324 protein-coding genes, 2 tRNA genes and 4 pseudogenes (1 of these 330 only partly in view) are annotated in these 461373 nt (G+C 66.8%); 158 read left to right on the top strand and 172 right to left on the bottom strand.

The annotated features are described in order from the left end of the window. Positions 1-149: 149 nt before the first annotated feature. Both BSF38_RS02855 and BSF38_RS02850 read left to right on the top strand, forming a co-directional pair. Entirely contained in the window at positions 150-1160 is a 1011-nt protein-coding gene (locus BSF38_RS02855) for a hypothetical protein (RefSeq protein ID WP_076343364.1), read from the top strand. Between the two features lie 266 nt (positions 1161-1426). Then, a complete protein-coding gene (locus BSF38_RS02850; RefSeq protein WP_076343043.1) occupies positions 1427-2575 on the top strand; it encodes an IS110 family RNA-guided transposase in 1149 nt (382 codons plus the stop codon). Positions 2576-2981: 406 nt separating this feature from the next. On the opposite strand, the gene BSF38_RS31165 is transcribed toward BSF38_RS02850, so the two are convergent. Next, positions 2982-3530, bottom strand: a complete 549-nt coding sequence (locus BSF38_RS31165) for a DUF1572 family protein (protein WP_076343362.1) — start codon at positions 3528-3530, stop codon at positions 2982-2984. A 229-nt stretch (positions 3531-3759) separates the two neighbouring features. Between BSF38_RS31165 and BSF38_RS02835 the strand changes: the two genes are divergently transcribed. Then, entirely contained in the window at positions 3760-5067 is a 1308-nt protein-coding gene (locus BSF38_RS02835) for a Gfo/Idh/MocA family protein (protein WP_076343361.1), read from the top strand. A gap of 39 nt (positions 5068-5106) precedes the next feature. Next, complete coding sequence (locus tag BSF38_RS02830; protein WP_076343360.1) at positions 5107-5745, top strand: HEAT repeat domain-containing protein; 639 nt, start codon at positions 5107-5109, stop codon at positions 5743-5745. A gap of 10 nt (positions 5746-5755) precedes the next feature. Here the strand turns inward: BSF38_RS02830 and BSF38_RS02825 are convergent, their stop codons facing one another. Continuing rightward, positions 5756-6556: a carbon-nitrogen hydrolase family protein gene (locus BSF38_RS02825; RefSeq protein WP_076343359.1), complete on the bottom strand. Its 801-nt coding sequence runs from the start codon at positions 6554-6556 to the stop codon at positions 5756-5758. Positions 6557-6598: 42 nt separating this feature from the next. Beyond that, the gene (locus tag BSF38_RS02820) at positions 6599-8023 is read right to left on the bottom strand and encodes a DUF1501 domain-containing protein (RefSeq protein WP_076343358.1); all 1425 of its coding nucleotides are present in this window, start codon (positions 8021-8023) and stop codon (positions 6599-6601) included. Between the two features lie 222 nt (positions 8024-8245). Between BSF38_RS02820 and BSF38_RS02815 the strand changes: the two genes are divergently transcribed. Beyond that, positions 8246-9241, top strand: coding sequence for a bestrophin family protein (locus BSF38_RS02815; protein WP_076343357.1), 996 nt, complete (start codon positions 8246-8248; stop codon positions 9239-9241). A gap of 15 nt (positions 9242-9256) precedes the next feature. Here BSF38_RS02815 and BSF38_RS02810 read toward each other — a convergent pair whose 3' ends face one another. After that, the gene (locus BSF38_RS02810) at positions 9257-9961 is read right to left on the bottom strand and encodes a lipoate--protein ligase family protein (RefSeq protein WP_076350560.1); all 705 of its coding nucleotides are present in this window, start codon (positions 9959-9961) and stop codon (positions 9257-9259) included. Positions 9962-10147: 186 nt separating this feature from the next. On the opposite strand from BSF38_RS02810, the gene BSF38_RS02805 reads away from it, so the two are divergent. The 3 genes from BSF38_RS02805 to BSF38_RS02795 all read left to right on the top strand — a co-directional run bounded on the left by BSF38_RS02805 (position 10148) and on the right by BSF38_RS02795 (position 13192). Further along, a complete protein-coding gene (locus BSF38_RS02805) occupies positions 10148-11158 on the top strand; it encodes an aldo/keto reductase (protein ID WP_076343356.1) in 1011 nt (336 codons plus the stop codon). A 122-nt stretch (positions 11159-11280) separates the two neighbouring features. Continuing rightward, entirely contained in the window at positions 11281-12576 is a 1296-nt protein-coding gene (locus BSF38_RS02800; RefSeq protein ID WP_076343355.1) for an MFS transporter, read from the top strand. Further along, complete coding sequence (locus BSF38_RS02795) at positions 12569-13192, top strand: hypothetical protein (protein WP_076343354.1); 624 nt, start codon at positions 12569-12571, stop codon at positions 13190-13192. The genes BSF38_RS02800 and BSF38_RS02795 overlap by 8 nt, the downstream gene beginning before the upstream one ends. A gap of 10 nt (positions 13193-13202) precedes the next feature. Here BSF38_RS02795 and BSF38_RS02790 read toward each other — a convergent pair whose 3' ends face one another. Next, positions 13203-14246, bottom strand: a complete 1044-nt coding sequence (locus BSF38_RS02790; protein ID WP_237170718.1) for a YheT family hydrolase — start codon at positions 14244-14246, stop codon at positions 13203-13205. A gap of 269 nt (positions 14247-14515) precedes the next feature. Between BSF38_RS02790 and BSF38_RS02785 the strand changes: the two genes are divergently transcribed. From BSF38_RS02785 to BSF38_RS02765, 5 genes are all read left to right on the top strand, one after another. Further along, positions 14516-16078: a B12-binding domain-containing radical SAM protein gene (locus BSF38_RS02785; protein ID WP_076343353.1), complete on the top strand. Its 1563-nt coding sequence runs from the start codon at positions 14516-14518 to the stop codon at positions 16076-16078. A gap of 463 nt (positions 16079-16541) precedes the next feature. After that, on the top strand, positions 16542-17498 hold the full coding sequence (locus BSF38_RS02780) for an acyl-CoA desaturase (RefSeq protein ID WP_083712657.1): 957 nt from the start codon (positions 16542-16544) through the stop codon (positions 17496-17498). Positions 17499-18140: 642 nt separating this feature from the next. Continuing rightward, entirely contained in the window at positions 18141-20159 is a 2019-nt protein-coding gene (locus tag BSF38_RS02775) for an ArnT family glycosyltransferase (RefSeq protein WP_210405672.1), read from the top strand. 33 nt (positions 20160-20192) lie between these two features. After that, complete coding sequence (locus BSF38_RS02770) at positions 20193-21605, top strand: glycosyltransferase family 87 protein (protein WP_083712656.1); 1413 nt, start codon at positions 20193-20195, stop codon at positions 21603-21605. Positions 21606-21901: 296 nt separating this feature from the next. Next, positions 21902-22891, top strand: a complete 990-nt coding sequence (locus BSF38_RS02765; protein ID WP_076343350.1) for a dockerin type I domain-containing protein — start codon at positions 21902-21904, stop codon at positions 22889-22891. Here the strand turns inward: BSF38_RS02765 and queG are convergent. From queG to nth, 3 genes are all read right to left on the bottom strand, one after another. Then, the gene (gene queG, locus BSF38_RS02760) at positions 22863-24026 is read right to left on the bottom strand and encodes a tRNA epoxyqueuosine(34) reductase QueG (RefSeq protein ID WP_076343349.1); all 1164 of its coding nucleotides are present in this window, start codon (positions 24024-24026) and stop codon (positions 22863-22865) included. The two genes, BSF38_RS02765 and queG, sit on opposite strands and share 29 nt — an antisense overlap. A gap of 27 nt (positions 24027-24053) precedes the next feature. Beyond that, the gene (gene metF / locus BSF38_RS02755) at positions 24054-24974 is read right to left on the bottom strand and encodes a methylenetetrahydrofolate reductase [NAD(P)H] (protein ID WP_076343348.1); all 921 of its coding nucleotides are present in this window, start codon (positions 24972-24974) and stop codon (positions 24054-24056) included. Between the two features lie 131 nt (positions 24975-25105). Beyond that, entirely contained in the window at positions 25106-25774 is a 669-nt protein-coding gene (gene nth / locus BSF38_RS02750) for an endonuclease III (protein ID WP_076343347.1), read from the bottom strand. A 180-nt stretch (positions 25775-25954) separates the two neighbouring features. Between nth and BSF38_RS02745 the strand changes: the two genes are divergently transcribed. The 6 genes from BSF38_RS02745 to BSF38_RS02720 all read left to right on the top strand — a co-directional run bounded on the left by BSF38_RS02745 (position 25955) and on the right by BSF38_RS02720 (position 35345). Then, positions 25955-26641 carry an LON peptidase substrate-binding domain-containing protein gene (locus BSF38_RS02745; protein WP_076343346.1) on the top strand — a complete coding sequence of 229 codons (687 nt, stop codon included), beginning with the start codon at positions 25955-25957 and terminating at the stop codon, positions 26639-26641. Positions 26642-26884: 243 nt separating this feature from the next. Beyond that, positions 26885-27475, top strand: coding sequence for a GTP cyclohydrolase I FolE (gene folE / locus BSF38_RS02740; RefSeq protein WP_083712654.1), 591 nt, complete (start codon positions 26885-26887; stop codon positions 27473-27475). An 89-nt stretch (positions 27476-27564) separates the two neighbouring features. Next, complete coding sequence (locus BSF38_RS02735) at positions 27565-28341, top strand: hypothetical protein (protein WP_099091940.1); 777 nt, start codon at positions 27565-27567, stop codon at positions 28339-28341. 56 nt (positions 28342-28397) lie between these two features. Further along, positions 28398-28925, top strand: coding sequence for a zinc ribbon domain-containing protein (locus BSF38_RS02730; RefSeq protein WP_076343344.1), 528 nt, complete (start codon positions 28398-28400; stop codon positions 28923-28925). A gap of 76 nt (positions 28926-29001) precedes the next feature. After that, a complete protein-coding gene (locus BSF38_RS02725) occupies positions 29002-32097 on the top strand; it encodes an FAD-binding oxidoreductase (RefSeq protein ID WP_076343343.1) in 3096 nt (1031 codons plus the stop codon). 452 nt (positions 32098-32549) lie between these two features. Then, the gene (locus BSF38_RS02720) at positions 32550-35345 is read left to right on the top strand and encodes a BamA/OMP85 family outer membrane protein (protein ID WP_237170717.1); all 2796 of its coding nucleotides are present in this window, start codon (positions 32550-32552) and stop codon (positions 35343-35345) included. A gap of 33 nt (positions 35346-35378) precedes the next feature. Here BSF38_RS02720 and BSF38_RS02715 read toward each other — a convergent pair whose 3' ends face one another. Then, on the bottom strand, positions 35379-38924 hold the full coding sequence (locus tag BSF38_RS02715; RefSeq protein WP_076343342.1) for a carboxypeptidase-like regulatory domain-containing protein: 3546 nt from the start codon (positions 38922-38924) through the stop codon (positions 35379-35381). A gap of 175 nt (positions 38925-39099) precedes the next feature. On the opposite strand from BSF38_RS02715, the gene BSF38_RS02710 reads away from it, so the two are divergent. The 3 genes from BSF38_RS02710 (at position 39100) to BSF38_RS02700 (ending at position 43765) form a co-directional block, all read left to right on the top strand. Next, positions 39100-41733: a sigma-70 family RNA polymerase sigma factor gene (locus BSF38_RS02710; RefSeq protein WP_145951941.1), complete on the top strand. Its 2634-nt coding sequence runs from the start codon at positions 39100-39102 to the stop codon at positions 41731-41733. Between the two features lie 178 nt (positions 41734-41911). Further along, positions 41912-42454, top strand: coding sequence for a hypothetical protein (locus BSF38_RS02705; RefSeq protein ID WP_076343340.1), 543 nt, complete (start codon positions 41912-41914; stop codon positions 42452-42454). 69 nt (positions 42455-42523) lie between these two features. Next, the gene (locus BSF38_RS02700; protein WP_076343339.1) at positions 42524-43765 is read left to right on the top strand and encodes an MFS transporter; all 1242 of its coding nucleotides are present in this window, start codon (positions 42524-42526) and stop codon (positions 43763-43765) included. A gap of 110 nt (positions 43766-43875) precedes the next feature. Here the strand turns inward: BSF38_RS02700 and BSF38_RS32320 are convergent, their stop codons facing one another. Then, positions 43876-44058, bottom strand: a complete 183-nt coding sequence (locus BSF38_RS32320) for an endonuclease domain-containing protein (protein WP_250637957.1) — start codon at positions 44056-44058, stop codon at positions 43876-43878. Positions 44059-44441: 383 nt separating this feature from the next. Next, positions 44442-46850, bottom strand: a complete 2409-nt coding sequence (locus BSF38_RS02690; protein ID WP_076343338.1) for a glycosyltransferase family 39 protein — start codon at positions 46848-46850, stop codon at positions 44442-44444. A gap of 159 nt (positions 46851-47009) precedes the next feature. On the opposite strand from BSF38_RS02690, the gene BSF38_RS02685 reads away from it, so the two are divergent. Further along, the gene (locus BSF38_RS02685; RefSeq protein WP_076343337.1) at positions 47010-47510 is read left to right on the top strand and encodes a DinB family protein; all 501 of its coding nucleotides are present in this window, start codon (positions 47010-47012) and stop codon (positions 47508-47510) included. Here the strand turns inward: BSF38_RS02685 and BSF38_RS02680 are convergent. Continuing rightward, positions 47483-48889 (bottom strand): CehA/McbA family metallohydrolase domain-containing protein, encoded by a 1407-nt coding sequence (locus tag BSF38_RS02680; RefSeq protein WP_076343336.1) that lies wholly within the window; start codon positions 48887-48889, stop codon positions 47483-47485. The genes BSF38_RS02685 and BSF38_RS02680 overlap by 28 nt on opposite strands. A 220-nt stretch (positions 48890-49109) precedes the next feature. On the opposite strand from BSF38_RS02680, the gene BSF38_RS02675 reads away from it, so the two are divergent. The 3 genes from BSF38_RS02675 (at position 49110) to BSF38_RS02665 (ending at position 54055) form a co-directional block, all read left to right on the top strand. After that, positions 49110-49745 (top strand): hypothetical protein, encoded by a 636-nt coding sequence (locus tag BSF38_RS02675; RefSeq protein WP_145951940.1) that lies wholly within the window; start codon positions 49110-49112, stop codon positions 49743-49745. Between the two features lie 163 nt (positions 49746-49908). After that, a complete protein-coding gene (locus tag BSF38_RS02670) occupies positions 49909-53313 on the top strand; it encodes a WD40 repeat domain-containing serine/threonine protein kinase (RefSeq protein WP_076343334.1) in 3405 nt (1134 codons plus the stop codon). A 376-nt stretch (positions 53314-53689) separates the two neighbouring features. Then, the gene (locus BSF38_RS02665; protein ID WP_145951939.1) at positions 53690-54055 is read left to right on the top strand and encodes a hypothetical protein; all 366 of its coding nucleotides are present in this window, start codon (positions 53690-53692) and stop codon (positions 54053-54055) included. A 389-nt stretch (positions 54056-54444) separates the two neighbouring features. Here BSF38_RS02665 and BSF38_RS02660 read toward each other — a convergent pair whose 3' ends face one another. The 3 genes from BSF38_RS02660 to BSF38_RS02650 all read right to left on the bottom strand — a co-directional run bounded on the left by BSF38_RS02660 (position 54445) and on the right by BSF38_RS02650 (position 57606). After that, on the bottom strand, positions 54445-56184 hold the full coding sequence (locus tag BSF38_RS02660) for a glycosyltransferase family 39 protein (protein ID WP_145951938.1): 1740 nt from the start codon (positions 56182-56184) through the stop codon (positions 54445-54447). Positions 56185-56209: 25 nt separating this feature from the next. Then, positions 56210-56719, bottom strand: coding sequence for an N-acetyltransferase (locus BSF38_RS02655; protein WP_076343331.1), 510 nt, complete (start codon positions 56717-56719; stop codon positions 56210-56212). Positions 56720-56907: 188 nt separating this feature from the next. Next, positions 56908-57606: a protein-tyrosine phosphatase family protein gene (locus tag BSF38_RS02650; protein WP_083712648.1), complete on the bottom strand. Its 699-nt coding sequence runs from the start codon at positions 57604-57606 to the stop codon at positions 56908-56910. Between the two features lie 334 nt (positions 57607-57940). Between BSF38_RS02650 and BSF38_RS02645 the strand changes: the two genes are divergently transcribed. Next, positions 57941-59401 (top strand): diadenylate cyclase, encoded by a 1461-nt coding sequence (locus BSF38_RS02645; RefSeq protein WP_076343329.1) that lies wholly within the window; start codon positions 57941-57943, stop codon positions 59399-59401. Positions 59402-60262: 861 nt separating this feature from the next. On the opposite strand, the gene BSF38_RS02635 is transcribed toward BSF38_RS02645, so the two are convergent. The 5 genes from BSF38_RS02635 to BSF38_RS02615 all read right to left on the bottom strand — a co-directional run bounded on the left by BSF38_RS02635 (position 60263) and on the right by BSF38_RS02615 (position 66706). Then, entirely contained in the window at positions 60263-61324 is a 1062-nt protein-coding gene (locus BSF38_RS02635; protein ID WP_076343327.1) for a hypothetical protein, read from the bottom strand. Between the two features lie 18 nt (positions 61325-61342). Beyond that, positions 61343-63454, bottom strand: coding sequence for a hypothetical protein (locus BSF38_RS02630; protein ID WP_076343326.1), 2112 nt, complete (start codon positions 63452-63454; stop codon positions 61343-61345). 684 nt (positions 63455-64138) lie between these two features. Next, complete coding sequence (locus BSF38_RS02625) at positions 64139-64948, bottom strand: IS5 family transposase (protein ID WP_076343325.1); 810 nt, start codon at positions 64946-64948, stop codon at positions 64139-64141. A gap of 142 nt (positions 64949-65090) precedes the next feature. Next, the gene (locus tag BSF38_RS02620) at positions 65091-65459 is read right to left on the bottom strand and encodes an XRE family transcriptional regulator (protein ID WP_076343324.1); all 369 of its coding nucleotides are present in this window, start codon (positions 65457-65459) and stop codon (positions 65091-65093) included. 152 nt (positions 65460-65611) lie between these two features. Further along, entirely contained in the window at positions 65612-66706 is a 1095-nt protein-coding gene (locus tag BSF38_RS02615) for a DUF3500 domain-containing protein (protein ID WP_076343323.1), read from the bottom strand. A 202-nt stretch (positions 66707-66908) separates the two neighbouring features. On the opposite strand from BSF38_RS02615, the gene BSF38_RS02610 reads away from it, so the two are divergent. From BSF38_RS02610 to BSF38_RS02600, 3 genes are all read left to right on the top strand, one after another. Continuing rightward, positions 66909-69275, top strand: a complete 2367-nt coding sequence (locus tag BSF38_RS02610) for a PD40 domain-containing protein (RefSeq protein WP_168189295.1) — start codon at positions 66909-66911, stop codon at positions 69273-69275. Positions 69276-69704: 429 nt separating this feature from the next. Next, positions 69705-72470: an NF038122 family metalloprotease gene (locus tag BSF38_RS02605; RefSeq protein WP_076343321.1), complete on the top strand. Its 2766-nt coding sequence runs from the start codon at positions 69705-69707 to the stop codon at positions 72468-72470. A 213-nt stretch (positions 72471-72683) separates the two neighbouring features. Further along, entirely contained in the window at positions 72684-72959 is a 276-nt protein-coding gene (locus BSF38_RS02600; RefSeq protein WP_237170716.1) for a lipopolysaccharide assembly protein LapA domain-containing protein, read from the top strand. Between the two features lie 16 nt (positions 72960-72975). Here the strand turns inward: BSF38_RS02600 and BSF38_RS02595 are convergent, their stop codons facing one another. The 6 genes from BSF38_RS02595 to BSF38_RS02565 form a co-directional block, all read right to left on the bottom strand. Next, positions 72976-73926 (bottom strand): protein-tyrosine phosphatase family protein, encoded by a 951-nt coding sequence (locus BSF38_RS02595; RefSeq protein WP_237170715.1) that lies wholly within the window; start codon positions 73924-73926, stop codon positions 72976-72978. Between the two features lie 102 nt (positions 73927-74028). Beyond that, the gene (locus tag BSF38_RS02590) at positions 74029-75438 is read right to left on the bottom strand and encodes a DUF1552 domain-containing protein (protein WP_076350553.1); all 1410 of its coding nucleotides are present in this window, start codon (positions 75436-75438) and stop codon (positions 74029-74031) included. Positions 75439-75499: 61 nt separating this feature from the next. Beyond that, entirely contained in the window at positions 75500-78076 is a 2577-nt protein-coding gene (locus tag BSF38_RS02585; RefSeq protein WP_168189294.1) for a DUF1592 domain-containing protein, read from the bottom strand. Between the two features lie 627 nt (positions 78077-78703). Continuing rightward, complete coding sequence (ccsA, locus tag BSF38_RS02575; RefSeq protein WP_168189293.1) at positions 78704-81148, bottom strand: cytochrome c biogenesis protein CcsA; 2445 nt, start codon at positions 81146-81148, stop codon at positions 78704-78706. Positions 81149-81388: 240 nt separating this feature from the next. Further along, on the bottom strand, positions 81389-82813 hold the full coding sequence (locus tag BSF38_RS02570) for a DUF1501 domain-containing protein (protein WP_076343318.1): 1425 nt from the start codon (positions 82811-82813) through the stop codon (positions 81389-81391). A 23-nt stretch (positions 82814-82836) separates the two neighbouring features. Next, positions 82837-85041, bottom strand: coding sequence for a PSD1 and planctomycete cytochrome C domain-containing protein (locus BSF38_RS02565; protein ID WP_076343317.1), 2205 nt, complete (start codon positions 85039-85041; stop codon positions 82837-82839). A 153-nt stretch (positions 85042-85194) separates the two neighbouring features. On the opposite strand from BSF38_RS02565, the gene BSF38_RS02560 reads away from it, so the two are divergent. From BSF38_RS02560 to BSF38_RS02545, 4 genes are all read left to right on the top strand, one after another. Then, positions 85195-85524, top strand: coding sequence for an ArsR/SmtB family transcription factor (locus BSF38_RS02560; RefSeq protein ID WP_076343316.1), 330 nt, complete (start codon positions 85195-85197; stop codon positions 85522-85524). Further along, on the top strand, positions 85517-85978 hold the full coding sequence (locus BSF38_RS02555) for an SRPBCC family protein (protein WP_076343315.1): 462 nt from the start codon (positions 85517-85519) through the stop codon (positions 85976-85978). The genes BSF38_RS02560 and BSF38_RS02555 overlap by 8 nt, the downstream gene beginning before the upstream one ends. Positions 85979-86144: 166 nt before the next feature. Continuing rightward, on the top strand, positions 86145-87821 hold the full coding sequence (locus BSF38_RS02550; RefSeq protein WP_076343314.1) for a S53 family peptidase: 1677 nt from the start codon (positions 86145-86147) through the stop codon (positions 87819-87821). 83 nt (positions 87822-87904) lie between these two features. Continuing rightward, entirely contained in the window at positions 87905-88363 is a 459-nt protein-coding gene (locus BSF38_RS02545) for a protease pro-enzyme activation domain-containing protein (RefSeq protein ID WP_076343313.1), read from the top strand. Here the strand turns inward: BSF38_RS02545 and BSF38_RS02540 are convergent. Further along, positions 88345-89457 (bottom strand): GntR family transcriptional regulator, encoded by a 1113-nt coding sequence (locus tag BSF38_RS02540; RefSeq protein ID WP_076343312.1) that lies wholly within the window; start codon positions 89455-89457, stop codon positions 88345-88347. The two genes, BSF38_RS02545 and BSF38_RS02540, sit on opposite strands and share 19 nt — an antisense overlap. Before the next feature lie 179 nt (positions 89458-89636). On the opposite strand from BSF38_RS02540, the gene BSF38_RS02535 reads away from it, so the two are divergent. Further along, entirely contained in the window at positions 89637-90539 is a 903-nt protein-coding gene (locus BSF38_RS02535) for an HAD-IIA family hydrolase (RefSeq protein WP_076350551.1), read from the top strand. A 181-nt stretch (positions 90540-90720) separates the two neighbouring features. On the opposite strand, the gene BSF38_RS02530 is transcribed toward BSF38_RS02535, so the two are convergent. From BSF38_RS02530 to BSF38_RS02510, 4 genes are all read right to left on the bottom strand, one after another. After that, positions 90721-91863 (bottom strand): HEAT repeat domain-containing protein, encoded by a 1143-nt coding sequence (locus BSF38_RS02530; protein WP_076343311.1) that lies wholly within the window; start codon positions 91861-91863, stop codon positions 90721-90723. 391 nt (positions 91864-92254) lie between these two features. Then, on the bottom strand, positions 92255-92641 hold the full coding sequence (locus BSF38_RS02520) for a hypothetical protein (RefSeq protein WP_083712645.1): 387 nt from the start codon (positions 92639-92641) through the stop codon (positions 92255-92257). Positions 92642-92754: 113 nt separating this feature from the next. Continuing rightward, positions 92755-93807 carry a 2-oxoacid:ferredoxin oxidoreductase subunit beta gene (locus BSF38_RS02515; protein ID WP_076343309.1) on the bottom strand — a complete coding sequence of 351 codons (1053 nt, stop codon included), beginning with the start codon at positions 93805-93807 and terminating at the stop codon, positions 92755-92757. Between the two features lie 63 nt (positions 93808-93870). After that, positions 93871-95826, bottom strand: a complete 1956-nt coding sequence (locus BSF38_RS02510) for a 2-oxoacid:acceptor oxidoreductase subunit alpha (protein ID WP_076343308.1) — start codon at positions 95824-95826, stop codon at positions 93871-93873. Positions 95827-96174: 348 nt separating this feature from the next. Between BSF38_RS02510 and miaA the strand changes: the two genes are divergently transcribed. The 7 genes from miaA (at position 96175) to truB (ending at position 106107) form a co-directional block, all read left to right on the top strand. Next, positions 96175-97110, top strand: a complete 936-nt coding sequence (gene miaA / locus BSF38_RS02505) for a tRNA (adenosine(37)-N6)-dimethylallyltransferase MiaA (RefSeq protein WP_237170713.1) — start codon at positions 96175-96177, stop codon at positions 97108-97110. Between the two features lie 181 nt (positions 97111-97291). Beyond that, complete coding sequence (locus BSF38_RS02500) at positions 97292-98146, top strand: PEP-CTERM sorting domain-containing protein (protein WP_168189292.1); 855 nt, start codon at positions 97292-97294, stop codon at positions 98144-98146. Positions 98147-98391: 245 nt separating this feature from the next. Continuing rightward, complete coding sequence (locus tag BSF38_RS02495; protein ID WP_076343306.1) at positions 98392-100221, top strand: DUF11 domain-containing protein; 1830 nt, start codon at positions 98392-98394, stop codon at positions 100219-100221. Positions 100222-100468: 247 nt separating this feature from the next. Continuing rightward, positions 100469-102919, top strand: a complete 2451-nt coding sequence (locus tag BSF38_RS02490) for a DUF255 domain-containing protein (protein WP_237170712.1) — start codon at positions 100469-100471, stop codon at positions 102917-102919. A 25-nt stretch (positions 102920-102944) separates the two neighbouring features. Continuing rightward, on the top strand, positions 102945-103544 hold the full coding sequence (locus tag BSF38_RS02485; RefSeq protein ID WP_076343304.1) for a Uma2 family endonuclease: 600 nt from the start codon (positions 102945-102947) through the stop codon (positions 103542-103544). Beyond that, complete coding sequence (locus BSF38_RS02480) at positions 103541-105205, top strand: tetratricopeptide repeat protein (RefSeq protein ID WP_076343303.1); 1665 nt, start codon at positions 103541-103543, stop codon at positions 105203-105205. Before BSF38_RS02485 ends, BSF38_RS02480 begins: the two co-directional genes overlap by 4 nt. Continuing rightward, on the top strand, positions 105202-106107 hold the full coding sequence (gene truB / locus BSF38_RS02475; protein ID WP_237170711.1) for a tRNA pseudouridine(55) synthase TruB: 906 nt from the start codon (positions 105202-105204) through the stop codon (positions 106105-106107). The genes BSF38_RS02480 and truB overlap by 4 nt, the downstream gene beginning before the upstream one ends. Before the next feature lie 475 nt (positions 106108-106582). On the opposite strand, the gene BSF38_RS02470 is transcribed toward truB, so the two are convergent. Then, a complete protein-coding gene (locus BSF38_RS02470; protein ID WP_338044241.1) occupies positions 106583-109738 on the bottom strand; it encodes a TrlF family AAA-like ATPase in 3156 nt (1051 codons plus the stop codon). Between the two features lie 1082 nt (positions 109739-110820). On the opposite strand from BSF38_RS02470, the gene hflX reads away from it, so the two are divergent. Then, the gene (gene hflX / locus BSF38_RS02465) at positions 110821-112128 is read left to right on the top strand and encodes a GTPase HflX (RefSeq protein ID WP_076343301.1); all 1308 of its coding nucleotides are present in this window, start codon (positions 110821-110823) and stop codon (positions 112126-112128) included. Between the two features lie 78 nt (positions 112129-112206). Here hflX and BSF38_RS02460 read toward each other — a convergent pair whose 3' ends face one another. Beyond that, the gene (locus BSF38_RS02460; protein WP_076343300.1) at positions 112207-112791 is read right to left on the bottom strand and encodes an RNA polymerase sigma factor; all 585 of its coding nucleotides are present in this window, start codon (positions 112789-112791) and stop codon (positions 112207-112209) included. A gap of 96 nt (positions 112792-112887) precedes the next feature. Between BSF38_RS02460 and BSF38_RS02455 the strand changes: the two genes are divergently transcribed. Next, positions 112888-115707, top strand: a complete 2820-nt coding sequence (locus tag BSF38_RS02455) for a serine/threonine-protein kinase (RefSeq protein ID WP_076343299.1) — start codon at positions 112888-112890, stop codon at positions 115705-115707. 24 nt (positions 115708-115731) lie between these two features. Here the strand turns inward: BSF38_RS02455 and BSF38_RS02450 are convergent, their stop codons facing one another. From BSF38_RS02450 to BSF38_RS02430, 5 genes are all read right to left on the bottom strand, one after another. Next, positions 115732-117984, bottom strand: coding sequence for a polymorphic toxin-type HINT domain-containing protein (locus BSF38_RS02450; RefSeq protein ID WP_076343298.1), 2253 nt, complete (start codon positions 117982-117984; stop codon positions 115732-115734). Between the two features lie 54 nt (positions 117985-118038). After that, positions 118039-120246: a polymorphic toxin-type HINT domain-containing protein gene (locus BSF38_RS02445; RefSeq protein ID WP_076343297.1), complete on the bottom strand. Its 2208-nt coding sequence runs from the start codon at positions 120244-120246 to the stop codon at positions 118039-118041. Positions 120247-120303: 57 nt separating this feature from the next. Next, positions 120304-122505 carry a polymorphic toxin-type HINT domain-containing protein gene (locus tag BSF38_RS02440; RefSeq protein ID WP_076343296.1) on the bottom strand — a complete coding sequence of 734 codons (2202 nt, stop codon included), beginning with the start codon at positions 122503-122505 and terminating at the stop codon, positions 120304-120306. Between the two features lie 146 nt (positions 122506-122651). After that, positions 122652-126629, bottom strand: a complete 3978-nt coding sequence (locus BSF38_RS02435) for an efflux RND transporter permease subunit (RefSeq protein WP_076343295.1) — start codon at positions 126627-126629, stop codon at positions 122652-122654. Then, positions 126626-128302, bottom strand: coding sequence for a heavy metal-binding domain-containing protein (locus BSF38_RS02430; RefSeq protein WP_076343294.1), 1677 nt, complete (start codon positions 128300-128302; stop codon positions 126626-126628). The genes BSF38_RS02435 and BSF38_RS02430 overlap by 4 nt, the downstream gene beginning before the upstream one ends. A 253-nt stretch (positions 128303-128555) precedes the next feature. Between BSF38_RS02430 and BSF38_RS31160 the strand changes: the two genes are divergently transcribed. The 4 genes from BSF38_RS31160 (at position 128556) to BSF38_RS02400 (ending at position 134378) form a co-directional block, all read left to right on the top strand. Continuing rightward, positions 128556-128714: a hypothetical protein gene (locus tag BSF38_RS31160; RefSeq protein WP_168189291.1), complete on the top strand. Its 159-nt coding sequence runs from the start codon at positions 128556-128558 to the stop codon at positions 128712-128714. Between the two features lie 538 nt (positions 128715-129252). Beyond that, complete coding sequence (locus BSF38_RS31610) at positions 129253-131451, top strand: tetratricopeptide repeat protein (RefSeq protein ID WP_210405668.1); 2199 nt, start codon at positions 129253-129255, stop codon at positions 131449-131451. 309 nt (positions 131452-131760) lie between these two features. Next, a complete protein-coding gene (locus BSF38_RS02405) occupies positions 131761-132111 on the top strand; it encodes an STAS domain-containing protein (protein WP_076343289.1) in 351 nt (116 codons plus the stop codon). Between the two features lie 509 nt (positions 132112-132620). Next, positions 132621-134378, top strand: coding sequence for a glycosyltransferase family 39 protein (locus tag BSF38_RS02400; protein WP_076343288.1), 1758 nt, complete (start codon positions 132621-132623; stop codon positions 134376-134378). Here the strand turns inward: BSF38_RS02400 and BSF38_RS02395 are convergent. The 3 genes from BSF38_RS02395 to BSF38_RS02385 form a co-directional block, all read right to left on the bottom strand. Then, positions 134286-135896: a glycosyltransferase family 39 protein gene (locus BSF38_RS02395; protein WP_076343287.1), complete on the bottom strand. Its 1611-nt coding sequence runs from the start codon at positions 135894-135896 to the stop codon at positions 134286-134288. The genes BSF38_RS02400 and BSF38_RS02395 overlap by 93 nt on opposite strands. Positions 135897-135915: 19 nt before the next feature. Continuing rightward, positions 135916-137484 carry a glycosyltransferase family 39 protein gene (locus BSF38_RS02390; RefSeq protein ID WP_083712642.1) on the bottom strand — a complete coding sequence of 523 codons (1569 nt, stop codon included), beginning with the start codon at positions 137482-137484 and terminating at the stop codon, positions 135916-135918. A gap of 67 nt (positions 137485-137551) precedes the next feature. Next, entirely contained in the window at positions 137552-138619 is a 1068-nt protein-coding gene (locus tag BSF38_RS02385; RefSeq protein WP_237170891.1) for a glycosyltransferase family 2 protein, read from the bottom strand. Between the two features lie 287 nt (positions 138620-138906). Between BSF38_RS02385 and BSF38_RS02380 the strand changes: the two genes are divergently transcribed. Together BSF38_RS02380 and BSF38_RS02375 are read left to right on the top strand one after the other, a co-directional pair. Continuing rightward, complete coding sequence (locus BSF38_RS02380; protein WP_076343285.1) at positions 138907-140028, top strand: sugar transferase; 1122 nt, start codon at positions 138907-138909, stop codon at positions 140026-140028. Next, positions 139989-141098 (top strand): glycosyltransferase family 2 protein, encoded by a 1110-nt coding sequence (locus BSF38_RS02375; RefSeq protein ID WP_237170710.1) that lies wholly within the window; start codon positions 139989-139991, stop codon positions 141096-141098. Before BSF38_RS02380 ends, BSF38_RS02375 begins: the two co-directional genes overlap by 40 nt. 54 nt (positions 141099-141152) lie before the next feature. Here the strand turns inward: BSF38_RS02375 and BSF38_RS02370 are convergent, their stop codons facing one another. The 3 genes from BSF38_RS02370 to BSF38_RS02360 are packed head-to-tail and all read right to left on the bottom strand — an operon-like array spanning position 141153 to position 143481. Next, positions 141153-141602, bottom strand: coding sequence for a hypothetical protein (locus BSF38_RS02370; RefSeq protein ID WP_145951936.1), 450 nt, complete (start codon positions 141600-141602; stop codon positions 141153-141155). Positions 141603-141637: 35 nt separating this feature from the next. Then, on the bottom strand, positions 141638-142120 hold the full coding sequence (locus BSF38_RS02365) for a hypothetical protein (RefSeq protein ID WP_076343282.1): 483 nt from the start codon (positions 142118-142120) through the stop codon (positions 141638-141640). Positions 142121-142179: 59 nt separating this feature from the next. Beyond that, positions 142180-143481: a fatty acid desaturase family protein gene (locus tag BSF38_RS02360; protein ID WP_076343281.1), complete on the bottom strand. Its 1302-nt coding sequence runs from the start codon at positions 143479-143481 to the stop codon at positions 142180-142182. Between the two features lie 624 nt (positions 143482-144105). On the opposite strand from BSF38_RS02360, the gene BSF38_RS02350 reads away from it, so the two are divergent. The 6 genes from BSF38_RS02350 (at position 144106) to BSF38_RS02330 (ending at position 151275) form a co-directional block, all read left to right on the top strand. After that, positions 144106-144450 (top strand): hypothetical protein, encoded by a 345-nt coding sequence (locus BSF38_RS02350; RefSeq protein ID WP_076343279.1) that lies wholly within the window; start codon positions 144106-144108, stop codon positions 144448-144450. 274 nt (positions 144451-144724) lie between these two features. Next, on the top strand, positions 144725-147166 hold the full coding sequence (locus BSF38_RS02345; RefSeq protein ID WP_076343278.1) for a hypothetical protein: 2442 nt from the start codon (positions 144725-144727) through the stop codon (positions 147164-147166). Between the two features lie 169 nt (positions 147167-147335). Continuing rightward, positions 147336-148082 (top strand): hypothetical protein, encoded by a 747-nt coding sequence (locus tag BSF38_RS02340; RefSeq protein ID WP_076343277.1) that lies wholly within the window; start codon positions 147336-147338, stop codon positions 148080-148082. A gap of 65 nt (positions 148083-148147) precedes the next feature. Then, the gene (locus tag BSF38_RS02335; RefSeq protein ID WP_076343276.1) at positions 148148-149458 is read left to right on the top strand and encodes a glycosyltransferase family 4 protein; all 1311 of its coding nucleotides are present in this window, start codon (positions 148148-148150) and stop codon (positions 149456-149458) included. A 395-nt stretch (positions 149459-149853) separates the two neighbouring features. Then, positions 149854-149994: a hypothetical protein gene (locus tag BSF38_RS31155; protein ID WP_168189290.1), complete on the top strand. Its 141-nt coding sequence runs from the start codon at positions 149854-149856 to the stop codon at positions 149992-149994. A 168-nt stretch (positions 149995-150162) separates the two neighbouring features. After that, the gene (locus BSF38_RS02330; RefSeq protein ID WP_076343275.1) at positions 150163-151275 is read left to right on the top strand and encodes a DUF1559 domain-containing protein; all 1113 of its coding nucleotides are present in this window, start codon (positions 150163-150165) and stop codon (positions 151273-151275) included. Here BSF38_RS02330 and BSF38_RS02325 read toward each other — a convergent pair. The 5 genes from BSF38_RS02325 to BSF38_RS32335 form a co-directional block, all read right to left on the bottom strand. After that, positions 151269-152048, bottom strand: coding sequence for a hypothetical protein (locus BSF38_RS02325; RefSeq protein WP_145951935.1), 780 nt, complete (start codon positions 152046-152048; stop codon positions 151269-151271). The two genes, BSF38_RS02330 and BSF38_RS02325, sit on opposite strands and share 7 nt — an antisense overlap. 294 nt (positions 152049-152342) lie before the next feature. Beyond that, positions 152343-153419, bottom strand: coding sequence for a glycoside hydrolase family 43 protein (locus BSF38_RS02320; RefSeq protein WP_076343273.1), 1077 nt, complete (start codon positions 153417-153419; stop codon positions 152343-152345). 57 nt (positions 153420-153476) lie between these two features. Next, entirely contained in the window at positions 153477-153800 is a 324-nt protein-coding gene (locus BSF38_RS02315; protein ID WP_076343272.1) for a type II toxin-antitoxin system RelE/ParE family toxin, read from the bottom strand. After that, on the bottom strand, positions 153797-154063 hold the full coding sequence (locus BSF38_RS02310; RefSeq protein ID WP_076343271.1) for a ribbon-helix-helix domain-containing protein: 267 nt from the start codon (positions 154061-154063) through the stop codon (positions 153797-153799). Before BSF38_RS02310 ends, BSF38_RS02315 begins: the two co-directional genes overlap by 4 nt. A gap of 490 nt (positions 154064-154553) precedes the next feature. Next, positions 154554-154688, bottom strand: coding sequence for a hypothetical protein (locus BSF38_RS32335; protein WP_257787840.1), 135 nt, complete (start codon positions 154686-154688; stop codon positions 154554-154556). Between the two features lie 709 nt (positions 154689-155397). Here BSF38_RS32335 and BSF38_RS02305 point away from each other — a divergent pair. The 4 genes from BSF38_RS02305 (at position 155398) to BSF38_RS02290 (ending at position 159757) form a co-directional block, all read left to right on the top strand. Continuing rightward, entirely contained in the window at positions 155398-155601 is a 204-nt protein-coding gene (locus BSF38_RS02305; protein ID WP_076343270.1) for a hypothetical protein, read from the top strand. 130 nt (positions 155602-155731) lie between these two features. Beyond that, positions 155732-157117 carry a phosphoglucosamine mutase gene (gene glmM, locus BSF38_RS02300; RefSeq protein WP_076343269.1) on the top strand — a complete coding sequence of 462 codons (1386 nt, stop codon included), beginning with the start codon at positions 155732-155734 and terminating at the stop codon, positions 157115-157117. Further along, the gene (locus BSF38_RS02295; protein ID WP_076343268.1) at positions 157114-157860 is read left to right on the top strand and encodes an HAD family hydrolase; all 747 of its coding nucleotides are present in this window, start codon (positions 157114-157116) and stop codon (positions 157858-157860) included. The genes glmM and BSF38_RS02295 overlap by 4 nt, the downstream gene beginning before the upstream one ends. Before the next feature lie 127 nt (positions 157861-157987). Continuing rightward, positions 157988-159757 carry a TolC family protein gene (locus tag BSF38_RS02290; RefSeq protein ID WP_083712640.1) on the top strand — a complete coding sequence of 590 codons (1770 nt, stop codon included), beginning with the start codon at positions 157988-157990 and terminating at the stop codon, positions 159755-159757. A gap of 40 nt (positions 159758-159797) precedes the next feature. On the opposite strand, the gene BSF38_RS02285 is transcribed toward BSF38_RS02290, so the two are convergent. Continuing rightward, a complete protein-coding gene (locus tag BSF38_RS02285) occupies positions 159798-161405 on the bottom strand; it encodes an MFS transporter (RefSeq protein WP_145951934.1) in 1608 nt (535 codons plus the stop codon). After that, positions 161402-163039: an HlyD family secretion protein gene (locus BSF38_RS02280; RefSeq protein WP_076343265.1), complete on the bottom strand. Its 1638-nt coding sequence runs from the start codon at positions 163037-163039 to the stop codon at positions 161402-161404. Before BSF38_RS02280 ends, BSF38_RS02285 begins: the two co-directional genes overlap by 4 nt. Positions 163040-163347: 308 nt before the next feature. Here BSF38_RS02280 and BSF38_RS02275 point away from each other — a divergent pair, with 308 nt between their 5' ends. Beyond that, positions 163348-164055: a sigma-70 family RNA polymerase sigma factor gene (locus BSF38_RS02275; protein ID WP_145952391.1), complete on the top strand. Its 708-nt coding sequence runs from the start codon at positions 163348-163350 to the stop codon at positions 164053-164055. Between the two features lie 57 nt (positions 164056-164112). Here BSF38_RS02275 and bcp read toward each other — a convergent pair whose 3' ends face one another. Continuing rightward, the gene (gene bcp, locus BSF38_RS02270) at positions 164113-164577 is read right to left on the bottom strand and encodes a thioredoxin-dependent thiol peroxidase (RefSeq protein ID WP_076343264.1); all 465 of its coding nucleotides are present in this window, start codon (positions 164575-164577) and stop codon (positions 164113-164115) included. 132 nt (positions 164578-164709) lie between these two features. Here bcp and BSF38_RS02265 point away from each other — a divergent pair, with 132 nt between their 5' ends. Then, on the top strand, positions 164710-165138 hold the full coding sequence (locus BSF38_RS02265; protein ID WP_076350545.1) for an archease: 429 nt from the start codon (positions 164710-164712) through the stop codon (positions 165136-165138). An 8-nt stretch (positions 165139-165146) separates the two neighbouring features. Here the strand turns inward: BSF38_RS02265 and BSF38_RS02260 are convergent, their stop codons facing one another. Both BSF38_RS02260 and ftsH read right to left on the bottom strand, forming a co-directional pair. Beyond that, positions 165147-166136 carry a carbohydrate kinase family protein gene (locus BSF38_RS02260; protein WP_237170709.1) on the bottom strand — a complete coding sequence of 330 codons (990 nt, stop codon included), beginning with the start codon at positions 166134-166136 and terminating at the stop codon, positions 165147-165149. Between the two features lie 133 nt (positions 166137-166269). After that, positions 166270-168285: an ATP-dependent zinc metalloprotease FtsH gene (gene ftsH, locus BSF38_RS02255; protein WP_076343263.1), complete on the bottom strand. Its 2016-nt coding sequence runs from the start codon at positions 168283-168285 to the stop codon at positions 166270-166272. A gap of 231 nt (positions 168286-168516) precedes the next feature. Here ftsH and rsmG point away from each other — a divergent pair, with 231 nt between their 5' ends. Further along, entirely contained in the window at positions 168517-170022 is a 1506-nt protein-coding gene (gene rsmG / locus BSF38_RS02250) for a 16S rRNA (guanine(527)-N(7))-methyltransferase RsmG (protein ID WP_237170708.1), read from the top strand. A 150-nt stretch (positions 170023-170172) separates the two neighbouring features. Here rsmG and BSF38_RS02245 read toward each other — a convergent pair whose 3' ends face one another. The 5 genes from BSF38_RS02245 to BSF38_RS02225 are packed head-to-tail and all read right to left on the bottom strand — an operon-like array spanning position 170173 to position 178007. Further along, positions 170173-170685 (bottom strand): MogA/MoaB family molybdenum cofactor biosynthesis protein, encoded by a 513-nt coding sequence (locus tag BSF38_RS02245; protein WP_076343262.1) that lies wholly within the window; start codon positions 170683-170685, stop codon positions 170173-170175. Between the two features lie 23 nt (positions 170686-170708). Continuing rightward, the gene (locus BSF38_RS02240; RefSeq protein ID WP_076343261.1) at positions 170709-172133 is read right to left on the bottom strand and encodes an MFS transporter; all 1425 of its coding nucleotides are present in this window, start codon (positions 172131-172133) and stop codon (positions 170709-170711) included. Then, positions 172130-173161: a M14 family metallopeptidase gene (locus BSF38_RS02235; protein ID WP_076343260.1), complete on the bottom strand. Its 1032-nt coding sequence runs from the start codon at positions 173159-173161 to the stop codon at positions 172130-172132. The genes BSF38_RS02240 and BSF38_RS02235 overlap by 4 nt, the downstream gene beginning before the upstream one ends. 43 nt (positions 173162-173204) lie before the next feature. After that, positions 173205-174644, bottom strand: a complete 1440-nt coding sequence (locus tag BSF38_RS02230) for a DUF1501 domain-containing protein (protein ID WP_076343259.1) — start codon at positions 174642-174644, stop codon at positions 173205-173207. Between the two features lie 24 nt (positions 174645-174668). Further along, the gene (locus BSF38_RS02225; protein ID WP_076343258.1) at positions 174669-178007 is read right to left on the bottom strand and encodes a PSD1 and planctomycete cytochrome C domain-containing protein; all 3339 of its coding nucleotides are present in this window, start codon (positions 178005-178007) and stop codon (positions 174669-174671) included. A 221-nt stretch (positions 178008-178228) separates the two neighbouring features. Here BSF38_RS02225 and BSF38_RS02220 point away from each other — a divergent pair, with 221 nt between their 5' ends. From BSF38_RS02220 to BSF38_RS02205, 4 genes are all read left to right on the top strand, one after another. After that, positions 178229-178846 carry a GntR family transcriptional regulator gene (locus BSF38_RS02220; protein WP_076343257.1) on the top strand — a complete coding sequence of 206 codons (618 nt, stop codon included), beginning with the start codon at positions 178229-178231 and terminating at the stop codon, positions 178844-178846. A 389-nt stretch (positions 178847-179235) separates the two neighbouring features. After that, a complete protein-coding gene (locus BSF38_RS02215; protein ID WP_076343256.1) occupies positions 179236-179796 on the top strand; it encodes a hypothetical protein in 561 nt (186 codons plus the stop codon). Positions 179797-180160: 364 nt separating this feature from the next. After that, positions 180161-181582, top strand: a complete 1422-nt coding sequence (locus BSF38_RS02210; protein WP_083712639.1) for a HEAT repeat domain-containing protein — start codon at positions 180161-180163, stop codon at positions 181580-181582. 58 nt (positions 181583-181640) lie between these two features. Further along, the gene (locus BSF38_RS02205; protein ID WP_076343254.1) at positions 181641-182567 is read left to right on the top strand and encodes a uracil-DNA glycosylase; all 927 of its coding nucleotides are present in this window, start codon (positions 181641-181643) and stop codon (positions 182565-182567) included. A 7-nt stretch (positions 182568-182574) separates the two neighbouring features. On the opposite strand, the gene ligA is transcribed toward BSF38_RS02205, so the two are convergent. The 5 genes from ligA to cysK form a co-directional block, all read right to left on the bottom strand. Beyond that, on the bottom strand, positions 182575-184596 hold the full coding sequence (ligA, locus tag BSF38_RS02200) for an NAD-dependent DNA ligase LigA (protein WP_076343253.1): 2022 nt from the start codon (positions 184594-184596) through the stop codon (positions 182575-182577). Between the two features lie 87 nt (positions 184597-184683). Beyond that, the gene (locus BSF38_RS02195) at positions 184684-184977 is read right to left on the bottom strand and encodes a hypothetical protein (RefSeq protein WP_076343252.1); all 294 of its coding nucleotides are present in this window, start codon (positions 184975-184977) and stop codon (positions 184684-184686) included. 37 nt (positions 184978-185014) lie between these two features. Further along, positions 185015-185470 (bottom strand): nucleoside-diphosphate kinase, encoded by a 456-nt coding sequence (gene ndk / locus BSF38_RS02190; protein ID WP_076343251.1) that lies wholly within the window; start codon positions 185468-185470, stop codon positions 185015-185017. 126 nt (positions 185471-185596) lie between these two features. Continuing rightward, positions 185597-186073, bottom strand: coding sequence for a M67 family metallopeptidase (locus tag BSF38_RS02185; RefSeq protein ID WP_237170707.1), 477 nt, complete (start codon positions 186071-186073; stop codon positions 185597-185599). Positions 186074-186078: 5 nt separating this feature from the next. Continuing rightward, positions 186079-187053 carry a cysteine synthase A gene (gene cysK, locus BSF38_RS02180; RefSeq protein ID WP_076350541.1) on the bottom strand — a complete coding sequence of 325 codons (975 nt, stop codon included), beginning with the start codon at positions 187051-187053 and terminating at the stop codon, positions 186079-186081. 364 nt (positions 187054-187417) lie between these two features. Between cysK and BSF38_RS02175 the strand changes: the two genes are divergently transcribed. Genes BSF38_RS02175 through BSF38_RS02145 form a run of 7 tightly spaced genes read left to right on the top strand, consistent with a single transcriptional unit; the run spans position 187418 to position 196013 of the window. Continuing rightward, positions 187418-189082, top strand: coding sequence for an Hsp70 family protein (locus tag BSF38_RS02175; RefSeq protein ID WP_076343250.1), 1665 nt, complete (start codon positions 187418-187420; stop codon positions 189080-189082). A gap of 14 nt (positions 189083-189096) precedes the next feature. After that, positions 189097-189774: a Uma2 family endonuclease gene (locus BSF38_RS02170; protein ID WP_076343249.1), complete on the top strand. Its 678-nt coding sequence runs from the start codon at positions 189097-189099 to the stop codon at positions 189772-189774. Beyond that, positions 189771-190445 (top strand): Uma2 family endonuclease, encoded by a 675-nt coding sequence (locus BSF38_RS02165; RefSeq protein WP_076343248.1) that lies wholly within the window; start codon positions 189771-189773, stop codon positions 190443-190445. Before BSF38_RS02170 ends, BSF38_RS02165 begins: the two co-directional genes overlap by 4 nt. A gap of 9 nt (positions 190446-190454) precedes the next feature. Next, a complete protein-coding gene (locus BSF38_RS02160; RefSeq protein WP_076343247.1) occupies positions 190455-192548 on the top strand; it encodes an Hsp70 family protein in 2094 nt (697 codons plus the stop codon). Further along, the gene (locus BSF38_RS02155) at positions 192545-193465 is read left to right on the top strand and encodes an FHA domain-containing protein (RefSeq protein WP_076343246.1); all 921 of its coding nucleotides are present in this window, start codon (positions 192545-192547) and stop codon (positions 193463-193465) included. The genes BSF38_RS02160 and BSF38_RS02155 overlap by 4 nt, the downstream gene beginning before the upstream one ends. Before the next feature lie 5 nt (positions 193466-193470). Beyond that, a complete protein-coding gene (locus BSF38_RS02150; RefSeq protein WP_076343245.1) occupies positions 193471-194916 on the top strand; it encodes an FHA domain-containing protein in 1446 nt (481 codons plus the stop codon). Then, on the top strand, positions 194913-196013 hold the full coding sequence (locus tag BSF38_RS02145) for a vWA domain-containing protein (protein ID WP_083712638.1): 1101 nt from the start codon (positions 194913-194915) through the stop codon (positions 196011-196013). The genes BSF38_RS02150 and BSF38_RS02145 overlap by 4 nt, the downstream gene beginning before the upstream one ends. 142 nt (positions 196014-196155) lie before the next feature. Here BSF38_RS02145 and BSF38_RS02140 read toward each other — a convergent pair whose 3' ends face one another. Both BSF38_RS02140 and guaD read right to left on the bottom strand, forming a co-directional pair. Next, entirely contained in the window at positions 196156-196812 is a 657-nt protein-coding gene (locus BSF38_RS02140; protein ID WP_237170706.1) for a putative antibiotic biosynthesis monooxygenase, read from the bottom strand. Positions 196813-196984: 172 nt separating this feature from the next. Beyond that, complete coding sequence (gene guaD, locus BSF38_RS02135) at positions 196985-198394, bottom strand: guanine deaminase (protein WP_076343243.1); 1410 nt, start codon at positions 198392-198394, stop codon at positions 196985-196987. 237 nt (positions 198395-198631) lie between these two features. Here guaD and BSF38_RS02130 point away from each other — a divergent pair, with 237 nt between their 5' ends. The 3 genes and pseudogenes from BSF38_RS02130 (at position 198632) to BSF38_RS02125 (ending at position 199436) form a co-directional block, all read left to right on the top strand. After that, on the top strand, positions 198632-198964 hold the full coding sequence (locus BSF38_RS02130; protein ID WP_076343242.1) for a WD40 repeat domain-containing protein: 333 nt from the start codon (positions 198632-198634) through the stop codon (positions 198962-198964). Between the two features lie 64 nt (positions 198965-199028). Next, a pseudogene (locus BSF38_RS32555) lies at positions 199029-199142 on the top strand (WD40 repeat domain-containing protein); the annotation flags it as partial. 45 nt (positions 199143-199187) lie between these two features. Continuing rightward, positions 199188-199436, top strand: a complete 249-nt coding sequence (locus tag BSF38_RS02125) for a hypothetical protein (protein ID WP_237170705.1) — start codon at positions 199188-199190, stop codon at positions 199434-199436. An 81-nt stretch (positions 199437-199517) separates the two neighbouring features. Here the strand turns inward: BSF38_RS02125 and BSF38_RS02120 are convergent, their stop codons facing one another. Continuing rightward, positions 199518-200783 (bottom strand): DUF362 domain-containing protein, encoded by a 1266-nt coding sequence (locus tag BSF38_RS02120; protein WP_076343240.1) that lies wholly within the window; start codon positions 200781-200783, stop codon positions 199518-199520. Between the two features lie 258 nt (positions 200784-201041). On the opposite strand from BSF38_RS02120, the gene BSF38_RS02115 reads away from it, so the two are divergent. The 3 genes from BSF38_RS02115 to BSF38_RS02105 all read left to right on the top strand — a co-directional run bounded on the left by BSF38_RS02115 (position 201042) and on the right by BSF38_RS02105 (position 203383). Continuing rightward, complete coding sequence (locus tag BSF38_RS02115; RefSeq protein WP_076343239.1) at positions 201042-201584, top strand: hypothetical protein; 543 nt, start codon at positions 201042-201044, stop codon at positions 201582-201584. Positions 201585-201684: 100 nt separating this feature from the next. Then, positions 201685-202851 carry an Mrp/NBP35 family ATP-binding protein gene (locus BSF38_RS02110; protein WP_076343238.1) on the top strand — a complete coding sequence of 389 codons (1167 nt, stop codon included), beginning with the start codon at positions 201685-201687 and terminating at the stop codon, positions 202849-202851. A gap of 181 nt (positions 202852-203032) precedes the next feature. Then, positions 203033-203383: a hypothetical protein gene (locus tag BSF38_RS02105; protein WP_076343237.1), complete on the top strand. Its 351-nt coding sequence runs from the start codon at positions 203033-203035 to the stop codon at positions 203381-203383. 63 nt (positions 203384-203446) lie between these two features. Here BSF38_RS02105 and BSF38_RS02100 read toward each other — a convergent pair whose 3' ends face one another. From BSF38_RS02100 to BSF38_RS02070, 7 genes are all read right to left on the bottom strand, one after another. Next, a complete protein-coding gene (locus BSF38_RS02100; RefSeq protein WP_076343236.1) occupies positions 203447-204091 on the bottom strand; it encodes a DNA-3-methyladenine glycosylase family protein in 645 nt (214 codons plus the stop codon). Next, entirely contained in the window at positions 204092-205354 is a 1263-nt protein-coding gene (locus tag BSF38_RS02095; protein ID WP_076343235.1) for a pyridoxal phosphate-dependent aminotransferase, read from the bottom strand. It abuts the gene before it with no gap. A 162-nt stretch (positions 205355-205516) separates the two neighbouring features. After that, positions 205517-206260, bottom strand: coding sequence for a hypothetical protein (locus tag BSF38_RS02090; RefSeq protein WP_076350539.1), 744 nt, complete (start codon positions 206258-206260; stop codon positions 205517-205519). 221 nt (positions 206261-206481) lie between these two features. Continuing rightward, the gene (locus BSF38_RS02085) at positions 206482-209679 is read right to left on the bottom strand and encodes a fibronectin type III domain-containing protein (protein ID WP_076343234.1); all 3198 of its coding nucleotides are present in this window, start codon (positions 209677-209679) and stop codon (positions 206482-206484) included. 192 nt (positions 209680-209871) lie between these two features. After that, complete coding sequence (locus tag BSF38_RS02080) at positions 209872-211161, bottom strand: hypothetical protein (RefSeq protein ID WP_076343233.1); 1290 nt, start codon at positions 211159-211161, stop codon at positions 209872-209874. Positions 211162-211259: 98 nt separating this feature from the next. Beyond that, positions 211260-214739 (bottom strand): protein kinase domain-containing protein, encoded by a 3480-nt coding sequence (locus tag BSF38_RS02075; protein ID WP_083712636.1) that lies wholly within the window; start codon positions 214737-214739, stop codon positions 211260-211262. Next, on the bottom strand, positions 214736-215377 hold the full coding sequence (locus BSF38_RS02070; protein ID WP_076343231.1) for an RNA polymerase sigma factor: 642 nt from the start codon (positions 215375-215377) through the stop codon (positions 214736-214738). Before BSF38_RS02070 ends, BSF38_RS02075 begins: the two co-directional genes overlap by 4 nt. Before the next feature lie 250 nt (positions 215378-215627). Between BSF38_RS02070 and BSF38_RS02065 the strand changes: the two genes are divergently transcribed. Continuing rightward, positions 215628-216068, top strand: coding sequence for a RidA family protein (locus BSF38_RS02065; RefSeq protein WP_076343230.1), 441 nt, complete (start codon positions 215628-215630; stop codon positions 216066-216068). A gap of 11 nt (positions 216069-216079) precedes the next feature. Here BSF38_RS02065 and BSF38_RS02060 read toward each other — a convergent pair whose 3' ends face one another. After that, positions 216080-216580: a c-type cytochrome gene (locus BSF38_RS02060; protein WP_076343229.1), complete on the bottom strand. Its 501-nt coding sequence runs from the start codon at positions 216578-216580 to the stop codon at positions 216080-216082. 459 nt (positions 216581-217039) lie between these two features. Between BSF38_RS02060 and gnd the strand changes: the two genes are divergently transcribed. The 4 genes from gnd (at position 217040) to BSF38_RS02035 (ending at position 220685) form a co-directional block, all read left to right on the top strand. Continuing rightward, positions 217040-218059 (top strand): phosphogluconate dehydrogenase (NAD(+)-dependent, decarboxylating), encoded by a 1020-nt coding sequence (gnd, locus tag BSF38_RS02050; RefSeq protein ID WP_076343227.1) that lies wholly within the window; start codon positions 217040-217042, stop codon positions 218057-218059. A gap of 52 nt (positions 218060-218111) precedes the next feature. Further along, positions 218112-219485: a glucose-6-phosphate dehydrogenase gene (zwf, locus tag BSF38_RS02045; protein WP_076343226.1), complete on the top strand. Its 1374-nt coding sequence runs from the start codon at positions 218112-218114 to the stop codon at positions 219483-219485. A 67-nt stretch (positions 219486-219552) separates the two neighbouring features. Next, the gene (locus tag BSF38_RS02040; protein ID WP_076343225.1) at positions 219553-220263 is read left to right on the top strand and encodes an HAD family hydrolase; all 711 of its coding nucleotides are present in this window, start codon (positions 219553-219555) and stop codon (positions 220261-220263) included. A 68-nt stretch (positions 220264-220331) separates the two neighbouring features. Next, positions 220332-220685, top strand: a complete 354-nt coding sequence (locus BSF38_RS02035; protein ID WP_076343224.1) for a DUF488 domain-containing protein — start codon at positions 220332-220334, stop codon at positions 220683-220685. Positions 220686-220817: 132 nt separating this feature from the next. Here the strand turns inward: BSF38_RS02035 and BSF38_RS02030 are convergent, their stop codons facing one another. The 16 genes from BSF38_RS02030 to sppA all read right to left on the bottom strand — a co-directional run bounded on the left by BSF38_RS02030 (position 220818) and on the right by sppA (position 247979). Then, complete coding sequence (locus BSF38_RS02030) at positions 220818-221090, bottom strand: hypothetical protein (RefSeq protein ID WP_145951933.1); 273 nt, start codon at positions 221088-221090, stop codon at positions 220818-220820. A 166-nt stretch (positions 221091-221256) separates the two neighbouring features. Continuing rightward, entirely contained in the window at positions 221257-223680 is a 2424-nt protein-coding gene (locus BSF38_RS29765) for a DUF1559 domain-containing protein (RefSeq protein WP_083712634.1), read from the bottom strand. Between the two features lie 252 nt (positions 223681-223932). Continuing rightward, positions 223933-227385 (bottom strand): HAMP domain-containing histidine kinase, encoded by a 3453-nt coding sequence (locus BSF38_RS02020; RefSeq protein ID WP_076343222.1) that lies wholly within the window; start codon positions 227383-227385, stop codon positions 223933-223935. Between the two features lie 36 nt (positions 227386-227421). Further along, entirely contained in the window at positions 227422-229413 is a 1992-nt protein-coding gene (locus tag BSF38_RS02015; RefSeq protein ID WP_083712633.1) for a beta-L-arabinofuranosidase domain-containing protein, read from the bottom strand. A 132-nt stretch (positions 229414-229545) separates the two neighbouring features. Continuing rightward, positions 229546-230325, bottom strand: coding sequence for a hypothetical protein (locus tag BSF38_RS02010; RefSeq protein ID WP_076343221.1), 780 nt, complete (start codon positions 230323-230325; stop codon positions 229546-229548). 56 nt (positions 230326-230381) lie between these two features. Beyond that, entirely contained in the window at positions 230382-231977 is a 1596-nt protein-coding gene (locus BSF38_RS02005; protein WP_076350536.1) for a TolC family protein, read from the bottom strand. 208 nt (positions 231978-232185) lie between these two features. Then, positions 232186-233535, bottom strand: a complete 1350-nt coding sequence (locus BSF38_RS02000; RefSeq protein WP_076343220.1) for an efflux RND transporter periplasmic adaptor subunit — start codon at positions 233533-233535, stop codon at positions 232186-232188. Beyond that, on the bottom strand, positions 233532-236891 hold the full coding sequence (locus BSF38_RS01995) for an efflux RND transporter permease subunit (protein WP_083712632.1): 3360 nt from the start codon (positions 236889-236891) through the stop codon (positions 233532-233534). Before BSF38_RS01995 ends, BSF38_RS02000 begins: the two co-directional genes overlap by 4 nt. 341 nt (positions 236892-237232) lie before the next feature. Further along, on the bottom strand, positions 237233-238837 hold the full coding sequence (locus BSF38_RS01990; protein ID WP_076343219.1) for a glycosyltransferase: 1605 nt from the start codon (positions 238835-238837) through the stop codon (positions 237233-237235). A gap of 37 nt (positions 238838-238874) precedes the next feature. After that, positions 238875-241232: a serine/threonine-protein kinase gene (locus BSF38_RS01985; protein WP_076343218.1), complete on the bottom strand. Its 2358-nt coding sequence runs from the start codon at positions 241230-241232 to the stop codon at positions 238875-238877. Between the two features lie 16 nt (positions 241233-241248). After that, a complete protein-coding gene (locus tag BSF38_RS01980) occupies positions 241249-241959 on the bottom strand; it encodes a class I SAM-dependent methyltransferase (RefSeq protein ID WP_076343217.1) in 711 nt (236 codons plus the stop codon). Between the two features lie 193 nt (positions 241960-242152). Beyond that, positions 242153-243616, bottom strand: coding sequence for a metallophosphoesterase (locus tag BSF38_RS01975; protein WP_099091937.1), 1464 nt, complete (start codon positions 243614-243616; stop codon positions 242153-242155). Between the two features lie 148 nt (positions 243617-243764). Beyond that, a complete protein-coding gene (locus BSF38_RS01970) occupies positions 243765-245105 on the bottom strand; it encodes an NAD(P)/FAD-dependent oxidoreductase (protein WP_076343216.1) in 1341 nt (446 codons plus the stop codon). Positions 245106-245228: 123 nt separating this feature from the next. Beyond that, positions 245229-245792 carry a YqgE/AlgH family protein gene (locus tag BSF38_RS01965; protein WP_237170703.1) on the bottom strand — a complete coding sequence of 188 codons (564 nt, stop codon included), beginning with the start codon at positions 245790-245792 and terminating at the stop codon, positions 245229-245231. A gap of 58 nt (positions 245793-245850) precedes the next feature. Further along, positions 245851-246873, bottom strand: a complete 1023-nt coding sequence (locus tag BSF38_RS01960; RefSeq protein WP_076343215.1) for an NAD-dependent epimerase/dehydratase family protein — start codon at positions 246871-246873, stop codon at positions 245851-245853. Continuing rightward, on the bottom strand, positions 246870-247979 hold the full coding sequence (gene sppA, locus BSF38_RS01955; protein ID WP_237170702.1) for a signal peptide peptidase SppA: 1110 nt from the start codon (positions 247977-247979) through the stop codon (positions 246870-246872). The genes BSF38_RS01960 and sppA overlap by 4 nt, the downstream gene beginning before the upstream one ends. A 141-nt stretch (positions 247980-248120) precedes the next feature. Between sppA and BSF38_RS01950 the strand changes: the two genes are divergently transcribed. The 10 genes from BSF38_RS01950 (at position 248121) to BSF38_RS01905 (ending at position 266457) form a co-directional block, all read left to right on the top strand. Continuing rightward, a complete protein-coding gene (locus BSF38_RS01950) occupies positions 248121-249026 on the top strand; it encodes a hypothetical protein (RefSeq protein ID WP_145951932.1) in 906 nt (301 codons plus the stop codon). 194 nt (positions 249027-249220) lie between these two features. Beyond that, positions 249221-256507, top strand: a complete 7287-nt coding sequence (locus BSF38_RS01945) for a type I polyketide synthase (protein ID WP_237170701.1) — start codon at positions 249221-249223, stop codon at positions 256505-256507. Beyond that, positions 256504-260898, top strand: coding sequence for a type I polyketide synthase (locus BSF38_RS01940; protein ID WP_076343213.1), 4395 nt, complete (start codon positions 256504-256506; stop codon positions 260896-260898). The genes BSF38_RS01945 and BSF38_RS01940 overlap by 4 nt, the downstream gene beginning before the upstream one ends. A 7-nt stretch (positions 260899-260905) precedes the next feature. Beyond that, positions 260906-261190, top strand: a complete 285-nt coding sequence (locus BSF38_RS01935; protein WP_076343212.1) for an acyl carrier protein — start codon at positions 260906-260908, stop codon at positions 261188-261190. A gap of 49 nt (positions 261191-261239) precedes the next feature. Further along, positions 261240-262094 carry an alpha/beta hydrolase gene (locus tag BSF38_RS01930; RefSeq protein WP_076343211.1) on the top strand — a complete coding sequence of 285 codons (855 nt, stop codon included), beginning with the start codon at positions 261240-261242 and terminating at the stop codon, positions 262092-262094. After that, complete coding sequence (locus BSF38_RS01925; protein WP_076343210.1) at positions 262091-262879, top strand: SDR family NAD(P)-dependent oxidoreductase; 789 nt, start codon at positions 262091-262093, stop codon at positions 262877-262879. Before BSF38_RS01930 ends, BSF38_RS01925 begins: the two co-directional genes overlap by 4 nt. Before the next feature lie 30 nt (positions 262880-262909). Then, a complete protein-coding gene (locus BSF38_RS01920; RefSeq protein ID WP_076343209.1) occupies positions 262910-263743 on the top strand; it encodes a class I SAM-dependent methyltransferase in 834 nt (277 codons plus the stop codon). Between the two features lie 32 nt (positions 263744-263775). Continuing rightward, the gene (locus BSF38_RS01915; RefSeq protein WP_237170700.1) at positions 263776-264624 is read left to right on the top strand and encodes a class I SAM-dependent methyltransferase; all 849 of its coding nucleotides are present in this window, start codon (positions 263776-263778) and stop codon (positions 264622-264624) included. A 29-nt stretch (positions 264625-264653) separates the two neighbouring features. Beyond that, positions 264654-265778 (top strand): ABC transporter permease, encoded by a 1125-nt coding sequence (locus BSF38_RS01910; protein ID WP_076343208.1) that lies wholly within the window; start codon positions 264654-264656, stop codon positions 265776-265778. Next, positions 265771-266457, top strand: a complete 687-nt coding sequence (locus tag BSF38_RS01905) for an ABC transporter ATP-binding protein (protein WP_076343207.1) — start codon at positions 265771-265773, stop codon at positions 266455-266457. Before BSF38_RS01910 ends, BSF38_RS01905 begins: the two co-directional genes overlap by 8 nt. Before the next feature lie 7 nt (positions 266458-266464). On the opposite strand, the gene BSF38_RS01900 is transcribed toward BSF38_RS01905, so the two are convergent. Continuing rightward, positions 266465-267496 carry a GMP reductase gene (locus BSF38_RS01900; protein ID WP_076343206.1) on the bottom strand — a complete coding sequence of 344 codons (1032 nt, stop codon included), beginning with the start codon at positions 267494-267496 and terminating at the stop codon, positions 266465-266467. 43 nt (positions 267497-267539) lie between these two features. Further along, on the bottom strand, positions 267540-269210 hold the full coding sequence (locus tag BSF38_RS01895; RefSeq protein WP_083712630.1) for a glycoside hydrolase family 9 protein: 1671 nt from the start codon (positions 269208-269210) through the stop codon (positions 267540-267542). Positions 269211-269576: 366 nt separating this feature from the next. On the opposite strand from BSF38_RS01895, the gene def reads away from it, so the two are divergent. Beyond that, complete coding sequence (gene def / locus BSF38_RS01890; protein ID WP_076350530.1) at positions 269577-270107, top strand: peptide deformylase; 531 nt, start codon at positions 269577-269579, stop codon at positions 270105-270107. A gap of 12 nt (positions 270108-270119) precedes the next feature. On the opposite strand, the gene BSF38_RS01885 is transcribed toward def, so the two are convergent. Next, positions 270120-270461, bottom strand: coding sequence for a cupin domain-containing protein (locus BSF38_RS01885; RefSeq protein WP_076350529.1), 342 nt, complete (start codon positions 270459-270461; stop codon positions 270120-270122). A 343-nt stretch (positions 270462-270804) separates the two neighbouring features. Here BSF38_RS01885 and BSF38_RS01880 point away from each other — a divergent pair, with 343 nt between their 5' ends. Then, positions 270805-271269, top strand: a complete 465-nt coding sequence (locus tag BSF38_RS01880; protein WP_076343204.1) for an RrF2 family transcriptional regulator — start codon at positions 270805-270807, stop codon at positions 271267-271269. A 191-nt stretch (positions 271270-271460) separates the two neighbouring features. On the opposite strand, the gene BSF38_RS01875 is transcribed toward BSF38_RS01880, so the two are convergent. From BSF38_RS01875 to BSF38_RS01810, 14 genes and pseudogenes are all read right to left on the bottom strand, one after another. After that, the gene (locus tag BSF38_RS01875; RefSeq protein WP_076343203.1) at positions 271461-272189 is read right to left on the bottom strand and encodes a tetratricopeptide repeat protein; all 729 of its coding nucleotides are present in this window, start codon (positions 272187-272189) and stop codon (positions 271461-271463) included. A gap of 210 nt (positions 272190-272399) precedes the next feature. Then, positions 272400-274589: an amylo-alpha-1,6-glucosidase gene (locus BSF38_RS01870; RefSeq protein WP_076343202.1), complete on the bottom strand. Its 2190-nt coding sequence runs from the start codon at positions 274587-274589 to the stop codon at positions 272400-272402. Between the two features lies 1 nt (position 274590). Then, complete coding sequence (locus BSF38_RS01865; protein WP_083712628.1) at positions 274591-275739, bottom strand: glycosyltransferase family 4 protein; 1149 nt, start codon at positions 275737-275739, stop codon at positions 274591-274593. Between the two features lie 34 nt (positions 275740-275773). Continuing rightward, positions 275774-277195, bottom strand: coding sequence for a hypothetical protein (locus tag BSF38_RS01860; RefSeq protein ID WP_076343201.1), 1422 nt, complete (start codon positions 277193-277195; stop codon positions 275774-275776). A gap of 256 nt (positions 277196-277451) precedes the next feature. Next, the gene (locus BSF38_RS01855) at positions 277452-278585 is read right to left on the bottom strand and encodes a sensor protein KdpD (protein WP_076343200.1); all 1134 of its coding nucleotides are present in this window, start codon (positions 278583-278585) and stop codon (positions 277452-277454) included. A gap of 820 nt (positions 278586-279405) precedes the next feature. Further along, positions 279406-280143 (bottom strand): annotated as a pseudogene (locus tag BSF38_RS32550) (potassium-transporting ATPase subunit C); the annotation flags it as partial. A 42-nt stretch (positions 280144-280185) separates the two neighbouring features. After that, entirely contained in the window at positions 280186-282324 is a 2139-nt protein-coding gene (kdpB, locus tag BSF38_RS01845; RefSeq protein WP_076343198.1) for a potassium-transporting ATPase subunit KdpB, read from the bottom strand. Between the two features lie 204 nt (positions 282325-282528). Next, the gene (kdpA, locus tag BSF38_RS01840; protein ID WP_237170699.1) at positions 282529-284286 is read right to left on the bottom strand and encodes a potassium-transporting ATPase subunit KdpA; all 1758 of its coding nucleotides are present in this window, start codon (positions 284284-284286) and stop codon (positions 282529-282531) included. A 79-nt stretch (positions 284287-284365) separates the two neighbouring features. After that, the gene (locus tag BSF38_RS29755) at positions 284366-284503 is read right to left on the bottom strand and encodes a potassium-transporting ATPase subunit F (RefSeq protein WP_168189289.1); all 138 of its coding nucleotides are present in this window, start codon (positions 284501-284503) and stop codon (positions 284366-284368) included. A 215-nt stretch (positions 284504-284718) separates the two neighbouring features. Further along, positions 284719-285405, bottom strand: a complete 687-nt coding sequence (locus tag BSF38_RS01830) for a response regulator (RefSeq protein WP_076343195.1) — start codon at positions 285403-285405, stop codon at positions 284719-284721. Then, the gene (locus BSF38_RS01825) at positions 285402-287258 is read right to left on the bottom strand and encodes a HAMP domain-containing sensor histidine kinase (RefSeq protein WP_076343194.1); all 1857 of its coding nucleotides are present in this window, start codon (positions 287256-287258) and stop codon (positions 285402-285404) included. Before BSF38_RS01825 ends, BSF38_RS01830 begins: the two co-directional genes overlap by 4 nt. A 353-nt stretch (positions 287259-287611) precedes the next feature. Beyond that, positions 287612-288949: a sigma-54-dependent transcriptional regulator gene (locus BSF38_RS01820; protein ID WP_076343193.1), complete on the bottom strand. Its 1338-nt coding sequence runs from the start codon at positions 288947-288949 to the stop codon at positions 287612-287614. 179 nt (positions 288950-289128) lie between these two features. Beyond that, positions 289129-289920 (bottom strand): response regulator, encoded by a 792-nt coding sequence (locus BSF38_RS01815; RefSeq protein ID WP_083712626.1) that lies wholly within the window; start codon positions 289918-289920, stop codon positions 289129-289131. A gap of 594 nt (positions 289921-290514) precedes the next feature. Continuing rightward, a tRNA-Ala gene (locus BSF38_RS01810) sits at positions 290515-290587 on the bottom strand. 81 nt (positions 290588-290668) lie between these two features. On the opposite strand from BSF38_RS01810, the gene BSF38_RS01805 reads away from it, so the two are divergent. Beyond that, positions 290669-291592 carry a glycoside hydrolase family protein gene (locus BSF38_RS01805; protein WP_076343191.1) on the top strand — a complete coding sequence of 308 codons (924 nt, stop codon included), beginning with the start codon at positions 290669-290671 and terminating at the stop codon, positions 291590-291592. A 16-nt stretch (positions 291593-291608) separates the two neighbouring features. Here the strand turns inward: BSF38_RS01805 and BSF38_RS01800 are convergent, their stop codons facing one another. From BSF38_RS01800 to BSF38_RS01785, 4 genes are all read right to left on the bottom strand, one after another. Continuing rightward, entirely contained in the window at positions 291609-292385 is a 777-nt protein-coding gene (locus BSF38_RS01800; RefSeq protein ID WP_076343190.1) for a sugar isomerase domain-containing protein, read from the bottom strand. Then, on the bottom strand, positions 292382-293206 hold the full coding sequence (locus tag BSF38_RS01795) for an SDR family NAD(P)-dependent oxidoreductase (protein ID WP_076343189.1): 825 nt from the start codon (positions 293204-293206) through the stop codon (positions 292382-292384). The genes BSF38_RS01800 and BSF38_RS01795 overlap by 4 nt, the downstream gene beginning before the upstream one ends. Positions 293207-293224: 18 nt before the next feature. Continuing rightward, on the bottom strand, positions 293225-293689 hold the full coding sequence (locus tag BSF38_RS01790) for a RidA family protein (protein WP_076343188.1): 465 nt from the start codon (positions 293687-293689) through the stop codon (positions 293225-293227). Between the two features lie 154 nt (positions 293690-293843). Then, positions 293844-294992 (bottom strand): IS110 family RNA-guided transposase, encoded by a 1149-nt coding sequence (locus tag BSF38_RS01785; protein ID WP_076343043.1) that lies wholly within the window; start codon positions 294990-294992, stop codon positions 293844-293846. Positions 294993-295693: 701 nt separating this feature from the next. Here BSF38_RS01785 and BSF38_RS01780 point away from each other — a divergent pair. The 6 genes from BSF38_RS01780 to BSF38_RS30520 all read left to right on the top strand — a co-directional run bounded on the left by BSF38_RS01780 (position 295694) and on the right by BSF38_RS30520 (position 304024). Then, entirely contained in the window at positions 295694-296212 is a 519-nt protein-coding gene (locus BSF38_RS01780; RefSeq protein ID WP_145951930.1) for a hypothetical protein, read from the top strand. Positions 296213-296657: 445 nt separating this feature from the next. Then, complete coding sequence (locus BSF38_RS01775) at positions 296658-297551, top strand: carbon-nitrogen hydrolase (RefSeq protein WP_076343186.1); 894 nt, start codon at positions 296658-296660, stop codon at positions 297549-297551. Between the two features lie 232 nt (positions 297552-297783). Further along, positions 297784-298905 (top strand): agmatine deiminase family protein, encoded by a 1122-nt coding sequence (locus BSF38_RS01770; RefSeq protein WP_076343185.1) that lies wholly within the window; start codon positions 297784-297786, stop codon positions 298903-298905. 17 nt (positions 298906-298922) lie between these two features. Beyond that, positions 298923-301868 (top strand): hypothetical protein, encoded by a 2946-nt coding sequence (locus BSF38_RS01765; RefSeq protein ID WP_076343184.1) that lies wholly within the window; start codon positions 298923-298925, stop codon positions 301866-301868. 726 nt (positions 301869-302594) lie between these two features. After that, positions 302595-303677, top strand: coding sequence for a DUF1559 domain-containing protein (locus tag BSF38_RS01760; RefSeq protein ID WP_076343183.1), 1083 nt, complete (start codon positions 302595-302597; stop codon positions 303675-303677). A gap of 131 nt (positions 303678-303808) precedes the next feature. Beyond that, positions 303809-304024 (top strand): hypothetical protein, encoded by a 216-nt coding sequence (locus BSF38_RS30520; protein ID WP_145951929.1) that lies wholly within the window; start codon positions 303809-303811, stop codon positions 304022-304024. 129 nt (positions 304025-304153) lie between these two features. Here the strand turns inward: BSF38_RS30520 and BSF38_RS01750 are convergent, their stop codons facing one another. From BSF38_RS01750 to BSF38_RS01725, 6 genes are all read right to left on the bottom strand, one after another. Beyond that, positions 304154-307438, bottom strand: a complete 3285-nt coding sequence (locus BSF38_RS01750) for a family 78 glycoside hydrolase catalytic domain (protein ID WP_076343181.1) — start codon at positions 307436-307438, stop codon at positions 304154-304156. Positions 307439-307549: 111 nt separating this feature from the next. Further along, positions 307550-308395: a sugar phosphate isomerase/epimerase family protein gene (locus tag BSF38_RS01745; protein ID WP_076343180.1), complete on the bottom strand. Its 846-nt coding sequence runs from the start codon at positions 308393-308395 to the stop codon at positions 307550-307552. A 23-nt stretch (positions 308396-308418) separates the two neighbouring features. Then, positions 308419-309198 (bottom strand): SDR family NAD(P)-dependent oxidoreductase, encoded by a 780-nt coding sequence (locus tag BSF38_RS01740; protein WP_076343179.1) that lies wholly within the window; start codon positions 309196-309198, stop codon positions 308419-308421. A gap of 31 nt (positions 309199-309229) precedes the next feature. Further along, on the bottom strand, positions 309230-310285 hold the full coding sequence (locus BSF38_RS01735; RefSeq protein WP_076343178.1) for an NAD(P)-dependent oxidoreductase: 1056 nt from the start codon (positions 310283-310285) through the stop codon (positions 309230-309232). After that, a complete protein-coding gene (locus BSF38_RS01730; RefSeq protein ID WP_083712624.1) occupies positions 310282-311142 on the bottom strand; it encodes a cupin domain-containing protein in 861 nt (286 codons plus the stop codon). The genes BSF38_RS01735 and BSF38_RS01730 overlap by 4 nt, the downstream gene beginning before the upstream one ends. 3 nt (positions 311143-311145) lie before the next feature. Then, a complete protein-coding gene (locus tag BSF38_RS01725) occupies positions 311146-311949 on the bottom strand; it encodes an HpcH/HpaI aldolase family protein (protein WP_076343176.1) in 804 nt (267 codons plus the stop codon). A gap of 209 nt (positions 311950-312158) precedes the next feature. On the opposite strand from BSF38_RS01725, the gene BSF38_RS01720 reads away from it, so the two are divergent. Continuing rightward, positions 312159-312362, top strand: a complete 204-nt coding sequence (locus BSF38_RS01720; RefSeq protein ID WP_076343175.1) for a TOBE domain-containing protein — start codon at positions 312159-312161, stop codon at positions 312360-312362. Between the two features lie 103 nt (positions 312363-312465). Here the strand turns inward: BSF38_RS01720 and BSF38_RS01715 are convergent, their stop codons facing one another. Then, positions 312466-314238 (bottom strand): OprO/OprP family phosphate-selective porin, encoded by a 1773-nt coding sequence (locus BSF38_RS01715; protein WP_083712622.1) that lies wholly within the window; start codon positions 314236-314238, stop codon positions 312466-312468. 380 nt (positions 314239-314618) lie between these two features. Here BSF38_RS01715 and BSF38_RS01710 point away from each other — a divergent pair, with 380 nt between their 5' ends. From BSF38_RS01710 to BSF38_RS01680, 7 genes are all read left to right on the top strand, one after another. After that, positions 314619-315041, top strand: coding sequence for a cupin domain-containing protein (locus BSF38_RS01710; RefSeq protein WP_076343173.1), 423 nt, complete (start codon positions 314619-314621; stop codon positions 315039-315041). A 647-nt stretch (positions 315042-315688) separates the two neighbouring features. Continuing rightward, entirely contained in the window at positions 315689-318190 is a 2502-nt protein-coding gene (locus tag BSF38_RS01705) for a PSD1 and planctomycete cytochrome C domain-containing protein (RefSeq protein WP_076343172.1), read from the top strand. Between the two features lie 17 nt (positions 318191-318207). Further along, positions 318208-319683 (top strand): DUF1501 domain-containing protein, encoded by a 1476-nt coding sequence (locus BSF38_RS01700; RefSeq protein ID WP_237170698.1) that lies wholly within the window; start codon positions 318208-318210, stop codon positions 319681-319683. A 61-nt stretch (positions 319684-319744) separates the two neighbouring features. Continuing rightward, entirely contained in the window at positions 319745-324214 is a 4470-nt protein-coding gene (locus tag BSF38_RS01695) for a PVC-type heme-binding CxxCH protein (RefSeq protein WP_083712621.1), read from the top strand. Between the two features lie 53 nt (positions 324215-324267). After that, entirely contained in the window at positions 324268-325014 is a 747-nt protein-coding gene (locus BSF38_RS01690; protein WP_338044237.1) for a zinc-ribbon domain-containing protein, read from the top strand. Positions 325015-325813: 799 nt separating this feature from the next. Then, positions 325814-326002, top strand: a complete 189-nt coding sequence (locus BSF38_RS30515) for a hypothetical protein (protein ID WP_145951927.1) — start codon at positions 325814-325816, stop codon at positions 326000-326002. Further along, positions 325999-326655, top strand: coding sequence for a J domain-containing protein (locus tag BSF38_RS01680; RefSeq protein ID WP_076343170.1), 657 nt, complete (start codon positions 325999-326001; stop codon positions 326653-326655). The genes BSF38_RS30515 and BSF38_RS01680 overlap by 4 nt, the downstream gene beginning before the upstream one ends. A 370-nt stretch (positions 326656-327025) precedes the next feature. Here the strand turns inward: BSF38_RS01680 and BSF38_RS31150 are convergent, their stop codons facing one another. Continuing rightward, positions 327026-327193, bottom strand: coding sequence for a hypothetical protein (locus tag BSF38_RS31150; RefSeq protein ID WP_168189288.1), 168 nt, complete (start codon positions 327191-327193; stop codon positions 327026-327028). A gap of 263 nt (positions 327194-327456) precedes the next feature. On the opposite strand from BSF38_RS31150, the gene BSF38_RS01675 reads away from it, so the two are divergent. Next, positions 327457-328428 carry a hypothetical protein gene (locus tag BSF38_RS01675; RefSeq protein ID WP_076343169.1) on the top strand — a complete coding sequence of 324 codons (972 nt, stop codon included), beginning with the start codon at positions 327457-327459 and terminating at the stop codon, positions 328426-328428. 175 nt (positions 328429-328603) lie between these two features. Here BSF38_RS01675 and BSF38_RS31850 read toward each other — a convergent pair whose 3' ends face one another. From BSF38_RS31850 to BSF38_RS01665, 3 genes and pseudogenes are all read right to left on the bottom strand, one after another. Beyond that, a complete protein-coding gene (locus tag BSF38_RS31850; protein ID WP_237170696.1) occupies positions 328604-328834 on the bottom strand; it encodes an ATP-binding protein in 231 nt (76 codons plus the stop codon). Positions 328835-328911: 77 nt separating this feature from the next. Further along, a pseudogene (locus BSF38_RS32545) lies at positions 328912-329280 on the bottom strand (DUF4062 domain-containing protein); the annotation flags it as partial. Positions 329281-329338: 58 nt separating this feature from the next. Beyond that, on the bottom strand, positions 329339-330088 hold the full coding sequence (locus tag BSF38_RS01665; RefSeq protein ID WP_076343167.1) for a copper homeostasis protein CutC: 750 nt from the start codon (positions 330086-330088) through the stop codon (positions 329339-329341). A 119-nt stretch (positions 330089-330207) separates the two neighbouring features. On the opposite strand from BSF38_RS01665, the gene BSF38_RS01660 reads away from it, so the two are divergent. After that, on the top strand, positions 330208-331680 hold the full coding sequence (locus BSF38_RS01660; RefSeq protein ID WP_076343166.1) for a DUF1501 domain-containing protein: 1473 nt from the start codon (positions 330208-330210) through the stop codon (positions 331678-331680). A gap of 172 nt (positions 331681-331852) precedes the next feature. Here BSF38_RS01660 and BSF38_RS01655 read toward each other — a convergent pair whose 3' ends face one another. Both BSF38_RS01655 and BSF38_RS01650 read right to left on the bottom strand, forming a co-directional pair. Then, a complete protein-coding gene (locus BSF38_RS01655) occupies positions 331853-335116 on the bottom strand; it encodes a M56 family metallopeptidase (RefSeq protein ID WP_076343165.1) in 3264 nt (1087 codons plus the stop codon). Further along, a complete protein-coding gene (locus BSF38_RS01650) occupies positions 335113-335526 on the bottom strand; it encodes a BlaI/MecI/CopY family transcriptional regulator (RefSeq protein WP_076343164.1) in 414 nt (137 codons plus the stop codon). The genes BSF38_RS01655 and BSF38_RS01650 overlap by 4 nt, the downstream gene beginning before the upstream one ends. Before the next feature lie 329 nt (positions 335527-335855). On the opposite strand from BSF38_RS01650, the gene BSF38_RS01645 reads away from it, so the two are divergent. The 6 genes from BSF38_RS01645 to BSF38_RS01620 all read left to right on the top strand — a co-directional run bounded on the left by BSF38_RS01645 (position 335856) and on the right by BSF38_RS01620 (position 343274). Then, positions 335856-337169: a Gfo/Idh/MocA family protein gene (locus BSF38_RS01645; protein ID WP_237170695.1), complete on the top strand. Its 1314-nt coding sequence runs from the start codon at positions 335856-335858 to the stop codon at positions 337167-337169. A 161-nt stretch (positions 337170-337330) separates the two neighbouring features. Then, the gene (locus BSF38_RS01640) at positions 337331-338116 is read left to right on the top strand and encodes a hypothetical protein (protein WP_076343163.1); all 786 of its coding nucleotides are present in this window, start codon (positions 337331-337333) and stop codon (positions 338114-338116) included. A gap of 78 nt (positions 338117-338194) precedes the next feature. Next, positions 338195-338959 carry a hypothetical protein gene (locus tag BSF38_RS01635; RefSeq protein ID WP_076343162.1) on the top strand — a complete coding sequence of 255 codons (765 nt, stop codon included), beginning with the start codon at positions 338195-338197 and terminating at the stop codon, positions 338957-338959. Between the two features lie 85 nt (positions 338960-339044). Then, positions 339045-341810: a M16 family metallopeptidase gene (locus BSF38_RS01630; RefSeq protein WP_210405667.1), complete on the top strand. Its 2766-nt coding sequence runs from the start codon at positions 339045-339047 to the stop codon at positions 341808-341810. Between the two features lie 256 nt (positions 341811-342066). Next, complete coding sequence (locus BSF38_RS01625) at positions 342067-342624, top strand: YqgE/AlgH family protein (RefSeq protein ID WP_076350525.1); 558 nt, start codon at positions 342067-342069, stop codon at positions 342622-342624. A 200-nt stretch (positions 342625-342824) separates the two neighbouring features. Beyond that, positions 342825-343274 (top strand): RrF2 family transcriptional regulator, encoded by a 450-nt coding sequence (locus tag BSF38_RS01620; RefSeq protein ID WP_076343160.1) that lies wholly within the window; start codon positions 342825-342827, stop codon positions 343272-343274. Between the two features lie 133 nt (positions 343275-343407). Here the strand turns inward: BSF38_RS01620 and BSF38_RS01615 are convergent, their stop codons facing one another. Then, positions 343408-343881, bottom strand: coding sequence for a hypothetical protein (locus BSF38_RS01615; protein WP_076343159.1), 474 nt, complete (start codon positions 343879-343881; stop codon positions 343408-343410). Between the two features lie 369 nt (positions 343882-344250). After that, complete coding sequence (locus BSF38_RS30510; protein ID WP_145951926.1) at positions 344251-344619, bottom strand: hypothetical protein; 369 nt, start codon at positions 344617-344619, stop codon at positions 344251-344253. Between the two features lie 39 nt (positions 344620-344658). Here BSF38_RS30510 and BSF38_RS01605 point away from each other — a divergent pair, with 39 nt between their 5' ends. Both BSF38_RS01605 and BSF38_RS01600 read left to right on the top strand, forming a co-directional pair. After that, a complete protein-coding gene (locus tag BSF38_RS01605; protein WP_076343157.1) occupies positions 344659-345075 on the top strand; it encodes an RrF2 family transcriptional regulator in 417 nt (138 codons plus the stop codon). A 161-nt stretch (positions 345076-345236) separates the two neighbouring features. After that, complete coding sequence (locus BSF38_RS01600) at positions 345237-346625, top strand: carbohydrate porin (protein WP_076350524.1); 1389 nt, start codon at positions 345237-345239, stop codon at positions 346623-346625. A gap of 211 nt (positions 346626-346836) precedes the next feature. Here BSF38_RS01600 and BSF38_RS29750 read toward each other — a convergent pair whose 3' ends face one another. The 3 genes from BSF38_RS29750 to BSF38_RS01585 all read right to left on the bottom strand — a co-directional run bounded on the left by BSF38_RS29750 (position 346837) and on the right by BSF38_RS01585 (position 348737). After that, on the bottom strand, positions 346837-347238 hold the full coding sequence (locus BSF38_RS29750) for a Dabb family protein (protein ID WP_168189287.1): 402 nt from the start codon (positions 347236-347238) through the stop codon (positions 346837-346839). A 101-nt stretch (positions 347239-347339) separates the two neighbouring features. Further along, positions 347340-347660: a hypothetical protein gene (locus tag BSF38_RS01590; protein WP_076343156.1), complete on the bottom strand. Its 321-nt coding sequence runs from the start codon at positions 347658-347660 to the stop codon at positions 347340-347342. Between the two features lie 24 nt (positions 347661-347684). Continuing rightward, entirely contained in the window at positions 347685-348737 is a 1053-nt protein-coding gene (locus tag BSF38_RS01585; protein ID WP_237170889.1) for a DUF1559 family PulG-like putative transporter, read from the bottom strand. Between the two features lie 176 nt (positions 348738-348913). Here BSF38_RS01585 and BSF38_RS01580 point away from each other — a divergent pair, with 176 nt between their 5' ends. From BSF38_RS01580 to BSF38_RS01555, 5 genes are all read left to right on the top strand, one after another. Further along, positions 348914-351811, top strand: coding sequence for a PSD1 and planctomycete cytochrome C domain-containing protein (locus BSF38_RS01580; RefSeq protein ID WP_083712617.1), 2898 nt, complete (start codon positions 348914-348916; stop codon positions 351809-351811). A gap of 31 nt (positions 351812-351842) precedes the next feature. After that, complete coding sequence (locus tag BSF38_RS01575) at positions 351843-353291, top strand: DUF1501 domain-containing protein (protein ID WP_076343154.1); 1449 nt, start codon at positions 351843-351845, stop codon at positions 353289-353291. A 325-nt stretch (positions 353292-353616) separates the two neighbouring features. Further along, positions 353617-354936 carry a glycoside hydrolase family 99 protein gene (locus tag BSF38_RS01570; protein WP_076343153.1) on the top strand — a complete coding sequence of 440 codons (1320 nt, stop codon included), beginning with the start codon at positions 353617-353619 and terminating at the stop codon, positions 354934-354936. A 1757-nt stretch (positions 354937-356693) separates the two neighbouring features. Beyond that, positions 356694-358295 (top strand): pseudouridine synthase, encoded by a 1602-nt coding sequence (locus tag BSF38_RS31605; protein WP_076343151.1) that lies wholly within the window; start codon positions 356694-356696, stop codon positions 358293-358295. Beyond that, on the top strand, positions 358292-359185 hold the full coding sequence (locus BSF38_RS01555; RefSeq protein WP_076343150.1) for a dihydroorotate dehydrogenase electron transfer subunit: 894 nt from the start codon (positions 358292-358294) through the stop codon (positions 359183-359185). Before BSF38_RS31605 ends, BSF38_RS01555 begins: the two co-directional genes overlap by 4 nt. A gap of 28 nt (positions 359186-359213) precedes the next feature. Here the strand turns inward: BSF38_RS01555 and BSF38_RS01550 are convergent, their stop codons facing one another. Then, entirely contained in the window at positions 359214-359987 is a 774-nt protein-coding gene (locus tag BSF38_RS01550) for a UvrB/UvrC motif-containing protein (RefSeq protein ID WP_076350521.1), read from the bottom strand. Positions 359988-360197: 210 nt separating this feature from the next. On the opposite strand from BSF38_RS01550, the gene BSF38_RS01545 reads away from it, so the two are divergent. The 5 genes from BSF38_RS01545 (at position 360198) to BSF38_RS01525 (ending at position 367483) form a co-directional block, all read left to right on the top strand. Then, positions 360198-360270, top strand: a tRNA-Lys gene (locus tag BSF38_RS01545). Between the two features lie 543 nt (positions 360271-360813). Beyond that, positions 360814-362817 (top strand): alpha/beta hydrolase family protein, encoded by a 2004-nt coding sequence (locus tag BSF38_RS01540; RefSeq protein WP_145951925.1) that lies wholly within the window; start codon positions 360814-360816, stop codon positions 362815-362817. Between the two features lie 46 nt (positions 362818-362863). Continuing rightward, a complete protein-coding gene (locus tag BSF38_RS01535) occupies positions 362864-364312 on the top strand; it encodes a Gfo/Idh/MocA family protein (RefSeq protein WP_076343148.1) in 1449 nt (482 codons plus the stop codon). A 14-nt stretch (positions 364313-364326) separates the two neighbouring features. Beyond that, on the top strand, positions 364327-366357 hold the full coding sequence (locus tag BSF38_RS01530; RefSeq protein ID WP_083712616.1) for a leucine-rich repeat domain-containing protein: 2031 nt from the start codon (positions 364327-364329) through the stop codon (positions 366355-366357). Between the two features lie 28 nt (positions 366358-366385). Continuing rightward, positions 366386-367483, top strand: a complete 1098-nt coding sequence (locus tag BSF38_RS01525; RefSeq protein WP_076343146.1) for a leucine-rich repeat domain-containing protein — start codon at positions 366386-366388, stop codon at positions 367481-367483. Positions 367484-367710: 227 nt separating this feature from the next. Here the strand turns inward: BSF38_RS01525 and BSF38_RS01520 are convergent, their stop codons facing one another. Together BSF38_RS01520 and BSF38_RS01515 are read right to left on the bottom strand one after the other, a co-directional pair. Beyond that, the gene (locus tag BSF38_RS01520; protein WP_083712615.1) at positions 367711-369021 is read right to left on the bottom strand and encodes a DUF1552 domain-containing protein; all 1311 of its coding nucleotides are present in this window, start codon (positions 369019-369021) and stop codon (positions 367711-367713) included. Between the two features lie 3 nt (positions 369022-369024). Then, positions 369025-371040, bottom strand: a complete 2016-nt coding sequence (locus tag BSF38_RS01515) for a DUF1592 domain-containing protein (RefSeq protein WP_168189286.1) — start codon at positions 371038-371040, stop codon at positions 369025-369027. Between the two features lie 437 nt (positions 371041-371477). On the opposite strand from BSF38_RS01515, the gene BSF38_RS01510 reads away from it, so the two are divergent. The 8 genes from BSF38_RS01510 to BSF38_RS01475 all read left to right on the top strand — a co-directional run bounded on the left by BSF38_RS01510 (position 371478) and on the right by BSF38_RS01475 (position 385545). Then, entirely contained in the window at positions 371478-372203 is a 726-nt protein-coding gene (locus tag BSF38_RS01510; protein ID WP_076343143.1) for a 3-keto-disaccharide hydrolase, read from the top strand. A 75-nt stretch (positions 372204-372278) separates the two neighbouring features. Beyond that, a complete protein-coding gene (locus BSF38_RS01505; RefSeq protein ID WP_076343142.1) occupies positions 372279-373280 on the top strand; it encodes an alpha/beta hydrolase in 1002 nt (333 codons plus the stop codon). Between the two features lie 122 nt (positions 373281-373402). Next, on the top strand, positions 373403-376009 hold the full coding sequence (locus tag BSF38_RS01500; protein ID WP_076343141.1) for a DUF1592 domain-containing protein: 2607 nt from the start codon (positions 373403-373405) through the stop codon (positions 376007-376009). Positions 376010-376019: 10 nt separating this feature from the next. Beyond that, complete coding sequence (locus tag BSF38_RS01495) at positions 376020-377411, top strand: DUF1552 domain-containing protein (protein WP_076343140.1); 1392 nt, start codon at positions 376020-376022, stop codon at positions 377409-377411. Positions 377412-377457: 46 nt separating this feature from the next. Then, positions 377458-378330 (top strand): alpha/beta hydrolase, encoded by an 873-nt coding sequence (locus BSF38_RS01490; protein ID WP_076343139.1) that lies wholly within the window; start codon positions 377458-377460, stop codon positions 378328-378330. A 92-nt stretch (positions 378331-378422) separates the two neighbouring features. Continuing rightward, on the top strand, positions 378423-381392 hold the full coding sequence (locus BSF38_RS01485) for a DUF1592 domain-containing protein (protein WP_237170694.1): 2970 nt from the start codon (positions 378423-378425) through the stop codon (positions 381390-381392). Between the two features lie 95 nt (positions 381393-381487). Beyond that, complete coding sequence (locus BSF38_RS01480) at positions 381488-382759, top strand: DUF1552 domain-containing protein (RefSeq protein ID WP_237170693.1); 1272 nt, start codon at positions 381488-381490, stop codon at positions 382757-382759. Between the two features lie 53 nt (positions 382760-382812). Then, positions 382813-385545 carry an MGH1-like glycoside hydrolase domain-containing protein gene (locus tag BSF38_RS01475; protein ID WP_076343137.1) on the top strand — a complete coding sequence of 911 codons (2733 nt, stop codon included), beginning with the start codon at positions 382813-382815 and terminating at the stop codon, positions 385543-385545. Positions 385546-385572: 27 nt separating this feature from the next. Here BSF38_RS01475 and BSF38_RS01470 read toward each other — a convergent pair whose 3' ends face one another. Next, positions 385573-387825: a fused MFS/spermidine synthase gene (locus tag BSF38_RS01470; protein ID WP_076343136.1), complete on the bottom strand. Its 2253-nt coding sequence runs from the start codon at positions 387823-387825 to the stop codon at positions 385573-385575. A gap of 164 nt (positions 387826-387989) precedes the next feature. On the opposite strand from BSF38_RS01470, the gene BSF38_RS01465 reads away from it, so the two are divergent. Next, positions 387990-389930, top strand: a complete 1941-nt coding sequence (locus BSF38_RS01465; protein ID WP_237170692.1) for an ABC transporter ATP-binding protein — start codon at positions 387990-387992, stop codon at positions 389928-389930. Positions 389931-389956: 26 nt separating this feature from the next. Here the strand turns inward: BSF38_RS01465 and BSF38_RS01460 are convergent, their stop codons facing one another. The 4 genes from BSF38_RS01460 to BSF38_RS01445 form a co-directional block, all read right to left on the bottom strand. Beyond that, entirely contained in the window at positions 389957-390667 is a 711-nt protein-coding gene (locus tag BSF38_RS01460) for a hypothetical protein (protein ID WP_076343134.1), read from the bottom strand. Positions 390668-390755: 88 nt separating this feature from the next. Beyond that, positions 390756-392126, bottom strand: a complete 1371-nt coding sequence (locus BSF38_RS01455) for a cytochrome P450 (RefSeq protein ID WP_076350519.1) — start codon at positions 392124-392126, stop codon at positions 390756-390758. Between the two features lie 36 nt (positions 392127-392162). Further along, complete coding sequence (locus BSF38_RS01450; RefSeq protein ID WP_076343133.1) at positions 392163-393491, bottom strand: MFS transporter; 1329 nt, start codon at positions 393489-393491, stop codon at positions 392163-392165. 83 nt (positions 393492-393574) lie between these two features. Beyond that, positions 393575-394600, bottom strand: a complete 1026-nt coding sequence (locus BSF38_RS01445; protein WP_076343132.1) for a Gfo/Idh/MocA family protein — start codon at positions 394598-394600, stop codon at positions 393575-393577. Between the two features lie 180 nt (positions 394601-394780). Between BSF38_RS01445 and BSF38_RS01440 the strand changes: the two genes are divergently transcribed. Both BSF38_RS01440 and BSF38_RS01435 read left to right on the top strand, forming a co-directional pair. Continuing rightward, complete coding sequence (locus tag BSF38_RS01440) at positions 394781-397759, top strand: M61 family metallopeptidase (RefSeq protein WP_076343131.1); 2979 nt, start codon at positions 394781-394783, stop codon at positions 397757-397759. A 374-nt stretch (positions 397760-398133) separates the two neighbouring features. Beyond that, the gene (locus tag BSF38_RS01435; RefSeq protein ID WP_076343130.1) at positions 398134-399270 is read left to right on the top strand and encodes a hypothetical protein; all 1137 of its coding nucleotides are present in this window, start codon (positions 398134-398136) and stop codon (positions 399268-399270) included. 9 nt (positions 399271-399279) lie between these two features. On the opposite strand, the gene BSF38_RS01430 is transcribed toward BSF38_RS01435, so the two are convergent. Both BSF38_RS01430 and BSF38_RS01425 read right to left on the bottom strand, forming a co-directional pair. Further along, positions 399280-400734, bottom strand: a complete 1455-nt coding sequence (locus tag BSF38_RS01430; RefSeq protein WP_076343129.1) for an MFS transporter — start codon at positions 400732-400734, stop codon at positions 399280-399282. Continuing rightward, positions 400731-401204 carry a flavin reductase family protein gene (locus BSF38_RS01425; protein ID WP_076343128.1) on the bottom strand — a complete coding sequence of 158 codons (474 nt, stop codon included), beginning with the start codon at positions 401202-401204 and terminating at the stop codon, positions 400731-400733. Before BSF38_RS01425 ends, BSF38_RS01430 begins: the two co-directional genes overlap by 4 nt. A 319-nt stretch (positions 401205-401523) precedes the next feature. Between BSF38_RS01425 and BSF38_RS01420 the strand changes: the two genes are divergently transcribed. Next, entirely contained in the window at positions 401524-402135 is a 612-nt protein-coding gene (locus tag BSF38_RS01420) for an RNA polymerase sigma factor (RefSeq protein WP_076343127.1), read from the top strand. Next, positions 402110-402340, top strand: a complete 231-nt coding sequence (locus BSF38_RS01415; protein ID WP_145951923.1) for an anti-sigma factor — start codon at positions 402110-402112, stop codon at positions 402338-402340. The genes BSF38_RS01420 and BSF38_RS01415 overlap by 26 nt, the downstream gene beginning before the upstream one ends. Before the next feature lie 15 nt (positions 402341-402355). Here BSF38_RS01415 and BSF38_RS01410 read toward each other — a convergent pair whose 3' ends face one another. From BSF38_RS01410 to BSF38_RS01365, 11 genes are all read right to left on the bottom strand, one after another. Beyond that, the gene (locus tag BSF38_RS01410) at positions 402356-403054 is read right to left on the bottom strand and encodes an endonuclease III domain-containing protein (protein ID WP_076343125.1); all 699 of its coding nucleotides are present in this window, start codon (positions 403052-403054) and stop codon (positions 402356-402358) included. A 25-nt stretch (positions 403055-403079) separates the two neighbouring features. Continuing rightward, positions 403080-404549 (bottom strand): Gfo/Idh/MocA family protein, encoded by a 1470-nt coding sequence (locus BSF38_RS01405; RefSeq protein ID WP_076343124.1) that lies wholly within the window; start codon positions 404547-404549, stop codon positions 403080-403082. A gap of 157 nt (positions 404550-404706) precedes the next feature. Then, the gene (locus BSF38_RS01400; protein WP_076343123.1) at positions 404707-406275 is read right to left on the bottom strand and encodes a sialate O-acetylesterase; all 1569 of its coding nucleotides are present in this window, start codon (positions 406273-406275) and stop codon (positions 404707-404709) included. Positions 406276-406435: 160 nt separating this feature from the next. After that, entirely contained in the window at positions 406436-407242 is an 807-nt protein-coding gene (locus tag BSF38_RS01395; protein WP_076343122.1) for a DUF4198 domain-containing protein, read from the bottom strand. Positions 407243-407273: 31 nt separating this feature from the next. After that, positions 407274-408362: a DUF1559 domain-containing protein gene (locus BSF38_RS01390; protein ID WP_076343121.1), complete on the bottom strand. Its 1089-nt coding sequence runs from the start codon at positions 408360-408362 to the stop codon at positions 407274-407276. 91 nt (positions 408363-408453) lie between these two features. Next, complete coding sequence (locus BSF38_RS01385; RefSeq protein ID WP_076343120.1) at positions 408454-408675, bottom strand: hypothetical protein; 222 nt, start codon at positions 408673-408675, stop codon at positions 408454-408456. A gap of 393 nt (positions 408676-409068) precedes the next feature. Continuing rightward, complete coding sequence (locus BSF38_RS01380; RefSeq protein WP_076343119.1) at positions 409069-409611, bottom strand: BON domain-containing protein; 543 nt, start codon at positions 409609-409611, stop codon at positions 409069-409071. 270 nt (positions 409612-409881) lie between these two features. Beyond that, entirely contained in the window at positions 409882-410136 is a 255-nt protein-coding gene (locus tag BSF38_RS31145) for an ASPIC/UnbV domain-containing protein (protein ID WP_168189285.1), read from the bottom strand. A 119-nt stretch (positions 410137-410255) separates the two neighbouring features. Then, positions 410256-412859, bottom strand: coding sequence for an FG-GAP-like repeat-containing protein (locus BSF38_RS01375; protein ID WP_083712610.1), 2604 nt, complete (start codon positions 412857-412859; stop codon positions 410256-410258). Between the two features lie 129 nt (positions 412860-412988). Continuing rightward, positions 412989-414059, bottom strand: a complete 1071-nt coding sequence (locus BSF38_RS01370) for a DUF1559 domain-containing protein (protein ID WP_076343118.1) — start codon at positions 414057-414059, stop codon at positions 412989-412991. A gap of 200 nt (positions 414060-414259) precedes the next feature. Next, complete coding sequence (locus tag BSF38_RS01365) at positions 414260-414487, bottom strand: hypothetical protein (RefSeq protein WP_076343117.1); 228 nt, start codon at positions 414485-414487, stop codon at positions 414260-414262. Positions 414488-414955: 468 nt separating this feature from the next. Between BSF38_RS01365 and BSF38_RS01360 the strand changes: the two genes are divergently transcribed. Then, positions 414956-415744, top strand: a complete 789-nt coding sequence (locus BSF38_RS01360) for a hypothetical protein (protein ID WP_076343116.1) — start codon at positions 414956-414958, stop codon at positions 415742-415744. Positions 415745-415877: 133 nt separating this feature from the next. On the opposite strand, the gene BSF38_RS01355 is transcribed toward BSF38_RS01360, so the two are convergent. The 4 genes from BSF38_RS01355 to BSF38_RS01340 form a co-directional block, all read right to left on the bottom strand. Then, on the bottom strand, positions 415878-417005 hold the full coding sequence (locus BSF38_RS01355; RefSeq protein ID WP_076343115.1) for a DUF1559 domain-containing protein: 1128 nt from the start codon (positions 417003-417005) through the stop codon (positions 415878-415880). Positions 417006-417157: 152 nt separating this feature from the next. Then, on the bottom strand, positions 417158-417397 hold the full coding sequence (locus BSF38_RS01350; protein WP_145951922.1) for a hypothetical protein: 240 nt from the start codon (positions 417395-417397) through the stop codon (positions 417158-417160). A 605-nt stretch (positions 417398-418002) separates the two neighbouring features. After that, on the bottom strand, positions 418003-419457 hold the full coding sequence (locus BSF38_RS01345) for a DUF1501 domain-containing protein (protein WP_076350518.1): 1455 nt from the start codon (positions 419455-419457) through the stop codon (positions 418003-418005). 8 nt (positions 419458-419465) lie between these two features. Further along, on the bottom strand, positions 419466-422585 hold the full coding sequence (locus tag BSF38_RS01340) for a PSD1 and planctomycete cytochrome C domain-containing protein (protein WP_076343113.1): 3120 nt from the start codon (positions 422583-422585) through the stop codon (positions 419466-419468). A gap of 1148 nt (positions 422586-423733) precedes the next feature. Here BSF38_RS01340 and BSF38_RS01335 point away from each other — a divergent pair. After that, entirely contained in the window at positions 423734-424882 is a 1149-nt protein-coding gene (locus BSF38_RS01335) for an IS110 family RNA-guided transposase (protein WP_076343043.1), read from the top strand. Positions 424883-424931: 49 nt separating this feature from the next. Here BSF38_RS01335 and BSF38_RS01330 read toward each other — a convergent pair whose 3' ends face one another. The 3 genes from BSF38_RS01330 to BSF38_RS01320 form a co-directional block, all read right to left on the bottom strand. Continuing rightward, entirely contained in the window at positions 424932-426107 is a 1176-nt protein-coding gene (locus tag BSF38_RS01330) for an acyltransferase family protein (protein ID WP_083712608.1), read from the bottom strand. Between the two features lie 71 nt (positions 426108-426178). After that, positions 426179-427075 (bottom strand): ThuA domain-containing protein, encoded by an 897-nt coding sequence (locus BSF38_RS01325; RefSeq protein WP_076343112.1) that lies wholly within the window; start codon positions 427073-427075, stop codon positions 426179-426181. A gap of 132 nt (positions 427076-427207) precedes the next feature. Then, positions 427208-427771 (bottom strand): hypothetical protein, encoded by a 564-nt coding sequence (locus BSF38_RS01320; RefSeq protein WP_076343111.1) that lies wholly within the window; start codon positions 427769-427771, stop codon positions 427208-427210. 153 nt (positions 427772-427924) lie between these two features. On the opposite strand from BSF38_RS01320, the gene BSF38_RS01315 reads away from it, so the two are divergent. Further along, complete coding sequence (locus BSF38_RS01315; protein ID WP_076343110.1) at positions 427925-428212, top strand: polyhydroxyalkanoic acid system family protein; 288 nt, start codon at positions 427925-427927, stop codon at positions 428210-428212. Positions 428213-428459: 247 nt separating this feature from the next. On the opposite strand, the gene BSF38_RS01310 is transcribed toward BSF38_RS01315, so the two are convergent. Together BSF38_RS01310 and BSF38_RS01305 are read right to left on the bottom strand one after the other, a co-directional pair. Continuing rightward, positions 428460-430565, bottom strand: a complete 2106-nt coding sequence (locus BSF38_RS01310) for a LamG domain-containing protein (RefSeq protein WP_076343109.1) — start codon at positions 430563-430565, stop codon at positions 428460-428462. 36 nt (positions 430566-430601) lie between these two features. Further along, positions 430602-431321, bottom strand: coding sequence for a Uma2 family endonuclease (locus BSF38_RS01305; protein ID WP_076350516.1), 720 nt, complete (start codon positions 431319-431321; stop codon positions 430602-430604). A gap of 253 nt (positions 431322-431574) precedes the next feature. Here BSF38_RS01305 and BSF38_RS01300 point away from each other — a divergent pair, with 253 nt between their 5' ends. Beyond that, entirely contained in the window at positions 431575-432162 is a 588-nt protein-coding gene (locus BSF38_RS01300; protein WP_076343108.1) for a LemA family protein, read from the top strand. Between the two features lie 24 nt (positions 432163-432186). Then, positions 432187-433971, top strand: a complete 1785-nt coding sequence (locus BSF38_RS31600) for a DUF2207 domain-containing protein (RefSeq protein WP_076343107.1) — start codon at positions 432187-432189, stop codon at positions 433969-433971. Between the two features lie 5 nt (positions 433972-433976). Here the strand turns inward: BSF38_RS31600 and BSF38_RS01290 are convergent, their stop codons facing one another. Further along, positions 433977-434912: a hypothetical protein gene (locus BSF38_RS01290; RefSeq protein ID WP_076343106.1), complete on the bottom strand. Its 936-nt coding sequence runs from the start codon at positions 434910-434912 to the stop codon at positions 433977-433979. Positions 434913-435234: 322 nt separating this feature from the next. On the opposite strand from BSF38_RS01290, the gene BSF38_RS01285 reads away from it, so the two are divergent. Further along, positions 435235-436686: a leucine-rich repeat domain-containing protein gene (locus tag BSF38_RS01285; protein WP_076343105.1), complete on the top strand. Its 1452-nt coding sequence runs from the start codon at positions 435235-435237 to the stop codon at positions 436684-436686. A 134-nt stretch (positions 436687-436820) separates the two neighbouring features. Further along, positions 436821-438005 (top strand): leucine-rich repeat domain-containing protein, encoded by a 1185-nt coding sequence (locus tag BSF38_RS01280; protein WP_076343104.1) that lies wholly within the window; start codon positions 436821-436823, stop codon positions 438003-438005. A 24-nt stretch (positions 438006-438029) separates the two neighbouring features. On the opposite strand, the gene BSF38_RS01275 is transcribed toward BSF38_RS01280, so the two are convergent. The 10 genes from BSF38_RS01275 to BSF38_RS01235 form a co-directional block, all read right to left on the bottom strand. Beyond that, complete coding sequence (locus BSF38_RS01275) at positions 438030-439451, bottom strand: DUF1501 domain-containing protein (RefSeq protein WP_076343103.1); 1422 nt, start codon at positions 439449-439451, stop codon at positions 438030-438032. Positions 439452-439466: 15 nt separating this feature from the next. Continuing rightward, positions 439467-441917, bottom strand: coding sequence for a PSD1 and planctomycete cytochrome C domain-containing protein (locus tag BSF38_RS01270; RefSeq protein WP_237170691.1), 2451 nt, complete (start codon positions 441915-441917; stop codon positions 439467-439469). 75 nt (positions 441918-441992) lie between these two features. Beyond that, positions 441993-442217, bottom strand: a complete 225-nt coding sequence (locus tag BSF38_RS01265; RefSeq protein WP_083712607.1) for a carboxymuconolactone decarboxylase family protein — start codon at positions 442215-442217, stop codon at positions 441993-441995. A gap of 60 nt (positions 442218-442277) precedes the next feature. Further along, a complete protein-coding gene (locus tag BSF38_RS01260) occupies positions 442278-442559 on the bottom strand; it encodes a carboxymuconolactone decarboxylase family protein (protein ID WP_076343100.1) in 282 nt (93 codons plus the stop codon). 169 nt (positions 442560-442728) lie between these two features. Next, positions 442729-444144 (bottom strand): APC family permease, encoded by a 1416-nt coding sequence (locus tag BSF38_RS01255; protein WP_076343099.1) that lies wholly within the window; start codon positions 444142-444144, stop codon positions 442729-442731. After that, positions 444144-445232, bottom strand: a complete 1089-nt coding sequence (locus BSF38_RS01250; protein ID WP_076343098.1) for a DUF1559 domain-containing protein — start codon at positions 445230-445232, stop codon at positions 444144-444146. The genes BSF38_RS01255 and BSF38_RS01250 overlap by 1 nt, the downstream gene beginning before the upstream one ends. A gap of 163 nt (positions 445233-445395) precedes the next feature. Beyond that, positions 445396-445524, bottom strand: coding sequence for a hypothetical protein (locus BSF38_RS32330; protein WP_257787839.1), 129 nt, complete (start codon positions 445522-445524; stop codon positions 445396-445398). 176 nt (positions 445525-445700) lie between these two features. Beyond that, positions 445701-446147, bottom strand: coding sequence for a hypothetical protein (locus tag BSF38_RS01245; protein WP_076343097.1), 447 nt, complete (start codon positions 446145-446147; stop codon positions 445701-445703). Between the two features lie 198 nt (positions 446148-446345). Next, positions 446346-449078, bottom strand: coding sequence for a right-handed parallel beta-helix repeat-containing protein (locus BSF38_RS01240; RefSeq protein WP_083712606.1), 2733 nt, complete (start codon positions 449076-449078; stop codon positions 446346-446348). Between the two features lie 503 nt (positions 449079-449581). After that, positions 449582-450613, bottom strand: coding sequence for a hypothetical protein (locus tag BSF38_RS01235; protein WP_076343096.1), 1032 nt, complete (start codon positions 450611-450613; stop codon positions 449582-449584). A gap of 443 nt (positions 450614-451056) precedes the next feature. Between BSF38_RS01235 and lon the strand changes: the two are divergent. Then, positions 451057-453596 (top strand): annotated as a pseudogene (lon, locus tag BSF38_RS01230) (endopeptidase La). Positions 453597-453682: 86 nt separating this feature from the next. Here lon and BSF38_RS01225 read toward each other — a convergent pair. Further along, positions 453683-455077, bottom strand: coding sequence for a DUF6080 domain-containing protein (locus BSF38_RS01225; protein WP_145951920.1), 1395 nt, complete (start codon positions 455075-455077; stop codon positions 453683-453685). Positions 455078-455657: 580 nt separating this feature from the next. Between BSF38_RS01225 and BSF38_RS01220 the strand changes: the two genes are divergently transcribed. The 5 genes from BSF38_RS01220 to BSF38_RS01200 form a co-directional block, all read left to right on the top strand. Continuing rightward, on the top strand, positions 455658-457085 hold the full coding sequence (locus BSF38_RS01220) for a UbiA family prenyltransferase (RefSeq protein ID WP_099092055.1): 1428 nt from the start codon (positions 455658-455660) through the stop codon (positions 457083-457085). Positions 457086-457319: 234 nt separating this feature from the next. Continuing rightward, a complete protein-coding gene (locus BSF38_RS01215) occupies positions 457320-458609 on the top strand; it encodes an O-acetylhomoserine aminocarboxypropyltransferase/cysteine synthase family protein (RefSeq protein ID WP_076343093.1) in 1290 nt (429 codons plus the stop codon). A gap of 274 nt (positions 458610-458883) precedes the next feature. After that, a complete protein-coding gene (gene metX, locus BSF38_RS01210; protein ID WP_076343092.1) occupies positions 458884-460053 on the top strand; it encodes a homoserine O-acetyltransferase MetX in 1170 nt (389 codons plus the stop codon). 64 nt (positions 460054-460117) lie between these two features. Beyond that, positions 460118-460954, top strand: a complete 837-nt coding sequence (locus BSF38_RS01205; protein WP_076343091.1) for a 3-keto-disaccharide hydrolase — start codon at positions 460118-460120, stop codon at positions 460952-460954. Positions 460955-461038: 84 nt separating this feature from the next. After that, on the top strand, positions 461039-461373 hold the start of the coding sequence (locus BSF38_RS01200; RefSeq protein WP_145951919.1) for an EVE domain-containing protein. 799 nt of this gene lie beyond the right edge of the window; 335 of the gene's 1134 nt are visible here — the first part of the coding sequence; the start codon lies at positions 461039-461041; its stop codon lies beyond the right edge, outside the window.

Genomic DNA, 461373 nt, shown 5'->3' with positions numbered 1-461373 from the left:
GCCCCACGGCGTCGGGATCGCTCGCTCGCCAAGGCCGCCCAACCGGAATCCTCGAAACAATCCGGAATGTTTTCTGAAAGGCGTCATCTTGCGACATCTTCTCTATAGAGGCTTCATCCGACGCCCCCACTCCGAGGAGATTCCCCGCCATGGCCACCGACGCCCAGCTCCAGGCCAACCGCGCCAACGCCAAAAAAAGCTGCGGGCCGAAATCCGACGACGGCAAGGCCCGCTCAAGGCTCAACGCCCTCAAGCACGGCCTGCGCGCCAAAACCGTCGACTTCGTCCTGCCGCACGAGGACCCCGCCGAGCTGGACGCCAAGATCCAGGAATGGGTCGACGACTACCAGCCGGCCAACGCCGTCGAGCGCGAGCTGGTCACCCGGGCGGCGCGGCTGTCGTGGACGCTCGATCGGGCCGAACGGTATGAGACGGCGCTGCTCGCGAAACAGGTCCGCAAGGCCATGCTCCGATCACGCGCGAAGCGGATGGAGAAAGTCTGCGACCTCGGCCGTAAGCTGTTCTACATGGCGGGGAAACGGCTGCTGCCGATCTCCGGCCCGGCGTGGACCGACGATCCCTCGGCCTTCGTCGCCCGGCTGGAGGAATCGCCGGAAGGCGCGCAATGGCTGCTCGACCGCTGGGTTGAAATGCGCTGCCTGCTCATCTCGAACGAGAACTGGACCTTCCTCGACCAGTTCAAGTTCGTCCGGCTCCTGGGCAAACAGCCGCTCGCGGCGATCGACGACCCCGAACTGAACGAGATCTTCCTTGCCTGGGAGACGATCGAGGAGAAATGGGGCACAAGGTTCTGGCTCCAGATGCAGGAAATGACGCCCTACGAGGACCCCGCCTTCAGCGCCTGGCGGGTCTGGCGCGAGATCGTCCCGCGTCCCGAAAACCCCGAGACGGCCGTCGCCTTCCTGCTGGGAATCGCCGAACGTGAGATCGAGCGGCTTCAAGACCTGCTCGTCGACCTCGAGGAGATCGAAGGCGACGATGCGCGGGAACTCGCCGAGCAAGCCTCGTTCTCCGCCAGCGACGCCTTCGAGCGGCTCCGCCGGTTCCAGACCGCCCGGACCCGCGAACTCCTCCGCACCATCGACCTGCTGGCGAAGCTCCGCGCCGCGTCGAAAAAAGCGACGAAGGAACGGTCATGAGCCTTTGGCTCAACCCGTCCCATGAAAATGGGGTCGGGTTGGGTTATGCTGCGGATGTCCGGCCCTGGGCGAGAGGCCGTCATTGGCTTTGGTGTCGCGAACCCGCGAAGGAACTTGGTCCCGGCCTCGGCTCGACTTCACGTCGAACCCCGTCCTGTCGCCCCCCGGAAGCGGGGGAGCACGTAGAAGAAACTGCTTTACGCCCCGAGGTCGTCCCACCGGCTCGGACTGCTTCGTTTCCGACCACTCGAGTTGGAGGGGACGTCATGGACATCGTTCACGATCGCTGCGCCGGGCTCGACGTCCACAAGAAGACCGTCGTCGCCTGCGTCCGCCACATCAACCCCGACGGCTCGGTCGCCTCGGTGGTCCACACCTTCGGCACGATGACCGCCGACCTGCTGGCCCTGGCCGACTGGCTCGACGCCCACGGCGTCCGCGAGGTCGCCATGGAGAGCACGGGCGTCTACTGGAAGCCGATCTTCCACATCCTGGAAGGGCGATTCGACGTGATGCTGGTCAACGCCGGGCGGCTCAAGCAGGTCCCCGGCCGCAAGACCGACGTCAAGGACGCCGAGTGGATCGCCCAGTTGCTCCAGCACGGCCTGCTGTCGCCCAGCTTCATCCCCAAGCCGGAGATCCGCGAGCTTCGCGACCTGACCCGGCAGCGCACCGAGTTGGTCCGCGACCGCGCCGCGGTGGCCAATCGCCTCCAGAAGACGCTGGAGGACGCCAACGTCAAGCTGGGGTCGGTGGCCAGCGACGTCCTGGGGGCCTCGGGGCGCGCCATGATCCGGGCGATCATCGACGGCCAGGACGACCCGGAGAAGCTGGCCGATCTGGCCAAGCAGCGGCTCCGGGGCAAGATCCCCGAGCTGAGGCGGGCGCTGTTGGGCCGGGTCACCGACCACCACCGCTTCGTGCTCCGGCTGCTGACGGATCAGATCGACGCGTTGGAACGCCTGATCGAGCGGCTGGACGAGCGGATCGACGAGGCCATGAGGCCGTTCGACGAGGCGGCGGGCCGGCTCCAGGGGATCCCCGGAGTGGGGGATCGGGCGGCGGAGGTGATCGTGGGGGAGATCGGGCCGGACGTGGAGTCGTTCCCGACCGCGGGCCACCTCTGCTCCTGGGCGGGGCTGTGCCCGGGCAACGACCAAAGCGCCGGCAAACGCCGCAGCGGCAAGACGACCAAGGGGAGTCCGTGGCTGCGTTCGCTCCTGGTGCAGTCGGCGTGGTCGGCCAGCCACGCCAAGAACACCGCCTTCAGCATCTGCTACCGTCGATGGGTCCCACGACTCGGGAAAAAGAAGGCTCTGATCGCCGTGGCGCACAAGATCCTGGTGGTGATCTGGCACCTGCTCAAGAACGGGGCCGACTACCGCGAACGCCAACTACCAGCCCCTGCAGCCTGACACATGGCCCGGAAGATTTTCAGAAGAACCCAATCCGCCGGCCCCCCGGAAGCCGGCTTCTCGCCCGATGCCGTACCGGTCCGACCCGATCGAGAACCTCGTCGCCGAGGGGATGACCGACTACCTCGCAAAGCTGCTGGAGGCGGGCGAACGACCGTCGCGAACGCCCCAAAACAGCGCGAACGAAGCCAACAGCCACAAAGCGGAAACCACGACACTACAACAGGTTCGGCATTCATCCACCGATGCCTCCGGGGGCAAACGAAGCCAATCCGTCGCGGGCTCCTCTCGTCGTTCCGAGGAGGCGGTCGAAGCCGAACCGGCTCGCGTGCCAGGGTCGAACGGCTCAAGCCGGGTTCGTGGCGGCGCGGGGGCCGTCTTCCCCCCGCAATGAGCCTCGAAGCTTTCAACCGCGGTTGGTTCTCATCTCGGGAGGAACGCCGCCGGGCTGGCGGAAGGCGTAACGGTCGCCGAGTTGCATCCGGGTCAGGTGGAGGATCTCCTGGGCATGGCCGTTCAGATGGGTGAGGGCCTGGATCACGATCCCCAGCACCGACTTCTCTTCCGAACCGGCGAGCAGCATGTAGCGCCGGGTCTCGACGAGCTGTTCGGGCGCGAGCTTCGCCAGCGCCGCGTCGGCCTTCCCGGCGGAATCCTCGAACCGGCCGAGGAGGTCGGCCTTGGGGATCGCGCTCCGTTCGGTGAATTCGCCGAACCGGTTGCGATCGTCGGGATCGCCGGAGATGACCGCCTGGAACCGCTGACGGAGGTTCCCCGCCAGGTGCAAGAGCAGGTTGGCGATGCTGTTCATGTCGTCGCGAGGCCGCCGCCAGACCTCATCGTCGTCGAGCTGCCCCAGACAGTGGCGGATCAGGGCGACGCTCTCCGCAAGCTGCCGGCGCGACTCGCTCACAAACGCTTCGCCCAACGTGGTTGGATCGCTGGTCTCATTCATTGGTCGTTCTCCTTTGGTTGGGACTACCACCCATTGTAACGCAACCTCGGTACTTGCATCGCGCCCCGGCGACCGGCATGATGAGCCGGAGATTCGCGGCGACGCGGGTCCGCCTTCCTTCAGACAGATCGATCGCCCCGCCGGAGGTTCGCCCGCGAAGCACGGCTCGGGCGGGGACGATGAACGCTTCAAGGGAGGCCCGCACGGTCCTTCCAAGGGAGAATCCACGATGACGGAATCCGTGAGCGTGACGCGACGTGACTGCCTCAAGACGGCGGCCGTCGCCGGCGCGGCGATGGCCGTTCCGACGATCATCCCGGCTTCGGCGCTAGGCCGAGGGGGCGCGACCGCGCCCAGCGAACGCATCACCATGGCGGGCGTCGGGATCGGCCCGCGCGGCGAGTTCGTGCTGGGCTGGATGCTCCCCGAGCGCGACGTCCGGTTCGTCGCCATCTGCGACGTCCGCAAGGAGCGCCGCGAGGCCGTCAAGGGGATCATCGACAAGCACAACGGCGACCAGGACTGCGCCCAGTTCACCGACTTCCGCGAACTGCTGGCCACCCGGCCCGACATCGACGCTTTCCTCATCGCCACCGGCGACCGCTGGCACGCCACGCTCGCGACCATGGCCATGCGGGCCGGCAAGGACGTGTACTCCGAAAAACCCTCGTGCATGACCATCGCCGAGGGTCGCGCGGTCGTCGAAACCGCCAAGCGACACGGCCGGATCTACCAGACCGGCACCCAGCGGCTCAGCGAGGCCCCGTTCGTCGCCGCGATCGAACTGGCCCGTTCGGGCAAGCTCGGCAAGGTTCACACCGCGCGGGCCCACATCGCCCCATGGGACGCCGCCGAGATGAGCCACGCCTGGCTCCCCGCCGAAGCCGAGCCGCCGAAGGACGTCGTCGACTGGGATATGTGGCTCGGCCCTTGCCCCTGGCGGCCGTACAACGCCAGCTACGTCAAGGGAGGCTGGCGCGGCCACTACGACTTCCACACCAGCTGCATCGGCGAGTGGGGCGCCCACACCTTCGCCCAAGCGCAGGCCGGCATCGACGCCCTCGACACCTCGGCCGTCGAATACACCTACGTCAAGAACGCCACCGGCGACGGCATGGTCGCGACCTTCGCCAGCGGTGTCAAAATGGTCCTCCAGCTTGAAGGCTGGAAGGGGAGCTGCGGCATGAAGTTCGAGGGGACCGAAGGCTCGGTCGCCGTCGCCGACGGCTACGCGAAGCCCGACGTCTCGTCCCCCTCGCTGCTGGCCGAAGGCGAGAAGCTCGTCGCCGAGTACATGGAGAAGACCAAGCGGCCGATGAACCACGTCCGCGACTTCTTCGACTGCATCAAGACCCGCCGGCAGACCGTCGCCAACCCCTCGGTCATGCACCACTCGATGGGCACCGTGCACGCGGCGAACATCTGCATGTGGCTGAAGCGCGACATGGCCTACGACCCCGTCCGCGAGGAATTCCGCAACGACGCCGAGGCCAATCGGCTCCGCACCCGCGCCCAGCGAGCCCCGTACATCATCTGAGTGAAGCCGACGCCCGGTTCAACGGAAAGGAACATGCTCATGTACTACGCTCAAAAGGCCTCGTCGACGGCGGCTTCGAAGAAGACGGTCGAGGACGAGTCGAAGCTGATCGACGTCCTCAAGAAGTCGGACGCCTCGCGCAAGGACAAGGCCGACGCCCTCCGGCTGCTCGGCCGGGTCGGAAGCCGGGCATGCGTGCCGGTCGTCGCCCCGTTGCTGAACGACGACGACTTCTCGCACATGGCCCGGTACGCGCTCGAGCCGATCCCCGACCCGTCGGTCGACGTCGCGCTCCGCGACGCGGTCGGCAAGGTGAAGGGGCGCAACCTGATCGGCGTGATCGGCAGCCTCGGCGTCCGTCGCGACCCCAAGGCGGTCGCGATCCTGACGCCCAAGCTGCTCGCCGCCGAGGCCGGCGTCAGCCAGGCGACGGCCCGCGCCCTCGGCTACGTCGGCACCGTCGAGGCCTCGCAGGCCCTCGAAGCCGCCCTGCCGAAGCTCAAGGAAGCCGATCGGGCGGCCGCCTTCGAGGGTCTGTTCCGATGCGCCGAGGCTCTGGTCGTCCAGGGCCAGCGCGGCCCGGCGACCTCGATCTACGAGGGCCTGCGCAAGACCAACGCCCCCGACCTCATCCACGACGACGCCGCGCGCGCCGTCGAAGCCTTGCGCAAGAGCTGATCGATCCGTCTCAGTCGTAGTCGCGGACCGGGATCGACCGGCGGATCGTGGCGACGCGATCCAGGTCGATCTCGGCGAGCGCCAGGCCCGGGCCGTCGGAGGCCATGGCGACGACGTGGCCCCACGGGTCGACGATCATCGCATGGCCGAAGCTCTCGCGCAGGCCCGGGTCGTCGTGGCGTCCGAACTGGGCGGGCGCCAGGACGTACGACTGGCGCTCGATCGCGCGGGCCCGGAGCAACGGCTGCCAGTGGTCGCGTCCGGTCTGCATCGTGAACGCGGCCGGAACGCACAGGATCTCGGCCCCTTCCTGAACCAGCCGGCGGTAGAGGTCGCCGAACCGGAGGTCGTAGCAAATGCTCAGGCCGATGCGGCCGAGATCGGTCGCGGCGACGACCGTCTGATCGCCGGGCTCGACCGTCTTCGATTCGAGGTACCGCACCGAGTCGGAATAGTCGACGTCGAACAGGTGGATCTTCCGGTAAACCGCCAGGATCGACCCGTCGCGGCCGAACAGCACGCTCGTATTACGACACCGCTCGGGCGTGCTTCCGCGCTCGTTGAACGAGCCCAGCAAGAGGATGATCCCATGGCGGCGGGCGAGGTCGGCGAAGAACCGGCACGTCGGTCCTTCAAGCGTTTCGGCCCGCTTCACCTTGTCCTCGGCCGGTCCCAGGAAGTTCACGTTCTCCGGCGTCGCAACCAGCGACGCGCCGTATTTCGAAGCCCGGCCGACGAGCGTCTCGACGTCGCCAAGGTTGCGGTCGACGTCAGCCGTCGACGTGAGCTGAATCACCGCGGCCAAAAACATTGCGGTCGACTCTCTTTCGCCCTCGCAGGCTCTGGATCGGGGTCAAAACAGCGCGGTGATCGGCTGGCCGTCGGCGAGCTTGTACGGCCGGTTCTGGGTGTCGCGGATCTCGCTGGCGGGATCGAGCCCGAACCGCCAGAAGATGGTGGCCGCGAGATCGGCGGGGGTGACGGGGTCGGTGTCCGGATACGCCGCGAACCGGTCGCTGGCGCCGACGACCGTCCCTCCTCGGACGCCCCCGCCGGCGAGGATCACGCTGTAGCACTGCGGCCAGTGGTCGCGGCCGGCGTCCTTGTTGATCCGGGGCGTGCGGCCGAACTCGCCGAGACCGACCACCAGCGTACTCTCAAGGAGCCCTCGGGCGTCAAGGTCCTCGACGAGCGCGGAGAAGCCTCGGTCCATCGGAGGAAGCAGCGTCTCCTTGTGCTGAGCGAAGTTCCGGGAGTGCGTGTCCCAGTTCTGCCCCTGCTGCTTGAAGTCATAAACATTCACGAACGGGACGCCCGCCTCGACCAGCCGGCGGGCCAGGAGCAGGTTGCGACCGCGCATGTTGCGACCGTAGCCGCTCTCGCTGTTGGTGCCGGAGCCCTGAGCCCAGACGCCGTCGGCCGAGCCGTAGCGGTCGAGCAGCCTCGGGTCCTCGCGGCTGATGTCGAGCGCCCGGCCGACGACCTCGGAAGCGAGCAGCCGATAGGCCTTCTCGTAATGCATCTTCATCCGGTCCGCGCCGGGCGGTCCGGTTCGCGACTCCATCGTCTCCAGCAACGCCCGACGCACGCCGCGGCGGTCGGCGTCGATCCCCTCGCGGCTCGCGAGCAGGTCGGACCGGTACGACTTCGCGCCGGGGTCGACCTCGATGCGGAACGGATCGAACGACGAGCCCAGGAACCCCGCCCCCTGGCAGGGCGTCTCGACCACGTTGTGAAACACGAACGGCAGCGCCGCGTGGGCGACCGCCAGATCGCGGTCGCGCAGCATGTAGGCGACGGTCCCTCCCCAACTTGGGAACTGCTGCGGCGCCGCGCTGAAAAGCTCGAAATCCCCCTGCGGCGGCAGCCGACCCGTGAACGTGTGGATCGAGGCCGGATCATGAAGCGTGTTCTTGTGATGCATGCTCCGAATGAGAGCTGCCTTATGCATCACCCGGGCCGTCATCGGCAGATGCTCCGAGATCCTGACCCCCGGGGCCGACGTGGCGATCGTGCCGAACTCCCCCCGGATCTCCGCCGGGGCGTCGGGCTTGGGGTCGAACGTCTCAAGCTGGCTCGGCCCGCCGTAATAGAAGATCGCGATGCACGACCGTATCGGCGGCAAGGGCGCATCCGGCCCGCGAACCAGCGGCGCGGCCTCCGCCCGGGCCCGGAGCAACCCCAGCAAGTTCAGCCCGACGCCCGACGCCAGCGCCGAGCCGATGGCGCCGCGCCGTGTGAATCGGACGTCCGGAACTTCCGCCTGATGGAATCGCATGAGGATTCTCTCCGACTCGGGTCGCCGGCCTTCGTGGATGGAACTCCCTCGCCCTAACTGTTAAACAATTTAACAACGCCTTGACCTTTTCGCAACCGGTGGAGGAGCCGCCCAGATCGAACGACGACGGATTGACCGAAACGCACGGTCTGCTATTGATGGTCGAGCTCGCCGGCGCGCGGGTCGCAAGCGGACTGGAATTGGGACGAGACGAGGGAATCGATGCACACGGGACGCCACTACAGCCTGGACGAAGTGATCCGTTGGACTCGCAGAGAGACCTACATCTTCCTCGTCATCATGGTGATTCCGACAGTCGCGTTTCAGGTCCTGGGTTGGACCTGGCTCTCGATCTCGTGGTCGCCGATCGCCCTGGTGGGGACGGCGGTGGCGTTCATCACGGGCTTCAACAACAGCGCCGCGTATGGACGGCTCTGGGAAGCCCGACAGGTCTGGAGTGAGATCATCGACACGAGCCGGACATGGGGAATGATGGTCGCCGACCTCGTGACCGCGCCCGAGTCGGCCGGTGTGAAGCGAGCGTTGATCCACCGTCAAATCGCCTGGCTGACGGCCCTCCGCTACCATCTTCGCGAAGCGAGGGCCTGGGAGACGATGTGCCGCAGCGACAACACCGAATACCTCGAAAGAAACTACGTCGTCGCCGAATGGGACGGGAAGCTCGACGCCTTGCTATCCACGCTCCTCGATCCCGCCGAACTATCCGCTGTTGCACTCAGGAAGAATCGACCGACGCCCCTCATCGGGCTCCAGTCGAAGGCGCTTCGCGAGGGCGTCGAGGCGGGATGGTTGAGCGACTCCCATCGACTCGCATTGATCAACGTCCTTAATAGGTTCTTGGAATCCCAGGGCAAGTGCGAGCGGCTCAAGAACTATCCGTATCCCCGACAATTCGCGACGCTCAACCTGATCTTCGTCTGGCTGTTCATCCTCCTCTTGCCGTTCGGCCTGATGCATGAATTTCGAGAACTGGGACCGGGATTCGTCTGGCTGACCATCCCCGCCGGGGTCGCCATCGCCTGGGTCCTGCACACGATCGACAAGATCGGCGAAAGCTCGTCGAACCCGTTCGAGGGCGGACCGAACGACGTGCCGATCACGGCCCTGAGCCGCATCGCGGAGATCGACCTCCGCGAGAGCATCGGTGAAACCGACGTCCCCCAGCCGATCGAACCCAGGAACAACCTGCTTCTCTAACAGCGCCGACGTCCCTCACCGCTTGGCGTTCCATTTGGGATCGCGGTAGACGGTCTGCTCAAGGAGTTCGACGTGAGCTTGAAAGTCGTTGGGAAGATCGCCGGGGACGGGTTCCATCCCGAGGGCGCGGCAGAGCGGTTCGGCGACGAGGTCGGACCAGGTCCGAGGGTCGGTCGCGACGTCGGCCAGGTCGGCGACGCCCGCGAGCTCCGGGGTCGCGGCCGACCTCCTCAGGAGCAGCGAGCCGTGCTGGAGGATCGCGCCGGCGCGACGCCGCTGGGCGCTGCCGACGACTTTGGAACCCTCGGCGACCAGGTCCTCGCCGTCGCGATCGGCGAAGCAGAGGAACGGGTGCGGCGCGGGCGCGGCGGTCGAGACCGAGGCCAGGTCGCCGTGCCGCCGGGCCTCGATTTCCCGACCAGTCAAAATCGAGCCGATCGCCGCATGCACCGCGCGATAAAGCGCCGTGTTGGGGCGGGACAGGGGATGCCGGGATGGGATCACGATCGCGTAGGTGAGTTCGTGTTCATGCCAGATCGCACCGCCGCCGGTGGCCCTTCGGACCTTGGCCGCCGATCGCCAACGCGGCTCGGCGTCGGCGTCGGCCCAGCGCTGGAAGTAACCCAGGCTGAGAGTGGGGGTCGACCAGCCGTAGGTTCTCAGCCATGCGACGGTCGGATCACTCGCGACGAGGTCGAGCAGCGCCTCGTCGATCGCCATGTTCGTCGGTCCTTCGGCGATCCGGTAGGGGAGCAGACGGCAGATCATGTGAGGTTGAGACGAGTCCAAGAGGAAGCGCGGCGTGCGTCGAAACGGCGAGGTCCTTAACCTCGCCCCTATACTGTATCGTCCGCCGATCGAACGGCGACAGGCGGACCGCCGGAAGGATATCGAAAAGGGAGCGCCATGACTCACGATTCGCGATCGGAACTGCCGGTCCGCCGCCTGGGCAGCCTCGAAGTGCGCGCGCCGGGGCTCGGTTGCATGGGAATGAGCGAGTTCTACGACCCGAGCCAGATGGACGACGCGGAGTCGATCCGCGTGATCCACCGATTCCTCGACCAGGGCGGGAACCTTCTCGACACCGCCGACATGTATGGATCGGGGAGAAACGAGCAACTCGTCGGCAAGGCGATCGCCGACCGTCGCGGCCGGGTCGTGCTGGCGACCAAATTCGGCAACGTCCGCGGCCCGAACGGCGAATTCCTCGGCGTCCGGGGCGACGCGCCGTACGTCCGGGAATGCTGCGACGCCAGCCTGAAGCGGCTCGGCGTGGATCACATCGACCTCTATTACCAGCACCGCGTCGATCCCAACACGCCGATCGAGGAGACCGTGGGCGCGATGGCTGAGTTGGTGAAGGCGGGGAAGGTAGGGCATTTGGGTCTTTCGGAAGCCGCGCCCGCGACGATCCGGCGAGCGGCGGCCGTGCATCCGATCGCGGCGTTGCAAACGGAATACTCGCTCTGGTCGCGCGAGCCCGAGGCCGACGTTCTGCCGACGGTCCGCGAGTTGGGGATCGGGTTCGTAGCCTACAGTCCGCTGGGCCGAGGCTTCCTCACCGGTCGGTATCGCACGATCGACGACCTGCCGGCCGACGACTATCGCCGCAACGCGCCCCGGTTCCAGGGAGAGAATTTCCAGAAGAACCTCGACATCGTGAAGACGATCGAAGAGATGGCGAAGTCCAAAGGCTGTACGTCGAGCCAGCTTGCGCTCGCCTGGGTGCTGGCACAGGGCGACGACGTCGTGCCGATCCCCGGAACCAAGCGGGTCGCGTATCTCGGCGACAACCTGGGCGCGGCCGGCGTCGCCCTGTCGGCCGCCGAGCTGGCGAGGATCGACGCGTTGCTGCCGGCGGGGTCGGCCTCGGGCGACCGCTACCATGCTCAAGCGATGCGGGCCGTCGACAAGTAAGTAAGTCGCATGAAGGTCGGCGGTTTCGTGGAATCAACATCGAGACTGGCCTTGGGGGCGTGTGCGCTTCCCTGTAACATTGAGTTCGACCCAGGGTGGAGGCTGTCGGGAACGGAGCGGCGATGAAGACGCGAGGGCGATGGCGGCTCGCTTTGATGATGGCGTTGCTTTATGCCGTCCAGGGGTCGTTCTGGCCGCTGCTGGGGGTCCATCTCGGCGAACTCGGCGTCGAGGGCCGCGAGCGGGGCTGGATCTTCGCCTCACAGGCCCTGGCGGCGACCGCCCTGCCGCTGGGCGCCGGGCAGCTCGTCGACCGCCTGATGCCGACCCAGACGTTCCTGGTGCTGGCCTACGCGATCGGCACCGTGATCCTGGCGGTCCTGGCCTCGGGTTGGGTCGTGAATCCGCTGATGTTGTTCCTCGTCTTCCTGGCCTACTGGTCGTTGATCGCGCCGACCAACGGCCTGAGCAGCTCGCTGGCGATGCGGAACCTCGACGAGCCGAGCCGCGAGTTCCCAGCGGTCCGGCTCTGGGGGACCGTCGGCTGGATGGCCGTGGGCTGGCTGGTCTCGGTCGTGATGCTGGCGGTCGCCCCCATCCGTACGGCCGGCGGCATGCCCGAGGCGTTCTACCTCGCCGCCGGGCTGTCGCTGGTGATGGCCGTTTTTTGCTGGTTTCTGCCGCACACGCCTCCGCTGGCGACCGCCGCGCCGGCCCGGGCGAACCTTCGCCAAGGGCTGGAAGTGTTGCGGCAGCCGGACGTTCGGGTTTACCTGATCACGGCGTTCGGCGTCTATTTGACGACGCCCATGGTCTATCAGGTGATGCCGGGATACCTCGCGGCGCGGGGCTTGCCCCGCCCCTGGATCTCGACGGCCATGTCGCTTGGGCAAGTCCCCGAGGTCGCCGCGCTGGCGACCTTGCCGTGGCTGCTCGGGCGGATCGGCTACAAGTGGACCATGGCGTTGGGGGTCTCCGCGTGGCTCGCCCGGTTCGCCACGCTGGCCGTGAACCCGCCGCTGTGGCTGGCCGTCGGCGGCGGCGTGCTGCACGGAGTGGGCTACGGCTGCTTCACGATCGGCGGCCAGGTTTTCCTCGACAGCCGCGCGCCTCGGACCCACCGCGCCAGCGTCCAGGCGATTTTCCTGGTCCTCACGACCGGGCTGGGCTCGCTGCTGGGAAGCCTGCTGGCCGGCGAATGGGTCGGGCGCGGCTCGGGGGATGATGTTCTGGTGTTCCTCATCCCTTGCATGATCAATGGAGCGTTGTTAATCTATTTCCTGAGAGGGTTTCGATCGCATGTCTCGACCGTGGATCGGGCCGGCGCAGCCAACGCCGACCTTCCCTCGCGTCCGTACGCTGTGCGGGGGACGGTTGCTTGCGTTGGGAACTTGGTGACGGAGTCGGCCGATGGGTGACTATCTCCGCCTGTTGACCGTCAATGACCGGGATGTTCCCCTGGCCGCACTGCAACGAGCCGTACCCTTCGGCGCAGTCTGGTCGGTCGACCACCCGGGAATGCTCGGCAACTACCTTGCGATGGGCCCTGAGCTCAGCGACCTGCACAACGTGTGGGCGACCATCGAGCGCAACCCCGTCGGCCCGAACACGCTCGGTGCCGAAGAGGTCGCCGAATTCATCGACAGCCTCGAGTCTGGCGGGCCCCCGTCGGCCGTCCGCTGGCTGGCCGACTACCTTGAAACGGTTCGGGCCATCTACGCCATCCGGATCTACCCCGAGGCGATGCGCAACCATCCCGAGGCCATCGAAGCCGTCTTCTCGGTGCGCACCGCGCTCCGCGAGGCTGTCGGCGGCGTCGGCCAGTGGGACGGCCACGGCTTCACCAACGAAGATGACCGGCTCATCTGGTGCGACCCCCACTCCAAGCTCGCGGGAACGACCCAGGCCGCCATGCTCGATGAGTCCACGGGTGAATGGATCTCGTTCGAGCTGAATCTCGACAACCCCCGCGCGTTCGCCGCCTTCCTCCGCGGCGAGTTCGCCGAGATCGACCGGTCGCGCCCCACTCACTGACCAGCCTGGCTCAACCGCCAAGGCCCCAACGTCGGCACAGCCAGTCGGCGAGCCGCGCTTCCAGCCAGCGGCGGTCGCCTCGCCAGGGGGTCCGGCTGATGTAGCCCAGATGTCCGCCATGCGCGCAGAGCTCGAAATCGACGTTCGCTGGAAACGCGACCGAGCGAAACGCCTCGACCGGGATGAATGGGTCGTCGGCTGCGTGCACAACCAACCCGGCGAGTGCGATCCGAGGCGCGAGCGGTCCGGCGCTGGAGCGTTGGTAATAGTCGTCGGCCGAGGCGAACCCGTTGCGGGGCGCGGTGTAGAGGTCGTCGAACGTGTAGACCGACCGGACGCCCTGAAGATCGACCGCGCCGAGGTCCGGAAACCGGCGATGCAGCTTAACCACCTCGCCGCGGAGCCAGCGGACGAAGTTGCGATCGTAGACGAAGTTCTCGGGTTCTTGCATCCGACGCGCGCAGGCGAGGAGGTCGATCGGCGGGTTGGCGGCGAGGATGCAGTCGAGCCCCGCCGCCGGGCGCTCGGCCGCCTCGGCGGCGAGCTTGAGCGCGAGGCTCGCGCCCAGCGAGAACCCGGCGACCGCGATCGGCGACCCGCGAGCCCGATCCGCCAGCCAGTCCACCACGGTGCGGACGTCGGCGCTGCGTCCCGCGTGGTAGATTCGCCTGGCGAGCCCGAAACCCTCGCCCGCCCCCCTCAGGTTCATGCGGACGACGCGGACGCCCATCGCGTGCAGCCGGTTCGCGAACCGGATCAGATACGGCGCGCCCGCCGAGCCGGCCAGGCCGTGAATCAGCACCGCCGCCGGTTCGCCGACGCGCCACCCGCGTGGAATCGATTCGAGCACGCACAAATGATCGCCGTCGCCGAGATCGATCGAGAGGGTCTCGACTTCAAGCCCGAGCCGCCCGCCGCCGAGGAGCCAGCCGCCGATCGTCTGAGCGTGCCCCCCCTTCACCCACGGGTGCGGCGCGAAGGAGGGCGCGGCATCACGTGCCTGGGTTGTCGGCTCAGTCGATCGAATCAGGCTGTGCGGCATGAAATGCGGCATGAAATATGATACGTTTCGGCAGTGATGGAACATTTTGGAGTCCGACTTCGCGTGCGAAGTCGTCGTAGGTTCCCAACACCTGTTGGGAATTATAGCAATTACGAGACCTCGTCGCCACGTCGTCGAGAGCCGCGAACCGAGCGACGACTTCCAGGAAACTCCCCGTGCTCGCTGGGAACTTTTCTGGTTCTCGACTAGCATGGTGTCTTGACGCCGCGCGATTCCCCCCCTGGTTTCACCCGTTCTGGGATTCAAGGGTCAGGCATATCATGGCAGACATCGTGATCATCAATCCTCGGTTCGAACCGTCCTATTGGGGGATGGATCATGCGCTTCCCTTCATGGGGAAGTCGGCGAACCTGCCGGTGGCGTGCCTGCCGCTGCTGGCGGCGCTCACGCCCAGGGAGCACGACGTCACGCTGATCGATGAGAACGTCGAGGCGATCGACTGGGAGCGGTGCGCGCGGGCCGACATCGTGGCCCTGACGGGCATGAGCGTGCAGCGGTTCCGCATGAAGGAGATCCTCACCGAGCTGAAGGCGCGGGGCTGCTTCGTGGTGATCGGCGGCCCGTGGATCACCGTCCAGGAAGACTACTTCGACGACGTCCCCGACGTGATTTTCGTCGGCGAGGCCGAGGAGACGTGGCCCCAGTTCCTCCGCGAGTGGTCCAGCGGCTTGCACCAGTTTCGGTACGAGCAGGCCGACAAGACCGACATGTCGACGGTGCCCACGCCGCGGTTCGACCTGATCAACATGAAGAAGTACGCCTTCGGCAGCCTTCAGTTCTCGCGCGGATGCCCGTTTCAGTGCGAGTTCTGCGACATCATCGTGACGTTCGGGCGGCGTCCCCGGATCAAGACCAGCGCGCAGGTGATCGCCGAGCTGGATGCGATTCTCAAGACGGGGCTGCGGATCGTCTTCATCGTCGACGACAACCTGATCGGCAACAAGAAGGCGATCAAGGTCGTGCTCCGCGAGGTCATCGAGTGGCAGCGGAAGAAAGGCTATCCACTCACCTTTTTCACGGAGGCGTCGATCGACCTGGCCGACGACGCGGAGCTGCTTGACCTGATGGTCGAGGCCAACTTCGTCGCCACGTTCATCGGCATCGAGAGCCCCAGCGAAGAAGCCCTCCGCGAGACCAAGAAGTTCCAGAACGTCCGCGCGGGGGGGACCCTGACGGAGAAGGTCCGCACCATCCAGAAGGCCGGCATCGAGGTCTGGTGCGGCATGATCATGGGGTTCGACAGCGACGACGTCGGAATCGTCGAGCGGCAGATCGAGTTCATCCAGCAGAGCCGGATCGCGTTCTCGATGAGCGGCATGCTCTCGGCCATTCCCAAGACGCCGCTCCATTCGCGGCTCGCCACGGAGGGCCGGCTCGACTTCTCCGACCGCTCCGAGTTCGGCACGAACGTCGTCCCGCTCAAGATGTCGCGAGAGGAGCTGCTCAACGGCTATTTCGAGGTCTTGAACCGGCTCTACGAGCCCGAGGCCTACTTCGAGCGGACCGACGCCTTGTTCCTCGACCCCGCCTTCGAGCTCGGGATCGTCAAGAAGAAACCCTGGTGGCGACTCTCCCGGCGCTGGGTGCTCTCGGAGGCGAAGTGCGTCGTCGAGAGCCTCGGCCTGTTCTCGCGACTGATCTGGAGCGTCCCCAGCGCCGAGCTGCGCCGCGAGTACCGCAAGCGCCTCTTCAACTTCCTCAAGGTCCATCGCCGTCCCGGGTTGCTGCTGTTCTACGTATTCCATCTCGCCATGCATTATCATACCTGGAAGATGGCCAAGGACATGTCCAGCCGAAGCTCGCAACTGGTCAACTCGTTCTGAGTCCCGAGAACGCAAGACACTTTCCGGTTGAGTTCGGCCGGCCAAAGGGATACTTTCAATTGGCTCAAGGGCTCGCCGCCGCGCGCGGCGGGCCGACGAGTCGGGGGGATCGCCGTCTACGACGAGGCGGTTTCCCCCGGTTCCGGCAGGCGTTTGGTTCCTGAAAAATCCCCCATGGCGGCGAGACGAAGCGAGTTCGCTGTCCGTTTCGGGGTGGTTCCCGAATCACGCGACGACACCGACCGGCTCGAAAGGCGCACAGCGACTCTCGACGCGGAGAGATCGCGGGTTCGTCTCTTCGCCCCCGGCGAATCACTCTTAATACGTTCGTCTCCCGACGACGACGGCCCCGCGACGACCGACTCCGCGCCCCTGTGATCCTGCTTCCTCGTCCTCGCGAGGCCTAAGGCCGATGGTCGTCCCCCGTGGGGACGCGGATTGAAACAGACAGAAAAGGTTGATCATGAGTACAACGACGGCCGCTCGACCGGCCCGGCGACAGATCGCATGGGCTTCGATCCTGTACATGGTCGCACTCCATGTCGGGGCCCTGCTCGCGTTCCTTCCAGCCTATTTCTCCTGGTCGGGCGTGCTGCTCTGCGTGTTTCTCCACTGGCTGAGTGGCGGCATCGGGATCTGCATGGTTTACCACCGGCTGCTGACGCATCGCAGCTTCACGGTACGTCCGAAATGGCTGGAATACCCGCTGACCGTCATCGGCGGGATGGCCTCCGAAGGGGGCGCGATCGGCTGGGTCTCCGACCACCGCCGCCACCATGCGTATTCCGACGACGAGCTCGACACCCACTCGCCGCTCCGGGGCTTCATGTGGGCTCACATGGGATGGTTCATGGTCTCGGACGAGGCTTCGCGCCACGACGAGGCCTACTACAAGCGATGGGCGCCCGACCTGTTCCGCGACCCGATCCACCGCTGGATCGACCGCTACTTCATCGTCTTCCCGTTGGCGAGCTTCGCGGCCCTGTACGCCGCCGGCTCGTATTACGGGCTGGGCATGAGCTGGCTGATCTGGGGCGGGTTCGTCCGCACGATCTTCGTGCTGCACACGACCTGGCTGGTGAACTCGGCCAGCCACATCTGGGGATACCGCACCCACGCCACCCGCGACCAGTCGACCAACCTCTGGTGGGTCGCGGCTCTCACCTACGGCGAAGGCTGGCACAACAACCACCACGCGTTCCAGACCTCGGCCCGCCACGGTCTCGACTGGTGGGAGATCGACCCGACCTACATGGCCATCAAACTGATGTCGGCCCTGGGAATGGCGGGCGACATCAAGCTCGCCAAGGTCCGCAAGGGTCCTGACGGGACCCTCATCGAGCCGGGCGCTCGCACCATCATCCCGGCCGTCGAGACGCCCCACGAGGCGTTGACGGAAATGCAGCAATCCCGCGTTTGACGCGACGGCTCGCCGTGCCTCCGCTCGGCTCCGGGATTTCCAACTTCCGCCGCGGTCGATCCAAGTGGTCGACCGCGGCGGTTCGTGTTTTCGAAGCGCGGTCGCGATCCTGCGGCTGCTTCCCCTTGTCTTCCCCGTGGCGACCGGCGATGATGACGTCGTTCGATCGGTTCTCAGCGGCCCTAGCTCAACGGCAGAGCAGGGGACTCATCAACCAAAATGGTGGCGCCGGAGGGCGACCTTCGGATGCGAACCGGGTGAATTGCGGGAAACCTAAACCTCTGTTTTGAGGCACGGCGATCCGCAGCCAAGCCTGGCCGGGCTTTGGTGGCCAGGAAGGTTCAGAGACTAGCGGGGTGAGTCCCAACGATAATCCCCGCCTCGAGCGCCCGGCCTCCCTCGAATGCTTCGAGGCGGTCACGTCAAGCGGTCCGTCAACGACCGCCACGCAACCGTTTCGATCGTCGCAGGCGAGGATGAGATAGTCCAAGCCCCGTGGAAACGCGGGGGCACTTGAATCCCTTGGTTGCAGGTTCGAATCCTGCGGGCCGCACTCGTCTCGCCGTTTTTTTCGCCGGTCATCGACTCGGGCAGGTTTTTTTTGCGACCTTCCGACCTTCCGAACTTCAGGTGGACGGATCGATGATCGACCCCGATCCGATTCCGTTCGCCGACGTGCCGCCCCCGGGCGCGACGGCCCCCGAACGGCCGACGCCGGCATCCGCCCCCATCGTCGTCAAGCGCGACGAGGCCGAGCGGAAGAGTCGGCGGATCGGCCGCGGCTTCGCGATCCTGCTGACGATCGCGGCGTGCACCCTGCACGGGATCGCTGTCTGGAAAGGAATGGGTGGCGCGGAGGGCCTGAGCAACGCCTGGCCACTCTGGCGCGACGACCATCCACTTTATTACCACAGCGCCCTCGTCACCCGGTCGTTCCTCGCACAGTCGGGGACGACGGCCGGATACGACCCCAGCTTCATGTCGGGCTACGCCAAGAGCGTCGTCTTCCCGGCCTCCTCGACGCTCCCTGAACTGGTAGTCTGGGCGTTCGGCGGCCAACGGCCGGAGCTGGCGTACAAGCTTTACGTCCTGATCTCGACCGCACTTGTGCCATGGCTCGTGGCGGCGGCCTGCTGGATCTGGAGGATACGAGCGGGAGGCGTGGCGACGGCCGTCTTGCTCTTCCTCGCCTACCTCTGGACCGACTTCCCCATCAACTACGCGTCGCTCGGCATGGTGCCGTATCTGCTGGCGATCCCTCTAAGCCTGGTTGCGACGGGGGCGTTCGGCCGGTTCCTCGACGCCGGTGGATCCGGCCGCTGGCTGGCCGCCTCGTTGCTGTGCGCGGGGGCGTTCCTCGTCCATCTGACCTCGGCCATGATCATCGCGCCGGCCGGGGCGGTCGCGTACATCGCGTCCTGGGCCGGGCTGAAGTTCACGCGACATCTCGGCGTCTGGCTGCTGCCGCTGGTGGTCCTGGCGACGAACGCCTTCTGGTGGCTGCCGGGGCTCTGGCTTTCCGAGACCAAGGGGGCCAGCGACTTCGTGTTCCGGCACCCGGAAGGGGCGCTCCTGCGAATCGTCCGGATCGCGATCGGCGAATCCCCGATCGAGGTGATCCTCGTAACCCTGGGCCTGCCGGGGCTGGTCCTGCTGAGTCGTCGTCATCGCGGCCTGGGCGCAGCGCTCTGGGGGTTCTGCGCGGCGGGTTTCTTCTGGGGATATCTCGCCAGCGACATCCGCTCGCTCGACTTTCTCCAGCCGGGGCGGCACACATACGCCTTTTACACGGCCTTGACCGTGGCGGTCGGGGCGGGCTTCTTTCCGTTCCTGGAGAAGCTCCGCCCGACGAAGTTCGGCCCGTTCCGGCTCGACCACTGGGCGTTGGCCGCAGCTGTTTTGATCGGCGTTCGCATCCTGGTCATGCCGCTGGTGGGCTCGGTGCAACTGCGGATCGGAGGAGCGGAAACGTTTCTGATGAGCAAGCCGTCGGCGACGCTCCTGTGGGTGGTCGACGGCGTCAAGAGACATGCAAAGCCTGGCGACCGCGTGCTTTACGAAGAGAGCGGCTTCGACGTCCAGGGGATTCCCGATCCCTACCAGCACGGCCGGTTCAGCGGCCTGATCCCCGAGCGTGTGGGGGTTGAATTGATCGGCGGCCCCTATCTCCACGCGGCCCTCCAGACCAACTTCACCCAGTTCGGGGAAGGCAAGCTGTTTGGGATGGTCGACTGGGACCGCGACTTCTTCGTGAAGTACGCCCGACTGTACCGGCCCAGCCTGATGGTCTGCTGGACCCCCCGGGCCCGCCGGTTCTGCCAGTCGAACCCCGACCTGGCGAAAATCCTGGAAGACGACGGCACGCTCTTGATCGCCCGGATCTCCGGCTTCGAGGGGGACGCCGTGCGCGGGTCGGCGCGGGTGGCCGCCGCGCCGGGCCGGCTGACGGTCCGCGAGATGTCGCCCGATCTTGACGGATCGGTGGTCTTGCGGTATCACTCCGTCCCGAGCTTGCAGGCCCATCCGGCCGTCCCGGTTGACGCCACGTATGAGGAAGGGGATCCGGTTCCGTTCATCCGGCTCCGACCTTCTCCGGGGGTGTCCGAGGTGGAATTGGAGATGATTCCGCCGGTTCGGATCCCCTGGGCTTCCGGCCGGTGAAGGGCATCTTTTGAAGTCCGCGGCGAAACACGCATGCTGATTCGCTCTGCGTGGCTTTCTCCAGGGAGGGAGTACGCCGTGCTTGAGATCGACACCGGACCCCGACGCCTCGTCATCGGCCGGTACGCGCGACCGTTCTTCTGGTTCCTCTGGGCGGCCGTCGTGATCACTGCCGCGGCCTTCTACTATCCCAAGGCCGCCGATCAGCGCAGCGCCTTCGTGCGCTGGCAGCCCCAGGTGCTGAAGTTCTGGGACGGGGTGAACATCTATGACAAGATGTACTTCCCGAACCCGCCGATCATGCCGATCACGCTCTATCCGTTGATGACGCTGCCGCCGGTCGCGGCGGCGATGTCGTGGTTCCTGATCAAGGCGGCGCTGACGACCATCACGTTCTTGATCTGCTTCGACGTGGTCAAGTCGCGCGATCGGCCGTTGCTCCCCCCGTTCTTTCAGACCGCGATTCTCGTGCTCAGCCTGCGGCCGATCCTCGGCGACCTTCACCACGGCAACATCAACCTCCTGATTCTGTTCCTGCTGGCGACGATGTTCCAGGCCTGGCGCAAGGGACACGACACGGCGGCCGGGCTGCTGCTGGGCCTGGCGATCTCGTTCAAGGTGACCCCCGCCTTGTTCCTGCCCTACTTCCTCTACAAGAAGTCGTGGCGGACGGTGGCCGCGACGTTCCTGGGCCTGGCGCTGTTTCTGGTGGTCATCCCCAGCTTGGTGCTCGGCCCGGACTTCAACACGCTCTGCCTCAAGACCTGGTGGCACCGGATGTTGACGCCGTTCCTGATCGAGGGGAACGCCAGCCCGCAAGAGCCCAATCAGTCGATCGTCGGCGTCCTGACGCGGTTGCTCACGGAGATCAAGCCGGGGACCAATCGCTACGACGTGCGGCTCGACCTGAACCTGGCCTCGCTGCCTCCCCAGTTGGTCAGCCTGCTCGTCAAGGGGGTGGCCCTGGGCCTGGTGGGGCTCCTGGCCGTCTTCTGCCGGACCAAGGACCCCGACCGTCGAAGCCCGCTCTACCTGGGAGAGATCTCCCTGGTGGTGCTGACCATGCTGTTCGTGTCGGAACGGAGCTGGAAGCACCACTTCGTCACGCTGGTATTTCCTTATGCGTATCTGGTCTACGAGTTGTACGCGCCCGGCCTGACGTTGCGGAGTCGATACGGGATCGCCGGCGCCTTGGTCGCGTCGTTCTTGCTGATGGCGAGCACGTCGAGCGAGTTCGGCGGCCTGTTCGCCGAAGGCAAGGGGCATGACATCGCTCAGTACTATGGAATGTTCATGTGGGCGGCCGTCGTCCTTTACGCCGCGGTCGCATGGAGGCTGCGCGTCGGCCAGTCGAGCCTCGCCGTCGCCGCCGCGACGCCCGGGCGCGACGATCCGGCGCCCAACCGCAAGCTGAGCCCGGCCTACAAGACGCTCGGGGCCGGCTGAGCCGCGCCTCGCCTGTTCGATCCCAAGTCTCCTCAAAACCGGCGTCGCGGTTCTCGCGACGGCCGGTCGGCCCTTCCGGCCACGCCCAGGCGAACTTTGCCGACTTTGCGGATTTCAACGATAATCTCAAGTCTACAGGCCGATGCGGCCGATCAAATTATCAATTCGTGTCAGGATTGGTCTCCGCGACGGCCGTAGGCGCGCCGCGAGGATCGATCGAGACCGCCTCTGTCTGAGCGACGGCGTCCGGCGACCCTGGCGCCTTCAACATCTCGGCTGCCGGCCAAGGAGGGCCCATGAACCCGTCACGTGAACTGCCCCGGAAGCGTCGTCAAAGCACGTTCTCCGTCGATCTCCTCGAGGACCGCACGGTGATGAGCGCGGGGATGGGAAGCACCTTCGCCATCGTCCCCGGAACGATCGCCGCGGCCGGTCAGATCTCGACGGTCCAGGTCAAGATCGACCCCAGCTACTTCACCGGCGGCAAGGGGGGCAAGTTGGTGGTGGGGGTCGACGTCGCGGCCGACCCGTCCTCGACGGCCAAGCCCGAGATCGTCTCGATCCGCGCCGAGGGGAGCCGACGTCCGTTGTCGGTCCAGCACTCGGTCTACTCGCAGTCGATCGTCAAATCCAAGAGCCTTTCGACTCCGGTCAGCTCGGCCATCACAAGCACCCTGACCGTGCCCAAGGCCGGCCAGGGCCCGGCGACCTACCTGGTCGACGTCAAGGGCCTGTCGTCGACGACCGGCAACTACCTGCTCGGCTTCTACCTGCCGGGCGACACCAACGGCGACGGCACGGTCGATCAGACCGACATCAAGGCCATCAAGTCCGAGATGGGCGCGGCGTCGACCAGCTCCAAGTATACGTTCGACGCCGACGCCAACCGCGACGGCAAGATCAACAGCGCCGACCTTCGGATCGCCACGCAGAACCTCGGGGCCAAGACCACGATCAGCCCGGTCGTGAACGTCAACCTCGACCCGGCCACCGACGGCCCGCTGCACAGCCGGATCACCAGCTCGCGGCTCGTCCGGTTCACGGGTGCCGTGACCCCGAACGCGACGGTCAAATTCGCCGAAATCAACAACAACTCCCCCGGCGCGACGGCCACCGCCGACGCCACGGGCAACTATAGCATCATGGTTCCCCTCGGCGACGGCTCGAACACCTTCAAGGTGACGACCGCCGACGCGTTCGGCCAGTCGATCACCGGCCAGATCTCCCCCGTGACGTGGTCGGCCAACCCGCCGACCGTCACGAACACGCCGCCGACGACGACCTGACGCCGCCGAACCCCTCCACCGCCCGGGCGACGGCCTCGCGCACCAGCGCGTCGTCGTCGCCCTGGAACCGTTCCAGCGCCTCGCGGGCGATCGGCGATCCAATGCGGCCGAGCGCCCAGGCGGCGGCGGCGCGAATCACCGGGTCTTCAGCGCGGTCCGCCAGCCGATCGATCAGGGCAGGCGCCGCGCCTTCGTCACGCGCCGAGCCCAAGACTAGCGCCGCGTTCCGCACCAGCCCGACGCGGCGGGCGCGTTCGAGGGCCGAGCCCCGCAGCGCCCGCTTCCAGTCCCCCTTCGACCGGTTCAGCCATTCCACCAGATCGGCGTCGACCCACTCGTCGCGCGCGTCCAGCTCGTGGACGCGGCCGGCGGGCGCCTTGCGATTCCACGGGCAGACGTCCTGGCAGACGTCGCAGCCGAAGACCCAGCCGTCGAGGCGGTCGGCCTGGTCGTCGGGGATCGCGCCGCGATGCTCGATCGTCCAGTAGCTGATGCAACGCCCCGCGTCGAGCTGGTACGGACCGTCGAACGCCCCCGTGGGGCAGGCGTCCAGACACCGCGTGCAAGTCCCACAATGGGACGAGACGTGCGGCGGATCGGGCTCAAGATCGAGATCGACCAGCAACGCGCCCAGGAACGTGAAGCTCCCCAGCCGCCGGTCGATCAGCAGCGTGTTCTTACCGATCCACCCCAGACCGGCGAGCCGCCCGTAGTCGCGTTCCAGCAGCGGCGCGGTGTCGACCACTGCGCGCCCCTCGACCTCGGGGCGTTCAAGCTTCAGCCAGTCGAGCAGGGCGGCGAGCCGGGCGCGAAGGACCTGGTGGTAGTCGAGCCCTCGCGCGTACCGCGCGATCTTGCCGGACAATCGGCGGGAGGGCGCGTCGGCGTCGGTCGGCTCGCCATAGACGAGGCTGACCATGACCACCGCGCGGACCCCTTCGAGCACGCTGTCGGGATGGGCGCGGGCCTCGGCGTGCCGCTCCATGTACTGCATGCCCGCGGCGCGGCCGGCGTCGAGCCATTCGCGGAACCGGTCGTAGTCCGGCGGCGTCCGCGCGCCGGCGACACCGACGCGGTCGAAGCCCAGCTCGACCGCCTTGGCCTTCAGCCGGCGCGTGAGGTCGGCTTCGCTCATCGCCGCGGCTCGCTCGGAACGCTTCGCTCAGACCGCCGCGCGGCGCGCGAGGGCCTGCGAGTCCTTGACACCGAGGTAGTCATAAATCTGCCGGGTCGCGTCGGAGCGGTTGAGGGTGTAGAAATGAAGGCCGCGCACCTCGTTGTCGAGGAGGTCGCGGCACTGCTCGGTGGCCCAGTGGACGCCGACCTTGGCGACCGATTCCGCCGAATCGCCGCACCGCTCGACGGCCCGAAGCAGCCGGGCGGGAATCCGCGCCCCCAGCGCCAGCTCGGCGATCCGCGCCAGGTTCTCCTTCGACGTCACGGGCATGATCCCGGCGAGGATCGGCACGCGGATTCCGGCCAGGTCGCACCGTTCGCGGAAGTCGTAAAAGTCGGCGTTCTGAAAGAAGAGCTGGGTGCAGATGTAGTCGGCGCCGGCGTCGACCTTGCGCTTCAGGTTGTCCATCTCCAGGAGCCGGTTGGGGGTCCCGGGGTGCCCCTCGGGAAAGCCCGCGACCCCGACGCCGAACCCGCGTGAATCGGCCACGCCCAGGCGTGAGCGGACGAAACGGACGAGCTGATCGGCGTACTGGAAGGCGTCGTTCGCGCGGTCGTACCCCTGAAGGTTGCGCGGCGGGTCGCCACCCAGCGCCAGGATGTTCTCGATCTTCGAGGCGGCGTAGCGTTCGAGGATCGCCTCCAGCTCGGCCTCGGAGTGACACACGCAAGTCAGGTGCGAGATCGCCGTGAGGTTGGTCTCTTGCTGGATCCGGACGATCAGATCGTGCGTCCGCTCTCGCGTCGTGCCGCCGGCCCCGTAGGTGACCGACACGAACGAAGGCTGGAGCGCCTGGAGATGCGCCATCGTTTCGAAGAGATCCGCCGAGGCCTTGTCCGTTTTCGGAGGAAAGAACTCGAAGCTGAAGGTCGTGGGGTTCGTCTCGAAGATGTCCAGAATATGCATGATCGTATCCGTCCCATCGAATCGCCCGGCCCGCCCGGCGGCTGGTCCCTCTTATGACTGGACAATAGAATAACGGCTGATCCGCCTTGCCGACAGATGATCTTGATTCGCCGTGAGCCCGCGGCGACTCGTCACTGCGACGATCGAACGCCGATCTTGGGGCAGAACGGTTCGAGCGGGCATTGGCTGCAATGGGGCTTTCGGGCCACGCAGAGTTTCCGGCCGTGGTGGATCAGGCGGTGACTGAACTCGACCCACTCGGAGCGCGGGACGACGGCCATCAGGTCGGTCTCGATCTGCTCGGGGGTCTTTCGGGTCGTCAGGCCGAGCCGGCCGGCGAGCCGCTTGACGTGAGTGTCGACGACGACGCCCGTCGCCAGGCCGAAGGCCGTTCCGAGCACCACGTTGGCCGTCTTTCGCCCCACCCCGGCGAGGGCCGTCAAAAGTTCGAGATCGCGGGGGACCTGGCCGCCGTGCTCCTGTTGCAGGCGAGCGGCCATCGCCTGGAGGTTCTTGGCCTTGGCCCGAAAGAAACCGGTCGAGCGGATCAGCTCTTCCACCTCGGCCCGATCGGCCTCGGCCAGGGACCGGGCGTCGGGGAACCGGGCGAACAACCGGGGCGTGACGAGGTTCACCCGCACGTCGGTGCACTGGGCCGAGAGGATCGTCGCCGCCAGGAGCTGGAACGGGCCGTCGTGAACCAAGGCGCACTCGGCATCGGGATACAGTTCCTTGAGGGCCTTGAGGACGCGACGCGCCTGAAGCTTGGGATCGCTGGAAGGCTGTTGTTTCTTGGGCATCCCCACGCATCCCACCATCATCGCCCCGGCGACGACTTGCAAACCCTGGCCTGACGCAGCCTTGCCGCCGTTCCGAGGCCGACTACAATGCACTTCGCGACATGGCGAAGTCGACCGCGCCCGGATCGGGCCGAGCCCCGTACTGTATTTGCCGTCTCGACGAGGCGAAAGTCAAGTGGTATGGACGACGACCTGGATTTGCGCGATTTTTCGGACGTCACCCGGCTGTTTCCGCTGCCGAAGGTCGTCCTTTTCCCTCACGTCGTCCTGCCCTTGCACATCTTCGAGCCTCGATACCGGCAGATGACCGAAGACGCCCTTGCGGACGACCGGCTGATCACGATCGTCCAGCTCAAAACCGTCCCCGACGTCGGCGGCTGGACCGAGCCGGCGGCGGTCGAGGAAGTCGGCTGTCTGGGCAAGATCATTCGGCACGAACGGCTCGCCGACGGCCGGTTCAACCTGCTGCTCCTGGGTCGGAAACGCGTCCGATTGCGATGCGAGCCGCCGAGCGGGCGGCTCTACCGCGTCGCCGAGGTCGACGTCCTCGACGACCTCGCCCCGGGCGACTCCGAAGCCGCTCGACGCGCCGGCCTCGTCGATCTCTTCCGCAGGGTCGTCGGCCGCGAGCACGCGCTCGATCCGGACTTCTCGAAGCTGCTCAACGCGTCGGCGCCCCTGGGCGTCCTCGTCGACGTCATGGCCCACGCGCTCAGCTTACCCATCGAGCTGAAGCAGTCGCTCCTGAACGAGCCCTCGGTCGAAAAGCGGTGCGGGACGATCCAGGAACTGCTCGAACGGCTCGAGCAAATCGCCGGCTCGGCCCCGCGCACGCACCCGTTTCCCCCTGATTTCAGCCTGAATTGAACGCCGCTCCAAGCTTCTTGATTTTCGGGGCGGCGAACCTTACAATGGACCGTGCTTCAGCAGAAGCTTTTGGCGTTTTTCGACTTACGTCGAAATCGCGAAGGCCGGCGACTCGTCCCCGGCGTTTGCGGCCGACCTGGGCGGGATGAACCCGGCTCGGGCCGCGGAGATCGATTGCGAAAGCCGCCCGGGAACGGAGATCCGGTGGGAGGCCTCGCCTTGCCTCGTCCCGAGAAAGTATTGATGGCTGCCAACACGCCTCGTCACGAAGTCGATCTCGACCGGATTCGCCGGGCCGTTCGAGAAATCCTGCTGGCCGTCGGCGAAGATCCGGAGCGGGAAGGGCTGGTGGAAACCCCCGACCGCGTCGCCCGGATGTACGCCGAGGTCTTCCAGGGACTGCATCAAGACCCCCGCGTCCACCTCACCAAACTGTTCACGCAGAAATACGACGAGATGGTCCTGGTCAAGGACATCCGCTTCGTGAGCTTCTGCGAGCATCACCTGCTGCCCGTGGTCGGCCAGGCGCATGTGGCCTACATCCCCAACGGCAAGGTCGTCGGCCTTTCGAAGATCCCCCGGGTGATCGACGTCCTGGCCAAGCGCCCTCAGATGCAGGAGCGGCTCACCGAGGAGCTCGCCGACCTCTTGATGAGAGAGCTCGACGCGAGGGGCGTGGCCGTCGTCATTGAGGCCAGCCATAGCTGCATGACCATCCGAGGGGTCAACAAGCCGAACGCCACGTTCGTCACAAGCGCGGTCCGAGGAGCGTTCAAGGAGAGAATGGCGACGCGTTCGGAGGTGATGTCGCTGATCTTCGGCGCCAAGAACTGAGCCGCGCTGCTCGCCCCAGCCCGCGCCGTGTGCGAGAATAGGTTCTCTAACTTCCGTGTCGACCCGCGATCTTGGCTCCGAGCACGCCTGTGACCTCCAGCTCTTCCATTCTCGCCGATTTCGCCGTCCGCCTCGCGTTCGGGCTGTCGCTCGTGCTGGCGGCCACCAGCTGGCGAATGACGCCGTTGGCCTTCTTTCGCACGAATTCCCAGGTGATCCTGGGGCTGCTTGTGCTGGCGGCCCTGGACGTCTCGCGAGGCGGCGCGACGAGCCCGGCGTGCTGGTCGCTGGCGGCGGCGGCCTTCGCGGCCTACGCGGCCACGATCGCCTGGGGGCTGGGTCTCGCTCGGATCGGCCGGCCGGTGCTCGGTCTGATCGCGGTCGTCGCGGCGGCCTGGCTGACGGCGGCGTCGTACGACGCCGACCGCGGGCTCTGGATGTTCAACTCCGTCAGCCGGGGGGCTTCGGGCTTCGTGCTCGGGGCCACGCTGGCGGCGATGTTGCTGGGCCACCACTACCTGACGGCGCCTTCGATGTCGATCGAGCCGCTCAAACGCTACGTCCGCTTCATGGGTTGGGCGCTCGCCGTACGGGGCGCCCTGGGCCTGTCGGGCCTTCTGCTCAGCCACGGCGCGCATCCGGCGCTGGGCGTCGGGGCCGTGTCGGCCGACTCGTGGATCTTCCCGATGATGCGCTGGGGGATGGGATTCGTCGCGCCGGCCGTGGCCACCGCGCTGGCGTGGAAGACGGTGCAGATCCGCTCGACGCAGTCGGCGACGGGCATCCTCTACGCCGCGATGACGCTGCTCCTCTTCGGCGAACTCAGCTCGCTGATCGCCGCCCGCGGGGGCGTTCCGATCGTCTAACGCGAACCAGGCGGCGCGGGCCGCTCGTCCGCCGAGAAAGGGTCGTGGATTCGTTCATGGAACTGACGTTCGAATGTCCGAAGTGCAAGATGATCGACCACGTCGACGACGTCGAGTCCGCCTCGCAGGCGCGTTGCAGCCACTGCCAGACGGTCCGCGACCTCCATCCCGAGGCGATCGCCGACGGGGGGACGCTGGCGGCCTGTCCATTGTGCGGCACGCCCGACGTGTACATCCAGAAAGACTTCCCCCAGACGTTGGGCCTGGCGATCGTCTGCGTGGGCTTCGCCGTCAGCACCGTCTTCTGGTATTATGAAAACCCCATTCCGGCTTATCTGGTGCTGCTTGCATCGGCCTTACTGGACATGATCTTGTACTATCGGGTTCCGAACGTCGCGATTTGCTATCGGTGCCAGAGCCAGTTCCGCGGACCGGGGTCGAATCCCGACGGGCGATTCGGTCCGTTCGACCTCTCGGTCGGCGAGCGTTATCGTCAGGAGCGGCTTCGGATCGAGGAGCTTCGCCACCGCGGCGATTCGGTCAAGTCGCCACCGTCCGAACCGACCGCGCGCGACGACCGCTGAACCTGGGGCGGGCGGGCAAGCGAAAGCCGCATCGAACGAGCCGCGTCTCCCTTCCGGCAGAGGTCGAACCGCCACCGTGGACGAGCAACGAGCCCGGATCAATGACGATTTGAGGGGCGTCGTCGCCGGGGAGCTGCTTTTCGAGCCCCTGGATCGGGCCTCGTACGCGCTGGGGGCCGGTCCCCACGAGATCGACCCGCTCGGCGTGGTCGTCCCGCGGACCTCGGAAGACGTGGTGACGATCGTCCGCTACGCGTCGGAGAACGGCATCCCGCTGCACGCGCGAGGCGCCGCCACCGACCCGGCCGGCGGCGCGATCGGCCCGGGCCTGGTGATCGATTTCAGCCGCCACCTCCGTAAGATCGTGGCGATCGCCGACGATCACGTCGTGGCCGAGGCGGGGGTGGTCTTCGATGTCCTCAACGCCCGGCTGGCTCCCCTGGGTAGACGGCTCGAACCGTCGCCGCTGCACCCCGAGGCCGCCACGCTCGGCGGGATGATCGGCGTCGACACCGCGGGGGAACGGTCGTGCCTGTACGGACCGGTCAGCCGGCAGGTCGAACGACTGCGCGTCGTCTTCGCCCAGGGGGAGACGGCCGAGCTGGGCTTCGAGGCCTGGCCCGACTTCGACGACGAGCCGGCCGATTTCAAGGAATTGATCGTCCGCAAGCTGCAGGCGATCCATCGCCACGGCCGGGCCCGCTGGGCCGACCGGGGCGAGACGTCGCCCCTGAACCGCGCCGGCTACGCCCTGGCGGCCTCGGCGAACGACCGGGGGATCGACCTGGCCCGCCTGATCTGCGGCTCGGAAGGGACGCTCGCCCTGGTGCTCCAGGCGACGCTGCGAACGACGCCCCTGCCGGCCGCCCAGGCGGTGGTGATCCTGCCGTTCGTGCGGCTGGCCGACGCGGCCGGCTGCGTGCCGTACTTGATCGCCGGCGACCTGAAACCGTCGGCCTGCGATCTGTTCGATTGGCGGTCGGCGAGCCTGGCCCGCGACGTCGACCCGTTGTTCCGCGAGCACGTCGGCGACTCGGTCGAGTCGGTCATGCTGGTGGAGTTCGAGGGCGACTCGGCCGCCGAGGTGGACGGCAAGGCCCGGCTGTTGATCGAGAAGGCCTACCGAACCGGCCTGATGATCGCCGACGCCGCGACGGTCCACCGCCGGGCCGATTGCGAGCGGCTGGTCACGCTGCGGCGGCGGATCGAGCCTCTCTTGATGCGCGGCCGCGGCCGAGCGCGGCCGGTTCCGATCGTCGACGACGTCGCCGTCCCGGTCGAACGGCTCAGCCCGGTGATCCGCAAGCTCCAGGATCTGCTCAAGCGGTACGAACTCTCCTGGACGCTCGACGTCTACGCGGCCGACGGGCGGATTCGGATGCGGCCGCTCCTCGACCTCGCCGATCCCGACGACCGGACCAAGATCGAAGGGCTCGCCGGCGAATTCTACGACGTCGTGCTCGAAGCCGGCGGCACGATTTCGAGCGCCCAGGGCTGCGGTCTGCTGCGGACCCAGTTCCTCCCCCGGCAGTACGGCGAACTCGTCCAGGTCTTCCGCGACGTCAAGGACGTGTTCGACCCGGCCTACCTGCTCAACCCCGGCAAGGTGGTCGGCGACGACCCTCGGCTGGCCGCCAAGAACCTCAAGCGGTTCCCCGACATCCCCCGCGACCCCGACGGCGATCTTGGCTCGCTCGTCGGTTCGAGCCTGGGTTCCGGCTCCGGTTCGGGCTTCATCCGGATTCCCGAGGCGTACGACAGCCGGGAGACGTCGGTCGTACGGGCTTCGGATGGTGACGCGCCCGAGGCCGGCGGCTCGGCTCCGTCGTCGATCCTGATGCCGCCGGTCCTGCGATGGCCGGAGATCGACGTGCTGAGCATGGCCTCGGCCTGCAACGGCTGCGGCGCCTGCCGAAGCAGCGACCCGACGCTGCGGATGTGCCCGAGCTTTCGGGCGCACGGGACCGAGGCGGCGTCGCCGCGATCGCAGGCGAACCTGCTGCGCCAGGTCGCCTCGGGCCAGGTCGACCCCCGGCTCTGGGGATCGGCCGAATTCATGGCGCACGCCGACCTCTGCATCCACTGCAAGCTCTGCAAGTCGGAATGCCCGTCCGGCGTCGACGTGTCGAGCCTGATCCTCGAAGCCAAGGCGGCGTTCGTCGAGAACCACGGTCTGCCACCGCACGACTGGATCTTTTCAAGGCTCGAAATGTGGGCGCGGCTGGCCAGCCGGCTGCCGATCCTCTCGAACTTCCTGATGTCGCGGCGGAGCGCCCGCTGGGTGCTCGAACGGGCGCTCGGCCTCTCGCGACGGCGCGTCCTGCCGCAGGTCCGCCGCACCCCCTACACGCGCCGCGCGGCCAAGCTGGGTCTCAACCGCCCTCGACCCTCGCAGCCGGGGCCCCGCGTGATCTACTTCGTGGACGTCTACGCCAACTACTACGACCATGAGCTGGCCGAGTCGGTCGTCGGCGTGCTCCACCAGGCCGAGGTCAACGTCTACGTGCCGACCGGCCAGCGCAGCTCGGGCATGGCGCCGCTGATCGTCGGCGACGTCGACCACGCGCGCGATCTCGCCCTCCGAAACCTCCGGGTGCTGGGCAACGCCGTCCGCGACGGCTACACGGTGGTTTGCTCCGAGCCCACGGCGGCCCTCATGCTCCGCCAGGAGTACGTCAAGCTGACCGACGACCTCGACGCCGAGCTGGTCGCCCGCAACACCATGGACCTGGGCGAGTACCTGATGGGCCTCGACGCGCGCGGCCATCTTCCGACGCCTCATGAGCCGGTGCGGGCGCGCGTCGGCTACCACCAGCCGTGCCACCTCCGGGCGCTCGACGTCGGCCTCCCCGGCTTCGACCTGCTCCACAAGATCCCCGACCTGGACGTCGAGTACATCAACCGGGGGTGCTCGGGCATGGGAGGCACCTACGGCCTGGGCACGCGGCAGTTCCGCGCCTCGCTCCGCGCCGGCCGCGAGCTGCACAAGCGGCTCAAGGACGACGACATCGAGATCGGCTCGACCGAGTGCGGCGCCTGCCGGATCCAGATGGAGCAGGGGATCGCCAAGAGGACCCTCCATCCGATCAAGCTCCTGAGCCTCGGCTACGGACTCAACCCGTCGCTCCGCGAGCACTTCAAGGCCCCCAAGCCGCGCCACGTCATGTCCTGACCGCGATCGGGCTTGGGCTTGGGGCGTTGCGGGATTCGGCCCTTCCGGCCTTGCGTCGTCGGAACAACTTGAGTAAAACTCCCCCGTTCGTCACGTCTTTGCACGGCGACGCGCGGAAGCCGAATGCGGGCTGCGACCAGGATGGACGCGGTCCGAGTCCTTTTCCCGGCCCCGCTGAACACGTCGCAGGTTTCTCCAGAAGGAGGGAGCGGTCGTCGCCCCCTCGCATCCGACTGGGATGATCGGCCAATCCTGATCGCCGCCTCGACCTCCCGGAACGTCGGGAAGACGGGCGCAAGTCGAACCAAGCCCGAGACCGCCGCGCCGCGACGGTCGACGGACGAACGAACGACTCGCGGATCGTCGGGCGGCTCTAGATCGGTTCGGGTCAGGAACGATCGCTCATGACATGTAACGAATTCAAACGCCTTCCGGCGCCAAGGACGGGACCGGTGGAGCAAAGACTCATTGATGCCGAGCGCTCGACCTCGGTCGCGAGCCGAGCGACCGCCGCGGCCGCCGCGCGGTCGATGAGGCTGATGCTCACGGCGACGGTCTTCCTGGCTCTTGCGCCGGTCGCGGCCAACGCCCAGCGGGGCGACAAGCTCCCCGAGGGCGTCGTGACCGAGGTGCGGATCGAAGGCAACGCGAGCATCCCGGCCGCGAAGATCCGCGCCAAGCTGTTGAGCAAGGTCAACCACCCGCTCGACCAGCAGCTCGTCGAGACCGACATGCACAGCCTGATGGGGACGAAGTGGTTCTCGGACGTCGCGCCGTACACCGAGGAATCGCCCCCCAAGAGCGGCAAGTACATCCTGATCTTCAAGGTCCGCGAGATGCCGATCCTCCGCGTCGTCGAGCTGCGCGGCCGGTCGAAGATCTCGCAGAAGGAGATCGAGGAGAACACCGGGCTGAAGGTCGGCAACCGCGCCGACCCCACCCGCACCAGGCTCGCGATCAGCCAGATCGAGCGGCTCTACCAGGAAAAGGGCTTCGAGCTGGCGGAGGTCAGGCTGATCGAGGGGGGCGAGGTCGGCGACACCAAGGTCGTCATCCAGATCTTCGAGGGGCCGAAGTACAAGATCGCCAGCATCGACTTCAAGGGCAACACCTTCGCCACCGACTCCCAGCTCTGGGGCAAGATCTCCAGTCGCAAACCGATCATCATGTCGTTCGGCGGCAAGTACCACCGCGATATGCTTGAGGAAGACAAGCGCAAGCTCGTCGAGTACTTCCAGTCGCAGGGCTTCTTCGAGGTCACGATCACGCCGGTCACACGCCCGGGCGCGAGCATCGGCGACGTCAACTTGACCTTCGTGATCTCCGAGGGGGTCCGGTACAAGGTCCGCGACCTGATCTTCGAGGGCAACAAGCAGATCAAAACCAAGGAGCTACGCGAGGGGCTGCAACTGCACTCGGGCAAGCCGTTCCTCGAGGCCGTCCGCGAATCCGACCGCAATCGCCTGCTGACCCGCTACTTCGAGTTGGGTTGCATCAAGACGCAGATCGTCACCGAGCCCCGGTTCACCAACGAGCAGGGGGTCGTCGACCTCGTCTACAAGATCGAGGAGAGCGAGGCGTTCCTGCTCGGCGACCTGATCATCCGCGGCAACTCGCGGACCAGGGACAAGGTCATCCGTCGCGAGGCGATGATGGCCGGCCTGCTGCCCGGCGAAGTCCTCGACAAGAACCGGATCGAGACCTTCCAGAAGCGGCTCTACGGCACGGGGTACTTCCAGACGAACCCCGAACTGGGCAAGCCGATCGAGGTCAAGATCGTCAACGAGCGGCCAGGCGACAAGCCGTACAACGACCTGATGATCCCGCTGCTCGGCGAGATGAGCCGGGCGCGGATGCAGGACGACGATTCGGGCGTCGAGTTGGTCCCCGCCCCCGAGCCGATCGCGCCGCGAGGCGCGCCGCCGACCGTCTCCGACCCGGGTCCTTCCGGCCTGACGCCGTTCGGATCGAGCAACCTGTTCAGCCCGCCCCCCAACGCCGCGCCGTCGGTCGCCGTCCCCTCGCCGGTCCCCGTCCCCGGCGCGGCCCCCTCGCGGCGAGGCGCGGTCGCGAACACGCCTCCGGTCGGCTCGGGCGAGCCCCCGGGAACCTTTCCGAGCGTCCCCGGCCTGAACATGACCGACGTCGGCCCCGACCGCAACGACCCGTTCCCGAACCGGTCGTTCGCCGACATCGTGACCTCGCTCGAAGAGGCCCCCACCGGCCGGTTCATGGTCGGCATGGCGGCCAGCAGCTTTCAGGGGCTGTTCGGCAACGTGACGATCTATGAGAAGAACTTCGACCTCTTCAACGTCCCGCGGTCGTTCAACGACATCTTCAACGGCACCGCCTTCCGCGGCGCCGGCCAGGAGTTCCGCGTCGACCTCCAGCCGGGCACCCTGATCAACCGGTTCCAGGTCAGCCTCCGCGAGCCGTACCTGTTCGACCTCCCCATCGGAGCCGGCGTCGCCGGCTACTACTTCTCGCGTTTCTACCCCAACTGGGACGAGCGTCGCGGCGGCGGCCGGTTCTCGTTGGGCCGGCAGTTCGGCACCAGCACTTACGCCGACGTCGCGGTCCGAGCCGAGTCGGTCAACTTCTTCGGGTTCAAGACGCCGGCCCCCGCGCAGTACCTGGCGGCCAGCGGCGAATCGTCGCTCTTCTCGGTGCGGCCGAGTCTTCGCTTCGACAACCGCAACAGCCCGTTCCAGGCGACCAAGGGCCAGTACGCCGAGTTCTCCTTCGAGCAAGGCTGGGGAACGTACACCTGGTCGAAGTTCGACGCCGAGGGGCGGGCCTACTTCGAGACCGGCAGCCGGCCCGACGGCACCGGCAAGCGGTTCATCACCGCCCGCGGCCACTTCGGAATCACGACCCAATCGACGCCCGTCTACGAGCGGTTCTTCGCCGGTAACTTCGGCAGTCTTCGCGGCTTCCAGTACCGCACCGTCAGCCCCAAAGCCCTGGGCGTGCCGGTCGGCGGCGTGTTGATGGCCGTCGGCTCGCTTGAATACCAGTTCCCCTGGACCGCCAGCGACACCGTCCAGCAGGTCGTCTTCACCGACTTCGGCACCGTCGAGGGGGACTACAGCTTCAACAAGGTCCGCGTCTCGGTGGGCACCGGTCTGCGGCTCAAGATCCCCCAGATGGGCCCGGTCCCGCTCGGCTTCGACCTCGCCTTCCCGATCTCATACGCCAACGGCGACGCCCTGCGTTACTTCAACTTCAGCATGAGCGCCATGTACTGAGATTCGATCGATCGCCCCACCCATCTTCCCATCTTAAGGGCCTTCGATTCGACCCATCCCTCGGTCGTCGAGAACTTCAAGCCAGTCATCGCCCCCGATGGGCATGAACGGCTCGCGGAGGCGAAGCCTGGGGGGCAGGCCGAGGACCTCGGCCAGGGCGACCCGAGCCTCGGCCTTGCTGTGGTGGCGGAAGTTGGGGAAGCCGGCCTGCCGTCCGTCCAACGGCGGCGGGTCTTCGGGCAGAGCATCGAGCAAGGCGCGGGCGGCCCGGGCGTCGAACGCCCCCGCGGCCCGGAAGATCGCGGGACCTTCGTTGCCCAGCCCACAGGGCTCGTCGTCCAGGGCGGCGAGTCGGGCGGCCACCGGCGCAAACACGACCTCGGCCGCCGCCCGGTCGTACCGCGACGTCAACGCCGCCAGCTCGGCCAGGTCGAGGTAGCGCTGGCGGACGTCAGGAAGCACGGGCGACAACTCGCGGTCCGGCAGCGGCGGGCGACGCGACAGGGCGAGCCACAAACAGCTTGGTGCCCGGTCGGGATCGAGTCGGACGGCCAGCGGCACCAGACGGGCCAGCACGACGGCCGGGGCCGGTTGGGCCGCCTGGATTTGGTCGAGCTTCCCGAGCTTTTCGACCGACTCGAATAAAAGCTCACGGGCCGCGCGCGGGTCGGAATCGGCCAGCGCTCGGGCCGCGAACGCCGGCAAGACCGCCGCGAGCATCGCGTCGCCCCCCTCGGCCGCCAGGGCGCGGGCCGCCGGCAGGTCCTTCGCGACCATCCGGGCGCAGACGGCGCGCCGGGCGGACCATCGATTGTTTTCCTGGATCACGCCGAGGAGTCGGCGGGCCTCGGCCGGGTTGGCCGCCGCGATCCGCTTGGCGATCGCGGCCCGGGTCATGTCGAGTACGCCGGGAGGCTTGGCCTGGCCGTCCAGAAGCTTCAAGGCGGCGGCAAGGTCGACCCGCGCCAGGGCCGACGCCAGGTCGTCGAGGGGGTCGGGGACGAGTTGCTGGCCAGGTCTTGCCGCGACCGTCTGGGCCTCCCGAGCCAGGGCCGAGCCGCGGTCGACGTCGCCGATGTCGAGCCGTCGGTCGGCGGCGCGAGCGAGCAGGCTCGCCTCCTGGCCGGGCTCGCCGACATCGTGGGCGCGGCGTTCAGCCCGATCGAGGAGTTCGCGACGGAACGCGGGTCGGGCCGACCTCCCCAGGCGGTCGAACAGGCCCAAGGCCGCGTGCGACGCCGTGGCGGGGGAATCGATCGCGTCGAGGATTTCGAGGACCTTCCGAGGGTCGCCCTCGGACCGGCCGATCGCCAGGGCCGTGAGCACGCCCGCATCGACCGCGACGACCTGATTCTCGATCATCTCGACCATCCGGTCGGGATCGACGAGGGCGGCCACGGCGAGCGGCCCCCGTTGCGAATCTCCTCCGCCGCCAGGCGCCTTCCGGGCCTGGGCGATCAGGTCGCGGGCGATCGCGCGCTCCTCGTCGCGAGCGACCGGCGAGCCGGCCGAGCCGAGCAGGGCCGCCGGGGGCTCGTCGAGGCGACGGAGGACGAACTCGATCGCCCGCGCTTCCGGCTCGACCCGCCGGCCGAGGAAGCGGTATCCCTCCCTTGCAACGAACAGGAACGCCGGCGCGTCGGGGACCTTGGCGACCCGGAACCGGCCGTCGGCGTCGGTCACGCCTCGCGTCCTCCTGGGTCCATCCCCCGATTGGAAGACCTCGGCGCCGACGACCGGCTTGCCGGTCGAGTCGACCACCCAACCAGCCGCCTCGCGCACGCCGATCGACCTGCGGAGCACCAGGTCGGGGACCTCGACCGCCTGCCCGACGAGCCATCGCGACATCGACGGCTCGCATCTCGACGCCTGGGCCTCGATGCGGTACTCATGCTTGACCGGAAGCTGGGCCGGCGTCTTGTATCGGCCGTCGGGGCCGGTCCGGACCTCCTCCGATTCGCCGAACATGAACGGGCTGCCCGAGTTGAACCCCTGGACGGGCGCGCGGATCATGACCCGGATCTGGGCGTCGGCCAGGGGCCGGCCGTCGGGGCCGAGCACCCGGCCGGAGAGGGCCAGGGTCGGCCGCTTCCGGAGGCGGATCGTGGTCGGCTCCCCCTCGTCGACCTTGGGGACGACCGACGAGTCCGACTCGGTGGTCCACCCCGACGACGCCGTGACGGTGACCCGGGCGTTCGGAGGGATGCTTCCCAGGACGAATTCGCCTCGCGCGTCGGTCTCGGCGTGGATCGTGCTGGTGGTGTTGAAACCGTTCTCGTCAAGGCTCCAGGAGCCCGAGACGGCGGCCCACGGGGACGGCTCGCCCGCCTCGTCGACCACCCGTCCCCGGACGTGCGCCGCCTTCCGGAGCGGGGGCGGCGCGCATTCATGCCGCTCCTCGCCCTCCTTGACCTCGAAGTCCACCCAGTTCTGGACGCGCGGCGGCAGGAAGTAATCCTTCGGCACCTCGATGTAGGTCAACCGGGTCGTTCCGGGTGGGATGACGGCCGAGATGCGGCCCCGCGCGTCGGTGACGGGCGAAGCTCCCGACTGGGAGTTCCCCTGGAGGGGCGTGACGACGACCTGGACCCCCGCGACCGGCGCCCCGCCGGACTCCTCCTTGACGACCCCCTCGATCCGGACGCCCCGGCGGACGGCGATCTCCACCTCTTCCGTCTCGCCCGCCCGGACCGTCCCGCCCGGTTGCTTCGCTAGGAGATAGTTCGAGCCCTCGGGGGGTTTGGCGTCCCAGGTGATTCGGCCGGTGGCCAGCGGCGGGAAGTCGATCCGGCCGTCGTCGCCGGTCGTTTCACGAGCCCAGTGGGTCGTGGGACCTTGATAACCCGCATCGGTCGGATGCGATGAGGCGGTGATTATCCAGCCCTTGAGGACCTTGGGATCGTCGGCGACGATCCGGACCTTGAGCCGGCCGAGCGGACGGAGCGTGAGGGTCCCGTCGTCGGGGTCGAGCGGCAGGTACTGGACTATCTGTCCCTCGACCGTCACGTCAAGCAACTCGACGTCGACCGGCGCGAAGCCGTCGAGCGTCGCCCGGCCGTCGGCGTCGGTCGTCGCGCCAAGGCGGTCGAGCAGCTTGTCCGGCGGTCGCGGGGCCTTGATCCTCAGATAGACAGGTCGGACGCTCGCCCCCTTGGCGGGCTTGCCGTCGGGGTTGAGCACCCGGACCGGGGTCGAGGCCGGCGGCCCGAGCACAAGGCGGACCGGCTCGTCGGCCGCCGGCAGGTCTCCCTTGAATTCGAGGTGGGCGATGCGGCCGCCCGGCTTGTAGGCCCAGAGTGTCGGCGACCAAGATCGGCCCCGGCCCACGAGATCGGCCGCGCGTTCGAGCCGGAACCGGCCGTTCTCGTCGGTCTTCGCGGTCGCCAGGACCTCGGACCCCTTGCGGGTCGCGATCGTGTCGCCGAGCCAGACCGTCGCCCCGGCGACCGGCCGGCCGGCGGCGTCCTCCACCGTTCCCGACAGCGGGATCGTCATTCCCAGCGCGACACAGGCCAAGGAGATCAGCATCGCCATCGTCCACCCCCACGCCCAGGTGATCGGCCAGGGAGGTCCATCCATGAATCCGCCCGCCTCTTCCGATCGTACCCCCCGCGCCGGGCTGGAAAAAGGGACCGCCTGCTCGAACGACCCGTGATCAACGAAGCGGTCGTCGATTCCAAAGAAAAAATGGAACTTTCACCCCCCGCGCATCCCTTACCATGACGGGAGCGGTCATGTAGGGGAGGTGAAACTCGTGCCATTGAATCGGAATCACGCCGCCGCTAGCGCGTTGGGCGATCTCCTCCACACCGGCTCGTTCACCGCGCTGAGCGACGGGCAGTTGCTCGAACGATTCGCGACGCGGGCCCGCGAGGCGGGCGAGCCCGCTTTCGCCGCACTGGTCGCGCGGCACGGGCCGTTGGTCTGGCGCACCTGCCAGGCCGTCCTGCGCGACGACCACGACGCCCGCGACGCCTTCCAGGCCACGTTCCTCGTGTTGGTCCGCAGGGCCGGCTCGCTATGGGTCAGCGAATCGATCGGTCCCTGGCTCCATCGCGTCGCCTTTCGTACCGCGGTCCACGCCAAACGAGACAAGAACCGCCGCCGCGCGGTCGAGCGACAGGCGGCGGAGCGGACGCCAGCGTGGACCGTCCCGAGCATTTCGGACGACCTCTCGCTGGCGATCCACCAGGAGGTCGAACGGCTCCCGGATCGCCATCGCATCCCCCTCGTCCTCTGCGACCTCGAAGGACGTTCTTACGAGGAAGCGGCGCGACACCTGGGATGCCCCGTGGGGACGGTCAAGAGCCGGCTGGCGCGCGGACGGGCGCACCTACAAGACCGGCTGATACGCCGTGGGATCACCCCCTCGTCGGCTCAGCAGACGCTGATCATGATCGGAGCGCCGACGTCCGTCTCCCTGCCTCCCGCTCTGTTGGAGTCCACGGTCCGGGCCGCGGCGGCGTTCGCCGTCGGCCCCTTGCAAGCAGCCTGCGGCCTCTCTGCGTTGTCAATCACCCTGGCGGAAGGAGTGCTCAAAGTGATGCTGTTCTCCCGATTGAAGATGGACGCGGCGGTCCTGGCGACGATCATCGGCCTGTCCACGCTGGGGTGGCTCGCGCACGCGGCTCCAGACGACTCACCGCGCCCGGCGCCGGCCCCTCGGAACGTCGAGAAGAACACCAGCGCCCCCACCGTCGACCTTCAAGGGAACTGGATCGTCCGAGGGTATCCATCCGGCCAGGCCATGAGTTTGATCAAGATCGAGGGACGACGGGCCTCGGCCCGGGCGACGCTTCTCGCGATCCTCATGCCGGAGCATTACCACTTCGCGGAATCGACGATCGAGAACTTCCAGATCGATGACAAGGCGGTCCGATTCACCTTGAAGATCGCGGCGACGAGACCCATCGATGCAAGGGTCCTGAACGTCGTCGCGTATCTTCCCAAAGACCAAGCCGAGCCCAAGGTGCTTCGGGGTTCGATCGACTTCTCTCAACAAGGGCAGTTCCCGGCCATATTGGATCGGACCGACTTGAAGGAGCTAGATCCCAAGGAGGCGCTTGCCGCGGGCAACGACGAGCTGCGGCGATTCAATCAGACGAAAGACCGGGAAAAGCAGGTCGAAATCCTCAAGGAGATGCTGAAGAAGTACGCCGAGGAGCCGATGGCGCCGGTAGCAGGGTGGGCGCTGGCGATCACCCTGGCCGACGACAAGGCACCAACGGCTGAAGTACGCGCCGCGGTCGATCGCGCGATCGAGGTCGCAGCCCGTTACGGCCCCGAGATGGAAGTCGGTACGATCAACTTGATCGTCCGAAACCTCGTGGGGGCGGAGGACCTCGAAGACCTGACGCTCGAATACGCCCGCAAGGCCGAGGCGATGCTCCGTGCATCCTACCCCGTCGCCCTCCAGGAGAACGCCCTCCAAAACCTGGTCAACGTGCTGCCTAAGTCCAGGAAGATCGACGAAGCCGCGGCCCTGGCCGAGATCAAGACCGTGGAAGCGCGTCTCGCGAAGCTCGGCATCCCGGCCGCCGCCGAAACCCAACGCAAGCCTGGCGCCGTCCACTGGGCGAGGAACTTCGCAGCCGCCAGGAAAGAGGCCGCCAAGGCGGGCAAGCTGGTCATGGTCGATTTCTCGACCCAGACGTGCGGCTGGTGCAAGCGCCTCGACGCCGACGTCTTCCCGAAGCCGGCCGTCGTCGAAGCCATGCGGCGGTTCGTGCCAGTGAAGGTCGACGCCGAGGACGGCGAAGGTCGGCCGCTGGTCGAGCGATATCAGGCTCACATCCAGGGTTACCCGGCGATCCTCTTCCTCGACCCGGCGATTGAGGATGCGCACGACGGCCGCATCGTGGGCAAGATCCCGGGTTATACTCCACCGTTGGCCTTCGTCGAGCTTCTCAATGTGATCGCCGGCCTTCCGAGAGACCTTCCGAAACTGCGCGAACAGCTCAAGGCCCACGCGGACGACGACGAGACCGCGCGTCGACTGGCGACTTCATTGGCGATGCAAGGCGAGTTGATGGAGGCCGGCGAGCTGGCTGGCCGACCGCATGGCAAGGAGACCGACCCGACCGTGGACAGTTGGGCCTCGGTCTACAACACGATCGGCGACGAGTTACTGATCCGCCAGAAGCCGGCCGAAGCGGCCGAGTGGTACGACAAGGCGGGCCGAACCGCGAAGCGGCCCATCGACGTCTATCTCGCCAGGGTGGGCGTCGGGATGACCACCGCCTATCAAGGGAAGCCGGAGGAGGCCGTCAAGGAGCTGGAGGCGGCCGCGGGTGTGGTCGGAGTCTCTGGCGACGAACGAGAATTCGCCCAGACCCTCTTGAAAAGCCTGAAGGCCGACGTGAAAACACGGCCCTCCACTCCGAAGTGATCAAGCGCCGCGGGAACGATGGAAGGCCTTCAGGTTGTCAGAAAAGCACCCCAGGTGGACTGAGGAATCCGCCGGCCCGAGGGCTCTCCGGTTGCACGGGGCGGCGTGGTTTCCTTAGTCTATGGGAGTGCGCGACGACGGCTCGCGGTGGAAATCTACGACCGGCCACGGACAACCGATGATTCGCTACTTCCTGGTTCTGGCCGTCACCGGCTGCTCGCTCTTGCTCGCCGATTTCGCGATCGGGTTCCTCGCCGCGAGCGAACCGCGCGGGCCGGGCTCCGTCTGGCGCGGCGTGCACGTCCTGTTCTCGCTGCTCACCGTGCTGGTGATCCTGGGCGTCCACTCGATCGTCTACACCTACTTCATGGCCACGCTCAAATGGGCCAAGGAAGTCGCGCGAGTGTATCAGCTCCCCGACTGGCTGATCGCCCAGGCCACGCGGAACAAGCGGCGGGCGTTCCGGTTCATCATGGGAAGCATGACGGCCGTCGCCGTGACGGCCTGGCTGGGGGCGGCGGCCGACACCCGAGGGGGAAGCTACGGCGCGTGGCACCTCTGGGTCGCGAGCCTGACGTTGGCCTTCAACTTCGTCTCGTTCGTCGTCGAGTACCTCGGGATCGTCTCGCATCACCGGCTGCTCAGCGAGTTGAAGAACCAGGCCGACCGGATGCGCGAGGAGCGCTACGGCCCCGAAGTCGCCGCGCGGACCTCGCTCTGACCCTCCCTCTCTCTCTCGCCGAGAAACACACCCGCCTCGCATCCCTTCACCGGAGGAAGAAGCTCGCCGATGTCGCCGCTTGCGATTGTGATTCTGATCGTCCTGATCGACCTGCTCGGCTTCGCGCTGGTCATGCCGCTGCTCGGCCCGTTCGCCAAGCAGTACCTATTCGAGGGCTGGCAGCTCGGCCTCTTGTTCGCGGCCTTCCCGATCTGCCAGCTTATCGCCGGTCCGATCCTGGGCCGGCTCAGCGATCGTTACGGACGCCGTCCGCTGCTGGTCTTCAGCCAGGCGGGCACGGCGCTCTCGTTCCTGATCCTGGGCCTGTCGCGCAACTTCCGGGTCATGCTGCTGGGGCGGATGCTCGACGGCGCCTCCGGGGGGAACATCGTGGTGGCGCAGGCGTACGTGGCCGACGTCACGCCGCCGGAGCACCGGACGCGGAACATGGGGCTGATCGGCATGGCGTTCGGCGTCGGCTTCGTGCTCGGCCCGCTGCTCGGCGCCTTGCTCTCCGACCTGCCGATCGCCGCCGACTGGCGACTCCGACTGCCGTTCCTGGTCGCCGCCGCCTTCTCGACGCTGGCGTGGATCGTCGTCGTCTGGAAGCTTCCCGAGAGCATCCCCGCCGGCTCGGCCCCTCGACAGGCCGCGCGGGTGCTCAGCCGCCGAGGGATCGTCGACACGATTCAGCTCCCCGGCGTGGCGCAGCTGGTGGCGGTCGCCTTCCTGTCGGTCCTGGCCTGGGCGACGATGGAAGGGACCTTCGCGGTGTTCCTCCAGGATCGGATGAGCTGGTCGCCCAGCGCGATCGGCTTCGCGTTCGCCGGATCGGGCCTCGTCTCGGCCTTGGTGCAGGGGGGACTGATCCGTCCGCTGGTTCCCCGGTACGGCGAGATCCGGTTGATCCTCGTCGGCGTGATCCTGGCGGGGCTCGGCTTCGTCGGGGTCGCCGCGATGTCGGGCGCGAGCGCCTGGCCGCTGATCGGCGCGGTGGTGCTGTTCAGCGTGGGATCGGGCCTGGTCAGCCCCTCGATCAGCGGCCTCTTGTCGCGGATCACCCCCATGAGCGAGCAGGGCGCCGTCTTCGGCGCGCTGACCTCGACGCAGACCCTGGCCCGGATCATCAGCTACATGACCGGCAACATCCTGCTCGCCCGCGTCTCGCCGTCGGCGCCCTACTGGTTCGGAGCGGCGATCTACCTGGTCGCCTTGCTCGCCGCCGCGCGATTCGCCCCCGTCATCACGGCGGTTTTGAAGCGATCGCAGGAAATCCCCGCCGCGGAACTCGCGGTCGGCGAGGGGGCGTGAGCACGGCGCGGGCTGAAGTGGTCATTCCCTTGCGGGAGAAGGTGGCCGGAACGGCCGGATGAGGGGGGCGCGACGGCCGTCGCGCCATTCCCAAACCCGCTTGGCTGTGGTTACGACGGCCACCGTCTCGCCGACATCGAGGCGGTGATCGTTTCGATCACCGCCTCGATGTCGTCAAGTACATCGTCGTTGGCGATCCGGAGCACGCGGAACCCTTGGCCTTCGAGCCAGGACCGCCGAGCGGCGTCCTGTTCGAACCGATCGTCGTGGCTGCGGCCGTCGAGTTCGATCACGACCCGGCTTGTGAGATGCAGAAAATCGACGACATAATTCCCCAATCGGCACCTGACGCCGGAACTTCCGCCCGCCTATGCGACGGTCCCGAATTTCCCACCAGAGCCGCCGCTCCGGGGCTGTCATCTCTCGGCGCAGCCGTCGGGCTCGTCGGACCATCTCGGATTCACCGTCTCGCTCGCTCATGCGCCCCCCCGCAATCAAGAGCGCCCACTCGTGACGGCGACTCAAGACGACGGCCCCCATAGAGGACGATAGCACGAGAAACAGCCCATGGCGCGGCAGACGTGATGAACGCCCAGGACCTCGCGCCCCCCTCATCCGGCCGCTGCGCGGCCACCTTCTTCCGCGAGGGGAGACGGGAGAGAAGCCAACCGCCGGCTCAAAGGTCGCGATCGAGGAAGCCGCCGATCCACGAGGGGTCCGTGTAGCCGTACCGGGTCATGACCTGGACCACGGCGTCGCGATGGGCGGTCAGGATTTCGACGGCCTCGACGAGCGCTTCGGGGCGGGCGCTGAGAAGCTGGTCGAGCAGGTCCTGATTGGTCGCGTTGGTTCGCCCTCGCGAGTCGATCAAGAGCATGCGAAGCAGCCGATTGGCGTTCGGGTCGTCCTCCCCCTGCTTCCGCGAGGCCAGCCGACGAGCCGCCGCGAGAAATCCCTCGGGATCGTTCGCGGCCCAGTCGAGCGCCGCCGGGTTGACCGTCAGGCGGCTGGATTTCTGAAGCCCGTCACCCCAGAACCGCCGGAGAATCGGCGCGTATTTGCGCACCCATTCCGGCGCGGCGGGCGGATCGGGAGGGGCGGTGTCGGGGGCGTCGAGCAGCAGGCTCAGCGCCCAGGCGCGCGAGACCGCCACGGGATCGGCCACGCTGGCCAGCCGCACGCCGCCGACCTGCTTCGGCGCCAGCGCATACCAGGGCTTCATCGCAAACAGCAGTCGAGTGAAGGCCGACGCCTTGGAATCCTGGGTCAACAGCCAGGCGAAAGGGAAATGATCGCGACCGCGCCGGCCCAGCTCGACGTCGGGCCGGATGTGGCCGAGGCACTGAAGCTGATAGAACGTCGACGGGTTCGTCCGGGGGTTCAAGAAGTCGACCTCGGCGGCGGGAGGGAACTTCTGGTTCAGCTCCTCGATCACGCTCGGCGTGAAAGCGTCGTACCAGTAGGACGCCTCGAAACCACGGCGCCACGCGCCGGGCGTTCCTCCGATCAATTCATTGTAATACGAAAGCTCGTACGGATGAACCGTCGCCAGGGCGAACAGCGCCGGCGCAAGCACCAGCGAGGCGACGATCGGCCGGCTGACGGCGAGCCGCGCCTTCGTCATCCTCGACAAGCACGAGGCCGCCGCCATCGCCCCCCAGCCGGCGAAGGCCGACAGGAAGAAGAACGTCGGCAGGAACAGCCGGACGCCGTCGTGCGCGGGGGTCGGCAGCATCCGCAGCGCGGGGAGGGTCGCCATGTGGACCAGGAAGTACAGCGGGATACGGTCGGACCGCGTCCGCCCCAAGCCCCAGACGACCCCGACGGCGGCGGCGGCCAGAATGCTCACCGGCACGGTGATCGCCAGCAAGACCCAGCCGTTGTGCCACGGAAGGCTGTATTGGTACGTCTGGCCGAAATAGATGATGAGGATGTCCGGCAACGCCCCCTGGCGGTCGTTGCTCAATGTGTAGTAGTGGGTCATCCGAGTGAGCGTCTCGCGCCACCAGAGCGGGTTTCCTAGCCAGCCGACGACCGGCCCGAAGGCCAAAATCGCCGTGAGCGTCTCGAGCGCCGGCCGCTCCGCGCCCCAGACTCGATGACGCGGGAACAGCCTGCCGAGCAGCCGACGAACCAGCCAGACCGCCAGCGGCACGGCCAGGATCAAACCCGGCAAGTCGCTTTGCGGCCGGTGGATGAACAGGTTCGTCTGAGCCGGCGGCGGCATCTGCCGCTGGAGCGACTGGATTTCGTGAAATGCCAGAGCAAGCGGCAAGAGCATCAGGCCCATCGTCGCCGCGCCGTCGATCCAACCCGCTCGCCCCACCCGCTTCGAGAAGATCGCCGGCAGTGAAACGGCCGCCAGCCAGAGCAAAATCGGCAGCAGCACGCCGACGGCCGCCATCTTCTCAAGAAACGCAAGTCCCATCAGCACGCCGACCAGAACCCGCCATCGCCGGGCGTTCGGCTCGTAGAGCCCCTTCCAGAAGCACAGGGCCGTCGACGCCCAGAGCAAGAGCCCCGGGATGTCGGTATCCATCAGGTGCGCCTGGCCGTACAGCCTGGGCATCAACAGGAGCGAGCCCGCCATGACCAGCCCGACGCCCTGGCCGTACCGCCGCGACAGAAAATGAAAGCCGATCGTAATCGTCAGCGCGAACTCGATCACCGAGGCCATCCGGCGCGATGGGATGTCCTTCATCCAGGGGCCGAACACCGTGTGCGTCAACAGGTTGAGCTGTCCGGCAAGCGGCGGGTGGAAGTTGACGCCGAATCGCGCGTACGGCCAGTAATAGATCAAGGCGTCGGGATCGAGGATCTTCTGGACGTCGGACCACGACCGCGCCTTGGGCCATTGCTCCCACCACTGGGCCGAGAACACCTGGCTATGCCGGTACGCCGGCTCGTCCCAGGTCAGCCCCAGGTCGCCCGTCGTCGGGACGAGCGCCACGAGTGCGACGGCGAACACGATCGCCGTGGCCAGCCACCGGCGTTTCGGCGGCGAAACCAACTCGACGCCGCTCGCCGGTCCGACGACCGTCTCCGCGCTCGGCTGCTCTTCGACGGTCGGCTGACTCGCGTGCATCGCCAATCCCCTGGTCTCGTGTCTTCGTCTCACGAGTCATGATACCATCGGCCGCCAAAGTTTCTCGATCCCGGCCGGGGCGAACTCGGATCGATAGGTTCGTGTCCTCGATCGCGAACGTCGTGTCGCGGCTTCACAACCGAACCCTGGAGCAAAATGATGGCGAATTCCTTGATCGATCGCTTCCAACGCTGGTTCGACTACGAACGTGACGCCCATGCCAAGGTCCTGGCGTCGCTCGAAACCGTCCCCGAGGAACGCCGGTCCGATCCCGAATTCCGCCGGGCGCTGACGATTTTCGGACACGTCGTCGCGGCGCGTCGCGCGTGGCTCGGCAGGCTGGGGATGGCCCCACTTTTCAAGGGGCAGTTGTTCCCCGCCGAGGTCGAATTGAGCCAGCTCAAGGACGATTGCCGCGAGGTGGAAGCCCTCTGGGCCGACGCCTACGCCAAGCTCGACGACGACGACGCGCTCGACCGCGTCGTCGAGTATCAGAGCTTCGACGGCAACCGGTTCCGCAATACCGTCGAGGAGATCCTGACCCAGCTTTTCGGCCACTCGTGGTACCATCGCGGCCAGATCGCGATGCTCGTCCGCGCCTCGGGAGGCCAACCCGCCATGACCGACCTGATCTACTGGTGTCGCGAGCCCCTCACGTAGATCGGATTCACGTAGATCCACCCGCGCTCCTCGCCGCCAAGGTCGAGCCAGCCTTCGACCCGGTAGACGCCGGGCGCGGTCACCTCGTATTCGAGCGAGTCGCCCGACCGACTGACGACTTCCCGGCCGTCCTGGATCAGCCGGATCCGGCAGGCGACCGGGAACGACGCCGAGAGCTTGAGACCCGGCTTGAAGGCAACCTCGCCCCCCATCAAGACGGCCGGCTCGACGAGGCCGAACCGGAAGCCCCGCGGGTCGCACATCCAGTCGTGGCTCACGTAGGCGCGGCCCTCGCGAAGCGCCTCGCGGACGGCCGGCTCGGTCAGTTCGGGGGCGAAAACGTGCGTGCTCACGTTCTGGAACGAGCGGTGATAGGGATCGAGGTCGACCCGCGCGAGCACGTCGCCGGGCTTCCGACCTTTCGTCATGGCGCGGATTCCCGGGCGGAGCAGGGCTGAGAACTTCCGCATGTCTTCGTCCTTGTCGACGTTCGTCCCCACGCGCACCGAACCCTCGTCGATCATCTTCACGATCAGCACCTGGTTGTGATGGCAGTCGTTCGCGGCCACACCGGTCAGCCGCCGCTCCTTGGTCTCACGGTCCCACTTGGCGAGGTACTCGGCCGGATACTCGACATGGAAGGCGAACAGTTCCTCGGGATACCTGGCGAGGTCTTCCTCCAGCTCGCGCAGCGAATCGGGCGCAGTGACCTTCAGGATCAGCGCCAGCATGCCGGCGGCGTCGCGCTTGGCGTCGTAGTGGCGGTTGTAGATCTCCAGGCCCGTCAGCCCCTCCATCGAGTGGTCGGGCCGCTCCTCGATGTGCGACAGGAAGATCAGGCCGCCGTCGGATGTCACCGCCGAGACGAAGTCGGGCAGGGGGGCTTCCATCCGAGCCATCACCGACTTCATCGGATAGGCCAGGAACCCCCGAACCTCCGAGCCCGGCACGAACAGCACGCCCTCGCGCAGGCCCCGCCAGCTATCTTTCACGAAGTCGCGGGGCGGGCGGTAATGGTCGCTCAGCAAGACGGCGTCGACCCCGGCGCGCTTCGCCTCGGCAAGGATCTCGGGACGCGTGCCGCCGGTGTGGGCCGAGTCTTCGGCGTGCGCGTGCAGGATGGCGCGGTAGTCGTGGAATCCGGAGGGCGGATCGAGCGTCCGCCTCCCCTTCGCGATCCGCGCGACGGCCTCATGCGCGGCCGCCAACCGCCGCCGGCTGAGACGCTCCCGCGACGTGACCTTCGGGGCCGCGTCGGGCTTCTTCGGCTCCTCGGCCGCCCCCCCCCGACCCGTCGTCGTCAAGACGACCGCCAACACCGCCCGCGCGGCGAACGTCGAAGCAACTCCACGTCGCGGCATGAACATCGTGATTCCCATGGATGCGATCCAGGTCTCCCAGACGGTCGGGGCGTCCTTACCGAGGGAACCGATTCTCAGGGTCCGACCCGGCGAATTCAAGCTTCCCCAGATCCAGAGCCGACGAAGGGGCGGAAAACTTTTTCCGTACTATTCTTTTTTTTCAACCAAACCCCATGTATTCTATTCATTCTGTGCAATCCACCTGTTCGCCCCAAGTCGTCCACGCCGAGGAGCACCCATGAGACTTCGAGGTCCGGTCATCGCCTGCATGCTGGTCGGTCTAGGAGTATCGAGCGAGCGAGCTGTTGCGAATGGAATCATCGTCGTCCCGGTGGTCGCGTATTATCCGGTGCTGAGGACCGGAATCGTCCAGCAGGCGCCGGCGAGCGCCCCGGTTTACAAGGGGCATCTCCACCGGCTCTGCAAGCCGGGGGCGGCGCCGGTGTACACGACGGCGACGTACTATGAACTGGCGCCGACGCTCACGAAGATCGTCATCCCCAATCCCACCCGGCCCTGTTATACGCCGCCTCCGACGCCCACTCCCCAATCGCTCCCCGCGCCGGCTCCGCAATCGCCCCACGATCACGCGACGCCCTCGGCGCAGGCTCCCACGGCGGGAGAGTCCAAGGGCTGCGGCAAATGCTGGCCGCTTTGCTTCATGGTTGAGAAGGAACTGCGGTGCATGTGCTGCGTCCACTACACCCGGCATGTGGCGGCGGGAACCGCCGAGGCGATCGACCTCGCGAACCAGGCCAACGCTCAGCAGGTCCCTTATCTGTTCGGCGATCATCCTTACGTGGCCGCCGCGATCGCCGACGCAGTCGAGGCGCCCGATCCGATCAAACCGACTCCTCCCCCAGCAAAGCCGTGATCCAGCCCCGACGCCTCCCGCTGTCGGAAGATTCCCTTTTTCATTGCTCGCGTTGAAACCGCCTACTACTATGAATGCATCGGCCACATGAACCATGTGGCCGAGCGGAACCAGGAAGAGGAGGAGGACGCAAGGGCGAAGACCCTGTTGAGGAGCGTGCGTCATGGAAGAGGGTTTCACCGGCGACGGCGAGTCCGCGATCCATGGACGCCCTCCAGAGGCCGCCCTGCGCGACAATGCGGAGTCGGCCCCGTCCGGGGTCGCCAAGCCCCCTCCTGACGCCATCGAGAAGGTTCGAGAGTCGACGGAACCGCTCGATCTGGGCGGCTCCGCCTTGTTGCGCGCGCTCCACGCCTTGGATTCGACCGAGGTCGATCCCTCGGCGGCTTCGCCCGTCGACCCCGAGGTGGAAGGGCTCGCCGAGACGATCGCCGACGGTAACACCGTCGACCCCTTGGCGAACGCGCTGGCCGCCGATGCCGGATCGGACACGTCGACGCAGTGGTCGGAGTGCGACGACGGCGACGGCCTCTCGCGACTCGCGATCCGCGGCCGGGTCGCCCCCGGCTCGATGGTCGGCCATTGCGAGATCCTCGAACAGATCGGCCGGGGAGGCATGGGCGAAGTCTACCGCGCCCGCCAGCGGACGATGAAGGTCGATCGGCTCGTCGCGCTGAAGCTGATCCGGGCGAACCTGTCGGCCGATGCCAGGGCCCCCGATTCACCGTCCGCCCTGGCTCGGTTCCACGTCGAGATGATGGCCGCCGCCCGGCTCCAGCACGACCACATCGTGCCGGTCTACGAGGTCGGCGAACATGACGGCTCTCCGTACTATACGATGCTCCTGGTCGACGGTCCGAGCCTGGCCGAGCGGCTCAGACTGGACCCGATGTCGGGGCCCGAGGCGGCCGCTCTGCTAGAGCCGATCGCCCGCGCGGTGGGGCTCGCCCACTCCCAGGGCATCGTTCACCGGGACGTCAAGCCCAGCAACATCATCATCGACTCGCGGGGCAAGCCCTACCTGAGCGACTTCGGCCTGGCCAAGCCGCTCGAACAATCGCTCACGCTCACGAAGACCGACGCGCTGCTGGGCTCGCCCCCCTACATGTCGCCCGAGCAGGCCCGCGACTCGTCGCAGGTGGGGCCGGCAAGCGACGTCTACAGCCTGGGCGCGACGTTCTACGAGATGCTCACCGGCCGGCCGCCGTTCCAGGCTTCCGACCCGATCGAGACGATGCGGCAGGTGATCGACGAGTTCCCGGTCCCGCCGCAACGGCTCAACCGGGCCGTCCCTCGCGACCTCGAAACCATCTGCCTGCGATGCCTGGAGAAAGATCCCGGCCGGCGGTACGGCACGGCCGACGCGCTGGCCGACGAGTTGAAGCGGTTTCGCGAGGGCGAGCCGATCGTCACCCGGCCGCTGTCGTCCTGGGGGCACGTGGCCCGCTGGACTCGACGCCGACCCGCGACGGCCGGACTGGTCGCGGCGGTCGTCCTCTCCCTCCTGTTCGTGCTCGCCGACACGACCTACCATCTCCAGCAGGCCCGCAAGACCCTCGCCGAGCTGGAATTCCGCGCCTACCGCGACAGCCTGGTGATGATCTCGGGCGCGATCGACGCCGGGCGGATGCCCGACGCCGAACGCCGGCTCGAAGAATGCCCGGAGAAGCTGCGGGGTTGGGAATGGCGGTTCCTGAACCGGCTCTGCCATCGCAAGAGCACGGTCCTGAACAGTTCGCGGGGGTCGATTTACGGCGTCGCCTTTCGACCCGGAGGAGGGGCCCTGGCCGCGGGAGGCCGGCGCGGAACGCTGGGAGTCTGGGACGTCGGCTCGGATGCGAAGGCGCTGGATCTGCCCGGAGTCCCGGCCGAAACGACGATCCGCGCGGTCGACTGGTCGCAGACCGCCGACGGCCGCGAGCGGATCGCCGCGGGGTGCAGCGACGGTCTCGTCCGGATCTGGATGAAGACCGACCCCGCCGGCGGCTGGGAGCCGCCACGTGAACTGCGAGGGCACGACGGAGCCGTCGACGCCCTGGCCTTCACGGCCGACGGCCGGCGGCTGGCCACGACCGGCGACGACGGCCGAATCCAGGTCTGGGAGGTCGCTGGCGCGAACGATCAACCCGCTTGGAACTTGAAGTCCATCGGAACGTCGATCCTCGGCGTGTCGTTCGGCCCCTGGAACGACCGGCTGGTCTCGGTGGGCGAAGATCAGGTCGTCCGCGTCTGGCGGCTCGGCCCGAAGGGGACGGCGACGCACCTCGATCTGGGAAGCACGCGCGACGTCTCGCTCGGCGTGGCCGTCTCCCACGGCGGCCGACTGATCGCCGCCGCCGGCGCAGAGGGCCGGGTGACGATCTGGAGCCCCGACGCCCCGGGGATTCTCAAGGAGTTGACCGCGCATTTCGAAGGCGTGAACGCCCTGGCGTTCAGTCCCGACGATCAACGCCTGGCTACCGCCGGAGCGGACCGCGCGGTCAAACTCTGGGACACCGAGTCGTGGACCACCGTGCTGGCTCGAACCAGCCACGACGATCAGGTGGAAGCGCTGGCGTTCAGCGCCGACGGTCAGCGACTGGCCTCGGCGGCGGCCGACGGCTCGATCGTGATCTGGGACGCTCGGCCCTGGGTGCAAGCCGCCATTCTCCCGCCTCGAACGCTTTTGGGGCACGTGGGATCGGTCTCCGCCCTGGCCGTGCGGGGCGACGGCCGCCAGATCGCGACGGCGGGCGCCGACGCCGTCGTCCGGCTCTGGGACGCGGCGACCGGCCGGCTGACCGACACTCTCGTCGGTCACGTCAACAAGGTCAACGCCCTGGCCTACAGCCCCGACGACCGATTGCTGGCCTCGGCGGGAAGGGACGGCGCCGTCCGGATCTGGCGACTTTGCCGCCCGGAGGACGCGACGACCAAGCCCGACGTCCGGCTCCTGGGATACCACCGGGAGCGCTGCATCGCCCTGGCGTTCAGCCCCGACGGCCGGCTGCTGGCCACCGGGGGCGCCGACCGCGTGATCCGCCTCTGGGACGCCGTCGGCTCGCGGCCGCCGGTCGCCTGGTCGGCGGCCGACGAAGTCTACTGCCTGGCGTTCAGCCCCGACGGCCGGCTGCTGGCCACCGCCGGCGCCGACGACGACGGCGCGATCACTCTCTGGGAGCTGAATCCCGTCGGCGAGCGCCGTGAACGTCGGCTGCTGGGCCACCAACGCCAGATCAACTCCCTGGCGTTCAGCCCCGACGGCCGCTGCCTGGCCTCGGTCAGCCACGACTGGACCGGGCGAATCTGGGACCTCAAAACCGGCCGATCCGTGGTGCTGCGCGGCCACCTGAGCCGGCTCTGGGGCGTCGCGGTCAGCGACGACGGCCAGGTGGTGGCGACCGCCGGCGGCGACTGGTCGATCCGCATCTGGGACCGGGAAACCGGCGAACAGCAGGCGGCCCTTCTCGGCCACCAGGGCCGCGTCCGCGCCGTGGCCTTCGACCCCCAAGGACGCTACGTCGCTTCGACCGGCGACGACGGCGAAGTCCGCATCTGGGACGCCTCGCGATGGCGCGGCCGCCGCTGATCGACCCGTCGAAACATCCCTATCCCCTTGCCCGATTGCGACATCGGATCTGCCTACCGCCTCGCCCCCCCCGACCGCCTCCCGACGAAACAACGGCGCATGCTTGCCACTCCCGTCGATCCAGCGTGTACACCTTCTCACAACACAGACATCCCAGGCCGACTTACCTATTTAACGATAAAAGCGAACGCAATGAGATTGCCGGGGGACTACTCAAGCTTTTCCGGGAAAGTTGACCTTGGGGGTTGGCATTTCGCGCCCGATTATTTACCCTACTTTACGGTGATGCCCAGGATTTACCTGGTCCCAATGCATGGTCGATCGACGGTTCCAAAGAATCAAGATCGGCAGACTCAATCTTTCGGAGAGTTCACACATGAAGCGGCACCTGATGACCCTGGCTTTCAGCGCTCTGGTCGGGTCTTTCCTCTTGGTCAACAGCGCCGAGGCGTGCCACAAGTCGAAGAAGGTCGCCTGTGCGGCCCCGGCTCCGGTTTGCGCTCCGGCCCCGGTTTGCGCCCCGGCCCCGGTCGTCGCCGAGTGCGCGGCCCCGGCCAAGAAGCATTGCTTCGCGCTCAAGAACCCCCTCAAGGGCAAGCACTTGAGCTTCGGCCACGGCCACAAGAAGGCCGCCTGTGAGCCCGCCCCGGCTCCTTGCGGCGAAGTCGTCTACTCGGCCGCCCCCGCCCCGGTCTTCGCCGCTCCGGTCTACGCCGCCCCCCAGGCCTCGGCCCAGAACTGAGCAACCCCCCATTGCAACGCCCAAACCCAGCAACGCACATCCTATCCGTGCGTCAGGGTGACGGTTTGCCCGTGATACATGCGGCCGGGTGTGAAGCGATCTCTCGCCTCACACCCGGTTCGTTTTTTGGCTCACGTCGGGCCGCGAGCCGCCATTTCAAGCTAGTCGCCCCACCCCATCAAGAGGGCTCTGGGTCGTGCCGCGAGCGGCCTCCCAATACGAACCATCATGACGCCGTGGCGACCCCCGGCCTCATGAAAGTGCCCCGGGTCCGAATACAAGCTCGAAGCGCCAGCGAGTGAATCTCCGTCGGGCCAGGGGAAGCATCCACTCGCTGGCGCTTCGAGCTTGTATCGGGGCAGGCCTTCGCAAGGCCATTTTCTGATCAATCAACGCCCCCGGGCGGCTTCCTGAAGCGCACGGTAGGGGAAGATCCAGACCAGGGGGACGCCGAGTTTATCGACCGTGAACTCGGGGGTCGCCCGGCTGACAAGGGCCCGGTCCCAGGGCGCCCATGCTCCCGGCCGGTTCTGCAGGACGTACCAGGCGGGGGTTCCCAGATCGATGGGAGCCAGGCGGCGGGGGAGCGCCCCGGTCTCGCGCAGGTAGAGCCACGAGGTCGGGAACGTGGCGAACTGGATGGTCTGACCAGGCCGGGTGTTGTCGCGAAGCCAGGCCAGGGCGGCGGGATCGAGCCCGTCCCAGTAGTAGGTCGGCTCCATCCCCAGCCGGACCGCCCCCAGCAAGCCGACGACGATCGGGCTAAAGTAGGCCAGAGGCGTCGGCATCATGACGAGCACGCTCAGAAGTCCTTCCGCCAGGCTGGCCGAGGCGATCCACCTCGACGCCTTCCCCAGCCATTGCCCGATTTGACCGACGCCAAGGCCCGCCAGCAGGGCCAGGACGCCGAACGCCGGCAGAAACAGCCGAACGCCGTCATGCCCCGGCGTGTGCGGAGCGGCCCGGAGGGCCAACAGGAAGAGCCAGTGCCCGAGGATCAAGAGGCCGACGGGCTCCGTCTTGATCCGAGCGACGGCCCGGTAGACTCCGGCCAGGCCCAGAATCAGAAAGCCGACCGGCGTGACGAAGACCGTCCAGACGATCGTGTTGTACCAGGGGAGCGATTCGAGGGGCGTCTGGTAGATCGTCCCCAGGAACTGGACCGGGATCGGGATCGTCCGCCCCCGGGTGAGGTTTGACCGGAAGAATCGAACCAGACCCGTCACCGGCTCGGTCCACCAGGGGGGATTGAGCAGCAAGAGCACGCCGAAACCGACCGCTAGGCCGACGCCGAGCACCCAGAACGCCCGACGGCGGCGGTAAAGGACGGCCCAGACCACGAACGGAATCGGCAGGAACCAGCCCGTCAGCTTCGTGGCCATCGCGCAGCCAAGAATCACGCCGAAGATGAGAACCGATAGCCACTTAAGACGTCGGATGGCCGGTTCGTTGTCGTCCACGGCCGCAACGAACGAGAAGACGGCGAGCAGCCAGAGCGCGCTCAGGACGGCGTCGTACGCGGCGTAGTGTCCATGACCGAAGAGGTTCGGCTGCAACACCCAGGCTCCGGCCGCGACGGCTGCGGCCCACCCTCCCCAACGCCGGGCGACGAAGTGGAATACGGCCCCCGCGCAGAGGCTGAACAGCAAGATCGGGCCCAACCGCGCACGTGGCAAAGTTTGCCAGGTCGGGGCCAGCACATCACCGGCCAGTCCGAGGAGGGCGTAGAATGGCGGGTGGCCGTGCGGCTCCTCGCGGGCGAACGGCCAGAACCAGGCGAGGACGCGCGGGTCGAACAGGAGCTTCGACCGCGTGTCGACCTGGTCGGGCCTCGGGGCCGGCGCGCCGACCTGCTGCACCAGCTCCTCGACGGGAGGAACCCAGGTCGCGGCGAACGCCTGGGGGTCGCGGAGGGCCCGAAACCAGGTCCGCAGCCGGGCCTCGCGGCCCAGGGTGTAGCCCTCGTCCCAGACGATCGCCAGCCTTGGCTCGGCGGCCAGCATGATCGCCAGGGTCGCCAGGCCGACGCCCACGGATACAGCGAGTCGCCGCGGGCGGAGCCGCCCGGGCGATCCGGCGTCGGCCGGCGGGTCGCCCGGGGTGTTTCGACTCGTTGCTGATCCGCTCAAGGACGACGCTCCGCCTTGATGGGGATCAGACCTGGATCAACTGTAACCGGTTCTCAGCGTCGGCGGTCCTCGGCACGGGCTCGTGCGACCGGATCAACGCGACTTCGGTGCAGTTCGGAAAGAGCGGGCAGCGCACGCACTCGTTCCAGATCTTGTGGGGCAGGTCGGCCTTGTCCATCTGCTGGTAACCGCACCGCTCGAAGAACTCGACGGCGTAGGTCAGCGCGAAGACCGAATTGATCTCCAGCTCGCGCGCCTGGTTCCAGCAGGCTTCGACCAGCCCGCGGCCGACCCCGGCCCTTTGAACGTCCTCGGCCACGGCCAGGCATTTCAGCTCGGCCAGGTCTTCCCAGAACACGTGCAAGGCCGCACAACCCACCACCCGATCGTTGTCGTCGATCGCGACCTGAAACTCGCGGATCGACTCGTACAGCTCGCCTAAAGACCTCCGGATCATGACCTTCCGGTCGGCGAACGTGCGGATCAACTCATAGATGGAGGGGACGTCACCAACGCGCGCGGGACGGATGTTCAATAGAGGGAACTCCCTTATCAGCCTCTCGGCCGTCTTTCAGGACCAACGATCGGACGAAAACCACGACGTAAAGGGAGCCACGAAGGACTCCCGACTCATTCCGTCAATTCTAGGGTAAACGGGCTGGGAATCAAGCACGGTTCCGGCGACGGGCGGCCTGGATTCCGTCGGGCCGTCGGCGACGGCGGTCAGCGGCGCATCGCGGCGGGCTGATCGGCGGCCGTCCGGGGTGCCGGGACGCTCTTCGTCGCCAGCTCGGCCGACTTCTCGGCGGCGACGGCGGTCTCCTCGGCGGCCTTCGATTCGCGGAACGGCAGTACGCACTTGTCGTAATAGTTGGTCATCGTGCGGAAGTCGGGCCCGTGGTTGACCGTGACCAACCCGAAACTCGACGCCACCTCGTCGGTCGCCTGTTCAAGCGTCCAGCCGCAATATTTGGTGCGGTAGGCGATCTGCGTCATCGACACACGGTTCAATCCGTGGTGGCAATGAAAGAAGATCGGGTAGTTCGCGGGGTCGTTAAGGACGGCCGCCGCGTCGTCGAGCAGCTCGAAGATGGTCTTGGGCTGTTCTTCCGAGCGCTGGTCGATGATCGGCACATGCACCCAGCGAATGCCCAGTTCCTTGGCCAGCGCGCGCTCCTTGACCGCGATCGCGCTGTCGTAGGGGTGGGCCAGGGCCAGGATCGTCTTGATCTTGCGATCACGGGCGATCTGCCGCATGGGCCATTCCTTCTGCCAGGCGCCTCGATAGATCTTGCCAGGCACGACCTCGGCGAACTGGTTCGGGAAGACGTAGTCGTGGCCGTGCCTCCAGAGGAGGTGGGCCGCAAGAGCCGCAAGACCGATCGACAACGCCAGACGGAACCATTTTCGACGCGTGGACATCAGGTCAAATCTCCCTGCAAGCCGGTTCCCGGACGGTCCGCGGCGACTCGAGGCCCGTTGCCTCCGCGACGACGCCCCCCGCAACGGGTTTGGAGGAGGGCGGCGAATCCTAGCAGTACGGTCCAAAAGCCACAAGGCGGACGGCGGCCCCGACCGGTCGGCGGGGACGACATTCCTTCTCGATCGTCCGCCGTGCGTCCTCAAGTTGAAGAATTCCGATTTCGCGGTTTTTCCGATCGCCAAATCGACGCGGGCTGGTATGCTCGGAACCCTGCCCGGCCTGGGTGGAACAGCCTTGGACGAGAGCCCGAAATAGCCCGAGGGACCGTCGGCTATGAACCTAGCGACATCGAAGTCGATACGATTCGACGCGCCCGTGACGACGCCGGAGCAGCCCGTGCAGGCCCGACCCGACCGCCCCGTGGGCCCGATCTCCAAGGTCGTGGGCCTCTATCAGATGATCATGAGGCGCACGCTCGAGCATTTCTTCCCCGATTCGGTGCTCGAGATCCAGGGCGATCGCAGCATCATCGACTGGGACGGCCTCCTCGCCGAGCCCTCGTACCGCCTCGTGGACGATCCCGACCGGCTGGCGATCGACATCGAGTGGCTGGGTTCGCGGCTCACCTTCCAGCCGGGGAGCCCCGTCCCCCTGCTGGCTTCCGAGCGGCGGATGATCGACGTCATCGTCCGCGCCGTCGACTACCGGTTTCGGGGCCTTTTCGACCAGGAACTCGACAACCGGGTGGAACGGTTCCACTTCGTCACCGAAGACCTGATCATCGCCGACTACCTGGCCGGGGCCAGCCCGTACCGCATCCCCGCCGCCCTCGAAGCCCTCCGCCTGGCGGCGCTCTCGACCTACGAGAACCGCCGCGTGACCACCGGCGCCTTGCTGCTGGGAACAGAGCACGACCCGACGCTGCCGGGCCGCGAAAACCTCGTCGGGGCGCCGCAGTTCAACGCCCGGCTGACCGCAATCAAGGGGTTTCATCGCCTCTGCGACGGCTCCCGGACCGTCTTCGTCGTCGACCGCCAGGGCGAACTCGTGCGAGTCGCCGACATCGGGCAGTGGGCCGAGCAGACCCAGCCGGAATCCCCGCCCGCCCATCTCTGCCCCAGGCTCTACCAGAGCCACGCCCGCGCCACCGTCTCGGGAGGACACGTCTGCCTGGTCCTCACCCCCGCGCAGGACATCAAGATCTTCGCGCATGGCGAACTGATGTTCAGCTTCAGCGACGGCCGTTGGCGGCTGCTCGACATCCCCGCCAAGTTCGCCCTCTGGCGCGAAGCGGTGAAGCATTCCAGCGACGGCGGCCTGGCCCGCCGGCTCTTCCAGGCCGCGCTCAACCTCAGCGCGGCCCGCGTCGGCGCCCTGCTCGTCGTGGTCCGCGACCCCGAGAAGTCGATCGCCCAGCTCATCGCCCCCATCGACCGGATGACCGAGGAGGTCGCCGTCGACGACCCCCAGGACCCCGAGAACCTTTCCCCGCGGCTGGCCAAGCGCGCCCTGCACCACGCCGTCCGCGGCATGAACCTCACCGTGCTCGAACCGACTGTACTGGAATCCATCGCCAGCCTCGACGGCGCCGTCGTGGCCGACCCCGACGGCAATCTCCTTACATTCGGCGCCATCCTCCGGATCTCCGCCGAAACCCTCGAACTCGGCCGCTCCGTCCAGGGTGCCCGCACCCTCGCCGCCCTGGCCGCCTCGCAGCACGGCCCGGTCCTCAAGATCAGCGAGGACGGCTACGTCACCATGTTCCTCAAAGGCCGTCGCGTCTGGGAATTCTGACGGCCCCGTGAATTGGCTTCGTTCGCGCCGAAACCACCCCCTCCACCGCCGAATTCCCCGAACGACCCGCCGCGGAACGTCGCCCGGCGGATTGGCTTCGTTTGCGTCGTTCTTGCCGACCCATCGGCAAGGCTCCAAAACGCAAAGCCGATCCGACACAAGCCTTGCGTCAAAAGCCTCCGCCCTGAAATTGGCTTCGTTCGCCCGCGATCATCCGTTCTCGCCCCGGGAGAAAGTGGCCGAAGGCCGGATGACGATCCGCGCGGTTCGACGTACTCGTCGCGACCGCCGTCCGCCGAAATTGGGTCCGTTCGCGCGCTTTTCGACCGATCCCCCCGCCAACCCAGCCCGCCGTCCGCGCCGCCGGATTGGCTCCGTTCGCGCGCTTTTCCGACAGAATCCTCCGCCCGACCACGCGAAGCGATTGGCTTTGATCGCGCATTTTTCCGAGTCTCGCGAACCCTCGAACCGGCCCCGGCCGATTGGCTCCGTTCGCGCGCTTTTCCCACAAACTTCCTGGGACTTGCCCTCCGTGGAAGCTTGGCTCCGTTCGCGCCTTTCGAAGCCGTCGGCTTCATGCGCCGAAGCGCTTCCCGTTCTCGCCCGACAGCCGAGTTGCGAAAGAGCCGGACGACTCGCAGAGTCCTCCACCTTAAGCATACGACCGAGCGACGGGCTTGATCGACGATTCCTCTCGCCCGCCCGAAACTTGGGCGCGACGAGGTGTGATCGAAACGATCGAGTGACAAGCAGGGATTGCACGGGCTTGACTGGGACGACGCGACTCGAGAACTCGCCTGATTCTCGGCTCAGTGACAGCCTTCGTCGATCTCGCCCAAAGCTCCTAAACATCCCCACGATTTAAGAATAACCCCGTTTCCGATCCTCAAGTGCCTGGATCAAAGCATCGAGGGTTTGTCGCAGGTTAAAAGAAAAGGCTTGTAACAAAGCGGTCGGATACGGCGGGTATTCGGCTGAATGGTGCGCGGAGGTGACGAATTGCGCCGCGGCGAACACTGTGGCGAACAGGTTCATGCCGAAGCGGGTCGCGGGGTCTTTCTCAGGATTAGTCGGCCGGGAGAGGATAGTGGTCAGAGCGTCTGAGGGCGGGACAACATCCGCGAGCACACCGAGTGCGCAGGCAAGCTTCTTGCCAACATCACGTGCATTATCGGGCGTGGTCTTGTAACCCAGTCGGATCAGCCGCGCGACTATTGATCGCCCCTCTCGCGCGCTGGGGCGGTAGGATCTCGCAGACTGCATCTGCTGCTCGCAGAATGCAAGTGCGTACAGCAGGAGGTCGGCATACTTCTCCGGCCCAGAGGTGGCAGCCGCCGGGTCTCGCTTCTTGTCTGTCGGCTGCCGGATCAGGTCGAAGAACGCCTTATGAGCCTCCTTATCATGCGTGTGCGTCCAGGCCAGCTGATTCGCCAGCGCCAAGTCTATGCGGCACAGCATCTCTTGGATCTCGTCAATGCGCGACTCCTCGGCGTCAAGGCCGGACCTAGCGGTCCAGAACAGATCCTCAACGTCGATGGTGGAGTTCAGTCCTCCCTGCATCGGAAACCATTCGGGCAGGGCGACGAACGACGAGATCTGGTTGAGTTGGAACGGCTCAACACTCAAGAGCAGTAAAACCAACGGGCTGTCGTCACCGAGACCCGACCGTGGCACCGACTCAATTCGCTCGCGATTCCGCTCGATCAGCCGGCAGAGGTCGCCCATAATGGCGTTTCCGTGCTGGAAGCCCTCGCGAACTACTAAGGGCACGACGGGCAGGTCGCCGCGTCGGGCGCAGATCCGCTCGGCGAAGCCCTCGCGGTCGCGCGGCATCTGATACCAGAAGGCTACGACGCTCTGGCCCGCGTGCTCTTGGCGGCTGCGATCGATCAACTCTAGCAAGCGTTCGGGGCTTAGTATCATCGTCGCCGGCTCCTCTCGTCATGGATGGATGGCGGGCCGGATCGGGTACGCGATGCGGGCCAGCAGGGGAATGCACGGCCGTACTTGGTCGCCCTGCATCACCAGAAAGTTGGCCTCACTCGCCGTCCGCACAAGTCCCGCCGCGTCCGTAGGGGACGGCGACTGCTCAACAAGTTGACGGAAGCGGTCGAACGGGCACAACATGGTAACCGGGTCCTCCCGGACGATGTGTTGCAGTGACCTGACAACGGTATGAATCCAGCGGTCGCTATGGCGGTCGGTGCGGGCGAGCGTCGCCTGCAGGAAGTTACGAAAGAATTCGTACTCTCGACTACGGTGAATCGCCTCAGGAGTAAGGCGGCATCTAGCAAACGCGTGGAAGTCATCGCCCGTGAGCGTTAGGCCCGCAGCGCGCCGCCCCTCAGTGATCAGCCAGTCGAACAGGTCGGTCAGCAGGTTCACCGTCAGATAAGGGTGCCCACCGGTCTCGGCGAAGAGGGAGTTGATGAACGTCGGGTCGAGTTGCACGAGATCTCGCAGAACTCGGTGGAGCAGGTGCGCGAACTCCGAATCCACGGCGCCCAATGAGTGAGCAAACAGCGGAAAGTGGTCGAGCACCACGTATGGACTGAACTGATTGTGCTCCATCAAGATATAGTGTGCGTCGGGTTGCATGCCGATCATCAGCAACAGGTTCTCGCGGGAGAACTCCACGAGTTGGTTAAGTAGAGGCAGCGCCACATCGTAGCGGATGCTCTCATCCTTACGGTCGGCGATTCGGAGCTGGTCGAAGAGGAGTTCATACTCATCAAGGACAAATATTGTCCGCTTGCCCGGCTCGATTTGCCCGTGGGAGTACTTCTCGATAACCTCTTTAAAGAAGTCATTTGATAAGGGCTTGCCGACGTGCAGAGCTTCTTTAAAGCTCTCCGCGAAAATGTGGTCGTTGGGCGACTGCCCGGTTGGCTGCATCGTCTGGTTAACGACTTTGGTGTTGCCGCTGGGATGTAGGTCGAAGCTGGCGGCTGTAGTCTTCCCGCTGCGACGTATGCTGCACCAGAGCCGGATGCCCGTATCGCGTTCGAACGAGCGGAGCAGGTTCCTAACACTGTGCCGTATGACCCGGAAAGTGGCGTGGAGGAATGGATTGTTTAGCGGGAAGTGACGGGCGTAGTTGTATGACAGCGGCGCGTTCCAACCCTTATCGCCGGATATCCGGGAAATAACTTGAGTGAGGATTCCCTGGGCCTGCCCTGTGGTGTTCTCAGGGTCTGATAATGCGGTGTTGATTAGGACGCCCTTGAGAGTACTTTGATTCTCGGCCCACTCTTGGAGCTGGTGCGTCAGCGAACCCGCTATCACTGAGACAGCTCGCTCGCTCGAGTTCCTGAGATCCACCTCACGGACCTCGTTAGGGTTGAGGAAGCAATGAATCTCAAGGAATCTTAGGTGGTCCTGAATACTCGGTAATTCGAGGATCAAGTCGAGTCTATTCACGCGCAACTCGTACTCGCCGCTGGTGGGCAAGAGGGCTTGATTCTGGGGAGCGTCACGGATGACCCGGTCGATCGCTTCGAGCACTGGTGCCACAACGTCGCGCATCGAGTCGCGGAACTGACTGTGTCCGAGAACTTGGAGGAGTTGATGGACGTGCCCAGGCATGAGGAAGGCTAAGGAATGGACCCACCAGCGCTTATTATTCTCCAAGGACTGAGAGCCCTCTTGGTCGCCGAACCGCGTCTCTCCGTAGCCCTGGAGGATTCCGATCAGCATGCTCGAGCAGACTCGTCGCGCCGCTAGCCCGCGCGCGGCATATGGCGAACTCCGGGCCACGGCCACATACGACTCGAACGGCAGGTCGAGAAACCTCTGCAGCCCGCTGACCGAGATCCGAATCGCCTGGTCATAAGCCGAATGCTTAATTTTATAATTATACCCCTTGGCGAAAACTTCCGTGCTGTGGCGGGAAAATTCACGCTCAATCGTCGCTAGGGGCCGTTTGTCATTGGGCTCCATTTCGAGCGACGAAAGAGTTCGCTCGAAGACCTCGCCGATTAGATTCCGGTAGCTGTACGACCAGTCGAAGATCCAGTGGTCACGCAGTTCGTTGAGTCGGTAGCTAAGATCCATGAGCAGGTCGACCGACCCACCGTTTTGTTTGGGCGTCGGGGGCCCGTTAACGACCGGCCGGCCGGCTGGATCGGTCGGCTCGTCTCGTGAAGATGCTGGCGGCCTGATGGGTTCCTTTGATTGTCGCAACTTTTCATGCAGAAGCGGCTCAAGCCTTCGCTTCTGTGTGCGAGGGAAGCTGTTACACGCTGCGACTAAGTACGCCTTAAGTCCGAGGCATTGCTTCGGGCCTAGATGTTCAAGGAACAGCCGGAACCGGTTCTCGGCTTCCCGTGTTCTGTCGGGGGCGTCGGGCGTGATACGGCCAATGATCTCTTGAATTTCCCATGTCAGCTCAAGCAATTCCTGATTTATCACGTCGGGCTGCTTTGCGAGGTCGAGCCGGTATTTGCCTTGCTAAGTGCAGGGTGAGACGACTCAGAAGAGGGATGAAATCTGCAGATTTGGCCCGACCGGGGCTGGTGGAACGGAGCCGGAGATTCCACGGCCGGTCCATGGAGTAACAGCTTCGCTCTCCCAATAGTTGCCGCCATGACGGGCTCTTTCAAGTCTGCAGGCCAAACCGGGTCGCGTTTCCGCACGGGGCGCGGGAAGGGCTTCCACGATGGGCCGGAGCATCAAAGGGGAGCATCAAAGGGGTCGGAGCATCAAAGGGGTCAGGAGTCGTTTCTGGCGTAGAGCGTGTTATGCACTTGTTGCCAGGAGCGGAGCGGCTTTGCGGAGCATGAGGAAGCTGAAGGCGATGAAGTTCATGCCGGCGAGGACTTCGGGCAGGCGTTCGTAGTCCTTGGCGAGGCGTCGGAATCGCGTCAGCCATGCGAACGAACGCTCCACCACCCATCGCCTCGGCAACAGGACGAAGCCTCGCTTGGCCTCGGGCAGCTTCACGACTTCCAGGCGAATCCCGTGGTCGGCCGCGGCACTCTCCGCCGCCTCGCCCGTGTAGCCCTGGTCGACGAACGCGACTTCCACCGAATCGCCGGTGGCCGCCTGGACGGCCTCGCACAGCTCGGCGACTTGCGTCCGGTCGTCGTCGTTGGCGGGCGTCACGCCCAGCGCCAGCAAATGCCCGAGCGTGTCCACGGCGATATGAACTTTCGACCCCTTGATCTTCTTGTGACCGTTGTAGCCGGCGCGGTTGCCGCTCTCGGGCGTGGAGCGGAGCGTTCGGCTGTCGAGAACAGCCGCCGAGGGCTGGGCCTTGCGATCCTTGGCGAGACGGATCGTGACCCGCAGATCCGAGACGACGGCCTCGAAGCAGCCGGCGTCGATCCAACGACGAGCCTGCTGGTAGACCGCGTGCCAGGGAGGAAAATCGGCGGGCAGATAACGCCAGGGGGCGCCGCTGCGGGAGAGCCAACGAAGGCCGTCGAACAGATCGCGAAGGTTGTAGACGCGCTGCGCGGCGTCCTCGCGCACCAGGCAGAGATAGGGAAGCACGAACTGCCACTCCGCATCGGTCGCGTCGCTCGGATAGGGCTTGTGGGTGATCATGCCTATCCTACGCCCTGCACTGGACTAAAGTTCATAACACGCTCTAAGCATCAAAGGGGTCAGGAGTCGTTTCTGGCGTAGGCTCGTCTCGGAAAACAGCTCTGACTCACCTGCCCCGTCTGCCTCTTGAGGAGGTGGAGAGTTAATGGGTCGACGTGCCGTCTCCGCTCGGGCACATCTCGACGCCCGCGCGGTTCTTGGAGCCGAGACCCCGGAACTGATTGATCTTCACGTCCTGGTTGGGGAAGCGCGCGATGATCTCCAGAGTTCCGCCCACGGACTCGATGTAGTCCCGCAACGTGCTCACGAACATGTCGGCGCGACGTTCGAGCTTGGACACCGCGGCCTGCTTGACGTTGAGCTTCTTGGCGACTTCCTTCTGGGACTGCTTGCGGGCTTCCCGCAACTGCCACAACGTCACCTCTTCCACCAATTCGGCGATCCGCTTCTCGATGGCGGCGCGCTCTTCCTCGGGCAGCTTGGCGACGAAATCCTCTAGACGGATCGGCATGACCACCTCACTTCTTCAGGCGTTCCAGGTGCCGGCGGAAGCGTTCGTTTGACGTAAAAGCCGATGGTTCCACGTATTCCAATCGGAGCACGTGAAACCATCGCTCGAATCACATTCGACGGCTCACCGGACAGGCTCGCAATCCGTTCGGGTCACTTCGAGTGGCCGTGCTCGGCGGTGGCCGACTCGTAATGCTTCTTCAGCAGGTCGTCGCCGAAGTCGTCCTCGAAGTCGCGCCAGACGCTGTGGACGTGGTTGGCGTTGTTCTGGGTGTTGTCGTACTCGATCAGGAACGTCGGGCCCTGGATGCGGTAGTAGTGGGGCTCGCCGCGCTCCAGGCCGCCGGCCCAGGCGAAGCCGACCTTGTCGACGCCCGCCTTGAGGATCTTGCCCAGGTCGTCAGCGGCCATCTCGGGGCGAAGCCGCTCCGCGTAGAGGACGACGATCGAGTTCAAGAGTTCCTTCTGCTCGGCGTTGAGGTCCGTCATCATCACGCCGGCCGGCTTGAGCGGCGTGGCCTTGCGGGCGGCGAGGGTGAGGATGTCCTTCGGGGCCACGATCTCGACGAGCCCCTTGGCGCGCTGGCCCGAGTCGAGGGATTTGACGAGCTTCCGCGCGAGGTCCTCTTCTTCGCCGAGAACGCGAAGTCCCTGGCGAGGCCCGGCCTTGACCTCGGCGGGGTTGGTCCCCATGAACGTCGGGCCGCCGGCCACGCCCTTGTCGCCGACGATGGTGAAGTTCAGCGACAGGTGGTGGCCTTCAAAGCGCCAGCCCCAGGGTTCCTTGGCGCCGAACGAGTCCGGATTGCCGAAGATGTTGAAGTAATACAGCTCCGGGTCCCGGACCGGACCTTTCCCTTGCTCGATCGACGCCAGGATCTGCTCAAGGCTGACGATCGACTCCGCCTTGATGAAGCCGCTCTGGCTCAGGCCGCTGGCGAGAAGGGCGGTGGCCAGGGCCTTCTGGTCGCCCGACATCTCCTTCAAGGGCAGGCCCTTGCGGGGCCTCGGGATGAAGTGCCAGTCGTAGCGGAGCGCGTCCTTGAAGTCGAACCCGATCTTGGTCTTCTGCTCCGGGGTGAGCGACGCCCAGAGGTTCCTGGCCGCCCCCGCCATCTCGCGGGCGGCCTTCGCGGCCGGCTTTTCGTGCGTGTGGGTCCCGGGACCGTCGTGGGCCGCCGCCAGGGTCGCATGGCAGTAGAGCGCCGCGATCGTTATCGCGAGCAAGAGGCTTCGAACGCGTGACATCGCGGATGCTCCAGGAGAAGAATGATTGGTGAACGTCTCCGTCGCCCATGATACCAGACCGGCGATCGAAGTCATCCCGCCCGTGGACGAGGCTTCGGCGCCGCCGCAACCGTCGCGACGAAAGGCCCATCCATTGAAAACCATGAACCACGACTTCCGTAGGCTCTTTGAGCGGAAAACTGTCGGACGGCTCTCGGCCGGCATGGTACTCAAGAAAGCACTCGTCAACATGACCCTGATGGCGCTCGGCTTCGCGGGGGTGGGATTTGCGTATTGCGCGGTCGCCTCGGGTTCGCGGGAGGCCGAGGCAGAGCCCCAAGCAGCGGCGGCGGAGCCGGCTGTTCCTCGCGACCGCGATGCGCCCGAGGTGCAACTCCGCAACGAGAGCCGGTCGGTTCTGGAGAAGGCCCTGGCGAGCGTCCGCACGGTCGAGGATCTCGAGCAGCGCGTCTGGCTCCTCTGCGAGATCGCCCGCCTGCAAGCCCGGGCGGGGCTCGCCGACGCACTCGAAGGAACCCTGAAAACGGCGATCGAGGCGGCTCAGGAAACCGAGAGCGAGCACCGACTGATCGACGTGGCCGAGGCCCTGGCCCGGTCCGGCGACTTCAAGACGGCCGTGGAACTCGTCGACCCGCTCGCCCTCAACCGCGACTACGGCCTGAATCATGTGGCGGCGGCGATGGCCGGCGCCGGCGACGTCAACGGGGCACTTCGGGTGGCGGGGACGATCCGGAACGAAAGCTCCAGGAGCGAAGCCCTTCAACGCATCGCGATCGCGCAAGCGGAGGGCGGCGACATGAAGGGGGCCCAAACGACCGTCGCGAAGATCTCGGATGCCGCCGTTCTGGCCGAGGTGTTGACGGCCATCGCGGCCCGGCAGTATCGCGCCAAGGACCCGGCGGCCGCCCTGAGTCTGGAACACGCGCGGCGGGCCGCCGACAAGATCCCCCCGTTCGTCGGCGACCGACGCGAGCCGACCGACTCCAGAGCGAGCGCTCTCGCCGCGATTGCGGGCGTCCTGGCCGGTTCCGGCGCCACCGAGGAGGCCCGAAAAGTCGCCGGCGAAATCGCGAAGGCCCCGTGGGACGACATCGCCCGGAGGAATATCGCCGCCGCGCAGGCCGGACGCGGGGAGATCGAGGCCGCCTTGCAGACGGCGGAGAACATCCACGGCGCCTACGAAAAAGGCGAGGCCCTCAACGACGTCGTGACCGCCCAGGTCGCGGCGAACGACCTCGACGCCGCGCGCACGCTCGCCTCCAGAATCGAGCCGGGTCGCTGGCGCGTCGACGCCCTGCTCGCGATCGCCAAGGGGCAGTACCGTTCGGGCCGGCGCAAGGAAGCCTGGGGGATCTTCGAGGCGGCCCGGCGCGAGGCCGAACGCCTGGTGGACGACCCACGAGTCGGGAACGTCAAACCCGCCGCGCTCGGACGTCTCGCCAGCGCGCAGGCCGAAGTGAGGGAAGAGAAGGCCGCCCTGGCCTGGATCGACGACCTGGCTTCGCCGTCAGCCAAGGCGTGGTCCTTGTGGGGGCTGGCGGAAGAATTGGCCGGACGGCTGCCGGCGAGTCCGCCCCCCAAGATAAGAATCCTGGTCTCCACTCCAAAGGTCGACGAACCGGCTGCGGAGCACGCTCCGAAACCGATCACGACGTTCCGCGGCAAGATCGTGCTGTTCGGAACCAGGCGCGCGGTCGGCGGCGAAGCCCAACGGATCGAAATGATCAACCCCGACGGGACGGGATTGGAGACGATCCTGACCCTGGACAAGGGACAGGCGATTCACGCCGGCCGCGTTTCACCCGACGGCAAGCGCCTGGCGTTCAGCGCCTCGCAGGCCGGGACGCGGCGCCCGGATCTATGGTCGGTGACGACGGACCGCGTGCGCCGGAAAATCGCCGACGACATCATCGTCGTCGCCTGGTCGCCCGACGGGCGCCGCCTCGCCGCCATTCGCGACACGGACCCGAATACTCCGGGTCGAGAAAACCTCATCCTCGACGTCGAAACCGGTCGCGAGCAGCGACTGCCGATCCCGGAGACCGACGCGGTGGAGGATTGGTCGCCCGATGGAGAGACGCTGACCGCGATGGCGGCCAACGTAGGCAAGGTGTTCGAACATCCCACGAAAGGAACCTATCCGCTCCGGCAGATCTACCTCATGCATCCCGACGGGACCGGCCGCGCGCGCCTGACGAGCAGGCCGTTGGCCGATAATCTCGACGCCCGCTTCTCCCCGGACGGAAGCCGAGTCACCTACTTCCAGAGGCGGCATCCCAACAACCTCGTGATGCACTTCGCCGTCGTACAACGGCGAGACGGTGCCGACGCCAGAGATCTGGCGCAGTTCAACGAGATCTATAAGGGAAACCGGCACTACAAACCGAACGGCCCGCCGTGCTGGTCGCCCGACGGGAAATCCGTCGTCTGGTTCATCCCGAGGAGAAAGCTTGATTCCAGCACAATGAGGATCGAACTCCTCATCCTCTCCGTGGAGACGGGCCAGGCCAACCGGCTCGACCTCCATCAGCGCGGGCTCGAATGGGTTCAGGCGCTCGACTGGCGGTGAGCAGTCGCCCCGGCTCCCCACTTTCTTTCGGCACGCTCGGCGACGGCCAAAACGAGGCCGCGTGTTCGAAAACCAGTCGATGACGAAACAGCTTCAACCATTCTTGGCCCGATTCTCAATTATTTTCTTGCAACACGATCCAATTAACCTATTATGCGAAGCCTGTCCGCAAATCACTTCGCGAAAACACCAGCGATCGGTTCCGACGACCCAGTGGACCTGCGACCCGGGCGGAAACCTGGATACGAAACGGTTCGGCGACGCGATCGCACCATATCACCAGGACTGCACATCATGATTCTGTCCACGAACTCCTTGACGGGTCGTGGTCGGCGAGGCCGACCGCGGACTTCGACGAGCCACCACTTCCGAGGTCGAGGCGCGTCTCAAACTCGGCCACGGCTCGAGCAGCTTGAAGCTCGACAACTCATGGCGCTGGTGATCAATGCGACCTTCGACAGCAGCATCACCAACGATCCCAACGCGGCCGCCATCGAAGGCACGATCAACAGGACGATTGCGGCCTATGAGAATCTGATCACCGACAACGTCACGGTCGACATTACCTTCCAGGAAGGCGGCGGACTTGGAGGAAGTTCGGGCGGCCTTCTCTATTTCATCAAGTACGCGGACTACCGCTCCGCCCTGGTCAGCCATGCGACGACCGCGAACGACAACACCGCGATCGCATCGCTTCCGGTGCAAACCAACGACCCAATCAACAACAACAGTCAAATCGCCGTGAGGTCGCCCCTCGCTCGGGCATTGGGATTCAACGCGCCGAACGCCGGGGGTGCCGCGGGCGACGGCACGATCACGCTCAACACGGCCATCTGTAATCTCGATCGCACGTCGGTGCAAGACGCCTCCAAGTACGACTTGCAGGCCGTGACCGCGCACGAGATCGACGAGATCCTGGGCTTCGGCTCATCACTCGACGCGGCGAATAATGGCACTCCGGTCCCCACCGGAATGGTCCGTCCCGACGACTTGTTTCGGTACGATCAAAACGGCGCCCGAAGCTATAGCTCGACGGCGACGGATCAAGCGTATTTCTCCATCGACGGCGGCACGACCGACCTCGCACGATTCAACCAAACCCATACAGCGGCGTACGCGGGGGATTACGGCGACTGGTACAGCTTCTTCGGCGGCCAGACGCCCCAGGTGCAAGACGCGTTCAATACGCCGGGAGCGACCGCGAATCTGGACGCCGCCGAACTGACGCGGCTCGACGTTCTCGGCTATTCGCTCGTCCTGAACGTCCCCCAGGTGACGGCTGCCGCGGATCAGACGGGGGTCGAGGGTGCGGCCAAGGCGTTCAACCTGGGAAGTTTCACCGACCCCGATGCGGCTCCCTGGGGCGTGACGGTCGCGTGGGGGGACGGTTCGTCGAACACCAGCTTCTTCCTCAACAGCGCGGGCTCGCTGGGATCCAAGCCGCATAAGTACGCTGAGGAGGGAAGCTACACCGTGACGGTCACGGTCAACGACTTCACCAGCCAGACGCAGTCCAAAACCTTCCAGGTGAACGTCTCCGATCCAGCCGTGATCGCCACCGGCCGGTCGATCAGTGCGGTCGAAGGAGCCAGCACCGGCTCGGTGGTGCTGGCGACGTTCACCGACCCCGGCGGCCCGGAGCCGATCGGCGATTACTCGGCCGACGTCAACTGGGGCGACGGCTCCGGGACGCAGGTCGGGGCCGGCTCGATCGTCTTCAACGGCTCGACCTTCGAGGTCCACGGCGTTCACACTTACGCCGAGGAGAGCGGGCCCGAACACCCTGGCTCGCAGCCCTACGTCATCACCGTGACCATCCACCACGAGTCGGCGCCCATGACGGTGGTCGCAAGTTCGGCCACGGTCTCCGACCCGTCGGTCGTGGCCGTGGGGGTTCCTGTCTTCGCGGTGAACTGCAAGACGATCACGGTTTCGCCGGCGACCTTCACCGACCCCGGCGGGCCGGAGAGCCTCAACGACTACTCGGCCTCCATCGACTGGGGCGACGGCACCGGCAGCTCGGTCGGCTCCATCTCCTATGCCGGCGGCGTCTTCACCGTCAACGGCGCCCACGCCTACGCCTCGCACGGCAACTACACGATCACGACCACCATCGATCACGAATCGTCCGTACCGTCAGTCGCGACCAGTACGGCCACGATCAAGGACGACCTCGGCCTCCTGCTGCTCGACCCCACGGCCGCCGGCTCTCTCCTGGTCACCGGCAACGGCAACGTCGTCGTCACAGGCTGCGGCGCGGTGGTCGTCGACTCCAACGCCCCTTACTACGCGGCCGTCGTCGCCCAGAACGGCAAGCTAAGCGCGTCGCAAATCCATGTCGGCGGCGGCGTATCCACCTGGGGCAACGCGACCATCAACCCCACGGCCGATCATGACGCCGCGGTCCCCGATCCGCTGGGGCTTGGGTTGCCCACGCCCCCGTCCCCGCTCTTCGGCGCGGTCAATGACACGAGAAGCGTGCCGCTCACGCTCTCTCCAGGCACTTACCTCGGCGGCATCCACGTCTCCGGCAACGCCACGGTGACGCTCGCCCCGGGCGTCTACTACCTGAAGGGCGGCGGGCTCTCGGTGTCCGGCAATGGAGTGGTCAAGGGAAGCGACGTCCTGATCATCAACGTCCCAAGCGGCCCCCGGGACACGATCACCCTCTCCGGCCTAGGACAACTGAATCTGACGGCCCTGACGAGCGGTCCGTATCAAGGAGTCGTAGTCCTCCAGGCCCCGGCCTCCAGCAACCCGATCCGCGTCACGGAGAATGCGAAGCTCAACCTGACTGGGGTGGCTTACGCCGCTCACGCGGCGGTCGATATCAGCGGCAACGGGCGCGTGACCATCAACCCCGGCCCGGGAACCGCGACGCTGCCTCCGATCGACGGGGCGCTGATCGCCTACGATTTGAACGTCGCCGACAATGGCGTCCTGACCATCAACCCCGATTCGCCGAGCCTCGCCATGGCCGCGACGCCGGCCAGTGGCTCGCTCGCCGCGTCGACCGGCGCGGCCGACGTCCACGCCGCGGCGATCGCCTCTCTCGCCGGCGACGGCGGTGCAAGGAATTCGAGCGCCAGCGTAAGCGGTGAAATCATGGCGCAGGCGGTCCTGAACTCCATGGCCGCCCCAGCAACCGATCTCTGGCTCACAACCGTCCCGCTCAAGAGCAAGACGTCAGCATAAGCCGAGTTTCCACGCCGGCACGCGGACGGCGACGGCTGGACCCGCTCGACTCGATGTTCAAACAGCTCCTGGGCTCGGCCCTGCGGCGCGGACTTACGAAACCCAGCGCCGCGAGGCCGTCTTGAAAGCCGAGAGGCTGTTCGTCACGGGAGTCGGTCGAGCTGGCCGCGTCGTCCGGACCTGCACGGCGTGATAGAATAAGAGTGGGAATATTTGACCGACGGGCCGAGCATCCGCTCGCCGTGTGAGATCGGGGGCGTGATGCGGTACATTCAGGCGGTCGTCTTGCTGGCTTTCCTCGGAGCGGTCGGACTCTTCGCCGTGCAGAACACCGAGGCGATCACAGTAACCTTCTGGACGTGGAGGGCTACCGGGCCGGTCGCCCTGTTGGCGATCGGGGCCTATTTTCTGGGAATGCTCAGCGGCTGGACGGTCGTGTCGTTCTTCAGGAGATCGTTGCACAAGGTGTCGGAGCGGCCGTCCGATTGAGACGCCTTGCAACCGATTATTTTGATTTCTCGTCGCGATGTCGAGCATGACAGTCGGTGCAACTTCTACCGATCGCGACAAAGCCGTCATCGAGCTTTTTCCGGGTCGCTTCGTTCGGGGAATCGCCGTGTCGTCGCAGCGCGGCCTCGAAATCGCTCGCGAGCCGGGCCGCCGCTTCCGACCGGCCGACTAAATCCGCGCCTCGGCGCTTCGTCTCCGCGTTCCTCGCCATCTCCTTGAATTGCTCGGCCAACTGCAAGGCTTCATGCGGAGGGTCGACGTCCGGGTGTGACGCCGGCGGCTTGTAACCGGCGTCGCGGATCGCCTTAATCCGGTCCCAGCCTCCATCGATCGCCACCATCCGCTCGACCAGGGCGGGCGCTGGGGCGCGCTCCGGGAAATCCGTGCCCAGCTTCGCCAGCTCGGCGGGCGAGGGCGGCTGGAAATCGGCCACCGTCGCGTACAGGCCCCGATAATCCGGCGACGTCCCCGCCTGCTTCAGCCAGGAAGCCGCGTCACCCTTGCTCCATCCCTCGATGGCGATGCCGCAGAGGGCCGCCGCGGCGGGACCGCGATGCTTCCCGTGATGGCAGTGGACGAACACCGGCCCCGGCAGCATCCGGACCGCCTGGATGATCCTCAACGCCTGCTCGCGCGGGATGCCGTCGTAACCGACCGGCAGATGCACGTAGCGGAGGCCGAGTTTTCGAGCCGCCTCGACGTCCGGCGCCGCGCCGTCGACGGTCAGAATCGTCTTGACCCCCATCGCCTTCAACGCGGCGAAGCTCGCGGCGCCGTTCGGCTGGCCGCCGCTGTAAAGACCGGGCCCCAGCCGGAAGACGTTCTCGATCCCAGGAACCTGGAGCGACGTCGGCGGCTCGCCAGCCCCTTGAGCCTCGACGATGACGCCGAGCAGCGGCGTCATCCCGAGCGCAACGACCAAGGCGCGTTTCGTCCGAAGACTCATGACGACTTCCTCGCTGACGGAGCCGACTGGCTCAGACCGGCCTCGTGCGCACGCTGCAAAGTCCCGGCGGCGCGCGAGGCAACGGATCCACGCGGTTCGGTATTAGATGTTCCCCAGACGTCCGGTGGAATCGCCGAATCGCTCCAACTGCTGGACGCCGAGGCGATCGGCCATGTCCAGGAAGAGGTTCGTCGCCGGTCGGGATCCGTATTTCACGTACCGGCCGGGTGTAAGCGTCCCTCCCCCGGCGCCGGCCAGCAGGAACGGCAGGTTGGAGTGCGTGTGAGAGTCGCCATCGGCGCAGCCGCTGCCGTAAACGATCATGGAGTTGTAGAGCAGAGAGTTGCCGTCGGCGTCTTTCGTCGCGTCGAGCTTTTCCAGGAACCTGGCGAACTGTTGGACGTACCACAAATCGATCTTGGCGACCTTTTCGACCCACTCCGGCCGGTTCTGGTGGTGCGACAGGTCGTGATGCCCTTCGGTGATCCCGATGTGGTCGAACGACAGATTACTCCCCTCGTGGGTGACCAGGAAAGTCGCCACGCGCGTGGAGTCGGTCTGGAACGCCAGGAGGAGCATGTCGTACATGAGCTGAACGTACTGCGTGTAGTCCGAGGGGATGCCCGCCGGGGTCTCGACGCCCGGATCTTGGGCCGTCCCGAACCGCTCCGCTCTTTCGATGCGCGTCTCGACCTCGCGCACACCGGTCAAGTATTGGTCCAGCTTGTCCTTGTCTTGAGGGTTGAGTCGTCGCTGCATGGAGCGCGCGTCCTCAAGGACGGAATCGAGGAGGGACCGCTGCTCTTGCCGGCGCTGCTGAAGGATCGCCCGCCGCTCGCCGGGGGCTCCAGTCCCAAACAGGCGTTCGAAGACCAGGCGCGGATTGGATTCCGGCGTCATGGGCGTCGTGGGCGAGCTCCAGGACAAGTTGTACTGGTAGGCGCACGAGTAGCCGGAATCACACGCCGCAGTCTTGCGCACGGAGTCGCATCCCAGTTCCAGTGAAGAGAAACGCGTGAGTGAACCGACCTGGCGCGCCATCATCTGGTCGATGGAAATCCCGGCGTGGACGTCGGTCGCGCTCTTCTTGAGTCGGACGCCGGTCAGGAACGTGCCGTTCGCGCGGGCGTGCTCGCCAGAACCATCAACGCCGTCCGGGCCCGGGCCCGCGGTCTGATGGTCCAGGCCGCCGAGCACCTGGACCAAGCCCTTGACCGGCTCCAATGGCTGAAGGCTGCGGCTCAGCGGAAAATTCGCGCCCTCAGCCGCCGGCCACCAGGCGGCGGGTATAGCGCCGTTGGGGACGTAGACGAAGGCCGCGCGCAGCGGGGCGCCCGTCGGGGTCACGCCCAGGCCGCCGACGGGCAACGCGCGCGAGGCGAACTGGGACGTCGGACGCAGCGACGCAAGGACCGGCAGCGCGACGGTCACGCCCAGGCCTCGCAGAAAATGACGGCGATTGAGACGCCCACGGCGGGGGGGGGCGGCCAGATCGGTTCCGGCGGGGTTCATCGGCTTCAAGGTTGCATCCTCAGTTCGGCGCGGTGTTCCGGATACATCGTCGTCCGGTCGGTCACGGGCTCGGGGACTTCCCCTCCGCGGGTCTTCGGCCTCTCTGAAACGGCGCCGATTCGACGACGCCGGAGATCAACGCGCCAGCGCGGCCGTTCTCTCGTTCAATGTGATCCACCAGCGAATCAATCGTCTCCACGTCCTGATAGTCGAGACCGCGCCCTAAAGCATACGTCAGCATTTTCTCGCTGAGACAGCGAAAGAAATCGCGGCCGTGTTCGTCGGCCAAGATGCGCTTCAGCTCCTGGACGTTCGAGAAGGACTCGCCGGTGAGGAGCCTGCCGCTCGAATTCACGGGACCGCCTTGCTCCCGTTCCCGCCAAACACCGAGCGCATTGAAGTTTTCCAAGGCCAATCCCAGGGGATCCATCCGATTATGGCAGGCGCTGCACTGGGGCTTTGCGCGGTGCAGCTCCAGGGTCTCCCGCAAGGTCGGAGTGCGGCCGGCGAATTCCTTCGCGGACTTTTCCAGAGGGGGGATGTTCGGCGGTTGAGGCGGCGGGGGAGTTCCCAGGATGTTGTCGAGGATGAACAAGCCTCGCTTCACCGGAGAGGTTCGATCCGGGTTCGATGTCACGGCCAGCACGGCTCCGAGCGTCAGAACGCCGCCGCGCGGGCTCTCGGGCGGCAGTGCGACGAGACGCATTTCCTTGCCTTCGACCCCGCCGATCCCATAGTGTTTCGCCAGCCGCTCGTTCAGGAAGGTGTAATCGCTGACCAGCAGCTCCCGCAGACTGCGGTCTTGGCGAAGAACGCGGTCGACGAGCATCTCGGATTCGAGCCTCATGGCCTGGCGCAATTCGTCGTTCAACTCGTGCTCGCGGACGCCGCGAAACGTTTTGAAGAACGCCGCGCGCACTTCGTTCCGTTCTTTCCGCTCTTCGTCGGTGAGCGTCTCGGGGAATCGACGGTTCAGTTCTTGCAGTCGCGCCCGGAGTCGGTCCGCCTCGGGATCGAACGGCTGATCGCGGTGGATCACGGCGAACGCATTGATCGGGACCGTCTCGACGTCGCGCGCCTGCAGCCACTGCCCGACGAAGTGCCGGACGAACTCTCTCGAACGCGGATCGGCGAACATCCGCTTCAACTGCGCGGCCAGGTTTTTCCTGAGCGCGTGCTCCTCGGCCAATCGAAACAGCTCGGCGTCGGGCATGGACGACCAGAGGAAATACGACAGCCGCGAAGCCAGTGCATATTCGTCGATGAGCGGGTATCGGTCTGAAGACCCTTCCTCAAGCCCTTCCTCCCGGAACAGGAACATCGGGGAAGCCAGCACGGCCGCCATCGCTTGGGCGACGCCGGCCTCGAAGGTCCGCCCCTCCCGGGAGTACTCGCGCTCGGCCAGCGCCGCAAGCCGATCCACCGTCGCCTCGTCCGCGGGGCGTCGAAACGCTCTTCTGGCGAAAGCCTGAAGCAGCGAGCGCGCGTAAAGCCGCCGCTCGGGGGCGCCCTCGGGGGCGTCGCTCGGGAAAAAGCGGGAATAGTTTGCGGGCCGGGTCCAGAAACGGCGTTCCCAAGGCCCGCGCACGTCCACCGAATCGATCCTGATCGTGAGAGATCTGAGTCGCTTCTCGTCCCGCGTCAGCGGTTCGAGGACGAACGCCAACTCATGCTCTCCCGCGCTCCAATCGAGGTCCAGTTGGGTGTGGAACGGCTTCTCGTCCTGGCGACTGAATTCCTGCCGGAACAATTCCCGATCATCCGCTTTGAAAACGACCCGGCACTTATTGTAGTCGGCTCCAAAGGCCTCCTTGTCGGTCGCCGTCAAGTTCAGCACCAGTTGATACCGGCCCGGGTGCTCGGCGTGGAACGTGCTTGCAATCGACGCCGGCTCGTAATACGAGAGCGGCAATGGCCCTTCGTCCTTCTTCTCGTCGTCGCCCGCTCGGCGGAAGCGTCGACCGGCGATCTTCGTTTCCGGGACGACTCTCGGGACCACCGGCACCGCCTGCACGACGATGGACTTCGCGGCGGCGAGGTACTTTTCCAGCAGCAAGGGGGAAACGGTGAGGACGTCGCCGATGTTGTCGAACCCATGACCCGTGTCGTCGGGTGGAAACTCGACGTTCGTTTCATAGTTCACGCCCATCAAGTCGCGAATCGTGTTTCGGTACTCGACCCGATTGAGCCGCCGCACCGTGACGCGGCCGGGGTCGGGGGTCGTCGGCTCGATTCCGAAGGCGCCGTACTTGATCCAATCGACGAGGAGCCGCCGCTCCGCCTCGGACGGTTGGGGTTCGCCGGTTGGGGGCATGAGGCCGGCCCTCACGTTCTTGAGTACGGCCCACCAGAATTTTTTGTCGCGCAGGCGCGCCGGGTTCAACGCGGATTCGTCGAGCGCCACGGACCCTTTGTCGATCCCGTCGCCATGGCATGCAATGCAGTAATCCTCAAGGATGGGTTGCACGCGCTCGCGGAATTGCTTCTCGAGCTGGTCCGCCGCGCTCGCCTCCGCGGCGAGCACGACCACGTGGGCAAGGACGAGGGTGACGCCCACCCGCAGCATGCACGCCAAACCAAGCGTCAGTCGGCCCGGGCGACCCAGTCGAGCCCCCCCCGGACCCCACAATGCACCCATTGCCCGAATCCTCGCCCCTTTATACATTTCCGCCTGGGTAAAGTTTGCAGATTTTCATTTGATTTTGCAACACACGCGTAGTTCTTGCTCTTCCTTCACGATCCAGTACCACCGGGCGCCGTCCCTTTCCACTTTCGCGAGCCAACGGCCGAAGAGGCTTGGAGCGGTCGGGCCTGGAGTCCGCCGGCCGCGGACTTTCGATCAGTCCTGTTTTCATCGTTTTTTGCGACTACGGCGACCGGAATCCGCCGCCATAACCACCTCTTCGCCCCCAATTCATCCACTAAACTTATCCCAGAAGAAGGAGCCGAGATCTTTGGCTCGGCAGGCGTCGACTTGAAAACATACTTCGACCAGGGACAGGCGAGAACGTCGTGCATCGCCCCGGCATTGTAATCATGTCTTAAAAATTCGTAATTTTCAACCGCCACGCGGCTCTTTCGATCGCCGCGCTGTTGACGAGATTCACCATGGCCGACGGCGTCGTCGCGGCGACTACACGCATGCCAGCGCGCGGGTGCATCAAAGCTGCGACGATCGCAAGAGGGACGATCGCCGCGTCCGACCTGTTTAAGCGTCGGCTTCTCTTGCTTGCTTCTACCGGGCGAACGACTTGAAACCACATCGCTACGACTGCGATCGCGACCGCCGCCACGCCGCGGCGCCGACGACCGCCAGCAGGGCGAGCGCGCAGGTCGACACGATTCTTCCGTCCCCGCCTTCGGTAAAGCCGAAGTTGTGCATCCCGACGCGCAGCGCGAAGTTGACGCCGTACCAGGACACCAGTACAGACATGAAGCATACGACCGACGAGGCCGCGAGTCCGAACGTGCTCATCCGGCCGGTGAATCGGCCAAGCAGAGGCGCGAGATAGACCAAAAACGTGATCAGGACCCAGACCTCCTTGGGTTCCCAACGCCAGTATCCCCCCCAGACTTTGCGAGCCCACGCGGCGCCCAGGATCGCGCCCGCCGCGAGGAGTAGGACGCCGACCTGCATGGCGCGAAAGCTGAAGCCGGCCAGGGTCTCGATCCGCGCGACGGGTTCCCGCGTGGGAACCGCCAGCCGACTCATCACGATCAGCGCGCCGCCGACCAGACCCACGAGCCACGCGTCGGACGAAGCGAGGGCGCTCGCCAACGGTCCCTGGACTGTCCCGGTCGCAACGGCGACCACCCCGGCCGAGCCGGCCGCCGCCAGGACGACTCCGAGGACGCACGCGCGCCGAGGCGACCGATTCGCGAGTTCGCCCAGCAGGCTGAAGCCCCCCACGAGCGTCAGACCACCGCCCAAGGCCGCAACGCCCGAACTCGCGTACTCGAGCCAACGGGCGTCGAGCATCGATAGAGGCGAGAGCCGATACGACGGGTCGAGTCCGAAGCGGCCGAGCACGTAGAGTGGCATCCCAAGCGACAGCGGCCAAGCGAGCTCGCGGCAAGACGGGGATCGGCGATAAGTCGCCGTGAGGCAGCACCCCGCCGCCAGCAGCCCGAAGCCCATTGCCAGCGCGAACGCCGCGTAGCTGGAGACGATCGGCAGGACATGGCCGACAAGCCAACGATTGGTCCGCAGCACCAGCGGGATCGCTTGGATGCTCGGGTCGAGGCACGACGCGTTCTCGGCCAGGAGCGTCGCCAGCAAGGCGACGCCGCTCCCGGCCAGCGCGGCGTACTTCTTCCGCCAGAGAAGCTCGATCGCGAGGCCCAGGGTCGCGGTCGCCAGGGCGGCCCAAACGACCGTCTCGTACATGGTCGTGACCGGCCCCCAGCGAGCGATGCGAGACCTGAGCAAGAAGCCGTAGAGCTGAAGTGCGATCCCGGCCATGAGGCCGACCATCCCCAAACCGTAGACCGCGGCGCTCCGTTTCCCGGCGGCCGTGCGCAGATCCGCCTTGGTCCCCAGACTCGCCAGCAGCAGCGCCAGACCCAAGGCGTACGCCATCGGCGCTTTGGAGAACGGCGCGAATCGATTCAAACGCGACTCGCGCGCCATCGCGGTCGAATCGCCGTAACGCCCGAGGCTCGCGCCAAGGTCGCGAGCGGCGGTGATCACGGCGACCACGACGGCCTCGGGGACGTTGCCGGGCTCCGCGCGCTCCGCGTCTTCGAGGTCTCGATAGCTCTTGCGGAACGCCACAACTTGTTTGAGAGGCAACCCCGCGCGCGACAGCTCCGACTCGTCGCTCTGGATGACGACCCCCAGGGGGAGCCAGGGCGAACGATCGCCCAGCCAGAGCCCGAACTTCTGGTCGAACATGCCGTCTTCCCCCGGCAGGGCCCACTCCTTGCTCGGAAGGCTTTGGAGAAACTCCACAAGGGTGTTGGCGACGTTGGCCTCCAACGGCGACAGGGTCTGATCAGGCTTCATGCCTTTCTCGAAACTCTCGGCCGAATATTTGGCGTAGGTTCCGGCGGAGGGGCGCGGGATCACCAGAAGGTCGAGTGGCTTGGTCGCCGGGCTCTTGTGCTCCCGGAGCGCCTGGTAGCGAAAGAATTGCTCGGCGAGCTCGGTCGCCTTCTCCTCGATCAGCGTCAGTTCCGGGACGGCCCCCGTCCCGCCGAAACGGGTCCGGTCCTTCTTGTCCAGGATCTCGCCGGCCCACCGCGGGAACGTGAGCGTGCGACCTTCGTGCTGAAGCTGAGTCTTCTCGAGCACGCGCGGCGAGAGCCACTTGAGATCCCCGCCGATCTTGGCGGCCAAGGCGTCGAGAGTCTTCCCCGTCGTGCTTGCTTCGCCCGCCTGATGCGCCGCTGCGCGCAGGTCGGCCTCGGCCAGCTCCGGCTGCGCGGCCAGCGCCTGGAGCAACTTTCCGACCACGGACGTTTCCACGCCGGCCAACGATCGGACCTGCTCACGGATCGACGCCTCCAGGAGCAGGCGTTTCAACGGCGGGTAGTCGACCAGAATGATGTCTTGATCGTCCCAGAACTCAGGACGGGCCGACCAGTCCAGGACCGCCGCCACGGGTTCCCAGCTCGCCGTCGCCTTGCCGTCGGGGCCGAGGAGTTTGATGGCGGACCGGCCGTAAATCCGTTCGACTTCTTCGGCGGCCATGCTATTGAGGGGTTTCACGCGTCCCCGATGTTCCACGGGCAGGTCGCCGAGTAAAGCGTACGCCCGTCCGGAGCCGACGCGCGCGTCGTGAGCGCCCCGCAAGCCGACGCGAGGGCTCGACAGCGCCGCGACCGCGGCTATCGCCGACACAAGGCCGAAGGAAAGCCATCGGATTCGCCGCAGAGTCGTGGAGCGCGTCATGAATGGAACTCGAGGAGCGGTTAAGCAGGAAGTGGTGAGGGCTTCACTCTACTCCGTTCAGGCGAAAAGTTCGCGTACGACTCGGCCGTGGACGTCGGTGAGGCGGAAGTCGCGGCCGGCGTAGCGATACGTGAGGCGCTCGTGGTCGACGCCGAGCAGGTGGAGGATCGTGGCGTGGAGGTCGTGCATGTGGACCCGATCCTGGACGGCCTGATGGCCGAAGTCGTCGGTGGCGCCGAAGGCGAAGCCGGGCTTCACGCCGCCGCCGGCCAGCCAGACGGTGAAGCCCCCCGGGTTGTGGTCGCGGCCCGTCCCTTTCTTCTCGGCGTAAGGGGTGCGTCCGAACTCGCTGCCCCACCAGACGAGCGTGTCGTCGAGCAGCCCCCGCCGCTTCAGGTCGCGCAGCAATCCGGCGATCGGCCGATCCACCGCGCGGGCGTGGTCGGAGTGCTTGGCGAGGTTCGCGTGCTGGTCCCACGCGGGGTTCGCCGTGCCGTCGCCGTAGGTCACCTGGACGAACCGCACCCCCGACTCGCACATCCTCCGGGCCAACAGGCACTGGCGGCCGAAGTCGTCGGTTTCGGGCGTTCCGACGCCGTAAAGCGAAAGCGTTTCCTTCGATTCGCCCGCGAGGTCGAGCACGCCCGGCGCGCTGTCCTGCATCCGCCAGGCCAGCTCATACGAAGCGGCCAGCGCCTCCAGCTCGGAGTCGCCGGGGCTTCGCCGCAAACGCTCGGCGTTCAACTCGCGGAGCAGCCCAAAGTGGCGGCGGCGCGAGTCGTCGGTCTGGCCAAGGCTGGCGAGGTCGCGGAAGCGGGCCTCGGAAGCTCGCCCGCCCGCCTTGCCCAGCGCGGTCCCCTGAAACGCGGCCGGCAGGAAGGCGTTGCCGTAGTTCCGCGTCCCGCCGTTGCCGCTGGTCGGGGCGATCGAGACGAAGCCGGGCAAGTCCCGGTTCTCGGTCCCCAGGCCGTAGAGGACCCACGACCCCATCGACGGCCGCACGGAGGTCGCCGACCCGGTGTGGAGGAACAGCGTGGCCGGCCCGTGGGCGACCCCCTCGGTGTGCATCGAGTGGATGAAGCAGAGATCATCAACGCATTGGTTCAACTCGGGAAACAGGTCCGAGCCCCAACGGCCGGACTCGCCGTGCCGGGCGAATTTCCAGGGGGACTTCATGATCAGTTGCGACGATCCTCTCATCCCGGTGTTGGCCAGCACGCGGGCGTCGTCGAAGCCGAGTTGCTTGCCCGCGTCCCGCTCAAGGCGAGGCTTGTAATCGAACGAATCGACCTGGCTCACTCCCCCCTGCATGAACAGGAAGATGACGCGCTTCGCCCGGGGCGCGAAGTGAGGAGCGCGCGGGGCCGTCGGATCGACCACGCCGGCGCGGGCCTGCTGGTCGGCCAGCCCGGCGAGCGCCAGATAGCCGAATCCACAGCCGGCGGCTTTCAGAATTTCGCGGCGGGGGATGGGTCCGGGCACGTGCGATTCTCCGGGTGGACGGCTTACAAGCTTCGGAAGTCGGCCGACTCGAACAGGGCGTGAACGACGTGCGACCACGCTTCCTCATCGTCTTCGGCCGACGATCGGGCCAGAAAATCGAGCGTAATGCGGCGTTCCGACTCGGTCGGCGCCCGGCCGAGCACCCGCAGATAGGCGGTGCCGAGTCGGTCGGAAGCGTCGGCCGCCGGCTCAGCGAGCAAGCGGCGGGCGGCGTGGCGCGCCTGCTCCAGCACGAACGGATTGTTCATCAGGAACAGCGCCTGCGGGGCCACGATGCTCGCGTCGCGCCGGCCGACGACCATGCTCGGGTCGGCGAAATCGAACACCGTGAACAGAGCGGGCAGGGCGTTGCGGAAGACCGGCTCGTAGACGCCGCGCCGGGAATCGCGCGACAGGAAACCGTAATCGGCCGCGAGATCGGGCGGAAACGATCGGCCTCCCATCTCATGGCGCAGCCGGCCCGAGGCCGACAGCATTGCGTCGCGCAGGCATTCGGCGTCGAGCCGACGGCGGTTGGCCCGGCCCAACAGGCGATTCTCGGGATCGATCGCGCGGCCGTTCGAAGCGTCGACCGAGGCCAGCCGATACGTCCGCGACAGGACGATTCGACGCACCAGCGATTTGATCGACCAGCCGTCTTCAACGAACCGGATCGCCAGCCAATCGAGCAGCTCGGGATGAGAGGGAGCCTCGCCGGTCGTGCCGAAGTTGTCGGTGGTGCGAACCAGGCCGGCGCCGAACAGCCAGTGCCAGGCGCGGTTGGCGATCACGCGGGCGGTCAACGGATTGTCGGCCGAGGCCAGCCAGTCGGCCAGCTCGCGCCGGCCGCTCTGGTCGCTCGGCAAGGAGGGCGGCCCCCCCCGGCTCGCCGCACGCAGCCAGCCGCGCCGCACCGGCGAGCCGGGGCTGTGAACGCTGCCCCGCACGAGAATCCGCCCCTCGGTGATCACGGACGACTCCACGAGGCTCATCGCCATGTCCCCGCGCGACGCGACGGCGGCCTCGCGTTCCGGAGACGTCGGCAGGGGGGCTTCGATCCACTTCGAGACGTTGTCGTGCTTCAACGCCTTGGCGTTGTGGAGGATGCCGGCCAGGGCGTAGTAGTCGGCTGTCGGGATCGGGTCGAACTTGTGATCGTGGCAGCGGGCGCAGGCGATCGTCTGGGCCAGGATCGCCTTGCCGATCACGTCGATCTGCTCGTCCACGAAATCCATTTCGAGCTGCGCCTTGTCCTGCTCCTCAAGATTCGTGTTGCCCAGCAGGAGGAACGTGACGGCGATCCGCCGCCGACGCTGGGACTCCAGGTCGGCGGCCGGGAGCAAGTCGCCCGCGATCTGTTCGCGGAGGAACTGATCAAAAGGCAGGTCGGCGTTGAAGGCGTTGATGACGTAATCTCGGTATCGCCACGCCTCCTTCAGCACGAGGCCGCGCAGCGTCAGCGACTCGCCGAAGCGGGCCACGTCCAGCCAGTGGCGTCCCCAGCGCTCGCCGAAATGGGGCGAGCCGAGCAGGCGATCGACCAGTCGCTCGTAGGCGACGGGCGCTGGGTCGTGGATGAACGAATCGATCTCCTCGGGAGTCGGCGGCAGGCCGGTCAGGTCGAACGAAAGGCGGCGGATCAGCGTCGCGCGGTCGGCCTCGACGGCGGGTCGCAGGCCGGCGGCCTCCAGACGCGCGAGGAGGAACTGGTCGATCGCACCGACGGGCCACGAGGCGTCGCGCACCGGCGGGGGCGGCGCGTCGACCGGCGGCTGATACGCCCAATGATCGCGACCGGCCGGCGGAGCTTTCTCGACGTCCCGCGCGGGGGAGGACGGCTCGGATCGAGGGTCGGCGGCGCCCCGCTGGACCCACGCGACGAAGTCGGCGACGACCTCATCCGGAAGCTTCCCCTTGGGCGGCATTCGCAAGTCGTCGTCGTGACGAAGGGCCGCGATGAGCAGGCTCTCGTCGGGCTTGCCCGGCTCGACGGCCGGTCCGCCGTCGCCGCCGCGAAGCAGCCCCTCCCGACTGTCCAGCTTCAGGCCGCCGCGAAGCTTCTTCCGCGTCGACGACTCGACCGAATGGCATGCATAACAATGCTCGACCAGCACCGGCCGGATCTTCCGCTCGAAGAACTCCACCTCGTCCGCGTCGACCTCTTGGAGCGGGGCCGACCATCCGGGCGCGAGCAGGAAGACCGTCGCGAGGAAGAGTAGGCGAGGCATGAGGAGGCCCCGAGGTTCATGACTTCGTCCGTCGAACGCGATTGCGATCCCGCAATGATAAACCACTCACAGGCCGGTCGCCAGTTTCCTCTCGTCCCGCTCAGGCCGGACGCGACCCATTGACACGCAACCCCGGGGTTGCATAATAGAAAAATGGACGCGGACCTCGACAAGGTGTTCAAAGCGCTGGCCGACCCGGGCCGTCGGGTGTTGCTCGACCGGCTGTACGCGGACGACGGGCAGACGCTGGGGCAGCTTTGCGAGCGCATGGATATGACGCGCCAGGCCGTGACGAAGCACCTCAAGGTTCTGGAGGAGGCGTCGCTCGTCGTGCCGATCCGGCGGGGGCGCGAGAAGCTGCATTATCTCAACCCCGCGCCGATCCACGAGATCTCCGAGCGCTGGATCGGCAAATTCGATCGGGGGCGATTGCGCGCCCTCGCGGAACTCAAGAAGAAGCTTGAAGGAGAGACCGATGGCTGATTCTCGATTCGTCTATGTGACGTACATTCGCACGACGCCGGAGAAACTGTGGCAGGCGCTGCTCGATCCGGAGTTCACGCGTCAGTACTGGGGAGGGACGTGGCAGGAATCCGAGTGGAAGCCCGGCGCGTCCTGGCGGATCATGATCCCCGACGGCCGCGTCGGCGACAGCGGCGAGATCCTCGAAATCGAGCCGCACCGGAAGCTCGTCCTGACGTGGCGCAACGAGTTCAAGCCCGAGTTGCATTCGGAAGGCCATTCCCGCCTGACCTACGAACTCGAACAACACGGCGACTCGGTGAAGCTCACCTTGATCCACGAGATGGAGACGCCCGGCTCCAAGCTCATCCAAGCGGTGTCGACCGGATGGCCGGCGATCCTGTCCAGCCTCAAGAGCCTCCTCGAAACCGGCGAGTCGCTCGAACAAACCCGCCGCTGGCCCCAGGGGGCGTGAAACGAAGCTCCGCCGCACCCAGACGGCACAATCATGAATATCTTTGGCGATTTACGTATTGCAATCGTGTCGATTCAGCGTATGCTTGGCTTTCGGAGGCGTGGATTCACGCCCTCGAGGAACCGATCGAAACGTGCGTCGTGTCCAATCTCTCAGGAGATTCATCATGGCCTCTTCGAAGCCAAAGCTCGTCCCAGTCGTCGGAAGTGAACTTCCGGCGCAATTCACGGCGAAGGCGGTCGGCCGGGCGAACGCGATCGAGCTCATCACCGTGACGGTCAAGGTCCGCGCAAAGAACGACAAAGGTTCGGCGGACGGTCTGCACGCGCTCGCGATGCAAGCCGTCAAGAACCGGTCGCACGTCAGCCGCGAGGAATTCGGGGCGGCTCATGGCGCTGACCCGGCGGACTTGAAGAAGGTGGAGGACTACGCCAGGGCCTGCAACCTGAACGTCGTCGAGAGCTGCACGGCGAAGCGGCGGGTGGTGCTCGCGGGCAAGGTCTCCGACTTCGAGTCGGCTTTCGGCGTGACGTTGGAGCGATTCGAGCATCCCGGTGGGACGTTCCGCTCGTATACCTCGTCGGTCCACGTTCCGCCCGACCTGGAGCCGATCGTCGAGGCCGTGCTCGGACTGAGCAACCGGCCCGCGGCCAAGCCCCACTTCCAGGCGCGGCGGCGGGCGAACCCGCTGGCTGGGATGTTCGCCTCGGCCGACGCGCCGCAGCCGCTCACCCCACTCCAGGTCGCCCAGCTTTACGACTTCCCCACCGGCCTGGACGGATCGGGCCAGAGCATCGCGATCATCGAGCTGGGCGGCGGATTCACGATGGCCGACCTCAACGCCTACTTCACAGGCCTCGGGCTGCCGACGCCGTCGGTCTCGGCGGTCTCGGTCCTGGGCGCGTCCAACACTCCCGTCAACGATCCGAACAGCGCCGATGGCGAGGTGATGCTCGACATCGAGGTGGCCGGAGCCGTCGCGCCCCAATCGAAGATCGTCGTCTACTTCGCGCCGAATACGACCCAGGGGTTCGTCACGGCGATCACCAACGCGGCGCACGACACGGTGAACGCGCCGTCGGTCATCTCGATCAGTTGGGGAGGGCCGGAAAGCACCTGGCGGGCGAGTGAGCGGACGGCCATGACCAATGCGATCCGCGACGCGGGGCTGATGGGCGTGACGGTCACGGTCGCTTCGGGGGACAACGGCTCGGCCGACGGGTTGACCGACCGCCGTTCCCACGTCGATTTCCCGGCGTCCAGCCCGTTCGCCCTGGCCTGCGGCGGAACCCGGCTTGAGGGGACCCTCGCGTCGATCTCCGAGGAGGTCGTCTGGAACGACGGCCCGAACAGCGCCACCGGGGGCGGGGTGAGCGACAGCTTCCCGCAGCCGGCTTACCAGAAGAACGCCCACGTGCCGAAGTCGGTCAACCCGGGCCATTTCGCCGGCCGGGGCGTCCCCGACGTCGCGGGCAACGCCGACCCCGAGTCGGGCTACGAGGTCCGGGTCGACGGCCTGAACACCGTCATCGGCGGCACCAGCGCCGTCGCTCCGCTCTGGGCCGGGCTGATCGCCTTGCTCAACCAGAGCCTGGGCAAACCGGTCGGATTCCTCAACCCGCTGCTCTATTCCCAGATCGCCACGGGGGGCGGGCTCCACGACGTCACGGTGGGAAACAACGGCTCCTTCAAAGCGGGAAAGGGCTGGGATCCGTGCACCGGGCTGGGCTCGCCCGACGGTGCCAAGATCCTCTCGCTGCTGGGCGGCACGAACGGCGCGGCGACGGTCTCGCACGACGGCGCGTCCAAGAAGGCGGCCGCCGCGGGTGCCGCCGTTGGGTAAGATTTCCCCATCGTCTCGGCTCCGGGCCGTGGGCGCGCCCCCGGCCCGGCCTCCTTCCCCAGAACGTCCCCAGGGCGGCGACCATGACCACGCCCAGCGAATCGCACGCAATCGGCCCGGCTGACCCTGATAAGCCGATGACCGTAACCGTGATCGTCCGTCCGCGGCGCCCAGCGCCTTCCGAGGCCGAGATCGAGGCCCAAGCGATGACCCCGATCGCCGAGCGCACGTACCTCGCGCGCGGGGCGGTCGCCGACGCGCATGGCGCCGACCCGGTCGAGCTGGAGGCGGTCGGGGCGTTCGCCCGCCGTCATGGCCTGAGCGTCGTCGAGTCGGACGCCGCCCGCCGCCGGGTGGTCCTGACCGGCCGGGCGTCCGACTGCGCATCGGCCTTCGGCGTCACCCTCCACCGGTTTCATGGTCCGACCGCCGAATACTGCGGCACCACCGACGAGGTGAAAGTTCCGACCGAACTCCAGTCGATCGTCGAATGCATCCTCGGCCTCGACGACCGCCCCGCGGCTCAACCGCGCGGGAGGTAGGCCCCGCACGATTCGCGGACGACCAGGCGAGGGGAGAGGGCGATTCGCCGGGGAGGGAGGGACGGGTCGGCGAGGCGGGCGAGCATCGCGCGGAAGGCGACGGCGGCGATGTCGCGGCAGGGTTGGTGCATCGTTGTCAGCGGGACCGACAACAGCGTGGCGAACCGGACGTCGTCGAAGCCGACCAGCCGGACGTCGCAGGGCACTCGCTTGCCGCTCTTTTCAAGGGAGCGGAGTAGGAGCGCCGCGACGTGGTCGCTGGCGCAGAGGACGGCGTCGACCGGGCCGCCGGCGAACAGGCCGGCGGCGTATTTCGGGTCGTCGGGCTCGCCCTCGCGGACGAAGTTCGGCGCGACCGGGAGCCCCTGCGCGAGGATCGCCTCGCGCGCGCCGGCGATCCGGGCTTTCACGGTCGGCGCCGAGAACGGACGGGTCACGAACGCCAGGTGGCGGCAGCCCAGCTTCAAGAGGTGGTCGGCCAACTGGTAGCCCCCGGCGAAGTTGTCGACCCCCACGAGGTCGAACCCGCTCCGCGTCGGGAACGCGCCCAGGTCGCGATCGAGCAACACCACGGGCACGCCCGCCCGGTGGAGCTTCTCGGCCAGTCCGCGATTGACCTCGTCGCAGCCGACGGAGTGCTCGAACGGCGCGAAGAAGACGCCGGCCACCTGGCTGCGAATGAACTGATCGCAGAGTTCCTCGGCGTCCTCGACGCTCATGTCCTCCTGCGGCATGACGTGGCCGCCCCCCCAGAGCAGCCCGTACCCATGAACCCGCGTCAGCCCGGCCAGCTCGCCGCCGACGGCCTCGAAGATCTCGGTCGTTCCCAGGCCGGGGATCAAGAGCCCGAACTGGCGATGGGCCACCGCCGGAGCGACGGCGTCACGGACGAAGCTCCCCGCCCCCGCGCGGCGCTCGACCAACCCCTGATCCTGAAGGTCACGCAACGCCCGCGCCACCGTCGGCCGCGACACGCCGAACCGCTCCACAAGCTGCGCCTCGCTCGGCAGTCGACCCGTCGGGACGTACTTCCCGGCCGCGATCTCGGCCAGCAGCTCGCGTGAGATCCGCAGGTGTTTCGACTCGGAAGGCATCGTCTTCGTCCTGACAACCGGCCCAAATGTCATGACAAGTATTTTGCATGAATCCTGACAACTGCCAATAGCAACTCCCGGAAGCCTGTCTATACTTCCACCGAGGGAGACGACCGGATCCGCTCCGGCCCCATTTCGATTCCAGAGGAGACCTGATTGTTATGACGGACAGCGACACGATGAATCGAGCCTTCCGCGCCCCTCGCGACCCTGCGACCGGGCTGGGATACCTCGTTGATATGGACGGCGTCATTTACCGGGGAGGTCGTTTGATCCCCGGGGCCGACCGCTTCATAGGCAAGCTGCTCGACGCCGAGATTCCCTTCCGGTTCCTGACCAACAACAGCCAGCGGACCCGTCGCGACGTGGCGACGCGGCTTCAACGGATGGGAATTCCGGTCGAAGAGGAGCACGTTTACACCTGCGCGATGGCCACGGCCCAGTTCCTGGCCAGGCAGAAGCCCGGCGGCACGGCCTTCGTCATCGGCGAAGGAGGGCTGCTCACGGCCTTGCACGAAAACGGCTATTCGGTCGTCGATAAAGACCCCGATTACGTCGTGGTCGGCGAAGGGCGGACGATCAGCTTCGAGATGGTTGAGGCGGCGCTGGGGATGATCCTCAAGGGCGCCAAGCTCGTCTCAACGAATCCCGATCCCAACTGCCCAACCGAATCCGGCCTGCGGCCCGGCTGCGGCGCGACGGCGGCCATGCTCGAATCGGCGAGCGGCGTGAAGGCGTTCAGCGTCGGCAAACCCAACCCGCTGATGCTCCGAGGCGCCCGCAAGGCGCTCGGCCTGACCACCGACCAGACCGTCGTGATCGGCGATACGATGGAGACCGACATCCTCGGCGGCGTCCAGCTCGGCTTCAAGACCGTCCTGGTCCTCAGCGGCGGCACCAGTCGTGAAGCCTTCGCCAGCTACGCCTACCGCCCCGACAAGGTGGTCGAATCGATCGCCGACCTCGACCCCGCGCAGCTCGCCCAGGATTTCGCCGACGATCTCAAACGGTCCGTCGCCCCGACGCCCCGCCTCAAGAAGCGAAGCTCCCGCGAAGTCTTCCTGACTTCGGAAGTCTACTAAAAACTCCCCGCCAGGGAGAACGCCCCCTTCCTCCAATCGCCGTCGCCGTGGTCGTCGCCCCTCCTTCATTCGGCGACCAAGACGGCCGAACCATCCGGCCCGGCTGCTCTCCAGACCGGACCACCGGATCATCCCGAACACCACAAGCCGGCACGGCAACCTCTCCGCCACGCCTCGCTCGTCATCGTCCCGGGTCCGGCTTCGGCGGCTCGGGGCGCACCTGTTCGATGAACAAGGAGAGCAGACCAACGGCGTTCTGCCGCACAGTGGGATTCTCGTTAGAGAGCTGCTTCATCAGGACTCCGGCGGCGGACGACAGGGCCGCCGGATTGGAGCCCAGGACCGTGTCCACGGCGGTCATCCGCCATTGCATCGGCAATTCTTGATCGGCGACGGCCTTGACCGAAAGCGCGACCACCCGGGGAGTCGACTCCCCTTCGATCGCCACGATCGCCATTCCGGCGCCGGCCCGCACGCCGGGGTCTTTATCGTCCAGCAACGATTCAAGCTTCGGAACGGCGACGGCGGCCTCAGGGCCGAGCCTCTCGATGCACGAGAGCACGTCGGGCAGGACGAACGGATTTCCAGAGCCGAGGAGGCTTGTGAGCGCATTCAACGCGTGCTCCCCCTGCCGATGTCCCACCAGGACGGAGAGCACCTCGGCACGATTGGCGACCGGCTCGGGATCGGCCAGGAGGGCGAGCAGCGTTCCGACGGCGGCTTGATCGCGGCCGCCCTCGATAGTCAGCAGGGCCTTCGCCGCCACGATTCGCACGTCGTGATCGGCGTCGGCGAGCGCCGCGCGGAGGTCGGCGACGATCGCGTCCTTTCCGTCGAACGCCGCAAGCCCCAGCGCCGAGGCGAACGCCGCGAGCCCGTCCGACGCTTCATTGCGAACGATGATCGACGAATCCTTGAGCATGCGCCGTAGGGCCTGAAGGCATTCCTCGCGTTCCTTCGGCAGGGAATCGGACCGGTGGAACAGATCATTGACCGCGTGGTTGAGGCCCCGGGCCGCCTCGATCCGAACGTCGTCGTCCTGGTCGGTCGAACCAGTGAGGAGCACCGGAATGAGGAGCCGCCAGTCCGCGCGACGCTCGACCAGCGACCGATAGGCCCGCGCCCGGACGTCCCCGCGCGTGGAGCCCGCCGAGACGAGCAGGCTCTGAATCTCCTGCGCCTCCAACCGCACACCTATCCAGTCGCCGACCCATTCCCGTATCTGCACGGCCCCGTAAATCGACAGCAAGATCACCGCGACGAGCGCCGTCGAGTAGAACAGCGGTCCGAACGCCTTACGCCGAGGCCTGGAATCGTTCGCCATGATCGCATCACCTCCTCAAGCGCGAGCCGAGGCCGAATTCGCTTCTCCCCGCAGGGGCGGATGAGGGGAGGGCTTCGATCGCCTCGGCCCTGGAAATCCCCCTCAAACGGCCGGCCCGGCCAATCGTGTTTGGCGCGAGATTTGAGGCGAGAGTTGGAAGTGATCCGGTCCCTCGCGGATGCTGATGTGGAGTGCGGCGGCTTGCCGCCGCGCCTGACACGCGGCCCATGCGGGAGCAAGCTCCCGCACTCCACGGAGAAGGCCGAACCGCTCCCACGTCGGGGTCGCAACCCTGGCCATAACCACGCTGGCCACCTCACCCCACCCGATCGGCATCGACCTTCCATGGGCTAAAATCGTGCCGAACACGATTGCCGTCCCGGCCGCCTTCTCACCTCGACCGTGGACGGTTCTCTTCTCGAAACTCGTCCAGGAGTTTGAAGAATTCATCGAAGGCATCTGCGTCGTCACAATGGTAATACGCGATCTTCGCGGCCCAACCTCCCACGTCCCGCCAGTCGTATTTCCGCTGCACGAAAGCGTCGAATTCATCGAACTCTTGCTCTTCCGAGGTTTGTGCAATCCCGAGCCCCCACCTTGCGTGCCGATACCCATGGAGCCACGAGTCGAAGCGTTGCAGCGATTTATGTCCCAGGTATATCCCGGGACGTTCTCGAACCGATTCCAGCAACCCGTAGAACCCTTTGAGGGCCTCAGATCGTCGCATGACGTCTTCTTGATTTCGGGGTTCGCCAGAGGCGGGGTCGTCCGAAGGCATCGGTGCTCCTTTGGGTTCGCGCTTCAAAATCCAGTCGCCCCCGATCGCCACCGACCGACAGGCCGATTCCAATCTCGGACTGTCGGTCGGCGCGGTTGAGTTCAAGCTCCGACTCAGATCGTCTCCATGATCTTCGCCAGCGTTTCGGGGCTGGGTCGGAGGGCTTCGTCGGAGAGGAGGGCCAGGGGGGTTGCGACGGTGTTCAGGGCGGTGGCGAAGTCGTCGCGGGTGGTGTCGACGTAGAGCAGGCCGGTGAGGAACTCGTGCTTCCGCAGGCTCTCTTCCAGCAGGTTGAGGGCCGAGGCGCGGCTCTTCACGTCGTGCTCCTCGTGGTTCAGGGCGCGGAGGACGATCCAAGAGCCGTCGTGGAGCTGGACGCGGACCGGCTCGCCGACCTTCTGTTCGACCTCGATCTCGGCCAGGCGGGGGACGAAACCGACGTCCTGGAGCGGCTCCTCGTGGTCCTTGGCCCATTCCCAGCTCTTGGTCGAGCCGGCGAAATCGTTGAACGTGACGCACGGGCTGATGATGTCGATGACGGCCGTCCCGCTGTGCCGGATCGCGGCCTTGAGCAACGGGACGAGCTGTTTCTTGTCGCCGGCGAACGACCGCGCGACGAAACTCGCCCCGCCGACGATCGCCTCGACGCAGAGGTCGAACGGGGCGATCGTATTCTCCTCGCCGGTGGGGCGGCGGAGGTGGGCCTTGAGGTCGGCGGTGGCCGAGAACTGGCCCTTGGTCAGGCCGTAGCAGCCGTTGTCCTCGACGATGTAGACCATCGGCACGTTGCGACGGCAGGCGTGCTTGAACTGGCCGAGCCCGATGTTCGCCGTGTCGCCGTCGCCGCTGATGCCGATGCAGACGAGCTTGGCGTTGGCCATGAGCGCGCCGGTGGCCACCGACGGCATCCGGCCGTGGAGCGCGTTGAAGCCGTGGCTGGCCTGAAGGAAGTAGGCCGGCGTCTTGCTCGAACAGCCGATGCCGCTGAGCTTGACGGTCTGGTACGGGTTGAGCCCGATCGATTTGCACGCCTCGATCAGGTAGCTGGTGATGCTGTTGTGGCCGCACCCTTTGCAGAGCGTCGACGGCAGCCCCTGAAAGGCCACGGTCGGCAACGCAAAGCTGCGGCCGTTCGACTCGACGGTGATGGTCGCCTCGCTAGCCATGATTCGATCGCCTCGAAATGAGGAATGTGCGCGGGAAGAGAATAATCCGACGACGGGCCGATGTCACTCGGGCGAGGGTTGCTCGACGTGGGACGCGTGCGGGTTGTCGCGCTCGACGTCGCCGGTCGGCCAGCCGGGACCGCTGGGATTCTTCTCCCATCCCAGGATCGGGCGGACGATGTTCTCGGCCGAGATCGGCGTGCCGCTGTAGTGCGTGACCGGAACAAGGCGGTCGGCGATCGTGCCGCGAAGCGTCGTCTTCAAGAGCGATGTGACCTGCGCGTCGCGGTTCTGCTCGATCACGTAGACCCGCTGATGACGCTCGATGAAGTGCGTCACCTCGTCGGAGACGGGCAACGCGCGGATGCGGCAGTAGCCGGTGCGCACCCCTTGCTCCTGAAGCTGATCGCGGGCCTCGGCCATGGCGACGTGCGACCCGCCGTAGGCGAGCAAGCCGACCTGGGCGCTCGGGTCGCCCTCGATGATCGGCGCGGGGAGCGCCTTGCGGGCGGTTTCGAGCTTCAGCGCCAGGCGATCGAGGTTCTTCTTCCAGTCTTCGGGACGTTCGCTGTAGCCCGATTTCTCGTTATGGCCGGTGCCGCGGGTGAAGTAGGCGGCCATCGGGTTCTCGGTCCCGGGGATCGTCCGGTAGCAGACGCCGTCGCCGTCGACGTCCTTGTACCTTGCGAACTCGCCGATGCGTTCGAGGTCGGCCGCGTTCAAGAGCTTGCCGCGCTGGAGCGGCTTGTCGGGATAGCGGAACGGTTCGGAGAGCCAGAGGTTCATGCCCAGGTCGAGGTCGGTGGCCACGAAGACGGGGGTCTGGAACTGCTGCGCCAGGTCGAGCGCCTCGATGACCAGCTCGTAGCACTCCTCGACCGAGCCGGGCAAGAGGACGATGTGCCGGCAGTCGCCGTGGCCCAGCAGGTGCATCTTGAGCACGTCGCCCTGGCTGGTGCGCGTCGGCAGGCCGGTGCTCGGCCCCATCCGCTGGACGTCGATGATCACGACGGGGATCTCGGCGAAGTAACCCATGCCGACGAACTCGGTCATGAGCGAAATGCCCGGCCCCGACGTCGCCGTCAGCGCCCGGGCGCCCGCCCAGCCCGCGCCGATGGCCATGCCGATCGCCGCCAGCTCGTCCTCGGCCTGGATGACGGCGAAGCTCTTGCGGCCCTCGGCGTCGGTTCGGTGCTGCTTGAGGAAGCCCTCGGCGTACTCGGCCAGGCTGCTCGACGGCGTGATCGGATACCACGTGAGCACGCTCGTCCCGCCGAACAAGACGCCGAGCGCAGCGGCCTTGTTCCCTTCGATCAGGATCTTGTCCTGGGTCGACTCCATTCGTTCGACCCGATACGGCAGGTTGGTAGGCAGGTTCGCCTGGGCCCACTCGTACCCGGTGTGCACCGCCGCGATGTTGATCTCGGCGGCCTTCGCCTTCCGCCCCGGAAACTCCCGGCGCACGCCCTGTTCGACGGCCTCCATGTCGATCCGGCAGATCGACGCGAGGACGCCGACGTACACCATGTTCACGACCTTGCGGAGCTTGTCGCGATACCCCTTGTCGGTCTTGTCCGGCGGATACGCTTGCTCCACCAGCTTGTAGAAGGGCGCGGCGAGGAACGTCACGTCGTCGCGGAGGCTCGGGAGGTCCACCGAGAAGTCTTCACGGTACAGGCAGATCGCGCCGGGCTTCAGCTCCGACACGTCGTCCTGGGCCGTGACCTCGTTCATGCAGACCAGGATGTCGGGGTCGGCGCGGTGCGCGCCGTAGCCGCGGGCGCTCGCCCGGATGTGGAACCATGTCGGCAGGCCCTCGATGTTCGAGGGGAAGATGTTCTTGCCGCTGCACGGAATGCCCATTGCATAGAGCGACCGCAACAAGACGAGGTTGGCCGACTGGCTCCCCGATCCGTTGACGGTCCCCACACGGATCGCTAGATCATTGACCACAGGCGCGACCTTGGGCGCCGCCGCGCGCGCCGGGGCCGGTTCAGCCACGGAAGAGGTGGTTGACATTGCTCAGCGTACCTCACAGGACCGAGGCGCCTGGCCTGGCCCCACGCGCCGGGAGGGATACCCCGGCCGTTGAAGACGCGTGGAGTCTGCGTTGACTGGATCGAGGCCGAACACCCCGCCAAGTTCAGTCGACCACATCCGTGGTAGGATGGCAAGGGACCGGCGGCGGGTTGACCGGCGGCCCTCGAAATACAAGCTCGAAGCGCCAGCGAGTGGATTTCCAGTCGGCCGTTCGAATCCATCCACTCGCTGGCGCTTCGAGCTTGTATTCGGACGCCTCCACGGCGTCATCATGGTTTGCGCCCCCGCATCAACTCAAATCACCCCCGATTCGACCGCGAGACTTCCGTGTCCGAGAATCCCCTGCATCGCGCGATCTATCTGACCGGCCCGACGGCCTCGGGCAAGTCGGCCGTCGGCGTCCACCTGGCCCGCATTCTCGACGCCGAGATCATCGCGCTTGACTCGATGACCCTTTACCGAGGCATGGACGTCGGCACCGCCAAGCCGACGACGGCCGAGCGCGGCGGGGTGCCGCACCACCTGATCGACGTCCTCGATCCCTGGGAGTCGGCGAGCGTCGCCGAGTACCGCGGCTGGGCGATCGACGCCGTCCTAGACATCGAGTCGCGCGGCAAACGCGCCCTCTTCGTCGGCGGCACCGCGCTGTATCTCAAGGCCCTGTTGCGCGGCCTCTTCGACGGCCCCGGCACGGTCCCCGAAGTCCGCGACCGCCTTGAGGCCGAGGCCGAAACGCTGGGCGATCCGGTGATGCACGCGCGACTGACGGCCCTCGATCCGGCGACGGGCGCGCGGCTGCACCCCAACGATCGGCGGCGCGTCGTCCGGGCCCTGGAGGTGATCGAGACCACCGGCCGGGTGTTCAGCGAGCTTCAGCGCGAGCACGCCCAGCCCGCGCCGGCGTCAACGCAGGTCTTCGCCCTCGAACCTCCCCGACCCGTCCTGTACGACCGGATCAACAAACGGGTGGTCCGGATGTTCGAGGCCGGCCTGGTCGACGAGGTCCGACGCCTCAAGACCGCCCCGCGCCCGCTCAGCGGCGTGGCGGAGCAGGGGGTCGGCTATCGCCAGGTCGTCGCCCACCTGGCCGGCGAACTCGACCTCGATCAAACCATCGACCTGATCCAGACCCGCACCCGCCAGTTCGCCAAGCATCAGGCGACCTGGTTCCGCGGCCTGGTCGAAGTCCGATCGCTCCCCGTCGCGGCCGACGAGCCCCCCGACGTCACCGCGAGCCGGCTGGAAGTGGTCGTCAGGATTTGAGCCTCGAACCTGTCGACTCCCATCGACCGCGACGCCCCCGCCCGCTTCCCGCTTCCGACGTTGAAAGACCCCGGAACATTTACTTGACTAAAGCATTAACAGTCATTAACACTACGTGCATGGCTGAGGATACGCCATGCATCGAGATCTGACTCAAACACCTTCCTCGGAGACGGCACGGATGCCAGGTTTCACCACTCGTTCTCTCGCGCTTACGATCCTCTTCTTGACCGCATCGAACGCCTTCGGCTCAAAGATCCTGCTGATCGGCGGCGACGACGCGTCCAACACGTCGATGATGGCGTCGGTGCTCGAAGCTCAGGGCAACACGGTGACGACCGCACCGGCCTATACGGCGTTCACCGGGAGCGGTCTTTCGGCCTACAACGCCGTGTTTCTCCTCCCCAACGGCTCATACTATAACGGAGTCGACATGCCCGATTCCGGTCAGCAAGCCCTGGTTGACTATGTGAAAAACGGAGGAGGGTTAGTGACCAGCGAGGCCGTCGGCGACATGATCCAAGGCCCGGGCGGCGTGCACATGCTTCAGAAGCTGGCGCAGGCGCTTCCGTTCACAGGGCTGTTTCACAACACGGCCAATTCGCCCGTGATCCTGGGCCAGATCACGAACGATCCGATCATGAACGACCAACTGCCGAGCCAGCTCGTTCTCCATCCCCAGGGGTACAACACCGAGATAGGCTACACACCCAAGTGGGGAGCCACCGCGTTCTTCGACACGAACCAGTGGACGGCGACGTTCGGCGGATACGGCGTCATGGCCGGGGTCGTGGGATGGAATTTCGGAAGCGGCCGAGTACTCAGCCTGTCCATGTTCTCCGACAGCGCCCTCCTGGCCGACCCGAATTATGATCGCCTCGTCGGCAACTCGGTGAGGTGGGCCACTAGTGCGAAGGCCGTGCCCGACCCCGGTTCGACGCCCGTGCCCGAACCCAGTTCGCTGCTGGTGCTCGGCGCCGCGGGAATCGCGTTCGCGGCGGTGTCGCGTTCGCGCCGTCGGTCGTGCGAAGGGTGAGGGATTGGGAGCCTCGCGGTTCCCTTCAATTCCCCCGGATTGACCTTCCTCGCCTGGGGGGCTTTTGCTATTAAACTGCGACAGCCATCTTGCCGACGACCGGCCTGCGCCCCCCTTTGGGATGCGCGCTCGCCGGGTCGGGTCGATCCAAATCCGCACCCTGTCCTGACGCAGATCCCGCGATCGCACCCGAGACGACGCGCCCGGCGTCGATCGGGGCCGTTCCCAAGGAGGGGACCGATTCCATGGGCCGGCGATACTTCTTCCTGCTCGGTGCGTCGCTTCTGATCATTTTGGGGCCGGAACGCGTCCTGGGACAAACCCCCTCGCCCGCTCCGGCCGAGGTCGACGCCGCGTCCTTCCCGGCGACGACCGATGATCTCGCAGAGCCCGAGCGGCTCCCCGTGGTGGAACCAGGCAAGCTCCCGGAACGCCTCGCACGCCCGGTCGGAGCCGCCCCGAAGCGCGACGACGAGGTCGAGCGAATCCAGGCCGCTCCCGGGAACGCCCCCGCGCCGGCCGCCGCCCCCGATCCCGCCGCGGCCGCTGGGGCGGGCGGAGTCGTCGAGGGCGGGTTCATGCAACCGCTCGATCGGCTGCCGCTGGGCAAGCACGAGGTGCTGCTGAGCGTCAACGTCCTGGCCCCGCAGGACATGAACATCAATAAAGAAGCCACGGTGAAGATCGTGGTCAAAAATAACGGCTCGGCCGACGCCCTGGGCGTGGTCGTCCGCGACGATCTGCCGACGGGCCTCGAATTCGTCAGCAGCCTGCCCGAGGCGCAGCGCGCCGCCAGCTCGCTCTTGACCTGGAGCATCGGCATCCTTCAGGCGGGAACCGAGAAAGTGATCCTGGTGAAGGTCAAGCCGACCCAGGCGACGCCGATGGACCATGCGGCGACCGTGACGTTTCAGGCCGGAAGCAAGGCCCGCAGCCGGGTCCTTCAGCCCAAGCTCAAGGTCGAAGTCGTCCAGACGCCGAGCATCGACAAGGTGCTCAAGGGCAAGGCGGCCGAGTTCCGGATCTCCGTGACCAACACCGGCGACGGCCCCGCCCGCGACGTCGTGGTGCTGGCCAAACTCAGCGCCGGTCTCAGCCACGAGAGCGGCGAGAAGAACGACGACAACAGCTTCGACCTGCCGATCAAGGAGATCGGCCCCGGCCAGCGTGAAGAGCTGCCGGTGATGGTCGTCGACGCCAAGCAAGGGGGCCATCAGACTTGCCAGGTCAAGGCGACCAGCCCCGACGTCGTATTCAACAAGGAAGAGGCCGAGATCGAGAAAGCCCTCGAGGTCATCGAGCCCAAGCTCAAGATCACCCTCGACGCCCCCGAGAAACGCTACACCGACACGATCGCGAGTTATACGATCACGCTTGAGAACCCCGGCTCCGCGCCGGCCAAGAACGTCCGCGTCCTGGCGACCTTGCCGGTCAGCGGCCAGCTCGTCACGCCCCCCCCGGGAGCCAAGTACGACCCCGCCACCCGACGCATCACCTGGACCCTCTCCCAGATCGACCCGACCGAGAAGCCGCGAACGCTGACCTTTGAGGTCAAGATGGGGGGCATTGGCTTTTATCAGGTCACTGCCGAGGCCCGAGCCGACAACGCGATCCTCGCCGGCGACAAGCGCTCGACCGACGTCCAGGGCATGGCCGACCTCGACCTGGTCGTCCGCGAGCGCCGGCGGGTGGTCGACGTCGACGGCACCACCACGTTCCAGGTCCGGCTCCGCAACTACGGCAGCAAGGAAGCCGCCAACGTCCAGGTCCGAGCGGAAGTGAGCCCCAATCTCAGGATCGAGGAGACGGCCGGCGGCCCGACGGAGCCGGCCAAACCCGCCGACAACAATACCAAGGCGATGTTCCCCAAGATCGACCGCATCCAGGCCGGCAAGGAAATGACGATCCTGATCAAGGTGAAGGTCGTCAACCACGACGAGAAGGCCAGCGCCGGCGTCTGCCGCGTCTTCGTCTCGCACGACGATCTCACCCAGGAACTGGAAGACATGGCGATGGTCAAGGTGGCCGAAGGCCGGCGCACGGCCAACGCCAAGGAGCCGCCGGCCGCGAAATGAGCAGATGGCCGTTCGTGGGTGCCACGGGTTCGGTCTCCGAACCCGTGCGAGAGAGACTCGGCCTGCCAACCCGGGTTCGCGAACCGACCCCCGGCCACCCACCTTTGGAATTCGGAATACCAGCGTCGAGAGTTCCACACGTGACTGGGCCGCTGGTCGTCTGAGGTTGGTTCGCCGGACGGTTTCCGCATACAATCGACGTGCGCCTCGCTCTCGCCGATTTCGCAACCCGACGCAGGACCACGCGATGCCATCATCGACGGCCGTTCGCACAACGAGGATTCGCGAGGTCGCGGCGGCGATGGGCGTCGCGCTCGCCGTCCTGGCGGGCTTGGGTTCGATCTCGACCGTCGCCGAGGAGCCGGCCGAACACGCGGGGCCGGCGAACAGCCTGGCCGGCGAGACCAGCCCGTACCTCCTCCTGCACGCCCACGACCCCGTCGAATGGCGGCCGTGGGGCCCCGAGGCGTTCGCCAAGGCCAAGGCCGAGAACAAGCCGATCTTCCTGTCGATCGGCTACAGCTCGTGCTTCTGGTGCCACGTCATGCAGCGCGAGAGCTTCCGCGATCCGGCGGTGGCCAAGCTGCTCAACGACCACTTCATCAGCATCAAGGTCGATCGCGAGGAACGCCCGGACGTCGACCAGGTGTACATGGCGGCCCTCCAGGCGTTCAGCACCGGCGGCTGGCCGATGTCGATGTTCCTGCTGCCCGACGGCCGGCCGTTCTTCGGCGGCACGTATTTCCCGCCCCGCGACAAGCCGGGCTTCACCGGCTTCGAGACGGTGCTCGCGGGGGTCGCCAAGTCGTGGCGCGAGGAACACGCCGAGATCGAGCGCGCCGCCGCCGGCCTGACCGAGATCGTCCGCCGCAAGCTCGGCAAGGGCGCCTCGCGCCGCAAGGTCCCGCTCGGCCCCGAGGTCGTCGCCGAGGGTCGGAGCCAGCTCGCCGACCAGTTCGATCCCGAGTACGGCGGGTTCGGCTTCAACCCCGGCAACGCCCGCCGCCCCAAGTTCCCCGAGCCGGTCAACCTCGTGTTCCTCCTCGACCAGCACCGCCGCGACCCCGCCAAAGCCCCCGCTTCGCCCACCTCCGCGCCCTCGAACCGCGACCCGCTGACGATGAGTCTGTTCACGCTCGACCACATGGCGCGGGGGGGCGTCCGCGACCAGCTCGGCGGCGGCTACCACCGCTACGCCACCAGCCGGTTCTGGATCGTCCCCCACTTCGAGAAAATGCTTTACGACAATGCCCAGCTCGCCTCGGTCCACCTGCAGGCGTTCGAGCTGACCGGCGACCCGCGATGGCGCGACGAGGCCGGGGCGACCTTCGCGTTCATCGACCGCACCATGACTTCCCCCGAAGGGGGCTTCTACTCGTCGCTCGACGCCGAGACCAAGGCCGGCGAGGGCGCCTATTACGTCTGGACGCCCGACGAGGTGAAGCAAGTCCTGGGCGCCGGCCCCGACGCCGACGCCTTCATCCAGGTCTACGGCCTCAAGCGCGAGCCCAACTTCGAGGGAGACCGCTACGTCTTGCTCGAACCCCGACCGCGCGCCGAGCAGGCCGAGAGCTTCAAGACGACGCCCGCCGAACTCGAACGCCGGCTCGCGCCGTTGCGTGCCAAGCTGCTGAAGGCGCGCGACCAGCGTCCCGGGCCGTCGCGTGACGACAAGATCCTCACGGCCTGGAACGGCCTGATGATCGCCGCCTACGCCGACGGCTACCGCGTGCTCAAGGACGACCGCCTGCTGCGCGCCGCCGAGAAGGCCGCCGATTTCCTCCTCGACAAGCTCCGCGATCCTTCGGGCCGCCTGCTCCGAACCTACCGCGCGGGCCAGGCGCGGCTGCCGGCGTACCTCGAAGATTACGCCTACCTCGCGCACGGCCTCTTGCGGCTGCATGAAGCCGCCAAGGACGGCCGCCGGCTCGAACAGGCCCGCGCACTGACCGACCGGATGATCGCCGACTTCGCCGACGAGCAGGACGGCGGCTTTTTCTTCACCGCCGACGACCACGAGAGCCTGCTGGCGCGGTCGAAAGACCCGCTCGACGGCGCCCTGCCGAGCGCCAACGGCATCGCCGTGCTCAACCTCATGGCCCTCCACCGGGCCGACGCCGGCGAAACGCGTTACCTCGACCTCGCCGGCAAGACGCTCGACGCCTTCAGCCCGTTCCTGGCTCAGAACCCGGCGTCGATGCCGATCATGCTCGTCGGCCTGCTCGAATACCACGACGTCCGCCCTCCCCAGAAGCCCGCGCCCGGCGCCTCGGCCGACGCCCCCAAGGTCGTGTCGGCCCAGGCGAAGGTCGTCGAGGGTCAGAAACCGAAAGCCGGCGGCGCGGTCGCGGTGGTCGTCTCGCTGGCGATCCAGAGCGGCTGGCACGTCTACGCCAACCCCACCGGGCAAGAGTTCCTGAAGCCGACCACGATCACCCTCGAAGCCGGCCAGCCCGCCGAGTCGATCCGCGTCGACTACCCCGGCGGCAAGGCCCAGACGCTCGCCTCGGTCAGCCCCGAGCCGGTCTCGCTGTACGAAGGGAAGGTCGAGATCCCCCTGCGATTCCGGCTGACGAAGGCCGCGGCCCCCGGCAAGCTCCGCGTCCTCCTCCGGCTCAAATTCCAGGCCTGCGACGACAAGGTCTGCCTCGCCCCTGCGAGCCTCGTCGTCCCCGTCGACCTGACCATCGCCCCGTAGACCAACCACGACGGAGCCCCTCCCCATGAGCACCACCGCGACGATCATCGGCCCCGCCGACGAGGGCCGCCGCATGTCCCTCGACGAGTTCATCGACGCCCGAGGGGAGGGCGGACGCCTCTACGAATTGAGCCGGGGAATCGTGACCATGGTCGATGTACCGAGCCCGCGTCATTTCAAGATCATCGACGCCATCAGAATGGAGTTCGCGCGATATCGAGAGTCGCACCCGGATCGGATCTACGGCGTCGCCAGCGGCGGCGAGTGCCGTCTGCTCATCAAGGCTCTCGAATCGGATCGTCACCCCGACCTGGCCGTCTACAAGACGCCGCCCCCGGAGTCCGAGAACGCCGACGAGATCTGGTCGCAGTGGATTCCCGAGATCGTGATCGAGGTCGTCTCGCCCAGCTCGCGGTTTCGAGACTACCAGCAGAAGCCCGAGGAATACCTGCGGTTCGGGGTCCACGAATACTGGATCGTCGACGTCGCGGACGAGTCGATGAAGGTGCTGCGTCGTTCCGGCGGCCAGTGGGCCGAGCGGACGTTGAAGGCCCCTGAGACGCACAAGACCCGGTTGCTGCCGGGGCTCGAATTCTCCATCGCCGCGATGTTCGAGGCGAAATGAAGCGGACTGTCCGAATCCTGGGGATCGCCGTTCCGCTGGCTCTCGCGCTCACGGCCGTGGTCGTCCTGCCGGGCTGGGTCCCGCTGTTCCCGCGCGCGGTGCAGCGAGGAATGACCGAGAGCTTGCTCCGCGGCACGCTGTTCTTCTACGTCGCGGTCTGCCTCGCCTCCTTCATCGGCGCGCCTTACTTCGGCTGGCGGACGATCCAGAATTGGCGGCGGAAGCGCCGGGGGTCGCGGTCCGAGCGGGTCTTCTTGCTCTGCCTCTCGTGCCTGTTCTCGTTCGTCGCCCTCGAACTCGGCGCGGCGGCGGTTCTGGCGTGGACGCACCGGTTCCCGACCTTGCCGACGACCTTTCCGGCGAAGCCGGTGGACGAATACCGGATCGTCGTGCTCGGCGAGTCGAGCGCCCTGGGCGAGCCGTACCGGCCCTGGGTTTCGGTCGGCCAGATCGTCGCCTGGAAGCTTGGCGAGGCCATGCCCGACCGCCGGTTCGAGACCGAGATCCTGGCGTGGCTGGGCGACTCGCTCGAAAAGCAGCACCAGAAGCTCGGCCGGATCACCCAGCGGCCCGACGCCGTGATCGTCTACTCGGGCCACAACGAGTTCGCCGCGCGGTTCGAGGAGAACCGCGACTACTCGCTCGACCTCGAACCCCGCGCGGCGGTCGTCCGCCAGCTTCACCACGCCAGCCTGCTCTCGCCGTTCTGCAGCCTCGTCTACGAGCTGATCAGCAAGAACCGGCTCGACACGCCGCCTTCGCTCAAGGATCATCACCAGCTTATCGATCCTCCCCTGTGCAGCCCGACCGAGGCCGCCGCGATCCTGGCCGACTTCACCGCCCGTCTGGAGGCGATCGTCGCGTACTGCGAACGCATCGGCGCGCTGCCGATCCTCGTCATCTCACCGGCCAACGAAGCCGACTACGAGCCGAGCCGATCGACCGTCGCGCCCGGCGTCGACCAGGCCGATCGCAACCGCCTCGTCGTCGATTTCCAGGAGGCGCGCGGCGCCGAGCCAGCCAAAGCCGAGCCGCTCCTGCGCGCGATCCTTGACCGCCATCCGGGGTTCGCCGAGGCCCATTACCGGCTCGGGAAGATCCTCGAACGATCGGGGCGGATCGACGAGGCCCGCGAGCATTTCCGGCTGGCGCTCGACGACGACGGCCTGCCGATCCGCTGCCCCGAGCCGTTCCGCGAGGCTTATCGCCAGGTCGCCGAGCGTCACCCCGGCTGCATCCTGATCGACGGCCGCCGCGAGGTCGTCGCCGCCAGCCCGTCGGGCCTGCTCGACGATCACGTGATCGAAGACACCCACCACCCGAACCTGAAGGGCTACGTCGCGCTCGCCGCCGCCGTGCTCCGCGAGCTGGCGGACCGGGCGGTTTTCGGTTCCGCGTCGACGGCGATCCAACCGCCGACGCTCGCGGATTGCGTCGCCCATTTCGGCATCGCCCCGCAGCGCCTGGCCGAAGCCTGCGATCGCACGAGCCTTCACTACAAGCGCGTGTCGGGCTATCGTTACGACCCCGCCGAACGCCTCGAAGCGTCGCGACGGTTCGCCGAGGCCGCCCGCCGGCTCCGCGCCGGCGCAACAATCCACGAGGTCGGCTTGCCGGCCTTCGATTTTCAAGAGACCAATCAGGGAGCATCCTCGAAGTGAAGACGGAATCGATCGGGATCTTGAACCTCGACAAACCCCCGGGCCGGACCTCGCGCGACATCGTCAACCAGGTCGGCCGGCTCTTGCCCAGGAAGGCGAAAGCGGGCCACGCCGGCACGCTCGACCCGCTGGCGACCGGTGTTCTGGTCGTCTGCGTCGGGTCCGCCACCCGCCTGATCGAGAACATCCAGCGCATGGGGAAGACGTACAGGACCGTGATCCGCTTCGGCGCCCGCAGCGACACCCACGACTGCGACGGCACGATCGTCAAGACGCTCGATCCCCGACAGCCCGACGTGTCCGAGATCGAAGCCGCGCTTGCGACCCAGCGCGGCGAGATCCTCCAGCAGCCGCCCGAATACTCGGCCCTCAAGATCGACGGCCGCCGCGCCTACGACCTCGCCCGCGCCGGGCTCCCCGTCGAACTCGCCCCGCGCCTCGTCCGCATCGACCGGGTCGAGCTTCTCTCCTACAAGTGGCCGAACCTGGAGCTGGAAATCGACTGCGGCGGCGGCACCTACATCCGGTCGATCGCCCGTGACGTCGGCGAACTCCTCGGCTGCGGCGCGCTGATGGACGCCCTCGTCCGCACCCGGATCGGCCCGTTCACCCAGGCAACCGCCGTCGCCCCCGACGACCTCGACCGCGAGAACCTGGAGGACCACCTGCGTTCCCCCCTCGAAGCCGTCCGCGACCTCCCCCGGATCACCCTCGACGCCCCCCTCGTCGCCGACGTCGCCCTCGGCCGCAAGATCACCGCCGACCGCCTCGCCGACGCCACCATCCCCCCCGGCGAGATCGCCTTGCTCTCCTCCGACGGCGACCTCGTCGCCTTAGGCGAGGGCGACCCCGACGGCCTCGCCGTCCAGCCGAGGAAGGTGTTCATCGATAAGTCATCATAGACGCCGTGGGCGGCCCCGAAGGTCTTCCCGGGAACGCCGATCACCCGATCGGCTGGCATGGTCGGAGGAGAGGAAAGAGCCGATCGGGTGATCGGCGTTCCCGAGGGAGGGTCCTCGATTCTCCGCAGCCGTGGGCGTGGGCGGACGGGTGACCCGGGTTCGTACTCGACCCCGGGTGGACAGGCCGAGGCTCCTTCCCCGGGTTCGGTCACCGAACCCAGGCCACCCGCCGACCCAAAGCCCGTATCCCGCAGTCCATCGATTTCGCATAGGGATGGCGACGGTCCGGTGCCTTCCCCGGGTTCGTACTCGACCCCGAGTGGACAGGCTGTCACCCCGGTGATTGCACAAGTCCCAGGGAGCGATCTCGCAGCACTCGGCCACTCGCTCAAGCCAGGGCTTACAGCTGAGGACGGAGCTAGGCACCTACACTGGCGCAAGATGCAAGATGCGGACAGATGGTCAATCAGCCTCGTCATGAGACCGTTCCAAGCAATGGCAGCCTCGCCGCCGGCATTGCTGGCGCGGTGTAGTCGATTTCGGGCTTTTGGTATTTCTTCCGGCGGTTATCGAAAGCCGGATAGGTACCTTCAAGAACATTGACTGACGTCTGATTGATTTCGTAGTCCTCGATCGCGCCGGTGGAGTAAGTGATCTTGCTGCCGTCGCTCTTATCGATCTTGCAGCAGATAATCTGGTCAGCGTCGCAGAACACGGCAAGATTGGGATTGTGGGTCACGATCATGACCTGCCGGCGAGCACGAGCCTTCCGGATGCAGTCAACAAGAAGCCTCACGACGGACTCGTTGTCGAGGTTGTGCTCTGGCTGGTCGATGATGATGGGGATCTCTTCCGTATCCAGCAGCAGGTAGAACACAAGCAGCAGCGCCCCCTTCTCGCCCGGCGAGAGCTGAGAGATGTCCTTGCCTCCGAGACGGAGGGTGTAACGTACCTCCAGGTATCCGAGGCCGAAGAGATAATCGTACAGCTCCAGGACGGTCTTGTTCTGCCGGAGCTGAGATTCGATCGACACCTTCTCGGGTGTTCCGTCGCGTTCGTACACAGTGAGTGCCGAGTACATGACGTCGGTGAACGCGACAACCCCATCGGTCGTTCCGAGATCGTGAGCGTTCAGGAGATCGATGACAGCCTTGCGACTTTCGTCCTCTCCGTAGAACGAGCCCTTGCGATTCTTGTGAATGAAGTCGAGAAAGCTCTCTTGAAACTTTCCGGGGCTGAGATAGGCGTCAAACTGAAGCTGGTGGGTATCGGTCGGGTCCGCTGATTCGGCCGCATCTGAGGCAACCTTTTGGACCGGCGCATAGAGCTCCTCGTACGCAGTCCGGATTGCGAGCAACTCCTCGTGAATCTTTCTGACAAGCTCCCGCCGTTCTTCTCGAAGTGCCTCCAGCTCCGCCGGGATGACTTCCGTCGCCCGGTTGATCCGGTCTTTCAGGTACTCGATGGTGTCGGCCTTGTCGGCGGCTCCAACGATGGCGTCTCTGCGAATCCCCCATGCCTTAAGTTGTGCCAAGTACGTCTGATATTCCTTCTCGGGTGAGTTCAGCTGGTCCTGCAGTTTTCTTATCTCGGCAATGCTCTCCGCCTCCTGAATCTCCAGGCTATTTACCGCGGGCGTGTCGCGTTCTGCCAGCTTGCCTTCTAAAAGGAGGCGAATTTCCACGAGGCGTGCAGCCACTTCGAGGCTCCGCTTGGTGAGCGGATCGCGATCGATTTCCACCTTTACGATTTCGTCAGTATCGAAACCCGCATCTTCAAACTCTTGCTGGTGTTCTTCACGGAACCCCTCGTGGTAGGCCGCGAAATTCTCGATGTGAGCCAGCAGCTGCGTCAGACGGGTTTCCTCGGCCGTGAGAGTGGTACGGTCCTCTTTAAGTGTTTCGATCTGATCGCGGATCGCAGTGAGCGAGGTCTCGCGCCTCTGGATTTCGGCTATCGTCCCCTTGGTCTTTTCGTCGTTCGGATCCTCGACGGGCTTCTGCTTCTCAACGGGCTTGATCTTCTGGTGAGCTTCCAGCTCCTTCTCTTTGAGCTCCAAAGACGTTCTGTAGGACTTGAGCGTGGCGTCGCTCATCTCCGCCTCGTTGCGTACGATCGTCTCGTTCAGGGTGTGCAGAGTCTGCAGCACCTGCTGGATGGCTTTCTTTCGGGCTTTGATGAGGTAGTCGAGCAAATCGTCGAGTGTCCCCATCTTGAGCTGCTTCTCTTCGGGGACCCGCGAGAAGATCACTTTCCGCAATTCTTTGCCAAACTCCGTTTCATTCCCCGCCGCGATCTCGTTGCAGAGTTCCTCAATGAAGTGCTGCGGCAGATACCGGACCCGCTCCGGTTTCTGGAGATCCGGGTTCTGGCTGAGGAGAACGTCGTAGCTGTTTCCGTCAGCCCATTCGATCGTGGCTGTGAATTGTTTCGCCTTGTTGCCGCCATGCCGGAAGCGACGATCGTTCAGGAACTCCATCTTGGTGCAGTGCGAGTTACCGGCGAGAGCGAGGATGTCCGCGAGAGCGCTCTTGCCACTGCCTTTGTTCCCGATAATCGCCACAAGTCCGGGGTTGAGAAGGACGTCCTGGCCATCGAACCATTTGTCCTTCAGCGACGAGTCCGCCACTTTCGCCAACTTAATCCTGCGGATGTATTTGGTGGGGTTCTCGTCAATGTGGACGAGCTTTGGCGGTCGGTCCCCGATGTGACATCGGAGAGACGGCTCATGGCAGATGTGCTTGAGCCCCTTGAAGGTCGGTTGTGCCTTGAGCCAAGTAGCTCGACTACTTGGGTAAACCCCGTAATCCGCGATGCGATGAGCATCACTTCCGGCGAAGACCGGCTTCGGATAGCCACCGATGTTCTCGATAAACTCGGGACCGACATGAGGTTTTTTCGGGTGGCCGTGACCGAGAAACAAATCTACGTTGCTCTGATTCCGCGTCTCAAAGCAGTGCGCCATCTTCATCAAGACCGAGTCACGATAGGGATGCTGCTCCCAGGCCAGCTTCTCGATGCCGTCGCTCGTGTCGTAGGGCTGAATGATGAGGCAGTGCTCTTCTCCGACGACTCTGATTGCGCTTTCAATCGACTCGCACGTGATCTCGGCTGACTTGTACCCAATCTCCAGCATCTTGGCTTCGTCAGCTCTGGCGGATACATCCAGGTTGTAAATTTTCTTCAATTTGCCGGGATCGAACTGACGTCCCACCTCGATCATGTGTGCCTTGGTCGGCGGCTTATGATCCTGTCCGGCAAGCTTTAGGCTGGAGACAAACGTCCGCAGATCATCGTCGCTAACGTCGTCATTGAGGAGTACATGTGTATTTAGACGATATGGCGTCGCGGCCACCATCCTCAGCTCAATACCAGGAAAGATCCGCTTCTTTAGGAGAGTCGTACTGCGATACATATAGTCGCGAAGCGCGATGAACCCGTCGAAGGTCCAGTAATCCATGATGCAGAAGGCGACGACATCGAGCTCATTGATCTTTTCTATGATCTTCTTACAGGTGTCGTCCCGCTGCCCCGGGGTCATCCCTTCGAATCGCGGACCCTTCCATTGGAAAGACGCGGGCGTATGGATATGGAGATCCCACTTCTGCCAAATGGAACCGATAGCGCTCAATTGGTGTACCTTCCCAAAAAATGTTCCCGCCGCCGCGCTAGCGGCATAACCCTACTAGGGATACGGAGCAGATTATAAATCGAGTTGTGGCGGAAGTCATGGGAGTACCAGCCTCAATGGAGCCCCCATTGCACGGACGCACAGGGAATGAGGACATTCTTAAACCATTAGGATGTTTAGGCGGTTTGGGTAACCTTGGAGCCAGCGGCCACCGGGTCAAAAAAGGCTAGTGCTGGAGTCGTGCCGCCCCGCCATTTCATCGATGCAATCGCTTCCTGCCGCCGGATCGTTTCGGCCGCACCTTGTCGCGTCCGAGTTCCGGGCGTTCGCGAGGAATCGTCGATCAAGCCCGTCGATCGGTCGTATGTTCAAAATGGAGGACTCTCCGAGTCGTCCGGCTCTTTTACAACACGGCTGTCGGGTGAGCAGGTAAAGCGCTCCGGCGGACGACGCCGACGGCTCCGAAAAAACGCGCGATCGAAGCCAATCGCCTTTGGCGGACAAGCCGGAGGAAGCATGGGGAAAACGCGCGAACGGAGCCAATCGGCCGGGGCTGGTTTGGGGCGTCCGGCCCGGAGGGTGGACGACGGCGGGGCCGAGAACGAATCGAAATCGGGTGGTTTCCACGCGATCGAAGCCAAACCGCGAATCGACTTTAAAATCATATAGAAAAACAACTTGCTTCGCTTGAATGGCTTGACCGCGGCGCGCGATCGAAGCCAATTCGGCAAGGGAGTGGGCGGCCTCGATTCCAGCGGGTGATGAGACGCGACCGACGATCATCGGTGGAATTCGGGACGATCGAAGCCAATTTCCGGGAAGGTCGGAGCGGAGAGCGAAGGGAGGACGGAACGGCCGAGAGAACGGCGCGATCGAAGCCAATCTCGGGATGTCGCGTCTGGGGGTGGGGGTGAACCTTGGTGGCCTGGGCGTGTCGATTCGATGTCCGAATTACGAAGGGGGCGGGGAGGGAGGTCGAGCTTCGTCGTTGACGGACTCGCCGAGTCGTCCTAGAATTCGACCAGCGTGGCAATCCGTCCAGTCAAGATCGTCAAGTCGTTGGAAGCGAGGTCACAACTCTTTTGATCGATACAAGCCGCATCGAGCGTCTGGGACGTCGCGAGCGCGTGATTCTGGTGGGGGTCGTCCTGCCGGGGGGGACGCACAACGCCGACGATCCTCTGGACGAGATCCGTGGCCTGGCCAAGACGGCCGGCCTGGACGTGGTCGGGACCATGCTGCAAAAGCGCCAGCAGGTGGACATCGCGACCTATATCGGCTCGGGCAAGGTCGAGGAACTGAAGGAACTCGTCGCCGCGTACGAGGCCGACGTGGTGGTCTTCGACAACGATCTGGGCCCCGGACAGACCCGAAACCTCGAACGCGCGCTCGAGAGTAAGGTCATCGACCGCACCGAGGTCATCCTCGACATCTTCGCGACCCACGCTCAGACGCACGAGGCCCACCTCCAGGTGGAACTGGCGCAGCTCGAATACGCCATGCCGCGGCTCAAGCGGATGTGGACTCACCTTTCCCGATATAAAGGCGGGATCGGCGTCCGCGGACCGGGCGAAAAGCAGCTTGAGGAAGACCGTCGGCTGGTGGTGCACCGGATCCAGGAGCTGAAGGCCAAACTGGGCAAGATCCAGGCGCGGAAAGAGCGCGAGGTCGCCGGCCGGGGCGCGTTCCCGACCGTCTCGCTCGTCGGCTACACCAACGCCGGCAAGAGCACCCTCATGAACGCCCTGACCGACGCCGGGGTACTGGTCGAGGACAAGCTGTTCGCCACGCTCGACACCCGGACCCGCAAGTGGCGGTTCCGAGGCGGAGGCGCGGCGCTGTTGTCGGACACGGTCGGGTTCATCCGGAACCTGCCGCACAGCCTGGTCGCCTCGTTCAAGGCCACGCTCGAAGAGGCCAGCCAGGCCGACCTGCTGCTCCACGTGGTCGATGCGTCAAGCCCCGAGGCTGAGATGCAAGTCCATGCCGTCGAAGAGGTTCTGGAAGAACTCGGACTCAAGGACCACCCAACCCTGCTGATCCTGAACAAGGTCGACAAGGTGCTCGACCCGTCGTTCCTGGACGTCCTCCGGGCCCGCCATCGTGACTCGATCTCGATCAGCGCCGCGAAGGGGGACGGCCTCGAAGGGCTGGAACAGGCCGTCCGCTCGGCGCTGCTCGACCATGCCCTCGACGCCGAGATCGAGACCGGCGTCGGCGACGGCCGCGTGCTCGCGTACCTCGCCCAGCACGCCCAGATCCAGAACCGGACCTATGACGAAGACCGCGAACGCGTCCTGCTCCAGTGCCGACTCCCGCGCCGCTGCCTCGATTTCCTCTATGAGCACGGCGCCGAGGTGCGGCTGAACGCGGAACGCATGTACGTTTGATCAGATAACAACCAGGTGGGCGAAGGAACGGGACGACCCCGAGCCTTCGCCCGCCGTAGTTCCGCCTCGAACTTGGGCCTACGCGATCAGGTCGCCGACCTCTTGCTTGAGCCGTCGGAGCACGCGCGACTTGGCCTGCCGGACGGCCGCGGGCGTGACGCCGAGATCGCGGGCGACCGCGTCGACGGAGAGCCCGTCGACGGCCACCCGCCAGAAGGTCGCCCAGGTCTTCTCCTCGAACTCCCCCCGGACGAGCGCGAGCGCCCGGTGGTACAGCTCGGAAACCTGCTCGATCGGGTCGTCGGCCTCGGCCGCGAGGTCGGGCGCCTGGCCGAGCTGGAGGAGCGCCTCGGTCCCCCCCTGGGCGACGGGGTTCCGACCGCGTCGTCTGAGGAAATCGATCCGCTTGTTGCGGGCGATCCCGCGAAGCCAGCCCCGGAAGCTGTCGCCCGGCCGATCGCGGCGGAAAGAGGCCAGCCCGGAGGCGACCCCCACGAAGATCTCCTGGACGAGGTCGTCGGCGTCGGCCCCCTGACAGGCCCACCGGGCGCACCAGTGGCGGACCAGCGGTTCATAGAGGAAGATCAGGCGCGACCAGGCTTCGGAGTCGGAAGCCCGGGCGCGGTCGAGCAGCGTCGGCGATGTGGGCGTGTCGTCGGCCACGGGGGCGTGGGCTCCTTGCGATCGAGAAACGGGAATGTTCATAATGACCTGTCCGCGTCTCGTCGACAATGGCCGGGCCGCCGAGGGAGTCGCTTCTTGACCCTTCCCATCGACCAATGCCCTGATGATCAAGCTTGGCTCGCCTTCCATCACGGCGAGTCGGCCGACGACGACCTCGACGGCCTGGCCGCCCATCTGGAAGCCTGCGCCTCGTGCTCCGAGCGGCTCGCCGAGATCGAGGGCCGGCCCGATCCGATCCTTGACGCCATCCGACGGGGCGGGGGCGCCACCCCGCCGACGACGAGTCGGACTCCGGAAGCCGGTTCGACCGTGCCGGGCTATGAAGTCCTCGAACTGCTGGGCGCGGGCGGGATGGGGGTGGTCCACAAGGCTCGCCACTTGCGGCTGGGGCGGCTGACGGCCCTGAAGCGGCTGAAGACCAGCTCGCTGTTCGACCTCCACCGCTTCCGCCGCGAGGCCGAGGCCGTCGCGGCGCTTCAACACCCCAACGTCGTCCAGATCTACGAGGTCGGCGATCACGACGGCCAGCCGTATCTGGCTCTCGAATACGTCGCCGGCGGCTCGCTGGCCGACTTCCTCCAGAGCCGTCCGCAGCCGCCCCCCGATGCGGCGACCCTCGTGGAAACCCTGGCGAGAGCGGTGGACCACGCACACCGCCGCGGCGTGGTCCACCGTGACCTCAAGCCGGCCAACATCCTGCTCCAGCCGTCGAGCGAGGCCGCCGCCGCCCCCGGGACCGCGCGCGAGGCGCGGCTCTCGGACTTCACGCCCAAGGTGAGCGATTTCGGGATCGCCAAGCGGCTGGGAGAGGAGGGGGGCGACCCAGGCGCGGGGGCGACCCGCACGGGCGCCGTCCTGGGAACACCGGCCTACATGGCGCCCGAGCAGGCCGAGAGTCGCGCGGTCGGCCCGCCGGCCGACGTCTACGCCCTTGGCGCAATCCTCTATGAGCTCTTGACCGGCCGTCCCCCGTTCGAGGGCGAAGGCTCGTACGACACCCTGAAGCGGGTGGTCGACGACGACCCCGCGCCGCCGTCTCGAATCCGCCCGGGCCTGCCCCGGGACGTGGAGACCATCTGCCTGAAGTGCCTCCGCAAACAGCCGGAGCGGCGATACGGCTCGGCGGCCGAGCTGGGCGCCGACCTGCGACGGTTCCTCGACGGACGGCCCGTCCTCGCGCGGCCCACGCCCTCGTGGGAGATCGCCTGGAAGTGGTCGAAGCGCCGGCCGGCGACGGCCGCCGCCGTGGCGGTGGTCCAGGCGTCGCTCATCGTGCTGGCCGTGGGGGCGTCGTGGTACAACGGCAAGCTCCGCGAGGCGCTCGGTTCCACCCGGGCCGCCGAGCTTCAGGCCGAGAACAACGCCCGCCTGGCGATCGACGCTCACAAGCACCTGGTCGAGCAGGTCCAGACGCTCCTCCAGGAAGCGCCCGCGACCCGGACGCTTCGCAAGGGGCTGCTCGAAACGGCCGTCGCGGGCCTCCAGCGCGTCACCGGCGCCGACGCCGGAGGGCCGCTTCTGAGCCGGGCCATGGCCCATCAACTGCTCGGCGAAATCCACTGGGAGCTGGGCCGGGCGAGCGAGGCGAGCGCCGAGCTGGAGCGCTGTCGCCAGGTCGCAACGGACTTGCTGGCGGTTCAGCCCGGCCTCCCCGACGCCCTCGACCTCCTCGCCACCGCCCTCCGGCGGCTGGGAGACGTCCAGCTCCGGGGCGACCGGCCGAAGCAGGCGCAACCGTTGTTCCAGCAGGCGCTCGACGTCGCCGAAGCCTGGCGGAAAGCCGACCCCGACGATCCCCGCGCTCTCCTGGCCGTGATCGAGGGCTACGAGCACCTCGGCCACGCCGCCCACTGGGTCGGCGACATGGCGGAAGCGCGGTCCGCCCTCACCCGAATGCGCGAGTTGACCGAGGCCCGGGTCGCCGACGAGCCCGACGACGACCGCGCCCGGCGGCTTCTCGGCTCCGCGCTCGACTTGCTCGCGGGCATCGACCAATCCGAGGGCGACATCCCATCAGCCTTGGCGAACTATAAGCGATCCCTGGATCTGAACCTCGAGGACGAACGGAGACGCGCGGCCCGGAGCGGCCAGGAGGGGGGCGAGGCCGTCGACGGGCGGACGTTTCGAGACGTCATGGTCTCGCTCAACAACCTCGCCATCACGTATGTTCAAGCTCACGACTTCGCCGCCGCCCGCCTCCAGATGGACGCCGCGCTCGACCGGGCTCGGCGATGGTCGGCCCACGATCCCGAGGACGTCCAGCGCCGGCTCGACCTGATCGACGCCCTCTACAGTCGATCGGCCGTCGAGCAGTACGACCTGAAATACGCCGCCGCGATCCCGTTCCTGGTCGAGGCCCAGGCGATGCTGCACCGGCTCCAGGATGCGGGCAAGCTGACGGACCTGCCGATCTACTCCATCGAGCGGCGCGAGGCCGTCGAGGGGGAACTGGAGACTTGCCGGCTGCTGCCCAAGGCGCTCGCCGACGAGGCCGCCGTCTGGTCGACGCCCCACACGACCGCCTTCGAGCTGGCCAAGGCGAAGATCGAGATTCTGCTTGCCGACAAGCGGCCGTCGGACGCGCTCGCGACGGCTCGCCGGCTCCTCGAAATCGAGCCCAAGACCGCCCGCGACTGGCTCGGCCTGGCGCGCGTCTGCTCCCGGATCGTCGAGGTTTACGCCGAACGCGCGCCTGCCGAACCCCCTCCCGAGATCGTCGCCCGGCTTCTGGATCGAGGGGTGGCGGCCCTGGAGCGGGTTTACGCACTCAGCGCGAGCCCCCCCACGGTCGATGAGTTGCAGGGCGACGCGCGGCTCGCCGCCCTGCGACGCGCCCCCGGCTACGCGGCGCTCGTCGCTCGTCGATCCGAACCGTCGAAGGCCGGCAACCCGTGAATCGAAACGCCATTTTCCTTCGCCTCAAGGCTTGCGCGACGTCCCCAGATCGGCCAGAGCCGGGACGCCGTCGAACGGACGCTCGACCGGGTTGACGAAGCTGTTGTCGTGCGCGATCACCCCGAGCTCGCCGACGCAGAAGTCGTCGCCGCCGTCGAGCTGGAGGTTGAACACCGGCTGGACCTGATCCTTCGTCACGGCGACGACCTCGGCGGCCCCGCCGATCGTCCGCAGCCGATCACCCGGCTTGACCTCGCGAGCCATGATCCAGCCATGTCCCGCCTTCCAGAACCGGTGGATGCCGGTGGCGACGATCGACTCCTTGCCCAGGTTGAGCCGGTAAGTCTCGTTCGGCGGGTTGTGGTACGCCGTGACTACCGGACGGTACTGGAAGCTTCCTTTCGCGGTGTCCTGCGTCAGCACCTGATCGCCTGGGCGGATCGATTCGATCGGCCGGCCGCCTCGCAAGGTTTTGACCATGGTCGCCGCCGCGAAGCAGGAGTGGAAAGGCATCGTGCTGCTCACGTTGGCCGCCACGACCTGATGCGATCGAGTCACGCTGCTGGTGGGCAAAGATGAACTCACAGTGCCCCCCAAGGGGATCGGTTGGTAGTTGATCGGGACCTCCTCGACGATCGTCGGCGGTTCCGGCTCGGGCTGGGTCTGGGATCGAAATGCGTACCCTTGGAGGTCGACGAACCATTTATCCCACGATTCGCGCTTCGGCCCCGGGTCGCTCCCGCTCACCGACCTCAGGACCGTGAGGGCGCGGTCGTTGACCTCCCGAAGCGAGGCGTTGTACGCGTCGAGCTCCCGGACGTCGTCCGACAGTTGCTGCTGCGCCACCGCGGCCGACTCCCGGGCCTGCATCATCATCCAGCCGATCGGGATCTTCAGGGTCTCGGCCGTGGTCGTCGTCTTGGTGTACATATCGTAAGAGTAGGAGGGCGTGTATCTGAACCCAATTCCCTTGTACCCACCGAAGACATAGGAGCCAGCCGCGGGGGCCTGCGGCCACGGCGCCCCCGCCGACGGGGCCGCCGGAGCCATCTGGGTCGGCAGTCCCGACTTCTCCAGGTACGGCGCCAACTGAGGGGCGACGTTCGCGGCGACGACCGAAGCCGGCACGTCGGCGGCCGGAGCCGCGTTGTAGGTGGTCGACCGCGTGGTGGTGGCGCCGAGGTAGCGGTTGGCGATGAGCATCCCATAATCGTCGATGCTCAACCAATCGCCGGGCGCCAGAATGGGCCCCTGCATCGGCCTGTACACGCGATCGACATTGGCGCCTTTCCCCTTGATCAAGAGCTCGCCTTGAGAACCCGGTCCGTTGACGGCCCTGACCTTGTATTCGATCTCGTCTCGCAGCAGGCCGATCAGCTCCCCGGCGAAGCTGCGAGGATCGCGACGGAGCAAGACTTGAGACGCCTGCGACCGCAGCTCGATGGAAGGATGGAATACGGCCATCGTCGCCAGGGCGATCGACGAGCCCGGGGAATCGATCTGGCTGAAGATCTGAAGCGCGAGCCGCTGCCAACGCTCCTCACCCAGCGCCAAGGCGTTCCACACCATCGGCACGGCGCGGGGGTCGTCGATCTTGGCGATGGCTTCAAGAGCCTCGGCCTTCTTCGCCTTGTCGCGGCCGCTCAGATCGTCCTTGAGGTGCGCAAGCCGGGATCTCCAGAGCTTGTCGGCCTTGGCCTGCGCCTCGCGCTCGGCCTTGGCCGCGGCCAGCATCTCGGGTTTGATCCAATGGCCGGAGACCTTCTTGAACCCCAGCTTCCGTAGCGCCCCCTCTCGGCCGGGGTCGAGCTCGACGACGCGGTGGAAGTGGGCCGTCGCCTGCTGCGCCAGGCCGTGCTCGTCGCACCACTGCGCAAGCCTGTACTGGTCGTCGGCCTTGTCGCGCGCCTTGACGCGGCGCTCCTGGTACTCCCGGAACAGCGCCCGACTCTCGGGCGAGTCCTCGACGGCGCGGCTGACCTCCTCGGGCCGCAGCCATTTGCCTTCATGCTTCACATAACCGAGCAGCCCCCGGGCCTTGGCGTGGGACGGGTCGATCAAGACGGCCCGCGCCAGGTGCGTCGCCTTCTCGGCCGGCATGCCGTGGGCCTCGCACCAGAGGGCCAGCGCGACGTGGGCGTCGGCGTCGCGGCCGGCCCCCGCCTTCGCCGCCTCGTAGGCGATCAGGTCCGAGCCGGGCGGCTTCGCGGCTTCGGGTTCCAATGCAACTGCAACTGCAACGCCCAACGCCCAACCCAAAACCAATGCGGAAACCATGACGATTCCTCCAGGTCCCAACGGAGAGGCTGTACGAGACCGTTGAAATAGTGCTTATGGCTTGCGGGTCGCGCCCAGATCGGCCAGCGCCGGGACGCCGTCGAACGGGCGCTCGACGGGGTTGACGAATCCGTTGTCGTGCGCGAGCACGCCTTGACCGCCGACGCAGTAGTTGTCGCCTCCGGCCAGCAGCAGGTTGAACACCGGCTGGACGCGATCCTTCGACGCGGCGACCACCTCGACCGTGCCGCCGATCGTCCGCAGCCGGTCTCCCGCCTTGACGTCACGGGCCATGATCCAGCCGTGTCCCGCCTTCCAGAACCGGTGGATGCCGGTGGGGAAGACCGACTCGCTCCCCAGATCGATCCGGTACGTCACGTTGGGCGGGTTGTGGAACACCGATACGACCGGCTGGTAAGCCAGCTTGCCGGTCGTGGTGTCCTGTGTGAGCACCTGATCGCCGAGCTTCACCTCCTCGATCGGCCGGGCGCCTTGCAGCGTACGGACCGGCGTCCCGCCCGCGAAGCAGGAGGGGCCGACGCGTGCCCCCCCCAGGACGGTTGAATTGAAGACCGGGAACGCCTGGGGCTGATAATCCAGGGGAACAGGCTCCACGACAGTGGGCGGCGTCGAGGCCGCAACCTTCAGAGGAGCGCCGTAGCCCTCGACGTCGTAGGCCCACTCGGTCCACTTGTCGCGGTCGGCTCCATGATCCTCCCCACTGACCGCCTTGAGGATCGTCGAGACGCGATCGTTGATCTCACGAATCGGCGCGTTCTGCATTTCGATCTGCCGGACGTCCTGCTGGAGCTGATTCTGGGCGACCTCGGCGGAGGCTTGCGCCTCGGCGGCCATCCGACCGATCGGTATCTGTACGGAATCCTGCACGATCGGCGAGATATTCAGTCCTGAGGCGGCCGTCGCCGTTTTTACGCGCGGAAGTCGGCTTGCGAGTTCATGGCTCTGCTGCGAAGTCAGCCCCCACTGTTGGAACACAGGGGTCATATCCGCGGTCGGCAGATACGTGATGGGTGGGTTGTAAGCAAAGTCAGGGAAGCCGTTTTGCACCAGTGACGACACGAGAGATGTGGCTCGCTGCGGGTTGTTGATGAACATCTCGAGGGGCACCCTCGGACCGAAATGGAGATCGCCTACGAGCCGATTCACGACCGTCATGCCATTTTGATCCACGCCGACCTGGTCGCCGGGCATGAGAGCGGACTCCAAGCTGGGAGCCTGCAACGGCGTGTAGAGGCGCTTGACGTTCGCCTCCTTCCCTTCGACGAGCAACTCGCCCTGGGAGCCGGGTCCGGCTACTTTCTTCTGCTTGAACTTGATCTCGTCGCCCAGGAGGCCGACCAGAAGCCGAGCGAAGTCCCGAGGGTCGCGACGCGTGAGCATTTGCGACGCTTCCGATCGGGTGTTCGCCACAGGGCTGAACACCGCTGTCATCGCCAGGGCTCGGGACGCCACGGGCCCCTCGATCTGGCTGAAGACTCCCACCGCGACGCGTTGCCAACGTTCGTCGCCGCGCGCGAAGACCGCCCAGACCATCGGCACGGCGCGGGGATCGACGATCGCCGCCAGCGACTTCTCGGCCTCGGCCTTGGCCTTCTTCGCCTTGTCGCGGCCCGAGAGCGCGTCCTTGAGCTTCTCCAGTTTGGGCTTCCAGAACTTGTCGGCCTTCGCCTGAGCTTCGCGCTCGGCCTTCTGGGCGGCCACGATCTCGGGCTTCACCCATTGGCCCGAGACCTTCTTGAAGCCGAGATGCTTCCAGGCCGAGTCGCGGCCAGGGTCCAGTTCCAGCACGCGGTGGTAGTGGGCCGTCGCCTGCTGGGCCAGGCCCTGCTCCTCGCACCACTTCGCCAGCTTGTACTGGTCGTCGGCCTTGTCGCGGGCCTGAGTGCGACGCCCGAGATACTCCCGGAACAGCGCCTGGCTCTCGGGCGAGTCCTCGACGGCGCGGCTGACCTCCTCGGGCCGCAGCCACTTGCCTTCATGCTTCACATAACCCAGCAGCCCCCGCGCCTTGGCGTGGGACGGATCGATCAGGACGGCCCGCGCCAGGTGCGTGGCCTTCTCGGCGGGCATGCCGTGGGCCTCGCACCAGAGGGCCAGCGCGACGTGCGCGTCGGCGTCGCGGCCGGCGCTTGCCTTCGCCGCCTCGTAGGCCGCCATATCCGGCCCGGGCGGCTTCGCGGCCTCCGGTTCCGACACGCCCGCCACTCCCAACGCCCAACCCAGGACCAAGGCGGAAACCATGACGATTCCTCCAGATTCAACGCGGAGAGGCGGCACGAGTCTGTTGGATTGACCTTCCTACGGCCTGTGCGTCGAGCCCAAATCTGCCAGCGTCGGGACGCCGTCGAACGGACGCTCGACCGGGTTGACGAAGCTGTTGTCGTGCGCGATCACCCCGAGCTCGCCGACGCAGAAGTCGTCGCCGCCGTCGAGCTGGAGGTTGAACACCGGCTGAACCTGATCCTTCGTCACGGCGACCACCTCGGCGGCCCCGCCGATCGTCCGCAGCCGGTCCCCCGCCTTGATCTCGCGGGCCATGATCCAGCCATGCCCCGCCTTCCAGAACCGGTGGATGCCGGTGGCGACGATCGACTCCTTGCCCAGATCGAGTCGGTAGGTCTCGTTCGGCGGGTTGCGGTAAGCCCTGACGACCGGCCGATACTGGAGGGAGCCGCTCGACGTGTCCGCCGTGAGCACCTGATCGCCCGGCATGACCTCCTCGATCGGCCTGGTGCCTCGCAACGTACGGACCAGCGTCCCGCCCGCGAAGCAGGAGTGGCTTACCTGGAATCCCACGGTTCGCGTGACGACGGCCACGGGAAACGTCTGGGGCTGATAGCCCAGAGGAACGGCTTCGTCGATCGTGGGAGGCGCCGACGCCGCGATTTTCAAGGGGAAGACGTATCCCTCGACGTCGCAAACCCATTCCATCCACTTGTCGCGGTCGTCTCCGAAGTCACGACCGCTTACGCTCGTGAGAATCGCCGCGACGCGTTCGTTGACGTCGCGGATCGGGGCGTTGTGCGAATCGATCTGCTCGACGTCCTGGGCGAGCTGCCGCCGGGCCACCAAGGCGGACCTCTGCGCCTCGGCGATCATCTGCTGAAAGGGAATGCTCGCGAAATCTTCCAGAACCGGTCTTATATTCGAAGGGAACACCGCAGCGGATCCGTTCTTCGTCAATCCGCCGGCCAAGCTGGAGGCCGATGTGCTCGCGGATGAGGTAGAAGACGAGGCGTTTGCTGCGATCCCGCCGCTGATGGGTGTTTCCATTCGATGGACCAGCGTCTGGCTCTGTTGCGGAGACAGCCCTAACTTCTGGAAGTAGGGATCGAGCACCGGCCCCAGATTAGACTGTGACCTCTGGTCGACGCTCATAAGTGATCCGAGATATGTCGTACCCAACGGCCGATAGACGACCGCGGATCCATTTGCGTCCACTCCGTTCAGATCGCCGGGCATCAGCATCTCCCAGGGACTTTGCAACGGCGTATAGACTCGCCTGACGTTGGCGTACTTCCCCTCAACGAACAGTTCGCCCTGGGAGCCTGGTCCTTCGACCGGCTTGACCTTGTACTTGATCTCGTCGCGCAACAGGTTGGCCAGCAGCCGCGCAAACTCGCGCGGGTCGCGGCGAGTGAGTAATTGCGACGCCTCCGACCGGACGTTCGCGACGGGGCTGAACACCGCCATCATCGCCAGGGCGGCGGACGCGCCGGGCGCGTCGATCCGGCCGAAAATCCCCGTCGCGACACTCTGCCATCGCTCGCTGCCGTGAGCGAACACCGCCCAGACCATGGGGACGGCGCGGGGGTCGACGATCGCCGCGAGGGTCTTCTCGGCCTCGACCTTCTTCGCCTTGTCGCGGCCGGAGAGGATCGACTTGAGATGTTCGAGCTTGGGCTTCCAGAACTTGTCGGACTTCGCCTGAGCTTCGCGCTCGACCTTCTGGGCGGCCAGGAGCTCGGGCTTCACCCATTGGCCGGAAACCTTCTTGAAGCCGAGATGCTTCCAGGCGAGATCACGTCCGGGGTCGAGCTCGATCACGCGGTGGTAGTGGGCCGTCGCCTGCTGCGCCAGGCCGTGCTCGTCGCACCACTGAGCGAGCTTGTACTGGTCGTCGGCCTTGTCGCGCGACTGGGTCCGGCGCCCGAGGTACTCGCGGAAGAGGGCCTGGCTCTCGGGCGATTCCTCGACGGCGAGGCTGACCTCCTCGGGCCGCAGCCACTTGCCTTCATGCTTCACATAACCCAGCAGCCCCCGCGCCTTGGCGTGGGACGGATCGATCAGGACGGCCCGCGCCAGGTGCGTGGCCTTCTCGGCAGGCATGCCGTGGGCCTCGCACCAGAGGGCCAGCGCGACGTGGGCGTCGGCGTCGCGGCCGGCGGTCGCCTTCGCCGACTCGTAGGCGATCAGGTCGGGCCCGGACGGCTTCGCGGCCTCGGGTTCCGACGCTCCCGTAACGCCCAACGCCCAGCTCAAGACCAATACGGAAACCATGGGGGACAACCTCCAAGACTGGAGACGTGAGAGGCCGCATGGAATTCTCGACTATCAAAGCGCATTTCATCCTAGCACCACGACAAGCGCTTTTCTATTTTTTCGACGAAATTCATCAGATTTCAACCGCCGGGGTTGAAACCCTTTCACGAAGCGGCCGGTTCCGCGGGCTGGCGATCGAGGGCCGCGGCCTCGGGGTTGAGCTTGCGCCATCGTCCTTTCTGGACGGCGAAATAGAGGACGGGCAAGAAGACGTCGATCACTTCGTCGGCGATCAAAAGTCCGCCGAGCACCGGCGCGGCCATGGGGCGGATGACCTCGGCGCCGGGGCCCGTGGCCCAGAGCATCGGGGCGATGGAGATGATCGCCGCCCCTTCGGTCAGGAGTTTCGGACGCAACCGGTGCACCGCGCCTTCGAGGATCGCCGCGCGCAGCTCGGCGATCGAGCCGATCCGGCCGAGGCCGCCGCGGTCGTCGATCGCCTCGCGGAGATAGACGAGCATCACCACGCTGGTCTCGACCGCCATGCCGAAGCAGGCGATGTAGCCGACCCAGACCGCCACGCTGAAGTTGAAGCCGAACAGCCACTGGAAGATCGCGCCGCCCGCGAGCGCGCCGAGCACGCTCGTCATCAGCAACAGCGTGTCGAGCACGCTTTTATAGGTCATATAAAGAATCAAGACGATGACGCCGATCACGGCGGGGAAGACGAACAGGAGCGTGCGACGGGCGCGAAGCTGGTGCTCGAACTGCCCCGTCCACTCGATGTAGACCCCCTCCGGCAGCTTGACCTTCTGCGCGACCGCGAGCCGGGCCTCCTCGACGAACCCGACCTCGTCGCGGTCGCGGACGCTGGCCTGGACGTACGACCGCAGCCGGCCGTTCTCGCTCTTGATCATCGCCGGCCCCTCCACCACCTTGACCTCGGCGACCTGCCCGAGCGGGACCTGCAACGGCGCCGACGCCCGCGCGCCGGCCGGCCCCCGGCCGCCGCTCATGTCCTCTCCAGCGGCCGGCATCGGAGCGGCGGCGGAGACGAGGATGCGCTTGAGGGCGTCGACGTCGTCGCGGTACGCCCGCGCGTAGCGGACGCGGACCGGGTAGCGCTCGCGCTTCTCGACGGTCATCGTCAGCGGCTTGCCCCCCATCGCCACCTCGACGACATCCTGAACGTCGCCCACCTGCACGCCGTACCGCGCGGCCTTGGCGCGGTCGATGTGGATCTCGATGTACCCCTTGCCCGTGATCTGGTCGGGGACGACGTTGGCCGCCCCCCGGACCTCGCGGACCACCGCCGCGACCTGCTGCGTGACAGCCTGAAGCTGGTCGAGGTCCTCGCCGAAGATCTTCACGCCGATCGGCGAGCGGACGCCGGTCGAAAGCATCTCGATCCGCGCGATGATCGGCTGGGTGAAGATGTTACCCCATCCAGGCATCTGGATCGCCGTATCCATCTCGGCGACCAGGTCGTCCTTGGTCTTCCTCCAGAGCAGCAACCCATCGGCGAACGGCTTTTCGAGCCGGCTTCGCACCGCCTGAAGCGCGTCGGACGTCGCCTCGGGGACGGTCAGTCCACGATCGCGCGCCCCCTGGCGCAGCTCCTCGATGGCGGCCCAGACGGCGGCGCCGGCGGCCTGGTCGAACAGCTCCCAGTCGAGCGTCTTGATCCGCGCGGCCAGCCCGGCGCGATGGCGGGCGACGACGTGTTCCGTGAGCTTCGCGAAGAGGTCGGGGCTCGGCGAGCCGAGGGCTGAGAAAAGGGCGTCGCGTGCCTCCTCGATCGCGCCCGGTCGGGGATTCAGCAGGTCGGGCGCGTCGGTCAGGACCTTCAGCGACACGAGCCGATCGACGGCGGCTCGGGTCGTCGCGGCGACGTCGTCGTGCAGCGGCTCGACAGCCAGATGATCGCCTTGCAACTTGGTCAGCTCGTCCACGAGCGCATCGCGCTCGGGTTTTTCGAGCGGGCGGAGGATCGAGGACCGATCAAGCCGGCGCAACAGCTCGTCGAGGGTCGTCTCCACAAGCGCCTTGCCCAGCTCGGGCCGGAACTCGCCCAGGCGGAGCATCGACGTATCGCGAAGCGCCCGGTCGACGCGCTCGGCGACGGTCATGGCGGCGGCGGCGAGCAAATCGGGCCGCGCATCGGCGGGAACCGGGCCGATCAAGCCTTGCGATTCCAGCTCCTTGAGCACGACCTCAGTCTCGGCCTGGGCGTCCTCGAACCGGAGCTTGCGCCGGGGCCAGAGTCCGTGGTCACGGAGGTTGATGATGGTCTCGATCATGTCGAGGGGCGAGGGGTCGGTGGCGGTCTCGGCGCGGCCCGCCTTGCCGACGACTTGCCAGACCTCGGGGAAGCCGCGGAGCAGGGCGTCGCGGGCGCGCAGGTCGTCGCCGGCCTGGGTCACGCTGGCGCGGGGGACGGTGGTCGGCATCTCCAGGATGCTCCCCTCGTCGAGCGCCGGCATGAACTCGCGGCCGAGCCGCGACGACGCCACGAAACCAAATCCGACGATCACGGCGAACAGCCAGATCACCAGCTTGGGCCGGTCCATCAGCCACGAGAGCATCGGCTTGAAGATCTCGATCATCGTCCGGACCAGCCAGTTCTCGTCCTCCGACCGAATCCGCCCCTTGAGGAAGATCGGAATGAGCGCGGGGACGAGCGTGATCGACAAAATCGCCACGCCGACCAGGGCGAACGTCTTGGTCCAGGCGAGCGGGTGGAAGAGCTTCCCCTCGCGGCCCGAGAGCGCGAAGACCGGAAGGAACGAGAGGATCGTGATCAGGGCCGAGAAGAAGATCGGCCGGCCGACCGTCCGGCAGGCGGGGATCACGACGGGGGTGATGTCGCCCTTGATTCGTTCGCGCCCGTAGTGCCTGGAGAGGTGGTGCGCGGCGTTCTCGGTCATGACCACGGCCTGGTCGATCAGGATGCCCACGCTGATGGCGATCCCCGACAGGCTCATGATGTTCGACGACACGCCGAAAAGCCGCATCATCAGGAAGCTGAAGAGAATGGCCAGGGGCAGGGTGATCGACACGATGAACGCGCCGCCGAGGTGTCCCATGACGAAGAGGATCGCCAGCGAGCAGACGATCAGCTCCTCGACCACCGTGCCGCGGACGGTCTCGATCGCGCCGTGGATGAGCGGCGTGCGGTCGTAGAACGGCACGATCCGGACGCCCTCGGGAAGCCCCGGCTGAAGCGCGGTGATCTTCTCCTTGATCGCCCGCGTGACCGCCAGCGGGTTCTCGCCGTACCGCATCAACACGACCCCGCCGACGACCTCCTTGCCGTCCTTTTCGAGCACGCTGCGGCGGAACGAGGGACCGGCCTGGACCGTCGCCAGGTTCTTGACGTAGATCGGCGTCCCCTTGCGCTCGGCGACGACCGTGTCGCGGATGTCGTCGAGGTTGCGAATCCAGCCGACCGAGCGGATCAGGTACTCGGCGTTCCCCTGGTGGACGACCCGCCCGCCGACCGACGAGTTCGACCGCGCGACGGCCGAATAGACCTCGCCCAGGCTGATTCCATAAGCCCGCAGCGAGTTGGGATCGAGATCGATCTGATACTCCTTGGGAGCGCCGCCCACCGAGGCGACCTCGGCGACGCCCGCGACGCTGTTGAGCTGGTAGCGGACGTACCAGTCCTGCACCGACCGCAGCTCGCTCTGGTCGCGGCCTTCCCCCTCGACCGTGTACCAGAAGATCTGGCCGACGGCCGTCGCGTCGGGCGCGAGGTAGGGGGTCACTCCCGAGGGCAGAAACGTCGAGGCGATCGACAGCCGTTCGAGCACCCGGGTGCGGGCGAAGTAGTAGTCGCTCGACTCGCTGAAGATGATCGTGATCATCGAGAAGTTGAATTCGCTCGACGACCGCACGACCTTGACGCCGGCCAACCCCTGAAGGTTGACCGACAGCGGATAGGTGATCTGGTCTTCGATCTCCTGGGGGCTGCGGCCCATCCAGTCGGTGAAGACGATCACCTGGTTCTCGGAGAGGTCGGGGATCGCGTCAACCGGCATGGTGAGCATCGCGTACAGCCCGGCGACCCCCAGGCCGAGCGCCGCGACGATCACCAGCCAGCGGTTGCGGATCGACCACTCGATGACGGCTTCGATCATCGCCGGTGCTCTCCGTGCGCCGGCTCGGACGGCTCGGTCGTCGGGTGCGCATGAGCCGTCGAGCCGCCGGCGGTGAGCCGGCTCTCGGCGTCGATCAAGAACGAGCCCGCCGCCGCGACGCGGTCGCCCGGTTCAAGGCCGGAGACGACCGGGTAACGATCACCGACGCGGTGTCCCAGAACGACCACGCGGCCCTCGAAGACGCCGGGGTCGGTCTCGACGTAGACGACCTGGCGGGCGCCGTCGTCGACGACCGCCGACTCAGGGACGCTGACCACCGAGCCCGCCGGCGCGGGGGCTTCGTCGTCGAGATAACGGGTCGGCTGCGAGGCGAGCTTGGCCGTGCAACTGTCGCAGCAGACCCAGACCTTGCGATCCTTGACCGCGACGGGGATCGGGGCGCCCATCGAACCGAGCTTGGCGCGCGTGACCGGGCAGGTCTTCTGCTCGTCGACGGTCAGGCTGGCCCGGGTGATCTTCATGCGCGGTCGCGGGGCGTCGGCCTTGGCGATCCGCTGCTTGTACAGCGGCGTTTCGGCGACGGGCGTGCGGAACGTCACCGTGGCGTACATGCCCGGCCGCAGCCGGCCGTCGGGGTTGGGCAAGTCGTAGCGGACGTTCACCGTCCGGGTCGTCGGATCGAGCGCGGGGTCGATGAAGGCGACCTTGCCAGTGAACCGCTCGCCGGGGAACGCCTCGACCGTCGCCTGAACCTCCTGGCCGATCCGCACCCGGTCGATCTGGTCTTCATAAATCTGAGCTTGAACCCAGACCCGGCTCAGGTCGGCGACCTCGAACAGGGCGTCCCCCTCGGAGACGTACTGGCCCTCGACCACGTTCTTGCGGACCACCACGCCGCCGATGGGCGCAAGGATCGGCAGCCGGTAATCGGCCTTGCCCGAGGCCAGGATCTCCTCGACCTGCTCGGGCGCGACGCCCCACAGGGCCAGCTTCTCGCGACTCATCGTCAAGAAGTCGCCGCGGTCGCCGAGTGCGTTGCGGCCGAGCGAGGCGCGCAGGCCCTCGGTCTCGGCGGCCGTCCGGCGGGCCAAAAGCAGCTCGCGAAGCGCCTGGTAAAGCTCGGGGCTGTACAGCTCGGCCAGGGGTTGGCCGGCGGTCACGCGCGTCCCGGTGAAGTCGACCATCAGCTTCTCGACCCGCGCCAGGCCCTTGGTCCGCGACGAGATCCGCTTCAGGTTCCGCTCGTCGAACGCCACGAAGCCGACCGTCGAGACCGTCTCAGCCAGCGGCTCGTAGCCGATCTCGGCCGTCCGAATCCCCGCCTGCGCCACCCGCATGGGGGAGAGCTGAAGCCGCGCGACGACCCCCTTGGGAAGCGCCTCGGCGCGGCCTCTCTTGCGCTTCGACAGCGGCATCCCGCAGATCGGGCAGTTGCCCGGCTCGGCCTGGACGACGCTCGGGTGCATCGGGCAGTAGTATTCGTGCTCGTGCTCGGCGTCCGCGACGACCCGCTCGGCGGCCGGCCGGGTCCACTTGTCATAGTAGTTCCACAACTCGTCCCAGTAGGCGAACGTCAGCCCGGTGACGGCCATCAGAGCGACGAACCGCAGCCGCAGCTCGACGACCTTGATCACCAGTCGAACCTTCTCCCAGCGCGTGGGCGGGGCACCCTCGGAATGGGCGTTCGCTCGATCGTTCGACGACGCCGACATGATCGCTCTCCTCGTCTGGGCCTTACGGCCAGGCTCGTTCGGATTCGCAAAGAGAAAGCGGGGGAATCCCCGCGATGGGGACGCCGAGCCGGGAACCGTGGACGGACTCCAGGCGCGGACGGTCGAGCCGGAGGAGCAACGTCAGAAGCGGAGTCGTGAAGTGCGCAGCAGGATGTGCGGTCCGGGCGGATCGAACGGCGTTGTTCGAAGTGCGGCGAAGGACCGTGAGGAAACGTCGGCTTCAAGGATCGCCGTGCCGGCGACGTCGCCCAACGATCGCGAGTCGGACGTCGAGCCCGAGGGCCGCGACGACCGATCGGCCGGGCTCGATTCGTCCCCGACGCAGATGCAGGAGGACGGACCGGTGAGACCCGCCGTCGAGCAAGCCGACTTCAAAGCGTCGGGATGCTGAACTGGGGTCGGCTGCCGATCCTCAGAACCGAGGCAGCAGCATGCCGCGTCGGCCGCCGACTTGCAGCACGAACCGGCCTTCCGGGCCGCGGAAGGCGATTCAGAACACGCCCGAGCCTCGGGCTCCGTCCAGAGCACTCCCACGGCAGCCGTGCAGGCGGTCAGCAAGAGCCAGGAGCGGAGCCGACGAGCGGACGCGACCAAGCGAATCTCCCAGAACAAGTCGTTCAGTCTCTATTGATATCGTACGAAAACCCCGAGGTCGGTCAAGCGAACTGCGAGGCTCAGACGCTCAGGCCTCCGCGCATACCGATCGTGACGACGACGGTGAGGCTGGCGACGAGCACGACCACTCCCACCGCGCGACGGCTGGGCGTCCACTCGGATGCCCATCGAATCGTTGGATTCGGAATGCGCCGGTATATGTTTCGTGGTCTTTTGAGAAAACCAGCCCGAACGATGAACACTCGCGCCTCGTCGGGCATAGAATTAGGGTGCCGACAGTACGTAGCGCGACGGGATGAGAAAGGGGGCGGGTCATGGGACGGCGAATGGTACTCCTGGCGTCGACCGGGTTGGCGATGCTTTTCGCTCTCGCATCGACGGCTCCTGTTCTGGCCCGTGGCGGCGGTGGCGGCGGACGCGGCGGCGGTGGTGGTGGAATGCGCGGTGGCGGCGGCATGGGCGGCGGATTTCGAGGCGGAATGGGCGGCGGCGGATTCCGAGGTGGAATGCCCGGCGGCATGGGCGGCGGATTTCGAGGCGGAATGCCCGGCGGGTTCCGAGGTGGGATGCCCGGCGGAATGGGCGGCGGGTTCCGAGGTGGAATGCCCGGCGGGTTCCGAGGGGGAATGCCCGGCGGAATGGTGGGCGGAGGAATGCGCGGTGGAATGCCTGGCGGCTTCAACGGGGGGATGAGAGGGCCGAGCATGGGTGGCGGCTTCGGCAACGCGGGCCGGCCCGGCATGAACAGCCAGGGGGGGATCAACTTCGGCAATCGCGGCACCATGGCCGGCGCCGGCCGCCCCGGCATGGGCAGCGGCGGCTTCGGCAACGCGGGCCGACCCGGCATGAACAGCCAGGGGGGGATCAACTTCGGCAATCGCGGCTCCATGGCCGGCGCCGGCCGCCCCGGCATGGGCGGCCCGAGCCTGGGCGGTCGTCCGGGGATGAATAATGGGGGATCGATCAACTGGGGCAACCGGGGTGGCGGCTCGATGGCCAGCGTCGGCGGTCGTCCCGGCGGCGGCCCTGGCTTGGGCGGTCGTACCGGCGGCGGTCCTGGCATGGGTGGTCGTACCGGCGGCGGCGTGAACCGGGGGAACTTCAACCAGACGAGCTTCAACCGCAACGTCAACGTCAACAACTTCGGCGGCCAGGGCATGGGATGGCGCAACAACTACGCCGGCTTCCACGGCAACTGGGGTGGTGGCCGCAACTGGGGTGGCGGCGGTTGGGGCGGTGGCGGTTGGGGTGGCGGTGGATGGGGTGGCGGCGGCTGGGGCCGTCGCGGATGGGGTTGGGGAGGCGGCGGTCTGGGGTGGGGTTGGGGAGGCTTCGGTTTTCCTGGGTTTGGTTGGGGATTCGGCAGCGGACTCGGCTGGGGCCTGGGATACGGACTCGGCTGGGGACTTGGCGGCTGGGGCTGGGGCGGCTACGGCGGTTGGGGTGGCTACGGCGGCTGGGGCTACGGCGGCTGGGGTTACGGCGGCCTCGGCATGTCGTCGTGGCTGTACGGGCCGATGCTCTACGACTGGGGGTACTCGAACTACTACAACCCCTATTACGTCGTCGTTTCGCAGCCCGGTGTGTACGACTACGCGCAGCCGATCAATCCCACGGCCGCCGCGCCCGATGCATCGGTCGCGGATCAGGCCGTGGGACTCTTCGACAAGGGGCGTGAAGCCTTCAAGCAAGGTCTGTACACGGCGGCCCTCGATTTCGATGACCAGGCGCTTCGGCAGCTTCCCAACGATCCGGCGCTGCATGAATTCCGCGCCCTGACGCTGTTCGCCCTGAAGCGTTACCCCGAGGCCGCGGCGGCCCTCTACCCGGTGCTTTCGATCGGCCCTGGATGGGACTGGGCGACCTTGATCGGACTCTATGAGCAGCCCGAGACGTACACGACCCAGCTCCGCGCGCTGGAAGCCTACGTGACCGACAATCCCGATTCGGCGCCCGGGCATTTCTTGCTCGCGTACCACTACATGACCCAGGGGCACGGCGAGGCGGCCCTCGGTCAGCTTCGGGCGGCGACGCAGCTTCAGCCCCGCGACAAGATTTCGGCCCAGTTGCTCCAGCAGCTCGAAAAGTCGAAGCGCGAGGCGCTCGGCGGCCAGGCCGCGCCCGCCGCCGCGAACGAGAACCCGCCCGCGCCGAGGAACGCCCGGCCGGGACTCGGCGTCCCGGTGGTCGAAGCGTTGCCGGACGTCGCGGTCAAGGAGGGGAACATCGAAGGGACGTGGACCGCCGAACCCACGCCCGACACGACGATCACCCTCGATCTGAGCGAAGCGGGCAAGTTCACCTGGAAGGTGACGGACCACGGCAAGTCGCGACAGTTCCAGGGCGTGCGGACCAACGGCAACGGCCTGCTGACCCTCGCCCAGACGGGCGCCGATCCCCAGCCGCCGATGGTCGGCAGGCTCTCCTGGAAAGACGACGACCACTTCACGTTCACCTTGGCCGGAGGCGGCGGCGCCGGCGATCCAGGGCTCTCATTCGCGCGATCGCATTAACGTCAACGCGGCGAACAGGACATGAAGCGCTCGGCGACGGCAACCTCCGCCGAGCGATTCCCCAAGGTCGTTGAGCGCCGGCCGTCCCGATCTCGATCGAGGACGGTCGCTCCGCGCGCTCGGCGAATCAAAATCAATCTTTCTTGATTCAAATGAAGAGTCCGTTAGAATCCATCCGGAGACTCCACGGGGCCGGTTCTGGCCCACCCAATACATTCGACATATAAGGCCAGTCTTGCTCCGACGTCGTGGCGAGACGCCGTGATTATTTGGCCGATTCACTCACCTGGGGTCCTGGAGGGACTTCGCATGCTGAACTTCACGACCAGCGAGGTGAGCGACGTCATGATCATCAACTTCGAGCCCACCGAAGAAGAGAATTACGACTGGCAGCTCAGCCAGCGCGACTGGCTATATAAGCTCCTCGAGTCGCGCGAGGACGGCCGGTTCGCCATCGACCTGACCGACGTCAATTACCTCGCCAGCTCCGAGATCGGCTTCCTGGTCACGATCAAGCGGCGGATCGATCGCCGCAAGGGGCAGACCGTGATCTACGGCGTCTCGCCCTACATCATGGACATTTTCCGGACGATGAACTTGCACAAGGTTCTCGACATCGTCGAAAACCGCGCCGCGGCCCTGGCGAAGCTCAAGTCCTGAGCGAACCTGACAACTCCCGGCCGCTCGCTCATTGGGGCCGCCCAAACCTTGGACGCCGGAACGACTCACCACGGAGGACTCGGAGGGTCACGGAGGAGACGAGGGCCGCAGAGGAGAAGCCCGAACCTTCTTCGCCCTCTCTCCTCCATGCCCCTCCTGTCCTCCGTGGTGAAATCTTCTTCCGATGGGCGGGCCAGGCTGATGCTCCCTCGATCATCTCTTCCTCTTTGGTTGCGGCCAAAGGCCGCCCCCTGTCCTCCGTGGTGAACATGTTCTTCGCGTCCCCCCTCACGCCCCGAGCTTGACGGCCGCGACGATTGCGCCGGCTGGCCCATCCACTACGCGCGCAACGCCTCGGCTTTGCGTGGACCGAGCCCGACCGCGCAATCGATAAACCCGTTGCCACGAGGCGGGTTCGTCTCGACGCGCTCGGACCGAATCGCCGCGGGACGTCGCCGCCCGATGGTCGCGATCCGCGCCTGCGCGTCTTTCCCAACGAGAGAAAGAACGTGCCGCAAACGACGATCAGGGCCGACCTCGCCGGCGGCGTCGAAGCTCGAACTTCCCGGTCCCGGTTCAGGCGCCGGTTCGGCGTCCTCTTGTTCGCCCTCGTCGTGGTCCGGGGCGTCGTGCTGATGTGCGTCTTGCCCCCCTTCGAAGGCTGGGACGAGTACCAGCACGTCGCCTACGTCCAGCACCTCCGCGACGCCGGCCGCGCTCCGGTCGCCGGCCAATCGGTGGTTTCGCCGGCCCTTCTGGCCGAGGCCGTGAAGTTCCCCCATCCCGAAGCGGCCGTGCGCGACCTGCTCGGCGGCGTCGGGGCCGTCGGCTACGGCTCGTTCTGGGCGTTGCACCAGGCGCACGCGGCGCCGAACTTCCGCGACCTGCCGGTCTCGCTCTATCAGGCTCAGCACGGGCCGTTGAGCTATCGCGTGCTCCAGCCGGCGTTCTCGGCGCTCGGCGGGGTCGGGTCGTTGCGGTCGTCGATCGCCGGGATGAGGCTCATCAACCTGCTGCTGACGGCGGGAGCCGTCGGGCTGGCCGTCGCCTGCCTGCGACGCCAACTCTTGCGACGCCGCGACGCGGCCCTGATCGGCCTGGCGCTCGCGACTCACCCGCTGTTCCTGCTCAACGGCGTCCGGGTCGCGAACGACGCCCTCGGCGTATTCCTGGCCACGCTCACCGTCTGGCTCGGGCTTTCGCTGTCGTCGACCGCCGCGAACCTGCGGCGCAGCCGGCTTACGATGGCCTGGCTGGCGACGGGCGTCCTCACCGGGATGGCCGTGCTGGCGAAGGCGACCAACTTCGCGCTCGTCCCCTTCGCCGGCTTCTGCGTGTTGATGCTGGCGATCCGAGCGAAGGCCGACCTGAAGCGGTCATTGATCGCCGGGGTCGCCTTGGCGCTGGGCTTCGTCGCGGTCATGCAATCGGAGATCCGGTTCAACCTCGAACACTACGGCTCGCTGAGCGCGATGCAGGAAGCCGCCGTCAACCATCGCCGAGGCCTCGGCCCGGCCGACCTTTTGAAGACGGCGGCGAGCATCCCCTGGAGCAAGACGATCACGCAGCTCTGGGATCGCCGGATGTTCTTCGCGGGCGGGTGGAGCTTCCTCCACTCCCATCCCCGGGCGGTCGGCGCGTACCGCGACGTCGTCGCGATCGGCCTGTTCGGCTGGGCCTGGGGAGGGCTCGTGTGGGTCGCCGGTCGGCGGCGAGGCGGAGGCCGACTGTTCGCCAACCCCGGCGCGGCGCCGGCCTGCGCGGTGCTGGTCGCGTCGTATACGGCGGCCCTCGCGTACCACATGGTCCAGTCGAAACTGGCCTGGGGCGCGTCGTCCACGGGCCCCTGGTACGCCAGCCCGGCGTTGCCCTGGTTCCTGACCCTGGTGATCGTCGGCGGCCTGCGGTGGCCGCTCGGCGACCGGCTCCGACCGGCCTTGCCGCTGGCCCTCGTCGCCGCGTCGCTCGCGGCCGAATTCATCGGGTTGTTCGGCCAGATGGTCCCGGCCTACACCGGCTACGCCTCATGGACCGTCGCCTTCGCTCGGCTGTCGTGGTTGCAGCCTTGGTGGCTCGGCTCGCCGACCCTGATCGCGGCGGCGGCCGTCGAGGTCGCCACGCTCGCCGCTCTCGCCCTGGTCTGGCGCGACGACGTTCGGAGCGAGCGCGGCGGCTCAGCGCCGCGTCCCCGAGGTCTCGCCCCGGGCGATCTGAGGGGCGGCCACGCGTTCGAAGATCTGGACCTGCACTTGCCCCGGCTGAGGTGAGGCGGGAACGACGACGACGGGGGGCCGGTCGCCGATCAGCTCGCGGAGAGCCGGCGCGTAGGTCGACGCTCCTTCGGCCTGCGACTTGAGCGCGACGACCCACCGGATGTTCGGATCGACGGCGGCTTCGTGGATCTGCGCGAACGATGACCCCTTGCGCTGGCTGAAGTAGAGCGACCAGTCGGTGAGGTCGAGAACCTGGGCGTCGTCCTTCGACGCGTTCGCCAGCCAGAGCCCGGCGTCCCAGTAGACGTTGAACGGCCCGGGCGTGCTCACGAGGGGCTCGTGAAATCGGGGGAACACGATTCCGAGAGCCATCGCGCCGGCCCATACCGCGGGCCCCGGTTGCAGTCGCTCGCCAGGCAGGCCGACCAGACGACCGTTGAACGACACATGCTTCATCACCCACGACAGCCCGTGGGCCGCGATCAACGTCAGGATCATCCCCGGCACCAGAGCGTTGCGCGGCGAGCAGTAACCGGCCGTGGCGTGGAGCCGGACCAGGGCCATCGCGGACGTCGCCAGCAAGACGCCGAGGAACAGCCACGTCCGCGCCGGGGCGGCGCCCGACCGGGCCGTCGCCAGGCCCAGGACCGCCAGCGCCAGGACCGCGAGCGGGACGTTGGCGTTCACGGATTCGAACATCTGAACACTCGCCAGCCGATACGTCTCGAACGGCGTCTGACCGGCCGGCAGCGGCGCTTCACGCTCCAGGGCGACCGGCGACGAATGGGCTTCGAGACCCAGCACGCGCGCCAGGCCCGGACGAGTGGCGAACGTCCCCTTCGCGGCCATGTACGGACCCGCGAGCAGCAGAGAGCCGACGGCCAGAAACGCGATCGCGCGCCACCATCGCGGCCAGTTGATCCGCGTCACCGGATGCATCGGCAAGAGCGCCAGCGTCGCCACCACGCTCGCCGGCAAGAGCAGCCCTTCAGGACGGCCCAGGTAGGCGAGCACGCCGAAACCGAGGGCCAACGGCAGCCAGAAGAACCGCCCCTCGCGCAGGAACCGCACGGCCGCCCACAGGCCCCAGGTCCAGAACAACAAGAACGTCGACTCGCTGAGCACGTTGACGACGACCGATCCGACCACCGGGTTGACGATGAACAGGACGCAGCCCAGCCACGCGGCGCGGTCGCCGAAGAGGTCGCGGGTCAGGAGGTAGAGCGGGATCACGAGCAGGACGATCGCCGCGTAGCCGAGCGCGACGGCCGCGCGCTGCCACCACTCGGGGCCTTCGCCGCCGATCAGCCGGTGCATCGCGACGATCCCCAGCGGATGCAACGGATGGTCCATCCCCCCGACGAGTCCGTCGCGCCACGCGCCTTCGTCGATCCGCTGCGCGAGCTGGATCGACCGCAGGCCGTCGCGAATCTGGGCCTCGGAATGACGGAGCGTCCAGCTCAGAAACAGGGCCGCGACGGCCATGAGCAGGACGATCCGCCAGGCGTGCCGCGCCGGGCCGATCGCGTCGGGTTCGAGCACGGGCTCTCGTTCAGGCGCTGCGACGTCCATGTCGGCACTCCCTTATGTTTCAATGTCTCGTCGTCGAGTCGGTGGGTTCGGACCGGGCCATATCGGGCGAAAGCTCGAAGACGTGAACTTGCGACACCCCTTTGCGCCGCGTTTCGGGAAACGAACGGACCGGGGTCCGGCCGCCGACGAGGTCGCGAACCGTCTGGCAGTACGACCAGGGGCCGACCAGGAAAGCGTCGTGCGCGACGACCCAGCCAAGGCCGGCGTCGCCCGGCGCCTGGCCGAGATCGCCGAACGAATAGCCGGGACGCTGACCATAGAACAACGCCCAGCCCTTGAGGTCGAGCACCTTCGCCCCCGGAGCCGTGTGGGCCGACAGCCACTCCCCGGCCTGGCGATAGCCGGCGTAGCTCTCGTTCACCGGGGCCAGCGTCGCCTTGCCCCAGAGCGAACCGCCGACCAGCAGACACGCCGCGCAAACCGTCGCCTGGACGAACCGCCGTCGTCCCTCGGTCGCGTCGGCCGCGAACCGGCGCGCGGTCAGCTCCGAGAGCCGGACGAGCGCGCTGGCGGCGGCGGCGACCACGGGCAGGGCCAGAATCAAGGCGTGCCGAGGCGTGCAGTAGCCTCCCGTCGCGTACAGGCGGACGAGGGCCAAGGTCCAGGCGACGCAGACGATCCCCACGAACAGCCGGTCGCGCGCCTGGCCGGAATCGCGGCCGGGCGATCGCAAGAAGAGGCCGAGGACCGCGAGCGCCAGCAACGGCGTGGTGGCGGCTCCCTGGACGGCTCGGAACATCCCCCGGCAGGCGGTCGCGAACGCCTTGGCGGCCGACTGGTCGGGGTCGAGCGGCCGTTCACGCTCGATCGCCATCGCCGTCGACTTCGGTGCCAGGCCGAACAGCCGGGCGACGGCTGGCTTGGTGCCGATCCCACCCTTGAGCGCGATGTACGGCCCAAGAAGCACCAGCGGGCCGACGACGATCAGGGCCGTCGCCCGCAGCCAGACCGGCCGGGCGAACCGAATCGAGGGCCGGACGACCATCAGGCCGAGCGTCGCGGCGAGGGCCGCGGGCAAGAGCAGGCCCTCGGGACGGGTCATGTAGGCCAGGCCCGCCGCGCCGAGCGTCGCCAGCAGCCAGGCCATGCCCCCACGGCGGAAGAACCGCAACGCGAACCAGCATCCCCAGGTCCAGAAGAGCAAGAAGACGCCCTCGGACAGAACGTCGGCCAGCACATGGCCGGTGATCGGGACCATGTAAGTCAGCAGGCAGGCGAGCCAGGCGACGGCCGGGCCATACAGTTCGAGGGCCACAAGGTAGAGCGGGACCACCAGCAGGACGCCGGCCCCGACCGAAACCACCTGCGCGGCGGTCTGCCAGTCCTGCGGCCGATCGCCTCCTCCGAGCAGGCGATGGGCGGCGGCGACCGCGAGTGGATAGACCGGATGATCGACGGCGCGGGCGATCGTCGCCTTCCAGTCGCCGCGCTCGACCGCCTGGGCCCCGGCGACGTACCGCAGGCCGTCGGCGTACATGACCTCGGTGTGGGCGGCCAACCATCCCAGGAGGGCGGCGGCGAAGGCCGTCAGCAGCGCAATCCGTGTTGCGTGTTGCGAGGTGGTCAAAAGCGGTTCCGTCCTTTCGCCGTTCGATCCATAACGGGCGAATCCTTGCCCGTTTCCTCACCCGGCGTCAGGCCCGATCACGGGACGCCGACGCCCGGCTTTCTCGTCGCAAGACGCCGCCCCCCGCCGGCCGGCTGGCGGCGTTCCGGGCGAGCCTTCTGCTCGGTTCGGGCACCCTGGCAGGCTCGCTCGGGCCACGCTCCGCTTCCTCCGCCAGGGCGAGGACGCGGCGACCGCGCGGGCCACGTCCTCGGCGAAGTCGCTGGGCGATATGGCCGATCGTGCGCCAGGCCCGGCGCTCCACCGGCCGCCCCCTAAGAGCCGCCCAGGCCCCCTTGGCCGCCGCTTCCAGAGCGACCACCCACGCCAGGGCGAGAAACTGCCACCGTGGCGTGTGCTTCCGAAAATAGAGCAGCTTGCTATGCCGGATGACGACCCGCATCTTGGGCGAAACCGGCCGATTCTGCAAGGGATGTCGGTGAATCACGCTGACGGTCGGATCGTACTCGATTCGCCAGCCCCGGTCGCGGGCCGTCCGGCAGAGGGCAACCTCTTCGTGGTAGAGGAAAAAGTCCTCGTCGAAGCCCCCCAGCTCGGTCATCATCCGAGTGTTCACGAGCATGCAGGCGCCCGTCACCCAGTCGACCGGTCCGAAGCGGATTCGCCCGTCCACCTGATACTTGCGCCGACTCCTGGGGAGGAACTGCTCGAAGACGGTCCGCGCCAGGCTCGGAAAGACGCCGACCGAGCCCTGGGAGCTGCCGTCCGAGTTGCGAAGGCCGAAGCCGACGACGCCGGGCGGGTCGCCGGGAAGGGCGTCGAGCGCGTCGATGCGATCGAAGATCCGGCCGAGCGTCCCGGGCTCGACGTCGACGTCGGGATTGAGCAAAAGCAGCCAGCGACCGCGCGACTGTCGCCAACCCGCGTTGACACCGACGCCGAATCCGCCATTATCGGGCCGAAGCACGAGCTGGAGTCCCGGCCGATGAAGCGCGGGCGACTCCGGAAGCGGGCCGAGGGACGCATTATCGACGACCACGACCTGGCACGCGCCCGAAAGGAATTCGGGCTCATCCTCAAGCCTGGAGACCAGGCTGAGCACGTCGGGCCAGCCGTCGTAGTTGACGACGATCACCGTCAACTTCGGTTCCGGTCGGCCGGAAGTCGGCGATCGGCGGGAGGATGCGTCCACGAAATCGACCTCGACAGACAAGGCTCTCGGGCTTACGCAATCCGACGGTTTTTCGGATTCACTGGACAATTCCGTCGGATGGACCGATGGAAAAGCTTGAACCAAAACCGCTCGGGGCACTGCATGCCAAGGATGGTACGGGGAACGACGGAGATCCGCAAAGGCCAATCGGACGACCGACGCCGGGATGGCGGTCTCTTGCAGCTCAGCCGATGGATCGGTGGCGCCTCATGAATGATTCCCTGGAGATCGTGGGACGAAAACGATCGGAAGCCGTCGCGGGAGCGTCGCGAAAGCGGATCGTCCTCGTCGGCGCACGTCGCGACGCGCGGAGGCTGCTCCGCGACATGGACGCCGGTCCGGTCCCGATCATCGGCTTCATCGACACCGGCCACGACCACAAGTCGAGCCCGCGGTTCCGCAGCCGGCACCTCGCCGTCAACCAGCGGACCAGCCCGCTCCCCGTGCTCGGCAACATCAACCGCGTCGACGAGCTGGTCGACCAGGCCCGGGCCACGCACGTCGTGGTCGCCCTCTCCAGAAAGCCGAAGAAGCATCTCCGGCCCCGGCTTGCCAAGCTCACCAACTCGCGGGTCCGCGTCCACTGGATCTCGGCAGCGTCGGGCGGCCTCGATCTGTCCGGCCTCGACCTCGACGGCGAGACCCCGGAGCGCCGTTCCCCGTTCGGCGACTGGTCATGGCCGATCGTCCGACTGCGTAAATGGGCTCGCTCGGATGGGGCAAGGCTGGCCAAGCGGATCGCCGACATCGTCGTCTCCGTGATGATCCTGACCCTGCTCGCGCCCCTGTTCCTGATCGTCGCGGTCGCCATCCTGCTGCAATCCGGGAGGCCGATCTTCTACACCCAGGAACGCGTGGGGCAGGGGGGACGGCGGTTCCGGATCATCAAGTTCCGGAGCATGAAGAGCGACGCCGAGGATGTGACCGGGCCGATCTGGGCCTCGGACCACGACACTCGCTGCACCCGCATCGGCGACTGGCTCCGGAGCACGAACGTCGACGAGCTTCCCCAGCTTTTCAACGTCCTCAAGGGCGAGATGAGCCTGGTCGGGCCGCGCCCCGAGCGCCCGGTCTTCGTCGACCAGTTCTCCCACGAGATGCCCGACTACAACCTCCGCCACGCGGTCCCCAGCGGCATGACCGGCTGGGCCCAGGTGCATGGCTGGCGCGGGCGGACCTCGCTCCGCAAGCGAATCCAGTACGACCTCGACTACATCAACCGCTGGTCGTTCTTGCTCGACTTCCAGATTCTGTTCATGACCCTCCAGCACGTCGCGTGGGGAAAAACATCGTGGAATCTCTCTCGAACGGCGAAAAAGCCGGAAGCGTGACGCCGGCCGGGCCTTTCCTCGACGTCGACCACGACGATCGGCCCCTCTGCTCGGTGGTGATCCCCACCTACAACGGCCGTGCGCTGCTCGAAACGTGCCTCGCCAGCATCTACCGACACCTGCCGTGCGATCCCGCGCTGCCTTGCGAAGTCGTGGTCGTCGACAACGGCTCGATCGACGGCACGCACGACTGGCTCGCCCGCGCCTATCCCCAGGTCCGGGTGGTCCGTCTCGACCCCAACCGTGGCTTCTGCGTGGCCGCCAACACTGGCATCGCGGCGGCGCGCGGGCGGTTCATCCAGGTGCTCAACGACGACACCGAGGTGACGTCCGGCTGGATCGAGGCGGGCCTCGAACCGTTTCGCGACCCGACGGTCGGCGCGGTGACGCCGCTGGTGCTCGTGCGGTCGACGCCGAACCGCGTCGACTCGGCCGGCGATTCCTACAGCCTGGCCGGCTGGCCCACCAAGCGCGGCCACGGCCAGCCCGTCGAGCGCTGGTCGGCACGGCCCGTGGAAGAAGTCTTCGGAGCCAGCGGGTCCAGCTCGTTCTACCGGGCCGAGGCCCTCCAGCGCGTCGGCGGCGGCTTCGACCCGTCGCTGGTCTCGTACTACGAAGACGTCGATCTCGGCTTCCGGCTCCGGTGGGCCGGCTACCGCGTGCTGTTCACGCCGCACTGCCGGATCTTGCACGAGATCTCCGCGACCTACGACCACCGCCGCCCCGGCCTTCAACGGCGGATCGCACGCAACGCCGAGCTGGTCTTCTGGTCGAACCTGCCGGCCGGCAAGCTGGCGACGGCCCTCGTGCCGCACCTCGGCCTGCTCGTCGCCCAGGGCGGCTGGCGGATGCTCCGATTACGGTTCCTCCCCTTCTTCCTGGGAAAGATCGACGCCGTCCGCGAAATCCGCCACCTTCAAGAGCGTCGGAAAGTCCGCGCCGGCCTGGCCCGTCAGGCCGTCAACCGGCCCCACTTCCCCATGAGCCTGGGCTCGCTCGAAGACGTCGTCAACCACCTGCGAAGGCCGCCGGAAACGACGTCGCTTCGGCCGCAAGAATCCCGGTCCTGAGGACGTCGAGCAAGTCGACCGATCGGTCGTCGCCGTCGCCGTCGCCCTCGGGACTCAGTCGCGTCTGTCGAGGATCTTCGACGCCTCATCGACGGCTTGCGCCTGTTCGTCGCGCGTCCCATGTCTCATGACACGGACGAATTCCGCGATCTCCGCATCCGTGGCGTTGCGAACGAAGCGCGTATTGAGGTCGCGCACGTGGAATTGATGGATCGCCGGCGACAAGTTGCATCCGCGTGCGATCACCTGGCCGCTGATCGTCGATGCAACATCGCTGAGAGAGCGCCACTGAGAAACGTGGGCCCCTTCATGCGCTACGATCCAGCGCTCGAGTTCCGACTGCTCGATCCTGGTCTTTACTGGGATGAACAACAAGGAGGTCCGGAACTTCATCGAACCGCTGACGGGATCGATCCAGTCGTGGTCGCTCCGTACAGGCAGCACAAACGCCAGGATGGTGCAAACTGGAATTGCGATGAGGCAAGCCCGGGTTCGAGGTCGCATGATTATCCATTCTAACCGACGAGCCGGCCCGTTCGTCAGGACGGGCCGGCGGGGGCCGCGGTCGGGCTTCCGTAGCCTCTTTCGAGGATCTTCCCCGCCTCATCGACGGCGCGCTCCTGTTCGTCAGGCGTACCGCTCCTCATGGCGCGCACGAACTCAACGATCTCGGCATCCGTCGCGACGTGGACGAAACGCGTATTGGAATCGCCCGCATGAATGGGAAAGATCTTCGGCGTTCGGCCGACTCCACATCCCGCGAACCGGCCGGAGATCAGCCGGTAATTCTCATTCAGGAAGTGCCATTGGGGATTGTGGCATCCTTCGTGCGCGACGATCCAGCGCTCAAGCTCCGAGGTCTCGATCCTGGTCCTTGTCGGGATGAACAACCAGGAAGTCTCGAACTTCACGGACCCGGAGACGGGATCGATCCAGGTGGAGATGCTCCGCACCGGGTACGTCATCGCCAAGACGACGCAAGCGACGAAAGCAATGAGGACCATCAAGCTTCGTTTGAACATGATCGTCCACTCTAACCGACGAGCCGGCCCGCTTGTCAGTCGGACCGGCTCAGGTTGATTCAGGACGTCACGGGCTCGCCACGGCCGAATGGGGCTCTCGGTTTGGTCATCTCGTCGAGGATCGTCGGGTGGGCGTCGTCGCCGACGAACGTGCCGTGGCATTCCACGACCTGCGCGCCGTAGGCGTCGTGGGTCTCCTTGAGCAGCTCGTGCAGCTCGGCGAGCCGGTAGTGCGGGATGGCCGGGAACAGGTGGTGGGGGATGTGCATATCCTGCCCGTAGACGAACACCGCCCACCGCGTGAACGGGTCGGCGAAGAAGACCCGCGAGTTCGTCAGCCGCCCGGTGTCGGCGTTCGAGTGCTGGTAGACGTCGCGGAGCAGCATGAAGAACGGGAACGTCGTCAGCATCGGCACGAACCAGAGCAAGATCACGTACATCGCCGACCGTCCGTCGGTCTGGTATCGCAAGAGCGACAGCACGATGAAGGCGACCGTGAAGAACCAGAGCCTCGCCGCGCCCGAGAACCGGGTCGAATAAACCTGGCGGAACGGCGACTGGAAGACGGCCCAGTCCGGCAGCGCCCGAAGGATCAGTGTGGCGAGGGTTCCCGCCAGTAGGCCCGCCGGCACGATCCAGCCCGGCTGGTGGGTCGTCCGCATCCAGCCGAACAGAATGTTCAGCCCGACGACGTAAAGCACCCCTAAAGCCGTCGCCAGCCTCGGGATGTAGATCTCGAACCGGCCGTGGTCGGCGCCGTCGCGGCGTCGGTAGATGCTTTTGCCCTTGCCCAGCGTGTTCACGGTCATGTACGCGAACTGGTACTCCGCGAACCGCAACGGCGCGACGAACATGCAGAAGTAGACCACCGCGATGAACCGGCTGCGGCTCATCGGGAACTCGAACGCCCGCTTGCCACGGCCCAGGTTCAGCAGGTCGGGATCGCGCTCGGGGTCGTTGGTGTACTGGTGATGGGCCATGTGGAAGACGCGGTAGAAGTGCACCGACGTCATGAGCGGGAACATGCAGAACAGGTCGGGGATCAGGTCGTTGAGGAACCGGTTCTTGAGGAACGTGTAATGCGACGACTCATGACCCAGCCCGGCCAGCCGATGCTGCAACGCCCCCACCACGACGATCGCCGCCGCGAAGATGGGAATGTTCCACAACCACGACAACCCCCACGCCGCCCGCGATTCCGCGAACGCCACCGTCGTTCCGATCGCCACGATCAGGCAGGCGTACTCGCGGGCGAGGTACAGCAAATTGGTGACGTTGTCAGCCTGTCGCAGCCGCATGATCCGCCGCTGAAGGACGACATCGTCAAACGCGGGACGGACGACCACCTCTGAGACGCTCATGCCCTCTCCTCTCCAGCCCACTGGACCAGGCGTCGGCGCCGAAGCCCATCCAGCCACCGAGAACACACTCCTTTGCATCGGGATTCCTGGTTCTCCATGCCATCTATTCTTCCCGAATCGCCAAGACCCCGTAAAGACCCCGTCATCCGCATAACCCCACACAGTTTCGCATCCGACGATTTTATCGCGCCATCCTGCCTAATCGCCCAAGTCAAAAAAGCAGCCGCGCAACCACCAGCGTCGGGCTCCACAATCAATTCATACTAATTCTATCGACAAAATCTTGACTTGCCCGCCGGGTCCAGGTATTGTTCTGTCATCACAGTCGTCGTCGGTGCTTGAAAGCGGACGGAATTCAAGCGGGCCACGGCGGCCCCAGGAGTCTCGGCATGTTCATTCGATCAGGGCGATGTTGTTGTTGCTGCTGTTGACGCGGCCTTCCCGGCTCGGCGGACGACGCGGGAGCCGCAACCGCGAGCGAACGGGGGTCGAGAGCGGTCCACGATCCTCGACGGTTCGCCCGAAACGACGACACGTTCCTTTCATCGAAGATCGCCGCGTGAGATTTCCGCGAGCGGTCGGATACAAGAACACCCGATCACGCAAAGCGAGACGAGATCCGACATGAGCAAGAAATTCCTGTCCGTCGGCGACACGTTGATCAATCCCGACCTGCTGGCTTACGCGGTCGTCGACGGCCCGGGGCCTGAAGGCGTGGTGCTTCGGTTGGGTTTCGCGACCCAGACCGGCGGCCGCAGCGACCTCCGGCTGGTCGGTGATCAAGCCGGCGAGGTTCTTCGCTGGCTTCGGCTTAACGCCGATTTCCTGACCAAGCAAAGCTCGTTCCATCCCAACAGTCCGGTCCAACAGGCCTCGCGCGACCACCGCCGAACCGAACGCCTCCTGCCGATCCACGAGCGGGCCTCGACGGCCCTCGAACGGGAGCCGGAGCTGGTCGGCCGGTATTGATTCCCCCGCCTCGCGGGCGGGCCTTCCCAATGCAAGGGGGGAAGGCCCGCCCACCCCTCCCGAAACTCCTTTCGCGGCGTGTCTCCCCATGCAAAGGGGGGGAGACCCGCCCACATTCTCGATCCCGCCCTCCGCGGCGGGCCTTCCCAAGCAAGGGGGGAAGGCCCGCCCGCTCTCACGGATCGTCCTCGCCCAACCACGGGTTGCCGCCGATCACGGATCGGATCAGGATGGTAGACGAGCACCCGACTCGTTTCCTCCGGAGCCCCTTGCCGTGAAAATTCCTGACGCCCGCCAACGCAGACGAAACGCCGCGGCCTTCGCGCTGCGCGTCTTCGTCGTCTTGTCCGCCGCCTTGTTCCCGATCAGCCAGCGCGCCGACGCTGTGGAACTCGACGGCGCGGTCGCCAAGGCGGTCGTCAAACCAGCCGACGGCGGCCGGAACGTGCTCGACCCCAAGGCCTGGCGACCCTGGGACCTGGGCTTTCAGGTCGAAGGCGCTCGGTTCGTCTGCGACAACGGTGGCGATGCCCACGCCCGGCGCGGGCTCTCGCAGCACGTCGTGCTCAACCAGAAGCGCCCCGCGCCGATCGTCGCCTCGGCCTGGAGCGCGGCCGAGGGGGTCTCGGGAACGCCCGACCCCGATTACGCGCTCTATCTCGACCTCGTCTATGACGACGGCTCGCAGGTTTGGGGGCAGTCGACCCCGTTCAAGACGGGCTCGCACGGCGACCAGGAGGCGCGGGTGGTCTTCGTCCCTGAGCGGCCCGTCAAGGAGCTGACGGTCAGCCTCTTGTTTCGCGGCCACGCCGGCAAGGCGACGTTCCGCGATCCCAAGCTGACCGTCCTTGACACCGGCTCGTCGGGCGTCGTGTTCGACGGCGAGCCCGTCGTCCCGCGCGGGCCGTCGCGCGACGGCTTCCTGGTTCGCGACGTCGCGGCGGCCGGCGACTTCGTCCACATCGACAAGCAGGCGCTGGGTCTCGGGCTCGAAGTCAAGCGGACGAAGGAGCAGGGGGGCGAGGTCTTCGACGTTACGCTCAGCGACGCGACCGGCCGCGACCGGGCGGTGACGTTGCTTTACACGATCCCCGTCCCGGCCGACGGCGCCCGATGGCTCGACGACCTGCGGCGGTCGTCGCCCGCGACGCCGGGGACCGAGTACATGCAGGCCAAGACGTTCCACGCCGGCGCGAACGGCCGGATGTCGCTCTACCCGCTGGGCGCCGTGACCCGTGACGGCCAGGGGTTCGCCCTGGGCCTCGATCCCGATCGCCCCGCCTTCTCTCGGATCGGCTACAACGCGGGGACCGGCGAGCTGTTCCTCGCCTTCGACGTCGCGTTGACCCCCGAAAAGAATCGCGCCTCGCTCCACTTCCGTCGGTTCGGCTTCGATCCCGCGTGGGGCTTCCGCGCAGCCCTCGACGCTTATTATCGGCGGTTCCCCGCAGCCTTCGTCCGCCGCGTCCCCAAGCAAGGGCTCTGGATGCCGTTCAGCAAGATCAGCACGATTCCGGGCTGGGAGGATTTCGGCTTCCGGTTCAAGGAGGGCGCCGACGAGACCGCCTGGGACGACGCGCACGGGATCATTACGTTCCGCTACACCGAGCCGATGACCTGGTGGATGCCGATGCCGCCGAAGATGCCCCGGACGATCGACGCCGCCAAGGCCGAGGCCGAGCGGCTCGCCGCGACCGGCAAGGCTGAGGCCCGCGCCTGGCTCTCGAGCGTCTATCACGACCGCGACGGCCAGTACGTCGGCCGGCTCATCGAAGCGCCCTGGAACAAGGGGGTCGTGTGGAGCATGAACTCGGCGCCCGGCGTCGCGGGCGACCTCAACGACTTCCAGGTCAAATGGAACCCCCGGGTCCGCGAGCGATTCTACGGACCGAACCGCAAGGGGGACCTCGACGGCGAGTACATCGATTCGAGCGAAGGCTACGTGACCGACGAACTCGACTTCCGCCGCAGCCACTTCGCGACCTCCGAAGCGCCGCTGGTCTACTCGATCGACGACCGCCGGCCCGCCGTCTTCCGCGGGACGATCGCGTTCGAATACGCGCGCGGGATCGCACGCGACGTCCACGCCGCGGACAAGCTCATGATGGCCAACGCGACGCCCGACCGGCTCTGGTGGCTCGCCCCAATGCTCGACGTGATGGGGACCGAGACCGACTGGAACCCGCAAGGCGCGTGGCGGCCGATGTCCGACGCCGACCTGCTGTACCGCCGCGCCCTGTGCAAGGGGAAGCCGTTCTGCTTCCTGATGAACACCGATTTCGACCGGTTCGGCGCCGACAAGGTTGAGAAGTACATGAAGCGGGCCGTCGCATACGGCATGTTCCCAGGATTCTTCAGCCCCAACGCGGCCGACGGCGCCTACTTCACGCGTCCCGAACTCTACGACCGCGACCGCCCGCTGTTTCGCAAGTACCTGCCGCTCTGCAAAACCATCGCCGAGGCCGGCTGGGAGCCGATCACCCTGGCGCGGTCGAGCGACGACCACGTCCACGTCGAGCGGTACGGCGACCTCGGCCCTCGCTACCTGACCGTCTTCAACGACGGCCCCGAAAAACGATCAGAGACGATCACGCTCGACAAGCCCGTATCCGGAACGTCTCGCGAACTGGTCGGCGGCCGGAACGTTTCGTGGAAGGACGGCCGGACGACCGTGATGCTCGAAAGCGGCGATCTGGCGATTCTCGAGATGCCGTGAGCCGACGTCCCAGCCGAAGCCCGCAAGGCGTATTGAAAGGACGTGGGAGAGTCCAGTACCATATCCAAAGCATACGGGGAGGGGGCGCGAACGTCTTCACTTGCAAATCATCGAACGTCAGCAATTCAGCATATTACGGATCGAAAACGGTTCGAGAGGATGACACGCGATGCCCCGGAACGTGCTGCTGCTGAGCGCGACGATCATCCCGCTCACCGGGATCAAGTCGATGACCCGCACCGACCCGGCGATGCGGCTGAAGGACTACGAACGGGCTTTGCGCTTCTACATGGGATTGCTGGCACGGAGCTTCGATTCGATCGTCTTCTGCGAAAATTCGGGGGCCGATCTGAGGCCGCTCGAGAACGTCGCGGAAGAGGCGGGCGCCGGCGGCCGGGTCGAGTTCGTCTCGTTCCAGGGGCTCGACTTTCCGCCGAACTACGGTCGAGGCTTCGGCGAGTTCAAGCTCGTCGACCATGCGATGAAGCACGCGCGGTTCTTGCAGCCGACCGACGACCTGGTCGTCTGGAAATGCACCGGCCGCTACATCATCCGCAACATGGAACAGTTGGTTCAGAACCGGCCGAGCGAATTCGACGTCTATTGCAACTATCGCAATCGCCCGATCTTGTGGTGTGATCTGTATCTCTTGGCCTGGAACATAAAAGGCTACCAGGGCGTGATCAAGGACTGCTGCCACAGGCTCTCGGAGGCGACCCGGGAAGATGGTCAATGCGCGGAGGAGAAGTTCCGCCACCTGATGGACGAGCGTTCGAGCGTCCTGAAAATCACGCCTCGGTTCCGGCGCGTCCCTCGGATCGAGGGATATCGAGGCTGGGACAACAAGCCGTACCAGGATCGGAAGGCCCTGGTCCGGGCCGTGGCGTTGAAGCTGGCTCCCTGGCTCTGGATCTGACTCCCCTTCCTTAGAGGTGTTCCGCATGTCCCGAAGAACAGGCTCCCCGCGCGGAGCACGCCGTGATGGCTGACTCGACGACGACCGAGACCGACGACGCGCCCCGCGTCTTGATCGTCAGCGAGCACGCCTCGGTGCGATTCGGCGGCGAGGCGATTCTCCCCTGGCACTACTTCCGGTTTCTGCGACGGCGCGGGGTCGAGGCGTGGCTGGTCGTCCATTCGCGGACGCGCGACGAGTTGATCGGCCTGCTGCCGGGCGAGGCTGACCGGATGCACTTCCTGCCCGACACCGCGCTCAATAAACGGGCGTATCAAATCGGCCGACGGCTCCCCGGCCGGATCTCACACTTCACGGTCGCCTACGCCAGCCGCCTGAGCACCCAGCGGGCCGCCCGCGCGACGGCCCGCCGCCTGATCGCCGAGCATCGCATCAACGTCGTCCACCAGCCGATCCTGGTCTCGCCGCGCGAGCCGTCGTTGTTGTACGGCCTGGAGGTTCCGGTCGTCATGGGCCCCATGAACGGCAACATGACGTACCCGCCGGCTTTCGCCAAGAGAGTCGACGCCGCCGTCCTCCGTCTCTCTCGCAGGGCGACCAACTTCGTGAACCGCCTGTCGCCGGGCAAACTGCAAGCAGCGGCCCTCCTGGTCGCCAATGAGCGGACGCGCCAGGCTTTGCCCGCCGGCGCCCGGGGCGAAGTGATCACGCTGATCGAGAACGGCGTCGATCTCGAGATCTGGTCTCCTCCTGAAGACCGGGCTCCCCGCGACGGCCCCACGCGGTTCATCTTCCTCGGCCGCCTCGTCGACTGGAAGGCCGTCGACCTGCTACTTGAAGCGTTCGCGAGGGTCCAGACCAATCCGCCGCCGGTGCTGGAGATCTTGGGAAACGGGCCGATGCGCGCGTCGCTGGAAGAACAGGTGGGACGGCTCGGGCTCCAGGACCGCGTCCGGTTCTCGGGGTGGCAGACTCAGGTGGAATGCGCCCGTCGGCTCCGCGAGGCCGACGCCCTGGTGCTACCCAGCCTTTACGAATGCGGCGGCGCGGTCGTGCTGGAAGCCATGGCCTGCGGCCTCCCCGTCGTCGCCACCGCCTGGGGCGGGCCGACCGACTACCTCGACGACTCGTGCGGCATCCTCGTGCCCCCCGACTCCCGCGAAGCGCTCATCGCCGGGATCGCCGAGGGGATGTCGCGGCTGGCCGCCGATCCCGAACTTCGCGCCCGCCTCGGCCGCGCCGGCCGCCAGCGCGTCGAGCACGAGTTCAACTGGGAAACCAAGATCGACGACATGCTCGGCATTTATCGCCGGGTCATCGCGGCGCGGGCTTCCCAGGCGACCCCCCTGGCCGATTCGCCGCCCCCCTCTCGCTGACGTGGACCGGCTGTTCGACCGCGCAACGGATCAACACGCCAGTGTGATCGCAAGCTCTCGGCGATGAACATGCGCCAGGCCGCGCAGCCGCTTCTGTTCCAAAAACTGCCGCAGAGGGACAAGAAGAGATCGGCCCGCCGCCGCTATAGTTCACGCCGGCCTACAAGAATGCGGACCGACCCTTACACCGGCGACTCGGGAATGCCGACTCTTGCGACGCGCCCGCAACATGATAAATTGCATTCACACCAGATTCGCATGCCGAGTGGTTTCAGCCCCCTCGGTTCCTCAGTCGTAGGCGGCTCTTTACCGGGAGGCGTTTTCCGATGCGATCGGCGTGTCGTCCTGTTGGACGCGCAATCTTGCTTTGCTTGTTTCTCGGATCTCCCTCGCTGATGTCCGGCTGCAGCGACGAATCGAAGCAATCAGGGACCCAGGTCCAGGTCAGCGAGGAACAGAAGGCCCAGCTCAATTCCAAGCGCGACATGTACAACGCTCGGGCCAAGGAACATCCCAAGTCGCTGAAGAAGCGATAATCGAGCGCAACCTCTCTCCTCTCTCCACTTGCGCTCAGGCTCCGTACTGAGACACGCAGCGGCTCCGCGTCTCACCTCTCCGGGCCGGCTTCGGGTCTTCGACCCCCATGGACAGCGCATCCCATCTCGTCCGTCTCGAATGCATGCTCACGCAAGGAGCACGGTATCATGAGAATTCGTCGAGGTTTTACTCTGATCGAGCTTCTGGTGGTGATCGCGATCATCGCGGTGTTGATCGCGCTGCTCTTGCCGGCGGTCCAGTCCGCCCGCGAGGCGGCCCGGCGCATCCAGTGCACCAACAACCTCAAGCAGTTGGCGCTGGGGCTCCATAATTACCTTTCGGCCACGGGGGCCTTCCCCCCGGGCATCGACACGACCGTCGGCTACCCGGGCTCGGCTTCTCCAGGTCAGCTCGCCACCTGGACGGCCTGGAGCCCGCAGGCGTTGCTGTTGTCATACGTCGAGCAGACCCCGCTCTACAACGCGGCCAATTTCAACTGGAATTGTTGTTACGACTCGCCTCAGGCCGACGCCATCAATTCGACGGTCTACCTGTCGCGGATCGCCGCATTCCTCTGCCCGTCCGACGGCGTCGCCGGCGTGCAAAATATCAACAACTACTACGGCAGCATCGGCGACTCGACCCAGCAGTACCCCGGCGACGGCAACACCACCGGCATCTTCCGGCTCTACAACAACCTCAACCAGACGGCGTCGGTGACGATCGCCGGGTTGACCGACGGATCCTCAAACACCATCGCCTTCGGCGAGGGCCTGGTCGGCGACTATGGCAAGTTGAACAACTACCGGGGCAACGGCATGTCGGGCGCCAACCAGATCACGGCGGCCGAGGTCCTCGACGCCCGGTCCGCCCCCGCGGCCGTCGTCCAGGAGTTGCAAGCCTGCAACACGTTCTGGAACAACACCGCTCAGATCACCTCGCAGTGCGCGGGAGGCCCCATCGGCTGCGACGGCTCGGGGCTCAAGCAATACCTCGGCCAGACCTGGGCCCTCGGCGAGCGCGGGTACACCCTGTTCAACACGGTGGTCCCGCCCAATTCCAAGCAATATCCCTGGCACAGTTGCCGGACGTCCGCCTGCTTCGACTGCGCCATGGAAGGGTCGAGCTATATCAACGCCAGCAGCAACCACCCCGGCGGCGCGAACTTCGCCATGAGCGACGGCAGCGTCCGCTTCATCAAGGATTCGGTCGATATGATGACCTACCAGGCGCTCGGCACGCGATCCGGCGGCGAGGTCGTCAGCGCCGACGCTTACTGATCTTCGACTTCGCCTGGCGAGGGGTCGGTCGTCGCGGCCGGCCCCTTTTGCGTTTCGGCGATCGACGCCCCCCAGGCCGCGCCGGCGGCCGTCCAAGCCGCGACCAGCACATGGGCCGCCGCTCGGGTGACGCTCGACCTCGACACCGGCAGATCGGTGTGGTCGACCGGAAACGCGAGCGCGCCGACGATCTCGTAGACGACCGCCGCCGCCAGCGCGCCGGCCAAGCCTCCGACCAGGGTCTCGACGCGCCGGCGCCGGTCTCCCAGACCAAAGCCGAGCGCCGCGCCGGCCGCCCCGCCGACGGCCGACCAGATGGCGGCGTGCATCAACAGCGGCGCGAGCAAGTCGGTCGATTGCGAGTCGCGCCAGCCGTAGAACAGCGGCGTCGCGATCGCCGCCGGGACGCCTCCCGCGATGCCGCCCAGCACGCCCCCCACCAGCGCCGCTCGAGCGGCGGCCGAGGCCGAACCGCGCGCCAGGCCCCCCGCCGCGCCGAGCGCCAGGCCCAACACCGCCCCCATCACCGTGTAAGTCGCCAGCGCGCTGAGAAGCCGCGCCTGGCCCAAACGGGCGATCTCCTCCAGCGACGGCGAGATCCGCAGCTTGGGAAAAAGCTCGCCCCGGTAGGCCTCGACGATCCGCTCGCCGATCAGCCAGGAAACCACTCCCGCGACCACGCCGGCCGCGATCGCCAGGACCGCGAGTCGCCGAAATCCAACGCCGGCCGGTTGCGTCCCGTAGATCTCCCCGGTGGGCTCGATCGTGCTCATCGTCCTGGCTCCTCGCGGTTTTCCGAGCGAGAATCGACGTCGATCGACAGGATCGACCGCGCCCATCATGACGACCCCCGCGCGCCGCCACAAGCGGAGACGAAATCGAGCGCATCCTCGATTTTCAGGCCCACGCCGGGCTTCACCGCCACGGTTACGAAGTGGAACGGCGACGGCCGAGCCGGAGCGCCGGTGAGCTCCGCCGCCCTGATTCCGCCCGACACAAACCACCATGACGCCACGGCGACACCCGGCCTCATGAAGATGGGGTATCGCGCCAGCCGACCTTGATGGCTACCTTCCCGGCTTCGGTTCGCCGGAAGGAAGCGCGACGTCAACTTCCGTGCCGACCGGCTTGCCGAAGTTGGGCGTGCCGTCGGCGTTCCAGGTGAACTTCTGGGCGCGGGCGGATCGGTCGGCGTAGCCTCGGGTCGTCTCGGTCTTGGCGTGGTAGGCGATCCAGTCTTCCCGGCCGTCGGGCGAGCGGAAGAACGCGTTGTGACCGGGCCCGTAGACCTTGGCCGCGTCGTTCCGCGTGAAGACCGGCTCGGTGTGCTGCTTCCAGCCGGCCGGGTCCATCGGGTCGTCGCCGGCCGCGATCGAGAGCATGCCGAGCTTGTAATCGGGCGTGTCGGCCCCGCAGGCCGAGTAGATCAAGAAGGTCCGGTCGTGGCCGTCCTGCCGCAGCGCGACGGGCCCTTCGCGGACGTGTTCGCAGCCGAAGCCGTCGACCTCCAGATAGACCCGAGGGCCGGTCAGCGTCCAGGGATTCGTCATCCGGCTGATGTAGAGACCCTGCCCGGCCGTGCTCGGGCGACCGCACCACACGAAGTACCGCGCGCCGTCGGGCATGGTCAGCACGGTGCCGTCGATCGCGTAGAACTCGTCCTTGGGGTCGGTGAGCAACTTGGCCTTGAAGGTGTACGGTCCCATCGGGTCGTCGCCGGCCGACTCGGCCACGTACATCCGGTGGTGGGGCTCCCGGCCGTCCGACGCCGTGAAGTACAGATACCAGCGCGGGCCGATCCCGGTTCCGCCGTCGAGCCGATGAAATTCCGGTGCCCAGACGTCGCGGTTGCGGCACGGGTCGTCGTCCTTCCAAACCACCTGGTCGACGGCGTCCTTCAACTCGCCCAGCCGCCGCGCCTTGCGCATCTGGACGTCGACGCCGGTCGTCGCCGTCAGGTAATACCAGCCGTCGTGATGCATCAACCACGGATCGGCGCCGTGAACTTTCAGCGGATTCCGAAACGAGCCGTCCGGGCTCTCGGCGGTCGTCACCGTCTGCGCCGAGGCCCGCCCGGCGACCAGGATGACGAGGATCGACGCCAGGACCAATTTCGTTCCGTCGCTCCACTCGCGTCGCATCATGGGCTTTCCTCGATCAACGTCCCGCCGCCGGATGAACTCCGACGCTCTCGCGCCGGGTCAATCGAACTCCAAATCAAAGACGCCCTCAAGGTCGCGGGCCCCGTGCAGAACGCGGTAGACCTCGACACCGTCCGGGATCGGCTTGCAGAAGACGATCTGATTGGGGAATCTGGCGATGGGAAAATACCGCAGGTCCGCAAGCGCCGGCCGGTCGGGATTGTAGACCGTCCCCGCGCCCGGAAATGTGGCAAGCCTTTGGAACGTCGCCTCGGCGCGGGCGAAGAAGCGATCGGCGGTCCGGCGGCCGGCCTTCCGGGCGTAGTAGCGGTACGCCTCGACCATGTCCAGCCTCGCGGCGATCCTCCGGACGATCCGGCTCATGGCCGGATGTCCTCACCGGCCAGGCCGTCGAGCGCCTCCTGGCGCATCGAATCCCATTCCTCGCGGGTCATGAGCTCTGCCGGGCCGCCGTCCAGAGCCTCCTGGAGCTTGTCCTCCAACGCCCGCTTGGCCTGCCGCTTCCGATCGTCGCGCCGCACCAACTCCCCGAGATACTCGTCGGGCGAGCCGTAGCGGCCCTCGGCGACCTGCGCCTCGACCAACTTCATCAGGTCGTCCGGGATCGACACCTTCAAGGTCGTCATCTGACTGCTCCTCAAGTCGTCCGGTCCGACGGCGAACCGGTTACACCGATCTCCCGAGCATCGCGGGCCACGGTCTGATCGATTCGACCGGAGCCGGCCGACCGATTGGCGGCCCGGCCGGCGGTCGCCACGACAATCCTTTCGCCACCCATGTGATTGTACCATGACGCCAATACCGCCCGTCCTCTGGACGCCAGTATACGGGGCGTGAGTAACAATGGCACACGAATCGTCATGCCCCAGTCTGGGGCCCCCGACCTCATGAAAAGGGGCTCTGGGTCGCGCCGCGATCGGCCTCCCAATACAAACCACCATGACGCCGCCGGGACGCCCAGTCTCATGAAAAGGGGGGGCTTTTCGCATGGCGTCACGACCGGGGCTGGTAGGGGCGCCCCTTGTGGGTGCCCGGTTCGTTTCACGTCGACCGCTCATGCTCGGCGATCGGGCGCCCACAAGGGGCGCCCCTACGGCGAACCACGGACCGGAATTTTCAGAGCAGGTCGAGTACGGCGAGACGGTCACCCGCTTCGCCCTCGATTTCAAGGCGCCCCTTCCCGACGATCTCTTCCCAGAACTCGTCGTTCCCGTCGTCGTGGAGTAAATTAAAGAAGAGAAGGCTAGCCATTGAAAGCCGGCCTCGCTCCTTTTCAATTCGGACGCGGTAACGCCAGAGGAGGAAGAGGGCGGTCCGCCGACTTCGCCAGCGTCAAAAAACGCGCGAACAAACCCAATCCGCCTGGACGACGACGAGGGAGCCGGCGGAGGTCGTCAGGGCGTTGGGATCTCCCGGCCCCGGCACCGAGAACCCGGCTTTCCTCACCGATCGAACCCAAACACCGGATTGACGTAAACCACTTAAGGACACTGGGTTTCACCTCCATGAAACCTGATCCGGCGGTGGCGAACGAACCCAATTTCGGGGACCTCTGTTCGCAAGCCGGAAGCCTGAAAAACGCCCGGTAAGAGGCTCGCTCGGCCTCGTGGTTTGCCTCGAAAACGGCGCGAACCAAGCCAATCGGCGAGAAGCCACGACACAGCAAGGAAACATGCCGGGTCGGTTGCAACAGGCGGTGTTTCTCGCCGATCGAAGCCAGTCAGCCGTCTTGCGTAAGTCGCTATAAACCAGGGCTTTAAGACGCCAGAACGAACCGAATGCGGCGGCGAACGAACCCAATTTCGACGGACCGGTCGGCGGGGTCGGGGATCGGAGGCCTTCGGCGGGCCGCAACGAGATTTCCGACTTTGCCGAATCGAGCGAAAATCCGCTTGACGCCGGTTGCTCATCGGGTCATCCTACCGATCGACGAATACCGATTTCTCAGGGAGGAGAAACGATGACCCCGAGCCTCTCCTATTACGACCGTCTGGTCGCCTCGGTCGGCCGGATCGCCCGCCACGCCTATTATCCGGGCGTCGAGCAGACGTTGAACCAGTGCCTGGAAGACATCGACGCTCTGCGGACCGCCGACCAGATCACCCCCGAGCAGCGGGAGGCGCTTCGGTTCATCGTCCTGGGGGTCTCGCTCCACGCCGCTTGAGCCGGTTTAGAGCCAATTCCTGGTCGTCTTTCGCCCCGGCCGATTCGTCTCTCACGCGATCCTCGTGCGTGCTCGCCGCTTGGTGGGTAGACTAGGATCTAGAGGAGAGATTACCGGGACGCGCAGGAGGATGGACGACGTGAAGGGAACGCGGATCGCGAGCATCTCCGGGCTTCGGGGATGGGTGGGCGATGGGATCGACCCGGTGACGGCCGTGGAATTCGCCGCGGCCTACGCCAGCCAGTGCGGGCCGGGGGCGATCGTGGTGAGCCACGACGGCCGGGTCTCGTCGTCGGTCTTCGAGGCGGCGGTCACGGCCGGTGTGACGGGCATGGGCCGCGACGTTCTGTCCGTGGGCGCCACGGCGACTCCGACGGTGGGCGTACTGGTCCGCGAGCACAAGGCGGCGGGGGGCGTGCAGATCTCGGCCTCGCACAACCCGCCCGAGTACAACGGGCTCAAGTTCTTCCAGCCCGGCGGCATGGTGCTCAGCCCGGCCGCCGGACGATCAGTCCTTAAACGCTGGCAGGACAAGGAGTTCGGCTGGGCGGCCTACGACGGCCTGGGTAAGATCCGCCGGCTTGAAGATCCCGACGAGACGCACCTCCGGCGGGTGCTCGGCGTGGTCGACGTCGAGGCCATCCGCGCCCGGCGGTTCGTGGTGGCCCTGGACGCCTGCCACGGCGCGGGGGGACGGATGGGCCGCGAGCTGCTCTGGCGGCTCGGCTGCCGACCGATCGTCCTGGGGGGCGAGCCCGACGGCCGCTACGACCACCCCCCCGAACCCACCGAGACGAACCTGGCGGGCTTCGCCAAGATCGTCCCGGCGGTCGGCGCGGCGGTCGGATTCGCCCAGGACCCCGACGCCGACCGGCTGGCGATCGTCGACGAGCAGGGGAGGTACATCGGCGAGGAGCTGACGCTCGCCCTGGCCGCCGTGCGACGACTCGGCCAGGAGCGCGGGCCGGTCGTGCTCAACCTCTCGACCTCGCGAGCCACCGAGGACCTGGCGATCCGCCACGGCTGCCCCGTAATCCGCACGGCCGTCGGGGAGATCAACGTGGTCGAGGCGATGCTCACGAAGAAGGCCGTGCTGGGCGGCGAGGGGAACGGCGGGGTGATCGACCCGAGGGTCGGCCTGGTCCGCGACAGCTTCGTCGGGATGGCCCTGGTCCTCGACCTGCTGGCGACCGCCGACCGGCCGCTTTCGAGCTGGGTGGACGAGCTGCCGCGGTACGCGATGGTCAAGGATCAGTACCCTCTGAAAGCCGGCGGCGGCGGGCCGGCCGAGGCGGCGGCCCTCTGGGACCGAATCGCCGAGGCCCACAACGAGGCCGACGCCGACCGCCGCGACGGCCTGCGGCTGGCCTGGGACGACCGCTGGGTCCATGTCCGGGCGAGCAACACCGAGCCGATCGTGAGGGTCATCGCCGAGGCCAAAACCCACGACGAGGCGCGCCGGCTGTCGGGCCAGGTCGGCCGTTGGGTGAGCGGAACCGAGGACGTCCGGCCATGACCAGCACCAACACCGAAACCCAGCACGCCTGGCCGACCTACGACCGCCCCCCGTCCGTGGCCTTCATCGACGTGGACGGAACGCTGCTCGCCGAAACGACGACCTTCTTGTTCGCCAGGATCTTGCTCCAGAGAGGTCTGATCAGGCGGTCGTTCCTGCTCCGAGCCCTGTACCACGGGCTCCAGCACCGGTTCGGCCGGCTCGATTACGGCACTCTGATCGGCTACGGCCTCAAGAACATCGCCTCGATCCCGGTTGTCGAGCTGGAGCGGATCGCCTATGAAAACTTCGTCGAGCACGTGCGGCCGAGGCTCTACCCGGGGGTGGTCGACCACTTCAACGCCATCCGGATGGCCGGGACGCCATTGGTGCTAGTCTCGTCATCGCCGGGCCTGGTGATCGAGCCCCTGAGCATCTACCTGAACTGCGCCGATACGCTGACCACGAAAGTCGTGATCAACCGCGGACGTCTGGTCGGCATGGGGACGGGGCCGCCGTGCTACGGCGAGGGCAAGCTGTTCTGGGCCGAGGAATGGGCCGCCCAGCACGGGATCGCGATGAGCGACGCCGTCGCCTACGCCGACAACTGGAGCGACCGGTCGCTGCTCGAGCGCGCGGGCCGGGCCGTGGTCGTGCACCCGCGTTCCCGACTGCTCCGGCTCGCCAAGGAACGCGGCTGGGACGTCGTCCGTCCGCCCCGGCCCGCCCGCCGCCGCGCCAACCCTCGCGGGGTGTCTCGCTAGCCAGCTTCGAGATCCGTCCAGATGAGGTGGCCTTGACGCAGGGCGTCGATTGCCGGAGAACCTCGGACTGCGTGCGGGATTCCGACAGGAAGTCGGACCCGCGCCGCGTCCCAGCGATCCGAATACCATGCACATGTGGCACCGAACCACGGGTCTTTTGGCTGGGCTGCTGGCGATCTCGGTCGGTTGCGCCCAGCGTCCCGACCCGAGCCCTCGCCATGATCTGATCGCCCGAGTGACCGGGCCCGAGGCGGGATTGGCGGCGCCTGGCTCCAACGGGGATGGGAAGCCCGGAGCCGACCCGCGCCTCCAACGCGTCTCGTTCGAGGCTCCTCTAGACCGGGACGAGCGGTCGGACGAGGCCCAGTCGACCGGCCCCCTGACCCTCGAAGAGGCCAATCGCCTGGCGTTACGCCACAGCCCGATCCTCAAGCTCTCCGAGGCGTCCATCGACGCGGCGCTGGGGAATCTCCAGGTCGTCGACTCCGCCTTCCTGCCGTCATTCCAAGGGAACTACGGCTTCCAGGCGTTCTCGTCGCAGGTCGGCTTCGCCGGCACCCGAGGACGCTTCCCGGTCCTGCCGGTGCGAGGCTTCGGCCCCGGAACGCAGGACTTCAACGTGGCCGAAGTCCAGATGAAATGGACGATCTTCCAGTTCGGCAGACTCCTCACCAAGCAAAGCCAGGCGGAATTCAAGACCGACGTCGCCAGGCTGGAGCTGGAGCGGTCTCATCAAACCGTCGGGTATGCGGTCGCCCGGACCTACTTCCAGGTTCTCGAGGCGAAGTCGGCGTTCGAGATCGCCGAGAAGGCCGTGGGACAAGCCGAGGCGTACAGGTCGGAGGCCGGCGACCTGCTCCGGCGGGGCTCGATCACCCGCGAGGAATTCCTCCGGGTCGACGCCGGCCTGGCCAGCGTGCGACAGCTCCAAGCCGACGCCAAGAGCGAGGAAGAGGTCGCCGTCGCCGCGCTGAATCAGACCATGGGAATCAACGTCAACACGCCGACTCGCGTCGCCGAGCGCAAGGCCGCCCCCAAACTTGAGATGCCGCTGAAGGAAGCGCTGCAACTGGCCGTGGCCAACCGGCGCGAGATCCCCGTCGTCATGAGAGGGATCGCGATCGCCCGAGGAGACGTCGACGTCGCTCGCACCGAGTTTCTGCCGAGCGTCTCCATCCAGGCCGGCTACTCGAACGTCACGGGCACAGGCGTCCAGAACGCGAACGTCGGGGCCGGCGGGATCTTCATCAGTCAGGATCTGTATGCGGGCGGGAAGCGGCGCGGCCAGCTCCGCACCGCTCAGGCGGGGTTGCGAGCGGCCGAGGCGCAGGCTCAGCAGGTCTGCGACCTGGTCGCGTTCGAGGTCAACGCCGCGTATCGAGGATTCGAGGACGCCCGCGAGCGAATCAAGTCAGCCCGGGCGGTCTTCGACCAGGCGAGGGAGAACCTCCGGCTGGTGAAGAGCCGGTACAGTGCGGGAGGGGCCACCCCGGCCGAGGTGATCGAGGCCCGCGCCTCGGACACGAAGTCCGAACAGACCCTCAACGCCGCCGTCTACCAGTACCAGCGGGCCCTCGCCCGGCTTGAGTTCGCTGTCGGCGGCCCGCTGCCGACGTCGGCCGAGGAGATCCCCACCACGACGCGGGAGCCGAAGGGGGAGAACGTCGCACCGCCGCCTCCAGGCGAGCCGTCTCCATTCCGATTGCGTCCGGAAGCCGCGATGCCAGGACTGCCGGCGGCCCCGGATTTCGGTGCGCCGAGGATCAACCAACCGCAAATACCGGGCGTTCCGAGGCCGTTGCAACCTGAGTCGTCGACCGCACCGGGCCTTTTCGGCCCGCCCGCCCTGTCTCGACCGCCCTACGAGTCGACTTCACCCTTCGGGCCGAAGCCCTGAGGCGTGCGATCGGGGCGGACGAGCCGGAAGGTCGCCCCCATCACCCACGTTGCGGCCCGGTCGCATCGGCGGGCAGCGGCCTGAGCAAGAACGCCAGCGGTATCGCGAGCGCCAGCGTCACGGCCAGGATCTGAAAGGCCGACTGGTACGCGAACACCGTCGCATAGTCGTGGGTGTAGCTCGCCAGCAGCCGCCTCGCCTGACCGGTCGCATCGCTCACATCCAGACCGTTCAGCATGAAGTAATCGACCACGTCGCGCCGGACGTCGTCGAGCGGGGGACGATTCGAGGTCACGCTTTGACGCATCGCGTCGAAGTGGGCGTCGCTCCGCCGCTCGATGAAGATCGTCAGCAGATTGCCCCCCACGAACGCCGGCAAGACCAGCATCAGGTTCTTGATGCCCGCCGACGAAGCGACCTCCGCGGGGCTCATGTCCTCTTGCGAAATACAGATCAGAGGCGACGCGACCAGCCCCGCCGAGGCCGACCAGAGCGCCGTGTAAACGGCCGTCCAGAATTTGTCCGTGTAGAGGTCGATCGACGAGAGAGTCCACGTGCCGACGACCATGCCGGTCAGTCCGAGGATCAGTCGGAGCTTCCGGTCGGACCGCGTGCCCAGCCAGGCGGTGAGAGCCAGGGTCGAAGCCATCGTCACGACCGCCGGCAGCAGCACCATTCCCGTCGTCACGCGCTCGTAGTCGCGGGTCACCGCCATGTAACGAACGAGGACGGAGATGACGCTGAAAAACGTCAGATCGGCCAGCGCTTTGATCACAACGCTCAACGCGAATCGCAGCCGCCCGAAGAGACGGAGATCCAGCAACGGGTGAGGGCAAAACCATTCGTGGAGCAAGAACCAGACGAACAGGCCGCCGCCGATGGTGCTCACGATCCAGAACTCGTTGGCCGTCCACCATCCCCATTTTTGGAAGCGGAAGAGCCCGAACATCAGGCAGACGACCCAGCCGAGAAGCAGGAGCAGCCCCTCGAAGTCGAACGGCTCGAGCGCCTCTTCCCGGGGTTCGTCCGGCTGGAGCAGATGCGACGTCAGCACCGTGCATGTGGATGTGATCGGCACCATGAAGAAGAAGATCGTTCGCCACGTCGGGAGGTTCATCAGGTAGCCGCTGACGCTCGGCGCGACGATCCGACCGAAGTACAGCCCGAGCACGTACGCGGCGATGGCGCCGTCGCGATGGTCGGGGAACTCCCGCCAGAACACCGCCAGCACGGTCGTCACGACCATGCCGTTCCCCCAACCCTGAACGAACCGGGCGCCCCCCAGCAGTTCCATGTTCGGAGCCAGACCGCAGGCCAAGCTTCCAAACATGAAAAGGATCAGGCCGGTGATATAGGCCTTCTTGAGTCCGAAATGATTGCGAGCCCAGGCGATCAACGACATGCCGGCGACCGAGCCCAGCAAGGTGCAGCCGGGCACCCACTGATAGCGATACCGGTCCGACGACAGTTCATTGACGACGAACGGCCTCGCCAGGTCCGTGAACGTCGAGTTCATCCCGGCGAGCAGGAGCGTGGGCATGATCGCCAGGACGATCCACTCGCGGCGCTGGACGCCGCGCCACGGCAGAACCTGGGGATGGACCGGGTCCTTCGCCGGTCGATGCACCGCGCGACTCAACACATTCACGGCTTCGATCCTCCGGAGTCGGGTACGAACGCCTTTTCCCCCTCAGGAAAGACCACGGGCGCCACGCCCGGCTCGCCGATCATCGCTTCGGGGATCGACGTGGCGCTGACGCCGAACTCGCCACGCGCCCGTTGACGCTCGGCCTCGGCCTTCGCCCACTCGGGATCGCCCGGTTGATGCGAGATGGCGACCGTGACGGACAGGCCGGGACGAAGCTGCTTCCATCGAGGACCGCGATCCACCGCGATCCGGACCGGCACCCGCTGAGTCACCTTCGTGAATTCACCGGCGGTGACGTCGCGGGGCAACAGCGAGAAGTTCGCGCCGGTCGCCTGGCCGATCCAGACGACCCGACCTTCAAGAGTCCCTGAAAAGGCGTCGACCCAGATCTTCACCTTGTTCCCCGGCGCAACCCCTTCCAGCCGATCTTCCTCGAGATACGCCGTGACGTAAATCAGTTCCGGGTCGTAAATGCTGAGCACCGGCGAACCGAGCGGCGCGTGATCGCCCGGGTTGCGATACCGCCGCACGACCACGCCGTCGAATGGAGCCACGATCCGCGCGTTCTGCCGTCGCGTCTTGACGGTCGCCTCGACTCGGGCGGCCTGGGCCACCTCGTCCCGTCGAAGCTCCACCTGATGCTTCTGGATCTCGATCTCCAGGTCGCCCATCTCCGCCAGGCGTAACGACTCGAAGGCCTTCTCCAGGGCTCGAATCTTCTGGTCGAGCGACAGCCTGGCGATCTCGACCTGCTCGCGATCGGCCTCGGCCCGCTCGACCTTGGCCTGCGCCGCCTCGGTCTTCGCCTTCGCCGTGCGCAACTCGCGGGTCTTGTCCTGGAACTTCTGCTCGGTCGTGGCGCCGGTCGCGAGGAGCGTGGAGGAGCGATCGTATTCTTCCTGGGCGTTGGCGAAGGCCGCCTTGGCCCCCGCGGCGTCGGCTTTCGCCTCGTTGACGGCCTTCTCGACGTCGAGAGTGGTCATCTTGAGCATCGCCCGCGCTTCCCCGCAGGCCGCCTCGGCCGAGGCCAGTTCTTTCTCAGCCACCGCGACCAGGCGCGGGTGTAATTTTTCAAGTCGGTCGAGGGTCGCCTCCTCGAACCTCAAGGTCGCCTCGGCCACCTTGCGTTTCGCGGTCGCCTCCTCGACGCTCCGGGTCAACGGCACGAGATCGATCTCCGCGAGGATCTGACCGGCCTTGACCTCGTCGTGCTCCTCGACCAGGACCTTGGTCACGATCCCCGATTCCTGAAACGCCAGGTGGACGATGTGCGACTCCACGAAGGCGTCGTTGGTCATCGACATGGTGAAGCGATAGTAGACGACCTCGGCCAGGACAGCCGCCCCGACCAGGACGCCGAGCGCGCCGACGAACCAGATCCCCCAACGCGCCAACCGGCGATTATCGACCAGGGTCCTCCGCGCCGGCGGCGGCGATGGAGCCAATCCTGATGGGGGGGAGCCTTCGATGACGACGTCCATCGCGCCCACGTCCGACGACTCGGTTCCCGCCCCCGGTCGTATCGCCGGATCGAGTTCGACCGTCCCCCGGTCGTGGCCGTCCCCACCAAGGCCTTCGTCCGATTCCGTCTTCGCAGCCGCCTTGCTCGTGGTCGTATCGCTTCCGCCGCCCATCCGTCGATTCTCCTGGAATCGCGCCACTCGACCGTTCTCACCCGCGACGGACGCGGCCGGACGTCGTCTGCTCTTTACATTGTAGACGCGTCGGTTCCATTTTCCGTGTCGCGGGAATCCGTCGTTGGGAGAAAGCGAGAAATCACCGCATCGTTTTTCAACTTGCGATTCCGCCAAGGTTTAGGTAAAACGCACGAAAGGATAATGACGGATCGGGTTGATTTTCGGCGAGGATCGGCCCGACAATCGTCTGTTGGTAGATGGCGGGAATTCCGGACCACCAGCAAGAAGCACAATCCGTGGCGATCATGAAGGAACACACGAAGATCAACGCAAAGCCCGGCTCCCACGCGGTTTCCGAGGGCGCTCCGGGCGTCATCGCGCGAACCTGCAAGGCGGGTCCGGCGGCCATGGCCCTGGTCATCGGTCTGGCCGCGCTGACGGCCCAGGCCTCCGAATCCGACCTGGTCCGCGACATCCAGCGGTATTGCACGGTCTGCTGGCGGAACGCCCGGCTCGATCCTCGGCTGTGGGACGACTGCACGCAGGAAGTCTGCTGCCGGCTGCTCACCAAGGCCCGCGACGGCCAGCTCAACCTGGCCCAGGTCCTTGCCGAGGACACCTCCGAGCGCCGCGAGCTGGTCCGCGCCATCGACATGGTCCGCAAGCGGGTCCAGCGAGCCAAGCGATACCAGCCCATCGACGCCCTCGCCTTACCGGCCCCCGATTGCGACCAGCGCCATCGCGACCGGCTCGAACTCGGCGAGATCCTTGAATCCGCCCGCCGCGCGGTCCTCTCGACCCGCCAGGACCGCATCCTGGAACTCTGGATGCGCGGCTGGTCGGTCCCGGAGATCAGCGCCGACCTCGACATCCCGGTCAACCGGGTCAGCGACGAGAAATACAAGGCGCTCCGCAAGCTGGAACTCCACCTCCGCAACCAGCACGACGAGCTGGAGATCTTCACCCAGAAGGCGAAGACCCAGAACTCCCAGCCCCAGCGCGAGATCGCCTGACGAGCGTTCGCGAGGGCGGTTCGGCACATCCCGGCCGCCCCCGATGCGATGTCCCGCTCACTTCGCCGCCTTGACGGCTTCAAGCACGGCCTCGCTGTGGCCGGTGACCTTGACCTTGGGGAAGACCCGGCAGACGATCCCCCGGGCGTCGATCACGAAGGTCGTCCGCTCGATCCCCATATACTTCCGGCCGTACATGCTCTTCTCCTTCCAGACGTCGTACGCCTGGCTGACCGCCTTCTCGACGTCGGCCAGCAGCGTGAAGGGAAGCTCGTACTTGCCGGCGAACTTGGCGTGCGACTTCACCGGGTCGGGGCTGACGCCGAGGATCTTCGCCCCGGCCTTCTCGTAGTCGGCGAAGCCGTCGCGGAAGTCGCAGGCTTCCTTGGTGCAGCCCGAGGTGTCGTCCTTGGGGTAAAAGTAGAGGACCACCGGCGAACCTTTGAGCTTCGACAGGGTCACTTCATTGCCGTCCTGATCGGGCAGGGTGAAGTCGGGGGCGGGTTGTCCAGGTTCCAGCATCGAAAAAGCTCCAGGAGACGACGGCGGACGGTTCACCCTGATGTTCTAATTCGCCCGTTCGATTTCGAGAAGGCCGCCTTGCGGTAACTTGAGAGTAGGAGCCGCGCCGGCGGAACAAGGGGAGGGTTGCTCGTGGGACGCGTGGAAGTCTTCGATCACACGGCCGACCTCGGCTTGCGAGTGACGGCGAGCGATCTCGACGACCTGTTTCAGACGGCCGCCGAGGGACTTTTCGACGTCGTCACCGCCGACCGCGGCGGGATCGAGCCCCGGGACGCCGAACCGGTGGCGATCGAAGCCGAATCGCTCGAACTGCTGCTGATCGACTGGCTCAACGAGCTGATCTTCCGGAGCGAGACCGGGCATCGGCTTTACGGCCGGTTCGAGGTCGCGGTGGACGCCGCCGCCGACCGGCCCCGCCTGACGGGAACGATCTGGGGCGAGCCCATCGACGCCGACCGCCACATCCTCGACCACGAGGTGAAGGCCGCGACCCATCACGCGGTGGTCTTGCGGGAAGGCCCCGAGGGTTGGCTCGCGGAGGTGATCGTCGATATCTGATCGAAGAATCAGGCGTCGACCGGCTCAAGGGTGATCGGATGCCGTCGCAGGAACTCTTCGGCCTCGGGGCGGCTGAAGACGCCCGCCGTGGTCCCCACGGCGCGGACGCAACTGGCCCCCACGGCGCTGGCGAGCTTGAGGCAGTCGATCTCGCAGCGGTTTTCGAGCAGGCCGAGGATGTAGCCGGCGTTGAAGGCGTCTCCGCCGCCGGATCCGTCCACGAAGTCAACGGGGTAGGCGCCCATCTGGAGGCGGTTCTCGCCGGAGTACGAGACCAGGCCGTGCTCGCCCCGGGTGACGACCACGCGGCGGGCGCCCATCTCGTGGAAGATCCGGGCCTGGCGAAGCGGGTCGGTCTCGCCCAGGATCAAGGCCGCCTCGTCGGTGTTGGGGACGAAGACGTCGGTGTGGGGCAAGACCTTGCGGAGCGGCTCGATATACGCGCCCGGCCCCGGCGTGACGACGTCCAGAAGGGTCTGGCCGCCGGCCTTGCGAACGCGGGCGAACCGCTCGGCCAGGCCGTCGGCGTCCAGCTCGGGCAGGATCAGGAAGTAGCCGATGTGGAGGACGCGCGGGGACGTCGCAAGAGCTTCGTCCATGTCGGCCGGGACGAAGCCGAGGTTGGCGCCGACGCTGTGGATGAACCGGCGGTCCTCCCCCTTGACGTTGAGGATCAGGGTCTGGCTGGTCGCGCGGCGGCCGTCGATCTTCACGGCGCTGCTCTCGACGCCGGCGGCCTGGAGCGTCTCGGTGGCGAACCGGCCGAAGGCGTCGTCGCCGACTCGGGCGCAGATCGAGGCCGGCACGCTCAGCCGCGACAGAGCCATCGCCGTATTAGCGGCCCCGCCGCCGATGTTCAGCACCAGGCCGTCGACGGCGATCAGCTCGCCCGACTTGGGGAGGCGATCGATCGGCGGCGTCAGGTGATCGACGACGATCATCCCCGCGCAGACGACCGGGGACGGGAAAGACGAGGGAGAGGCGGGAGGGTTGGACACGGCACGAGATCCCTAACAAGGCGGGCGAATCGTCGTCGAGCGGCGAGCCGGGAATCCCCGCTCGCCGCTCGACGACGCCGAATCGGCACGTTGGCGAAATACACCTCTTGGACGGCGCGGCAAGCGGCGGTCGTCAGTGCGGTTGGTCGAGCGAGGCCACCACTTCGTCGCCCCGGGGATGCGAGTTGGTCGGCTCGGGCACGGTGCCCGTGCGCTTGCCGATGAGCTGGGTGAGCTCCGGCTCGGTGAGCACCTCGCGTTCAATCAGCGCCTCGGTCACGCGTTCAAGCTCGTCGCGATGCTCTTCAAGCAGCCGGTAGGCGTGCTCGTCGGCCTCGCGCAAGATCCGCGCGACCTCCTCGTCGATGAGCTGCTGCATGTGCTCGGAGTGGTCGCGCGGCTCGGACATCTCGCGGCCGAGGAACGGGTGCTCCGACATCGACCGGAACGAGACGGGTCCGACGCGCTCGCTCATGCCCCACTGCATGACCATCTTGCGGACCAGGCGGGTGGCCTGTTCCAGGTCCTGGGCGGCGCCGGTGCTGAGGTCGTCGTAGACCAGACGTTCGGCGGCGCGGCCCCCCATGAGGGTGTACAGCTTGGCCTTGATCTGGCTCTCGTTGTGGCTGACGCGATCTTCCTCGGGCATGAACTGGGTGACGCCCAGGGCCCGGCCGCGGGGGATGATCGTCACCTTGTGGACCGGGTCGGAGCGCGGCGTGAGCCAGCCGACGAGGGCATGGCCGACCTCGTGGTAAGCGGTCGCCCGCTTGTCGCGGTCGGTGATGACCTCCTCGCGCTTGGCGCCGAGGATGACTTTGTCGAGCGCCGCGTCGAGGTCGCGGTTGTCAACGGCCGTCTTGTCCTCGCGGGTCGCCAGCAAGGCCGCCTCGTTCACGAGGTTGGCCAGGTCGGCGCCGCTCATCCCCACGGTGTTGCGGGCGATCTTGTCGAGATCGACGTCGGCCGACAAGGGGACGTTGCGGGTGTGGACCTTGAGGATTTCGAGCCGGCCCTTCTTGGTCGGCAGGTCGACCGTGACGTGGCGGTCGAAGCGGCCGGGACGCAGCAGCGCGGGGTCGAGCACATCGGGCCGGTTGGTGGCCGCCAGCACGATGACGCTCTCGCTCGGCGAGAAGCCGTCCATCTCGGTGAGGATCTGGTTGAGCGTCTGCTCGCGCTCGTCATGCCCGCCGCCGAGCCCCGCGCCTCGAATCCGACCGACGGCGTCGATCTCATCGATGAACAGGATGCAGGGGCTGTTTTCCTTGGCGGTCTTGAACATGTCGCGGACCCGGCTGGCGCCGACGCCCACGAACATCTGGATGAACTCGGAGCCCGAGATCGAGTAGAACGGCACGCCGGCCTCGCCGGCCACCGCGCGGCCCAGTAGGGTCTTGCCGGTTCCGGGGGGGCCGACCAGCAGCACGCCCTTGGGAATCCGCCCCCCCAGCCGCTGGAACTTCTCGGGGTTCTTGAGGAACTCGACGATCTCTTGAAGCTCGGCCTTGGCGTTCTCGAGGCCGGCGACCTCCTCGAACGTGGTCCGCTGCTTCGACTTGTCGTGCCGCTTGGCCGGGCTCTTGACGAAGCTCCCCAAAATTCCGCCGTCGAACTGGTCGCGCGCCCGGCGCATCATCAGGTAGATGAAGCCGAGGATCAAAAACGTCGGCAAGAGCAGCATCAGCCAGACCAGGCCGTTGGGCGTGTTGGCCGGGCTGACGTCGATCCGGACCGGATCGTGGGTCGCCTTCTTGCCCCCGTCCTTCGGCTTCCCGTCGCGCAGCTTCTGCACGATCGGGTCGATCGATTGCTCGGTCGGGAAGTTGGTGATGAACGTCTTGATCGGCACGCTGTTGGTCGAGCTGGTACTCTGGTAGGGCTGAGAGTCGCGAAGCTCGCCGCGCGCCTCGGTCCCCAGAATCGCCAGGCTCTTGATATTGTCTTGATCGACCTGGTCAAGGAACCATGGACTGTAGACGACCGGAGTTTCGGGCTTGGGCTTGAACTGCCAGAAGATGATCGCAAAGCCCCCGATCAGGAGAAGCCAAAGCCACGGGGGCGTCGGCGACCCGCCGGAACCGTTCGTTTTGCGCGGAACGGGCGTCGGCTTGCGTGGGGGTTCTTGCGGTTGAGGTCGGTTCTCCATGCGGTCTCACTCTATTTACCAAGGCGGCACGTGGGAAACTCGGCGAAATCCTCCCACCCATCCCGATGGGAGCCGGGCGGCGTCAGCCGACAAGCGCTCAGTGAAATTGTAACGTACATTCGCCGAAAGATCAGGGGGTACCCGGACAACCACGCGCGAGGTCGAAGCCCGTCGGCCGCCTGCGTGCGTGCAACACTCCGGATTATCCCCGAACCAGGCTCGAAATCAACCGTGTCATTCTTTGGACCGTTCAGCCGTCAGGTCGACGTCGTCGTCGACGAGGAGGAGTCGTTGAGACCCGGACGAAGCGCTCTCGAAGTTCTCATGACCCAGTGCGGAATCACGCTGTCGTCCGAACAGCTCGACGCCCTCTGGGCGTACCACCAGATGCTCCGCGCGGCAAACCCGATCTTGAACCTTACACGAATTCACAATTTTGAAAACATGGTCTTGAAGCATTACGTCGACAGCCTGCTGACGCTGCGGTTCGTCGAGCTGCCCTCGCCGCTCATCGATATGGGCTCGGGGCCGGGTCTGCCGGGGGTTCCGCTCAAGATAGCGCGTCCCGAAACCCACATGATTTTGGCCGAGCCGAGAGCCGCGCGGGTCGAGTTCCTGGGGCAGGTCTGCGAGCGGCTCGGGCTGAAGGACGTCGAGGTCTACGGCCGCAAGCTGGGCGCCGACTACCCCGGGCGGGTCAAGGGGGTGATCAGCCGGGCCGTCGCCGCGATCCCCGAGACCCTCGAGCGCGTGGCCGCCTGCCTCGAACCCGGCGGCCGGATGATCTTCATGAAGGGGCCGGGGTGCGATCCCGAGATCGCCGAGGCCGAGCGAACGTGGAGCGATCACTTCCGGCTCGCGAGCGACCACGCCTACACGATCCCCGGGACGACGCACGACCGACGGCTGGTCGTCTACGAACGGCTCGACACCGACGCGCCCCGAGGGGCCGCCGAAGCGCGGGCCTCGCGCGCCTTCGACGGCCCGGTCCGCGAGATCACCAGCGAATCGAATCCGACGTACCGGCTCCTGAGCGATCTTCTAACCGGGCGCGGCGTCCGCAAGCACGGGCAGGCGATCCTCGCGGGGCTGCGGATCACGAGCGAGGTCCAGGAGAAATTCGCCGACCGCGTGGTCGGCTGGATCACCGACGCGTCCGGCCCCGCGCCGGCCGACGCCTCGTGGACCTGGTACCGGCTGAGCCCGCCGCTGTTCAAGACGCTCGACGTGGCCGGGACGCGCGCGCCGCTGTTGCTGGTCGCGACGCCCGAGACGCCCGCGTGGTCCGACGACGCCCCCTGGCCGGAAGGCTGCACGCTGTTCGTGCCGTTCCAGGACCCGGAGAACGTCGGTGCGGTGATCCGCTCGGCGGCGGCGTTCGGCGTCCCGCGCGTGGTCTTGCTGCAAGAAGCCGCGCATCCGTTCCACCCCCGGAGCAGCCGCGCCGCCGGCCCGGCGCTGTTCCAGACGCAGCTCATGGCCGGGCCGTCTGTCCATGCGCTTGAATCGAGTCGTTATCCGTTGATCTCGCTCGACGCCTCGGGCGACGACGTCGGCGCGAGCCCGTTCCCGCCGACCTTCGGCCTGGTCGTCGGCCTGGAAGGCCCCGGCCTGCCGCAGCAACTTCGACGCGGCGAGCGGAGGCGGATCGCCATGGCGCCGGGCGTCGAATCGCTCAACGCGGCGACCTCGGCGGCCGTCGCGCTTTACGTCTGGTCGCGGCGGGGCGGCGGCTGACGCGAGGCTCAGTATGCGCCGGGTGCCACGCGGTTCGGTACTCCGAACCCGTGAGGGATGGCTGAGGCTGTCGGGCACGGGGCGAGTACGACCCGTGGCACCCTTGACCCATCGTACGAATTTCTCTTTCCTATCACCGCTTCGCTCGCCTCAGTGCTTGCGGGCTTCCCGGACCAAATGGGGAAGCTCGGGCAGGATGATCTTGGTCATGGCCAGTTCGACGGCCGCTCGTGAGCCGGGCATGACCAGGACCGCCAGCTTCCCCATCAGGCCGCCGACGGCTCGGCTCAGCATGCAGGCCGGGCCGATCTGGGCGTAGCTGAGCATCCGGAACAGCTCGCCATAGCCGGGCAGCGGCTTGGTCAAAAGCGTCGAGACGGTCTCGAACGTCTGGTCGCGGGCGCTCACGCCCGTTCCGCCGGTCACAAGGACCGCGTGCAGGTCGACGTTCGCCGCGCACGACTGAAGGAACGACCGCATCGCCACCGGCTCGTCGGGGAGGATCGCCCGGTCGGCGACGCGATGCCCGGCGGCCTCGGCCAGCGCGATGATGAGCGCCCCCGAGATGTCGGTCTCAACGGTCCGGGTGTCGGAGACGGTCAGCACCGCGAGGTTGAGCGAAACGGGCGCGGCGGTTCGGTGTTCGGCGACGGGATTGTCCATGACGAAGGCTCCGCGGTGGTCGGCTAGGCGACGGTCGGCGACGGCTCATCATAGCCGAGGGGGGCCTTCGGGTGGATCAGGATCCAGCAGGCGGCGGCCAGGATGAAGGCGAACATGAACGTGCCGAAGGCCGATTGATAGCCGTCGAGAACCGCGAAATGCTTGTCGGCCGACGAGAACTGTGCGACGGCGACGTCGAGGGACTTGGCTCGCGCCACGATCGACTGCTCGACCAGGGCACCGATCAGCCAGCCGGCCAGGGCGTTGCCGAGGGTGCCGATCGTGTTCATGCAGGCGGCGGTGACGGCGGCGTGCGCGCGGCCGAGGTCCTGGCAGGTCGCCCACGCCGCGCCAAGGGTCAGGTCGACCGTGAAGGCGGCCAGCGAGATCAGAATGCTGAACTGGTGGATGTTCTCGGCTCGGACCGCCCCCCACCAGCAGACCGCGCCCAGCGACAGGGCCGAGACGCCGAGCGCCTGGCGCGCCCGGCGGCGGTCGCCCAGAAACCGGGCCAAGCCGTTGACGAACACGCCGCCCAGAAAGCATCCCGCCGCGCCGACCCAGAGCGGGGCCCCCTTGTAGATCGCCCCCACGCGGTCGCCCTGCGTGACGCCGAACCGCTCCTCAAGGTAGGAGGGGAGATACGTCATGTTGAACGCCCACGCATAATTGATCGCACAATACATGATGCAAAGCGCACACAGGCTGCGACTCGTGAGAATCGCCTTCCAGGGGACGTTCGCATGGCTGGCGGTAGGTATTGGTTCGGAGCCGATCAGGGCGCGCTCGGCGGCGTTGACGTCCGGGTGGTCGTCGGGACGGTCGCGGAACCAGAGGGAAAAGGCGACCGCCCAGACCACGCCGACGAGGCCGAAGAGGAGGAACGCCCCTCGCCAGCCCATCAGCGGCGCCGATGCGGCGGTGCCGCCGACGAGGATCGCCCAGATCAGCGGCGTCACCCCTCCCATCAGCCGTCCCGACATGAAGACCAGCCCTTGGGCCGTCTCCCAGCTTCGCGACGGGAACCAGTTGTGCAGCGCCCGGGTGATGTTCGGATACGCGCCCGCCTCGCCGGCGCCGAAGAGGAACCGGAGGGCGACGAGCGTGCCGAGCCCGCCGAGAGCCGTCGCGCCGACGCGGAGGCCGACCACGCCGGTCAAGGCCGTGCAGGCCGACCACCAGAGCACGATCCGCATCAGCATGGCGCGCGGGCCGATGCGGTCGCCCATCGCCCCGGCGGGGATCTCGAACGCGGCGTAGGCGATGGCGAACGACGTCATCGTCCACTTGAGCTGCGACACGTCGGTGAGCCCCAGCTCCGCCGCGATCGACGGCGCGGCGGTGCTGAAGCAGGCCCGGTCGAGATACGTGATCATCGACAGCGAACAGGCGAATCCGAGGACCCGATAGCGCACGCGCGACGGTCGCGCAGCGGCTTCGAGACTCATCGGGCAGCGTTCCGGGCGACCACGACGATGTGCTGCCCGCGCGGCACGGCCGCCGCCCACGCCTGGGCCAGCACCACGCCATCGACCCCCGCCACACACGGCCAGGGGTCCATGTCGATGTGGTCGAAATCGTGGAGCAGGCCGACGGTCTCGCCGCGGCGGACTGCCGTCCCGCATTCCATCAGCGGCTCGTAGTGGCCGTCGAACGGGGCGACGGTGAAGCAGTCGCGATCGACCATCTCGACGACCCGCTGAGTGCCAGCCTTGTGGTAGTCGATGGGCTCGATTTCCCCCTTGAGCTGGCCCTGGTGGATCGCCGCCGCGAGGACCCCCTGCGTGCCGTAGCGGACGCCGTCCACGTTCACCGAGCGGCCCCAGCCCAGTTCGGTCCCCACGGTGATCTTGCCCAGCCGCTCGGCCTCGCTCGGCAGCAGCCCCGGCGTGACGTTCTGATAGACCATCAGGCAGGGCGTGCCGAACCACCGGGCCGTCTTCTCGATCTCGGCGGCGAGCTTGGGATCGTCCACGGGATGGTAATTCGCGCAGAGGGCGAAGCGGGCGACGTCGCCGCCGGCGTGAAGGTCGATCACCGTGTGGACGCGGGGCCAGATGAACTGGCGGACGAACGCCGCGATCCGGTGCGTGATCCCGGCCAGAGCGGGGGTCACGCCGGCGCCCTCGACGAACGCCCGGTTCAAGTTCACGCCGTCGTCGGGCTGGCTCTCGCGGGTCCCCGAGCGGAACGCCGACGGGTTGAGCACGGGGATGAAGATGATCCGCCCGCGCACGTCCTCCAGGCGGATCCGCTTCATCAAATGCTTGAGGGCGACCGGGCCTTCGTACTCGTTGCCGTGGTTCGACCCGAAGGCGACGAGGCCGCGGTCGGGGACGGCCTCGGACCCGACCCAGACGGTCAGGGGGATCAGGTGATCACCCCAGATGCTGTCGTGCTCAAGGGCGACCCAGTAGTCGCGGCGGCCGGGGGAGTCGAGGTCGAGTCGGTCGGGGCGGGCTACGACGCGCGTCATGCGGTTGGGTCCGTGTTTTCGTCGAGGGATGTTGAGAAGAAACTCAGGCGACGACCGGCCGGATCACCTGGCCGTGGACGTCGGTAAGGCGGAAGTCTCGACCGGCGTAGCGGTAGGTCAGACGCTCGTGGTCGAAGCCGAGCAGGTGGAGGATCGTCGCGTGGAAGTCGTGGACGGTGACCGGGTCCTGGACGGCCTTGAAGCCGAAGTCGTCGGTCGCGCCGTGGACCGTCCCCCCCTTGACGCCGCCGCCGGCCATCCAGACGGTGAAGCCGTAGTGGTTGTGGTCGCGGCCGAGCTGCGACTCGCCGTTGCCGCCCAGCTCGACGGTCGGCGTCCGGCCGAACTCGCCCCCCCAGAGGACGAGCGTGTCTTCGAGCATCCCGCGCTGCTTGAGGTCGGTCAACAGGGCGGCGATCGGCTGGTCGATCTCGGCGGCCAACTTGCGGTGGTTCGACTCGATCTGGGCGTGGTTGTCCCAGGGCTGCCCCGCGCCGTGCCAGAGCTGCACATAGCGGACGCCGCGCTCCAGCAGCCGACGCGCGATGAGCGTTTGGCGACCGTGGACGGTCTCGCCGTACATTTCGCGGATCATCTCGGGCTCGCGCTTCACGTCGAAAGCGTCGGCGGCCTCCATCTGCATCCGGAAGGCCATCTCGAACGACTGGATGCGGGCGTCGAGCCGGGCGTCGGGCCGATGCTGATGGTGCTCGGCGTTCAGAGTCCGCAGCAGGTCGAGCTGCCGGCGCTGAGTGATCGTCGAGGCGTGCGGACTGCGGATGTTCTCGATCAGCTTGTCGACCTCGGTGAACTGGGGGTCGACGAACGTCCCCTGGTAGACCCCGGGCAGAAAGGCCGAGCCCCAGTTCTCGGCGTCCTTGACCGGGAAGCCGCTGGGGCACATGGCGACGAAACCGGGAAGGTTGCGGTTCTCGGTGCCGAGCCCGTACATCACCCACGCCCCGACGCTCGGCCGAGGGAGCACCGAGTCGCCGCAGTTCATGAGCATCAGCGACGGCTCGTGATTAGGCACCTGGGCGACCATCGACCGGATCACGGCGATGTCGTCGATGTGCGCGGCGGTCTTCTCGAACAGCTCGCTGACCTCGATGCCGCTCTCGCCGTACCGCCGGAACTTGAACGGCGACGGGAACGCCGCTCCGGTCTTCCGCTCGGTGGTCAGGTTTTGCGGAACCGGCTTGCCGGCGTACTTCAACAACGCGGGCTTGGGGTCGAACGTATCGACCTGGCTCGGACCGCCGTTGAGGAAGAAGTGGATCACCCGCTTAGCCTTGCCCGGGAAATGCGGCGGCTTCACCCCGAGCGCGTCGGCGGCGGGATTACCGGCCGAGGCGGCGACGTCGGCGTAGGCCCGCTCATCGCTCAGGATGCTGCTGAGTCCCAGCGCGCCGAGGCCCAGCGCGGACCGCTGGAGCAACGACCTGCGGCTGATCGGGAACCGGTCGGGGAAGACGTCTCGCATGGCGAAGGCCCCTCGGATCGATCGTCAATCGACGAACAAGAATTCGTTGGACATCAGCAACACCTGGGCGAGCTGCTCCCAGGGTTTCAACTGGCGCGTCGGAGGTCCGGTGAAGTCGCGTGAGGCGTCCCATTCGGACGTCTCCGAGGTCGCCTTGACGTCGGCGGGGGCGACGAGCCGGATCTTGGGCGACCAGAGATGCTGGTCGCTGTTCAGGCCGTCGCGGATGTCGACCACGAAGTCGATCGTGTCGCCGGGCTCGACGGCGACCTTCGCGACGTGGAAATCGACCTTCGCGTTGTGCACGACCGCCGTCTTGAGGACGCCGTGCCGGCTGGAGACCACCCAGGCGCGAACGCCGTCGCCGCCGGCCACGTCGTGAACCAACGTCGAATCGACGGCGACTTCACCACGGATCGGAGCCGTCCACCGCCGGAAGGTGGAGCGGGCCAGATCGTCGCCCGGATGCCCTCCTTCGGCCGTGATCCGCGCCCAGCCGAGCGTCGGGTCGGGCCATTGCGGGCCGCCTCCCCATCCCTTGCCGTCGTAGTGGGGCAGGGGCTTGAACACCTTGGAAGGTCCCGACTTGGGATCGACCGGCCCGTAGCCGTAGCTCCAGGCGAGCGTCGCGGGGGGAGCGACCGGGGCCAGCTCGGCGGCGGCCGAGGCCACGAACGCGCGGGCCGCACTCGCCTGGTCCGGGGTCGGATCGCGCTGATAGATTGACCGATAGAGGAAGCCGACCGCCGCGTCGGGATCGTCGGACGGCAGCCGGGCGGCCAGGACGCGGGCGCGGTCGGCGAAGAACGCGTGGTTCATCGCGAACAGCGCCTGCTGGGGGACGGTCGTCTCGCTCCGGGTCGGAATGTGGAGGTCCGGGTTGGCGAAGTCGAAGACCCGAAGCACCCCCGGCAGGAACTGGCGATCGACCAGGCCGTAGAGCGTGCGACGGACGTTCGGAGCGGCGAACAGATCGACCGCCCGGCCCCCCATGCGTGGGTCCAGCTCGCCGCTGACGGCGAGGACTGAATCGCGGGCCTCCTCGAAGCTCAGCCGGTGCGGGTTCATCCTCCAGAGCAGGCGGTTCTCGGGGTCCTTGTCCTCCGACCGGGCGCGGGCGGCGAGGTCGTCGGGGCCGTTGGAACGCTGCTGATAGGCGGACGTGAGGAGGATGAGGCGGTGGATCGCCTTCGTGCTCCAGCCCTCGGACACGAGGCGGCGGGCCAGCCAGTCGAGCAGCTCGGGATGGCTCGGCGGCTCGGACCGGATTCCGAAATCGGAGGGCGTGCGCACCAGCCCCGCGCCGAAATGGTGCGTCCAGATCCGATTGACCCAGACGCGCGCCGTGAGCGGGTTGCCGGGGTCGACAATCGCTTCGGCCAGCTCCAGCCGGCCACTGCCGTTGGCGAACGGCTTGCGGTCGGGGCCGGCGACGACCTGCAAGAACCGCCGTGGGACCTCGTCGCCCAGGTTCGCCGAACTGCCGCGCTTGAAGATCCGGGGCTCGCGAAGCTCGGCGCGGTCGACGACGGCCACCGCGTGAGGCGGCGCCTGCGGCGAGTTGATCAGCCAGCGGTCGACCTCGCCCTGAAGGGTCCACAGCTTGACGACGTTGGCCGAGTCGAAGAACCATTCCGTCGTGACGATCGGCTCGTCGGGCACGTAGCACGGCGACTCGTCGGCGGCGTAGAGGACGCGCCGAAGCGCCTCGACGGCCGGTTCGGGCAGCGTCGCCGCGTCGGGCTTGGCCTTCCGGGCCTCTCCCCACAGCCGGTCGACCTCGGCGAACAGCTTGCCGTAGCGCTCGGCCGCCTCGCGGATCGTCGCGGGGGGCTTTGCGAAGGCCGAGGCCACAAGCGGATTCAGCGGCGGCACCCCGTCGCGGGTCAGATCGCGCGTCACTTCCGCCGCCTTGGCCGCGAACTCGGCCGGCGCGAGCGCGGCGAAGCGGCGCCAGGGGCGGAAGATCGGATCGTCCGCCTTGGCGAGCTTGTCCAGGTACGCATTCCAGCGGCGGACGAACCCCGGGATCAGGTCCTTCTCATAGAGGACCGTGTCGAACCCCTCCGCAGGGACGCTCGACAGATCCTGCTGCACAAGCAGGTACTCGGCGATGCGGCCTCGAACCCGCTTCGACGCTTCCTCCCGGCTGGCGGCCGTGCCGTCGCGGAGCGCGTCGCGGCGTTTCTTCAGCTCCTTCTCAAACGCCTCGTCCTTGACGGCCGGCTCGGCGAGCGGGACCGTGCGTTCGGTGCAGTTCATGAAGACGCCGTAGAGCGAATAGTAGTCGGCGGTCGGGATCGGGTCGAACTTGTGGTCGTGACACCGGGCGCAGCCGACCGTCATCCCCATCGTTCCCCGGGTGACGACGTCGATCCGGTCGTCGATGACGTCGGGAGTTACGCCGAGGAACCGCCGGCCGAGCGTCAGGAAGCCCATCGCCGCCAGGGCCGAGGGATCGTCGGGGTCGGCCTGATCGGCGGCGATCTGATCGAGCAAGAACCGGTTGTAGGGGAGATCCTTGTTGAACGCGTTCACCACCCAGTCGCGGTAGGCGGCCGACTGCACGAAGAACCGCTCCTCGCGGCCGTAGACGTACCCCTTGGTGTCGGAGTAGCGGGCGACGTCCAGCCAGTGCCGCGCCCACTGCTCGCCGTACGCCTTCGAAGCCAGCAGGCGGTCGACGAGCTTGGCGAAAGCGTCCGGATCGGGGTCGGCGACGAAGGCCGCGACCTCCTCGGCGGTCGGCGGCAAGCCGGTCAGGTCGTACGACGCGCGGCGGATCAGCGTCGGCCGGTCGGCGGCGGGCGACGGCGACAGGCCTGCGGCGTCGAGCTTCGCCTTGATGAACGCGTCGATCGGGTTGCGGCCCCAATCCGAGCCGACGGCGGGCGGCTTGGGATCGGCCACGGGCTGAAACGCCCAGTGCCGCGCCCAGATCTCCTTACGCGTGGCGGCCGCCGGAGTCGACGCTTGCGGCCACGGCGCGCCCGCGGCGATCCAGCGTTCGAGGACGGCGACTTGCTCCTTCGACAGGGCTTTCTTCGGCGGCATCTTCAGGTCGCCCGTCCGCCGAACCGCCTGGATCAATAGGCTCTCATCCGGCTTCCCCGGCTCAAGCGCCGGCCCCGTATCGCCCCCTTCGACCATCATCGGTCGCGAGTCGAGCCGCAGGCCCCCCTTCTGCTTCTCCGGACCGTGGCACGACTGGCAGTGCTCGACCAGGAGCGGCCGAACGTGCTTCTCGAAGTCTTCGACATCGGCCGGCGATTCGGCCCGCGCCGCGACGGACGAGAACGAGACTGCGAAAGCAATCGCGAGCAGCGCGGTCGTTCCGGTGAATCTCAGCCGATCGTCGGGCATGGGCAACCTCGCTCGGACGCGGGCGGGATGGAACCGGCGGAAGGAGGGCCGCCGATGGTGAATGGTAGACGACGACGGCTCGGTCGTCCACTCGGAAGGAAGCTTCGAGGCGATCGAGATTGTAGACAATCCGCGCCGGATTGTCTACAATCTTCCGAGGTCGATCGGGACCTCCGCCACATCGTCGAGATCACGGCCTTTCTTTGAATGAGATTGTTTTCATGACGGCCGAAGCTACGGGTTCGCCGGGTTCGCGCGTGGCCCACACGCTGCGTGAAGAGATCCTCACCGGGCGGCTCGAAGCCGGTTCTCGGCTGACCGAGGCCGAGATCGCCAGCCGGTTCGGGGTAGGGCGTGGTCTCGTCCGCGAGGCGGTGCAGCGGCTTTCGCTCCAGGGGCTGCTGATCAGCCGTCCGAATCGCGGGGCGGTAGTCGCGCCCGAGGCTCCGCGCGCGATCCGCAGTCTTATCGTCCCGATCCGCCGCACGCTCGAGGTTTACGCCTTGCAACTCGTCTTCGACGAACTCCGCGAAGCCGACTTCGCCGTCTGGGAGACGATCCTGCTCCGGATGCGCGACGCCTGCGAGCGCCGCGATTTCCAGGCTGTCGCCGAGGCCGACATCGCCTTTCACCGCGCGTTGCTCGAACGCGCCGGCCAGCCCGACTTGATCGTCATCTGGGAAACGCTCGTGGGCCGCATCCGCTCGCACTTCCAGAGCACGCAGCGGCGATTCCCGGACGCCATGGAGATCTACGACGAGCACCGCGCCATCCTCGAATCGTTCCGCGGCCGCGACCTCGCCGCCGCCACGCGGCTCTTGAAGGAGAAGATCGGCTAGGTTCCGCTTTCGAGCGAACCATCTTGGATTCAGTCCACTTCCAGATACCATCTCCGCATCTTCGGGGGTTTTCGCAATACGTCGCGACCGTGCCGCGCAGAGTGGATGGGCCCCTTCGTCGACTCTGACACTTAACAGAGGGTCGGAGCATAGACGCCGGAGGCTCATGCCGGCCGTAATCGTCGCGACCGCAGACGCCCGCACCCTCGACGACTTCTACCAGCGGTTCCGAATCGTCACGGTGGTCTCCTGCTCAGACCATGTGGTAATGATGTATCTGACGGAACACCACTTCACTAAGATGAAGTCGGGGACTGGGCAGTGGCCGCTTGTCGAGTAACTGATCGCCTCGCTCAAGTGGCGCATTCCAAGTGGAGGGAGGATTGACGATGAAGAAATCCCTCGCCATGACGGCGTTGGTTCTCGCGACCTGCATCCCTATCGGGCTCGCGGCCGGGACCGCCGTCCGGAGGAGAGCGGCCGGCGCTGCTGCGCAGCCGTTACGACAGACGGTGGAAAAGGCTTTCATCGCGCCCGACGCGGAGGCCCAAGCCGTGTTGCGGGAACAGGACGTGATGCGGTATCGGGGAACTGAGATCCGTCCCCACCCCGATGCCGGCGGCCCAAACATCGAACTGCAGAGCCGGATCGGCCGGCTCTTCGCGTTGCACGACCCGCCGGCGCCGCCGGCCCGGCTGGCCCACTTCGCCTGGCTCGACCGTCCGGGCGTGCGGATCAACGGCTGGTACGGCACGATCAAGAACGTCGTTCAGGAAGACGACCGGACGCTGGTCCGCGTGCAGGTCCTCCCCCACCTGGCTAGCGAGGCGGGCGCGGTTACGTCGACCACGGCCTCCTACCTGGAGACCTACGCGGTGACCGACGACGGCGTACAATTCCTTGAGAGTGAAGCGCCCCAAGGCGGGTTGACCATCCTGATGACGGACTGAAAGCGCGAAGCCGCAGCGTTGGGGCTCGGGTCGCTGATCCCGGTATGACCGTGGATCGGCGTCCGGCCTCCCTGCGGCGCTAGGTTCCCTCCGACGGCTCGCCACGTGTCGAGCGACCAGGAGTTCGCCCTGAATGCTTCCGACTTCCCCCAGCCAAGGGGAGAGCGGCGGCCCCCTCCCAGGCAACCCAATTCACCCGAACCACGAAGACGCACCAGCCAGCGCAATCAGACGCCGCAAACAGAGCCGGCGCTCCGCCTGAAATCGGCGATTGCAGGGTCTTGCCGACGTCCTCTACAATACGTGTCGACGTATCAATAGAGATGGGAGTCGGTCCAACTCTGATGACGAAGGCGAGGCCGAGATGAGTCGCGCATCGCTCAGGAGGGTGGCGCTGGGGTGCTTGATGGGCGCCCTGGGATCGGGCACGGTCGGGCCGGTCGCGACTGCGAGGGCCGACGTGATCGTCTTGCGAGGCGGCGGGCAGGTCGAGGGCAAGGTGGTCCCCGCTTCTGTTTCCGCCCAGTCCAAATCGAAGTCCAAAGACAGTCGCGTCGAGATCTTGCTGCTCAAGAGCAAGACCCCCCTGATGCTGCGCAAGGAGCAGATTCTCGAGATCGTCCCCAAGGCGAGTCCGCTGGACGAATACCTGGTGAAGCGCGAGAAGGCGGCGGCGACGGCCCCGGCCCAGTTCGAGCTTGGCCAGTGGTGCGAGAGCAACAAGCTCGGCGACCTGGCCCGGGTTCACTATGAGGCGGCCCTCGAACACGACAAGACGCTCGTCGCGGCGCATCAGAAGCTCGGCCACGTCGAGCACGCCGGCCAGTGGGTCTCGCGCGACGAGCTGCGCAAGGCGCAGGGGCTGACCAAGCATAAGGGGCGTTGGATCACCGAGGACGAAAAAACCAAGCAAGACGAGCAGGCCCTGACGACCGCCGGGCAAGCCGCGTGGGTCCGGCGGATCAAGCTGATGGTCCAGGGGGTTCTCTCGGGCGCCCCGGACCGCCGGCGCGAGGCGGAAACGCAGTTCATGCAGATCCGCGACCCGGAAGCGGTGTGGCCGCTGGTGAAGGTCATGGGGGGAGCCGAAACCGACCTCCGGATCTTGCTGGCGCAGACGCTCGGCGAGATCCCGGGCAAAGAATCGGCGCAGGCGCTGGTGCGGCTGATTCTGGCCGAGGAAGAGGACGTGGTCCGCGGCGTGGTGCTCGACCGCCTCAAGAAGAGCGACGATCCCGGCATCCAGCCCCAGCTCGTGCGGGCGCTCGGCTCCAACGACTTGAGGGTGGTCAATCGCGCGGCCTGGACGCTCGGAAATCTGGACGCCGTCGGGGCCGTGCCCCGGCTGCTGAACGTCCTGGTGACGAGCGAGGAACGGCTGGTCCTGGTCCCGCCCCCCACCGGGGGACAAGGCCCCGGCTTTCCGCCCATCCTGATGGCCTGGAACGGGAACTCGGCCGCCTATATGATCCCACCGGCCGTGGGAGCCGGCTCGGTCGCCTTCGGCGCGACCGTCGTCCCCGGCGTGTTCGCACTCGATCCCTACAACCCCGGAGTCCCGCTGGGACCAACCCTGGGAGGCGGGGATTACCCCGGGTCGATGGGGGGCAACCGCGGGCCCACCCCGCGGCTGATGACCTTCACGTACCAGAACGTCGAGGTCCTGGGCGCCCTCGTCAAGCTGACCGAGCAGGACTTCGGCTACGACGTCGACCAGTGGCGGCAGTGGGTGGCCCGGTCGTTCAACCCCCGGCCCAACCCGGTCCGCCGAGTCCCCCAGCCCTGATCCGATCGTGACGATTCTTCGAGACGAAATTTGCAGGCCTATCGCCGGGAGTGATGCGTTGACCGAGGCGGAAAGGGATTTCGACGCCGAGCGAGGACGACTGATTCGCGAGGTGCGCCAGCGGCTGGAATCGCTGGCCAGGGCCGGAGCCACGAACCTGCCGCGAGTCGAGGTCGAGGTCGTCTCGACCGTCGTCCGCGAACGCGAAGCGCCGGCTCCGGCGGCGGTCGTCGCCGTCGCCGTCGAGAGCCCGCCGATCGCCCGGCCCCGGCCGATCGAGCCGGTCGCGGCGCCCAAGCCGAGTCCGCCGCCGGCGCCGAAGCCGCTTCCGGTCTTGCCGGCGCGGTCGTTGTTCGACGATTCGGGGCTCGCCGCGCCGGTGGTTCCGCCGGAGGAGCGTCCCGCGCTGCTGGCGGCCCTCGCCGAGCAGGTGGCCGGCTGTCGCAAGTGCCCGCACCTGGCGGCGACGCGGACCCAGACGGTCTTCGCCGACGGCAGCCCGACGGCCCGGCTGATGTTCATCGGCGAGGCCCCCGGCGCCGACGAGGACCGGACCGGCGTCCCGTTCATCGGCAAGGCCGGGCAGTTGCTCACCGACATGATCACCAAGGGGATGGGCCTGGGTCGCCAGGACGTCTACATCGCCAACATCCTCAAGTGCCGGCCGCCCGAGAACCGCGACCCGACCCCCGAGGAGTCGGCGAACTGCTTCCCTTACCTCGAACGCCAGATCGAGATCGTCCGGCCCGAGTTCATCTGCCTGCTGGGGCGGATCGCCACGAGCACCCTCCTGCACACCGCCCTGAGCATGAGCCGACTGCGCGGCAGGTGGCATCGCGTCCATGGCGTGCCGACGATCGCCACGTATCACCCCGCATACCTGCTCCGCAACCCGGCCGCCAAGAAAGACGCCTGGGAAGACTTGCAAATGCTCATGCGAGCCATGGGGTTGGCTGTCCCGAAGCGGAAAGGTCCGGCCGAGTGAGCGGCGGTCACGACGCGCCGGCGAGGCGCTCGAATTCGGGTTCGTCGAGGATCGTGACGCCGAGCTTCCGGGCGTTGTCGAGCTTCTTCCCCGCGTCGGCGCCGGCGAGGACGTAGGTCGTCGACTTGGAGACCGAGCCGGTGACCTTGCCGCCGAGGCTCTTGATCAAGACCTCGGCTTCCGGCCGGGTGCGTTTGGGGAGGGTTCCGGTCAGCACGAACGTCTTGCCGGCGAACGGCAAATCGGCGGAGTTCGCGGTCGGCGGCTGGTACGGCTGGGGGTCGACGCCCACAGCGCCAAGCTGGTCGAGAAGCTGATGATGGTCAGGGTCCTGGAAGAACTCGTGGACGCTGGCCGCGACGACCTGGCCGAGCCCGGGGATCGCCTCCAGGTCGGCGAGCGTCGCGTTGCGGACGTCGGCGAGCGTCGGGAAGCGGGCCGCCAGCAGTTCGGCCGTCCGCACGCCGACGTGGCGGATCGCCAGCCCGGTGAGGAAGCGGTCGAGCGTCCGGCTCTTGCTCCGCTCGATCCCCGCGATCAGGTTCTCGGCCGACTTCTCGCCCATGCGTTCGAGGTCCGCCAGCGTCGGCGCGTCGAGCCGGTACAGGTCGACGAAAGAGCGAACGAGCCCCGACGACACGAGCTGCTCGACGAGCTTTTCGCCCAGGCCGTCGATGTCGAGCGAGTCGCGGTGCGCGTACTGGCGAAGCCTCCCCTTGAGCTGCTCGGTGCAAGCGGAAGGGGGGTTCGAGCAACGGTAGTCGACCTCGCCGGGGTCGCGGACGACCGGCGCGCCGCAGTTCGGGCAGTGCTCGGGGAAGTAGTACGGGACCTCGTCGCCGGTGCGGGCGTCCTTCTCGACGCGGACGACCTGGGGGATGATCTCGCCGGCCTTCTGGACGACCACGGCGTCGCCGACCCGGACGTCCTTGCGGGCGATCTCGTCGGCGTTGTGGAGCGTCGCCCGCTTGACCGTCGTGCCGGCGAGCCGGACCGGGACCAGCTCGGCGACGGGCGTCAGCTTGCCGGTCTTGCCGACCTGCACGGTGATCGCCACAATCTTCGTGATCGCCTGCTCGGCCTCGTACTTGAAGGCGATCGACCACCTCGGGCTCTTGGTCCGCGCCCCCAGCCGCCGCCGCTGGTTGAGGTCGTCGACCTTGATCACCAGGCCGTCGGTCTGGAAGTCGAGCGTGTTCCGCTTCGTCTCCCATTCCTGGGCGTGCTCGATGACCTGGTCGATCGCGTCGTACCGCTTCATGTGGGAGCTGACGGGGATTCCCAGCGCCTTGACCTTCTTGACGAGATCGAAATACGAGGGGTCGTCGATGCCTTGATACTCGCCGAGGCCGTGCGACACGAACCGGAGCCGGCGCTGGCCGCAGATCTTCGGGTCGAGCAGCTTGAGCGAGCCGGCCGTGGAGTTCCTCGGGTTCTCGAACGGCTTCTCCCCGGCCTCCTTGCGCAGCGCGTTGATGCGGGCCAGCTCGGCATTGGTCATGAAGACCTCGCCGCGGACTTCGAGCAGGTCGGGCGCGTCGCCTTTCAAGGCCAGGGGGATCTCGCGGACAGTACGGAGGTTGGCGGTGACGTCGTCGCCGCGCTCACCGTCGCCCCGGGTCGCGCCCTGGACGAACTTGCCGTGCTCGTAGCGGACCGAGACCGCGACGCCGTCGACCTTCAACTCGACGACGTACTTCACGACCTCGTCGGCGTTCAACCCGCGACGAACGCGGGCGTCCCACTCGCGGATCTCGTCGTAGCTGTAGGTGTTGTCGATCGAGAGCATGGGCACGGTGTGCGCCACGGTCTCGAACTGGGCGAGCGGCGAGCCGCCGACGCGCTGGGTGGGGCTGTCGGGCGTGACCAGCTCGGGGTGTTCGGCCTCGATCTCGGTCAGCCGAGCCATCAGTCGGTCGAACTCGCGGTCGCTGATCTCGGGGGCGGCTTCGAGATAGTAAAGCCGGTTGTGCCGCTCGATCTCGGCGCGGAGGTTCTCGATCTCTTTGCTCAGATCCTTTGAAGCCATCGGCGGGCCTCCCTTCCGTGGATCAGCTCTCAATCGCGGTTTTCGGTCGGGTCGCGCGGTCGGCCTCCGACTTGACGCGGCCGCGCGCTAGCCGCGCCCGCCGCGCTTGCGTCGTTCCGTGTACCAGCGGTCGGTGGCCATCATCACGACGCCGGTGGCGAACATGACGAGGAATTCGATGGTCATCACGAGCGGCCCGTTACGGTCGAACCACAGCGCGACCCGGCGTGAGCGTTCGCTCGCCGGGACGTTCGCCGGATCCAGGGCGAAGCCGCTCACCAGGTAGGCCAGGGCCGTGACCACGAAGATCGTGCTCACGGCCACCAGGGCCAGATAGAACGGGTTCGTGAGGATCTCGTTCCTGCGATACGTTCGAGCCATGGGATCACGATCGTCGGAGAAGAGATGCGGAGCGCGCTCAGGCGCCGTCGAAGACCCACTGGGCACCGGCCACGGTGTAGTCGACGACCTCGCCGGGCTTGAACCAGAGGGCGATCTCGCGCGTGGCCGACTCGGGGCTGTCGCTGCCGTGGACGAGGTTGTTCTGCTTGCTGATCGAGAAATCGCCGCGGATCGTCCCGGGCGCGGCGGCGACGCCGTTGGTCGCTCCGAGCATCGACCGCACGACGCTGATCGCTTCGTTGCCTTCGAGCACGCCGACCACGACCGGCCCGCCCGTGATGAAGTCGATCAGCCCCTCGAAGAACGGCTTGCCCGCGTGCTCGGCGTAGTGCTTCTCGCCCAGCGCCCGATCGACCTGGATCAGCTTGAGCGCGGCGATCCGCAGGCCCTTGGCCTCGAACCGGGCGATGATCTCGCCGGCCAGCCGTCGTTGAACGCAATCGGGCTTAAGGATGATCAAAGTTTTCTGCATGAAAGGAAACTCGTACTCGTAGCGGGATGCGTTGAAATTGAAGTTGAAACCGAGGCCGAGGGCCGATGTCGGACCACATCGCCCGCCGTTCCGGCCCGCCGTCGTCGCTTTTTTCCGTGTCGTAGTCTATTCGGCCCGATGCGGATCGTGCAACGCCGTCCCCGCCGGCTGAACGACGGACCAGGCGAGTTCCTCGTACGATTCGGGTTCGAGCCGCCAGACCCGGACGTCCGGCGGCTCGGTGAGCAGCGAGACGATGATCCGGGGGACGGCCCCGTAGTGGTTCTCGCGAAGATCGGTGGCGCTCGGGACGGCCGCCCACCGCGGGTGGGAGTGATAGATGGCCAGGATCTCGGCCCCGCGCCGGCGGAGGTCGACGACCGCGGCGATCAGGTCGCGGGGGTCGGCGTCGTAGCGGGTCGGGCTGGCGGCGGCGTTGCGGAGCGGGTGGAACGACGAGACGCGCGGGGGCTCGCCCCCCAGCAGGCCGCAGCATTCGAGGGGGGCCTCGCGCTGGCAGTGCGCGACCATGGCTTCGACGACGTCGGCGGGGATCTCCAGCGGCGCCGCGAAGCCTTCAGGGCGATACGAGGGCGTTCCCAACGGGCTCAGGCCTCGGGGAAGAGAGGGGTCGAGAGGTAGCGTTCGCCGAGGTCGGGCAGGAGGACCACGACGAGCTTGCCGGCGTTCTCGGGACGCCGCGCCACGGCGATCGCTCCGAACGCGGCGGCGCCGCTGGAGATCCCGCAGAGCATGCCTTCTTCGCGGGCGAGGCGGCGCGTCATCTCGAACGCGTCGTCGTCGCGGACGGCGACCACGTCGTCAATGACGTCCATGTTGAGGGCGTCGGGGATGAACCCCGCGCCAAGGCCCTGGATCTTGTGCTGCCCCGGACGGAGCGGCTCGTGCCGCCGCTTCTGTTCGATGACCGGCGAGTTGGTCGGCTCGACGGCGATGATCTGGACCGATGGCTTGCGGCTCTTGAGCACCTCGCCGACGCCGGTGATCGTTCCGCCCGTCCCCACGCCGGCGACGAAGACGTCGACCTTGCCGTCGGTGTCGCGCCAGATTTCCTCGGCCGTGGTGCGGCGGTGGATCGCGGGGTTGGCGGGGTTCTTGAACTGCTGGGGCATGAACGAGTTAGGCGTGCTCTTGAGCAGCTCCTCGGCCTTGCGGACCGCGCCCGGCATGCCCTCGGCGGCGGGGGTCAGGATGATCTCGGCGCCGAACGCCTTGATCAACCGGCGGCGCTCGAGGCTCATGCTTTCCGGCATGGTGACGACGAGCCGGTACCCTCGAGCGGCGCAGGTGAAGGCCAGCGCGATGCCCGTGTTGCCGCTGGTCGCCTCGATCACGACGGTGTCTTTCGTGACCTTGCCTTCAGCCTCGGCCGCGTCGATCATCGCCACTCCGATCCGGTCCTTCACCGACCAGAGCGGATTGAAATTCTCCATCTTCGCCACCACCTCGGCCTTGCTGCCGTCGGTGACTTTTCGGAGACGGATCAGGGGCGTGCCGCCGATCGTCTGCGTGATGTCGTCGTAGATCCGACCGCGCGACGCCACATCCGACCCATCTTTCATGATCGTTCCTCCCAAGACCCGTATTTTTTCGTTCGCCCCGCGCCGCGTGAAGTTCGGTCTTAATCCGTCGATGGATGCACGTGGCCGGCGTTGGATTTCCTACCATCCTAGGGTACAAGCCGTTCGGCCACAAGCTTGGAACACGCACCCCGCCGCTTTGATTTTCCCTCGCGCGGAGGACGATCCGGCGGAGGGTGGTTGAGCGGCTTCCCACCGGGCGGAATCGCTTCCATAATAAATAAAAGCGTCGATCGGACGAAGATCCCGACGAGCCCTCATCATGCGGAACGGAAATCGGGCCGGATCGGGGTCCGGATCGACGGTCGTCGCCCCGCGCGGATCGCGAGCATCGGGAGCTGTTGACATGTCTGAAGGTCTGAAACGCGTCTACGGGATCGACCTGGGCACGACGTACTCGGCGATCGCGTACGTGGACGAGCACGGCAAATCGGTCGTCGTACCGAACCAGGAGAGCGAGCGGATCACGCCGTCGGTGGTCCTGTTCGACGGCGAGTCCGTCATCGTCGGCAACACGGCGAAGGAGTCGTCGAAGATCGAGCCCCACCGCGTGGTCTCGCGGATCAAGCAGCACATGGGCGATCCGAATTTCGTCTTCGATCACGACGGCCAATCGTACAGTCCGGAAGACATCTCGTCGTTCATCCTCCGCAAGATCGTGGGCGACGCCGAGCTGGCGCTGGGCGAGACGATCACCGACGTCGTCGTCACCTGCCCGGCGTACTTCGGCACGCCCGAGCGCGAGGCGACGGCCAACGCCGGCCGGCTCGCCGGTCTCAACGTCCGGGCGATCCTCAACGAGCCGACCGCCGCCGCCGTCGCCTACGGGCTCGAACAGGGCGAAGATCAGACGGTTCTGGTCTACGACCTCGGCGGCGGCACGTTCGACGTCACCATGATCGACATCAAGGACCGCCTGATCCGCGTCATCTGCACCGGCGGCGACCATCGCCTGGGGGGGACGCTCTGGGACGAGGCGATCGTGATGTACCTCGCCGAGCAATTCCGCGAGCAGACCGGCGAAACGTCCGACCCGCTCGACGACCCCGAGGTGCTAAACGACCTGTTCCTCCAGGCCGAGCGCGGCAAGAAGACGCTCACCCAGCGTGAGAAGGCGCCGTTCCGCGTGACCCACGCCGGCAAGCAGGCCCGCGTCGAACTCGACCGGGCCAAGTTCGAGGAAGTCACCAAGCACCTGATCGACCGCACGCTCGAATTGACGCATGAGATGCTGACCGACGCCCGGGCCAAGGGGCACGACCGGTTCGACAAGATCATCCTGGTCGGCGGCTCGACCCGCATGCCGCAAGTCCACAGCCGCCTCGTGGCCGAGTTCAACCTCGAACCCGAGACCTTCGACCCCGACGAGGCCGTGGCCAAAGGCGCGGCGCTCTTCGGCCTCAAGGAATCGCTTCAGGAAGGCGTGCAGGAGATGCTCGCCGGCCGCGACGGCGAATCGGACGACGACGACCGCCCCTTCGACCTGAGCGCGGTCCCCGAGGAAGAGGTCGCGTTGGCCCTCGACAGCCTGGAGCGGCAGCTCGGCTTCACCCTCACCGGGCCGGTGCGCGAGCTGGTCGGCACGCGGATCGTCAACGTCCTGTCCAAGAGCCTCGGCGTCGTCGCCCGCGACGAGGCCAGCCGCGAGGTCGTCGTCTACATGCTGCCGCGCAACACCGAAGTGCCGTTCGAACGCGCGACCGATTTCGGCACCGACTCCAACGACCAGGCGGCCGTCGACATCCGCGTGATGGCCGGCGAGCGCGACAGCGCCGAGCCGACCGACTGCCAGGAAGTCGGCGTCGCCACGCTCAACCTCCCCGAGAAGCTGCCGGCCCGCAGCCCGATCCGCGTCAAGTTCGCCATCAACCGCGACGGCCGCCTCAACGTCACCGCCGTCGACCTGACCGCCGGCGGCTCGATCGACGTCGAATTCCAGACCGAAGCCGTCATGGACTCCGCCGAAGTCGACGAACGCTCGACGGCGCTCCGGCTCTTGACCGTGTCGTGAAAGGAGGACGCAAGATGGCCACGGCCGCACCTGCGAAGCTTCAGGGAACCGCCCAGAGGTTCGTGCTTCACGACATTTCCTGGGAGGACTATCAGACCTTCTTGAAAGTCTTGGAAGATCGCCCGATCCGCTTGACTTACGATCATGGGACGCTGGAACTGATGACGCCACTCCCGATTCACGAGCGGTATAAATCCTTATTCACCCGGATGATCGAGAGTCTCGCGGATGAATTGGAGATCGACTATTACAGCTTCGGGTCGATGACGCTTCCGAGCAAACTCCTCGAATGCGGTCTCGAGCCCGACGCCTGCTTCCACATCGCCAGCGCCGGCAAGGTGGGCGACTGGAAGCAGTACGATGCGGAAGTCGGCCCCCCTCCCGACCTCGCCGTGGAGATCGACGTGACGAGCGACTCGCGACCTCGACTGGGAATCTACACGGCGCTGAAGATTCCCGAAGTCTGGCGATTCGACGGCGAGAAGCTCTCGGTGCTGATCCTTCGAAACGACAAATACGTCCCTTCCAAAAAGAGCCTCTCCTTCCCCCTCGTGCCGACGGACGCACTCGCCGGGTTCGTTCAAAACTACGGCGACGGCACGGACAGGGCCTGGGCCAAGGCGTTCCGAAGCTGGGTCCGCGAGACGATTCTGCCACGGGTTCCGAACGATCGCGAGGAGGATGCGACATGACCACGGCCGCACCTGCGAAGCTTCAGGGAACCGCCCAGAGATTCGTGCTTCATGACATTTCCTGGGAGGACTATCAGACCTTCTTGAAAGTCCTGGAAGATCGCCCGATCCGCCTGACTTACGATCAAGGGACGTTGGAACTGATGACGCCCCTCTCCCTTCACGAACGCTACAAAACCTTGATCGGTCGGATGATCGATATCATGACCTTGGAATCGAGAACAAGCGTTGTAGGTGTGGGGTCAACGACGCTCAACCGCAAGCGATTGAAGCGCGGTCTAGAGCCCGATCAGTGCTATTACTTTTCCAACGCCGGCAAAGTCGCCGACTGGGCGCGGGTCGATCTCGACGTCGACCCGCCTCCCGACCTGGCGATCGAGATCGACGTCACCAGCGACTCGCGGCATCGCCTTGGCATTTGCGCCGCCTTGAAGATCCCCGAAGTCTGGCGATTCGACGGCGACCGCCAGGACGTGCTCCAGCTTCAAGATCCAGGGACTTACCAGGTCGTTCCGCGAAGCGGGATCTTCCCGTTCGTGCCCATGGAGGAAATCGGGCGATTCCTCCGTCAATATTCGATCGGCGACGACACCCCTTGGGCCGTAGCCTTCCAAGAGTGGTTCCGCGAGACGATTCTGCCGCGTGTTCAAAACGACCGCGAGGGCGAGTGAGGACGCGACATGGCGAGCTTCGTCGGGATCGACCTGGGGACGACCAACTCGGTGGTGGCGCGTCGGAATGCGTATGGCAGGCCGGAGGTGATCGCCAATCGCGAGGGGGCGAACATCACGCCGTCGGTGATCTACTTCGGCGTCGATCCGCCGGTGGTCGGGCAGGAGGCCAAGGAATGGGCGCGGCTGGGGGACGCCGAGATCGCCAGCTTCTTCAAGCCGCACATGGGGAGCCCGCTCTACCAGCTTGAGTTCCACGGCAAGACTTACTCGGCGGCCGACCTCGCGGCGATCGTGCTCAAGAAGCTCAAGGACGACGCGGAAGCGGCGATCGGCGACGAGATCGACCGGGCCGTGATCACCGTGCCGGCGTACTTCGGCGACGCCCAGCGGAAGGCGACCATCGCCGCCGGGAACGCCGCCGGGCTCGAAGTGCTGCGGATCATCAACGAGCCCACCGCGGCGACCCTCGCCTACGGTCTGAACAAGCCTGGCGCCGAGGACGAGACGGTCCTGATCTACGACCTCGGCGGCGGCACGTTCGACGTCACCGTCGCCCGGATCACGGCCGACGACATCGCCGTGCTGGCCACGGCCGGCGACCACGACCTGGGAGGCAAGAACTGGGACGACCGCATCGCCACCTTCCTGGCCGAGCAGTTCGCGGCCGAGACCGGCTTCGACCCGCTCGACGACCCCGTCGCCTTGAACGAAGTCCTCGTCCGCAGCGAACAGGCCAAGTGGGCGCTCTCGGAACGATCCTCGACCCGCGTCACCCTTCAACTCGGCGCCCAGCGCAAGACCTATGAGATCTCGCGCGAAGAGTTCGAGGCCATGACCTCCCCGCTGATGGATCGGACCCGAAGGCTGACCGAGGAGGCGCTCGACGAGGCCGGTCTCTCGTGGCACAGGCTCGACGGCGTCTTGCTCGTCGGCGGCTCGACCCGGATGCCGATGGTCCGGTCGTACGTGACCAGGACGGCCGGCAAGGCCCCACGCACCGGGGTCAACGTCGACGAGGTCGTGGCGCTCGGCGCGGCGGTCCAGGCCGCGATGGAAGCCGGCCAGTCGATCGGCGACGCCACGCCCAAATTCACGCTCGGAGGAGGCGGGACCGGCACGGCGACGACGGCGCGACGGGTGACCGACGTGATGTCGCACAGCCTGGGGGTGGTCGCGGTCAACCCCGAGGGGACGGCCTACGTCAACGACGTCGTGATCCGCCGCAACGTGGCGATCCCGGCCGAGAACGTCCGGTCTTACATCCACGCCACCCACGGCGGGGCGAATACAAGGCTCGAAGTCTATCTGACCCAGGGGGAGAGCCCCTCGCCGCTCGACTGCACGGTCCTGGGCAAGTACGTCTTCACGGGTATCCACCCGAGCGACGCGGAGGTGAAAATCGACGTCGGCCTGTCGTACGACGCCAACGGCGTGGTTCAGGTGCGGGCGACCCAGCGCGACAGCGGACATCGGCTGGCCATGACGGTCGAGGCCGTCCCCGACGATCTCTCGTGGATGGGCGAGCCCCCCGAGATGGTGGCCGTCGGCGGTCCCGAGCGGATTCGGGTGATGCTCTTGATGGACGTCTCGTCGAGCATTATGGGCGCGCCGCTCATCGAAGCCCAGACCGCCGCGCGCGAGTTCCTCGACCGTTGCGACTTCACGACGACCGAGGTCGGCTTGATCTCGTTCTCCAGCGTCGTGAACTTGCAGTCGCCCCCCACCAGCAACGTCCGCCGGCTGCACGCCGCGATCCACCGCCTGGAAGCCGAGGGGAGCACCAACCTGACCGACGCCCTGGAGATGGCCCGCGGCCAGCTCGTCGCCGACGACTGGAAGCGATACGTCGTGATCCTGACCGACGGCTTCCCGGACGCCCCCGAGAGCGCGGTCGAACAGGCGCAAGGGGCGCGAGGGCAGGGGATCGACGTCGTCGCGATCGGCACGGGCGCCGCCGACCGCGAGTACCTGAGCCGGCTGGCCAGCAGCGAGGCGGCGTCGATCTTCGTCAAGGGGGGCGAGCTGGTCCAGACCTTCGGCCATATCGCCCGCGTCATCGCCGAGGGAGGCCGCTCGCTGCGGGTGATGAACAAAGTATGACCATCACGACCACCACTTCGATCCAATCGACGATCGAGCCCCCCTCCGCGTCGCCGCGACCCCGGCGAAGCTGGGCGAGCCTGCGGCAGGCGTACGACCTGGCTCTGGCCGGCGCCCTGGGCGGGCTCTTCGGCCTGTATCTCTACGTCGAGCTGGTGCGGACCGATTCGGTGTACGTCCGCGACGCGCTGGCCGGCGCGATCCTCGGCGGCTCGATCGGGTTCTTCCTGAACGCCTGGGGGCCGTGGCGCGACGGCGCCTGGCGGAAGCTGGCACGGGCCGTCGCCTGGGGAACGCCCGCCGCGGCGTTGGGCGGGGCGCTCGGCCTGGTGCTCGGCGAGGTGGTGATCGGCGTGTTCCAGGGCGGGCTGCTCGGACGGGCGGCGTCGTGGGCCGTGCTCGGCCTGGGGATCGGGCTGGGGCAGGGGCTCGCCGACCGCTCGTGGCAGCGGCTCACCTTCGGCTTGATCGGCGGCGGTCTGGGAGGGTTCGTCGGCGGCCTTTGCTTCGAAGCCCTGCGGGTCGCGCTCGGCAACCGCTACGACCTCAGCCAGGCGCTCGGGATCGTGATCCTGGGGGGCGGGCTCGGCCTCTTCCTGGCCCTGGTGGAGCAGGCGCTGCGGCAGGCCTGGGTGCAGATCGCCAGCGGTCGGCAAGAGGGCCGGATCTACCTGCTGGCTCGCCCGCGATGCCGGTTGGGACTCGACGAGCGCGCCGAGGTAGGCGTCTTCGGCGACGCCGCCGTCGAGCGCGAGCACGCCGAGATCGAACGGACATCGCAAGGCTACATGCTGCGGAACCTGGCCAAGTCGGGCGCCACCAAGGTCAACGGCGTCGTCTGTTCCTCGGCGCGGGTTCTCAACGACGGTGATCGAATCGAGCTGGGACGAACTTCCTTGGTCTTCCGACGACGATAGGGATCATGGCGACCACCACGACGCGGAAACGATGGGCGTTGGAAGTCGTTCGCGGGCGCGACGTCGGGCGTCGCTACGCCCTCGGCGCGGGCGAGACGACCATCGGCAACGAGCAGGCGACGACCGCCCACGTCGATCTCGGCGACCAGGAAGGAGCGTCGCCGCGGCGGATGTCCGGCCGGCAAGCCTGCCTCGTCGCGACCGCTGAAAGCCTCGCCGTCCGCGACCTTGAAAGCCCCGGCGGCACCTTCGTGAATCGGCAGCGCCTGCTGAGCGGCCAGGAGCGGAAGCTCCAGCCGGGCGACGTGATACAGGTCGGCGGCGTCCAGCTCCTGGTCCAGCGCGAGCCGGAAGGGGGCGAAGCTGTCGTCGCCGAGCCCGTCAGACCGAAGCCCCCGTCGACGACGCCACCGAACGCCACCTACACGTTCCCCGGCGGCGCGGTTTGTCGGACCTGGGACGATTTTCTGACCCTGGCCGCCCAGCGCTGGCCGCTGGTTCGCGACGAGCTGGCGTCGGGTCGGCTGACCGAACACCTGCGGCGGATTCAGCGAACCGATCTTATCCCTCGCCACGAGCCCGGGCAGACGCCCGACGAGGCTCTCGACGCCTGGCTGGGCCGACTTCCCTCGACCCGGTCGAGTGCCCCGGAGCTGGACGTCCACCCCGAGACGCTCGTCGTCCGCACCGGCGCGACGGGTGGAGTCATTCGCCAATCGCTGCGGATCACCAACGTCGGCTACCGTTTGCTGCGCTCGACCATCCAGATCGAATCGTCGACCCCCGGCGGTCTGCGGCTGTCCCCCGACCTGAACGGAAAGCCGCTGCTGACGATCGACCAGAGCGATATCGGGGTGGAGATCGAGGTTCCCGAAGCCGCGACCTCGACGAAACTGGGGACGATCGTGGTCGCCAGCAACGGCGGCACGAAGCGAATCGAGGTCCGCGTCGAACGCCCGATGGCGGTCGCATTCCCCGACGAGCCGGTCGACGCAAACATCGCGGGCGTTTCGTTCGGCTCCCGGCTGGCCTCGCTGCCGCTGGAGCGAAGGTTCTGGCTGTTTCCAAGCGTCCTGATCAGCTTTCGCCTGCTCGTCGGGTTCGCGGATCGGCTTCCCCTGGGTCTGCCGCCGAGCGGGACGGGAGAGCCCGGCCTGCCGGCCACGGCGGTCGTGATGAGCGCGCTGGGCTTTCTGATCGGCGCGGTGCTGGGGAGCCGGGGAGGCGATCGGCTCGACGTCGCGGCTTCCGGATTCGCCGGCGCGGCCGTCGGGTTGCTGGCCTCGGCCCTGGGTTTCGCGGCGATTCGGAGCGTTGAGGGGGTCGTCGGTTCCCCATTGTCCGCACCGATGCTGCTGATCGTCTGGGGGCTGCTCGGCGCGGCGCTCGCGGCGGCGTCGTGGGTCGCGTTCCCGCGCCGGAACGTCGTTCGCAAGGGGGACGGGTCATGAGCCGCATCGTCTGCAACACGGGCCGTCGCGATCCTGCCTTCTCCCCTTGCGGGAGAAGGGTGTTGCAACCCGGCCTGTCTGCATCGGCATTGCTGTTGTTCCTCGCGCTGTCGAGTACGCTGGAGGCCGAGGAGGCGCCTCCCCCGCCCGAGGCCGGGAACACGGTCGTCGTCACCGGAGCCAGTCAGCAGGAGTTCCCCCGGATCGCCGTGCAGTTCGAGCTGCGACGGCCCGACGGCACGTTCCTCCGCGACGCCAGGAAGGACGAGTTCCGGGTCGCCGAGGACGGCAAGGAGCTGCCGATCCTCGAATTCCAGGCCCCGTTGACGACCGAGTCGGTCGCCACGACGATCGTGCTGGTCGTCGATCGCAGCCTGAGCATGCAGGAAGAGGATCGGATGGGATCGCTCAAGGAGGCGGTCGCGACGTTCCTGGAGAAGACGCCCGAGGGCTCGCGGGTGGCGGTGGTCGCGTTCGGCTCGGAGGTGGATCTGATCTGCCCGTTCACGACCGACCGCGACCGCGTTCGCGCCGCCGTCGATCGGCTTCACCCCGGCGGCGCCACCCGGTTCTACGACGCGGTGGCCGAGGCGCTCGCGATGCTCGACCACGAGCACGGCCGACGCGCCGTGCTCGCCCTGACCGACGGCCACGACACGTCCAGTCAGGAGGCCAACCTGCCGGCCGACATCGCCGCGGCCCGGCGCCTCGGCCTGCCGGTCTACACGCTCGGCCTGGGAACCGAAGAGGCGATCGCCGGCGACGCCCTCAAGGCGCTGGCCGAGTCGACCCGGGGTCAATACTATCCCGCCCAGCGAGCCGAGGAGTTGAAAGCCGTCTACACGACGATCGCCGAACGGCTCGGCGCCAGCTATTCGCTCGTCTACCAGAGCGACCGCCGGCTTCCCGACGGTACGCTCCGGCCGGTTCAGGTCTTCCACCAGAGCAGCCGGAAGGCGGGCGAAACCGCCGTGTTCATCCCCGGCATGGTCGTGCCGGCCTCGGGCTGGTCTCCCCTCTTCCTGGCGCTGACCGCCTGCCTCGGCCTCCTGATGTTCTTGCCCTCGTTGCTGAGGCGGCGACCCGCCCAGGCCTAAGCGTGTGGCCGAGGTTCTTCTACAATTCCGGCATGATCCTCTCTCATGGAGTTCCTGCGGTCGCTGCCGTGGACCAGGGCGGATTCGCCCTGGTCCTTCGAAGTCCGCGTGCGAGACGTGCGGGGATGCTCCGACGTGTGGCTCAGCCGGTGACCTGGCGGAAGAGGGCCGTCAGGACGGCCAACGCCAGAAGGATCAGGAACGGGGTCCAACGCCAGGCCGATCGCTTCCCGGAGAGCCAGGGATCGAGCCCCTTCGTCAGCAGGGGCATCACGGCCCACTGGAGAATCGAGATGCTCAAGGCGTTGCCGATGAGCATCGAGGCGGCGAGGCCCAGGGGCGACGTCAGCGGTCCGACGAGAATATTCAGGAGCATGACGATCGGGAAGAGGGCCAGGAGGACGGTCAGGGCCATCTTCCAAGAGTCCGGGGCCGCAGCTTCGGTCCGACCTTGCCGGGCGAACCACGGGCCGAAGCCGTCACCCAAGGTCTTCAGGTCGAAATCGCCGATTTTCGCCCGGAGTTCCTCGACTCGTCGGGCCCGCTCGGGAGAGTCGAGCCAGCGTGTCAGGGACTCCTCGTCGAGGAAGTGGAGAAGGACGACCCACTCGTCACCTCGGCCCGCGGCCGGGGGATAGATGTCCGTGCCGCTGTAGCCGGCGAACCCCTCGGCGACGCGGACGGACTCGCGCTGCCACTCGACGAAGGCCGCCGCGGCCTTGGGGGGGACGCGCTGAACCACGACCGCCGAGGATCGCGACGCGTGTAGGTCCAGGGTCGGGCTGTTCATGGTCGCCATCGGGGCCTTTCATCCAACCGGACGGTTTCGAAGACTCGTTCATTCCTCTCGGCGACGACGCGATCGGGCGACAGGGGGGCCGCGGGACGACCCGGGCCCTCGAGATCCCGACGGGTACGGTTGCGGGAGCCGACGCGGGGTTCGCGTGCGAACCCCGGCCGCCCGAGGCGGATCAGGCTCCGGCCTTCTTGTACGCGCGACGGCCGGCGATCCAGGTCTCGTCGACGTTGCGGTCGTCGCCGCAGGCCATGATCCCGAAGAGGAGCTGCGACGCCTGGTCCATGGTCTCGGGGGCGTTGCCGCCGGTGATGAGCGACTGGTGCCAGCTCATGGCCGCCTGGCCGGCGTTCCAGTCGAGCGCGACGAAGTCGGCCTCCTTGCCCTTGTCGAAGTTGCCGATCAGGTCGTCGAGGTAGAGGGCCCGGGCGCCGCCGAGCGTGGCTAGGTAGAAGCCGCGATACGGATTGAGCTTGTTCCGCTCGGCCTCGGCCCCGTTTTGGAAGCGGGGGTCGACCGAACCGTCGAGCATCGTGTTGTTGCACATGCCGATCTTGTAGGCTTCCTCCAGCACGCGGATGAGGCTGAAGGCGTTGCCGCCGCCCACGTCGCAGCCGAGCGCGACCCGGACCGGGTGCTCGGGGTCGGTGGCGCGGCCGATCCGGAACAGGCCGCTGCCCAGGAACAGGTTCGAGAGCGGGCAGAACGCGATGGCGGCGCCGGCCTTCGAGAACCGCTGCAGTTCGTCGTCCGAGAGCCAGATGCCGTGGCCGGCCGTGAACTTCGGCCCGAGCAGCTTGTGCTTCTCATGGACCTGGGTGTAGTCCTGGCAGTCGGGGAACTCGTTCCGGGACGTCCGCAGCTCGGACGGGTTCTCCGAGATGTGGGTGTTGATCCAGCAGTCGGGATGTTCTTCCTTGAGCCTCCGGCAGGCTTCCATCATCTCGTCGGTGCAGCCGACGGCGAACCGGGGCGTGATCGCGTAGAGATTCCGGCCCTTGCGGTGGTAGTGCTCGATCAGCCGCTTGGACTCGCTGTAGAAGTACTCCGGGCTGATGACAGTGGTCTGGGGGGCGAAGCGATCGATGCCGGTGAGGCCCGCGATGAGACGCAGGTTGCGCCGGGCGGCCTCGCCGAACAGCTCCTCGGTCGAGACGGGGTTGCTCGTGGTGAACGCCTGGCAGGTCGTGGTGCCGCCGGCGAGCAGGGCGTCGAAGAACCGGCCGGCCGCGTCGCGGGCGTAGTTGCGATCGCTATATTTCTCTTCCTCGGGGAAGATCCAGTTCTGGAGCCAGTCGAGGAGCTGGTTCCCGTAGGCGCCGAGGACGCGCACCTGCGGGAAGTGGACGTGCCCGTCGATGAAACCGGGGAGGATCAGGCGGTTGGTGATGTGGGTGGCCTGGACGCCCGGATGACGCTTCGACACCTCGGCGTAGTCGCCGAAGTCGGCGATGAGGCCGTCCTCGACCACCATCAGCCCATCGAAGATGAATCGGGCGGACTCCTGCTCGCGCCCGACATGCTTCCAAGGATCGTCCACGAAATCGAAGAACATGCCGCGAATCGCCGAGGTTTCGCCCGCCATCGTTGTGGCTCCGAGAAGTTTAAAGCCGGGTCGTCATTCGCATCGACGCGATCACGATCCCGGGCGTCCGGGAGCGTCACCAATTTCCTGCAGTTCAAACCTATGACATCATTCACCAATCGGCGCATTTTTTTTCCGACCGCAATCGGGATTCGCGGACAGGGCGTTCCGATTCGATGTGCATCCTGCATGATGCGGGGCGAAGGTGTCGAACGTCCCAATCATCAGGAACGCCCCATGCACACGATCCTGCTGCGTCTCGCGACCATCTACCTGTGCATGGCTCCACAGGCCGATTACACGCTTGAATCCGTCGACCTCGTCGGGCATGAGGACAGGAGCAATTACGTCGCGTTCTCCCCCGACGGGACGCTCCTGGCCTCCGGAAGCCGCGACGGCTCGGTAGGCTCTGGGACGTCGCCGATTGCACAGCACGAAGACGTGGTTGACGGCGTCGTCTTTTCCCACGACGGGACGATGCTCGCCTCGACCGGGTTGAAACCATCATCCGGATCTGGGACGTCGCCTCGGGCGAGCAGAGATTTGCATTTGACAAGAGAGCCAGACTGACGACGGGTACGGTGATCGCGTTCTCGCCCGCGCCGGCTTTGGCTCCGACGTTCGACTTTGGGATCTGAAATCCGGCAAGCTGCATGCGATCCTTGAGGACCAGACGAGGGCGATTCAGAGCTTGAACTTCTTCCCGACTCGGAGTCGACTCCTGACGGCAGGCTCCGATAGAACAATCAAAATATGGAACCTCGATACACGGAGCGTGGAGGCGACTCTCCCGGTGGGCTCGGCCAGCGGTCCCCAGTGCGTGACCCTTTCGTCTGACGATCACATCGTCGCGGCCCTCGAGAACGGCGAAGTGGTGTTGCGGAGTTCGTTTCCTCCGCTCTATGAGGAGGAGAATCGCATCAAAATAAGCCACGGCGAGATCGACAGTCTCGCCGTGGCGCGAAGGCAGCCTATGGTGACCGTCGGCAGCCGAGACGGCACCGTGACGATCGTCCGGTGGAAGAAGAAAGCCGGCCCGTAACCCCAAAAGGCATCAACTCGCTGCGATGACTCCGTCAAAGCGCGACCGGATTCGGTCCCGGAATTCGTCACTACCGAGTTCTCAAAGGTTGACGACCGAATGCTTGACGAGGTAGCGGCGTCCTCGGGGCGACGACGTGAGGTCGAAGTTGCCCATGCCAAGCGCGCCGGCGAGCGCGATGTGCTGCGGCTGGCGGACGTCGAACCCCTCGGTCCCGAGCGGGTCAAGGGCCGATTTGCCCGAAGCGGCGACGGGGGGCAGCTTCGCAAGCGCGCGCTTGGCGTCGATGATCCCCCACTCGATGTGGTCAAGGGCGACGGGGTCGGTGGCGAGCAGGAGGCCGTTGTACTCCCACGTCCACTTGCCGTTTTCATGGGCATGGGCGAACGGGCCTCCCTGGTAGACGCCCCGGATGCCGTCCATAATCTGGAGGACGAACTTCGAGCGAATCACCGGGTGGGTGACGACCTGGGGGATGAACTGGTTGCAGACGTTCGTGAACGTGTTGGTGTGCGACCGAGCCACGTTGTTGACCGACCCGTGGCTCATGTTCTTCAGGGCGCCCGTCACCCCCGCCGAACCGTGGTCCTTGAGGACCGGAATCGCCACGATCTTGTTGACGACCTTCGTCACGAACTTCCCCAGATGCGACCGGTACGCCCGGTCGTCCTTGGGGTTGTCGCCGTAGTTGACCAGGTCCATCCAGACGAAGGCGTCCCGGTCGTAGCCGGCGATCGGGTCGTCGCGAAAGCCCTCGAAGTCGAGCGCAAGCTGATCGCCGCCGTCGGCCGTGAGTCCCCCGAAGCGGATGCCGGCGGGGAGGATCTTGTCATACCCGGCGGCCAGCAACTCCTGGCGATAGCGATCGTAGACGAAGATGTCGCCGGGCTTCACCCCCGCGGCTTTCAGCCCCTCGATCGTCTCCAGGACCAGCTCGAACGAGGAATGCGCGTAGGGCTGGCCGTTGGGCACGACCTTGATCCCGACCACGTCGCCGGGCTCGAAGAAGGTTCGCCAGGCGGCCGTCGCGTCGCCGGCGCCGGTCAGCTCCTTCAGGCCCCGGTCGAGCGTCGCCTTGACGGCTTCGCGACTGCGGGCGCCGTTGCGGATCATCGCCGGATTCTTCACCTCGACGACTCGCCCCGGGTACAGGCCGGGCGCGGCGAATTTCCCGAGGGCGTCGACCTTGGGCCCGTGATGCGACGCGCTGCCGACCACCCGCGATTGGGCCTCGTCGGCGGCCGATGACGAAGACGACGAAAGCAGCGACGCGGCGAACGGCCACGACGCCGCGGCCCCCAAAAAACCACGACGCTTCAAGGAACCGCAAGGATAACGGTCGCTCATGGCGCAGGCCCCCGTCTCGGGTACAAGGAAATGACCGCATGATCTCTATCGCGTCCGCAATTCCGAATACTGCAATAGATCTCCGGCGGACCCGGATTCTACCTCGGTCCACCACCCATGGTCCATCCAGTACCCATCGCCAATTGCGTTGATCCGTCCAAGTTCCCCGCGTCACACGACCGCCTGGCGTTTGGTATAACACCAAATTCCAAAAAAACCGCCCAGGCCGCCGAGACGAAGCCGAGAGGACCGAGCGTCATGACCGATTCGAGCGGCGTCCATGAGGGATCGCCGGTCGCCGTCATCTTGCACGAGCGGCGGGGGAACTGGGCGAGGCAGTTGCGGCCTCGGTTGCAAGACTTGCCCGTCCGCTGGTTCGAGACCCGGTCGGCGGCCGATCTGACCGGGGCGATCGACGGGCTGGCCGCGCCGGTGGTCGTCATCGACCTGGGAAAAGACCCGGCCGGCCCGCTGGAAGACCTGGTCGGGATCATCGCCCGGGAGTCGTCGGCGCGGGTCCTGGTGATCGATCCCGAGGCCCGCGAAGGGGTCAAGGAGCTGGCTCGCGAGCTGGGCGCCACGCACGTCGTATCAGGCTTCGCCGCTCCTCCCGAGGTCGCCGAGCTGATTGCGCGATGGGTGACGCTGGCGGCGGTCGAGATCGAGCGCGCGGGCTGGTCGCGCCCCTTGCCCGTCGACCCGGTGAAGCACCCGATGGAGTGGATCGACGGGCTGATCGCCGAGGCCGGAAACGCCCTCGCGCCGGCGCAGCCGGACGAGCCGCCCCCGGACGACTCCTAGTCGCTTCGAGGGGGATTCCCTACAATGGATTGAAAGGGATCACTCTGGCCCACCCAATCAACCTTGTGGCGAAACCGTCACGATCCGGGGACCATGCTTGATGTTCGGCAAGACCCATTCCGCGCTCACCGAGAAGGACGTTCTCGAGGCGCTCAAGGGGGTCAAGGACCCCGACCTGGGCCGCGACCTCGTGGACCTGGGGATGATCAAGAACGTCAAGATCGGCGACGGCGTCGTCGCGCTGACGGTCAACCTGACGACCCCCGCCTGTCCGATGAAGGCGAAGATTGAAGGCGACGTCCGCCAGGCTCTCACGAACCGGCTGTCGGGCGACTGGAAGATCGAAATCGCGATGACCGCCGAGGTCCGGGGCAAGGGCGCCGCCGAGACCGGCGACATCCCCGGCATCAAGAACGTGATCGCCGTCGGCTCGGGCAAGGGGGGCGTCGGCAAGTCGACGATGGCCGCGACGATCGCCTTCGGGCTGAAGTCGTACGGCGCGTCGGTCGGTCTGATGGACGCCGACGTCTACGGACCGTCGATCCCCCACCTGGTCGGGGCTACCGGCCGCCCGATGGCGCGCGGCGAGCGTATCCAGCCGATCGAGACCAACGGCCTGAAGCTGATGTCGATGGGCTTCCTCCTCGAACCCGACCGCGCCGTCATCATGCGCGGGCCGATGCTTCACGGCATCATGCAGCAGTTCCTCCGACAGGTCGATTGGGGACCGCTCGACTACCTGGTGATCGACCTGCCGCCGGGAACCGGCGACGTCCCCCTGACCCTGGCCCAGACCTTGCCCCTGACCGGGGCGGTGGTGATCTGCACGCCTCAGGAAGTCGCCCTGCTCGACGCCGTGCGAGCCATCGCGATGTTCCGCCAGTTGCGCGTGCCGGTGCTGGGCATGGTCGAGAACATGGCGTTCTTCGACGTTCTCGCGTACCTCAAGGAGCGCGGCGGACCGGAGGCGAAGAAGCTGGCCGAGAACAAGGCCTGCTTCGACGCGCCGGGCGACGAGCGGGTCCACATCTTCGGTCAGGGGGGGGCCCGGCGCAAGGCGGAGGAGCTGCAAGTCCCCTTCCTCGGCGAGGTTCCGCTCAACCTGTTCCTTCGCGAGAGCGGCGACGACGGCAAGATCGAGGAGGCCCTGCGAGAAGGCTCCCCCTCTCGCCCGTATCTGCTGCAAGTCGTCGAGCGGCTCGCCGCCCAGATCAGCATCCAGAACATCAAAAACCCCAAGATGCCGAAGCTCGAAATCCTCAACTGACGTTCCGTCGCGAACAACGGCAGGGATCGATCCGCAGGGTTTCTTGATCATCCGACCCACCAAACGAGACCGTTGTTCGTACCAATAAGAAGAAGCGCCGGAACGAAGACCCTCGTGGTTCAACGCGTCCCATCGGCCTTTGCGGATGGGTGCCTTTTGGCTCGATGAAGGAGTGAGTGGAATGCGCACGAAGCCGTTCTTGTTTGCATCGACCCTGGCGATCATCTTGTGCGTCGGCTCGGCACCGGCCAAAGCTCAGTTTTACGGCGGCGGAAGTTACATCGGCGTCGGTGGTCCGTCGGGCTTCGTGACCGTCGCCAACGGGCCGATGATCGCTCCAGGGCCCATCGTCGCGCCGATGGCCCCCTACTCGTACGTCGCGGCGGCCCCTGGTGTGATCGTCAGGCCGGCGCCCATGGTGCCCATGATGAGGCCTGTTCCCTACGGAGTCTATCGCCCGGGCTGGGGACCGCGTCCTTACGGCGTCTACGGCCCGCGAGCTTACGGCTATGGCCGTCGCGGCTGGTGGTGAGCGAATCCGTCCTGCCCGCCCGGGTCGGTCGAGAAAACGGCCGACCCGGCGGCTGGCGCCTCACTAAGAAGGCGCGTCGCCGTTCCTCCAGAGATACCAACTCGCCACCGATCGGTAGGGCCGCCAGGGCTCGGCCAGCGCGTGGCAGTCGCTGGGCTTGGGCAGTTCCGCCAGGCCGTGCCAGTCGCGGAGCCCCGCCCGAACGCCCAGGTCGCCGACGGGGAGGACGTCGGGGCGGTTGAGCACGAAGATCAGGAACATATGAGCGGTCCACACGCCCACGCCCTTGATCGACGTCAACGCTTCGATGATCCTATCGTCATCCCATGATTCGTCGAAGCGATCGACGGGGACCGAGCCGTCGGCCACGGCCGTCGCCACGTTGAGCACGTACCGCGCCTTGCTCCCCGACAGTCCGACGCCGCGCAGCGCCGTCTCGTCGAGTTCGAGCAGCCGCCGCGGGTCGTGGGGACGACCGGCCAGAACGTGCAGCCGCTCGTTGATCGACGCGGCGGCCTTGGTCGAGATCTGCTGAGATACGATCGCCGTCACGAGCGCCCCGAACCGGTCTTCCCGAGGCGCCAGGCCGCATGGGCCGACCCGCTGGATGACCGCCTTGAATTGAGGATCAACTCGCTTGAGGTGGCGGATCGCCTTTGCCCAGGGATCGACGGGCTTCTCAAGCTTCGGCGCGGCTTTCGGGCTCATCTACGCCTCGGGGTAAGGCTGCTTCAAGACGTACTGGGGATTCGCTTCCAGGTACTTCGCGATGCGGTCGCGGCGACCGAGTGCGTCGGGCAGGAAGGCCATGGCCTGGTCGATGCGCTCGTCGGGCTCGGCGCAACTGAAGCGGAGGAACCCCTGGCCGGCTTCGCCGAAGCACTCGCCCCCCAGGCAGGCGACGCCGAACCCGTCGTCGGCCCCTTCGAGCAGATACATCGCCAGGCCGTGCGAGACGATCCCCAGCCGGTTGCAGATCGGCCGGACGTCGGGAAAGACGTAGAACGTGCCGGCCGGGCGGACGACGCCCACGCCCTCGACCTTCTCCAGGCCGTCGCAGAGGCGGTCGACCTTCTTGCGAAACCGCTCCATATACTCGTCGCGCGTGGCCGCGTCATGTTCGAGAGCCGCCCGCGCTGCCTCCTGGACGAACGGAGGACTACACGAGACGGCCGTGTTGATCAGCTTGCCGATCGCCGCGACCACGTCCGGGTGGGCGACGGCGAACCCCATCCGCCAGCCGCTCATGCTGTACGATTTCGAGAACGTGTAGGCGGCGACGCAGTGATCGAGCATGCCCGGCTGAGACAAGATCGAGGCGTGCCGGCCGCTCCAGACCATGTGGCAGTACGGCTCGTCGGAGAAGACCATCGTATCGGTGCCGCGGACGACGTCGGCGATCGCGGCGAGGTCGTCGTGCGTCGCCACGCCGCCGGTGGGGTTGTGCGGCGAGTTCAGGAAGATGGCGCGGGGGCGGGGGTCGGTCGCCAGGAACTTGCGGACGTCCTCGGCCTGGGGTCGAAACGCCTGCTCGACGCGGAGCGGGGCCAGCACGGCGCGAGCCCCCCGGCGCTCAAGATTGGGAATGTAGGTCGGGAAGTGCGGGCTGAACAGCAAGACGCCGTCGCCGGGATCGATCAGAGCCTCGGCGAAGTACTGCTCGAACGGCTTGGCCCCGGAGGCGACGACGATGTTCTCGGCGGTCGCCGGATAGCCGAACTCGGTCGAGACGAAGCGGGCGGCGGCCTCTCGAAAGCTCGGCAGGCCGAGGCTCGGGCCGTAGCCGGTCTGGTTGTCGCGAATCGCCCGGACGCCCGCCTCCTTGGCGTGCGGTGTGGTGGCGAACGGGCTGTCGCCGATCTCCAGCTCGACCACGTCCTTGCCCCGGCTCTTGAGAGCCCGTGCCTGGGCCAGCACGGTGAAGGCGATCTCGGGCGTCAGGTTCCGCGCCAACTTGCTCAACCGAATCATCGTGACATCCCCGAATCCAACCCAAAGGAGCCAGTGTGCCACGGGTCGTACTCGCCCCGTGCCCCGAGAGCCCTCGGCCGTTCCGCACGGGTTCGGAGTACCGAACCGCGTGGCACCCAGACGGCGGCCCAGGTTTGCTCAAGTTTATTGTTTCGCGAATGCTTACCGTGAGGCGATGACCTGGGCCAGCGGTCGCACGATCCGGGGGATCACCGAGCGATTGAGGAGTTCCTCGCCGATCTCGCGCTGGCGACGGAACGACTCCAGGAACGAGAGGTCGGGGCCGTTCCCCCAGTACTGCCGGACCGTGAAGTAGAGGCTGATCTGGTCTTCGGCGAAGTCGCCCGTGCGGATCTGATGGGCGCTCGTCCGGGTCTCGATAGACAGCCGGCACTGAAGCTGGCACGACTCGTCGAGGGCCATCGTCAGCGACGGCTCGAAGTTGACGACCTTCGCGCGCGGCATTTCGAGCAGACCTTCGAGTGCGCCGCCGACGCCGAGCGCCTCGGCGACCACCTCGTCATGGTTGCCGTCGTACGTGAAGTCGAAACCGTACATGACGTCGAGGGCTTCGCAGTCGAGCAGGCTGATGGTCAAGAGCGGCGGGGCCAGCTCAAGCAGCAATTCGTGCTGGCGGTAGGCGTCCTCGGTCGACTCGGGATTGGTATGGCCCGAGCCCAGTCGCCGCGGCTCGATGGAAACCCAACGGTACGAGTCTTCCTCCTTGTCGCCTTCCAGCACCAGGTCGCCGTTCTCCCTGGTGTGGAAGTTGCTCATCTCGGGAAAGCCCTTCCGCATCTGCTCGAAGAAGTGGAGGACCGTATCGCGATTGCTGGGAAGCTCCATCTCGGTGTTCAGATTCACATTGACGTAATAATCGTCGGCGTCGCCGCTGTATCGGTTCATCCTGGTGCCCTCGTCGTCTGCCGCTTCCATCACCATCGACCACGACGCGCCGGAGTCTTCCGAAAGCGCCTGTTTTATCAACGGATTTCTTGCTTCTCACACCCGATTTCGTGAAACCACCATCCTACCAGAACGCGGCAATCGAGGAAACGAACTCAGCTTGATCGGCGTCGCCATGATCCGCATCTCCTTGTCTCAATAGGGTTTGCGCCGCGACCTGTTCAAACGCGGGTCGCGCCGGCCTCGGGGTGGCGAAGACGGATGGGGAAAAGCGCGTCGGGATCGTAGCCGGGGTCGACGAAGGCGCGGAGGCCGAGGAACGCCAGGCGGGGGTCGGCGGGGATCGGGTGGCTGGCGCCGTCGCGGCCGGCGGGGAGGCGGGCGACGACGTCGCCGTCCTCGGCCGAGAGCGGCACGGCGCGGGCGTTGGCGACGACGACCATCGGCGGCACGTTCGCGCCGGGGGGGTCGGTCCGCATCGAGACCGACCAGGGACGGCCGGGGAGCCAGGGACGCTTCAACTGGTAGGCGACCGTGATTTCGGGGTGCGGGCCGGGAACGACGGTCTCGGCCGACGGCTCCAGGCCCGGCGAGAGGCACGTCGCGCCGTCGAGCTCGGCGACGCTGTAGACCCGAACGTGCCAGTGGGCCAGGCGAGGCGGGACGGGGCCGCCGCCGTCGGCCGGATGAAGCTCGAAGTCGCTCGGCTCGTCCGGCGACGAGGCCGGCAGGTGGAAAAGCCACGAGCCGAACCGGTCGTACTCGGCGCGCGAGACCGCGACCCCCAGGGCGGCGGGATCGTCCGGGCCGATCGGCGACGTCCCCTGGCGCGCGACGATCCGGGCCGAGACGGTGTCGGCGGCCCAGTTCCATCGAAGTTGGACCCGACCGCCGGCGGCTTCTCCGGGGGCGTTGCCGAGCCGGATCGCGCGGAGGCCCGACGGGTCGGCGACCCGGCTCAGGCTGGCCCCGTGGCCGACGACCAGGCTGTGTCCCAGCGACGCAAACAGCGTGTACCGGCACGAGCCGGCGGCCGGCGGATCGAAGTCCTCGGCCCGATTCGGGCCGGTCAGCTCGACCCACTCTCCCGCCAGCGATTCGGCCTCGGCGAGGGAGAGAATCGCGCCCGGGGCGTGCGGGACAGGTTCGAGAGAGCGCAGCAGCCGCACCGAACCGCGCGCGGGCTCGATCCAATCGAGGCGAACCTGGCCGCCGGGCGCGAGCATGATCCGGGGAGGTCCCGGAGGCGGGACCGGCGGGCTCGGGCGGGCCGAGACCGTCACCCCCGGCGACGGGAAGCGGCGGCCGTCGGGCGTCGCATAGATCGCGAAGACGCCGTAGTGGTAAACCTTGTCGTCGGCGACGTCGCGATCGACGGCCTGGTCGCGCGCGGCCGGCACGCGCGCGCCGTCGCGCGGGTTCTTGGGCGCGGCCTCCTGATTGCGGACGACGCGAACCTCGGTGGCGCCTCGCGGGACCACCCACGACAGCGACACCTCGCCCTCGCGGGTCGCGACCCGGAGGTCCTCCACGTCGGGCAGGAAGAGGATCGGTCCGGCCGCCACCGCGGCCAGCGACTCGGCGGCCCCCCGCTTGCTGAGCACGGCGTAGCTGACCGTCTCGGCCGGCTCGACGCGGCGGTCGTCGAACTCGGCCGTCGAGACCTCGGCGATCCGCGTGCCGTCGCCAGGGTGCTTCGGCAGCTCGCCCCGCTTGCGGATGATCGCGAAGGTCAGTGGGCCCAGGCCGTCGGCCTCGGGAGGAGTCCAGGAGAGCTGGACCCGGTCGCCGAGCGCTCGGGCCTCCAGGTTCGTCGGCGCGTCGGGAGGGCAGCGGCTCAGGCCGTCGAGGGCGTTCGGCAGGTCGGCGGCCAGCTCCAAACTCATGCGGTAGATTCTCCGGGCTTGCGGCGGGTCGACGCGCTCCAGCTTGCGAGCCTTCGCCGCCAGCCCTTCGGCCCGCCGCACCCGATCGGCGACGAGTTCGCGCGCCTTGCGGATCTCGGCCGAGCCGGGATCGTCGATCCGCCGCCACGCTTCGAGGGCCTTGAGGGCCGCCGTCATCCGGCCGCCAGCCTCGGCGAGTTCGAAAACCATCCGGGCTTGCTCGATCTCGACCCGGCGCTCCTGAATCTTGGCCATTCCGTTGCGCGCGCCGACGTGGTGCGGCGCGAACGACTGAACCTTCTCCAGATGGCGGCGGGCGGTCTCCAGGTCGTGCGACCGAAACGCATGCAACGCCGCGGAGAAATGACGGACGAGCGCCTCGCGAAGAACCAGCCGAAAGCCGCAGGCGCAGCGCGGCTGGTCGACCCAGCTTGAACGCCGGCAGACGGGGCACTCCCACTTGAGCGAGGCGCCGCAGTGCTTGCAGCGGGCGGGGCCGGCTCGGCGGGCGACCGGGCTGACCTCGCTCACCCCCGCGCAGTTGCGGCAGCGGACGACCTTGTAAGCGCCGTTGCTTCCGGCCGAGGCCGCCGCGGACTTCGGCTGGCCCGCGACCGACGGCGTCGCGGCGTGGGCGGCCGACAAGTCGAGAGCCGCGCCGCAGCGCCGGCACGCGCGCTGGAGCAGCCGACTCGCGCGGTCGGGCAAGATCCCCAATGCGCCGGCCTCGTCGATGAGGATCGCCCGCGTGCCGGCGTCGAGACGATCGCGCCCCTGGAGCGCGAAGTCGGCAGTCTGGTCGAAACGCTCCTCGGCTTCCAGCATCAGCGTCCGGTCGTAGCGCGCCCTCGACTTGGCCGCGCCGAGATGCGACTGCGCGTGCGAGATCGCTTCGAGCCAGGCGGTCTTCTCGGCGGTCACTTGGGCCTTCTTCATCCACCGCTGGCGCTCCTCGTCGGCGCGGGCGGCGATCACCGAGAGCGGCGCGTCGCGAAACAGCCCGAGAGCGTCGTAGAGGTCGCGGCGCCCCAGGTGCTCAAGGGCCAACCGGATCTGCCGACGAGTCGAGGGATCGAGCACGTCGGCGGGGGGCTCGGCGTCTTTCTCCGGCTCGGCGTCGTGGACGGCGTCATCCGTGAGCTTGGGAATGAGCCGGGTCAAGCGGTCGAGCACGTCCGGTTCGAGGCCCAGCCGGCTCGCCTCGGCGCGGAGCAGGGCGAAGTCCGGCGCGCCGAGTCCTCCCTTGGCGGCCCGGATGCGGATCAGCCGCTGAAGGTCGTCGAGCTTCTCGTCGCGGTCCGCGATCTGCGCAGCGGCAAGCTCGGCGTCGTAGGCGGCGCGGGTCTCGGCGCTGCCCATGAGGGCGCGGCGGAGCGCGGGGATCTCGTCGAGAAAGAGCTGGTTGGCATGTCGGGTCTTGGGATTTCGCGTCCCCATCGACCACGCCGGCTGCTTCTTCCGGAGCGCGGCGTCGATCTCGGCGGCCGTGGCGGCCGGGTCGACGCCCAGTCTCTCGTAATAGTCGGGAACCATGCTTGTTGCGTCACTTCTCGCCGTGCGTGGCGCCTCCCTGATCGAGTCGATCGGCCATCCCACCGATCCTGTTTGGATATTGTCGAGTCCTCGCGTGGAGCCGTCCAGTGCGAGCCCGTCCCGGTTCGCACCACTCAGCCGGACTTGACGACGCCCGGGGCAATGAGTTGACGAGAAGTCACGCGGGCGGCCTCACCCCCGTGAGCCCCGCGCCGGATTGGCTTCCTTCGCTCGCGGGGAACCCGGTCTCCAGCGATTTAACCTGAAGCGGTACAGAGGCTTCGGAATTTCGTCCATCGGCTTCGTTCGCGCTGTTTCTGGGTGTTCTGGAGGGCCTTTCCCCCGCCTCCAGCAGCTTCGCCAGGTAATCGGCCATGCCCTCAGCGACCAGGGTTTCGATCGGGTCGGACCGGTACGACGAGGGGCGGGCGACCGGCTTCCGGGGGGCCGTCGGATTGGGTTCCTTCGTCGCTTTTTCTCCGGTTTCGACGCGTGGGCCTCGGCCTTGCGGATCTTCGTCAGCAAGTCGATGGTGCGGAGGAGGTCGCGGGTCCGGGCGGTCTGGAACCGTCGGAGCCGCTCGAAAGTGTCGCTGGCCGAGAACGAGGCTTGCTCGGCGAGTTCCATCGCGTCTTCGCCCTCGATCTCTTCGAGGTCCACGAGCAGATCCTGAAGCCGTTCGATTTCGCGCTCGGCGATCCCGCGCAGGAACGCGACGCCGGCCTCGGGAGATTCGGGGCGTGGCACGATCTCGCGCCAGACCCGCCAGGCGCTGAATGCCGGATCTTCGTACGGCGTCATCTCCTGCATCTGGAGCCAGAACCGGGTGCCCCACTTCTCCTCGATTGTCTCCCAGGCGAGGAAGATCTCGTTCAACTCCGGATCGTCGATCGCGGCCAGCGGCTGTTTGCCGAGCAGGCGGACGAATCGGAACTGGTCGAGGAAGGTCCAGTTCTCATTCGAGATGATCAAACAGCGCATCTCGACCCAGCGATCGAGCAGCCATTGCGCGCCTTCGGGCGATTCTTCGAGCCGGGCGACGAAGGCCGAGGGGTCGTCGGTCCAGGCCGGGCCGGAGATCGGCAACAACCGCTTCCCCGCCATGTAAAACAATTTGCGGCCGAGTTCGCAGACCTTCTCCGTCCGCTTGGCGCGCGAGCGGAGCATGGCCTTGCGCACTTTGCGCGCGAGGAGGGCGGTCTCGTACCGCTCGGCCCGGTCGAGAGTCCACGAGATCCGCGCCGCCCGGACGACCAGCTCGCGTTCGACGGCGTTGGTCGGCTGGTAGTCGTCGACCCACTCCTGGATCTTGGCTTCCAGCTCGGCCGGGTCTTCGTGGGGCAGGATCGGGTTGACGGTTTTGGCGCGCATTCCGTGTTTAAGGGCGTTCAGCCGCGATCGAGCCTTGCCCTCGTCGGATTTCGGTCCGCAGCTTTTCTTGGCGTTGGCGCGGTTGGCCTGGAGCTGGGCGTCGGTGGACATCGCGGGAAATCTCCTCGGTGGGGGCGTCGTCGATGAGGCCGCTACCGAGAGGATGTATCCGGATCGCCACTTCCAGAAAAAAATCCGGATTCTTCCGATTATTCCGACGACTTCCGCAGTGAAAACGGGTCGTCGGACAAGGCTCGCCAGAGCTGGACCGAGCCGTCGTGAGCGCACGAGGCGAGAAGGCGGCCGTCGGGCGAGAAGGCGATGTCGTTGACCTGGGCGGCGTGTCCTCTCAAGGTCAGCAATTCCTGACCGGCGAGCGTGTCCCAGACCCGGATCGTCCCGGACTTGCTGGAGGTGGCCAGCGAACGACCGTCGGTGGCGAAGGCGAGGTCGAGGAACGGATCAATGTCGCCGCGGATGGATCGGAGCAGGGCGAGGGTCGTCGCATCGCGAAGCACGACGACGCCGTCCTCGTCAGCGGTCGCGAGCAGGGCTCCGTCAGGAGAGAAGGCGACCGCCACCAGCTTCGTCGGGATTTTTTCTCGATGCAGGAGCGAGCCTTGAACCGGGTCCCAGAGTCGCACGGCTCCCGAGGTGCTGGCCGAGGCCAGCCGGCGGCCGTCGGGTGAGAACGCCACGCTGCGGACCGTACTGGAGTGGCCGACGAGCCGCTGGATGCAGCGTCGCGCGGCGACGTCCCAGAGCCGGATCGTCTGGTCGCGGCCGCCCGAGGCGAGCACGGCGCCGTTGGGGGAGAAAGCGACCGTCCGAACCATGTCGTCGTGACCGGAGAGTTCGGCAAGCAGCTTGCCGTCGGCGACGTTCCAGAGCCGGACGTTGCCGGTCGACGCCAGATGGCCCGTGGCGAGCATGCGACCGTCGGGAGAGAAGGCGATCGACGCGACCGTCCCCACCCCCCCCGACCACCCCCGAAGGAGAGCGCTCGACGCCGGGTCCCAGATCTTGATCGTCTGCGGCTCGTCGGTGTCGTCACTGCCGGTGGCCAGCAACTTGCCGTCGGGGGAGAAGGCGACCGACCAGGCTTCATCCTTGTGCCCGGCCAGCGGCGGAGGATCTGGGGGTGGGTCGAACCGCCAGATCCGCGGCGACCGGAGCCCACCCATCACCAAGGCGCGGCTGTCGGGCGTGAAGACCAGCGAGTCGGTCGCGGGGTCCGGACTCGGCGGCGGACCGAAGCGACGGCCGGTGGCCAGCTCCCAGACGGCCGCGGAAAGGAGGCCTTGAGGCTTGCGCTTCGGCGAAACCGCCAGAAACCTGCGGTCGGGAGAGAAGGCGATCGCGCGAACGCCGTCCGATTCGTTCGGATCGAGCGGGTCGCGCGAGTCGAACTTGTGGTACGGAACCGAAGCACGATCCCAGACATGAACCGCGCCGGTCGCATCGGACGCCGCGATCAGGTCGCCCCCCGGGCCGAACCAGAGGCTCGTGAGCTTGACGTCAAGCCGACGCCGTTCCCGCTCGGTTCCGTTGGATGTGTCGTAGATGATTATCAGGCCGTCGGGAAAGCCCACCGCCACCCAGCGGCCGTCGGCCGAGAGGACGATCGCCGGCGTCGCGTCGCCTCGATCCGAGAGCTTCGACAGGACCTCGCCGGTCGACACGTCGCGCACGAAGACCCCCTCGTTTTCGAGCGTGACGAAGCGCTCGCCCGAGGGAGCGAAAACGGGGTACGCGAGCCCGTCGAGGGCCACCAGCGGCTTCGGCTCGGGGCCGGTGTCGTGGAGGTTCCAGATCCGCAACGAGACCGACGGCCATGCACCGCCGGTCTCCCAGGCGCAAGCCAACAGGCGGCCGTCCGCAAGGAGCGCGTGGTGGAAAAACCGGTCCAGCTTCTCCGCCGAAGCTTCGAGCGGAAACCGCATCCGGATCTCGCCCCCCTTCGTCTCCCAGACGGCGAGCTCGTCGCGCCGGCCGCCCGAGCCGAGGCGATCGCCGACGACGATCCGGCCGTCGGAGCTGAACACGACGTCCTGCGCGTCGAAGGGCCCGCTCCTTCCAGGAGCGGCGACCCGCGGAAAGCTCCAGAACGTGAGTATTTGATCGACGCCTCGCGAGAACAGCTTCGAGCCGTCGCGGGTGAGCAGAATCTCGTGAGTGGGGACGGCGGGGCCGGGGAGGAGCACGATCTCGCGGCGAGCCAGGCGACGGAGGTAGTACCAGGAGAAATCGCGAGGGTCGTCGCCGTCCGGGCTGGGCTCGATCGCGTCGAGCGACTCCTGGGCCCGCTCCCAGCGCTTGTCGTCGACGGCCTGGGCGGCCAGACGGAGGCTCAATACGTAGGCGCGGCGTTCGGCGAGCCGGGTGGACTGATCGGCCCGGGCGACCGCGGTCCGCAACACGGCGGTGTATTTCTGAAGCCACACGGTGTATTGGAACGCGGCCAGGGCCAGACAGACGGCGACGCAGACCGTCGCCGCGAGGCCGGCCGTCACCAGCCTTCGGTGTCGCCGGGTCCATTTCCAGGCGTGGTCGACGAGGGTCGGCCTGCGGGCCCGGATCGGCCGATCGTCGAGGAACCGGGCGAGGTCGGCGGCCAGGTCGCCGGCCGTCGCGTAGCGGTCGGCCGGAGCCTTGGCCATCGCCTTGAGGACGATCGTCTCAAGGTCGACCGGAATCGTCGGATCGAGCTTCCGGGGGGCCGTCGGCTCCTCCTCGGCGATCCGCCGCAGCACGTCGATGCGGTCGTCGCCGGGGAACGCGGGATGCAACGTCAAGAGCTCGTAAATCGTCACGCCCAGCGAGTAGACGTCGGCGCGGCCGTCGAACGGTCCGCGACGGCCGAGCGCCTGCTCGGGGCTCATGTAGCGAGGCGTCCCGAGAAGGTCTCCCGTCAAGGTCAGGTCGAGGCCCCCCATGATCCGGGCCAGACCGAAATCCGTGATCCAGACGTGGCCGGCCTCGTCGACGAGGAGGTTCGACGGCTTGATGTCGCGATGCACGACGTCGCACGCGTGGGCGTGCTCCAGCGCCTCGGCGGCCTGAAGGGCCATCCGGGCGACCTCGCGCGCGAACGCCACGCCCCGGCTGAAGGATCGCGAGCCTCCCGAGGCCGCCTGAGGCGACGCGCCGGTGTCGCGCCGCTCGTTCTGAGCCCGGCGATCGCGGACGACCTGCGCCAGGTCGCGTCCCTCGATGAACCGCATGGCGTAGTACGGGGTTCCTTCAGCCGTTCCCGTGGAGTAAACCTCCACGATATGCGGGTGTTGCAAGCCCGCGGCGGCCTGGGCTTCGAGCTGGAACCGGCGCAGTTGCTTGGAATCGAGGGCCGACGCGTTGGGCAAGACCTTCAGGGCGACTCGACGATCGAGAGAGAGCTGGATCGCTTCATAGACGACCCCCATGCCGCCGCGGCCCACCTCGCGGATAATCCGAAAGTCGCCCAGGCGGCCGAGGTCGACGTGCGGGGTCGTCGGCCCTCGAAGTTCGGTCACCATCCGCAGCGTGGGCAGGATCTCACGGAGTGGAGCCTCGAAGTCGGGATAATCCAGCGGGTCGACGGCTTCGCCGCGGCGAAGCCGCTCTCCAACCTCGGCGACCACCTCGGCGAACGCGGTCTCCGTGGAATCGGAATCGAACGGATCGGACGGGTGGTCGAATCCGCTCATCATCCGCCCTCGGGGTCGCGGATGTTGATGAGCACGCGAATCCGTTGCAAGGCGCGGAGGTGCTGCATCTTGGCCGTCGTTTCGTCGACGCCCAGAATCGCGGCGATGTCGGAGAAATTCAGCTCCTCCAGGTAGTGCATGACCAGAATCTCGCGGTCGGGCGGATTCAGACGCTCAAGAGCGGCCCGAGTCCGAGGATGGCTCTCCTTCAGGACGTGCGCCTGACCGGGCGTGGTCTCGTCGTCGTTCCGGAGGGCGGCCAGGAGCTGGCGCGATCCGGCGGTCTTGACGATGGTGTCGTCTTCGTTGAGGAAGCCGCCGTCGGCCTCGGTCGGCATGTGTCGCCGACGCGTCAAGGTCAGCCGCTCGGCGGCCAACCGGTGCAGCCAGGGGTAAAAAGCCATCGGCCGATCGCGCACATAGTCGGCCAGCTTGCTCTCGGCTTCGACCAACGCCTCCCGGACGACGTCCGAGGCGTCGATCTGCGCCGCCTGGTGCGAACTCAACCGCAAGGCCACCATGCGCCTCAACCGATCCCGATGCCGTCCCAGGAGTTTTTGCAATGCGACCGCATCCCCGTCCGCGGCGTGGCGGAGGAGGAGGACCTCGGTGTCGTCGCCGGCGAGACGGGTCGTAGCCATTGACGGTTCCAGCGGGAGTGAGTGGGCAACCATAAAAAGCTTGGCATAAACGGCTTCCGCCTGCAATCCCGGCGAAGGGAGAAGCCGGTTCGATCGTGGACCAACCGCTGGACGCCCTTGCCCGCTCGATTGCGGCGCGCTACGCTGAGGCGAGTCGAACGACGGGGTGAAGACGTGCCACTCGGCCCCACCCGTTCGACGTTTCCAGTCCACCGCCAGCCCCCCTTTGAAAACAGGAGCGACGCAAGATATGACGCCCAAGGTCAAGATCACGACGAGCGAACGCAACGAACGTCTCTGCGCCTCCAGCGGATCGGCCTGGGAAGCGACCATCGGCTACTCGCGCGCCATTCGCGTGAAGGACGCGATCTTCGTGACGGGCACGGTCGGCGTCGAGGCCGACGGCCACTATTCGCCGACGCTCGAAGGCCAGACCCGACGCGCGTTCGAGATCATCTTCGCGGCCCTCGAAGCGCTCGACGGCAAGGCGGCCGACGTCGTTCGCACGCGGATCTTCGTCACCGACATCAAGAAGTGGAAAGAGGTCGGCGCGGTCCACGGCGAGTTGTTCGGCGAGATCCGCCCCGCGTTGACGATGGTTCAAGTCTCGGGCCTGATCGACGCCGACGCCCAGATCGAGATCGAGGTCGACGCCTTGATTCACGACGACCTCGTCAACCGCATGGCCTGAACCGGCGGCGATCAGCGCGGCGCGACCGGGCCGAAACCGCCGGAGCCCCTCAACGACTCAGGGATCGGCGCTTTCGACAAGTAATAGCAATAGGCGGCCACGGCCTTGAGCTCGTCGTCTTCGAGCAACTGGCCCCAGCCGGACATCCTGGTGTCGGGAACGCCTCGGGAGATCACGGCGACCACGTCTTCGGGCCGGTCGCCGTGCTTCCACTTGCCGTCGGCCAGGTCGCCGACCGGCGGTCCGGTCAGGCTCCCCGCGATCGGGCCGTCGCCCCGGCCCTCGACCCCATGGCAACCGACGCAACGCGCCATGTAGACGGTTCGTCCCAGGAGCAGCGTCGGATCGTTCAAGACCTCGACGGGAACCGGGACGGGACGGGGACGGAACGCGTAGAACCCGACGACGCCCGTGGTCATCAGGAGCAGCATGCCCATGAACACCCACTTGCCGGCGGCGGGGTCGAATGCCGCGGGGGCGTCTTGGTCCGGTGAACGGTCAGCAGTCGACAAGGTGGGCGTCTACCATCAAGGTGCCAGGAATCAGGGTCCGAGGTTCGATTCCAACCTTAACCTCCGCGACGCGACGACGGCAAGCGCTTCCGGCGGTCGGAATGCCCCGCATCAGCGCCAGTCGAAGCCGTTCTTGTCGCGCCGGGCTCTGGCGGATCGCAACGAGAGCGGTCCCACGACATGCCCGACGGCCGCCAGCGCGGCCCCGACGACGATGACCAGCAAGAACGCCGGTTGCGTCGCGAGGATGGCGAACCAGGCGAAAGCCCGCTAGACTCACTATTAAAAGTCTTTAACCTCAGCGCCACGCGAGCGGCGTCACCGATTGGGTTCGAGGAGGATTTCGCTTCAGGAGGGGAGTTGGCGAGTCGAGGCTTCACGACCCCGCTGAACCGCCGTCGTCGCGGCCTCACGAAACGATCGTCATGCCCCACGACAGCTAGGAAACAGGAGTCAGGAATGCAGCTCGGAATGATCGGCCTGGGCCGGATGGGGGCCAACCTGGTGCGGCGTTTGATCAAGGGCGGCCATCAGTGCGTCGTGTTCGATGTGCAACCCGGTCCGGTGCAGGCTCTGGTCAAAGAGGGCGCGACGGGCGCGTCGTCGCTGGACGATCTCGTGAAGAAACTGGAGAAACCGCGAGCCGTCTGGCTGATGGTCCCCGCCGCCCTCGTCGATCCGATCCTCGACGACCTCGCGCCCAGGCTCGACGAGGGCGACGTCGTCATCGACGGCGGCAACTCGTACTACATCGACGACCTCCGCCGCGCCGGCCAACTCAAGAGCAGGGGGCTGGAGTACCTCGACGTCGGCACCAGCGGCGGCGTTTGGGGGCTCGAGCGGGGATACTGTTTGATGATCGGCGGGCCGGCGGACGTGGTGAAACGCCTCGATCCGATCTTCGCGACCCTCGCGCCGGGGATCGACGCCGCGTCGCGGACCCCGGGGCGAGAGCGGCTCGGCGGCACCGCGGAGCACGGCTACTTGCGCTGCGGGCCGAGCGGCGCGGGCCACTTCGTCAAAATGGTCCACAACGGCATCGAGTACGGCGTCATGGCCGCCTACGCCGAGGGGCTGGACATCCTCCACCACGCCGACGTCGGCAAGAAGTCGCACCTGGTCGACGCCGAGACGACCCCGCTGCGCGACCCCGAGCTTTATCAATACGATCTCGATCTGCGCGACGTCGCCGAGGTCTGGCGGCGTGGCAGCGTGATCGCGTCGTGGCTCCTGGATCTGACGGCGGCGGCCCTGCTCGAAGAGCCCGAGCTGTCGAGTTTCTCGGGACGGGTCGCCGATTCAGGCGAAGGGCGATGGACGATCAAGGCGGCGATCGACGAGGCCGTGCCGGCGCCCGTGCTCACCACGGCGCTCTACGAGCGGTTCGCCTCGCGGGGCGAGGCCACCTTCGCCGACAAGCTGCTCTCGGCGATGCGCCGCCAGTTCGGCGGGCACCACGAAAAGACCGTCGAGAAATGACTCGCCGGCAGGCTCGCGGCATGGGCTGGGACCTCGGGTTCAGGAGGATTGAATGATCGCTCCCCGCTCCGACGCGCTGGTCTTCTTCGGCGCGACCGGCGACCTCGCCCACAAGAAGATCTTCCCGGCGCTTCAGGCGATGGTCAAACACGGCCGTCTCACCGCGCCGGTCGTGGGCGTGGCCAAGGCCGGATGGAACCTCGACCAACTCAAGGCCCGGGCGCGCGACGGCCTCGAACGACACGGCGGCGTCGATGAGGCCGCATTCGCCAAGCTGTGCGGATTGCTTCGTTACATCGACGGCGACTACCAAGATCCGGCGACCTTCCAGGCTCTGCGCGGGGAACTTGGCGACGCCGGACACCCGACGCACTACCTCGCCATCCCACCGAGTCTTTTCGGACTGGTCGTCGAGCAACTCGGCAGGTCGGGCTGCGCCCAAGGGGCCCGGGTCATCGTCGAGAAGCCGTTCGGCCACGACCTCGAATCCGCCAAGAGGCTCAATGCGATTCTCCTGAGCGCGTTCGACGAAAAGGCGATCTTCCGGATCGACCATTACCTGGGGAAGCGCCCGGTTCAAAATCTTCACTACTTCCGCTTCGCCAACAGGTTCCTCGAGCCGATCTGGAACCATGAGCACGTGGAAGACGTGCAGATCACCATGGCCGAGCAGTTCGGAATTCAGGGCCGTGGCGCGTTTTACGACAAGACCGGCGCCATCCGGGACGTGATCCAGAACCACCTGCTCCAGGTGCTGGCCTACGTGGCGATGGAGCCGCCGGCCGGGACGGACGGCGAGTCGATTCGCGACGCCAAGGTGAAGCTCGTCAAGGAGGTCCGCCCGCTCGACGCGCGAAACGTCGTCCGCGGCCAGTTCCGCGGCTACCACGACGAACCGGGCGTGGCGCCCGACTCCCAGGTCGAGACGTTCGCCGCCATGCGGCTGGAGATCGATTCACCGCGCTGGCGGGGCGTCCCCTTCTTCATCCGGGCCGGGAAGCGCCTGCCCGTGACGTGCACCGAGGTGATCGTCAAGCTCCGACCGTCGCGAAGCCGTCATCACTTCGACTCGCCGCTACCGAACCACCTCCGATTCCGGATCAGCCCCGAGGCCTCGATCGCGATCGGCGTGATGATCATGGGGTCGGGCGAAACCATGGCCGGCCGTCCGGTCGAGTTGATGGCGTGCCACCACCCCGACGCCGACGAGATGGACGCCTACGAGCGGCTCCTCGGTGAAGCCATGAACGGCGACCACGGCCTCTTCGCCCGCGAAGACTACGTCGAGGAAGAGTGGCGCATCGTTGATCCGGTCCTGGATTCGGCCACCCCCGTTCACGAATACGAGCCGAACACCTGGGGACCGAGTCAGGCCGATCGGATCATCACCGACGCTGCCGGCTGGCATAATCCGACGACGTCGTGAGTCAGACCGGCGATGCGAAGCCGAGATCCGCCGAGATTCCCCTGAGAGACTCTATGGAGACGATCGCGTGCCGCAAGCTCATCCCGTCGTGTTTCTGCTGGACGTCGACAACACGTTGCTCGACAACGACCAGATCGTCGTCGACCTGAAACGCCACTTGACGGAGGCGTTCGGGTCCGAGTGCGAGAAGCGCTACTGGGCGATCTTCGAGGAGAACCGCGCGGCCGTGGGCTATGCGGACTACCTCAGCGCCTTGCAGCGCTATCGGATCGAGAACCCACACAACCCGCACATACTCAAACTGTCTTACTTCCTGCTGGAGTATCCGTTCGCCGATCGCCTCTTCCCCGGCGCCCTCGAGGTGATCGCGCGATTCAATTCCTGGGGCCAGTCGGTCATCCTGTCCGACGGCGACGTCGTCTTTCAGCCCCGGAAGATCGAGCGTTCGGGCCTGTACAGTGCGGTCGATGAGCGCGCACTCATCTACGTCCATAAAGAGCAGCAACTGGACGACGTCGAGATGCGTTACCCCGCTCGACACTACGTGCTGGTGGACGACAAGCTGCGACTGCTGAACGCCGTGAAGAAAGTCTGGGGGCCGCGCGTGACGACCGTCTTCCCGCGTCAGGGGCATTACGCGCACGACCCGAAGCTGTTGACCGCGTACCCGCCCGCGGACGTCACGGTCGAGCGAATCGAAGACCTGCTCCTGTACGACCTCTCCACGCTGCTTGCGGCCGCCCAGGCCGGCGGCGGCGCTCTCGGCTCCTCGGGGTAGGGCGTTGGTCGGAGGACGAACGCCCTCGACCGCCGCCTTGCCGAACACTCAAAGGAGGCTCTTCCGCCATGTTCAAACTCAAACGGGTTTACGAACAGACGTCACCGGATGACGGTTTCCGGGTGCTGGTGGAACGGCTCTGGCCGCGCGGCGTCAGCAAGGAGCGAGCGGAACTCGACCTCTGGCTCAAGGACGTCGCCCCGAGCCCTGAGCTGCGAAAATGGTTCAGCCACGACCCGGCCAAGTGGCGGGAGTTTCAAGAGCGCTACGCCGCGGAACTCAAGGATGACGAAGCGGCCCTGGACGTGCTGAAGCAGAAAGGGAAGGAAGGAACCGTGACGCTGCTGTACGCCTCCCATGACGAGGAGCACAACGGGGCGCTGGTCTTGAAGACGTATCTCGACCGTCATCACACGAAGTGAGCGACGCTCCTCGCCTTTGCATTTGGGTTGCATGCAGCGATCAAAGCAGACCATCGCGAACATCCCTTCTCCCCTCGCGCGGGGAGAAGGGAGTTCGGCCCCGGCCCGCCTACATCCCAAAAGTCCACCGCGTTAAACCGCGTTGGCCACGACCCAGGCGAACAGGCTCTTGAAATCCTCGAAACAGCGAGAGCAGACCCAGCGGTCGCCGCGATGCGTGGCGTACGCTTCGCTCGCGGCGTCGAGGCGGTCGCCGCCGGCGATCGGCTCCCAGCAGAACTCGCAATGACCGTCGTAGCAGGCGTCCGGGACGGCGAGCCGTCGCGGAGCCGGATGCAGCGTCGCCCCGTGGAGGTAACGCTCCTGATCGTGAAGCCGCCAATCGTCTTTCCCAAAGGGCGTCATCCGTTCGCCTCGCTCGACCAATCGGGGGGAAGGCGCCCGCTTCGGGGCTTCCCCGGGATCAGACCATGACATCAGACCATGTCCTCGCTCTACGATTTAGCCGGGCGGCTCCGCCGGAGGCAAGACTTTTCTCCGAATTCCATCGGAGTCGCCCGGGATCGAGGTTTCAATAGGACCCGGGGTCGATGGCTTCGCCTCCGTTGCGTGTGATCAGGGCCTTGAGCGTCTTGGCGTCGGTCGCCCTGTTCATGAACCGGACCGAACCGTCGACGAACAGAGCATTGAAGCCGCCGGGGTGCTTGGAGCCGGCGCCGAACAGGGAGGACGGAGCCTTGGGATCGAAGGGAAGATCCGCGGGCTTGGTCCAGGGAACGCCCTCGGCGGCTTCGACGACCGCGAACGTCTTCGAGGCGCCGTCGGTGACGTCCTCGAACTGGACCTTCCGCCCCTTCTCCAGAAAGCCGCCGGGTCCATCGAAACCGAGGTAGCTCGTCAGGGTGGAGTCCGGCCGGGGGTCGCTCGGGCAGCGATAGATCGTCGGGATCTGACTCAGCAGCGGCTTGTTGTGCGGGCTGTCCCAGGGCTCGTCGAGCTTGAACTGGTTGTAGAGTTCCTGCTGCTCTATAAACGGCAGGATGGCCACGCGCCAGCTCAAGAGCGGCTTGCCGTCCTTGTCGACGATGTCGCCCGGGAACGCCCCGGTGACCGCGTCGTGGTTGTGGAATGCGAGGCCGATCTGCTTGAGGTTGTTGACGCACTGGGCGCGGCGGGCGGCCTCGCGGGCCGCCTGCACGGCCGGCAGCAAGAGCGCGACCAGCACGCCCGAGGACGCCGGCGAAGTCACGCTCGGGAGCGACTCGCGCTGGACGAAGAAAATCCCCTGATCGTCGACCGCCAGGGCGAACGACGCGGGGAAGAGCAGCGCCCGAAGCTGATCAGCCGGGGGGACCTTGGCGGGGTCGATGTTGATCGCGACGGCCGGCCCTCCGTTGGCGCGCGACGCCTGGGAGATCTGAGCGTTGAGCATCGGAACGAGTTGAGGGAGGCTCTCGATGATCGCCGGCAGGGTCTCGCGGATGTCGGAGACCGACAGCATGACCATGCCGCGCGGCAGCCGCTCGGCCAGGGGGATGAACGCCTCGGTCGGCTTCCATCGGCCGTCCGGGCCCGCGCCGGCGGCGGCGACGGCCTTGCGCGCCGCATCGCGAGACGCGGCGACCATGAGCTGTCCCTTGGCGAGCGTGATCGTGGGCGAGAAGGCGGCGCCCAGCAGCCCCGGCGGGCCGATCTCGGAAAGATCCATCACGTACTCGACGCCCGCTCCGTCCTCACGGACGAACCGGGGAGGCTTGGGAACCCCCTTGGCCTGTTCGGCGACGGCCTGGTTGATGATCTTGACGACCCCTTCCAGCTTCGCGCCCAGCGCCGCCTCGTCCGTCGTCCGCGCGCTGACCACCAGGCCGCCGTACGCGAAGAAGGTCGCGATCCTCGGGTCGGGGAGGTTGACCTGAGGCAGTTCGACGGGGAGCAGGTAGATCGCGAGTTGGGGGCCCAGCAGCTTGAGCACGTCGCCGCGAAGGTCCAGGCCGATCCGGTCGCGAACCCTCGCCTCGAACGTCTCGAACTCCTTGATGTTCTCGGGAGCGTTCTCCTTGACCAGCGCGACGACCTGATCGTAGGTCTTGAGTGGATCGATCGAGAACAGGTTGAAGCCGGTCAGACCGGCCGGGATCGGGGGCAGCGAGCCGACGTCGAACGTCGGCTGATCGATCAACTTCAGCGCCCCGCGTCGGGGCGAGGGAGCGACAAGCCGCAAGACGGTCGTCAGGGCCTCGGCCTGGAAGCCCCACTGGAACTCGACCGCCTTCGCGCCGTCCAGTCCGAGCTTCACGGCTTTGGGGGGCAGGGCCGGCGCGGCGGTGATGTCGAAGAAGCCGAGGGCCACGGGCTCGTAGCCGTCGCCTGGCTTCGCGAGGGCGACCCGTCTGGGATGCGACTCGGCGTTCGCCCCCTTGCCGTCGAGGGCCGCGAGCACGGCGTCGACGCCCCCCTTGTCGGCGAAGACGAGGTCATGGCCCTCGATCCACCAGCCCCCGTCCCCGTTGGGATGAATCGATCGGCCGGACTTCTGGATCGGCTCGGGCCTGGGAGCGTCTTTCGCCCGACCGGCCGCGACGGCCGCCTCCACGAGTCGGACGACTTCGGGCCGGTCGGCGTCGCGCAGGACGAACACGCCGCTCGGCTTGTCGGGGTCGCCGAAGAGCCCCGCCGCAAACCCCTTGGCCGTGATCTGATCGAACAGCAGGACGACGTCGGCCTTGGCGACCTTCTTGAAGCCGGGATTCGCCTTCTGGGCGAGATCAAACCCTTGGCCTGCCAGGTCGCGCAGCAGTGCTCCAAGCGGCGTGTCGTTGAGGGCCTTCTGAGCCGCCGTCTTCTTCCAGGCCTCGCGGTGGGCGTCGATCCCGCCGAACTCGAACAGGGCGATCACCTTCTCGCCCGGCACGTAACGCGCGAGCGACGAGGCGGCCTTCTCCGTCGCGGCGGGCGCGACGGCCTGGGCCGAAGTGAACCTCGATCCGATCAACATCAGACACAACGCTGATCCCGCCGCAAGCCACGAGGGCCGACGAGCCGATCGATTCGACGAGGCGCGACACGAGCGATTCATAAAGAAACCCCTGGTCCGTCGGGATCCGAAATCACCAAAACACCTCGACCCGAATGCAACACATCGTGGAGGCGCGATCCCAGGATAAGAGCCCACCGAGCCCGGGCACAAGAAAAATCCCAGTCGCCCCAACCCATGTCGACCTCTCGATACCAAGAAGCCGCGCGGCCCTCACGAATCCGATTTGCGCGAAATGGGCAGGACGACGCGGAAGCAGGTCCCCTCGCCGGTCGCGCTCTCGACCTCGATACGCCCGCCGTGGTCCAGGACGATGCCATGGCTGATGCTCAGCCCCAGCCCCGTCCCTTCGCCTGAAGCCTTGGTGGTGAAGAAGGGGTCGAAGATCTGCGACTGCACGTCGACGGGCATGCCGCAGCCGTTGTCGCGGATCGCGACGCAGACGTCGTCGTCTCGAAGTTTCGTTTCGATGACGATCTCGCCGTCCTGACGATGGGTGGAGTCGATGGCTTGCATCGCGTTGACGAGAAGATTCAGGAAGACCTGATTGAGCTGCGCGGGCGATGCGGCGACCAGCGGGACGGTTCCCCAGCGCTGCGAGACGGCGATCCCCCGTCGGTCGAGTCGACCTCGGATCATTTCGAGAGCCGCGTCGATCGTCTCGTGAAGGTCGACCTGGTCGGCGGCCTTGCGGTCGAATCGAGCGAAGCCGCGAAGGTTGTGGACGATGTCGGCGACGCGCTTGACCCCCTGACGCGTGCTGCCGAGCATCTTGCCGAGGTGTTCCTTGACGTAAGCCAGGTCGCATTCTTCATCGAGCCGTCGGATCTCGATCGCGAGGTCGGGACGTGCCGAGGCGATGAGGTCGATACTCTGCTCGTAGCAGACGAGGATGCCCATCAGCGCCCGCGCGTCGCGGTCGAGGCTGGCGAGGTTGTTGGCGACGTAGGCCAGCGGGTTGTTGATCTCGTGAGCCACGCTGGCGCTGAGCATGCCGAGCGATGCGAGTTTTTCCGACTGGACGACGCGGGCGTGCATCTGAGTGCGATCGATGAACTGTCCGATCTGATTGCCCAGGATCTTCATCATCGCGATCAGCTCGGAGTCTTGGGACCGAGACTGGCGGCTGAAGAACCCGAGCACGCCCAGACATTCGCCGCGCAGCAAGACGGGCGTCCCGAACGCGGTGCGCAGTCCTTCGGCCGCAAGGGTGTCGGCCAGACGGCGATCCGGGTCCTGAGAGAGATCGGGAATCCAGACCGCGTCGCAGTTCGCCCACACCCGACCCGGCAGGGCTTCGCCCGATCGGAAGTCGTGCGCGCGAAGCTGCTCCTCGAAGCTGGACGACGCGTCGTCGCCGGTGCGCCAGACGGTCAGACAGCGGATCTGCTGGGAGCCTGAGTCAGTCCTCCAGAGAATCCCGAAATCCCACTCCAGACGCTCGCCGACGATCTGGAGGATTCGGGGGGCGGCCTCGACCAGCGAGTCGGCCTCGGCCAAGACGCGGGCCGTCGCGTATTCGACGGCAAGTCGCTGCTCGAAACGCTTCCTCCGGGTGATGTCGTGGAAGACGACCAGGCCCCCCTGGATCGCCCCCCGGTCGTCGACGAGAGGGCGCCCGTTGACGAGCATGCACCGCCCTTGCTGAAGGCTGGGATGCCCGATCATCAACTCGATCTGATCAACCGACTCTCCCCCGATCGAGCGATGAAGGGGCAATTCCGCAGTCTTGTACGGAATGCCGACGTTGGGGGGATAAACCGACGCCAGGGGGTGCCAGGCTTCCGCAACCGGCCGACGGCCGAAGATGCGTTCGGCGGCCGGATTGATGACCAGCAGCCGCGCCTGCTTGTCGGCGACCACGACGCCCTCGCTCATGCAGTCGAGGACCGACCGCAGGATGCCGGTCTGCTCGCGGAGCGCGGCCTCCGACCGCGCCAGCTCGCCGGCGTGCCTCCCCAACCGCTGGTTGAGGCGGCGGATTTCTTCGACCTGATTGAGTCGCGAGAGGGTCCGGGCGGCGTGGCTGGCCAGCGTCTCCAGCGGTCGAAGATCAATGGCGGCCGGGTCGAGTACGCCACGCACCGCGACCTGAAGCGTCCCGAGCACGTCCTCGCCGACCAGGGGCAGGATGATCTGCCCCCGGATGCCCGCCTGGGCCACGGCCTCGTGATCGCATCGAGGATCGGCCAGCGAATCGGGGATGATCTCGATCCGGCCCTCGCGGACCACATCCGCCAGGACGTCTCGGCCGTCGAGAGGCCGAACCGTTTGCTCGACCACGCCGGTCATGGAGCCCGCGCCCCGGACTCCCCGGATCACGCCGGCCTCGCGATCCACCAGCGAGATCATCGCCAGGTCGTAGCCCAGCCGCGAGCAGAACTGGAGCACCGAGTCGAAGGTGCGATCGATGGTCTGGGAATCCGCCTGGGACGTGGAGATCCGGAAGAAGGCGTCGAGCAGGTCGCGGACGGCTTCCAGATCGCGCGTGCGTTCGGAAATCCGCAGTTCGAGGTCGGCGTGCGACAGCGCGAGCTGTTCGGTCATTTTCGAGAAGGCGAGGCCGAGGACGCCGATCTCGTCGTTCGAGGAGACGTGGATCGGGGCGTTCAGATCGCCGGACGCAACCGCCTCGGCCGCCTCGGCGAGGCGACGGATCGGCCGCGTGTGCTGGCGGGCCAACACATACGAGGCCGCCAGACCGAAGGTCAGGATCGATCCGCCGATCGCCATCAGCAGCCATCGCAGCCGCGTCACGGGCGCGTAAGCCTCGGCGACGTCGATCTTGGCCACCATTCCCCAACCGCCGTAACCCACCGGCCGGTAAGCCGCGAGCACGTCCCGCCCCAGTCGATCGGGCGACCGCAAGAGGCCACGGCGGCCCATGATCGCCAGGTTCATGGACGCCGACTTGTCGATGGGGAACCGGGTCCGCTCCGGACTGTGGCGGGGAGGGAACAGGTAGCGAATGCCGCCGTCTTCGTGAATGCCGAGCAAGACCTCGCCCGTCCGGCCCAACCACTCCGAATTGGAAAGCTCCGCCGCGATGCGGCCGAGATCCACGAGCAAAAGAATCCTGCCGATCTCGCTTCTCGCTCGATCTCGGACAGGCGCCGAGAACAGCGCGGTCGGCGTCGTGCCGACTTGCTCGGGAACCGCGACGAGCGTCTCGCCTCGGCTCGGCTCGCGCGCGCTCCAACGTCCGATCGGAAACTTCTCAGTAATCTCGGCGGGGCCGCTGGAGGCCAGTACTTTGCCCTGAACGTCTTCGAGCCAGATCGCCAGGAAATCCTTGGCGCTCTCGCGGACGTCGTCCAGCACGTCCTCGACGTCCTTGCCGAACTGCGCCTCGCTCAGCGATCCGCGCTTCAACTGCTCAAGCAAGATCCGCAGCCGCGTGCGGGTCGCGAGCTGGCGGACGCGTTCCTCTTCCTGCTGCATCGTCGTCAAGAGCAGGGCCTGTCGGTCGTCGGCGATCACCGAGAGCTGCGCATCGATCTGAGAGCTGACCATCGCGCTGACGTAAAGATACCCGACCGTGATCAGCACCCCGGCCGTGAGCGCGACCAGGAAGCCGACGAACAGGGTCAGCTTGGCGACGATCGATCCCTGAGGCTTCACCCTGGGCGGGGAGGACTCCGGAGTCGGCTTGGAGGCGATCACCATGGGGAAATCCGGGTTGCTGCCGGATCACGGATTCCGTCAGCGTCCGGACGAGCGGACCAGCATCGGAAATTCGGTGATCCGAAGATCGGTGCAGCCGTAAGGGATGAGCCTCAACTCTTCCAGAGGCGCGTCGCTCCGCGCGGGACTTCGCGGCGGAGGCGCGGCGGCCCCTCGTTCGATCTTCCAGCTTTCAAGGCGCCGCCCCTTGACCTGTAGCGAGATCGGAGCGGCGTCCACCGAGAACAGCGAGCCGCTCGCGTTCAGCGGGCTCTGTTCCAGGCTCAGGGACTTTGCGAGATTCGCCGGGTCGATCTCCAATGCGTAGTTCCAGGGAGTCGTCGGGTAGACCTCCCAGTCGGCGAATATCGGATTGTCTTTCAGCTTCTTCCACTCGGCGCCGATCGGCAGGGCGAAGACGAGCGGGCCGCGCTCGACGGCGACGGAATCGTGATCGCCGCGATAGAGCCGGAACTCGGACGGCAGGGCGAACCGGACGACCGTCGAGCCGCTCCACCGGGCGTTCATCGCCTGGTAGCCAGCGCCTTCGTTCCTCGGGGGACCGACTCGTTGAACGGTTACGTTCGTTCCCTCGATCATGAGGGGGGGCGACCACTCCGGCACGCGAAGTTCCAGCGGAAACGTCATCGGCTCGGGGACCGTCACGACGATCTCGATCGCATCGCGGAACGGGTAATCGGTCCTCACCTCGACCTTGACCGGCTTGCCCTGGATCTCGGTTTCGACGATGCAAGGCGCGTAGGCGACGACGGCCAGTCCTCCGCCGGGCGTCTTCATCCACAGGTTGGAGGCGAACTTGGGCCAGCCCTGATGGAAGTTCGCCGTGCAGCAGCCGAAGTTGGGCTCGAGGCCGTAGAGGTTGGAATCCGGTCCGTTGTCGACGTAAACGTGCTCGCCCTCCCGCTTACATACGACCTGGTTGCACTGCTGATCGTACTGATGAGCAGTCATATCTTTCTTGAAGGTGGCGGGCAGGGCGTTGAATGTGATCTTCTCAAGCCGATCGCCCAGCCGGGCGTCGCCGGTGATCGCGATCGCCGTTTCCAGCGAGTACATGGCCTCGACCACCGTGCAAAGCTCGGTGCCCTGCGACGGGCTGCGGCCGGCGAGGTGTTCGTCGCAGGTGAACATCCCCGTGGCCTGGCCGTGGTATTTGTCGAGGATTTCGAGCATCGAGAAGACGGAGTCGCGGTCCTTGGGGTCTCCCGAGATCCGGTAACGGACCGGCCCGTACTTGAGCCCCATGGCGGTGTTGACTCCGTGAGTGTCGAGTTCGAACTTGCCCTGCGTCTTGCCGGTGAACTTGAAGTCGTCGAAATGGGCGCGCCAGTCGTAGCTCTGCGCGAAGGCTTTCCGCGCCAGGTCGATCAGCCAGGGCTCGCGGACGCGGTCGTGCAGCGCGTAGAGGGCCGTCGAGAGATCGGCCGCGCGCATCTTACCCCAGTTCGACAGCGGCGTCTGATCGAGAACCTTGTCGAGCTTGCGGGCGCACCTCAGCAGCGCGGGAATCACGCGAGGGTCGGCCGTGGCCTGCTCGTACTGGAGGAACGCCTTGAAGAGAGGGAACAGGGGCCAGGGATCGTAAGGCTGGTGGCCCGCCGCGTCGCCGATCGGTCCGAGCCAGCCGTCGGGCTGCTGGTGTTCGAGGATGGTGTCGACGAACCGCTTGACCTTGGCCTTGAGCGCCGGCTCGTCGTTGAGGTAAGCCAACGGCACGAGGCCGTCAAGCCAGTACGGTACGCGCTCCCAGCCTTCGGCCTTGCCGCCGATCCAGGCGCTCGACTTGATGTCGGGCCAGAACTCGTCGAGGCAGCCGCCCAGACCGGCCGCCTGGATTTCCAATTGACGCTTCAGCCAGCCGGTCGGCTTGATCCGCCCCAGGGGGAGCGGCTCCAGGGCGTTCGCCTCGATCCGCCCGGCCCTTGGGGGTTCGGCGAATCCCGAATGCGGCGTTCCCAGGATCAACCCGAGTGCGGCGATCCAGACATGGCGTCCCTGGCTGCGAATCATGAGTAGGCGTCCGTGGTGTCGTGCTGAACGGTCGAGCGCCGCGTCCAACACGTCCATTCTAGCCTGTCGCGGAGGGACCACGCCAGGACGGGGCGGGTGTCGGTCGTACCGCGCCCCGGCCGGTCGCGGAGTTTACGGATTGATATTGGCGTTGCGGAGGATGAACGCGATGTTGGGCGCGTAGACCTGTCCCTTGAAGGTGACGACGGCCGTCCCCTGTTCGAGCACGCCGCGCGTGCGTTTGCCGTTGGGCTTGTACTTGATCTCAAGGACCCCCTGAGAGTAGCCCTCGACGAAGTTCCCCGCGCTGGTGTTGGTGTCGAGCGAGACGCTCACGAAGCGATTGGGTCTGCCGTGGTCGTCGACGTCGCTGCTGGGCGACGCCAGGTTGAAGCCGAGCGAGCTGTTCGAGTTGATGTTGCGGTCGAAGATCACGCTGGCGCCGCTGTTCTGGATGCTCGGGTCTTTGGCCACGATCAGGCCGAGCTGGATGTCGGCGTGGAGGATGTTGGTGGTGCTGCCGACGCCCTGGATGGCCACCTGGAGGGCCTCGCTGTCGAACCGGCCGGGGCCGATCGTGTAATTGCCGACGAACTTCGCCGTGTAGAGCGATTTCTTGTACTGGAGCGGGGTCATCGCGCCCCTCGGAGAGAGCATCAGGTTGATCCCCTGAGGCCCTTGATTCTCGGGCAGGGCGATCGACGACTGCGAGGGGGCGAAACCTTTTTGTCCGCTCGTCGAGGCCGCGGAGGCGGCGGCGGACGAGGAATCGCCCAGCATGGAGCGAGCCTTGACCGAGTTCATGAAGCTCTGGTGGTTGCTCATCATGATGTTGGTCACCAGGGAGAGGAGCTGGCGCTCTTCGACGGCCTCGACGACCGGCTTCCAGCTTCGGGATCTTCGACGCGACATCAGTCCCTCCCACAGAGTCTCGGGAATCTCCGAACCGATCTTCGGCCGAATCCCACTCAGGGCATGATCCGTTTGCCCGTGACGGTGTTCAAATCCAGCATGCTGCGGCGGTGGCGGATCGCGGTGTCGAGGTATTGCTTGGCCACTTGGTTGAAATCAAGCTGTGCGTTGATATAGTTGACGATACTGGTCTCGCCCGACAGGTAGAGCCGGTAGGCCTCCTGCTGCACCTGGCGGGCGGCCGGGATGACCTCGGACTTCAGCTCGTCGACCTCCTGGCGGGTGACGGCGTACTCCTGGGCGGCCTTCTCGACGTCGATGGCGATCTGCCGCTCAAGCTCGGCGATCTCGGTCTTGGTCTGATCGACGTTCAGCACCGCGCGCTGGATGCCCCCCTGATTGCGATTGTAGACGGGCAAGGGGACGGTGACGCCGAGCGCCCAGGAGTACGCGCTCTTGAGGCCGTAGGGCGTGTTGTCCTGATACGTGAAAGGCTGGGCCAGGACGAAGACGTCGTTCAAGCGGTTGGCGCGGGCGAGTCGGACGTCGGCTTCGGCCCGGTGAAGTCCCAGACGGAACGAGACGATGTCGGGACGCTCGGCCAAGGCGATCTTGACCATCTCCTCCACCGGCGGCGGCGGGGGCGCATCGTCCTGGATCGTCCCCCGAACGCTCATCGCCTCGATCTCGGGCCGGGTGAGGTTCATGAGCGAACCCATCTCCAGCTTGGCCTTGCGATACGACGCCTGGGCGTCGATCAATCCGAGCCGGGCGGTGCGGTACTGGTTCTTGATCCGATTCAGATCGCCGAGCGAGACCCCGCCTTTCTGGTGGAGCTGCTCGGTCCTCGCGGTCAGGTCTTGCAGCCCCTTGACGCTCGACTGAGCGTAGCGGACCGTCTGACGCGCGGCGAGGACGCCGAACACGAAGGCGTCGTAGACGTCGTCGATCCGCTGTCGAACCGCCTCCTGATATTGCGCCTCGAGGACGCGTTCGGCCCGCATGGCGACCTGGGTGCGCGCCTGTCGCTTGCGGGTGACGTCGAGCGGGTAGGTGACGTTCACGTCGTACTGCGTGGGGCCCCCCGGCGCCGCCCGGTTGAACTGGCCGAACGGGACGAGCTGAGCGTCGGCGTAGAAGACCGGGTTGGCTCTGAGGCTGGCCTGGAGGGTGTCGGCCTTGGCTTGGGGGATCTCGAAGAATTTCGAGCGGAGATCCAGGCTTCGGTTCAAGGTGGTCGCGATGGCGGCGTCCAGAGTCACGCCGTCGGCCGGCCCGTCGTCCTCAGCGCCCTCGGGGATGGAGATCACGCCGAAAAGCGGCACGGACGCGCCCGAAATCGGCGCCGACTCCGGCGGGGCGATCGGCTGCTGCATCAGGGTCGGAGAGATCGCCTCGGGCGTCGAGACCGAAGTCGGAATCCCCTTGGGCGTCGAGATCCCCGGGCGTCCACCGATGATCTGGCCGGTGTTCGGCGAGTTCCCGAGCGAGCCGCCGCCGCTGCCCGGCGCCCGGCCGAGTCGCGACACCGACGAGCCGGCGGCCGATCCCTCCGAGTCGGAGGTCCCCTGGGCCGGGGCGCGAACGGCGGCGACCAACAGGACGACGGCGAGTAAGAGCAGGGGGCTCGGTCGAACCAAGAACGGGTTCATCGTCTCGCAGGCTCCTTCCCAGGCACGGCGAGGCCGTATCCCGGCCTGAGCGCGACGCGGCTTGGCCGCCGGGATCGCCGGGGCGGGCGTCTCGCGATCGATCGAATCCATACGATCGACGCCTTTCTTAGATCGACCGGCCGCGCGGCCGACTGGAGCCAAACCGCGACCGCGGAGCGATCGCCGCGACGGTCCGGCCCGGCTCGGATCAGTGCAGCTTGATGGTCACCGACTTTTCGGGCCTGCCGAACGACTCGTCGTCCCTGGGGCGATCGGACGACTTCTTGCCTTCGATGGTGAGCCGATCTTCGTGCATTTGCTCGAGGATCAGACTACCGGTGACGGCGAGCGTCTCGCCGACTTTCAAGCCGGCGTGCTCCGTGGTCGCTCTGGCGACGATCACCCAGTCGCTGGTCTCCTTGCTGACCAGGATCTTGCGGCGCTCGAATCGATGGCCGGGCCCCGGCTGCTGGACGAAGACGAAATCGAGGCGGTCGACCGAGACCATCGACTCGCGTGGGATGACGGTCTCACCGGGTTTGGGTGGGATCTCCAGGAGGACGCGGACGAACATGCCCGCCTTGAACCGTTTCTCGGGATTGGGGATCGACGTCCGGAACTTGGCCGAGCGGGTCTCGGGGTCGATGGCCTTGTCGATGCCTTCGACCTCGTCGGTGATCGTCTGATCGGAGTACGGGAAGATGATCCGGAGGGTCTGGCCGATCTCGACCTTGTCGGCGTCGAGCTCGCTGACGCTGCCCCGCACCCACAGGTGGTCGAGCGGCGCGATCTCCATCAGCTCGTCCTTGGCGTCGTAGTAGTTGCCCGGCACGACCGACCGCTTGATGACGATGCCGTCGGCCCGCGAGCGGAGGATCAGCCGGGCCTTCTGCACGCCGTCCTCGTTCTCCACGTCTTCGACTTCCTTCTCGGTCAGGCCATAGACGAGCAGTTTGTCCCTGGCGAGCTTCATTAGGAGCCGGCTCTTGCTCTCGTCGTTCTCGATCTCGATCAGTTCCTTGCGGGGGATCGTCTCGCTCTTTGCCAGGGGAGCCTTGTAGTCGAGAACCTTCTTGTCGCGGATCCACTGGCTGCGCGCCGTCTCGTAGTCGCTCTTGGTCTGCGCCAGGTCGGTGCTGAACACTTCGAGCAGGGGGTCGCCGGCCTTGACCACCGCGCCGAAACCGACGAGCACCTTGTCGATCCGGCAATCGAACATCGACCGGATCAAGGTCAGCGTGGCCGGATCGTAATCGGTGACGCCGGTGAGCCGGAGGATGACCGGCTCGGTCTGGGTCTTGACCGTGGTGGTCCTCAGGCCGATCGCTTGAACCTGGGCGTCGGTCAGCTCGACCACGCCGCGCGGCAGGGTCGACGTCGCCTCGCCCGGCGATTTGACCCAGTCCTTCCGCGGCGGCTCGTCGGCGTGGTGCGCGGATCCCGAGAGCTGATGCCAGGCCGAGAGCGCGCGCGCCCGGCTTTGGTGATCGACGGCCAGCCAGCCGGCGAGGCCCGCCGCGGCCAGCGCGACGACCAGGATTTTCCAGCCGATTCTCATGACGAGCTTCCTTCGTGATCTTCAGCGCCAAAGTCGGTCGCGTCGCCCTCGTCGGAATCGATGGCGGCTTCACGGCGGCCGTCCGGCGAGGCGGAGCGGTGCTTGTGAGGGAAGAAGCGGTCGCTGTAGTGCGAACCTTCAATCAGATCTTCGCCGCAGGGTGCGGTTCCGGCCGGGGCCGGGAAGAAACTATAAAGGATCGGCATCAAATAACGCGTCAGGAACAAGGTGCAAAGCATGGCCCCGACCACGACGATCGCCAGGGGCTTTTGGGCCTGCGAGCCGATCGAGGTCGCCAGGGCGGCGGGGAGCAGGCCCAAGGCCGCCGTCAGCGAGGTCATCACCACCGGCCGAACCCGCAGCTCGGCCCCGCGCATCACGGCCTCGCGAACCGGCAGGCCCGCGGCGCGCATCTGGTTGAAGTACGAGATCAGCAAGACGCCGTCCTGCACCGCCACGCCGAAGACCGAGATGAACCCGACCGCCGCCGAGATGCTGAACGGCGTTCCGGTCACCCACAGGGCCAGCACGCCTCCCATCGCCGCCTCGAGCACGTTGCACATGACCAGCAACGCGTCCTTCACCGACTTGAACGTCGTGTACAACAAGATCAAAATCAGACTGATCGACAGGGGCACGATGAACATCAGGCGACTGTTCGCCTGCTCCATCTGCGCGAACTCCCCCGCCCACTCGATCTGGTAGCCCTCCGGGCGCTTCACCCCGGTGATCGGATCGTTGATCCTGCGCTGGGCCTCGGCGATCGCCGAGGCCAGGTCGCGTCCGTGGACGCTGAACTTGATGGGTATGTAACGACGATTGTTTTCGCGATAGATGTACGAAGCGCCTGGCTTGTGTGGATCGATCTTGACCAGTTGCTTGAGCGGAATCCGCGCGCCCGGTTTGCCGTCGTCCCCCGGCGTGTCCACCAAGATCCGTCCGATCACCTCGGGATCGTCGCGCTGGTCCTTGGGGAGCCGAAGCACGATGTCGAATCGCTTCTCTCCCTCGACCATCTGCGTGAACGCACGCCCTCCCACGGCGACCTGCACCACCGACTCGACGTCGGCCACGTTGATCCCGTAGCGGGCGCATTCATGCCGGTCGATCTGGATCTCAAGGTTGGGTTGACCGATGATGTGGAAGAGGCCCGCGTTGTCGATGCCCCGAACCTGGTTGAGGATCGTGACGATCCGTTGGCCCTCTTCCTCCAGCACGTTCAGGTCGTTGCCGAACAGTTTGATCGAATTGGCGCCCTTGACGCCTGAGAGCGCTTCCTCGACGTTGTCGCGAATAAGCTGCGAAAAGTTGAAATTGACCGAGGGGAATTCCCGAAACTTCTCGCCCAACTCCTCCTGGATCTCCTCGCGCGTGATCGCTCGGTCCCAGATCTTGCGGCCCAGGAACATGACGGGCTTCGTCCGCCATTGCTCCATGGGAATCAGAGGAGCGTTGAACTCGAGATTGAAATAGCTGGTCACGTCGGTGCCGTCGTCGGGGCGGCCGACGTGCGACATCACGCCGCGGATCTCGGGGATCGAGCCGATCACCGAGCGGAGGCGAGGGGCCACCCGCGCGGCTTCCTGAAGCGTGACCGTCCGCGGCAGGAGGGCGCGGATCCAGAGGTTCCCTTCCTCCAACGGAGGCATGAACTCGCCGCCGAGCCGCGGGACGAGCGTGGCCGTGAAGATCAACAGCCCGACCATCGCCGCGAGCACCAGGAAGCGATGATCCAGCACCCGGTTGAGCATCGTCAGATAGCGGACCTTCATCAGCCGGTCGACGAAGGTGTCCTTCTCTTCCTTCTTGTTGTGGAAGAAGAACGAGCAGAGCACCGGCGTGAGCGTCACCGCGAGCAAGAGCGCCCCGAAGATCGCGAAGGCGTAGGTGTTCGCCATCGGGCCGAACAGCGCGCCCTCCGGGCCGGTCATCGAAAAGAGGGGGATGAAGGCGCAGACGATGATCAAGGTCGAGAAGAAAAGCGCCCGCTCGATCTCGTGCGAGGCTTCGGCGATGCGGTCGATCAAGGGACGGCTGCGGTCGGCCCCGCGCGCCGTCACGTGGCGATAGATGTTCTCGACGATGATGACCGAACTGTCCACGATGATGCCGAAGTCGACTGCGCCGATCGACAGCAGATTGGCCGACTTGCCCTGCATGTAAAGCACCGAGATCGAGAACAAGATCGCCAGCGGGATAATCAGCGCCACGATCCCCGCGCTCGTCAGGTCGCCCAGGAAGACGAACAGGATGAGCGTCACCAGCCCCATGCCCACCAGCATGTTGTGCAGCACGTTGTGGGTCGTGACGTTGACCAGATCGGTTCGCCTGTTGAACGGCACGATCCGCATGCCCGCGGGGAGGATGCCGCCGCTGTTGATCGCGTCGATCTTCTCCTGAACGGCGTTGGAGGTCGGCAGCGACTTCTCGTACTTGCGCATCAGGATGATGCCTTCGACGACGTCGTTCTCGCCGTCGCGGCCGACGACCCCCAGGCGAGGCTCATAGCCGATGACCACCTTGGCGAGCTGGCGGATGTAGACCGGCATGTTCTTGTGGGTGGTGACGACGACGTCCTGAAGATCCTCGAGCTTCTCCACCTCGATCGCATAGGCCCGGTCAGCGTGGGCGGGATCGAGCGGATCAACGCCCTCGCCGAGATAGCCGATCGCCCGGACGTTGTGCGACTGGGGCCCCAACGGCAGGATGTCGCCGCCGACGTTGGCGTTCGATTGGCTGATCGCGTCGGTGACCATTTGCAGGGTCACGTCGTATCGCTTCATGAGCTGACCGTCGAGCAGCACCTGGTACTGCTTGACCGTCCCCCCGAAGCCGGTCACGTCGATCACTCCCGGCACCGTCCGGAACTGCCGCTCAAGCACCCAGTCCTGCACCGCCTTGATCTGGTTGAGCGTGTATCCGGGGCCTTCGAGCACGTAACGGACGATCTCGCCGGTGGGGCTCCAGGGTGACAGGCCGGGGGTGACGCCCGGCGGAAGGCCGTTTATCATGCTGATGCGGTTGATGACTTCCTGGCGGGCCAGCCAGTAGTCGGTGCCGTACTCGAACTGGCACTTGATGTCGTTGAGGCCGGCCAGGGAGATGCTCCGCAGATACTGGAGCCCGGGCATGCCGTTGAGCACCGTCTCCAAGGGGATGCCGATCAGGCGCTCCATCTCCTCGGGGCTGGCGCCCGGATTCTGGGTGATCACCTCCACCAGCGGGGGCGTCGGATCGGGGTACGCCTCCACGTTGAGATTCCGCGCGGAATGCAGCCCGACCCCGATCAGCAAGATCGTGCCCAGAATCACGATCAGCCTATTGTGCAGGCTCCAGGAGATCAGCGCGCGGACCATGACGTGTCACTCGTTTCTCGAAGCGCTCGCCTGCCGGCTGCACGTGGACTCGATCCGCCTTCGGCCTTCCCGCGCGGACAGAGCGCGGGGAAGGCCCTCTCCAAACGCTCACCGACGACCCTCGGCGCGACTCGGATGCTTCAATGTACACGCCGGGACGAACTCCAGGAATGCCTACGGGAGAAATTCTTAAGGCTTACCAATAAACCCAGCGCCCCGCCCCCGGATCGCAACGAGCCGAGGTCACGACTGCATGACCTCGGCCGCCTCGATTCCCGCCCTTCGGGCTTGGGCTCTCCTCGACTGATCGCCGGAACGTCCTGGGCGTCGGCCCCGGGGGTTCATCGAACTCCGTGCGAGAGGGCTCCGTTGGTTTCGCGGCCGTTTCGGGAGCCGACGGCGGATTGTTTCTTCTCGCGCCAGAGCCGATGGACGAGGTCTTCATAGCCGCGGGCCATCCGGCGAGCGTGGCCGCGCTCGTCGGCGACCTTCTTGGCTTCGGCCGCGAGACCGCGGGCCCATTCCGGATGCTTCTGGAGCAGCAGGACCGCCGAGCGGATCGACTCCACGTCGCCCGGAACGACGACGCCGTTGACCCGATCGATCAGGAGATCGGGGACGCCGCCGACGTCGGTGGCGATGACGGGACGCCCGCACATCATGGCTTCGAGGACCACCAAGGGGTAGCCCTCCTCGGCGGAGACCATGCAGAGCGCGTCCATCGCCTCGTAGTAGTCGCCGAAGCAGCCTTTCCCGACCGTCATGGCGAACCGTCCTGGAATGAGGCGGTTGGCCAGATCGAGGAGTTGAGGATGCAACGGCCCCCAGCCCACCAGGAGCGCCTTGAAATTCTGAGGCAATTTCGCGACCGCTTCGATGACGCGGTGGGCGCGCTTCTCGGGCGAGAACCGGCCGACGTAGCCGACGACGAAGTCGTCCGGCCCGAAGCTGAACCGTGCGCGCGACTCCGAACGCGAGAGGCTCCTGGCCAGATGCGACGAATCGACGCCGTTGGGAATGACCGTGGTCGGATAACCGTCGGTCACTCGCTCTTGAACCCTCCGACTGACCGCCACCACATGATCCACGACGGGCCCGCAGCCGTCGAGATAACCGCGCGTGTAGCTCCCCTCGCCGTGAGCGACGAAGACGGTCAGGGCGGGGCGGCAGTCTCCGAGCCAGTCGCCCAGTTCGCTCGGCCCCCAGATCATCAAGACGTCGCTTTCCGCCGCGGCCCGACGGACGGCCTCGCGGCCGCCGACCTCGGTGGGAATCGACAGCTCGGCCGCGAACTCCGGATCGAAGAATTCCGGCATCGTGACCAGGCAGCGGGTGAACTGAAGCCGGCCGGGGTCGAGAAACCGGGACAGCCCTTTAAGCCAGACCTCCACCCCCGCCCGCACCAGCGAAGGGCCGATGTGAGTCATCTTCAGCGGCGTCGTCGCCGACGATTCGGATTCGTCGTAAACGCCGCCCGCGCCCGAGATCGCCGCCTTCGAAACCCCGCCTACCTGAAAGCCCTGCCAGCTCGGTACGCCCCCCGAGACAGCGCCCACTTGATGCGACCCCACAATCGGCGCAGCGCCCGAAAGGTGGACGGCGGGCGACCCCGAGTACGAAACATGAGCGCCAGTCGGCGCTGAGCCTGATAAATGAACGGACGGCGACGCGCCGAACGCCACGTGGGCCCCGGCCGGCGCCGCGCCCGAGAGATGGACGACGGGCGACGCGCCGAACGCGACGTGAGCTCCGGCCGGCGCCGCGCCCGAAAGATGGACGACGGGCGACGCGGCCGAGGTCGCCTCGGGATGCGGCCAACCGGCTTCGAGCGAACGACGCAGCTCGGCGGTCGACAGGCGAGACGGGAAGCCCGCCGGCGGCGAGGCGCCAGTCGTGGAGGAGGGGTCGTCGATCGAAGAAAGATCGTGGTCTTCGTCGTACTTCATGGGGGGGATTCCGTCTCGTTGTGGACGTGAGCGGCGGTCAAGGATGTGTTGGAGGCGCCTCGTGCCTGGGAAGGACCGCGCCCGCGAAGGCGGAACCGCCCGTCGCGGCGTCCTTCACCGATATCGTCGCCGGTTCGGCGGGGCGGAGGTAATCGGGGCTCGCCGGGTCGAGCGAGAGTAACGGTACGTCGTCGACCACTTGAGCGACGAAGCCGGCGCCGGCGACGCCGCGGCCTCCTCGCCACACATTACCCTCGAACCAGCGCGGGCCGGCGACCGACAAGTCGTGCCTCGAAGGATTGGTCCCGTCACAATCGATGATCAAGTTGCGGGCGATGGACAGGTTCGTTAAGTCGTCCCGCGACTTGCCGAGGCTGATCCAGGAATTGAGACCGAAGAACGTGTTGTTCCTGATCATCATGTTGGCGACCGGATCCTCGCCAGTGACGTCCAAGGTCACGCCGATCTGCCCATCGGAGAGAATGCACTCGGAAACCGTCACGTCGTGGATGTCGTTCTCCAAGATGATGAGCAAGCCCGAGCCGCGAATCCGACAACGCTCGATCCGGACCGAAGAAATGGCGGCCCCCAGCGTCTCGCCGCCCAGCACGATCCCCAACCCTCCGGCCGTCACGTCAAGCTCACTCAATCGCGCGGGGCTCTCGGCGGACCCGCGCGTCCCGTTGGTCAAGTAGACCGCCGCTTTTCGCGAACCCGCCGGCTGATCGATCTGGAGCTTGTCGAGAACCATCCCCGAGACGTTCTTGTAAAGCACGACGCCGTGCTGCTCACGGCCGCACTCGAGCCTCAGCCCGCGCACCGTTATGCCGGGCGTGTCACGGACCTCCAGGAGAGTGATCTCCTTCTCCGATGCGAAAAGCGTCGCGCCACGCGGCGATTCGATGGTCAGGCCGCTCAACCGCTGCAACGGGGTGATAATGATCGGCCCCTCGTAGCGGCCGTCGTCGAGAATCTGAATGGTCGCGCCGGGCTTCGCTTGTTCGACGGCCTTGCGAAGGTCCGTGAAATCGGCGGCCCCATCGTGCGAGACCGTCAAAGGCTGGTTCCCCGACCGCGCGACCGGCTGCGGCCGAAACCACGACGACAAAGAGGGCCGCCACCACCACGCCGAGGCGATCGCCGCGACCGCGACCACCCCAAGCAACCCCACGACGGCACCGCGCTTCAGGAGGCCGCGCCTCTCGGGTTGCGAGAACAGGCTCCTGGGCTGCGAGAGCAACGGAGTGACGTCCCGCGACGGTTCGAGGCTCTCGGTGGTCAACAGCCGCCGCAATTCGTCGGCGACTTCGTTCGCGGACTGGATGCGGTTCTTCGGTTCCTTCTCCAGGAGGCGGCTAACCAAGGCCGCGAGCGACTTGGGGATGCTCGGGTCGACCTCGTCGAGCGGGAGGGGGTCGAAGTCGCTCACCCGGCGAACGACGTCGAGCATGTGACTGCCGATGAACGGAGAGTGGCCGACGACCATCGCGTAGATGACGCATCCGAGGCTGAAGAGGTCGCTGCGCGCATCGACTTCCTTACCCTCGACCAGCTCGGGAGACATGTACGAGGGGGTGCCGAGGACCTGGTTGGTCGGGGTCAGATCGGCGCAGTCGAGGGCGACCTGCGCCAGGCCGAAATCGCCGATCTTGACCCGGTCGACCGAGTTCTCCAGCATGACGTTCGCCGGCTTGACGTCGCGATGGATGGTCCCCACCGCGTGGGCCGCGGCCAGGCCGTCGGCGATCTGCGCGCTGATCCGCACGATCTCCAGAGTAGGCAGCGGGCGACGATGGCGAATCCGATCCTCGAGCGACTCGCCGGCCACGTATTCCATGACCAGGTAGGGCACGTCCTTGTGCTCGCTGACGGCGTGGATCGTGACGACGTTGGGATGGTTGATCGCCGCTACCGCGCGCGCTTCGCGTGAGAACCGCAGCCGGGCGCGTTCGTTGACCGCCAGCGGCGGCGCCATGACCTTGATCGCGACGACGCGATGCAACAGCGGATCGAACCCCTTGAAGACGATCCCCATGCCGCCGCGACCGAGTTCGTATTCGACCTCGTAGTTGCCGAGCCAGCCCAGGCTGCTCCCCTGACGATCGGGGAACAGATAGCGGACCGCGCTGTCGGCGTCGTCTCGATTGAGCTTGGCGTCGTAGTCGGTGCGAGGGTTGACCCTCTCGGCGTCGTTCAGAGTGTCGCCCGTCAAATCGAAACGGAAACTGTGCGGCCCCTCGTCCTCGATCGTCGGCTCTCCGGCGAAGACCTGCAATCGACACTTCGTGCACGAGCGCAAATGCGCGGCGACGGTCGAAAACGACTCGGCGCGCAGCCGTCCCGCGGCGTACTCGCGCAGTTGATCGTCATCAGGACAGTCAGCGGGTTGACTCATAACCTCCCTCTCCGACTCAGATCGACGCCGGCCGCCCGTTGGCATCGTGATTCGACGACGCGCACGGCCGGGGCCGCCATTCGTGCAGATCGAAGTGGTTGGCTCCCATCGACTCAGGCGCGAACGCACCGACGCTGGCCGTCATCCGCGTGACGGCGAAACCCGTCTCCTCGGCCAGCTCCAGGAATTCTCGAGGCGTCCAGCACGCCGTATCGATGAACGTCCGAGGCGATCGCGGCTCGTCGTAGACGGGGAGCTGAAACACCAACTTGCCGGTCGGCTTCAAGACCGCGCGACAGGCTCGCATGATCGCCGGCAGATCCTCCTTGCGGTTGTGCATCCAGCAAATATACGAATAAACGACGTCCACCGCGATCCCCGGCGGCAGTTCCGCCCCATCCGTATGGTGTAGCGAGAGATCCGGAAAGCCTCGCTGGGCGAGCAAGCCGAGCATGCCGCTGGAGATGTCGACCGCATGAGTGCGCCGGAACATCCGGCAGAGATACTGGGTCACGCGGCCGCTGCCGCTGCCCCACTCCAGAATCGTCTGGTCGCGGTAGCCCGGACACAACGTCGCGAGATTACAGGCGTCGGCCCAGCCCGACCGGTCGAAATGGTCGACCGAGCTCGTGCCCGTGATCCAGTACGCATGATCGGCCGAACTCGCCCAGTCCCAGCGCGCGCGACTGTACGCGAACCCCTCATGTTTTTCCGAACTCTCGATCATCCCGACCGCCTCGCGTCGACTCGACGTGCAATGCAAGCCCCATCCCAAGCAGGATTTCCTCCGTAATATCCCACCTGATCGTCAGGTCGTAAGCAACAAAAATCCCCGGGCGAGACGGACTAGCGACGAAGAAATCGACCACCGTCGGGACCGCGCGGTCCCGATCGTTCGTCGCGCCGAGAGCCGGCCGAGCTTATTTAGTCACACTAAACTTATCCAGCTCGTTGCCGTCGGCCGAGATCTGGCGGACGGTCAGGGTCTTGCCCTGGACGTCGGCGACGGTCAGGGAGTGGATCTTGGAAACGAACTTGCACGTGAACTCCTGCCATGAATCGGGGTCGTCCTGCTGGCTTGGATCGTAGAGGGTCGCGCCTCCCGCGCCGGTGACCAGGTAGATGACGCCCTGGGGGCGCGTCATGGTCCGGCCGTCGAACGCGCGATCGAGGACGAACGAGCCGCCCAGCAGTTCGCCCGGCTTGACGGCGCGGCCGGCGGCGTCGACGGCCAGGGTAAACCGGAGCGGGTAGGTACGCTGATAGTTGTGGACGTGGCCGCTGAAGACGACGTCGACCTTGCCGGCTTCGAAGACATCGGCGAGCACGCGCGTCAACTGGTCGGCGAAGTGGGCCTTCGACGAGTTGAAGGGGGGCTGGTGGAACGAGACGAACCGCCAATCGGCGTCACGGGCGGCGGCGAGGTCGCGTTCAACCCAGGCGCGCATTTCGCGGGCCGTCCAGTTGACGTACGCGTTGGTGTCGAGGACGGTCCAGTGGGCGTTCCCGTAGTCGAACGAGAAGTTTCCGGCCCCCGGATAGGCGTCGCCGGCTGACTCGCGAAACGCCTTCTGGTTCTCCTCGGGGCCCCTGAGCGGCGGCACGTGGGGGCCGCCGTCCCGGAGCGCGGGACCGTTGCGCGGCTGGTCCCAGTAGAAGAAGAACGCCAGTCCGTCGGGGTTCTTGCCCAGGTCTCGATCCGCGATGTCGTGGTTGCCGGCCGCGGCCAGAAACAGCGTCGAACGGAGCAGCGGAGCGCCGACGTCGCGCGAGGCCTCGTCGGCGTTGTAGACCGGCCAGAACTTGTCGCGGTACTCGGAAACCCGTCCTCGGCTGTAGACGATGTCCCCGGTGATCATCACGTAGTCGGGGTTCGCACTGTGGACCTGATAGGCGACGGCTTTCTCGCCAGGGGTCCCGGCCCCGCAGTCGCCGAAGACCACGAAGCGATGCGGCTGCTCTTTGGCCTTCGGTGATTTCACGGTCGACGAGAAAACGACCTCGTCCCCTCGAATGACGCGGTACGAGCAAACGCCGCCGGGCGTCAGGTCGCGGAGACCGGCTCGATAGACCCGGTGCGGCGGCTGTCCCACGACGGCGATCCTCTGGCTCCGAGGCGCGTCCGTCGACCGCCAGGGCTGGTCGTCGGCCGCCCGGTACTCGACTTTCCAGCCGGCGTCGACGTCGGCGGCGTGCCAGACGACGTCCAGGCCGTCGATCTTGCGAGGGTCTGCAGGATCGCCGAGCTGGATGTAGGGCTTGACGACGAACGCGCCGGCCGGGTTGGTCTCCGCCTGGCTATGGCTCGATGAACCACAGCCGACGGCCGCCGTCAGCAGGACGAGAAACGTGCAACGGATCGTGGAACTTCCAACATTCATCATGCTTACTCCGCATGGGCGACATCGCCCACGCAACCTCGCTTCATGCCATGGAGACGTTCGGGAACACGGTCCGCCCTGCGATCGACGCGGGGATAGGATTCTCGCCGCTCGGGCGGGGGATTTCCACGAGAATCGACGGCTCAGCCGTTCACTTGATCGCCTCGGCTTGCGTTGTGGACGGCAGCCGGCTTTCGGTCAGGCCATGGACCAGAGGGCCTTCGGCCCGGCCGGTGATCAACCGCGCGCCGCGATCGTAACTGATGTACGACCAGGCCCACTGGATCATGACGAACAGCCGGTTGCGAAAGCCGATCAGAAAGAAGATGTGGACGAACAGCCAGAGTAGCCATGCGAAGAAGCCCGAGATCTTCAGGCGGCCGATCTGGGCGACGGCGGCGCCGCGGCCGATCGTCGCCAGCGACCCCTTGTCGACGTAGCGGAACGGCTCGCGCGGCTTGCCTCCGAGAGCGCGGAGGATGCTCCGGGCCGCGTGCTTGCCCATCTGCGCGGCCGCCGGCGCGACTCCCGGCACCGGCCGGCCGTCTTGCTCGGCATGGGCCAGATCGCCGATCACGTAGACTTCGGGATAGCCGGCGATGGTCAAATCGGGCTCGACGATGACGCGGCCCGCTCGATCCAGCGGCACGCCCATCATCCTCCCCAGGGGAGACGCCGAGACGCCGGCCGCCCATAGAACGGTCCGCGCCTTGATCCGCTCGGAACCGATCCACACCCCTTCGGCGTCGATGCCCGTGACGTGGACGCCGGAGCGTACTTCCACGCCCAGCGTTTCGAGTTGACGCTTCGCACTCTCGGAAAGCTGTTCGACGTACGACGGTAATACGCGGGGGGAGCCTTCGATCAGAATCACCCGGGCCGAGGCCGGGTCGATGTGCCGGAAGTCGCGCGCCAGCGTCATCCGGGCGACGTCGCGGAGCGTGCCCGCCAGTTCGACGCCCGTCGGTCCGCCCCCCACGATCACAAAGGTCAGCCACTCCCGGCGCCGCGCCTCGTCGGTCTCGCGCTCGGCGATCTCGAAGGCCAGGAGGACCTTGCGGCGGATCACCAGCGCATCCTCGATCGACTTCAACCCCGGCGCGAACTCTTCCCACTCCGGATGGTCGAAATACGAGTGAGTCGCCCCGGCCGCTATGATCAGACTGTCGTAACCCAACTCGCCGTCGGCCAGGATCACGGTTCTTCGAGCCAGGTCGATCCCGACCACGTCGGCGAGGAGGATGTCGGCGTTCCGTTGCTGGCGGAGGATGCGACGGATCGGCCCCGAGATGTCGCTCGGGTTCAGCCCGGCGGTCGCCACCTGGTACAGGAGCGGCTGGAACAGATGGTAGTTCTGTCGGTCGACGACCGAGAGCCGCACCGGAGCCCGCCGCAGCGTCTGAATCGCCGCCAGGCCGCCGAACCCGGCGCCGATCACCACGACGCGATGCAAACCTTGCGTCGCCGCCCCCCGCTTCGCCTCGCCGTCCAAGCTAGACACGTTCGCTGATCTCCCACGTCCGTTGCGGCCGCCTCCCGAATCGGAAGGGCTCGCCAACCAGGATAGGGATTTCGCGCGAGCTTTACAGGACGCCACCGGCGCGAGATTCCCGCCTCAGTTGAGGCTGGGATCGCCCAGAGGTTCGCGGAGCCGCATGATTTCCTTGAGCTTGTCGGCCCGGATCTGGCGGATCGCGGTCTGCCAGAGATCCTGATCGCCTCGCAGGAAAATGTGCGCCGTGTCGGCCGGCGTCGTCAGCCAGACGTCGTTGCTCAACTCGTCTTCGAGCTGACCAGGGGCCCAACACGAGAAGTTGGCGACGACCAGCGACGGCTCGACCTCCATGCTGATGAGGTGCTGCGACTTCACGGCGTCGAGCGCCATGTAAACGCCCGAGACGACTTCCAGGTCGGCCAGCCCTTGGTCGGTGTGCAGGACCAGCAATGGACCGGCGACGGGGCCGCCGAGATGCAGCGGCTTGTCCCACACGAAGTCCTCGTCGAACAATTTGCCCGCCAGGTCGGTCATGGTGGCGCTTGTGGGGAGATTGAGGATGATCCCCTTGGCCCCCTCGTCCTCCGTGTGCTCGACCATCAAAACGACGGAACGAGCGAACAAAGAGGAGTGAACCTCGGGCGTGGCGATCAGCAGATGTCCTTTGAGCGATTGAATGGCCATCGGTTTTCGAGCCCGTCAGGATCGAGGTCGAATCGCAAAATAACCCGGTCTCATCTCATTATAGGCCCTGACGTCCGCCTCCAACCGAAACGAGGGCCGCGCGGACCGACTCGACGGCAGGCGGATGCACCAGACCGAAACACCGATCCGCCCGGACGCCCGAAACGTGGTGATGGAGGAAGCCCCCCGCGACGGTCGGCCCCGAAAACTCGGCGGTGAGGCGCAGCCAGGTGAAGATATCGGCCGTCGCCTTCAAGGGACGCTCCAGAAAGTTCGGCAAGACGAAGACCATCAGCGGCCAGCCCCCGACTTCAGCCACCAATCGAGCGAGGGCCGGGAAGCCAAGGTACTCTCCGACAACCGCATAACGCGCGCCGGGCTCGCCGAGGACCAGGGCCCGACGGTGGGCCAGAGCGACGATCGAAGCGTCGACGATCGGGATGCCGCCCCCCGACACCACAACCACGGGATGGCGGGCCATGATGCGAACGAGCAGCGTCGAAGTCGGCTTGAGGTCGCGCGCGCCGAGGACCATCCCGGGGCAGAGCACGATCGTCGTGAACCCGCCCTCGCTCGCCGCGCGAACGAAAACCTCGGCCTCGCGCTTGGAGCGCCCGTAAGGCGATTCGACGCATTCCAGGTTCCACGGCGCGTCCTCGTCGGCCGGCGTCTCGGGAGTTCCCGCGGCCAGGGTGTGCAAGGTCGAGGTGAAGACGAACCGCTCGACCCCGACGCGTCGAGCCTCGTCCAGCAACTGGCGGGTCGCATCGACGTTCACGGCGCGGCTGACGCCGAGGCGGTCGCGGCCCAGGCTGACCCAAGCCGCCGAATGGATCACCCCGCGCACGCCGGTCAGGGCGCGTCGGACCCGCTCCGAATCACACAATTCGCCCACGATCCATTCGATGGCCGGATCGCCGGCCCGTTCGACGGGCGGTCGTCTCACCAGTCCTCGCACGCGATGTCCCGCTTCGGCCAGCCTCCGCGCAATGTGTCCGCCGACGAAGCCGCCGGCGCCGGTCACGAGCACGGGCCATTCCGCGGGATCGGGGTCGAGCGGACGAGGGATGTCCTGGCTCACCGGGCCGTGGTCCGGGGCAGGGTCGGGTCGGGCTGCCAGAGATAGAGGAACGTCGGCAGCTTGGCCCGGTCGAGTCCGGGGTAACTGAACGGCAACACCTCGCCCATGCGGGGGGGCTTCGGAGCGATCGCGTACAGCGACCGCGCGGGCGCCCCGTCGCGATGGTAGAGGACCACCTCGGCCCCCGGCGCGCCGGCCAGGCGCCGGGCCTCGCCGACGGCGTCGGGGAGATAGCCGATCTGGTCCACCAGGTGCAGCGAAAGAGCCTTGGGAGCAGCGAGGATGCGGCCGTCGGAAATCGCCTTGAGGTCGGCGTCGCTCACGACGGGCCGTAGCTGCGCGATTCTTCCCAGGAACCGCTGGCGAAAACCGTCGGCCATCTCGACGAGGATCTCACGTGATTGGGGGTCGAGCGGCTTGGTGACGCTCCCCATGTCGATCAGCGGCCCCGACTTGATCGGCTCGACCGTGACGTTGAGCTGCGCCATGGCGTCTTCCAGATTCACATGATTGAAGATCGCGCCGACGCCGCCGGTGAGGGTCGTCGGATGGGCCACGATCCGGTCGGCTCCGACCGCCAGGTAATAGGCGCCCGAAGCGGCGACGTCCATCAGGCAGGCGACCACCGGCTTGTGGGTCGCGGCCTTGAAGCGTCCCAGCTCGTCGGCCAGGATGTCGCAGGCGGTGACGCCCCCCCCGGGGCTGTGAATCCGCAAGACCACCGCCACGACCTTCGCGTCCCCCGCAGCCGCTTCCAGCTTCTCGCGAAAGCCGGCCACCGGGTTCTCGCCCGAGTCGTAAATCCCTTCGACGTTCTGGTTCAGGATCAAGCCGTCCACGTCGATCACCGCGACCCGGTGCGAAGAATCGCCGCTGGGAGACGCCTCGACGGTCGCCACGACCATCGGCCCGGGATCGATCGCCGCCGGAAGCTTGACGGCCATCTCGCCCCGAACGTCCGCCCGGGCGTCGACCTGCGCGGCCCCCTGGAACTGCCCGACAATCGGAATGGCATGATGGCAGCCACTCACGAACGTCAGCATCACGACGATCAGCAGCGTCAGCCATGCGCTCGAATGTCGGTTGTGGGAATACACGCGACCCATGCCTGTCTCGCCAAGTCTCGATTCGAATTCCGTCACGCGATCGTCGGAGTGGATTTCACTCCTCACTCGGTTCATCGGACGCGCGGCGGCGAAACTTGCCACTTCGATCGACGCGAGCCGCGAAACTGCTACAATCCGGCCATGCTGAACCATCTCGCAGCGATCGTGCTCGCGCCGATCCTTTTCTTACCTCCCCAGCAGCCCGACCCGAGCCCGGAGCCCGCCCACCAGCGCAACCCGGTTTACGAGGTGGCGTTGCGCGACGGCCTCAAGGCCGGTGGAACGACCGTCGCCCTTCCCGCGCCGACCTTCCACGACGGATTGGACGACAAAGGCCGACGCGCCGCCTTGCTCGACCTTTGCGGCTCCGAGCAAGCGGTGAATGACTTGCTCCGCGATTCGGTGACCGCCCCGTACATCCTCAAGCTCCACGACGCCAAGACGGCCGACTCGATCATCCGTTCGGTCGACCTCTGGTTCGTCGTCCGGGCCGATCTGAGCCAGCTCGACCCGGTGAAGCTGATCACGCAAGCCGACGCGAAGGCCGTTGAGGTCGGCAACATGCGGTTTGAGCAGCGCCTGCTCACCGCCGACGACCCGAAGCCCCGGAATCGCGTCGCCCAGCTCGAAGGCGACGCCCCGCACTGGTTCGTCCACCTGAAAGGCCGGCTCCTGGATCGGATCGCGTTCGAAGCCGTCGACGAAGTCATGGCGACCCGGACCGACGACTCGATGGTGATCGCCGCGCGCGTCGATCCCGCCTTCAACCCCCCGGGCGAGCCGACCAACCACTGGAAGAACCTCGCGGAAAACGGTCCCGCGAACCCGTTCCAGGGGGGCGTCAGCTACGTCAAAGTCAGCCGGTTGAAGTCGAAGGAAGCCGCTGACGCCCTCTTCGTCGAGATGCACGCGGCCTTCGCCGAGCCCGAAGCCTGGTTCCGAGGGGCCCCGATCCTGCGATCGAAATTCGCCCCCGTCGCCCAGGACCAGGTCCGACGGCTCCGCCGCGAACTTCTCAAGAACCGACCGAAATCGAGCCCCCCCTGACCCCCGCCCACCCAACCCCGACATCCCAGCCAACGTATTCCTTAAATGCGCCACACCGCGCACAGTACGATCGATCCAAAGATCGTGCACCATGAATCGTTGACCCAAATTTCGCACTCGCCCCAAAACGTCCATCTTCACTTCGGGTGTTATAGTCCTCTATGGATGACCCGCATTCATTGAGAGCCAACGCGATGCTGTGGAATCAACGCCGTGTATTCGCCCTGGCCCCTCGAATCGCTGGCGGCGCATCGTTCGTGATCGCTGCCGGGCGCGGTGGCGCGCTGGGCGTCCTCGACGTGACGGGCGACGACGACGCCTCGAAGGCGATCGACTCGTTGACGCGGTTCGCCGACAGCGAGTACGCGGTTCGCCTGCGCGCCGATCAGATCGCCGAACCGTGGGTCGACGCGGCGGGCCCGGGTCTGGCCGTGGTCGTCTGCACCGGCCCCTGGGACGGCGACATGCTGACCGAGGTATGCGCCAGGATTCACGACTCGGGTCGTCGGATCGTCGGCGAGATCGTATCGGCGACGGAAGCGGAGGCGGCGGTTTCGGCCGGGGTCGATGGTCTGATCGTGGTCGGCAACGAGGCGGGCGGACGCGTCGGCCTGGATTCGGCGTTCATCCTGCTTCAGGCCGTCCTCGCGCGGACCGATCTCCCCGTATGGGTTCGCGGCGGTGTCGGACCGAGGGTCGCCGCGGGCTGCGTGGCGGCGGGCGCGGCGGGCGTGGTGCTCGACGGGGCGGCTCTACTGGTTCGCGAATCTCCTCTGACGGCCTCGTTTCGCGACGTGTTGCGGCACTGGGACGGCGGCGAGACGCAACTTATCGAGGCCGCTGACGGCGCGATCCGCGTTTACGCCCCCCCGACGTCCCCCGTCCTCTCGAGATTGCGCGACGCGGCCCGGCGAGGCGGCGACGTCTGGACGCGGGCCGTCGCTTGCGACGTGGGCTGGAAGGCCGGACAGGCGTGGCCGATCGGCCAGGACGCCGCCTTCGCGACGGAGCTGGCGGCGACCCATGTCACGCTCGGCGGCGTTGTCCAGACGATTGAGAAGGCGATCGACGCGGGACTCCAAGGGGCCTTCAAGGCGCGACCGATGGCCGAAAGCGCGGCCCTGGCCAAGTCGCACGGTTGTCGGTTTCCGATCCTTCAGGGACCGATGACGAGGGTCAGCGACGTGCCGCTGTTCGCGGCGGCCGTCGCCGAGGAAGGGGCCTTGCCCTTCGTCGCATTGGCTCTCCTGCGAAAGGCGGAAGTCGAGCGGCTCTTGAACGAATCGGCCCGGCGGCTCGAAGGCCGATCGTGGGGAGTCGGCCTGCTTGGGTTCGTCCCTTCCGAACTGCGTCGCGAGCAGCTTGCGGTCGTGCTCGCGGTGAAGCCGCCGTTCGCCCTGATCGCGGGAGGCCGACCCGACCAGGCGGCCGAGTTGGAGCGGGAAGGGATCGCCACATACCTCCACGTCCCGTCCCCGGGCCTGCTCGACCAGTTCTTGCGGGCTGGGTCGCGGCGGTTCGTCCTGGAAGGCCGGGAATGCGGCGGGCACGTCGGCCCGCGATCGAGCTTCGTGCTCTGGGAGCAAGGCTGCCGCGTCATCGAGAAAGCGATCGACGCGGGCGCGGCGGCCGAGTCGTTCAGCCTCGTGTTCGCCGGCGGAATCCATGACGCGCGATCCGCGGCGGCCGTCGCGGCCCTGGCCGGCGACTTGGCCGCGCGAGGGGTTCGGATCGGCGTCCTCATGGGCACGGCCTACCTGTTCACCCGCGAGGCCGTCTCCACCGGCGCGATCGTCGCGCGCTATCAGCACGAGGCCGCCGAGTGCCGGGAGACCGTGCTGCTGGAAACCGGCCCAGGACACCTCGTCCGGGTCGGCAAGACGCCGTTCGTCGATCGTTTCTCCGCCGAGCGCGCGGGGCTGATCGCCCAGCGCAAGTCGCACGACGAGATCCGCGAGTCGCTGGAGACCCTCAACCTCGGCCGGCTGCGGATCGCGGCCAAGGGCGTAGAGCGCAAGAACGGCTCCGAAGCCTCGCTCGCGCCCGTCGCCGAATCCGTGCAGGCGGCGAACGGCCTTTACATGCTCGGCCAGGCCGCCGCGCTGCGCGATCGCGTGGTGACGATGCGCGAGCTGCACGAAGACGTCGCCCTCGGCGCGACCGCCTGGATCGAACGGCTCGCCTCAGGCGTCGTCGAGGCGACGGAACGCCAGCCCGATCCCGCGGCCGTCGCGATCGTGGGGATGTCGGCCGTCCTGCCCGGCGCCCCGGATCTCGCGACGTTCTGGGCGAACTCGCTGAACGGCCGCGACGCGATCACCGAGGTTCCGCCCGACCGCTGGGACTGGCGGCTCTACTACGACGCCGACCCCAAGGCGCCGGACAAGATCTACTCGAAGTGGGGCGGCTTCGTTCCCGACGTCCCGTTCGATCCGCTCCGCTATGGCATGCCGCCGTCCAGCCTGCCGAGCATCGAGCCCGCGCAGTTGCTCGCCCTGGAAGTAGCGCGAGCGGCGCTTGCCGACGCCGGCTACGCCGACCGCCCGTTCCCCCGCGAGCGTACGGCCGTCGTGCTCGGGATGGGCGGAGGCGCGGCGCAGGTGGCGATGGGCTACGCTTTCAAGTCGTACCTGCCGATGCTCGACGGCGTCGTCCCCGGCTCGGGCGCGGCGGCCCTCGAAAGCTGCGATGGGCTCTTGCCCGAGTGGACCGAGGACTCGTTCCCCGGCTTCCTCCTGAACGTCACCGCCGGCCGGATCGCCAACCGGCTGAACCTCGGCGGGGCCAACTACACGGTCGACGCCGCCTGCGGGTCGTCGCTCGCCGCGCTCAACCTGGCGGTCCGCGAGCTTCGGAGCAGGGCGGCCGACGTCGTCGTGCTGGGGGGCGTCGACACGGTTCAAAATCCGTTCACGTATCTGGCGTTCAGCAAGACGCAAGCGTTCTCGCCGCGCGGCCGCTGCCGCCCGTTCGACGCGACCGCCGACGGCATCGTGATCAGCGAGGGCGCGACGGCGGTGATTCTCAAGCGGCTGGCCGACGCCGAGCGCGACGGCGACCGCATCTACGCCGTGATCCAGGGCGTGGGCTCCTCCAGCGACGGCCGCAGCCGGGGTCTGACCGCGCCCGGAATCGAAGGCCAGACCCGAGCCCTCGAACGCGCCTACGCCGAGGCGGCCGTCGATCCGGCGACCGTCGGCTACGTTGAAGCCCACGGCACCGGGACCGCCGTCGGCGACGTCGTCGAAATCGCCGCCCTGAGCCGGCTGATGCGCGAGGCGGGCGCCGAGCGAGGCTCGTGCACCGTCGGTTCCGTCAAGTCGCAGATCGGCCACACCAAGTGCGCCGCGGGACTGGCCGGACTGATCCACGCCACGCTCGCGCTGCACAACCGGGTCTTGCCGCCGACGATCGGCGTGACGACCCCGAACCTCCAGCTCGATCTCCACGACGGCCCGCTTCGTCTCAACACCGAGGCCCGCCCCTGGCTGCACGCCTCGCTCGAACGCCCGCGCCGCGCCGGCGTCAGCGCGTTCGGATTCGGCGGCACGAATTTTCACGTCGTCATGGAAGCCTATGAGCGAGATCCGATCCCGACGACTCGGGCCGCCGATCGCGAATGGCCCGCCGAGTTGCTCGTCTGGTCGGCCGCCGATCGCGAGTCGCTGCTTGGCGACCTCGATCAACTCGCCGATCGCCTGAACGCCGGCGCGCGGCCCGCGCTCCGCGACGTCGCCCACACGTTGGCGAGCCGGAAGCCCATCGACGGCAACGGCCCCACGCTGGCGATCGTCGCAACCGGCCTCGACGATCTGGCCACAAAGCTGGAAACCGCCCGGTCGGCGATTCGCAAGGGGGACGCCGCGTTCGACGACCCGCGCGGCGTCCGCTACGCCGAGCGTCCGCGGCACGCGGGGGGCAATGTCGCGTTCGTGTTCCCGGGGCAGGGCTCTCAGGCGGTCGGCATGCTCGGCGACCTGGCGGTCGCGTTCGAGGAAGTGCTCGGCGCCTTCGACGAGTTCGACGCCGCCGTCCGCGACCTCGGCGGCGAGCCGATCGGCCCGAAGATCTTCCCGCCCCCCGCCTTCAACGACGACGCCCGCCGCGCCCAGACCGACGCGTTGCGAGCCACCGAGATCGCTCAGCCGGCCCTCGGCGCGGCGAGCCTCGGGCTCTCGCGGCTGCTGGCAAGCCTGGGACTCGCCGCCGACGTCGTCGCCGGTCACAGCTACGGCGAACTCGTCGCGCTGCACGAGGCCGGCGCGCTCGACGTCCGCGGCCTGGTCGAGCTTTCGCTGACGCGAGGGCGATTGCTCCGCGACGCCGCCGGCCGAAACCCCGGCGCGATGGCCGCCCTCGCGGCCGACGCGAAGACCGTCCGTTCCTTGATCGGCGACCTGAAAGACGTCGCGGCCGTGAACTTCAACGGCCCGCTTCAAACCGTCGTCGCCGGCTCGGAGGCGTCGGTCCAGGCCGTCGTCGACCGCGCCCAAGGGCGAAACGTTCGCGGCCGACGCCTGCCCGTGGCCTGCGCCTTTCACACGGAACGGATGGACGCCGCCCGCGAGCCCTTGACCCGGCTCGCCGCCGATCGACTGATCGCCGCGCCGGGGCGGCCGGTGTTCTCGAACCTCGACGCCAGGCCCCACCCGACCGACTTGAAGGCGATCGCCGGTCGCCTGGGCGATCACGTCGTCGAACCCGTTCGTTTCTCCGACATGATCGCGGCCATGCACGAGCAAGGGACGCGGGTTTTCATCGAGGTCGGTCCCGGCTCGGTCCTCTCGGGCCTGGTCGATTCGATCCTGGGCGACCGCCCCCATGTCGCGGTTTCGTGCGATGGCGGCGGTCCGGGGCGATCGAGCCTGGTCAGCTTGCTGCACGCCCTCGCCCGGCTCGCGGCGGCCGGGCTCTCCTTGAAGCTGGAACGTCTCACGCGGGGCCGATCCGATGCGCGGCTCGACCTCGCGACGTTGCCGGCGGGCGACGGCTCGCCGCCGCTCAGCCCTTCGACCTGGATGGTCAACGGCAGCCGCGCCCGGCCGCTGAACGCTCCCGAGCCGCGCCGGCTCGGCCAGGCGAACATCCAGCCGAAACCCTCAACCACCACGCCCAAGCCTGTCGTCTCCCTACCTCGGGTCGAAGCGAACATGAACCAGACAACGTCTCCTCCGCCCGCAGTCAACGGCAAGCCGCACAAACAAGCCGCGGCCGCCACGCCCGCGCCGTCGACCCCGACTCCGTCGGGCGCCTCCGAGCGCGTGATGGCCGCGTTCCAGGAGACGATGCGGACGTTCCTCGAAGTCCAGCAGGCGACGATGCTGGCGTACTTGACCGGCAAGTCCGCCGCTCCGACGACCACGGCGCCGAGGACGACTCCCGCTCCTCCCGCGCCGGTCTTCACACCGCCGCCCGTCGTCGAAAGCCGTCCGTCGGTCGCTCCGTCCGCGTCCGAGCCGGCTCCCCCGGTCGCGCCAGTCGCCATCGCGCCGAGCCCGGCCGCCACGTCCGAACCGGCCAATCGGGATGTCATCGCGGCCAAGCTTCTGGAGATCGTTCGCGACCGCACGGGGTATCCTCTGGAAGTCCTTCAACTCGGGCTCGACATCGAGGCCGACCTCGGCATCGACTCGATCAAGCGCGTCGAGATCCTCGGCAAATTGCGCGACGTCTTCCCTCGTCTCGCGTCGGCCTCCGATCCCGAAAGTATGGACGCCCTCACCCGCGCCGCGACTCTGGGCGCGATCGTCGATCGGGTCGAGAAGTTGCTCGGCCGAACCGACGCGCCCGACGTCGCCGCTCCCCCGACTCCCGCGCCCCCAGTCGCTCCCGCGCCGACCCAGGAGGGAATGAAGTCGGCCGAGACCGAGCCGCACGACGGAATCCGAAGGCTCCTGCTTGAAGCCGTCGATGCGCCGATGGCCGAGGACGAGAGCGGACTACCGCTCGGCTCCACGGTGATGATCGTCGAAGACGATCGCGGAACGTCGGCCGCGCTAGCCGAGCAGGTCCGGGCGAAAGGATGTCGGGTCGCCTTCCTGGGGGGTCGAGACTCCGAGATCGACTGGTCGTCGCCGGCGTCGGTCGAGGCCGCGTACCGCCACGCCCGCCAAGGCGACGTGATCGCGGGCCTGGTCCACGCCCAACCGCTGCGCTCGGGAAGAAGTCTCGAACTGGATCCGACCGGCTGGACGGATCGAATGACGTCCGAGGCGCGCGGCCTGTTCGTGCTGGCCAAGGCGGCGGCCGGCGACCTCGAACGGGCCTCGCGACGCGGCGGCGCCTGCCTGATCTCGGCGACCGCGATGGGAGGAGCATTCGCCAGCGCGGCGCGAACCTCGGCCGATTTCTTCCCCGGCCACGGCGCCGTCGCCGGACTGATGAAGACGCTCGCTCGCGAGTGGCCCCGCGTCCGGGCCCGCGTCGTCGACTTCGACCCGAACCTCGCGACAGCCAGCATCGCCGGCCGACTCCTCGCCGAACTCTGGTTCGACGACAAGTGGTCGGAGGTCGGCTACCTTGGCGACCGCCGGGTTCGGTTGAAGGCGGTCTCAAAGTCGTTGCCCGCGGTCCCGAACGACTTCCATCTGAGCCCGGGCGAGCCGATCTGGATCACCGGTGGGGCGAGAGGGATCACCGCACTGGCGGCGGCCGAGCTAGCCCGGCGATGGCGGCCCACGCTGCTCCTGATCGGCACGTCGCCACTGACCGGCGACGTCGACGACCCTCGGCTCGACGCGATCGCGCATCCGGCCCACCTCAAGACGGCACTCCACGAAAAGCTCCGTCGAGCCGGTCAAGAGAGCGGCCCCGCGAAGATCGAACAGGCCTACCAGGCGCTCCGAAAGGCGCGCGAGGCCCGCGCCAACATCGCGGAGCTTCAGGCGCTGGGATCGCGCGTCGAGTACGCCCAGATCGACGTCCGCGACACGGCGGGTCTCGAGCGCTTGGCGACCGACTGGCGACGTCGCTTCGGCGACCCCGTGGGTCTGATCCACGGCGCGGGGTTGATCCAGGACAAGCTGGCTCGCGATAAATCCATTGAGTCGTTCGATCGCGTCTTCAGCCCAAAGGTCGACGGCGCGCTCAACCTGGTCCGGCTCGTCAGGCCGGAACTCATTCGGTTCGCGATCTTCTTCTCGTCGATCGCCGGTCGATTCGGCAACAAGGGTCAGACCGATTACGCGGCGGCCAACGACGTGCTCAACAAGCTGGCCGTCTGGCTTGACGGCCGGTGGCCGGGCCGCGTCCTCGCGGCGAACTGGGGACCGTGGTCGGGCGTCGGCATGGTCTCCGACCTGGAAGCGGTGCTCGACGCCCGGGGCCTGGGGATGATCGCTCCCAAGGCGGGAGTCGCCGCGCTCTTCGACGAGTTGACGCGCGGTCGCAAGGGAGACGTCGAGGTCGTGCTCGCGAGCCATCTTGGCGGCCTTGACGGCCCGATGAAGCGAAACGCGCCCCGGGCGGAGGCCCTGCGATGAATCGACGACGGCCCTATGACGTCGCCATCGTCGGCATGGGCTGCGGCTTTCCAGGCGCCGTCGATCTGTTCGCGTTCTGGGCCGACGTCCTGGCCAATCGCGACGCGACCAGCGATCGAGCCAAGCCCGACGTCTTGCCGATCGGCGACGTCGTCCACTCCGCCTTGGCCGACGCCGGCGTCGACCCGGGACGCCTGAGCAGCGACCGCGTCGAGGTGGTCGTCGGATCAGGGGGCGGCTGCGATCACGACGCGATCCGGGATCACGTCGACCAGATGAACTGGACGAGCGCGAGCTTGCTCCGCGACGTTGGCATTGCGTCGATGGCCGCGATCGATCTGGCGAGCCGCGAGTTGATCGAGCGGCACGCCGATCTCGCGGTGGCCGTCGGCGTCACCGTTGACGAGGGCGTCGGAGCGGTCGCCCTCAAACGGCTGCGCGACGCCAAACGCGACGGCGACCGCGTTTATGCGATCATCAAGGGAATCGGCTTCGGCGACGACGGGAGCGGGCCGGCGGCCCGCTGCGTCCGAGCCATCCGTCGCGCCTGCCGCACCGCCCGAGCGAAGCCCGAGACCGTGGGACTGATCGAGGCGCGCGGCCTCCCCGCCGAGCTGCGGGCGGTTCGCGCGGTCTTTCCGCCGCCCGACGCCGGCGTTCGCGTTCTGGGCGCGGCTTCCACCGCCGGAATGGACGGATTGATCAAGGCGGCCTTATCCCTGCATCATCGCCTCTCACCGCCGACGCGATCCGACGACCGCCCGCAGTCGCTGGCGATCTCCGACGGCTTTGAGGTCCTGACCGCTCCACGTCCGTGGATTCACGGCGATCCCGATGCGCCGCGGCGCGCGGGCGTCCATGCCTCCGGCCCTCACGGCCTCTGCGCCCACGCCGTCCTCGAAGAACACGCCGCGTCGGCTGATCAGATAACCCCGGGCGCGCTGCCGAACTGGGATTGCGAAGCCTTCCTCCTCGCGGCCGACGATCGATCCGCCCTGGCCGATCGGGTCCGCGAGCTTCGTGAACAATTGCAACGCCGAGGTCGCGACCGCATCAACCTGAAAGACCTCGCCCACACGCTTAACACGGGGCGCGAGCCGAAGGACGGGAAGGTTCGCCTCGGCCTCGTCGCGGGCTCGTTCGACGAGTTGATGAAGCATCTGGAGACGATCGAGCCGTGCCTCCGCAACGACTCGTGCCAGCGGGTGCGTGACGCTCGCGGGCTCTACTTCTGGCACGACCCGCCGGGACGTCAGGGCGACGGTACGCTCGCCTTCCTCTTCCCCGGCGAAGGCTCGCAGTATCCCGGGATGCTGGCCGACCTCTGCCCGCATTTCCCCGAGTTGCGCGCGGTGCTCGACACGGCGGACCGGATCGCCCGCGAGTCGGGAGAAGCCGTGCCGCCGAGCCGACATCTTTTCGGCGCCGCGTCGTCCTCGCCCGATGCGCTCTGGGCGACCGACACGGCGGTCACGGCCGTGCTCTCGTCGCAGTGGGGGATGTTCCAGGTCTTGTCGCGGCTGGGGCTGCGGCCCGACGCCGTGGTCGGCCACAGCAGCGGCGAGCTTCCTGCCCTGGCCGCCGCGGGGACGCTCGAAACCGAACGGTCGCTGGAATCGGCGCTCAGCCGTCTGGCCACGATCTTCCGCAAGCTCGAAGCCGAGGGGACGATCCCCCAGGCCCGATTGACCGCCGTCGGCGTCGACCGGGCGCAAGCCGAGGCGGTCTGCCGCGCGCACGGCGGATCGGTCGTCGTGGCGATCGACAACTGCCCGCATCAAGTGGTGCTCGCCGGTCCCCCCGACGCGACCGAACGGGTCGTCGCCGAGCTGTGCGCGGCGGGCGCGATGCGCGAGGATTTGCCGTTCGCCCGCGCCTATCACACTCCGGCCTTTTCGGCCGTCCTCGGCCCCCTCGAAGCATTTTACGCGAGCCTCGATTTCCATCGACCGAAGACGCGCGTGTATTCTTGCTCGAACGCCGAGCGGATGCCCGACGAACCCGACGCGATCCGTCGACTCGCCGTCGCGCAATGGACGCGGACGGTGGCGTTCCGCGAGACGATCGAGACCATGTACCGCGACGGCCTCCGCGTGTTCGTCGACGTCGGTGCCCGGGGCAACCTCTGCGGCTACGTCGACGACGTGCTGCGCGGCAAGCCGGTCTTCGCCGTCGCCGCGAACCTGGCGCGACGCTCAGGAACGAAACAGCTCAACCACCTCGTCGCCTCCCTGTTCGCCCAGGGGTTGCCCCTCGACGCGACCTACCTTTACGCCCGCCGACGTCCGCAACGACTCGACCTAGCGTCCGAACCGACGAAGGCCGTCGAGCCGCTGAAGCGCGAATACAACGGACGTCTCAATCCGAAGCAACCCGACCTCGCCGCGCCGCGTTTGAGCTTCGACACCGAACCGCACGGTTTCCTCAACGGCAATGGAAATGGCCACGTCCGCTATCCGCGTGCGGATTCCACGCTCACGATCGACGCCCCCGCCGCGGCCGTCGTGGCTCCTCCGCCGATGGAATTCGCCGGCTTCGCGATGTCGAACGAGGCCGGCGCGGCCGTCGCCGATGAAGCGGTGCTCGGTTATCTGAGCACAATGAACGCGTTCTTGAAGACTCAGAACGAGGTGATGACCGCCTATTTCCAGGCGGCGAACGGTGGATGTCAGGCCGAAGCCGAAGTCGCGCCCGCCTTCCCCGAGCCCGGTCCATGGGCCGGCGCGATCCTCGCGGGGGAGCCGGGACGATGGATCAGCACGGAATTTCTGCTTGATGAATCCAACGATCCGATCGCGGCCGATCACACCCTCGGCGGCCGTCGCGTCTCGGCCCTCGATCCGGAACGGAAGGGGCTCGCGGTTTTGCCCTTCTTCGTGATGGCCGAGATGGTGGCGCAAGTAGGGAGTCTCGTCGCCCCCGTCGGTCTCGTGCTCGAGGGGCTGGAGGACGTCCAGGCGCACAAGTGGGTCGGTTACGACCCTGACGCCGTCCTGGCGATGCACGGCGAATGCGAGCCCGACGACCCGCGCCGGATTCGCGTCTCTCTCCGCCACCGAAAGCGCTCGGCGTCCGCTGATGGGACCGACGGCCGACTCGTCTTCGAGGGCGTCGCGCGGTTCGCCGAACGGACGCTTCCGCCCATCGCGCCGAAGCCCCTGTTCCTGAGCGACCCGAAGCCGAGCAAGTTCACCGCCGAGCGTCTGTACGACGAGCAATGGCTGTTCCACGGTCCCGCGATGCAGCCGTTGACCGAGCTGGGATCGGTCGGCGAAGAAGGGATCAGCGGAACGATCGCCCTCCGTCCGCTGGAGCACCTGCTTCGGCCGGGATCGCCCTCGCGGCTCCACACCGACCCGGTCGCGCTCGACGGCTTCACGCAGCTTCTCGGCTGCTGGGGGCTCGACGTCTTCGAGCAAGGCGACGTGATCTTCCCGCTCCGCATGGGAGGGCTGACGATCCACGGCGAACGCCCCGAGGTGGGTGACTCGACCGTCTGCCGCATCCACATTCGTGAGATCGAACGGCACCGCGTGCAGGTCGACGCCGAGTTGATCCGGCCCGACGGCCGGGTCTGGCTGCGGGTCGAGGACTGGCAGGACTGGCGGTTCTACTGGCCCTCGCGGTATCGCGACGTCTTTCGCGCGCCGGACTCGGTCCTGATCGGCGAGCCGTTGCCGCTGGAGGGGCTCTCCCCGCGAGTCGCCTCGGCCGTCTGGCTCGCGCCGCCGATCGACATGGCGCGGCCCGTATGGCGCGACGTCCTGGAGCGGATTCAGCTAGGGCCCGACGAGTCGGCCGAAACCCTGGCGCAGGGGGGCCCGGACGTTCGCCGCACGCACCGACTCTGGGGACGAACCGCCGCCAAGGAGGCGGTCCGACGAATCTGGCTGGAGCAGGGGGGGCCGCCGCGCTTCCCGGCCGACCTCGTCATAACTCACGACGCCGACGGCCAACCGCGAGTCGCCGATCTGGCCCGGCCCGACCTCGACGATCCGCCGGCGGTTTCGATCGCCCACGCGGAGGGGGTCGCCGTGGCCCTGGCGGCTCACGGTCCCGACGCGCGGCCGGGCGTCGACGTCGTCGCCATCGACGAGCGGTCCGACGACTTCGCGGCCTCGGCTTTCACACCTCACGAGCGAACGTTGCTCGCGCAGCCCGCCCCGTCCGACGCCTTGGAATGGGCCGCCCGGCTCGCGGCGGCCAAGCAGGCGGCGGCCAAGTCGATCGGAATCGGGCCGACCGCCGAACCGAGCCGGGTCGAGGCGCGGCGCGTCGATTTCGAGGCCGGAACCGTGCTGGTCCACGTCCGCGATCGGGTCGATCTGATCGTCCACACGAACCGTAGGAAAGACCACGCCTGGGCGTGGACCCTGGGAGCGGAGGCATAACCACATCATGAATGCTGCCACAAACGAAAGCGACATGGAAATCCTCGACGACTTGCGGCAAGTGTTCCGCGACGGCCTGGGCGTCGAGCCGGTCGACCCGATCACGCCGGCGACGCGGTTCTTCGCCGATCTCGGCCTCGCGTCGATCGACGCGGTGGTCCTCGGCGAAGAGCTTCAAAAGCGCTACGGCCGGCCCCTGCCGTTCAACGACTTGCTGGCCGAGCTGGGCGGCCGCGCCGAACGCGACCTGACGGTCGGCGAGCTGGTCGTATTCCTTCAGCAGAACCTTTAAACCAAGTCGACCGGTTATTCACTTTCTTCTCTGGTGTGTGGATACGCTCATGCCTCGAATGACAGCCAACGGCCTGACCTTCCACGTTCAGCAAGCAGGCGACGGCCCCGACGTGGTGCTGATCCACGGCTTGACCGGCGACATGTCGATCTGGTTCCTGGCGAAGACCTTCGCGATGCTGGCCGAAAGCTTCCGCGTGACGGCCTACGACCTGCGCGGCCACGGCTACACCGACGCGCCGGCGACGGGTTACACGTCGCTCGAACACGCCCACGACCTGCTCGCCCTGCTCGACGAGCTGGAGATCCCTCGGGCCCGTCTGGTCGGCCATAGCTTCGGCGCCGTGATCGCCACGCACGCGGCCGTGATCGCTCCCGATCGGGTCGAGGCGATCGTGCTCTCCGACCCCTATTTCCCGTCGTTGCGCCACCTGGAAGACGTGAGCCGGTGGGGGCACTGGCAGAACTTCCGCAAGGAGGCCGAGGAGGCCGGCGTGTCGCTCTCGGCCGACACCTGGTACGACCTCACCAGCTTCTTCGACCAGGTCCTCCATCTCGACGATCAGAAGCTCCTCGCGTTCCGTCAGGCCGTCGGCCTGCCGGGGCTCAACCGCGTGCTCCGGCTGGCGCGGACGACCTGCGGCCACGATTCCAAGCTCGCCGACGGCCTCTCGGCCGAGTCGATCGCCCAGGTCTCCGTCCCCTGCCTGGCGCTCTACGGCGAGAACTCGCCGTTCCTGTCGACGGCCGACTACCTGGTTCAACACCTGCCGCAATGTCAGGGACGGCGCATCCCTGACGCCCAGCACCGCGCCCCCGAAGAGAACCCGGAGGCTTTCAACGCCGCCGTCCGCGCGTACCTCGAAAGCCTTCAGCCCGCCGAGCGGCAGGAGGTCTGCTCATGACCGCTTCGACTTCACCCGTCGTTTTGATCACCGGCGCGGCCAACGGAATCGGTCGCGCGACCGCCCTGGAACTGGCTCGGAAAAACGTCCCGCTCGGGTTGCTCGACGTCGACGTCCCCAACCTGGAGTCGCTGGGCGACGAGTTGAGGAAGCTCGGCGCCAGGTTCTCGATCCAGATCGGAGACGTCTGTCAGCGCGAGTCGCTTCGCGAGGCGATCGCGGCGGTCGAAACCGCCGTGGGGCCGATCGACGTCCTCGTCGCCTGCGCGGGGTTCGGCCGACTGACGCTCGTGCCCGACCTGGCCCTCGACACGCTTCGAAAAACCTTCGACGTCAACCTGTTCGGCGTGGCCGAATCGATCGAGGCCGTCTTGCCGGGCATGATCGCCCGCGGCCGAGGGCATCTCGTCGGAGTCGCCAGCCTGGCGGGCTATCGCGGGTTCCCCTGGATGATCTCGTACTCGGCGTCGAAGGCCGCCCTGATCGCCTACCTCGAAGCGCTGCGGCCCGGCCTGGCGCGGCGAGGCGTCACCATCACGACGGTCTGCCCCGGTTTCGTCCGCACGGCGATGAGCACCGGCATCCCCTACAAGCGGAAGATCGACATGCTGGAGCCCGAGGTCGCGGCCAAGCACCTGGCCCGCGCGGTCCTCCGGCGCCCTCGCAACTGCGTCTTCCCGTTCTCGATGCGGATCGGTCTGGCCGTGCTCAAGGTCACGCCCGACTTCCTCTTCGACTGGATGATGCGGAAAGCGGGACCCGAAGCCCTGTCGGTCGACTTCTAACCACTGAGATCATCGCTCAAGGATTTCTCGATGCCAGCGACCCGCTCCGAAACGGAACCGACGCTCGCCGACCTCGCCGTCTGCCTCGGCTGTCGCGCACCGTTGCGGGGGCGGGACGCTTGCCTCACATGCGGTCGTTCCTATCCGACGCGTGACCAGATCCTGGAAGCGATCGGCCCGCTTGTAGGGCGAAATCGGATCAACGCGGCGTTCTACGACGGTTCCGGCTGGGTTCGATTCCGCAAGTGGGAACGGCTGTTCCTGACGCTCCAGGGAGGCGCCCGGCGGGCGCGATTGCAGATCCTCCGGCACGTCCTGGCGATCGACCGTCCCGAGGTACGGGCGCTCGAGGTCGGCATCGGCGACGGCGACAACCTCGCATATCTACCTGAGTCGTGGGACGTTTACGGGGTCGACGTCGCGCGCACGCAGCTCGTCGCCTGTCAGGAGCGGCATCCGCGCATGAAGGGCCGGTTGGCGTGGGCCGAGGGAGAGAATCTGCCGTTCGCGGACGAGACTTTCGACGTCTGCTACGCGATCGGCGGCTTCACGTACTTCAACGACCACGCCGCCGCGCTCCGCGAGATGAGGCGCGTCACGAAGGCGGGCGGCCCGGTGGTCGTGGCCGACGAGACGCCCGGCATGCACCACGCGGGGATCGGCCACTTGATCGGCGTTCCCGCGATCGACGCGTTCTGGCTCCGCGGGCTCGGGCTCGATCGCGAATTCGTCGAGATGGTCTTGCAGTACGACGTCGATCCGGAAGCCGTGGCCAGGGCGACCTGGCCCTCGGCGACGAGCCGCAACATCTGGAGCCGACTCGGCTATTGCCTGGTTCATCCAGGAATCGAGGCGTCGGGATGAACGAACCTGACAACAAACAAAGGACAGTGAACATGGCGACGGCTTCGATGCAATCCCAGGCCGCGAGTCCCTGGACGGGTGATCTGCGGGCGTTTCGGTGCCCGTCGTGCTCGGGCGATCTGGCGGCATCCGACGCGGGCCTGTCGTGCGTCGGATGCGGCACGCCGTATCCGATCCGCGACGACGTCTTGATCGTCAAGGCGTGGAGCGACGAGAACAACCGCGTCGCGCAGGACTTCTACGACAGCCCGCTCTGGCCCCGGTTCCGGTTCTGGGAAAAGCTCACCTGGTGGTGCAACGGCGGCGAGAAGCGGGCGCGCAACCAGGTGCTCCGGCACCTGCCCTCGCAGCCGGGTTTGAAGCTGCTCGACGTGGCTGTGGGCGACGGCGTTTATCTGCCGTGGATGCCCAATGATTGGGACGTCGTGGGCGTCGACGTCTCCTGGACGCAGCTCGCCGCGTGTAGGCCGCGAACCCAAGGCAAGACGGTCCGCTTGATCCAGGGCGAGGCCGAGAACCTGCCGCTTCACAACGCCCAGTTCGATGCGGTTCTGAGCATCGGCGCCTTCAATTACTTCAACGACCCCGAGGGCTCGCTGCGCGAGATGGTTCGCGCGACCCGTCCCGGCGGAACGATCGTGATCTCCGACGAGATGCCGAACCTCACCGACCGCATGATCGGCCACAAGCTCGGCGTCCCGGCGCTCGACCGCTGGATCGTCTCGCGGCTGATGCATCTGGGAGACCCGTTCACCGACATGGTCGAGCGCTATCGCGATTTGGACGTCCGAGCGATCGCCGAGCGGGTGATGCCGGGCGTCGAATACCACGAGGTCTGGCGCGGGCTCGGCTACGTCCTCGTCGGCCGCGTCCCCGGCTGACACGTCCGCTTTGGAATTCACGGAATCTCATGCGTTTCTCCACCCTGATCCTCCGCAACCTGTTCCGGCGCCGCACGCGCACGATCCTCACGGCCGCCGGCCTCGCCGTGGCGATCGCCGCCGTGCTCGACCTGGTCGGCGTCTCCTGGAACTTCGAGCGCGCGTTCATGACGCTGTACGTCGGCAAGGGCATCGATCTGGTGGTGGTCCGCGCGGGGATCACCAACCAGCTTTCGAGCACGCTCGACCAGAAGCTCGGCGACCGCATCCGCGAAATCGAGGGCGTGGCCGCCGTCGCCCCCTCGCTCATGGACGTCGTCGGCTTCGAGCAAGCGAACATCGCCAGCGCCCTGATCAACGGCTGGGAAAGCGGCAGCCTGCTCTTTCGCGGCTCGCACATCCTCGAAGGCCGGACGTTCCGACCCGACGAGAAGAACGTCGCCCTGCTCGGGCGGGTGCTCGCCCTGAACCTTGGCAAGAAGGTCGGCGACGCGCTCGACGTGGCGGGCGAGCCGTACCAGGTGATCGGCGTTTACGAGAGCGACAGCCTGTTCGAGAGCGGCGCGCTGATCGTGCCGCTGGCGACGCTTCAACACATGATGGGGCGCGAAGGCCAGGTTACGGGGTTCGTGATCCAGGCTCGCTCGTCGGCCGCGGACGACGTCGCCGCCTTGCGGAAGCGGATCGAGTCGGCGATACCAGGCGTCGCGGCCACGCCGGCCCGCGACCAGGTGGAGCGCGACGTTCAGCTTCGGCTCGTCCGGGTGATGGCCGGGGCCACGACGGCCCTGGCCGTGCTGCTCGGATCGGTCGGGATGCTCAACACGATGATCATGACGGTGTTCGAGCGCACGCAAGAGATCGGCGTCCTTCGCGCCCTGGGCTGGAAGCGGCGGCGGGTCTTGTCGTTGATTCTGGGCGAGGCGGTGTGCCTCGGCGTTTTGGGAGCGATCATGGGGATGATACTGGCCCTGGTCGGAATGCGCTGCCTCATGCTGGCGCCCACGGCGCGCGGGTTCATCGACCCCAGCGTGCCGCCGCCGGTCCTGGCGTTCGGCCTGGTGCTCGGCCTGGTGCTGAGCGTCCTCGGCGGCATCTACCCGGCGGTCCGCGCCGCCGCCCTCGACCCGAGCGAGGCGCTTCGCCATGAGTGACCCACACGATCACACCGACGCGCCCGTCCTTCGCGGCGAGCGGCTGAGCAAGCTTTACCCCGACGGCGAGGTCGCGGCCCTGCGCGGGGTTTCGCTCCAGGTGGCCGCCGGCGAGTCGGTGGCCGTCGTCGGCCCCAGCGGGTGCGGCAAGACGACGCTGCTCCATCTGCTCGGCGGCCTCGACCGCCCCACCGAGGGCGAGGTCTTCTTCCGCGGAACGCCCCTGGCGAAGCTCGACGGCGACCAGTACCGCGCCCGCGAGATCGGCTTCGTCTTCCAATCGTTCCATCTGCTGACGACGCTCTCAGCCGTCGAGAACATCCAGATCCCGATGTTCGAAACCCCCTGGACGCCCCGTGAACGCGCGAGCCGAGCCGAGGAACTCATCAAACAGGTCGGCATGGCGCATCGGCGGAACCATCGGCCGACACGACTTTCAGTCGGCGAACGTCAGCGGATCGCGATCGCCCGCGCCCTCGCCAACGAGCCCAGTGTGCTGCTGGCCGACGAACCGACGGGTAATCTCGACAGCCGCAATCAGGACGAGATCCTTCGCCTCCTCGAAGACCTGCGACGGAGCCGAGGATTGACGCTCGTGACCGTCACCCACAGCGCCGAGGTCGCCGCCGCCGCCGGGCGGGTCGTGCGGATGCGCGACGGGTTGGTCGTCGAGACATAACGAGGCTTTACGCGAACATGCTTCCATGCGGCCGCTGGCAGATCACGAACGTCGTGCACTTGGTGAGGTCTTTCAGCCGGGTGGCGCCGACGTACGCGCATGCGCTGCGGATGCCACCGGTGATCTCCTGGATCGTCTCCTTGACCGGCCCCTTGTACGGCACCGAGACCGCGCGGCCCTCGCAGGCTCGATAGTCCTTGCGACCCCCGGCGTACTTGTCGAGGGCCTCGCGACTCGACATGCCGTAGAACGTCAGCGCGACGCGGCGGCCGTCTTCCTCGACCCACTCGCCCTCGCATTCGTCATGACCGGCGAGCATTCCGCCGAGCATCACGAAATCGGCCCCGGCCGCGAACGCCTTGACGACGTCGCCGGGGAACCGGCAGCCGCCGTCGGCGCAGACGTGGCCGCGCAACCCGTGAGCGGCGTCGGCGCACTCGATGATCGCCGAGAGCTGCGGGTAGCCCACCCCGGTCGTGCGCCGCGTGGTGCAGACGCTCCCCGGCCCGATGCCGATCTTCACGATGTCGGCCGCGCCGGAGATGAACAGCTCCTGAACCATGTCGGGCGTCGCCACGTTCCCCGCCATGATCGTCAGCTCGGGGAAGGCCCCGCGAATTCGCTTGACGTGCTCGACGAAATACTTGGTGTACCCGTTCGCCGCGTCGATGCACACGAGGCGGACGTCGGCCTTCGCCTTCACGGCGCGGAGCTTGTCGAACTCGTCGTCCTTGAGGCCCAGCGTGAAGAACGCGCTCGAGCAGCGAGCCTCGTCGCGGAAGAAGCGGATCAACTGATCCTCGGAATAATACTTGTGCAAGCAAGTCAGCATTTCCGGCCCGAGCGCCTCGGCCATGGCCAGCGTGCCGACGGTGTCCATGTTCGAGGCGACGATCGGAACGCCGCTCCAGACCGCATCGCTGTTGAGGAATCGGTACTGGCGTTTCAGGTCGACCGACGCCCGGCTCGGCGCCTCGGACCGCTTGGGTCGGATCAAGACGTCGTCGAAATCGAGCTTGGGATCGTTGTCGATGCGCATCGGCGGAACGCCTCCGTCACGGACGAGAAGCCGGCTCTGGAAATCACGAACCTTCCCACAGATCCAGGAGCAAGAGCAGCGAGACGGTGCCGTCGATGATCGGCTCGTTGGTGGAGAAGTCGGCGAACTCATTGTGGTAGACGGCCGCGTCCGACTGGAAGTGGGCCAGGGGATCGGCTTCGAAGGCGGAGAACTTGAGGCCGTCGTTGATCGCCTTGGTCACCGGTCCGTCGACCAGGCCGCCGACGGGCAGGTGATGGGCCAACTTGAAGAACATATGATGAGGCCGAGTCGCCGCCGCGCCGTCGGCGGGCGTGCCGATGACGAACGAGACGCCCCACGGGTTGCGGCCGAAGATCCAGTCGCGGGCCTCGGTGGCGAGCGACCGAAACTGGGCGTCGCCGGTCATCCGCTCGTAAAGCCTCGCCTGCGTGGCGAAGGCGATCACGTCGTTGGTCGAGCACCAGACCAGCGGCGTGCCGATCCGGTACGGGTTCCGCAAGGCTCGCTCGCGGATTCGCTCCAACCCCAGCCGGTAATACTCGGCGAGCCGCTTTTGCACGGGCGCCTCGACCAGCTCGTAAAGCCGCCAATGGGCGAGGTTCACGTATGGGAAGAACTCATAGTGGCCGTGGGCGTCGCGGCCCATCCAGACATTGTCGCCGGCCTTGTCGGCGTAGGCGACGGCCTCGGCCAGATAGCGCGGGTCGCGGCTCGCGCGATAGAGTTCGACGGCGGCCCATTCCAGATCGTCGTAGAACGTGCTCTCGCCGTAATAATGGGGCGCCAAGACGGGAACGGACATCGCGCAGCCGGGGTGATCCTGGGCGAGCTTGTACATCGAGCGGGCCGCGTCGAGGTCGCCCGAAAGCGTCATCGCGGCCGAGCAGCGGCCCGCGAGGCTGGCCATGCCCGTCGACTGGTTCTTATATTTCGGTCCCTCGGGCTTTCCGGTCGCCGGCCAGGCGGACCTCGGTCCTCCGGGCCCCCAGCCGTAGTCGGACTTGTCGTCGTCCCAGAGCGTTTGCGGCGGCCGGTGATCGCGGTCGTCGCCGATCTGAACGTAGATGACGCCCGGCTTGGGGTGCAGCTTCTTGATCAAGGGAGCGCCGTGGCGAGCCTCGGCCTGGGCGCCGTCCCCCTCGATCAGCTTGAGAGCGGCGACGCAGTACGATGTCGTGATCATATGCTTGAGTCGGTCGGCCGCGTCGTGCCAGCCGCCGACGAGATCGACCTTTTCGCCCGTCATCGTGTCGATCGCGTCTTGCTGATGGCATTTCGTGCCGGTGACGGGATTCTCGCCGCACCGCTGGAGCCTCATGAAGTCGAGGAGCGCGGCGGGCGTCTTCGCATAGGCGTCGCCCCCGATCGAAAACGCGGGCGACTCCACCTTGTCGAACCGGATGCGATGCCGCCCCGGCGACCGGACGGCCGTGAAATCGAGTCGGTAGTTATGAGCGAACGGCCCCCAGGCCCCCTGATCGACGCCGATCGACGCCTTCAGATCCCCGACGGAGAAGTCGCCCGACAGCGGCTGATCGCTGGAAAGCACCGCGATTTTGGGATCGTCGGGCAGGTAGCCGATCTGATTGATGCGAATCCAGGGGCCCAAAGCCGCCCCCAAGGCTGTCCTGGGTTCCTCAGCGTGGACCGAAGCGCCCAAAACCGTCAGCAGGGCCGCGGCGAGCAGCCGACAAGCGACGCGATGTCTCATGACCGATCTCCGGCTTCCTCGATCCTTCGTGCGAGGTGAACTCACGGGCACGATGAGGATACCGCGCCGGAACGCACGGGACGAGGACCTGGACTCGCCTTGTTTTTCAAGGCGCCACGGCCGATCATCAAAAGAAACATCGCGTCAGGGCGGCTTTCTGTTGGTTTGCAGGCAACTATCAAAATCAGCTGTTGCCAGCATTCCTTCTCCTCTTGCGGGAGAAGGCGGCCGAAGGCCGGATGAGGAGTGGTCATCATCGTCTTCGCTTCAAACGCCTCGGCGCTCGAATACCCCTCATCGCGCCCCAGCTCGACTGCAATCCAGCCGCAATCGGTTCTTCCATCCCCATTCGAGGACCTCGCGACGATGGCCGTTCTCCGACAGATCGCCCACCTTGGCAATCCCATTCTGCGAGCGCCGGCCACGTCCGTGCCGTTCCCTCTGACGGACGAAGTGCGAGGCCTGATCGACGACATGCTGGAGACCCTGCGCGACGCCGACGGCGTGGGCCTCGCCGCGCCGCAGGTCTATCAACCGCTCCAGATCATGATCGTCGCCTCGCGACCAAACCCGCGCTATCCGGACGCCGTCGAAATGGAACCGATCGTGGTCGTCAATCCCGAGATCGTGGAGCGCTCGACCGAGCGGGTCAAGGGATGGGAAGGCTGCCTGAGCATCCCGGGGCTGCGGGGCGAAGTCGCCCGGCACAAGCGGATCGTGGCACGCTATCAGGACGTCCGGGGCGATCACGTCGTCCGCGAGTTTCACGATTTCGTCGCCCGGATCTTTCAGCACGAGGACGACCACCTGCGCGGGATCGTCTTCCTCGATCGGCTTGAAGCCGGCGACCAACTGGCCACCGAGCGCGAATACCAGAAGCGGTTCGCGCGCGGCTGACCAGGCGATCGTTCACGAGCCGGCCGGCGCCCCCGCGAGCTTCGTCACCAGCACCACCGAGTGCTCGAGTCCGACCAGCGAATGGGGCTCTCGGGCGCGGAGGTAGAGCATCCGTCCGGCTTCGAGGTCGTGAGTCTCCCCTCCGGCGGTGAAGGCGATGCGACCCGCCACGCACTGCACCGTGATCTCGCCAGGGGCCTGGTGCGTGGGGATCTCCTTCCCCTTCGAGAGCAACAGTCGCTTGACCTCGAATGTGGGCGTCTTGACGAGTGTATCCACGCGATGCCCCTCGGTCAGAAGCTCGCGAGGAAGGACGTCGATCACGTCGGCGAACGAAGGTGCATGCTCGGACATCGGGAAGCCTCTCTTTGCGAACACGGAGGAAAACGACTCGCCCCGGACGACGCTCAAGGGACCACAAACGCCCCGAGGAGGACGCGCGGACGTCGGCATTACCCGTCCCGGCGACTTCAAATAGCATCAGTTGTCCGCGCAGCTAGGACTCGCGAACATTATGATGTCGTCATAGCGTCGCGCTCGACTCTCCCCCACGCGTCACAGCAGGGCCGCGAGATTGTGGAAGCTTGCGAGCCAGGATTTTAATTTGCATACTGAATGCATATTATAGATCAGAGGCCGCCCAGTCAATCGGGCGACGGCATTTCTTCGGTAGGACGAGTCCGGGGATGGAGCAGACATGCAACTTACGCAGTTCTCCGACTATGCGATGCGCACGGTGCTGTACCTGGGATGCCGGCCGGAGAGGCTGGTCTCGGTCGACGAGATCAGCCGAGCGTACGGGATATCTCGGCACCACCTGGTGCGGGTGGTCCAGAGCCTGACCGAGCTGGGCGTCGTGACGGCCCAGCGCGGTCGAGGGGGCGGGATGCGGCTGTCGAAGAAGCCGTCGGAGATCAACGTCGGCTGGCTGATCCGTCAAACGGAGCCGCACTTCCATCTCGTCGAGTGTTTCGACCTCGAGACGAACACGTGCCCGATCGCGCCGGCGTGCGGCCTGAAAGGGGCGATTCAGCGCGCGCAGCAGGCGTTCCTGGCCGTCCTCGACGAATACACGCTCGACCAGTTCGTCAAGCGAAAGGCCGACCTGCTTCCGCTGCTGGACGCCTCATTGCTTCACAACGACGAGCTCAAGGCCGTTTAGAGCGGTTTGCGTTTGGGTTGCACACGTAGGGGCGTCCCTTGTGGGCGCCCGATCGGCGTCGGCGACTGCGGCGATCCCCGCAATTCGGGCGCCCACAAGGGACGCCCCTACAGTAATGCGGTCTTCCGGATACCCCGGCTGTGCGCGACTCAAAGGTGAACCGCTCTAGATGGGTCTTGGAGGACGCCGGATCAGCATTCGCCGCAGCCGTCGACGGCCTTGCGACGGCAGGTTTCACCTCGGTTCGCGTCACCGGCGGCCAGGAAGATCGTGGTCATCCTCCGCAGGCAGCACTGGCACGAGACGCTGTCGAGGTCGACGTCGCGAAGCAGGTCGTAGGCTTCCTCGCGGCGTCCCGCGTGGTCCAGGAGCGTCGCCAGCGAGATCCGGTAGAGCGCCACGTCGGGGGCCAGCTCGTGCGCCCGGGCGATGAAGGGCAGGGCGGCCGAGGGGGGCTTCCCCAACCGCCGAAGGTAGAACGCCACGCCGAAATGAGCCTCGGGAAACTCGGGCTGGCGGCGCGTGAGGTCGACGCAGACCTCAAGCGCGGTGGTGTATTCACCAAGATATCCCAGCCCCGCGGCGACGGCCGGAAGCAGCCGCTCCGGAGTGCGGTCGCTGATCGCCAGGGTGCGGTAGATCTCGCTGGCCAGCCCCCGGCAGCCCGTCCGCGCCAGACACTCGGCCAGGGCGCAGTTCGTCGCCGGGTCGAGCGGCACCAGAAGCTGCGCCGTCTCGAGCGCGTCGCACGCCCCCGCGAAGTCGCCCGCCTGATGACGCAGCAGGCCGACGAACCGCCAGAGCGATCCGTTCTCGTCTTCCACCGCCAGCGCGCTCTCCGCCAGATCCCCCGCCTCGTCAAGCCGACCCGCGCCCGCCAGCTCGAAGCAACGATTCAGGATGTTCCCGGTCTGACTCATGGTTGCCGTTCCCGTGGATTCAAGATGACAGCCCCGGCCCCCCGACGCCGCCGTCTCCCAATCGCGGTTGCGATTGAGATTCAGTCTCAACTCGATCGATCATGCCCTGGCGGCGTCGAGTTGTCAAGGCGTCGGCGAGCATTTGATTGAGGCGCGCGGAAACCGCGCGGCAGCTCCCGAACACGCCGGGGTGGTCGGGCTCAGGTCGCTTCACTTGGCTACGACCACGGAGACGTCTCCGGTTCGGCGGAGGACGTTCACGCCGACGTCGTCTCCGTGGCGGACGAGCAGGAGGTCCACGGTGGATCCCGCGACGGACAGATCCGTGATCCGCACCTCGGGCAGGAAGGAGGGGAGTTGCGGCCGGTGGAACCAGACCTGACGCTCGACGCCGCTGACCCCGAGGCCCAGGCACGCCTGCAAGAGCAGGAACACCGAGCCCGCCGCCCAGGCTTGCGGGGCGCACGCCACCGGATACGGAATCGGGCCTTCGCCCTGAATCCGGTCGAACCCGCAGAACAATTCCGGCATCCGGTTCAGGTCGAAGTAGGTCCCGGCGGCGAAGATCCCTTCCATCACCTGCACGGCGATCTCTTGCAGCCCATACCTCGCGGCTCCGTAGGCGATCAGGGAGTTGTCGTGCGGCCAGACGGTCCCGTTGTGGTACGACATGGGGTTGTACCGAGCCTCGGTCACGGCCAGCGTCCGGACGCCCCAACCGGAGAAGGAGTCCGGCGAGGTCAGCCCGCGAGCCAGCCGCGCGGCCTGTTCGGGCGAGGCGATGCCGCCAAACAGGCAATGGCCGGCGTTGGACGACCTGATCCGGCAGGGCCGCTTGTCTCCGTCCAGGGCCAGGGCGTACGTTCCGAGGTCGTCGCACCAGAACGCCGCCTCGAAACGCTCGCGGAGCCGGTCCGCCCGGATATCCAGCTCGGCCGCCCGGTCGGGCGTCCCGAGGGCCCGCGCCAGGACGGCCCCGGCCCGGAGGGCGGCGTAGACGTACGCCTGGACCTCGCACAGGGCGATGGGGCCGATCGCCGGCGTCCCGTCGGCGTGCGACACGGCGTCGTCCGAGTCCTTCCAACCTTGATGAATCAGGCCGTCGGCCGTGCGTCGCTCGTACTCGACGAATCCGTCGCCGTCGCGATCCCCGTAGCGATCGATCCACGAAAGGGCGGCCTCGACGTTCGGCTGGATCGCGGCGGCGAACGCCCGGTCGGCGGTTCGCTCGTAATAGGCCCCCGCCAGCAGGACGAACAGTGGGGTCGCATCGACGCTCCCGTAGTACCGGCCGAACGGCATCTCCCCGAGCGTCGCCATCTCGCCGTTGCGAGTCTCGTGGAGGATCTTGCCGGGCTCGGCGTCTTGCCCCGGGTCCTCATCGACGGCCTGCGTGGCGGCCAGGTAGCCGAGCACGCCGCGGGCCAGATCCGGCCGGAGCCAGAGACATTGCAGGGCGGTAATGATCCCGTCGCGGCCGAACGGCGTGTTGAACCACGGGACCCCGGCGTAGGGATACGGGCCGGTCGGCAGGTCGGAGGTCATCATGTGCACGTCCGACTCGGCCCGCCGGATCCATGCGTCGAACCGCCCGTCCGACGCCCGCACGCGGCAGGAACCGGCCTTGAGCCGCTCGGAGGCCGCCTCAACCGTGGCCCGGGCCTCTGCGAACCAGGGGGGCTCGGCGTCCTCTCCCTCGCCCCGGCAGGCGATCGCCAGCTCGATCGCGACCTCCTCGTGGGGGCCGACCGAGCGCTCGAATCGGGCCCGGTCCTCAGTCAGCCGGTCCGGGTTCGGGGCGAATCGGAGCAGCGTCCGGCGGGTTCGTCCGTCGAGACCGACGTAGCCCAGCACCACGCGATCGGCCGAGACCTCCGGAGGCAGGTCGCGGCCGCGGGCCTCGCGTCTCATCCCGCGGACCTCGAAGATGTCCGCGAAGTCGGCGCGGAAGCGCAGCAGGATCGACGCGTCGACCGGAGCCGGGCCGTGGTTCCTGATCCGGAGTTGCCAGTGGCAGGCCTTCTCCCGGAGGAAGGTCCGCACGGCCAGGTGCAGCGTCCCGAGCGGGGCCTCGATGCGGCCGTCGCGGAGCCGGTCCGGGTTCGTCAGGGCTACCGAGAGCTGGTCGTTCTCGTCCCGGATGGTGGACCCGAGGTAGAAGGGCGGCTGTCCATCCAGGTCGAGGATCAGGCAGGACAGGTGCCTGGTGCCATCGTGGTAGAGGCCCTGCTCGCCGAGGCCGCCGGGCCTTATGTTGCCGAGGTGGTCGAACACGGCGAAGGCGTCGTTGTGCTTGAGGACCCGGGTGCGATCGTCGGTCGCCCCGGTGGCGGCCAGCACATGGTGCGGGTCGCCCGCCGGGGAAGGGGGGGCCGGGTCCGTCGGGTCGTGTTCGGCCACGTCAAGCCCCTCCTGGCGACTGAACGGCGGCGACGGGCCCCAGCAGCCGGCCGTGGCGACGGATCGGGGCGAGCGGCTCGGCGATGAAAGCCCGGCCCGCGCCTCGGGCGATCGGACGTGATCCGCCGCCGACCAGCCTGCGATACACCGCCAGGTAATCCATCGCCATCCGGGCGGCGCCGAATCGCTCGACGAACGTCCTTCGACAGGCCCATCGGCTCAGCGTCGGCACTCTGCCGAGAGCCTCCTCGGCCTCGGCGACGTCCTCCACCACGAATCCGGTCACGCCATGGACCATCACTTCCGGGACCGACCCGCGACGGAACGCGATCACCGGGGTGCCGCACGCCATGGACTCGATCATCACAAGCCCGAACGGCTCGTCCCATTCGATCGGGAACAGGAGGGCGTGGGCGTTCCCGAGAAAGTCGTCCTTCGCCGCGCCGCCGACCTCGCCGACGAACTCGACCCAGGGCGACGCCCGCAGCAAGGGCTCGATCACGCGCTCGTAGTACGGCCGCTCCTCCGGATAAATTCTGGCCGCGACCCGCAACGGCATCCCGGCCCGCCGGGCGATCTCGATCGCCCTGTCCAGGCCCTTCTCCGGTGACACTCGGCCCAGGAACGCCAGATACGACCCGGGCGCGTCGCGGAAGGTGTGCAAGTCGAGGGGCAGCCCGTGGTGGACCGTCGCCTGCCAGTTGGCCGAAGGGATCGGCCTCCGCTGGTCGTCTGATATCGATACGAGCGGGACCTCGGAACAGGTCTCGAACAGCCCCTCCTGGTCGGGCGGGTGAAGCCGGCCGTGGAGCGTGGTGACGGTGGGGCACGGCAGCCGCCCCACGACGGGGAAATGGACGTAGTCGATGTGGAAATGGATCAAATCAAACCGATGGGCTTCGGCGGCGACCATCTCCACGAGTCGGACGTGATGCGGGAGCGTCTCCAGGCAACCAGCCTCTTGCCAGAGCGCCCGGCGGCAGCCCGGGACCAATCGGGCGGAAGTCTCCGAATCGCCGCTGGCGAATAGAGTGACCTCGTGGCCCTGTCGCACGAGTTCCTCGGTAAGGTACGAAACGACCCGCTCCGTCCCGCCGTACAGTTTCGGCGGGACGCACTCGAAAAGCGGGGCCACCTGAGCGATCCGCATGAACTGGACTCCACGTAGGGCGGACTGCGCGGGCTCAGCCCACGCGCCGATTGTTCACCTTGATTTGAGGAAGGCCCCGGCGGTCCTTCTGCAAATAGGCGATCTCGACCAGGGTCGGCCAAAGCTCGATCGAGCCCTTGATCGTCGTCACCACGTCGTCGACCACGCGCAGCAGGTTCTGATGGAAAAAGTCGGGCTCGAACCCGTAGAACGCCTTCTGGAGGTTGGCCGCGAACAGGCGCAGGGCGTCGCGGCGCTCGGGGCGAGTGGCCCTCCCGGTCGCCTCGACGGTCCGGGAATACATGGCCCGCACCTTGTCCAGGATCGCGGCGGCGTCTTCGGCCGTGACTTCGCCCTCGTAGTCGAACGCGATGCCAAGATCGTCCACGCGCGAGACCGAGTCCTTGATCTTGCTCTTGAGCAGGTTCGAGACCTCTTCGTTGAAGATCTCGGCGGCCACCGGATTCCGCATGTAGCTGGATTTCGAGTGGTCCTGCGCGGCGTCGACGTGGGCCGCGGCCACGCCGTTCTGCTGGATCCACAGCCGGTAGATGTAGTCCTCGAACCGGAGACGCGTAGGGAAAAACGGGGGCAGCCCGAAGGTGTTGTCGTATCCGGCCACCCCGCAGTCCATCCTCCAGTTCTTGTTGGTGACGACCGGGCGGAAATTGACGAGCACGTAGAGCGCGTGCAGCTCGTCGGGGTCGAGCTGGTCCTCGTTCTCGAGGAACATCTCGGCAAAGTCGATCGCGTCGATGTCGTTGGTCCCGGAGCGGAACGTCTGGGCCATCTTGATGATGGTGTCGGGCGTCACGACGCCCCGTTCGAGCACCAGGGAGTTCTCCCGCGCCAGGCCCTTCGAGACGTTCGTCTCCAACTCCATCGCGGTGTCGAGCAGGACTTCCCCCTTCTCGAAGTTGGCCGGGACCTCGTCCGCACGCTTGCCCAGGACGTCCAGGAACGAGCCGACGATGTCGAACGATTTGCGGCTGTAGCCGTTGTGGCCGGCGGGGTGCAGGCGCCCCCGGCTGACCTCGCCCTCGCCCAGCGACTCCAGGCTGTGCTCCATCAGCGCGTAGGGCCTCATGTCATCGTCGGACGAGATCATCAGGCCGCCGAGGGTGTACATGAGCGTGTAGTTGCGGTTCCCCCCATAGCTCGGGCGGAACAGGTTCTTGACCAGGCCGTCCAGCCTCTTGTCGCGGAGGCGGGTGCTCAGGTAACCGACGAGCTGCTCCTTCTCCTTGGGTCCGACGTAGTACAGGTCGTTGTGGGTGGCGGTCTGTTCGAGCAGTGGGTAGTACTTCTCCTGCGCCGCCGGGCTGGAATCGTCGAACACGATCAGGGTCGGCGAGTGGCCGTTCCGCCAAAAGTGCTCGTCATACTGCTGCACCGTCTCTCCGACGTCTCGGAGGCGGTAGGTGGGAATCACGAAATAAAGGTCGTCGACGTGCATCGTCTCTCCTGGGTCGCGCAAGACTGTTCATCCGGCCCGCTTCGTCCCGCCTCGGACGTGACGGCGAGAAACGCGCGGCTTCGGTTTCTCCGCCGCGGGCTTCACGACTCTGAGAAAGCACGCCGCGTTCCTTTTCGAGGAGAAGACCGCAAGAAACATGCCTATATCATGTTGCGGCGATTCACGAGAACGGAGGAGGAACCTCGGTTCCGTGGATCCTGCACGATCGAAACGGCGAAACGCCCGAGATCCTCGCTCAGACGTCGACGATCAGCACGTCCAGGCCGGAAGAGTCGCGGATGAGGCGTTCCAAGATCGAACCGCCGAAGAGGCGTCGCCTCCAGGGTTGGTGGCTCTTGCCCATGACGACAACGCGGATGTCGTACTCCCTGGCGAAGGCCAGGATGGTGCTCGGCACGTCCCCGCCCTTGAACGTCATCGGGATGCCGCCGAGCTGGTGGGCCAGCTCCAGATTCTTGGTCAAGATGCGGTGCGTCGCGGCGTCGGTCTTCGTCAGGTCCTCAGCCGGGGTCTGGATGTAGACGGCGTACCAGGGGGAGTTGAGTCGGTCGGCCAGGCGAGCCGCCTTGCGGAGCAGGGCGGGGGCGTTGGGACTGCGGCTGGAGAGGCCCACCATCACGCGCTCCGCGGCCGAGGACGGGCCCCGGTCGGCCTCGGCCCGGCGGCCGCGCCGGTCGATCAGGTGGGCCACCTCCGTCAGCGTGATCTCCCTCAGGCGCGTCAGGTTGGCGGGGGTGAAGAAGTTCTCCATCGCCCGCTCGGCCCGCTCGGGCGGGTAGACCTTGCCAGCCTTCATTCGCTCCAGCAGGTCCTCGACTGACAGGTCGACGTTGACGATCTGATCCGCCTCGCCGATCACGGAGTCGGGCAGTCGTTCTTTGACCTTCATGCCCGTGATCCGCTCGACGTTGTCGTAGAGGCTCTCCAAGTGCTGGACGTTCACCGTAGTGATCACATGAATGCCGGCGCGGAGCAAATCCTCGACGTCCTGATGCCTCTTGGGGTGACGGCTGCCCGGCGCGTTCGTATGGGCCAGCTCGTCGACCAGGCAGATGGTCGGGCGGCGGGACAGGATCGCGTCGAGGTCCATTTCTTTAAGAGTCACGCCCCGGTACTCGATCTGACGGGGAGGAATGACCTCCAGGTCGCCGAGCTGCTCGGCGGTCTCGGCGCGGCCGTGGGTCTCGACGATGCCGATCGCGACGTCCACTCCCTGCTTCTTGAGCCGCTGCCCCTCGCGAAGCATGGAGTAGGTCTTGCCCACACCCGCGTTGGAGCCGAGGTAGACCTTCAGCCGGCCCCGCTCCTGGCGGCGAATGAGATTGAGGAACTGCTCGGGGCTGGGCCGGGCCGCGTCGGTCTTGGGCATGGCGGGCTGGTCCTATCTGTAGGCCGAGTCAACGGGCTCGAAGCGCCTGAACGTCTCACCGCCTCACGACGAGCTGGCGGTAGTACGCCAGCCAGTCCCGGCCGGTCTCCCCGGTCAGCCCGGCGAACGCCTTGTCGATGGTTTCGGACGACGGAGTGCCGGCCTGTTCCCGCTCTCCGCCCTTGTGGACCAACTCCAGGACCTCGGCTCCCTGCCACTGGCTGGTGGAGAGCCCCTGCGCCAGCGCCGCGAAGTACCAGACGCGGGCGTCGTCGGGGTGGGACAGGGTGAGAGCGCGGAAGGCCCGGGCCGACTCGGCGTACTGCTTACTCTGGAACAGCTTGACGGCCGGGTCGAGGCCGGGCGGTTGCGCTTTGGCGTCGCGCGAGGCCGCCTCCAGACGCATGAACGAGCCCTTCAGCGATTGGACCTCCATCCTGATCGCCTGGATCTTCTTGTCGGACTCGGCCGACGGATCTCCTCCCCTGGCCAGCTTCGCCTCGGATCGCACGGCATCGAGGTCCCGGCCCAGGGTCGCGACGCGCTTGACCAATTCGTCCATGCGTCGGACCGACTCGGCGGTGGGACTGAGATCGTCGGTGATCCTGTCGACGCGCGCCCGCAGGTCCTTAACCTCGGTCGCCGCATTCGCGTCGGGTGCTGCTCCGACGCGTTCCTGCAACGTGTCGACGCGGCTCGATAGCGCGTTCAGGGAAGCCGTGATTGCCGATACGGCCTCGGCGACGGGGGCCGGCGGAGCTGCGACCGAGGGAGTCGCGGTCGGCGTCACGGCCGGAGGCTTCGGCCCCGGAGCCTCTCGGTCCAGGTCCAGATTCAGGAGGAGGACGTTGACTCGCGACGGCGCGCCGATGAACTCGCCCGATCGATCCGTGTCCGCCTCGATCAGCGCCTCGACGCGTTCGGGAGTAAGGCCGCGCGCGGCGGCCACGCGGGGTGCCTGGTAGCGCGCGGCCTCGGGGCTGATGTGCGGATCGAGCCCCGCTCCGGAGGTGGTCACGAGGTCGATCGGAACCCGGAATTCGTCCGACTCGCCCAAGCCTGACGAACGATCGAGGACCTTGGCTTGAGCCGTGGGAACCTCCCCTTCCAGCTTGACGACGGCGTCGGCGTCGTCCTGGGACGGCTCCTTGATCTCCTTCTTGGCCTTCAGCTCGGCTTGCAGGGCGTCGAGGCGTTCGAGGCTCGTTTTCAGTTCGGCGTCACCGGTCCGGGAAGCGATCTGCCGGGCCGCATCCAACGCGATCCGGTCGCGCAGGGCGGGGTTGGTCGTCGCCAGGTTCGAGCCGCTGGCCGCGTCAGCGGCATAGCCGGTGGCGCCGGCCGCCGAGGGGCGGGGCGAGAAATATTTATCCGAGGCGAACGGCTGGGCGATCAACTCCGAGCCGACGATCTTGCCGTCGCGCTCGATGAGGCTCCCCCGGGCCTGCTTGGGGAACAGCGTGTGCCCGAGCCCGTAGACCGCCGCCGGGTAGGCGATGGCGCAGAGGGCGAAGGTCACGACGCAGGCCAGGAGGGCGTTGACGGTCTCGCGGATCATCTCAGTCTGGTCCTTCTGAAAGGAGGGGGCTGTTCGCCGGTTTCAAATGATGCCGACCAACGCCAGGAGCGGGTCGATCGCGACGTCGATGAGCTTGATGCCGATGAACGGCGCGATCACGCCGCCCAGGCCGTAAACCAACAGGTTCCGCCGCAGCAGGGCGCCGGCGCCGACGGGGCGGTACTTGACCCCCTTCAGCGCGATCGGGATCAGCAGCGGGATGATGATCGCGTTGAAGATCACCGCCGCCAGGATCGCCGAGTACGCGCCGCCGTTCGTCGCCAGACCCATCACGTCGAGGACCTTCAACTCGGGCAAGGTGACGATGAACATCGCGGGGATGACCGCGAAGTACTTGGCCAGGTCGTTGGCGATCGAGAACGTGGTCAATGCGCCCCGGGTCATCAGGAGCTGCTTGCCGATCTCGACGACCTCGATGAGCTTGGTCGGGTCGCTGTCGAGGTCGACCATGTTGCCGGCCTCCTTGGCGGCCTGCGTGCCCGAGTTCATCGCCACGCCGATGTCGGCCTGGGCGAGCGCGGGGGCGTCGTTGGTGCCGTCGCCCATCATGGCCACGAGCTTGCCCCCCTCCTGCTCCTTGCGGATATAGGCGAGCTTGGCCTCGGGCGTGGCCTGGGCGATGAAGTCGTCGACGCCGGCCTCGGCGGCGATCGCGGTGGCCGTGAGCGGATTGTCGCCGGTGACCATCACCACGCGCAGTCCCATCTGGCGGAGCCGGGCGAACCGCTCGGAGATGCCGGGCTTGAGGATGTCCTCCAGCTTGATCACGCCGACGATCCGGTCGTCCTCGGCCACGGCGAGCGGGGTCGCGCCGCCGGAGGCGATCGCGTCGACGGTCCGCTGATACCCGTCGGGGATGCCGCCGCCTTGGTCCTGGACGTACTTGGCGATGGTGTTCGGGGCGCCCTTGCGGAGCCTCGGCCCGTCGGGAAGGTCCACGCCGCTCATGCGGGTGTGGGCGGTGAATTCGATGAAGGTCGCGTCGTCCGGTGGGCGGCCGTCGACGGCCGACTGCTGGCGGGCGAGGTCGAGGATGCTCTTCCCCTCGGGCGTGGAGTCGGCCATCGAGGCCAGGCCGGACACCCGGGCGATGTCGTTGGGCGAAGTGCCGTTCAGTGGGAAGAACTGCGTGGCTCGGCGGTTGCCGATGGTGATCGTGCCGGTCTTGTCCAGGAGCAGGGTGTCGATGTCGCCGGCCACCTCGACCGCCTTGCCGCTCTTGGCGATGATGTTCGCCGCCAGGGCCCGGTCCATGCCCGCGATGCCGATCGCCGCCAGCAGCGCGCCGATGGTGGTCGGGATCAGGCAGACCAGAAGCGCGATCAGAGTCGCGATGTCCAACGTGAGGCCGAAGTAGCGGGCCATCGGGTAGAGCGAGGCCGTGACGATCAGGAAGATCAACGAGAACGCGGCCAGGACGATCGTGAGCGCGATCTCGTTGGGGGTCTTCTGCCGAGCGGCGCCCTCGACCAGGGCGATCATCTTGTCCAGGAAGCTCTGCCCGGGTTCGGCCGTCACCTGGACGACGATCCGGTCGGACAGGACGCGGGTGCCGCCGGTGACGCCCGAGTGGTCGCCGCCGGCCTCGCGGATCACCGGCGCGCTCTCGCCGGTGATGGCGCTCTCGTCGACCGACGCGACCCCCTCGACGACCTCGCCGTCGGTCGGTATGACCTGCCCGGCCTCGATGACCACGTAATCGCCGGCGCGAAGCGTCGTCGAGGGGACGATCTCGCCGGAGGCGCTTTTCAGGTCGTGCAGGCGGAAGGCGGGCGTGTCGGCGCGGGTCGCCCGCAGGCTGTCGGCCTGGGCCTTGCCCCGCGCCTCGGCCAGGGCCGAGGCGAAGTTGGCGAACAAGACCGTCAGCAACAGGAGGGCCGCCAGCACCCCCTGGTAGACGATCAGCCCGATCGCCGCGTGCTGGACGATCGACTGGACGGTCACGATCGCCGTGAGCACGGTGCCGACCTCGACCAGGAACATGACCGGGTTGCGGGCCATTTCCCTCGGGTCGAGCATCTTGAAGGACTGGACGGTCGCCATCCGCACGAGGGCCGGCTCGAAGAGGCGGAGCTTCCTCGTACTACGGCGCTGGAGTCTGAATGCCTGGGCTCCGGAGGCGTCCCGAGCGGGCGCTCCGACCTCGGTGTCGAGGCTCATCGTATTCACTTCCCCTTCGTGAGTATTGTCTTGGATCGAGCGCCGCAATGCTCATCGCCGCTTGGCTCTCAACTCCGGCCGGGCACCCTCCTCCGAGGGCCCGGACGAACGCTTCGCCACTCTCCTTGGCTCGACGTCCGCCCCGGACGGGCTCGGGGCCCGGCCGGAGCTGAGGGCCAAGCGACTTTCAGGCGCCTGGACGGCTCAGTGCTTCAATGCGGAGAGGTGGTCGGCGATCGGGCCGAGGACGACCGCGGGCATGAACGACAGGGCGCCGACGAGGAGCACCGTCCCCAGCAGCATCCCGGCGAACGTCAGGTTGTCGGTTCGCAGCGTGCCCGTGGTTTGCGGGACGCGCTTCTTCGTCGAGAGGAAACCCGCGACGGCCAGCGGCAGGATCAGCGCCGGGAACCGGCCCAGCAGCAGGACGACCCCCGTCGCGATGTTCCAGGCCGGGTTGTTGTCCGCAAGGCCCTCGAACCCCGAGCCGTTGTTGGCCGCCGCCGAGGTGAACTCGTAAAGGATCTCGCTGAACCCGTGCGATCCGGGGTTGGCCGTCGTCTTCGCCCCCCAGTCCGTCGCCGCGAACAGGGCCGCTCCGGCGCAGATCAGGAGCGGATGGATCAGGATCGCCAGCATCGCCAGCTTGACCTCCTTCGCCTCGACCTTCTTGCCGAGGTACTCCGGCGTTCGGCCCACCATCAGGCCGGCGATGAAGACCGCGACGACGATGTACATGAGCATGTTTTCGAACCCGGCGCCGATCCCGCTGAAGACGACGTTGAGCATCATCAAGCTCATGGGCACGGCGCCGGCGATCGGGTTGAGGCTGTCGTGCATGCTGTTGACCGAGCCGTTGGAAGTCGCCGTCGTGATGGCGGACCATGTCGCGGCGGCCACGGGGCCGAGCCGCACCTCCTTGCCCTCCATGTTCGGTCCCTGGACCACCGGCAGGCCCCTGGTCGCTGCGCTCGGCTCGACCTCGGCGCGAATGGCGATCAAGGCGCCGGCGGCCAGGAACGCCAGCATCACGCCGTAGATGACCATCGCATGCTTCCTGTTCTTGAGCATCAGCCCGGCCATCACGATCGAGGACATCGGCAGGACGATGATCGAAACCAGGGCCAACATGTTGCTCCAGGGCGACGGGTTCTCGAACGGGTGGGCCGAGTTCGGGCCGAAAAAGCCGCCGCCGTTGGTCCCGGCCTGCTTGATCGCCACCAGCGCCGCCACCGGGCCTCGCGCAATGGTCTGCGTCTCCATCTTCGTCGCCGCGCCGTCGATCGTGGCCGCCGTCGCCGCCTTCTCGAAGGTCATCGGCACGCCCATCCCGACCAGGAGCACCGCCACGAGGAGACAGTAGGGGATGATCACGAAGAGAAGCCCGCGCATCAAGTCGACGTAGAAGTCGCCCATGTCCTTGTCGCCCCGCAGCCCCCGGAGCGTGGCCAGCATCACGCAGAGACCGGCGGCCGGGGTGACGAACATCAGCCAGACGATCGCGGCAAGCTGGCTGAAGTAGGACAGGTTCTGCTCGCCCGAGTAGTGCTGGAGGTTCGTATTGGTGACGAACGAGCAGACGGTGTTGAAGATCACCGCCGTGTCGGCGCCGTCGTGCTGGACGCCCGCCGCGTCCTTGTATCCCAGGGTCGTCAGCGGCCCCTTGCCGTCGGGGTTCAACAGCGGGATCTTGTCCTGGAAATAGAGCAGCGCGAACGACAGGACGAACAGCGCCACGTTGAAGGCGAGCATCGCGAAGGCGTACCGCCTCCAGTCCATCTTCGCGGGCGGGCGGCGATCGATCAGGCGGCGCAGGAACATCGGCAGGGCGTCGAGGCCGCGCCCCGCGCGATCCTCGGGCACGTCGAGCGACCGCCACATGAGCCAGCCGAGCGGGAACGACATGGCGATGGGCAGGGCGAACGCCCAGAATGGGTGTAGCCAGGACAACGTCGATGGCACGTAAGGGTCTCCAAACAATAGGTGTCTGCGAAGAAGAATCCGAGGTGGGACCGTCCGGGCGGGGCTTCCTCGCGACGGTTCAGAAACGTTCGGGGCGGATCATGGCGTAGACCAGGTAAATCAGAGCCAGCACGGTGAGCACGGCGGTCAAGTAGAGCACGGTCGATCCTCCGGCAAGGCGCCTTGAGAGCAGGGCGGGAGCGTGCGATTCATGCACGTATCTCCAAGAAATAACGAGAGGTCGTCAGGGACGAGGGAACGCCTCGGTTCAAAGTCGGTCGCAGCCGGAGACGAGTCCGAAAAACAGAGCGAACAGGGCCATGCCCAGGGCTAACGTGGCGAAGGCCATCACGGTCCACCTCCTCGCGGAATTCGGCCGAGTCCCATCAGGGAGGCGGCCAGGGTCAGGAACAGGGCGGTCGACCGCCCCCGTTACATCAACTTGTCGTCGAAGTACTTCATCAGGTGGAACGTGGCCGGCTCGAACTCCGGGTCGGCCTGGACGGCGGCTCTGTAGGCCGAATAGGCGGCGTGCCGCTCGCCTCGCAACTCGTGCAGAACACCGAGCAGGTAATGCCCCTCGGCGCAGCGGGAGACTCCTCCGATCGCCTGCCGCAGGGCCGCCTCGGCATCACCGAACGCCCGACGATTGAAGGCCGCCTTGGCCCGCGTCAACGCATCGGCCGTCGCGCCCGAGGCCGAGGCCGGAGCGGCTTTCGGCTCGGGCTTGGCGGGCGGCGCGAGCTTGGCGGTTCGCGAGAGGACCTCGGCGACGATTCGACGGAGGGCCTCGGGCGTGACGGGCTTGGGCACGAAGTCGATGGCCCCCAGGCGCATCGCCTGGACGACGTTAGGGACCTGGTCGTGGGCGCTCACGATCACCACGGGGACGTCGATCCCCGCCTCGCGGAGGCGCCGGAGGAATCCCATCCCGCCCATCCCGGGCATATGGAGGTCGAGCAGGACCACGTCGGCCGGCTCTTGCTTCAGCCAGCGCAGGGCGGACTCCCCATCCGCGGCCGTGGAGAGGGTGTAGTCGTTCGAGAGAAGCGCCGTGCAGAAGACGAGCCTTACGTTGGGCTCGTCCTCGACGATCAGGATGCGACGCGAATCACTCATATGTCGACCTCCGCGCTGGGTGTTCCGTTTTCTCGCGGGGCGGAGGGGAGAAGGACGGTGAAGGCGCTGCCTTGACCCAGTTCGCTGCTCGCCTCGATGTGACCGCCGTGGGCCGTGACGATCTCGCGGGCGATGGCCAGGCCCAGCCCGGCTCCGCCGCTGACCCGGGAACCCGGCACCCGGTAGAACCGCTCGAAGATCCTCGGCAAGTGCTCGGCCGGGATGCCCTCGCCCGTGTCCGTCACCGCGAATCGGACGGAGCCGTCATCGGCCTCGGCCGACACGCGGACCGAGCCGCCTCGGCCGGTGTGGGCCAGCGCATTGCCGATCAGATTGTCGAAAACGTGATCGATCCGCTCCCGATCGACCAGGACCGCGGCCCGTTCGGGCGCGACATGGCTCTCAAGAGCGACGCCCGCATCTTGCGCCCTGGCCTCATACCGCTCGACGGCCTGGTCCACGAGATCCTTGGACGTGACAGGCTTGAGGTCGAGCTTGACGCCGCCCTGTTCGATTCGAGCCAGGTCGAGGAGGTCGTTGAGCATCGCGAGGAGGCGGTCCGAATCCTGACGCGCCGCCATCAGCAGCTCGATCTGCTTCGTGGAGAGCGGACCGACGGCCTCCTCCAGCAAGAGATGAACGACCATCTGGATGCTGGTCAGCGGGGTCTTCAACTCGTGGCTGACGGTGGAAACCATGTCGCTCTTGAGCTGATCGAGCAGGCGGAACTTGGTCACGTCCTGGAGCACCACGGCGGCTCCCAGCGGCCCATCGTCGTCGCGCATCCCCAGGACCCGGGGAAGGTAAAACCGTTCCTGGCCGTCGTCTCGAAGGCAGATGGCCTGTTCGACGCCGGAAGGCAGGTAATCGCCGCGGCCGGCGAGCACTTCGGCCAGCGGCGTCTGGAGCTGGGGCAGGGGAATCCAGGGGGCGTCCGCCTCCGATGACGAGACGCCGAGAATCCGCCGGGCGGCCGGGTTGGCCCTTTCGACGGAGCCCACGGGATCGACGACCACCACCGGGTCGGGGAACGTGTCGATCGTCGCCTGCGCCGTCTGTTGCGCACGCACGAGCCTGGCCGTCCCGGCCTGCTGATACTCGCGCAGGCGGCGGGCGGTCGCGTTGAAGGCGACGGCCAGCTCGCCCAGCTCGTCGCGCGTCGTGGCCGGCACCACCTGGTCGTAGTCCCCTTTGCCCAGGGCCCGAGCCGCGTCCGTCACCGCGAGAATCGGCACGAGGATCGACCGGCTCAGGACCAAGGCGATCACCGTGGCAACCGCCGCCGACCCGAGGAGGGCCAGGATCATGAGCCGGACCGAGACGGTCGCGGCGTCGCGGGCGCGGTCGTTCTCGGTTTCCATGTTCCGTTGATTGAGGTCCAGCACCGCGTCGGCCTGCTGCTTGATCGCATCGAACGTCGGCAGCAGTTCACTGAAATACAATTCGGATCGCTCGGGCGAGCCGGAAGGCAGGGTGTAGAACCGGTCGCTCAGCCTGTGGTAATCGCTGTAGAGTCTCGTCAGTTCGTCGGCCATCACCTGCTCGCCGGGCAGGGTGATGTTGTTCTGTTCGATGTTCAGGTTGGTCTCGAAGACGGGCCGGAACTCGTCGTATTGCTTACGAGCCCGATCGTCCCGACCGCCGATGGCGAACAGGGCGGCCGAATCCATGCGTTCCAGGGCGTCCTTCATGTCCTGAGCGGCCCGGACGCTCTTGTAATTCTCGCGCAGGATGACGTCGATGTTTCCGCCGAGGCGGGTGAACATGACGATGGCCCACACTCCCAAAGCCACCATGATGGCGAGTAGAGGCGCGATCCCGATGAGAAGCCTCGACCGGAGCGTTCTGAACATGATTGCCTCGTTCGGAACCATCGCTGGGCATGAGACACCGTTGTCACGCGCAATGTAGCGTCGCCCAACCTGAAATGCTCGCGGACGGCCCCCGCGTCGATAGGGACCGCCTTGGCCCCGGACGCGACCGGATCTGCGAGGCCGAGAGAGTCTCAAGGCGGATCCATCGAAACTCAGGTCGTCGCGCAGTTCATGCGACGAGGTAAAGCAAGTGACGTGCCCAGTCCAAGAATCAACGTTAAGTCGATAACCGAACAGGGGTTTCGCAAAACCTTGCGAACCTCGGAGCCGAGAGGGTCGGAGGCCTTATCGTGCAGAACGCCCGGTAGCCCTTGCAACGTGAAGGGCGGTTGTCACAGCCCGTACTGTTTCCGCTTGCGGTAGAGGGTGCTCGGGTCGATCCCGAGTATGCGCGCGGCCGCTTCGAGGTTTGGAGCGGCGACCAGCACGCGGCGGATGTGCTCGAACTCTACTTGCTCGAGAGTGGCGGACTGGCCGATCTCGATCGATCGCGAGGCGTCGGTCTGCATCTGGCCGATCCGGTCGGGGAGATCGGCGAGGCCGACGAGCGGGCCCGCCGCCAGTATCGTGGCCCTCTCGACGGCGTTTCTCAGCTCGCGCAGGTTGCCGGGCCAGGCGTAGCGGGCGAGCCGATCATGCGCCTCCGGCGTAAAGCCTTTCAGGCGACCGCCCGACTGGCGTGAGAAGAACGCAAGCAGGTGTTCGGCCAACGTTCGGATGTCGCTGCGGCGACGCAAGGGGGGCAGGGTCAGCTCGACGACGTTGAGCCGGTAGAGGAGGTCTTCGCGGAAATCACCCGAGGCGACGGCGGATTCGAGGTCTCGGTTGGTCGCCGCCACCAGCCGGACGTCGGCGATCCGAGTCTTGGCTTCGCCGACGCGTTCGTACCTCTTCTCCTGGAGGAACCGCAGCAACTTGGGTTGGAGGGCTGGCGGCAATTCGCCGATCTCGTCCAGAAACAACGTTCCGCCTTCGGCGGCGGCCACCTTGCCGGCCGCGTCTCGCACGGCCCCGGTGAAGGCTCCCTTGACATGCCCGAACAGATCGCTTTCCAGCAAATCGGAGCTGAGGCTGGGGCAGTTCACCGTGACGAACGGCCCGCCGGCTCGCTTGCTCCAGGCGTGCAGCGCGCGGGCCAGGACCCCCTTGCCGGTGCCGTTCTCACCCCGGATCAAGACGGCCGCGTCGGCCGACGCCACCAGCCGGGTCAGCTCCATCACCTGCTGCATCTGCGGGTCGGAGCTCTCCAGCTCGACCTCGGGAACGATATCCCGGACCTGCTGCTCAAGGTCCGCGACCCGATCCCGCAGCCCGCGAACCTGGTCGACTCGCTCCAGGACGGCGCGCACCTGGGCGGGGGTGAAGGGCTTGGGAAGATAATCGAGCGCCCCGCGTCGGATGGCTTCGACGGCGGTGTCGATCGAGGCGTGCGCCGTGATGAGGACCACCGCCAGACGAGGCGATTGCGCCCGCAGGGATTCCAGGAGTTCGAGCCCCGACTCGCCGCCGAGACGGAGGTCGACGAGCGCGACGTCGCAGGGCTGTCTTTCGACCTCGCTCAGAGCCGTCGACGCCGAGGCCGCCTCCTGGACCTCGTGGCCCATCGTCTCCAGGGCGACGCGCAAAGTTCGCCGAATGTTCGGCTCGTCGTCGACGACTAATATTTTCATTACTACAGCGTCACATTCTCGGTGAGTCCGGGGGCGGCGGCCCTGCCGTTTCGACCGAGACTTCTCGAAAGAGGCGCAAGACCGCCTCGTGGCGCAACTCGTCGACCCGGCGGAATCAGTTTACCGGATCGTCACGCGGCGTCGAGCCCCGACCGTCGGCCGAGAGGCCGAGCGCGGAGTCAGGAGGGCGACGGCCCAGGCCGGGCCTCCCACCCAACGGCGGGGTTGATCTGCGGGCTGTCGGCGTCGAGGCCGAAACGCAAGCAGTAGCGACGCATGTTGTCGCACGCAGGTCGGTAATGCGGGTCGGCCGCGAGCGCCTTCTTGTAGGCGTAGTAGGCCGCGTGGTCTTGGCCACGGCTCTCCAGCAGGACGCCCATCAGGTTGAGTGCCTCCACCGATTCCGGGGCGATGTCCAGCACGCGATCCAACAGCGTGGAAGCCAGGTCAAAGTCGCGGCGATTCAGCGCAAGCTTGACCGGCGCGAGGTCGACCGCGGGCGGCCCCAGGGTGATGACGACGGGCTGCGCCTCACGGCGAGTGTCGGGCGCGGGCCGTGAGGCGTCCAGGGCGTGGCGATCGATCACCTCCGAGACCACCGTCTTTAACACGACCGGGGTTACGGGCTTCTGGACGAAGTCGACGGCCCCCAGCTTCATCGCCGCCACGGCGTCGGGAATCGTGCCGTGGGCGGTGACGACGACCACGGGGGTGTCATCGCCCTTCTCGCGGATGCGCCGGAGCACGTCCATCCCGCCCACGCCGGGCATCTGGAGGTCCAGCAAGACGACGTGGAACGACGAATGCTCCAATCGCTCCAGGGCCGCGGCCCCGTCCGCCGCCTCTTCAATGTGCAGGCCGACGGACTCGAGAGCCGTCCGGAAGACCAGGCGGATGTTCCGCTCGTCGTCGACGACCAAGACGCGGCTGGCTCGGGCCGCCCGGTGGGTTGTAGTTTCGTGAAGTTGCATGGTTACACCGGCTGGATGGTATTCCGTGCGATCGCAGTTGATGACCAGGCGAGGCGACCAAGAATTGAGGCTTGGGGCGGCTCACCTCGACTCTCGTCCTGGCAGGCCGAGCCGCGTCGAATTCCAAGAGGAGGTCAAGCGCTCGCTTGCCCGGGTCGTCCGTCATGGATCAGTAAGCAGAGCCCGTGCCAGCCCCACTCCAATCGCGTAGACTGTTAACCTGAAACGACTTGCGAACCGACACCATCAACGCCGGACTCGAAGGGTTGTCTATTGCATTGCTTTTTGCATGGGGCGCAATGGAGATTGCACGACGGGACCGACGGCGTCGGCCGGCGAGATCCGAACTCGGTCCCGGAAGCCGGGAATCGACGGACGCTGGAAGGCCACTCGGCCAAGAGCCCGTGGTACTCGCCCGGACTCTCCTCAGCCGGAGAGCTTGAGATGCCGGTAAGAGGGGGTCCGAAGCGTGGGGGTGGACACGGGCCAAGCCTCCAAATCCGGTAGATTGCCGGATCACCTGGAGCCTATCGGCCGCTCCGCCGTGCATCGGCGGGCATCCTAAGTCGAGGATTCGTCGGAGTTTACGACTAGTGGAGCGGAAGGGGATCGAACCCTCAACCTCAGCATTGCGAACGCTGCGCTCTCCCAATTGAGCTACCGCCCCGATTGGTTTCGGGATATGAAATAGACTACCGACCGAGCCTCGACGACGCAAGATTAACTGGGGCGATTTGGAGCCTTGAGCATGATGACAGCCGTCCGCAGTCTGATTCGCAACGCCGTTTTTCTGTTCGCGGCCGGGATTCTCGGGTCGACCGGGGCCTGGGGGGACGAGGAGCCCTGGAGCTTCACGGCCTGGAAGCCGATCGCCGGCAACCCGGTGTTTCAGGGGACCGGAGCCGACACCTGGGACCGCAAGATCCGGGAGCGCGGGTTCATCCTGATCGACGACTCGGGGACGTACAACCTCTGGTACACCGGATACAACGGCGACAAGCCGGAGACGATGTCGCTGGGCCGCGCCACGTCGCGCGACGGCGTCCACTGGACCCGCGACGCCGCCAACCCGGTCTTCAAGGGGTCGTGGGTCGAGGACGTCTGCGTGGTCCGGCAGAACGGGACGTACCAGATGTTCGCCGAGGGCAAGGGGGACATCGCCCATCGCCTCAGCTCGCCCGACGGCGTCCACTGGACCGACTTCGGCTCGCTCGACGTCCGCAAGGTCGACGGCTCGCCGATCCCCCCGGGCCCCTACGGCACCCCGACCGCCTGGTTCGAGAACGGCGTCTGGCACCTGTTCTACGAGCGCCGCGACGCCGGCATCTGGCTGGCGACCAGCCGCGACCTCAAAACCTGGACAAACGTCAAGGACGAACCGATCATCGAGCTGGGCCCCGAACCCTTCGACCGCGCCATGGTGGCCGCCAACCAGGTCGTGCGCCGGGGGGGGCACTACTACATTTTCTATCATGCGCTGGCCGACCCGAAAGTCCGCAACTGGACGACCAACGTCGCCCGCTCGAAGGATCTGATCCACTGGGAGAAGTACGCCAAGAACCCGATCATCGACGGCAACTGCTCGAGCGCCGTGCTCGTCCCCACGCCCCAGGGCGACCGGCTCTACACGATGCACCCGGACGTGAAGGTCTTCGAGCCGGCCAAGCCGTGATTGCATTCGTTTTTGCTTATTTATAAAGGACTCCGATCCGCCGGCGGTAGTCGTCGTAGGTTTCCTCGAAGAGTCGGCGGGCGGGTTCGGGGCCGAGGTGGCAGGCGGAGGTCAGCACTTTTGGGGGCTGGCCGGCTTCGGTCAGGAGGCGGGCGGTCTCGGCTTTCATGAGGTTGATCAGGGTGCAGCCGGTGACGCTCGACAGCGGCGCCACCGGCGTTTTCAGGCCGTCGATCCAGACGACCGAATCGCCGGGCGGGGCCTGCTGGTCGACGACGAGGTCGGCCAGCTCGTAGAGCTTCACCCCCGACTCGTGCTTCGAGGTCGATACGTCGGCGTTGGCCTTCGAGGTCAAGGCCACCACGTACATGCCCAGCCGCTTGGCCTCGGCCGCCACGTCGATCGTCACCGCGTTGCAGCCGCTGCTGCTGATCGCCAGCAGGGCGTCGTCGGGGCTCGTGGCGAAGTTCCGCCAGAGGACCGGACCGAACCCCTGCACGTTCTCCAGGAACATCGCCTGGCGCTGGCCGTTGGCGCCGACGACCGGGTTGTGGAAGCTCATCGACAGCTCGACGATCGGGTGGAAGCCGGGGAACGAGCCGTACCTCGGGAACATCTCCTCGACGGCCATCCGGGAGTGCCCGGTGCCGAACACGTGGACCAGACGGCCGGCGAGGATCGTCGTCGCGAACCGCTTCGCCGCCTCGCGGACCGCCGCAAGCTGCGTGGCCTCGATTGCGTCGAGGGCCGCGCGGGCCGCCTTAAGATACTGAGAGCAAACGTCTTCGGTCATGGACTCTTCCCCTCGGAGACGCACCAGCCGCCGTCGACGTTCAGGACGACCCCGGTCAAGAATCGCGAAGCCGGCTCGCACAGGTAAAGGGCGGCCTCGGCGCAGTCCTCGGCCGATCCCGGGCCGCCGGCCATCGGCTGCTTGGCGGCCAGATAGGCCAGGATCGCCGGGTCGCCGCACGCCCGGGCGGCCATCGGGGTGTCGATCAGGCCTGGGGCGATCAGGTTGAACCGGATCTTGTCTCGGGCGTACCGGGCCGCCGCCGCCGTCGTCATCGCCTCGATCGCCCCCTTGCTCGCGGCGTACGCATAAGTACCAAACAAGTCCGGAGACGGCGACCAACCGAGCACGGAGCCCATGTTCAGAACCGTCCCCCGCAGGCCGTGCGCGTCGGGCTCCTGGGCGAGCATTTGCCGAACGGCGGCGCGGTTGGTGAGGAACGTCGATCTGGCGTTGGCGCCGAGGACGGCGTCCCAGCCCTCGACGCTGCATTCGTGGAGCGGGCCGTCGCCGAACCGTCGCCCGCTGATCCCGGCGACGTGGAAGACGACGTCGATGCGACCTTCGAGCAGGTCGATCGTCCTCTGGAACAGGTAGTCGACGGCGTCGGGATCGGCGGCGTCGGCGGTGATCGCGTGGACGTTTTGGGGGCCGAACAGTTCGAGGGGCGGGATCGCGGCCTCACAGCCCTGGGCCGAGCGTCCGCAGACCACCACGCGCGCCCCTTCTTCAAGGAACCGCCGGGCCGTGGCGAGCCCGATGCCGCTGGTCCCGCCGATGATCAGGCATCTCTGGTCGTCGAGTCGGGCTCCCGGCGGCATGCGAAAGACCTCCTGATTTCAGTCTTTGACCTGGAACGTGGCCTCGATCTCGACGGCGATCCCGCCGGGCAGCGACCCCATGCCCACGGCGCTTCGGGTGCCGATGCCGGCGTCGTCGCCGAAGACGTCCCGCATCAGGTCGGAATAGCCGTTGATCACCTTGGGCTGGTCGCCGAACTCGGGCGTGCAGTTGACCATGCCGAGGCTCTTGACCACCCGGACGACCTTGTCGAGCGAGCCGAGGTGGGCCTTGAGGGTCGCCAGGATCGCCAGCCCGGTCTGCCGCGCCGCGGCGATCCCCAGTTCGATATCGGCGTCGGCGCCGACCTTCCCCTTGATCAGGCTGCCGTCCGACTTCAACGGCCCGTGGCCCGAGACGTACAGCAGGTCGCCGACGCGCAGCGCCGTGACGTACGTGGCCACCGGCTTGGGGGCGGGGGGAAGTTCGAGGTTGAGGGCGGCCAGACGTTCTTCAGCTCCCATGAGTCAAAATCCTTGCCAAGGCGTCGTCGATCGGCGGCCGGTCCGCGCCGGACCGTCTCTGGCTTGCAAGCCTACCGGCAGTCGCCCCCCAATTCAACTCGCCGCGACCCGCCCCGGCCGATTGGCTTCTTCTGAAAATCTTCCGGGCCATGTGTCAGGCTGCGGGGGCTGGTAGTTGGCGTTCGCGGTAGTCGGCCCCGTTCTTGAGCAGGTGCCAGATCACCACCAGGATCTTGTGCGCCACGGCGATCAGAGCCTTCTTTTTCCCGAGTCGTGGGACCCATCGACGGTAGCAGATGCTGAAGGCGGTGTTCTTGGCGTGGCTGGCCGACCACGCCGACTGCACCAGGAGCGAACGCAGCCACGGACTCCCCTTGGTCGTCTTGCCGCTGCGGCGTTTGCCGGCGCTTTGGTCGTTGCCCGGGCACAGCCCCGCCCAGGAGCAGAGGTGGCCCGCGGTCGGGAACGACTCCACGTCCGGCCCGATCTCCCCCACGATCACCTCCGCCGCCCGATCCCCCACTCCGGGGATCCCCTGGAGCCGGCCCGCCGCCTCGTCGAACGGCCTCATGGCCTCGTCGATCCGCTCGTCCAGCCGCTCGATCAGGCGTTCCAACGCGTCGATCTGATCCGTCAGCAGCCGGAGCACGAAGCGGTGGTGGTCGGTGACCCGGCCCAACAGCGCCCGCCTCAGCTCGGGGATCTTGCCCCGGAGCCGCTGCTTGGCCAGATCGGCCAGCTTCTCCGGGTCGTCCTGGCCGTCGATGATCGCCCGGATCATGGCGCGCCCCGAGGCCCCCAGGACGTCGCTGGCCACCGACCCCAGCTTGACGTTGGCGTCCTCCAGCGTCTTCTGGAGGCGATTGGCCACCGCGGCGCGGTCGCGGACCAACTCGGTGCGCTGCCGGGTCAGGTCGCGAAGCTCGCGGATCTCCGGCTTGGGGATGAAGCTGGGCGACAGCAGGCCGTGCTGGAGCAACTGGGCGATCCACTCGGCGTCCTTGACGTCGGTCTTGCGGCCGGGGACCTGCTTGAGCCGCCCGGCGTTGACCAGCATCACGTCGAATCGCCCTTCCAGGATGTGGAAGATCGGCTTCCAGTAGACGCCCGTGCTCTCCATGGCGACCTCGCGGACGCCGTGGGCGTCGAGCCAGTCGGCCAGGGCCAGCAGGTCGGCGGTCATCGTGCCGAAGGTGTGGACCACCGAGGCGACCGAGCCGTCGGGGTTGATGTGGCGGACGCAGGCGACGACGGTCTTCTTGTGGACGTCGAGCCCGGCGCAGCGATCGTGAACGATGTCCATGACGTCCCCTCCAACTCGAGTGGTCGGAAACGAAGCAGTCCGAGCCGGTGGGACGACCTCGGGGCGTAAAGCAGTTTCTTCTACGTGCTCCCCCGCTTCCGGGGGGCGACAGGACGGGGTTCGACATGAAGTCGAGCCGAGGCCGGGACCAAGTTCCTTCGCGGGTTCGCGACACCAAAGCCAATGACGGCCTCTCGCCCAGGGCCGGACATCCGCAGCATAACCCAACCCGACCCCATTTTCATGGGACGGGTTGAGCCAAAGGCTCATGACCGTTCCTTCGCGCGCTTTTCGCTGCACTCGGCCTCACGCGGCGAGCCCGGCCGATTAGGTTCCTTCGCGCGGTCTTTGATGACGGCGGATCGATCTTCGCGAGGGGCCGCCGCTCATCACACGGTCGGACGAATTGTCAAAGACGCGGACGGACTACGAGAATCCTCCAGTTTAATTTACTACCGATTCGTCGCTTTGATCGGTCTTTCCGGTCGATCCCCCTCCGTGTTCTCTGTGTCCACCGTGGGAAGTCGTCCCGAAGGCTCCGAAGGAAGCCCGAAGCGCCAGCGAGTGAATTCCTCTCCAAACCCTGCGTCTCGCCTGGAACGGCCGCCGGCGCCGCCTCGCGCATCGGCCTGGTAGAATCAGAGTTCACGGTTTTAACCGTTGAATTCAGTCTCAAGAGGCGACGGACCATGTCCAGACGGTTGGCAATCGCGCTCGCGGCCTCATGTGTGATCAATATCGTGCTGTTGGTCGTGGGGCGTGGTTCGTTCGGCCAGATCATCGCCATGATCTTCGCCTTGGGGCTCGCGGTGATCTCGGTTGGGATCGGCTTTCTCACCTATCTCGTCGCCCGGCTGGCGGTAGAAGCACCGGCCCTTCGGCGGTTCGCGAGGCGAGCCGTCATCCTCGGGCTCGTCGCGGGGAGCAGCCTCGTCTCACTGCCGATCGGCTCGCTCGTCAATGGTTACGACATGGGGCAGGCCAAGAGCTTCTGCGACCGACTCCGGCCCGCACTTAAGCGACACAGGCAAGCGACCGGCCGATACCCGGAGACGGTGTCTAAAGTCACCACCAGAGACCAACTGCCCTGGCTGCTGCGAGGAGAACACTTTTACTTCTCGTCCAGCGACGGTTATTCGTTCTTGATCAGGCATCAATGGGGCATGCTCGATGGCGTCGCATCCGATAGCAGCTCCGCGGGATGGCGCGAGTTTGACTAAATGGCAGACTGGCTCGCCCCCCCCGCCGCGAGCATGATCGTGCGGGAATTCACTCGCTGGCGCGTCGGGTTGGCATGAAAATTCCGGTCCGTGTTTTGCCGTAGGGGCGCCCCTTGTGGGTGCCCGATCGCCGAGCGTGAGCGGTCGGCGTGACAACGAACCGGGTGCCCACAAGGGGCGCCCCTACCGGACCTGGTCGTGACGCCAGGCGAAAAGCCCCCATTTTCGTGAGGCCGGGCGTCCCGAAGGCGTCATGGCGGTTTCCATGAAAATAGTCCCGCCAGGGCATGCCCGGATACGAGCCCGAAGCGCCAGCGAGTGAATTTCCGGTCGGCCATTCGAAGTCGATTCACTCGCTGGGGCTTCGGGCTTGTATGGGGGGCTTGACGACCTGCTAACATGAGAAGACCTGACTGACCACCGACTCGAAACGAGGCTCGACACAATGAGGGCGAACCGCCCGCCGTTCCGCGTTGCTTTGATCCAGATGCGGTGTTCGACCGACGCCGGCGACAACCTGCGCCGGGCGACCGCGATGCTTCGCGACGCGGCGAAAGGCGGCGCGCAGGTGGCGTGTCTGCCGGAGCTGTTCCTGACGCAGTATTTCTGTCAGACCGAGGACGCCGCCACGTTCGACCTGGCCGAGCCGATCCCCGGGCCGACGACCGAGGCGCTGGCGGAGGTCGCCCGCGAGACGAAGATGGTGATCGTCGGCTCGATCTTCGAGCGGCGGACGGCCGGCGTCTACCACAACACGGCCGTCGTGCTGAACCCCGACGGCTCGCTCGTCGGCAAGTATCGCAAGATGCACATCCCCGACGACCCGCTTTATTACGAGAAGTACTACTTCACGCCCGGCGACCTCGGCTTCAAGAGCTTCGAGACCGCCCACGCCCGCGTCGGCACGCTCGTCTGCTGGGACCAGTGGTATCCCGAAGCCGCCCGGCTGACGGCCTTGCAAGGGTCGGAGGTCCTCTTCTACCCCACGGCCATCGGCTGGCACCCCAGCGAGAAGGCCGAGTTCGGCGAGGCTCAGGCGAGCGCCTGGGAGACCATGCAGCGCGCCCACGCGATCGCCAACGGCGTGTTCGTCGCCGCGGTCAACCGGATCGGCCATGAAGGGCCGGCCGACGGCGGCATCGAATTCTGGGGGGGCTCGTTCCTCGCCGACCCGTTCGGCCGTATCCTCGCCAAGGGGAGCCGCGACCGCGAGGAAATCATCACCGCGACGTGCGACCCCCGGCTCCAGGAGGAAACGCGGCGGAACTGGCCGTTCCTCCGCGACCGTCGGATCGACGCCTACGCGCCGATCACCCAGCGGTTCCTCGACGGCGGCTGAGACATCGAACGACGAAACGTCGGATCAAGGAAACTCACCACGGAGGACTCAGGAGAACACGGAGGAAGACGATTCCATCGATCATGATCGTTTGAACGACATCGCGGTCGAGAGACAAGCCGACCTTTCTTCCTCCTGTATTTCCTCCGAGTCCTCCGTGGTGGACATTCTTCGCGATCGACGATTGGGCTGAGTTCCTGGACGCCCCCAACACTCGAAACGGACGCCCCCCATGACGCCCGCACAGCTTGGTTTCCGCATGCCCGCCGAGTGGGAACCCCACGACGCGACCTGGATCGCCTGGCCTCATCATCGCGAGGACTGGCCCGGCAAGTTCGCGCCGATCCCGTGGGTCTACGCCGAGATCGTCCGCATCCTGAGCGCGCATGAGAACGTCGCGATCGTCGTCGGCGACCGCGACACGAGGCGGCGGGCGGCGAGCATCCTCGACCAGGCCGGTGCGAACCTCACCCGCGTGCAGTTCCTGCGGGCCGACACCGACCGCGTCTGGCTCCGCGATTCGGGCCCGACGTTCGTCGTCCGCGACGGCGACGTGAAGGAAGCCGAAACCGACGGCGAGTCGATCGGACCGGTCGCGCTGGTCGACTGGAAGTTCAACGCCTGGGCGAAGTACGACAATTACCTGAAAGACAAGCATCTCCCCCGACGGATCGCCAAGAAGCTCGGCTTGACTTGCTGGGCCCCCCGCGCCGAGATCAACACCGTGCCGCGGCGGGTCGTGCTCGAAGGGGGCGCGATCGACGTCAACGGCAAGGGAACCCTGCTGACGACCGAGGAATGCCTCCTGAGCGACGTTCAGGCCCGCAACCCGGGCCTCGGCCGCGAGGGGATCGAGCGCGTGTTCGCCGACAATCTCGGCGTGACCAACGTGATCTGGCTGGGGCGCGGGATCAACGGCGACGACACCCACGGGCACGTCGACGACCTGGCGCGGTTCGTCGACGCGAAGACCGTCGTCACGGTCGTCGAGCCCGACGCCGCCGACCCCAACCACGAACCGCTCGAAGACAACCTCCGCCGGCTCAAGGAAGCGCGCGACCAGGACGGCCAGCCGCTCCGCGTCGTCGCGCTGCCGATGCCCGCGCCGGTGATCTTCGAAGGCGAGCGGCTCCCCGCCAGCTATGCAAATTTCTACATCGCCAACGGGGTCGTGATCGTCCCCACCTTCAACGATCCGGCCGACCGCCTCGCCCTCAACATCCTGGCCGAACTCTTCCCCGACCGCGAGGTCGTCGGCGTCCACTGCGTCGACCTCGTCCTCGGCCTCGGCACGCTCCACTGCCTCTCCCAGCAGCAGCCGGCCGCGCCAAGCGGAGGCCCGCCCGCATCGTGAACTGAAAGGCTGATCACATGAGAATCGCATTCGCCCTGGCCCTATTTGCGGCCCTCGGGTCGACGTCCGCCCCGGCCCAGCTCGCCCTACAAATCGACGCCCGGGGGACGCTCGCGGAGGTCCGCGTAGGCGATGCGATCTATCTCAGCGACGTGGCCGTGACCCTGGTCAAACCCGGCTGGACCGGCAACCTCGCCGATCAGCGGGCCGTCGACCCCGCGACGGTCCGCGTCCACAAGGCTGGCCGGACGACGACCTACACGATGCCGCTGCGGGGCGAAAACCTGACCGCCCAGTTGATCGAGCGCGTCACCCGTGACGGCGACCTCGTCGACGTGCAGTACGAGGTGATCCCCGACCAGGACGTCGAGCTGGAAACGGTCTTGCTCCAAGGCTCGCTGGCGACCGCGTCGCACGCCGGCAAGACGTCGTATCTCGTCGGCGGCCCGACCACCTCGCGCGGGATCTTGCCGGCCGAGCTGAACGATAAGAATCACATCCTCTGGAGCGGCGATCCCGAGTGGCTGGGCTTCGGCCTTCCGGGCGTCGGCGGCCTGCGCGTCGTCCCTCGCGACATGGGGCTTCAGCTTCAAGACGATCGCAAGTGGAACACCCCCGCGTTCGGCCTGCTGGCGACGGCCGGCGGCGGCGAGCACTTGGCCCGCAAGCCGATCCGATTCGCCCTGTCGCTGCGGGCCGAAGCCGCCGGCCGACTCGACGACGAGGTGAAGCAAGGCGCGCTGGCCGGCGTCTCGCTCGTCGACGATCGGCCGCTGGCGTTGAAGAACGCGCGGATCGACCGGGACAGGCTCGAAGCCTTCGCGTCGATCACGGTCGACGCCGAGATCGAGGCCCGGTACGACAACCCGTTCGACCCCGACCAGATCGCCGTCGACGGCGAGGTCGCCACGCCGGCCGGGAAGATCGTGAACGTCCCCGGCTACTTCCAGACTCCGTTCCAGCTCGAAGCGGGTCGAGGGGGCGAGTCGCTGAAGGTCGCCGGCGCGTCGGGCTTCCGCGTCCGGTACACGCCGACCGTCGCCGGCCCGCACCAGATCACGATCAAGGTCAAGGACCGTTCCGGCGAGGTGCGTGCCAAGCCGCTGGCCTTCATCGTCGACGCCTCGAAGACACCAGGCTTCGTCCGGGTCGCGGCGAAGTCGCCGCGCTACTTCGCGTTCGACGACGGCGCGTCGTATTTCGCGATCGGCGAGAACGTCTGCTGGGGAGGCGGCAAAGCCCCGATGGCCGACTACGCCGCCTGGTTCGCGGGGCTCGGCAAGGCCGGCGGCAACTGGGCGCGGCTCTGGCTCGCGTTCAACGAGAAGGGTCTCGAATGGATGCCCGCGCCGACGCCCAAGGGCGGGACCGGCAGTTATCAGGGCCTCGGCCGCTACGCGCTCGACAACGCCTGGCGGCTTGACGAGGTCGTCCACCTGGCCGAGCGGAACGGCGTCCGGCTGATGTTCTGCATCGGCACCTACGGCGAGTTCAAGGACGGCGGCTTCTTCAACGAAGGGAGCTGGGTCAGCAACCCCTACAACGCCAAGAACGGCGGCCCGTGCGCCTCGCCCGACGACTTCTGGACGAACGCGGAGGCGCGGAAGCTGTACAAGCAGCGCTTGCGGTACATCATCGCCCGCTGGGGGTGTTCGCCGCAGGTCTTCGCCTGGGAGTTCTGGAACGAGGTCCAGCCGACGCCGGCCGTCGAAGCCTGGACGGCCGAGATGGCCGCGTACCTCAAGCAGCACGATCCCAACCGCCACCTCGTGAGCACCAGCTACGGCTCGCCGGCGATCTGGAAGGATCGCAACATCGACCTCTCGATGACCCACATGTACGGCACGGCCGGCGCCACCGCCGACTTCACCGCGCAGATCCAGCGCGAGACGCACGCCAACCTCGCGTTCGGCAAGCCCTACCTGCTGGCCGAGTTCGGCATCGACTGGCAGGCCGGCGACGAGAAGTGGGACCCGAAAGGGAACGGACTGAACATGCACAACGGCGCGTGGGCCGCGCTCGCCTCCGGGAGCGCGGGGACGGCGATGCTCTGGTGGTGGGACGGCTACGTCCATCCTAAGAACGTCTATCACGTCCTCACGCCCGTCCAGGCCTTCGCCGCCACGATCGACTGGGCGAACACCCCGTTCCGCCCCATCGAGAGGATCGAAATCGTGGGCGATCCCAGCCGGACCGAGACCTTCCGCGACGTGACCCTCGCCGGCTCGCAAAGCTGGGGCAAGACCGCGTCGAACCGATACACCGCGCTCCATGACGGCACGGTGAAGGAAGGGCCCGTCGCCGTGACTCTCGGCAGCCCCAAACGCGGCAACGCCAACGAGGTGTTCAGCGAAGTCGTCTGGACGCTCGACATGCCCCAGGCGGGCAAGGTCCTCGTCCACCTCGGCGAGGTCTGCTCGGGCGGCCGACTGCGGGTCGCCCTCGACGGCCACGAGGTGCTCGACCGGCCGTTGGCGACCGGCGAGCCCGGCAAGGGCCCCTGGAAAAAGTCGCGGCTGCTTGAGCCGTGGAAGGTCTGGGTGAGCGACTACGACGAGGCGATCCCGATCGACGTCCCCGCCGGCCGCCACGAGCTGACCCTCGCCAACGCCGACGGCGACTGGCTGCAAATCCGCAAGCTGACCCTCCCGTCTTACCGATCGAGCCGTCACCCCGAGGTCGACGCCCTCGGCCTCGCCGCCGTCGGCCGGATGATCCTCTGGGTCCACAACCGCCAGAGCACCTGGCGCGCCGACTTCGACGGTAAGTCGCCCGAGCCCCAGGAGAAGCTGACGCTCCACGTCCCGACGACCTCGCAAGCCGACTGGCGGGTCGAATGGTGGGACACCTTCCAGGGCGTCGTCGTCCAGACCGATCAGGTCCAACCCGCGTCCGGCATCCTCCGGCTCACCCCTCCCCGATTCGACCGCGACCTCGCCGCGCGGCTGACGCAGAAGCCGTGACGGCCCGCTCGTAAGCCTCGCCGCCCCGACCGCGCCGACGTTGCAGGCAGCCTTGCAACGAGGCAGGCGCGCGCGGTTTTTGATCCGAGAGTCCAAAGATTTGAGCCGCTGGAACGGAACTTGCACTAAGCACTTCGGCGTTGGAACGCCAAGCCCTTGTAAACACCGTAAAAACCACGATTTCAGGAAGGGAGGACTGAAACCGAGCTTCAAGACAGCCTGCTTTCCGGGCACGCCCTGCTTACGACTTCTCCACTGAGTGAGTCGAAGCCGCTCCGGCTGCAACGCCTCGATCCCATTCGATTCGCCAGGACCACGGTTCTTGCATCAATCCACTCTCACAGCTTTTTGTTTTCTTCCCATAAGCGGTGTATTTCCTAAAGCACGTTTCGATGTCGGCCCGCTTGCGCTTGGGTCCTTTGCATCCGTGAAAAGGAGTCGTCGATGCCTCGGCGTCTGAGAATCGTTTCGCCGTCCTCCCTTGTGATCGCACCGATCTTCCCATCGAGTTGCGATTCTGGCTCGCCGCCCCGACGCTGACGTCGAGGCCTCCTGCTTCCAGTTGCTCCTCCTTAGCTCGCTCGTCGTCTCTTCCCTGGGGTGAGCCGTGCGGATTTCGTCGTTCAGGACGATCTCCCCGACGGCGTCGCGACCCGCTTGGTCGCGGTGCGCGCTCTCCTGTCCGTACTTCCCTTGTATCCTGCATTCTCATCGGGAGCCTTGTTCATGCGTTCGAGATCAGTTCGCGGATTCACGCTCATCGAATTGCTCGTGGTCATCGCCATCATTGCGGTTTTGATCGCCTTGCTCCTGCCCGCCGTGCAGTCTGCCCGCGAGGCCGCCCGCCGCGCCCAGTGCACGAACAACCTGAAGCAGCTCGGGTTGGCCGTCCACAACTACATTTCCTCAAACGAAGTGCTGCCGATGCAGAGCCTGGCCCCGACGGCTCAGGACCAGAGCTGGGGCTGGAGCTACGGTTGGGGGCTCGGCCTTCTGCCCTTCATTGAGCAGCAGCCCGCGTTCAGCTCGTTCAACTTCTCGCTGGGGATCTTCGGCAACGCCGGTGGAAACACGTACCAGCAGGGGAACAACACGGTTTGCCAGCTCAAGATCGCGGGCTTCCTGTGTCCCTCCGACGGCGTCAAGAAGATGCCGGCGGACCCCAACGGGGGGACCAGCTACGTGGGCAATTACGGCGGCCCCGGCCAGCTCGCCAGCGCGGCCTCGGATGGGGCCTACAGCGGGACGATCGTCCCCAACGGGTTTAAGACCGACCCCAATCTTGGACCTGTCGGGATCGAGTCGATCCGGGACGGAACATCGAACACCGCGCTGTTCAGCGAACGGCTGATCGGCCTCGTCGGCAGCCCGTCGATCACCAAGGCCGACAAGGACGCCAAGCGCGCCATCTTCACGGCGGCCGGTCCCGCCGCGGGCACCGGCGCCGCCGGCGTCCAGCAGCTCCTCGCCGCCTGCAACGCCCTTCCGCCCACGACCGCATCCACCCGCTCCGACGCCAACGGTTACACCTGGTTCGCGGGTTACCCTTACCACATCGCCGTGAACGCCTACACCCACGTCGGCGCCCCGAACAGCGTGTCCTGCAACAACTCGGTGGACCAGGGAGGTTGGCTGACCTTCACCGGCCCGCTGGGCTCGGCCCCGCCGTCCAGCAATCATCCGGGCGGCGTCAACATGGCCATGGCTGACGGGTCGGTTCGGTTTCTCAAGGATTCGATCAACCTCCCGACGTTCTGGGGCATCGGCACCCGCGCCGGCGGCGAAGTGATCAGCTCCGACGCCTATTGATAACTCAGTTCCTTGTTGCGATCAGGGGATCGTGGGAATGCTTCCACATCAGTAAGGCACCCACGATTCCCTTCTTACTTCGCGACTTCCTGCTGATTCACCCCCTGATAAGTCTTAGGAGTTTCCTCGAGATGAAGCCGATTGCTGGATGGCTTGGCGCCGCGTTACTGGTCCTCACGTTCGCTGGCTGTGATGACGGCAGCCCTTCGACGCCGCCCGCAAATACGACCCCGACCCCGGACGGTCGCCCCGCCGGGTTCGAGGACATGATGAAAGGCATGGAAAAAAACATGAAGGATGCCACGAGCAAGGGTGGAGCCAAGGCGGGCGCGCCGGCCAAGAAATAACGCCCGCGTCGATCCCCCACCGGCCTCGCCTGAAATGTCGACCTGATCGCCGACCGCGCCGCGTCTCCTCGACGCGGCGCGGTCGTTCATCGTTTGAACACGTACCGCCATCCCCATGCACCAGCGCGGTCATCGCGAGGCGGCCGGCTTCCATGCGGGCGAGCGGAAGGCGTACGTCCCCGAGCCGACGGAGTAGACCGCGAAGCCGGGCTCGGCTCGCTCGAATTTCACCCCTTCGGCCTGGCCGGCGGGCTTGCCGCCTTCGGTCACGGCCGCCGCGTCGGTCGACGGCACATAAACGGTCGCCGTCGTGTTCGGCGGGACCGTGACGGTCCACGCGAACGCCCCGTCGGCGAGCTTCCATTCGCTGTCGATCCGGCCGTACCGCGACGTGTGCTCGGCCCGGACGAACGTCAGGTCGCCGACCGGCCAAGGGCGGAGGATGATGTGCTTGAAGCCGGGGCGCTCCGGGTCGTAGTTGATCCCCCCGAGCGTCTGATAGAGCCAGGCTTCGAGGTTGCCGGAGAGGATCTTCTGGCTCTCGCCGTTCATGCCGCCGTCCTGGGTGTCGGTGTCCCACCGCTCCCAGCTCGTCGTGGCGCCCTTGGAAACCATGTAGCCCCAGCTCGGCCGCGTCGTCTGGGTCGCCACGGTATAGGCCACGTCGGCCCGCCCCGCGTTGGTCAAAACCTGCATGAACCACTGCATCCCGACCAGGCCCACCGACGTGTGACCGTGGTTCTTCACCATGATCTCGTCGACGAGGTTGGCGACGACCGCCGCCCGGTTCGCCTCGGAGACCAGCCCAAATGCGAGCGGGAAGACGTACGACGCCTGCGTCTCGCTCTCGTACTTATTCGACTTCGGGTTGAAGAACCGCGCGTTGAAGCCGGCCTTCGCCTTCTCGGCCATCGCGTCGAACCGCCTGGCGTCGTCGGCCTTCCCCAGCAGCCGCGCGGCGCGGGCGACGATCCGGCAGTTGTTGTAGTAATAGGCCGACGAGATCAAGGGCCGCGAGGTGACCCGCTTGTCGACGGCCCCCTTGATCCACGAGCCGTCGACCCAGTCGCCGTAGTTGCAATAATCGATCGTGCCGTCCGGCTTCTGGTACGCCTTCTCATGAAAGAGAACCCAGCGCCTGATGCAATCGTAGTTGTCGGCCAGGATCTTCAGATCGCCGTAGAAGTTGTAATGCCAATCGGGGATCACCGTGACGACGCTGGGCCAGACGATGTCCTTGGAGTTGAACGTCCAGTACGGCGGGAGGATCTCCTGGAGGCTGCCGTCTTCCGCCTGGTGGGCGCGGTAGTTGTGAAGGAAGTGATCATAGAAGCGCGCGACGTTGAAGGCGTAGCCTTCGCTCTCGGACGTCTTGGCCGGGTGGCCCGACCAGGGCATCCGCTCGTCGCGGTCGGGCTCCATCGGCACGCTCCGATTCTGCATCCGCGTGCCCCAGCGGGCGTTGAGGTAGATCCGGTTGATCAGCGGGTTCGAGCAGGCGAACCGCCCGGTCGGCTCCATATCGGTGTGAGTGACCAGCCCTTCGAAGTTCGAGGCGTCCGGCGTGCCCGGATAGCCCTCGACCTGCACGAACCGGGTGGCGTTGCCCTTGAACCGGGGGCTCCAGGTCTCGTCCCCTTCGCCTTTCAGCGTGTAGACGTCGGTGTTGTAGGCGCTCCGATCGTTGGCGGCGTTCAGCAGGCCGTCGGGGGTCACGTTGAACGACGTGTGCAACCGAACCGACCGACCGGCCGGGCCGGCGACCTTGAGGCAGACCATCCCGTAGAACGCCTGGCCGAAGTCGACCAGAAAAACGCCCGGCTTCGGGTTCGTGAGAGCGACCGGCTTGAGGACCTCGGTGATCCGGATCGGCTCGATCATCTGGGCTTCGAGGGTCCCGCCCGGCGCCGCGACGAGGTCGGCTTTGCGCCATTTGGAATCGTCGAAGCCGGGACTCGACCAGCCGGGCATCTCGCGACGGGCGTCGTATTCCTCGCCGTCGAATTCGTTGTCCGAGCGGATCGGGCCGTCGGTGGTCAGCTTCCAATTCTCGTCGCTGACGACGTTCTCGACCGAGCCGTCGGCGTACTCCACGCGAAGCTGGAGGAGCAGCTTGGGGTAGCCGTAGCTGTGCATCGGCACGGGATCGTTGACGCGCGGGGCGAAGTAACGGCCGTTGCCAAGCACCACGCCCAGTGCGTTCCGGCCCTGTTTGACTTGATCGCTCAGGTCGAACGTGACGTAGCAGGCCCGGCGGTCGTAGCCAGTCAGCGCGGGGTTCATGAGCTGGTCACTGACAAGTCTTCCGTTCACATGAAGATCGAAGAATCCAAGTCCGCAGACCGAGGCGGTCGCCCGGCGAACCTGCTTCGAAGCGTCGAACTCGCGACGCAGCATCCGGGCCGGCAGCCGGCGATGTTCCGAGCCGCCGACCATTCCCCATGGGGCCGATCCGAGCTTGCCCGACTCGCGCGCGGCCGCCCATTTGGAGTCGTCGAAGTCCTCCCGCTCCCAGCCGATGATGTGCTCGTCGCCGGCTCGCCAGCTCGCGTCGGTCGGCGCGAGCAGCGGCTCGCCGCTCTCGAACTCGACCTTCAGGAGGCCGATCAGGCCCGCGGGGTTCTTGTCCGGGGTGACCGTGGTCGACTCGGCGTTGACGGCGGTCACGGCCAGCGTGTTGGCGCCCGGCCGGAGCAGGGGGGTCAGGTCAAGCGCCTTGACCGACGCCCAGCTCGCCCCCTGGCCGCCGAGCTTACCGTTGACGAAGACGCCGAACGAGTCGTCGGCGGTCATCGTCAGCGTCGCCTTGACGATGCGACGCCCTTCGGGCAGGTTGACCTTCTTGCGGAAGAATCGCCCGCCGATCGGCGCGCCGATGGAGGGATTGCCGGCCGGATACCAGATCCACGAGGCGCCCTCCAACATCGCGGTCGGGCTCTCGGTCGTGTCGCCGCCGTCGTGGCCGATCCACTTCCCGGTCCAGTCCTTGGGGTCGAGCAACCCCATCGTCCATCGCCCGGGCTTGCTCCAATCGGAGGCGTTCCCATCCCGGTCCCAGATCCGGACCGACCACCAGCAAGCGTCGTGCGACCCGAGCGGCTTGCCGGCGTAAGAGACGTGCAGCGACTGATCCGAGGCCGTCTTGCCGGTGTCCCAGAGCGTGTCCTCGCCCTCGCTGAGAGCCGCTTGCGAGCGAGCCACGCGGATTTGATACGCGGACTGGCTCAGCCCGCGCGCGGCGTCCTTGACGGCCGTCGACCTCCAGCTCAGCCGAGGGGCGCGGGCGTCGATGCCCAGGGGGTCGATCAGGTATTCACACCGCAGGTCCTCCACGCGGAGTGAAGCCGGAGCGGCGAGGGACGGGGCGGCGGTCGCCAGAACGAAACCGACGGCGAGGGCGAGACGACGGTGCATGGGAGAAGCCTCGGCGGGAGTGTGCTGATGGTCGGTACAAGCCCGAAGCGCAAGCGAGTGAATTCCCCGCAAGGGCCTCGGCGGGAGTGTGCGGCTGGGCGGAGCAGGGGGTTACATCAGCTTCTCTTGATTGCGAATATAATCGCGCAAGAGGATGGTTTCGGACAGGTTATCGACTTCGTTGCAGTGCTCCCAGTCGATCCAGACGTATTCCACGCCGACGAAGCCGGCGTAGCCGACTTGCTTCATGACGTCGAGCACGCGGCCGTAGTCGATCGCGTTGTCCTTGAACGACGTTTGAAGCCGTCCGGGCCGGGCGCAGCGGGCGTGAAAATGGCTGGCGACGGCGACGAGAGGTTCGATCTCGGAATCGGGGCGGCCGTCGCGGGTGAAGTGGGTGTAGTCGAGCGTCAGCGTCAGGCCGGGAACCGACCGCACCAATTCGGCGGCGGCGGCGGGAGTCGGGACGATCGACCCGACGTGCGCCTCGACCCCGAACGTGACGCCCTGCGCCCGGGCGGACTCGCATCGCCAGGCCAGCTCGTCGCAGCATCGTTTCCAAGACTCCGATTCCGGCTCCTCTTCGAAGTAGACGCCCGGCAGCGCCGAGACGTGCCGCGCGCCGCACTCGGTCGCGAACTCGACGGTCCGGGCGAACCAGTCGCGCGCCTGCCGGCGCCTGGCCGGGTCGGGGTGGTTGGGGGCGAGCGAGACGAAGTCGGGCGCGGTCTGGAGAAAGGCGTCGGCCGCTTCGAGACCACGATCGCGGAGCTTGCCGACGAGTTCCCGGGCCGACCCGCGCACGTCCTCGAAAACCTTCGATGGCCAGAGGTGCGAACGACCTTCGAACAGGCCGATATCGACTCCCTGGAAATCGAGCAGCGCGATCAAGTCGAGCACCTTGTCGTGTTCGAGCAGCGGGAACGTGAAGTCCGCACAGGCCAGCTTCAGCGACATCGCGAATCCTCCCGGACCAATCGTTATTCGGCGTTCCACTCGGCGGCGGCGAGATAGCCGCCGTCGACCACCAGCGACGTCCCCGTGACACCGGCCGAGTCTTCACAGCTCAGGTAAAGCACCGACCGGGCAACTTCGTCCGGAGCCAGCGCCACCTTCAAGGGAACGCGACGGAGGCGGTTTGCAAGGGCGGCCTCGGGGTCGCCGGTCTTGCCGAGGTGATGGCGGAGCATCGGCGTATCGGTGATCCCAGGGCACACACAATTGCACCGGAGGCCGATCGAAGCGTAATCCAGCGCGATCGACCGGCTCAGCCCCAGCACGGCCGACTTCGAGGCCGTGTAAGCGGGCGTCGCCGCCTGGCCGACAAAGCTGCTGATCGACCCGACGTTCACCACGTAGCTGCGGGCGTTGCGACGCAGATACGGAATCCCATGCTTCACGGAGAAAAATATACTCTTAAGATTGACGCCCATCAGCCGGTCCCAATCGGCCTCGTCGTATTCGTGCAACGGCCCAATATGAACGAGCCCCGCGCAGTTGACGACGATGTTCAAACCGCCGAACGCGGCGACCGTCGCTGCGATCGAATCGCGGACGGCGGCCTCGGATGATACGTCGGTGGGGATGAAGAGGGCGCGGGCCTCGGTGATCGCCAGGCGCACGGCCTCGGCCCTTTCGATATCAACGTCCACAAGCGCGACGTTCGCCCCCTCGGCGGCGAACAGTCGGGCCACGCCCTCGCCGATGCCCGACGCGGCCCCGCTGATCCACGCGGTCTGTCCTTCCAGCCTGCGACTCATCAATTCGGCTCCTCGCCCTCGCGCCACCACCTTATCGACATCGCAGTCGGGCCCATTTTTCCTGGAATCCAGGGCGGTCGAAGACCTCGGGGTTGACCACCCCGCGCGGCGTCCGGCCGAGCGCGAGGTCGAGCATCCCCTGACAGGCCGCGCGGCCGATGTCGCGGAACAACTCGTCGGTCCAGGCGATGCAGTGCGGCGCCAGCAGCACGTTGTCGAGCGTGCCGAACCGATGCGGCCGGACGACCGGCTCCTCCGCGAAGCAATCGAGGGCCGCGCCGGCGATCCGCCCCGCCGCCAGGGCGTCGTACAGAGCGTCCTCGTCGACGATGCCGCCCCGCGCCGTGTTGATCAGGTAGGCGTCGGGCTTCATCAGCCCGATCTCGCGGGCGCCGATCAGACCGCGGGTCTTGTCGGTGAGTGGGCAATGGATGGAAACGAAGTCGGCCTCGGCCAGCAGCTCGTCGAGGCCGACGGATCGGACACCCAACTCGTCGGCCGCGCGGGCGTCGAGGAACGGGTCGAAGACGAGCGGCGGCTTCATGCCGAACCCTCGCAGCAAGCCGACGGTCGCCCGGCCGATCCCCCCGAAGCCGATCGCGCCGAAGGTCCGATCGCGCAGGTCGCGCCCCATATACTTCGACCGCTCGTCCCATCTCCCGGTGCGGACCAGGTCGTCCTTGATGCGGACGTTGTGGCAGAGGCCGATCATCCAGCCGACCGTCGCCTCGGCGACCGACCGATCGACCGCGCCCGCCGTGATGAAGACAGCGACGTCGGCGGCGGTGCAGGCGGCCACGTCCACCGCGTCGTAGCCGACGCCGAACCGGCCGATCGCCAGCAAATCGCGGCTCTGAGATACGGTCTCGGCCGTCACGGCGGGCGTCAAGACGACGACGCCTTGCGCGCCGGCGTCGGCGATCTGGTCAGCGCCGATCGGCGTCCGATGCTCGGCGAGTTTGACCCATTCGACGTCGTCGCGGCCGTCGAAGATCGACAGGCCGACGTCGGGATATTTCGTCGACCCGTCGGCCGCGAAGAAGTCGCCGGTGAAGGCCACCCGGAACCGCTTCGGCGTCTGGCTCATCGGGTGGCTCCTTCGCGCCAGGGGTTGCCTTCAACGGTCGCGCAGCTCTCGTCGACCACGATCCGGATCGGCGACGGCCCGGCGTAGACCCAGATCATGGCCATCGGCTCATCGGATTCATTGATGAAGTAATGAACCCGCCCGCGCGGCTGCAAGGCGGTCGCGTCGCGCATCGGGTGCCGGCGGCCCTCGACGATGCACAAGGCGTCGCCGTCGATGATCGAGATCGACTCGTCGAAGTCGTGGACGTGGGCCGGGAGCCGGCCGCCGGGGAGGAACAGGCCGTAGCCGCCGCTCATCTCCAGGCCCGGCATGAGCGTCTCGTTGAAGAAGTCGATGAACGCCGTGTTCGGCCCCGCCGCGAACCGCTCGGCCGTCCGGAACCGGTTGAACCGCTCGGCGCCGGCGAGGCCGTTGGCTTCGTCCGGCATCGCGATGCGCGGGAACGTATCATCGACGATCGTGCGCGTCGGCGCGTCGCTAGCCAGCGCGACGTGGAGGATCGCCGGTTCGGTGTCCGACAGGTTCCTGACTTGATGCGCCGGGCCGCGTGGGATGACGACGTTGTCGAGCGGTTCGAGGACGTACTCGCGGCCCTCGACGGCCGCGATCGCCCGCCCCTTGAGCAGCGTGATCGACTCGGCGAACGTGTGCGTGTGGTAGGAGAGGGCCGTCGAAGGGGCGATCGTCACAAGGCCGGTGGTCAGGCCCCGGGTGCCGTTGTGAGCGCCCACCAGGCATTCGAGCCGCACGCCGGGTTCGACGTCGAGGAACGCGCCGGCGCCGATCGGCGTCATGACCTCCATGCGATCGGGCCGCATCGACTCGGGAGGGCGGGCAAGCGGCGGACTGGACATCGTCTACTCCTCGATTCGGAAGCCGGATCGGATCTTTCGGTCTCGGCCGACTGCGGCCAGAGACGCATGCAGCGAGCGAAGCAAGAGGCCGCCGTCGAGGCCAAGGCCGAGCATCAAGAAGCCTTGTTCGAGGCGCTCGGCGAGATTCGGGTCGCCGGCCGCCACGACCCCGCAATGTTTGCCCGCGTTGCGTACGGCGTCTTTCAAATCGAGAATCCGCCGGGCGACCCCGGGGCCCTCCCACTGGCCTCGAAAGCCGGCGGTCGAGGAGAAGTCGGCCGGGCCGAAGAAGAAGACGTCGACGCCATCGACCTGGGTCATCCGGTCGATGTCGTCGGCCGTGCGGATGGTCTCGATGATCGGCACGACCAGGACGTTGGCGTTCGCCTCGGCCGTGTGCTCGGCCATGCACTCGCCCCATCCCGTGGCCCGCTCGGCGCCAATACCTCGGCACCCCTCGGGAGGATAATGGGCGAAGGAGACGGCCCTGCGGAGTTGCTCCTCGGTCTCGACCCAGGGGACGACCACGCCGTCGGCGCCGAGGTCGAGCGTCCGCTTGATGAGGCCTCGGTCCAGCTCGGCCACCCGCACCAGCGCCACGGTCTCGCTGCGGACCGCGACCCGCAGATGCGCGACGACGTCGGCCCAGTCGAGACAGCCGTGCTCGGCGTCGATCACGACCCAGTCGAGCCCGAGCGCGACCGCCATCTCGGTGACGCTCGGTGATTCGAGCGTCACCCACAGCCCGTACGCCGCCCGACCGGCGGCGAGCTTTTCGCGGAACTTCCTGAGCGCCAACGTGTTCATATCAATCTCGATAATCTTCGGAGCGCCGGGCCGATGCACGATTCGGCCCCGCTCGCCACGGCCGTCCATTCTGAGGGTGTGCGCGCGAAGTAGCAATCGGGGCGTCGGAATCGTCGTCGGGCGGGTGTGCGGCGCGGGTTCGCCGGATTATCATGGCCGTCCGAGGATTCGAAACACGACCACGTCTTTCTCGAATCGAAAGGGCCGCCATGCTCAGCGCGCGAAACCAACTCCCCGCGACCGTCAAGTCCGTGAAACTGGGGAACGTCATGGCCGAGGTGGTCATGACCGTGGGCGACGTGGAACTGGTCGCCGCGATCACGCGCGGTTCCGCCGAAGCCATGAACCTGAAGGCCGGCGACGTCGTCAACGCGGTCATCAAGTCGACCGAGGTCATGATCGACAAGTCGTGAGGCCGGCCCGGCCGCCTCGACGATCCCGCCTTCAGAGCGTCTCAGAGTCTGTCCCACATGCGCGTATAACGGGAGGGCGAGGCTCCCGCTACGAGACAGACTCTCAGAAGTAGATCTGGCCGCGGACCCAGAACAGGTCGCTGCTGCTCTGGAGCTTGCCGGGGGCGTAGAGGACCGGGGCGCCGAACTCGGAGTGCTGCCAGTCGAGATAGATCTTGAGGTACTCGTTCATGTACCAGTTCAGGCCCAGGTCGAACGACTGGACGCGGTTGGTCCAGATGTTGGGGTCGGCGAGGCCGCCGGTGAAAACCTCGTCGCCCATGGTCAGCAGGCTGTAGCGGCCTTGGAGTTCCCAGGCGCCGAGGCCGAACGACTTCTTGCGGAGGTCGAACGGCTTGTTGGGGCGGACCTGCGACCGGCGGTTGACCGTCTCGCCGGTCAGGAAGTAGCCGGCGGCGACGTAGAAGCCGTTCAGCGGCACGCGGACGTTCTTCGCGCCGACGACGTTCGTGAGGGCGTAGTCGGCGAAGGCCCCCTGCCATTCGCCGATCACGCTCAACTGCTTATAATAGTACGCCGTGTGCAACGACCACATGGCCCGCTCGCCGCTCTCGATCACGTTGTTGTTCCACTGGAAGAACGACGGCGCGGCGCTGAAGGCGCCGGGGTTGTTGGTGCCGCTGACCGAGGTCCGCAGGGCGGTCGGGTACACGGCGTTGTTCTGACTGCCGAAGTCGGCCGAGCCGCCGATGTTGAAGTATTTCAGGGCCGGAAGCGCGGCGTTCTCCTGGAACGGCCGGGCGTCGAAATAGGCGATCACGTCCTTGCCGGCGTTGAAGTCGAGCTGCTGGTTGCGCGGACCGTCGAAGATGCCGACCGCGTAGTCGACGCTCTTCTTGAACAACTGTCCCCAGATCTGCGCGCCGACTCCTCGATTGAGGCCGAAGTTGGCGCCGAAGAGCGACCGCTCGGGCTGCAGGAGGTCGGTGTTGGAGATCGCGTAGTACTCGTAGAGATAAGGGACCTTGAACCGGCCGAACTTGACCATCAGGCGGTCGTCGTAGTGCCAGTTGACGAAGGCGTTGAGGAGGTTGACGGTGCCGTACGCCGATTCGAGCGAAGCGTCGTACTCGATCGGCTTGGAGAGCCGGCCGGCGATGATGAACCGCTCGCGAGGCACGTCGAAACCGCCGGCGCCCGGCGATTGAGCCGACTGGTTGTAAAACCGTCCCTCAACCTGCGTCTGGTTGTGGATCTGGAACTGGTACTCACCGTTATCGGTCTCGAATTCGATGCCGGGGCCGAAGTTGACCTTCAACGGGATCTTGCCCGGCCCTTTGAACGGCGTCGTACGCGACGACTCGGCCGGGTTGTCGCGCGCCCCCGCGCCTCCCTCGTCGGAGCGGTCGCTGCGCGGCGGCTGAAAGGTGCCGTCGCCGCCTCTCACGTCGAGGCTTTGCGCCGGGCCGCCTCCCCCGCCGGAAGGCTCGGCCGGGTTGTCGCGCGCCCCCGCGCCCCCTTCGTCGGAGCGGTCGCTGCGCGGCGGCTGGACCGAAGGATCCTGACGGGCTCGCACAACCGACCCGTCCAGCTCCCTGGAAAGCGACTGAAGCTGCTGGTTGACCTTGCCGTACTGCTCGCTCATCCGGCCGAGCTGACCGGAGAGCTGGCGATTCTGCTCGATGAGAGCCTTGTTGGTCTCTTCGAGGGCGCGCAGCCGCTCCTCAACCGTCGGCTCGTGAGACACCGTCGCGGCGGGTTGCGGCGCGGGCGTGGGAGCAGGCGCCTGCCCCCACGCGGAAGTCGTCGCACAACAGGTCAAGACCGCCGCGATGGCCCAATGGGCGCGCCGGCGCGGCCCTTCGTCTCTCAGCATGAAACGCCCCGAATATCCAAACAGCGCGTGGCCGCGCAATTCCTGCGATATGGAGAACCCGCACCACACCTGTATCGGCCGCGCAATCCTTGCAGCTTAAGCGAATCACCCCGATTATCCTGATCGCCCGGAATCGGTTTCCGAGTGATGAACGGAAATCGCTAGCTGGGCGTGGGACCGAGTCCGGATGGTAGCCGGGGTCTATGGACCCCGGGACGGCTGCCGTGAGACCGGACCGGCCTCACAGAGGCCGGCTACAAATCCGCGCCTTACGGCGGATTCTTCGAAAACCGACCACCTTGTCACGGAACGGGCCGCCCCGTCGTCCTTGTCGCTGAACGGCGGGTACGGCATCTTCAATCTTGTGAGGAGGAAAGGCCATGATCCGGACTTTGTTGACCCTCGCGGCTGGCATCGGCGTCGGGGCTGGCGGGATGGCCGCGGTCTACCACGAGGACGGGAAAGTAACCCTCATCGCCGAGAGGAACATCGTCGAGAAGCTGGACGGCAACGCGACCAAGGCGACCGTCGTGGAGGTGAACCTTGAGCCCGGCCAGGCGGGCTCGCCCCACCGCCACCCCGGCCCGGCGTTCGGGTACGTCTTGGAGGGCGAGTACGAGTGGGGCGTCGACGACCAGCCCGCCAAGGTGCTCAAAGTGGGCGAGACGTTCTACGAGCCGACGGGGAGCTTGCATCGGGTGTCGAAGAACCCGGCCGCGAAGGGAAAGACCCGCGTCCTCGCCCTGGTCTTGCACCCGCGAGACGCCAAGCTCATCGCCGTCCCCGAGCCGAAGACGGAGTAAGGGGGCGGCCACAAACACCATCCAAGTCGAAAAAGCACCCCCGTACACCACGGAGAATACGGAGCTGAACCAGAGAAGGATTCGGAAACGGTTGCACATGAATCGCTCCCCCTCCATATTCTCCGGGTCCTCCGTGGTGAGTTTCTTCGTACCGACAATTGGACTTTCTCTGAAAATCGCTCGTGGGACCAACTGCGGGACGATCGAGGAGCGGAATACAAGCCCGACGCGCCAGCGAGGGGATCGCCTCGGCGATTCGAAAACACTCCCTCGCTGGCGCGTCGGGCTTGTATTGGGTGGCCGCTCGCGACACGACCCGGAGCCCATTATCATGAGGTCGGGAGCCCCAAACCGGGACATGACGATTGGTTCGTGGACAGCCCCCAGGCCGATACGAAGGCGACGGCGACCTCCTCTGAAGATTGGGATTATCGGCGCAGTGGCTCCGTCGTTCGGGGACTTGTCCTGAAATTTTGTCACGAATGAGGTTGCGTGAAAACGAAAAGTAGCATTGACGGCGACTTCCGCCTATGATGAAACCGCGAATGAGATGATGCGCCCCGAAGAAAGAGCCTAGAGAAGCCCGACGACCGGCCCCCCTCCGGTCCACGCGATCACTCGGAAATCCCAGCCGAGGGCCACGCCATATGGATGTCGTCGCACGGACCCGCTCGCGTCTCCTCGTTGCGGCCTTCCTGGCCCTTGCGATCGTTTCGTCGTCCCGAACGACCTCGGCCGGCGAGCCGGGCGAAGCCAAGGCCGAAGCCGACCGCGCCCGGTTCTTCGAGCAGAAGGTCCGGCCGCTGCTGGCCGAGAAGTGCTATTCGTGCCACGGCCCCGACAAGCAAAAAGGGGGCCTGCGGCTCGACTCGCGCGAGGCCGCTCTCAAGGGGGGCGAGACCGGCGCGGCGGTGGCGCCAGGCAAACCCGAAGCAAGCCCGCTGGTGGCGGCGGTCCGATACGAGGACCTCGAAATGCCCCCGACGGGTAAGCTCGAAGCCGACCAGATCGCCATCCTCGCGCAATGGGTCGAGCAAGGCGCCTTCTGGACGCCGGGCGCGACGACCGCCGGGACGAAGCCTGGACCGGCCTCGCCGGTGGACCGCGAATTGTGGTCGTTCCAGCCGCTCCGCGACATTCAACCCGAAGGGCCCGACGCTCCCGCGCCGTGGGCTGCCTGGTCGCGGAATCCGATCGATCGGTTCGTGCTCGGTGCGATGCTCGACAAGGGGCTAACGCCCGCCGCCGAGGCGTCGAAGCGGACCTTGATCCGCCGGGTCGCCTTCGATCTGACGGGCCTGCCGCCGACGCCCGAGGAGATCGACCGCTTTCTGGCCGACGCCGCGCCCGACGCCTACGACCGGCTGGTCGACCGTCTGCTGGCCTCGCCCCAGTACGGCGAGCGCTGGGGACGGCACTGGCTTGACCTGGTCCGCTACGCCGAGTCCGACGGCCACAACGCCGACGCCTACCGCCCCGACGCCTGGCGGTATCGCGATTACGTCGTCCGCTCGCTCAACGCAGACAAGCCCTACAACCGCTTCCTCACCGAACAACTCGCCGGCGACGAACTCGACCCCGGCGACCCCGACCTGCGGATCGCCACCGGCTACCTGCGCCTCGGTCCGTACGAAGCGAACCAGCGCAACGTGCGAGGCCAGTGGACCGACATCCTCAACGAGATGACCGACGTCACCGGCGAGGTGTTCCTGGGGCTGAGCATCGGCTGCGCGCGGTGCCACGACCACAAGTTCGACCCGATCCTTCAGAAAGACTATTACCGCCTCCAGGCCTTCTTTACGCCGATCCTGCCCATCGACGGCCTCTCCGTGGCCACAGCCTCGGAGACGTCCGACTACAAGGCGAAGCGGGCCGAATGGGAAAAGGCGACGGCCGAGATCCGGGCGAAGCTCGACGCGATCGAGCGCCCGATCCGCGAGCAGGAGGACGCGACCGCCATCGTCAAGTTCCCCGACGACGTCAAGGCGATGCTCGCCAGGCCCGAGGCCGAACGGACGCCGCTCGAAGCGCAGCTCGCGGCCCTGGCCTTCCGGCAGATCACCCTCGAACGCGACAAACCGCTCACCGCCGCGAAGATCGCCAAGCCCGATCGCGAGCGATGGCAGGCGCTGGTCGGCGACCTCAAAAAGTTCGACGCGATCAAGCCCGCCGAGCCGGCCAAGGCCCTGGGGGTCGGCGACGTCGGGCCGTCGGCCCCTCCCACGACGATTCCGGGCGCCAGGAAGACCGAGGAGATCGCGCCGGGGTATCTGACGGCCCTCGCCCCCGCGCCGGCGGCCGTCCCAGCCCCCGTCAACGCGCCGCGATCGACGGGCCGGCGGCTGGCGCTGGCGAACTGGCTGAGCCGGCCCGACAACCCGCTCTCGACCCGGGTGATCGTCAACCGGATCTGGCAGTACCACTTCGGCCGGGGCCTGGTGGGAACCTCGAACGACTTCGGCAAGGTCGGCGACGCGCCGTCGCACCCCGAGCTGCTCGACTGGCTGGCGCGCCGGTTCGTGGCCGACGGGTGGCGGCTCAAGCCCTTGCATCGGTTGATCCTGACCTCGGCTGCCTATCGCCAGTCGTCCGAGCGGTCCGAGAGCGAGGTCGAGTCGGCGCGGCTGATCGACCCCGAGGTCCGCCTGCTCTGGAAACAGACCGTCCAGCGGCTTGAAGCCGAGGAGGTCCGCGACGCAATGCTCGCCGTCTCGGGCGAGCTGACCGCCGCCGCGAGCGGCCCGAGCGTCGATCCCAAGACGCCGCTCCGGTCCGTCGTCGCCAAGGTGATGCGCAACACCCACGACCCAGTTCTCGAAGTCTTCGACGCCCCCGACGGCTTCACCAGCGCCGGCCGACGCAACGTGAGCACGACGCCCGTGCAGGCGTTGCTGCTCATCAACGGCTCGTGGACGCTCGCCCGGGCGAAGGCGATGGCCGGGCGGCTCGACCGCCTGACTGCTGAAGCGAGCGGCGATCGCGATCAGGCCCGGATCGCCTGGGCCTATCGGCTGGCCTTCGGCCGCCAGCCCGAGGCCGACGAACTGGCCGACGGCCTGGCGTTCCTGCGGCGTCCCGACCCGCGCGAGGCCCTCGTCGACTACTGCCACGTGCTCCTGAATTCCAACGAGTTCCTCTACGTCGATTGACGGGAAAGGGGCCGGCCGTGAGCGACCACGACGTGATCTCAGGCGAGTCCGGCCCCCCCGCGCATCGCGTACTCCCGCTTTCAAGGCGCGACTGGCTGATACGGGCCGGCGCCGGCTTCGGCGCGTTGCCCCTGTTCGAGCTGCTGAGCCGCGACAGCCAGGCGGGCGAGATCCTCGCCAGGCCGGTCGGCGGCGCGGGCGCGAGCGATCCGTCGTGGCGACGTCCGGCGACGGCCAAGAGCGTGATCTTTCTGTTCATGGAAGGGGGCCCCAGCCAGATCGACCTGTTCGATCCCAAGCCGCTCCTGAACAAGCTGGCGGGCCAGCGGATGCCGGCGGCCTTCAAGCCGGTGATCACGCCCATGGGCGAGTTCTATTCGCCGATCCTCCCCTCGCGCCGCAAGTGGAAGCAGTACGGCGAGAGCGGCGCGTGGGTCTCCGACTGGCTGCCGCATATCACGGAGTGCGTCGACGACCTGGCGATCATCCGTTCGTGCTGGTCGAACGGGCTCAACCACGTCGGCGGCGTGACCCAGATGAACACCGGCTCGACGCTGAGCGGCCGGCCCTCGCTGGGAAGCTGGGCGTCGTACGGCCTGGGGACCGAGAATCAGAACCTCCCCGCCTTCGTCGTGATCCAGGACAACGCCCGGTCGACCGTCGCCGGGGGGCCGCGGAACTGGGGCGCCGGCTTCATGCCCGCGGTCTACCAGGGGACGCGGATCGGAGGAGGCGCCGAGCCGATCCCCAACCTCTTGCCTCCCGCGACCATCGCCGCCGACCGCCAGCAGGCGAAGCTCACGCTGCTGGACCGGCTCAACCGCCGCCACCTGGAGACTCGGTTCGACCAGACCGAGCTGGACGCCCGGATTCAAAGCTTCGAGCTGGCCTTCCGGATGCAGGCCGAAGCCCCGGCGGCCGTCGACCTCGACGACGAGTCCGCCGAGACCCGCACCCTCTACGGCCTCGACGACCCGGCCACCGAGAACAACGGCCGCAACTGCCTGCTCGCCCGCCGCCTGGTCGAGCGCGGGGTGCGGTTCGTTCAGCTTTACTGCGGCGCCGGCTCGCGATGGGACTCGCATCAAGACATCGAAAAGAACCACGGCGCGATCTGCCGGAGCACCGACAAGCCGGTCGCCGGCCTGATCAAGGACCTCAAGCGTCGGGGCCTGCTCGACGACACGCTGGTCGTCTGGGGGGGCGAGTTCGGCCGCACGCCGATGTCCGAGAAAGGCGACGGCCGCGACCACAACCCGTACGGCTTCACGATGTGGATGGCCGGCGGCGGGATCAAGCCGGGCGTCACCGTCGGCGCGACCGACGACGCCGGCCTGCATGCGATCGAGGACCGCCTGCACGTCCACGACCTCCACGCCACGATCCTCCATTGCCTCGGCGCCGATCACTCGAAATTGATCTACCGCCACCAGGGCCGTCCCGAGCGGCCGACGGTCAACGAAGGCCGAGTCTGCCGGAAGCTGCTGGCCTGACATGAATCGTTCCGCGTCGCCTCATTCCCGCCTACAGACAAGCACCCAGGAGACCTGCCCGATGCGGTCGGCCCGTTTCGCCTTGCTCGCCACGGTCGTCTTGACGGGCGGCCTCGCCGCCGTCGTCGCCGATGAGCCTGTGAAGGGTTCCCTGACGCTGCACGCCCGGTCTCGCAAGCCGGTCGCCGATACGTACCAACCCGCCGAATCGACCCTTCAGTGGAAGCCGTCGCAGACCGCCCTCATCGTCTGCGACGTCTGGGACGAGCACTGGTGCCGCGGCGCCACCCGCCGCGTCGGCGAGCTGGCCCCGGCCATCAACCGCGCGGTCGCCGCCGCCCGGTCGAAGGGCGTGTTCATCATCCACGCCCCCAGCGACTGCATGGCGACGTACAAGGACCACGCCGGTCGGCGACTCGCCCAGGACGCGCCCAAGGCGGCCGACCTCCCCAAGGACATCGGCGCGTGGTGCTACAAGATTCCCTCGGAGGAGCGCGGGATCTATCCGATCGACCAGACCGACGGCGGCTGCGACGACGGCCCGCCTTGCCCCCAACGCACCGCCTGGAAGGGCGAGCATCCGGCTATCGAGATCAAGGAGGGGGACGCGATCAGCGACTCGGGCGCCGAGATCTGGAACCTGCTCGCCAGCCGGGGGATCTCGAACGTCATGCTGACGGGCGTTCACACGAACATGTGCGTGCTCGGGCGTTCGTTCGGGCTCCGGAACCTGTCGCGTCACGGCAAGAACGTCGTCCTGCTCCGCGACCTGACCGACACGATGTACAACTCGCGGAGCCGGCCCTACGTCAGCCATTTCGAGGGGACGAACCGGATCATCGAGCACATCGAGAAGTTCGTCTGCCCGACGATCGTCTCGACCGATTTGACCGGCCAGCCCGCGTTCGCCTTCCAGCTCGACGACCGCCCCCGCGCCGTGTTCCTGATCGGCGAGGACGAGTACCAGACCGAGAAAACCCTGCCGGCGTTCGCCCTCTCGGAGCTTGAGCCGCTGGGCGTGCGATGCACGTTTGCGATCGCCGACCCCAAGAAGCCGCACGACTTCCCGGGGATCGAGGCCCTTGACGACGCCGATCTACTGGTCGTCAGCGTCCGCCGCCGCGCCCCGTCCGACGGGGAGATGAAGACGATCCGCCGCTACATCGAGTCGGGCAAGCCGGTCGTCGGCATCCGGACGGCCTGCCACGCGTTCGACGCCCGGGGCAAAGCGCCGGCGGGTCACGTCGAATGGCCGACGTTCGACCCCGACGTGATCGGCGGCCACTACACGGGCCACCACGCCAACGACGTCAAGCCGAGCATCGTCCCAGCCCCCGGCGCGGCGAGCCACCCGATCCTCTTGGGCGTCGAGCCGGCGTTCAACGGCCAGGGCTCGCTCTACAAGGTCAACCCGCTGGCGGCTTCGACTCACCCGCTGCTGATCGGGACGATCGCCGGCCATCCCGCCGAGCCGGTCGCCTGGACCAATCAATCGGGCAAGTCGCGCGTGTTCTACACGTCGCTCGGCCACCCCGACGATTTCGCGATTCCGGCGTTCCGCCGCCTCTTGCGCAACGCCGTGTTCTGGGCGCTCGACCGTCCCCCCGCGACCCTCGCCGGCAAGCCGAAAGGCCCGTTGAAGCCCGACCAGGCGCTCGCGGCGTTCAAGACGCCCGATGACCTGGCCCTCGACCTCATGCTGGCCGAACCGGTCGTCCGCCAGCCGCTGAGCCTCAGCTTCGACGAGCGCGGGCGGCTGTGGGTCGTCGAGTACTTGCAGTACCCGCACCCGGCCGGCCTCAAGATTCTCAGCCGCGACGGCGTCTGGCGGGTGACGTACGACAAGGTTCCTCTGCCGCCGCCGCACCACGTCAAGGGGCTCGACAAGATCACGATCCACGAAGACACCGACGGCGACGGCGTCCTCGACCACCACAAGACGTTCGTCGACGGCCTCAACATCGCCACCTCCGCGGCGCGGGGGAGGGGAGGCGTCTGGGTGCTCAACCCGCCGTACCTCCTCTTCTATCCCGACAAGGACAACGACGACGTCCCCGACGGCGATCCCGAAGTGCATCTGCAGGGGTTCGGCCTCGAAGACACGCACTCGGTCGTCAATAGCCTGAGCTGGGGCCCCGACGGCTGGCTCTACGCGGCGCAGGGGAGCACCGTCTCGGGCCACGTATCGCGGCCGGTGCTCGACAAGGGGAAGGAGCCGGTCCACTCGCTCGGCCAGCTCATCTGGCGGTATCATCCCGAGACCCGCCGCTACGAGATCTTCGCCGAGGGAGGCGGCAACGCGTTCGGCGTCGAGATCGACTCCCACGGCCGGATCTTCTCGGGGCACAACGGCGGCGACACGCGCGGGTTCGCCTACGTCCAGGGGGGGTACTTCCAGAAGGGATTCGAGAAGCACGGCCCGCTCTCCAACCCGTACGCGTTCGGCTACTTCCCGGCGATGAAGCACGAACCGGTGCAGCGGTTCACCCACGACTTCCTGCTCTACCAGGGGGACCAGCTCCCGTCGAAGTACCAGGGGACGCTGTTCGGCGTCGCGCCGCTGCTCAACCACGTCGTGATGAGCGAGGTCTTGCCCGACGGCTCGTCGGTCCGGACCCACGACGTCGGCCACGCGATGACGACGCCCGACGGCTGGTTCCGCCCGGTCGACGTCACCCACGGACCCGACGGCTGCCTGTACGTCGCCGACTGGTACGACGCCGACCTCAGCCACCGCCTCAACAACGACGGCAAGCTCGACCCCGGCTCGGGCCGCGTCTACCGCATTCGCGCCCGCTACTCCGAGCCCCGGCGCAAGCTTCCCGACATGGGCAAGCTCGCGACCAAAGACCTCGCCGACCTCCTCAACCACCCGAACCGCTGGACCCGCCAGACGGCCCTCCGGCTGATCGGCGACCGCAAGGACGCCTCGATCGCCCCCGAGTTGAAGCGCCGGCTGACCGAGACGACCGGTCAAAACGCCCTCGAAGCGCTCTGGGCGTTGAACCTCGTCGGCGGGCTCGACGAGGCGACGTCTCTCGCGGCCCTCGACCACGCCGACCCCTTCGTCCGGATCTGGGCGGCCCGGCTCTCCTGCGACGATCGGGAAGCGTCGCCGAAGCTCGCGCAAAAGCTCGTTGAACGCGCGGCGACGGAGCCGAACGTCGAGGTCCGCAGCCAGCTCGCCGCTTCGGCCCGGCGACTGCCGGCGAAGGACGCGCTGGCGATCGTCGCCCGGCTGGTCACGCGCACCGAGGACGCGACCGACATCCACCTGCCGCTCTTACTCTGGTGGGCCGTCGAGGCCAAGGTCGGGTCTGATCCCGAGGCCGTGATCGACCTGTTCCGCGACAAGGCGTTCTGGGACGCGCCGATCGTGGCGACGACGATCTCGGAGCGGCTGATGCGACGGTTCGCCGCCGCCGGCGGTCGGAAGGACCTGGACGACTGCCTCCGCCTCTTCAAGCTGGCGCCGGGGCCCGACCATGCCAAGCGACTCGTCGCCGGCCTGGAAGCCGCCTACAGTGGTCGATCGCTGGCCGGGCTGCCGCCGGCGCTGGCCGACGCGATGGCCAAGTACAGCGGCCAGTCGGTCGCCTTCGGCCTACGGCAAGGGAAGCCCGAGGCGATCGCCGCGGCGCTCAAGGTCTTCGGCGATCCCAACGGCGACCTGGAGAAGCAACTCCAGTACCTCCGGGTGCTCGGCGAGGTCCGCATAAAGGCGTGCCAGCCGGCGATCCTCCGCCTCGCCTGCCAGTCGCCCGTCAACCCGCTCCGCTCGGCCGCGCTGTCGGCCCTGGCGAATTCCGACGACCCGGCCGTCGCCGTCGAGGTCCTCAAGACCTACGATTCGCTCTCCGACGACGTGCTCGCCTCGGCGCAGAACCTGCTCGCGTCACGCCGGAGCTGGGCGCTGGCGTTGCTCGAAGCCGTCGACGCCGGCCGCGTCGACCCCCGCACGATCCCCCGGGAGATCGCGTTGCGGTTCCCGCTGCTGAAAGACCCGAAGATCTCGGCCCTCGCCGCACGCCATTTCGGCTCGCTCGCGCCGACCGGCACGCCCCAGCTTCGGGAGCAGGTCGCCAAGCTCGCGAGCCTCGTCCGGACCGGGACCGGCACGCCCAAGGCGGGGCAGAAGATCTTCCTCGAACGATGCGACCGCTGCCACACGCTGTTCGGCAAGGGGGGGAAGGTCGGCCCCGACCTGACCACCTACCGCCGCGACGACGTCGACACGATGCTGCTGTCGATCGTCGACCCCAACGCCGAGATCCGCGAGGGCTACAACTCGTTCGTCGTCGCCACGACCGACGGCCGCGTCCTGGCCGGCACCTGCCCCGACCAGGACAACCGCGTCGTCGTCCTCCGCTGCTCCGACGGCAAGGAGCTCACCATCGCCCGCGACGAGATCGAGACGATGGAACCCTCCAAGACCTCGATCATGCCCGAAGGCCTCCTCGCCCCGCTCACCGACCAGCAGCTCCGCGACCTGTTCTCGTACCTGCGGATCGGCCAGCCGCTCATCGATTAGCGCGGTAAACGCGAACGTTGGAATTGTAGCCGCTGTCTGCGCCCCCAGGAGACATGCTGCAATTGGTTTTTCCGGGATCGATCATGAACCACAACCGCAAGCGGCGCGAGGCGGTGGACCGGGAACGGCGACGCCACGAAGCCGCACTGCGGGACGCCGTCCTGGTCGATCCCACGGCCCTCGACCCGTGCAACAGCCCCGTCTCGCCCGACTTCGCCAGGCGCGGCTATTACCTCGACGTCCCCTTCAACTGCGCCTCGTGCGGGTCGGAGGAAGTCTGGACGGCCTCGCAGCAGAAGTGGTGGTACGAGGTGGCGAAGGGCTCGCTCTACTCGGGGGCCAAGCTCTGCCGGACGTGTCGGCGAGACGCCCGGTCGCACAAGGGGAAGGCCCACCCGCTACAGAACGCCAGGCGCTGGCTCGGCCTCATCCGAAACGACCTCGAACCGGCCCTGCGCGCCGCCGCCTGGCATCCCGTGATCGGCGCGGGGCAGTTGTATCCGGACGCCTTGAGCTACAATCGAGGCGACGTCCTCGTGAGGTTCCCGTTGGGGGGCTTACCCCTATCACACCGCCCTGATCCTCGAACACGGCAACGCCCGCGACGCCCAGTTCCGGACGCTCGTCCAAGTCGAATGCGACACATACCGCATGACGCATGGGGAACTGCAACGGCGCTTCGACGGCTTCCTGACAGCCGCCCGGCACGAGTTGGGGTTGGGAGCGAAGCCATGACACATCGAGCCCCATTTTTCAGAAACCCGATTCGTAACCCTCCGCGGCTTCCATTGATCGATTAGCGCAGCGAGTCAGAAGTTCATGAACTGGCCCCTGCGCGGTCTGGAGTCGTCCTCGACCCCCGGGGCCCTAACCGGGGCTCGCACCACGGGTTCGGACGAGCCGACCTCGTGCCGAACATCGGCCTAGCATTTGGCGCGGTTTGCCACTGGATTGCACATAGTAATCCAAAGATGTTTTTTTCACACACGCCTTCCCTCCTCGCGAGGCGAAGGGATTTCGGCCCCGGCCCGCCTGCGTCCCAAAAGTAAACCGCGCCAAGCTGGGTCGCTGCTTGAGTAAGAGTAAGATCGGCGACAATCTCCCGAAGGCAAAGAGATTACGTCGACCACCTAAATCATTCGTGAACAATCCGGGCTCCGGGTCCGATCGAACGGCGGGCCTGGCGCGGCTCCACGAACTTCGTCGACGTCGACCTTTTGTCATTTTTTCATGCAACGCGGGATGATTATCATAAGAAACACTAACGCCTGAATACAGCTTGGCTTACTCTTGCTGACATGGACCGAGACTATTGCTCTTCATCTCAACCCGTCGCCCTTCTCAGGGATAACGCGAACCGTGCCGGCTCCCTATTTTGGGAAAGCCTGACAAGGTGTCATCGATGACGGACTCATCAGTCCACTGGCGTCTTGTCGCTGTTCTTCTGATGGCGACGGCTCTTCGCTGTTGAGGGCGGGGAACCGCGTCGAAGCTTTGATTCCGGCCTCCGTCGCGAATCCGCCGAGTGGCGAGGCGAAGGCGTGCCTCTGCTTCACACAGGACCGACTCCTGCTCCTCGGGCGAACGGATTGCCAGGAGGTGCGATACAGCGAGGTCCGGCGCATCGCCTTGGCGGACCGGCCGTCGCGGGGCCTGAGCCTTCTGGCCGTCGAGTCGGAAGGCGGGGACGTCATCGCGTCGGTCGGCCGCCTTGAAGACCTGGTGAGGGTGATCAACCTGGCGACCAAACATTCCGTCCCCGTCAGCTATTTGAAGGCCACGCGATGAGCCCCGTCCCAGGTGCGACGAACTCCTACGCGATCCTCGGAATTCGCCGTGAGGCGAACGCCGCCGAGATCCGCGACGCCTACCGCAAGCTCGCCCTCGCGTGCCACCCCGACATGGTCGGGGAGGCCGAGAAAGTGGCGGCGGCCGCGCTGTCCAACCGGTTCACCGAGTCGTACGAGATCCTCCAGGACGAGGGGAGATGTGCGCGGTACGACCGCCTCCTCGACCAAGGCGTCATCCCCGACATGGGCAAGGCGGTCGGGGGCGCGCCGCCGGTGCGCGGCATCGCCGAGATCCTGGGCGAGATCCAATCACTCGATATCGAGGTGGACGAGAAGCGCCTGCTCGCCCCGATGGACGCCCGTCTTCGAACGCAGACGCTTATGCCCTCGCTCCTCCGGGGCGAGGCCATAACGGAACGGGTCATCGACGTGGTCCGGTCCTCCAAGATCAGGAACCTGACCCGCCTGACCTTGCCTCAGGGAACTCTTTCCGATCTCTTCTGCCCGTCGTTCCTGTACATGTACCCCAAGGACTTCACGCTCGTCGAGGCCGGCCGGGCGAGGGCGAGGCACTCGCTCCGGGTCGAGCACGAGGAGGGAGCGGGGCTGGAGATCGACTTCCCCGCCAAGCGGGTCCCCCGGCTGCTATGATGCGCTCCTGGCGCGACCGAGTCGTCGGCTTTGGACCAACCTGGGGGCTGCTCGCCTCGCTTGGGCTGGTCGTCATGCTCGCGGTGCACGCCCACCGCATCTGAAGGACAACGCGGAGTGGCCGCCCCTCGCCCCGACCGCCGAGGGTGGATCGCCGAGTCGCCGACCTCGATCAGGTCCGCGCGAGTCTCTCTCGACTGGAGGTCCGGCTCAGCGTCGATCAAGCCCGTGACGACTGGGAACGGTGAAGGCCGGGTTGACCGAAGACCCCATCGAACTGTCAGAGGAGGAAGACTCGGCGATCAGGCGGATCGCCTCGCAGTTCGAGCAGCAGGTGACCGACCCGCCCGGATGGGGCGCCGTCGTACGCCTACCGCGCCGCGGCGGTCCGGAACCAGGTCTTGTGACGCGCCTCGCGCTGGCCCGAGTCGCCGTGGCGGCGGATGCCGTCGATGTCGGAGAGTCCGAACTTCACGCCGGCCGAGAGCGCGGCGTCGCGGGTCTTCGAGCAGAACGCCTTCTCCGACGGCCCGACCACCCGCGCGGGCCGGAAGGTCTACGCCGAGGCGAAGCAGGCCGCGCCGAAATCGTCCGGGTTGCGGGCCAAGATCGTCGCCGGGGCGAAGTCGTTTCAGACGACCGCGACCACGCACGACCTCGACCGTGAGCTTGTCGGCCAGTTGCTCTCCGGCAGCGCCGACGCCCTGCCGCCGGAATTGGCCGACCGCTCGACTACGCCGCCGACGGCCGCCCCTTGGCCCTCACGATGGTCACCGCCAAGCCGCTGCCGGAACTCAAAACTTGCTCCACCCGACGCTCGTCGACACTCCCCTCGGGGCGAGGGTCATCGACCTCGACCGGCTCGTGGACAAGTTCACCGGGGACTCCGACTTCCGGTCCAAGGCGACGGAGGGCGTCGCCTCACACAACCTCTTGTATCAATTCGCCTGGGCGCATCGCGTCCTCGTCGTCGACTCGATTCGTGAGACGAGCCGGAGCAGACTACTCGATCTGATGAAGTTCCCCGAAAACTACTATCCCGATTTGCTCGCGAGAGCGCGTTTCACCCTCAAGAACGTCAACCTGGCGAGCACGGTCGGCCTGGCGATCAAGGACGTCGGCCGCCTTCGCGACCCCGATCGTAGTCCGCTCACGGCCAAGCCCGAGCACTTCGACGCCGGCCTGGTCAATGCCATACTCGAGGCCGCTCCGACGGGCGATCTCGACGAGTTCGTCAAGTCCCTCAACGCACGGTTCCACCGCCAGCTCGCCGAGCTCGACTCGCCGCTCGGCCTGGAAATCGGCTCCGGCCGTGAGGCCGGGCTCCGGGCGGCGGTCGAGGTCTTCCGGAACGCGATCGACTTCCCGCCGGAATTCGTTTACTGGAGCGGCGTGCGCGAGGCGGAATTCGCCGCCCGGCCCGAGGCTCTGCTAGCCCTAGAGTTGGGCGAGTCCCTGGTCCCGTTCCAGTTCATGCTCCAGATCGCGTTCACCTCGGCGTCCGCCTTCCTCGAACGGCCCCCCGGACAAGCTCGCGGCCGAAGAGGGCGAGAGCCCCGTCGAGGTCGTCAAGCTCTCGGAGCAACGTCTCCTGGTTCCCCAGGCAGGCCGCCAGAGCCGCGGGGTCCCCCGCGCAGAGCGGCTCCTGCCTCCGCAGGGCTTCGAGTACTTCGGTCGTCCGGCCTAGATCGCGGAGAAGCCGGGCGAGAAGCCCGAGCACCTGCCCGAGCCGGGGCTCGTCATTCGCGGCGGCGAGTCGCTCGACCGTCGTGATCGCCTCGCGGTTCGCCCCCTTTTAGGTCAGCAAGATCAACGCGGCCCAGACGGCGGCCGGATCCGCCCCGGGATCGTCGAGGAGCGCCCGGTACGCCAATTCCATGCCCGTGGGCGAGCCTACCGGGAGCCGGCGTCGCCGCTCTCCCTGCCGTCGGCGCAGGTAGCGCTTCGCTCAAGCGGCGAGCAGGGCCGACTTCCCAACGCCCGGCGGACCGGTCACCACGAGCGGCGGCCCGACCCCGTCGGCGTGAGCGTCGAGGTGGTCCATCTCGTCGAGACGCCCGACGAAGACATACGCCTGGGCGGCCGCGAGCGAATCGTGGGTGTCTGACTCGCGCCGCATCTGGTCGGGAGTCGTGGCCTCGGGAAACTCGCGGTCGACCAGCGCCGGGAGATCCTGCACGACCAGCTTCCCCATTTCGGCGGGGCTAACGACGCGTCTCGCGCCGTTTTCAACGTCGCCAGGATGATCTCCAGCTCGGTGACCGACAGTCCTTCGAGCCCGGCCAGCCACGGGTGCTCGACGAGAAGGGCGGCGGGGAACACCTTGGGCACCCATCCGTAACGCTCGCCGAGCATTGCGATAAAGTAAGGCTGGCACTCCTGGACCTCCTGGAGGCAGATCGTCAGCACTTCGTCCCGCCTCGCTTCCTCCGCCGTGATCCCCCAGCGAAGGTCCACCTCGCAGCAGGCGATGCCGCGCGACTCACACAAGGCGCGGAGCTGTGAGAAGACGTTCTTAGCCAATAGCTCACGCTCGGCCTGGAAGTCGCGGAACGTCGATGAGACGAACAGGCGTATGACCCGGCGGCGCTGGACGCCGGTCAGCAAGGCATGTGCCTCGTTCATAAATGCCTCGTCTGCAAAATCCGTAGGTGCGGATTCGCCCTTTCGCTCCGACTGGAACTCAACAGAGAGTCGATTCAGAATCCGCCGCGACCTCAATGATCCGCCGCACCCTCTCGGCCCGGACGCCTAGCCAGTCGAGAGTCGAGCCGTCGGGCGGCGCGAAGGCGGCGGGGCTCTCGTTGAGACCCATGGCCGCCGAGCCCAGATGAATCTCGCGCGCCCGGGTCCGGCGCACGATCCCACCCAAGTTCTCGACCGTCAGCCGGCCGGCGACGAGGACGCCGATGCGGTCGCCGGCTCGCGCGACCAAACGGACGAGCGCGTCGGCGCCTGCTTCGGCCGACGGCCGTCCTCCCGAAGTCAGCACGCGGTCGACGCCCAGCTCGACAAGGGTTTCCAAGGCTTCGTCCAGGTCGCGAGTCTGGTCGAACGCCTTGTGGAACGTGACGCTCATCGGCCGGGCCAACTCGATCAGGCGCGCGGTCGCGTCGCGATCGATCGTCCCGTCGTTCTTGAGAATCCCTAAGACGACGCCCGATGCGCCCAGGCGTTTGGCCGTTTCCACATCGTGGTGCATCGCCGCCAGCTCGGGCTCGCTCGGCGCGAAGTCGCCCGCGCGATTGCGGATCAGGACGTGGACCGGGATCGTCAGCCGCCGACACGCTTCGGCGATCGTCCCGGCGCTCGGGGTCGTCCCGCCGACCTCCAGGCGGTCGCACAGCTCGACCCGGTCGGCTCCTCCTTCACCCGCTTCTAGCGCCGAGCGCAGGTCGCCCACGCAGATTTCGACGGTGATCGATCGACCCATGACGCCTCCATCCGCCAACCGTCCGTCGATGCTCTCGCATCGGGCGGCGGAATCGAGTAAAGTTGAACCTCTATCCAACAAATAGCCGACAAAGTTGGCTGTCGATGGAGTCCCTAAAGATGGCGAGCCGCACAGGGCGAACGAGCGAAGCACAGCCTTGGCATCCCCAGATGACGCGGCGGCTCGCGGTGCAGGCGGGCGCGGTCGGGCTGTTGGGCCTGGGGATCGAGCATCTCGGCGCGCTCCGGGCGATGGGCGGGCCCGCGACGCCGAAGGGGCGCGACGATCGGGCGGTGATTTACATCTTCCTTTCGGGGGGATTGTCGCAGCTCGACAGCTTCGACCTCAAGCCCGACGCGCCGGCGGAAATCCGTGGCGAATTCCGGCCGATCGCCACGCGGACGCCGGGGCTGTCGATCTGCGAGCACTTGCCGAAGCTCGCCGAGCGGAGCGGGCTCTGGTCGCTGGTCCGGTCGCTCACGCATTCGTCGAACGACCATTCGGCGGGTCACCACATCATGCTTTCGGGGCGGTCGGACTTGCCGTCGGGCTTCGATCCGACCAAGCCCCGGCCGAGCGATTGGCCGTCGATCGCGTCGATCGCCGGGGCGCTCTGCCCGCCGAGGAACAACCTGCCGCCGGCCGTGGTCTTGCCCGAGAAGCTGATCCACTCCACCGGCCGGGCGATCCCCGGCCAGTTCGGCGGCGAGATGGGGGCGAAGCACGACCCCTGGTTCATCGAAGCCTCGCCGTTCGACCCCACGGCCTACGGGGCGTATCCGACGTACGAGTTCGACCACCAGCAGCGCCCGCCGGCGGGGGCCAAGACCAAGCGGTTCCAGACCCCGAGCCTCGGCCTGCCCGAAGGCTTCTCCGAGAGCCGTCTCGCCGGCCGGCTGGGATTGCTCGCGACGCTCGACCGCCAGCGCTCGGCCCTCGAGAATTCGGCGGCGGCCGGCGGGTTCGACGACGAGCGCCAGGGGGCCGTCTCGCTGCTCACCGACCGCAAGGTCAAGCAGGCCTTCGACGTTCTCCACGCCCCCGACGCCGTGCTCGACCGCTACGGCCGGCACACGTTCGGCTGGTCGCTCCTGATGGCGAAGCGACTGGTCGAGGCCGGCGTGAAGCTCGTCCAGGTGAACCTCGGCAACAACGAGACGTGGGACAACCACGGCAACATCTTCCCGCACCTCAAGGACAAGCTTTTCCCCCCGACCGACCAGGCCGTCTCGGCCCTGCTCGACGACCTGAACGCGTCCGGCCTGCTCGACTCGACCCTGGTCGTGATGGCCGGCGAGTTCGGCCGCACGCCCAAAATCTCCAGGCTGGCGGAGTTCTACAAACTCCCCGGCCGCGACCACTGGGGACCGGCCCAGAGCGTCCTTCTGGCCGGCGGAGGCGTGCAAGGGGGCCGCGTGATCGGCTCGACCGACAAGATCGGCGGCTACCCGCGATCCGACCCGCACCCCCCCGAGAACTTCGCCGCGACCATCTACAACGCCCTCGGCCTCCCTTCCAACGTCTCCTGGCGCGACCCCCAGGACCGCCCCCACTTCGTCTACCACGGCGAGCCGATCTCGGCCTTGATGTGATTCAGCGGGACGCCTGAATCGTCGGCGATCCAGACGACCCGCGATCCAAGCACGAGGCGCCGGCGAGTGAATCCGCCCAGGCCTCCGGACGCTCACTCGCCGACGCCTCGTGCTTGGATCGTTCGACTCCGCCCAAGGCCATTCAATGGCGACGCATCCTTGCGATCCGATATCAGGGCTTGACCGGCTTGAACACCAAGTCGGGAACCGAGACGGTCTTCAGGCCCTCGACCACGAAGTCGATCGCGCCCAGCTCCTGGTTCGGCCCCTTCCCGGGGATCGGGGCTTGGTACACGTGCCCCCGCGCGCCGGCGGCAAGCCCGCTCAGCGTGTAGCGTCCGAGGGCGTCGGTCTTCACGATGAGCTGAGGGACGTTGCGCTGGGTAGGACTCAGCGCCTCGAACTCGTCCCGAACACCGGCAGGTCCTACGAGGTAGGCGTACAGGACGGCTCGGGGGATGGGCGCCCCGGCTTCCGAGACCACCCTCCCGCTGGCCGTCGCCCCTTGATCGATCGAGACCGTCGCTTCGAAATCGTCGACGCCGATCGTACCGAAGCCCCCGCGCAAGCCGTCGATCGACTGGGCGAAGATGTACAAAGGCCGCGCCCACTTCTCGATCCGGAATACTCCGTGTCCATCCGTTTGCATAAATAAAGAATCGATCAAACTGATCTTTCCCTCGTAATTGCTCGTGGCGACGGTGATCCGCGCCCCGGACGCCGGTGCCCCTCCAAGCGCCTTGTCGCGAACCGTGATCGCGACCGAGTTCTCCTCTTTAAGTTCCCCGGCACGGTCCCTGAGCTTGAAATCACGGACGATCACCTCCCGGCCTTCGACGTGGAAACGACGGGTGTACTGATCGTCAGGGACGAAGCGGAGCTCGGTCCTCACTCGCTCGTCGGGCAATGCGAACGAGCCCGGCCCGACGCGGAACGCGAAGCTTCCTCCGGCGTCGGTCTTGGTCCACCGCTTCAGGGTTTCGGTCCTGGAGCCGTAGACCGTGGTCTGGCCGTCGCGCACTTCCACCGTCAAGTGTTCCACGTTCACGCCCCGCTCGAGGAGGCAGATGGTTTCTCTCGCCGCGGGTTCACCATTCTCCTTCGTGACCCGCCCCTTCACGAGCGCCCCCGGCGCCAGACGAAAATCAACGCCCCGGATCCGATCGCCGTCTTGAGGGAGGACCCCTCCCCGACTCGGGGCGGACCAATGGTCGTCGTCCACGCCGATCAGGTACGACGCCCCGGGCTGGAGCGTGAGGAGGTACGACCCGTCGGGTCCCGTCCGCTTCGAATTCGAGCTCGGGCCGAACGGCCGGCCCTGGCCCTCGGCCCGGACCAGGACGCCCAGCGCCGGCTCGCCGTCAGCCGAAAGCACACGACCGGAGACCGATGCGTTCCGCCGCACTCGCATGACGAGGCTCTCACCAGGACCTTTCCGATCTCCAAGCGCCGGCACGACGGCGAAGTCCTCGTTCTCAACCAAAAGGAAATCCGGCTGAGTCGACATCTTGGGGATGAAATCGAAGGTGGCGACCCCTGCACCGTCCGCGACCCGGGTAAACGCAGGTCCGATGAAGTTGCCTCCCCTATGCTTGCCCAGCTTCCAGAACCCCGGAAAGAGGACCGAGACTCCCGGGACAGGCGAGTCGGACGCATCGACGACCTTGACCTTGAAGGCCGTCGCACCGTCGAGGACGAGTTCGATGGTCTCGGGCAGTGGGGCGGGCTTGGGCCCCGGCCAGTAGACCTCGCTCTCGAAGTAATCAAGCCCCACACCGGGTTTGACGGCGGCGACGGAGCTTAACTCCGCATCCGGGGCGATTCGAACGCGGGCCTCGCCCTTCGCATCGGTCTTGTATTCCCAGGTCGCGAAGCCACGATAGGCGACCGCGACCGTCGCGTCGGCGATCGGCGCGCCTTGGAGGTCGACCACGCGTGCGGTCGTCTCGCGGGCAGGCTTGAGCGTCAATCTCGTCTTCAGTTCCGGATAAATCGCCGGATCACCGCCGTCATGTCGATCAACGGCCTGCAGCGAGCCGTCGGCGTTCGAGGCGACCACGCTGAACCACTTCTTCGCATCGACGTCGAAGAGGAAGCGGCCGTCGGCCGCCGTCCGCGCTTCGCGGAGGATTTCGTTCCAGCCCCAGGCCGCGACGTTTACGTCCGCCGCCGGCTTGCCGGACTCGTCGACGACCACGCCCTCAATGCGGGTCTTCGTGGGATCGAGGGGCTTCGAAGAGGCGACGACGGCCAGTGGCTGCTCGGCGTCGCCGAATCGGACGGCCGCGACGGCGGCCCCGGCGGCGAGGAACAGGACGGCCAGGGCGGCGACGGTGCCGCGACGTGTCGAGGTTTCGGCATGTCGGCGCGGGTCGATCAAGGCGGCGATCCGCGATTCGAGGGTGCCACGACGGGCGATCATGGGAAGGCCGAGCAGGGCGTCGAAGTCGGCCGCAAACGGCCGGCGCTCGGCGACCGCCAATAGGCTCGCCGCGTAGTCGGCCGGGTCGGCGGCGCGCAGAACGTGGTTGTCGCACAGCTCCTCGCGGGCCGATTCGAGCGCGCGGTTCATCAGATGGACCAGCGGATTCGGCCAGCAGAGGATCGCCGCGAACCGTTGGAGCAGCCCGACCAACGTATCCCGCCGCAACGCGTGGGCGCACTCGTGAATCAACACGTCGCGCAGGGCGTCGGCCGGAAGACTCGCCGCCAGCCCCTCCGGCATCAAAACCGACGGCCGGATCAGGCCGAGCGTCAACGGCTGGCTCGTCCGGTCCGAGACGCCGATCGCCGGCAGTCGGTCGACGTTCATTCGGAGGGCGGAGGCCACGCTTGGCAGGACCGTGCCGAACCGGAACGGCCGGGCCGACCGCCGGAGCCGGGCGACTTCTCTGCATCCCCAGGCGAGGCGAACGAGCAGGCCCAGAGCGCCGATGAGCCAGATCGCGACGATCGCGCCGCGGGTGATCCGGGGCCAGCGAGAGGACTCTGCAACGGCGGCCGGGGCGGCGGGCAGGGTCGTTCCAACGAAGAGGATGCTCTCGGCCACGACGCCCTGCGGGGGTCCATAGGACAGAACCTCCTCGATCGGGACTTCCCTTCTCGCCCCGCGTCTCGGACTCGCGGCTCCAGGGAATGAGCCAGCGCCAGCCGGGTCGGTCGAGGACGCCCGCTCGGGTCGATCCGCGATCGTCGAAGCGAGCTTCGGCAAGGCGATCGGGGGCAGGGCGAGCGTGGGGCCTACCCAGGCCAACGCCGGGCTGAGCAGGACGACGGCCAGGGCGCAGAGCCAGGCCGCGTGTCGGGCCGAGGCGCGGCGTTTGAGCGCCAGGCCGATCAATCCGGCCAGGACGATCGCCATCGTGGATACGAGCATCACGCCGGCGAGCAGGGCGAAAGCCGCATCGCCGAGATCAAGCCATCCCGCGCTTCTCATCCGTCGCTCCTTCCGGTCTTCTTGACGCCGTCGATCATCTTCCGGATCCGCTTCGCCTCGTCGGGCGAGACGCCTCGTTCCTTGAGCAAGGTCAGGATCAGGCCCTCGGCCGAACCGCCGAATGCCGAATCGAGCAGCCGCTTAACCATGCCGCCCAGCACCTGCTCGCGGGTCCGCGCCGCCCGGTAGAGGAAGGCGCGGCCCTCGGCCGTGCTTCGCAGCCAGCCCTTCTCCTCAAGCCGCGTCATCATCGTCTGGATCGTGTTCCGAGCCACCGGCCGGGCCTCGGCCAGGGTCTTCCAGACGTCGGCCACCGTCGCCTCGCCGCGGTCCCAGACCACCTGCATGATCGCGAGCTGCGCCTGCGACGGCGACGGCCCGTAATCGCCCTCCACGTCCTCGTCCGCCATGCCAAGGCCCTCCGTTGGATGCCCCGTCGTCTACAAAATCCGGACCCTCATCACCTACAGACGTCGGCAACATTACCTACACTCGTAGGCATCCACAAGAGGGTTCCGGGAGGAATTCTTCGGGTCGTCGGGCTTGCGACGGCGGGTGGAATGGTTTGGCAAGGGGAGGGGCGGCAGGTTAGGATGGCGCGTGAAGTTCCAACCGTCGCCCAAACCATCCAGGAACATACGGATGGGCTCGGGCGGGGTCTCGGCGGGCCGCCCTGTCGCGCGTTCGGGTCGAGATTCACGAGCTGGGCGGCACAACGTCTTCATCAGGAGAACCTGTAGTGACTGAACGACCTGATGCGATCGACTCTCCCTCGCGACGGCAGTTTTTGAAGGGTACGGCGGCGGTGGCGAGCGCGGGGGCGACGGCGGCCTCGTGGGTTCCCATGGTTCACGCGGCCGGCAGCGACGTGATCAAGATCGGCCTGGTGGGCGCGGGCGGCCGGGGCACCGGCGCGGCCGAGCAGGCGCTGACGGCCGACAGCGCCACGAAGCTGGTCGCCGTGGCCGACGCGTTCGGAGACCGGATCGAGGAGAGCCTCTCGGCCCTCAAGGGGTCGGGCGTCGGCTCGCGGGTCGACGTCGAGAAGGACCGGCAGTACACCGGCTTCGACGCTTACAAGAAGGTCATCGACCAGGTCGACCTCGTCCTGCTGACCACGCCGCCGGCCTTCCGGCCGATCCACCTGACCTACGCGGTTGAGAAGGGCGTGAACGCGTTCGTCGAGAAGCCGATGGCCGTCGACGGCCCCGGCCTTCGCATGTACATCAAGGCCTGCAAGGACGCCAAGGCCAAAAACCTCTCGCTGGTCAACGGCTTCTGCTGGCGGTACTTCCCCCCGCGCCGCGAGACCATGCAGCACGTTTTCGACGGTAAGATCGGCGACATCGTGTCGATCGAGACCACCTACAACTCGCAGGGCGTCTGGGAGCCTCGCCGGACCCGCGAGCAGTGCTCGTCGGACATGGAATACCAGATGCGCAACTGGTATTACTACTCGTGGCTCTCGGGCGACCACATCGTCGAGCAGGCGATCCACGGCATCGACACCATCGGCTGGGCGCTCGGCGACAAGCTGCCGATCCAGTGTTGGGGCGTGGGAGGCCGGCAGTCGCGGACCGACGCCAAGTACGGCAACATCTGGGACCACTTCTCGGTCGTCTACGAGTTCCCGAACAACGTCCGCGCCACCCACCAGTGCCGCCACTGGGTCAACACCCCGAACCGGGTGAAGGACTACATCTTCGGCACCAAGGGCATGGCCGACGTCTTCGGCAACAGCATCACCGGCCCTGAGAGCTGGAGCTACCGCCCCGGTCGCGGAAGCAAGAAGTCGGCGACTCCCGACATGTACCAGGTCGAGCACGACGAGATGTTCGCCGCCCTCCGCGCGGGCAAGCCGATCAACAACGGCGAGAAGGCCGCCAACAGCACGCTGCTGGCGATCATGGGCCGGACCGCCGCTTACACCGGCGAGAACATCACCCCCGACCAGATCCTCAACTCCAAGCTCGACATGAGCCCCGCCAAGTACGAGTTCGGCGCCAACCCGGTCGCGCCCATTCCGATCCCGGGCGTCACCAAGGTGGTCTGAAACCGAAGCGAAGCGAGAACATCGAAAATACAAGCCCGACGCGCAAGCGAGGGGATCGCCTCCGGGGAACCGGACGCCTCAACCATTCACTCGCTGGCGCTTCGGGCTTTGTAGGAAGGTCTGTTCGCGACGGCTGTCCGCCACCCATGAGTCAACCGCGCATGCCAAGCTACGACCCCGAGTTTCAGGACGCGGCCAAGGCGACTCCCGAGTCCTTCAATCCGACGCCGAGGCGCAACGGCTGCTGGTTCTACGGCTGCGTATTCGCGATCGTCTCGCTCGTGGTCGTCCTCCTCGGCCTGGCCGTCGTCGCGTTCGTGATCTATCGGACGTTGACGCAGTACGTCGAAAACTACACCGCCGTGGCGCCGGTCGCCTTGCCCAAGATCGAGATCACCGAGCAGCAGCGGCAGAGCGCCGTCGAACGCGCCCGGAAGTTCCGCGAGGCTCTCAAAGCCAAGGCCAAAACCGAGCCGCTGGTCCTGACCGGCGACGATCTCAACGCCCTGGTCCAGGAGTCCGACAAGCTCAAGGACCGCGTCTACCTGACGATCGTGGGAGACAAGATCAAGGCGCGCGTCAGCCTTCCGCTGGAAGAGTTCATCAACACCAGTCTGACGCGCGGCCGCTACCTCAACGGCGAGGCCGAACTCAAGGCGTCGATCCGGGACGGAGCGGCGCGGCTCGAAGTCGAATCGATCGACGTCGACGGCAAGCCGCTGCCCGACAACATCCGCGACCTGTTCGCGAAGCCGAGCATCCTGGAACTCGACAAGCAGGGCGACCGGGACGACCTGCTCCACCAGATCGCGTCGTTCGAGATCAAGGACGGTAAGGTCGTGATCACGTCGCGACCGGCCGAGCCGAAGCCGGCCGAGCCGCCCGAGCCCGCCGCGCCGCCGATGCCTCCGGAGGTCCCGAAGCCGGAGCCCGCCGAGGTCCCGTGATCGGCTAATTCTCCCCGGGGGATGGACGGTCGGGGCGACTCGTGCGAATATTCGATCACGGCGGCTGGGAGGAGTCCAATGGGCGTCGAATACAAGCACTACCTGATCCCCGAAGACAACACGTACGCGCCCGGTGCCGAGGCGTTGAGCAGGCTGGTGGACGCTCTGCTCGACGGCGGCTTCGTGCCCCGAGAGAGCACGGATTCCTTCAACAACAGTACGTTCAAGACCACCGCAGACGACGCGCACGCCAGAACGACCGGCTGCTTCGCTCAGACCAGGGACCAACGCTCCTCATCGTTCCCGTGCCCATGCTCGGCACGGGACGTCGCCCCCCTGGGCGAGCAGGACTTCAAGCTCGTCTGGCCGGTGGAGAGCAGCTATGAGTCCGGCCTTCAATACCCGCTCAATCCGTTCCCGGAGTGGGGAGACCCGTCCTACGACCTCGAAATCCACGTGGCGAGAGATTTCGTCTACCACCAATCCGAACTGATCGACCCGTTCGTCGATGCGGCCTGCCGGTGCGGCCGGAACTTGGACGAGTACTGGGACGAGGGGACGATCGAAGCGATCGCCGTCTTCGGCGACGCCCGGATTCCTCGCGCCTGCCCGGCGTGCGGAAGGCCCTTCCGCCCACAAGAATTCGTCGCCCAGGTGCGGGACGGCCGCACCGGCGAGCCGATCAGTCGTCCGGGTGGCGTCGTATATCGGTTCGCCGTCGTCGTCGATTGCGGCAAGGCCTTCGCCCGAGAGGAGTGGCCGATCCGGGCGTCCGAGGCCTTCACGGCCACGATAGCCAGGGCGCTCGGCCAGACGTTTTACCAGGTAGGCGACGTCCACTAGCTGATCGGTGACCGAGAAGCGGGCTTTTCCGGCCGGACTTGGGGACGAAGCACGACGCGACCGTTTATTTTGAAAAGGTGAAAACATGAGACTGACAGCGCACAGATTGATCATGCCGCTGGCCTGGGCCCTGGCCCTGGGGTCGGCCGTCTCGACGGCCCGCGCCCAGGACGCCCCCAAAAAGGTCGCCACGGTCGAGGGGATCACCGAGTACCGCCTGCCCAACGGCTTGCAGGTCCTCCTCTTCCCCGACGAGTCGCGGCCCAAGGTGACCGTGGCGCTGACGATCTTCGTCGGCTCGCGGCACGAGGGCTACGGCGAGACCGGAATGGCTCACCTGCTTGAGCACATGGTGTTCAAGGGGACTCCCACCCACCCCAACATCCCGGCCGTCTTCAAGGAGCGGGGCGCCCAGTTCAACGGCACCACGAGCAACGACCGGACGAATTACTTCGAGACCCTGTCGGCCACCGACGACAACCTCGAATTCGCCATCAAGCTCGAAGCCGACCGGATGGTCAACAGCCCGATCAAGGCCGAAGACCTCGCCACCGAGTTCTCGGTCGTCCGCAACGAGTTCGAGCGCGGCGAGAACTCGCCCGGCGCGGTCCTCTCGCAGCGGATGGCCGCCGCCGCGTATGAGTGGCACAACTACGGCAAATCGACCATCGGCAACCGCTCCGACATCGAGAAGGTGCCGGTCGACAACCTCCGCGCCTTCTACAAGAAGTTCTACCAGCCCGACAACGCCATGCTGGTGGTCGCCGGCAAGTTCGACGAGAAGAAGGCCCTCGAATACATCGTCAAGTACTTCGGCGCGATCCCCAAGCCCGACCGCAAGCTGCCGACGACCTACACCGAGGAGCCGCCCCAGGACGGCGAGCGCACCGTGACCCTGCGGCGCGTCGGCGACGTCGGCCTGGTCGGCCTGCTGTACCACATCCCCGCCGGCCCGCACGCCGACTTCCCGGCCCTCCAGGTTCTGGCCGACGTCCTCGACTCGCAGCCCTCGGGACGGCTCTACAAGGCGCTGATCGACTCCCGCAAGGCGTCGAGCGTGTCGGCCTACGCCGACGCCGCGCACGACCCCGGCACGTTCGGGATCGACGCCGAGGTCAACACCAAGGACCTGGCCGAGCTTGAGAAGGTCCGCGACGTGATCACCAAGATCGTCGCCGACGTCGCCCGCGACGGCGTGACCCCCGAGGAAGTCGACCGCGCCAAGCGCAAGTACCTCAAGAACCACGAAATGAGTCTGGCCGACCCCAACCGGATCGCGATCCAGCTCAGCAACCTCGCCGCGCAGGGCGACTGGCGGCTGTTCTTCCTCGGCCGCGACCGGATCGAGAAGGTGACGCCCGCCGAGGTCCGCAAGGCGGCCGCCGACTACTTCGCGTCGAGCAACCGCACGGTCGGCTTCTTCATCCCGAGCACCAAGCCCGAGCGGACGCCGATCCCGGCGACGCCGGAAGTCGACAAGCTGCTGGCCGACTACAAGGGCCGCACGGTCAAGAGCGCCGGCGAGGCGTTCGACGTCAAGCCCGAGGCCATCGAGGCGCGGGTGAAGCGGCCCGACGCGATCCAGGGCGTAAAGCTCGCGCTTTTGCCCAAGAAGACCCGCGGCGAGTCGGTGCACGCGACCCTGACGCTCCACTACGGCGACGCCAAGAACCTCAAGGGCCTGATCGACGCGGCCGACTTCCTCCAGCAGTTGATGATCCGGGGAGGCACCAAGAGCCTCTCGCGGCAGCAGGTCCAGGACGAGCTCGATAAGAACTTCGCCCGGATCTCCGGCGGTCGCGGACCGGGCGGCCCCGGCTCGATCACGTTCTCGATCCAGACCCGGCGCGCCAACCTTCCCGCCGCGCTCGAGATCCTCCGCCAGATCCTCCGCGAGCCGCTCCTGCCCGAGACCGAGTTCCAGGTGTTGAAGACCGAGCAGCTCACCCAGCTCGAAGCCTCGCGTTCCGAGCCGACCGCGATCGCCTCGAACCGGATCCAGCGGCAGTTGTCGAAGTATCCTCCCGACGACGTCCGCTATGTGCCGACGCTCGACGAGAACATCCAGCGGACCAAGGACGCGACGATCGACCAGGTTCGCAAGCTCCACGGCGAGTACCTGGGCGCCGAGCACGGCGAGCTGGCGATCGTCGGCGACTTCGAGCCGTCCGAGGCTCTCGCGGTCCTCAACCGCACCTTCGAGGGCTGGAAGGCGTCGCAAGGGTACGAGCGCATCGAACGGCCCGCCCAGCCCGACATCAAGGCGGTCAAGGAGTCGATCGAGACGCCCGACAAGGAGAACGCCGTGTACTTCGCGGCGACCATCTTCCCGCTGAAGGACGACGCCCCCGAATACCCGGCGACGGCCGTGGGCAACTTCATCCTCGGCGGCGGCTCGATCTCGTCGCGGATCGCCGACCGGCTGCGGGGCAAGGGAGGGCTGTCGTACTCGGCCGCCTCGATCTTCAACGCCAGCGCGCTCGACCCCCGCGCCTCGATCATGATCTACGCGATCTACAACCCGTCGAACCTCGCCAAGGTCGTGACCGGCGTCGATGAAGAGGTCGCTCGGATTCTCAAGGACGGCGTCACCGACGACGAGCTGAAGAAGGCCAAGGACGGCTTCCTCCGCCAGCAGGAGATGGGCCGGACCGAAGACGGCTCGCTGGCCTCGACGCTGGCCTCGAACCTCTTCATCGGCCGGACCATGCAGTTCCAGGCCGATCTGGAGAAGGCGATCAAGGGGCTCGACGTCGCGGCCGTCAACGCCGCCCTGCGCAAATACCTCGATCCCAAGAACCTCTCGGTGATCACCGCCGGCGACTTCAAGAAAGCCGCGGAAAAGAAGTAGACCGTTTCGCGCGGTCGAAGTCCGTTGTACAGTGCCGGAGTGGGATCGGTTCCGATCGCGGAACGATTCCACTCCGTAGCGCCTCGGCGAGTTCGAGTAGATCTCCGAGTACAAGCCCGAAGCGCCAGCGAGTGCGTTGGTTTTGCGTTTGCGGATTCAGCGCGCCGGCCGGGAATTCACTCGCCGGCGCTTCGGGCTTGTCATTGCTCCACGGCGGCGCCGCTTGACGCGGCCCTCGATGGAACGCGAGATCGTCATGGAATCACTTCGAGGACGATTGCTGATCGCTTCCCCCAGCCTGGTCGATCCCAACTTCCACCAGGCGGTCGTGCTGATCGCGGCGCACGGCGAGAGCGGCGCGTTGGGGTTGATCCTCAATCGCGAGCTGGAGGTGGGCCTCGCCGAGGTCTGGGGCCAGATCAGCGACGAGCCGTGCGTCCGCGACCAGAAGGTGCGGCACGGCGGGCCGGTCGGCGGCACCCTGATGGCGCTGCACGACCAGCGGCCGATGGCCGACATGATCGTCCAGGACGACCTCTACGTCGCCACCGCCCTGAACGCGATGGAGTGGCTGGCCGGAACGGTCGAGGGCCGGGCGCTGTTCTACATCGGCCACTCGGGATGGGGCTCGGGACAGCTTGAGAGCGAGCTTGAGGAAGGGACTTGGCTCGTCCTGCCGGCGAGCGCCGACCACGTTTTCGGCGACCTCGACGCGTTCGCCCTCTGGAAAGCCGCCGCGACCGACGTCGGCCGACGCGAAATCCAGGGGCTGGTCGCCCCCCGGCACATCCCCAACGACCCCCGGACCAACTGAGGGGAACGCCCCGCGTCGGTCCCGATGCGTCGGAAAGGGGTTTTGACGGCCGCTCCACCCGAGTAAGATGGAATGTCGAGGATTCCGATCGAATCATCTTGCGGGCCAGGTCGAAGCTCGAGAACGTCGTCGCAGGCGCTTCTTCCGATCATCGTCGTGCGTGGCCGGCTCGACCCAACTCAAAGTCAAAGAGCCTTGGAATGACCGTCTCGGCCAAATGCTACTACGCCTTGAGAGCGATCTACGCGCTCTCCGAACACAAGACCACCACGCCGCTGAAGGCCAACGAGATCGCCGAGCAGCAGCACATCCCCATCAAGTTTTTGGAAGCCATCCTCAGCCAGTTGAAGGGGGGCGGCTTCGTCAACAGCCGCCGGGGCGCCGAAGGGGGCTATTTGCTCGCCCGCGCGCCCGAGACCATCACGATCGGGATGGTCATCCGGTTCATCGACGGCCCCGTCGCGCCCGTCGACTGCGTCAGCCAGTCGCGACCGAAGCAGTGCGAGTATCCGGGCAACTGCCCGTTCTTCGGCTTCTGGGGGCGAGTCCGCCAGGCCATCGCCGACGTCGTCGACCAGACCACGTTCGCCGACCTCGTGAAGGAAAACCACGCTCTCGGATATCTCTACGTCGCCGATTGGACCATCTAGCCCGGACTTCGACCGGCCCGCAAACTCGATCGTTCCCAAATCGACCGACGCCGTCGCCCCCCTCGAATCGCGCGAGCGGGGCGACGGCGTCGGTTTCGTTACGGTCGACGAGACGAATCGCGTCGAGCGGCGATCAGCAGCTGCAGCAGACCGGCATGTTGTTCATGCAAACGCAGCAGACGCAGCCGGCCTTGCTCATGGCCATCATGCAGTCGCAGCAGGCCTGGATCATCTTGCAGCATTCGGCGTCGCCGCTGGTGCAGGTGATGCAGACGCCGTCTTCGGTCATCTCGCACTTGCACATGCCCATGGCCATGTTGCAGCAGCACATCATCATGCCGTTCATCATCATGCAACAGCTGCACATGCCGCCGGCCATCATGTTGCAGAGGTTCTGCATCATCGTGGCGCTCATCTTGTCTTCGCTCTTGCAGACCATCTTCATGCCGCCGGGGCACTTCTCCATGGTGATCGTGCAGCGAGGGACCATCATCCACTGCTGGCCGGTCGGCATCGAGGCGCCCGTCGGCATCCCCGTCGCGCCCATCCCCATGCCCATGCCCGTCATGCCCATGCCGGCCCGTTCCATCATCATCGCGCTGGTCATCGTGGTAACTCCCGTTCGTGTGTAACTCGGCCTCGTCGATTCGGAGCCCAGCCTTTTTCGGCCCCCACTCCACTCACTAATAACGAATCGACAAACTCATTTCAAGCAGATTCATCAAAAAACTTTGATGGATCATGACCTATCAGATCAATTTGATCGGATAGCCAAGATTCGTCCATGGTAAGCTGGAAGGTAAGCTATCCGACCTCTCCGTCGGCGTCCGGGGCCCTTATCCCTATCACGCCAGTCGCCAATCGCCTCCGCTCGGCGCGCTTCCGACTCAAAGCCGAACCCAAACCACAAATCCTTTCGCCTTTGGTATTTACATCGCCCAAAACGGCGTCCGCCCAGGAGTTCCGAGGCGATTACTCAACACCCCCGGCGACCAATCTCAAGAAAACCGATCAGGTTACCGAAGACAAACTTGACTGAGGCGATAGGAATGGTAATCATTACCTTGAGCTTACGAATCACCCACCGAACTTGAGGTCTTGCCGCGATGTCACGGATCTCCTTCCCGGCCCCTTCGAATGCTTCGATCTCGACGGCGATTCTTCCGGCGGTCGCGCCGTCGGGTTTTGCGGTGATGGCGTTTCCGCGAGCGGCGGTCGCCTTCGGGCCTTCGTTCACGCCGTGCGCGGGGGATTCACGGCGGGCGACGCCTGGACGCAGATCTATCGGCTTGCTTACCAGCAGGCTCAGGCGGCCCTGGAGCCCTCGCGGTTTCAGAAGGCTCACGCGCCTTGCTGGAATTGACGACCCGACGAGTCCAGGAGGATGGCCGTGAAGGTTTCGGCGAAGGCGGAATACGCATGCTTGGCAGTGATCGCCCTGGCGAGCCGATATCTTCTCGACAAGCCGGTGCCGATCCGTGAAATCGCCGAGTCGCACGGAATACCCGAGACCTTTTTGACCCAGATCTTGATCCGGCTCAAGGGGGCGGGGCTGGTGACCAGCACCCGGGGTTCGTCCGGCGGCTACCGGCTGGCTCGCGACCCGGGGGAGATCTCGTTGGGGGACGTGCTCCGCGTGATCGACGGCGGCGACCACTCGGCTCGGGCGCCGCGTCGGGCCTCGGCCGTGGTCCTCTCCCAGCTCTGGGAGCAGATCCAGGCGTCCCAGGTTCATATTCTCAATCACACCTCGATCGCTCAGCTCGCCGAGCAGAGCAAGACGCCGGACTGGACGATCTGAACTCCCACCAGCGGCCCGCGTCACGACCGACCGAATCGTTCAAGTTCACGGCGGCCGACGTCGAACTTGAATGAGGGTTGCGGCCCGTCTGTATCGAAGATTCGCCCACGCGCCTCGAAAGCGCCGAGGAGTTTCGGCGTCATCACTTTCGCGAGGTCCGGATGGGTTCGTCCGCTGGTCGATCCAGTATCGTGGCGTCGGCCGTCCTCGCGTGGTCGATGGGCTTCGGCGGGCTCACGTTCGGACAGGAGGGAGGGCCCGAGACGGCGGCTTCGCCTTCCTCCGATCGTCCGTCCGGAACCAGCGTTTACCCGAATTTCGACGCCGGCCAGGAGTCGCCCGCCTCGCCGGTCACGCCCCCGCCGGGCCCCGATCCCTACCCCGACGGCCCGAAGTCGAGCCGGTTCCTGCTGGGCGACGTCTTCGGCCTCCGGCCCACCTGGGAGGAGCGCGGGGTTTCCTTCTATACGTCGTTCACCCAGTTCGAGCAGGGGGTGGCGTCCGGCGGGTTCCGGCAGGCGTTCCGCTGGGGGGGCAAGTTCGACATCCTGGCGCACCTCGACAGCGACAAGCTGGGCCTGTGGGAAGGGGGGATGTTCGATCTCTTCGTCGAGTCGCGGCTCGGCCAGTCGGTCGACGGCTTCGCCGGGGTGTTCTCGCCGACGAACCTGGCGATGTTCTTCCCCGTGCCCGACGCCCAGATCACGGCCATCACGGGGCTCAAGTTCACGCAGGCGATCACCGATCGCACGGGCCTCTTCTTCGGCAAGCTCAACGCCCTCAACGGCGATCGCGAGAAGTTCCTCAAGTACCCGCTGACCTCGCGGTTCTGGAACGGGGCGTTCAACTTCAACCTGGCGCTTGACCGCTACCCGTACTCGACGCCGGGCGCGGGATTCTACACGGGCTGGGAGCGCGGCCCTTCGCTGGCGTTCCTGGTGCTGGATTCGCACAATGCGCCGCGGACCAGCGGGTTCGAGAACCTGGGCCGCAACGGCGTGTTCCTCTACGCCGAGGCGAAGCAGGCGACGACCTTTTTCGACCTGCCGGGCACGCAGACGTTCGCGGGCCTGTACGGCTCGGGGTCGTTCACCGACCTGGCTCCGGCGTCGTTCATCGAGCTGCCGGTCGGGGCGACGCCCTCGCCCAAGAAGGCCGGCACCTGGACGCTGCTCTGGCACACCGAGCAGCGGCTCTGGGTCGACCCCGACGACCCGGACCGGGGCCTCGGCCTGTACGTCCAGACCGGCCTCGGCGACGGCAACCCGAACCCGGTTCGCGGATTCGTGAGCGTCGCCCTCTGCGGGAACAGCCCGCTGCCGGGCCGCGAGGGGGATCTTCTCGGCGTCGGGTTCTACGACCTCGGGCTCAGCTCAAAGGCCAAGAGCCAGTTCCCAGGCCTCCGCGACGAGCGCGGGGTCGAACTCTTCTACAACCTGCGGGTCGCCCCCGGCTGGCACCTCACGCCCGACCTGCAAATCCTCCACCCCGGCCTGGCGCCGGTGGACACCGCGATTGTGTTCGGCCTCCGGATGAAGATCGATTTCTGACGACGAGATTGGATTCCGGCCGACCGAGGTTTGCTCGTGCGTCGCCCTCGAAATACAAGCCCGAAGCGCCAGCGAGTGCATGATTTTGCGTTTGCTGATTCAGCACGCTGGCTAGGAATGCACTCGCTGGCGCTTCGGGCTTGTATTTCGCTCCCCGAGGGCAGAGGGCTGGCGCCCCCCGCTCGGGTGGAAGTCACGGCTCGGCGCTCCGTCAGGGCTTGACCAGGTACGAGTCGAAGACCCGGACCTTCTCGAACTGGCCTTTGGTCGCGGCGAGGAAGCCGTCGTGACGCTCGCTCTTGAGGTAGTTGTTACACGCCTGCTTGCTCTCGAACACGGCGTGCAGCGCGACGTCGAAATCCTTGACGCTGACGTCCTCGTTGGAGTCTTCGGCCCGGGCGCCGACCGAGTAGTACTTCGTCCCCTCGTGCTTGGACAGGTACTTGTCGCACGTCGCGATGAACGCGTCGACCGACTCCTTGGAGTGGTCCTTGAGCGTGAAGAAGACCATGTGCGCATACGGCGCGTCAGCCTTCTTCGAGACGGCGAACGACGGATAGCCCAGGGCCAGGCAGAACAGCACCGGCAACGCGATGTACAGCGATTTCACCATTGTCTCTGATCCCTCTCGTCTTCCAGGCGGATTGCGAACGATGCACCGAAGCCCATGATGATCCGCCTGGGAGCGAATCGCAAGCCGTCGGACAGGCCGGATCATCGGCCCCGACGCTGGCCTTCCATGAAACGAGCCAGCCGCGTCTGGGCGTCTTCCCAGGCGCCTCCCTTCGCCTCGACGATGATCGACTCCAGCGACTGGGAGGCGTCCTCGCCGAGCGAGCCCGCTTCGCGGAGGCTTTTGAGCGTCGTCTGACACTGGTCGACCAGCTTGACCTCGCGAAGCGAAACCGCCGTGTAGAGGGCGTCGACGGCCTTGAACGACGCGTCGTCCCCGCCGATCTGGGGAGGTCCCCAGCAGCCGCAGACCGCCGAGGCGAGAACCGCCGTCGCCAGCGCCTTCCGTAGTCTTCCTGTCATCGTGCTACTTCCCTTTCGTCGCAATCAATAGTCGCCCGGGACGATCTCGCCGCCGTTCCGGGTCGAGAGGGCGACCCAGGTGTAGGGGTAAATCGTCTGCTTGATGAACCGGACCGAGCCGTCGCCCATCAGGACGTTGCCGCCGTCGCCGTCCTGGGAATACATCTCGTCGGTGTGGCCGAACGGGTGGTTCGGGGCGTGGATGATGACCTGGGGATGGTCGCGGACGTCGGGACCGCTGTGCGCGCCGACGAGGTTGCCGCCGCTGTTCGGGTCGGACGGCCACTTCGGCCGCTCCGGCGTGCAGGCGAACGGGACCACGCCCACCCAGGTCGCGTCGGTCAGGTACGACGTCCGCTCGCCGATGAAGATCGTGTTCGACAGGCCGTCGGTCACGCTCGCCGGCCGGGTCCGCGAGTTCCGATAGAACGGACCGTCGATGACGTGGGGCAGGCCATTGGGGAGAGGCTCGGCAACGTCGAAATCGGACGAATAGGCCGTGGTACGGCCCCAGGGCTGGTTGACCCCCGCGTTCGTCACGTAATGGCTGTGCGCGAACCGAATGGTCGGGACGAACTCGCCGCCGTCGTCCGGCGATCCCGAGTCGCCGTTGGTGTAGTGGTGCAACGCGAACCCGTCCGAGCCGCCGGTCGCCGAGGGACACAAGAAGCCCGAAACCTTCGTCGTCGCCCCCGTCGTGTTGTCCGGCGCCCAGCACGGCAGGTTCATGTTGAAGCTCGCGTACAACGGCGACTGCTCCATATAAGGGAGCACCAGCGTCCCCCAGGCGAAGCCCGGCAGGGTGTTCATGTTGCCGTCGGGATAACTCACACCGTAAGCCGAGCCGGCCGCCTTGGGATTGCCGACGTACGCCGGCGGATACACCCCCAGCGCCGATTCGTAGTTCGCCAGCGCCAGGCCGATCTGCTTGAGATTGTTGACGCACTGCGTCCGCCGGGCCGCCGCCCGCGCCGCCTGCACCGCCGGCAACAACAAGCTGATCAAGACGGCGATCACGCTGATCACCACCAGCAACTCGATCAACGTGAATCCGCCCTCCTCCCGTTCCGGCTTCACTCTCAAGGCCCACCTCCACGGCGATCAGGAATCGAAAACTCGATCATGCCAAATTGGCGACAGCGGCATCTTAAATCCAAAATTCCTGTGCGCCAACTCATGTTTTTGGACGCCCAAACATTTTACATCCCCTCATCGCCTTGACAGCCGCCCCGCAAGGCGCAAGGATCAAAGGAATGTTTGACATTCGGAAGGGGCGCGTCATGCTTGGATTGACTCGGCGGAATGAGCAGCCAGGGCAGGGGTTCCGGGATGCGAGCCTGGGCCGGCGTCTTGGTCTGGGGATCGTCGTCGGGCTGATGTGCGTCCCGTGGTGCGCGCGGGCCGACGACGCCGAGGCGGCTCGGGCCGACTTCTTCGAAGCCAAGGTGCGGCCGATCCTGGTCGAGCGGTGCTATTCGTGCCACTCGGGGCAGGCCAAGAGCATCAAGGGAAGTCTCACCCTGGATTCGCTGGAAGGGATGACGAAGGGGGGCGATACGGGTCCGGCCGTGGTTCCGGGCAAGCCGGACGAGAGCCTCTTGATCCAGGCCGTGGGGTATGACGACGACGCGGTGAAGATGCCTCCCAAGCGGAAGATGCCCGAGGCCGAGATCGCCGTGCTCAAGCAGTGGGTCGCGAGCGGGGCGGCGTTCCCCGCGACCGCGACGGCCGGCGCTCCGGCGGCGGCGAAGTCGGGCGGCATCGACTTCACGAAGGCCCGGCGGCACTGGTCGTACCAGCCGGTCCATCGCCACGCGGCCCCCGCCGTATCGAATCCAACCTGGTCGACGTCGCCCATTGATCGGTTCGTGCTGGCCAAGCTGGAGGCTTCCGGCCTGTCGCCGTCGCCCACGGCCGACCGTCGCACGCTGCTCCGCCGCGTCTACTATGATTTGATCGGCGTCCCTCCGACCCTTGAGGAGATCAAGGCGTTCGAGGCCGACCGCGCCGGCGACGCCTTCGCCCGGGTGGTCGATCGGCTGCTGGCCTCGCCGCGGTACGGCGAGCGCTGGGGGCGGCACTGGCTGGACGTCGCCCGCTACGCCGACACCAAGGACGGCGTGCTGATGTTCGGCGACGACCGGGTCCGACCGTACGCGTATACCTATCGCGACTACGTGATCCGGGCGTTCAACGACGACATCCCCTACGACCAGTTCGTCCGCGAGCAGATCGCCGCCGACGCGACGGCCCCCAAGGATCAGCCCTGGCGACTGGCGGCGCTTGGTTTTCTGACGCTGGGGCGGATGTTCGACAACAACGTCCACGACCAGATCGACGACAAGATCGACACCGTGAGCCGGGGCCTGCTCGGCCTGACGGTCTCGTGCGCCCGGTGCCACGACCACAAGTACGACGCGATCGGGATCGCCGATTACTACTCGCTGTACGGCGTCTTCGCCGGCTCGGAACCGCCGCTCGAACTGCCGCTGATCGAGGCGCCCGAGAAGAACCCCGCCTGCCTGGCGTTCGAGACGCAGGCCGCCGCCAAGCGGGCGGAGATCAAGAAATTCATCGACGACCAGTACGCCTTGCTGTCGGAAGAGGCTCGCAAGCGCGGCGGCGACTACCTGGTCCACGCGGCGACGAAGCCGGTCGACCCGCTGGAGACGGCCATCTTCTTCATGTCGCTGGACCCTGACCAGCTTCGCCCGCCGATGATCAGCCGATGGCGGCGGTTCCTCAAGCAGCGAGCGACCGCCGACGACCCCGTCTTCGGCCCCTGGACCGAGTTGATGAAGTGCGCCGACGACGCCCTCGCCGGGCAGGCCGGCGCGATCGTCGCGCGGTGGTCGAGCCGATCGGCCGGGACCGAGCCCGGGGCGCTCAACCCCCTGGTTTACGCGGCCCTCGGCCAGGCTGCGATCAAGACCAAGGCCGACGTCGCCCGCGTCTACGCCGACCTGATCCGCCACGTCTACGAGGATTCCAAGAAAGCCAAGCCCGAACCGGCCGACAAGCCGCGTCGGCAGATCCTCGACATCCTCGAAAGCCCGGACGGCCCCGCCTACTTCCGCAGAAGTCAGACCTCGGCTTATATGTCGCGGGGCGACAAGGACATGTACGGCGGCAAGACCGTGGAGCTGGACCGGATGACCGCCAAGGCCGCCGCGATCGCCCCCCGGGCGATGGTCTTGAACGACGCCGAGGAGCCGTACGAGCCCCGCGTGTTCGTCCGGGGCAACCCCGGTCAACCGGGCGACCGCATCCCTCGGCGGTTCCTCCAGGTCCTGGCCGGCGACGTTCCCCAGCCGTTCACGCACGGCAGCGGCCGGCTCGACCTGGCGAACGCCGTCGCCGACCCCAAGAACCCGCTCACCGGCCGGGTGATCGTCAACCGGGTCTGGATGCACCACTTCGGCGAACCGCTGGTCTCCACGCCCAGCGATTTCGGCGTCCGCAGCACCCCGCCGTCGCATCCCGAGCTGCTCGACGACCTCACCGCCCGGTTCCAGGAGACCGGCTGGTCGATCAAGAGCCTGCACCGGATGATCGTGTTGTCCAGCACGTATCAGCAGGCGAGCGTCGACCGCCCCGACTGCCGCAAGGTCGATCCCGAGAACCGGCTCCTCTGGCGCGCCAACCGCCGCCGGCTCGACTTCGAGGCCATGCGCGACACGCTGCTGACGGTCTCCAATCGGCTCGACCCGACGATGCTCGGCAAGCCTGTCGACGTCGCGGGCGATCCCGCGAACGGCCGCCGCACGGTTTACGGGATGGTCGACCGCCAGAGTCTCCCCGCCATCTTCCGGGCGTTCGACTTCGCCAACCCCGACAACTCGGCCGAGCGCCGGTCGCTGACGACCGTCCCCCAGCAGGCGCTCTTCAGCATGAACGCCCCGCTCGTCATCGAGCAGGCCCGGGCGGTCGTCGCGCGGCCCGAGATCGCCGGCCAGGCCGCCCCCGAGGCCAAGATCCAGGGCCTCTACCGCCTGATCCTCGCCCGACCGGCCGTCCCCGACGAACTCGGCATGGCCGAGGGCTTCCTGAACAGCCGCAACGACGACCCCAAGAACCAGCCGAAGCTCGACCGCCTGGCGCAGCTCGCGCAGGTCTTGATGATGACGAATGAGATGATGTTCGTCGATTGACCTTCCGCACCCTCCCTCAAGGGCGATCGCCATGAATCACGACTTTCGACGACCGATCTCTCGCCGCGAGGCGCTCTGCCAGGCCGGGACCGGGTTCGGCGTGTTCGGGCTGGCCAGCTTGCTGCGCGACGCCGGCTTGCTCGGCGCGGCGTCGGCCGCCGACACGGCCGTTCCGGCCCACGCCCAGACGGCCAATCCGCTCGCGCCCCGGCCGGCGCCGCTTCCGGCCAGGGCCAAGCGGGTCATCCACATCTACCTCAACGGCGGGCCGTCGCAGGTCGACACGTTCGACCCCAAGCCGATGCTCAACCGGTTCGAAGGCAAGATGCTCCCCCAGGGGAACCTCTCGACCGAGCGCAAGACCGGCACGGCGCTCCCGTCGCCGTTCAAGTTCCGCAAGTACGGCCAGAGCGGAATCCCCGTGAGTGAGATCTTCGCCCGGACGGCCGAGCACGCCGACGACCTCTGCGTGATCCGGTCGATGCAGGCGAACACGCCGAATCACGAGCAGTCGATGCGGCTGATGAACTGCGGCGACGAGCGGCTCTCGCGCCCGAGCATGGGCGCCTGGCTCACGTATGGGATGGGGTCCGAGAACGAGAACCTCCCCGGCTACGTCTCGATGTGCCCCGGCCTGCCGGTCGCCGACGTCTCCAACTGGCGGTCCGCGTTCCTGCCCGGCGTCTTCCAGGGGACGTACATCGACACCCGCAAGGCGAAGGCCGAGGACCTGATCGAGAACATCCGCAACACGGTGGTCTCGCAGGGCGAGCAGCGCCGGCAGCTCGACCTGCTGGCCGAGCTGAACCGTCGGCACCAGCGGCAGCGGGCCGAGGACGACAAGCTCGACGCCCGGATCGCCAGCTTCGAACTCGCCTACCGGATGCAGATGGAGGCGACCGACGCCTTCGACGTCGAGCAAGAACCCCAGCACGTCCGCGACATGTACGGCCCCAGCGTCCAGGCCCGTCAGCTTTTGATCGCCCGCCGCCTGATCGAGCGCGGGGTGCGGTTCGTCCAGCTCTTCCACGGCGACGTCCAGCCCTGGGACAGCCACGACAACATCGCCACGGCCCACCGCAACCTGGGCAATGAATGCGACCAGGGCATCGCCGCGCTTCTGACCGACCTCAAACAGCGCGGGCTGTTCGAGGACACGCTGGTCCTCTGCGGCGGCGAATTCGGCCGGACGCCGGCCGTCGAGCTGGTCGGCGGCAAGCCCGGCATGGGCCGCGACCACAACCACTGGGGGTTCTCCGTCTGGCTCGCCGGCGGCGGCGTGAAAGGGGGCCACATCCACGGCGCGACCGACGATTTCGGCTACAAGGCCGTCGAGGACGTCGTCCACGTCCACGACCTCCACGCCACGATCCTCCACCTCCTCGGCTTCGACCACACCAAGCTCACCTACCGCTACGCCGGCCGCGACTTCCGCCTCACCGACGTCCACGGCAACGTCGTCAAGGACGTTTTGGCGTGACGCCGCCGCCCGCACGGCCATCGACGCACAAACACGTCATAAACCAATAGACAACCCGATGTGATCATGATTAGAGGCCCCAGGGAGCGGAGCAGAAACCCGAAGCGGGCGTGGCGGGCGTCCAGCCCGGGGTCTTCTCCCAGTCGCTTGCCGATCTTCCGGTAGCCCAGCAGCGTGAAGTAGAGGCCGCCGCATAATGGGAGCGCCTGACTGGCAAGAGCGCCGAGGAATCGATCGGACATGACTGCCTCATTTCATGAAAACCGGGTTTCGCCCCCGGGGTGATTCTTGCAAATGATAGCACGAAGGCGAAAGGCGCCGACGCATGGTGAAGCTCAATCCCCGATCGTGGGCGGCGACGCCGATCATGCTGGCGATCCTGACGGCCGGCGCGTTCGCGGCGGAGGATGAGCCCTGGCTCGGGCCGTACAACGGGCCGAGCCGGGCCGACGTGGACGCCTCGACGATCGACGGCAAGGTGCTGTGCGGTTATCAGGGTTGGTTCAACACGCCGGGGGACGGGACCAATTTCGGCTTCACGCACTGGGGCCAGCGATTGGATCAGCCGGATCGGGGCCGGTTCACCGTCGACCTCTGGCCCGACGTCTCGGAATATGACCCGAGCGACCTCCGCGACGTCCCCGGCCTGAAGATGCCCGACGGCTCGCCCGCGCGGCTCTACAGCGCCTTCCGCAAGGGGCCGGTCCTGCTGCACACGAATTGGATGCGGCGGTACGGGATCGACGGCGTCTTCGTCAGCCGGTTCGTCGGCGAGGCGGCCGACCCGAACCGCGCCCGGCACGTCAACACCGTGCTCGCCAACCTCCGCGAGGGCTGCCACCGCGAAGGCCGCGTCTGGGCGCTGATGCTCGACCTCTCCATGGGCCGCCGCGCCACGACCCAGATGGTCAAGGACGACTGGAAATTCCTCTGCGATCGGGTGAAGGTCCGCGAGGACTCGCGGTATCTGCACCACCAGGGCAAGCCGGTCGTGCTGCTCTGGGGGCTCGGCTTCAAGGACCGCCCGTGGACCCCACAGCAGGCCGAGGAGCTGGTCGACTTCTTCAAGAACGACCCGAACTACGGCGGCGTCTACCTGATCGGCGGCGTCGACCCGTTCTGGCGCACGCTGCGCGGCGACTCGCGCCCCGCACCCGCATGGGCGAAGATCTATCGATCATTCGACGCCGTCAGCCCCTGGGACGCCGGCCGATATCGCGACGACGCCTCGATGGACCACATCCGCAAAGAGGTCTGGGAAGGCGACCTGGCCGAACTGAAAACCCTGGGCAAGGACTACATGCCGACGGCCTTTCCCGGGTTCTGCTGGGACAACATGCGAAGGACGACGCCGGGAAAGACCATGATCCCCCGTCGCAAGGGGGAGTTCTACTGGCGGCAATTCGCCATCTTCCGCGAGCTGGGCGTTCGCACCGTCTTCGTCGGCATGTTCGACGAGGTCGACGAAGGCACGGCGATCTACAAGGTTTCCAACCAGATCCCCGAGGGGAAATACTTCGCGACCTACGACGGCCTGCCGTCCGATTTCTACCTCAAGCTGACCGGTGCCGCAACGAAGATGATCCGTGGCGACGCGCCCCTGTCGGTGAAGATCCCCGACCCGCTGCCGGTTCCGGTCGAATAATCCGCCTGGCGAGCCTGGGCCGCTTCCAGCAGGCGACAAAATGGGCATCGCGTCGGCCGGGTCCGAATACGAGCCCGAAGCGCCAGCGAGTGAATTTCCGATCGGCGGGTCGAATCGTCATGCCGCCAGTTTGGGACGCCCGCCCCCATGAAAATGGAGTCGGGGATCATGGAACCTCTTGGGGTGCCATGGGTCCCGTACTCGGCCCCCATGTAGGCGAGGCTTGGTCCAGCACGGGGTCCGAGTACGGAATCCGTGGCACCCATGGATCTTACGGCACACGCATTCCTGGGATGTCTTTTTCAGAGCAACAGTCATGACCTTAAGTAAGGTCGAAGTAAGGTCGCCCCACCCCATGAAAATGGAGGTTCGGGGTGGCCAGGGTCCGAATACAAGCTCGAAGCGCCAGCGAGTGAATTTCCGATCGGCGGGTCGAATCCATCCACTCGCTGGCGCTTCGAGCTTGTATCGGGGCAGGCCCTCGCGAGGCCATTTTCAGATCAATCCATTCACTCGCTGGCGCTTCGGGCTGTATCGGGGCATCCCCTCGCGGGACTATTTTCGTTGTAGGGGTGCCCCTCGTGGGTGCCCGGCCGCCGCGGCTGCCAACGCCGATCGGGCGCCCACAAGGAACGCCCCTACGTGTGCTGCCCAATTGCAAACCGCTTGGAACGCCCCCAGAATATTGACTTCGCCGTCCGCCCACGATCCGCCTCAATCATCAAAGTGCGGAGCGCCCCCATGTCGTACACTATAAGTAGTAGATGAGTCGCGATTGCCTGCGCTCTCCGACGAGGCCCGTCCGACCCAGCACGGCCGGACCAACCGCGAAGCGGTGACGAACCAACCCAATTTCGACGGACGGCGATCGGCGGACGTCGTGGTTGGGAAACCGAGGAAACGCGACGATCGAACCCAATCGGACCGGCTGGCCGGGCGCGCCCCAAGGTTGAAAATCGGGGCGATCGAACCCAATCGCGTAGCCGTCGCCGCGAGCCGAAACGGCGACGAACGAACCCAATTTCCGCTGCGACCTCGACGACGACCGGACGAACTCGACAGCACTTATTTCCTTTCCAATATCCAGCTTACGACGAATCAAGACCACCAACCAGGCCGCAAAGACCAACAAAGCCCACCGCGATCTTGAGCGAGCGAACCCAATTTCGCCACGGCCCACATGGGCGGAATCGCGACGAACGAACCCAATCACGGGGCAGGGGGTCGGCGGACGGACGGCGGACGAAATCGCGACGGACGAACCCAATTTTCGAGAGCCGAGGCGGGGCGGAGAGATGGCGAAAACCGCGCGGACGAACCCAATTTCCGAGGGGCGGGGCAGGAGTCGGGCGCGACGGCTGGTGAATTCGGCCCGACAAACCGTAAGATGGAAGAATCTGGCCGCCCCGGGACCGATCGCGGTTCGGGGTTCGGTCGTATCGGCTTCGGTGGCCCGGTCGCTGCCGTGATATCGAATCGAGAAGGAGCATGGGGCCATGGCATTTCGCAGAACATCGCGCCAGGACGGTCGTCCGCCGCGCAAGTCGTCGGGAGGCCCTCCGGGCAAGCCGCCGGGCGGCTATGGAAAAGGCAAGCCGGCGCGCGCCGCTCAAGGGGATCGCGATCAGCCCAGGCCGAACCGACCGCCGGGGCCGGGCCGTCCGCCCGGAGCGCATCGACCGTCCGCGCCAGGCCGACCGCCGGGAGCGAATCGACCTCCCGCGCCGGGCCGACCGCCAGGGCCAGGTCGACCGCAGGTGGCGAATCGTCCGCCCGCGCCAGGCCGACCGCCGGGTCCGCAGGGGCCGCAACGGAAGCCGGGGCGGGCCCCGGGCGGTGCCGAGAAGGGTGAGCGGCTCCAGAAGATCCTGGCTCACGCGGGCCTCGGCTCGCGCCGGGCGTGCGAGGAATACATCCTCCAGGGTCGGGTGACGGTCGACGGCAAGGTCATGCGCGAGCTGGGCTCGCGAGTCGATTCCGAGCACGCGACGATCGCGGTCGACGGCGAGAAGATCAAGCTCGAAACGATGGTCTATTACGCGGTCAACAAGCCCAAGGGGTACGTGTCGACGAACGACGACCCCGCCGGCCGGCCCCGGGTGGTCGACCTGCTTTCCGAGGTGCCCGAGCGCGTCTACACGGTGGGCCGGCTCGACGAGGAGAGCACCGGGCTGATGCTCTTGACCAACGACGGCGAACTGGCCAACCGCCTGGCGCATCCGCGGTACGGGGTCGAGAAGATCTACCGGGCGGTGGTCGCCGGCATGCCCAGCCGCGAGGTCCTGACGAAGCTCTCCGAGGGCATCTGGCTGTCGGAAGGGAAAGCCCGGGTCAGGCGGTCGCGGATCGTCGGCATGCAAGGCGAGGCGACGGTCCTCGAACTGGTGCTGGCCGAGGGCAAGAATCGTGAGATCCGCCGGATGCTCGCCAAGCTCGGCCACAAGGTCATGAGCCTGACGCGCGTCGCCATCGGCCCGATCATCCTCAAGGGGCTCCTGGTGGGCGAGTACCGGCCGCTCTCGCGGACCGAAATCGACATGCTCCGCAAGGTGGCCGCCGGCATCGCGATCTCGCCCCCGAGGTTCATCGAACAAAACCGCGCGTTCGCGCCGGGGCGTGGCCGCAACCCACGGCCGAATCAGGGAGCCCCCGGCCCCAGGTCGCGCCGGGGCGACGGCCCCGAGCACGACGCCGAAGCCCAGGGACCGCAAGGCCCCCGCGCCCGGGTCGAACGCGAGGGACCGTACCAGGGCCCGCGACCGAACCAGGGCCCGCGACCAGGCCAGGGCCCGCGACCAGGTCAGGGCCCGCGGCCAGGCCAGGGCCCGCGGCCAGGCCAGGGGGCGCGGCCGAATCAGGGCCCACGACCTCCCCAAGGCGGACGTGATCGATACGAAGGTCCCGGACGCCCCGGCCCCGGTCCCGGCGGTCCGCGAAGCCAGCAAGACCGACGCCCTCCACACGCCGCGCAGGGCGAACACCAACGGCCGGGTCGGCCCCCGGGCGATCGACCGAAGATGCCGGGCAGGCGTCCCGAAGGTCCCGGCGCGCAACAACAGCCGCCGCCGGGTCCGGGCCCGATCAGCCGCGCTCGCAAGGGGGGCGGAGGCTCGAACGTCCCGCCGCCGCTCGGACTGCCTCCCTCGAAGCGCCGGTCCGCCGCCGAGCAATCGGGACCCGCTCCGACCGACCCGTCGCCGAGGTCCGGCCGCAAGATCATCGGTCTGGACCCCAAGATCACCGAGCATTCGTCGGACAGCTCCTCGTCGTCCAAACTCCGCAAGCGGCCGGCGGCCAAGCGGCTCCCCCCTCGTAAGGTTCTCGGAGTGAAACGACACAAGGCGGGCGACCAAGAATGAGCCTCGAAGCCCAAGCCCCCAGCGCGGTCGTCCGCGCCGGGGCGACGATCGTCGAGAACCAAGCGATCGCCCTCGACACCTACCGGCTGAGGATCGCCGACCCCGAGCTGGCTCGGCGCATCCTGCCAGGCCAGTTCGTGATGATCCGGACCGGTGCCGAAGGAGCCTCCGACCCCCTGCTCGGACGCCCCTTCGCCCTATACGACGTCCACCGCAATGCATCAGGAAACGCTTATTCATTTGACGTCGTGTACCTGGTGATCGGCCGGGGGACGGCGTCGCTGGCCGGTCGTCGGGCGGGCGAGCGGCTGGCGGTCTGGGGGCCCTTGGGCAACGGGTTCGGGCCGCCTCCCGGGCCGGGGCCGGTCGTGTTCGTGGCCGGCGGCGTGGGCCAGACGCCGTTTTTGGCCCTGGGCCGCGACTGGCTCGGAACGGCGTCCTACGGCGATCGGGCCGGGACGGAAGACCGCGGCCGGGTCGAGTCGGCGACGCTCCTTTACGGGGTGCGGACGGCCGAGCTGCTGGCCGGCGTGGACGACTTCCGGAAGGCCGGCATCGACGTGGAGATCGCGACCGACGACGGTTCGGCGGGCCGCCACGGCTTCGTGACCCAGCTTCTGGCCGAGCGACTCGAGCGCGGAGAGCGGCCGAGTCGGGTGGTCGCCTGCGGCCCGCCGGCGATGCTCGCGGCCGTCGCCCGGCTGGTCGAGACCCACAAGATCCCCTGCGACGTCTCGCTCGAAAACCACATGGCCTGCGGCTTCGGCGCCTGCTTCAGTTGCGTGACCCCGATCCTTCAGGCCGATGGCGAGCCCGACCTCCGGCGCGTCTGCGTCGAAGGCCCGGTTTTCCCCGCCGACCGGGTCGACTGGTCGCGGCCGTCGCACTGACGGCGGCCGTTGCGGGGAAGGGGGGGACTCAGCGCCGGGCCTTGGCCTGGGCCCGGATCTGGTCGCGGAGGCGGGCGGCCTGCTCGTAATCCTCGCGGGCCACGGCCTCGTCAAGCTGCTCGCGGAGGGTCTTCTCGACGGCGAAGTTCTTGCGGATCTCTTGCTCGTTGAGGCGGAGCTGCTCGATCAGAGACGGATTGGGAGACTCGGATGGGTCATGATCCTCCCACCAGAGGCGCTGATGCTGGGTGAGCTTCTCGACGCCTTCGCGGAGGGCGTCGACGGCCTCTTCGGGCCGCCGCCGCTCGAGTGACATGGCGGCCTGGGCCTGGGCCCTGTGGAACTGGACGAGCCCCCGAAACTGCTCGTGGGAGGCGATGTATTCGTCGTCGCCGCCGTACTTGCGGACGAAGTCCATGAGGGCCAGGGTGTGGTCGGAATCCTGAACGGCCTTCTCGTACCGCCGCAGCGACAGCCAGGCCATGCGGCGGTGGTAGAACTGGACGAACTCGCGATCGGCCTCGACGCAGTGGTGCTGCGACATCGTCCAGGCCGGCCCCTTGCCGTCGGCGCTTTGGCTGCGGTTGGCGGCGTGATATCGGAGGTATTCGAGATAGGTGGTCGAGCCGTGAGGACGGTTGCCGTCGGGCCGCCCGACGACCTCGAGCTGGAGCACGCCAAGTTCGATCCGGATCTGCAAAACGCTCCGCCCGTCGCGCGCCCGAACCTCGCGAGCCAGAACCTCGCCCGGCTCCGGGTCGTACGGCCACCCCTGGATGACGTCGTCCAAATCCTTCCGCATCGCCAGCCCCCGAGCGCCGTTCCCCGAGCCGATCCGAGCCCGAACATTCACGTTCCTTGAGGATTATAGCCCCGGTGCAAGTCCAAGCCTACTCCCGTTCCACCACACCACACCCCGAGTTTCCAATTCTCCCTTTTCCTTCCCAAGCCGATCTTGCAATCGGCGCGAGGAACCGTCATGATAGACCTGTCGAATACGCCTGCCGCATTCGCCCTCCTAGCTCAATTGGTAGAGCAGCTGACTCTTAATCAGCTTGTTGATGGTTCGAGTCCATCGGGGGGCACTTTTCACTTCGGCCGACGGGGGGCCGTCAAACCCCGTCTTTTCTCGGGTCGATGCCTCTCCGCCCGGTTGCTCGTCCGACCGTCCGACCTCGTCGTCACGCCAGAACCCGACGGATTTCGATTCGTTCCGTCCCCAGCGTGCGGCAAAGTCTTTGCTTATGGGTTCGCCTTCCGTTTCCACCAGGCTGGGACGGTGCGGGCGGCTTTGACGAGTCGCCGTAGTTCGTCGATCTCAAGAGTTCGCCGATCGTGGCGCGTGGTTTACCGTCACGCCGGTCGGACTGCTTCCACGCCCATCTTGCCCCCCCCCGCGCTCCGTAGTCATCTCAGGCGGCCCAAACTACTCGCGAAGGGCGCGCGAGCGGATCGGTGGAACGGGCCTTCGCTCCCGGCCAGGAGTCATTCTACACCCTTGTAAAACTCGATCGCATCGAGCATCTTGTCGAGATCCGAGGCGGGATGCCGACGGGTGAGTCGAAGCGCCGTTCCCTCCGGATCGGCTTCGAACACGTCGTCCCGGCAACCCTCAACCCGATCGAGGAATGATGAACCACCTCGCGATCGTTCTCGCCCTGGTCGGCAGCCTCCCGGACGCGTGGTTCAACGACCCCATCCTTCCGCCCGACGTGGCCAAGAACGCGATGCGGCGCTGGGTCGACGCCCAGCTCGTTCCGCTCCCGCTCGCGGAGGGCACCTCTATCCGCGACTGGGAGGCTCGGCGCGCGGCGATCCGCGAGGCGCTGCTGGACGTCATCGGCCTGCGGGGGGTCTGGCCGCCGTCGTGGCCGCTCCAGGCGCGCGTCGGGGAGACCCTCCGGCGCGACGGCTACACGATCGAGAAGTTGACTTACGAGAGCTGGCCCGGCATGGCGGTCCCCGCCCTCCTTTACGTGCCCGACCGGATTCCGCCGGAGAAGGCGCCGGGCGTCGCCAGCATCAGCGGGCACCACTACAAGGCGAGCAAGGCGGCCGATTTCGTGCAGGCCCGGAACGTCAATCTGGTCCGGCGCGGCTGCGTGGTGCTGTCGTACGACTACATGAACTGCTTCGAGCGGAACACCGGCGGCGACGGCGACGGCCACGACCCGGTCCCGCACGGCGGCGGCAACGACCACGGCATCAGCGATTTCTCGTTCAGCGAGCGGTGCCCGACGGCGCTTGAGATCCTCGACGCCCGCCGCGCGCTCGACGTCCTGGCGGCTCGGCCCGAGGTCGACGCGGACCGGCTCGGGTTCACGGGAGAATCCGGCGGCTCGAACTCGACCTACTGGATCACCGCCCTCGACGACCGCGTCAAGCTCAGCGTCCCGGTCTGCTCGGTCTCGACCTTCGACTACTGGATCGACAACGACCGCAACTGGGACTGGCACCAGCGGCCGCCGGGGGCCCGACGGGTCGCCGACATCGGCGTCCTCCTGGCCCTCCACGCCCCGAGGCCGACGCTCATCGTGACCTCGAAGCGACGGACCGACGACCTGGAGTTCCCCTGGGAAGAGGCCGAACGCTCCTACCGATGGGCGAAGAGGGTCTATGAACTCCATGGGGCAGGGGACAAGATCACGCACGTCGAGTCGCCCACCCGCCACGGCTATCAGGCCGACAAGCGCGAAGAGCTTTACGCCTGGGTCGAGCGGGAACTGCTCCACGCTCCGAGCGGGGTCAATGGCGATCTGCCGGTCACGCCCGAGCCGCTTGAAACCCTCCGGGTCGGCCTCCCCGCCGGAAACAAGACGTACCACGACGTCTACCGCGAATGGGTCGCCGAGATCCCGGTTCCTCACGCCCCCGGAACCCGCGAAGACGCCGCCGCCCACGCCGCCAAGACGCGTCCCGCGCTGGCGAAGAAGCTCGGCCTGCCGACCGGGCTGAAGCCGCCGACCATCCGGGCCGTCCGGGACGCCGAGGCGGGGGGCGTCCGTACCACGTTCCACGCGATCGAGACCGAGCCCGGCATCACGATCCCCGTGGCCGAGTTCCGGCCGGCCGGCGCGGGGCCGCTGCCCGTCGTGCTCATCGTCGGCGAGCGGGCCCAGTCGCGCGCCGAGGTCGAGTCGGCTCTGGCCGCCGGAAAGGCCGCGCTGGTGGTCGAGCCGCGCGGAACCGGCGAGGTGGATTGGGGAGGCCGCCGCACCGACAACGCCGCCTGGTTCCTCGGCCGGCCCCGCGTCGGCCAGGAGGCGTTCGACGTCCTCCGCGTCGCCGAGTTGTGGAGGACCCGCCGCGACGCCGCCTCGATCTCGCTCAAGGGCGACGGCCGTTGGGGCAAGGCCGTGCTGTTCGCCGCCGCGCTGGCCCCGGAGATCGCCGCCGTCGCCGCCAGCCTCCCTCCGACCGACCGCGCCCAGTTCGAGGCCGGCGGACGCTCGGCCCTGGCCGAAGCGCCCGGCTTGCTCGCCGTCGGCGACCTGCCGCAGATCGCCAGCCTCGTCGCCCCACGCCCGTGCGCGTTGCGCGTCCCCGACGTCGGCCCGTACGACTGGACCCGCGCCGCCTACCACGCCCTCGGCTCCGAGGCTCTCACGGTCTCGGCGGCCAAATCCCCGTGATCCCCATGCCGGTCTCAAGATCGCGATCAACAGGAGTCAGACCTTCATGACGCGCACCACTCGACGGCAGTTCTTCGAGGAATCGATGATCGCGACGGCGGCCGCCGTGGCCGTGGGTTCGAACGTCCCGCGAACGCAGGCGCAGGAAACGAAGCGAGCCTCGGCCAATGATACGATCCGGCACGCGGTGATCGGCTGCCGGACGCGCGGGCGCGTGCACGCCGCGGATTTCGGCCGGCAAAAGGGGGTCGAGATCGCCTACGTCTGCGATCCCGATCGTCAGCTCGCCGACGAGCTGGCCGCTTCGGTCGAGAAGGCCACCGGCCGCCGGCCGAAGGCCGTCCAGGACCTGCGTGTGATCTTCGACGACAAGTCGGTGGACACGGTCTCGATCGCCGCGCCGAACCACTGGCACGCGCTCGCGGCGATCTGGGCGATGCAGGCCGGCAAGCACGTGTACGTCGAGAAGCCGGTCAGCCACAACGTTTCCGAGGGGCGGCGGATCGTGCAGGTGGCGGACAAGACCGGCCGGCTCTGCCAGACGGGGACGCAGAATCGCTCCAACACCGCCCTCGCCGCGGCCGCCGAGTTCATCCGCGAGGGGAAGCTCGGCGACGTGACGTTCGCGCGGACCATCGTCTACGGAGAACGCGGGAGCATCGGCCCGCGCGGGACGTACACGGTTCCCAAGAACGTGGATTACAACCTGTTCATGGGACCGGCCGCCGACGTCCCGCTCACGCGCCCGAACCTTCACTACGACTGGCACTGGGTCTGGAACACCGGCAACGGCGAGCTGGGGAACAACAACATCCACTATGTGGACATCTGCCGCTGGCTGATGGACCTCAACGGCCTGGGAGACTCGGTGCTCAGCATCGGCGGTCGGCTGGGGTACGAGGACGCGGGCGAGACGCCCAACACGCAGATGGTCGCCCACACTTTCGGGAAGGCCACGATCGTGCAAGAGGTCCGGGGGCTGAAGACCGATCCCTTCAGCTCGAAGTTCAAGGCCGGCCACGTCATCCACGGCACGGAAGGCTTCGTCGCCGAGTCGTCCCTGTTCGATCGAGACGGCAACCTCGTCCGCACTTTTGAAGGCCGACCCGAGGACCACTTCGTCAATTTCATCCAGGCGGTCCGTAATGGTCGGCGGGGCGACCTCAAGGCCGACATCCGCGAGGGCCACCAGTCGACCGCGCTCTGCCACGTCGGCAACATCTCGCAGCGCCTGGGACAGCCCGAGGGTGTGAAGGAGATTGCGCGACGGATCGAGGATTCCAAACTCAACGCGGAGGTGGGGAAAACGTTCGAGAAGATGACGAAGCATCTCCGCGACAACGGGGTCGACCTGGAACGCTACAAGCTGACCGTCGGCCCACTCTTGCGGATCGATTCCGAGCGGGAGGCATTCTCGAACAACCCGGACGCCGATGCCTTGCTGACCCGCGAATACCGCCGCCCGTTCGTGGTGCCGACGGAGGGCCAGGTGTGATCGGATCACGAACCATGAAAACAACGGCTCGCGACTCGCTTGCTCGTTCCGTGATCCATGCGGTCGGGTTCTGCCTTGTCATCTGCCTGGCGTCGTCGCCGTTGCGGGCCCAGCCGTTGGATCGGCAGGTCGCCGAATGGGTGATCCTGATGGGCGGTTCGGTGCGCCTTGAGGGGCGGGGCGAGCGGATTCGAGATCTGACGGAGCTGCCGGCGGCCGACTTTCATCTTGAGCTGGCGGACCTGGTGGGAACCAATATCAATCCCCCCGAGCTGCAACGCTTGAGCGAATTGACCCGCTTGAAGATTCTGAACCTTCCCGGCCCCATGTGGAACCCGAGCGCGGGGGCGAACATCGATTACAGCCGCGAGCTGCGCCATCTCGCGCGCATTCGCTCGCTCGAAGAACTGACATTCAGCTACACCTATCTCGAATCGATCAAGTTCGAGGACGAGGGGATCGAAGCGATCGCGGCCCTCGCGCCGAGTCTCCGGGTGCTGAGTCTGGAAGACACTCACGTGCGCGGCCGTCATCTGGCTCCGTTCACGAATCTCGAAGCCCTCAACCTCGTCTATTGCCCCGTGAACGACGAGGGCCTGCGGCAGATGAAGGGCCTCACCAAGCTGCGCAGGCTTCTGCTTCGCGACGCCGTGATCAGCGACGAGGGCCTGAGGAACCTCAGCGGGCTGGTGAACGTCGAGCAACTGGACCTCGGCGGAACGCGGATCACGGACGCCGGAATCGCTCACCTGCGAGGGATGACGAAGCTGAAGAAGCTGAACTTGCAAGGGGCCGCGCTGACGGACGAGGGAGCCCGGCACCTGGCGAATATGGCCGACCTGGAAGAACTGAACCTCTACGGGACCAAGGTCACCAACGTGGGCGTCGAGGTGCTCAAAGACCTCAAGCACCTCAGCGTCGTCGATCTCCGCTACACGCGCGTGACCCGGGCGGGCGTGGACCGCCTGCGCGCCTCCGCGCCGCGGTGCGAGGTGAGCTTCCTCGACCCCTCGGTACGGCCCAGCCTTCCCGAAGGGGCGGACCGGATCGTCGCCGGCCAGGGAGACGAGATCGTGGCCCGATGGGTGCGTTCGATCGGCGGCCGGGCCGACGTCGAGAACGGCCAATTGAGGGAAATCTCGCTGGCCTCGACGAGCGTGTCGGACGATCTGCTCCGGAACCTGGAGGGCTTGAAGCACCTCCGAAAGCTGGTGCTCCGATCGACGGAGATCGGAAACCTCGGCGTCCAGCACCTGGCGGCTCTGACCAGCCTCGAAGCGCTGGACCTGGACGGCGCGACGATCTCGGACGACGGCCTGGCTGCTCTGGCCGGTCTGACTAGCCTGCGCGAGCTGGGGCTCTCTCACACTCAGATCACCGGCGCGGGCCTGAAGCACCTGCGGGGCCTCGCACTCGAAAGGTTGAATCTGTCCAGCTCACCCGTCAACGATCAAGGACTGGCTCACCTGTCGGGCGTCGCCTCCCTGCGGGATCTCGACCTGTCTTATACCGACGTGACCGATTCCAGCCTGGCCTACCTGGAGTCGCTGAAAGCGCTGCGGCGGCTCGATCTGGCGGGCACGGACATCGGGGACAAGGGGCTCGCGAAGCTGGGACGGATGTCGGGCCTCAAGGCTCTGTTGCTCAACTATACGCGGGTCACCGACGGGGCGCTGGCGAAGCTCGAACCCCTCAAGCAGCTTCAGGAGCTGGCGTTGATCCGCACCCGGATCACCGACGCGAGCATGCCCGTCGTCGGCCGTTTCACCGAACTTGTGGATCTGAACCTCGATTACACGGACGTCGGCGACAAGGGCCTGGAAGCGCTCGGCGGCCTGACGAACCTCCGGCGGCTCAGCCTCGACAGCACCAACATCGGCGACGGCTCCACGGAGCGGCTGGCGAAATTCCAGAAGCTCCGCGATCTGAACCTCTACCACACGTTCGTCACGGAGAAGGGTCATCGCCGGATCCATGAGGCGGCGCCCCAGTGCGAAATCCTCTTCGATGCGAAGTCGAGCGATCCCAAACGCCGTCGAAGCTGATCGACCCTCAACACATGCAGGAGCAATCATGGTTCGCAGCGCGATGTGTTGGTGGCTTGCGGGGCTTGGCGTGGCCTTGGCGTCGCCGTCCGCCTCGGCCGACGACGGTCCCGACGCCGCGCTCGGCGCGCGTTGCGTCCGCAACGCCGCCGGAGAAACGATCGGCGTCGATCTGAGCGACTCCTGGGTGACGGACGCCGACCTGGCGAAGCTGGCGCGGCTGCCGCGACTGGAGAGCGTCAACCTGGCTTATACGAAGATCACCGACCAGGGCCTGGAGCACCTGGCCCCGCTGACGAACGTGAAAACGCTCGACCTGTACTATGCGGAGTTCGTCACCGACGAGGGGATCGCCCACCTGAAGCACTGGAAAAACCTCGAACACCTGAACCTGCGCGGCACGAAGGTGACCAGCACGCTGTTCGAGCACATCGCGCAGATGACAAATCTCCGATTCCTCGACGTCGGCCACAGCCGGGTCAATGACGACTCCTTCGAGCTGCTGGAGAGCCTCGATCACCTCGAACATCTCGCGTTCGGCGGAAACAAGATGAGCGGGGCCGCGCTGTCGACTCTGAAGTCGCTCCCCGCGCTCAAGGAACTGAGCGTCTCCGGCCAGCAGCGGACCGACTCGGGCCTCTGGAGCGTCGCCGTGACGGACTTCAACATCGGCCAGATCGCGCAACTTGCTCAGTTGAAAGTTCTCGATCTGGGCGAGACCAATGTGTCGGATCGAGGCGTCGCGGAGCTGGCTCGCTTGAAGAACCTGCGGACGCTGGACCTCCGGGCGACCCGGGTGACCAGTAAGGGAATATCGGCTCTCAGCGGCTTGCCCAGGCTGCGGCGGCTGAAGCTCTGGAAAGCCAAAGGCATCGACGACGCGGCGGTTCCCGTCTTCCTGAAGATGGAATCCTTGGAGGTCCTCGAACTGCCGGAGACGAGCGTCACCGCGAAAGGGCTGACGCAGCTCTCCGCGAAAAAGGGCCTGAAACAGCTCTTCATCGGCGGCGGCGACGTCACGCCAGAGCAGGCCCAGACGCTCCGCGACGCCTTGCCGGGTTGCCTGGTGAGTTGGTGGAAGAAGCCGGCGATCGCGAGCCCCGAGCCGAGGCGCGGCGGCAATTGAGTTGCATACAGCAATCAAAGCAGGCTGTCGCGAACATGCCTTCTTCCCTCGCGACGGGAGAAGGAGGCCGGAACGGCCGGATGAGGGGGATTTCAACGGCCGAGGCGATCGAAGCCCCTCCTCATCCGCCCCTTCGGGGCACCTTCTCCCCGCATGCGGGGAGAAGGGAATTCGGCCCCGACTCGCCTGCATCCCAAAAAAGTAAACCGAGTTAGGCGTCGCGCCACTCAGACGATCTGGGACAGCTTCTTGTCGCCCGTGGGGAAGCCGCCGATCGGCGCGCCGACGACCTCTTCAGCGAGGGTCAGATACAGGTCGCCCACTGTCCCGGCGACCCGGGTGTGAAGCCCGGTCTTCAGGTTCCCCGCGTGCCCGGCGGCGATCATGGCCAGGCCGGCGTTCTTGTGCGAATTCGCCTCGGCGTGCTCGTGGACGTACAGCGCGCAAGTGTGGTCGAGCAGCGTCCCGTCGCCCTCCGGGATCGACTTGAGCTTGGCGAGAAAGTAGGCGAACTCCTCGACGTGCCAGCGGTTGATGTCGCGCAAGATCCGCTGGCCTTCGGGCGATTCCACCCGGCCGTGCGTGTACTCGTGGTGCCGTTCGTAGGTATGGCCCAGCCAGGGAAACCGCGAGAGTCCCTGGCACTTGGTCAGCATGTACGACGCCACGCGAGTCTGACGCGAGGCCAGAGCGTGGACCAGCAGGTCGGTTTGCAGTTTCGCGATCCGAGGCCAGTCCTTCAGATCGCCCCCTTCCGGCGGCTGCTCCACAGCCTGAGTGTACTCGGGGGGAAGGCTCGCGACCGAACGCTCCAGGCTGCGCACCGAGGTCAGGTATTCGTCGAGCCGCTGCTGATCGCCGTGTCCCAGGGCCGACTTCAGCGAACTCGCCTCATCGCTCACGGCGTCGAGGATGCTCTTCTTGCGGTCGATCCAGTAAGGCTCCCTGGAGCCGAACAAGCGATCGAACAGCCGGTGCGGGATCATCTCCGGCGGCAGTGGACGGTCGCGCCCGGCCCAGCTCATGTTGCGCTGAATGCTCTCGCCGAACGACTCCTGGCAGACGCCGATCTGGAGCGAGCGGAAGCGGCTGTCGTTGCCAATCCGCTGAGCGATCACCTGGTCGATGGAGGGGCCGCCGGCGCCTCGGCCCGAAAACACCTGTCCGGAGACGAGGCCGCTCATCGAGTTGTGGTGCCCGTTCCCCGGGCCGGGGAGGCGGGCCGCCGGGTTGTCAACGCCGCTGAGTATGTGGACGTCCTGGCGGAACCGGGCCAGCGGTTGCAGGCAGGGAGTCATCTCGTAGTCGGCGCCGTCCTCGCGCGGTATCCAGTACTTCTCGACGATCCCGTTGCCGTTGAACCAGTACACGAACCGGGTCTCGATCGGCCGGGCCGCGACGCCCGCGCTGGCCGCGTACGCGGTCCCGCCCGCATTGAACATCGCCTCGAACGCCGGCAATCCGATGCGAATCGCGGCCCCCGACAGGCCCACGCCCCTCAGAAACGTGCGGCGGGACAACTCATTTCGCGTCGCCATGAGCTAACCTGAGCCTTTCTGAAGGAAGAGTTCCGACGTGACCAGGGCGATGATCAACTCGCGGAATCGGAAGCCGGAATCACGAAACTTGGCGACCAGCGCGTCGATGACGGGTTGGTCGTTCACGGTCTCTTGCCGACCAAACGCATACCGGAACAACTGCTTGACGATGGCCTTCTGGCAAGTCGGGCTGGCGGCGAGCAAGCGTCCCAGCTCGCGGGGGGTCGAGAAAGCCGAATCCTCGATCCCCTGGATGTAACCGGACGAGTCGACGTCCAGTTCTTTTATCGTCGACTTGCGCCCTCGGCCCTCTTCACCCCGAGGTCCCGGGAACTGGAGGACCATCTTCTTCTGGAACGCGCCGATCGCGTTGTATTGCTCGAAACCCAGGCCGATGGGGTCGAGCAGGCGATGACAACTCGCGCACGATTCGCTGTTCAGGTGGACGGCCAGCGGCTGCCGGTTGGTCATCGGCGCGTCTTCCGTGATATTCGGCAGCACGGTGTTCACGCCGGCCGGAGGCGGCGGGACTTCCTGGCCGAGAAAATGGTTCCGGACGAACAGCCCCCGCGCGGTCGGGGAGGTTTCGGAAGGGGTGCTGGTCAACACCAAGAAACTGCCGTGCCCCAGTACGCCGGAACGGCCGGAATCCGCCGGATACTCCACCTTCGCGAATTCCTCGCCGGGCGCCGGCAGACCGTAGAGCCGGGCGAGGTCCGAATTCACGAAGGTGTAGTCGGCGGTGAAGAACTCCATGAAGTTCTGATCGTTCCAGACCAGGTGGCTGAACAACCGCCGCGTCTCCTCCACCATCGCCGCGGCGACGTCGGCGTTGAATTCGCGAAACCTCCTGCGATCGCGAGTGGCTTCGAGGACGCGGTCGAAGCGCATCCATTGCGCCAGAAACTCCTCCATCGCAGGCCGGGCGCGGGGATCTTCGAGCATCCGCCGGGCCGAGGCTTCGATCTGCTCCGCCGTCGCCAGGTCTCCTTTTCCAGCGGCGCGCAGCAGTTCGTCGCTGGGCGTCGTCCCCCAGAGGAGATACGAGAGGCGGCTGGCGATCTCGAAGGGCGCGGCGGGGCTGTCCGCTCCCCGTTCGATGCGGAATAGGAAATGCGGCGACTGAAGCATCGCCTCGATCACCATCGAGGCCCCCGCCTGGAAGTTCTTCGCGCGGCCGACCTCTTCGAGGAACAGGCCGGAATAGCGGCGAGCCTCGTCGTCGGTCAAGGGGCGCCGGAACGCCTTGAGGCCGAACTGGCGAACGAACGCGTCGACGCATGCGGCGTCCGTGGGCGACGCGGGCTGGCGGGGGATCAGTCCGTGTTGGTCGCCGCCTCGAAAGGCCGCCCGAGCGAGTCGCTCGGCCGCTTTGCTGTAGGCTTCCGCCTGGAGCGGCGAAATTCCCTGCCCCTCAAGCTGGTTCTTGAACCCGTTGACGAAGTCCTCTTTCGGGAAGCCGCTGGCGGGCTGGATCTGATCGCCGAGCAGGTCGCGCACGGTCTGGTTGTACTGGCTGTGCGTCAGACGCCGCACCGCCAACGCCTCCACCCCGCGCGGATCGGACCGAGCGATTCGCTCGCGCGCCTGGCGCACCTGCTCGTCGGAAAGGCCGGCCAGGTAGTTGATCCAGCGCAGCAACACGGCTTCTTCGTCGCTGCCCGGCTTGATTCGCTGGCCGCCGGTGTGTTTCACCCGCTTCGTCGGCTTCCGCAGCAACATCGATTGCTCAGGGTTCTTCCGATCGACCAGATCCATCAGCGAGAGCCCGAACGCCGTGATCTGGTCACGGCCCGCGTCGGTCTCGGGGAATGCGAGCCGCGCCTCGGACGCCACGCCATTGTCGCTGTGACACCGTTCGCACTGAACGGCGTGCAGCATGGGGTACGCGCTCTCGACGAAGAACGACTCATCCACCACGCGGGTCGCCTGCGCGAAGGCGACCGGCATGAAGGCGGTGAACGCTGCGGCGAGCATGAGGGCGGAAAACAGCACCGGCGCGGGCCATCGCCTTACCATCGACTTCCTCCCACAGTCACGGCTCCCTGTCTGGTAATGCGATCGTATCAGATCCAGACAATGTTTAACAGTGTAATGAGAGGCAGGGCGGGCGCAAACGAACGTGTCACGAGGAAGCATCCCAGAAACGCATCGGGTTTCAACACCATGAGCACGCGTCGAAAGACGTCCTCGATCTTGATCCACCGCGCTCCGGCCAGGCCCGCGAGCACCGCGACGTCCTCGCCCGGCTCACTGTGCCATCCTCTTGAAGCCGGTCGAGCCGTGATCTATCATCCGGCTCGACGCTCGTCGGACAAGTCGATACGAGGCCGTCGCCAAGCCCATGACGCGCTCCCCCGGCCATTACCAAGTGCGGCTCCTCGCCCCCCGCGCAACGGAATATCGCAACGGTTGGCCGCTCCGAGAGAATCCGCCACACCAACACAGGTGACATCATGCTCCTTCGTTTCATCATTGCCCTCGTCCTGGTCGGAACGTCGGCGACCGCGGCCCGGGCTGACGACGACGCGCTGACCGCGCAGGAGATGAAGGACGGCTGGCTGCTGCTTTTCGACGGCGCGACGACCAAGGGCTGGATGACGCCGAAGGGCAAGCCGCTGCCCGCGTCGCACGTCCAGGACGGCAGCCTGAACCCCCATCCCTGCGATTACATGCTGGTTTACGAGAAGCCGCTGGAAAACTTCGTGCTCTCCCTCGACTTCAAGATCACCCCGAACTGCAACAGCGGGATCTTCATCCGGACCAACCCGCTGACGGCCCGGCCGGGCAAGGACGTCGGCTTCAACGGCGTCGAGATCGCCATCGACGCGACCGAGGGGCCGGGGTTCCACACCACGGGGGCGATCTACGACCTCGTCGCCACCGAGGTCAACGCGATGAAGCCCGTCGGCGAGTGGAACCATATCCAGATCACGTCCGACCGCAGCCGGATCGACGTGGAAGTCAACGGCCGGCGCGTGTCGCACGTCGACTTCGACGAGTGGAACGAGCCGAACAAGCGCCCCGACGGCTCGGCGCACAAGTTCGACGTCGCCTACAAAGACCACCCGAGAGCGGGATACATCGGCCTACAGGATCACGGGGCCGACTGCTGGTACCGCAACATCAAGCTCCGGCCCCTCGGCCCCGCGTCGGGGACGCCCCCGGCCGATCGACCGTAAGACGCGCCGCCCCTTGCGACGGCGTCACGCGCGGGTTATCGTCGGCGACGGATCCAATTCAACCGGAGCAGCGATATGAAAATGGCAATGGCTTGCGCGCTGGCGATGTTGTTGGGCGTGGCGAGCGGGTTCGCCGCGCCCCCCGACGACGTCTACCACCTCGGTCCCGATTCCGAGCCCCACGAGGGGGTTCCCCAGGGCAAGGTCGTCGGGCCGGCCGCCTTGCCGAGCACCGTTTATCCGAACACCACTCGCGATTATTGGGTCTACGTCCCGGCCCAGTACGACCCGTCGAAGCCGGCGTGCCTCATGGTCTTCTTCGACGGCCACGCCTACGTCGGCCTGAAGGGAAGCTACCGGATTCCCTATGTCTTCGACAACCTGATCCACCGGCGCGAGATGCCGGTCACGATCGGCGTCTTCATCAACCCGGGCCACACCTCCGAACAGAAGGAAGCATCCGACTCTAATTGGGGCGACGGCACCACCAACCGTCGCGTGGAATACAACGCGCTCGACGACAAGTACTCGAAGCTCATCGTCGACGAGCTGCTGCCGGTGATCACCAAGCAGTACAACATCTCCCCCGACCCGGAGAACCGGGCGATCTCGGGGGCCAGCTCGGGTGCGATCTGCGCGTTCACCGTGGCCTGGCACCGACCCGACCAGTTCCGCAAGGTCGTCAGCACGATCGGCAGCTTCACCAACATCATGGGGGGGCACGTCTACCCCGACCTGATCCGCAAGAGCGAGCCCAAGCCGATCCGCATCTTCTTGCAAGACGGCGTCAACGACAACCGCGGCCTCCGGCGCGACGGAAGCTACGACCCGACCCGCGACTGGCATGCGCAGAACATCAAGATGGTCCAGGCGCTGACGGAGAAGAAGTACGACGTCAATTTCACCTGGGGCATCGGCACGCATTCCAACAAGCAGGGCGGGGCGATCATGCCCGAGATGCTTCGCTGGCTGTGGCGCGATTATCCGAGGACGGACGACGCGAAAGACGACAGCAACCGAACCTTGCTGGTTCCGGCCGCCGCCGCGAAGGCGCCGGCCCCGGCGCCGGGCGGGTGATCGCCCTTTTCGGACCTTTCGGATATTATCGAGCACGGCCACGGTGATTTCGTCGCCTACTTCTCTTGCGCCGCCGAAAAATCCCGCCACACCACCCCACTGGTGAGCCGATGATCTCTAAAATGAGCGATATACCGGGGGGAAAGTCCACTCGCGGGGCGAGGCGCGCTCGCGCCGCGCGCTGGCTTGCGTGGTTCGCGGCGGCGGGACTGGTCGGTTGGTGCGGGCTGGACGGTCGCGCCTCGGCGGGCGACGATCTGGCCCCGGCCCGTGCCTCCGACGCCGTCGAGGCGATCCTCGAGCAATACTGCTACGGCTGCCACGGCCTGGGGGAGAAGAAGGGAGGGCTGGCCCTCGACGAAGTCGCCGATGAGGAGGCCGCGCGCAGCGCCCCCAAGGTGTGGCACGCGGTGATCAAGAATCTCCGATCCGGGATCATGCCTCCGCCCGGCAAGCCGAAGCCGACGGCCGACGAGTTCCGGCGGTTGGAGGAGTGGATCAAGTACGGGGCGATCGGGATCGACTCGAAAGACCCCGACCCGGGGCGCGTCACGGTCCGCCGGCTCAACCGGGTCGAGTACCGCAACACGATCCGCGACCTGATCGGCGTGGATTACGACACCGCCTCCGAGTTCCCGCCCGACGACTCGGGCCACGGGTTCGACAACATCGGCGACGTGCTCACGCTCTCGCCGTTGCTTCTGGAGAAGTACCTCGCGGCCGCCGATGCGATCATCTCCCGGACCGTGCCGACGGTCTCGAAGGTCGTCGCCGAGCAGGTGATCCACGGCTTCCGGCGGGACGGCGACGGCAAAGGGAAAGGCGAGGCGGGCCCGGCCTCGTTGTCTTACTACGAGGCGTCGACGGCGTCGGCCGTCGGCGTGGTCGAGCACGACGGCCGATACCAGTTGATCCTGGACCTGTCGGCGAACGAACGCTACGTCGACGGCCAGAACGACTACAACCGCTGCCGGCTCGTCTTTCGCGCCGACGGCGAGGAGCTGCTCCGCCGCGAGTTCGTCCGGCAGGAAGGCAAGTCGTTTCGGTTCGAGTTCGATCGCGACTGGAAGTCCGGCCCGCACACGCTGACGGTCGAGGTCCAGCCGCTCACGCCCGACGAGAAGCGGGTCCGGTCGCTGTCGATCAGAATCCGGTCGGCGACCCTGCGCGGGCCGATGGACGAGCGGTTCTGGGTCCGCCCGCCCGACTACGCGAAGTTCTTCCCGCGCGCGGTCCCCGCCGACGCCGACGGCCGACGACTCTACGCCCGCGAGATCCTCGGGCCGTTCGCCGAGCGCGCGTTCCGGCGCCCTGTGGACGACGCGACGAAGGATCGGCTCGCGGCCCTGGTCGAGGCCGTCTCGTCCCGGGACGGGGCGACCTTCGAGGCCGGCGTGGCGCAAGCGATGGCGGCCGTCCTGACCTCGCCCCGGTTCCTCTTCCGCGAAGAAACCGTCGAGGCGGGATCGACCGACCGATATCCGCTGATCGACGAATACGCCCTGGCGTCGCGGCTCTCGTACTTCCTGTGGTCGTCCATGCCCGACGCCGAGCTGATCCGGCTGGCCGGCGCGCACAAGCTCCGCGCGAACCTCCAGGCCCAGGTCGATCGGATGCTCGCCGACCCGCGTTCGGGGGAGTTCATCCGCAATTTCGTCGGCCAGTGGCTCCAGGCCCGCGACGTCGAAGCGGTCGTCATCAACGCGCCCGCCGTCATGTCCCGCGACCAGAAGCCGGACCCCGAGGCGGAAGCGCGGCGCAATCGGTTCCGCGAGCTGAACCGCAAGCCGCCCGAAACGCTCAGCGAGGCCGAGAACAAAGAGCTGCAGCAGGCTCGCGGCTCGCTCTTCGGCTCGTTCCGCCGGTTCCGCGAGTTCGAGCTGACCGGCGACCTTCGGCGCGCCATGCGGCGCGAGACCGAAATGTACTTCGAGCACGTCGTCCGGGAGAATCGCCCGCTCCTGGACCTGCTCGACAGCGATTACACGTTCGTGAACGAGCGGTTGGCGAAAGCCTATGGGATCGAGGGCGTCGCGGGCGATTCGATGCGACGGGTGACGCTGCCCAAGGAAAGCCCGCGCGGCGGCGTGTTGACGCAGGGGACAGTCCTGACCGTCACGTCGAACCCCGACCGAACCTCGCCCGTGAAGCGCGGCCTCTACATCCTCGACAACATCCTGGGCTCGCCCCCGGCCCCGCCGCCGCCGAACCTGCCGGCGCTGGAGGATTCCGGCAAGAAAGCCGCCGGCCGCAATCCGAGTGTCCGGGAACTGATGACCCTGCACCGCAGCCAGCCTTCCTGCGTCGCGTGCCACGCGCAGATGGACCCGCTGGGGTTGGCCCTCGAAAACTTCAATGCGCTCGGGCGATGGCGCGACGCCGAGCGAGCCGGCCCCGTCGACGCTTCGGGAAAGCTGGTCTCGGGCGAATCGTTCGTGGGGATTCGCGAGCTGAAGAAGCTCCTGGTCGAGAACCACCGCCGCGAGTTCTACCGCTGCCTGACCGAGAAGCTGCTGACTTACGCGCTCGGTCGCGGCCTCGAAGCGTACGACGTCGAGGCCGTCGATTTGATCGTGGGACGGATCGAGGGGGGCGAAGGCCGCGCCTCCGCCTTGATCGCGGGGATCGTCGAATCCGTCCCGTTCCAGAAGCGCCGTCGATCGACGACGGCGGACTCCGCGAAGCTCCCCGACCCAGACGCCGGCCGGGCGTCTCATCCCTCCGAATAAGGACTCGATGATGAACTCGGGACTCGAATCCGCCGACGTGCGACGCCCGGCCGACCTCAGCCGCCGCTTTTTCCTTCGCGGCCTGGGCGCATCGATCGCGCTGCCGGCGTTCGCGTCGCTGGGCGCCCCCCGCCTGCTCGCCTCGGAAGGGGCCGAGGCCCTGGCGACCACCGCCACAGGCGCGCCGCTGCGGTCGGCGTTCGTCTACTTCCCCAACGGCGCCATCCCCGCCTCGTGGTGGCCCAGCGGCGAGGGGGCCGACTTCCAGTTCAAGAAGACGCTCCAACCGCTGGAACCCCTCAAGGGGCTGGTCCAGGTCTGCGGCGGCCTGAACCACAAGACGGCCGAGGGGGGTCCCGACGGCGCCGGCGACCATGCGCGCGGCAATGGCACGTTCCTGACCGGCGTCCGGCTCAAGAAGAGCGCCACCGACATCCGCGCCGGAGTCTCGATCGACCAGATGATCGCCCGCCGGGTCGGCCACCTCACGCGGTTCCCGTCGCTGGAGCTCGCCTGCGACTCGGGCCGGAGAGCCGGGGCGTGCGACTCGGGGTACTCGTGCGCCTACCAGTTCAACCTCTCGTGGAGTTCGCCGACGACGCCGATGCCGCCGGAGTCGAATCCTCGGCTAGCCTTCGAGCGCTTGTTCGGCGCCGGCAAGCCGGGCGAGCGCAAGGCGAACCTGGAACGCCGCCGTCACGAGCAGCGGTCGATCCTCGACTTCGCGCTCGACGACGCCCGCTCGATGCAGCGCCGGCTCGGCTCCGAAGACTCCAGGAAGCTCGACCAGTACCTCGGCGGGGTCCGCGACATCGAGACCCGGATCGAGAAGACCGAGCGGTTCGGCGACGCGCGCGCCCCCCAGCGCGACACGCCCGAGGGCGTCCCCCCGGAATTCGCCGACTATGTCCAGCTCATGTTCGACATGCTGATCCTGGCGTTCCAGACCGATTCGACGCGGGTGGCGACCTTGCTGCTGGCCCACGACGGCAGCAACCGCTCGTTCGACCAGATCGGGATCTCCGAGGGGCACCACGACCTCAGCCACCACCAGAACCGGCCTGATTGGGTCCAGAAGGTCGCCGACATCGACCTCTGGTACGTCCGCCAGTTCGGCAAATTCCTGGAGAAGCTCCAGTCGACGAACGACGTCGACGGCAAGTCGCTGCTGCATAATTCGATGATCGTCTACGGCAGCGGCAACGCCGACGCCAACCGCCACACCCACGATAACTTGCCCGTCGTGCTGGCGGGCGCGGGCGGCGGCGTCCTCACGCCCGGGCGGTACGTCAAGCACGGCTCCAAGCCGTTGTCGAACCTCTACCTGAGTATGGCCGACCGGATGGGGCTCCACGACGTGGAGCGGTTCGGCGATTCCGACGCCCGACTCGCCAACGTCTGACTCGCGAACGCCCTCGCACGCCCTGGATCGATCGGAGTTCCCGCCCATGCTGACGACGCTCGCCCTCGTCCTGACCGCCGCGTTTGCCGCCGACGATCCCCAGGTCGTCCCGCTCTGGCCGAAGGGCCCGCCCGGCTTCGAAGCCCGGCGCGACGAGGCGGAACAGGCGAAGGATTACTGGGTCAAGAACATTCACAACCCGTCGGTCACGGTCTTCCTCCCGCCTAAAGACAAGGCGACGGGCGCGGCGGTGCTGATCTGCCCGGGCGGAGGCCACCGCGAGCTGGTCTTCAACGCGGAGGGGGTCGAGGCGGCCCATTACCTCAACAGCATCGGCGTGGCCGCGTTCGCCCTCAAGTACCGCCTCGGCCGCGAGAAGGATTCGCCCTACAAGCCCGAGGTCCACGCCCGCGAGGACGGCCTCCGCGCGCTCCGCCTGATCCGCAGCAGGGCCGCAGAGTGGGGGATCGACCCGAACCGCGTGGGCGTGATGGGTTTCTCGGCGGGGGGCGAAGTCGCCTCGCTCGTGTCCTTTGGCCCGACCGCCGGCCAGTCCGACGCCGCCGATCCGATCGACCGCGTCGACGCCCGCCCGAACTTCCTGATCCAGATCTACCCCGGCCCCCTGGGAATCCCGGACGTGATCCCGAAGGACGCCCCTCCGGCGTTCCTGCTCGTGGCCAACGACGACCGCGGCGCGGCCCGCGTGATCGCCGGGCTGTTCCAGAAGTACCGGACCGCGGGCGCCCCGGTCGAGGCCCACGTCTTCGCCCGCGGCGGCCACGGGTTCAACATGGGAAACCGGTCCAAGCTCGCCACCCTCAAAAACTGGCCGAAACGCCTGGCGGACTGGATGGCCGACAACGATCTGCTCAGCCCGCGAAAGCCCTCCGAGAACGCCGCGCCCCCCTCGCGGTGACGAACCGACTGCGGTTGATGGCGGCGGCCGAGCCGGCTAGTCTAATATTTGTTCAACCATTAGCAGCCGGCGTGGCGGGGGATATTGAGCGAATGATGCGGACGACCTTCCCGCTGGCAGCGGCAAGTGGGCTCGTGTTGGCGGTGTTCGGCCTTGGGACCGTCGCCGACGAACCGCGGCCGGAGCGTTCGCCCGCCCCGATCGAAGTCCGCTTTCGCGAGTCCGTCCGGCCGTTCCTCGAAACGCATTGTCTCGGGTGCCACGGTGCCGAGAAGCCCAAGGGGGATCTCGACCTGAGCGGGTTCGCGACCGCCGAGTCGGTGGCGAAGGATCTCCCGCGCTGGGCCCTCGTCCTGGAGCAGCTCGAAGCCGGTACGATGCCCCCAGCGAAGGCGAAGCAGCAGCCGACGGCCGAGGCCCGCGCCGAGCTGATCGCCTGGATCGGGGCGGTTCGGAAGCTCGAAGCGGCGCGGAACGCGGGCGATCCCGGCCCCGTCGCCGCGCGGAGGCTCAGCAACGCCGAGTACGACCACACCATCCGCGACCTGACGGGATTCGACCTCCAGCCGACGAAGGAGTTCCCCGTCGATCCGGCGAACGAGGCCGGGTTCGACAACTCGGCCGAATCGCTGGCGATGTCGCCGGCGCTGGTCAAGAAATACCTGCAAGCCGCGCGCGACGTCGCCGACCACCTTGTCCTGACCCCGGACGGCCTCGCCTTCGCCCCCCATTCAATGCTCGCCGACACCGACCGCGACAAGTACTGCGTCAACGCCGTCATCAACTTCTACAAGCGACAGAAGACCGACTACGCCGATTACTTCCTCGCGGCCTGGCGGCTCCAGCACCGCGCGGCGATGAGCAAGCCCAACGCCTCGCTGGAGACGCTCGCCGCCGAAGCCGGACTCAGCTCGAAGTACCTGACCACGATCTGGGCCGTGCTGACCGAACGGCCGGAGGAAGTCGGCCCGATCGCCGCGCTCCAGGCGATGTGGCGGGCGCTGCCTGAATCCGAGGATGTCGCGCGAGCCGGTTGCGAGCGGATGCGCGATTTCGTCGTCGGCCTGCGACGCCAGCTCACGCCGGAGGTCAAGAACCTGACCGCGCGGGGGATCGACTCCGGGACGCAGCCCTTCGTCCTCTGGAAGAACCGCCAGTTCGTCGCCAACCGGATGCGGTACGCGGGGGGCGCCTCGAAGCTCCACACGAGCGAACTGGCGCTGGAGGGCGCGGCGGCCAAGGCGCTCTCGATCCCGGAGAACCCCGAGGATCTCAAGCGGTACGAGGCGACCTTCGACCGCTTCTGCAAGACGTTCCCCGACGCGTTCTTCGTGTCGGAGCGGGCCCGCGTCTACCTCGACCCGAAGAATGACAAGGGGAACGCCGGACGCCTGCTGAGCGCCGGATTCCACAGCATGACCGGCTACTTCCGGGACGACGGCCCGCTTTACGAGCTGATGCTGGACGAGAACGGACGACGCGAGCTCGATCGCCTCTGGCGCGCGTTCGATTTCATCACCGGCGCGCCGATGCGGCAGTATTCGAGCTACCTCTGGTACGAGCGGGCGGAGACCGGCTTCATGAAGGGGGATGAGGCGTTCGACTTCGTCCGCGCCGAGGACAAGGACGCCGCGTCGGAGGCCAAGCTGGGCCGACTGGCCGACGTCTATCTGGCGAAGGCCCGCCGGCTCAAGGCCAGCGACCAGGCGATCACCGCCATCCAGGATCAGTTCAAGATCTTCGCCGAGACCATCCATCGCGTCGATCGGGACCGCCAGGAAGCCGAGCCCCGCCACGTCGAGGCGCTCCAGGCGTTCGCCGAGCGGGCCTACCGCCGACCGCTGACGAACGACGAGCGCCAGGGCGTGGCCGCCTTCTACCGCGTCCTCCGCGCCGAGGACGGCCTTGGCCACGAGGACGCCGTCCGCGACACGATCGTCAGCGTCTTGATGTCCCCTCACTTCTGCTACCGGGTCGATCTGCCCGGCGCGGGCGCGGGCGTCCAGCCGCTGTCGGACTACGATCTGGCCAGCCGCCTGAGTTACTTCCTCTGGGCGAGCATGCCCGACCAGGAGCTGCTCTCGCACGCCGCCGCGAGCGACCTGCACCGTCCCGAAACCCTCGCGGCCCAGGCCCGGCGGATGCTCCGCGACGACCGCGTACGCGGGCTGGCCACGGAGTTCGGCGGCAACTGGCTCGACTTCCGTCGGTTCGAGGAACACAACAGCGTCGATCGCGGGCGGTTCCCGACGTTCGACGACGAGCTGCGGCGGTCGATGTTCGAGGAGCCGATCCGGTTCTTCGTCGATCTCGTCCGCAACGATCGGCCGGTGATCCAGTTCCTCGACGCCAAACACACGTTCGTCAACCCGGCGCTGGCTCGCCACTACGGCATGCCCGCTCCCGCCTCCGACGCCGGGCCGGACGGTTGGGCGCGAGTCGACGACGCGACCCGGTACGGGCGCGGCGGGCTCTTGCCGATGGCGGTCTTCCTGACCAAGAACTCCCCCGGCCTGCGGACGAGCCCCGTCAAGCGCGGCTACTGGGTCGTCCGCCGGCTGCTCGGCGAGAACATCCCGCCGCCGCCTGCGAACGTCCCCGACCTTCCTGACGACGAGGCCAAGCTCGGCGACCGCACCTTGCGCGAGACCCTGGCCCGGCACCGAGCCGATAAGGCGTGCGCCGGCTGCCACGAGCGGTTCGACTCCGTCGGCCTGGCCTTCGAGGGGTACGGCCCGGTCGGCGAGGCCCGCGAGAAAGACCTCGGCGGCCGGCCGGTCGACACCCGCGCGACCTTCCCTCGCGGCGGCGAAGGGGTCGGCTTCGAGGGGCTCCGCGCCTACGTGTTGGCCCAACGACGCGAGGAGTTCGTCGAGAACCTCTGCCGCAAGCTCCTGGCCTACGCCCTCGGGCGAAGCCTCATCCCGTCGGACGACGTGACGATCGACGCCATGCGCAAGCGGCTGACCGACGACGGCAGCCGGTTTGGCGGCCTGGTCGAGACGATCGTCACGAGCCCCCAGTTCCGGAACAAGCGCATCGAAGGCGCCAAGGCGGAGTGATCGCGATGTCTGATCCAATCAGCTCGGGACGTGACCGGAACGAGGGCCCTCGCGGCGCGACCCGGCGGACCTTCCTCCGCGGAGCAGGGGTGACGATGTCCCTGCCGTGGCTGGAGTCGGTCCCCGTCTGGGGCGCCGCCACGGCGTCGGGGAGCGCCGCCGCGTCTGCCCCAAAGCGGTTCGCCGCGCTGTTCATGGGGTGCGGCGTCAACCCCGACCAGTGGTGGGCCAAGGGCTCGGGCGCGACGATGGAGCTGGGTCGTTGCCTCGAACCGTTGGCCCCGTTGCGGTCGAAGATCAACGTCGTCAACGGCCTGTTCAACAAGCACGCCACGGGCGTTGGCATCCACCCCGGCCAGACCGGCAACATCCTCTCGGGCGCGGCTCTCAAGAAGGGTGCGGAGCTGAAGGGGGGAATCAGCATCGATCAGATGCTCGCCCGCCACCAAGGGGAAGACGCCGTCCAGCCGAGCATGGTCCTTGGCTGCGAGCAGCCGATCACCGGCTACCACGAGACGAACTTCTCGATGGCGTACAGCTCGCACATCTCGTGGCAGAGCGCGACCTCGCCGGTGCCGATGGAGGTCTACCCGTCGCTCGCCTTCGACAGCCTGTTCGACAACCGGGGCGGCAAGCGAAACCAGAGCATTTTGGACCGCGTCCGCGACGAGGCGGCGGGCCTGAGCCGGCGGGTCAGCGCGAGCGACCGGGCGAAGCTCGACGAGTACCTGACGAGCGTCCGCGAGGTCGAGCGCCGGGTCGCGCCGATGCGGGATGAGAAGTCGACCGCCGACGCCCGCGCCGGCGACCGGGGCCGCCCGACCCTGACGATGCCCCGGCCCGACAACGGCCTGCCGGAAGACGTCCGCGCGCACATGCGCTTGATGTGCGATCTGATCGCGTTGGGCTTCCAGACCGACAAGACGCGAATCGCCACGCTGCTGCTCTGCCGCGACATCTCGGGCCTCTTTTATCCCTTCCTCGACGTCCGCGCGGCGCACCACGGGGCCTCGCACGACGACCGATCGACGTCCTACGAGCGGGTGACGCAATACTACGTGAGCCAGCTCGCCTACCTCGCCACGCGCCTCGACGCCATGCCCGAGGGCGAAGGCACCGTGCTCGACAACACCTGCCTGCTATTCACCAACAGCATGTGGTCGGGTTCGAAGCACGACGCGAGCAAGGTGCCGGTCGTCCTCGCCGGCGGCCTCGGAGGAACGCTCCAGACCGGCCGCGTGCTCGACTACCACGACAAGGGCGACGACCACCGCAAGCTTTGCGGCATGTACCTGGGTATCATGGACCGGATGGGCGTTCAGCTCGACCACTTCGGCGACGCCGACGCGCGCCTCGCGGGATTTTGAGCGCGTCGCGTCGAAGCCGCGGGTGAGTCGACGCGCTCCCTAGAGGCGCCATCATGGATCTCGACCACCCGCTCGACGCCGAGGCGGACCGCCTGAAGCAAGACGCCCGACGCGAGAAGAACTGGAAACGCTGGGGGCCGTATCTGTCCGAGCGTCAGTGGGCGACCGTCCGCGAGGACTACTCGCCCGACGGCGAACTTTGGAAATCGTTCCCTCACGACCACGCTCGCAGCCGCGCCTACCGCTGGGGCGAGGACGGCCTGATGGGGATTTGCGACCGCGAGTGCCGGCTCTGCTTCGCTCTGGCCCTCTGGAACGAGAACGACCCGATCCTCAAGGAGCGGTTGTTCGGCCTGACCAACCCCGAGGGGAACCATTCCGAGGACGTCAAGGAGTGCTATTACTACCTCGACTCCACGCCCACCCACAGCTACCTCAAAGCCCTCTACAAGTACCCGCAGGCCGCGTTCCCCTACGAGCGGCTCGTCGATGAGAACCGCCGTCGAACTCGGCGCGATCCCGAGTTCGAGCTGATCGACACGGGGATTTTCGACGACAGCCGCTATTTCGACGTCCAGGCCGAGTACGCCAAGGCCGCGCCCGAGGACATCCTCATCCGCGTGACCGTGTTCAACCGAGGTCCGGAATCGGCCCGGCTGCACGTGCTCCCCACGCTCTGGTTCCGCAACACCTGGACGTGGGACGCCGCCTACGAAGAGGAGGGCCACTGGCCCAGACCGCGATTGGAGCAGGACGGCGAGGATTCGGTTCAAGCCGAACACGCCACCTTGGGACGCTTCCGCCTGTCGGCCGCGCCCGGTCCCGACGGCAAGCCGCCGTCATGGCTTTTCACGGAGAACGACACGAACCTGGCGCGACTGTTCAAGACCGAGAACGCCGGCCCGTACGTCAAGGACGGCTTTCACGCATGCGTCGTCGACGGCCGCACCGACGCGGTGAACCCGGCGCGAGTCGGCACGAAGGCGGCGGCTCATTACATCCTGGATATTCCCGCGGGAGGCCAGGCGACGGTCCGGCTGCGGCTGTCGGCCGATAGCGAAAAACCCGCGGGCGACCCGATCGGCCCCGACTTCGCGGCGGTCTTCGACGCGCGAGCCCGCGAGACCGACGCCTTCTACGAGGCGCGCATCCCGCATGAGCTGACCAATGACGAGCGGCTCGTCTCCCGCCGGGCGTACGCCGGGTTGCTCTGGTCGAAGCAGTTCTACGAGTACATTCTGCCCGAGTGGCTCGACGGCGATCGCGGCCAGCCGAGGCCGTCGGACGCCCGGCGGCGGCACCCGAACCGCGCGTGGCCCCACCTCTACAGCCGTGACGTGCTGTCGACGCCCGACAAGTGGGAGTACCCGGCCTTCTTCGCCTGGGATCTCGCCTTCCACATGCTCCCGTTCGCCCACATCGACCCCGACTTCGCCAAGGAACAACTGCTGCTGCTCCTCCGCGAGTGGTACATGCACCCCAACGGCCAGCTCCCGGCCTGCGAGTACGACCTCTCCGACGTCAACCCGCCGGTCCACGCCTACGCGTGCTGGCGCGTGTATAAGCTCACTGGCAAACCCGGCGGCCGGGACGTCGGCTTCCTGGAGCGAGCCTTCCAGAAACTGCTGCTGAACTTCACCTGGTGGGTCAACCGCCAGGATGCGGCGGGCGACAACGTCTTCGCCGGGGGCTTCCTCGGCCTGGACAACATCGGCGTCTTCGACCGCTCGAAAGGGGTGCCGGCCGGCGGTCGGCTGGAGCAGGCGGACGGCACGGCCTGGATGGGCTTCTACTGCACGACCATGCTCGCCATCGCCATCGAGCTGGCCCGGTTCAACCCGTCCTACGAGGACGTCGCCAGCAAGTTCTTCGAGCACTTCATCCAGATCGCCGACGCCCTCAACCATCTGGGCGGCGACGGGCTGTGGCACGAGGAAGACGGCTTCTACTACGATCACCTCAGATGCGCGAACGAATCGATTCCGCTGCGGGTCCGCTCGCTCGTGGGCTGGATTCCCTTGCTGGCCGTCGAGGTCCTCGAAGAGGAGATCATCCATGCCGAGCTGCCGCAGTTCCAGAAGCGGCTGTTCTGGTTCCTCAAATTCCGTAAGGATCTGCTCAAGTCGATCGCCCTCATGGACAGGAAGGGCGAACCGGGCAGCCGCCGGTTGCTCCTGGCTCTGCCAGGACGGGAACGGTTGGTGCGCGCCCTGCGCCGAATCCTGGACGAAAGCGAATTCCTCTCCCCTTACGGGGTCCGCTCGATGTCGCGGGCTTACAAGGACCAGCCCTACGTGTTCTGGGCCGGCGGCCAGGAATATCGCGTGGCCTACATGCCGGGCGACATGGAGACGACGGATTTCGGCGGGAACTCGAACTGGCGAGGACCGGTCTGGTTCCCCGTCAACCACCTCCTGGTCGAGGCGCTCCAGCGCTACCACCACTTCTACGGCGACGACCTCAAGGTCGAGTGCCCCACCGGCTCGGGACGGTTCCTGAACCTGTTCGAGGTGGCCCACGAGATCGGCGAACGGTTGGGCCGTCTCTTCCGGACGGACGAGCAGGGACGTCGACCGGGTCAGGGGCCGGAACGACGGTTCGCGGACGACCCGCACTGGCGGAACCTCGTGCTGTTCCACGAGTATTTCCACGGCGACGACGGCCGGGGGCTGGGAGCCAGCCACCAGACCGGTTGGACCGCGCTCATCGCGCGCCACCTCGAAGATTGCGCCCAGGGGCGACGGAAGAAAGCGGAGAAACGCTCAGGGCCGACCAGCGGGCCGTGAAGCGACGCCTTTCTCAACTCCACCGGTTCATCGGGCTCGATCGCGGGCCCAGCGAGAGCGGAAAACCAGGTACGAGCCGAGGTTCGAGTAGTCGTCGGTCCAGGCTATCGAGCCGGGGCGATGGCGGGGGAGCTGCCAGGGGGGGGCGTCGACGAGGCCAGGCAGATCGGCGTCGCGGTCGGCCATGACGGCCCAGATCGACGGCAGCTTGCCGGCCTGTTTCTCCTCGGGGGAGACGTCCACGTCGTACCGAATTCGGCAGACGAGGCCGGCGTCGCGGGCCTGGCGGTCCATCAACGGATCGAGATCCAGGTAGCGGTTCGAGAGGTTGAAGGCCAGCACGCCCCCCGGCGCGAGTTTGCGGCGGTAGAGCGCGATCGCCTCGCGCGACAGCAAGTGCACGGGCACGGCGTCGGAGCTGAAGGCGTCGAGCACGATCAGTCGATAGCCGCCGTCGGGGGCTGCGCCGAGCCGCAGCCGCGCGTCCCCCTCGACGATCTCGACCGTCGCGCCGCGCTTTCGCGCATCGGCCAGGTACGAGAAATAGCGAGAGTCTTCGGCGATCCGGACCACGGCGTCGTCGATCTCGTAGAACGTCCACGACTGGCCGGGCTGCGCGTAGCAGGCCAGGGTTCCCGTGCCGAGCCCGACGATCGCCACCCGCGAACCGGCTCGCCGGAGCGCGGGATCGAGCGATTCGAACAGGCCGCCGATCGGGCCGGATCGCGTGAAGTACGTCGAAGGCTCGGCTCGCCGGGAAGACTCAAGGCTCTGCTGGCCGTGGAGAGTGCTGCCGTGAATCAGCCGATAGACCTCCGCTCTCCGATCGTACAGCACCCGCAGCGTCCCGAAGAAGTTGCGGCTGCGATGAATCACCTCGCCCCCCGGTTCGGGCGCGACGCCGCCGGCCAGCAAGACCGCGCCGATGGTCAGCGCGAACCGGAGCGGCCGGCCGCGCGTCTTCCAGACGACCAGAACGCCCAGGCCCGAAGCCAGCATCAGGGCCAGGACGCCCACCGGCGAATCGCTGACGTTGCGGCCGGCGATCAAGATCAGCATCAGGCCGAAAACGGCCGCCGGTGCGATCAGCTCGCGAGCAATGCGTCGAAAACCCGCCGCCCACAGCCCAGGCTCGCGAAACGCGGCCAGGCACGTCAGAAAGACGGCGAGCGGGTACTCGATCATCCGGTCGAAGAGCAGGGGGGCGACGATCGCGTTGAACAGGCTTCCGAGTACGCCGCCGAGGGCGATCGCCAGGTAGAAAAGAGTCAGGCGCCCGGCCGGCGGCCGCGATTCGGCGAGCCGCTGGTGACAGAGTAAGGCTCCGGCGAAGAAAGCCAGGGCGTGCAATGGAACCCAGTAGGCATTCACGAATCCCGCGCTCAACACCAGGGCCAGGATCGCCGCGAGCCAGGGGAACACGGCCTCCGCCCCCCGCTTCCACCGCGTCCCCGACGCGCCGAACGCCAGGATGTAGGTCGCCAGATAAACGCCCAGGGGGATCGTCCAGAGCAGGGGCATCGACGCCAGGTCGGTCGTCGCGTACGTGGTCACGGCCAGGAGCCAGCTCGACGGGATCGCCGCCAGCACGATCCAATCGAACAGCGTCGCCCAACCCACCCGATCGGAGTCCTCGACCGGATCGACGGGCGGCGTCTCGACGCGCGGCGATCGAGCCCAGACGACGACCGCGCACGAGATCGTCAACACCGCCGAGACCGCGAAGCCCCAGGCCCAGGCGCGGCTCTGCCAGCCGAGCGTCGAGAGCGGTTCTATGAAAAGCGGGTACGCGGCCAGGGCGAGCAGGTTGCCCGTGTTGCTCGCGGCGTACAGGAAATACGGGTCGTGCGCGCGGCGATCGCCGCTGAGGGTGAACCAACGTTGCAGCAGCGGGGCCGTCGCCGCGATCAGGAAGAACGGCGCTCCGGCCGCCGCGACGAGCAGACCGAACAGCCTCGGCGCCGGCCCGAGCGCGCCGAAATCCGAGGGGAGCCGGTCGACGGGTACGACGATCGGCAAGACGAGCAGGGCCGCCGCCGCGAGCGTCCCGTGGACCACGGCCTGCCCTCGAAATCCGAGTCGTGAGGTGGTCAGGTGAGCGTAGGCGTAGCCCGCCAGCAGCATGGCCTGGAAGAACACCATGCAGGTGTTCCAGACGCCCGGCGTACCGCCGAAGTGGGGGAGCAGCATCTTGCCGATCATCGGCTGAACGGCGAACAGCAACGCCGAGGCCGCGAGGGTCGCGATCCCGAACAGCCAGCCTACCGGAGTCGATTTCATCCCTTGGCGGTTCCCCTCGTCATGAGGCCGAGCCGGCGTTCGGCTGGCCGTTCGCTCGACGTCCCCTACAATATCATGAGAATGACCGCGATCAGGAAAAAGACCACGAAGCTTCGCTGCCCGGGCCCGCTGCTCGGGCTCGTCCGTGCATGAGGAAGAGAACTTTGGCTCAACATCGATGGACCGGCAGCAGGCGGCGGTTTCTGGCGTTCCTTCGCACCCAGCGCGACGCGTTCTGGAAGACGTCCGACGCCGCCCCCAACGAGCCCGACGGCCGCGCCGCGCCGGCCACCCGAAACCGTTCGCTGAAGGTGCTTTACCGCGAGCTTTACGGGCTCCTCAAGGGCCACAAGCAGGCTCTCGGCGCGGCCTTGCTGGGACTCTCGATCGGGACGTTGCTGAAGCTGATCCCCCCCGCCGCGACCAAGGCGGCCATCGATTACGTGATGCTGGCCCAGCCGATCCCCGACGCGGTCGTCCGGTGGTCGCCGGTCGCGATCCCCGAATCGCCCCGCCAGCGGCTCTTGATCCTGGTCGGCGCGACGATGATCGTCACGCTTCTGGGCACGATCGTCGGTCTCTGGAGCCGCTGGCTCGCGACCCGAGCGACCAAGAGGGTCCAGATCGGCGTCCGCCGCAAGGTCTACGAGCACGCCATGCGGCTGCCCTTGCACCGGGTCTACCAGCTCAAGTCCGGCGGGGCGTCGAGCCTGCTCCGGGAAGACGCCGGAGGCGTCGGCGAACTGGTCTTCAGCATGATCTACAACCCCTGGCGCGCGGTGGTCCAGTTCCTCGGCGGGCTCGTCGTCCTGGCCTGGGTCGACTGGCGGCTGCTGGCGGGGGCGGTGTGCCTGTTGCCGGTCTTGTATTTCTCGGACCTGATCTGGAACCGCCGCATCCGGCCGATCTTCCGCGAGGTCCGCAAGAGGCGGCAGCAGATCGACTCCGAGACCACCGAGGTCTTCGGCGGCATGCGCGTGGTCCGGGCGTTCGGCCGCCAGAAAAGCGAGTCGGTCCGGTTCATGGGCGAGAACCACCTGATGATCCGGCTTGAGCTGTTCGTCTGGTGGCTGTCGCGGTCGATCGAGTTGATCTGGGAGCTGCTGCTGCCGCTGGCCTCGGTCGTCTTGCTCTACTACGGCGGTCTTCAGGTCCTCGACGGCAAGATCTCGCTGGGCGACCTGACGATGTTCCTGGTCTACCTGGCGATGCTCCTGGAGCCGATGGCGGTGCTGGCCACGAGCGTCACCCAGTTCCAGAACAACCTCTCCGGCTTCGACCGCGTCCTCGACCTGCTCGCCGAACCTCGCGAGATGGCCGACCGCGTCGGCGCGCATCGGATTCAGAAGGAAAACGTCGACGGCCGGCTCAGCCTGGAGGGCGTCGGCTTCGCCTATCCGGGGACGAACCGGATGGTGCTGCGGGACATCGACCTGGAGGTCGAGGCCGGCGAGACGATCGCGCTGGTGGGGCGCAGTGGGTCGGGCAAGACGACCCTCTGCAACCTGATCGCCCGGTTCTACGATCCGACGCAAGGCGTGGTCCGGCTCGACGGCGCGCCGCTGCCGGAGATCGACGTCGAGAGCTATCGGCGGATTCTCGGCATCGTCGAGCAGGACGTCTTCTTGTTCGACGGCACGATCGCCGAGAACATCAGCTACGGCGACCGCACCGCCAGCCTCGAACGGATCATCCAGGCCGCCGAGACCGCCAACGCCGCCGAGTTCATCGATCGCCTGCCCGACGGGTACGACACCTTCATCGGCGAGCGCGGGGTGCGGCTCAGCGGCGGCCAGCGCCAGCGGCTGGCCATCGCCCGGGCGATCCTCGCCGACCCCCGGATCTTCATCCTCGACGAGGCCACCAGCAACCTCGACAGCGAGAGCGAGCGCCTGATCCAGCAAAGCCTGGCGACCCTGCTGCAAGGCCGGACCTCGTTCGTGATCGCGCACCGCCTGAGCACGATCCGCCACGCCGACCGCATCCTCGTCCTCGACGACGGCGCGATCGTCGAGATCGGCGCTCACGAAGAGTTGATGGCCTCCGACGGCCCCTACCGCGACATGGTCGAGCTGCAACGGCTAGGGAGCGACGACGGCCTGTGACGCCCTCGCATCGCGGACGAAACCCCTCAGTCGAAGTAAGGACGAGGAGGGTGCTTCAACGGATTCTTCTCGACCCAACTACACATGTGTTCCGGCATGCCATCAGCCGTGAATTTCATCCACAATTTCAGATATTCAAAGTATTCACCAAAGCTGTCGAACACTCTGTCGATTCGGTACGACGCCGGCTCGGGGTGACGGCTCCGGTCCATGGTCTGGATGATCGGGTAGTCTCCGTCCGGAGTCGGGCTCTCCACGTCGAACCACAAATAACTGGCGGTCGCAGGGCCCCATGCGAAGGGAACGTAGCGAGCACTTGACATGAAGGGCTCATGACGCCTGGCCCTCAGGCACCATTCGAGCCAGGAGAGTGGGTGGCGCGGATCGATTTGAGGCAAGAATCCGACCGTCAAATCGGCGCACAACATGCTTGAAGAGCATAAATAGCATTTGAACAATGGAGGAAGATCAGCGCCAAGGAATCTTTCAAAGCAGTGAATCAGGTTTCTGTCGATCGGGCTCGGAATCGGTGCCCAGGCTGCAGTGCCGTCCGCATCTCGATCGCTAATCATCTCTGAGGGCGCTACCCAATACGTATATCCCGGCAACCAGGCTGCGGTCTTGAGGTCCTCTTCATCTGGCAACGCTCGGACACGGCCATAGTACCTCGACTTAAAGAAGAGGTCGGCGAACTCCTTGACCGATTCGATCTCGCTTGGGCCAAAGTCGCGTCCCATCCCATTTCTCCGAATCCATCGCTTGGCGAGACGCTCGCACGTCAACCGAGTCCACTGAAAGAGTGGCGATAAGATTCCGCCAGGGCGGCTAGAGAACGGCCTGTGACGTCCACGCCTCGCGGACCACGACCTTTAGGCCGTGAGCGGGGCGGAGGGTGATCGTGGGGAGCAGCGCGACGTCGGCGTCGGGGGCGAGTTCCAGGCGGTAGCGGCCGGCGATCGACGCCAGCAAGAGCGTGGCCTCCATCAGGGCGAAGCTGTTGCCGATGCAGATCCTCGGACCGCCGCCGAAGGGGAAGTAGGCGTAACGGTGCATCGACGCCCGGTTCTCCTCGCTCCAGCGCTCGGGGCGGAACGTCTCGGGGTTGTCGAACCAGCGAGGGTCGCGATGCACGGCCCACTGGGGCATGAAGACGGTCGTGCCGACGGGGATGGCATAGCCGCCGATCTCCGTCGGCTCGATCGCCTCGCGACCGATCATCCAGACGGTGGGATAGAGCCGCAACGTCTCGGAGACCACCATTCCGGTGTAGGGAAGCCGGGGCAGATCGGCGAACGTCGGCAGTCGGCCGTCCAGCACGCTTTCCAACTCGGCGTGGAGCTTGGCCTCGACTTCGGAATGGTTCGCCAGGTGGTAGAAAACCCAGGAGAGCGTGTTGGCGGACGACTCGTGCCCGGCCATGAAGAGGGTCATCACCTCGTCGCGAAGCTGGGCGTCGCTCATCCCCCGGCCGCTCTCCTCGTCCTGGGCGTGCAAGAGCATCGAGAGCAGGTCGCCGCGGTCCTCGCCGGTCTTTCGCCGCTCGGCGATCAGGCCGAGAATGATCCGATCCAGCCGCCTCGCGGCCTGTTCGAGCTTCCGGTTCAACGGCGTGGGAATCCATTCAGGGATCGGGATCAACGCGGAGGTCCGCGCGAGGAAATTGTTCATCAGCATTTCCATCGCCGCCGACGCGTCGGCCGAGTCGCTTCCGACCTCGGCGTCGAACAACGTCTTGGCGACGACCTCGAGCGTCACCCGCATCAGATCGACATGGAGGTCGCGCGTCTGGCCGGGGCTCCAGGACTGCAACATCCTCTCGGCGTGGTCGACGATCACGTCGGCGTACGAGGCGATCCGATCGCGGTGGAAGGCCGGTTGCGCCAGCTTGCGCTGACCGCGCCAGAAATCGCCGCTGCTGGTCAAAAGGCCGTTGCCCAGCGTCCTCGTCGCGCCTCGGAGGCGATAGTGCTTGATGAACTTCCGGTTCTGCTCGACGAGCACCTGCTCGATCAGGTCGGGATGATAGACGACCAAGATGGCGCGTGAACCAAACCGCGCCGACACGACGTCGCCGTACTCACGCTGCCAGCGCGTGAGCGCTCCCAGGCGGTCGCGGGCGAACTCGCGGAGGTTGCCCGAAAGCCAGTGCGGCTTCGGACCCGGGGGGGACTTGGGACGCTCTGAAACACCGGCCATCTTCGGCGATCCTCGCTTCAAACCCAGTTGATCCACTCAAGCCGCCACGGGCGCGTCGATCGATTCGACCGTTCTGCGGGGATCGACGAGCAGCCAGAAGACCAGGCCGACGAGGGCGAGGCCGATGTAGACGGCGAGGCCGGGGTCCCACTGGGCGCGGCCTTCGCGGCCGTATTCCTTCATGACGTCGACGAACCAGCCCAGGAACGAGGCCGAGAGGATGCCCCCGACGTTGCCGATCATGTTCATCATTCCAAACAAGGCCCCGACGTGCCGGCCGCTGACCTCGGTGGCGGCGGCCCACCAGGCGGGAAGTTGGATCTGGACGCCCAGGCAGGCCAGGGCGACGAAGACCGCCGAGAGGTTCGTGGAGTCGACGAACAGGCTGGCGGTGATCGCCGAGGCGGCCAGCGCCGCGCCGACGACCGACTGGAGCGTGCGGCCCCATCGCCGGTTCCCCGTCCGGGCGGTCAGCCAGTCGGTCAGCCAGCCCCCCGCGAGACAGCCGACGGCCCCCGCGCCCAGGACCAGACTGGCCAGCCGGCCCGACTGCATTTCCGACGCGCCTCGCGCCGCCTGGAGGTATTTCGGATACCAGTTGACCAGGACGTTGTAGATCGCGGCCATCGTGAACATCGCCCCGCCCAGGAGCCAGATGTCGGGAGAGCGGAAAACCTTGGCCCAGGGGATCGGCCCGTGCGCGTGGAGGCCGGGGTCGGCGCCGCCGCCGCGTCCCTCGACGATCAGCCGGCGCTCGGCCTCGTTGGCCGCCGGGTGCTGGGCCGGGTCGTCGCGGAACCAGGCGTAGAAGGCGGACGCCCAGACCAGGCCGATCACCCCGAACGCGGCGAACGTATACCGCCAGCCGACGGCGTCGATCAGGTACTGGCAGGCGATCGGGGCGACGGTGCCGCCGAGCATCATGGCCGTCGTGATCAGCCCCTGCGCGCGGCCTCGGTTGGCGTCGGAGAACCATACCCGCAGCACCCGGGCCGAGTTCGGCAACGCCCCGGCCTCGCCGGCGCCGAACAGGAACCGGATCACCAGCAGCATCGCCAGGCTGCCGGCGAAACCCGTCATCGCGGTGAAGCACGACCACCAGACGACGATCCGCGTCAGCACCCCGCGCGACCCGTAGCGGTCGCCCCACCGCCCGGTCGGGATCTCGAACAGCACGTACGACAGGCTGAACGCCGAATGGACCCAGCCCATCCGGGTGTTCGAGATGCCCAGCTCCTCCTGAATCCGAGGCGCGGCCTGGCCCATGCAGGCTCGATCGAGATACAACACGAACGTCATCGCGGCCAGGAACCCGAGGACGCCGTAACGCACGCGCGTCGGCTCTTCGTCGAAGGCTTCACTCATCGGACGGCGGTCTCCCGATCATTGGGCCGGGAGAGCCGGCCGGGGGTGAAACGAAGTTGAAACTCATGACGACGGCGCGCCGATTACTTGGGCCGGGCGGCCAGCTCGGTGCGGGCCTTGGCGATCACGGTTTCAAGCGCGACCGGCTTGCCGCCTTGCCGCTTGCTCTCGTCGGCCGCTTCCATGAACGCGAAGATCTCGATCGTCTCCTCGGCGCTCACCGGCGGCTTGCCGGTCTTGAAGAACTTGCAGATCTCGACGACCAGCGGCTGATAACCCGCGTAGCCGCCGCTGGGGGCGATCCCCTTGGTGCCGAAGACGGTCGCCCCGTAGTCGTGCACGCCTTGACGGAGGCCCCGGAACGTGCCGATGCGGCCCCCTTTCCAGACGCCCGCCGCGAGTTCGCCGCCCGGCGTCTGAATTCGACTGACCGACTCGCAGCCGGGCCCCATGATCGTGAACAGGGTCTCGACGCCGTGAATCCCGTACCAGTAGAGGTCGGGGTGATGCTCCTCCAGCTCGCAAGGCCCATAGGCGTCGCAGCCGACGACCTCGCCGACCTTGCCGCCGGTCCGCATCGCGGCGATCCCCGGGCTGTACCGCAGCGACGAGCTGGAGAAAACGGGCGTGCCCGACTCCTTGGCCAGCTCGTAGATCGCGATCGCGTCGGCGAGCGTACCGGCCACGGGCTTGTCGATGAACACGGGCTTCTTGGCCGCGAAGACGGGGCGGGCCTGGCTCAGGTGTGGCCGGCCGTCCACGCTTTCGAGCAGGACGACGTCGACCTTGTCCAGCAGCGCCTCGATCGAATCGACGATCTCGACGCCGTGCTTCTCGCGCAGCTCCTTGGTATATCCGGCCACGCGGTCGCGGCTCGACGGAATGTCGGCGCTCCCTCCCGGATACGCCGCGACGATCCGGACGCCCGCGAGCTCGCCCTCGGTTTTGGGATCGTTCAGCAGCGCGGTGAAGGCCGTCGCGTGCGACGTGTCCAGGCCGATGATCCCCGCCCGCAACGGCTTGCCCGACTTGCCCGGCTCCTCCGCCTGGGCGACCGAAAACAGCGGCGACGACAAGGCGGCCAGAGCGACGACGTTCCACAAACGCATGACGAACTCCTCGAAGACTCACTTTGGACGAAGGTGTCAAACTACCCGGTCGACGGCCCCTCCACAAACGAAATCGCCGGGAAAGCGCCCTCGGCTGGCGAGGTCGGCGCGGGCCGACTACGATGGTGATCTCTCCATGAGCCCTTCTTCAATTCGATGCGCACTTCGAGGACCTCGGTGATGACCGACCGCCCCTCCGGCGATGGCTTGCGGCGTGGGTCGCGGCTCTGGGCGACGGCCTGGGTCGTGATTCTGAGCGGGATGTTCACGGCGTCGGCCCAGCCCCAGCCGACGACGATCGGCGTGGAGGTCGACCTTCGCGACCTGCCGCGGCGGCTCGTGCATTCGACGATCCAGATCCCCTGCAAGCCGGGCCGAGAGTTGGCGATCTGGCATCCCAAATGGATACCCGGCACCCACGAGCCGTGCGGGTCGATCGAGAACACCGGGGGACTACGCATCCAGTCCCCGGACGGCGCGACGATCCCCTGGCGGCGCGACGAGCTGGACCTCTACCGCATCGTCTTCAAGGCGCCGGCCGACGTCTCGTCGGTTCGCGTCACGCTCGACACGATCTGCAACCAGGCCGCGATCGAAGCCAGCGGACACCTGACCTTCGGCAACAAGCTCGTGGGGGTCGTCAACTGGTCGACCTGCGTCCTCTATCCCGAAGGGCCGACGGCCGCCGAGACGACCGTCGAGCTTTCGGCCCGACTGCCCGAGACGTGGAAGTACGCCACGGCCCTCAAAACCGAGGCCGTCGCGGACGGGCTGATCCGGTTCGCGCCCGTCTCGCTCGTCGACCTGATCGATTCGCCGCTGATCGCCGGCGAGCATCTGCGGACGATCAAGCTGGAGACCGGCCCGTACCCGCCGGCCTCGTTCCACCTGGCGACCGACGCGCCGGCGTCGCTGGAGCTGAACCCGAACGTGATCGCGCAGTACAGCCGGCTGGTCCGCGAGGCGGGCGCGCTGTTCGGCTCGTACCATCACGACGACTTTCAATTCCTCGTGACGTGCAGTGACGACCTGGGCTACCTCGGGCTCGAACACCTGGCGTCGAGCCTCAACGGCGTCGGCGCGCGCGACTTGCTCGACGACCATCTGCGCGTCGGCTGGGTCGCCAACCTGATCCCCCACGAATACGTTCATTCGTGGTGCGGCAAGTACCGCCGACCGGCCGGCATGTGCACGCCGAACTTCCACTCGCCGATGGCCACGCGGCTGCTCTGGGTGTACGAAGGGCTCACCCAGTACCTCGGCGACGTCTTGATGGTCCGCTGCGGCCTGGTCAAGCCCGAGGACTACAAGCGGACCCTCACCGGCTCGATCGGCGACCTCGTGCTCCAGTCCGGCCGGCGGTGGCGGTCGCTCGAAGACACGGCCGTCGCGTCGTCGATCCTCCGCGCCCGCAGCCCCAACTGGAACGAACTGCGTCGCAGCCAGGACTACTATTCCGAAGGCGCGCTCCTCTGGATGGAGATCGACGCCCTCATCCGTCAGAAGACCGACGGCAAGAAGTCGCTCGACGACTTCTGCAAGGCGTTTCTGGGCGGACCGACCAAGCCCGAGAAGGTCGCGCCGTACGAGCTTCCCGAGATCGCCGCCCGCCTGAACGAGATCGCGCCGAACGACTGGAAGACGTTCCTCGAAGACCGCGTGACGCGCCCGCTCGACGCGCTCCCCGTCGACTTCGTCGCCCGGCTCGGCTATCGGCTCCAGTTCGGCGCCGGTCCGTCGGCTCCCGACCACGGCCGCCGCCGCGTCGGGCTGTCGGCCCGGCACTCGCTGGGCCTGACCTTCGGCGACGACGGCCGCGTCGTCGACGTCGCGCCCGGCATGATCGCCGACCGCTCGGGGCTGTCGAAGGGGACGAAGGTCGTCGGAATCAACGGCCGGACCTTCAGCGCCGAGGCGCTCCACGACGCACTCACCGCCAGCGTATCCGACAAAAAAGTCGACTTTCTGATCGTCGAGGGGGACCGCCTCCGGCCCCTCACGCTGGCCTACGCCGACGGTCTCCGGCATCCGGAGCTGGTCCGCGACCCTTCCCAGCCCGACCTGCTCGCCGCGATTCTCAAGCCCCGCGATACGACCGTCGAGACGAAGAAGGAAGAGGCCCCCAAAACCGCCGCGAACGCCTCGCCGACCAAGCCGCAGCCGACGCTTCCCAAGGGTTACGTCTGCTACCGGGCCGACCGGCCGATCGCCGTTGACGGCAAGCTCGACGACCCGGCCTGGGACGCGGCCCCCTGGACCGACGCCTTCGTCGACATCGAGGGGGACCGCAAGCCGCTCCCCCGGTTCGAGACTCGCGCCAAGATGCTCTGGGACGACGAGTACTTCTACATCGCCGCCCGGCTCAAGGAACCGCACGTCTGGGGGACGCTCACCCAGCACGACGCCGTCATCTTCCAGGACAACGACTTCGAGGTCTTCATCGACCCCGACGGCGACAACCACGAATACTATGAGATCGAAATCAACGCGCTGAACACCGAGTGGGACCTCTTCCTCAAGAAGCCCTACCGCGACGGCGGCCCGGCCGAGAACGCGTGGGAGATCCCCGGACTCAAGAAGGGCGTCGCCGTCGCTGGCACTCTTAACAAGCCAAGCGACGTCGACGAGGCGTGGTCGGTCGAGCTGGCGTTCCCGTGGAAAGTCCTCGCCGAGTTCGCCCACCGGCCCTCGCCCCCGAACGACGGCGACCAGTGGCGCGTGAATTTCTCGCGCGTCGAGTGGCTCCACGACGTCGTCGACGGCCAGTACCGGAAGGTCCCCAAGACGCCCGAGGACAACTGGGTCTGGTCGCCGCAAGGGGTCGTCGACATGCACCGCCCCGAGCGCTGGGGGTTCGTCCAGTTCTCGACCGCGAAGCCCGGGACCGCCTCGTTCCGCCCCGACCCCGCCGTTCCCGTCCGCGATCGGCTCATGCAGATCTACCACGCCCAGAGCGCCTTCCAGCGCAACAACAAAGCCTGGACCGAGACGCTCGATCCGCTCGACCTCGGCCCGCTCCCCGCCGGCATGCCCCGGCACACGACCGCGATCCGCAAGACCCCCGAAGGCTACGAAGCCGCCATCACCTTCGAGCCCCAAGGCCAGCCCCCACAAACCTGGACCGTCCGCCAGGACTCGCGGATCAGCCGCAACCCCTGACTCCGACGGCACCCCGGCCACTCTCCGATCTTTCGCGGGCCGTCTCCCAGGGGCGGCCGATACAAGCAAGCTCGAAGCGCCAGCGAGTGAATCTCCCAACAGCTTGCGCGGATTCACTCGCTGGCGCTTCGAGCTTGTATCGTCGGGACTTCCGACCGCCAAGGGTTAGCGATCCAGGCCATTCGGCATCAGCCGCTTCCCACTCGCATTTCCTCCACCGATTGTTAAATTAGACAACATGGTGTATTTGGAGAATTTAACCGACTCAATCTATTTCTCGATGCGGATCATCTCTCATGTCTTCAGAGCGAACCGTGGATCGACGCGTGCGACGGGTAGTCGTCCGACTTGAGGCGCTGGAGGATCGGGCCCTCATGGCGACGTTTCAGGTTCCGTCGCTGGCGGGGCTGGGGGGCGGCCGGAATCTTCGGGGAACGTTCGAGCGGATGGTCGGCTCGCTTCAGGCGCAGATCGCGATCAATGCGCCGCGCGACGACGATCCGGCGCATCTGACCCAGGTGGTCAACGAGCTGGTCGACCAGTACGAGGGGGCTGCGGGGTCGTTGTTCGGCTCGAAGCCGGCGCTTCGCACGCTCTTGGTCTACCAGGGCGAGACGACGCGCGACGCGATCAACGCGTTGAATCTTCAGCTCAACGTCGGGCTCATCAACCGGCCCGCGTTCAATTCCAACGCGTTCATGCAGATCAATGAGCTTACCCAGAGCCGGCAGGTCTGGCCGGTGGGGACGCCACTGCAAACGTACCTCGTGCTGTCGACCAAGACCTCCGACGACATCGCCAACCTGTCGGTCGTCGTCCAGACCTCCACCGTCACCAACGAGACGGCCGCCGCCCTCGTCAAGGCGGAGGCCGAGGCCTTCCAGAGCGAGGTCCTCCTGGCCACGACCCGGCAGCCTCGGATCGGCAACACGGTCGTCAACGTCTCCGCGAACCTGACCTCCCAGGTCGACGCGGCCGTGGGGAGCCCGGACTTCGCCGCCCAGCTCGCTGCGGCGTCGACCACCTTCGCGAGCGCGCTGGTCGAGCCGGGCGGATTCTTCGGACCCGGCGGGGCGATCGGCCGACGCTATGCGCAGTTGCCGAACGTCCCGAGCCCCCTCGGCATCAGCGACGCGAGCACCTTCGCCAACCTGCAATACCGCCAGATCGAAACGACCTCGCCTCTGGTCCTGCACCGGAATTTCAGCTCGTCGTCCAACCGATTCGGCCGATTCCTGTCCGCCGACACGTTCAAGTCTCCCACGGACGCCGTCCGGCGGCTGGCCCTCGACCAGAGCTGGTACGGCACGAACCAGGCGTACTTCGTCGAAGACGTCACGGTGCCGGCGAACTCCAAGGTCTACGTCGGCCGCGTCGCGCCGATCTTCCAGGGGATCTTCCAGCGCGAGGCGAAGCCAAGCCTCTACCCCGGCATGGCCTCGCAGTACCTCATCCTCAACACCCGAGACCCGGGGATCGTCTGGGACAATTTCCGCGCGACGGGGACCTGATCGGCCCCGTCACTCGGGCAACGGCTGGTCGCGCGTCTCCGGAGCGAAGGGGACGACGGCCAGGCCGAGGAAGTAAATGAGCGCCAGGCTCATCGCCGCCGGGCGGATCGGCTGGGCGTAGCCGAGTCCGCCGAACACGATCGCGAGCTTGCCGAGCAAAAGCGGCCCGGTGGCGGTGACGTATCGGGCGATGTTGTAGCAGAAGCCCGTCCCGGTCGTTCGCAGCCGGGTCGGGTAAAGCTCGGGGAGGTAGACGATCACCACGCCGAAGATGCCGCAGGTGCAGAAGCCGAGCAGGGGGAGCATCCAGAAGACGTCGGCCCCGGTCGTGAGGAGGCCGAACGTGAGCCAGGCGGCGGCCAGGGCCATCGAGTACGCCAGCGCGAACGCGTGGCGGCGGCCGAACCGGACGGCCACCCAGGTGCACAACGGCGCCCCGAAGAACGAGCCGACGTCTTGCAGGAGTGTCCCCCAGCCGACGTAGCCGTCGGCCTCGCGCTTCCATGACGCCGACCGGGCGGCGGCCTCGGTCGAAGTCGCGGTCGACGCCCGGGCCAGCTCGTCGAGGTTCGAGGCCTTAAACGCCGCGTCCGCCGACTCGGGCGTCGCGCGCAGCTCGGCCGCAACGGCGGTCCGGCGCTCGACCAGAAGGCTGCCGCGAACCAGCTCGGGAGTGAACAGGCCGATGCTCCAAAGGCCGATCTGGCCCACCATTCCCAGCGTCATGCCGATCATCGTCCGACGCCGCAAAATCGGGTCGCGGAAGATCGCCCGGACGTCGCCGAGCTGTTTCTCCACGCCCTCGGTTCGCGACTCCTCGCGGGCGCGGAGCCAGCGGTCGGGCTCCTTGACCCGAATCCGGATCAAGAGGACCAGCAGGCTGGGGATCACGCCGAAGAAGAACAGCACGCGCCATCCCGAGTATCCATAAACCTTCGACTGCGGGCCGATGAACAAGCTGAGGCCCGAGCCGATGATCGCCCCGACCGATGAGCCGGCCTGCACCAGCCCCAGGGCGAACGGCCGGGCGAGCGCGGGCATGGCCTCGGCCACCAGGGCGACCCCCGCCGCGTATTCGCCGCCGATCCCCATGCCGCAGAGGAAGCGGTAAGCCGCGAACTCCGGCCACGACCGCGCCAGGCCCGACAGCCCGGTGAAGATCGAGTAGACCAGGATCGTCAGCGACAGCGTCCGCACCCGCCCCCAGCGGTCGCCGAGCAGCCCGAACACGAGCCCCCCCGTCGCCCAGCCGGCGATGAAGAACGCGGTTGCCCAGCCGGCGAGCGTGGTCAGACGGTCGGCGGGGAGGCCAGGGATCAACTCCTGGATCGCCGGGGTCCGCGCCAGGATGAAGAGGCGCTGGTCCATCGCGTCGAACAGCCAGCCGAGCACGGCGACGGCGAGAACCCACCAGTGCGTCGACGTGAGCTCGCGCCACCAGCGCGTCGATGAGCCGGCGATCACTTGGCCAACCGGTGGTAGCCGCCAGCGAAGTAAAGCAAGGGGTCGCCTTCGGAGGCCGCGCCTGAGACGACCTCGCCGAGGAAGATCTCGTGGTCCCCGCCCGGCAGAATGTCGACGACCCGGCAATCGGCGTAGGCCAGGCAGCCGGCCAGCACGGGGGAGTCGGTCGCGTCGGTCGTGTAGTCGAGGCCGTCGAAGTCCTTGGGGCCGGGCTTGGCGAACCGCTTGGAGATCTCTTCCTGGTCGAGCCGGAGGATGTTCACGGCGAAGCAGCGATTGGCCCTGAGGAAGTCCAGGCTGTGCGCCCGCTTGTCGACCGCCACAAGCAAGAGCGGCGGATCGAGCGAGAGCGAGGCGACCGCGTTGGCCGTCAGACCGTGCAAGCCCGCCGCGCCCCCCGTGGTGACCACCGTCACCCCCGTCGCGAACTTGCCCATCACCTTGCGCTGAATCAACGCGTCGAATGCCATGGGAGCACCACTCTTGAGCCGAGATCGATCGATCAATCGATGCGGCGCGGGCTGCCGTCCCCGGCCGCGAAGTTCGCATTGTACACGATCTCGATCCGCCGTCTCACCCCTCGAATTTTCTCGAAAGGCGTGTAAGGCGCGACGACGGCCCGCGTATCCAAATCATCGTGATCCCACGGGGTCGGTCCGCCGCTCGTCGGAATCTACGGCTGTGATTTTTTTCGGGTTTTCTTTTCGTCTCCGCGTTACATTAGCGGGGAAGGACCAATTGGAAACGCCGGTCTCGGATCACGCTTCCGTCACAGTCGGACGAACCGCCATGACAGACACGGACACGAGGGCTTCCGTCATCCTCGGGGTGCGAGACAAGGACCCCGATCGCTGGCGCGAATTTTACACGATCTACCGGCCCATGCTCTTCGCCTACCTGCGAAAGCAAGGGCTGTCGGAGTTCGACGCCCACGACGTGCTCCAGGACATCTTCGTCAAGCTGATCGAGAAGATCAGCACCTACGACCGCACCCGGACGCGGTTCCGCACCTGGCTCTTCACGGTGGCCCGCAACGCCCTGATCGACAAGGCCCGCCGCCAGAAGGTGCAGAAGAAGGCCCTCGACGAATGGGCCAAGCGGATGCTCGACGACAACCCCAGCGAGAGCCGGAAGATGGAAGAGGTCTGGCAGAAGATCCACTGCGAGCGGATCCTCGCCTACGCCGTCAGCAAGGTTCGGGCGCACACCTCGACGGTGGTCTGGTCGTGCTTCGAGCAGCGGATCTTCAAGAACCGACCCGGCGCCGAGATCGCCGCCGAGCTGGGCGTCTCGACGAACGCCGTGTTCGTCTACACGTGCCGCGTCCTGAGAAAAATTCGGACCATCTGCGACGAGTACGGCGAGGACCTGAGCCATGCCCCCAGTGATGGTGTGTCCTGAAGAAACCGACCTGCTGGCCTTCGCCGCCGGCGAAGACCTCTCGTCCCAGCTCGTCGCGCACGTCGCCGCTTGTCCGCATTGCTGGCCGGCCATCCTCCGGCTGCAAGCCGAGATCGGCTGCCTCCGCTCGACCCACTCGCGGCACAATCCCGCGCCCCAGAAGTCGGCGGTCCAGGTCCAGAGCGAGCCGACCGAGAACCTGTAGGCCGCCGCGGGGCGGTCACCGCCGTCGGGCGACCCCGACCTGGCGGCACATCGAGAGCAGCAGGCAGGTCGAGCACTTCGGCGCGGCGGCCGTGCAGACGAACTTGCCGAACGGCACCAGCCGCTCGTTGATCTCGATCCAGTAGCGCTCCGGCAGCTTGGCCTCGAGCGCCTTCATCGTCTGCTCGGGCGTGCGCGTGGCCACGTATCCCCAGCGGTTCGTGACGCGGTGGACGTGGACGTCGACGGCGATCGTCGGCTTGCCGAAGCCGACCGCGAGCGTCAGGGCGGCGATCTTCGGCCCCACGCCCCGGAAGGTCGTCAGCCCCTCCATCGTGTCGGGCGTCCGGCCGCCGCATTCCTCGACGATCCGCTTCGACAACGCCAGGATGTCGCGCGCCTTGGCCTCGGGAAAGGTCGCCTTGTGGATCAGTTCGACCAACCGGGCCTCCCCCAGGGCCTTCATTTCGCTGGGCGTCCGGGCCGACTCGAACAGCTTCAGACAGACGTCGAGCGTCGTCTCGTCGCGGGTCCGCGCCGAGATCAAGCTGCCGACGAGCTGCTCGAATGGGGTGCCGAACCCGCGGTCGCGGAGGTCGAACATCGCCGCCTTGGGCAAACCGCGCACGGCCTCGCGGAGCCGCCGGAACGCCTCGTCGACGTCCAGCGGCTCCTTGTCGTCGCCGCTCGCCGCGCTCGCGGTTCGCGTCCGCATTGGATCTCCCGCGCGACGATCAGCCTCAGGCGATGCGATCGGGTACCACGAACGGGGCGCGGTACGCGCGGGTCAGCAGCCGGTTCGCCTCGGGGGCGTCGACGAACGACGCGGAGGCCGCGTCGACGGTCAGCTTCCGGCCGAGCCGGTAGTTGAGGTTTTCGAGCTTCACGCCGTCCTCCTTCAGGTGGTCTTCCATCCGGGCGAACGTCTCGAAGGCGTCCTTGTCGTCGCCGAACGCCTTGGTCTCCTTGCTGAAGGGGACTTCGGCGCCGAGCCGGTACGAGATGTTGGCCAGGTGGCAGAGCGCGGACGAGTGGTGACCTTCGAGGATGTCGGCGTTGAGGTTCTCGACCTTGCGGCTGCGCACGGCTTCGAGGAAGTTGTCGAAGTGGTTCTTGCCCGGCCGGCGCGGGACGTCCAGGCCGGCGGCCAGCTTCGAGACCGGCACGGCCTCCTTGCCCCCCTTGGGATGGAAGGTGTCGCCGACCAGGGTCCCCTCGTCGAGATGCGCGATGTTGCCGACCAACTCGCCCTCGAACTTCTTGGTCGGCAGGCCGCGGACCTCGAAGATGAGCTGGGCGTCGCCGAAGTCCATCACGCTGACCTGGGTGTTGGCCGTCTGCCCCTGATCGTGGTAGCCGAACCGGCCGCCGACGCTGAGGACCGACTTGGGAAGCGTGGCCGACTTCGAGCCGTCGGGCCCGGGGATCAGCCACCGCGCAACGTCCATCTGGTGGACGCCCTGGTTGCCGATGTCGCCGTTGCCGAAGTCCCAGAACCAGTGCCAGTTGTAAGGCACGAGGTTGGCGTGGTACGCCTGCTCTTGCGCGGGGCCGAGCCAGAGGTTGAAGTCCAGCTCGGAGGGAGGAGTGGTCGTCGGCTTCTCGCCGATCGATTTACGGGGCTTGTAGCAGAGCGCACGCGACACGTGGAGCTTGCCGAGCTTGCCCGAGCGGATCAGGGCGGCGGCCTCGGCCCAGTGGCGCTCGGAGCGGCCCTGGGTGCCGTGCTGGACGATCCGGTTGTATTTGCGGGCGGCCTCGACGGCGACCTGGCCCTCGTGGACGTTATGGCTGCACGGCTTCTCGACGTACACGTCCTTGCCGGCCTGGCAGGCCCAGATCGTCATGAGCGAATGCCAGTGGTTGGGCGTGGCGATCGAGACGGCGTCGACGTCCTTGTCGTCGAGCACGCGGCGGATGTCGCGCACGGTCTTGGGCGCGCGACCGCTCGACTTCACGCCGTGGAGCGCCTTCTCGTACGTGCGCTCGTCAGGGTCGACGAGATAGACGAGCTCGACGCCGGCCGCTTTCGAGAACTGGTCGATGTGTTCCATGCCCCGGCCGTTGACGCCGGCCACGGCCACGCGGATCGTATCATTGGCGCCGATGACCCGTCCCGTCGTCCGCGTCCCTCCGATCGCGAAGCCCGCGCCGGCGATCGCCAGCGAATTGTGAAGAAACCGGCGACGACTCTGCTCGGATCTCGACATGGCGGGGCTCCTGGTTTCGATCGGCGGACCGCCTCGCACTTCGAGGCGATCCGCCCATTATGCATCGGCCCCGCGCCGATTCCCAGAATCTTCACGACCGGATCGAGAATCCGGAAGTGGGCTCCCGGATTCTCGACGCCGTTCGCTGAGACTCGAATCAACGGGTGTTGTTGACGGTCACGCCCGGCCAGTCGTCGGTGCGGAACGGGGTGGTCGGCAGGCCGACGCCGCTGTAGAGGTTGCAGACCGGGTTGTCGGCCCAGGCGTAGCGGACGGACGCGGGCTCGGCGACGCTCGACGACCAGACCTCGATCTTGTCGGGCCCGACGACCTTGGCCTCGGCCTTGACGAATTTACGGTCGGCTCCGGCGATCGTGAACCCGCGCGGGGCCGCGACGTCGAACGGCCGGAAGCCGCCGGCGACATGGTCGAACGTCAGCACGACCTTGCCGTCCTTCTTCTCCATCGACTTGTACGTCGGGCTCTGGCAGGCGACGCCGACGCCGTAGTCGCGGGCCAGGGCCCAACGCGCCAGCCGCTTGCCGACCCCTTGCTTGTTGCGCGGATGAATGTCCTTGCCCTCGCCGATGTCGATGATCACGGCCTCGCCCGTCTTGGGCAGTTTCAGCGTCATCGTCTGGGCTTCGCGAAGCTCGGCCCACGTGCTGTCGCCCGGCTCGGGCTTCTCGTCGTAGAAGTCGGCGAGCTGGACCCAGTAGAACGGGAAGTCGCCCTGGGCCCAAAGCTCGCGCCAGGTCTGGATCATGAGCGGGAACAGGTCGCGATACTGATAGGCGCGGCCGGCGTTCGACTCGCCCTGATACCAAATGGCGCCGCGGATTCCGTAGCCGATCGTCGGCAGGAGCACGCCGTTGAAGATGTTGCCGGGCCGGTGATTGCCGTGCATGAGACCGTCGGGATTCTCCACCTTCTTGGGCTCGGGCTTGCCCTCGGCCTTCGCCTTGGCTGCTTCGGCCTGGTAGGTTTCAAAAGCCTTCTTGGCCACGGGGTAGTTCTTTTCGCGCTCTTCCCAGGCGGCCAGCAGGTCCTTGTACTTGGGATCGGCGGCGAGCCGTTCGCGGGGCACCCAGGCCTCGCAGGCCGAGCCTCCCCACGAGTCGTTGATCAGGCCGATCGGCACGCCGAGCGTTTCATGAAGCTGCCGGCCGAAGAAGTAGCCGACCGCCGAGAAGCCGCCGACCGTCTCGGGAGAGCAGGGCTGCCACTTGCCGTGGAAGTCGTTCTGAGGCTCCTGCGTTCCCCGGTTGGGGACCGTGATGAGGCGGATCTGGGGGTATTTCGCCGCCGGGATCTCCAGGTCAGCGTCGTCGGAGCCCCCCACGTGCATCTGCATGTTCGACTGGCCGGAGCAGATCCAGACCTCGCCCGAAAGCACGTCCTTGAACGTGATCGTATTCTTCCCCTGGACGACCAGCTCGTAGGGGCCGCCGGTGGGGATCGGGTCGAGAACGACCTGCCACTTGCCGTCGGCGCCCGCCTTGGCGGTCTTGGATTGATCAAGAATCCGGACGGTGACGTCCTCGCCGGGCTCGGCCCATCCCCAGACGCGGTCTTTCTGGTCGCGCTGGAGGACCATGTGATCGCTGAAGATCGCCGGCAGCTTGACGTCGGCGCGGGCCGAACCGACCGTTGCGGTCGCGGCCAGGGCGACGACCAACCCTCGAATCGGTCCACGCCAACCATGCAATTGCGAATCGCGGAGCATTCCCAACCCTTTCCTTCCACTCGAACGCATCAATAAGTAAGCGCGCCGGCCCGATCGCGGCCGGCGGCACGACCATCGCCTTGCACTATACGAGCAAGCCGGGCGGGAATGAAGGCGCTGGCGAAGGCGCGGTCGCAAGGCTGCGGCGACGGACGAGAGGTCAGAGTCCGAACGTATACGCGGCCCAGAAGCTCTCCCAATCGGCGGCGTCAAGCTTCGGCGCGCGCCGCATGTGGACCATACGGATCAGCCAGAGTCCCTTTCGGTCGATTCGAAACGTCGCCCGGCCTTCCGCGTCCGTGGTCACGGTCTGATTGTGGACCTCGCCCGCGTCCTGGACGTGCGACGTGATCTGAGCTTTCGCAAGCGGACGACCTTCAAAGAGAACGCGAACGGGAAGCGGTTCGCCGAGGCGTCGCAACGTGGGATCGACCTCGGGGAGGATCTCCAGGACGTGCCCAGCCACGCGTCCGTACGCGTCGTCATGTCGATCGCCGACCTGGATCAAGGCCTTGAGACAGCGGCCGTAAAGTTCGCGGCCGTCGGCCTCCGACTCGCCGAGCTGCTTGCGCTGGTCGATGATCGCATCAAGACCTTCTTCTTTCAGGTACTCCGTGAACTTGTCGGCGGCCAGCCGGTTGGGTTGCGGCCGACGCTCCATCACGACCAGGTTTCCGCCGGGCGTGGTCAGCGTGAGCCGGGCGACCGGCGTCCGTCCTTCTTCCGCCGATTTCAGCAAATCCAGGTCCAGACCGCGAGCCAGCAGGCGGAATCGTTCCGTCGGATCCACCTCCAGGGGACGCTCGTCGCCGACGTCCAGAGGCTCGCCGCGATAGAGCCGCACGTCGATCACGCCTCCTATGACCGTGGAGGTCGCGTTCGGGGCGAGCCAGTAGTCGTGCCCGAAAGTCGTCGTCGAGGCGACGACCAGCGCGAGCCAACCCATCGCGACCGATTTCTTCAACATATCGCAACCTCTCCATGTCGTTTCAACGGCGTCAGTAGGAATCGGCGGAGACGACCTCGCCCCCCGCTCGTGACGAGAGGGCCTGATAGACGCCCGGCTGGGCCGCGCCGAGGGAGTACATCGGATACCCTTCAACCGGGTTGATCGCGATGCCGACCGGGTCGCTCGTGCTCGGGTCGATCGCCCAGGATTGGATCGTCTCCTTGACGAACCGGACCGAGCCGTCGCAGAACGCGAAATTCGCCCCTCCCGGATGCATGCTCGAAGCCGCTTGCACCGTCACGTACCACCATCCGGACGGATAGGCGAGGTTCCCCGCGTACTTGCGATGGGCGTTGGGCGGGTACATCGCGTCGAACAGCGTATTGGTGTAATAACCGCTCTGCCAGTAGAACCCGAACGTCCACGGGTCGAGCTGGATCGTGGCGTCGGAGAAGATCGCCTTGGCGTGCTCGCTGAACAGAAACGTGTTGCTCGTCCCGTCCGTCACCTCGGCAAGTCGGGTCGCGTGCTTGGACCGCATGACGCCGTTGGCCGTCCTCGACTCGGTCGTGGAGATCGCGCCGTTCTTCTGCGCGCCTCCACCGATCCAAGGACGCAGGCGGACCGGCCACATCCCCTCGCAGCCGACGTAACTCGACGCGTGGTTGTAGAAGTCTCCCGGGGGCTGGTCGAGATACCAGTCGGCGTCCAACAATTGAGCCTTGTTGATCGCCCCGTCGCTCGGGCACCAGAGCGCGGAGAGGGCGATGTTCCCCACCGTGGCGTTGGCGCCGGCGAAGATCGCCATGTCGAAATTGTACGAGTTGGCGAGGGCCGACTGCTCGTAGTAGGGAGCCATGTACACGAACGCGCTGGGGCCGATGTGGTTCGAGTGGGTCGTCGTCCCGATCCGATTGGTGAGCATGGCCGGCGGCAGCGAGCCGAACGCCGACTCGTAATTGTTCGCCGCCAACGCCAGTTGCTTCAGGTTGTTCACGCACTGGGCGCGGCGAGCCGCCTCGCGAGCCGACTGCACGGCCGGCAGCAACAAGGCGATCAACACGGCGATGATCGCGATCACGACCAGCAGCTCGATGAGCGTGAAGCCTCGACGCGTGGACGGCGAATCGTTCAACATAATAGAACTCTCCGATGCCGGTTGTCGGTCTGAGAGAGGAGGGGAGTCGGGGGGGCGTCGTCCGATCGCGATCCGAAGCGGCCGGAGACGATCAGCGGGCCTTGCCGCCGGCTTCGGTGGCGATCCGACGAGCGCGGGCTTCGGCTTCCTTGGTCAGGCCGGTCTTGACGCCGGCGGCCCCTTGCGGCGTCAGATCGACCGTCCCGTCGTCGCCGCTTCCGCCGCCGCATCCATTGAAGGCCAGCGAGGCGAGCAACACGACGATCCACATCGAGACGCGCGACACGGGCCGTAGAGGATCTCGGGTGTTCATAAGCGCTCTTGCTTCACGCGAATAGCCGGGGAGAGGCCGCGCTTCGGCGGCCCCGAATTCTCCAATCGACGGCCGAGCCGACCGGAGCCCATGCCAGAGCCCGATCGTGGCCGCGATGGATATTACGATACAGAGAATCGTAACACTTGCAAGATGTGACAAGTGGAAATCTCTTCGTCTTCCAGCGCAAGCGGAATCGACGAGCTCGCGGTTTGACGTGATGGAACGCTCGATTCAGGCCCACGGAAGGTTTCGGCCTGCACGCGACACATTCGATAACGTCGAAGAATCCCCGCCAATCAACGAGAAAGGGCGCCGGCCGGATCGCGGACGACGCCCTCTCTCGAATTAAGACATGCAGATCTGTTCTCTTGCTCACGCGTTTACCGGCGGTCAATCTTCCGGCGCGGGGGCCGGCGCCGGGGCCGGCTTGACCGTGGTGGTGGTGGTGGTGGTGGTTCCGGGCGAGGTGGTGGTCTCGGACGTCGGCGTCTGGACGGCGAGCTGGTCGATGACGCGGGTGACGCCGACGGTGTCGATGGCGAGTTCGACGGCGCGCTTCTTGGCCTTGGCGGTGGGGACCGAGCCGCGGAGGGTGACGATGCCCCGGGCCTCGACGGTCAGTTCGAGCACGCTGGTGGTGAGCAGCTTGTCCCAGTGCAACCGGCCGTAGACGCGGGCCTCGACGTTCATGTCGTTGACGCGGTCGCGGGTGCGGGAGAACTGTTCGCGGACGGCGTCGCGGGCCGTTCCGAACCCGCGTTCGAGACTCTGCTTGATCTGCCGGCCCGCCTCGTCGAGCTTCTCGCCGGCGCGCTCCACGGCGCCCGGCTCCTGCGGGATCATGCCGAAAGCGCCTCCGGCCGCGAGGGCCAGAATCAGGGCCAGGGTCGAGGCGAGCAGGGTCGCGGCGCGACGTCCAATGAGGGCTTTCATCCGGAGACTCCGTTTCTCAGGTGTTTCTTGTGAACTCGGTTTCACGCACAAGGGGCCGTCCAAGAATCGCTTCCAACTCCGTCGCTGTACTTGGAGATCGGGAGGACTCACCACGGAGGACGCGGAGGACACGGAGAAGAAAATCCCGAGATGAAAATCCCTCTCTTTCACTCCACTTCCTCTCCGCGTCCTCCGTGGTGAATCTGTTCTGAAAGTTGGACGTTTCTCGTGGACGGCGTCTAGATTCGGTCGCGAGTCGATCGCCTCAGCTTAGCGCGCGGCCGTGCGTCGCGTCCAGCCGGGAAGCGGCTGGGGCAGAGGGTCCCCCTCGCGGATTCGATAGGCCCGGTCGGCCGCCAGGTCGTCGTGGCGATCGACCCGGCCCGAGGGCCAGCGGACTTCGACCGACTCGACGCGGGTCGCGGCGCCGAGACCGAAGTGGAGCCGACCGTCGCTGGCGGAAAGGAAACTGCCCCCCCCCAGGCGCGGGACGATCCGCCGCCGCCCGTCCACGACGACCGCCACCTGCGCCCCGACCGCGTCGCGGTTGGAATGGGGACCGGCCCCCTCAAGCTGGAGGGTCAGGTGCGAGCCGGCGGGGCCCTGGTTGTGGAGGTAGACCAGCGGGGCGCCGTCCGAGACGATCAGGACGTCGACCTTGCCGTCGTTGTCAAGATCGCCGACCGCAAGCCCCCGGCCCAGGCGCGGAACCGCCCAGGGCGCGCCGGCCAGGGCCGAGACGTCGCGCAGCCGCCCCCCCCCTCGCCCCGAAGCAGCATCGAGGGCATGGCGTAAGGGACGTGCGGGCTCAGGTCGCTGACGTGGCCGTTGGTCTGCACCACGTCGAGGAGGCCGTCGTTGTCGACGTCCAGGAACGACAGGCCGAAGCCGAGCACGTAGCGCGTGGGGGCCGACAGGCCGACGGCCGCCGACCGGTCGACGAACTGGCCGCCGCCGAGGTTCTGGTAGAACGTCGTCGACTCGCCGTAGAAGTTGGTGACGGCCAGGTCGAGCCGGCCGTCGCCGTCGAGGTCGCCGCAGGCGACGCCCATGCCGGCGAGGTAGCCCCCCCCCGCGTTCGTGGCCACGCCCGATTCCATGCCGATCTCGCGAAATTTCCAGTCCCCCTCGTTGTGGAAGAGGAAGTTGGCGGTCATGTCGTTGGCGACGAAGAGGTCGAGCCGGCCGTCGCCGTCGAGGTCGGCCGCGACGACTCCCAGGCCACGGCCTTCGCGGTCGGCCGAGGTGATCCCCGCCTGATCGGAGACGTCGACGAACCGGCCGCCGTCGTTGCGAAACAGGTGGTCGGGCTTGGAGTCGAACATCCGGGGGCCGCAGTAAAGATACGCGCCGGGCTTGGCGGCGTTGGGGCACGGCGGTGAAGTCACGGGGTCCCACGCGCTGTAGTGGCAGACGTAAAGGTCGAGGTCGCCGTCGTTGTCGAGATCGGCGAAGGCCGCCGAGGTCGGCCAGTCGCGGTCGCCCTCAAGGCCGGCTTTGTGCGTGGCGTCCTCGAACGTACCGTCGCCTTTATTGCGATAGAGGGCGTAGCTCCGCCACCGCGTGACGAACAGGTCGGGCCGGCCGTCGCCGTCGTAATCGCCGACGGTCACGCCGTGGCCGTAGCCGCCGAGAAAGGCCGCCAGGCCCGATTTCGCCGTCACGTCCTCGAACGTGCCGTCCCCCTTGTTGCGGAACAGCCGGTCGCGCTGGGGCGAGGCGACGGGTTCGTTGTCCTTGGGGAACGAACCGCCGTCCACGGCGTAGACGTCGAGCCAGCCGTCGCCGTCGTAGTCGATCAGGCCGACGCCCCCCCCCATCGTTTCCGGCAACCGGCAGAGGACGGAGGGGTCGTTGTTGTAGACCGCGTTCAGGCCGACGGCCTTCGCGTCGTCGCGGAACGTGGGGACGACCCCGGCGGAGCTTTCGACGGGGCGCGCGCCGGGGCGGACGGTCGTCGTCGCCAGGGCTTCGGAAGCGCCGAGCACGAGGTCGGCGACGGTCTTCCCCTTGACCTGTTTCAAGACCGAATCCGCCTGCCTGGCGGCGGCGCGGGCGGCGGCCTCGCGCGCCTTGAGCGAGCCCGACGACTCGGCGATCGCCAACGTCCACCAGCCCTTGGCCTCGAACCAGCGGCCCAGGGTCTCGGCCGCCTCGGCCAGCTCGGCGAACCGGTCGGTCGGGACGACCACGCCGATGCGTTCGCGGTAGACGTCGGTGGCCTGGTCAATCGCGGCCTTGCGGCGGCGGAGTTCGGCGGTGCGCTCGGTCTGCCCGGCGCGGGCGGTCAACTCGGCGAGCCGGCCGAGAATCCCGGGCGCGCCGGGCTCGATCGCGAACACGCGGTCGGTCGCCGCCTGCTCGGCCTGGGCGTCGCCGCGGCGGACGGCCAGCCAGATCCGCAGCCGTTCAAGCTGCACCGCGCTCAGGCGGTCGGCCGGAATCCGCCCCATCGCCTCCAGGGCCTCGGGCTCACGGTTGACGGCGACCGCCCAGTCGAGCCGGGCCTGCCAGACGGCCGGATCGTCGGGGCGGCGGGCCAGACACCGCGTGATCCAGCGGTCGGCCTCGTCGGGCCGGGCCATGCGGAGGGCCAGATTCGCCTTGCCCAGCCACACGCGGTCGTCGTCGGGCGCCTCTTCGCCGGCCTTTTCGAGCTTCGTCTTCATGGCGTCGACCGGGAACGCCTTCGACTCGTCGATCAGCCAGTTGCGGCGGAGGACCTCGGCGGCGTCGCGGGCGGAGCCCAGCTCGACGTACTTCCGCCGCCGCAGGCTCTCATCGCGCCCCTCGAACATGTACACTTGTTGCAACATGACTTCGTGCATGTCGAACGCCGGGCTGCCGGGCGTGAAGGCGACCCGTTCCAGGGTCTCTTCGGCCACGGCGAACCGGCCGTGGTCGAGCGCGAGCCGGGCGAGCCGCAGGGCGGCGTTCGCGCCGCGGGCCGAGCCGTCCGGAATCCGCCGCCAGGTCTGGAGCGCCTCGTCCACCTTGCCTTCGGCCTCCTGGCAGACGCCAAGCCAGTAGTCGACCTCGACGCGGCCGCCGCTCGACCAGAAGCCGACGAGCGGCCCGAGCCCGGCCAGTCGGTTCAAACGCTTCGTGGCCTGGGCTGCGCGGCCGGCCGCCAGGTCTTCGGTGGCGGCGGCGATCGCGGTGCGGAACCACCACGCGCCGGCGACCCAGAAGACCGCCGCGCCGAGCGCGCCGAGGCAGAGCCAGACGACGATCAGGCGACGTGACATGGACGACGTCTCAACGGTTGAGGAAAACGAGAAGGGAAGGAAACCAAAAAGGCAACTCTCCCCCGAAATCGAGGGAGAGTTGCCAGGTTGCTCGCGGAATCGAGCGCGGTCCGTGCCGATCCACTTCGATCAATAGGAGTCGGCGCTGATGACTTCGCCGTTCTCACGGGTGCCGAGCGCCCACCACGTTTGGATGGCGATCGAGTTCTTGATGAACTTGACGCTGCCGTCGCCGAACAAGAGGTTGGCGCCGCCGGGGTGGTTGCTGGTCACGTTGGAGATCGCCGCGTGGTCCATGCAGTAGGTACCGCAACTGGAGCAGCCGTTGCGGCAGGCGTTCCACGTGTAGGTGGTCGAGCTGGGAGGGACGATCGTGTTGATGATCGACATGGCCTCCGCTCCCCATCCCCAGTGCCAGCCGCGATTGGTGCCGAGGCCGGCGTTCGGCTTGGCCGTGAGCCAGGCGGCGGTGCAGTTCTGTAGGGCGGTCATGGTCTGCGGCACGTTTGCCGAGGCGTCCTGTACCCACGGGTAGGCATTATCAGCCGCGGCGACGCCGTTGCCGCGGTAGTTGAACCGCGAGTTGTCACCGCCGCCGACCAGCGATTCACCGAAAGCGATCGTGTTCGACGACCCGTCGGTCATGCTCTCGATGCCGTAGGTCGTCTGGTAGCCGAACGCCCCCGTCGAGGTGCCGGGGAAGTTCTGGACGTTGCCGATGGTCGTGCCAACGCTGGCGCAGTAGCTGATGATGAAGCCGGTCTTCGGTCCCGCGTTGCCATCGGACGGGCAGAGGAAGCCGGGGATGATGCTCAGAAACGCCGTGTTCTGGAAGTTCTGGCTGTTGCAGACCAACGGATCGAACATGAAGTTGATCGCGTTGTAGATGTTCGACTGCTCTAGGTAGGGGAGCATGAGCGCCTGGGCGCTCCAGCCGTTCCATGTGACCGTTTTGTCGCAGCCGTTGCTGGCGTTCCAGGTGCTCGTGCTGGCCGCCACGCCCATCGGGAAGCTGCCGTGGGTGGAGTGGTAGTTGTGCAGGCCCAGGCCGATCTGCTTCAGGTTGTTGATGCACTGCGCGCGTCGGGCCGCTTCACGAGCGGATTGAACGGCGGGCAAGAGCAAGGCGATGAGGACCGCGATGATCGCGATCACCACCAAGAGCTCGATCAGCGTGAAGCCGCGAGTACGGGGTCGCATGGACGATCTCCTCTCGAAACAAGGGACGATGAGAATGATGAAAAGCTTCGGGACCCATCCGGAAAACGGATGATTTCAATGGCGAATAAAAAGGCGGCGCACACGAGCCGTCCGTGTCAAAATCCGCGCGACCGCCGGAATCCCCAGGGTCCCGCGACGGATGGTGAAACGTGATCGCGTCGGCCTCGAACCGCCGCGGCTTACTTCTTCTTTTCGGCCTTCTTCTCAGCCTTCTGAGACATGTACCCCTTCATCGAGTCTTCGCCCTTCTTAGCGAAGTCGACCTTCTCGATCTTGTCGCCCTCGGAAGGCCCGCCGCCGCAGCCGGTCACCGTCAGGCTGGCCGCGCCGAGCAAGAGACCCATCGCGAACACGCCGAGGCCGAGGCCACTGAACATCCGAGACGAGCGGCCAATGAATCGCAGCATGCAAAAGTCCTTGTGCACGTGAAAACGGAGATGAGAATCAATAAAATTCGAACGGACCTGGGACCACCAAGGAATGTGGGGCGGCGAAAAGACGAAATCGCCCCATCAAGGGCCGTTGCAGCGGCCCTTGATCGATGTCTTAAAGAATTAAAACGCACGAAATCCAGATAGTGACGATCGTGAGTATGGCAAAAACCGCGCCCGACGCCAAGGGGTGTGTTCGAGCCCGTCGAAATATCTCACCGCCGGTGAGTCGGGGTTTTCGATCGCTCGGCGACGGCAGTTCACCGCTCGCGGCGCACGGTTTTTGAATCTCGCATGAGCGGAGATTATATGCCTCCATCATTTAGATACAAGAGGCTGGTCGAGGCTTGTCAACCCGGACTTTGACGTTATGGTGGTAAATTGGTCGTTGCAAGTTCGTTGCGAGGTCGAAGCCGGCAAACGCGCCGGCGAGGAGGAGACGAGGTGGCCGATTTGGACGGACGCGAGCCGGAATCGATTCAGCACGTGGCGGCGAATCGAGGGGCGGGGGTCGACGCCGCGTCTCCCGTGTTGTTTCATCCCTTGACGACCTGCCTTCTGGCCGGTCTCGCCGCAGGGCTGCTCGCCTTCGGCCTGGGCGAGATGAGTTACGACGCCTACAAGGCCAAGCTCGTCCCCACGAACTTGATGGGGAGCATCTCGATGCTCCCCTCGGCGGCGACCCAGGAAGTGGCGACGATCAAGAACTCGGTCCTGGCCTACGCCGAGCTGGGGGCCATGCTCGGCCTGTACCTCGGGCTGGCCGGCGGCTTGGTGCGGAAGTCGGCCCTGGGCGCGGGGATCGGCGGCGTCCTGGGGCTGATCCTCGGAGGAGCGCTGGGGGCGGTGCTGCCGCTGGCGACGTTCCCCGTCTTCTTTCGCGCTATCGATCAGCTTGAAGTCGATCCGATCGTCATCGGCCTGGGTCTGCACATCGTGGTCTGGGGCCTGCTCGGCGGCGCGGCGGGACTCGCCTTCGCTTACGCCCTGGGAAAGCCTCGACGGATGCTCCATTACTTCGTGCTTGGGTTCATCGGCGCGGCGCTGGGGACGGGGGTGTTCGAGGCCGTCGGTGGAATCCTCTACCCGCTGGCCAAGACCGATCAGCCGCTGGCCACGGCATGGAAGGCCCGATTGCTGGCTCGCATGCTCGTCTCGATCGGCGCGGCGGCGGCGATCGGCCTGAGCTTCCCGAGGACGCGCCGGAGCGCGGCGCCGACGATCCGGGCCTGAGCGGCTCGCCGAGCGAATATAAAAAACGCCGGCCGTCCGCGATTGTCGAGATCGCGAACGGCCGGCGTTGAGCTTGAGATCGTGATCCGATCCACCCAAGGAGAGGAGATGGGTCGGATCGACTCGGCGTCGATCAATAGGCGTCGGAGCTGATAACCTCGCCGGAGGCCTTGGTGCCCAGGGCCCACCACATGTTCATCGCGATCGACCCCTTGATGAAGCGGGTGCTGCCGTCGCCGAACAGGACGTTGGCGCCGCCGGAGTGGTTGCTGCTGGCGTTCGTGAGGTTCGAGTGGTCGGCGGAGGCGACGGGGCACGACTCGCAGCCGAACCGACACTGGCCGAATTTGTACTGGGTCGAGCTCGGCGGCACGATGGTGCTGAACATCGTAAAGGCGTCAGCGCCCCAGGCCCACTCCTGGCCTTTGTTGGTGGCGAGGCCGGCACCGGCCGTCGCGGTCAGGAAGGCCTGCGAGCAGGTCTGAAGGATCGAGGAGATGAGCGGTCCGGGAGGAGCCTGACCCATCGCGATGGTGGAATACGGATCTTGATACTGCGGCAGGGTCGGGCCGGTGATGGAGATTCCGCCCACATTCACTCCCGAGACGTAAGGCCCGCCGATGCTGGTGCCGGAGCCGACGATGCCTTCCGCGAAGGCGATCGTGTTCGATGAGCCGTCGGTGATGTTGTTGATGCCGTAGGCGGTGCCGTAGCCGAACAGCCCGGTCGTGACCTGACCTCCGCCGCAATTCGGCGGACTGCCACCGCTGACGCCGGAGTCGGCGGTGATCGTCGTCCCGCGGCTGCCGTAGTAGCTGTTGTAGTTGCTCTGGCCCGCGTTGCCGTCGGACGGGCAAAGGAACGAGGCGATCTTCGTGTTGCGGACCGTCGCATTGACCGCGGAGCTGTACGGGTCGGTGGCGGGGTCGAGCATGAAGTTCGCCGCGTTGTAGATCGGCGTCTGCTCCATGTAGGCCAGGAGCATCGCCTGGGCGCTCCAGCCGGCCCATGCGACGCAGCCGTTGTTCACGGTGTTGAACGACGCAGCGGCCCCCGGCGGGAACGTGTTGTTGGCCGAGTGGTAGTTGTGCAGACCCAGACCGATCTGCTTCAGGTTGTTGATGCACTGGGCGCGCCGGGCCGCCTCGCGGGCCGATTGGACGGCGGGCAGCAAGAGCGCGATCAAGACGGCGATGATCGCAATGACGACGAGCAACTCGATCAGGGTGAACCCCCGATCGATCCTAGGGGCGATTCGCATGTTGACGTCCTTGGCTAATGAATGACGGATCAATCGTTCGGTCGGCGAGACGGAAGCGGCGCGGCGTGAGCGACGCGCTCAAGACATCACATCAAGGAGCGGGCGGGGAGACTTGGATTTCCAGCCGCCGCCGTGAGGCCGCGGCCCGACCGTCACCTCGTCGGAACGGTGTATCCCGATCCGCGACGCGCCTTGCCCGCGGCCCCCTTCTTCGAATTTGCATGCTGCTGCGCCATAAAATCCATGGATTCCTTCATGGATTCGCGGGAGTTCTGGCGGGCGACCGGAACCTCGCCCGACTCGCTCGAACCGCAACCGGACAGCAGCATTCCACAGAGGATCGGCAGGCCGACGAGGCCCACGACGGAAAGAAGCCTTCGTGATTTGCGCATGACGGAGCTACGCCTTTCATCTCGAATGGAAGAGGCTCCTCCAGCGAGGGGATCAAGCGAGACGATGGAAGCGTCGTCGAGCCTCGCCTCGCTTCATCGACGAACCAGAGAGCGCACACGAACTGGCACGCCTCCTTGGCGGAGCCGTGGGCTCAGTCGCTTCCGCAGCACGACCTCACTGAAAGGATGAACGAAAACGGCTCCGCCGATTCCAATGGCACGAACACGGGAATCGGCGAGGAGCCGCGACCAAATCGCCTGTCGGCAGGCATGTCCTAATTCCTTAGTAGGATTCTAGGACGCATTCGCTCCGCTGGCAAGTGCTAGACGAAAGCGTCTTTAGAAATCTCCACCTATGGATGCCTGAATCCGACATGCCTGAATATCTATACGTCAAACACCTGCGCGTTCGACGACGAACGCCACGCACAATCCTATGCGGACATCCAGATACTACGACATTTTCATCCGCTTGACGATGTTCGGACGGACCGCCGCGCCCGGCGGCGACGGTTTTCGTGCTGTTTGTTGCATCAACCATCGTCTTCGCGCATTGCGTCCGCATTCGGCGCGATACGACCGATTTTGCTCTCGACGGATCGGAATCAAGCGAGCAGCTTCGAGACCACTTCGCCGTAGACGTCGGTCAGGCGGAACTGGCGGCCCTGGGACTTGAAGGTGAGCCGGGTGTGGTCCTGCCCCAGCAGGTGGAGGATCGTGGCCTGAAGGTCGTGGATGTGGACCGGGTCTTCGACGACGTGGAAGCCGAGGTCGTCGGTCTTGCCCAGGGTCAGGCCCGACTTGACGCCGCCGCCGGCCAGCCACATGGTGAACGCCTGGGGGTGATGGTCGCGGCCCATGCTGCGGCCGAGCGCGGCGTTCGATTCGACCATCGGCGTGCGGCCGAACTCGCCCCCCCAGACCACCAGCGTGTCTTCGAGCAGACCGCGCTGCTTGAGGTCCATGACGAGCGCCGCGCTGGCCTGGTCGGTCACTCCGCACTGCCCCTTGAGGCCGGCGGCGACGTCGGAGTGGTGGTCCCAGCCTTCGTGGTAGAGGTTCACGAACCGCACCCCGCGCTCGACCAGCCGGCGCGCCAGCAGGCAGTTGGCGGCGAACGAGGGGGCGCCGGGCGTGACGCCGTACATCGCCAGGGTCGCCGGCGATTCGCCGCTCAGGTCCATCAGCTCGGGCGCGCTCGACTGCATCTTGAACGCCATCTCGTACGAGGCGATCCGGGTGGCGATCTCGGGGTCGCCGGCGACCCCGAAGCGCTCGCGGTTGAGGTCGCCGATCAGGTCGAGCGATGCGCGTTCGAGCCGGCGGTCGACGCCGGAGGGGCTGGCGGCGTTGAGGATCGCGTCCCCCTTCGAGCGGAACGGCACGCCCTGATAGGCCGTGGGCAGGAACCCGCTCGACCAGAGGGCCGCGCCGCCGCTGAGTCCGCTGCCCGACGACATCACGACGAAGCCGGGCAGGTCGGTCGATTCGCTCCCCAGCCCGTAGACGACCCACGCGCCGAGGCTCGGCCGGCCGGGGAACGGCGAGCCGGTGTTGAGGAAGATCTGGGCCGGGGCGTGGTTGAACTGGTCGGTATGCATCGATTTAACGATGGCGATATCGTCGGCCGCCTTCGCCAGATGCGGCAGCATCGACGAGAGCTCCGCCCCCGACTGACCATGTCGGCCGAACTTGTAGCGGGCCGACATCAGGCTGGCGTCGGGCCGGATGAACGCATACCGCTGATCCTTGACCACCTCGGCGGGGATCGGCTTCCCGTCGTGCTTGGCCAGCACGGGCTTGTCGTCGAACAGGTCGAGCTGGCTGGGCGCTCCGGCCATGAACAGGAAGATCACCCGCTTGGCCTTGGGCGCATAGTGCGGCGGCTTGGGCGTGAGCGGATTGATCGGCCCGGCGGCCGCGACGTCGGCCGCGCTCGCCCGAGTTCGCCCCTGCGCATCGACGAGCAGCGACGCCAGCGCGATCTTGCCGAGCCCGACGCCGCAATCGCGGAAGAAGTACCGGCGCGTCCGCGCGAGGTTCCAGTCGTGGAGATTCATGACGGGCGTCACTCCTTGGTCACGGTTTCGTCGAGGTTCAGGAGCACGCGGGCGACGGTGGTCCAGGCGGCCAATTCGTTGAGGTCGGCGCCGTCGACGTCGGCCTTCGCCGCGCCGGCGATCTTCGAGGCGTCGAGTTCGCCGCCGCGGAGGCGGGCGAGCTGGTCGCCGTAAAAGGCCGTGATCCGCGAAAGCTCCTCGGGACGCGGCGCGCGGCCCATGCAGAGACGGAACGCGAGCACAATGCGCGCCTCGGCGGTCGGCGCGGGCGCCTCGCGGACGATTCGGCGGGCGAGCGCCTGCGCGGCCTCGACGAACACGGCGTCGTTGAGCATGGTGAGCGCCTGGAGCGGCGTGTTCGACCGCTCGCGGCGGACGCACGTCGTATCCGACGTCGGCGCGTCCATCGTGATGAACGAGGCGTACGGCGAGGTCCGCTTCAAGAACGTGTACAAGCCTCGGCGGTAGCGGTCGCGGCCCACGCTCGTCGGCCAGGCTTCTTGACCGTAAGCGAGCGCGGTCACGCCGTCGGGCTGCGGCGGATGGACGCTCGGGCCCCCCATCATCGGCGCGAGCAGGCCGCTGGCCGCCAGCGCGACGTCGCGAATCGTCTCGGCCCCGACCCGGAACCGCGGCCCCCGCGCCAGGAGCGCGTTGATCGGGTCGCGGGCGATCTGATCGGCCGACGCGTTCGACCGCTGGCGATACGTCGCGCTCGTCACGATCGCCCGGTGCATCGCCTTGAGGCTCCACCCCTGGCGCGGCAGCTCGGTCGCCAGCCAGTCGAGCAATTCGGGATGCGTCGGCCTCGCTCCTTGCACCCCGAAATCTTCGGGCGTGGAGACCAGGCCGCGACCGAAATACGTCTGCCAGAGCTGGTTCGCGACCACCCGGCCGACCAGCGGATTGCGGTGGTCGACCAGCCATCGAGCCAGCGTCAGGCGGTTGAGCGGCGCTCCCTGGGGAAGCGGATGGAGGACGGCGGGCACCCCAGGCCCCACCTCGTCGCCCAACTTCATGAACTCGCCGCGCTTGTGGATGTTCGTCGTCCGCGCGTTCTCGGCCCGGCGCTCCTGCATCACCATCGTCGTCGCCATATGCGGCGCCGACTGCCGCAGCTTGGCGATCGGCTCGCGCGCCTTGGCCAGCTCGGGGGCGACCGCCAGGTAGTGCTTCGTCAACAGCCGTCGCTGGTCGTCGGTCCGCTTCGCCGGGTCGACCAGCAGCACGTCCTCGACGTCGGCGGGGACGCCCGAGGCGATCACCGGGCGGGCGTCGGTCGTCACGGACAGCCGGAACCGGCCGATCGTCGTCTGGTGGATGAACTCCTGGTTCATCGTGATTTTCAGCGTCGTCGGACGGCCGGCGACGACGTCGGGACTGCGCTCGAACTCGAAGACGGCCGCGTGCGGCTTGCCGATCTGACCGTTGACGCCCCAGCCGGTGTCGGTCACGCCGTCGATGGCCAGCGCCGCCGATCGGCTCGACGCGGCGTAGTCCTCCGTGGCCCTGGAGATCTTCAACGGCGCCGCCTTGCCGTCGGCCCCGACGACGGCGGCCTGGAACTCGGTGAGCAGGAAGTCGCCGACCAGAAACAGCGGCGCCCGACCGGGGCCGCCGTCGGGGAGGCTGGGGTCGGGCAGGACTTCGAGCCGAACCGCCGAGACCCCGGCCTGGTCGGTCTGGACCTCGACTTCGTAGACGTCGTTGTTCGGCTTGTCGCCGCTGGCCAGCACCGAGCCGTCGGGCTGGACGGTCAGCGTGGCGTGCTTGCGCGAGACCAGCTTGGTCGGCTTGAGGATCGTCCAATGCGCCGGGTGGAGGGTCTTTTCCCAGGCGGCGCGCTTCGCGCTCAGGCTCTCGGGGCCTTCGGCCGGGTACTGGGTTTCGAGCTTTGCTTCGAGACGCTGGGCCTCGGCCTCGATCTCGGCCCGGCGCGCGGCGATGGCCGGATTGGGCACCTCGATCTCGGGCTCGTCGGCGTTGTTGAGGAACGCGAACAGGCTGTAATACTCGCGATGGGTGATCGGGTCGTACTTGTGGGTGTGGCACTGGGCGCAGCCGACGGTGAGGCCGAGCCAGACGGCGCCGGTGGTCGCGACGCGGTCGACGGTGGCGGCGAACCGAAACTCCTCGACGTCGATACCCCCTTCCTCATTGATCATCGTGTTGCGATGAAAGCCGGTGGCGGTGAGCTGGTCGGCGGAGGGGTTCGGCAACAGGTCGCCGGCGATCTGCTCGATGGTGAACTGGTCGAACGGCATGTCGCGGTTGATCGCCCGGACGACCCAATCGCGGTAGGGCCAGATCGACCGCTCGCGGTCCTTCTCGTAACCGTTGGTGTCGGCGTATCGGGCGCGGTCGAGCCAGTGTCGGCCCCAGGCTTCGCCGTGCTGGGGAGACGCCAGGAGTCGGTCGACGAGTTGCTCATAGGCGTCGGGCCGGGGGTCGGCGACGAAGGCGTCGATCTCGGCGGGCGAGGGGGGCAGGCCGATCAGGTCGAGGCTGAGGCGGCGGATCAGGGTAGGGCGGTCGGCTTCTGGCGACGGTTCGAGCCCCTCCTTCTCAAGCCGGGCCAGGATGAATCGGTCGATCGGGTTGCGCGGCCAGTCGGCCCGCTTCACGGCCGGCGGCTCGGTGCGCTTCGGCGGTTGGAACGACCAGTGGTCGGACTTGATCGAGGCCGACTTCGCCGGATCGGTCCCGTCGGTCGACCACTTCGCCCCCTGGTCGATCCAGGCTCGGAGCAGGCCGACCTCGGCCGCGGTGAGCGGGTCGCCCTCGCCCTCGGGGGGCATCGGGTAGTCGGGGTCGGTCCGGGCGACGGAGTGGATCAGCCGGCTCTCGGCGCTCTTGCCCACCACGACGATCGGCCCCTCGTCGCCGCCGGCCATCAGCCGTTCCTGGACATGAAGCGCCAGCCCCCCCTTGTGCTTCTTCTCGCCGTGGCACGGATAACAGCTCCGCGACAGGATCGGCGCCACGTCGCGCGCGTAGTCGACCACCTTCGACGCCGCCGGCGGCAGCTTCGGAGTCGGTGGATCGGCCGCTTGCGCCGCAACGACGCCGGGCGCGGCGATGAGGGCGAGAGTCAACGGAAGAACGGCGGGGAGGGATCGCAGTTTCATTGGGCAGGCCTCGTTTTCAACAATTATCGCACCTTTCCCCGTTCTTGGCGACACCAGCTTTGGATCGAGAGAATCCACCGCGATCCCACACACACCGTCGAAACGGATGATTCCCAAACACGATCGGTTGTAAATTCTACGTAGGGGCAACGCGACTTGTAGCGAGTGAATTCCCCGCTGGCCGACCGGAAATGCACTCGCTGGCGCTTCGAGCTGCCATGAAAATAGCCTTGAGGCGAACCGGTGCATGCCCGATTACAAGCCCGGAGCGCCAGCGAGTGCATGGATTCAAACGTCCGACCGGAAATGCACTCGCTGGCGCTTCGAGCTTGTAATCGGACCCGGCCGACCGCGATCCCCCATTTTCATGAGGCTGGGTGTCCCGAAGGCGTCATCGCGGTTTGTATTCCGCTCCCCGATCATCCCCCAGTCGGTCCCACGAACGATTCTCAGATCAAACCCAATCGGCCGGGCACCCCAGCCAGGCTTAAAAACGCGCAAACGAAGCCAATCTGGCAGGGTGGGCACTGCCCACCGATCGAACCGCCGCGATGTTTCGATCGCCTCCCACCGTGAGGACGGAGAAGCCGAACCGAAGAAGACGCGCGAACGAACCCAACTCCATGACTAAACACAAGCCATTGCACTTGAAGGCATTACGAAACTCACCAGCCGCTTCGACGGGCGCAAACGAACCCAATCGCCCGACGCGTCGGCTCGATCAGCCAGCCGGAACGGCGAGCCGAAGGAGGTCCGGCGTCTGGTCTTTGGAGGGCCGAAAGAACCGCTTATTTTGGGCAAACGAAGCCAATTGGGGTTGGCCCCGGATCGTCGGGGAGAGTCGTCGATCGCCTGCGTTTCGGCGCGAAGGAACGGTCATGAGCCTTTGGCTCAACCCGTCCCATGAAAATGGGGTCGGGTTGGGTTATGCTGCGGATGTCCGGCCCTGGGCGAGAGGCCGTCATTGGCTTTGGTGTCGCGAACCCGCGAAGGAACTTGGTCCCGGCCTCGGCTCGACTTCATGTCGAACCCCGTCCTGTCGCCCCCCGGAAGCGGGGGAGCACGTAGAAGAAACTGCTTTACGCCCCGAGGTCGTCCCACCGGCTCGGACTGCTTCGTTTCCGACCACTCGAGTTGGAGGGGACGTCATGGACATCGTTCACGATCGCTGCGCCGGGCTCGACGTCCACAAGAAGACCGTCGTCGCCTGCGTCCGCCACATCAACCCCGACGGCTCGGTCGCCTCGGTGGTCCACACCTTCGGCACGATGACCGCGGACTTGCTGGCCCTGGCCGACTGGCTCGACGCCCACGGCGTCCGCGAGGTCGCCATGGAGAGCACGGGCGTCTACTGGAAGCCGATCTTCCACATCCTGGAAGGGCGATTCGACGTGATGCTGGTCAACGCCGGGCGGCTCAAGCAGGTCCCCGGCCGCAAGACCGACGTCAAGGACGCCGAGTGGATCGCCCAGTTGCTCCAGCACGGCCTGCTGTCGCCCAGCTTCATCCCCAAGCCGGAGATCCGCGAGCTTCGCGACCTGACCCGGCAGCGCACCGAGTTGGTCCGCGACCGCGCCGCGGTGGCCAATCGCCTCCAGAAGACGCTGGAGGACGCCAACGTCAAGCTGGGGTCGGTGGCCAGCGACGTCCTGGGGGCCTCGGGGCGCGCCATGATCCGGGCGATCATCGACGGCCAGGACGACCCGGAGAAGCTGGCCGATCTGGCCAAGCAGCGGCTCCGGGGCAAGATCCCCGAGCTGAGGCGGGCGCTGTTGGGCCGGGTCACCGACCACCACCGCTTCGTGCTCCGGCTGCTGACGGATCAGATCGACGCGTTGGAACGCCTGATCGAGCGGCTGGACGAGCGGATCGACGAGGCCATGAGGCCGTTCGACGAGGCGGCGGGCCGGCTCCAGGGGATCCCCGGAGTGGGGGATCGGGCGGCGGAGGTGATCGTGGGGGAGATCGGGCCGGACGTGGAGTCGTTCCCGACCGCGGGCCACCTCTGCTCCTGGGCGGGGCTGTGCCCGGGCAACGACCAAAGCGCCGGCAAACGCCGCAGCGGCAAGACGACCAAGGGGAGTCCGTGGCTGCGTTCGCTCCTGGTGCAGTCGGCGTGGTCGGCCAGCCACGCCAAGAACACCGCCTTCAGCATCTGCTACCGTCGATGGGTCCCACGACTCGGGAAAAAGAAGGCTCTGATCGCCGTGGCGCACAAGATCCTGGTGGTGATCTGGCACCTGCTCAAGAACGGGGCCGACTACCGCGAACGCCAACTACCAGCCCCTGCAGCCTGACACATGGCCCGGAAGATTTTCAGAAGAAGCCAATTTCGAGGCCACGCGATCAGACCCGCAGGAAGGTCTTGGTGCGGTACAGGTGATAGAGGAACAGCCATTTCGCGGCCAGCACGCCGGCGGCCATGAGCGCGGGGCGGGCGAGGTCGCTGCAATATCGGGTGTGGGCGAAACCGTTTAGGAAGAACTGCGCGATCTCGCGGAACGGGACGATGTTCTGCGCGACGTAGATCGTGATGGCGTTCATCCCGATCACCACGAAGAAGAACGACCAGGCGCGGAGCTTCCAGACGTCGATGATCGTGTAGAAGAGGCCCAGCAACATCAGGCTGAAGCCGCCGGCCACGAGGACGAAGCTGCTGGTCCAGAGGATCTTGATGATCGGGAAGTCGCGCCCCCAGAGGTAACCGAGAGCCACGCTGACGGCCCCCGAGGCGATCAGGCCGGCGGCCTTGGCGCCGGGGCGCCGGGCGGTCATGAGCCACTGGCCGGCGAGGACTCCCAGCAGCGCGGTGGCCACGGCGGGGATGGTCGAGAGCAGACCTTCGTTGTCGCCGAAGCCGTAGTAGCTCTTGAAGATCTTGCCGGGCAGGAAATGACGATCGAGGTAGCCGGAGAGGTTGGTCTCGATGCTGAAATCGCCCGCCTTGTGCGACTCGGGAGCCGGTACGAACGTCAGAATCGCCCAGTATCCGACGAGGATTCCCGCGACGATCAGCGCCTGGGTTCGGGTCTTCGTGAACAGGTAGATGACCGCCGCGATCCCGTAACACACCGCGATCCGCTGCAAGACGCCGGCCACGCGGAGGTTGGCGAAATCGAGCTTGAGGAGCCCGCCATTGATCAGCCCCAGCAAGAACAGCAGAACCACCCGCCGCGCCGTCCGCTGAAGCGCCTGCGATCGGGGGTGTTCGCCGGTCTGGTACTTGGTGAGCGAGAACGGGATGACGACCCCGACCAGGAACAGGAAGAGGGGGAAGATCAGGTCGTAGAACCGGAAGCCCTGCCACTCGACATGCTCGAACTGCTCGCCGAACATCGCCGCCCCGGGCGTCCCCCACCATTTGCAGAGGGAACGCACGAGGGCGTCGCCGCCGATGATCCAGAACATGTCGAAGCCGCGCAGGGCGTCAATGGAGAGCAACCGCTCGGGCTTCGGGGCGACCTTGACGACGGGCGCGGCGTCGTCGAGCGGCATCGGCTGTTCGCTGTCGGGGCTGGCCATGGGGGCTCTCCGTCAGTATTCGCGAGGCGAGAGACGTCCTTCCCTGGAGAGCGGGAGGCTTTGTGACGAGGTTACTTGCCGGCCTTGGGGAAGTCGTCGGGGATGGGGATCGTCACGTCGCCGGTGGCGGCCCATTCGGTCCCTCGGAGCAGCACCGTGCGAAAGCCGGGGCACCGGATGGCCTGGTCGTCGTCGTTCATGACGTGGCCCATCACCGTGGTGAAGACCCGCCCCTTGCCGTAGGGGATCACCCAGATCATCGGCTCATTGGTCTCGGTCCCCTTGTGTTCCTTGTCGGAATAAGCGGTGGCGAGGATCTCCATGTGCTCGGCCGGCCCGCGCTGGCCGTGGTAAAGCTCGTCCTTGGCGTGGAGCCACTCGGCGGGCATCCCCTTGGTGATCGGGTGGTCGGGCTTGCGAACCTTGATCGTGAAGGGATGCGTGGGGCCGTGGCCCGAGCCCGGGCCCTCGCCCTTGGGCGTGCGGACGACCTGGCCCGCGTCGTCGACCGTGACCCGGTCGCCGAACTTGGGGTCGCGCCAGCCGAGGCCGATCATCTTGTTGTACTCCGGCCAGTCGGAGAACGCGTTGTTCGCCGCGTGGATGATCGCCAGCCCGCCGCCGCCGGCGACGTACTCCTCAAGCGCCTTCTGAACCTCTTTGGGCCAGGCTTCGCCATTGTAGTTGCTAACGACGACGTCGTACTTGCTGAAGTCGGGGCGGAACGAATCCCAGGCTTCCTTGGGCGACTTGGCCGGGGGAGCGGTCGCCACCGTCACGTCGAACCGGCCCGAACGCTCCAGGTCGGCCTTCATCGGCGGCGTCATGTTCTTCCAGGTGTGGTTGTTCTGCCCGTCGATGATGAGAACGCGAACCTTCTCGGCCGCGCTCGCCGACGTCGAGACGCCGAACGCCAGCCCGATGGCGAAGATCCCCGTCAGCACCCGGAAGCCAATCCCTCGAACCATGGTCGTCGTCCCCCAGTCAGCGTGTCTTCCATCTCGTGGCCGGCTCCTAGGATACAGCGACCGTCGCCGAGTTCAACAACCCGCCGAGAGAAGCGACGGCCGCGTCCGGGGACGAGGCGGGGGACGGAACGGTCATTTCGCGGCCCGGCTCAACTGGAAGACGGTGGTCCCGGCGTCCTTGCCGTTGAATTTCGAGTCCCAGTTGCAGACGACGCGGCCGTCCTTCTCGAAGACCATCGTCATGCCGCTGATATACATATCCTTGGCGGGGTCCAGGTTCGAGCCGCCGTCGAAGACGAAGACCAGCTTGTCGAGCGTGGAATGGTCGCGGTCGAGCTTGAACCGGGGTTGGTTCTGCGCCGCGCAGTAGTGGGTCATTCGAAGGTCGTCGCGGTCGAGATGGTAGACCGAGACCATCTCGTGCCCGGTGTCGGGGAAATCGGTCTCGACCAGGGCGGAACCGGCGCCGGTCAGCTTGTAGATCACCTTGCTGTCGCTTTTATGCGTCTCGTCCTGGTGCTTCATCTCCGACTTGTTGTTCCAGTCGCCCTTGAGCGTCTTGAGCTTCGCGAACGCCTCCCGGGCCGCGACCGGCGATCCGCCGCCCCCCTTGTCGTCCGCCGAGACCGGCCCGACGACGGTGAAAGCCAGACTTGCGACAAGCACCAGCGCGTTGAAATAGAAGATCCGTAGCATGACAATCCTCCTCAATTTGTAAGTAAGGACCACGGGAACACGGCCGCCTGACGCCTCTTCATCCGTTGCTCCGCTACGATCGACGGTGCAACTTACATCGACAGTGTACGCCTGTCAATTTAACCTTCCGTCAACCTTTCGAGGATTTTCGCCATGGCCCAGGTGAACATGTCGTTCGAGCACGGCCAGCCTCCCGAGGTGGCGCGGGAGAACTTCGTGAAGGGGATCGAGAAGGCCCACGCCGAGCACGGGCGCTGGATTCATAAGGTGTCGTGGTCGGACGACCGGACGTCGGCGGTGCTCACGGGACCGTCGTACGAGGTGACGATGAGTCTGGACGACACGCACGTCCACGCGCGGGGTCGCGTGCCGCTGGCGTTCAAGCTGTTCGAGCGGCCGGTGCGGCGGTACATCGAACAGTCGCTGGAAAAGGAGACGTGAATCGAGATCGTTCGATATGAGCCATGTCGGTTTTCTTTTGAGTTGCACACGAGCCGAGGTCGAATTCCCTTCTCTCCTTGTGAGGGGAGAAGGTGCCGCGCAGCGGCGGATGAGGGGTCTACGATCGCCTTGGCCTTCGCAAATCCCCCTCATCCGGCCGTTCCGGCCACCTTCTCCCCCAGGGGGGAGAAGGCATGTTCGCGACAGCCTGTTTTGATCCATTCCCGCCGTCCGTGGGGGATCTGCGTCAGTCACCGGTCGGGTCGGTCGCGGCCTTGTGGTGCTCGGCGACTTCGGTAGGGGTCAGTGCCCGGGCGTAGATCGCGACCTCGTCGAGCTTGCCTTCGAGGCGGTCGCCGAGGGTGAACGTCGAGCCGAGGCCCGACGCGTCGGCGTCGGTCTCGCCCTGGATCTCAGGCTTCCCGTCGAGGTAGACGACGACGCCACGGCCCTGGCGGACAAGGGCGACGTGATGCCAGGCCTTGGGGGCGATCTCGGTCTTGCCGACGAGCGCGGATTCGGACTTGCCGGAGCCGTGGGTGAAGGCGAGCCGGCCGGCCAGGGTCAGGCCGAGGGCGTCGCCGGGGGTCTTGTCGCGGCTCCGCTCCAGCAGGACGGCGTCCTTCGCCACTCCGTTCCAGAACCAGAAGTCGACGGCGTAGACCTCGGCCGAGACGTCGAGCTTGCCGGCGATCGTGCCGCCCGCCAGGTGGTTGGATCGGTTGGTTCGGGGACCGACGCGGAAGCCCGGCAGCTCGGGGCCTGGCAGATAGAGCGCGACGCCCGGCGTCCTCTGGGCCGGATGCTCGTGGCCGGTCGCGTCGTGGGCGACGGCCCCGTCCATCTCGTCGAGCCGCCAGAAGGCCGAGGGACGCGAGGCGAGGACGATCTGGGCGTACCGCGAGGCGATCGGGACGTCGTGGCGCCGCGGCTGGCCGGCGACCTGTTCCAGCAGCCCAAGCACGGCGTCGACGATCTTCGGTTCGGCCTGCACTTCGAGCCCGGCGGTGCGCGCGGGCCAGGTGGTGTAGCCGCCGAGCGCGTGCTGCTCGGGGGGCGGGATGTAGCCCTCGGAGCCGTTGGCCAGCTCGATGTTCATCGTCGTGGCGAGCGGGCTGCGGGCCTTGATCTTCAGGCCGGTGAGTCCGTAGACCTCGTCGGGGATCGCCGCCACGCCGAGGCCGCCGATGCGGATCGCCTGGAGCTTGAGCGTCCGCTCGGGCTCATCGTGCAGATAGATCGCCTCCTTGGCGTAGACCTCGGGAATGCTCTTCGCGACGCGGTCGCCCATCTTGTCGACGACCGCGCGGGCCCACTTCAGCCGCTCGGCGTCGGGCGTCCGCCGGCGCAGGGTCAGCGTGGTCTGGGCCATGGCGACGGGCGGATGGTCGTCGAACGTCTTGATCGACTGGTAGGCCCGAAACGCGGTGTCGGCGACCTGGTCGGCGAAGGCGTCGATGCCGGGATTGCTGCTGGGTTTGCCGTAGTCCATCCACTGCTGGTCGCCGCTGGTCCCTTGCGACATGATGGCGACGAACGAGTCGTCTTTAGCCTCTGCGCCGAGCTTGCGGGCGAGCGCCTTGGCGAACCGGCCGTAGTAGTCGGCCGAGACCGGCTCCGAGCCGAAGTAGTGCATCGAGTAGTTGGCCAGGACCGCGATCGGCCGGCCCGAGGTCGACTGGATCGCCAGCAGCGTGAGCCCCGGATCGACCGCGCCCGACGGGCCGACGACGTCGGGGTTGATGTGGCCCGGGTGCATGTTGGCCCGGACGTTGCGAACGCCGAACGGGTCTTCGATCATCCGATCGGACCGTCGAATCCAGCGCCGACAGTGGGTATGGGCCTCGTCGTCGATCGCGGCCCAGCCGACCTTCGCCGGCGCGAGGGCGGCGGCGGCCCGCTCGATCCCCTCGGCGATCTTCGCGGGCAAAAACGCCGCATAGGCCGGATCGACGGGCGTCCCCAGCGCGCCCATCACCGAGGGCGCGGTGTGCGTGTGGGTGGCGGCGATCAGCATCCGGTCGACGGCGATGCCGGTCTTCTGGTGCGTGAGCGCCTTGGCCTGGTCGATCAGCTCGCGGGGCATCATGCAACTGTCGACGATCGCGATCGCCAGCCGGGCCTTGCCGTCGTCGATGACCAGACAGCGGGCGAAGACCGGGTCGCGGACCTTGTCGGCCTTGGCCTGGAGGAAGCCGCCGTTGACGATCACGGGGAAGGTCTGGGGCGAGACGTCGATCGCGAACGCGCCGGCCTTCAACGTCCCGCCGTCGTCGGCCTTGGCGTTGATCGGATGCGCGGCGATCACAAGCGAGAGAACAAACAGGCACCTGAAGCGGACCGTCATGGTCATGGCGAAGTCACCCGCGGGTTGAGTTTGTCGAGAGGGTCAATCGAGCGATTCGCCCAGCTCGCGCAGCCTGGCGGCGAGGCGTTCGGCGCGCTGGCGTTCGGCGTCGGCGCGCTGGCGTTCGGCGTCAGCGCGATGATTCGCGGCGTCGGCGCGTTCGTTCGCGGCGTCGGCGTCGTCGCGGACTTCTTGAAAGGTCTTGAAGGGGGTTCCGTCCGGTTCGTAGATCTTGAGGTTGTCGGAGCCTTCGCCGGGCTCGAAGCGGACGCCCAGGCGGGGGCTGACGTAGCCTTGCATGTCGGCGATCTCTTCCAGCCGCCCGACGCCCTCGCGCCGCCAGCCGGACAGCGAGCCGTCCTCGGGGTCGTAGATGTAATACTCCTCGACGCCCAGGTCGTCGTAGAAGCGGAACTTCCGCGCCATCTCGCTGCCCCGATTGCCCGGCGAGAGGATCTCGAACACGACGTGGGGCGGGATTCCCCCTTCCTCCCACTGCATGTAAGAGCCGCGATAGCCCTTGGGCCGCCCGAAGACGACCATGGCGTCGGGCGCGGTGCGGATCTTGGGGTTCCCCTCCTGGGCGTACCAGAGGAGGTCTCCGGCCACGAAGACGTTGGGGTCGTCGCGGAAGACCGTCTCCAGGCCTTCCTTGACGAGCACGATCCACTTGAACTGAAGCGTGTTCTCCGCCATCGGATTCCCGTCGTCGTCGGGGTAGAGGTTGCGATCGGTCGAGGGCCGAGTGATCGACGTGCTCATGGTCGTGTCCACCTTCTGGACTGGGATCCTCAAGGGGCCTGGCCGTTCAAGTGTGCCACGGACGCTCGATCGAGGCCAGACCGGCGCGGCGGTTCGGCATGGCTTCTGCAACCGCAATTTTTCCTATATCTTAACGAAAACCCTTCGTGTCGGGGACGGCGACGAATACGATGGTTCGGCGATCCGTCGATGCGGGGCAGGGCGGTCGGGAAGGCGGCGCGGGGCGAAGCGAAAGGGGCGTGTCGACGTGGTCTTGTGGATTGTCGGCGGAGTCGTGGCGTCGGGGCTCGTCTATCTGGGTTGGACGTACAACCGGCTGGTCGAGTTGAACAAGCGGGCCGACGGCGCGTGGAGCGACATCGACGTCCAGCTCAAGCGGCGATGGGACCTGGTTCCGGCCCTGGTCGAGACCGTCAAGGGGTATGCGCGGCACGAGTCGGGGACGCTCGAAGGCGTGGTCGAGGCGCGGTCGCAGGCCGAGCGGTCGGGCTCGGTGGCCCAGCGCGGCGAGAGCGAGCGCGGGCTGTCGACCGCCGTCGGCCGCCTCTTCGCCGTGGCCGAGGCCTATCCCGAGCTGAAGGCCGGCCGCAACTTCCAGGACCTTCAGAAGTCGCTGGTCGAGATCGAGAACAACGTCCAGTACGCGCGGCGGTACTACAACGCCGTGATCCGCGACCTCAATACGCTGGTGGAGAGCTTTCCGTCGTCGCTGATCGCGTCGGCGGGGGGCTTCGGCCCGCGCAACTACTTCCAGATCGACGAGGCCGAGCGCGCGACGCCGCGGGTCGGGTTCGAGCCGAGGCCCGGCGACGGCGCGGCCGCGTCTGAACGGCAGGGCTGAAAGGCCGGCAAGGGAGAGACGCTCGTGAGAAGGTTCCTGGTCCCGGTCGCCTTGCTGGTCGCGGTCGCGGTTTTCGGCTCGTCCGCCCCCCGTACGATGGCCGACGAGGGCTGGTCGATCGCCGATTTCAACGTCGACGTGGCGGTGGGGCTCGACGCCGGCATCGACGTGACCGAGACGATCGAGGCCGACTTCGCGTTCCCGAGGCACGGCATCCTCCGCGAGATGCCGATCCGCTACGCCGTCGGCATGCATCAGTACGCGCTGCGGTTCCGGCTGCTGGGGGTGGACGACGGCGCGGACCGCGACTACCCGACGTCGGTCTCGTACGAGTCGAACCTGGTGCGAATCCGGATCGGCGATCCCGACCGCACGGTCGTCGGCCGCCGTCGCTATCGGATTCGCTATCGCGTTCAGCGGGCGATCCTCTGGGAAGGAAACCACGCCTGGGAGAACGCCAACAACGCGGTGCTACGCTGGAACGCGACGGGGACCGAGTGGGAGGTGCCGATCGCTCATTCGCGGGTGGTCGTCCACCTGCCCCGCGACCTGACCGACGACCAGCTCACCTACGACGCCTGGGTCGGCCACTACGGCGCGCACGGCCGCGATTTCCGGACCCATCGCGTCGACGCCCGGACCATCGAGTACGAGACCGGCCCGCTTCGGGCCCGCGAGGGGATCACCGTCGAGCTGACGATGCCTTCCGACGCGGTCGCCCAGCCGGGATGGTGGCAAGAACTGCGGTGGTGGACCGTCGATAATTTCCCTTACATCGTCTTCCCCGCGACGGCCGCGGCCTGCTTCCTGGCGTGGTTTCTGCGGGGGCGCGACCTGCCGGGGACGGGGACGATCGTGGTCGGCTACGAGCCCCCCGACGGCCTGTCGCCGGCCGAGGTCGGCACGCTGATCGACGAGCGCGTCGATATGGTCGACATCTCGGCCACGATCATCGACCTGGCGGTCCGGGGCTATCTCAAGATCGAGGAGGTCGAGGCCGGCGGCTGGTTCTCCTCGGGGGGTGAATATCAGTTCGTCCGGCTTCGCGGCCCCGACGGACTCAAGCCCTTCGAGCGCAAGCTGTTCGACAAGCTTTTCGGCAATCGCCAGACCGTCATGCTGAGCGACCTCCGGGAGAAGTTCTACCCGGTCATCGGCCTCGTCAAGGACGACCTGTACAGCGGGCTGAGCCGCGCGAGCTACTTCGACGGCAACCCGGAGACGGTCCGGACGAGTTTCCTGGTCGGCGGGATCTTCTTGACGGCGCTGGCCCTGGCCCTGGCGTGTCTGATCCAACTCGTCCTCATCGACCGCATCTTCCCCGCGCCGGCGATCGTCGCGGGGCTTCTCTCGGCGGTGGTGGTCGTCGTCGCCAGCCGCGTCATGCCGCGGAAGACCCGCAAGGGGCGGATCGCCTGGGAGCGGATCTCCGGACTGGAAGAGTACATCCGCCGGGCCGAAGTCGACGACATTCAAGACCAGGAGCGCCGGGGGGTCTTCGAGCGGCTCTTGCCGTACGCGATCATCTTCGGCCTCTCCAATCGCTGGGGCAAGGCGTTCGCCGACCTCTACCGCCAGCCCCCCGACTGGTATCAGCCCGCGCACGGCGGCGACTTCTCAACCTGGGTGCTGGTCAACGACCTCGACCGCTCGATGTGGATGATGAACCGGACGTTCCCCACCCAGCCCCGTTCCACCGGCGACGGCGGCGGCGGCCGAGGGGCCGGCTACGGCTGGTCAAGCGGCGGCTTCGGCGGCGGCGGCTCGTCCGGCGGCGGCTTCGGCGGCGGCGGCGGCAGCTCGTGGTGACAAGCCTAAACGCCGCGTCCCCCGCGCCGCGCGCCATTCTTGGGACGGAATTCCTTCATCGAACTTGGTCCGCCGCCCAGGGCGCCGACGACATCGGCGGCCTTGCAGTACAGCGAGCCCAGAATCTCCTCGTCCGTCGCGGCCTTGGTATTCTTCATGACGGCGATCCCGGCCTTGTCCAGGAGCATGGGCACGATCCCCCTCGCGTTGCCCCCCCGGGGCAGGTCGATGCGCAACCAATCCTCGTCCCGCCGAACGAATAAAGTAATCTTGATAGCGGCGATGACGTCGGGCTTGACCCCTTGATCCGTCAAGTAGTCCTTCGTCAGCCGCGTGGGATCAAGCGCCGCGGTCATAAGCTCTCGCGAACCGGGCGTGTCCAATTCGGTTTTCGGCGGGTCGTCCCGCCAGTTCTCTTGCCGCCAGTTCGCGGGCGCGGCGATCGTCGGATGGTCGACGTCCCCCTGCGCAGCCGCGACGACGGATGCGACGAGAGGCCGTACTACTTCGTCCAGCTTCTGGAGCGCCTCGGTCAGCCTGCGTCTGTCCCCCTCGACCTTGTCGTTCAGCGTCTCGGGAGGGATGCGGATATAGCTGCACGGATGGTCGAAAGCGCCGTTCGCATGGATGTTCAGCCGCTTGCCGGCGGCGATTTCCGGGCCCAGCAGGTCGATCATGGCGGGCGTCTTCGGGTCGAAAGGCCTGCCGGCTTGCCGCGTACGATTGTAGCCCAGGGGGAAGGCGATATGGATCATGGGCCGTCCGCCCGCTTCCTTGTCCTCAGGAACGGCGCGCACTCCCAAGACGTGCGGGTCCTGCGCGCGCAGCCAGTCGCCGATTTTTCGAAGCCGTCGCTCCGTCTCCGCCTCCGTCGGCATCGGCGGCTCGCCCACCCTCAAGAACCTCCCGTATCGCGGGTCGTCCGCCTTGAAGCCGTCCATGATGCGACGTCTCCTCTCTTGATTCAGCACGCGCATGCGCCCGCATTGCAGAGCGAAGGCTGTCGAAGTCGAATCATCCCGCTCCCGCAAGGAATACGCGATTGTTGGACACGAGTCGCCGGAATTCCCGCCGGACGTCCCGAGGCGTCGAGCAGCGCGTGCAGTTCGGCGATCCGACCCGTGACGACGCGCTTGAGCAACCCGTCGTGCGACGGCTGGATCGCGAGCAGGGCCGGGACGGCCGTTGCTGGCCCATCCCCAAAAGCTTAGGATGCGGGTTTGAATCCATCGATTGAATCGACCGACCCCGAGGTGACGGCGCATGAACGATTCCGAGGGACGAGCCGCGAACCCCGCGACCGAGACGGATAGCCGCCCGCGTTCGTGGCGGCGGTTCTTCACCCGGCCGGGCGTCCGGGCGACGATGATCGTCGTCCTGCTCGTCGGCGGCTGGGTCGGATGGTTCGTCCGAGCCGCCCGCATCCAGCGCGAGGCGGTCGCGGCGGTCAACAAGCTTCACGGAATCGTCTCCTACAACTGGATCTGGGCGAAAGACGACCCCTTCCATCAGTATTCGTCCAATCAGATCGAATGGATGAAACCGCTGATCGACGCGCTCGGGCCGGATTGCTTCATGAACGTCGTCCGGGTGGGGATCTTCTACGGCCGGACCGACGACGCCTTGCTGGACCAGGTCGGCCGCTTCCCTCATCTCAGGTTCCTCGAACTCTACGACGGCGGTGGGACCACCAAGGAAAACAGCGGGATCACCGACGTCGGCCTCGCCAACCTGAAAAGCCTGACCGGTCTCGAACGGATTGAACTCGGGCGCGCCAACCCGCACGTCACCGACGCCGGGCTGGCCCACCTGAAGGGGCTGGTGAACGTCGAGACGCTCTCACTCAAAGGATCGCAGGTTACCGGCGCCGGGCTCGCCGCGCTGCAAGGCATGACCCGCCTCGAAATCCTGGACCTGAGCGGCTCGCGGGTCGACGACCTTGCGCCGATCCGGAATTTGAAGAAGATCAAGCAGCTCGATCTGCGGTCGACGCCGATCACCGACGTCGGCCTGAAGCCCGTCGCCGGCATGAGCCGGCTGGAAGTCCTCTTTCTGAGAGACACCCCGATCGCCGACCTCGGACTGGCCGGCTTCAGAAACCTGGAGAGTCTGGTCCATCTCGATCTCGCCGACACGATGATCACCGACGCCGGCATGGCCTCCGTCAGGGGGTTGGAAAGCCTGACCCTCCTCAATCTCGCCAACACGAAGATATCCGACGTCCGAAAGTCCGGCGTGAGCGACATGGGGAGCCTGACCCGCCTCGACCTCTCCAACACCCAGCTCACCGATGCCGGGCTCGCGGGGATCGGACGCCTTGAGAATCTCTTCCACCTCGACCTCCACGGCACGAAGCTCACCGACGCCGGGATGAGCGCCTTGAAAGACCTGAAGATTTTGATCAACCTCAATCTCGACGACACCCAGGTCGCCGACGCCGGGATGGCGGAACTCGCCGCGTTGCCGGAGCTTCGGAGCCTCTCGCTGAATCGCACGGCGGTCGGCGACGACGGCCTCAAACGCCTCGCCGGCCTGCGCCAGCTCGCCTCGCTGTCGTTGGATCAGACGCGCATCACCGACGCCGGGCTCATCGGCGTGGAGGGGCTGAAGATGTGCAGCAGCCTCTCGACGGCCAAGACGGCCGTGACCGTCGCCGCCATCGAGGCGTTCACTCGAAAACGGCTCCCCGCAACGCCCGGCGACTGGCCCCCTTGAATCGACCACCTTCCTCGATTCACGAGTTTTCGCCCCAGGCCTCATTGGCACCATTAACCATACTACACGTTTTGACACATAGATTCAATAAACCGAATCCGAGGTGACGCCGCATGAACGATCTCGAGCCACAAATGGCGTCCCACACACCCGAGACTGACGCGCACCGGCGGTTCATCCCCGGTCTGAGAGCGCGAGCGACGATGATCCTCACTCGCCGTCGCTCGTGGCGACGACTCATCCCCCGGTTGAGCGTGCGGAAGACGATGATCCTCGTCCTGGTGGTCGGAGGCGGCGTCGGCTGGCATCTTCGCAGCGTCCGCATCCAGCGCGAGGCCGTCGAGGCCCTCAGCAGGGCGGGGGCGAGCGTCGAGTACGATTGGATCTGGGGCGATCACGAACCCTTTTCATACGGCGAGAGGCGGCCGAAGCAGCCGCCGACGTGGTGGTCCGAGACGATCGACGGACTCAAGCCGTTCCTCGAGTCCCTGGGGACGGACCATTTCAAGCGGGTCGTGGCCGTGTATTCGACACACGGCCCGCGGAAGGTCGACGACGCGTTGATGGCGCAAGTCGCCCGCCTGAACGGCCTCAAACGCATCTGGATCAAGGGCGGCGTCGCGGTCACGAACGCCGGCCTCGCCGAGTTGGAGGGCCTGACCAGCCTGAAACAGCTCGAGCTCCAGGACATGGGGCCGTCCGTCACCGACGCCGGGATCGCCCATTTGAAGGGCCTGGTCGACATCCAATGGCTCGCGCTCCAGTTCCCCGGGATCACCGGAGCCGGGCTCGACGCGCTGCAAGGCATGACCCGCCTCGAAGTCCTGGACCTGGATGGGTCGGGAGTCGAAGAGCTCACGCCGATCGGCCGATTGAAGGCCCTGACAGCACTGCGCCTTCATTCGACGTCGATCGACGACGCCGGGCTCGCCCCCGTCGCGGGCCTGGGCCGTCTAAGATGCCTCGATCTGGGCGGCACGAAGGTCACCGACGCCGGGCTCGTCCACCTACAAGGCGTCACCAGTCTGTTCTGGCTCATTCTCGACGAAACGCGAGTCACGGACGCCGGCATGGCCAGCCTGGAAGGGCTGTCGAAGCTGGAAATCCTCTACCTGAATCATACAGAGGTCGGCGACGAGGGCGTCCGCCGGCTCGCCGGGCTTGCCTCGCTCAAGTCTCTCAGGGTCGGAAAGACTCGCATCACCGACGCCGGCATGCGCGCGGCCTGGGGACCCGACACGTACTATCTCGATCACAAGAGCCAGCCGAGCAATCCCAACACCTCGCTCCTCGAATACCATCGTCGTCCGACGAGGTGAGAGCCGACCTCGATTCCCGACCGCTCACGCCAGCAGCGCCGGGACGATCTTGGCGTGGGTGACTTCGTGGTCGGTGAGGCTGTCGTCGCGGCCCTCGTGGGGGAAGACGAGGCGGCGGTGGTCGAGGCCGAGGGTGTGGAGGATGGTCGCCTGGAGGTCCTGGACGGAGACGGCGTCGGTCACGGCTGAATAGCCGAAGTCGTCGGTCGCGCCGTGGACGTAGCCGTGCTTGAAGCCGCCGCCGGCCAGCCAGAGCGAGAACCCGTGGCGATTGTGGTCGCGGCCGTCCTTGCCCTGCGAGACCGGCAGCCGGCCGAACTCGCCCGTCCAGAGAACGATGGTGTCGTCAAGCAGCCCGCGCTGGCGAAGGTCGAGCACGAGCGCCGCGCTCGGCTGGTCGGTCCGGGCGCACAGCGACTTGAGCATCTCGGCGTTCTTGTTGTGCGTGTCCCACGGCTGGCCGCTCAGGAACAACTGCACGAACCGCACCCCGCGCTCGATCAGCCGGCGGGCGATCAGGCAGCGCGTTCCATACTCGCGCGTGACCTCGTTGTCGAGGCCGTACATGCTGCGGATCGCCTTCGGTTCGCTGTCCAGATTGAGGGCGTCGGGGACGGCCGTCTGCATCCGCGCGGCGGTCTCGAAATTGGCGATTCGGGCCTCCAGCTCGGTGTCGCCGGCGTGCCGCGCCAGATGCGCCTGGTTGAGGGCGTCGAGGAACCGGAGCTGGCCGCCGCGCGCCTCGGGCGTAAGGGTTTTGGGAGTCTCCAAGTTCAGCACCGGGTTCGCGCCCGAGCGGAACGGGGTCCCCTGGTAGACGGCGGGGAGCCAGCCGCTCGACCAGTTCCGCACGCCGTCGACCGGCAGGCCGCCGGGGTCGGAAAGCACCACGTACGCCGGCAGGTCGCGGTTCTCGGACCCGAGCGCGTAGATCACCCACGAGCCCAACGTCGGCCGTCCGGCGAGGATCTTGCCCGAGTGGATCAACCGGAGCGCCGCCTCGTGGTCGACCGACTCGGTGGTCATCGACCGGACCAGCGTGATCTCATCGGCGATCGCCGACGTGTGGGGCAACAGCTCGCTCAAGACCATCCCCGACTCGCCCCGGGGCGCGAACCGGAACGGCGAGGCCAGCACGTTGCCCGCCTGGGTGTTGAAGTGGATTTCGAGCTTGCCGGGATACGGCTTGCCGTCGAACCGGGCGAGAGCCGGCTTGGGGTCGAACAGATCCATCTGACTCGGCCCGCCGTGCTGGAACAGGCAGATCACCGACTTGGCGCGGGCCTTCGGAAATTTGGCGATTTCCTGACCGGCAGCGAAAACCCGACCGCGCCCGCTTTCCTGGCCGAGCAGGTGGGCCAGGGCCATCAAGCCCAATGAGCCGGCCGACCGGCCCAGAAAGGCCCGGCGATTGCGTCGGAAGGAGGCGTCGTCCCATGCCGTCATCGCAGCCCTCGTAATCTATTCCACATACAAGAAGGCGTTGCTGGCCAGGAGCATCTGGGAGAAGTCGACCCACGTTCGACGCCGGGCTTCGTCATTCGCCGCGCCGGGGTATCGAGCGGGTTGAGCTTGCAAGAAGTCGACGGCCGCCGCGAGTTCCTCGGGCGTCGGCCCGCGACTCATGCAGAGCAAGAACGCGCGATCGACGCGAGCCTCGGGCGCGGCGTCCGGGCCGCATTCGCGGTCGAGGCGTTCGGCCAGGCGACGCGCGCGATCGACGACGAACTCGGAGTTCAGCAGGCTCAGTGATTGCAGCGGGATCGTCGCCGAGGCGCGTCGCGTACAGGCTGCGACGATCGACGGCGCGTCGAACACTTCGAGCAGGCTGGCGACCTGCGTCCGCCGGGTCTGCAAATAGACCGATCGGCGCAGCTCGCGGCCTTCCGACGCGATCGGCGTCACCTCGCCCGACTCGGTGCGCCGGGTCGGGGTCGACGGACCTCCCAGACGCGTGTCGAGATCGCCCGAGACCGCGAGCCAGGCGTCGCGGAGGGCCTCGGCGTCGAGGCGGCGGGTCGGGAACCGGCCGAGCAGACGGTTCTCGGGGTCGACCTTCTGGACGTCCGGGCGGGCCGCGCTCGACTGGCGATAGACGGCCGAGCCGACGATCAGCCGATGCACGCCCTTGGCCCTCCACCCCGAGCGGACCAGCTCGGCGGCCAGGTGTTCGAGAAGCGTGGGGTGGGTCGGCGGCGCGCCGGTGTAGCCCAGGTTGTCAGACGTCGCGACCAGGCCGACGCCGAAATGGTTCTGCCAGATCCGGTTGACCAGGATGCGGGCGAGCAGGGCCGAGGGCCGCGATCCAGGCTTCGTCAGCCACTGCGCGAACGCGGTGCGCCGGCCGGTGCCGTTGCGGGCCGTCGGCCGGGGCTCGAACGGGTCGTCGGGGTCGCTGAGAAACGCGGGGCCCCCGGGGCCGACCGGTTCGCCGGGATGGCTCGGATCGCCTCGGATCAAAAGCGGGGCCGGCGGCGACTCGCCCGGCAAGTCGGCGACCCAGGCGATCTTCCCCGGATGCGGCCGGCGACGGGCCTCGGCGGCCTTGACCGCCTCGTCGAGCGCCTTCTTGCGGGCTTCCTTCTCCGCCGGAGAATCCTTGTCGCGGGGGGCGTGCTCCCGCTTGAGCCGGGCGACCTCGGCGTCGATCGTCAACTCGTGAGCCTGCCAGGGCGCGACGACGTCGGCCGTCGCGGCGTCGACCGTCCGGTCGTTGGGCTTCACCCACTTGTCGACGTGGAACGCCGGATAGAGAATCGCATGAAGCTGATAGTACTCTTTTTGCGTGAACGGCTCGAATTTATGATCATGGCATTTAGCGCACTGGAACGTCATCCCCAGCAGCGACGAGCCGATGATCTGCACCGCGCCGTCGAGCACCGCAACCTTGTCGGCGCGGACCTCGTCGGCGTTGCCGTCGCTCTCGCCGGTGCCATCCTGCGCGTTGCGGAGGAAGTGGGTCGCGACCAGTTGATCGATGATTTCCGGCGTGATCTCCATGCCGGGCTTGTACCCCGAAAGCTCGTCGCCGGCCAGTTGCTCGCGGACGATCTGGTCGAGCGGCCGGTCGGCGTTGAACGCCCGGACGATGTAATCGCGGTACTTCCAGGCCAGCGGGCGCTCGCTGTCGGCGCTGAAGTAGCCGTTCGACTCGACGTAGCCGGCCGCGTCGAGCCAGAACTTCCCCCACCGCTCGCCGTAATGCGGCGAGGCCAGGAGTCGATCGACCAGCCGCTCGTAGGCGTCGGGCCGGCGGTCGGCGATGAAGCCCTCGACCTCCTCGATCGTCGGCGGCAGGCCGGTCAGGTCGAGGGTCAAGCGGCGGGCCAGCGTCGCCCGATCGGCCTCGGGGCTCAGCGCCAGCCCGCGACCTTCGAGGGTCGCGAGGATGAAGCGATCGATCGGGTTGCGCAGCCAATCGGCATGCTTCACGGCCGGGGGTTCGGAAGGCTTCAGCGGGGCGAACGCCCAGTGATCGGCGCCGGGCGGGGTCTTCTCGATCTCGGCCGCCGAGGGGAGTCCCGGAGCGCCCCCTTCGATCCAGCGGCGCAGCACCGCGCGCTCATCGGCCGACAGCGGTTCCTCCGGCTTGGGAGGCATCTCGCCGGCTTCGGTCTGCTCCCAGAGCGCGCTGTTTTCGAGCGTTCCCGGTTCGATCGCCGGACCGCTTTCGCCCCCCCGGGCCAGGGCGCGCGGGCTCGACAGGTTCAGGCCCCCCTTCGGCTTGATCGGCCCGTGGCACTTGACGCAACGGGCCTTCAAGAGCGCCATGGCCTCGCGCTCGAGCGAGAGGCTCGAAGCCTCGTCGCCGACGGCCCGCGACGCCGCGAGGCTCATCAGGCCGAGCCCGATCCACGTCAGTAGCCAGGCGGTCCGCCTCTCGGTCGTCGGCATGGTCGCTGGGTCTCGCATCCTACAACGGTCGTCGTCGCGCCGGTCCGTCCATTATAGGGGACGAACCGGACGCCGACGCAACCGGCGAGTCGATCAGTCGCGGCCGACGCCCAGCGAGTCGGCCACGCGGTTGATATAGTTGAACCACGAGGCGATCAAGGTGATCTGGAGGATCGCCTGGTCGTCGAAGCCGACCTTGCGAAGCTTCTCGTGATCGAGCGGCGAGATCTTGGTGGCGTCCTTGGTGAGCTGGACGACGTAGTCGACCATCACCCGCTCGGCCTCGGTGATCGGCGCCTTGGTATAGTCTTCACTCAACGCCTGGATGAGCGCATCGTCCAGGGTGACCCGACGCAGAAACTCTGCGTGAGAGACAATTCAGTAATGGCACTTGTTGGTGAGCGAGACCATGGTGGCGATCATCTCGTGCTGCCGACGCTTCAGCGGCAGGTCGGGCGACATCAGCGAGCCGAACGTCGCGAACGCGTGGTAAAGCGCCTGGGGGATAAGCGTGTGCGAGGCCACGATGCCCGGCAGCCCCTCGTCCAGCTCGTGAACCGGCTCGGCGTACTCCTGCGGGTACAGCCCGCGCTGCTTGGCCATCAAGTCGTTCAACTCGTCGCCGGCGTCGTCCATCGGTATCGTGCGAATCCAGGCCATTGAGAAGGCTCCTTTCTCGGGTCAGGCGTCTTCCAGCAGATTCTGATTCGTGGATTTTGGTCCGTTCTCGTCGGGGTGGCACGGGTTCGGCTCGAACCCGTGGCCGCAAGCCACGGCTTTTTACGCACGGGTTCGGCGAACCGAACCCGTGGCACCCATCATCTATTGATTATAAATCGAACTTCCGTCCTACCTCGCCAGGCGGGTCTTGATCTGTGATTTCCGTTCTATTCGCGGTCGTCCCGGCCGGGGCGACGAGGTACGAGAACGGGACGCCGAGCAAGACCACGCCCAGGCCGATCCCCGCCCGCAACGGGCTGTCCATGAAGAACAAGGCCAGCAGCGCGGTGGTCGGCGCCAGGAAGAGCAGGGCGGCGGCGATCAGGCCCGGCGTCCGCGCCGACCGCCCGCGCTCGCCCACGAACAGGGCGAACACGGTCAGCACCAGGAACACCACGGTGGGAACGATGAAGTAGGCGAGGATCTGGTCGAACGTGCCGGCCGCCACCAGCACGCAGGCGAGGACCGCCTGGATGAGCGTCGCCCGCGCGGGCGTGCCGTACTTCGGATGAAGCGCGGCGAAGCGGGGGAAGAACAAGCCGTCGCAGGCCATCGCGAAGTAAACGCGGGGCGCGGCCATCAGCAGCGCGGACAGGCTGCCGGCCACCGTGATGATGACGATCCACGAGAAGACCGCGCCCCCAAGCCGGCCGAACAAGACCTCGCCCGCCAGGGCCGCGAACGCTTGCTTGTCGTCGATCCGTTCCAGCGGAACCAGGTAAAGGAAGACGACCGTGATGAGGACGTAGACGAGCGTCACGATTGAGACGCCAAGCACCAGGGCGCGGGGGACGTTGCGCGCGGGGTCGCGGACCTCGCCGCTCAGCTTGCTGAGGTCCCACCAGCCCCCCATCGAGAAAAACGCCGCGATGAACCCGCCGATCAGGGCGGGGACGAGCGGTTGCGAGCCCGGGCGCTGGGCGACGATCGGCAGCAGGTTCGACCAATCGCCCTTGCCGGATGCGAATCCCCAGAACACCAGGAACCCGAGCAGCCCCAGCTTGAGCGCCGCGAGCACCCGCAGCAGGCTCGCCCCGAGCGCGACGCCCCGGATGTTGACGCCCGCCAGGACGCCGATCGCCGCCATCGCGACGAACTTCCGGCCCCAAGGGCCGATCGGCGCGAGGTAGCCGACGTACTCGGCCAGCCCCACGGCCACCGCCGCGGTGATCCCCGGATCGGTCACCAGCATCGACAACCAGCCGTAGAGGAAGCCCACGCGCGGGCCGTAGGCGTCCTTCAAGTAGATGTACGAGCCGCCGGCCTCGGGGCGGCGGGCGGCCAGCGCGCCGAAGCAGAACGCCCCGCCGATCGCCGCCGCGCCCATCGTCGCCCACACGACCGAGAGCCAGAACGGCGAGCCCACCGACTTCGCCATGCCGGCCGTCGTCAAGAAGACGCCGACGCCGATCATCTCGGCCACGACCACGGCCGTCGCCGTCGTCAGCCCGAGCCGTCGCTTCAAGGTGTTCAAGGTCGAAGGAGTGGAAGGAGTCGGCAGCGTCGCCGCGATTGGCTCGATCATTAATAATCCGACGAGCTAGTGACTTCGCCGCCGTTGCGCGTGCCCAGCGATCGAAACACGGTGATGGCGACGCTGTCCTTCAGGAACCGGACCGAGCCGTCGCCGAAGAGGAGATTGACGCCGCCGGGATGATAGCTCGACGGCGGAAGCTGGACCGACATGTCGACCATCGACGCGCCGGGCATCATCATGTCGCTGCTCATCCCCGCGCAGGTTCGCGCATTGGGACCGGCGACGTGATTATACGTCGTGCACGTCATGTCGCCGATCGCCCAGGTGGCGCCGATCCGGTTGGAAAGGACCGTCGCCATGGTCGTATCCAGGTTCGTGCAGGACTGGTACGTCATGTCCAGCGTCGTGGTGGGCATCATCATGTACAGGTCGTTCTTGGGACTGGGACTCCCCAGCCCGCGCCGTTTCTCGCTGATGAAGGCCGTATTGCTGGTGCCGTCGCTCATGCTGGCGATCCGCACGCAGCTCCGGTTGTACAACGGGCCGCGAGGAAGCTCGCCGGGGGCGATCGTGCTGGGCGTCTGCTCGCAGGCGTCGCACAGCCACGAGCCTTCATTGCCCGGATAGGTGTTCCCGCCGTTCCAGTCGTCGATCGGCCCCGCCGGGTCGGAGGGGCACAGGAAGCCCGATATCGCGATCCGGCTGACCGTCGAATTGGCGCGGTTCGGGTTCTGGTAGGCGGGCATGAAACCCATCCCCATCCCCCCCATGACGCCGATCTGGGGCACCTCGGGGGGCAGGGCGAAGTTGATGGCGTTGTACAGCGGCGTCTGCTCGAAATAAGGAAGGAGCTGGCTGTGGGCCGACCACCGCGCGTACATCGGCGCCATGGGGTCGACCATCATGTAGTCGCGCCCCTTGCCGAACGGAAAGCACTGCAAGGCATCGTGATAGTTGTGGAAGGCCAGGCCGAACTGCTTCAGGTTGTTGGTGCACTGGATGCGCCGGGCCGCCTCGCGCGCCGACTGCACGGCCGGCAGCAAAAGTGCGATCAAGACCGCGATGATCGCGATGACCACGAGCAATTCGATCAGCGTGAACCCCGAGGCGAGCGAACCACGAACCGGTCTCTTCATCGATGCGCCTCCCGGCGGTGCGGGTCTCTCGGCGGAAGTTGATGTTGATGGCGAATCGGGGGCGTCCTCCCGCCGTTCCAACCTTCAGAGTCGAACGAAGGCAGGGGGGCGAAACGCCCCCCCCAAGTCGCCATGAACGGCCCTTGCTGATCGACAAGGCCGTTCAGAACATCAGAACAACGAGCGCCAGGAGGCTGCCGGCGACGATGCCCAGAGAGCCGATGCGGGCGACGGTCTCTTCCGGAAGGAGCAGGATGGCGTCGAGATGGCTCAGCTTCATGACGTACTTCATGATCTACCTCGCGTGGATTTCAAACCCTGTACCGATCGATCGGATATCCACCAGGTCGAAAAACCTGGCCCACAAAAGTGTTGCGGAGGCCTCCCTTTCGGCGCGGTCCGTGCGAACGAATCCGACGATCGGTCGGTCGGTCGGTCGCGAGGCAGGGCCGAAACAGGGAAAGCGGATCAGACGATCGGGCGCGGAGGGTGAAAAACGCGGGAAGTAGGGAAGGTCGCGTCCAGCGGCTCGTCGAAGGCGAGAAACGCCTGCGAAGCCGAGGGAGGAAGGACCGGAACGGGCGGGAGCAGGCTCTCGCCGCGATGCGGGCCGAAATCGGGCTGAACGCCCGAGGAGAGGGGCACCGGAACATTGTTCGAGCAGGACGGCCCCGAGCAGGTGGGGGGCCGCTGACGTCCGGACGCCGGGTCGTCGCTCGTCGTCATGTCGGCCGACAGGTCGCCCCGGAGCAGGACGTCGAGCTGTGCGGACCGCCAGGGATGCGGACCGGCCGAGCGGACGTGGTCGTTGCATCCCGCCAAGACCGGGCGGGGCGCGAGCAGGAACGCGGCGAGAAGCGCGAAACACGCGCCCTTGCCCAGCGGTCCCAGCAGCTCGCGGCACAACGACTTCATTGAGCCTCAACCTTCATGGACAGAAGGATCGAGTCAACATTCCACTCGAGGATCGAGAAAGACGCGACGATACGACGAAAGGCATGACCTACCCGGCAAGTTAATCATACCCTCGCCGCGATTGCAAGCGGAGCCGCGAAAATTCTCCGGAATCCCACGGATTGTCCCGCCGCCCCATCAACCGCCCCGGCCTTGGCGTCACTTCGACGGCTTTTCGTCGGGGTGAACGCTCAGCTCCAGGTCGTCGAGGTAGAAGGCCGTCGGCTGCTGGGCGTTGCTGACGAAGCCGACCCAGTCGACCGTCTTCCAGCCCTCGGCGCAGGGCATGTCGGCGAACTTCACGGGCTTCGAACTGGGCCTCGCGACGGTCAGGCTCCAGGTCTTCGGCTTCGTCGTCGCTTTGTCCTTATCCTTATCGCCCAGATCCACGCGAATCTCGAATTGAACCCATGGGCCGACGGGAATTTGGAGCACGTCGCGACCGTTCACCCGAAGCTTGCCGTCCTCAACCCACAGGCTCGGCCCGACCCGATACGGGCTCGCGCCGTCGCGCCACTCGTGGTAGAAGACCGCGCCCGGGTCGAGCCGCACCGCGAACTTGCAGATCACCACGCCGGAATCGTAGTGCGGCTGATAGTAGAAATGGGGGTCGAAGGCGTTCTTGAGGCCCGCCGCGTCGGCGACCTTGAGGCTCTGCCGCCCCCGGAACGCATCGCGATCGGTGACGGCGATCAACTCGGGCCGGCCGGCGGTCGACGCCGACGCGCCCTCGGGCGTGTGGCCCCCTTCGCCGGGCGTCGACGACTCGAAGTCCTCGCGGACGGCCAGCGGCGGCGGCGGGGGAGCGAACCGGGTCGGCGGCAGCGGAGTGGCGGCTTCCTTCGCCAGGCTCGGATCGCCTTGAATTCCCGCCTTCGCGAAGTCGAACGGCTTGAACCCCAGCGCCGGCGCGGGGCTTCCCGGCTTGAGGCGGAAATCGAACCCCTCGGCGTTCTCGAACTTCGGATCGGCGATCTTCGAATGCTCGTCCTGGCCGGTGGTCTTCCGCCACTCTTCCAGGCTCCGGCCGGCGAACGTGACCGTCTGGCCGCCGGCCTCGTAATAGAGGTTGTGATCGAGCCGGAAGTTGCGATCGTCCCAGACGCCGGTCAAGAGCGGGCCGCCGTTCCAGTAGACGATGTTCCGCTCGAACGTGAACGACAGGTGGTCCTCGGCCCGGCTCCGCATGACCTGACCGTACCTGCTGAATGCGAAGATGTTGTTGCGGATGACGTTTTCACGTCCGTAATGCTGGTGGTATCCGCCGGTGGTCGTGTTGTAGACGAGGTTCCCCTCCAGGACGATCCCGGTCGAGCCCTCGTCGTTGTACAGTCCCCAGCCGCCAGCGCCGGCTTTGTTGTACGAATCGACGTCGTGGACGACGTTATGACTGACGCTCGACCCGGTGGAGATCCCGAGCGTGTACACGCCCCCCATGTCGCTGAGGACGCCCCGGCCGAGGTGGTGCAGCCGGTTGTAGTCGATGACGTTCCGCTGGCAGGCCGACGGCCCGTAGCCCCATGTCCAGCCGACCGAGACGGCTGTGTAGAAGAGGTCGGCAATGTCGTTGTGGGTGATCGCGTTGTCGCTCGACTGGCCGATCCAGACGCCGATCGAGCCCGGGAACAGCCGGCCGCCCCCCCGGACGAGGCAGTCGTTCATCGTGATCTTGGCCGTCGCGTGCGAAGGCTTCGCGGGGATCGACGTCTCGCCGATGCGGAGGCCGCCGGCGCCCAGGTCGACGAGCGCGGACCGCTCGACGCGGCACTCGACGCAGCCGCGACGGAACCAGATTCCATAAATCCCGATATGCTCGAACCGGCAATTCTTGATCTCGACCTTCCGCGCGCCGTCGACCGTGACGACCGCCGGAACGCTCGCCGCCGCCTGGCCGTCGGCGTGCCCTTCCTTCGGCAGCGCGTAGCGGCTGTGGCGGAAGGTCAGCCCCTGGAACGACAGGTTCTCCACGAGCGTCTCCTTGTCCGGATCACCCTGGATCTGCAAGAAGGCGTCGGCCACCGGCGCGACGACGCGTGCCTGGGCGATTTCCTCACCAGGCAGCGGCTTGTACGACAGCGTGCCGTCGCGGTCGAGCAACCACTCGCCCGGCTCGTCGAGGGCCGCGCGGACGTTCTCGATGTGATAGCGCTGGTCGGGCCCCCACTGAAAGAACGGCCAAGGAGCCGGGCCGGTCAGGACGACCAGGCCGGATTGGAGATCGACCGACGCGATCCGGTGCCGCGAGACTTCCCACGAGTGGTAAACGACGATGTTGGCGTCGTTGAGCTGCGCGGGCGACAGGCCTTGAAGCGGCTTCAGGTCGTCGAGCCGGGCGACGAACGAGCGACTCTCCTGCTTCTGCGGACCGCGCCTGAGCATGGAGTGGTAGAAGTCGTTGGGCGTCCGCGCGCGGGTCGCGCGGCGGCCGTTGACGAACAGTTGCTCGAACGCGCCGCGACCTGCCGCCGCGTCGGGAACCTTCGCGACCCAGAGGCCCTCGGCCGTCTTCTGAAACCCATGGATCGCGCGGCCGCCGTCGAAGACCGGCTTCGCGCCGGGCTCGGCCTGGTAGACGACCGAGCCGTCGGCCGGCTCGAACGCCACCACCTTGGCCACGGGATACGTCCCGTCGGCGATCCGCACGACGACCGAGCCGAACCGCTTCGCGTCGCCCTTCCGCAGCGCCCGGACGCGATCGCGGGCCCCCTGAAGCGAGGCGAGCGGCCCGTCGGACCGGCCGTCGGCCTTGGTGATTTTCCCCGACCAGCGGTCGTCGCCCCCCGGCGCCACGAACAAGACGAGGTCCGGGGCGGGCTGCGCCTGCGCCGTGCTCCGCGACGAGACGATCAGGAGGAAGAAGACCGGCAGGAAGAGAGTTCGGCGGGAAGGCATGGGAGAGTCTCCGTCGCGATCGCGAGACGCTCCGAGCTTCCAGCCTCGACAACACCGACTCGCGAACCGGCCTCGACTCTAACGCGCCCCGGCTCGGATCTGAAGTGACCCGGGGCGATGCTTCCTGATGAGATACAAACCATCATCATGACGCCGTCGGGACCCCCGGCGTCATGAAAATGGGGGTCTCGTGGTCCGGGTCCGGTAGGGGCGCCCCTTGTGGGTGCCCGATCGCCGAGCGCGAGCGGTCGGCGTGAAACGAACCGGGCGCCCACAAGGGGCGCCCCTACCGGACCTGGTCGTGACGCCATGCGAAAAGCCCCCATCTTCATGAGGCCGGGTGCCCCGACGGCGTCGTGAGGGTTCGTATTCCAAGCCGGGGCCCCAGAGGCGGATGAGGGGTCCTCGATCGCCATGGCGTTCGGAGGAACTATTATGATCAACCCCTCATCCGGTCTTCGACCACCTTCTCCCGCAAGGGGAGAAGGTGTGCTCGCGACGGCCTACAGGCTCGTCTCGTCGTCGTCCTTCTCGTCTTTGTCTTCGTGCTTCGCTTTGTCCTTATGGTCCTTATCCTTCTCCTTCTTGAGTTCCTTCAACTCTTCGAGGAGGCGGTCCATCTTGGATTCGAGATCGTTGAGGCGGCGGTCGGCGCGGGGGTTGGGCCCGCCGGGGCCTCGGAAGAAGCGGCGGGCGGCCGGCTCGTCGCGGGCTTCGGGTTCGGCCGGCTGAGTTGGTTCGGTCGGCTCGGCGGGCTTGGCGTGCTCGGCCGGCGGAACTGGAGGGCGCGGGCGAACGCGGGGTTCGGGCCTGCGGCGCGGGGCGCGGTTGGCGCGTTCAAGCTGCTCAAGGCTTCGGATGGCGGCTCGCAACTGTTGCTGGCTCTTTCGGACTTGCTCGCGAGCCCTGGACAGCTCGTCAGCAACCGCGTCGTCCGACTTGTCGGCGTCTTCGTCCTTGCCGTCGCCCTCAAGCCGTTCGCGCTCGACGTCGTAGCGATAGCGGAGGGCTTCGCGGGCGTCCTCGCGGGCCTGGTCAAGAGTCGAGCGGAACTCGTCCTGGGCTTTCTGCCAGGCGTCGCGCGCCTCCTTCTCGACCGGCCCGCCCGACTGGAACGACCGCCTCAGCTCTTCGCCGGCCCGCTCCAGCGCCTTGCGGAAGTCGTCGGAGGTGATGTTGTCTCTCTTGAGCGCCTCGTTGACCGTGCCGGCGGCCTCTTCGATGGCCTTGCGGATCTGTTCGCCGACCGGGCCGACGTCCTTGCTCAGCCGTTCGGCCAGATCCTTGAGGTGCCTCTCCAGGTTCTCGGCGGCGTCCCGGTGAATGTGGTGGTGGTCGCGCGGCGGCGTGACGCCGTCCTCACGCTCGGGCGGGAATTGATGTTCCCGGCGTAGCTGTTTCTGCTGCGAATCGGAGCCGCCGTCCTGCGCCCAGGCGGAAGCCGCCGGCGACAGCAGGGCCGCGAGGCCGAAGACGCCCAGGCGTCCGGCCCAGGTCAGCGCGTTGGCGTTGGAAGTCTGCGCACGAGCGAGCATTCTGTTCCTCCCTAGAAAGGGTGTTGTGAACTCATGTTGAGCTTTGTTCGCACGCCCTGACAACTCGACGACGGTGTGAGCGATCCCTGAATTCCCTCGTCGCCTCGTCTAAGTTCACGATGTCCGCGATCCGCGAGGGCGTCAAGTGGCCGCGCGCGAGCTGGGCCGAGATCCTTCCGGTCTGTTCGTCGCCCCGGCTGGATTATTGAGGGCCCCCGGACCGTCGCGTTCCTCGAAAATCCGAGCGCTTGATTTGCGGGTTCTAAATTAAGAAGGGGCCGGCCGCCGCTCGACGAAACCATCACGCACCCATGATCGATCGCGACCACGAAACCAAGCCGGCCCCCACGCGAAGTTTCGTCTTCGGGGCGCTTTCGTCTTCGAAACCCTTGATCGGGACCGGGTCGAGACCAACTATATCGTAGGGTTAAAAGGAGGAGAGCATGGCCGAACGACAAACGCTGCCGGTGCTGCCGTTGCGCGGCACCGTGATCTTTCCAGGGCTGACGGTTCCGATCGGAGTCGGGCGGCCGGGGACGCTGCACGCCATTGAGGCGGCGCTCAAGGGGAACCGCGAGATCCTCGCGGTCGCCCAGCGCGAGAACGTGGACGAGCCGACGCCCGACCAGCTTTTCACGATGGGGGTGATCGGCCGAATCGGCCAGGTTCAGCGCGGGCTGGGGGGGTTCAGCTTCTGCTCCAGGGCGAGTCTCGCGCCACGGTCTTGAACTATCACAACGGCGAAGAGTACCTCACGGCCGACGTCATGGCGCTCGACGAGCTGCCGCCGCTCGATGAGAACGACGCGGCGTTCGCCGCTCTGTATAAGGAGACTCGCGAGCGGGCGATGGAGCTGGGCGAGCGCCGGGGGCTGCCCGACGAGGTGCTCCACCAGGTCCTCGATTCGGTGACCGAGCCCGGCAAATTCGCCGACCTGGTCGCCGGCTACGTCGAGCTGCCGGTCTCGGAGAAGCAGTTGCTGCTGGAAACGCTGGGGATCGAGGAGCGGCTGCGGCGGGTCTTGATCCAGGTCCAGCGTCAAATCGGCATGCTGGCGGCCCAGGACGAGATCAAGTCGCAGGTCCAGGAAGAGCTGGGCGAGCGGCAGCGCGAGATGTTCCTCCGCGAGCAGCTCAAGACGATCCAGAAGGAACTCGGCGAGGACGACCAGTCGCGCGAGATGGTCGATCTGCGCGAGAAGCTGAGCAAGCTCGTCCTGCCGCGCGAGGCGCGGGTCGAGGTCGAGCGTGAGCTCGGCCGGCTCGAGCGCGCCGGCCGCGAGTCGATGGAAGCCCAGGTGATCCGCACCTATCTGGAGTGGATCGCCGAACTCCCCTGGAACACCCGATCCGACGACGACCTCGACCTCAACCACGCCAGCGCGGTTCTCGACGAGGACCATTACGGCCTGGAGGACGTCAAGGACCGGGTGCTCGAATTCCTGGCCGTGCGGCAGTTGCGCGCCCGCCAGATCGCCGACGAGGTGGAGAAGTCGGGCGAGTGCGCGGCGTCGAAACTGAAGGCCGTCAAGGACACGGTCGCGCCGAGCGTGAACGGGTCGCCGCCCAACGACGACCGGTCGATCACCGACAGCAAGGAGGCCAAGGCGCGGGCCATGGCGCGCGGCCCGATCCTTTTGTTCGTGGGCCCTCCCGGCGTCGGCAAGACGTCGATCGCCAAGTCGATCGCGCGAGCGCTGGGGCGGAAGTACATCCGCGCGGCCCTGGGGGGCATCCGCGACGAGGCCGACATTCGAGGCCACCGCCGCACCTACGTCGGCGCCATGCCGGGCCGGATCATCCAGGGGATGAAGCAGGCCGGCGCCAAGAACCCTGTCTTCCTGCTCGACGAGGTCGACAAGCTCGGCGTCTCGTTCCAGGGCGACCCCGCCAGCGCGCTCTTGGAGGTTCTCGACCCGGCGCAGAACGACACGTTCACCGACAACTACCTGAACGTGCCGTTCGACCTCAGCGAGGTCTTGTTCGTGGCGACGGCCAACTTCATCCAGAACATCCCCGGCCCGCTCCTGGACCGGATGGAGGTGGTCGACTTCGCGGGCTACACCGAGCGCGAGAAGGCCGAGATCGCCAAGAAGTACCTGATCCCGCGCCAGCTTGAGGAGTCGGGCCTGTCCGACAAGTCGATCGTGTTCACCGACGACGCCGTGGCGGCGATCGTCAGCCAGTACACCCGCGAGAGCGGCGTCCGGCAGCTTGAGAGGCAGATCGGCGCCGTGGCGAGGAAGGTCGCGCGCAAGCTGGCCGCCGGCGAGGAGTCGGTCCGAACGCTCGACGTCGACGACGTCCGCGCGCTCTTGGGTCGGCCCAAGGTCCATCCCGAGCACGCCGGCGAGACGAACGAGGTCGGCGTGGCCACCGGGATGTACTACACGCCGGCCGGCGGCGACATCATGTTCGTCGAGGCTGCGGTACGTCGCCTGCACGGGGGGCCGCCGACGTCCGACGGCGCCGCAGGCGTCGGCAGCGCCTCGCTGATCCTCACCGGCCAGCTCGGCGACGTGATGAAGGAATCGGGCCGCGCCGCGTTGACCTACGCGGTCACCAACGCCCGGGCGTTGAAGATCCCCGAGGAGCGGCTGGGGTCGATCGAGGTCCACGTCCACGTCCCCGCCGGTGCAATTCCCAAGGACGGCCCCTCGGCAGGCGTGGCGATGGCCGTGGCCATCGTCTCGGCCATGACCGGCCGCCCCGTCCGCAGCAATATCGCCATGACTGGCGAGATCACCCTCCGCGGCCGCGTCCTGCCCATCGGCGGGGTCAAGGAGAAGGTCTTGGGCGCCCACCGCGCCGGGATCTCCGAGATCATCCTCCCCAGGCAGAACGAGGCCGACCTCGACGACATCCCGGAGGACGTCCGCAAGGCGCTCGTCTTCCACTGCGTCTCCAGCCTCGACGAGGCCTTCGCCCTGACCCTCACGCCGGCCCCCGCCTCGAAAACCCCCGTCCTCGAATCGGTGGGCTGACCACCCGGAACCCCGGGGGCGCGACGGCAGCCGTCGCGCCCCCGCGTTGAGGAAGCCGGAAACGGGCGTCGCCAGGCCCTCATGCGTTACTCCCGCGCAATCGGCGGCGAGGCGACGCTCGGACTCGCCGGAGGGGTTGGGTGCATCTGTTGATTCCAAACTTTTGGAAGAGGTCCGGACAGGACTTGAAGGCGCGGGTCGTCTCCGTGAAACGGAGTTCTAACTATCTCGTCCAAGCGGTCGAGGTTGTTCCAGAGAACCAGGAGGATGGTCGGCACGAGCAAGATCTCGACCAGCGGTCTCCAGCGCGTCAGCGTCGCCATGGCGACGACCAGCATGAGGATCGGCAGAAAATGCAGGGCGTAGAGAAAAGTCTCTTCGCCGTAGATCAAGTGCAGCACGAGTTGACCGGCGAGAACCGCGCCCAGGACCCGCCGAAACCGTGAGGGGGCCGGACCGCGAGCCAGCGCGACGACCCCAAGGCCCAGGAGGATCATCCACCCCAGGCTGGCGGCCGTCCCCACGGGGCTCTTCAGAACGTCCGAGAACCCCTGAACCGAAAGCGCCCGACCGGAGGGAAGTTCGCGGGTCTGGCGGATGGGAGGCAGGACGACCGGGCTCAGAAGCTCCCCGCGAAGCCTTTCTTTAGCTCCTCCCGAGTCGGGGTGGAACATGTAGTTCACCTCGCCTTGAACGGCTCCGGGCTTAAGGAAAAGCTTGGGAGGATAGGGAAATACCATCTTCTGGACCGACCAGCCGCCCAAGAGGATGACGAGCGTCAACGCGACCGACGACGCGACGTTTCGGGGCGATTTGAAACAGACTGCGAGCGCCAATCCCGCCATCCAGTTGGTGATCGTGACGCCGAAGCTGAAGACGCCCGCCGCCACGAGTGCGGACTGGGAGATGGGGAGACGTCTCGCCAGCGCCGCCACGGCGAAACAGACGAGCAACGAAAGGGATCCCAAGGGATAGGTTTCCGGGACCGGGAACCAAAAGAGGAAGCCGGCGCTTGCCATCGCCAGCGAGCAGATGAGGAGGGAGCTGCGGCGAGTGCAATCCAGATTTCTCTGCGTGACGTAGAGCAAGACGACCCAGGCCACGGCCGTGGCCGCGTTCAAAACCAAGATCGCTCCGATGCGGCTTGTTCCGAAGAGATGAATCATCAGATTCGTGATCGGCATCGTGAACACGCAGAACATGGGGTGAACCGTACCGCGATAGTGAACGCCCGAAACGTCGATCATGTCCGAGACGACGCGCCAGCCGTCGGATTGGAAAAGCCTCTCGCAGACGGCCAGCCTCATGAGCGCCGCGCCGTAGAACCGCAAGACGGCCAAGAACACCCCCAGCGCCGTCGCCGACAAGCCGATGAGGGCAAGCCAATCGAGCCGACTCCAAGGACGCAGGAGCATGCGCTCGGGCGAGCAGCCGTATTCGGCTTCACGGTCAACGCCGCCGTTGTGAATCATTGTTCCCATCCTCTCGACTTCGTTCCCGACGATTCGCTTCGAGGTTCGTCGGCTGCGTCGAATCCAGGTTCCACTTGACGCGTCCCGCGCCACCGCATCGGCTGGCGGTTGATCGCTCGCCCCTCCTCTCTAAGACGAGCGACCGCCGACTCGGAGAAATTCGACGCGACGGCGGAGCCCTCGCCCCCGCGACGCACCCAATCACACTTCCAATCCTAGGTGACGTTTCTTGAATCCGCCGTGTTGCCAAATCGCGTCACGCGGCGCGAACGGTCGGTCGGCCGTGCATTTTTCGAAAGAGCACAACGAAACCAACGTCTTCCAAACACATCGCTTACGTCTCCTGACGGCGACGCGTGGGTTGGAAAATCAACGTGCCGCGCCGCGGCGCGACCAAGCCACGTCACCAGGGAGAGCTTCATGGCATAGAGTCCTCGTAGGATTCCTGCGCAGAGCCTCGCGAGACGGCCGCGCCGAGCACTCTCTCCAAAGAGGGGCGTCGGCCGGCGTTCCGGATCGCCCCGATGAAGCGATTTCTTGGCGATGGATGAAGCGAACTCTTGGCGACATGAGACCTTGGAATATGGCGATGACCACGACGGAACGTTCTCTCCCGCTTTGCGTGGACCTCGACGGCACCCTGATCGCGACCGACCTTCTCTGGGAATCCACCTTCACGCTGATCCGCACGCGGCCGATGGAGGCGGCCCTCATGCCGATCTGGCTGCTCAAGGGCCGCGCGAATTTGAAGGCGAGGATCGGCGAGCGGGTCGGCGTGGACGCTCGGTTGCTCCCCTATCGGGCCGAGGTCGTGGATTATCTGCGGGGCGAGCGGGCCCGGGGCCGCTGGCTCGTGCTCGCCACCGCCGCCGATCGACGACTCGCCGAGGCCGTCGCCGAGCACCTGGACGTCTTCGACGAGGTCGTCGCGTCCGACGACGGCCGGAATCTCAAGGGGCGCGAGAAGCTCGCGGCGCTTCAAGCGCGCTTCGGCGCCGGCGGGTTCGACTACCTGGGAGACTCGCGTGCCGATCTGCCGATCTGGGAGGCCGCGAACAAGGCCTTGATCGTCCGGACCGACCGCTCGATCGAGCGGCGGGCAGCCGCCGTCTGCTCGCCTTCGCTGATCTTTGACGGTGCAGGGGGAGGTCCCAAAGCCTTGGTCAAGGCGCTCCGCCCGCACCAGTGGGCCAAGAACGTCCTGGTGTTCGTCGCTTTGATCGCCGCGCACCAGGTCTTCCATCTCGGGCCCTTGCTGAAGTGCGGCATGGCGTTCCTCGCCTTCAGCTTCACCGCTTCGGCCGTCTACATCCTCAACGACCTCCTGGACCTGGAGTCCGACCGCCGGCATCCCAGAAAGCGGCGCCGGCCGTTCGCCAGCGGCGCGGCGTCGATTCCCGCGGGCGTGGGCCTGATCGTCGCGCTGCTCGGTGCGGCGACGGCGGCGGCGGCGTTCCTGCCCCCGTCGTTCATCGGCCTGTTGATCCTCTATCTCGCGCTGACGACCGCCTATTCCGTCTACCTCAAACGCAAGCTCATGGTCGACGTCCTGTGCCTGGCGGGCCTCTACACGCTGCGCATCCTGGCCGGAGGGGCGGCGGCCTCGATCGTGATCTCGCCTTGGCTGATGGCCTTCTCGATGTTCTTCTTCCTGAGCCTGGCGTTCGCCAAGCGATACACCGAGCTGACCGCCGCCGAAGGCTCCCTGGAGAAGATCCCCGGACGCGGCTACTGGCCGATGGACCTGGAGTTGATCCGGTCGGTCGGTCCGACCAGCGGCTATCTCTGCGTTCTCGTATTCTGCCTGTACCTCAACAGCCCCGACGTCCGGACCCACTACGGCCGGCCCGAAGTCCTCTGGCTGTCCTGCCCGCTTCTGCTCTACTGGATCTCCCGCATCTGGTTCCTCGCCTACCGCGAACAACTCGACGACGACCCCGTCGCCTTCGCGCTCCGCGACCGCATCAGTTACTTGATCGGTGGCGCCATGATGGTCGTCCTCGGCGCCTCCCTCTAGCTCGACGCCGCCAGGCCGCGGATGCGGCTCATGGATTGATGGAAGTGCTCGCCGCCTACTTGGCCGCGCGGAACGATCTGGAATCGCGGTCGCGGATGAGATCTAATTCATCATTCGCGGTCTCGCGCGCGAGGATCGCGGTCGATTCTCTCCGTATTTCCCTGTTGAACTGGAACCCAGCGAGCGGACATCCTCCCAGCCGAGGAGGGTTCGACGCCTAATAGCGGTCACTCCATGAAACTTGAGACCCTCTGCCTGCACGGCGGCGCCCAGCCCGACCCGACCACCGGCTCCCGAGCCGTGCCCGTCTATCGGACGAGCTCGTTCGTCTTCAAGAGCGCGGAGCACGCGGCGAATCTGTTCGCGCTGCGCGAGCTGGGCAACATCTACACCCGGCTGATGAACCCGACGACCGACGTGCTGGAGAAGCGCGTCGCGTTGCTCGAAGGGGCCCCCGAGATGGGCGGGCTGGGAGTGGCGTCGGGCACCAGCGCCATCTTCTACTCGATCATCAACCTCGCTCAGGCGGGCGACAACATCGTCTCGGCCCGCAACCTCTACGGCGGCACCTACACCCAGTTCCACGACATCCTGCCGGCGCTGGGGATCACGGTCAAGTTCGTCGACTCCAACGACCCCAAGAACTTCGCCGACGCCATCGACGACAAGACCCGGGCCGTGTTCTGCGAATCGGTCTCGAACCCGGCGGTCGAGATCACCGACCTGGACGCCGTGGGCAAGGTCGCCAAGGACCACGGGATTCCCTTGATCGTCGACTCGACGTTCTCGACCCCCTACCTGACCCGCCCGCTCGACCACGGCGCCGACATCGTGGTCCACTCGCTGACCAAGTGGCTGGGCGGCCACGGCGCGGGCATCGGCGGCATCGTCGTCGACAGCGGCCGGTTCAACTGGGCCGGCGGCAAGCACCCGCTGTTCACGACGCCCGACGGCAGCTACCACGGCCTGCGATGGGGCGTCGACCTGCCCGATCCGCTCCTGCCGCTGGCCTACATCCTCCGGATGCGGACGGTCCCGCTCCGCAACCTCGGCGCCTGCATCGCCCCGGACAACTCCTGGATGTTCCTCCAGGGGATCGAGACCCTGCCGCTGCGGATGGACCGCCACTGCGAGAACGCGCTGGCCGTCGCCAAGCATCTGAAGTCGCACTCCCAGGCGACGTGGGTCCGGTTCCCCGGGCTCGAAGGCGACCCGATGGGCGAGCTGAACAAGAAGTACCTCAAGGGCAAGGGAGGCGCGATGGTCGTCTTCGGCATCAAGGGGGGGAGCGCCGCGGGCAGCAAGTTCATCGACTCGCTCAAGCTGTTCTCGCACCTGGCCAACGTCGGCGACGCCAAGAGCCTGGCCATCCACCCGGCGACGACCACGCACTCGCAGCTCGACGAGCAGCAGCAGAAAGACGCCGGCATCACCCCCGACCTGGTGCGCCTGAGCGTCGGCATCGAGCACATCGACGACATCCTCGCCGACATCGACCAGGCCCTCAAGGCCGCCGCCGTCTAGCGCGTTTTGCGGTTGGGTTGCATGCCGGACGCACTTCTCCCCGCATGCGGGGAGAAGGTGCCCCGAAGGGGCGGATGAGGGGCCTTCGATCGCCTCGGCCCTGGAAATCCCCCTCATCCGGCCGTGCCGGCCGCCTTCTCCCCTCGCGAGGGGAGAAGGCATGCTCACGACGGCTTGTTTTGGCTGTCGCGTACAATTCAAGCGAGACCCGACCTAGATTCGCTCGCTTATCGTCCACGGTCCTCGTCTTCATCGCACTCTTGCCGCGAGTTTCATGAGCCAGCTTCCAAGCGAAACGCGAACGCTGTTCTTCGAGTTCAACGACCCCCAGAATCCGCTGCCGATGCGCGTGGGGCCGCCGCTGTCGCGGTTCACCCTGGCGTACGAGATGTACGGCCGGATGAACGCCGACCGGTCGAACGTCGTCTTGCTCTATCACGCGATGACGGGGAGCCAGCACGCCGCCGGCCTGAACACCAGCGTCGAGGGTCTTGACGGCCGTTGGACCGACGAGCTGCACGAGGGCTGGTGGGACGGGTTCATCGGCCCCGGCAAGGCGCTCGACACCGACAAATTCTGCGTCGTCTGCGCCAACTACCTGGGGGGCTGCTACGGTTCGACCGGCCCGGCGTCGATCAACCCCGAGACCGGCGCGCGGTGGGGACCGTCGTTCCCCGTCCTCCGGATGTGCGACGTCGTCGAGTCGCAGATGAAGCTGCTCGACCATCTCGGCGTGCAAAAGCTGCACGCGGTCGTCGGCGCCTCGCTCGGCGGCTTCCTCGCGCTGTTGACCGCCACGAGGCATCCCGACCGCGTCCGCATCGTCTTGCCGATCGGCACCGGCACCGAGACGACGATCCATCAGCGGCTCTTGAACTTCGAACAGGTGACGGCCATCGAGGCCGACCCGCACTTTCAAGGGGGCGACTACTACGACGCCCCGCGCCCGGACGTCGGCCTGGCGCTGGCCCGGCGGATCGCGCACAAGACGTTCATCTCGCCCGACGCCCTCCGCGTTCGCGCCCGCGAGGAGGTCGTCAGCCAGCGGCCGCCCCACGGCTGGTACGAGATGAACCACCCGGTCGAATCGTACATGCTGCACCAGGGGCAGAAGTTCGTCAGGCGGTTCGACGCCAACTCGTACCTCCGCATCCTCGACGCCTGGCAGTGGTTCGACCTCGTCGCCGAGGCCGGCGCCAAGGACGTCCGCGACCTCTTCCGGCCCTGTCGAGGCCAGGACTTCCTCGTCTTCAGCATCGACTGCGACCATACGTTCGAGCGCAAGGAGCAGGAGAAGCTGGTCCGGCTGCTCAAGCAGGCCGAGGTTCCCGTGATGTGGATCACGGTTCATTCCGACAAGGGCCACGACTCGTTCCTGCTCGAACCCCGGCTGTTCACCCCGCACATTCAAGCCGTGCTCAACCGCCGCGACGACGACGCGTGACCCGCCCCGCGGGCCGCGGCGGATCGCGGAATTCCTCGTCCTCTCCCCGAAAGGAAATCCGACCATGATCATCAGCCGACGACTCGCCTGGGGAGCCTCGACGCTCGCCGCCGGCGTGCTCGCGATCGCCGCCGCCGGAGTGGGGCAACAGGCCGCCCGTCGGCCGGGATTCAAAGACACCCCGATGCTCCCCGGGGGACGCTGGCACGTCCACGACAGCGACCGCCCCTGGCCCGAAGTCGTCACCCCCGGCGCGGCCAGCACCCAGGACCAGCCGGGCAAGGCCCCGTCCGACGCAGTCGTCCTGTTCGACGGCAAGGACCTCTCGAAGTGGCGGAGCGAAAACGGCGCCGACGCCGGCTGGGACGTCAAGGACGGCGCGGTCGTCTCCAAGCGGGGCGCGGGGACGCTGGTCAGCCGCGACGAGTTCGGCGACAGCCAGATCCACGTCGAGTTCGCCACACCGAACCCGCCCCACGGCAGCGACCAGGGCAGGGGCAACAGCGGCGTCCTGATCTTCGGCCGTTATGAGATCCAGGTGCTCGACAGTTTCGACAACCCGACCTACGCCGACGGCGGCGCGAGCGCCGTGTACGGCCAGCACCCGCCGCTCGTGAACGCCTCGCGCAAGCCCGGCCAGTGGCAGACCTACGACATCCTCTTCACCGCCCCCAGGTTCAAGACCGACGGCTCGGTCGAGACCCCGGCCCACGTCACGGTGCTGCACAACGGCGTCGCCGTCCACAACCACGCGACCATCTACGGCCCGATGGCCTACCGCAACCTGGCCTCCTACCAGGCCCACGGCCCCAAGGGCCCGCTCGTGCTCCAGGACCACGGCGACCCCGTCCGCTTCCGCAACATCTGGGTCCGACCGCTCAAGGCCGAAGACGAGAACTGAGCCGCCGCGACCACGCCCGCCCCCTCTCCTCTCGCGAGCGGGGCGGATCATTCTACTCTCCCACTCCCAATCGCTGAGACGCCCATGAAGTATTGGCTCAACTTGTTCACGGCCAAGACATGGGCTGAATTCCGTGACGCCGGCGGGAAGACGAGCGGCTTTCGAGAGCATGGTCGCGCCAGGGCCAGTCGGGTCACACCAGGCGATATGTTTCTCTGCTATCTCGTGGGAGTGAAACGCTGGGTCGGTTTGTTGAAGATTGAAACCGGCCCCTTCAAAGACGAGGCACCAATCTATGAAGAGGAGATCTTTCCGGTCCGATTCACGGTGGAATCCTCAATCGCACTCCCTCCCGAGCTGGGAGTCCCCATGGAATCCCTGGCGGGTAAACTGAGCTTCTTCCCCCTCGACGCCACCTC

The organism is Paludisphaera borealis, from assembly GCF_001956985.1.
In the GTDB taxonomy this organism is placed as follows: Bacteria; Planctomycetota; Planctomycetia; order Isosphaerales; family Isosphaeraceae; genus Paludisphaera; species Paludisphaera borealis.
Note: the sequence above shows the minus strand (reverse complement) of the source record. Positions and strands in the feature narration are given on the sequence as shown.

Excerpts from the sequence above, each read along its gene's own strand:
- BSF38_RS02855 (WP_076343364.1), top strand. The coding sequence starts at position 150 with ATGGCCACCGACGCCCAGCTCCAGGCCAACCGCGCCAACGCCAAAAAA.
- BSF38_RS02850 (WP_076343043.1), top strand. The coding sequence starts at position 1,427 with ATGGACATCGTTCACGATCGCTGCGCCGGGCTCGACGTCCACAAGAAG.
- BSF38_RS31165 (WP_076343362.1), bottom strand. The coding sequence starts at position 3,530 with ATGAATGAGACCAGCGATCCAACCACGTTGGGCGAAGCGTTTGTGAGC.
- BSF38_RS02835 (WP_076343361.1), top strand. The coding sequence starts at position 3,760 with ATGACGGAATCCGTGAGCGTGACGCGACGTGACTGCCTCAAGACGGCG.
- BSF38_RS02830 (WP_076343360.1), top strand. The coding sequence starts at position 5,107 with ATGTACTACGCTCAAAAGGCCTCGTCGACGGCGGCTTCGAAGAAGACG.
- BSF38_RS02825 (WP_076343359.1), bottom strand. The coding sequence starts at position 6,556 with ATGTTTTTGGCCGCGGTGATTCAGCTCACGTCGACGGCTGACGTCGAC.
- BSF38_RS02820 (WP_076343358.1), bottom strand. The coding sequence starts at position 8,023 with ATGCGATTCCATCAGGCGGAAGTTCCGGACGTCCGATTCACACGGCGC.
- BSF38_RS02815 (WP_076343357.1), top strand. The coding sequence starts at position 8,246 with ATGCACACGGGACGCCACTACAGCCTGGACGAAGTGATCCGTTGGACT.
- BSF38_RS02810 (WP_076350560.1), bottom strand. The coding sequence starts at position 9,961 with ATGGCGATCGACGAGGCGCTGCTCGACCTCGTCGCGAGTGATCCGACC.
- BSF38_RS02805 (WP_076343356.1), top strand. The coding sequence starts at position 10,148 with ATGACTCACGATTCGCGATCGGAACTGCCGGTCCGCCGCCTGGGCAGC.
- BSF38_RS02800 (WP_076343355.1), top strand. The coding sequence starts at position 11,281 with ATGAAGACGCGAGGGCGATGGCGGCTCGCTTTGATGATGGCGTTGCTT.
- BSF38_RS02795 (WP_076343354.1), top strand. The coding sequence starts at position 12,569 with ATGGGTGACTATCTCCGCCTGTTGACCGTCAATGACCGGGATGTTCCC.
- BSF38_RS02790 (WP_237170718.1), bottom strand. The coding sequence starts at position 14,246 with ATGCCGCATTTCATGCCGCACAGCCTGATTCGATCGACTGAGCCGACA.
- BSF38_RS02785 (WP_076343353.1), top strand. The coding sequence starts at position 14,516 with ATGGCAGACATCGTGATCATCAATCCTCGGTTCGAACCGTCCTATTGG.
- BSF38_RS02780 (WP_083712657.1), top strand. The coding sequence starts at position 16,542 with ATGAGTACAACGACGGCCGCTCGACCGGCCCGGCGACAGATCGCATGG.
- BSF38_RS02775 (WP_210405672.1), top strand. The coding sequence starts at position 18,141 with ATGATCGACCCCGATCCGATTCCGTTCGCCGACGTGCCGCCCCCGGGC.
- BSF38_RS02770 (WP_083712656.1), top strand. The coding sequence starts at position 20,193 with ATGCTGATTCGCTCTGCGTGGCTTTCTCCAGGGAGGGAGTACGCCGTG.
- BSF38_RS02765 (WP_076343350.1), top strand. The coding sequence starts at position 21,902 with ATGAACCCGTCACGTGAACTGCCCCGGAAGCGTCGTCAAAGCACGTTC.
- queG (WP_076343349.1), bottom strand. The coding sequence starts at position 24,026 with ATGAGCGAAGCCGACCTCACGCGCCGGCTGAAGGCCAAGGCGGTCGAG.
- metF (WP_076343348.1), bottom strand. The coding sequence starts at position 24,974 with ATGCATATTCTGGACATCTTCGAGACGAACCCCACGACCTTCAGCTTC.
- nth (WP_076343347.1), bottom strand. The coding sequence starts at position 25,774 with ATGCCCAAGAAACAACAGCCTTCCAGCGATCCCAAGCTTCAGGCGCGT.
- BSF38_RS02745 (WP_076343346.1), top strand. The coding sequence starts at position 25,955 with ATGGACGACGACCTGGATTTGCGCGATTTTTCGGACGTCACCCGGCTG.
- folE (WP_083712654.1), top strand. The coding sequence starts at position 26,885 with ATGGCTGCCAACACGCCTCGTCACGAAGTCGATCTCGACCGGATTCGC.
- BSF38_RS02730 (WP_076343344.1), top strand. The coding sequence starts at position 28,398 with ATGGAACTGACGTTCGAATGTCCGAAGTGCAAGATGATCGACCACGTC.
- BSF38_RS02715 (WP_076343342.1), bottom strand. The coding sequence starts at position 38,924 with ATGGATGGACCTCCCTGGCCGATCACCTGGGCGTGGGGGTGGACGATG.
- BSF38_RS02705 (WP_076343340.1), top strand. The coding sequence starts at position 41,912 with ATGATTCGCTACTTCCTGGTTCTGGCCGTCACCGGCTGCTCGCTCTTG.
- BSF38_RS02700 (WP_076343339.1), top strand. The coding sequence starts at position 42,524 with ATGTCGCCGCTTGCGATTGTGATTCTGATCGTCCTGATCGACCTGCTC.
- BSF38_RS02690 (WP_076343338.1), bottom strand. The coding sequence starts at position 46,850 with ATGCACGCGAGTCAGCCGACCGTCGAAGAGCAGCCGAGCGCGGAGACG.
- BSF38_RS02685 (WP_076343337.1), top strand. The coding sequence starts at position 47,010 with ATGGCGAATTCCTTGATCGATCGCTTCCAACGCTGGTTCGACTACGAA.
- BSF38_RS02680 (WP_076343336.1), bottom strand. The coding sequence starts at position 48,889 with ATGGGAATCACGATGTTCATGCCGCGACGTGGAGTTGCTTCGACGTTC.
- BSF38_RS02675 (WP_145951940.1), top strand. The coding sequence starts at position 49,110 with ATGAGACTTCGAGGTCCGGTCATCGCCTGCATGCTGGTCGGTCTAGGA.
- BSF38_RS02670 (WP_076343334.1), top strand. The coding sequence starts at position 49,909 with ATGGAAGAGGGTTTCACCGGCGACGGCGAGTCCGCGATCCATGGACGC.
- BSF38_RS02665 (WP_145951939.1), top strand. The coding sequence starts at position 53,690 with ATGAAGCGGCACCTGATGACCCTGGCTTTCAGCGCTCTGGTCGGGTCT.
- BSF38_RS02650 (WP_083712648.1), bottom strand. The coding sequence starts at position 57,606 with ATGTCCACGCGTCGAAAATGGTTCCGTCTGGCGTTGTCGATCGGTCTT.
- BSF38_RS02645 (WP_076343329.1), top strand. The coding sequence starts at position 57,941 with ATGAACCTAGCGACATCGAAGTCGATACGATTCGACGCGCCCGTGACG.
- BSF38_RS02635 (WP_076343327.1), bottom strand. The coding sequence starts at position 61,324 with ATGATACTAAGCCCCGAACGCTTGCTAGAGTTGATCGATCGCAGCCGC.
- BSF38_RS02630 (WP_076343326.1), bottom strand. The coding sequence starts at position 63,454 with ATGGATCTTAGCTACCGACTCAACGAACTGCGTGACCACTGGATCTTC.
- BSF38_RS02625 (WP_076343325.1), bottom strand. The coding sequence starts at position 64,948 with ATGATCACCCACAAGCCCTATCCGAGCGACGCGACCGATGCGGAGTGG.
- BSF38_RS02620 (WP_076343324.1), bottom strand. The coding sequence starts at position 65,459 with ATGCCGATCCGTCTAGAGGATTTCGTCGCCAAGCTGCCCGAGGAAGAG.
- BSF38_RS02615 (WP_076343323.1), bottom strand. The coding sequence starts at position 66,706 with ATGTCACGCGTTCGAAGCCTCTTGCTCGCGATAACGATCGCGGCGCTC.
- BSF38_RS02610 (WP_168189295.1), top strand. The coding sequence starts at position 66,909 with ATGGTACTCAAGAAAGCACTCGTCAACATGACCCTGATGGCGCTCGGC.
- BSF38_RS02605 (WP_076343321.1), top strand. The coding sequence starts at position 69,705 with ATGGCGCTGGTGATCAATGCGACCTTCGACAGCAGCATCACCAACGAT.
- BSF38_RS02595 (WP_237170715.1), bottom strand. The coding sequence starts at position 73,926 with ATGAGTCTTCGGACGAAACGCGCCTTGGTCGTTGCGCTCGGGATGACG.
- BSF38_RS02590 (WP_076350553.1), bottom strand. The coding sequence starts at position 75,438 with ATGAACCCCGCCGGAACCGATCTGGCCGCCCCCCCCCGCCGTGGGCGT.
- BSF38_RS02585 (WP_168189294.1), bottom strand. The coding sequence starts at position 78,076 with ATGGGTGCATTGTGGGGTCCGGGGGGGGCTCGACTGGGTCGCCCGGGC.
- BSF38_RS02565 (WP_076343317.1), bottom strand. The coding sequence starts at position 85,041 with ATGCCTCGCCTACTCTTCCTCGCGACGGTCTTCCTGCTCGCGCCCGGA.
- BSF38_RS02560 (WP_076343316.1), top strand. The coding sequence starts at position 85,195 with ATGGACGCGGACCTCGACAAGGTGTTCAAAGCGCTGGCCGACCCGGGC.
- BSF38_RS02555 (WP_076343315.1), top strand. The coding sequence starts at position 85,517 with ATGGCTGATTCTCGATTCGTCTATGTGACGTACATTCGCACGACGCCG.
- BSF38_RS02550 (WP_076343314.1), top strand. The coding sequence starts at position 86,145 with ATGGCCTCTTCGAAGCCAAAGCTCGTCCCAGTCGTCGGAAGTGAACTT.
- BSF38_RS02545 (WP_076343313.1), top strand. The coding sequence starts at position 87,905 with ATGACCACGCCCAGCGAATCGCACGCAATCGGCCCGGCTGACCCTGAT.
- BSF38_RS02540 (WP_076343312.1), bottom strand. The coding sequence starts at position 89,457 with ATGCCTTCCGAGTCGAAACACCTGCGGATCTCACGCGAGCTGCTGGCC.
- BSF38_RS02535 (WP_076350551.1), top strand. The coding sequence starts at position 89,637 with ATGAATCGAGCCTTCCGCGCCCCTCGCGACCCTGCGACCGGGCTGGGA.
- BSF38_RS02530 (WP_076343311.1), bottom strand. The coding sequence starts at position 91,863 with ATGGCGAACGATTCCAGGCCTCGGCGTAAGGCGTTCGGACCGCTGTTC.
- BSF38_RS02520 (WP_083712645.1), bottom strand. The coding sequence starts at position 92,641 with ATGCCTTCGGACGACCCCGCCTCTGGCGAACCCCGAAATCAAGAAGAC.
- BSF38_RS02515 (WP_076343309.1), bottom strand. The coding sequence starts at position 93,807 with ATGGCTAGCGAGGCGACCATCACCGTCGAGTCGAACGGCCGCAGCTTT.
- BSF38_RS02510 (WP_076343308.1), bottom strand. The coding sequence starts at position 95,826 with ATGTCAACCACCTCTTCCGTGGCTGAACCGGCCCCGGCGCGCGCGGCG.
- BSF38_RS02500 (WP_168189292.1), top strand. The coding sequence starts at position 97,292 with ATGCCAGGTTTCACCACTCGTTCTCTCGCGCTTACGATCCTCTTCTTG.
- BSF38_RS02495 (WP_076343306.1), top strand. The coding sequence starts at position 98,392 with ATGGGCCGGCGATACTTCTTCCTGCTCGGTGCGTCGCTTCTGATCATT.
- BSF38_RS02490 (WP_237170712.1), top strand. The coding sequence starts at position 100,469 with ATGCCATCATCGACGGCCGTTCGCACAACGAGGATTCGCGAGGTCGCG.
- BSF38_RS02485 (WP_076343304.1), top strand. The coding sequence starts at position 102,945 with ATGAGCACCACCGCGACGATCATCGGCCCCGCCGACGAGGGCCGCCGC.
- BSF38_RS02480 (WP_076343303.1), top strand. The coding sequence starts at position 103,541 with ATGAAGCGGACTGTCCGAATCCTGGGGATCGCCGTTCCGCTGGCTCTC.
- BSF38_RS02450 (WP_076343298.1), bottom strand. The coding sequence starts at position 117,984 with ATGGTTTCCGCATTGGTTTTGGGTTGGGCGTTGGGCGTTGCAGTTGCA.
- BSF38_RS02445 (WP_076343297.1), bottom strand. The coding sequence starts at position 120,246 with ATGGTTTCCGCCTTGGTCCTGGGTTGGGCGTTGGGAGTGGCGGGCGTG.
- BSF38_RS02440 (WP_076343296.1), bottom strand. The coding sequence starts at position 122,505 with ATGGTTTCCGTATTGGTCTTGAGCTGGGCGTTGGGCGTTACGGGAGCG.
- BSF38_RS02435 (WP_076343295.1), bottom strand. The coding sequence starts at position 126,629 with ATGATCGAAGCCGTCATCGAGTGGTCGATCCGCAACCGCTGGCTGGTG.
- BSF38_RS02430 (WP_076343294.1), bottom strand. The coding sequence starts at position 128,302 with ATGTCGGCGTCGTCGAACGATCGAGCGAACGCCCATTCCGAGGGTGCC.
- BSF38_RS31610 (WP_210405668.1), top strand. The coding sequence starts at position 129,253 with ATGGGACGGCGAATGGTACTCCTGGCGTCGACCGGGTTGGCGATGCTT.
- BSF38_RS02405 (WP_076343289.1), top strand. The coding sequence starts at position 131,761 with ATGCTGAACTTCACGACCAGCGAGGTGAGCGACGTCATGATCATCAAC.
- BSF38_RS02395 (WP_076343287.1), bottom strand. The coding sequence starts at position 135,896 with ATGGACGTCGCAGCGCCTGAACGAGAGCCCGTGCTCGAACCCGACGCG.
- BSF38_RS02380 (WP_076343285.1), top strand. The coding sequence starts at position 138,907 with ATGAATGATTCCCTGGAGATCGTGGGACGAAAACGATCGGAAGCCGTC.
- BSF38_RS02370 (WP_145951936.1), bottom strand. The coding sequence starts at position 141,602 with ATGCGACCTCGAACCCGGGCTTGCCTCATCGCAATTCCAGTTTGCACC.
- BSF38_RS02365 (WP_076343282.1), bottom strand. The coding sequence starts at position 142,120 with ATGTTCAAACGAAGCTTGATGGTCCTCATTGCTTTCGTCGCTTGCGTC.
- BSF38_RS02360 (WP_076343281.1), bottom strand. The coding sequence starts at position 143,481 with ATGAGCGTCTCAGAGGTGGTCGTCCGTCCCGCGTTTGACGATGTCGTC.
- BSF38_RS02350 (WP_076343279.1), top strand. The coding sequence starts at position 144,106 with ATGAGCAAGAAATTCCTGTCCGTCGGCGACACGTTGATCAATCCCGAC.
- BSF38_RS02340 (WP_076343277.1), top strand. The coding sequence starts at position 147,336 with ATGCCCCGGAACGTGCTGCTGCTGAGCGCGACGATCATCCCGCTCACC.
- BSF38_RS02335 (WP_076343276.1), top strand. The coding sequence starts at position 148,148 with ATGGCTGACTCGACGACGACCGAGACCGACGACGCGCCCCGCGTCTTG.
- BSF38_RS31155 (WP_168189290.1), top strand. The coding sequence starts at position 149,854 with ATGTCCGGCTGCAGCGACGAATCGAAGCAATCAGGGACCCAGGTCCAG.
- BSF38_RS02330 (WP_076343275.1), top strand. The coding sequence starts at position 150,163 with ATGAGAATTCGTCGAGGTTTTACTCTGATCGAGCTTCTGGTGGTGATC.
- BSF38_RS02325 (WP_145951935.1), bottom strand. The coding sequence starts at position 152,048 with ATGAGCACGATCGAGCCCACCGGGGAGATCTACGGGACGCAACCGGCC.
- BSF38_RS02320 (WP_076343273.1), bottom strand. The coding sequence starts at position 153,419 with ATGATGCGACGCGAGTGGAGCGACGGAACGAAATTGGTCCTGGCGTCG.
- BSF38_RS02315 (WP_076343272.1), bottom strand. The coding sequence starts at position 153,800 with ATGAGCCGGATCGTCCGGAGGATCGCCGCGAGGCTGGACATGGTCGAG.
- BSF38_RS02310 (WP_076343271.1), bottom strand. The coding sequence starts at position 154,063 with ATGACGACCTTGAAGGTGTCGATCCCGGACGACCTGATGAAGTTGGTC.
- BSF38_RS32335 (WP_257787840.1), bottom strand. The coding sequence starts at position 154,688 with ATGGCTAGCCTTCTCTTCTTTAATTTACTCCACGACGACGGGAACGAC.
- BSF38_RS02305 (WP_076343270.1), top strand. The coding sequence starts at position 155,398 with ATGACCCCGAGCCTCTCCTATTACGACCGTCTGGTCGCCTCGGTCGGC.
- glmM (WP_076343269.1), top strand. The coding sequence starts at position 155,732 with ATGGACGACGTGAAGGGAACGCGGATCGCGAGCATCTCCGGGCTTCGG.
- BSF38_RS02295 (WP_076343268.1), top strand. The coding sequence starts at position 157,114 with ATGACCAGCACCAACACCGAAACCCAGCACGCCTGGCCGACCTACGAC.
- BSF38_RS02290 (WP_083712640.1), top strand. The coding sequence starts at position 157,988 with ATGCACATGTGGCACCGAACCACGGGTCTTTTGGCTGGGCTGCTGGCG.
- BSF38_RS02280 (WP_076343265.1), bottom strand. The coding sequence starts at position 163,039 with ATGGGCGGCGGAAGCGATACGACCACGAGCAAGGCGGCTGCGAAGACG.
- BSF38_RS02275 (WP_145952391.1), top strand. The coding sequence starts at position 163,348 with ATGAAGGAACACACGAAGATCAACGCAAAGCCCGGCTCCCACGCGGTT.
- bcp (WP_076343264.1), bottom strand. The coding sequence starts at position 164,577 with ATGCTGGAACCTGGACAACCCGCCCCCGACTTCACCCTGCCCGATCAG.
- ftsH (WP_076343263.1), bottom strand. The coding sequence starts at position 168,285 with ATGGAGAACCGACCTCAACCGCAAGAACCCCCACGCAAGCCGACGCCC.
- BSF38_RS02245 (WP_076343262.1), bottom strand. The coding sequence starts at position 170,685 with ATGGACAATCCCGTCGCCGAACACCGAACCGCCGCGCCCGTTTCGCTC.
- BSF38_RS02240 (WP_076343261.1), bottom strand. The coding sequence starts at position 172,133 with ATGAGTCTCGAAGCCGCTGCGCGACCGTCGCGCGTGCGCTATCGGGTC.
- BSF38_RS02235 (WP_076343260.1), bottom strand. The coding sequence starts at position 173,161 with ATGACGCGCGTCGTAGCCCGCCCCGACCGACTCGACCTCGACTCCCCC.
- BSF38_RS02230 (WP_076343259.1), bottom strand. The coding sequence starts at position 174,644 with ATGCGAGACGTCTTCCCCGACCGGTTCCCGATCAGCCGCAGGTCGTTG.
- BSF38_RS02225 (WP_076343258.1), bottom strand. The coding sequence starts at position 178,007 with ATGCCCGACGATCGGCTGAGATTCACCGGAACGACCGCGCTGCTCGCG.
- BSF38_RS02220 (WP_076343257.1), top strand. The coding sequence starts at position 178,229 with ATGACGGCCGAAGCTACGGGTTCGCCGGGTTCGCGCGTGGCCCACACG.
- BSF38_RS02215 (WP_076343256.1), top strand. The coding sequence starts at position 179,236 with ATGAAGAAATCCCTCGCCATGACGGCGTTGGTTCTCGCGACCTGCATC.
- BSF38_RS02210 (WP_083712639.1), top strand. The coding sequence starts at position 180,161 with ATGAGTCGCGCATCGCTCAGGAGGGTGGCGCTGGGGTGCTTGATGGGC.
- ligA (WP_076343253.1), bottom strand. The coding sequence starts at position 184,596 with ATGGCTTCAAAGGATCTGAGCAAAGAGATCGAGAACCTCCGCGCCGAG.
- BSF38_RS02195 (WP_076343252.1), bottom strand. The coding sequence starts at position 184,977 with ATGGCTCGAACGTATCGCAGGAACGAGATCCTCACGAACCCGTTCTAT.
- ndk (WP_076343251.1), bottom strand. The coding sequence starts at position 185,470 with ATGCAGAAAACTTTGATCATCCTTAAGCCCGATTGCGTTCAACGACGG.
- cysK (WP_076350541.1), bottom strand. The coding sequence starts at position 187,053 with ATGAAAGATGGGTCGGATGTGGCGTCGCGCGGTCGGATCTACGACGAC.
- BSF38_RS02175 (WP_076343250.1), top strand. The coding sequence starts at position 187,418 with ATGTCTGAAGGTCTGAAACGCGTCTACGGGATCGACCTGGGCACGACG.
- BSF38_RS02170 (WP_076343249.1), top strand. The coding sequence starts at position 189,097 with ATGGCCACGGCCGCACCTGCGAAGCTTCAGGGAACCGCCCAGAGGTTC.
- BSF38_RS02165 (WP_076343248.1), top strand. The coding sequence starts at position 189,771 with ATGACCACGGCCGCACCTGCGAAGCTTCAGGGAACCGCCCAGAGATTC.
- BSF38_RS02160 (WP_076343247.1), top strand. The coding sequence starts at position 190,455 with ATGGCGAGCTTCGTCGGGATCGACCTGGGGACGACCAACTCGGTGGTG.
- BSF38_RS02155 (WP_076343246.1), top strand. The coding sequence starts at position 192,545 with ATGACCATCACGACCACCACTTCGATCCAATCGACGATCGAGCCCCCC.
- BSF38_RS02150 (WP_076343245.1), top strand. The coding sequence starts at position 193,471 with ATGGCGACCACCACGACGCGGAAACGATGGGCGTTGGAAGTCGTTCGC.
- BSF38_RS02145 (WP_083712638.1), top strand. The coding sequence starts at position 194,913 with ATGAGCCGCATCGTCTGCAACACGGGCCGTCGCGATCCTGCCTTCTCC.
- BSF38_RS02140 (WP_237170706.1), bottom strand. The coding sequence starts at position 196,812 with ATGGCGACCATGAACAGCCCGACCCTGGACCTACACGCGTCGCGATCC.
- guaD (WP_076343243.1), bottom strand. The coding sequence starts at position 198,394 with ATGGCGGGCGAAACCTCGGCGATTCGCGGCATGTTCTTCGATTTCGTG.
- BSF38_RS02130 (WP_076343242.1), top strand. The coding sequence starts at position 198,632 with ATGCACACGATCCTGCTGCGTCTCGCGACCATCTACCTGTGCATGGCT.
- BSF38_RS02120 (WP_076343240.1), bottom strand. The coding sequence starts at position 200,783 with ATGAGCGACCGTTATCCTTGCGGTTCCTTGAAGCGTCGTGGTTTTTTG.
- BSF38_RS02115 (WP_076343239.1), top strand. The coding sequence starts at position 201,042 with ATGACCGATTCGAGCGGCGTCCATGAGGGATCGCCGGTCGCCGTCATC.
- BSF38_RS02110 (WP_076343238.1), top strand. The coding sequence starts at position 201,685 with ATGTTCGGCAAGACCCATTCCGCGCTCACCGAGAAGGACGTTCTCGAG.
- BSF38_RS02105 (WP_076343237.1), top strand. The coding sequence starts at position 203,033 with ATGCGCACGAAGCCGTTCTTGTTTGCATCGACCCTGGCGATCATCTTG.
- BSF38_RS02100 (WP_076343236.1), bottom strand. The coding sequence starts at position 204,091 with ATGAGCCCGAAAGCCGCGCCGAAGCTTGAGAAGCCCGTCGATCCCTGG.
- BSF38_RS02095 (WP_076343235.1), bottom strand. The coding sequence starts at position 205,354 with ATGATTCGGTTGAGCAAGTTGGCGCGGAACCTGACGCCCGAGATCGCC.
- BSF38_RS02090 (WP_076350539.1), bottom strand. The coding sequence starts at position 206,260 with ATGAACCGATACAGCGGCGACGCCGACGATTATTACGTCAATGTGAAT.
- BSF38_RS02085 (WP_076343234.1), bottom strand. The coding sequence starts at position 209,679 with ATGGTTCCCGACTATTACGAGAGACTGGGCGTCGACCCGGCCGCCACG.
- BSF38_RS02080 (WP_076343233.1), bottom strand. The coding sequence starts at position 211,161 with ATGTCCACCGACGCCCAGCTCCAGGCCAACCGCGCCAACGCCAAGAAA.
- BSF38_RS02075 (WP_083712636.1), bottom strand. The coding sequence starts at position 214,739 with ATGATGAGCGGATTCGACCACCCGTCCGATCCGTTCGATTCCGATTCC.
- BSF38_RS02070 (WP_076343231.1), bottom strand. The coding sequence starts at position 215,377 with ATGGCTACGACCCGTCTCGCCGGCGACGACACCGAGGTCCTCCTCCTC.
- BSF38_RS02065 (WP_076343230.1), top strand. The coding sequence starts at position 215,628 with ATGACGCCCAAGGTCAAGATCACGACGAGCGAACGCAACGAACGTCTC.
- gnd (WP_076343227.1), top strand. The coding sequence starts at position 217,040 with ATGCAGCTCGGAATGATCGGCCTGGGCCGGATGGGGGCCAACCTGGTG.
- zwf (WP_076343226.1), top strand. The coding sequence starts at position 218,112 with ATGATCGCTCCCCGCTCCGACGCGCTGGTCTTCTTCGGCGCGACCGGC.
- BSF38_RS02035 (WP_076343224.1), top strand. The coding sequence starts at position 220,332 with ATGTTCAAACTCAAACGGGTTTACGAACAGACGTCACCGGATGACGGT.
- BSF38_RS02030 (WP_145951933.1), bottom strand. The coding sequence starts at position 221,090 with ATGACGCCCTTTGGGAAAGACGATTGGCGGCTTCACGATCAGGAGCGT.
- BSF38_RS29765 (WP_083712634.1), bottom strand. The coding sequence starts at position 223,680 with ATGTTGATCGGATCGAGGTTCACTTCGGCCCAGGCCGTCGCGCCCGCC.
- BSF38_RS02020 (WP_076343222.1), bottom strand. The coding sequence starts at position 227,385 with ATGGTGATCGCCTCCAAGCCGACTCCGGAGTCCTCCCCGCCCAGGGTG.
- BSF38_RS02015 (WP_083712633.1), bottom strand. The coding sequence starts at position 229,413 with ATGATTCGCAGCCAGGGACGCCATGTCTGGATCGCCGCACTCGGGTTG.
- BSF38_RS02010 (WP_076343221.1), bottom strand. The coding sequence starts at position 230,325 with ATGTCGCGTCGAAGATCCCGAAGCTGGAAGCCGGTCGTCGAGGCCGTC.
- BSF38_RS02005 (WP_076350536.1), bottom strand. The coding sequence starts at position 231,977 with ATGAACCCGTTCTTGGTTCGACCGAGCCCCCTGCTCTTACTCGCCGTC.
- BSF38_RS02000 (WP_076343220.1), bottom strand. The coding sequence starts at position 233,535 with ATGAGAATCGGCTGGAAAATCCTGGTCGTCGCGCTGGCCGCGGCGGGC.
- BSF38_RS01995 (WP_083712632.1), bottom strand. The coding sequence starts at position 236,891 with ATGGTCCGCGCGCTGATCTCCTGGAGCCTGCACAATAGGCTGATCGTG.
- BSF38_RS01990 (WP_076343219.1), bottom strand. The coding sequence starts at position 238,837 with ATGAAGTACGACGAAGACCACGATCTTTCTTCGATCGACGACCCCTCC.
- BSF38_RS01985 (WP_076343218.1), bottom strand. The coding sequence starts at position 241,232 with ATGAGTCAACCCGCTGACTGTCCTGATGACGATCAACTGCGCGAGTAC.
- BSF38_RS01980 (WP_076343217.1), bottom strand. The coding sequence starts at position 241,959 with ATGATCGAGAGTTCGGAAAAACATGAGGGGTTCGCGTACAGTCGCGCG.
- BSF38_RS01975 (WP_099091937.1), bottom strand. The coding sequence starts at position 243,616 with ATGATGAATGTTGGAAGTTCCACGATCCGTTGCACGTTTCTCGTCCTG.
- BSF38_RS01965 (WP_237170703.1), bottom strand. The coding sequence starts at position 245,792 with ATGGCCATTCAATCGCTCAAAGGACATCTGCTGATCGCCACGCCCGAG.
- sppA (WP_237170702.1), bottom strand. The coding sequence starts at position 247,979 with ATGGGTCGCGTGTATTCCCACAACCGACATTCGAGCGCATGGCTGACG.
- BSF38_RS01950 (WP_145951932.1), top strand. The coding sequence starts at position 248,121 with ATGCTGAACCATCTCGCAGCGATCGTGCTCGCGCCGATCCTTTTCTTA.
- BSF38_RS01945 (WP_237170701.1), top strand. The coding sequence starts at position 249,221 with ATGCTGTGGAATCAACGCCGTGTATTCGCCCTGGCCCCTCGAATCGCT.
- BSF38_RS01940 (WP_076343213.1), top strand. The coding sequence starts at position 256,504 with ATGAATCGACGACGGCCCTATGACGTCGCCATCGTCGGCATGGGCTGC.
- BSF38_RS01935 (WP_076343212.1), top strand. The coding sequence starts at position 260,906 with ATGAATGCTGCCACAAACGAAAGCGACATGGAAATCCTCGACGACTTG.
- BSF38_RS01930 (WP_076343211.1), top strand. The coding sequence starts at position 261,240 with ATGCCTCGAATGACAGCCAACGGCCTGACCTTCCACGTTCAGCAAGCA.
- BSF38_RS01925 (WP_076343210.1), top strand. The coding sequence starts at position 262,091 with ATGACCGCTTCGACTTCACCCGTCGTTTTGATCACCGGCGCGGCCAAC.
- BSF38_RS01920 (WP_076343209.1), top strand. The coding sequence starts at position 262,910 with ATGCCAGCGACCCGCTCCGAAACGGAACCGACGCTCGCCGACCTCGCC.
- BSF38_RS01915 (WP_237170700.1), top strand. The coding sequence starts at position 263,776 with ATGGCGACGGCTTCGATGCAATCCCAGGCCGCGAGTCCCTGGACGGGT.
- BSF38_RS01910 (WP_076343208.1), top strand. The coding sequence starts at position 264,654 with ATGCGTTTCTCCACCCTGATCCTCCGCAACCTGTTCCGGCGCCGCACG.
- BSF38_RS01905 (WP_076343207.1), top strand. The coding sequence starts at position 265,771 with ATGAGTGACCCACACGATCACACCGACGCGCCCGTCCTTCGCGGCGAG.
- BSF38_RS01900 (WP_076343206.1), bottom strand. The coding sequence starts at position 267,496 with ATGCGCATCGACAACGATCCCAAGCTCGATTTCGACGACGTCTTGATC.
- BSF38_RS01895 (WP_083712630.1), bottom strand. The coding sequence starts at position 269,210 with ATGAGACATCGCGTCGCTTGTCGGCTGCTCGCCGCGGCCCTGCTGACG.
- def (WP_076350530.1), top strand. The coding sequence starts at position 269,577 with ATGGCCGTTCTCCGACAGATCGCCCACCTTGGCAATCCCATTCTGCGA.
- BSF38_RS01885 (WP_076350529.1), bottom strand. The coding sequence starts at position 270,461 with ATGTCCGAGCATGCACCTTCGTTCGCCGACGTGATCGACGTCCTTCCT.
- BSF38_RS01880 (WP_076343204.1), top strand. The coding sequence starts at position 270,805 with ATGCAACTTACGCAGTTCTCCGACTATGCGATGCGCACGGTGCTGTAC.
- BSF38_RS01875 (WP_076343203.1), bottom strand. The coding sequence starts at position 272,189 with ATGAGTCAGACCGGGAACATCCTGAATCGTTGCTTCGAGCTGGCGGGC.
- BSF38_RS01865 (WP_083712628.1), bottom strand. The coding sequence starts at position 275,739 with ATGCGGATCGCTCAGGTGGCCCCGCTTTTCGAGTGCGTCCCGCCGAAA.
- BSF38_RS01860 (WP_076343201.1), bottom strand. The coding sequence starts at position 277,195 with ATGCACGTCGACGACCTTTATTTCGTGATTCCCACCTACCGCCTCCGA.
- BSF38_RS01855 (WP_076343200.1), bottom strand. The coding sequence starts at position 278,585 with ATGCCCAAGACCGACGCGGCCCGGCCCAGCCCCGAGCAGTTCCTCAAT.
- kdpB (WP_076343198.1), bottom strand. The coding sequence starts at position 282,324 with ATGAGCCTCGACACCGAGGTCGGAGCGCCCGCTCGGGACGCCTCCGGA.
- BSF38_RS01830 (WP_076343195.1), bottom strand. The coding sequence starts at position 285,405 with ATGAGTGATTCGCGTCGCATCCTGATCGTCGAGGACGAGCCCAACGTA.
- BSF38_RS01825 (WP_076343194.1), bottom strand. The coding sequence starts at position 287,258 with ATGTTCAGAACGCTCCGGTCGAGGCTTCTCATCGGGATCGCGCCTCTA.
- BSF38_RS01820 (WP_076343193.1), bottom strand. The coding sequence starts at position 288,949 with ATGAAAATATTAGTCGTCGACGACGAGCCGAACATTCGGCGAACTTTG.
- BSF38_RS01815 (WP_083712626.1), bottom strand. The coding sequence starts at position 289,920 with ATGCAACTTCACGAAACTACAACCCACCGGGCGGCCCGAGCCAGCCGC.
- BSF38_RS01805 (WP_076343191.1), top strand. The coding sequence starts at position 290,669 with ATGATGACAGCCGTCCGCAGTCTGATTCGCAACGCCGTTTTTCTGTTC.
- BSF38_RS01800 (WP_076343190.1), bottom strand. The coding sequence starts at position 292,385 with ATGACCGAAGACGTTTGCTCTCAGTATCTTAAGGCGGCCCGCGCGGCC.
- BSF38_RS01795 (WP_076343189.1), bottom strand. The coding sequence starts at position 293,206 with ATGCCGCCGGGAGCCCGACTCGACGACCAGAGATGCCTGATCATCGGC.
- BSF38_RS01790 (WP_076343188.1), bottom strand. The coding sequence starts at position 293,689 with ATGGGAGCTGAAGAACGTCTGGCCGCCCTCAACCTCGAACTTCCCCCC.
- BSF38_RS01785 (WP_076343043.1), bottom strand. The coding sequence starts at position 294,992 with ATGGACATCGTTCACGATCGCTGCGCCGGGCTCGACGTCCACAAGAAG.
- BSF38_RS01775 (WP_076343186.1), top strand. The coding sequence starts at position 296,658 with ATGAGGGCGAACCGCCCGCCGTTCCGCGTTGCTTTGATCCAGATGCGG.
- BSF38_RS01770 (WP_076343185.1), top strand. The coding sequence starts at position 297,784 with ATGACGCCCGCACAGCTTGGTTTCCGCATGCCCGCCGAGTGGGAACCC.
- BSF38_RS01765 (WP_076343184.1), top strand. The coding sequence starts at position 298,923 with ATGAGAATCGCATTCGCCCTGGCCCTATTTGCGGCCCTCGGGTCGACG.
- BSF38_RS01760 (WP_076343183.1), top strand. The coding sequence starts at position 302,595 with ATGCGTTCGAGATCAGTTCGCGGATTCACGCTCATCGAATTGCTCGTG.
- BSF38_RS30520 (WP_145951929.1), top strand. The coding sequence starts at position 303,809 with ATGAAGCCGATTGCTGGATGGCTTGGCGCCGCGTTACTGGTCCTCACG.
- BSF38_RS01750 (WP_076343181.1), bottom strand. The coding sequence starts at position 307,438 with ATGCACCGTCGTCTCGCCCTCGCCGTCGGTTTCGTTCTGGCGACCGCC.
- BSF38_RS01745 (WP_076343180.1), bottom strand. The coding sequence starts at position 308,395 with ATGTCGCTGAAGCTGGCCTGTGCGGACTTCACGTTCCCGCTGCTCGAA.
- BSF38_RS01740 (WP_076343179.1), bottom strand. The coding sequence starts at position 309,198 with ATGAGTCGCAGGCTGGAAGGACAGACCGCGTGGATCAGCGGGGCCGCG.
- BSF38_RS01735 (WP_076343178.1), bottom strand. The coding sequence starts at position 310,285 with ATGAGCCAGACGCCGAAGCGGTTCCGGGTGGCCTTCACCGGCGACTTC.
- BSF38_RS01730 (WP_083712624.1), bottom strand. The coding sequence starts at position 311,142 with ATGTCCAGTCCGCCGCTTGCCCGCCCTCCCGAGTCGATGCGGCCCGAT.
- BSF38_RS01725 (WP_076343176.1), bottom strand. The coding sequence starts at position 311,949 with ATGAACACGTTGGCGCTCAGGAAGTTCCGCGAAAAGCTCGCCGCCGGT.
- BSF38_RS01720 (WP_076343175.1), top strand. The coding sequence starts at position 312,159 with ATGCTCAGCGCGCGAAACCAACTCCCCGCGACCGTCAAGTCCGTGAAA.
- BSF38_RS01715 (WP_083712622.1), bottom strand. The coding sequence starts at position 314,238 with ATGCTGAGAGACGAAGGGCCGCGCCGGCGCGCCCATTGGGCCATCGCG.
- BSF38_RS01710 (WP_076343173.1), top strand. The coding sequence starts at position 314,619 with ATGATCCGGACTTTGTTGACCCTCGCGGCTGGCATCGGCGTCGGGGCT.
- BSF38_RS01705 (WP_076343172.1), top strand. The coding sequence starts at position 315,689 with ATGGATGTCGTCGCACGGACCCGCTCGCGTCTCCTCGTTGCGGCCTTC.
- BSF38_RS01695 (WP_083712621.1), top strand. The coding sequence starts at position 319,745 with ATGCGGTCGGCCCGTTTCGCCTTGCTCGCCACGGTCGTCTTGACGGGC.
- BSF38_RS01690 (WP_338044237.1), top strand. The coding sequence starts at position 324,268 with ATGCTGCAATTGGTTTTTCCGGGATCGATCATGAACCACAACCGCAAG.
- BSF38_RS01680 (WP_076343170.1), top strand. The coding sequence starts at position 325,999 with ATGAGCCCCGTCCCAGGTGCGACGAACTCCTACGCGATCCTCGGAATT.
- BSF38_RS01665 (WP_076343167.1), bottom strand. The coding sequence starts at position 330,088 with ATGGGTCGATCGATCACCGTCGAAATCTGCGTGGGCGACCTGCGCTCG.
- BSF38_RS01660 (WP_076343166.1), top strand. The coding sequence starts at position 330,208 with ATGGCGAGCCGCACAGGGCGAACGAGCGAAGCACAGCCTTGGCATCCC.
- BSF38_RS01655 (WP_076343165.1), bottom strand. The coding sequence starts at position 335,116 with ATGAGAAGCGCGGGATGGCTTGATCTCGGCGATGCGGCTTTCGCCCTG.
- BSF38_RS01650 (WP_076343164.1), bottom strand. The coding sequence starts at position 335,526 with ATGGCGGACGAGGACGTGGAGGGCGATTACGGGCCGTCGCCGTCGCAG.
- BSF38_RS01640 (WP_076343163.1), top strand. The coding sequence starts at position 337,331 with ATGCCAAGCTACGACCCCGAGTTTCAGGACGCGGCCAAGGCGACTCCC.
- BSF38_RS01635 (WP_076343162.1), top strand. The coding sequence starts at position 338,195 with ATGGGCGTCGAATACAAGCACTACCTGATCCCCGAAGACAACACGTAC.
- BSF38_RS01630 (WP_210405667.1), top strand. The coding sequence starts at position 339,045 with ATGAGACTGACAGCGCACAGATTGATCATGCCGCTGGCCTGGGCCCTG.
- BSF38_RS01625 (WP_076350525.1), top strand. The coding sequence starts at position 342,067 with ATGGAATCACTTCGAGGACGATTGCTGATCGCTTCCCCCAGCCTGGTC.
- BSF38_RS01620 (WP_076343160.1), top strand. The coding sequence starts at position 342,825 with ATGACCGTCTCGGCCAAATGCTACTACGCCTTGAGAGCGATCTACGCG.
- BSF38_RS01615 (WP_076343159.1), bottom strand. The coding sequence starts at position 343,881 with ATGACCAGCGCGATGATGATGGAACGGGCCGGCATGGGCATGACGGGC.
- BSF38_RS01605 (WP_076343157.1), top strand. The coding sequence starts at position 344,659 with ATGGCCGTGAAGGTTTCGGCGAAGGCGGAATACGCATGCTTGGCAGTG.
- BSF38_RS01600 (WP_076350524.1), top strand. The coding sequence starts at position 345,237 with ATGGGTTCGTCCGCTGGTCGATCCAGTATCGTGGCGTCGGCCGTCCTC.
- BSF38_RS29750 (WP_168189287.1), bottom strand. The coding sequence starts at position 347,238 with ATGGTGAAATCGCTGTACATCGCGTTGCCGGTGCTGTTCTGCCTGGCC.
- BSF38_RS01590 (WP_076343156.1), bottom strand. The coding sequence starts at position 347,660 with ATGACAGGAAGACTACGGAAGGCGCTGGCGACGGCGGTTCTCGCCTCG.
- BSF38_RS01580 (WP_083712617.1), top strand. The coding sequence starts at position 348,914 with ATGTTTGACATTCGGAAGGGGCGCGTCATGCTTGGATTGACTCGGCGG.
- BSF38_RS01575 (WP_076343154.1), top strand. The coding sequence starts at position 351,843 with ATGAATCACGACTTTCGACGACCGATCTCTCGCCGCGAGGCGCTCTGC.
- BSF38_RS01570 (WP_076343153.1), top strand. The coding sequence starts at position 353,617 with ATGGTGAAGCTCAATCCCCGATCGTGGGCGGCGACGCCGATCATGCTG.
- BSF38_RS01555 (WP_076343150.1), top strand. The coding sequence starts at position 358,292 with ATGAGCCTCGAAGCCCAAGCCCCCAGCGCGGTCGTCCGCGCCGGGGCG.
- BSF38_RS01550 (WP_076350521.1), bottom strand. The coding sequence starts at position 359,987 with ATGCGGAAGGATTTGGACGACGTCATCCAGGGGTGGCCGTACGACCCG.
- BSF38_RS01540 (WP_145951925.1), top strand. The coding sequence starts at position 360,814 with ATGATGAACCACCTCGCGATCGTTCTCGCCCTGGTCGGCAGCCTCCCG.
- BSF38_RS01535 (WP_076343148.1), top strand. The coding sequence starts at position 362,864 with ATGACGCGCACCACTCGACGGCAGTTCTTCGAGGAATCGATGATCGCG.
- BSF38_RS01530 (WP_083712616.1), top strand. The coding sequence starts at position 364,327 with ATGAAAACAACGGCTCGCGACTCGCTTGCTCGTTCCGTGATCCATGCG.
- BSF38_RS01525 (WP_076343146.1), top strand. The coding sequence starts at position 366,386 with ATGGTTCGCAGCGCGATGTGTTGGTGGCTTGCGGGGCTTGGCGTGGCC.
- BSF38_RS01520 (WP_083712615.1), bottom strand. The coding sequence starts at position 369,021 with ATGGCGACGCGAAATGAGTTGTCCCGCCGCACGTTTCTGAGGGGCGTG.
- BSF38_RS01515 (WP_168189286.1), bottom strand. The coding sequence starts at position 371,040 with ATGGTAAGGCGATGGCCCGCGCCGGTGCTGTTTTCCGCCCTCATGCTC.
- BSF38_RS01510 (WP_076343143.1), top strand. The coding sequence starts at position 371,478 with ATGCTCCTTCGTTTCATCATTGCCCTCGTCCTGGTCGGAACGTCGGCG.
- BSF38_RS01505 (WP_076343142.1), top strand. The coding sequence starts at position 372,279 with ATGAAAATGGCAATGGCTTGCGCGCTGGCGATGTTGTTGGGCGTGGCG.
- BSF38_RS01500 (WP_076343141.1), top strand. The coding sequence starts at position 373,403 with ATGAGCGATATACCGGGGGGAAAGTCCACTCGCGGGGCGAGGCGCGCT.
- BSF38_RS01495 (WP_076343140.1), top strand. The coding sequence starts at position 376,020 with ATGAACTCGGGACTCGAATCCGCCGACGTGCGACGCCCGGCCGACCTC.
- BSF38_RS01490 (WP_076343139.1), top strand. The coding sequence starts at position 377,458 with ATGCTGACGACGCTCGCCCTCGTCCTGACCGCCGCGTTTGCCGCCGAC.
- BSF38_RS01485 (WP_237170694.1), top strand. The coding sequence starts at position 378,423 with ATGATGCGGACGACCTTCCCGCTGGCAGCGGCAAGTGGGCTCGTGTTG.
- BSF38_RS01480 (WP_237170693.1), top strand. The coding sequence starts at position 381,488 with ATGTCCCTGCCGTGGCTGGAGTCGGTCCCCGTCTGGGGCGCCGCCACG.
- BSF38_RS01475 (WP_076343137.1), top strand. The coding sequence starts at position 382,813 with ATGGATCTCGACCACCCGCTCGACGCCGAGGCGGACCGCCTGAAGCAA.
- BSF38_RS01470 (WP_076343136.1), bottom strand. The coding sequence starts at position 387,825 with ATGAAATCGACTCCGGTAGGCTGGCTGTTCGGGATCGCGACCCTCGCG.
- BSF38_RS01460 (WP_076343134.1), bottom strand. The coding sequence starts at position 390,667 with ATGGGACGCGACTTTGGCCCAAGCGAGATCGAATCGGTCAAGGAGTTC.
- BSF38_RS01455 (WP_076350519.1), bottom strand. The coding sequence starts at position 392,126 with ATGGCCGGTGTTTCAGAGCGTCCCAAGTCCCCCCCGGGTCCGAAGCCG.
- BSF38_RS01450 (WP_076343133.1), bottom strand. The coding sequence starts at position 393,491 with ATGAGTGAAGCCTTCGACGAAGAGCCGACGCGCGTGCGTTACGGCGTC.
- BSF38_RS01445 (WP_076343132.1), bottom strand. The coding sequence starts at position 394,600 with ATGCGTTTGTGGAACGTCGTCGCTCTGGCCGCCTTGTCGTCGCCGCTG.
- BSF38_RS01440 (WP_076343131.1), top strand. The coding sequence starts at position 394,781 with ATGACCGACCGCCCCTCCGGCGATGGCTTGCGGCGTGGGTCGCGGCTC.
- BSF38_RS01435 (WP_076343130.1), top strand. The coding sequence starts at position 398,134 with ATGGCGACGTTTCAGGTTCCGTCGCTGGCGGGGCTGGGGGGCGGCCGG.
- BSF38_RS01425 (WP_076343128.1), bottom strand. The coding sequence starts at position 401,204 with ATGGCATTCGACGCGTTGATTCAGCGCAAGGTGATGGGCAAGTTCGCG.
- BSF38_RS01420 (WP_076343127.1), top strand. The coding sequence starts at position 401,524 with ATGACAGACACGGACACGAGGGCTTCCGTCATCCTCGGGGTGCGAGAC.
- BSF38_RS01415 (WP_145951923.1), top strand. The coding sequence starts at position 402,110 with ATGCCCCCAGTGATGGTGTGTCCTGAAGAAACCGACCTGCTGGCCTTC.
- BSF38_RS01410 (WP_076343125.1), bottom strand. The coding sequence starts at position 403,054 with ATGCGGACGCGAACCGCGAGCGCGGCGAGCGGCGACGACAAGGAGCCG.
- BSF38_RS01405 (WP_076343124.1), bottom strand. The coding sequence starts at position 404,549 with ATGTCGAGATCCGAGCAGAGTCGTCGCCGGTTTCTTCACAATTCGCTG.
- BSF38_RS01400 (WP_076343123.1), bottom strand. The coding sequence starts at position 406,275 with ATGCTCCGCGATTCGCAATTGCATGGTTGGCGTGGACCGATTCGAGGG.
- BSF38_RS01395 (WP_076343122.1), bottom strand. The coding sequence starts at position 407,242 with ATGTTGAAGAAATCGGTCGCGATGGGTTGGCTCGCGCTGGTCGTCGCC.
- BSF38_RS01390 (WP_076343121.1), bottom strand. The coding sequence starts at position 408,362 with ATGTTGAACGATTCGCCGTCCACGCGTCGAGGCTTCACGCTCATCGAG.
- BSF38_RS01385 (WP_076343120.1), bottom strand. The coding sequence starts at position 408,675 with ATGAACACCCGAGATCCTCTACGGCCCGTGTCGCGCGTCTCGATGTGG.
- BSF38_RS01380 (WP_076343119.1), bottom strand. The coding sequence starts at position 409,611 with ATGAAAGCCCTCATTGGACGTCGCGCCGCGACCCTGCTCGCCTCGACC.
- BSF38_RS01375 (WP_083712610.1), bottom strand. The coding sequence starts at position 412,859 with ATGTCACGTCGCCTGATCGTCGTCTGGCTCTGCCTCGGCGCGCTCGGC.
- BSF38_RS01370 (WP_076343118.1), bottom strand. The coding sequence starts at position 414,059 with ATGCGACCCCGTACTCGCGGCTTCACGCTGATCGAGCTCTTGGTGGTG.
- BSF38_RS01365 (WP_076343117.1), bottom strand. The coding sequence starts at position 414,487 with ATGCTGCGATTCATTGGCCGCTCGTCTCGGATGTTCAGTGGCCTCGGC.
- BSF38_RS01355 (WP_076343115.1), bottom strand. The coding sequence starts at position 417,005 with ATGCGAATCGCCCCTAGGATCGATCGGGGGTTCACCCTGATCGAGTTG.
- BSF38_RS01350 (WP_145951922.1), bottom strand. The coding sequence starts at position 417,397 with ATGCGCAAATCACGAAGGCTTCTTTCCGTCGTGGGCCTCGTCGGCCTG.
- BSF38_RS01345 (WP_076350518.1), bottom strand. The coding sequence starts at position 419,457 with ATGAATCTCCACGACTGGAACCTCGCGCGGACGCGCCGGTACTTCTTC.
- BSF38_RS01340 (WP_076343113.1), bottom strand. The coding sequence starts at position 422,585 with ATGAAACTGCGATCCCTCCCCGCCGTTCTTCCGTTGACTCTCGCCCTC.
- BSF38_RS01335 (WP_076343043.1), top strand. The coding sequence starts at position 423,734 with ATGGACATCGTTCACGATCGCTGCGCCGGGCTCGACGTCCACAAGAAG.
- BSF38_RS01330 (WP_083712608.1), bottom strand. The coding sequence starts at position 426,107 with ATGGCCAGCCCCGACAGCGAACAGCCGATGCCGCTCGACGACGCCGCG.
- BSF38_RS01325 (WP_076343112.1), bottom strand. The coding sequence starts at position 427,075 with ATGGTTCGAGGGATTGGCTTCCGGGTGCTGACGGGGATCTTCGCCATC.
- BSF38_RS01320 (WP_076343111.1), bottom strand. The coding sequence starts at position 427,771 with ATGCTACGGATCTTCTATTTCAACGCGCTGGTGCTTGTCGCAAGTCTG.
- BSF38_RS01315 (WP_076343110.1), top strand. The coding sequence starts at position 427,925 with ATGGCCCAGGTGAACATGTCGTTCGAGCACGGCCAGCCTCCCGAGGTG.
- BSF38_RS01310 (WP_076343109.1), bottom strand. The coding sequence starts at position 430,565 with ATGACCATGACGGTCCGCTTCAGGTGCCTGTTTGTTCTCTCGCTTGTG.
- BSF38_RS01305 (WP_076350516.1), bottom strand. The coding sequence starts at position 431,321 with ATGAGCACGTCGATCACTCGGCCCTCGACCGATCGCAACCTCTACCCC.
- BSF38_RS01290 (WP_076343106.1), bottom strand. The coding sequence starts at position 434,912 with ATGGACGGCTTCAAGGCGGACGACCCGCGATACGGGAGGTTCTTGAGG.
- BSF38_RS01285 (WP_076343105.1), top strand. The coding sequence starts at position 435,235 with ATGAACGATTCCGAGGGACGAGCCGCGAACCCCGCGACCGAGACGGAT.
- BSF38_RS01280 (WP_076343104.1), top strand. The coding sequence starts at position 436,821 with ATGGCGTCCCACACACCCGAGACTGACGCGCACCGGCGGTTCATCCCC.
- BSF38_RS01275 (WP_076343103.1), bottom strand. The coding sequence starts at position 439,451 with ATGACGGCATGGGACGACGCCTCCTTCCGACGCAATCGCCGGGCCTTT.
- BSF38_RS01270 (WP_237170691.1), bottom strand. The coding sequence starts at position 441,917 with ATGCGAGACCCAGCGACCATGCCGACGACCGAGAGGCGGACCGCCTGG.
- BSF38_RS01260 (WP_076343100.1), bottom strand. The coding sequence starts at position 442,559 with ATGGCCTGGATTCGCACGATACCGATGGACGACGCCGGCGACGAGTTG.
- BSF38_RS01255 (WP_076343099.1), bottom strand. The coding sequence starts at position 444,144 with ATGATCGAGCCAATCGCGGCGACGCTGCCGACTCCTTCCACTCCTTCG.
- BSF38_RS01250 (WP_076343098.1), bottom strand. The coding sequence starts at position 445,232 with ATGAAGAGACCGGTTCGTGGTTCGCTCGCCTCGGGGTTCACGCTGATC.
- BSF38_RS32330 (WP_257787839.1), bottom strand. The coding sequence starts at position 445,524 with ATGAAGTACGTCATGAAGCTGAGCCATCTCGACGCCATCCTGCTCCTT.
- BSF38_RS01245 (WP_076343097.1), bottom strand. The coding sequence starts at position 446,147 with ATGAAGTCGTTGTGCCGCGAGCTGCTGGGACCGCTGGGCAAGGGCGCG.
- BSF38_RS01240 (WP_083712606.1), bottom strand. The coding sequence starts at position 449,078 with ATGCCTTCCCGCCGAACTCTCTTCCTGCCGGTCTTCTTCCTCCTGATC.
- BSF38_RS01235 (WP_076343096.1), bottom strand. The coding sequence starts at position 450,613 with ATGCTCGCTCGTGCGCAGACTTCCAACGCCAACGCGCTGACCTGGGCC.
- BSF38_RS01225 (WP_145951920.1), bottom strand. The coding sequence starts at position 455,077 with ATGGGAACAATGATTCACAACGGCGGCGTTGACCGTGAAGCCGAATAC.
- BSF38_RS01220 (WP_099092055.1), top strand. The coding sequence starts at position 455,658 with ATGACCACGACGGAACGTTCTCTCCCGCTTTGCGTGGACCTCGACGGC.
- BSF38_RS01215 (WP_076343093.1), top strand. The coding sequence starts at position 457,320 with ATGAAACTTGAGACCCTCTGCCTGCACGGCGGCGCCCAGCCCGACCCG.
- metX (WP_076343092.1), top strand. The coding sequence starts at position 458,884 with ATGAGCCAGCTTCCAAGCGAAACGCGAACGCTGTTCTTCGAGTTCAAC.
- BSF38_RS01205 (WP_076343091.1), top strand. The coding sequence starts at position 460,118 with ATGATCATCAGCCGACGACTCGCCTGGGGAGCCTCGACGCTCGCCGCC.